The organism is Nocardia sp. NPDC052316 (assembly GCF_044547795.1).
In the GTDB taxonomy this organism is placed as follows: Bacteria; Actinomycetota; Actinomycetes; order Mycobacteriales; family Mycobacteriaceae; genus Nocardia.
This window is the reverse complement of record NZ_JBIUBB010000001.1, coordinates 1-461,373: the sequence shown is the minus strand read 5'-3', so window position 1 is coordinate 461,373 and position 461,373 is coordinate 1. Positions and strand designations below refer to the sequence as shown.

At 67.5% G+C, this 461,373-nt stretch carries 402 protein-coding genes, 2 tRNA genes, 1 other RNA gene and 4 pseudogenes (1 of these 409 only partly in view); 193 read left to right on the top strand and 216 right to left on the bottom strand.

Features of this window, described 5'->3' with window-relative positions:
* The 3 genes from ACIHA7_RS02045 to ACIHA7_RS02035 all read right to left on the bottom strand — a co-directional run.
* Positions 1 to 144, bottom strand: partial view of an acid phosphatase gene (locus ACIHA7_RS02045; protein ID WP_397284622.1) — the beginning only. Its footprint begins 468 nt before the window's first position; the window shows 144 of its 612 coding nt (coding positions 1-144); its start codon is at positions 142 to 144; its stop codon lies beyond the left edge, outside the window.
* 113 nt (positions 145 to 257) lie between these two features.
* On the bottom strand, positions 258 to 1,493 hold the full coding sequence (locus ACIHA7_RS02040) for a hypothetical protein (RefSeq protein WP_397284620.1): 1,236 nt from the start codon (positions 1,491 to 1,493) through the stop codon (positions 258 to 260).
* A 27-nt stretch (positions 1,494 to 1,520) separates the two neighbouring features.
* Positions 1,521 to 3,275 carry a DEAD/DEAH box helicase gene (locus ACIHA7_RS02035; protein WP_397284618.1) on the bottom strand — a complete coding sequence of 585 codons (1,755 nt, stop codon included), beginning with the start codon at positions 3,273 to 3,275 and terminating at the stop codon, positions 1,521 to 1,523.
* Between the two features lie 368 nt (positions 3,276 to 3,643).
* Between ACIHA7_RS02035 and ACIHA7_RS02030 the strand changes: the two genes are divergently transcribed.
* Genes ACIHA7_RS02030 through ACIHA7_RS02020 form a run of 3 tightly spaced genes read left to right on the top strand, consistent with a single transcriptional unit; the run spans position 3,644 to position 6,371 of the window.
* Complete coding sequence (locus tag ACIHA7_RS02030) at positions 3,644 to 4,501, top strand: hypothetical protein (protein WP_397284616.1); 858 nt, start codon at positions 3,644 to 3,646, stop codon at positions 4,499 to 4,501.
* Positions 4,502 to 4,555: 54 nt separating this feature from the next.
* Complete coding sequence (locus ACIHA7_RS02025; protein WP_397284614.1) at positions 4,556 to 5,623, top strand: alpha/beta hydrolase; 1,068 nt, start codon at positions 4,556 to 4,558, stop codon at positions 5,621 to 5,623.
* A gap of 58 nt (positions 5,624 to 5,681) precedes the next feature.
* Entirely contained in the window at positions 5,682 to 6,371 is a 690-nt protein-coding gene (locus ACIHA7_RS02020; RefSeq protein ID WP_397284612.1) for a ferritin-like fold-containing protein, read from the top strand.
* A gap of 3 nt (positions 6,372 to 6,374) precedes the next feature.
* Here the strand turns inward: ACIHA7_RS02020 and ACIHA7_RS02015 are convergent, their stop codons facing one another.
* Positions 6,375 to 7,211, bottom strand: a complete 837-nt coding sequence (locus ACIHA7_RS02015; RefSeq protein ID WP_397284610.1) for a helix-turn-helix domain-containing protein — start codon at positions 7,209 to 7,211, stop codon at positions 6,375 to 6,377.
* A 102-nt stretch (positions 7,212 to 7,313) separates the two neighbouring features.
* Between ACIHA7_RS02015 and ACIHA7_RS02010 the strand changes: the two genes are divergently transcribed.
* Entirely contained in the window at positions 7,314 to 7,865 is a 552-nt protein-coding gene (locus ACIHA7_RS02010; RefSeq protein ID WP_397284608.1) for a YceI family protein, read from the top strand.
* A 142-nt stretch (positions 7,866 to 8,007) separates the two neighbouring features.
* Positions 8,008 to 8,235: a DUF3107 domain-containing protein gene (locus ACIHA7_RS02005; RefSeq protein WP_107658961.1), complete on the top strand. Its 228-nt coding sequence runs from the start codon at positions 8,008 to 8,010 to the stop codon at positions 8,233 to 8,235.
* A 73-nt stretch (positions 8,236 to 8,308) separates the two neighbouring features.
* Here ACIHA7_RS02005 and ACIHA7_RS02000 read toward each other — a convergent pair whose 3' ends face one another.
* On the bottom strand, positions 8,309 to 8,965 hold the full coding sequence (locus ACIHA7_RS02000) for a TetR/AcrR family transcriptional regulator (protein ID WP_397284605.1): 657 nt from the start codon (positions 8,963 to 8,965) through the stop codon (positions 8,309 to 8,311).
* A 309-nt stretch (positions 8,966 to 9,274) separates the two neighbouring features.
* Between ACIHA7_RS02000 and ACIHA7_RS01995 the strand changes: the two genes are divergently transcribed.
* The 3 genes from ACIHA7_RS01995 to ACIHA7_RS01985 all read left to right on the top strand — a co-directional run bounded on the left by ACIHA7_RS01995 (position 9,275) and on the right by ACIHA7_RS01985 (position 12,673).
* Positions 9,275 to 10,441, top strand: coding sequence for a DUF3152 domain-containing protein (locus tag ACIHA7_RS01995; RefSeq protein ID WP_397284603.1), 1,167 nt, complete (start codon positions 9,275 to 9,277; stop codon positions 10,439 to 10,441).
* Positions 10,442 to 10,537: 96 nt separating this feature from the next.
* Positions 10,538 to 11,722, top strand: a complete 1,185-nt coding sequence (gene moeZ, locus ACIHA7_RS01990) for an adenylyltransferase/sulfurtransferase MoeZ (protein ID WP_397284601.1) — start codon at positions 10,538 to 10,540, stop codon at positions 11,720 to 11,722.
* A 96-nt stretch (positions 11,723 to 11,818) separates the two neighbouring features.
* The gene (locus ACIHA7_RS01985) at positions 11,819 to 12,673 is read left to right on the top strand and encodes a TIGR02569 family protein (protein ID WP_397284599.1); all 855 of its coding nucleotides are present in this window, start codon (positions 11,819 to 11,821) and stop codon (positions 12,671 to 12,673) included.
* An 86-nt stretch (positions 12,674 to 12,759) separates the two neighbouring features.
* Here the strand turns inward: ACIHA7_RS01985 and ACIHA7_RS01980 are convergent, their stop codons facing one another.
* Positions 12,760 to 14,250 (bottom strand): MFS transporter, encoded by a 1,491-nt coding sequence (locus ACIHA7_RS01980; protein WP_397284597.1) that lies wholly within the window; start codon positions 14,248 to 14,250, stop codon positions 12,760 to 12,762.
* 204 nt (positions 14,251 to 14,454) lie between these two features.
* Entirely contained in the window at positions 14,455 to 15,126 is a 672-nt protein-coding gene (locus ACIHA7_RS01975; RefSeq protein WP_107660875.1) for a FadR/GntR family transcriptional regulator, read from the bottom strand.
* Between the two features lie 65 nt (positions 15,127 to 15,191).
* Between ACIHA7_RS01975 and ACIHA7_RS01970 the strand changes: the two genes are divergently transcribed.
* The 8 genes from ACIHA7_RS01970 to ACIHA7_RS01935 all read left to right on the top strand — a co-directional run bounded on the left by ACIHA7_RS01970 (position 15,192) and on the right by ACIHA7_RS01935 (position 27,922).
* The gene (locus ACIHA7_RS01970; RefSeq protein WP_397284595.1) at positions 15,192 to 16,451 is read left to right on the top strand and encodes an MFS transporter; all 1,260 of its coding nucleotides are present in this window, start codon (positions 15,192 to 15,194) and stop codon (positions 16,449 to 16,451) included.
* 287 nt (positions 16,452 to 16,738) lie between these two features.
* Entirely contained in the window at positions 16,739 to 19,249 is a 2,511-nt protein-coding gene (gene nirB / locus ACIHA7_RS01965; protein WP_397286444.1) for a nitrite reductase large subunit NirB, read from the top strand.
* A gap of 64 nt (positions 19,250 to 19,313) precedes the next feature.
* Positions 19,314 to 19,715 (top strand): nitrite reductase small subunit NirD, encoded by a 402-nt coding sequence (nirD, locus tag ACIHA7_RS01960; RefSeq protein WP_397284593.1) that lies wholly within the window; start codon positions 19,314 to 19,316, stop codon positions 19,713 to 19,715.
* Positions 19,716 to 19,719: 4 nt separating this feature from the next.
* The gene (locus ACIHA7_RS01955) at positions 19,720 to 20,943 is read left to right on the top strand and encodes a uroporphyrinogen-III synthase (RefSeq protein WP_107658954.1); all 1,224 of its coding nucleotides are present in this window, start codon (positions 19,720 to 19,722) and stop codon (positions 20,941 to 20,943) included.
* Complete coding sequence (locus tag ACIHA7_RS01950; protein WP_397284590.1) at positions 20,940 to 21,695, top strand: sirohydrochlorin chelatase; 756 nt, start codon at positions 20,940 to 20,942, stop codon at positions 21,693 to 21,695. The genes ACIHA7_RS01955 and ACIHA7_RS01950 overlap by 4 nt, the downstream gene beginning before the upstream one ends.
* 324 nt (positions 21,696 to 22,019) lie before the next feature.
* Entirely contained in the window at positions 22,020 to 26,420 is a 4,401-nt protein-coding gene (locus ACIHA7_RS01945; protein WP_397284588.1) for an amino acid adenylation domain-containing protein, read from the top strand.
* Positions 26,421 to 26,560: 140 nt separating this feature from the next.
* Positions 26,561 to 27,538 carry an alpha/beta hydrolase gene (locus ACIHA7_RS01940; RefSeq protein WP_397284586.1) on the top strand — a complete coding sequence of 326 codons (978 nt, stop codon included), beginning with the start codon at positions 26,561 to 26,563 and terminating at the stop codon, positions 27,536 to 27,538.
* 45 nt (positions 27,539 to 27,583) lie between these two features.
* Positions 27,584 to 27,922, top strand: coding sequence for a TfoX/Sxy family protein (locus tag ACIHA7_RS01935; RefSeq protein ID WP_397284584.1), 339 nt, complete (start codon positions 27,584 to 27,586; stop codon positions 27,920 to 27,922).
* Between the two features lie 20 nt (positions 27,923 to 27,942).
* Here the strand turns inward: ACIHA7_RS01935 and ACIHA7_RS01930 are convergent, their stop codons facing one another.
* Complete coding sequence (locus ACIHA7_RS01930) at positions 27,943 to 29,646, bottom strand: metallophosphoesterase (RefSeq protein WP_397284582.1); 1,704 nt, start codon at positions 29,644 to 29,646, stop codon at positions 27,943 to 27,945.
* A gap of 252 nt (positions 29,647 to 29,898) precedes the next feature.
* Here ACIHA7_RS01930 and ACIHA7_RS01925 point away from each other — a divergent pair, with 252 nt between their 5' ends.
* From ACIHA7_RS01925 to ACIHA7_RS01915, 3 genes are all read left to right on the top strand, one after another.
* Positions 29,899 to 30,804 (top strand): hypothetical protein, encoded by a 906-nt coding sequence (locus ACIHA7_RS01925; RefSeq protein ID WP_397284580.1) that lies wholly within the window; start codon positions 29,899 to 29,901, stop codon positions 30,802 to 30,804.
* Positions 30,805 to 30,987: 183 nt separating this feature from the next.
* The gene (locus tag ACIHA7_RS01920) at positions 30,988 to 31,842 is read left to right on the top strand and encodes an aminoglycoside 6-adenylyltransferase (protein ID WP_397284576.1); all 855 of its coding nucleotides are present in this window, start codon (positions 30,988 to 30,990) and stop codon (positions 31,840 to 31,842) included.
* A gap of 111 nt (positions 31,843 to 31,953) precedes the next feature.
* Positions 31,954 to 32,406 carry a VOC family protein gene (locus ACIHA7_RS01915; protein WP_397284574.1) on the top strand — a complete coding sequence of 151 codons (453 nt, stop codon included), beginning with the start codon at positions 31,954 to 31,956 and terminating at the stop codon, positions 32,404 to 32,406.
* Between the two features lie 33 nt (positions 32,407 to 32,439).
* On the opposite strand, the gene ACIHA7_RS01910 is transcribed toward ACIHA7_RS01915, so the two are convergent.
* On the bottom strand, positions 32,440 to 33,246 hold the full coding sequence (locus tag ACIHA7_RS01910) for a lysostaphin resistance A-like protein (RefSeq protein WP_397284572.1): 807 nt from the start codon (positions 33,244 to 33,246) through the stop codon (positions 32,440 to 32,442).
* A 115-nt stretch (positions 33,247 to 33,361) separates the two neighbouring features.
* Here ACIHA7_RS01910 and ACIHA7_RS01905 point away from each other — a divergent pair, with 115 nt between their 5' ends.
* Complete coding sequence (locus ACIHA7_RS01905; protein ID WP_397284570.1) at positions 33,362 to 33,793, top strand: YdeI/OmpD-associated family protein; 432 nt, start codon at positions 33,362 to 33,364, stop codon at positions 33,791 to 33,793.
* Positions 33,794 to 33,798: 5 nt separating this feature from the next.
* On the opposite strand, the gene mtnC is transcribed toward ACIHA7_RS01905, so the two are convergent.
* From mtnC to ACIHA7_RS01855, 10 genes are all read right to left on the bottom strand, one after another.
* Positions 33,799 to 34,488 (bottom strand): acireductone synthase, encoded by a 690-nt coding sequence (gene mtnC, locus ACIHA7_RS01900; protein WP_397284568.1) that lies wholly within the window; start codon positions 34,486 to 34,488, stop codon positions 33,799 to 33,801.
* Entirely contained in the window at positions 34,485 to 35,060 is a 576-nt protein-coding gene (locus ACIHA7_RS01895) for a 1,2-dihydroxy-3-keto-5-methylthiopentene dioxygenase (protein ID WP_397284566.1), read from the bottom strand. The genes mtnC and ACIHA7_RS01895 overlap by 4 nt, the downstream gene beginning before the upstream one ends.
* Entirely contained in the window at positions 35,057 to 36,787 is a 1,731-nt protein-coding gene (gene mtnA / locus ACIHA7_RS01890) for an S-methyl-5-thioribose-1-phosphate isomerase (protein WP_397284563.1), read from the bottom strand. The genes ACIHA7_RS01895 and mtnA overlap by 4 nt, the downstream gene beginning before the upstream one ends.
* Before the next feature lie 106 nt (positions 36,788 to 36,893).
* Positions 36,894 to 37,241: a DUF1330 domain-containing protein gene (locus ACIHA7_RS01885; RefSeq protein WP_397284561.1), complete on the bottom strand. Its 348-nt coding sequence runs from the start codon at positions 37,239 to 37,241 to the stop codon at positions 36,894 to 36,896.
* Between the two features lie 199 nt (positions 37,242 to 37,440).
* Positions 37,441 to 37,635 (bottom strand): hypothetical protein, encoded by a 195-nt coding sequence (locus ACIHA7_RS01880; RefSeq protein ID WP_194836171.1) that lies wholly within the window; start codon positions 37,633 to 37,635, stop codon positions 37,441 to 37,443.
* A 134-nt stretch (positions 37,636 to 37,769) separates the two neighbouring features.
* Positions 37,770 to 38,528: a class I SAM-dependent methyltransferase gene (locus tag ACIHA7_RS01875; RefSeq protein ID WP_397284558.1), complete on the bottom strand. Its 759-nt coding sequence runs from the start codon at positions 38,526 to 38,528 to the stop codon at positions 37,770 to 37,772.
* 78 nt (positions 38,529 to 38,606) lie between these two features.
* Positions 38,607 to 40,343: an NTP transferase domain-containing protein gene (locus ACIHA7_RS01870; protein ID WP_397284556.1), complete on the bottom strand. Its 1,737-nt coding sequence runs from the start codon at positions 40,341 to 40,343 to the stop codon at positions 38,607 to 38,609.
* A gap of 77 nt (positions 40,344 to 40,420) precedes the next feature.
* Positions 40,421 to 41,170 carry a VOC family protein gene (locus ACIHA7_RS01865; protein ID WP_397284554.1) on the bottom strand — a complete coding sequence of 250 codons (750 nt, stop codon included), beginning with the start codon at positions 41,168 to 41,170 and terminating at the stop codon, positions 40,421 to 40,423.
* A gap of 40 nt (positions 41,171 to 41,210) precedes the next feature.
* On the bottom strand, positions 41,211 to 41,507 hold the full coding sequence (locus tag ACIHA7_RS01860) for an MGMT family protein (RefSeq protein WP_397284552.1): 297 nt from the start codon (positions 41,505 to 41,507) through the stop codon (positions 41,211 to 41,213).
* A gap of 5 nt (positions 41,508 to 41,512) precedes the next feature.
* Positions 41,513 to 42,289, bottom strand: a complete 777-nt coding sequence (locus tag ACIHA7_RS01855; RefSeq protein WP_397284550.1) for an alpha/beta fold hydrolase — start codon at positions 42,287 to 42,289, stop codon at positions 41,513 to 41,515.
* A 71-nt stretch (positions 42,290 to 42,360) separates the two neighbouring features.
* On the opposite strand from ACIHA7_RS01855, the gene ACIHA7_RS01850 reads away from it, so the two are divergent.
* From ACIHA7_RS01850 to ACIHA7_RS01840, 3 genes are all read left to right on the top strand, one after another.
* The gene (locus tag ACIHA7_RS01850; protein ID WP_397284548.1) at positions 42,361 to 46,260 is read left to right on the top strand and encodes an ATP-dependent helicase; all 3,900 of its coding nucleotides are present in this window, start codon (positions 42,361 to 42,363) and stop codon (positions 46,258 to 46,260) included.
* Positions 46,261 to 46,336: 76 nt separating this feature from the next.
* The gene (locus ACIHA7_RS01845) at positions 46,337 to 46,543 is read left to right on the top strand and encodes a hypothetical protein (RefSeq protein WP_397284546.1); all 207 of its coding nucleotides are present in this window, start codon (positions 46,337 to 46,339) and stop codon (positions 46,541 to 46,543) included.
* Positions 46,540 to 50,466, top strand: a complete 3,927-nt coding sequence (locus ACIHA7_RS01840; protein WP_397284544.1) for a UvrD-helicase domain-containing protein — start codon at positions 46,540 to 46,542, stop codon at positions 50,464 to 50,466. The genes ACIHA7_RS01845 and ACIHA7_RS01840 overlap by 4 nt, the downstream gene beginning before the upstream one ends.
* Here ACIHA7_RS01840 and ACIHA7_RS01835 read toward each other — a convergent pair.
* Positions 50,423 to 50,836 carry a hypothetical protein gene (locus ACIHA7_RS01835; protein ID WP_397284542.1) on the bottom strand — a complete coding sequence of 138 codons (414 nt, stop codon included), beginning with the start codon at positions 50,834 to 50,836 and terminating at the stop codon, positions 50,423 to 50,425. The two genes, ACIHA7_RS01840 and ACIHA7_RS01835, sit on opposite strands and share 44 nt — an antisense overlap.
* A gap of 138 nt (positions 50,837 to 50,974) precedes the next feature.
* Here ACIHA7_RS01835 and ACIHA7_RS01830 point away from each other — a divergent pair, with 138 nt between their 5' ends.
* Together ACIHA7_RS01830 and nudC are read left to right on the top strand one after the other, a co-directional pair.
* Positions 50,975 to 52,030 (top strand): TrkA family potassium uptake protein, encoded by a 1,056-nt coding sequence (locus ACIHA7_RS01830; RefSeq protein ID WP_206055333.1) that lies wholly within the window; start codon positions 50,975 to 50,977, stop codon positions 52,028 to 52,030.
* A gap of 45 nt (positions 52,031 to 52,075) precedes the next feature.
* A complete protein-coding gene (gene nudC / locus ACIHA7_RS01825; protein ID WP_397284540.1) occupies positions 52,076 to 52,978 on the top strand; it encodes an NAD(+) diphosphatase in 903 nt (300 codons plus the stop codon).
* A 113-nt stretch (positions 52,979 to 53,091) separates the two neighbouring features.
* Here nudC and ACIHA7_RS01820 read toward each other — a convergent pair whose 3' ends face one another.
* Positions 53,092 to 53,322, bottom strand: a complete 231-nt coding sequence (locus tag ACIHA7_RS01820) for a mycoredoxin (RefSeq protein ID WP_397286441.1) — start codon at positions 53,320 to 53,322, stop codon at positions 53,092 to 53,094.
* A gap of 273 nt (positions 53,323 to 53,595) precedes the next feature.
* On the opposite strand from ACIHA7_RS01820, the gene ACIHA7_RS01815 reads away from it, so the two are divergent.
* Positions 53,596 to 54,054, top strand: coding sequence for a MarR family winged helix-turn-helix transcriptional regulator (locus tag ACIHA7_RS01815; RefSeq protein ID WP_397284538.1), 459 nt, complete (start codon positions 53,596 to 53,598; stop codon positions 54,052 to 54,054).
* Here the strand turns inward: ACIHA7_RS01815 and ACIHA7_RS01810 are convergent.
* Positions 54,049 to 55,305 carry a low temperature requirement protein A gene (locus ACIHA7_RS01810; protein ID WP_397284536.1) on the bottom strand — a complete coding sequence of 419 codons (1,257 nt, stop codon included), beginning with the start codon at positions 55,303 to 55,305 and terminating at the stop codon, positions 54,049 to 54,051. The genes ACIHA7_RS01815 and ACIHA7_RS01810 overlap by 6 nt on opposite strands.
* 48 nt (positions 55,306 to 55,353) lie before the next feature.
* On the opposite strand from ACIHA7_RS01810, the gene ACIHA7_RS01805 reads away from it, so the two are divergent.
* The 3 genes from ACIHA7_RS01805 (at position 55,354) to ACIHA7_RS01795 (ending at position 58,442) form a co-directional block, all read left to right on the top strand.
* Positions 55,354 to 57,528, top strand: a complete 2,175-nt coding sequence (locus tag ACIHA7_RS01805) for an ATP-dependent DNA helicase UvrD2 (protein ID WP_397284534.1) — start codon at positions 55,354 to 55,356, stop codon at positions 57,526 to 57,528.
* 110 nt (positions 57,529 to 57,638) lie between these two features.
* On the top strand, positions 57,639 to 57,980 hold the full coding sequence (locus ACIHA7_RS01800) for a hypothetical protein (RefSeq protein ID WP_397284531.1): 342 nt from the start codon (positions 57,639 to 57,641) through the stop codon (positions 57,978 to 57,980).
* Between the two features lie 138 nt (positions 57,981 to 58,118).
* Positions 58,119 to 58,442 carry a WhiB family transcriptional regulator gene (locus ACIHA7_RS01795; RefSeq protein WP_397284529.1) on the top strand — a complete coding sequence of 108 codons (324 nt, stop codon included), beginning with the start codon at positions 58,119 to 58,121 and terminating at the stop codon, positions 58,440 to 58,442.
* Positions 58,443 to 58,590: 148 nt separating this feature from the next.
* On the opposite strand, the gene ACIHA7_RS01790 is transcribed toward ACIHA7_RS01795, so the two are convergent.
* The 5 genes from ACIHA7_RS01790 to ACIHA7_RS01770 form a co-directional block, all read right to left on the bottom strand.
* Complete coding sequence (locus tag ACIHA7_RS01790) at positions 58,591 to 59,196, bottom strand: helix-turn-helix domain-containing protein (RefSeq protein ID WP_397284527.1); 606 nt, start codon at positions 59,194 to 59,196, stop codon at positions 58,591 to 58,593.
* Between the two features lie 95 nt (positions 59,197 to 59,291).
* Positions 59,292 to 59,708, bottom strand: a complete 417-nt coding sequence (locus ACIHA7_RS01785) for an SSI family serine proteinase inhibitor (protein WP_397284525.1) — start codon at positions 59,706 to 59,708, stop codon at positions 59,292 to 59,294.
* A 97-nt stretch (positions 59,709 to 59,805) separates the two neighbouring features.
* Entirely contained in the window at positions 59,806 to 61,149 is a 1,344-nt protein-coding gene (locus ACIHA7_RS01780) for an ABC1 kinase family protein (RefSeq protein ID WP_397284523.1), read from the bottom strand.
* A 77-nt stretch (positions 61,150 to 61,226) separates the two neighbouring features.
* Positions 61,227 to 62,132, bottom strand: a complete 906-nt coding sequence (locus ACIHA7_RS01775; RefSeq protein WP_397284521.1) for a hypothetical protein — start codon at positions 62,130 to 62,132, stop codon at positions 61,227 to 61,229.
* An 86-nt stretch (positions 62,133 to 62,218) separates the two neighbouring features.
* Positions 62,219 to 63,646, bottom strand: a complete 1,428-nt coding sequence (locus ACIHA7_RS01770; protein WP_397284519.1) for a zinc-dependent metalloprotease — start codon at positions 63,644 to 63,646, stop codon at positions 62,219 to 62,221.
* A 126-nt stretch (positions 63,647 to 63,772) separates the two neighbouring features.
* Between ACIHA7_RS01770 and ACIHA7_RS01765 the strand changes: the two genes are divergently transcribed.
* On the top strand, positions 63,773 to 64,798 hold the full coding sequence (locus ACIHA7_RS01765; RefSeq protein WP_397284517.1) for a PDZ domain-containing protein: 1,026 nt from the start codon (positions 63,773 to 63,775) through the stop codon (positions 64,796 to 64,798).
* Positions 64,799 to 64,803: 5 nt separating this feature from the next.
* Here the strand turns inward: ACIHA7_RS01765 and ACIHA7_RS01760 are convergent, their stop codons facing one another.
* Entirely contained in the window at positions 64,804 to 65,409 is a 606-nt protein-coding gene (locus ACIHA7_RS01760) for a PPA1309 family protein (protein WP_397284515.1), read from the bottom strand.
* Between the two features lie 368 nt (positions 65,410 to 65,777).
* Here ACIHA7_RS01760 and ACIHA7_RS01755 point away from each other — a divergent pair, with 368 nt between their 5' ends.
* Positions 65,778 to 68,783 (top strand): UPF0182 family protein, encoded by a 3,006-nt coding sequence (locus ACIHA7_RS01755; RefSeq protein WP_397284513.1) that lies wholly within the window; start codon positions 65,778 to 65,780, stop codon positions 68,781 to 68,783.
* 78 nt (positions 68,784 to 68,861) lie between these two features.
* Here ACIHA7_RS01755 and ACIHA7_RS01750 read toward each other — a convergent pair whose 3' ends face one another.
* Complete coding sequence (locus ACIHA7_RS01750) at positions 68,862 to 69,419, bottom strand: transglycosylase family protein (protein ID WP_397284511.1); 558 nt, start codon at positions 69,417 to 69,419, stop codon at positions 68,862 to 68,864.
* A 552-nt stretch (positions 69,420 to 69,971) separates the two neighbouring features.
* On the opposite strand from ACIHA7_RS01750, the gene ACIHA7_RS01745 reads away from it, so the two are divergent.
* A tRNA-Met gene (locus tag ACIHA7_RS01745) sits at positions 69,972 to 70,045 on the top strand.
* Between the two features lie 74 nt (positions 70,046 to 70,119).
* Here ACIHA7_RS01745 and ACIHA7_RS01740 read toward each other — a convergent pair.
* The 3 genes from ACIHA7_RS01740 to ACIHA7_RS01730 all read right to left on the bottom strand — a co-directional run bounded on the left by ACIHA7_RS01740 (position 70,120) and on the right by ACIHA7_RS01730 (position 73,778).
* On the bottom strand, positions 70,120 to 70,710 hold the full coding sequence (locus ACIHA7_RS01740) for a TetR/AcrR family transcriptional regulator (RefSeq protein ID WP_397284508.1): 591 nt from the start codon (positions 70,708 to 70,710) through the stop codon (positions 70,120 to 70,122).
* Positions 70,711 to 70,757: 47 nt separating this feature from the next.
* On the bottom strand, positions 70,758 to 72,437 hold the full coding sequence (locus tag ACIHA7_RS01735; protein WP_397284506.1) for an ABC-F family ATP-binding cassette domain-containing protein: 1,680 nt from the start codon (positions 72,435 to 72,437) through the stop codon (positions 70,758 to 70,760).
* A gap of 78 nt (positions 72,438 to 72,515) precedes the next feature.
* Positions 72,516 to 73,778, bottom strand: a complete 1,263-nt coding sequence (locus tag ACIHA7_RS01730) for an MFS transporter (protein WP_397284504.1) — start codon at positions 73,776 to 73,778, stop codon at positions 72,516 to 72,518.
* A 204-nt stretch (positions 73,779 to 73,982) separates the two neighbouring features.
* On the opposite strand from ACIHA7_RS01730, the gene ACIHA7_RS01725 reads away from it, so the two are divergent.
* A complete protein-coding gene (locus ACIHA7_RS01725) occupies positions 73,983 to 74,789 on the top strand; it encodes a VOC family protein (protein WP_397284502.1) in 807 nt (268 codons plus the stop codon).
* Here the strand turns inward: ACIHA7_RS01725 and ACIHA7_RS01720 are convergent, their stop codons facing one another.
* The 3 genes from ACIHA7_RS01720 to ACIHA7_RS01710 are packed head-to-tail and all read right to left on the bottom strand — an operon-like array spanning position 74,790 to position 77,112.
* Positions 74,790 to 75,251 (bottom strand): CinA family protein, encoded by a 462-nt coding sequence (locus tag ACIHA7_RS01720; RefSeq protein ID WP_397284500.1) that lies wholly within the window; start codon positions 75,249 to 75,251, stop codon positions 74,790 to 74,792.
* 29 nt (positions 75,252 to 75,280) lie between these two features.
* Positions 75,281 to 75,952, bottom strand: a complete 672-nt coding sequence (locus ACIHA7_RS01715; RefSeq protein ID WP_397284498.1) for a response regulator — start codon at positions 75,950 to 75,952, stop codon at positions 75,281 to 75,283.
* Positions 75,949 to 77,112, bottom strand: coding sequence for a sensor histidine kinase (locus tag ACIHA7_RS01710; RefSeq protein ID WP_397284495.1), 1,164 nt, complete (start codon positions 77,110 to 77,112; stop codon positions 75,949 to 75,951). Before ACIHA7_RS01710 ends, ACIHA7_RS01715 begins: the two co-directional genes overlap by 4 nt.
* Before the next feature lie 265 nt (positions 77,113 to 77,377).
* Here ACIHA7_RS01710 and ACIHA7_RS01705 point away from each other — a divergent pair.
* Positions 77,378 to 77,983: pseudogene (locus ACIHA7_RS01705) on the top strand (sterol desaturase family protein); the annotation flags it as partial.
* A 195-nt stretch (positions 77,984 to 78,178) separates the two neighbouring features.
* Here the strand turns inward: ACIHA7_RS01705 and ACIHA7_RS01700 are convergent.
* Positions 78,179 to 78,985 (bottom strand): nuclear transport factor 2 family protein, encoded by an 807-nt coding sequence (locus ACIHA7_RS01700; RefSeq protein ID WP_397284493.1) that lies wholly within the window; start codon positions 78,983 to 78,985, stop codon positions 78,179 to 78,181.
* A gap of 161 nt (positions 78,986 to 79,146) precedes the next feature.
* Here ACIHA7_RS01700 and ACIHA7_RS01695 point away from each other — a divergent pair, with 161 nt between their 5' ends.
* The gene (locus ACIHA7_RS01695; protein WP_397284491.1) at positions 79,147 to 80,493 is read left to right on the top strand and encodes a TIGR01777 family oxidoreductase; all 1,347 of its coding nucleotides are present in this window, start codon (positions 79,147 to 79,149) and stop codon (positions 80,491 to 80,493) included.
* Between the two features lie 9 nt (positions 80,494 to 80,502).
* Here ACIHA7_RS01695 and ACIHA7_RS01690 read toward each other — a convergent pair whose 3' ends face one another.
* Positions 80,503 to 81,765, bottom strand: a complete 1,263-nt coding sequence (locus ACIHA7_RS01690; RefSeq protein WP_397284489.1) for a class I SAM-dependent methyltransferase — start codon at positions 81,763 to 81,765, stop codon at positions 80,503 to 80,505.
* Between the two features lie 407 nt (positions 81,766 to 82,172).
* Positions 82,173 to 83,018, bottom strand: a complete 846-nt coding sequence (locus tag ACIHA7_RS01685) for a MerR family transcriptional regulator (RefSeq protein WP_397284487.1) — start codon at positions 83,016 to 83,018, stop codon at positions 82,173 to 82,175.
* 194 nt (positions 83,019 to 83,212) lie between these two features.
* Here ACIHA7_RS01685 and ACIHA7_RS01680 point away from each other — a divergent pair, with 194 nt between their 5' ends.
* Positions 83,213 to 83,824, top strand: a complete 612-nt coding sequence (locus ACIHA7_RS01680) for a lipocalin family protein (protein ID WP_397284485.1) — start codon at positions 83,213 to 83,215, stop codon at positions 83,822 to 83,824.
* A gap of 124 nt (positions 83,825 to 83,948) precedes the next feature.
* Positions 83,949 to 85,274 carry a cryptochrome/photolyase family protein gene (locus ACIHA7_RS01675; RefSeq protein ID WP_397284483.1) on the top strand — a complete coding sequence of 442 codons (1,326 nt, stop codon included), beginning with the start codon at positions 83,949 to 83,951 and terminating at the stop codon, positions 85,272 to 85,274.
* A 464-nt stretch (positions 85,275 to 85,738) separates the two neighbouring features.
* Here the strand turns inward: ACIHA7_RS01675 and ACIHA7_RS01670 are convergent, their stop codons facing one another.
* On the bottom strand, positions 85,739 to 86,284 hold the full coding sequence (locus ACIHA7_RS01670) for a peptide deformylase (RefSeq protein WP_397284481.1): 546 nt from the start codon (positions 86,282 to 86,284) through the stop codon (positions 85,739 to 85,741).
* Positions 86,285 to 86,330: 46 nt separating this feature from the next.
* Between ACIHA7_RS01670 and ACIHA7_RS01665 the strand changes: the two genes are divergently transcribed.
* Positions 86,331 to 86,876, top strand: a complete 546-nt coding sequence (locus ACIHA7_RS01665; protein WP_397284479.1) for a PadR family transcriptional regulator — start codon at positions 86,331 to 86,333, stop codon at positions 86,874 to 86,876.
* Between the two features lie 9 nt (positions 86,877 to 86,885).
* Positions 86,886 to 87,422 carry an AAA family ATPase gene (locus tag ACIHA7_RS01660; RefSeq protein WP_397284477.1) on the top strand — a complete coding sequence of 179 codons (537 nt, stop codon included), beginning with the start codon at positions 86,886 to 86,888 and terminating at the stop codon, positions 87,420 to 87,422.
* Position 87,423: 1 nt separating this feature from the next.
* Here the strand turns inward: ACIHA7_RS01660 and ACIHA7_RS01655 are convergent, their stop codons facing one another.
* Together ACIHA7_RS01655 and ctaD are read right to left on the bottom strand one after the other, a co-directional pair.
* Positions 87,424 to 88,056 (bottom strand): class I SAM-dependent methyltransferase, encoded by a 633-nt coding sequence (locus ACIHA7_RS01655; protein ID WP_397286439.1) that lies wholly within the window; start codon positions 88,054 to 88,056, stop codon positions 87,424 to 87,426.
* 93 nt (positions 88,057 to 88,149) lie between these two features.
* Entirely contained in the window at positions 88,150 to 89,925 is a 1,776-nt protein-coding gene (gene ctaD, locus ACIHA7_RS01650; RefSeq protein ID WP_397284475.1) for a cytochrome c oxidase subunit I, read from the bottom strand.
* Between the two features lie 199 nt (positions 89,926 to 90,124).
* Here ctaD and ACIHA7_RS01645 point away from each other — a divergent pair, with 199 nt between their 5' ends.
* Positions 90,125 to 91,420: a cytochrome P450 gene (locus ACIHA7_RS01645; RefSeq protein WP_397284473.1), complete on the top strand. Its 1,296-nt coding sequence runs from the start codon at positions 90,125 to 90,127 to the stop codon at positions 91,418 to 91,420.
* Between the two features lie 6 nt (positions 91,421 to 91,426).
* On the opposite strand, the gene ACIHA7_RS01640 is transcribed toward ACIHA7_RS01645, so the two are convergent.
* A complete protein-coding gene (locus ACIHA7_RS01640) occupies positions 91,427 to 91,651 on the bottom strand; it encodes a hypothetical protein (RefSeq protein ID WP_147129817.1) in 225 nt (74 codons plus the stop codon).
* Positions 91,652 to 91,882: 231 nt separating this feature from the next.
* On the opposite strand from ACIHA7_RS01640, the gene ACIHA7_RS01635 reads away from it, so the two are divergent.
* Both ACIHA7_RS01635 and ACIHA7_RS01630 read left to right on the top strand, forming a co-directional pair.
* Positions 91,883 to 92,713, top strand: coding sequence for a mycofactocin-coupled SDR family oxidoreductase (locus ACIHA7_RS01635; RefSeq protein ID WP_397284470.1), 831 nt, complete (start codon positions 91,883 to 91,885; stop codon positions 92,711 to 92,713).
* 122 nt (positions 92,714 to 92,835) lie between these two features.
* The gene (locus ACIHA7_RS01630) at positions 92,836 to 94,809 is read left to right on the top strand and encodes a cytochrome c oxidase assembly protein (RefSeq protein WP_397284468.1); all 1,974 of its coding nucleotides are present in this window, start codon (positions 92,836 to 92,838) and stop codon (positions 94,807 to 94,809) included.
* An 18-nt stretch (positions 94,810 to 94,827) separates the two neighbouring features.
* Here the strand turns inward: ACIHA7_RS01630 and ACIHA7_RS01625 are convergent, their stop codons facing one another.
* Together ACIHA7_RS01625 and ACIHA7_RS01620 are read right to left on the bottom strand one after the other, a co-directional pair.
* Positions 94,828 to 97,101 (bottom strand): heavy metal translocating P-type ATPase, encoded by a 2,274-nt coding sequence (locus tag ACIHA7_RS01625; protein ID WP_397284466.1) that lies wholly within the window; start codon positions 97,099 to 97,101, stop codon positions 94,828 to 94,830.
* A 13-nt stretch (positions 97,102 to 97,114) separates the two neighbouring features.
* Positions 97,115 to 97,858: a zf-HC2 domain-containing protein gene (locus ACIHA7_RS01620; protein ID WP_397284464.1), complete on the bottom strand. Its 744-nt coding sequence runs from the start codon at positions 97,856 to 97,858 to the stop codon at positions 97,115 to 97,117.
* Between the two features lie 141 nt (positions 97,859 to 97,999).
* On the opposite strand from ACIHA7_RS01620, the gene sigC reads away from it, so the two are divergent.
* On the top strand, positions 98,000 to 98,566 hold the full coding sequence (sigC, locus tag ACIHA7_RS01615) for an RNA polymerase sigma factor SigC (RefSeq protein ID WP_397284462.1): 567 nt from the start codon (positions 98,000 to 98,002) through the stop codon (positions 98,564 to 98,566).
* A 5-nt stretch (positions 98,567 to 98,571) separates the two neighbouring features.
* Here sigC and ACIHA7_RS01610 read toward each other — a convergent pair whose 3' ends face one another.
* The 9 genes from ACIHA7_RS01610 to ACIHA7_RS01570 all read right to left on the bottom strand — a co-directional run bounded on the left by ACIHA7_RS01610 (position 98,572) and on the right by ACIHA7_RS01570 (position 109,722).
* The gene (locus tag ACIHA7_RS01610; RefSeq protein WP_397284460.1) at positions 98,572 to 99,360 is read right to left on the bottom strand and encodes an ABC transporter ATP-binding protein; all 789 of its coding nucleotides are present in this window, start codon (positions 99,358 to 99,360) and stop codon (positions 98,572 to 98,574) included.
* Positions 99,357 to 100,403 carry a FecCD family ABC transporter permease gene (locus tag ACIHA7_RS01605; RefSeq protein ID WP_397284458.1) on the bottom strand — a complete coding sequence of 349 codons (1,047 nt, stop codon included), beginning with the start codon at positions 100,401 to 100,403 and terminating at the stop codon, positions 99,357 to 99,359. Before ACIHA7_RS01605 ends, ACIHA7_RS01610 begins: the two co-directional genes overlap by 4 nt.
* Positions 100,400 to 101,452: an ABC transporter substrate-binding protein gene (locus ACIHA7_RS01600; protein ID WP_397284456.1), complete on the bottom strand. Its 1,053-nt coding sequence runs from the start codon at positions 101,450 to 101,452 to the stop codon at positions 100,400 to 100,402. The genes ACIHA7_RS01605 and ACIHA7_RS01600 overlap by 4 nt, the downstream gene beginning before the upstream one ends.
* Positions 101,446 to 105,840, bottom strand: a complete 4,395-nt coding sequence (locus ACIHA7_RS01595; protein WP_397284454.1) for an amino acid adenylation domain-containing protein — start codon at positions 105,838 to 105,840, stop codon at positions 101,446 to 101,448. The genes ACIHA7_RS01600 and ACIHA7_RS01595 overlap by 7 nt, the downstream gene beginning before the upstream one ends.
* Complete coding sequence (locus tag ACIHA7_RS01590; RefSeq protein ID WP_397284452.1) at positions 105,837 to 106,073, bottom strand: phosphopantetheine-binding protein; 237 nt, start codon at positions 106,071 to 106,073, stop codon at positions 105,837 to 105,839. The genes ACIHA7_RS01595 and ACIHA7_RS01590 overlap by 4 nt, the downstream gene beginning before the upstream one ends.
* 5 nt (positions 106,074 to 106,078) lie before the next feature.
* Complete coding sequence (locus ACIHA7_RS01585) at positions 106,079 to 107,617, bottom strand: long-chain-fatty-acid--CoA ligase (RefSeq protein ID WP_397284450.1); 1,539 nt, start codon at positions 107,615 to 107,617, stop codon at positions 106,079 to 106,081.
* The gene (locus tag ACIHA7_RS01580) at positions 107,614 to 108,153 is read right to left on the bottom strand and encodes an FcoT family thioesterase (RefSeq protein ID WP_397284448.1); all 540 of its coding nucleotides are present in this window, start codon (positions 108,151 to 108,153) and stop codon (positions 107,614 to 107,616) included. The genes ACIHA7_RS01585 and ACIHA7_RS01580 overlap by 4 nt, the downstream gene beginning before the upstream one ends.
* On the bottom strand, positions 108,150 to 109,043 hold the full coding sequence (locus tag ACIHA7_RS01575) for a TauD/TfdA dioxygenase family protein (RefSeq protein ID WP_397284446.1): 894 nt from the start codon (positions 109,041 to 109,043) through the stop codon (positions 108,150 to 108,152). Before ACIHA7_RS01575 ends, ACIHA7_RS01580 begins: the two co-directional genes overlap by 4 nt.
* 91 nt (positions 109,044 to 109,134) lie before the next feature.
* Positions 109,135 to 109,722, bottom strand: a complete 588-nt coding sequence (locus ACIHA7_RS01570) for a TetR/AcrR family transcriptional regulator (RefSeq protein ID WP_397284444.1) — start codon at positions 109,720 to 109,722, stop codon at positions 109,135 to 109,137.
* Between the two features lie 95 nt (positions 109,723 to 109,817).
* Between ACIHA7_RS01570 and ACIHA7_RS01565 the strand changes: the two genes are divergently transcribed.
* Positions 109,818 to 110,249, top strand: a complete 432-nt coding sequence (locus ACIHA7_RS01565; protein ID WP_397284442.1) for an STAS domain-containing protein — start codon at positions 109,818 to 109,820, stop codon at positions 110,247 to 110,249.
* Between the two features lie 19 nt (positions 110,250 to 110,268).
* Here ACIHA7_RS01565 and ACIHA7_RS01560 read toward each other — a convergent pair whose 3' ends face one another.
* Positions 110,269 to 111,333: a DoxX family protein gene (locus tag ACIHA7_RS01560; RefSeq protein WP_397284440.1), complete on the bottom strand. Its 1,065-nt coding sequence runs from the start codon at positions 111,331 to 111,333 to the stop codon at positions 110,269 to 110,271.
* Positions 111,334 to 111,533: 200 nt separating this feature from the next.
* On the opposite strand from ACIHA7_RS01560, the gene ACIHA7_RS01555 reads away from it, so the two are divergent.
* Positions 111,534 to 111,818, top strand: a complete 285-nt coding sequence (locus tag ACIHA7_RS01555) for a hypothetical protein (protein ID WP_397284438.1) — start codon at positions 111,534 to 111,536, stop codon at positions 111,816 to 111,818.
* Between the two features lie 8 nt (positions 111,819 to 111,826).
* Here ACIHA7_RS01555 and ACIHA7_RS01550 read toward each other — a convergent pair whose 3' ends face one another.
* The 5 genes from ACIHA7_RS01550 to ACIHA7_RS01530 form a co-directional block, all read right to left on the bottom strand.
* Positions 111,827 to 112,684: an alpha/beta fold hydrolase gene (locus ACIHA7_RS01550; protein WP_397284436.1), complete on the bottom strand. Its 858-nt coding sequence runs from the start codon at positions 112,682 to 112,684 to the stop codon at positions 111,827 to 111,829.
* Between the two features lie 85 nt (positions 112,685 to 112,769).
* The gene (locus ACIHA7_RS01545; RefSeq protein ID WP_397284434.1) at positions 112,770 to 114,419 is read right to left on the bottom strand and encodes a class I adenylate-forming enzyme family protein; all 1,650 of its coding nucleotides are present in this window, start codon (positions 114,417 to 114,419) and stop codon (positions 112,770 to 112,772) included.
* 17 nt (positions 114,420 to 114,436) lie between these two features.
* Positions 114,437 to 115,477 carry an NAD(P)-dependent alcohol dehydrogenase gene (locus ACIHA7_RS01540; RefSeq protein WP_397284432.1) on the bottom strand — a complete coding sequence of 347 codons (1,041 nt, stop codon included), beginning with the start codon at positions 115,475 to 115,477 and terminating at the stop codon, positions 114,437 to 114,439.
* A complete protein-coding gene (locus ACIHA7_RS01535; protein ID WP_397284430.1) occupies positions 115,477 to 116,628 on the bottom strand; it encodes a serine hydrolase domain-containing protein in 1,152 nt (383 codons plus the stop codon). The genes ACIHA7_RS01540 and ACIHA7_RS01535 overlap by 1 nt, the downstream gene beginning before the upstream one ends.
* Before the next feature lie 47 nt (positions 116,629 to 116,675).
* Entirely contained in the window at positions 116,676 to 118,043 is a 1,368-nt protein-coding gene (locus ACIHA7_RS01530; protein ID WP_397284428.1) for a flavin-containing monooxygenase, read from the bottom strand.
* A 233-nt stretch (positions 118,044 to 118,276) separates the two neighbouring features.
* Between ACIHA7_RS01530 and ACIHA7_RS01525 the strand changes: the two genes are divergently transcribed.
* The gene (locus ACIHA7_RS01525) at positions 118,277 to 118,906 is read left to right on the top strand and encodes a TetR/AcrR family transcriptional regulator (protein WP_397284426.1); all 630 of its coding nucleotides are present in this window, start codon (positions 118,277 to 118,279) and stop codon (positions 118,904 to 118,906) included.
* A gap of 162 nt (positions 118,907 to 119,068) precedes the next feature.
* Positions 119,069 to 119,842 carry a DUF6319 family protein gene (locus ACIHA7_RS01520; RefSeq protein ID WP_397284424.1) on the top strand — a complete coding sequence of 258 codons (774 nt, stop codon included), beginning with the start codon at positions 119,069 to 119,071 and terminating at the stop codon, positions 119,840 to 119,842.
* A gap of 1 nt (position 119,843) precedes the next feature.
* On the opposite strand, the gene ACIHA7_RS01515 is transcribed toward ACIHA7_RS01520, so the two are convergent.
* From ACIHA7_RS01515 to ACIHA7_RS01505, 3 genes are read right to left on the bottom strand one after another with little or no spacing between them, the layout of a single operon-like run.
* The gene (locus ACIHA7_RS01515; RefSeq protein ID WP_397284422.1) at positions 119,844 to 121,424 is read right to left on the bottom strand and encodes a diguanylate cyclase domain-containing protein; all 1,581 of its coding nucleotides are present in this window, start codon (positions 121,422 to 121,424) and stop codon (positions 119,844 to 119,846) included.
* An 8-nt stretch (positions 121,425 to 121,432) separates the two neighbouring features.
* Positions 121,433 to 122,035: a hypothetical protein gene (locus ACIHA7_RS01510; RefSeq protein ID WP_397284420.1), complete on the bottom strand. Its 603-nt coding sequence runs from the start codon at positions 122,033 to 122,035 to the stop codon at positions 121,433 to 121,435.
* On the bottom strand, positions 122,032 to 122,628 hold the full coding sequence (locus ACIHA7_RS01505) for a pyruvoyl-dependent arginine decarboxylase (RefSeq protein WP_397284418.1): 597 nt from the start codon (positions 122,626 to 122,628) through the stop codon (positions 122,032 to 122,034). Before ACIHA7_RS01505 ends, ACIHA7_RS01510 begins: the two co-directional genes overlap by 4 nt.
* Positions 122,629 to 122,796: 168 nt before the next feature.
* Here ACIHA7_RS01505 and galK point away from each other — a divergent pair, with 168 nt between their 5' ends.
* The 3 genes from galK to ACIHA7_RS01490 all read left to right on the top strand — a co-directional run bounded on the left by galK (position 122,797) and on the right by ACIHA7_RS01490 (position 126,178).
* A complete protein-coding gene (gene galK / locus ACIHA7_RS01500; RefSeq protein WP_397284416.1) occupies positions 122,797 to 123,930 on the top strand; it encodes a galactokinase in 1,134 nt (377 codons plus the stop codon).
* 310 nt (positions 123,931 to 124,240) lie between these two features.
* Entirely contained in the window at positions 124,241 to 125,914 is a 1,674-nt protein-coding gene (locus ACIHA7_RS01495; RefSeq protein ID WP_397286437.1) for a sodium:solute symporter family protein, read from the top strand.
* Positions 125,915 to 125,923: 9 nt separating this feature from the next.
* Positions 125,924 to 126,178 carry a hypothetical protein gene (locus ACIHA7_RS01490; RefSeq protein ID WP_397284414.1) on the top strand — a complete coding sequence of 85 codons (255 nt, stop codon included), beginning with the start codon at positions 125,924 to 125,926 and terminating at the stop codon, positions 126,176 to 126,178.
* A 70-nt stretch (positions 126,179 to 126,248) separates the two neighbouring features.
* Here the strand turns inward: ACIHA7_RS01490 and ACIHA7_RS01485 are convergent, their stop codons facing one another.
* Positions 126,249 to 126,728, bottom strand: coding sequence for a DUF4383 domain-containing protein (locus ACIHA7_RS01485; RefSeq protein ID WP_397284412.1), 480 nt, complete (start codon positions 126,726 to 126,728; stop codon positions 126,249 to 126,251).
* Between the two features lie 18 nt (positions 126,729 to 126,746).
* On the bottom strand, positions 126,747 to 127,208 hold the full coding sequence (locus tag ACIHA7_RS01480; RefSeq protein ID WP_107658875.1) for an SRPBCC family protein: 462 nt from the start codon (positions 127,206 to 127,208) through the stop codon (positions 126,747 to 126,749).
* A 223-nt stretch (positions 127,209 to 127,431) separates the two neighbouring features.
* Between ACIHA7_RS01480 and ACIHA7_RS01475 the strand changes: the two genes are divergently transcribed.
* Positions 127,432 to 127,920, top strand: a complete 489-nt coding sequence (locus ACIHA7_RS01475) for an FBP domain-containing protein (protein WP_397284410.1) — start codon at positions 127,432 to 127,434, stop codon at positions 127,918 to 127,920.
* A 198-nt stretch (positions 127,921 to 128,118) separates the two neighbouring features.
* On the opposite strand, the gene ACIHA7_RS01470 is transcribed toward ACIHA7_RS01475, so the two are convergent.
* From ACIHA7_RS01470 to ACIHA7_RS01435, 8 genes are all read right to left on the bottom strand, one after another.
* Positions 128,119 to 129,582, bottom strand: coding sequence for a PepSY-associated TM helix domain-containing protein (locus ACIHA7_RS01470; protein ID WP_397284408.1), 1,464 nt, complete (start codon positions 129,580 to 129,582; stop codon positions 128,119 to 128,121).
* Between the two features lie 268 nt (positions 129,583 to 129,850).
* The gene (locus ACIHA7_RS01465) at positions 129,851 to 130,411 is read right to left on the bottom strand and encodes a hypothetical protein (RefSeq protein WP_397284406.1); all 561 of its coding nucleotides are present in this window, start codon (positions 130,409 to 130,411) and stop codon (positions 129,851 to 129,853) included.
* Between the two features lie 194 nt (positions 130,412 to 130,605).
* Positions 130,606 to 132,264: an acyl-CoA synthetase gene (locus ACIHA7_RS01460; protein WP_397284404.1), complete on the bottom strand. Its 1,659-nt coding sequence runs from the start codon at positions 132,262 to 132,264 to the stop codon at positions 130,606 to 130,608.
* A gap of 172 nt (positions 132,265 to 132,436) precedes the next feature.
* Positions 132,437 to 134,062 carry an acyl-CoA synthetase gene (locus ACIHA7_RS01455; RefSeq protein WP_397284402.1) on the bottom strand — a complete coding sequence of 542 codons (1,626 nt, stop codon included), beginning with the start codon at positions 134,060 to 134,062 and terminating at the stop codon, positions 132,437 to 132,439.
* Positions 134,063 to 134,393: 331 nt separating this feature from the next.
* Entirely contained in the window at positions 134,394 to 134,885 is a 492-nt protein-coding gene (locus ACIHA7_RS01450; RefSeq protein ID WP_397284400.1) for an ArsR/SmtB family transcription factor, read from the bottom strand.
* A gap of 111 nt (positions 134,886 to 134,996) precedes the next feature.
* Positions 134,997 to 135,629 (bottom strand): hypothetical protein, encoded by a 633-nt coding sequence (locus tag ACIHA7_RS01445; protein WP_397284398.1) that lies wholly within the window; start codon positions 135,627 to 135,629, stop codon positions 134,997 to 134,999.
* A gap of 713 nt (positions 135,630 to 136,342) precedes the next feature.
* Positions 136,343 to 137,572 (bottom strand): acyl-CoA dehydrogenase family protein, encoded by a 1,230-nt coding sequence (locus ACIHA7_RS01440; protein WP_397284396.1) that lies wholly within the window; start codon positions 137,570 to 137,572, stop codon positions 136,343 to 136,345.
* 109 nt (positions 137,573 to 137,681) lie between these two features.
* Positions 137,682 to 139,076: an acyl-CoA dehydrogenase family protein gene (locus ACIHA7_RS01435; RefSeq protein ID WP_397284394.1), complete on the bottom strand. Its 1,395-nt coding sequence runs from the start codon at positions 139,074 to 139,076 to the stop codon at positions 137,682 to 137,684.
* Positions 139,077 to 139,205: 129 nt separating this feature from the next.
* Between ACIHA7_RS01435 and ACIHA7_RS01430 the strand changes: the two genes are divergently transcribed.
* Entirely contained in the window at positions 139,206 to 140,696 is a 1,491-nt protein-coding gene (locus ACIHA7_RS01430) for a glycosyltransferase family 39 protein (protein WP_397284392.1), read from the top strand.
* A 142-nt stretch (positions 140,697 to 140,838) separates the two neighbouring features.
* Here the strand turns inward: ACIHA7_RS01430 and ACIHA7_RS01425 are convergent, their stop codons facing one another.
* Positions 140,839 to 141,600, bottom strand: coding sequence for an alpha/beta fold hydrolase (locus ACIHA7_RS01425; RefSeq protein ID WP_397284390.1), 762 nt, complete (start codon positions 141,598 to 141,600; stop codon positions 140,839 to 140,841).
* Positions 141,601 to 141,658: 58 nt separating this feature from the next.
* Here ACIHA7_RS01425 and ACIHA7_RS01420 point away from each other — a divergent pair, with 58 nt between their 5' ends.
* Positions 141,659 to 142,027 carry a MerR family transcriptional regulator gene (locus tag ACIHA7_RS01420; RefSeq protein ID WP_397284388.1) on the top strand — a complete coding sequence of 123 codons (369 nt, stop codon included), beginning with the start codon at positions 141,659 to 141,661 and terminating at the stop codon, positions 142,025 to 142,027.
* A gap of 149 nt (positions 142,028 to 142,176) precedes the next feature.
* Here the strand turns inward: ACIHA7_RS01420 and ftsX are convergent, their stop codons facing one another.
* The 6 genes from ftsX to ACIHA7_RS01390 form a co-directional block, all read right to left on the bottom strand.
* The gene (ftsX, locus tag ACIHA7_RS01415) at positions 142,177 to 143,082 is read right to left on the bottom strand and encodes a permease-like cell division protein FtsX (protein ID WP_107658863.1); all 906 of its coding nucleotides are present in this window, start codon (positions 143,080 to 143,082) and stop codon (positions 142,177 to 142,179) included.
* Entirely contained in the window at positions 143,082 to 143,771 is a 690-nt protein-coding gene (gene ftsE, locus ACIHA7_RS01410) for a cell division ATP-binding protein FtsE (RefSeq protein ID WP_397284385.1), read from the bottom strand. The genes ftsX and ftsE overlap by 1 nt, the downstream gene beginning before the upstream one ends.
* Positions 143,772 to 143,844: 73 nt before the next feature.
* Entirely contained in the window at positions 143,845 to 144,036 is a 192-nt protein-coding gene (locus ACIHA7_RS01405; protein ID WP_397284383.1) for a hypothetical protein, read from the bottom strand.
* A gap of 13 nt (positions 144,037 to 144,049) precedes the next feature.
* Positions 144,050 to 144,895 carry a mechanosensitive ion channel family protein gene (locus tag ACIHA7_RS01400; protein WP_107660856.1) on the bottom strand — a complete coding sequence of 282 codons (846 nt, stop codon included), beginning with the start codon at positions 144,893 to 144,895 and terminating at the stop codon, positions 144,050 to 144,052.
* Between the two features lie 115 nt (positions 144,896 to 145,010).
* Positions 145,011 to 146,126, bottom strand: coding sequence for a peptide chain release factor 2 (gene prfB / locus ACIHA7_RS01395; protein WP_397284381.1), 1,116 nt, complete (start codon positions 146,124 to 146,126; stop codon positions 145,011 to 145,013).
* Positions 146,127 to 146,328: 202 nt separating this feature from the next.
* A complete protein-coding gene (locus ACIHA7_RS01390) occupies positions 146,329 to 147,177 on the bottom strand; it encodes a helix-turn-helix transcriptional regulator (RefSeq protein WP_397284379.1) in 849 nt (282 codons plus the stop codon).
* A gap of 139 nt (positions 147,178 to 147,316) precedes the next feature.
* On the opposite strand from ACIHA7_RS01390, the gene ACIHA7_RS01385 reads away from it, so the two are divergent.
* A complete protein-coding gene (locus ACIHA7_RS01385) occupies positions 147,317 to 147,907 on the top strand; it encodes an NADPH-dependent FMN reductase (RefSeq protein WP_397284377.1) in 591 nt (196 codons plus the stop codon).
* A 46-nt stretch (positions 147,908 to 147,953) separates the two neighbouring features.
* Positions 147,954 to 148,739, top strand: coding sequence for a histidinol-phosphatase (gene hisN, locus ACIHA7_RS01380; protein ID WP_397284375.1), 786 nt, complete (start codon positions 147,954 to 147,956; stop codon positions 148,737 to 148,739).
* 77 nt (positions 148,740 to 148,816) lie between these two features.
* On the opposite strand, the gene ACIHA7_RS01375 is transcribed toward hisN, so the two are convergent.
* Complete coding sequence (locus ACIHA7_RS01375; protein WP_397284372.1) at positions 148,817 to 149,440, bottom strand: histidine phosphatase family protein; 624 nt, start codon at positions 149,438 to 149,440, stop codon at positions 148,817 to 148,819.
* Positions 149,440 to 149,952, bottom strand: a complete 513-nt coding sequence (locus ACIHA7_RS01370; protein ID WP_397284370.1) for a GNAT family N-acetyltransferase — start codon at positions 149,950 to 149,952, stop codon at positions 149,440 to 149,442. Before ACIHA7_RS01370 ends, ACIHA7_RS01375 begins: the two co-directional genes overlap by 1 nt.
* 257 nt (positions 149,953 to 150,209) lie before the next feature.
* Between ACIHA7_RS01370 and recQ the strand changes: the two genes are divergently transcribed.
* The 7 genes from recQ (at position 150,210) to ssrA (ending at position 157,104) form a co-directional block, all read left to right on the top strand.
* Positions 150,210 to 152,087 carry a DNA helicase RecQ gene (recQ, locus tag ACIHA7_RS01365; RefSeq protein ID WP_397284368.1) on the top strand — a complete coding sequence of 626 codons (1,878 nt, stop codon included), beginning with the start codon at positions 150,210 to 150,212 and terminating at the stop codon, positions 152,085 to 152,087.
* Between the two features lie 232 nt (positions 152,088 to 152,319).
* Positions 152,320 to 153,810, top strand: coding sequence for an alkaline phosphatase (gene phoA, locus ACIHA7_RS01360; protein ID WP_397284366.1), 1,491 nt, complete (start codon positions 152,320 to 152,322; stop codon positions 153,808 to 153,810).
* A gap of 76 nt (positions 153,811 to 153,886) precedes the next feature.
* Positions 153,887 to 154,951, top strand: a complete 1,065-nt coding sequence (locus ACIHA7_RS01355; protein WP_397284364.1) for a metallophosphoesterase — start codon at positions 153,887 to 153,889, stop codon at positions 154,949 to 154,951.
* 67 nt (positions 154,952 to 155,018) lie between these two features.
* Positions 155,019 to 155,252: a hypothetical protein gene (locus ACIHA7_RS01350; RefSeq protein ID WP_397284362.1), complete on the top strand. Its 234-nt coding sequence runs from the start codon at positions 155,019 to 155,021 to the stop codon at positions 155,250 to 155,252.
* Positions 155,253 to 155,308: 56 nt separating this feature from the next.
* The gene (gene smpB / locus ACIHA7_RS01345; protein ID WP_107658851.1) at positions 155,309 to 155,782 is read left to right on the top strand and encodes an SsrA-binding protein SmpB; all 474 of its coding nucleotides are present in this window, start codon (positions 155,309 to 155,311) and stop codon (positions 155,780 to 155,782) included.
* Positions 155,779 to 156,642, top strand: coding sequence for an EamA family transporter (locus tag ACIHA7_RS01340; protein ID WP_397286435.1), 864 nt, complete (start codon positions 155,779 to 155,781; stop codon positions 156,640 to 156,642). Before smpB ends, ACIHA7_RS01340 begins: the two co-directional genes overlap by 4 nt.
* Positions 156,643 to 156,732: 90 nt before the next feature.
* Positions 156,733 to 157,104: a transfer-messenger RNA gene (gene ssrA, locus ACIHA7_RS01335) on the top strand.
* Positions 157,105 to 157,382: 278 nt separating this feature from the next.
* Here ssrA and ACIHA7_RS01330 read toward each other — a convergent pair.
* Positions 157,383 to 158,525 carry a serine hydrolase domain-containing protein gene (locus ACIHA7_RS01330; RefSeq protein ID WP_397284359.1) on the bottom strand — a complete coding sequence of 381 codons (1,143 nt, stop codon included), beginning with the start codon at positions 158,523 to 158,525 and terminating at the stop codon, positions 157,383 to 157,385.
* Positions 158,526 to 158,628: 103 nt separating this feature from the next.
* On the opposite strand from ACIHA7_RS01330, the gene ACIHA7_RS01325 reads away from it, so the two are divergent.
* From ACIHA7_RS01325 to ACIHA7_RS01280, 10 genes are all read left to right on the top strand, one after another.
* Entirely contained in the window at positions 158,629 to 159,471 is an 843-nt protein-coding gene (locus tag ACIHA7_RS01325; RefSeq protein ID WP_397284357.1) for a helix-turn-helix domain-containing protein, read from the top strand.
* 73 nt (positions 159,472 to 159,544) lie between these two features.
* Positions 159,545 to 160,453, top strand: coding sequence for a LysR family transcriptional regulator (locus tag ACIHA7_RS01320; protein WP_397284355.1), 909 nt, complete (start codon positions 159,545 to 159,547; stop codon positions 160,451 to 160,453).
* A 213-nt stretch (positions 160,454 to 160,666) separates the two neighbouring features.
* Positions 160,667 to 161,221, top strand: coding sequence for a cysteine dioxygenase (locus tag ACIHA7_RS01315; protein WP_397284353.1), 555 nt, complete (start codon positions 160,667 to 160,669; stop codon positions 161,219 to 161,221).
* A 39-nt stretch (positions 161,222 to 161,260) separates the two neighbouring features.
* Positions 161,261 to 162,505 (top strand): pyridoxal phosphate-dependent aminotransferase, encoded by a 1,245-nt coding sequence (locus ACIHA7_RS01310; protein ID WP_397284351.1) that lies wholly within the window; start codon positions 161,261 to 161,263, stop codon positions 162,503 to 162,505.
* Positions 162,506 to 162,700: 195 nt separating this feature from the next.
* The gene (locus ACIHA7_RS01305) at positions 162,701 to 164,356 is read left to right on the top strand and encodes a sugar-binding protein (protein WP_397286433.1); all 1,656 of its coding nucleotides are present in this window, start codon (positions 162,701 to 162,703) and stop codon (positions 164,354 to 164,356) included.
* A 290-nt stretch (positions 164,357 to 164,646) separates the two neighbouring features.
* Positions 164,647 to 165,300 carry an MspA family porin gene (locus ACIHA7_RS01300; RefSeq protein ID WP_397284349.1) on the top strand — a complete coding sequence of 218 codons (654 nt, stop codon included), beginning with the start codon at positions 164,647 to 164,649 and terminating at the stop codon, positions 165,298 to 165,300.
* A gap of 69 nt (positions 165,301 to 165,369) precedes the next feature.
* A complete protein-coding gene (locus ACIHA7_RS01295) occupies positions 165,370 to 165,621 on the top strand; it encodes a hypothetical protein (RefSeq protein ID WP_397284347.1) in 252 nt (83 codons plus the stop codon).
* Between the two features lie 443 nt (positions 165,622 to 166,064).
* Entirely contained in the window at positions 166,065 to 166,946 is an 882-nt protein-coding gene (locus ACIHA7_RS01290; RefSeq protein WP_397284345.1) for an amidase domain-containing protein, read from the top strand.
* A gap of 3 nt (positions 166,947 to 166,949) precedes the next feature.
* Complete coding sequence (locus tag ACIHA7_RS01285) at positions 166,950 to 167,276, top strand: hypothetical protein (protein WP_397284343.1); 327 nt, start codon at positions 166,950 to 166,952, stop codon at positions 167,274 to 167,276.
* A 92-nt stretch (positions 167,277 to 167,368) separates the two neighbouring features.
* Positions 167,369 to 168,028: an RraA family protein gene (locus ACIHA7_RS01280; protein WP_397284341.1), complete on the top strand. Its 660-nt coding sequence runs from the start codon at positions 167,369 to 167,371 to the stop codon at positions 168,026 to 168,028.
* 8 nt (positions 168,029 to 168,036) lie between these two features.
* Here the strand turns inward: ACIHA7_RS01280 and ACIHA7_RS01275 are convergent, their stop codons facing one another.
* Positions 168,037 to 169,461: a pyridoxal phosphate-dependent decarboxylase family protein gene (locus ACIHA7_RS01275; protein WP_397284339.1), complete on the bottom strand. Its 1,425-nt coding sequence runs from the start codon at positions 169,459 to 169,461 to the stop codon at positions 168,037 to 168,039.
* Between the two features lie 204 nt (positions 169,462 to 169,665).
* Here ACIHA7_RS01275 and ACIHA7_RS01270 point away from each other — a divergent pair, with 204 nt between their 5' ends.
* Both ACIHA7_RS01270 and ACIHA7_RS01265 read left to right on the top strand, forming a co-directional pair.
* Positions 169,666 to 170,100, top strand: a complete 435-nt coding sequence (locus ACIHA7_RS01270) for a MarR family winged helix-turn-helix transcriptional regulator (RefSeq protein WP_397284337.1) — start codon at positions 169,666 to 169,668, stop codon at positions 170,098 to 170,100.
* Positions 170,101 to 170,218: 118 nt separating this feature from the next.
* A complete protein-coding gene (locus tag ACIHA7_RS01265) occupies positions 170,219 to 170,800 on the top strand; it encodes a TerD family protein (protein ID WP_135232881.1) in 582 nt (193 codons plus the stop codon).
* Positions 170,801 to 170,806: 6 nt separating this feature from the next.
* On the opposite strand, the gene ACIHA7_RS01260 is transcribed toward ACIHA7_RS01265, so the two are convergent.
* Together ACIHA7_RS01260 and ACIHA7_RS01255 are read right to left on the bottom strand one after the other, a co-directional pair.
* Complete coding sequence (locus ACIHA7_RS01260) at positions 170,807 to 171,421, bottom strand: SAM-dependent methyltransferase (protein ID WP_397284334.1); 615 nt, start codon at positions 171,419 to 171,421, stop codon at positions 170,807 to 170,809.
* The gene (locus ACIHA7_RS01255) at positions 171,418 to 172,170 is read right to left on the bottom strand and encodes a PIG-L deacetylase family protein (protein ID WP_397284332.1); all 753 of its coding nucleotides are present in this window, start codon (positions 172,168 to 172,170) and stop codon (positions 171,418 to 171,420) included. Before ACIHA7_RS01255 ends, ACIHA7_RS01260 begins: the two co-directional genes overlap by 4 nt.
* A gap of 364 nt (positions 172,171 to 172,534) precedes the next feature.
* On the opposite strand from ACIHA7_RS01255, the gene ACIHA7_RS01250 reads away from it, so the two are divergent.
* From ACIHA7_RS01250 to ACIHA7_RS01240, 3 genes are all read left to right on the top strand, one after another.
* The gene (locus ACIHA7_RS01250) at positions 172,535 to 172,807 is read left to right on the top strand and encodes a GlsB/YeaQ/YmgE family stress response membrane protein (protein ID WP_397284330.1); all 273 of its coding nucleotides are present in this window, start codon (positions 172,535 to 172,537) and stop codon (positions 172,805 to 172,807) included.
* A gap of 35 nt (positions 172,808 to 172,842) precedes the next feature.
* The gene (locus ACIHA7_RS01245) at positions 172,843 to 174,564 is read left to right on the top strand and encodes a thiamine pyrophosphate-dependent enzyme (RefSeq protein ID WP_397284327.1); all 1,722 of its coding nucleotides are present in this window, start codon (positions 172,843 to 172,845) and stop codon (positions 174,562 to 174,564) included.
* A gap of 184 nt (positions 174,565 to 174,748) precedes the next feature.
* Positions 174,749 to 176,314: an ABC transporter substrate-binding protein gene (locus tag ACIHA7_RS01240; protein ID WP_397286431.1), complete on the top strand. Its 1,566-nt coding sequence runs from the start codon at positions 174,749 to 174,751 to the stop codon at positions 176,312 to 176,314.
* Positions 176,315 to 176,420: 106 nt separating this feature from the next.
* Here the strand turns inward: ACIHA7_RS01240 and ACIHA7_RS01235 are convergent, their stop codons facing one another.
* Positions 176,421 to 176,948 carry a GNAT family N-acetyltransferase gene (locus ACIHA7_RS01235; RefSeq protein ID WP_397284325.1) on the bottom strand — a complete coding sequence of 176 codons (528 nt, stop codon included), beginning with the start codon at positions 176,946 to 176,948 and terminating at the stop codon, positions 176,421 to 176,423.
* A 119-nt stretch (positions 176,949 to 177,067) separates the two neighbouring features.
* Between ACIHA7_RS01235 and ACIHA7_RS01230 the strand changes: the two genes are divergently transcribed.
* Together ACIHA7_RS01230 and ACIHA7_RS01225 are read left to right on the top strand one after the other, a co-directional pair.
* The gene (locus ACIHA7_RS01230; RefSeq protein ID WP_135232874.1) at positions 177,068 to 177,670 is read left to right on the top strand and encodes a ClpP family protease; all 603 of its coding nucleotides are present in this window, start codon (positions 177,068 to 177,070) and stop codon (positions 177,668 to 177,670) included.
* 2 nt (positions 177,671 to 177,672) lie between these two features.
* Positions 177,673 to 178,266, top strand: a complete 594-nt coding sequence (locus ACIHA7_RS01225) for a ClpP family protease (protein ID WP_397284322.1) — start codon at positions 177,673 to 177,675, stop codon at positions 178,264 to 178,266.
* Between the two features lie 4 nt (positions 178,267 to 178,270).
* Here the strand turns inward: ACIHA7_RS01225 and ACIHA7_RS01220 are convergent, their stop codons facing one another.
* Positions 178,271 to 178,642, bottom strand: a complete 372-nt coding sequence (locus tag ACIHA7_RS01220) for a helix-turn-helix domain-containing protein (RefSeq protein ID WP_397284319.1) — start codon at positions 178,640 to 178,642, stop codon at positions 178,271 to 178,273.
* 65 nt (positions 178,643 to 178,707) lie between these two features.
* Positions 178,708 to 179,118 (bottom strand): pyridoxamine 5'-phosphate oxidase family protein, encoded by a 411-nt coding sequence (locus tag ACIHA7_RS01215; protein ID WP_397284317.1) that lies wholly within the window; start codon positions 179,116 to 179,118, stop codon positions 178,708 to 178,710.
* A 150-nt stretch (positions 179,119 to 179,268) separates the two neighbouring features.
* Between ACIHA7_RS01215 and ACIHA7_RS01210 the strand changes: the two genes are divergently transcribed.
* The 3 genes from ACIHA7_RS01210 (at position 179,269) to ACIHA7_RS01200 (ending at position 181,212) form a co-directional block, all read left to right on the top strand.
* A complete protein-coding gene (locus ACIHA7_RS01210) occupies positions 179,269 to 179,616 on the top strand; it encodes a hypothetical protein (RefSeq protein ID WP_397284314.1) in 348 nt (115 codons plus the stop codon).
* 61 nt (positions 179,617 to 179,677) lie between these two features.
* On the top strand, positions 179,678 to 180,007 hold the full coding sequence (locus ACIHA7_RS01205) for a plasmid stabilization protein (protein ID WP_397284312.1): 330 nt from the start codon (positions 179,678 to 179,680) through the stop codon (positions 180,005 to 180,007).
* 311 nt (positions 180,008 to 180,318) lie between these two features.
* Positions 180,319 to 181,212, top strand: coding sequence for an EamA family transporter (locus ACIHA7_RS01200; RefSeq protein WP_397284310.1), 894 nt, complete (start codon positions 180,319 to 180,321; stop codon positions 181,210 to 181,212).
* A 304-nt stretch (positions 181,213 to 181,516) separates the two neighbouring features.
* Here ACIHA7_RS01200 and ACIHA7_RS01195 read toward each other — a convergent pair whose 3' ends face one another.
* Both ACIHA7_RS01195 and ACIHA7_RS01190 read right to left on the bottom strand, forming a co-directional pair.
* Entirely contained in the window at positions 181,517 to 181,981 is a 465-nt protein-coding gene (locus ACIHA7_RS01195) for a hypothetical protein (protein ID WP_397284308.1), read from the bottom strand.
* Positions 181,982 to 182,413: 432 nt separating this feature from the next.
* Positions 182,414 to 182,692 carry a glutaredoxin family protein gene (locus tag ACIHA7_RS01190; protein ID WP_397284306.1) on the bottom strand — a complete coding sequence of 93 codons (279 nt, stop codon included), beginning with the start codon at positions 182,690 to 182,692 and terminating at the stop codon, positions 182,414 to 182,416.
* Between the two features lie 20 nt (positions 182,693 to 182,712).
* On the opposite strand from ACIHA7_RS01190, the gene ACIHA7_RS01185 reads away from it, so the two are divergent.
* From ACIHA7_RS01185 to ACIHA7_RS01165, 5 genes are all read left to right on the top strand, one after another.
* Positions 182,713 to 183,828 carry a phosphotransferase family protein gene (locus ACIHA7_RS01185; RefSeq protein WP_397284304.1) on the top strand — a complete coding sequence of 372 codons (1,116 nt, stop codon included), beginning with the start codon at positions 182,713 to 182,715 and terminating at the stop codon, positions 183,826 to 183,828.
* A 101-nt stretch (positions 183,829 to 183,929) separates the two neighbouring features.
* Complete coding sequence (locus ACIHA7_RS01180) at positions 183,930 to 184,337, top strand: hypothetical protein (protein ID WP_397284301.1); 408 nt, start codon at positions 183,930 to 183,932, stop codon at positions 184,335 to 184,337.
* 185 nt (positions 184,338 to 184,522) lie between these two features.
* Positions 184,523 to 184,861 carry a hypothetical protein gene (locus ACIHA7_RS01175; RefSeq protein WP_397284298.1) on the top strand — a complete coding sequence of 113 codons (339 nt, stop codon included), beginning with the start codon at positions 184,523 to 184,525 and terminating at the stop codon, positions 184,859 to 184,861.
* Between the two features lie 120 nt (positions 184,862 to 184,981).
* On the top strand, positions 184,982 to 185,161 hold the full coding sequence (locus ACIHA7_RS01170) for a hypothetical protein (protein WP_397284295.1): 180 nt from the start codon (positions 184,982 to 184,984) through the stop codon (positions 185,159 to 185,161).
* A 110-nt stretch (positions 185,162 to 185,271) separates the two neighbouring features.
* Positions 185,272 to 185,625 (top strand): HPF/RaiA family ribosome-associated protein, encoded by a 354-nt coding sequence (locus tag ACIHA7_RS01165; RefSeq protein WP_397284293.1) that lies wholly within the window; start codon positions 185,272 to 185,274, stop codon positions 185,623 to 185,625.
* Here ACIHA7_RS01165 and ACIHA7_RS01160 read toward each other — a convergent pair.
* On the bottom strand, positions 185,622 to 186,071 hold the full coding sequence (locus ACIHA7_RS01160; RefSeq protein ID WP_397284291.1) for a hypothetical protein: 450 nt from the start codon (positions 186,069 to 186,071) through the stop codon (positions 185,622 to 185,624). The two genes, ACIHA7_RS01165 and ACIHA7_RS01160, sit on opposite strands and share 4 nt — an antisense overlap.
* 153 nt (positions 186,072 to 186,224) lie before the next feature.
* On the opposite strand from ACIHA7_RS01160, the gene ACIHA7_RS01155 reads away from it, so the two are divergent.
* The 3 genes from ACIHA7_RS01155 to ACIHA7_RS01145 all read left to right on the top strand — a co-directional run bounded on the left by ACIHA7_RS01155 (position 186,225) and on the right by ACIHA7_RS01145 (position 188,696).
* Positions 186,225 to 187,181 (top strand): GlxA family transcriptional regulator, encoded by a 957-nt coding sequence (locus ACIHA7_RS01155; RefSeq protein WP_397284289.1) that lies wholly within the window; start codon positions 186,225 to 186,227, stop codon positions 187,179 to 187,181.
* A gap of 198 nt (positions 187,182 to 187,379) precedes the next feature.
* Positions 187,380 to 188,003 (top strand): class I SAM-dependent methyltransferase, encoded by a 624-nt coding sequence (locus ACIHA7_RS01150; RefSeq protein ID WP_397284287.1) that lies wholly within the window; start codon positions 187,380 to 187,382, stop codon positions 188,001 to 188,003.
* A gap of 78 nt (positions 188,004 to 188,081) precedes the next feature.
* Positions 188,082 to 188,696, top strand: a complete 615-nt coding sequence (locus ACIHA7_RS01145; RefSeq protein WP_397284284.1) for a dihydrofolate reductase family protein — start codon at positions 188,082 to 188,084, stop codon at positions 188,694 to 188,696.
* On the opposite strand, the gene ACIHA7_RS01140 is transcribed toward ACIHA7_RS01145, so the two are convergent.
* Both ACIHA7_RS01140 and ACIHA7_RS01135 read right to left on the bottom strand, forming a co-directional pair.
* Positions 188,690 to 189,403 (bottom strand): SGNH/GDSL hydrolase family protein, encoded by a 714-nt coding sequence (locus ACIHA7_RS01140; RefSeq protein ID WP_397284282.1) that lies wholly within the window; start codon positions 189,401 to 189,403, stop codon positions 188,690 to 188,692. The genes ACIHA7_RS01145 and ACIHA7_RS01140 overlap by 7 nt on opposite strands.
* A 33-nt stretch (positions 189,404 to 189,436) precedes the next feature.
* Positions 189,437 to 189,877, bottom strand: coding sequence for a MarR family winged helix-turn-helix transcriptional regulator (locus ACIHA7_RS01135; RefSeq protein WP_397284280.1), 441 nt, complete (start codon positions 189,875 to 189,877; stop codon positions 189,437 to 189,439).
* 84 nt (positions 189,878 to 189,961) lie between these two features.
* Between ACIHA7_RS01135 and ACIHA7_RS01130 the strand changes: the two genes are divergently transcribed.
* On the top strand, positions 189,962 to 191,143 hold the full coding sequence (locus ACIHA7_RS01130; protein WP_397284277.1) for an MFS transporter: 1,182 nt from the start codon (positions 189,962 to 189,964) through the stop codon (positions 191,141 to 191,143).
* Here the strand turns inward: ACIHA7_RS01130 and ACIHA7_RS01125 are convergent.
* The 5 genes from ACIHA7_RS01125 to ACIHA7_RS01105 all read right to left on the bottom strand — a co-directional run bounded on the left by ACIHA7_RS01125 (position 191,140) and on the right by ACIHA7_RS01105 (position 196,169).
* Positions 191,140 to 192,063 (bottom strand): hypothetical protein, encoded by a 924-nt coding sequence (locus ACIHA7_RS01125; RefSeq protein WP_397284275.1) that lies wholly within the window; start codon positions 192,061 to 192,063, stop codon positions 191,140 to 191,142. The two genes, ACIHA7_RS01130 and ACIHA7_RS01125, sit on opposite strands and share 4 nt — an antisense overlap.
* A gap of 59 nt (positions 192,064 to 192,122) precedes the next feature.
* Positions 192,123 to 192,668, bottom strand: a complete 546-nt coding sequence (locus tag ACIHA7_RS01120; RefSeq protein WP_397284273.1) for a thioredoxin family protein — start codon at positions 192,666 to 192,668, stop codon at positions 192,123 to 192,125.
* A gap of 176 nt (positions 192,669 to 192,844) precedes the next feature.
* The gene (locus tag ACIHA7_RS01115) at positions 192,845 to 193,786 is read right to left on the bottom strand and encodes a threonine/serine dehydratase (protein WP_397284271.1); all 942 of its coding nucleotides are present in this window, start codon (positions 193,784 to 193,786) and stop codon (positions 192,845 to 192,847) included.
* A gap of 8 nt (positions 193,787 to 193,794) precedes the next feature.
* Positions 193,795 to 195,186: a bifunctional lysylphosphatidylglycerol flippase/synthetase MprF gene (locus tag ACIHA7_RS01110; RefSeq protein WP_397284269.1), complete on the bottom strand. Its 1,392-nt coding sequence runs from the start codon at positions 195,184 to 195,186 to the stop codon at positions 193,795 to 193,797.
* A gap of 212 nt (positions 195,187 to 195,398) precedes the next feature.
* Entirely contained in the window at positions 195,399 to 196,169 is a 771-nt protein-coding gene (locus tag ACIHA7_RS01105; RefSeq protein ID WP_397284267.1) for a dienelactone hydrolase family protein, read from the bottom strand.
* 393 nt (positions 196,170 to 196,562) lie between these two features.
* On the opposite strand from ACIHA7_RS01105, the gene ACIHA7_RS01100 reads away from it, so the two are divergent.
* Together ACIHA7_RS01100 and ACIHA7_RS01095 are read left to right on the top strand one after the other, a co-directional pair.
* The gene (locus ACIHA7_RS01100; RefSeq protein ID WP_397284265.1) at positions 196,563 to 196,901 is read left to right on the top strand and encodes a hypothetical protein; all 339 of its coding nucleotides are present in this window, start codon (positions 196,563 to 196,565) and stop codon (positions 196,899 to 196,901) included.
* Positions 196,902 to 197,007: 106 nt separating this feature from the next.
* A complete protein-coding gene (locus tag ACIHA7_RS01095; RefSeq protein WP_397284263.1) occupies positions 197,008 to 197,757 on the top strand; it encodes a helix-turn-helix domain-containing protein in 750 nt (249 codons plus the stop codon).
* Positions 197,758 to 197,826: 69 nt separating this feature from the next.
* Here the strand turns inward: ACIHA7_RS01095 and ACIHA7_RS01090 are convergent, their stop codons facing one another.
* From ACIHA7_RS01090 to ACIHA7_RS01080, 3 genes are all read right to left on the bottom strand, one after another.
* Positions 197,827 to 198,228 carry a VOC family protein gene (locus ACIHA7_RS01090; protein WP_397284261.1) on the bottom strand — a complete coding sequence of 134 codons (402 nt, stop codon included), beginning with the start codon at positions 198,226 to 198,228 and terminating at the stop codon, positions 197,827 to 197,829.
* A gap of 54 nt (positions 198,229 to 198,282) precedes the next feature.
* The gene (locus ACIHA7_RS01085; RefSeq protein WP_107658797.1) at positions 198,283 to 198,696 is read right to left on the bottom strand and encodes an arsenate reductase ArsC; all 414 of its coding nucleotides are present in this window, start codon (positions 198,694 to 198,696) and stop codon (positions 198,283 to 198,285) included.
* A gap of 528 nt (positions 198,697 to 199,224) precedes the next feature.
* Positions 199,225 to 200,136, bottom strand: a complete 912-nt coding sequence (locus ACIHA7_RS01080) for an oxygenase MpaB family protein (RefSeq protein WP_397284259.1) — start codon at positions 200,134 to 200,136, stop codon at positions 199,225 to 199,227.
* 123 nt (positions 200,137 to 200,259) lie between these two features.
* Between ACIHA7_RS01080 and ACIHA7_RS01075 the strand changes: the two genes are divergently transcribed.
* On the top strand, positions 200,260 to 201,009 hold the full coding sequence (locus tag ACIHA7_RS01075) for an SIR2 family NAD-dependent protein deacylase (protein WP_397284257.1): 750 nt from the start codon (positions 200,260 to 200,262) through the stop codon (positions 201,007 to 201,009).
* Between the two features lie 6 nt (positions 201,010 to 201,015).
* On the opposite strand, the gene ACIHA7_RS01070 is transcribed toward ACIHA7_RS01075, so the two are convergent.
* Complete coding sequence (locus tag ACIHA7_RS01070; protein ID WP_397284255.1) at positions 201,016 to 202,314, bottom strand: D-arabinono-1,4-lactone oxidase; 1,299 nt, start codon at positions 202,312 to 202,314, stop codon at positions 201,016 to 201,018.
* A gap of 53 nt (positions 202,315 to 202,367) precedes the next feature.
* Complete coding sequence (locus ACIHA7_RS01065; protein ID WP_397284252.1) at positions 202,368 to 203,039, bottom strand: TetR/AcrR family transcriptional regulator; 672 nt, start codon at positions 203,037 to 203,039, stop codon at positions 202,368 to 202,370.
* Between the two features lie 117 nt (positions 203,040 to 203,156).
* Between ACIHA7_RS01065 and ACIHA7_RS01060 the strand changes: the two genes are divergently transcribed.
* Complete coding sequence (locus ACIHA7_RS01060) at positions 203,157 to 204,656, top strand: MFS transporter (RefSeq protein WP_397284250.1); 1,500 nt, start codon at positions 203,157 to 203,159, stop codon at positions 204,654 to 204,656.
* Positions 204,657 to 204,722: 66 nt separating this feature from the next.
* Here the strand turns inward: ACIHA7_RS01060 and ACIHA7_RS01055 are convergent, their stop codons facing one another.
* Positions 204,723 to 205,832, bottom strand: a complete 1,110-nt coding sequence (locus ACIHA7_RS01055) for a lipase family protein (protein ID WP_397284248.1) — start codon at positions 205,830 to 205,832, stop codon at positions 204,723 to 204,725.
* Between the two features lie 342 nt (positions 205,833 to 206,174).
* On the opposite strand from ACIHA7_RS01055, the gene crcB reads away from it, so the two are divergent.
* From crcB to ACIHA7_RS01020, 7 genes are all read left to right on the top strand, one after another.
* Positions 206,175 to 206,651: a fluoride efflux transporter CrcB gene (crcB, locus tag ACIHA7_RS01050; protein ID WP_397284246.1), complete on the top strand. Its 477-nt coding sequence runs from the start codon at positions 206,175 to 206,177 to the stop codon at positions 206,649 to 206,651.
* Positions 206,648 to 206,992, top strand: a complete 345-nt coding sequence (locus tag ACIHA7_RS01045; protein WP_397284244.1) for a DUF190 domain-containing protein — start codon at positions 206,648 to 206,650, stop codon at positions 206,990 to 206,992. The genes crcB and ACIHA7_RS01045 overlap by 4 nt, the downstream gene beginning before the upstream one ends.
* Positions 206,989 to 207,351, top strand: coding sequence for a fluoride efflux transporter FluC (locus tag ACIHA7_RS01040; RefSeq protein ID WP_397284242.1), 363 nt, complete (start codon positions 206,989 to 206,991; stop codon positions 207,349 to 207,351). The genes ACIHA7_RS01045 and ACIHA7_RS01040 overlap by 4 nt, the downstream gene beginning before the upstream one ends.
* Before the next feature lie 47 nt (positions 207,352 to 207,398).
* The gene (pgm, locus tag ACIHA7_RS01035) at positions 207,399 to 209,039 is read left to right on the top strand and encodes a phosphoglucomutase (alpha-D-glucose-1,6-bisphosphate-dependent) (protein ID WP_397284240.1); all 1,641 of its coding nucleotides are present in this window, start codon (positions 207,399 to 207,401) and stop codon (positions 209,037 to 209,039) included.
* The gene (locus tag ACIHA7_RS01030) at positions 209,032 to 210,501 is read left to right on the top strand and encodes an MFS transporter (RefSeq protein WP_397284238.1); all 1,470 of its coding nucleotides are present in this window, start codon (positions 209,032 to 209,034) and stop codon (positions 210,499 to 210,501) included. Before pgm ends, ACIHA7_RS01030 begins: the two co-directional genes overlap by 8 nt.
* A gap of 230 nt (positions 210,502 to 210,731) precedes the next feature.
* Positions 210,732 to 211,433, top strand: a complete 702-nt coding sequence (locus ACIHA7_RS01025) for a DsbA family protein (RefSeq protein ID WP_397284236.1) — start codon at positions 210,732 to 210,734, stop codon at positions 211,431 to 211,433.
* Positions 211,434 to 211,541: 108 nt separating this feature from the next.
* A complete protein-coding gene (locus tag ACIHA7_RS01020) occupies positions 211,542 to 212,345 on the top strand; it encodes an SAM-dependent methyltransferase (protein ID WP_397284234.1) in 804 nt (267 codons plus the stop codon).
* A 438-nt stretch (positions 212,346 to 212,783) separates the two neighbouring features.
* On the opposite strand, the gene ACIHA7_RS01015 is transcribed toward ACIHA7_RS01020, so the two are convergent.
* Entirely contained in the window at positions 212,784 to 214,238 is a 1,455-nt protein-coding gene (locus ACIHA7_RS01015) for a DUF222 domain-containing protein (protein WP_397284232.1), read from the bottom strand.
* A 122-nt stretch (positions 214,239 to 214,360) separates the two neighbouring features.
* Between ACIHA7_RS01015 and ACIHA7_RS01010 the strand changes: the two genes are divergently transcribed.
* Positions 214,361 to 214,433, top strand: a tRNA-Ala gene (locus tag ACIHA7_RS01010).
* A 199-nt stretch (positions 214,434 to 214,632) separates the two neighbouring features.
* Here the strand turns inward: ACIHA7_RS01010 and ACIHA7_RS01005 are convergent.
* Positions 214,633 to 215,217: pseudogene (locus ACIHA7_RS01005) on the bottom strand (GrpB family protein).
* Positions 215,218 to 215,348: 131 nt separating this feature from the next.
* Here ACIHA7_RS01005 and ACIHA7_RS01000 point away from each other — a divergent pair.
* Positions 215,349 to 215,756, top strand: a complete 408-nt coding sequence (locus ACIHA7_RS01000; RefSeq protein WP_397286429.1) for a GNAT family N-acetyltransferase — start codon at positions 215,349 to 215,351, stop codon at positions 215,754 to 215,756.
* A gap of 159 nt (positions 215,757 to 215,915) precedes the next feature.
* On the opposite strand, the pseudogene ACIHA7_RS00995 reads toward ACIHA7_RS01000, so the two are convergent.
* A pseudogene (locus tag ACIHA7_RS00995) lies at positions 215,916 to 216,197 on the bottom strand (NUDIX domain-containing protein); the annotation flags it as partial.
* A gap of 230 nt (positions 216,198 to 216,427) precedes the next feature.
* Here ACIHA7_RS00995 and ACIHA7_RS00990 point away from each other — a divergent pair.
* The 5 genes from ACIHA7_RS00990 to ACIHA7_RS00970 all read left to right on the top strand — a co-directional run bounded on the left by ACIHA7_RS00990 (position 216,428) and on the right by ACIHA7_RS00970 (position 228,168).
* Positions 216,428 to 216,805 carry a hypothetical protein gene (locus tag ACIHA7_RS00990; protein WP_397284230.1) on the top strand — a complete coding sequence of 126 codons (378 nt, stop codon included), beginning with the start codon at positions 216,428 to 216,430 and terminating at the stop codon, positions 216,803 to 216,805.
* 1,512 nt (positions 216,806 to 218,317) lie between these two features.
* Positions 218,318 to 224,776: a PA14 domain-containing protein gene (locus ACIHA7_RS00985; protein ID WP_397284228.1), complete on the top strand. Its 6,459-nt coding sequence runs from the start codon at positions 218,318 to 218,320 to the stop codon at positions 224,774 to 224,776.
* Between the two features lie 769 nt (positions 224,777 to 225,545).
* Complete coding sequence (locus ACIHA7_RS00980; protein ID WP_397284226.1) at positions 225,546 to 226,595, top strand: hypothetical protein; 1,050 nt, start codon at positions 225,546 to 225,548, stop codon at positions 226,593 to 226,595.
* A gap of 122 nt (positions 226,596 to 226,717) precedes the next feature.
* Complete coding sequence (locus ACIHA7_RS00975) at positions 226,718 to 227,449, top strand: lytic transglycosylase domain-containing protein (RefSeq protein ID WP_397284224.1); 732 nt, start codon at positions 226,718 to 226,720, stop codon at positions 227,447 to 227,449.
* 410 nt (positions 227,450 to 227,859) lie between these two features.
* Complete coding sequence (locus tag ACIHA7_RS00970) at positions 227,860 to 228,168, top strand: hypothetical protein (protein WP_397284222.1); 309 nt, start codon at positions 227,860 to 227,862, stop codon at positions 228,166 to 228,168.
* 1,549 nt (positions 228,169 to 229,717) lie between these two features.
* Here the strand turns inward: ACIHA7_RS00970 and ACIHA7_RS00965 are convergent.
* The 5 genes from ACIHA7_RS00965 to ACIHA7_RS00945 all read right to left on the bottom strand — a co-directional run bounded on the left by ACIHA7_RS00965 (position 229,718) and on the right by ACIHA7_RS00945 (position 238,611).
* A complete protein-coding gene (locus ACIHA7_RS00965; protein ID WP_397284220.1) occupies positions 229,718 to 229,933 on the bottom strand; it encodes a YcxB family protein in 216 nt (71 codons plus the stop codon).
* A 414-nt stretch (positions 229,934 to 230,347) separates the two neighbouring features.
* Positions 230,348 to 230,860, bottom strand: coding sequence for a hypothetical protein (locus tag ACIHA7_RS00960; RefSeq protein WP_397284218.1), 513 nt, complete (start codon positions 230,858 to 230,860; stop codon positions 230,348 to 230,350).
* Between the two features lie 7 nt (positions 230,861 to 230,867).
* Entirely contained in the window at positions 230,868 to 236,222 is a 5,355-nt protein-coding gene (locus tag ACIHA7_RS00955; RefSeq protein WP_397284216.1) for a PA14 domain-containing protein, read from the bottom strand.
* A gap of 1,055 nt (positions 236,223 to 237,277) precedes the next feature.
* Complete coding sequence (locus ACIHA7_RS00950; RefSeq protein ID WP_397284214.1) at positions 237,278 to 237,472, bottom strand: hypothetical protein; 195 nt, start codon at positions 237,470 to 237,472, stop codon at positions 237,278 to 237,280.
* An 884-nt stretch (positions 237,473 to 238,356) separates the two neighbouring features.
* The gene (locus ACIHA7_RS00945) at positions 238,357 to 238,611 is read right to left on the bottom strand and encodes a helix-turn-helix domain-containing protein (protein WP_397284213.1); all 255 of its coding nucleotides are present in this window, start codon (positions 238,609 to 238,611) and stop codon (positions 238,357 to 238,359) included.
* Positions 238,612 to 239,301: 690 nt separating this feature from the next.
* Here ACIHA7_RS00945 and ACIHA7_RS00940 point away from each other — a divergent pair.
* Positions 239,302 to 239,802 (top strand): hypothetical protein, encoded by a 501-nt coding sequence (locus ACIHA7_RS00940; RefSeq protein ID WP_397284211.1) that lies wholly within the window; start codon positions 239,302 to 239,304, stop codon positions 239,800 to 239,802.
* Positions 239,803 to 240,009: 207 nt separating this feature from the next.
* Here ACIHA7_RS00940 and ACIHA7_RS00935 read toward each other — a convergent pair whose 3' ends face one another.
* The 7 genes from ACIHA7_RS00935 to ACIHA7_RS00905 form a co-directional block, all read right to left on the bottom strand.
* Positions 240,010 to 241,272: a DUF6545 domain-containing protein gene (locus tag ACIHA7_RS00935; RefSeq protein WP_397284209.1), complete on the bottom strand. Its 1,263-nt coding sequence runs from the start codon at positions 241,270 to 241,272 to the stop codon at positions 240,010 to 240,012.
* A gap of 3 nt (positions 241,273 to 241,275) precedes the next feature.
* Positions 241,276 to 241,707, bottom strand: a complete 432-nt coding sequence (locus ACIHA7_RS00930; protein WP_397284207.1) for a regulator — start codon at positions 241,705 to 241,707, stop codon at positions 241,276 to 241,278.
* Positions 241,708 to 242,370: 663 nt separating this feature from the next.
* A complete protein-coding gene (locus tag ACIHA7_RS00925; protein ID WP_397284205.1) occupies positions 242,371 to 243,216 on the bottom strand; it encodes an SDR family oxidoreductase in 846 nt (281 codons plus the stop codon).
* A 13-nt stretch (positions 243,217 to 243,229) separates the two neighbouring features.
* Positions 243,230 to 243,706, bottom strand: a complete 477-nt coding sequence (locus tag ACIHA7_RS00920; RefSeq protein ID WP_397284203.1) for a PaaI family thioesterase — start codon at positions 243,704 to 243,706, stop codon at positions 243,230 to 243,232.
* Complete coding sequence (locus ACIHA7_RS00915) at positions 243,696 to 244,487, bottom strand: alpha/beta fold hydrolase (protein ID WP_397284201.1); 792 nt, start codon at positions 244,485 to 244,487, stop codon at positions 243,696 to 243,698. The genes ACIHA7_RS00920 and ACIHA7_RS00915 overlap by 11 nt, the downstream gene beginning before the upstream one ends.
* A 186-nt stretch (positions 244,488 to 244,673) precedes the next feature.
* A complete protein-coding gene (locus ACIHA7_RS00910; protein WP_397284199.1) occupies positions 244,674 to 246,242 on the bottom strand; it encodes an NAD(P)/FAD-dependent oxidoreductase in 1,569 nt (522 codons plus the stop codon).
* Positions 246,243 to 246,276: 34 nt separating this feature from the next.
* Complete coding sequence (locus ACIHA7_RS00905) at positions 246,277 to 254,742, bottom strand: SDR family NAD(P)-dependent oxidoreductase (protein ID WP_397284197.1); 8,466 nt, start codon at positions 254,740 to 254,742, stop codon at positions 246,277 to 246,279.
* Between the two features lie 748 nt (positions 254,743 to 255,490).
* Here ACIHA7_RS00905 and ACIHA7_RS00900 point away from each other — a divergent pair.
* The 7 genes from ACIHA7_RS00900 (at position 255,491) to ACIHA7_RS00870 (ending at position 261,737) form a co-directional block, all read left to right on the top strand.
* Positions 255,491 to 256,069 carry a hypothetical protein gene (locus tag ACIHA7_RS00900; protein WP_397284195.1) on the top strand — a complete coding sequence of 193 codons (579 nt, stop codon included), beginning with the start codon at positions 255,491 to 255,493 and terminating at the stop codon, positions 256,067 to 256,069.
* A 784-nt stretch (positions 256,070 to 256,853) separates the two neighbouring features.
* Positions 256,854 to 257,258, top strand: a complete 405-nt coding sequence (locus tag ACIHA7_RS00895; protein ID WP_397284193.1) for a hypothetical protein — start codon at positions 256,854 to 256,856, stop codon at positions 257,256 to 257,258.
* 90 nt (positions 257,259 to 257,348) lie between these two features.
* Entirely contained in the window at positions 257,349 to 258,524 is a 1,176-nt protein-coding gene (locus ACIHA7_RS00890) for a hypothetical protein (RefSeq protein ID WP_397284191.1), read from the top strand.
* 225 nt (positions 258,525 to 258,749) lie between these two features.
* A complete protein-coding gene (locus ACIHA7_RS00885; RefSeq protein ID WP_397284189.1) occupies positions 258,750 to 259,562 on the top strand; it encodes an SAM-dependent methyltransferase in 813 nt (270 codons plus the stop codon).
* A gap of 106 nt (positions 259,563 to 259,668) precedes the next feature.
* A complete protein-coding gene (locus tag ACIHA7_RS00880) occupies positions 259,669 to 260,148 on the top strand; it encodes a hypothetical protein (RefSeq protein ID WP_397284187.1) in 480 nt (159 codons plus the stop codon).
* A gap of 15 nt (positions 260,149 to 260,163) precedes the next feature.
* Positions 260,164 to 260,901, top strand: coding sequence for an ABC transporter ATP-binding protein (locus tag ACIHA7_RS00875; RefSeq protein WP_397284185.1), 738 nt, complete (start codon positions 260,164 to 260,166; stop codon positions 260,899 to 260,901).
* Positions 260,898 to 261,737 (top strand): ABC transporter permease, encoded by an 840-nt coding sequence (locus tag ACIHA7_RS00870; protein ID WP_397284183.1) that lies wholly within the window; start codon positions 260,898 to 260,900, stop codon positions 261,735 to 261,737. The genes ACIHA7_RS00875 and ACIHA7_RS00870 overlap by 4 nt, the downstream gene beginning before the upstream one ends.
* Before the next feature lie 104 nt (positions 261,738 to 261,841).
* On the opposite strand, the gene ACIHA7_RS00865 is transcribed toward ACIHA7_RS00870, so the two are convergent.
* The 4 genes from ACIHA7_RS00865 to ACIHA7_RS00850 form a co-directional block, all read right to left on the bottom strand.
* The gene (locus ACIHA7_RS00865) at positions 261,842 to 263,098 is read right to left on the bottom strand and encodes a cytochrome P450 (RefSeq protein ID WP_397286427.1); all 1,257 of its coding nucleotides are present in this window, start codon (positions 263,096 to 263,098) and stop codon (positions 261,842 to 261,844) included.
* 859 nt (positions 263,099 to 263,957) lie between these two features.
* Positions 263,958 to 265,571, bottom strand: coding sequence for an ABC transporter substrate-binding protein (locus ACIHA7_RS00860; RefSeq protein ID WP_397284181.1), 1,614 nt, complete (start codon positions 265,569 to 265,571; stop codon positions 263,958 to 263,960).
* Positions 265,572 to 265,725: 154 nt separating this feature from the next.
* Entirely contained in the window at positions 265,726 to 266,097 is a 372-nt protein-coding gene (locus ACIHA7_RS00855) for an RDD family protein (RefSeq protein WP_397284179.1), read from the bottom strand.
* Between the two features lie 208 nt (positions 266,098 to 266,305).
* The gene (locus tag ACIHA7_RS00850; protein WP_397284177.1) at positions 266,306 to 267,190 is read right to left on the bottom strand and encodes a hypothetical protein; all 885 of its coding nucleotides are present in this window, start codon (positions 267,188 to 267,190) and stop codon (positions 266,306 to 266,308) included.
* A 243-nt stretch (positions 267,191 to 267,433) separates the two neighbouring features.
* Here ACIHA7_RS00850 and ACIHA7_RS00845 point away from each other — a divergent pair.
* A pseudogene (locus tag ACIHA7_RS00845) lies at positions 267,434 to 267,580 on the top strand (DUF4236 domain-containing protein); the annotation flags it as partial.
* Between the two features lie 81 nt (positions 267,581 to 267,661).
* Positions 267,662 to 268,495 (top strand): hypothetical protein, encoded by an 834-nt coding sequence (locus tag ACIHA7_RS00840; RefSeq protein WP_397286575.1) that lies wholly within the window; start codon positions 267,662 to 267,664, stop codon positions 268,493 to 268,495.
* A 67-nt stretch (positions 268,496 to 268,562) separates the two neighbouring features.
* On the opposite strand, the gene ACIHA7_RS00835 is transcribed toward ACIHA7_RS00840, so the two are convergent.
* Complete coding sequence (locus ACIHA7_RS00835) at positions 268,563 to 269,132, bottom strand: hypothetical protein (RefSeq protein WP_397284175.1); 570 nt, start codon at positions 269,130 to 269,132, stop codon at positions 268,563 to 268,565.
* Between the two features lie 461 nt (positions 269,133 to 269,593).
* Here ACIHA7_RS00835 and ACIHA7_RS00830 point away from each other — a divergent pair, with 461 nt between their 5' ends.
* Positions 269,594 to 269,962 carry a hypothetical protein gene (locus ACIHA7_RS00830; RefSeq protein ID WP_397284173.1) on the top strand — a complete coding sequence of 123 codons (369 nt, stop codon included), beginning with the start codon at positions 269,594 to 269,596 and terminating at the stop codon, positions 269,960 to 269,962.
* A 373-nt stretch (positions 269,963 to 270,335) separates the two neighbouring features.
* A complete protein-coding gene (locus ACIHA7_RS00825) occupies positions 270,336 to 270,719 on the top strand; it encodes a hypothetical protein (RefSeq protein ID WP_397284171.1) in 384 nt (127 codons plus the stop codon).
* Between the two features lie 83 nt (positions 270,720 to 270,802).
* Here ACIHA7_RS00825 and ACIHA7_RS00820 read toward each other — a convergent pair whose 3' ends face one another.
* Positions 270,803 to 271,360, bottom strand: coding sequence for a TetR/AcrR family transcriptional regulator (locus ACIHA7_RS00820; protein ID WP_397284169.1), 558 nt, complete (start codon positions 271,358 to 271,360; stop codon positions 270,803 to 270,805).
* Positions 271,361 to 271,519: 159 nt separating this feature from the next.
* Between ACIHA7_RS00820 and ACIHA7_RS00815 the strand changes: the two genes are divergently transcribed.
* On the top strand, positions 271,520 to 272,455 hold the full coding sequence (locus ACIHA7_RS00815; RefSeq protein ID WP_397284167.1) for an alpha/beta hydrolase family protein: 936 nt from the start codon (positions 271,520 to 271,522) through the stop codon (positions 272,453 to 272,455).
* Between the two features lie 61 nt (positions 272,456 to 272,516).
* Here the strand turns inward: ACIHA7_RS00815 and ACIHA7_RS00810 are convergent, their stop codons facing one another.
* The 14 genes from ACIHA7_RS00810 to ACIHA7_RS00745 all read right to left on the bottom strand — a co-directional run bounded on the left by ACIHA7_RS00810 (position 272,517) and on the right by ACIHA7_RS00745 (position 290,509).
* Positions 272,517 to 273,734, bottom strand: a complete 1,218-nt coding sequence (locus ACIHA7_RS00810) for a CynX/NimT family MFS transporter (protein ID WP_397284165.1) — start codon at positions 273,732 to 273,734, stop codon at positions 272,517 to 272,519.
* Positions 273,731 to 274,735, bottom strand: coding sequence for a diiron oxygenase (locus ACIHA7_RS00805; protein WP_397284163.1), 1,005 nt, complete (start codon positions 274,733 to 274,735; stop codon positions 273,731 to 273,733). The genes ACIHA7_RS00810 and ACIHA7_RS00805 overlap by 4 nt, the downstream gene beginning before the upstream one ends.
* A 2-nt stretch (positions 274,736 to 274,737) precedes the next feature.
* Positions 274,738 to 278,457: a beta-ketoacyl synthase N-terminal-like domain-containing protein gene (locus ACIHA7_RS00800; protein WP_397284161.1), complete on the bottom strand. Its 3,720-nt coding sequence runs from the start codon at positions 278,455 to 278,457 to the stop codon at positions 274,738 to 274,740.
* Positions 278,454 to 279,638, bottom strand: coding sequence for an acyl-CoA dehydrogenase family protein (locus ACIHA7_RS00795; protein ID WP_397284158.1), 1,185 nt, complete (start codon positions 279,636 to 279,638; stop codon positions 278,454 to 278,456). Before ACIHA7_RS00795 ends, ACIHA7_RS00800 begins: the two co-directional genes overlap by 4 nt.
* Entirely contained in the window at positions 279,635 to 280,687 is a 1,053-nt protein-coding gene (locus ACIHA7_RS00790; RefSeq protein WP_397284156.1) for a C45 family autoproteolytic acyltransferase/hydolase, read from the bottom strand. The genes ACIHA7_RS00795 and ACIHA7_RS00790 overlap by 4 nt, the downstream gene beginning before the upstream one ends.
* Positions 280,684 to 281,298, bottom strand: coding sequence for a GNAT family N-acetyltransferase (locus ACIHA7_RS00785; RefSeq protein ID WP_397284154.1), 615 nt, complete (start codon positions 281,296 to 281,298; stop codon positions 280,684 to 280,686). The genes ACIHA7_RS00790 and ACIHA7_RS00785 overlap by 4 nt, the downstream gene beginning before the upstream one ends.
* Position 281,299: 1 nt before the next feature.
* Positions 281,300 to 281,560: a phosphopantetheine-binding protein gene (locus ACIHA7_RS00780; protein ID WP_397284152.1), complete on the bottom strand. Its 261-nt coding sequence runs from the start codon at positions 281,558 to 281,560 to the stop codon at positions 281,300 to 281,302.
* On the bottom strand, positions 281,553 to 283,040 hold the full coding sequence (locus ACIHA7_RS00775) for an AMP-binding protein (RefSeq protein WP_397284150.1): 1,488 nt from the start codon (positions 283,038 to 283,040) through the stop codon (positions 281,553 to 281,555). Before ACIHA7_RS00775 ends, ACIHA7_RS00780 begins: the two co-directional genes overlap by 8 nt.
* Entirely contained in the window at positions 283,040 to 285,055 is a 2,016-nt protein-coding gene (locus ACIHA7_RS00770) for a class I tRNA ligase family protein (protein WP_397284148.1), read from the bottom strand. Before ACIHA7_RS00770 ends, ACIHA7_RS00775 begins: the two co-directional genes overlap by 1 nt.
* Entirely contained in the window at positions 285,052 to 286,131 is a 1,080-nt protein-coding gene (locus ACIHA7_RS00765) for an NAD(P)/FAD-dependent oxidoreductase (RefSeq protein WP_397284146.1), read from the bottom strand. The genes ACIHA7_RS00770 and ACIHA7_RS00765 overlap by 4 nt, the downstream gene beginning before the upstream one ends.
* Positions 286,128 to 287,402: a lysine N(6)-hydroxylase/L-ornithine N(5)-oxygenase family protein gene (locus tag ACIHA7_RS00760; protein ID WP_397284144.1), complete on the bottom strand. Its 1,275-nt coding sequence runs from the start codon at positions 287,400 to 287,402 to the stop codon at positions 286,128 to 286,130. Before ACIHA7_RS00760 ends, ACIHA7_RS00765 begins: the two co-directional genes overlap by 4 nt.
* A gap of 522 nt (positions 287,403 to 287,924) precedes the next feature.
* Positions 287,925 to 288,953, bottom strand: a complete 1,029-nt coding sequence (locus ACIHA7_RS00755; RefSeq protein WP_397284142.1) for a ParB/RepB/Spo0J family partition protein — start codon at positions 288,951 to 288,953, stop codon at positions 287,925 to 287,927.
* A gap of 403 nt (positions 288,954 to 289,356) precedes the next feature.
* Positions 289,357 to 289,677 (bottom strand): hypothetical protein, encoded by a 321-nt coding sequence (locus tag ACIHA7_RS00750; protein ID WP_397284140.1) that lies wholly within the window; start codon positions 289,675 to 289,677, stop codon positions 289,357 to 289,359.
* A 94-nt stretch (positions 289,678 to 289,771) separates the two neighbouring features.
* Positions 289,772 to 290,509: an ANTAR domain-containing protein gene (locus tag ACIHA7_RS00745; RefSeq protein WP_397284138.1), complete on the bottom strand. Its 738-nt coding sequence runs from the start codon at positions 290,507 to 290,509 to the stop codon at positions 289,772 to 289,774.
* Positions 290,510 to 290,872: 363 nt separating this feature from the next.
* Here ACIHA7_RS00745 and ACIHA7_RS00740 point away from each other — a divergent pair, with 363 nt between their 5' ends.
* Positions 290,873 to 291,187, top strand: a complete 315-nt coding sequence (locus ACIHA7_RS00740) for a hypothetical protein (protein WP_397284136.1) — start codon at positions 290,873 to 290,875, stop codon at positions 291,185 to 291,187.
* Between the two features lie 83 nt (positions 291,188 to 291,270).
* Here ACIHA7_RS00740 and ACIHA7_RS00735 read toward each other — a convergent pair whose 3' ends face one another.
* A complete protein-coding gene (locus ACIHA7_RS00735) occupies positions 291,271 to 291,897 on the bottom strand; it encodes a glyoxalase (protein WP_397284134.1) in 627 nt (208 codons plus the stop codon).
* 168 nt (positions 291,898 to 292,065) lie between these two features.
* Between ACIHA7_RS00735 and ACIHA7_RS00730 the strand changes: the two genes are divergently transcribed.
* The 5 genes from ACIHA7_RS00730 (at position 292,066) to ACIHA7_RS00710 (ending at position 298,345) form a co-directional block, all read left to right on the top strand.
* Positions 292,066 to 293,349: a glycosyltransferase 87 family protein gene (locus ACIHA7_RS00730; RefSeq protein WP_397284132.1), complete on the top strand. Its 1,284-nt coding sequence runs from the start codon at positions 292,066 to 292,068 to the stop codon at positions 293,347 to 293,349.
* A gap of 140 nt (positions 293,350 to 293,489) precedes the next feature.
* On the top strand, positions 293,490 to 294,236 hold the full coding sequence (locus tag ACIHA7_RS00725) for an alpha/beta hydrolase (RefSeq protein WP_397284130.1): 747 nt from the start codon (positions 293,490 to 293,492) through the stop codon (positions 294,234 to 294,236).
* Between the two features lie 132 nt (positions 294,237 to 294,368).
* Complete coding sequence (locus ACIHA7_RS00720; protein ID WP_397284128.1) at positions 294,369 to 295,826, top strand: AMP nucleosidase; 1,458 nt, start codon at positions 294,369 to 294,371, stop codon at positions 295,824 to 295,826.
* Positions 295,827 to 296,281: 455 nt separating this feature from the next.
* Positions 296,282 to 296,764 carry a hypothetical protein gene (locus ACIHA7_RS00715; RefSeq protein ID WP_397284126.1) on the top strand — a complete coding sequence of 161 codons (483 nt, stop codon included), beginning with the start codon at positions 296,282 to 296,284 and terminating at the stop codon, positions 296,762 to 296,764.
* 138 nt (positions 296,765 to 296,902) lie between these two features.
* Entirely contained in the window at positions 296,903 to 298,345 is a 1,443-nt protein-coding gene (locus ACIHA7_RS00710) for a CAP domain-containing protein (RefSeq protein ID WP_397284124.1), read from the top strand.
* A 62-nt stretch (positions 298,346 to 298,407) separates the two neighbouring features.
* Here ACIHA7_RS00710 and ACIHA7_RS00705 read toward each other — a convergent pair whose 3' ends face one another.
* Positions 298,408 to 299,283 carry an LLM class F420-dependent oxidoreductase gene (locus tag ACIHA7_RS00705; protein WP_397284122.1) on the bottom strand — a complete coding sequence of 292 codons (876 nt, stop codon included), beginning with the start codon at positions 299,281 to 299,283 and terminating at the stop codon, positions 298,408 to 298,410.
* Positions 299,284 to 299,462: 179 nt separating this feature from the next.
* On the opposite strand from ACIHA7_RS00705, the gene ACIHA7_RS00700 reads away from it, so the two are divergent.
* Positions 299,463 to 300,032: a hypothetical protein gene (locus ACIHA7_RS00700; RefSeq protein ID WP_397284120.1), complete on the top strand. Its 570-nt coding sequence runs from the start codon at positions 299,463 to 299,465 to the stop codon at positions 300,030 to 300,032.
* A 42-nt stretch (positions 300,033 to 300,074) separates the two neighbouring features.
* Here ACIHA7_RS00700 and ACIHA7_RS00695 read toward each other — a convergent pair whose 3' ends face one another.
* Entirely contained in the window at positions 300,075 to 301,532 is a 1,458-nt protein-coding gene (locus ACIHA7_RS00695) for a M20/M25/M40 family metallo-hydrolase (RefSeq protein ID WP_397284118.1), read from the bottom strand.
* A 340-nt stretch (positions 301,533 to 301,872) separates the two neighbouring features.
* Here ACIHA7_RS00695 and ACIHA7_RS00690 point away from each other — a divergent pair, with 340 nt between their 5' ends.
* Complete coding sequence (locus tag ACIHA7_RS00690) at positions 301,873 to 302,844, top strand: alpha/beta hydrolase (protein WP_397284116.1); 972 nt, start codon at positions 301,873 to 301,875, stop codon at positions 302,842 to 302,844.
* Positions 302,845 to 302,847: 3 nt separating this feature from the next.
* On the opposite strand, the gene ACIHA7_RS00685 is transcribed toward ACIHA7_RS00690, so the two are convergent.
* The 3 genes from ACIHA7_RS00685 to ACIHA7_RS00675 form a co-directional block, all read right to left on the bottom strand.
* The gene (locus ACIHA7_RS00685; RefSeq protein WP_397284114.1) at positions 302,848 to 304,386 is read right to left on the bottom strand and encodes a serine/threonine-protein kinase; all 1,539 of its coding nucleotides are present in this window, start codon (positions 304,384 to 304,386) and stop codon (positions 302,848 to 302,850) included.
* A 201-nt stretch (positions 304,387 to 304,587) separates the two neighbouring features.
* The gene (locus ACIHA7_RS00680; RefSeq protein ID WP_397284112.1) at positions 304,588 to 306,813 is read right to left on the bottom strand and encodes a TIM-barrel domain-containing protein; all 2,226 of its coding nucleotides are present in this window, start codon (positions 306,811 to 306,813) and stop codon (positions 304,588 to 304,590) included.
* 343 nt (positions 306,814 to 307,156) lie between these two features.
* The gene (locus tag ACIHA7_RS00675) at positions 307,157 to 307,570 is read right to left on the bottom strand and encodes a VOC family protein (protein WP_107658729.1); all 414 of its coding nucleotides are present in this window, start codon (positions 307,568 to 307,570) and stop codon (positions 307,157 to 307,159) included.
* A gap of 137 nt (positions 307,571 to 307,707) precedes the next feature.
* Between ACIHA7_RS00675 and ACIHA7_RS00670 the strand changes: the two genes are divergently transcribed.
* The gene (locus ACIHA7_RS00670) at positions 307,708 to 308,559 is read left to right on the top strand and encodes a sigma-70 family RNA polymerase sigma factor (RefSeq protein WP_397284109.1); all 852 of its coding nucleotides are present in this window, start codon (positions 307,708 to 307,710) and stop codon (positions 308,557 to 308,559) included.
* On the top strand, positions 308,556 to 308,999 hold the full coding sequence (locus tag ACIHA7_RS00665; RefSeq protein WP_397284107.1) for a VOC family protein: 444 nt from the start codon (positions 308,556 to 308,558) through the stop codon (positions 308,997 to 308,999). The genes ACIHA7_RS00670 and ACIHA7_RS00665 overlap by 4 nt, the downstream gene beginning before the upstream one ends.
* A 125-nt stretch (positions 309,000 to 309,124) precedes the next feature.
* Here the strand turns inward: ACIHA7_RS00665 and ACIHA7_RS00660 are convergent, their stop codons facing one another.
* Positions 309,125 to 309,772 (bottom strand): TetR/AcrR family transcriptional regulator, encoded by a 648-nt coding sequence (locus ACIHA7_RS00660; RefSeq protein ID WP_397284105.1) that lies wholly within the window; start codon positions 309,770 to 309,772, stop codon positions 309,125 to 309,127.
* Positions 309,773 to 310,048: 276 nt separating this feature from the next.
* On the opposite strand from ACIHA7_RS00660, the gene ACIHA7_RS00655 reads away from it, so the two are divergent.
* Positions 310,049 to 310,243, top strand: coding sequence for a DUF5708 family protein (locus tag ACIHA7_RS00655; RefSeq protein WP_397284103.1), 195 nt, complete (start codon positions 310,049 to 310,051; stop codon positions 310,241 to 310,243).
* Here the strand turns inward: ACIHA7_RS00655 and ACIHA7_RS00650 are convergent.
* Both ACIHA7_RS00650 and ACIHA7_RS00645 read right to left on the bottom strand, forming a co-directional pair.
* On the bottom strand, positions 310,201 to 311,118 hold the full coding sequence (locus ACIHA7_RS00650; RefSeq protein WP_397284101.1) for an ATP-grasp domain-containing protein: 918 nt from the start codon (positions 311,116 to 311,118) through the stop codon (positions 310,201 to 310,203). The genes ACIHA7_RS00655 and ACIHA7_RS00650 overlap by 43 nt on opposite strands.
* A 66-nt stretch (positions 311,119 to 311,184) precedes the next feature.
* Positions 311,185 to 312,333, bottom strand: coding sequence for a lactonase family protein (locus ACIHA7_RS00645; protein ID WP_397284099.1), 1,149 nt, complete (start codon positions 312,331 to 312,333; stop codon positions 311,185 to 311,187).
* 725 nt (positions 312,334 to 313,058) lie between these two features.
* Here ACIHA7_RS00645 and ACIHA7_RS00640 point away from each other — a divergent pair.
* Together ACIHA7_RS00640 and ACIHA7_RS00635 are read left to right on the top strand one after the other, a co-directional pair.
* Complete coding sequence (locus ACIHA7_RS00640; protein WP_397284097.1) at positions 313,059 to 314,951, top strand: cutinase family protein; 1,893 nt, start codon at positions 313,059 to 313,061, stop codon at positions 314,949 to 314,951.
* Positions 314,952 to 315,008: 57 nt separating this feature from the next.
* Positions 315,009 to 315,938, top strand: a complete 930-nt coding sequence (locus ACIHA7_RS00635; RefSeq protein WP_397284095.1) for a carbon-nitrogen hydrolase family protein — start codon at positions 315,009 to 315,011, stop codon at positions 315,936 to 315,938.
* A 64-nt stretch (positions 315,939 to 316,002) separates the two neighbouring features.
* On the opposite strand, the gene ACIHA7_RS00630 is transcribed toward ACIHA7_RS00635, so the two are convergent.
* From ACIHA7_RS00630 to ACIHA7_RS00600, 7 genes are all read right to left on the bottom strand, one after another.
* On the bottom strand, positions 316,003 to 318,225 hold the full coding sequence (locus ACIHA7_RS00630) for a hypothetical protein (RefSeq protein ID WP_397284093.1): 2,223 nt from the start codon (positions 318,223 to 318,225) through the stop codon (positions 316,003 to 316,005).
* Positions 318,226 to 318,334: 109 nt separating this feature from the next.
* On the bottom strand, positions 318,335 to 319,039 hold the full coding sequence (locus tag ACIHA7_RS00625; protein ID WP_397284091.1) for an NUDIX hydrolase: 705 nt from the start codon (positions 319,037 to 319,039) through the stop codon (positions 318,335 to 318,337).
* Between the two features lie 29 nt (positions 319,040 to 319,068).
* Positions 319,069 to 319,833 (bottom strand): DUF1206 domain-containing protein, encoded by a 765-nt coding sequence (locus ACIHA7_RS00620; protein ID WP_397284089.1) that lies wholly within the window; start codon positions 319,831 to 319,833, stop codon positions 319,069 to 319,071.
* A 239-nt stretch (positions 319,834 to 320,072) separates the two neighbouring features.
* A complete protein-coding gene (locus ACIHA7_RS00615; RefSeq protein ID WP_397284087.1) occupies positions 320,073 to 320,210 on the bottom strand; it encodes a hypothetical protein in 138 nt (45 codons plus the stop codon).
* A complete protein-coding gene (locus tag ACIHA7_RS00610) occupies positions 320,207 to 321,565 on the bottom strand; it encodes an OFA family MFS transporter (RefSeq protein ID WP_397284085.1) in 1,359 nt (452 codons plus the stop codon). Before ACIHA7_RS00610 ends, ACIHA7_RS00615 begins: the two co-directional genes overlap by 4 nt.
* A 187-nt stretch (positions 321,566 to 321,752) precedes the next feature.
* Positions 321,753 to 322,715: a sphingomyelin phosphodiesterase gene (gene sph / locus ACIHA7_RS00605; RefSeq protein ID WP_397284083.1), complete on the bottom strand. Its 963-nt coding sequence runs from the start codon at positions 322,713 to 322,715 to the stop codon at positions 321,753 to 321,755.
* A 172-nt stretch (positions 322,716 to 322,887) separates the two neighbouring features.
* Positions 322,888 to 323,946, bottom strand: coding sequence for a metallophosphoesterase (locus ACIHA7_RS00600; protein ID WP_397284081.1), 1,059 nt, complete (start codon positions 323,944 to 323,946; stop codon positions 322,888 to 322,890).
* Positions 323,947 to 324,135: 189 nt separating this feature from the next.
* Between ACIHA7_RS00600 and ACIHA7_RS00595 the strand changes: the two genes are divergently transcribed.
* Together ACIHA7_RS00595 and ACIHA7_RS00590 are read left to right on the top strand one after the other, a co-directional pair.
* A complete protein-coding gene (locus tag ACIHA7_RS00595) occupies positions 324,136 to 324,594 on the top strand; it encodes an SRPBCC family protein (RefSeq protein ID WP_397284079.1) in 459 nt (152 codons plus the stop codon).
* Positions 324,595 to 324,784: 190 nt separating this feature from the next.
* On the top strand, positions 324,785 to 325,102 hold the full coding sequence (locus ACIHA7_RS00590) for a hypothetical protein (RefSeq protein WP_397284077.1): 318 nt from the start codon (positions 324,785 to 324,787) through the stop codon (positions 325,100 to 325,102).
* Positions 325,103 to 325,118: 16 nt separating this feature from the next.
* Here the strand turns inward: ACIHA7_RS00590 and ACIHA7_RS00585 are convergent, their stop codons facing one another.
* The 9 genes from ACIHA7_RS00585 to ACIHA7_RS00545 form a co-directional block, all read right to left on the bottom strand.
* Positions 325,119 to 325,793 (bottom strand): GntR family transcriptional regulator, encoded by a 675-nt coding sequence (locus ACIHA7_RS00585; protein ID WP_397284075.1) that lies wholly within the window; start codon positions 325,791 to 325,793, stop codon positions 325,119 to 325,121.
* A gap of 42 nt (positions 325,794 to 325,835) precedes the next feature.
* The gene (locus ACIHA7_RS00580) at positions 325,836 to 327,269 is read right to left on the bottom strand and encodes an amino acid permease (protein WP_397284073.1); all 1,434 of its coding nucleotides are present in this window, start codon (positions 327,267 to 327,269) and stop codon (positions 325,836 to 325,838) included.
* Between the two features lie 38 nt (positions 327,270 to 327,307).
* On the bottom strand, positions 327,308 to 328,309 hold the full coding sequence (locus ACIHA7_RS00575) for a proline racemase family protein (protein WP_397284071.1): 1,002 nt from the start codon (positions 328,307 to 328,309) through the stop codon (positions 327,308 to 327,310).
* Position 328,310: 1 nt separating this feature from the next.
* Complete coding sequence (locus ACIHA7_RS00570; RefSeq protein WP_397284069.1) at positions 328,311 to 329,735, bottom strand: FAD-dependent oxidoreductase; 1,425 nt, start codon at positions 329,733 to 329,735, stop codon at positions 328,311 to 328,313.
* A complete protein-coding gene (locus ACIHA7_RS00565; RefSeq protein ID WP_397284067.1) occupies positions 329,732 to 330,046 on the bottom strand; it encodes a (2Fe-2S)-binding protein in 315 nt (104 codons plus the stop codon). The genes ACIHA7_RS00570 and ACIHA7_RS00565 overlap by 4 nt, the downstream gene beginning before the upstream one ends.
* Positions 330,043 to 331,266, bottom strand: coding sequence for an NAD(P)/FAD-dependent oxidoreductase (locus ACIHA7_RS00560; protein ID WP_397284065.1), 1,224 nt, complete (start codon positions 331,264 to 331,266; stop codon positions 330,043 to 330,045). The genes ACIHA7_RS00565 and ACIHA7_RS00560 overlap by 4 nt, the downstream gene beginning before the upstream one ends.
* Complete coding sequence (locus ACIHA7_RS00555; RefSeq protein ID WP_397284063.1) at positions 331,263 to 332,762, bottom strand: aldehyde dehydrogenase (NADP(+)); 1,500 nt, start codon at positions 332,760 to 332,762, stop codon at positions 331,263 to 331,265. The genes ACIHA7_RS00560 and ACIHA7_RS00555 overlap by 4 nt, the downstream gene beginning before the upstream one ends.
* A gap of 19 nt (positions 332,763 to 332,781) precedes the next feature.
* Complete coding sequence (locus ACIHA7_RS00550; protein ID WP_397284061.1) at positions 332,782 to 333,693, bottom strand: dihydrodipicolinate synthase family protein; 912 nt, start codon at positions 333,691 to 333,693, stop codon at positions 332,782 to 332,784.
* 260 nt (positions 333,694 to 333,953) lie between these two features.
* Positions 333,954 to 335,453 carry an alpha/beta fold hydrolase gene (locus ACIHA7_RS00545; RefSeq protein WP_397284059.1) on the bottom strand — a complete coding sequence of 500 codons (1,500 nt, stop codon included), beginning with the start codon at positions 335,451 to 335,453 and terminating at the stop codon, positions 333,954 to 333,956.
* Between the two features lie 286 nt (positions 335,454 to 335,739).
* Between ACIHA7_RS00545 and ACIHA7_RS00540 the strand changes: the two genes are divergently transcribed.
* The 3 genes from ACIHA7_RS00540 (at position 335,740) to ACIHA7_RS00530 (ending at position 339,045) form a co-directional block, all read left to right on the top strand.
* A complete protein-coding gene (locus ACIHA7_RS00540) occupies positions 335,740 to 336,444 on the top strand; it encodes a response regulator transcription factor (protein ID WP_397284057.1) in 705 nt (234 codons plus the stop codon).
* Positions 336,444 to 337,766, top strand: a complete 1,323-nt coding sequence (locus ACIHA7_RS00535; protein ID WP_397284055.1) for an ATP-binding protein — start codon at positions 336,444 to 336,446, stop codon at positions 337,764 to 337,766. Before ACIHA7_RS00540 ends, ACIHA7_RS00535 begins: the two co-directional genes overlap by 1 nt.
* Positions 337,767 to 337,926: 160 nt before the next feature.
* Entirely contained in the window at positions 337,927 to 339,045 is a 1,119-nt protein-coding gene (locus ACIHA7_RS00530; protein ID WP_397284053.1) for an alpha/beta hydrolase, read from the top strand.
* Between the two features lie 10 nt (positions 339,046 to 339,055).
* Here ACIHA7_RS00530 and ACIHA7_RS00525 read toward each other — a convergent pair whose 3' ends face one another.
* Both ACIHA7_RS00525 and ACIHA7_RS00520 read right to left on the bottom strand, forming a co-directional pair.
* Positions 339,056 to 339,307 carry a hypothetical protein gene (locus ACIHA7_RS00525; protein ID WP_397284051.1) on the bottom strand — a complete coding sequence of 84 codons (252 nt, stop codon included), beginning with the start codon at positions 339,305 to 339,307 and terminating at the stop codon, positions 339,056 to 339,058.
* Positions 339,308 to 339,316: 9 nt separating this feature from the next.
* Positions 339,317 to 340,651 (bottom strand): S8 family serine peptidase, encoded by a 1,335-nt coding sequence (locus ACIHA7_RS00520; RefSeq protein WP_397284049.1) that lies wholly within the window; start codon positions 340,649 to 340,651, stop codon positions 339,317 to 339,319.
* Positions 340,652 to 341,066: 415 nt separating this feature from the next.
* Between ACIHA7_RS00520 and ACIHA7_RS00515 the strand changes: the two genes are divergently transcribed.
* Entirely contained in the window at positions 341,067 to 341,558 is a 492-nt protein-coding gene (locus tag ACIHA7_RS00515; RefSeq protein ID WP_397284047.1) for a hypothetical protein, read from the top strand.
* A gap of 46 nt (positions 341,559 to 341,604) precedes the next feature.
* On the opposite strand, the gene gndA is transcribed toward ACIHA7_RS00515, so the two are convergent.
* On the bottom strand, positions 341,605 to 343,059 hold the full coding sequence (gndA, locus tag ACIHA7_RS00510; protein ID WP_397284045.1) for an NADP-dependent phosphogluconate dehydrogenase: 1,455 nt from the start codon (positions 343,057 to 343,059) through the stop codon (positions 341,605 to 341,607).
* A gap of 273 nt (positions 343,060 to 343,332) precedes the next feature.
* Here gndA and ACIHA7_RS00505 point away from each other — a divergent pair, with 273 nt between their 5' ends.
* The 5 genes from ACIHA7_RS00505 (at position 343,333) to entS (ending at position 361,147) form a co-directional block, all read left to right on the top strand.
* Entirely contained in the window at positions 343,333 to 344,292 is a 960-nt protein-coding gene (locus ACIHA7_RS00505) for a purine-nucleoside phosphorylase (RefSeq protein ID WP_397284043.1), read from the top strand.
* A gap of 225 nt (positions 344,293 to 344,517) precedes the next feature.
* Positions 344,518 to 345,372, top strand: a complete 855-nt coding sequence (locus ACIHA7_RS00500) for a siderophore-interacting protein (protein WP_397284041.1) — start codon at positions 344,518 to 344,520, stop codon at positions 345,370 to 345,372.
* Positions 345,373 to 345,480: 108 nt separating this feature from the next.
* Positions 345,481 to 358,884 carry an amino acid adenylation domain-containing protein gene (locus tag ACIHA7_RS00495; RefSeq protein WP_397284039.1) on the top strand — a complete coding sequence of 4,468 codons (13,404 nt, stop codon included), beginning with the start codon at positions 345,481 to 345,483 and terminating at the stop codon, positions 358,882 to 358,884.
* Positions 358,881 to 359,888: a Fe2+-enterobactin ABC transporter substrate-binding protein gene (locus ACIHA7_RS00490; RefSeq protein ID WP_397284037.1), complete on the top strand. Its 1,008-nt coding sequence runs from the start codon at positions 358,881 to 358,883 to the stop codon at positions 359,886 to 359,888. Before ACIHA7_RS00495 ends, ACIHA7_RS00490 begins: the two co-directional genes overlap by 4 nt.
* Before the next feature lie 2 nt (positions 359,889 to 359,890).
* Positions 359,891 to 361,147, top strand: a complete 1,257-nt coding sequence (entS, locus tag ACIHA7_RS00485; RefSeq protein WP_397284035.1) for an enterobactin transporter EntS — start codon at positions 359,891 to 359,893, stop codon at positions 361,145 to 361,147.
* A 4-nt stretch (positions 361,148 to 361,151) separates the two neighbouring features.
* Here the strand turns inward: entS and ACIHA7_RS00480 are convergent, their stop codons facing one another.
* The 6 genes from ACIHA7_RS00480 to ACIHA7_RS00455 all read right to left on the bottom strand — a co-directional run bounded on the left by ACIHA7_RS00480 (position 361,152) and on the right by ACIHA7_RS00455 (position 369,963).
* Positions 361,152 to 362,150, bottom strand: a complete 999-nt coding sequence (locus ACIHA7_RS00480; protein WP_397284033.1) for an ABC transporter substrate-binding protein — start codon at positions 362,148 to 362,150, stop codon at positions 361,152 to 361,154.
* A gap of 53 nt (positions 362,151 to 362,203) precedes the next feature.
* Positions 362,204 to 363,082, bottom strand: coding sequence for an ABC transporter ATP-binding protein (locus ACIHA7_RS00475; RefSeq protein ID WP_397284031.1), 879 nt, complete (start codon positions 363,080 to 363,082; stop codon positions 362,204 to 362,206).
* Positions 363,083 to 363,093: 11 nt separating this feature from the next.
* Positions 363,094 to 364,140 carry a FecCD family ABC transporter permease gene (locus tag ACIHA7_RS00470; protein ID WP_397284029.1) on the bottom strand — a complete coding sequence of 349 codons (1,047 nt, stop codon included), beginning with the start codon at positions 364,138 to 364,140 and terminating at the stop codon, positions 363,094 to 363,096.
* Positions 364,137 to 365,147, bottom strand: coding sequence for an iron chelate uptake ABC transporter family permease subunit (locus ACIHA7_RS00465; protein ID WP_397284027.1), 1,011 nt, complete (start codon positions 365,145 to 365,147; stop codon positions 364,137 to 364,139). Before ACIHA7_RS00465 ends, ACIHA7_RS00470 begins: the two co-directional genes overlap by 4 nt.
* A gap of 198 nt (positions 365,148 to 365,345) precedes the next feature.
* A complete protein-coding gene (locus ACIHA7_RS00460) occupies positions 365,346 to 368,129 on the bottom strand; it encodes an ATP-binding protein (protein ID WP_397284025.1) in 2,784 nt (927 codons plus the stop codon).
* 190 nt (positions 368,130 to 368,319) lie between these two features.
* Positions 368,320 to 369,963 (bottom strand): (2,3-dihydroxybenzoyl)adenylate synthase, encoded by a 1,644-nt coding sequence (locus tag ACIHA7_RS00455; protein ID WP_397284023.1) that lies wholly within the window; start codon positions 369,961 to 369,963, stop codon positions 368,320 to 368,322.
* A 68-nt stretch (positions 369,964 to 370,031) separates the two neighbouring features.
* On the opposite strand from ACIHA7_RS00455, the gene ACIHA7_RS00450 reads away from it, so the two are divergent.
* The 5 genes from ACIHA7_RS00450 to ACIHA7_RS00430 all read left to right on the top strand — a co-directional run bounded on the left by ACIHA7_RS00450 (position 370,032) and on the right by ACIHA7_RS00430 (position 374,007).
* The gene (locus ACIHA7_RS00450; protein ID WP_397284021.1) at positions 370,032 to 370,841 is read left to right on the top strand and encodes an SDR family oxidoreductase; all 810 of its coding nucleotides are present in this window, start codon (positions 370,032 to 370,034) and stop codon (positions 370,839 to 370,841) included.
* A gap of 31 nt (positions 370,842 to 370,872) precedes the next feature.
* Positions 370,873 to 371,520, top strand: a complete 648-nt coding sequence (locus tag ACIHA7_RS00445) for an isochorismatase family protein (RefSeq protein ID WP_397284019.1) — start codon at positions 370,873 to 370,875, stop codon at positions 371,518 to 371,520.
* Between the two features lie 28 nt (positions 371,521 to 371,548).
* A complete protein-coding gene (locus ACIHA7_RS00440; RefSeq protein WP_397284016.1) occupies positions 371,549 to 371,797 on the top strand; it encodes a phosphopantetheine-binding protein in 249 nt (82 codons plus the stop codon).
* Positions 371,794 to 373,104, top strand: a complete 1,311-nt coding sequence (locus ACIHA7_RS00435) for a lysine N(6)-hydroxylase/L-ornithine N(5)-oxygenase family protein (RefSeq protein WP_397284014.1) — start codon at positions 371,794 to 371,796, stop codon at positions 373,102 to 373,104. Before ACIHA7_RS00440 ends, ACIHA7_RS00435 begins: the two co-directional genes overlap by 4 nt.
* Before the next feature lie 186 nt (positions 373,105 to 373,290).
* Positions 373,291 to 374,007 (top strand): hypothetical protein, encoded by a 717-nt coding sequence (locus ACIHA7_RS00430; RefSeq protein WP_397284012.1) that lies wholly within the window; start codon positions 373,291 to 373,293, stop codon positions 374,005 to 374,007.
* A gap of 102 nt (positions 374,008 to 374,109) precedes the next feature.
* Here the strand turns inward: ACIHA7_RS00430 and ACIHA7_RS00425 are convergent, their stop codons facing one another.
* Positions 374,110 to 375,090, bottom strand: coding sequence for a LysR family transcriptional regulator (locus ACIHA7_RS00425; RefSeq protein WP_107658685.1), 981 nt, complete (start codon positions 375,088 to 375,090; stop codon positions 374,110 to 374,112).
* Between the two features lie 852 nt (positions 375,091 to 375,942).
* Between ACIHA7_RS00425 and ACIHA7_RS00420 the strand changes: the two genes are divergently transcribed.
* Entirely contained in the window at positions 375,943 to 376,875 is a 933-nt protein-coding gene (locus tag ACIHA7_RS00420; protein WP_397284009.1) for a hypothetical protein, read from the top strand.
* A gap of 59 nt (positions 376,876 to 376,934) precedes the next feature.
* Positions 376,935 to 377,906, top strand: coding sequence for a CAP domain-containing protein (locus ACIHA7_RS00415; protein ID WP_397284007.1), 972 nt, complete (start codon positions 376,935 to 376,937; stop codon positions 377,904 to 377,906).
* 69 nt (positions 377,907 to 377,975) lie between these two features.
* Here ACIHA7_RS00415 and ACIHA7_RS00410 read toward each other — a convergent pair whose 3' ends face one another.
* From ACIHA7_RS00410 to ACIHA7_RS00395, 4 genes are all read right to left on the bottom strand, one after another.
* A complete protein-coding gene (locus ACIHA7_RS00410; RefSeq protein WP_397284005.1) occupies positions 377,976 to 378,944 on the bottom strand; it encodes a lipase family alpha/beta hydrolase in 969 nt (322 codons plus the stop codon).
* A gap of 179 nt (positions 378,945 to 379,123) precedes the next feature.
* Entirely contained in the window at positions 379,124 to 380,149 is a 1,026-nt protein-coding gene (locus tag ACIHA7_RS00405; protein WP_397284003.1) for an alpha/beta fold hydrolase, read from the bottom strand.
* A 24-nt stretch (positions 380,150 to 380,173) separates the two neighbouring features.
* Positions 380,174 to 380,665, bottom strand: coding sequence for a DinB family protein (locus tag ACIHA7_RS00400; RefSeq protein ID WP_397284001.1), 492 nt, complete (start codon positions 380,663 to 380,665; stop codon positions 380,174 to 380,176).
* Positions 380,666 to 380,708: 43 nt separating this feature from the next.
* On the bottom strand, positions 380,709 to 381,347 hold the full coding sequence (locus tag ACIHA7_RS00395) for a class I SAM-dependent methyltransferase (protein WP_397283999.1): 639 nt from the start codon (positions 381,345 to 381,347) through the stop codon (positions 380,709 to 380,711).
* 101 nt (positions 381,348 to 381,448) lie between these two features.
* On the opposite strand from ACIHA7_RS00395, the gene ACIHA7_RS00390 reads away from it, so the two are divergent.
* On the top strand, positions 381,449 to 382,027 hold the full coding sequence (locus ACIHA7_RS00390) for a helix-turn-helix domain-containing protein (RefSeq protein ID WP_397283997.1): 579 nt from the start codon (positions 381,449 to 381,451) through the stop codon (positions 382,025 to 382,027).
* A gap of 18 nt (positions 382,028 to 382,045) precedes the next feature.
* Positions 382,046 to 382,840: a class I SAM-dependent methyltransferase gene (locus tag ACIHA7_RS00385; protein ID WP_397283995.1), complete on the top strand. Its 795-nt coding sequence runs from the start codon at positions 382,046 to 382,048 to the stop codon at positions 382,838 to 382,840.
* Between the two features lie 7 nt (positions 382,841 to 382,847).
* On the opposite strand, the gene ACIHA7_RS00380 is transcribed toward ACIHA7_RS00385, so the two are convergent.
* The 3 genes from ACIHA7_RS00380 to ACIHA7_RS00370 all read right to left on the bottom strand — a co-directional run bounded on the left by ACIHA7_RS00380 (position 382,848) and on the right by ACIHA7_RS00370 (position 385,930).
* Complete coding sequence (locus tag ACIHA7_RS00380) at positions 382,848 to 383,543, bottom strand: DUF4386 domain-containing protein (protein WP_397283993.1); 696 nt, start codon at positions 383,541 to 383,543, stop codon at positions 382,848 to 382,850.
* A 117-nt stretch (positions 383,544 to 383,660) separates the two neighbouring features.
* Entirely contained in the window at positions 383,661 to 384,839 is a 1,179-nt protein-coding gene (locus ACIHA7_RS00375; protein WP_397283991.1) for a GDSL-type esterase/lipase family protein, read from the bottom strand.
* 29 nt (positions 384,840 to 384,868) lie between these two features.
* Complete coding sequence (locus tag ACIHA7_RS00370) at positions 384,869 to 385,930, bottom strand: amidohydrolase family protein (RefSeq protein ID WP_397283989.1); 1,062 nt, start codon at positions 385,928 to 385,930, stop codon at positions 384,869 to 384,871.
* A gap of 113 nt (positions 385,931 to 386,043) precedes the next feature.
* Between ACIHA7_RS00370 and ACIHA7_RS00365 the strand changes: the two genes are divergently transcribed.
* Positions 386,044 to 386,613 (top strand): TetR/AcrR family transcriptional regulator, encoded by a 570-nt coding sequence (locus ACIHA7_RS00365; protein ID WP_397283987.1) that lies wholly within the window; start codon positions 386,044 to 386,046, stop codon positions 386,611 to 386,613.
* A 10-nt stretch (positions 386,614 to 386,623) separates the two neighbouring features.
* On the opposite strand, the gene ACIHA7_RS00360 is transcribed toward ACIHA7_RS00365, so the two are convergent.
* Positions 386,624 to 387,136: a DUF664 domain-containing protein gene (locus tag ACIHA7_RS00360; RefSeq protein WP_397283985.1), complete on the bottom strand. Its 513-nt coding sequence runs from the start codon at positions 387,134 to 387,136 to the stop codon at positions 386,624 to 386,626.
* A gap of 681 nt (positions 387,137 to 387,817) precedes the next feature.
* On the opposite strand from ACIHA7_RS00360, the gene ACIHA7_RS00355 reads away from it, so the two are divergent.
* Together ACIHA7_RS00355 and ACIHA7_RS00350 are read left to right on the top strand one after the other, a co-directional pair.
* Complete coding sequence (locus tag ACIHA7_RS00355) at positions 387,818 to 388,978, top strand: lipase family protein (RefSeq protein WP_397286425.1); 1,161 nt, start codon at positions 387,818 to 387,820, stop codon at positions 388,976 to 388,978.
* A 159-nt stretch (positions 388,979 to 389,137) separates the two neighbouring features.
* On the top strand, positions 389,138 to 390,136 hold the full coding sequence (locus ACIHA7_RS00350) for a diiron oxygenase (RefSeq protein WP_397283983.1): 999 nt from the start codon (positions 389,138 to 389,140) through the stop codon (positions 390,134 to 390,136).
* A gap of 18 nt (positions 390,137 to 390,154) precedes the next feature.
* On the opposite strand, the gene ACIHA7_RS00345 is transcribed toward ACIHA7_RS00350, so the two are convergent.
* Positions 390,155 to 391,459, bottom strand: a complete 1,305-nt coding sequence (locus tag ACIHA7_RS00345) for a class I SAM-dependent methyltransferase (protein ID WP_397283981.1) — start codon at positions 391,457 to 391,459, stop codon at positions 390,155 to 390,157.
* A 206-nt stretch (positions 391,460 to 391,665) separates the two neighbouring features.
* On the opposite strand from ACIHA7_RS00345, the gene ACIHA7_RS00340 reads away from it, so the two are divergent.
* From ACIHA7_RS00340 to ACIHA7_RS00325, 4 genes are all read left to right on the top strand, one after another.
* A complete protein-coding gene (locus ACIHA7_RS00340; RefSeq protein WP_397283979.1) occupies positions 391,666 to 391,893 on the top strand; it encodes a hypothetical protein in 228 nt (75 codons plus the stop codon).
* 94 nt (positions 391,894 to 391,987) lie between these two features.
* Positions 391,988 to 393,010 carry an ArsR/SmtB family transcription factor gene (locus ACIHA7_RS00335; RefSeq protein ID WP_397283977.1) on the top strand — a complete coding sequence of 341 codons (1,023 nt, stop codon included), beginning with the start codon at positions 391,988 to 391,990 and terminating at the stop codon, positions 393,008 to 393,010.
* A gap of 62 nt (positions 393,011 to 393,072) precedes the next feature.
* Complete coding sequence (locus ACIHA7_RS00330) at positions 393,073 to 394,059, top strand: DMT family transporter (protein WP_397283975.1); 987 nt, start codon at positions 393,073 to 393,075, stop codon at positions 394,057 to 394,059.
* A 577-nt stretch (positions 394,060 to 394,636) separates the two neighbouring features.
* The gene (locus ACIHA7_RS00325) at positions 394,637 to 395,278 is read left to right on the top strand and encodes a vancomycin high temperature exclusion protein (RefSeq protein ID WP_397283973.1); all 642 of its coding nucleotides are present in this window, start codon (positions 394,637 to 394,639) and stop codon (positions 395,276 to 395,278) included.
* 88 nt (positions 395,279 to 395,366) lie between these two features.
* Here the strand turns inward: ACIHA7_RS00325 and ACIHA7_RS00320 are convergent, their stop codons facing one another.
* Complete coding sequence (locus ACIHA7_RS00320) at positions 395,367 to 396,095, bottom strand: LppP/LprE family lipoprotein (protein ID WP_397283971.1); 729 nt, start codon at positions 396,093 to 396,095, stop codon at positions 395,367 to 395,369.
* A 339-nt stretch (positions 396,096 to 396,434) separates the two neighbouring features.
* Here ACIHA7_RS00320 and ACIHA7_RS00315 point away from each other — a divergent pair, with 339 nt between their 5' ends.
* Entirely contained in the window at positions 396,435 to 397,334 is a 900-nt protein-coding gene (locus tag ACIHA7_RS00315; RefSeq protein ID WP_397283969.1) for a serine hydrolase, read from the top strand.
* A gap of 1 nt (position 397,335) precedes the next feature.
* Here ACIHA7_RS00315 and ACIHA7_RS00310 read toward each other — a convergent pair whose 3' ends face one another.
* The 6 genes from ACIHA7_RS00310 to ACIHA7_RS00285 all read right to left on the bottom strand — a co-directional run bounded on the left by ACIHA7_RS00310 (position 397,336) and on the right by ACIHA7_RS00285 (position 400,510).
* A complete protein-coding gene (locus tag ACIHA7_RS00310) occupies positions 397,336 to 397,830 on the bottom strand; it encodes a group II truncated hemoglobin (protein ID WP_397283967.1) in 495 nt (164 codons plus the stop codon).
* Between the two features lie 92 nt (positions 397,831 to 397,922).
* Positions 397,923 to 398,498: a hypothetical protein gene (locus ACIHA7_RS00305; protein ID WP_397283965.1), complete on the bottom strand. Its 576-nt coding sequence runs from the start codon at positions 398,496 to 398,498 to the stop codon at positions 397,923 to 397,925.
* Complete coding sequence (locus ACIHA7_RS00300; protein WP_397283963.1) at positions 398,495 to 399,004, bottom strand: F0F1 ATP synthase subunit B; 510 nt, start codon at positions 399,002 to 399,004, stop codon at positions 398,495 to 398,497. The genes ACIHA7_RS00305 and ACIHA7_RS00300 overlap by 4 nt, the downstream gene beginning before the upstream one ends.
* Positions 399,005 to 399,010: 6 nt before the next feature.
* Positions 399,011 to 399,268 (bottom strand): F0F1 ATP synthase subunit C, encoded by a 258-nt coding sequence (locus tag ACIHA7_RS00295; protein ID WP_397283961.1) that lies wholly within the window; start codon positions 399,266 to 399,268, stop codon positions 399,011 to 399,013.
* Positions 399,269 to 399,314: 46 nt separating this feature from the next.
* Entirely contained in the window at positions 399,315 to 400,112 is a 798-nt protein-coding gene (gene atpB, locus ACIHA7_RS00290) for a F0F1 ATP synthase subunit A (RefSeq protein WP_397283959.1), read from the bottom strand.
* Entirely contained in the window at positions 400,109 to 400,510 is a 402-nt protein-coding gene (locus ACIHA7_RS00285) for a hypothetical protein (RefSeq protein WP_397283957.1), read from the bottom strand. The genes atpB and ACIHA7_RS00285 overlap by 4 nt, the downstream gene beginning before the upstream one ends.
* A gap of 603 nt (positions 400,511 to 401,113) precedes the next feature.
* Here ACIHA7_RS00285 and ACIHA7_RS00280 point away from each other — a divergent pair.
* Genes ACIHA7_RS00280 through ACIHA7_RS00265 form a run of 4 tightly spaced genes read left to right on the top strand, consistent with a single transcriptional unit; the run spans position 401,114 to position 404,887 of the window.
* A complete protein-coding gene (locus ACIHA7_RS00280; protein ID WP_397283955.1) occupies positions 401,114 to 402,958 on the top strand; it encodes a hypothetical protein in 1,845 nt (614 codons plus the stop codon).
* The gene (locus tag ACIHA7_RS00275; protein ID WP_397283953.1) at positions 402,955 to 403,155 is read left to right on the top strand and encodes a hypothetical protein; all 201 of its coding nucleotides are present in this window, start codon (positions 402,955 to 402,957) and stop codon (positions 403,153 to 403,155) included. The genes ACIHA7_RS00280 and ACIHA7_RS00275 overlap by 4 nt, the downstream gene beginning before the upstream one ends.
* Positions 403,152 to 403,553, top strand: coding sequence for a hypothetical protein (locus ACIHA7_RS00270; RefSeq protein ID WP_397283951.1), 402 nt, complete (start codon positions 403,152 to 403,154; stop codon positions 403,551 to 403,553). The genes ACIHA7_RS00275 and ACIHA7_RS00270 overlap by 4 nt, the downstream gene beginning before the upstream one ends.
* On the top strand, positions 403,550 to 404,887 hold the full coding sequence (locus tag ACIHA7_RS00265) for a hypothetical protein (RefSeq protein ID WP_397283949.1): 1,338 nt from the start codon (positions 403,550 to 403,552) through the stop codon (positions 404,885 to 404,887). The genes ACIHA7_RS00270 and ACIHA7_RS00265 overlap by 4 nt, the downstream gene beginning before the upstream one ends.
* On the opposite strand, the gene ACIHA7_RS00260 is transcribed toward ACIHA7_RS00265, so the two are convergent.
* The 5 genes from ACIHA7_RS00260 to ACIHA7_RS00240 form a co-directional block, all read right to left on the bottom strand.
* Positions 404,888 to 406,165 carry an ABC transporter permease gene (locus ACIHA7_RS00260; protein ID WP_397283947.1) on the bottom strand — a complete coding sequence of 426 codons (1,278 nt, stop codon included), beginning with the start codon at positions 406,163 to 406,165 and terminating at the stop codon, positions 404,888 to 404,890.
* A complete protein-coding gene (locus ACIHA7_RS00255; protein WP_397283945.1) occupies positions 406,165 to 407,295 on the bottom strand; it encodes an ABC transporter permease in 1,131 nt (376 codons plus the stop codon). The genes ACIHA7_RS00260 and ACIHA7_RS00255 overlap by 1 nt, the downstream gene beginning before the upstream one ends.
* A complete protein-coding gene (locus ACIHA7_RS00250) occupies positions 407,292 to 408,803 on the bottom strand; it encodes an ABC transporter ATP-binding protein (RefSeq protein WP_397283943.1) in 1,512 nt (503 codons plus the stop codon). The genes ACIHA7_RS00255 and ACIHA7_RS00250 overlap by 4 nt, the downstream gene beginning before the upstream one ends.
* A 12-nt stretch (positions 408,804 to 408,815) precedes the next feature.
* Entirely contained in the window at positions 408,816 to 409,910 is a 1,095-nt protein-coding gene (locus tag ACIHA7_RS00245; RefSeq protein ID WP_397283941.1) for a BMP family protein, read from the bottom strand.
* 136 nt (positions 409,911 to 410,046) lie between these two features.
* On the bottom strand, positions 410,047 to 411,189 hold the full coding sequence (locus ACIHA7_RS00240) for a metallophosphoesterase (RefSeq protein WP_397283937.1): 1,143 nt from the start codon (positions 411,187 to 411,189) through the stop codon (positions 410,047 to 410,049).
* Positions 411,190 to 411,445: 256 nt separating this feature from the next.
* Between ACIHA7_RS00240 and ACIHA7_RS00235 the strand changes: the two genes are divergently transcribed.
* The 3 genes from ACIHA7_RS00235 to ACIHA7_RS00225 are packed head-to-tail and all read left to right on the top strand — an operon-like array spanning position 411,446 to position 413,186.
* Positions 411,446 to 412,033 (top strand): hypothetical protein, encoded by a 588-nt coding sequence (locus tag ACIHA7_RS00235; RefSeq protein ID WP_397283935.1) that lies wholly within the window; start codon positions 411,446 to 411,448, stop codon positions 412,031 to 412,033.
* Positions 412,030 to 412,689, top strand: coding sequence for a hypothetical protein (locus ACIHA7_RS00230; protein WP_397283933.1), 660 nt, complete (start codon positions 412,030 to 412,032; stop codon positions 412,687 to 412,689). Before ACIHA7_RS00235 ends, ACIHA7_RS00230 begins: the two co-directional genes overlap by 4 nt.
* The gene (locus ACIHA7_RS00225) at positions 412,659 to 413,186 is read left to right on the top strand and encodes an MAB_1171c family putative transporter (RefSeq protein ID WP_397283931.1); all 528 of its coding nucleotides are present in this window, start codon (positions 412,659 to 412,661) and stop codon (positions 413,184 to 413,186) included. The genes ACIHA7_RS00230 and ACIHA7_RS00225 overlap by 31 nt, the downstream gene beginning before the upstream one ends.
* Before the next feature lie 4 nt (positions 413,187 to 413,190).
* Here ACIHA7_RS00225 and ACIHA7_RS00220 read toward each other — a convergent pair whose 3' ends face one another.
* Complete coding sequence (locus ACIHA7_RS00220; protein WP_397283929.1) at positions 413,191 to 414,111, bottom strand: aldose 1-epimerase family protein; 921 nt, start codon at positions 414,109 to 414,111, stop codon at positions 413,191 to 413,193.
* A 154-nt stretch (positions 414,112 to 414,265) separates the two neighbouring features.
* Here ACIHA7_RS00220 and ACIHA7_RS00215 point away from each other — a divergent pair, with 154 nt between their 5' ends.
* The 5 genes from ACIHA7_RS00215 (at position 414,266) to ACIHA7_RS00195 (ending at position 418,155) form a co-directional block, all read left to right on the top strand.
* Positions 414,266 to 414,574 carry a hypothetical protein gene (locus tag ACIHA7_RS00215; RefSeq protein ID WP_397283927.1) on the top strand — a complete coding sequence of 103 codons (309 nt, stop codon included), beginning with the start codon at positions 414,266 to 414,268 and terminating at the stop codon, positions 414,572 to 414,574.
* A complete protein-coding gene (locus tag ACIHA7_RS00210; RefSeq protein WP_397283925.1) occupies positions 414,571 to 415,932 on the top strand; it encodes a hypothetical protein in 1,362 nt (453 codons plus the stop codon). Before ACIHA7_RS00215 ends, ACIHA7_RS00210 begins: the two co-directional genes overlap by 4 nt.
* Positions 415,929 to 416,420, top strand: coding sequence for a hypothetical protein (locus tag ACIHA7_RS00205; RefSeq protein ID WP_397283923.1), 492 nt, complete (start codon positions 415,929 to 415,931; stop codon positions 416,418 to 416,420). Before ACIHA7_RS00210 ends, ACIHA7_RS00205 begins: the two co-directional genes overlap by 4 nt.
* Before the next feature lie 65 nt (positions 416,421 to 416,485).
* Complete coding sequence (locus tag ACIHA7_RS00200) at positions 416,486 to 416,803, top strand: hypothetical protein (RefSeq protein ID WP_397283921.1); 318 nt, start codon at positions 416,486 to 416,488, stop codon at positions 416,801 to 416,803.
* Between the two features lie 122 nt (positions 416,804 to 416,925).
* Positions 416,926 to 418,155: a fatty acid desaturase family protein gene (locus ACIHA7_RS00195; RefSeq protein ID WP_397283919.1), complete on the top strand. Its 1,230-nt coding sequence runs from the start codon at positions 416,926 to 416,928 to the stop codon at positions 418,153 to 418,155.
* Here the strand turns inward: ACIHA7_RS00195 and ACIHA7_RS00190 are convergent, their stop codons facing one another.
* The gene (locus ACIHA7_RS00190) at positions 418,156 to 418,965 is read right to left on the bottom strand and encodes an SAM-dependent methyltransferase (protein ID WP_397283917.1); all 810 of its coding nucleotides are present in this window, start codon (positions 418,963 to 418,965) and stop codon (positions 418,156 to 418,158) included.
* Between the two features lie 94 nt (positions 418,966 to 419,059).
* Between ACIHA7_RS00190 and ACIHA7_RS00185 the strand changes: the two genes are divergently transcribed.
* The 4 genes from ACIHA7_RS00185 to ACIHA7_RS00170 all read left to right on the top strand — a co-directional run bounded on the left by ACIHA7_RS00185 (position 419,060) and on the right by ACIHA7_RS00170 (position 422,881).
* A complete protein-coding gene (locus ACIHA7_RS00185; protein WP_397283915.1) occupies positions 419,060 to 420,241 on the top strand; it encodes a cytochrome P450 in 1,182 nt (393 codons plus the stop codon).
* 63 nt (positions 420,242 to 420,304) lie between these two features.
* Complete coding sequence (locus ACIHA7_RS00180) at positions 420,305 to 420,910, top strand: M23 family metallopeptidase (protein ID WP_397283912.1); 606 nt, start codon at positions 420,305 to 420,307, stop codon at positions 420,908 to 420,910.
* A gap of 31 nt (positions 420,911 to 420,941) precedes the next feature.
* Entirely contained in the window at positions 420,942 to 421,910 is a 969-nt protein-coding gene (gene ligD, locus ACIHA7_RS00175; protein WP_397283910.1) for a non-homologous end-joining DNA ligase, read from the top strand.
* 95 nt (positions 421,911 to 422,005) lie between these two features.
* The gene (locus ACIHA7_RS00170) at positions 422,006 to 422,881 is read left to right on the top strand and encodes an alpha/beta fold hydrolase (protein ID WP_397283908.1); all 876 of its coding nucleotides are present in this window, start codon (positions 422,006 to 422,008) and stop codon (positions 422,879 to 422,881) included.
* Between the two features lie 14 nt (positions 422,882 to 422,895).
* On the opposite strand, the gene ACIHA7_RS00165 is transcribed toward ACIHA7_RS00170, so the two are convergent.
* From ACIHA7_RS00165 to ACIHA7_RS00130, 8 genes are all read right to left on the bottom strand, one after another.
* Positions 422,896 to 424,407, bottom strand: a complete 1,512-nt coding sequence (locus ACIHA7_RS00165) for an alpha/beta hydrolase (RefSeq protein WP_397283906.1) — start codon at positions 424,405 to 424,407, stop codon at positions 422,896 to 422,898.
* Between the two features lie 60 nt (positions 424,408 to 424,467).
* Positions 424,468 to 425,031 carry a phospholipase D-like domain-containing protein gene (locus ACIHA7_RS00160; protein ID WP_397283904.1) on the bottom strand — a complete coding sequence of 188 codons (564 nt, stop codon included), beginning with the start codon at positions 425,029 to 425,031 and terminating at the stop codon, positions 424,468 to 424,470.
* Between the two features lie 69 nt (positions 425,032 to 425,100).
* Positions 425,101 to 426,003, bottom strand: a complete 903-nt coding sequence (gene murQ / locus ACIHA7_RS00155; RefSeq protein ID WP_397283902.1) for an N-acetylmuramic acid 6-phosphate etherase — start codon at positions 426,001 to 426,003, stop codon at positions 425,101 to 425,103.
* A gap of 110 nt (positions 426,004 to 426,113) precedes the next feature.
* Complete coding sequence (locus ACIHA7_RS00150) at positions 426,114 to 426,989, bottom strand: MurR/RpiR family transcriptional regulator (RefSeq protein ID WP_397283900.1); 876 nt, start codon at positions 426,987 to 426,989, stop codon at positions 426,114 to 426,116.
* Positions 426,976 to 428,148 carry an anhydro-N-acetylmuramic acid kinase gene (locus ACIHA7_RS00145; protein WP_397283898.1) on the bottom strand — a complete coding sequence of 391 codons (1,173 nt, stop codon included), beginning with the start codon at positions 428,146 to 428,148 and terminating at the stop codon, positions 426,976 to 426,978. Before ACIHA7_RS00145 ends, ACIHA7_RS00150 begins: the two co-directional genes overlap by 14 nt.
* On the bottom strand, positions 428,148 to 429,677 hold the full coding sequence (locus ACIHA7_RS00140; RefSeq protein WP_397283896.1) for a sodium:solute symporter: 1,530 nt from the start codon (positions 429,675 to 429,677) through the stop codon (positions 428,148 to 428,150). Before ACIHA7_RS00140 ends, ACIHA7_RS00145 begins: the two co-directional genes overlap by 1 nt.
* A 73-nt stretch (positions 429,678 to 429,750) precedes the next feature.
* Positions 429,751 to 430,677, bottom strand: coding sequence for an N-acetylglucosamine kinase (locus ACIHA7_RS00135; RefSeq protein WP_397283894.1), 927 nt, complete (start codon positions 430,675 to 430,677; stop codon positions 429,751 to 429,753).
* Positions 430,678 to 430,836: 159 nt separating this feature from the next.
* Entirely contained in the window at positions 430,837 to 431,283 is a 447-nt protein-coding gene (locus ACIHA7_RS00130; RefSeq protein WP_397283892.1) for a hypothetical protein, read from the bottom strand.
* A gap of 606 nt (positions 431,284 to 431,889) precedes the next feature.
* Here ACIHA7_RS00130 and ACIHA7_RS00125 point away from each other — a divergent pair.
* The 4 genes from ACIHA7_RS00125 to ACIHA7_RS00110 all read left to right on the top strand — a co-directional run bounded on the left by ACIHA7_RS00125 (position 431,890) and on the right by ACIHA7_RS00110 (position 435,707).
* Positions 431,890 to 433,494 (top strand): ABC transporter substrate-binding protein, encoded by a 1,605-nt coding sequence (locus ACIHA7_RS00125; RefSeq protein ID WP_397283890.1) that lies wholly within the window; start codon positions 431,890 to 431,892, stop codon positions 433,492 to 433,494.
* Between the two features lie 129 nt (positions 433,495 to 433,623).
* Positions 433,624 to 434,055, top strand: a complete 432-nt coding sequence (locus ACIHA7_RS00120; RefSeq protein WP_397283888.1) for an ATP-binding protein — start codon at positions 433,624 to 433,626, stop codon at positions 434,053 to 434,055.
* Positions 434,045 to 434,860 (top strand): RNA polymerase sigma factor SigF, encoded by an 816-nt coding sequence (locus tag ACIHA7_RS00115; protein WP_397283886.1) that lies wholly within the window; start codon positions 434,045 to 434,047, stop codon positions 434,858 to 434,860. The genes ACIHA7_RS00120 and ACIHA7_RS00115 overlap by 11 nt, the downstream gene beginning before the upstream one ends.
* Before the next feature lie 91 nt (positions 434,861 to 434,951).
* On the top strand, positions 434,952 to 435,707 hold the full coding sequence (locus ACIHA7_RS00110; protein WP_397283883.1) for an NYN domain-containing protein: 756 nt from the start codon (positions 434,952 to 434,954) through the stop codon (positions 435,705 to 435,707).
* Positions 435,708 to 435,843: 136 nt separating this feature from the next.
* Here ACIHA7_RS00110 and ACIHA7_RS00105 read toward each other — a convergent pair whose 3' ends face one another.
* Positions 435,844 to 437,487 (bottom strand): BCCT family transporter, encoded by a 1,644-nt coding sequence (locus ACIHA7_RS00105; RefSeq protein WP_397283881.1) that lies wholly within the window; start codon positions 437,485 to 437,487, stop codon positions 435,844 to 435,846.
* Positions 437,488 to 437,631: 144 nt separating this feature from the next.
* Between ACIHA7_RS00105 and ACIHA7_RS00100 the strand changes: the two genes are divergently transcribed.
* Positions 437,632 to 439,398 carry a gamma-glutamyltransferase family protein gene (locus ACIHA7_RS00100; RefSeq protein WP_397283880.1) on the top strand — a complete coding sequence of 589 codons (1,767 nt, stop codon included), beginning with the start codon at positions 437,632 to 437,634 and terminating at the stop codon, positions 439,396 to 439,398.
* A gap of 18 nt (positions 439,399 to 439,416) precedes the next feature.
* On the opposite strand, the gene ACIHA7_RS00095 is transcribed toward ACIHA7_RS00100, so the two are convergent.
* Both ACIHA7_RS00095 and ACIHA7_RS00090 read right to left on the bottom strand, forming a co-directional pair.
* Positions 439,417 to 442,110 (bottom strand): discoidin domain-containing protein, encoded by a 2,694-nt coding sequence (locus ACIHA7_RS00095; protein WP_397283878.1) that lies wholly within the window; start codon positions 442,108 to 442,110, stop codon positions 439,417 to 439,419.
* A 164-nt stretch (positions 442,111 to 442,274) separates the two neighbouring features.
* Positions 442,275 to 443,222, bottom strand: coding sequence for an SMP-30/gluconolactonase/LRE family protein (locus tag ACIHA7_RS00090; protein ID WP_397283876.1), 948 nt, complete (start codon positions 443,220 to 443,222; stop codon positions 442,275 to 442,277).
* A gap of 262 nt (positions 443,223 to 443,484) precedes the next feature.
* Here ACIHA7_RS00090 and ACIHA7_RS00085 point away from each other — a divergent pair, with 262 nt between their 5' ends.
* Together ACIHA7_RS00085 and ACIHA7_RS00080 are read left to right on the top strand one after the other, a co-directional pair.
* Positions 443,485 to 443,952 (top strand): PaaI family thioesterase, encoded by a 468-nt coding sequence (locus ACIHA7_RS00085; RefSeq protein WP_397283874.1) that lies wholly within the window; start codon positions 443,485 to 443,487, stop codon positions 443,950 to 443,952.
* A gap of 342 nt (positions 443,953 to 444,294) precedes the next feature.
* A complete protein-coding gene (locus ACIHA7_RS00080) occupies positions 444,295 to 444,624 on the top strand; it encodes a transglycosylase family protein (protein WP_397283872.1) in 330 nt (109 codons plus the stop codon).
* Positions 444,625 to 444,833: 209 nt separating this feature from the next.
* On the opposite strand, the gene ACIHA7_RS00075 is transcribed toward ACIHA7_RS00080, so the two are convergent.
* The 8 genes from ACIHA7_RS00075 to ACIHA7_RS00040 all read right to left on the bottom strand — a co-directional run bounded on the left by ACIHA7_RS00075 (position 444,834) and on the right by ACIHA7_RS00040 (position 451,899).
* Positions 444,834 to 445,412 (bottom strand): pyridoxamine 5'-phosphate oxidase family protein, encoded by a 579-nt coding sequence (locus ACIHA7_RS00075; RefSeq protein ID WP_397283870.1) that lies wholly within the window; start codon positions 445,410 to 445,412, stop codon positions 444,834 to 444,836.
* 126 nt (positions 445,413 to 445,538) lie between these two features.
* On the bottom strand, positions 445,539 to 446,558 hold the full coding sequence (locus ACIHA7_RS00070; RefSeq protein ID WP_397283868.1) for a phosphotransferase family protein: 1,020 nt from the start codon (positions 446,556 to 446,558) through the stop codon (positions 445,539 to 445,541).
* Positions 446,559 to 446,595: 37 nt separating this feature from the next.
* Positions 446,596 to 447,765 (bottom strand): thiolase family protein, encoded by a 1,170-nt coding sequence (locus ACIHA7_RS00065; RefSeq protein WP_397283866.1) that lies wholly within the window; start codon positions 447,763 to 447,765, stop codon positions 446,596 to 446,598.
* A gap of 102 nt (positions 447,766 to 447,867) precedes the next feature.
* Positions 447,868 to 448,734: a hypothetical protein gene (locus tag ACIHA7_RS00060; protein WP_397283864.1), complete on the bottom strand. Its 867-nt coding sequence runs from the start codon at positions 448,732 to 448,734 to the stop codon at positions 447,868 to 447,870.
* A gap of 138 nt (positions 448,735 to 448,872) precedes the next feature.
* A complete protein-coding gene (locus tag ACIHA7_RS00055; protein ID WP_397283862.1) occupies positions 448,873 to 449,922 on the bottom strand; it encodes an ABC transporter ATP-binding protein in 1,050 nt (349 codons plus the stop codon).
* The gene (modB, locus tag ACIHA7_RS00050; protein ID WP_397283860.1) at positions 449,919 to 450,683 is read right to left on the bottom strand and encodes a molybdate ABC transporter permease subunit; all 765 of its coding nucleotides are present in this window, start codon (positions 450,681 to 450,683) and stop codon (positions 449,919 to 449,921) included. Before modB ends, ACIHA7_RS00055 begins: the two co-directional genes overlap by 4 nt.
* 35 nt (positions 450,684 to 450,718) lie before the next feature.
* Positions 450,719 to 451,489 (bottom strand): molybdate ABC transporter substrate-binding protein, encoded by a 771-nt coding sequence (gene modA / locus ACIHA7_RS00045; protein ID WP_397283857.1) that lies wholly within the window; start codon positions 451,487 to 451,489, stop codon positions 450,719 to 450,721.
* Between the two features lie 11 nt (positions 451,490 to 451,500).
* Positions 451,501 to 451,899 (bottom strand): molybdopterin-binding protein, encoded by a 399-nt coding sequence (locus ACIHA7_RS00040; protein WP_135232677.1) that lies wholly within the window; start codon positions 451,897 to 451,899, stop codon positions 451,501 to 451,503.
* 714 nt (positions 451,900 to 452,613) lie between these two features.
* Here ACIHA7_RS00040 and ACIHA7_RS00035 point away from each other — a divergent pair.
* From ACIHA7_RS00035 to ACIHA7_RS00005, 7 genes are all read left to right on the top strand, one after another.
* A complete protein-coding gene (locus ACIHA7_RS00035) occupies positions 452,614 to 454,548 on the top strand; it encodes a hypothetical protein (RefSeq protein ID WP_397283855.1) in 1,935 nt (644 codons plus the stop codon).
* Positions 454,549 to 454,575: 27 nt separating this feature from the next.
* Positions 454,576 to 456,168, top strand: coding sequence for an ABC transporter substrate-binding protein (locus ACIHA7_RS00030; protein WP_397283853.1), 1,593 nt, complete (start codon positions 454,576 to 454,578; stop codon positions 456,166 to 456,168).
* Between the two features lie 74 nt (positions 456,169 to 456,242).
* Positions 456,243 to 457,607, top strand: coding sequence for a glutamine synthetase family protein (locus tag ACIHA7_RS00025; protein ID WP_397283851.1), 1,365 nt, complete (start codon positions 456,243 to 456,245; stop codon positions 457,605 to 457,607).
* Entirely contained in the window at positions 457,588 to 458,355 is a 768-nt protein-coding gene (locus tag ACIHA7_RS00020; protein ID WP_397283849.1) for a gamma-glutamyl-gamma-aminobutyrate hydrolase family protein, read from the top strand. The genes ACIHA7_RS00025 and ACIHA7_RS00020 overlap by 20 nt, the downstream gene beginning before the upstream one ends.
* Positions 458,352 to 459,713: an aldehyde dehydrogenase family protein gene (locus ACIHA7_RS00015; RefSeq protein WP_397283847.1), complete on the top strand. Its 1,362-nt coding sequence runs from the start codon at positions 458,352 to 458,354 to the stop codon at positions 459,711 to 459,713. The genes ACIHA7_RS00020 and ACIHA7_RS00015 overlap by 4 nt, the downstream gene beginning before the upstream one ends.
* Entirely contained in the window at positions 459,710 to 460,507 is a 798-nt protein-coding gene (locus tag ACIHA7_RS00010; RefSeq protein WP_397283846.1) for a 3-oxoacyl-ACP reductase, read from the top strand. The genes ACIHA7_RS00015 and ACIHA7_RS00010 overlap by 4 nt, the downstream gene beginning before the upstream one ends.
* Positions 460,508 to 460,799: 292 nt before the next feature.
* On the top strand, positions 460,800 to 461,066 hold the full coding sequence (locus tag ACIHA7_RS00005) for a hypothetical protein (protein ID WP_397283845.1): 267 nt from the start codon (positions 460,800 to 460,802) through the stop codon (positions 461,064 to 461,066).
* Positions 461,067 to 461,373 lie beyond the last annotated feature (307 nt).

Sequence of the window (461,373 nt, the reverse complement as noted above, 5' to 3'; positions counted from 1 at the left end):
CAGCAGCGGGCCCGCCGCCCTGGCCTGGGCCTCGCCGCGCTCAGTGAGCGGCAGGTCGGTGCGGCCGGTGTGCCGGTGCTGGGTGGACCAGCTGGTCTCGCCGTGTCGGAGCAGCACCAGCCGGGCATCGTCGAGTACGGACATGGCTCCATCATGGTTCACCGGCGCGCCGCCGAGTCGTCCGGCCGGTGCCAGTGCCGTCGGCTGGGCTCCTCGAAGGTCTCGCGCTCCATCGACCGGTTGGGCCGGGACGTCGGTCAGCCGAGGGCGTAGAGCTCGGTGCCGCGCTGCTCGAGAATCGTCGTGCCGAGCACCGCGAGCGAGATGGGCGCGCCACTGTAGCCGGGCCGGTCCACCGGGATGCGGCCGACCTCGGCACCGGACGCGGGATCGAGCGCGGCGATCGCACCGGGGGTCGGCATCAGCAGCCTGCCCGCCATCATGCTGGGGGAGCCGAGCGCGCTGCCCGCGGTCCAGATCGGGTCGAAAGTGCTGCCGTTCAAGGCGATCACGCTGTTGCCGGTGAAAACCAGGTAGGCCGAACCGATTCGGGTGGTCGCGGTCTTGTCGCTGAGCGGGGCCGAAAGCTGGTGCACCACAATCGGATTACCGGAGGCGTCGTAGACGGCGAGCCGTGGTGCTGCCGCCTCCGTCCCGGCGGCGGCCTTGGCGCCGGGCAGGTAGAGCACGATCCTGTTGTCCGACACCGCGAGTACCCGCGCGTCGGGGGAGTCCGCGCCGGGGCCGGACAAGACGTGCGAGCCGGACTCCTCGGGCACCGTGTTGTCCTTCGGCGCGGGATTAAGCATGGTCAGCCGGTTGGCGGGGTCCTCGGGGCAGCGTTCCAGCACGCCGAGCCGAGAGGGGCTCGAGCCCGCCGAGAGCAGCGTGCAGCCTTTGCGCGGTTGGGTTTTCACGTTCACCGGCGCGTCGACGAAGCCGTATTCGATGGTGCGCACCAGGTCCGAGCGCCACATCTCCAGCCTTTTCGGCCCCTGGGCGAGCACGTAGGTGCCGTCGACGGACAGGCGAACGGACGGATCCATGTAGCTGCTGCGCGCGGTGCGCCTGGCACCGCTGTCGCCGGTCAGCAGCGTGGCCTGGCTACAGCCGCGCTCGTCCAGATACACCGCGACCACGGTGCTGAACTGGCTCTCGAGCCCGCACAGCGGCATGTCGCGCCGGTAGTACCACAGGTCCTTGCCGGTGAGCGGGTCGTGACCGGTGACCGTGCCTTCGTCACCGGTGACGACGACTCCGCCCGCGGTCAGTGCCCGGGCGCTCGCGGCGTTCGGCGCGTGCCACAGCTCGCGCAGCGAGGTCGGGAGCTGGTCGGCGGCCACCGGGGTCGGCACGGGCGAGCTCGCGGTCACCGACTCGGTGCCGTTGGCATCGCCGCGCACCCACACCACCGCTGCCGCGATCACCACGAGCACGGCGATCGCGGCAGCGGAGATGACGTCGGCGCGCGTTCGCCGCTCGGGTGCGAGCACGGTTGCGAGAGTAGCGGATCCGGCCGGTCAGACCGAAGCCGTGGCGGGCTCTACCGTGCTCGCGCTGTCTTCGGCCCCGTTCTCGCCGGCCGGCTTACGGCGCCGACGCCTGCGCCGCGCGGGCTGGTCGCCGTTGTCCTCGGCACCGTTCTCCTGCTCGGCGGAGGCGTCGACGGCGGTGGTTTCGCCGCCGTTGTCGGCCTCGCCCGCGGGCTTGCGCCGCCTGCGCCGACGACGGGCCGGCTGGTCACCGTTCTCGTCGGCGGACGCGTCCTCGCTCTGCGGCGCGTCGTGCGCTGCCGAGTCCTCGGTGCCGTTGGTGGCGGTGCCGTTCGACTCGGTCTCGTCGACCGGCCTGCCGCGCACGGTGCGCTTGCGGTTGCGCTTGCGCGGGGCCCGCGCCGGGCGCTCCACCACGACCGCGTCCTCGTCCCGCTCGGCAGGCTTGGCCTTGCGGATGGTGCCGGTCACGCCCTCGGGGATGCCGAGTTCGGCGAACAGGTGCGGCGAGCGCGAGTAGGTCTCCACCGGCTCCGGGATGCCCAGGCCGAGCGCCTTGTCGATGCCGGCCCAGCGGCCCAGTTCGTCCCAGTCGATGAGCGTCACCGCGATGCCGGTGCGCCCGGCCCGGCCGGTGCGCCCGATCCGGTGCACGTAGGTCTTCTCGTCCTCGGGGCACTGGTAGTTGATGACGTGGGTGATGTCGTCGATGTCGATGCCGCGGGCCGCGACGTCGGTCGCGACGAGCACGTCGATGCCGCCCTTGCGGAACTTGTTGAGCGCCTTCTCGCGGGCGATCTGACCGAGGTCACCGTGCACGGCGCCGACCGAGAAACCGCGCTCGGCGAGATCGTCGGCGACCTTCTGCGCGGTGCGCTTGGTCCTGGTGAAGATCATGGTCGCGCCGCGGCCCTCGGCCTGCAGGATCTTGGCGACCAGCTCGCTCTTGTCCAGCGCGTGCGCCCGGTAGACGAACTGCGCGGTGCGGTCGTGGATCGCCGTCTCGTGTGCTTCCTCGGCCCGGATGTGGGTCGGGCGGCTGAGGAACGTGCGGGCGAGGGTGATGATCGGGCCCGGCATGGTGGCCGAGAACAGCATGGTCTGGCGCTTGTCCGGGACCATGGTCAGGATGCGCTCGATATCCGGCAGGAAGCCGAGGTCGAGCATCTCGTCGGCCTCGTCCAGCACGAGCACGCCGACCTTGCCCAGGATCAGGTGGTTCTGGTTCGCCAGGTCCAGCAGGCGGCCGGGGGTGCCGACGACGACGTCGACGCCGTTGCGCAGCGCCGCGATCTGCGACTCGTAGGGCCTGCCACCGTAGATGGAGGCCACCTTCAACGAGCCCTGGTGGTTCTTCAGGTACTTGCCCGCGTTCTCCAGGTCGGAGGTGACCTGGATGCACAGCTCGCGGGTCGGCACGATAATCAGCGCCCGCGGGGTGCCGTCGAGCGGCGTGGTGCCGGTGTCGGCGGTGGCGATGCGGTGCAGCAGCGGTACGCCGAAGCCGAAGGTCTTACCCATGCCGGTGCGGGCCTGGCCGATGAGATCTTCGCCGGCCAGCGCCAGCGGCAGGGTGAGTTCCTGAATAGCGAAAGTACGTTCGATGCCGATCTCGTTGAGCGCGCGCACGATTTCGTCGCGAACGCCTAATTCGGCAAATGTGGGTGCGGTATGTGTTGCGTCCAGTTCGGCGGTCAACAGCGTCTCCGCTACCCCGGGTTCCTGTTCGACAGTGATCTTGCTCAGGTTCGTGCCTTCCTCGTAATCGCGTCCCGCGCGCACGAGGTGGGGCGGACCGGTCGGCCCGCGACGACCACGTCTCCGCCTGTGATACTCACCCGGCCACGCTCTGGAGATCTTCGGGTGCCGCGACTGGGCGGCTACCTCGGGAGATCTCGGCGCGGCGCACTGGTGATGCGGAGCTGGTGCGCGCACATTTTCCTGGACCACGAAATCGCTGCTCGTTATGCCGATCGGATCGGTACCGCTGGGCGGTGTACGCACAGATCAGGCAAGTCGGTCGAGCGAAACTTTTCGTTGTCCAGTGCGATTGTAGCGTGATATTGTGCCCGGCTCGAATTGCCGCCGTCGATTATTCGGAAACCGAACTCGGCTATCGCCGGGTGGTTCATCGACGTACGCTGCGCCACATGGCAATTCATCCCGCGCGGCAAATCTGGAAGACTCTCGAGCCACTACATGACGTGGTCTATTTCGGGACCGGCGTCAAGGAGGCAGGAGTCGCGATCGGGCTGCGCGGTTACTGGCAAACGTACTTCGCATTTCGGGCGGCTCCGCTCGGTGCCGTGACACCCGCCACAGTCGAGGCGATCTTCGCGGGTTTTCACCCGGAGATGGTGCGCAAAGCGCTCCCCGGCGCCTGGTCCCGGGCAACCCCCGAGCAGTGCCTCGACACCCGGCTCGACCTGTCCACCGCGCTGCTGCGTGGACTGGGCGCCGGTGAGGCGGAGTGTGCCCGCGCCGTCTCGCTGCTCGCGCCGGTGCAGCAGCGGGCCGACCCGACGGGCAGGCCGCTGTTCGCGGCGAACGCGGCGTTGCCGCTGCCCGCGGACCCGGTTGGCGCGCTCTGGCAGCTGACCACCTCGTTGCGCGAGCATCGTGGCGACGGGCACGTGGCCGCGCTGGCGACGCACGGCCTGACCGGGCGGCAGGCGATGGTTATGCAGGCGGCGGCGGGCAAGGCGGTGGAGTCGGTGCTGCGCGGCGCGCGCGGGTTGTCCGAGCGGGACTGGGCCGACGCGTTCGACGAGTTGCGGGCCAGGGGAGTTGTCGAGGGGGAGCCGGTGAGCCCGGCACTGACCGGCAGCGGTGCCGATCTGCTCGGGCGGGTCGAGCAGAGCACCGACGACGCGGCCTGGAACGGCGCGCTCGCGGTGTTGTCCGCCGACGCCGTGACCGAGCTGACGACCTCGCTCGCGCCGCTGGCCGACCGGGTGCACGCGGCCATCGTGCCCGCGGCGAATCCGCTCGCCATGGGCAAGCGGTAACCACAAACCGGACTTGCCTGTTACCGCCGGTACCGGATGTGAGACATTCTCCGGGTGAATATCGCGGACACCGTCACGACCGCCGCCCGCAACGCCTGGGCGCTGACCTTCGGTTCGGGCGTAGAGGCACCGGATCCCACCCCGTCGACGGTGCTCTGGGACGAGCCGCATCGGCAGCTGCGTCGCTTCGAGCACCGCCCCGGCGGCCCCGAAACCGCCGTACCCGCAACGGATTCCGCGGTCCTGCTGGTCCCGCCGCTGGCCGCGCCCGCGACCTGCTTCGATCTGCGCCCCGACCAGAGCCTGGCCGGCTTCCTGCTGGAGACCGGCCGCGCACCGTACGTGATCGACTACGGCGACATCACCTTCGGCGACCGGCGGATGGGCTTCGAGGACTGGATCGACGAGATCCTGCCCGAGGCGGTGCTGCGTACCTCCGCCGACCGGGACGGCTGGCCGGTCGATCTGGTCGGCTGGTCGCTCGGCGGCACGCTGGCGCTGCTCACCGCCGCCGCGCACGCCGAACTGCCGATCCGCTCCATCACCGCGGTCGGCGCACCGCTGGACTACGACAAGCTGACCGGCATCCCGCAGCTGCGCGCGGTCGCCAAGCTCACCGGCGGGATCGCCACCTCGACCCTGGTGCGCGCCGCCGGTGGCGTGCCCGCGCCGCTGACCAGGATCGGTTACAAGATCACCGCCTGGGACCGGGAGCTGACCAGGCCGTGGTTCGTCGCCAGCAATATCGCGCGCACCGAGACGCTGGCGCGGATGGAGACCATCGACCGCTTCATGGCCGAGATGCCCGGCTACCCCGGCCGCTTCTACGGTCAGCTGTGGGGCAGGTTGATCCTGAACAACGACATCGGCCGCGGCGTCGTGCAACTCGGTGCGCGGCGCATCGAGTTGGCCCAGGTGAGTGCCCCGGTCCTGCTGGTCGGCGGCCCCACCGACGTGATCACCCCGGCCGCCGCCGTCGAGGCGGGCACCGGGACGCTCACCGGCGCGGCCTCGGTCGCCTTCGAAACCGCCCCCGGCAGCCACCTCGGCATCCTCACCGGGCCGGAAGCCCGCGACTCGACATGGGCATATTTGGACAAGTTCCTGGCCGAGACCGCGTGAATAGGGACAACTTTCCCGCTGCGGCGGCGGGAGCATCGCGGAGTACTAGGCTGGGGTCATGGGAGCACAGTCACCTGCCGCGCTGGGTGTTTCGTCGACCGATGCCGACCTCGCCGACCACCCTGGCGTCATAGATCTGTTCGCGGTGCTCGCCTACGGTGAGATCTCCGCGTTCTACCGGCTGGCCGAGGAAGCCAAGCTGTCGCCGACGCTGCGCGGCAAGGTAGCCGTGGCCAAGATGGCCTCTGCCGAGATGGGCCACTTCAACGCGCTGGAGGCGGCGCTGGCCGAGCGCGGCGTCGACATCTTCGACGCGATGGCGCCGTTCGTTCGCGCGCTCGACGCCTACCACGCCTCCACCGACCCCTCCACCTGGCTCGAGTCGATGGTGAAGTTCTACGTCGGCGACGGCATCGCCGCGGACTTCTACAACGAGATCGCCGGTGCGCTGCCGCCCGAGGTCGCCGAGGTGGTCCGCGATGTGCTGGCCGAGACCAGCCACTCCGAGTTCGTCGTCGAGGAGGTGCGGCGCGCGGTCGCGGCCAGCCGCTCCGAGCGCGACCGGCTCACCCTGTGGGGCAGGCGGCTGCTCGGCGAGGCGATCACGCAGGCGCAGTACGTCATGGCGCAGCGCGACGAGCTGACCGAGCTCGTGCTCGGTGCCGCGGGCGACCTCAACGGCATCGCGTCGCTGTTCGAGCGCATGCAGGCCAGCCACGCCGAACGCATGGCGAAGCTGGGGATCTGACGGCTACTCGTTGACCGCCGCGGGCCGGACCAGCCGCAGGCCGGGTGTCTGCGTCTGGGCCTGATCGGTGAGCCACACGATGATGCTCTGATCGCGATCGGCGTCGAGCGTTTCGAACGGGACGCGCACCAGGCCGTGTACCGGATGGTCGATCTGCAGCGTGCCGGAGATGGGCGCCCCGACATGGTGCGGCTTCCAGCGGGCCGCGAACTCCGGGTGGTGGCGCAGCGCGTCGATCGTCTCCCGCAGCGAATCATCGCCGGGCCAGCGCAGTTTGGCGCGCGAGAGTGCCGCGGCAAAGGTGTCGGCGACCTCGGACCAGTTCCGCAGTACCTGGCGCGCGGTCGGTTGCGCGAAGGTGTACCAGGCCAGGTTCGGCTGTCCGTCGCCGTCGAGCAGGCCGAGCGGCGCGGCGAAGTCCGCCCACGCCGCGTTCCAGCCGAGCACATTCAGCCTGCGGCCGACCACGAACGCGGGGGTCGGTTGCAACGCGCGCAGGATCGACTGGATCGTCTCGGCGACCTTCTCCTGCGCGGATTCGCTACCTGGGCAGTGGGATTCGTTGCCGGAGGCCAGCGCGAGCAGGCTGAAGTGGTGGCGCGCGTCGCCGCGCAGCAGCAGCGCGTCGGCGAGCGCGTCGATCACCGCGACCGAGGGGTTGGTGTCGCGGCCCTGCTCGAGCCGCGCCAGATAGTCGGCACTGACGCCCGCGCGCACGGCCACCTCTTCGCGGCGTAACCCCGGTGTGCGGCGGCGCCTGCCCTCGGGCAGGCCGACGTCGGCCGGGCGTAGCTCAGCGCGTCGCGCGATGAGGAATTCGGCGAATCCGTTGCGTGCCATGGGTCCCATCGTGCCGTGTCCTAGGAGGCTTAACCTCGCCCTGCCGGGTCCAGGATAACTGCGGTCTGGTTAACGGACCACGGTCCGGCAAAGGTGGTTGGCATGACAACTTCTTCCGAGTCCACCACGACCGCCCAGTCGCTGAAGCCCGGCTCCTGGACCCTGGACACCGCGCACTCCTCGGTGGCCTTCACCATCCGCCACCTCGGCATCTCCAAGGTGCGCGGCGGATTCACCCGCTTCGAGACCGAGTTCGTGGTCGACGAGTCCGGCGCCGCCACCCTCGGCGCGACCATCTACCTCGACTCGTTCGACACCGGCAACCCCGACCGCGACGCGCACATCCGCACCGCCGACTTCCTCGACGCCGAGAACCGCCCGACGCTGACCTTCCGCGCCACCGAGCCGGTGCGGATCGCGGAGAGCTTCGAGGTGCAGGGCGAGGCCACCCTCGGTTCGATCACCAAGCCCGTCACCCTGGACGTCGAGTGGGGTGGCGTGCAGGAGTTCGGCGCGACCGGCGACCGGCACGCGGGCTTCTCCGCCACCGGCACCATCAAGCGCACCGACTTCGGCGTCGGCGGCCCGCTGCCCGGCATGCTCAGCGACAAGGTGAACATCGAGCTCGAGATCCAGCTCATCGAGCCGAAGTAAGCACCGCACCGAACTGGCCCGCACAACGGTGTGCGGGCCGTTGCTGTTCGCTGAGGGCGCAGGCGGCCGTCTGCCTACCCGCCGTTGCCCTGCACTAGCCTTGGAATCGACAGCACAGGACTCTTACGTTCGGAGGTTGGCCGTGGAGGTCAAGATCGGTATTTCGGATAGCCCGCGCGAGCTCTTGATCAACAGCTCGCAGACCCCGGACGAGGTCGAGGCGCTGGTGGCCGGTGCGCTGAACGGCAGCGGCGGCGTCGTGTCGCTGACCGACGACAAGGGTCGCAAGTTCCTGATCCAGGCGTCCAAGGTGGCCTACGTCGAGATCGGCACCGTCACCAGCGGTCGCGTCGGCTTCGCCACCGTCTAGTTTTCTCGGCCACGGGCCGACAGCAACGAGCCCCTGCAACCTCGGGATGCAGGGGCTCGCGTCGTTCGAGTACTCAGTCGATCGGGTGCAGCGGGACGTGCGACAGACCGCCCCAGGCCAGGGAGACGGTGGTGTCCACGGCGTCTTCCTTCGGGATCGGCCGATCCGCCTCCAGCCAGTACCGCGCGGTGAACTGGCTCGCGCCGACCAGGCCGACCGCGAGAATGCGGGCCCGGTACGGATCCAAGCCGGAGTCGTGCGCCACCACGTCGAACACCGCGTCCACGCAGGCCTCGGTGGCCTGCTCGACCCGGCGCTGCACCTGCGGCTCGCTGGTCAGGTCGGATTCGAAGACCAGCCGGAAGCCCTGCATCTCGTTGTCGACGAAATCGAAGTAGGCCTGCACCGCGGCCCGCACCCGCTGCCGGTTGTCGGTGGTCGACCGCAGCGCCTGCCGGACGCTGGACACCAGCATGTCGACGTAGTTCTGCAGCACCGCCAGATACAGCTCCAGCTTGCTGGTGAAGTGTTGGTACAGCACCGGCTTGCTCACACCGGCGCACTGCGAGATCTCGTCCATCCCCGCGGCGTGGTAGCCGCGCTGCACGAAGACTTCGCTGGCGGCCGCGAGTAGTTGTTGACGTCGCTCATCACGCGGAAGCCGGGTGCCGCGTTTGGCGGGCTCGGACGACGATCTACGGGACGCCATCCGGTCCACGAGGTCAGTCATTTCGGCTCTCCCAGTTGATTCCCCGGCAAGGGGTAAGCACCGGGTATCCCAAGAACGATACTCGGTTGTTGCCCGCCCGCAGACCGGGCCCGGAGAACTGAGGGAACCCGGTGAGAAATGTCGCACCGCCCGGCGGTTGTGGCGTGCCCGACGGCGGTGCGGACCCGCTGTGAGAACCTGGTGTCCGTGACTTTCCGCGCCGACCGACCCGGGGAGCGGCACGCCGACCCCCCGGTCACGTCCGGCGGTGGACGCGATGCGCGCCGCCGTGCTGGCCCCGGCGCGCCCGGTTCCGTAGGGTCGGAACCCGTGGCAAGGTCAGGCCCAGAAGCACGACCGGGCGCAGCCGCCCGCACCGGCGCTGCGCCACCGCTCGACGCCGACGACGGCTCCGTCCGCAGGCCGGACCGCAACGGTCGCCCGAACGGCGCCGATCCGCTTACCCGGCAACCCGATTCGACAACCCGGCGCGATCGCGACGGCGTCGAGATCTACGACCCGCTCGGTCTCTACAGTCCGCCGGATCGCTCCCGTCAGCCGCTGCGCGCCAGCTGGGACCCCACCGCCCCCACCGAGGGGCGAACCAGGGAGCGCCCCGACCGCAGCGTCAAAAAGCAAAGCGCGCTCGGCAGATTCGTCTCCACCTACGGCTGGCGGGCCTACGCGTTGCCGGTGCTGTTCGCCGTGACGGTGTTGGTGGTCGTCGACGCGGTGCGCGGCTCCGACCCGGCGAGCACGGTGAGCGGCGTGCCCGGCCTCGGCCACCTGAGTCCGCGCGCCGCGAGCGACGGCATCATCGGCGGACCGGCGGGCGACGGCCGGTTTCCCACCGATCTGCCGACCGGCGCGCTGCCGCAGGGCGGCAATTTCGCCGAAACCGGCACCGGCACGTGGCATGTGGTGCCCGGCTCGTCCGCCCAGGTCGGCACCGGCACCGACTCGGTCTTCCGCTACACCGTGGAGATCGAGGACGGCATCGACACCACGGGTTTCGGTGGCGACGAGTCGGTGGCGAAGCTGATCGAGTCCACCCTCGCCAACCCGAAGAGCTGGACGCACGACCAAAAATTCGCGTTCCGCCGGGTCGACCAGGGCGACACCGAGTTCCGCATCTCCCTCACCTCCCGCGAATCCACCCGCAAGGCTTGCGGATACGAGATCCCGATCGACTCGTCCTGCTACAACGCCGAGCTCGGCCGGGTGGTGCTCTCCGAGGTCCGCTGGGTGCGCGGCGCGATCGCCTTCGAGGGCGACATCGGCTCCTACCGGCAGTATTTGATCAACCACGAGGTCGGGCACGCCATCGGCTACCACCAGCACCAGCCGTGCGAGACCGACGGCGGCCTGGCCCCGGTGATGATGCAGCAGACCTTCGGCACCGAGAACAACGACATCGCCGCCCTCGAGCCCGACGGCGTGGTCCCGATGGACGGCAAGCGCTGCCGCTTCAACCCCTGGCCGTACCCCCGCGGCTGACGCGACACCCCGTGCGCGACGATAGGTCGGGAAGAACGGTCTGGTCGCGGGTGTTGCACAACGAGATCGACCCATTCGATTCGAGGAGTCCTGGACGTGTCATCACCTAAGTCCCTGCCGCCGCTGGTCGAGCCGGCCGCGGAGCTGACCAAGGACGAGGTCGCCCGCTACAGCCGCCACCTGATCATTCCGGACCTGGGCGTCGACGGGCAGAAACGGCTGAAGAACGCCAAGGTCCTGGTGATCGGCGCGGGTGGGCTCGGCTCCCCGGCGCTGCTGTACCTGGCCGCCGCGGGCGTCGGCACGCTCGGCATCGTCGAGTTCGACGAGGTGGACGCCTCGAACCTGCAGCGCCAGATCATCCACGGCGAGTCCGACATCGGCCGCCCGAAGGCCGACAGCGCGCGCGACTCGATCCTCGAGATCAACTCCGGCATCGACGTGCGGCTGCACAAGATCCGGCTGGAGCCGGAGAACGCCGTCGAGTTGTTCGCCGACTACGACCTGATCGTGGACGGCACCGACAACTTCGCCACCCGCTACCTCGTCAACGACGCGGCGGTGCTGGCGGGCAAGCCCTATGTGTGGGGCTCCATCTACCGCTTCGAGGGCCAGGTCTCGGTCTTCTGGGAGGACGCCCCCGACGGTCGCGGCATCAACTACCGCGACCTCTACCCGGAGGCCCCGCCGCCGGGCATGGTGCCCTCCTGCGCCGAGGGCGGCGTGCTCGGGGTGCTGTGCGCGTCCATCGGTTCGGTGATGGTGACCGAGGCGATCAAGCTCATCACCGGCATCGGTGAGCCGCTGCTCGGCCGCCTGATGGTCTACGACGCACTGGACATGAACTACCGGACCATCAAGCTGCGCCGTGACCCCGAACGTCAGCCGATCACCGAACTGATCGACTACGAGGCGTTCTGCGGGGTGGTGTCCGAGGAGGGGCAGGCCGCCGCGGCCGACTCGACGGTCACCGCGCGCGAGCTGAAGGAGCTGCTCGACGCGGGCAAGGAGATCGAGCTGATCGACGTGCGCGAGCCGGTCGAGTGGGACATCGTGCACATCGATGGGGCGCGACTCATTCCGAAGGACCGCATCCTGTCCGGCGAGGCGCTGTCCGAGCTGCCGCAGAACCGCCCGATCGTGCTGCACTGCAAGACCGGTGTGCGTTCCGCGGAGGCCTTGGCCGCGCTCAAGCGCGCGGGTTTCGCCGACGCCACGCACCTGCAGGGTGGGGTCATCGCTTGGGCGCGGCAGATCGATCCGTCGCTGCCCGTCTACTGATCCGCCGAACGACGCTGTGACCCCTGCCCTAACGGCGGGGGTTGCAGTTCGGCGCGGCGTCCTGTACAGCGTCCACCACGGCGGTACGGTACGGCCGTGACTTCTGTGGAACCTCCCGAGCACGTGCGAGCCACGTTCGGTCTGCGCGAAGTTTCCCCGGTCACGCTGGGTGACTGGGAGGGTGGCTGGCGGTTCGGGGACGTGGTGCTCAGCCCGGTCGCCGATCACGCGCGTGCGGCCTGGTCGGCGAAGGTGCGCGAGACGCTGAAGGTGGACGGGTTGCGCCTGGCTCGGCCGGTGCGCGCGACCGACGGCCGCTACGTGGTCTCCGGCTGGCGCGCCGACACCTATCTGGAAGGCATCCCGGAACCCAGGCACGACGAAGTGGTTTCGGTGTCGCTGCGCCTGCATCAGGCGACGACCCATCTCGAACGGCCCCGGTTCCTGGTGCAGCCGCCGGTGGCGCCGTGGGTCGATGTGGACGTGTTCGTCGCCGCCGACCGGGCCGCCTGGGAGGCGGTGCCGCTGCGCAGCCTGCGCGCGGGCGGCACGCTGCCCTCGGCGGACTCACCCGACGGCCAGCGCAGCATGGAGCTCATCGGTCAGCTGGCCACCCTGCGCAAGCCGGTGCGGACACCCGCCCAGCTGGTGCACGGCGACCTGTTCGGCACGGTGCTGTTCGCCGGGACCCACACCCCTGGCCTCACCGACATCACGCCGTACTGGCGGCCCGCGCCGTGGGCGGCCGGGGTGATCGTGGTGGACGCGCTGGCCTGGGGCGGCGCCGACGACGGACTGCTGGAGCGCTGGCGCGATCTGCCGGAGTGGCCGCAGATGTTGTTGCGCGCGGTCATGTTCCGGCTCGCGGTACACGCGCTGCATCCACGGTCGACGCCGGAGGCGTTCCCGGGCTTGGCGCGCACAGCCGACATGGTCCGACTGATGGTGTAGCGCACACGAAAACGCCGGCCGCCGAAAGACGAGCCTTACGGCTGGCGTGCCTTTCGACGACCGACGTGCGTGTTGCGTTGTGCCGGTTACACCTTGGCGTAGGCCAGCGACGGCATCCGCTGCACCGCGAACGAGGACCGCAGGTAGAACCACCAGGTGACCGCGCCCATCAGCAGGAACGCCACCGCGTAGGCCCAGAACGCGGGCGCCATCGAGTGGTAGTGAATGTTGGACAGCCGCAACGCCTGCTGCAACAGCCAGCCGCCCGAGGCGCCCACCGCGCCGATCACGCCGATCGCGGCACCGGCCTGCCGCCGGGCCGACGCGGTCGACTCGGTGAGGTCCAGACCGTGCTCGGCAGCGTACTTCTTGGAGATCGCGCTGAAGATGGTCGGGATCATCCGATAGGTCGAGCCGTTGCCGATGCCGGTCATCACGAACAGCAGCAGGAACGAGATCAGGTACAGCGGGAAGCTTTTCAGCTCCAGCGCGGCCATGATCAGCGCGACCGAGACGGCCATGCCGCCGAACACGCACACGGTGATCTTGGCGCCGCCGACCTTGTCGGACACCCAGCCGCCGAACGGACGGCTGAACGATCCCACGAACGCGCCGAGGAAGGCCAGGTTGCCGATGGTGCTGATCCAGCCGATCTTGGCCAGCTCAGGGAAGTTGGCCTTGATCAGCGTCGGGAAGGCGAAGGAGAACCCGATGAACGAGCCGAAGGTGCCGATGTACAGCAGCGCCATCACCCAGGTGTGCCGGTTGGTCAGCGCCAGGCGGTAGGACTTGCCGTCGGACTTAGCGCTGGCAACGCTGTCCATGTAGCGCAGCGCGCCGAAGGCCGCGATGAGGATGAACGGGATCCACACCAGCACCGAGAGGGTGATGCCGAAGCGGTAGCCCGCCGCATCCTTGGCGGTGAGGTGCGTGCCGAGGGTGATCAGCAGCGGCAACGCCAGCTGGGTCTGTGCCACACCGAGATTGCCGCCCGCGGCGTTGATGCCGAGCGCCGCGCCCTTCTTGTTCTCCGGGAAGAAGAAGTTGATGTTGGCCATCGACGAGGAGAAGTTGCCGCCGCCGACACCGGCGAGTGCCGCCAGGATCATGAAGACCCACATGGGCGTGCCCGGCTGGTTCACGAAGTACGCCAGCCCGAGGGTGGGGATGAGCAGCATCGCCGCGCTGAACGCGGTGAAGGCCCGGCCGCCGAACTTCGGAATCGCGAAGGTATAGGGGATACGAAGGGCGGCGCCGACCAGGGTCGGGGTGGACGACAGCAGCAGCGCGTTGCTGACGGCCGTCGGATTGCCCTTGCCGAGCCCCTCGAGGAACGGGAAGCCCGCGGCGCCCATGCTGGTCACCACGGTGCCCCAGATGACCCAGATGCTGAAGCCGAGGTTCTCGGCGAACACCGAGAAGATCAGGTTCTTGCGTGCCGTCCGCGCGCCACCGGACTCCCAGAATTTCAGATTGTCCGGCTCCCAGTGTTCCAGCCAGCGGCCGCGGGTCTGGTGCTGGAAGGTCTCGGATGCAGTGGTCGACTCGGTGCCGGTGGCGGCTGCGATGGCAGTCATCGGCTTCCTCTCGTTCGCACTCGACCGGCCCTCATCGCGGCTGGCGCCGCCGGCGGAGTCGAGTTGCCTTTCTAGGTCGTTTCACAACGTAGGGGCCGCTTGTTGCGGCTCCGTGGCTACGCGTGACGTTCCAGGCAATTCCGACTCACATGCGAAACGGACGGCAAGTGAGTGGATCTTCACTTGCCGTCCGCAGGGGCTGGGTCAACGAACGTCGGGATACTCGGCGATGAGCGACTCGAGGAAGCAGCTGGCCGCGGAGGCGGCGCGCTCGGGGTCGCCGTCGATCACGGCGTGCACCAGCTCGGCGTGCTCCTCGGGGTAGGAGTCGTCGGACTTCAAGGTCCGCGCCCGGATCACCTGCTCGATGATCGGCAGCAGCGAGTCGTAGAACTCGAGGTAGACCGCGTTGTGGCTGGCGACCACGATCGCGCGGTGCAGCTCGACGTCGGACTCGATCGCGGCCGGGTTGTCCTCGTCGTAGGCCTTGTCACGCTCGGCGAGCAGCTGCAGGAGGTTCGCGATGTCGCCGTCGTCGCGGCGGCGCGCGGCCAGCGCGGCTGCGGTGGTGTCCAGCGCCAGGCGTAGTTCGAGGACGTCGCGCTCTTCGGCGTCGGCGAAGTACTTGCCGAGGGTGCCGCCGAGGTCGGAGGAGGCGATCACGTAGGTTCCCGAGCCTTGGCGTCGCTCCAGCATCCCCGCGTGCACGAGGGCCTGGACGGCCTCGCGCACGGTGTTTCGACCCGTTCCGGTGAGCTCGGTCAGCTCCGGTTCGGTGGGGATGCGGGACCCGATGGGCCAACGGCTGGAACGAATTTCGGCACGCAGCTGCTCGGTGACCTGGGCGATGAGGCTGGTGCGCCGGACTGGTTGCACTGCCATAGAGTACCGCTCATCACAAATCGTTGCCTCCTATCATCCTGTCATCCTATGATTTCGCAGTGACTGCAACCCTCCAGAAAACTCCGACCGGACAGGAATCTCCGCAGGTCGAGCAGCGCCGACGCGCGCTGACGGAGGGGCGTCTGCTCGTTCTAGCCGCCATCGTTATGTCGGCGCTCACCCTGCGGGTCGCGGTCACCGCGTTCAGTCCGCTGGCCGAACGCATCGGCGACGACGTCGGCTTCGGCACCGCGGTGGTCGGTGTCTTCGGCATGATCCCGACCGCGATGTTCGCGCTGTCCGGCCTGCTGACGCCGGTATTGGTCCAGCGGCTCGGGTTGGAGCGCACCGCGCTGATCGCCATGCTGATGGCGGGCACCGGCCAGCTGGTCCGGGTGCTGCTGTCGGGTACCGCCGAACTGCTCGTCTTCTCCGCCCTGGCGCTGGCAGGCATGGGCATCGGCAACGTGGTGATCCCGCCGCTGGTGAAGCGGTACTTCGCCGATCGCGTCGCCGTGGTGAGCTCGCTCTACATCGTGATGGTGCAGCTCGGCACCGTGGTGCCCGCGTTCGTCGCGGTCCCGGTCGCCGACGCGCACGGCTGGCGCATCTCGCTCGGCCTGTGGGCGGTGCTCGGCTTCGCCGCCGTGGTGCCCTGGCTCGGCGTGCTGCGCGACCGGCGCGGCCGCGACCTGCACGACACCACCGCGCTCGGCGCGACCGACGCGCCGCGCACCGGGCGGGTCTGGCGGTCCCCGGTGGCGTGGGGCATGGCGGGCATGTTCGGTATGACGTCGTTGATCACCTACGCGATGTTCACCTGGCTGCCCAAGATCCTCAGCGACGCCGGAGCAAGCGCCGGGTTCGGCGGGTCGATGCTCGCGCTGTTCGCGGTGGTCGGTCTCGTCGCGGCGCTCAGCGCGCCGACGGTCGTCACCCGATTCCGTAATCCCTTCCCCGTCGTGATCGGCTGCGCGGTCTTCTTCGTCGCCGCCTTCGTAGGCCTGATCGTCGCGCCGATGAGCGTGCCCATCCTGTGGGTGGTGCTGCTCGGCCTCGGCCCGAGCACCTTCCCGATGGCGCTGACCCTGATCAACCTGCGCACCAACACCCCCGGTGGCTCCGCGGCACTGTCCGGCTTCACCCAGGGCGTCGGCTACGCGGTCGCCTGCATCGGACCGCTGCTGTTCGGCGTGCTGCACTCGGCGACCGGCGGCTGGATCGCCCCGTTCGCACTGCTCGGGGTGGCCGTGCTGGTGCTGCTCGCCGGTGCCTGGCAGGCCTGCAAGCCGCGGATGCTCGAAGACACCTGGAGTTGATTCCCGGCTCGAGTTGCGGGGTGATGCGGCGGCGTTCATGCTGTGCGCGTCAGCCCGCACCGGTCGGCCGATCCGAGGTCGGCCCGCGATGACGTGCGCAAAAGGCGTGTCGCCGCCGCGCCACATTGCGCCGAGCTCACCCTGGTGAATCGGGGTCCGTGAGCAACCGTTGATGCGCCGGTCATCGCGCGCAGCATGGCGGCAATACCTGTTTCCTACCGTGGGGCCAACCGGATCTTGGGAGGCCCTTCTTGAGCACGTCGACGAATCACTCAGTCGAACCAGCCCTGCGCAAGACCGCGGTCGTCGTCGGCCACGGCATGGTCGGGCATCGGTTCGTGGAGGCACTGCGCTCGCGCGACGAAGCAGGACAGTGGCAGGTCGTCGTGCTCAGCGAGGAACGGCTGCCCGCCTACGACCGCGTCGGTCTGTCGACCTACGTCGGCGCCTGGGATACCGCGGCGCTGGCCCTGCCCGGCAACGAATACGACGGTGACGCGCTCGTCGAGCTGCGGCTCGGCCAGCGCGCCGAGTCGATCGACCGCGACGCCCGCAAGGTCACCACGTCGGCGGGCGACACCATCGCCTACGACGCGCTGGTGCTCGCCACCGGCTCCTATCCCTTCGTGCCGCCGGTGCCCGGCCACGATCGCCCGGAATGCTTCGTCTACCGCACCATCGACGACCTGGACGGCATCCGGGCGGCCGCCGAAGCCGCCGGACCCGGCGCGGTCGGCGTGGTGGTCGGCGGCGGACTGCTCGGCCTGGAGGCCGCGAACGCGCTGCGGCTGCTCGGCCTCACCCCGCACGTGGTCGAGTACAACCAGCGGCTGATGCCCGCCCAGGTGGACGAGGGCGGCGGCGCGATCCTGGAGCGCCTGGTCACCGATCTCGGCCTGCACGTGCACACCGGCGTCGGCACGTCCTCGATCGAGCAGGGGGACAACGGCATCCGGGTCAGCCTGTCCGACGACTCGGTCATCGAGGCCTCGCTCGTGGTCTTCTCGGCGGGCGTCCGCCCACGCGACCAGATCGCCCGCGACAGTGGACTCGAGGTCGGCCCGCGCGGCGGCATCAGCACCGACCTCGGCTTGCAGACTTCGGATCCGAACATCTGGGCCATCGGCGAATGCGCCGCGGTCGAGGGCACCTGCTACGGCCTCGTCGCGCCCGGCTACACCACCGCCGAGATCGTCGCCGACCGATTGCTCGGCGGCGCAGGCGAATTCCCCGGCGCGGACATGTCGACCAAGCTCAAGCTGCTCGGCGTCGACGTGGCCAGCTTCGGTGACGCGCACGGCACCACCGAGGGCGCGCTGTCGGTGGTGCTGCACGACGCCGCCAAGGGCACCTACGCGAAACTCGTTGTCTCCGATGACGCGCAGATCCTGCTCGGCGGCATCCTGGTCGGCGACGCCACCGCCTACGCCGCGCTGCGTCCGCTGGTCGGGCGGCCGCTGCCCGCCGAGCCCGCCGCGCTGATCTCGCCCGCCGGTGCGGAACTGGGCGCCGACGCGCTGCCCGACGACGCGCAGATCTGCTCCTGCAACAACGTGTCCAAGGGCGCGATCTGCGGCGCCATCGCCGAGGGTGCCTGCGATATCCCGGGCATCAAGAAGTGCACGACCGCCGGAACCTCCTGCGGCGGTTGCGTTCCCATGCTCAAGAAGCTGCTCGAGCAGTCCGGCGTGGAGATGTCCAAGGCGCTGTGCGAGCACTTCACCCAGTCGCGCGCCGAGCTGTTCCAGATCGTCCAGGTCACCGGCGTCCGCACCTTCTCCGGCCTGATCGCCAAGTACGGCAAGGGCACCGGCTGCGACATCTGCAAGCCGACGGTCGCCTCCATCCTGGCCTCGACCTCCAGCGAGCACATCCTCGACGGCGAGCAGGCCGCGCTGCAGGACACCAACGACCACTTCCTGGCCAACCTGCAGAAGAACGGCACCTACTCGGTGGTGCCGCGGATGCCGGGCGGCGAGGTGACCGCCGATCAGCTCATCACCATCGGCCAGATCGCCAAGGACTTCGATCTTTACGTGAAGGTCACCGGCGGTCAGCGGATCGACCTGTTCGGCGCGCGGGTGGAGCAGCTGCCGCAGATCTGGCAGCGTCTTGTCGACGTCGGCATGGAGTCCGGTCACGCGTACGGCAAGTCGCTGCGCACGGTGAAGAGCTGCGTCGGCTCCACCTGGTGCCGCTACGGCCAGCAGGACTCGGTCGGCATGGCCGTGCTGCTCGAAAAGCGTTACCGCGGACTGCGTTCCCCGCACAAGCTCAAGCTGGCCGTGTCCGGCTGCGCGCGCGAGTGCGCCGAGGCGCGGGGCAAGGACGTCGGCGTGATCGCCACCGAGCACGGCTGGAACCTCTACGTCGGCGGCAACGGCGGCCTCACCCCGAAGCACGCGGTGCTGCTCGCCGGCGACCTCGACGACGAGACCCTGATCAAATACATCGACCGGTACCTGATGTTCTACGTCCGCACCGCCGACCGGCTGCAGCGCACCGCGCCGTGGCAGGAGGCGCTCGAGGGCGGCATCGACTACCTCAAGCAGGTGATCTGCGAGGACAGCCTCGGCATCGCCGAGGAACTGGAGGCGGTGATGGCCCAGCATGTCGCTGGCTACCGCGACGAGTGGGCGGCCGTGCTGGAGGACGAGGAGAAGCTGTCGCGGTTCGTTTCCTTCGTCAATGCCCCCGATGAGACCGATCCCACAATCGCCTTCGACGAAACCGGGGAACGCAAGGTACCGGTGTTGCTCGGCATGCCCGACGTGCCCGTCGCCACGCACGGGAAATGACGGCTTAACCGCATAGAAACAGGACGCCTGTACCAATGGGTAAGGCGTTTGGAGGATGACACCGATGACCGTGATCGATACCCCCGGTTTTGCCGCTACGACCGCCACCGGCTGGACGCAGGCATGCCGGCTCGACTACCTGATCCCCGGCCGCGGCGTTGCGGTGCTGCTGAAAGGTGGCCGTCAGGCCGCCTTGTTCCTGCTGTCCGACGGCATGCTCTACGCCGTGGGCAACATCGACCCGATCGGACGCGCGGCGGTCATGTCGCGCGGCATCGTCGGCGACCGCGGCGGTGTCCCTGTCGTCGCCTCACCACTGCTGAAGCAGGCGTTCTCCCTCGTCGACGGGCGCTGCCTGGACGACGAATCGGCGGCGCTGCCGGTGTACGCGGTCCGCGTAGCCGACGGCATCGTGTCGATCTCCAACGAGCCGGTCGCCGCCGGGCTCGCCTCCTCGGACGGATGAACGCATGACAACCATCGAGCCGGGCCCCTGCCTTGCCGGATTCACCATCGGCATCACCGCGGCCAGACGGGCCGACGAGTTCGCCACGCTGCTCGTCCGGCGCGGCGCCGACATCGTGTCGGCCCCGGCCATTCGCATAATTCCGCTGGCCGACGACACCGAGCTGGAGCGGGTGACCCGCCAGCTCATCGTCGAGCCGCCACAGATCGCGGTGGCCACCACCGGCATCGGCTTCCGCGGCTGGATGGAGGCCGCCGAAGGCTGGGGCGTCGCCGAGGAGTTGCGCGCCACGCTCGGCGCCACCCGGATGCTGGCGCGCGGCCCGAAAGCCAAGGGCGCCATCCGCGCCGCCGAACTACGTGAGGAATGGTCGCCCGCCTCGGAGTCGTCGGCGGAGGTGCTCGATCACCTGCTCGCCGAGGGCGTGGAGGGCGTGCGGATCGCGGTGCAGCTGCACGGCGCCACCACCGAGTGGGAGCCGGTGCCCGACTTCTGCGAGGTACTGCGTTGTGCCGGTGCGGATGTCGTGCCGGTGCCGGTGTATCGGTGGATGCCGCCGGAGGATCAGGGTCCGATGGACCAGCTGATCGAGGCCATCGTCACCGCGAACCTGGACTGCGTGACCTTCACCAGTGCGCCCGCCGTGGCGTCGATGTTGATGCGGGCCAAGGAAACCGGGCTGCTCGAGGGCGTGCTGCACGCGCTGCGCGGCCGGGTGCTCGCCGCCTGCGTCGGTCCGATCACCGCGGCGCCGCTGGAGGAGCTCGGCGTGGCGACGTCGATGCCGGGCCGGGCCAGGCTCGGTGCGCTGGCTCGCCACGTCGCCGAGGAACTGCCGCGGCGGGCCAACCGGATCTACGCCGCGGGCCACACGCTCAGCGTGCGCGGCGGCTGCGTGGTGGTCGACGGCGAGGTGCGCCAGCTGGCACCCGCGCCGATGGCGCTGATGCGTTCGCTGGCGCGCCAGCCGGGCCGGGTCGTCTCCCGGGAGAACCTGCTCGCCGCGCTGCCCGGTGGCGGTGACGACACGCACGCCGTGGAGACCGCGATCGCCAGGCTGCGGGCCGGACTCGGTGCGCCGAAGGCGATTCAGACCGTGGTCAAGCGCGGCTATCGACTGGCGCTGGACGCGGCCGAATGCATCGACAACAATCCGCGCCCCGAGCTGTCGGGGCCGCAGGCGCCCGGCGCGCCGACGCGGTACGTGCAGACGATGGGGTCGTTGTGACGACGCCGGCCCTGGTGCTGGTGGCTCACGGCACCAGGAGCACCCGTGGGGTGCAGATGATCGCCGCGCTGGCCGAGGCGGTGGCCAGGGAGCTCGGCGTCGCGGTTTCGGGGCGCGACGCCGAGCTACCCGACCCGGCGGTGCGGACCGCTTTCGTAGACGTGCTCGGTCCCTCGCCGGCCGAGGTGCTGCGTGATCTGTGCGACGCGGTGGGGGAATCCGTTCCCGCCGTGGTCGTTCCGGCGTTCCTCGCCTCCGGCTACCACGTCTACCAGGACGTGCCGCGGGAAGTGTCCGAGAGTGGGCACCCCGCGGTGGCCGTCACCCCGGCCATGGGCCCGGACCCGGCACTGGCCCGGATCATGACCATGCGGCTGCGGGCCGCGGGCTGGCGGCCCGGTGACGCGGTCGTCTTCGCGGCCGCCGGATCCTCCGATGCCCGTGCCCGCCAGGATGTTCGCCGGGCCGCCGCCATGCTCGCCGAGCACCTCGATACACCGGTCCGCATCGGTTACATCGCCACCGGTGCGCCGCGGGTCGCGGAAGTCGTTGCCGCGCTGCGCGAATCGGGTTCGCAGCGGGTCTTCGTCGCGTCGTATCTGCTGGCGCACGGCCTGTTTCAGCAACGCCTGCACGAGGCGGGGGCCGACGGTGTCGCCGAGCCCATCGGCGTGCACCCCGCCGTCGTCCGGCTCATTGCCGATCGTTATCGCGCGGCCGCACGGGAGCTGGTGCGGACCCGCGCCGCTTGAGCTCAACGGTTCGAGCGTGCGGTGTGCCGACACGGTGCGCCGAGGGATGTTCGTGCCGCCCGACGGCCACGATGCCGTGCGAGTGGAACGGCTCCCACGACGACCCTCCCGTCGAGGGAGCGGTCTCACATAGCAGGGTGTATGCCAGCTGACAAGCCTGGTCAGATGCTGGTCGGATCCGGCGGCCCCGATGGCTGCTGTCCGCGCTGGCAGCTGCCCTTGCACGCGCCGATCATGCTGCAATTCCGGTGAGTTCGGGCCCGGATGCCGTAGGTTTGCCCGAGAAACGATTCAGCGGTGGCTTCCGAATGCATGGGAGGCGTGTTGACCGGAGCCGACGACGCCGCGCCTGGCGATGCCACGGCGCAGCCGATGTACCCCCTCTCGACCGTGCAACAGAGTTGGTGGGTGGCCCAGCAACTGCAACCCGAGGTGCCGCTCACCGTCGCGATGTACCTGGATCTCGCAGGCCCGCTCGACATAGCGCTGATGACGCGCTGTGCCCGGCGTGCGGCCAGGGAACTCGAATCACCGCACGTGCGACTGCGGACCGTCGACGGGCAGCCGCGGCAGTATGTGGACCCCGACGCGGAGCTGCCGATCGAGGTCGTTGACCTGTCGACCGACAGCGACCCGGTCGCCACCGCGCTCGCCGCGATGGAGCGTGACTACGGCGCACCGCTGGATCCGCGAACCGACGACCACACCGTCGCCACCCTCTTCCGGGCAGCGCCGCAACACCACCTGCTGTATCTGCGCAGCCACCACCTCATACTGGACGGGCTCGGCGCCGCGGCCGTGCTGCGTCGCACCGGGGAGCTCTATCGCGCCGAAGTCATTGCGGCCCAGCGAGATACCGAGCCGCGCGTAGTGCAGGGGACGAGCGACACCGCGCTGCTCGACGCCGGCCGGTTGGTCGGCGCGGGCCGCCGTTCCGCCGGACGAGTGCTATGGCGGTCCGCGGACCATCCGGCATCGACCGGAACACGGGAAGCGGCGGGCGAATCCACGCGGCGCGACGGTGCGGTGCTGTCGAACGGTGCTGCGCGGTCGAACGGTGCTGCGCGGTCGGATGGTGCTGTGCGGTCGGATGGTGCTGTGCGGTCGGATGGTGCTGTGCGGTCGGATGGTGCTGTGCAGTCGGACGGCGCTGTGCAGTCGAACGGCACTGCGCGGTCCAATGGTGCTGCGGATCGCGCCGAAGCTGGTTCGGCGCAGGACCTTCCGGCGCTCTCGGTGCCGGAGATCTTGGCGACCGAACAGGCTTACCGGGATTCACCACGCCGAGCGGTCGATCGGGACTACTGGCTGGACCGGCTCGCCGGACTCGGCGCGCCGGTGAGCCTGGCAGGCCAACCTGCCGCACCGCAGGCGCGGCCGCACCGGGTGACGGCGACCGTCGACGCCGCCACCGCGGAGCTGCTCGCCGCCGCCAGAGCGAGCCACGGTGCGACGTTCCCGGAGTTGGCCCTCGCGGCCTTCGCCTGCTTCCTGGCGCGGATGACCGGTAACGGGGAGATCTGCCTGACCCTGCCCGTTCCCGCGCGCACCACCGCGGGGCTACGCCGATCGGCCGGTTCGCTGTCGAATGTGGTGCCGCTGCGACTATCCGGGCTCGACACCAGCACCGTCGGCGCCGTCATCGCCCAGGTCCGGTCGACCGTCATCGGCGCCTTGCGGCACCAGCGCTACCGATTCGAGGACATGCGCCGCGACAGCGGCCGGGATCAAGGCCTCGGCAGCGGATTCGGGCCGCTGGTCAATGTCCTCGGCTTCGCCGAACCGCTCCGGCTCGGCCCGCTGACCGGCCAGGCCCGGCTGCTCGCGCTCGGACCGGTCGAGGATCTGATGGTCAACGGCTACCAGGCCGGTCCGGACGACCGCTCGGTCAGCATCGATTTCCAGGCCAACCCGGCGCGCTACCGCCACGACACGGTGGTGTGGCAGCACCGCTTGTTCCTGGAGTACTTCCGCCGTTTCCTCGCCGCGGCGCCCGACTGTCCGATTGTCGCGGTCGACGGCGGCGGGCCCGCTCCGGTAGTCGCGCCGCCCGCCGGGCCGGTGCGGGTGCTGCCGGAACTGCTGTGCGCCGACGCGGCCTCGGATGCTGTTGCGGTGCAGGACGATACCCGCGCGATGAGCTATCGCGAACTGGACGAGGCGTCCTCGCGACTGGCGCGCGAGTTGATGGCGGGCGGTGCGCGTCCGGGTGAGTTCGTGTTGGTCGCGGTCCCGCGATCGCTGGAATCGGTGCTGGCCCTGTGGGCGGTCGCGAAGACCGGCGCCTGCTTCGTCCCGGTCGATCCGGCCGACCCGGTCTCGCGGATCGCCACCGTGATCGCGGATTCCCGGGCACGGCAGGGAATTACGATCAGCGCGGTTCGGGAGGGGTTCCCGTCCGACACCGGGTTCTTCGGCCGACTCGACCCGGCGACAGACGCGGACGACGCGAGCGACGATGACGCGCGCGGTGCCCCCGGGTGTGGCATCGACTGGTTGGTGCTCGATGATCCGCGGTGCATGGCGGAGATAGCGCGCCGGTCGGCGACTCCGGTGGTCGACGCGGAGCGGCCGCGCGCCCTGCGGCCCGACCACCCGGCCTACCTCATCTACACCTCGGGCACGACCGGGCGGCCGAAGGGGGTGGCGGTCAGCCATCGCGGCCTCGGTTCGCTGACCGATTACATCGTCGAGCACTGGGGTGTCGGCAAGGAATCGGTGGTGCTGCATTCGCATGCCCCGTCCTTCGACGCGCACCTACTCGATATCCTCGCGGCGTTCGCGTCCGGCGCGCGGTTGGTGGTGCAGCCGCCCTCGGTGGTCTCCGGCGCCGAGCTGGCGCGGCTGCTCAGGGCGACAGGCTGCACGCATTACCTGACCACCCCGGCGGTGCTTGCCACGCTCGCGCCCGCGGAGGTGCCCGGCCTCGCGGTGGTGGCCATCGGCGGCGAGGCGTGCCCGGCGAAGCTGGTGCGCGAATGGGCGCCGCATGTGCGACTGTTCAACGGGTACGGGCCGACCGAGGCCACCGTGATGGCGACGGAGACCGCGGCGATGGCGATCGATGCGCCGGTGACCATCGGGCGCGCGCTGCCCGGGGTGCTCGCGGTGGTGCTCGACGCGCGATTGCGGCGGCTGCCCGACGGTGCCCGGGGCGAGCTGTACCTCGGCGGCATCGGCGTCGCCGATTGCTATGTTCGCAATCCGGCGGGCACCGCGGTGCGCTTCATCGCCGATCCGTTCGGGGTCGGGCGGCGGCTGTACCGCACCGGCGATCTGGTCAGCGCGGGACCCGACGGAGTGTTCGAGTTCCTCGGTCGCGTCGACGACCAGGTCGAGGTGCGCGGACGACGGATCGAGCCCGCCGAGATCGAGGCGGCGCTGCTCGCCGGACCGGACATCGAGTACGCGGTGGTCACGGTCGCCGACGCCGGTCGCCCCGAGGCGCGACTGGTGGGGTACGTGGTGGCGGCCCCCGGCGTAGCGTTCGACCCCGCGGCTACGTTGCACCGGCTGCGCGCGACGCTGCCCGCCGCGCTGGTGCCCTCGGCGCTGATCGAACTCGACCGGCTGCCGGTGTCGAGCAACGGCAAACTCGACCGTGCCGCCCTGCCGCCGTCGATCATCGTGCAGCGCCCGTATCGCGCCCCGGAGAACATGATTCAGCGTCTGGTCGCCGAGCGGGTCGGCGCGGCGACAGGCCGTTCCATGGTCGGCCTGAACGATGACTTCTTCGAACTCGGCGGGAATTCCATACTCGCAGTGGCGGTCTCGGCCGAATTGGCCGCGGCGACCGGCGTGCCGGTGACGGTGCGCTGGCTGTACACGGCGCCGACCGTGCGGGCGCTGGCCGATCGGATCACCGCCTACGACGGCACCGACACCAGCGACGACGACGCGCTGGGTGTGCTGCTCGCTTTGCGCCGCAACGGAACCCGGCCGCCGCTTTTCTGCGTGCACTCGGCGGTCCCGCTGGCCTGGTGCTACGCCGGGTTGGCACGGTACATCACGGACCGGCCGGTGTACGGCCTGCAGGCGCCGACGCTGACCGGGCCGCTGCGCACGCTCGGCACCATCGACGAGTTGGCCGACAACTACGTCGACGCCATGCTGCGCGTCCAGCCGGACGGGCCGTACCACCTGCTCGGCTGGTCCCTCGGCGGCCAGATCGCGCACGCCGTCGCGGTGCGCCTGCGCGCCCGCGGCGCCGGGGTGGCGGTGCTGGCCATGCTGGACAGCGTCGTCTTCCCCGACGGCGTCGATCCGCCGCCTGCGCCTCGGATGCGAGATCTGCTGACGCACTTGCTCGGTGACGAACCCGAAGACGGCGACGCCGCCCCGGAGCTGACGGCCGCCGAGGCCGCCGACGAATTGGCCGGTGCCGGTGCGTCGTTCGGTACCGGCCTGACGGCGGCACAACTGGAACGGCTGCACCGCGGGTACGTGGACGGCGTCGCGCTCTCGCACAGCTATAAGCCCGGCGTCTTCGACGGTGACCTGCTGTACTTTTCGGCCACGCGCGGTGTCACCGAGCTGTTCGGCGCCGAGATCTGGCGGCCGTACATCACCGGCGACCTCATCGAGCATCCGGTGCCCGCGACGCATGCCCAGCTCACCAACACCGATGTCGTCGGCGTGATCGGCCCGATACTGGCGCGGCATCTGGAGCGCACCGCGGTGCCTGTCGCGGTGCGGCAGCGCGCGGTGCACGGTTCGAGTGCGTAGCGGCGACCCTCCGTCGCTGGTCGTTTGCTGGATGCCGGTGATCGCGGAAGGCGTCGCCACCGAACTGGGCGTTCATTCGTTGCCCGAACACGCCCGGTGAATGCCGGATGTCCCGGCGGCCCTGGGAGATACTCGACGGCATGCGCCGGCTGATGCGATGCCTGGTCCCTCTTCTCGCGGTCGTCGCCGCGATCGTCCCGGCCGGTCCGGCCGCCGCCGATCCCGACTCCCGCATCCTCGAGGTACGCCCGCTCGGCGGGCGGCAAATCGAGGTCGTCGTGCACTCGGCGGCGATGAACAAGCCCATCACGCTCTGGATGTCGCACCCCGGCGCCGGCGCGCCCGCGCTGTATCTGCTCAACGCGGTCGACGGCGGCGAGGACGGCGGACCGTGGATGCGGCGCACCGACGTCGCGGAGTTCTTCGCGGACAAGAACGTCAACGTGATCGTGCCGATGGGCGGGCGCGCCAGCTACTACACCGACTGGCTGCGCGACGACCCGGTGCTCGGCCGCAACCAGTGGGCCACCTTCCTGACCCGCGAACTGCCGCCGTTGCTGGAGGACAGGTTCGGCATGACGGGCCGCAATGCTATTGCGGGACTGTCCATGTCGGCGACCTCGGCGTTGAACCTGGCCACCGGCGCACCCGGTCTCTACCAGGCGGTCGGCGCGTACAGCGGGTGCCCGCGCACCAGCGACTCGGTGGCGCAGGCGTACGTCTCCTCGCAGCTCGCGGTGTTCGGCGCGAACGCAGCGAACATGTGGGGTGGGCCGGAGAGCCCGGCTTGGGCCGAGCACGATCCGATGCTGAACGCTGAGCGCTTGCGCGGTGTGGCGCTGTATGTTTCGTCGGGCACCGGCGCACCGGGGGAGCACGACACCATCGGCGACCGCGGCGTCGACGGCAACCCGCTCCGGTTGCTCGACCGGATGCTCGTCGGGGGTGTGATGGAGACCGTCATCGGCGGCTGCACCCGTCCGTTCGTGGATCGGCTGCACCAACTCGACATACCGGTCACCGCCAACCTGCGCCCCGCGGGCACCCACGCCTGGACCTACTGGGAAGACGACGTGCACCTGTCCTGGCCGTTGTTCGCCGCGGCGATCGGCGCCTGAGGGTTTCGCCGCGAATCTGTCGGTGCCAGGGTCGACAATTCCGCTATGGCATATGACGAGGAGTTGGCCGATCGCATCCGGCTGCTGATCAAGCCGGGGCCGGAGCTGTCCGAGCGCAAGATGTTCGGCGGTTTGGCCTTCCTGATCGGCGGCAATATGGCGGTGGCGGCCAGCGGGCAAGGCGGCTTGCTGGTCCGGGTCGACCGAGCCGAGAGCGACAGGCTGCTCGCGAACGAGTTCGTGGAGCCCATGGTGATGGGCGGCCGGGAAATGGTCGGCTGGCTGCGCGTCACCCCAGAGGCCGCCGACGACGACACCGTGCTGCGCGAGTGGGTCGACCGCGGGGTCGGCTACGCGCGGTCGCTACCGCCGAAAAAGAAGTAGGACGGCCCCGCCTGCGCGGGTCAGCCGCGCACCTGCCTGCGGTAGGTGACCCGGTCGAATTCGTGGCCGTACTCGTCGACGGCGACAACATCCATCTCGCTGGCGAAGATGCCGGGACGGACGTCGACGCGCAGGAACGAATAGTTGCGGAATCGCACCCGCGACCACGGCGCCGCCTCGGCCTGCTTGTCGCCGCCGGGCGCCCACACATAGCTGTTCGGCACGGACGTGTCCGGTAACTCGTTGCCGCGGTAAGACTCTCGCGAGCCCGGTTGGAAGTCGTAGCGCGGCCTGCCACCGCCGCCGACCGTGTAATACACGGTGCCATCGGTCTCCGGGTACACCACCGAATTGTCGCCCGCGACCTTCGTCGCGACATTGCCGCGGATCGGGTCGGTGCGCTCGAAAACGTGATTGTGCCCCTGCAACACCAGATCCACCTGGTAGCGGTCGAACAGCGCGACCCAGGCGTCACGCACGCCGCCGTCGCTGGCGTGCGCGTCGGTCGTCGAATAGGCGCAGTGGTGGAAGAAGCACACCAGGAAATCGATATCGGGGTTCGCCCGGTAGGCGGCGAGGGTGCGCTCCACCCAACTCGTCTGCGCCCCCTCGGAATACCCGGTGTTGGCGCGAATCTCGTAGGAGACGTCGTTGGCGTCGAGCGAGAGCACCGCGACATTGCCGTAGGTGAACGAGTACGCCGAAGGGCAGCCGGCCGGCCCGTTACCGGGAAAGTCCAGGCGCGCCGCGTGACCGCCGTAGCCGTGCGCGCCGTAAATCGCCTCCATATCGTGGTTGCCGGTGGCGAACATCCACGGCGTCTGGGCGGCGCTCACCTCGATGGCGCCGAAATAGACATCCCAGACGTACGGATTGAACTTGTCGAAGCCGTGCGCCGATTTCGCGCCGTGCGATACGAATTGGTTCGGTTTGCCCGCGCCGGACGGGTCGGCGTAAGCGATGTCGCCCGCCAAAATATGGAAATCCGGTTTGGCTCTGGCGATTTGGCGCAGCACGTTGGTGGCGTGCGGGACATTCGGATCGTTGTCTGCCTGGTAGTACTTGTCGTCGTAATCACCAGGCGCGACACCCGATGGCAACGCCGGCGTTTCGTCGGTCCCCTGATCGCCCATCATGGTGAACCGAAACGGCACGATCGCCGCCCGCGCGGTCGACATCGCTGTCGCGGCGGCCCGGATATCACTCGCGAACCCGTCCGCAGTGCGCCAGCGATAGTAGTGCGGCACCCGCCCCGGCAACCCGTCCACCGGCGCGTGCACATAGAACTGCTCAGCCGCCAGCACGCCCCCATCGCTGGTCGGCACCTGCGTCAGCAGATTGCGCACCTCCGCCTCCACCGTCGCGCCCAGCGCCGGCGTCGGCCCATGCTCGAGAAACACCTTGGTACCCGCAGGTCGCCTGGACAACTGTCCCGCGAACCGCAGCTGACTGGTCGCCTCAGCCCCGAACCCCACATGCCGCCCCCCGACCGCCAACGGCGCATCCTGCGCATAAGCCCGCCGCCCGAACGGCGACGTCCCCACCGCCGCCACCGCAGCCGCGGCCGCCGCCCCCCGCAACACATTCCGCCGCGAAACCCGATGCCGCCGCAGATACTCCCGATGCCACTCATGCTGCTCAGCCATGGTCATCTCAGCAGACAGCCCACCCGGTATCCCGGTCTCCGGAACATCACCAACAGGATTCAGCGGATTCGACCCCATACCCACCGATGCTGTCCTCCCCGCAAGCCCCCAGCAACTCGACACCGCAAGCCAAGCACGAACACTGGATGAACTCTCCCGACCCAGGTCCCCCCATCCCGGCAATCACGACAAACCACCCCGAATCCCCTAACGGAAGTCAGAATTCAGCTGCCTCTTAGAAGGCGACCTCGCCTCGACTGCTCACTCGAATCTAGCTGTCACGAAATGTTAATCGAACATATTTTCGAATCTCGAGGTACTTTCGGCGGCATGGTCGGTTCCCAGCACGAGGCGATGCACCGGATCTTTCAGCACGACCCAACAATGTTCGCGCGCGCATTCCGCGCGTTGGACGTTCCAATAGACGATCCAACCGAAGTGGTCTTGCTACCAACGGATCTCACCGAAGTCAGACCACTGGAGCGCCGTGTAGACACCCTATTACGGTTCACCACGGCTACGGGTCAGTTTCTGCTTCTGGTCGAAGCGCAGGGCGAGGACGACCCTGCCAAACCTTCGGCATGGGCGTACTACTTGGCGCATGCTCACGCGAAGTACCGCCTCCCCGCCCTGCTGCTTGTCGTGTGTCACGATCACGCCACCGCACTGTGGGCGGCGCGCCCCGTAGCGTTCGGCCTGCCGTTCTGGTCGAGCCTCACTATGCGTCCCCTGGTCCTCGGCCCGGAAAACGTGCCCGTGGTGACCGACCCCGACAAGGCCGTCGGCGACATCGCGCTCACCGCACTCTCCGCGATGACACATGCCAAAGACCCTCGCATCGGTGAGATACTGAAGGCGCTCGCCTCCGCACTGCGGGGGATCGACGAGGAGGACGCCCACGTCATCGCCGAACTCACCGAACTCGGCCTGGGCAAGAGCCCGGCCGCCCAGACTTGGAGGCACCTGATGTCGATCGACCCATCGTTCTTCCGTTCGGAGACGTCGCAGCGCCTGCGGGAAGAGGGCCGGACCGAGGGACTAGTCGAGGGACAGGCCAAGGGGGAGGTAAAGGGAGTCGCGGGCAGCATTCTCGAGATCCTGGCTGAGCGATCGATCGAGGTTCCACCCGATGCGCGGGCTCGCATCACCTCGTGTGAAGATCGCGAGGTACTCCGTCTGTGGCTCCGACGCTCGGCGACAGTGACCAGCATCGCCGATCTTTTCGGGGCCGAGTGACACTGATCGGTCCTTCGCCCCGAGGAGAACATGTGCGTTGGGCGGTCCTGCGTGCCGAAGTCATGAATCGGTCAGGGGCTGGAGCTGCCTACGGAGCGGCGCGAAGCCAATTCGAACTCGATGCCGCAGAGTGCGCCAGTGGTTCGTTGCCACCCCGAGGTCCGTCGGGCAGGATCGGCGATCATGGATCGCTCGCTGATGGGGATTGCTGAGGACGAACCGATAGTGGGGCGGGTGGTGGAGTGGGCTCGGGGGCGCGACGATATTCGGGTGGTGTTGCGGACGGGGTCGCGGGCGCGGGGGGATGGGGCGGTGGATGCGCTGTCGGACCACGACATCGAGCTGTACACCACGGATGTCGAGGAGTACTCGGGGGAGGACGGGTGGGTGCGGGAGTTGGGGGAGGTGTGGGTGAATGTCGAGTTGGCGGGGCCTTATGACAATCCGGCGCATCTGGTGTTCTTCGAAGGCGGGGTGAAGGTCGACTTTCAGGTGGTGCCGGTGGAGCGGTTGGGGGAGATGGTCGAGGGCGGTCTCGACGAGCTGCATGAGCGGGGATATCAGGTGCTGTTCGATCGGGATGGGGCGGCGGCGGGGCTGCCTGCGGCGACCGGGTCGGCGCCGGTGGGCGAGTTGCCCGATCAGGAGGAGTTCGGGGCGCTGTGTGCGGAGTTCTGGTTCGAGATCGCCCATCTGCCGAGGTATTCGGCGCGGGGTGAGCTGTGGGTGGTGAAGTCTCGGGACTGGGAGACCAAGGAACTGTTGTTGACGATGATCGAATGGCATGCGATTTCGCGGCACGGCAGTGGGCACGATGTGTGGCATGCGGGCACCAAGATGCGGCAGTGGGCGGCACCGGGGGTGTGGGAGCGCGTGGAGCGAATCTTCGCGATCGGTGATCCATTGCGGCAGGCGCAGGCGACGGCGGACCTGTTCGGTGAGCTCGCCAGGGAGGTCGCGACGGCGGATGGACTCGACTACTCGGAGAAGGCGGAGAAGGCGATCCGGCCGTATCTCGACCAGCTGCCGCCTCGCTGACAAGCACGGTCGAAAAATCTCGAGAAATTTCGGCGAGATAGGTCGAGACAGCGAAAACGGCTCCGACCAGAGGGTGACAGCAAGTCACACACCACCGGCAAGGAGCCCATCATGTCCGTGAACACTTTCCTCTGGTTCGACAGCGCCGCCGAGGAAGCCGCCACCCAATACACCACGCTGGTACCGAACTCCCGGATCGTCGACGTCGCCCGCAACTCGGACGGGACGGCGTTCATCGTCGCGATCGAACTCGACGGCCACCCGGTCACCCTGATGAACGGCGGCCCGGGCCACCCGCTCACCGACGCGGCCTCGCTGCAACTGATCGTCGAAACCCAGGACGAGATCGACCGACTGTGGAACGCCCTGACCGAGGGCGGCGAGCCGGGCCCGTGCGGCTGGCTCACCGACCGCTACGGCCTGTCCTGGCAGGTCACCCCCGCCGTGCTGCCACACCTGATGAGCGGCGACGACCCCGCCAAGACCATCGCCGTCGGCACCGCCCTGCGCGGCATGTCCAAGCTCGACATCAAAACCCTCCAGGACGCGTACGACAACGCCTGAACCGATCGCCCGCCTCCACCGCGAGGCGGGCGCTCAAATCCTGCCGCTGACCGCCGGCCGTTCCGAGATCACCACCTGCCGTCGCCACACCGCCGCGAGCAGGCAGGCAAGCAGACCCGTACCGAGCAGGACGAACAGCCCGGTGTCACCCGCCAGGTACTCCCCGAACACCACGGGATGCTGCGTCGCCACGATCGCGGGCAGCACCGCGAAGGCCCAATTGTGCGCGAAGTGCGCGAGCACCGGCGGCCACACGCTGTCCGAGGCGAGTCGCAGATAACCGAAGAAGAAGGAGAACGCGAGCACACTCCCGAGGAACAGTGAAAGGGTAAGCAGCCGATTGCCTTCGCTGTGATAGTAGGGGGTGAAGAGGATGTACGGCAGATGCCAAGCCGCCCAAACCACGCCGACGAGCACCATGGCCCGTCGCTCGCCCAACCACAGCACTCGTGGGAGAAGGTAACCGCGCCAACCGATTTCCTCGGCGAACGCGAGAATGGGCCCGGTAATCGCCAGCACGAGCATATTCATCCACATGTCCGAGGCGGGCGAGGTGAACGACGCGTAGCCGAGTAGCACCACGAGACCCGTGGCCACCACCGACACCGCGACACTTCCGCCGACGGCCAGCGGCCACTGCCGAATCCCGCTGCGGGACAACCCGACCCGATCCCACCCTGTGCGGCCATCCCGAGTGCACGCCAGCAGCAGCACGGTGACCACCACCGGTGACAACGCCAGAAGCAACCCACCGGCCACCTCGGCTGTCGCCACCGCGACTCCCAGCACCAGCACAGTGAACACGGCCGCGGCCGACCGATCCGAAACCTGACGCCGCACGCTACCTCCACCGATGACCGACCGACGCTCACCGTAGGCCGGACCGGCGCACCCCTGCTATCGGGGAACACCCTGAATCCCGAGGTCCTCGCGGCTCAGGGGCTATCGTCGGTCCATGCGATTCGAAGCGAGAATCGAGTCCGCCGTCGGCGGCGGCGCGTACGTCGCTGTGCCAACGGAGGTCGTCGCGGCGCTCGGTGGCGGCGGCCGCATCCCGGTCGAGGCGGCCTTCGACGGCGTCGACTACCGCGGCTCCATCGTCGACATGGGTTCCGGACCTTGCCTCGGCATGCTGAAGGCGATCCGTACCGAGCTGAATAAGGCGCCAGGTGACACGGTGCTGGTGACGGTAACCCGCGACGACGCCGAACGCACCGTCGACGTCCCGGACGACCTGTCCGACGCACTGCGCGCCGCGGGGCGCCGCGATGCCTTCGACAAGCTGTCCTACTCGCGCCGCCGCGCACACGTCACGGCGGTCACCGACGCCAAGCGCGCGGATACCCGCGCCCGTCGGATCACGAAGATCGTCGAGTCGCTGGGCTGATCCGCTTACTCGGCGCCCGGATCGATGTCAGCGAACGTATCCACCCAACGATGCGGTGGCCGAGGCGGATTGGGCTCGCCGGGCCTGGCGAGGCCGACGACGTGCCAGCCGGCCGCGACGGCCGCGTCGAGTTCGTCCGGATGGTCGGACAGGAACAGGATCCGATCACCGGAGACGCCGATCGCCCCCGCGATCTTCTCGTAGGATGACGGCTCGCGCTTGCCGCCCGCCGTCGACAGGTCGAAGTAGCCGCGGACCAGCGAGGCCAATTCGCCGCCGCGCGCGAAAGTGAACCAATCCTGTTGATTGCGAACCGATCCCGACGAATACACGTACACCGCGAGACCGTCCGCATGCCAGGCGCGCAGCGCAGGCGGTACATCGGCGAAGAACTCCCCGTGCAGCGCGCCGTTGCGGAACCCCTCCGCGCAGATCAGCCCCTGGGCGGCTTTGAGCGACTCGGCTTTGACGTCGGCGTCGAGCCAGCCGCGCAGTATCGCCGCGACCGCATCGGTGTCGGCCGACGGCTGCCCCGCCTGCTCCTTGGCCGCAGCGAGAATGGGAGCCGCTGCGCCCGTGCGGTTCTCGGCCAACCACGCTGGAAGACGCTCGCGGGTGTAGCCGTACAGGTCTTCGCGGACCGAGCTGGTCGGGCTGGTGGTGCCCTCGATGTCGACGACGACGGTGGTGATCATGAGGTGGCGAGCAGCTCATCGAGGGTCGGGAACCCCGCGCTGATCCGGTCGCCGGTGAAGTCGCCCACCCAGCCGTCTTCTTCCTCGAAGAAGCGGATGGCGATGAAGTCGGGCCTGCTGCCCATGTCGAACCAGTGCAGGGTGCCCGCGGGCACCGAAAGCAGATCACCGCCTTCGCAGACCACGGCCAGCACCTCCTGCCCGAGATGCAGATAGAAGCAGCCGCGGCCTGCGGCGAAGTAGCGGACCTCGTCCTCGGCGTGCCGATGTTCGTCGAGGAACTTCGCCCGCGCACCCGCGGCGGTCTGCGGCCATTCGGGGTCGGCGTCGTCCGGATGGATGCGGGCGATGTCGATGTGCTGGTAGCGCCCGGACTCGTTGAGCTCGGCGACCTGGTCGGCGTAGTGCGCGAGCAGCTCGTCGGAGGCGATCGACGCCGCGTTGTCCACCACCGGCCACCGGCCGAAAGTTATGCCGTGCTTTGCCAATTCGGTGCCGATCACCGCGTCGTCGGTGGTCCGCACCCGTACGTCGGCCGCGTTGTCGGCGGCCATCACCTGGAGCAAGGTCATGTCAGTCCAATCTCGAGAGTCTCCTCGCGCGACCCGAACGCCTGCCTGCGACCGGTGCGGGCGACCAGCTCGCACAGCGCCTCCAGGCATTCGGCACGATCACGCGCCTGGGAAAGATTGTCCCCCCACGCGGTGATCCCGTGACCGGTGATGAACAGGACCGGGGGAGCGGCGGGGTGGGCGGTGAGATAGCGCTCGATGTCGGCGCCGATGCGCGGCACGTCGGGCCAGTTGGGGAACACGGGGATATCGATGACCGCGGGGTCGCTGCCGCCGAGGCCCTTGATGAGCTCGTAGTCGGTGATCCGCAGGAAGGTCACCTCGTCGGAGCCGCCTGCTCGCGTGGCCAGCGCGGTGGCACAGGGCGGATGGATGTGCACGACGGCCTGCGCTGCGGTGGCGCGATAGGCGGCGGTGTGAATCGTGGTCTCCGCCGAGGGTTTCCGGCTCCCGGCCACCGGTGCCGAGTCCGCGACCCGGACGGTCACCATATCGTGTTCGGTGAGTTCACCTTTGGACAACCCGCTGCCGGTGATCACGGCGGTGGCGCCGGTCCGCACCGAGATATTGCCCGCGGTGCCCGGCATCCAACCCCGCTGATACAGACCGCGCGCGATATCTGCGATCGCCTTGCTGGGCAAGGGACTACCGGTGGTCGCTGTACCCACCGCGTCCGGCAGCCGGTGATCGCCCGGGGCGACAGATCGGGTCGACTTCAACACTGTCGTCGCGTCCGAGCGATGCACCACACCGAGTTCCGTGACCACCGCCGTCACCAACTCGCCCGGCGTCACATCGAACGCCGGGTTGAACACCGCGGTCCCTTCGGGAGCCGTTGCCACACCACCGAATCCGATCACCTCGGCGGCCGCCCGCTCCTCCACGACGATGTCGCGCCCGGTCGCCATGTTCGGGTCCCTGGTCGATTCCGGCGCGACCACGATGAACGGAATACCGTGATGGCGCGCCGCGAGCGCGAGCGAATACGTGCCGATCTTGTTCGCGACGTCACCGTTCACGGTGACCCGGTCGGCGCCGACAATCACGCAGTCGACCTGCCCGGTCGCCATGGCCCAGGCCGCCGCGGCATCGATGGTCAGCCGATGCGGGATACCCGCCTCGGCGAGCTCCCAGGTGGTGAGCCGTGCGCCCTGCAGCAACGGCCTGGTCTCATCGACCAGAACAGTCTCGATCGCGCCGCGCTCGAACAGCACCCGCAGTGTGCCGATCGCGGTACCGAACGCACTGGTCGCGAGCCGACCGGTGTTGCAGTGGGTGAGCACCCGCAACGGCCGGTCCGGGCACAGTTCCCGCACCAGGTCGGCGGCGTGCGTCGCGGCGGCCCGGTTGACCCGGCCGTCCTCGGCGAGCATGTCCAGCGTTTCGGCGAGCACGGCATCGGCGCCCTGCCCGATCTTGGCGCGCACGCGCCGCACCGCCCACGCGAGGTTCACCGCGGTCGGCCGCGCGGCCGCGATGCGATCGGCGTCGGCGTGCACCCTGGCCTCGTCCACCACGCCGTCGACGGTGTGCGCGGCGGTCGCGATGACCACGCCGAACGCCCCCGCGATCCCGATGGCGGGCGCGCCACGGATGGCGAGCACCCGGATGGCGTCGATGACCGCGTCGACCGTGTCGAGCCGCAGCTCACGGACCTCGTGCGGCAGTCCGCGCTGGTCGATGGTGACCAGCGCACCGTCGTCCCAGCTCAGGGAACTGTCGTCCATCAGGCGCATCCTTCGTCGCGTGGAACCGTGTTGTGCCTGGTCAACGGTATCGGACGAGAATGGCTCCGAGAAAGTCGGCCGGAACCGGACGAGCCAGTGCGCCGGGTTACCCGGCTGCGGCCTCCGCCCGCAACTTCGTGGCCCGCGCACGCGGGTCGTAGTCGGGTTCGACGCCCTCGATCAGCAGCAGATCGCCGTCGATGTGGTCGGTGCGCAGGTGCATGATCCGCTGGTACGCGGGGGAGTGGTACCAGGCTCGTGCGGTATCCAGATCAGGGAACTTGAGCAGCACCATGCTGCCCGGCCAGTCGCCCTCCACGACCTCCGCAGGCGGTCCGTGGATGACGAAGCGGCCGTGGAACGGATCGAGCGTGTCTTGAATGCGCTCCAGGTACTCGAGAATGTCGGGGTGTGGCCTGCGGGCGCGCAGGTGGGCGAAGCCATAGGCGGACATGGGCGGCTCCCGTCGTCGGTGGCGTCGGCGGATCACGACGTCGACCCGAACGTAGGCCGCGTGCTGGTGCCGGACAATTACCTCGGAGGTAAGCGCCGATCTGCTTACTCCGCAACGAGTTCCGCTTACCGCTCGGCCCCGCAACGACCACAACCGCGGCCGCCGGTTCGGTGAACCGGCGGCTCGCGGTGCGGATCAGTTAGTTCTGGCCCATCCTGCGCTGGTCGGCATCGCGCCGATCATCGTCGGACTGGCGCTGGTTCGGCATACGCTGGCCGTCTGCGCCTGGGCGGTTCATGCCCTGGTTCTGGTTTTGATCCTGGCGCTGTTGCTGCTGCTGCCGGTCCATCTGCCTAGGCATTTTCTTAGGCGTTTTCTTCGACTTTTCAGCCATCTCCACTCGGTCCTTTCCGGGGATTGATATTCGCCTAACGTCACTCACGATAGCGAGCGTCGAGCAATTCCGGAAGGGAAAGTGAAAAAAGCCTGTCGCACCGGCGATCCTAGGTGTTTCCGCAGGTAGGAGCGTTATGGCTTGCGTGCTTCGATTAGAAATCTGGTCGAATGGGCGATGAATGGTCCATTTGCTTCGATCTCGTCGTGCAGGGCCCGGAGGCGGTCGCGGTATCGGTCCACCGTGAAGTCGGGGACCATCCATGGCACCTTCCGCAGGAAGTACACGACCGCGCCGATATCGCCGAACTCGACGCGCAACCGTTCATATCGGAGGTCGATGATATCGAGTCCGGCGGCCGCCGCGGCGGCCCGATCGTCATTCGGATTGCGGCGCTTACGAATTTCCTCGGGCTGTGCGCCGAGGAAATATTCGACGAGTTCGAAAACGCTTGCATCACCGACATGTTGCGCCAAATAGCTGCCGGACGGACGGAGCACCCTGGCGATCTCGGCCCACCAGACGGTGACCGGGTGTCTGCTGACCACCAGATCGAAGGCATTGTCCGCGAACGGCAACGGCGGTTCATCCGGATCCGCGACCAGCGCAACGCCGAGTGGATGCAGAAGTCGGGTCGCCTTGTCGATATTCGGCGGCCACGACTCGGTGGCCACCATCAGGGGCGGAAAGTTCCCGGCACCGGCCAGCACTTCGCCGCCGCCGGTCTGAATGTCCAGTGCCGCAGCCACTTTCCTGAGCCGCTCACCAAGCATCCGCTGATACCCCCAGGACGGCCGCTGTTCGTTGGCCCGCCCGTCGAGCCAGCCGAAATCCCAGCCTGCCACGGAGACCGTGTCGGCTTCCGCTACCAGTTCCTCGAAGCTGCGTCCCATGCTCCGATTGTTGCCGAGCGGTTGCCGCAGGGGCAACAGGTTTACCAGGCGACCCGCGAGTCGGCGGGCGTACTCGGCCTATCGCGGAAGCGGCAGGAACTCGACTGTTGCGCCGTCGACGGCGTCGGCGGGCACGATCACCAGGCCGTCGCGGTCCACCAGGCCGCCGAGATGTGCAGTGCGGATGTGCGGGTCGCCGACCCAGCCACCCGCCTCGGCGAAACGAGCGGGCACGATGCGCGCGACCGGTCCCGCTATCTCCGACGCGTTGTGCAGCGGGCCGAGCAGGGCGCGTCGCGGTGCGCCGCCGGTGCGGCCCGCGACGACGGCGGGCGCCAAGGCCAGCAGGGTAGCCACGGCGGCGAACGGGTTCCCTGGCAGGCCGAGAACCGTAGTGCCCGTGGTGAGTTCGGCGACGATCGTGGAACCGCCCGGCCGCAGCCGCAGTCGCCGCACGAGTACCCGAGCTCGCGCGCGGTCCACCGCCGCGCGTAGCTGGTCGGCCGCCCCACCGCCCGTCGCGCCGACGATCACCAGCAGATCGCACTCGGGCGCCGCGGCGAGCACCTGGTCGAAGCCGTTGGGCGTATCGCGCAGATGTACTCGGTCGGCGGTGCGAATACCGCACAGCGACAACAGCTCCGGCAGGATGGGTCCGATTGAGTCGCGGGTCTGGCCCGCGTGCAACGGACCCTCGCTGCGGATCTCATCGCCGGTCATCACGATCCTGGCCCGGACCGGCCCGCGCACCGGCGCCGCGGTCACCTCCACGCTCGCCGCCGCGGAGATCAGCGCGGCGGTGACCGGAGTCCCCTGCGGCGCAACGAGATCGCCGGGTCGGCGGTCCTCGCCGCGGCGACGCACATCGTCGCGGATCGGGGTGTCCGGTAGTCGGTGCAGGCGCTCATCCGCGTCCACCCGGACGAATTCGTCGCGCACCACGCTGGTGGTGCCGTCGGGCACGTGCGCGCCGGTGGCGATGCGCACCGCCTCGCCGGACAACAGCCCGACCGGACGCTGACCGCCCGCGAACCCGATATCGCGGCGCAGCCGCCACGGTCCATCACCTGCCACCGCGTACCCGTCCATCGCGGAGACGTCGAAGCGGGGCAGCGGTCCGACGGCCGTCAATGGCGCCGCGAGCGCCGCGCCGCGCACCGAGGCCAGCTCGGCGGTGTAGTCGGTGAGCCGGGAAAGGTTGTCGCGCAGGGTATTCCGGGCGTCGTCGAGGGACAGCGGTGGTGCCGGGTCGGCGGCGGCGCGGGCCTGCCTGACCTCCTCGTCGGTATCGCAGTCGGTGACCCCAGGCAGCGCGATGATCGCCGAATCGGCCGGTATCAGCGCCTTCATCGGCTGATTGATCAGTGAGTCCAGTCCATCGAGGGCGGCGGCCAACGCGGTGCGCCGCCACACCCCGATCAGATACTGCGGCCGCCCCGAATCATCCGCCGCGAACACCGCCTCGGCCCCGGATTCACCGGCGTGCCTGATCAATTCGGTGACCGACCACTCGGACAGGAACGGCAGATCGGCCGCGAGCACCACCACGAGCGGAGCCGCCGAGCCGAGCGCGGTCAACCCGGCCCCGATCGCCGCCACCGGCCCCGACCCCGGTGGCACCTCGCGGGCCTGCTTGATCTGCGGCGGCAGCTCGGGCCGATGCGGTCCGACCACCACCGTGTGCGCACACGAGGCCACCGCGGCCAGCGCGGCATCGAGCATGGAGCGACCGCCGATGACGATCGCGGGCTTGTCGACACCGCCCATGCGGCTGGCTCGCCCGCCGGCGAGCACGATGGCGTCGGCGGCGGTCACCGAGCAGGGCCTAGGTACACCATGGCGGACATGCTAATTCGTCGCCGCCGCGAACCCGGGAGGCGGACACCGACGGTTTACACGGCGGAGCAGTCGCGCACCGGCCGTAGCAGGCAGAACTCGTTGGTCTCGGGGTCGGCCAAGGCGAGGCCGGCCGCGGTGTCGCGGTTCGCCCCGTCGTGCTCGATCGGCGTGGCACCGGCAGCCCGCAGCCTGGCCAGCTCGACGGCCTGGTCGTCGAACGAGGCCAGATCCAGGTGTAGCAGATTGCGGCCCGACTTGGCCTCCGGTGTGCGGACGAACTCCAGCCACGAGCCGAGGCCGGTCGCCGACCGCAGTCCGGCGAGCTGCGCGCCACCGTGCGCGACCGGCCAGCCGGAGGCGGCGGACCAGAACTCGGCCAGCCGCAGCGGATCTCGGGTGTCCATCACGATGGCCGCGACGGCGCCGGTGTCCACATACTCTTCGCGCGGCTCCAGAACGCAGAATTCGTTGCCCTCGGGATCGGCGAGCACCACCCACGGCACCGCGCCCTGCCCGATGTCGACGCGGCGCGCCCCCAGGGACAGCGCGCGATCCACCTGTAGGCGTTGATGATCGATCGAGCGGCTGGCCAGATCGAGGTGAATGCGGTTCTTGCCGTGCTTGGCTCGCGTGGCGGGCAGGAAGGCCAGGGCCAGGTCGGCGCCGTCGGGATCGTGCGCCGCGACGTCCACTTCGTCCGGGCGGTCGACGGTCACGCCCCAACCGAGCAGCTCGGCCCAGAAATCCGCGATGAACCGCGGCCGGTCTGCATCGAACACGACACACGCCAGGCGGGTGGACATGATTCAACGGTAACCGTCGCGCGGCTCGCGCCGGGTGGGATTACCCAAACGGAAAACGCGCCGCCCGCAAGTCCACTCGGCCCTCGCGCAGCGGTACCCCCTCGGCCGCAAGCAGACGCAGCTGGCGGTCGGCCAGGTGCGCGGCGGGCTTGCCACCCGCGCCGATCACGCGATGCCACGGCAGGTCTGCGGCATCGGTGCGCATGATCCAGCCGACCGTGCGCGGCGTGGACAGCCCGGCGGCCGCGGCGATGTCCCCGTAGGTCGCCACCCGGCCGGGCGGGATCGACGCGACCAGCGCGCGCACCCGCTCGACCTGATCGTCGGTGGTGGCCATCGCGTTCAGAGGATCGAGCGGAGGAGCGCGGCGACCTCGGCCGGAAGGGCCTGCGGAATCATGTGATCGCACTGCCACTCGTGCACGGTGAGCCGCGCGCCGAGGTGCTCGGTGAGCGCAGCGCGGAACTCGGGTGTGACAAACGGCGGCTGCACCTTCATCGCCTGCACCAGGACCGTGGGCAGGTCGGCGGGCGGCAGCACGAAGGGGCGGGCGAGCTGACCCCAGTAGGAGGTGATGGCGGGCAGGCTCATCCGCCAGCCGACGCGGCCGTTCGCGGTGGGGACAAGGTGTTCGGCGAGCTCGGCGTCCAGGCGCTCCGGCGCGACCTCGCCCCACGAGGAGGCCAGCTTGTCCTCGCGCGCCCCGGCCACGCTCGCGTAATCGGGGGAGGCCAGCAGCGACTCGGCGATGTCGTTGATCAGTGCCGGGTCGATCGCGATGGCCGGATCGAACAGCACGAGCTGCCGGACCAGGTCCGGACGACGATCGGCGAGATGAAGCGCACACGCGCCGCCGAACGAGTGCCCCACCACCGTCACCGGTTCGGCGGTCTCCGCGGTGAGCAACTCGACCAGATCCGCGACGACGGCCTCGAAGGTCCAGGGCGGCAGCGCGCTCGATCGTCCGTGTCCGCGCAGGTCAGGTGCGATGATCCGGACACCGGGCAGGTGGTTCGTGGCCAGGTCTTCCCAGCGTTTGCCGTGGCCGGTCACCCCGTGCAGGGCGAGGACGGCCGGCCCGGTCGCGGGGCCGAATCGATAGATATTGAGAGCAGACACCGGTCCATTTTGACCTGCGCCGCGGCTGGCCGCTCGGCGAGTTGCCCGAGGGGCGCGTCGGCGTGTCGGTCGTGTCTGTTGCAATAGCCCGCGTGGTGCGATCGGATAGCGCGGTGCGACTTGTTCGCCGGAACGTGGCGGCGCCCCGGCCGCGCGCCTGGGGTGCCGACGTTCGCGCGCTGTTCGAGGCCGCGGCCGCGGCCGGGCCGACGCGCCCGGGGTGGCGACCCTGGCAGGTGCTCGGCGGACCGGGCACGGGCAAAACAGCCCTGCTCGTCGACCTCGCCGCCGACCGCATCGCGGCGGGCGACGATCCCGAATCCGTGCTGGTCCTTGCCCATTCGAAGCAGGCAGCGAGCGCGGCCCGCGACGCCATCACCGCGCGCCTGGCCGGCCCCGACGCCGAGGGCGGCGTACCCGGCGCGACCAGGGAGCCACTGGCCCGCACCCTGCACTCCTACGCCTTCTCGGTGCTGCGCAGGCACGCGACCGCACACGGCAACCCGCCGCCGCGTTTGCTGACCGGTGCCGAGCAGGATGCGGTGCTGCGAGAAATGCTGCGCGGCGACCTGATCGACATCGCGGCGGGCGCGGCCGACCTGTGGCCGGAGCGGCTGCAACCCGCGTTGGCACTCGGCGGGTTCGCCGAACAGTTGCGCGATCTGATGTTGCGGGCTACCGAACGCGGGCTCGGGCCCGAGGATCTGGTGCGACTCGGTCGCGAGCACGGTAAACCGGAGTGGGTGGCGGCGGGCAGGTTCGCGGTGCGCTACGAGCAGACGATGCTGCTGCGCTGGTCGGTGGGTGTCGAAGCGCCGGAGGCGACCGCACCCGCACTGGACGCCGCCGAACTGATCGGCGCCGCACTGGACGCGCTGGCCGGCGACGCCGATCTGCTCGCCGCCGAACGCGCCCGGATCAGGTACCTGCTGGTCGACGATGCACAGCATCTCGACCCGCAGGCCGCGATGCTGGTCAGGGCGATCGGGCACAGCGCGCACACCACCGTCGTCGCGGGCGATCCCGACCAGGGCATCTTCGCCTTCCGCGGCGCGGACGCCCGGTTCGTCGCCGACCTGCCCGCGCCCGACGGGCAGCGAATCGTGCTGCGCGACAACCATCGTTCGGGCGGTCCGGTGGAGCTGGCGGTCGCCCGGGTGGCGGCGAAGTTGCCCGGCAGTGCGCCACAACGCTTTTCGTTGCCGAAGCGCGCGGACCAACCGGCCGACGACGGCACCGAGGTGCGGGTGCGGGTGCTCGCCACGCCCGCGAAGGAGGCCGCCCTCATCGCCGACCACCTACGACGGGCGCACCTGACCGGTGGGGTGCCGTGGTCGCGGATGGCGGTGATCGTCCGGTCGGTGCCGCTGTCGCTGCCGCCGCTGCGCCGGGCGCTACTGGCGGCGGGTGTGCCCGTGCAGCAGCCCGCGCTGGACACACCGTTGGCCAGGCGGCGTGGCGCGGCCTGGATGCTGCTGTCGCTGCGGGCATTGCTCGCGGGCGAGAAAGGCTCGGCGTTCGAGCCGGAGGACGCGCTGGACTTGCTCGCCGGCCCACTTGGCGGCGCAGATCAGATCACGCTGCGGCGGTTGCGGCGTGGTGTGCGACGCAGCGTGCTGGAATCCGAGCGGAACAAGGCGAAGTTCGGCCGGGGCGCGGACGAGGCTCCGGAAAGCGAGTACTCCGAGCGGAATCCGGGAGAGCCCGACCGGGCAATCGAGAGTTCGGAACGGGAAACAGGACTGCCCGAGCAGAGTCCGGGCAGCGTCGAGCGGGCCGCGGACGACGCGGATTGGTATGGGGTGGACGCCGAATGGAGCATCGAAGACTCCGAATGGCGTGGCAGCGAGGCCGAACTGGAAGGTGTGGACGCCGACCAGCAGGCTGATTCGCCTTACGTAGCCGTCGGTGACCCCGGCTCAGCCGTCGCGACCGACGCGACGACTACCGCCGCCGCCGACGCGATCGCCGCGCCTGACACAACCACCGTCGACAGCACAGCCGCGCAAGCGAGCAATTCCACAGACTCCGCTGACGGTCCCGCGACGAGCGGTGAGTCCGTCGTACTCCGGCACGGCATAGATCAATCGTCTGCGGAGGTGCTGCGGGATCTGCTGATCGGGTCCGGTGATCTGCGCATCCTGGAGCGGCTGACCGATGTTGAGGCGGCACCGCTGCGCCGGGTGCTCGACGCGCTCGAGCGTGCTCGGAAGGCGCGTCGTCGCGGTGCGGGGCTGGAGGATGTGCTGTGGGCACTGTGGACCGCCTCGCGGCTGGAGCGACGCTGGGTCGCGCAGTCCGAACGCGGTGGCGCGGTGGGTATGCAGGCCGACCGCGATCTCGATGCCGCCGTCGGATTGTTCGACGCGGCCGCGGCCTACGTGGATCGGCTGCCTCGCGCGAGTATCGAGGGCTTCGTGGAATACCTGCTGCAGCAGGAGATTCCGAACGGCTCGGCGCCGCGCACCGCGCCCAAGGAGGCGGTCGCCCTGCTCAGCGCGCACGCCGCCGCGGGCCGGGAGTGGGACGTCGTCGCGGTCGCCGCTGTGCAGGAAGGGATCTGGCCGAACCCGCGGGCGCGCGGGACGCTGTTGAACACCGAGGACCTGGTGGACCTGACCGCAGGCATCATCGACGGCGGCGAGCAGGTGAGCCGGGCGGCGCCGATTCTCGCCGAGGAACGCAGGCTGCTGCTCGTCGCGTGCAGCCGGGCCCGGCGTTCGTTGCTGGTCACCGCGGTGGAGTCGGTTTCGGGGGAGCGCGATCTCGTTCCGTCGCGGTTCCTGGCCGAGCTGCTCGGGCACGACGAGGACGGGGAGCCCGGCGCGCTGCCGATCGCCGACCCCGGCCGCGCCCTGGTCATGCACTCGCTGGTGGCCGAGTTACGTGGCGCCGTCTGCGACCCCGAGGCCGACCTGGACCGCAGGCAACGGGCCGCGCACCAGTTGGCGCGCCTGGCCAGTGCCGGTGTACCGGGCACCCACCCCGACGAGTGGTACGGCACCGCCGAGTTGAGTTCGGCGCGGTCCCTGTGGGAGGAGGACGAGAGCCCGATCGGTCTCTCGCCGTCCACCGTGGAGCTGCTGCGCACCTGCCCGCTGCGCTGGGCGCTGGAGCGGCACGGCGGCACCGACGGCGACAACCCGCACGCCGTCAAGGGCAACCTGGTGCACACCCTGGTGCAGGCGCTGGCCGGTCAGGTGCCCGAGGCGCAGGTGCGCGCCGCACTCGAAAAGGCTTGGCAGTCCGTGGATCCCGGATCCGGCTGGCATTCCCGGCAGGAGCTGCGGCGCACCGAGGCCATGCTGGAGACCTTCATGGCCTGGGTGCGCAACACCCGCGGCGAACTCACCCAGGCCGGGGTCGAGGTGCCGGTGGACTGCGTGCTGCCGCCGCGGACGGAAGACGAACGGCCCGTGCGGATTCGCGGCCGGGTCGACCGGTTGGAGCGCGACGCGCTGGGCCGCTTCGTGATCGTGGACGTGAAGACCGGGAAGTCGCCGGTCACCAAGCAGGCGGCGGTGGATCACGCGCAGCTGGCGACGTATCAGGTGGCGGCGGCGATGGGCGCGCTGGACGCGGAAGCGCGGGAAGAATCAGGCTCCGCCGATGGGCCGACCGATTCGGCTGCCGGCGAATCGGTCACCGCTGCAAGCGAACCGGACGCCGACGAGCAGGACTCGGACGAACACATCGCCGAGGCAAGCGATGCTCCCGGCGCACTCGGCGAGCCGGGCGGTGCTCGATTGGTCTACGTGGCCAAGCCGAGCAGCAAGGAGGGCGCCACCCAGCGCATGCAGCCGCCGCTCGATCCGGAGGCGCTGGACAAGTGGCGCAACACCATTCACGACGCCGCCGCGGCCACCGAAGGCCCGAGCTATCTCGCGATGCGCAACGACGGTTGCCGCCACTGCCCGGTCGCGGGCAGCTGCCCCGTCCAGGACACCGGTAGGCAGGTGACCGACGAGTGAGCGAGCGCCGGCGAGTCGATCGCCAACACAGCGTGCTGCCGGGCGTCACAGAACCGAGCCGCAGCGAGGTGACGTCGTGAACGACAAGCCCCGCCGCGTTCCGCTGCCGATCTGTGGCCCCGAATGTCTGTGCTGCTCGGTCGTACCGGAGCGGGCGATCGACCCCGCGGCGCACGCGGGTGTCGGGCCGCGTCGCCGCGCCACCGGCCCTCGTCGGGCACGACCCGGCGGTCCCGTGCCGCCCGGCGCCGCGGCGTGCGGCACCACCGAGGCGCAGCCGTGACCGGCGGCCGGGTAACCCCGCATCAGTTGGCCGACGCGCTCGGTCTGCCGCCGCCCACCGACGAACAGGCGGCGGTGATCGCCGCGCCGCCTGGCCCGACCTTGGTCGTCGCGGGAGCCGGGGCGGGCAAGACGGAGACGATGGCCGCCCGCGTGGTGTGGATGGTCGCCAACCGCCTGGTGCTGCCCGATGAGGTACTCGGCCTGACGTTCACCCGAAAAGCCGCGCAGCAGTTGACCGCTCGCATCCGGACCAGGCTGGCCCGGCTGGCCGGTGCGCCGTTGCTGCGCGAGCTCGACCCGTCCGGGCAGCTGCGGGCGCAGCTGTCCGGCGCGGAGCCGGAGATCAGCACCTACCACTCGTACGCGGGCAGGCTGCTCACCGAACACGGCCTGCTGCTGCCGGTGGAGCCCTCGGCGACGCTACTCACCCAGACCCAGCTCTGGCAGCTCGCGCATCAGGTGGTGCGCACCTGGGACGGCGATCTGGACACCGACCGCACCCCCGTCTCGGTCACCGAGGCGATCCTCGCCCTGGCCGGCCAGCTGGCCGAGCACCTGGTCGAGCCGGAACAATTGGCCGAGGCGCACACCGACCTGGAGAAGTTGGTACACACGCTCCCGCCCGGCCCGCGGCAGCGCGGTGGGCCGAGCCAAGCCCTGCTGAGCATCCTGCAGGTGCAGCGCGAACGCATCGCGCTGCTCCCACTGGTGCAGCAGCTGGCCGACGCGTTGCGCCGCCGCGGCGCCCTGGATTTCGGCGCGCAGATGTCGTTGGCCGCCCGCCTCGCCGCCGAACACCCGGAGGTCGCCACCGCCGAACGTGCCCGCTTCCGCCTCGTCCTGCTCGACGAGTACCAGGACACCGGCCACGCCCAACGAGTTCTGCTGGCCGCCTTGTTCGGTGGTGCGCCCGAGACCGATCCGTCCGCACGCCCTGAGCGGCCGACGAGTGCGCGGGAGCCGCGACACACCGGACGGCCGGCGAGCGAGGAGTCGCAAGCTGGCAAGCGACGCGGCGGCGCCGAGTCTTCGAATGCCGAAGCGCGGGAAGCTTCGTCACGCGACGGCCAACGGCTGGCGGTCACCGCGGTCGGCGACCCGATGCAGTCGATCTACGGCTGGCGCGGAGCCTCCGCCGCGAACCTGCCGCGCTTCGCCACCGACTTCCCCAGTGCCCCCGGTGTTCCCGCGCCGACGCTGCCGCTGCTGACCAGTTGGCGCAATCCGCCCGAGGCGCTGGCGCTGGCGAACCTGGTAGCCGACCCGTTGCGCCGCAAAGCCATCGAGGGCGGCGGCGTGACGGTCGACGCCCTGCGCGCGAAACCCGATGCGGGACAGGGCGTGGTGGCGCTGGCGTTGACCGAAACCGTTGCCGAGGAACGCGAGTGGCTGGCCGGGCGGATCGTCGAGGAGTGGGCGGCCCGTCGCGCCGCGGGGGAGCCGCCGCCCACCTCGGCCGTCCTGGTGCGCCGCAATGCGGACGCCTCGCCGCTCGCGGAGGCGCTACGCGCCGAGGGCTTGCCGGTGGAGATCGTCGGGCTCGGCGGTCTGCTCGCCACTCCCGAGGTCGCCGATATCGTCGCCACGCTGCGGCTGATCGCCGAACCCGGCTCGGGTAGCGCGGCGATGCGGGTGCTCACCGGCGCCCGCTGGCGCATCGGTGTCGCCGATATCGCGGCGCTGGCCCGCCGCGCGCGCACGCTCTCGATCAGTCGCTTCACCAGCGGTGACGCCCCGGACATCACCGACGGCAGCACGCTGGCCGAGGCGTTGCGCGAGGTGGCGCCCGAACCCGCCGAGCAGGCCGGCCTGGCCGACGCGATCGCCGATCCCGGTCCGCGCGAACAGTATTCGGAGTCGGGTTTCGCCCGGATCGAGGCCTTGAGCCGGGAACTCGCCGCACTGCGCGAACGCAGCGGCCAATTGCTGACCGAGCTGGTCGCCGACGTGGAGCGGACCATCGGCGTCGGCGTGGAGACCCAAGCCCGCCGGGCCATGTCGGGTACCGGCGCGGGGCGCGAGCATCTGGACGCCTTCGCCGAGGTGGTCGCCGGATACGCGGCCGATTCCGGTGCGTCGCTGAGTGGATTGCTGTCCTTCCTCGCCGCCGCCGAGTCGGTCGAGAACGGCCTGGAGCCGGGCGAAGTCGAGGTCGCCAAGGACCGGGTGCAGGTGCTGACCGTGCACGCGGCGAAGGGGCTCGAGTGGGAGATCGTCGCGGTGCCGCACGTGGTGCGCGGCGTCTTCCCGTCGGGGACCGCGTCGGGCACCTGGCTCGGTGCGCTCGCCGAACTCCCGACGAAGCTGCGCGGCGACCGGCAACAGGACGACGCCGCCGAAGGTGTGCCAGTCCTCGACCTGGCCGACCTGTACGACCGCGCCGACCTGGAACGCGCGATCAAGTCGCACAAAGAAGCACTGGAGCGCCGCCGCATCGACGAAGAGCGCCGCCTCTTCTACGTCGCCCTCACCAGAACCGAACGCGTGCTTCTCGTTTCGTCGCATCACTGGGCCGAGACCGGCACCACGCCGAAGGGCCCCTCCGACTTCCTGCTCGAGCTGAAACACGCCGGCGAATCCGCCGACAGTCCCGCCAACGGCGTCGTCGACGTCGCCCGCTGGGACGACCCACCGGCGCACGACGCGGTGAACCCGTTCACCGACAACCCGGCCACCGCCGAATGGCCGCGCGATCCCCTCGGCGACCGCCGCGACCCCATCGAGCAGGGGGCCGCGCTCGTGCGCGCCGCCCTGGCCGAACTCCGTGCCAAACCGCCCGCGCCGCGGGCAACGGCACGCGAGAAGAACAGCGCAGCCGAACCACCGGCCGCTGTCCGGGCATCGGGAGCCGCGTCCGAACCCGGCGAACCGGAAGCCGCTCTCGAACCGGATAGCGTCTCGGCGGGTCTCTTCGACAGCACCTCGGCTGCAGCAGGTTTCAGCGACCCGTACCCGTTCGAGCCGCCGGACGACATCGACGCCTTGCCACCGGACCCCATGGACGCCATGCCGCCGGACCTCGACACCGTGCCGCCGGACCCCATGGGCGCCCACCCCGAGCACTTCATCGATATCCCACCCGACCCCATGGACGCGTCTCTCTCCGACGAGGACATCGCCTTCGCCACCGCACAATTCGCCGCAGACCAGCCACTCGACCCGATCACCCCCGCCCACGACCCCGACGACCCCGACGGTTGGGCCGCCGACGTCGACGCCCTACTCGCCGAGTTCGAGTCCGAGCAGGCCGCCGCCGAAGAGGTCGAACTCCCCGGCCAGATCGCCGCGACCGCGCTGGTGGAGATGCGCGCCGACCCGGCGAAACTCGCCGCGCGCCTGCGCCGTCCGCTGCCGTTCCCGCCGAGCCCGCTGGCCCGCCGCGGCACCGCGTTCCACGCCTGGGTGCAGCGCTGGTTCGGTTCGACCCGGCTGCTCGGCCTGGACGAACTCCCCGGCGCGGCCGACGGCAGCACCGCCGCGGACGCGGGCGTCGACGACGAGCTGACCGCGATGCAGGACGCGTTCCTGAACTCCTCGTGGGCCAACCGCAGCCCGATCGATGTGGAGGTCCCGTTCGAAACGTCGCTCGCGGGCACCGTGATTCGCGGCCGGATGGACGCGGTGTTCGCCGAGCCGGGCGGCGGCTGGATCGTGGTCGACTGGAAGACCGGCGCCGAGCCGACCCCCGCCGAGGAGCCCGCGGTCGCCATGCAGCTGGCCGTCTACCGGCTGGCCTGGGCCAGGCTGATGGCGTCCAGGGAGGGCAGGCCCGAGCAGGAGATGCTCGAACGCATCAGTGCCGCTTTCCATTACGTGCGCACCGGCCGGACCATCGCGCCGGCGGCGCTGGCCGGGCCGGACGAACTGGCCGAGCTGATCAGGAACTCCGCGCCGACCGGCTCACCTTCAACGCCTGGATGACCAGCGGAACCTGCAACGGCAGCCGCAGCACCGTGCCGACCTTCATCAGCTGGGAGGCCTTCTTGTTGCCGAGCGTGTCGACGGCCATCTGCACGTTCGCGGGGAGCACCGCGAGGAACAGCAGCGCGGCCAGCCGCCCGCCGAGGCTTCGGGTCCGCGGGACGGCCAGCGCCGCGGCGACGCCGATCTCGGCGACGCCGGAGGCATAGGTGTAGTTGCGCGCCTCGCCGGGCAGCGCGCGGGGCACGATCCCGTCGAAGAACTTGGGCGCGACGAAATGCAGGACCCCCATGGGGAACAGCAGGGCGGCGATGGCCAGTGCGGGGCGGCGCCCGGCGGCGCGGGCGGGTACGTGAGCGTTTTCTGCCATGAGGCACCTTCGCATTACCCGGCATTCGCGTCGAGAGCGGGTGGTATCCCCGGAAACAGGTAGGCTCCCGTGCTGTGCCGGAGGGACAAGCAGAGCCGGGAACAGCCGACTCGTTGAATACCAGGGCGGGTGAGTCCGCTGTTCGGTGATCGAGCGCGCACGCTCGGGCTGTCGAATCGCCCGCATTTCGCGTTGGTTGGCGTGCTGCGCATCCCGGAAGTGCAGACCAGTCCGTGGATTTCGCTGACCCGCCGGGTGTTGTTCGCGATCGGGCTGCTGTTCGCCGCGGCCATGGTGGTGTTCATCGGCCGGGACGGTTACCGCGACAATTCGGGCGATCCGCTGTCGTTTCTCGACGCGTTCTATTACGCCACGGTGTCGCTGTCGACCACCGGCTACGGCGATATCGCGCCGATCACGCCGCAGGCGCGACTGGCCAACATCATCATCATCACGCCGCTGCGTGTGCTGTTCCTCATTGTTCTCGTCGGTACCACCCTCGGCGTGCTGACGGAACGGTCCCGGCAGGCTTTCAAGATTCAGCGATGGAGGCACAGCGTGCGCAATCACACCGTGGTCGTCGGATACGGCACGAAGGGACGGACCGCGATCGACGCGATGCTCGGCGACAATGTGCAGCCCGCCGACATCGTGGTGGTCGACACCGATGTGATCGCGCTGGAGGCCGCCGCGAACGCGGGCCTGGTGACGGTGCACGGCTCGGCCACCCAGTCCGACGTGCAGCGGTTGGCCGGCGTGCAGAACGCGTCCTCGGTGGTGGTTGCGACCAACCGCGACGACACCGCGGTGCTGGTCACCCTCACCGCCCGGGAGCTCACCAAGAGCGCCAAGATCGTGGTCGCGATCCGCGAGGCGGAGAACACCCACCTGGTCCGCCAGTCCGGCGCCGACTCGGTGGTGGTCTCCTCGGAGACGGCGGGCAGGCTGCTCGGCGTCGCGACGACGACGCCCTCGGTGGTCGAGATGATGGAAGACCTGCTCACTCCGGAAGAGGGGTTCGCGATCGCCGAACGCGATGTCGATCCCTCGGAGATCGGCGGCTCCCCGCGGCATCTGAGCGACATCGTGCTCGGCGTGGTGCGCGCCGGCGTGCTGGTCCGGGTCGGCGAGCCGGAAGTGGACTCGCTCGAGGGCAGCGACAAGCTGCTCTACATCCGCCGCACGGCCAAGTAAGGCCGCGGCACGGGAACCGGGCGTTCGGCGCGATAGTCTCGGAGGGTGCCGGTCTTTCAGCTCAATGGTGTGCCCTTGCTGTCCCGTTCCGTACTCGATCGTGCTGAGGAGACGCGAGGCGACGCGCAGGCCCTGTCGGAAGGCTGGCGCGACGCCAAGCTGCTGCGGGTGAACGCGCGCGGACAGGTCAGATTCGAGAACAGCGCTCTCGTTCTGGACAAGGCCATCGACCTGTCGCCCGAGCCGAGCCCCGACGCGGTGTTCCTCGGCATCGACGGCGGTGTGCACCTGTGGGCGGTGCGCGACCGGGAGCTCACGGGCTCGCTGACCGACCTGCGCGGCATGTCGAACACGGTCGACGATCTCACCGCCGGGGTGCTCTCCACTGCGGTCGCCCTGCTGAACTGGCATGACAAGGCCGGATTCCACAGCGCCGACGGCACCGTCACCACGTCGAGCAAGGGTGGCTGGTCGCGGGTCACCGAGAGCGGTTACGAGGAGTTCCCGCGGATCGATCCCGCGGTCATCTGCCTGATTCACGACGGCGCCGACCGGGTGCTGCTCGCGCGGCAGCACAGCTGGCCGGAGACGCTGTTCTCGCTGCTCGCAGGATTCGTCGAGGCGGGCGAGTCGCTGGAGCGGTGCGTCGAGCGGGAGGTGAAGGAGGAGGTCGGCGTCGATGTGCGCGACATCCACTACCTGGGGAGCCAGCCGTGGCCGTTCCCCCGGTCGCTGATGCTCGGCTTCGCCGCGGTCGGCGATCCGGCGCAGCCGCTGGTCTTCTCCGACGGCGAGATCGCCGAGGCGCACTGGTTCACCAGGGACGAGGTGCGCGCGGCGCTGGCGGCGGGCGACTGGTCGGCGCAGGGTTCGGGCGCGCGGCTGTTGCTGCCGGGCTCGATCTCCATCGCCCGCACCATCATGGAGTCCTGGGCCGCGCTCGACTGAGTCGAGCGCACACGAAAGGCCCGCGGCGGGCCGAAGTAGGCCGCGCGGATATGTGCGAACGGCGTCCGATCAGCGCACGGTGGCGTGCCGATCAGGGCGCCGTGGCGTCCTGATCAGGCGAGTGCGGCGAGCGCCTTCTTGACGTCCACCAGCGACGGGTTGGTCGCCGTCGAGCCGTCCGCGAACTTCACCGTCGGCACCACATGGTTGCCGCCGTTGACGCTGCCGACGAACTCGGCCGACGCCGGATCTTGTTCGATGTCGATCTCGACGTAGCTGATACCGGACTCGTCCAGCTGCTTCTTCAGCCTGCGGCAGTAACCGCACCAGGTGGTCGAGTACATCGTCAGGTCGGGAGTTGCGTCAGTCACGAAGGATGCAACGTTGCCAGGGCCGATGGTGTTCCGCGCGGTGGTTACCCGAGCGCAATGGTGCCGTCGGTCGGTCAGCTACCTGAGGCACGGCCACAGCGATCCCCGATCGAGGACCCGCGCGGCGAACTGGCGCTGAGGACCACCCCGAACTGGGGAATGATATTGCGCCTCGGCCTGATACAACTCACCGAACACGACCATGCGGTGATCGCGGCAGCGATGTCGGGCGAGTGAGGCAGGCCGATGCGAAACAATGGGCTACGCAGCGAATTCGAGCACGTCGACGAGAGTCCCGGCCTGCTGCTCTGGCAGGTGACCAACCGCTGGCAGGCCGCCCAGCGCGCGGCCCTGGCCCCCTTCGAACTCACCCATGTGCAGTTCGTGCTGCTCGCCTCGCTCACCTACCTCACGGTCGCCGGCGATCCGGTCATGCAGCGTGACCTCGCCGCGCAGGCCGCCACCGACCCGATGATGACCTCCCAGGTGCTGCGCGTGCTCGAACAGAAGGGCCTGGTCGAGCGGCGCGATCATCCGAGTGATCGGCGGGCGAAGTCGCTGGTGCCCACCGAAGCCGGTGCGGCACTGGCGGATCGAGCGGTGGTCGCGGTGCAGGCCTGTGACCGCGAGTTCTTCGGTCCGCTCGGGCCGCGGACCGGGCAATTCGGTGTCGATCTACGGCGCCTGCGCGACCGGCGGCTATAGCACCTCGTCGATGCCGAGACCGTGGTTCGGCCGCCGCCACCTGCGGCGATCGGATCCGAAGTCCCACTGCCCTGCGGCATACGTCTGGCACAACACCGCCCACAGGAACAGCGCCACCACGCCGTACACCAGCCCGAGCGCCCCGAGGTGCGGACCGAGGGCGCCGAGCAGCACCGCGAGCAGCGCGCACGGTAGCGGCCAGGTCAGTACCCAGCGCCACCCCGCCCCGCTGCGCGCGCCGCCGAGCCCGGTGATCACGAAGTACGCCGCCGCGCCGCCACCGAGCGACCAGCCGATGCCGGTGGACACGTGCCCGTCCGCGTGCTCGACGGCCAGACCTAGACCCGCGGTGATGGTGGCGATCGCCGCGGTGATCCAGCAGTGCGTCGCCATCGCGTACTGCCGCGAGATCGAGCCGTCGGGGTCGCCGCCCGTCATCAGGCGCGGCACGAAGCCGTACATCAGGGTCAGCGCCCACAGGCTCGCCAGGATCACGAACGCGCCGAAGCCGAGGGCGAGCACCGGTGCGTGCCAGCGCACGCCGCCCACCGCGGCGATCACCGCGATGACACCCTCGCCGAGCACGATGATCACGTACAGCCCGAGGCGTTCGCCGAGATGCGCCGAGTCGGCGTGCAGCGCCGTGATTTTCGGCGGCTCGACACCCCGGAACCGGCGCGAACCGCGCAATCTGCGATCGATCGCCTCCTGCGCACCCGCCAGCATCCGCTCGCCGGTCATCGCGAACATCAGCCACAGATCCAGCGCGAGACCCAGCGCCCAGAGGCCGTACTTCCACGGCTCGGGCACCCACAGCGAGACGATCCACGGCAGCACGCCGATGGACAGTTGCGCGATCGGCCAGTCGACCACCAGCGTGCCGCGGCCCCAGACCTGCGCGGCGACCATTCGCACGAGCACGTAGACCGCCGCGAACGTGGTCGCATGCCGGTCCGGGATCCCGGCGACCGCGCTCGCCATCACGCCGAGACCGAGCATCGCCGCCAGCATCAGCCGGATCCTGGTGTGGTCGCGCGCGATGTTGCCGTACAGCATCATGCACGCCCAGGCCGTCCAGAAGGCCAGGTAGAGCAGCAGGTACAGGCCGAAATCGGCGAGCGAGGGCCCACGGTGCAGCAGGTGGGTGAGCTGGCCGATCCCGGCGACCGCGACCAGGTCGAAGAACAGCTCCATCCAGGTCGCATGCCGGTCGGTCGGTTGTGCGTCCGTTGACGGCGTGTCGTGTGCCACGAGGCGAGAGTATTGCGCGGGCCGCGTGAGTTGTCGGCGGTCACTGTCATGATGGGTGCCGTGTCGTCAACCAGTACACACCAACCGACCGGCCTCGAGCTGGATTCGCTCGACCCCGAACAGGCCGCCGCCGTGCGCGCGCCACGGGGTCCGGTGTGTGTACTCGCGGGGGCGGGCACCGGCAAGACCAGGACCATCACCCATCGCATCGCGCACCTGGTCTCCGCGGGACACGTGAAGGCCGACCAGGTGCTCGCGGTGACCTTCACCGCGCGGGCGGCGGGGGAGCTGCGCAGTCGGTTGCGCGCCCTCGGACTGGGCGGTGAGGCGAACCAGGTGCAGGCGCGCACCTTCCACGCGGCCGCGCTGCGCCAGCTCAAATACTTCTGGCCGCAGATCGTCGGCGACGTGCCGTGGCGGCTGATCGACGGCAAGTTCCCGATCGTCGCGCAGGCGGCGAACCGGGCCGGGCTCTCCTCGGCCACCGACAGCGTGCGTGACCTGCTGAGCGAGATCGAGTGGGCGAAGGCCTCGCTCATCGCCCCCGAGGACTACCCGGCGGCGGTGGCCAGGAACCGGCGCGAGACGCCCTACGACGCGCTGCGGGTGGCCGAGGTATACGCGGGCTACGAGAAGCTCAAGGCCACGCCGGACGGCCTGCTGCTCGACTTCGATGATCTGCTGCTGCACACCGCGGCGGCGCTGGAGGACTACCCGGCGGTGGCCGACGAATTCCGCGGCCGCTATCGGAGCTTCGTCGTCGACGAGTACCAGGACGTCACCCCGCTGCAGCAGCGCGTGCTCGACGCCTGGCTCGGCGACCGCGACGACCTGACCGTGGTCGGCGACGCCAACCAGACGATCTACTCGTTCACCGGCGCCACCCCCGGCTATCTGCTCGACTTCTCCCGCCGCTTCCCCGACGCCACCGTGGTCCGCCTGGAACGCGACTACCGCTCGACCCCGCAGGTGGTGTCGCTGGCGAACCGGGTGATCGGCGTGGCCCGCGGCCGCATCGCGGGCACCCGGCTGCAACTGATCGGTCAGCGCCCGGACGGGCCCGAGCCGGTCTTCGCCGAGTTCGAGGACGGTCCCGCCGAGGCCGCCGCGGTCGCCACGTCGATCAAGCGGCTGATCGATGCGGGCACGCCCGCCGCCGAGATCGCCGTGCTCTACCGGATCAACGCCCAGTCCGAGAGCTATGAGCAGGCGCTCACCGAACGCGGCATCCCCTATCAGGTGCGCGGCGGTGAAGGCTTCTTCTCGCGTCCCGAAGTGCGGCAGGCGGTCTCGGCGCTGCGCCAGGCCGCCGCGCGCGACGACCTGCCCGGCGCGGCGCGCAGCGGCGCCGCGCTGGTCACCCTGGTGCGCGCGGTGCTGGCCCCGCTCGGCCTGACAACCGCGGAGCCGGCCGGTGCCCAGGCCAGGGAGAAATGGGCCTCGCTCGTCGCACTGGTCACCCTCACCGAGGAACTGGTCGAGCACGACGAAAAGCTCGACCTGCCCGGCCTGCTGCGCGAGCTGGCCGCCCGTACCGAGGCGCGGCACCCACCGACCGTGCAGGGCGTCACGCTCGCCTCGCTGCATGCCGCCAAAGGGTTGGAGTGGGACGCGGTCTTCCTGGTCGGCGTCGCCGACGGCACCCTGCCGATCGCGCACGTGCTCGCCGACGACGGTTCGGTCGGCGACGAGGCGAAACTGGAAGAGGAACGGCGGCTGCTCTATGTCGGCGTGACCAGGGCGCGCGTTCATCTGCAGCTGTCCTGGGCGCTGGCGCGCGGCGAGGGGAAGCGGCGCACCCGGCGCCGGTCCCGGTTCCTCAACGGCCTCGTGCCCGACGATTCCCCGGCTTCCAGGATCGCGGCGCCGGTTTCGGAGACCGCGAAAGGTATCCGCCCCACCTGCCGAGTGTGTGCGAAGCCACTCATCGGCACCTATGCGACTATGCTCGGCCGCTGTCGCCGTTGTCCGGCGGAGCTCGACGCCGAGCTGCTGGTGGCACTGCAGGAGTGGCGCGCGGAGAAGGCACAGGCATTGCAGGTGCCCGAATTCGTGGTGTTCACCGACACCACGCTGACCGCCATCGCCGAACAACTCCCAGGTGACGACGCCGCGCTGACCGCGATCGCCGGCATCGGCGCCAAGAAGCTCGAACAGTACGGCGCCGACGTGCTCGCGATCATCGCTTCGCGGCTCCGCGCAAGACCCCAAAACCGCAGGTAGAAAATAGGTTGTACCGTTTCGCGAACTTGCCTATGGTGGGTTCTACGCACCGGGAGGTCATCCCGGCGCGCACAGTCGTCAGACACAACGAGTTATGGAGGGAGGCAGACGTGTACATCAATTACTTCAGCGGCAGCGACGTTGCGGTGACTTCACCCATGTCGGCCTCCCGGGGGATCCTCGCCTTGCAGGGGATCGGTCTGTCCGAAATCGGTGCGTTCGGCACGCAGGCGCAACTCGCGCCCATGCATGCCCATGGCTGCGCCGTCATTCAGGACAAGCCCAACGCGGGTAGCTGGCACCCGTCTGTCGTCACCACGACGGCAGACAACGTTGTCGTCATCGCAGCAGACGCCGGTTATGAGCCGGCGGATCTGCAGGCAGCACGCCTCCGCCCCGCAAACCAAGCGATCGTGATCAGGACTCGGCAGAGATGTCGAATACCTAGGTAGGGAATCTCCCTCCCAGACCTCCTGGCCACGGATCGCACGAAGCGAAACCGTGGCCAATCTTTTTCGGCCCTTCAGCCAGCCGGCACCGGTTTCGCGGACAACACAACGAACCGCTGCAACGAGCTGAAGGAGAACGACGTGTTCACCGCCCAGGAATGGCCAGAAGCCACTACTGACGTGACATGCCGAACCGTGGCCCCCATCACCCGGGCCAGGGAGGTCAACAAGGTTCTGCCTTGCCGTGCCGGAGACCCCGATCTCTGGTTCGCCGAGAGCCCTAACCAGTTGGAGCAGGCCAAGGCGCTGTGCGCCAGTTGCCCCATCCGGAAGGGCTGCTTGACCGCAGCCATGGATCGGCGTGAGCCGTGGGGTGTCTGGGGTGGCGAAATCTTCGAACAGGGAGTCGTCATCGCCCGCAAGCGCCCGCGCGGCCGTCCGCGCAAGATCGCGGTCCCGGCATGAATCCGGGAGTAGCTTCCCTCCCTCCGGTCGATGTGCTCGATTCGGTTGGTCCTGACACGGGCCGAGCCAACGAACGAGAAAGCAGACGAACCGCTCACCGTTGCCCGGTGGGCGGCTCGTTTGCGTTGTGCTACAGGGGTTTTGGAAGTCAGGTTCGTCGCGGCCCGTGGGGTGCCCGGCGGACCGTCAGCCCGTCGGCAACGGCGAGCAGTAGTGTTCTGGTGTCGTCGGCGTGCGCCCACCAGCGGTGGCGCACGCCCGACGGGCAGTAGTAGGAGTCTCCGGTGGACAGGATCGCCTCGTCGCCGTCGGCGACGACCGTGATCGTCCCGGAGACCACGTAGATCAATTCGTCGTTCCCATGGGTGAATTCGCGCTCGCCCCGCCTGGTTCCGCCGGTGAACTCGAGCGCCCGCAGCTCCCTGGCGCCGTGCACCAGCGAGCGCACCGACCCGTCGTTGTCCCACTCCGTTTGATCGAGGCTGCCCTCGCCCGCGCGCACGATCGCCGAGCCAGGGGCACTGTCGGCCGCCGCCAGCAGTTCCGTCGCCGTGGTGCCGAGCGCGTCGGCGATGCGTTGCAGCGAGCGCAGGCTCGTGTTGGTGCGCCCGTTCTCCAATTGGCTCAGAAATGATTGCGACAATTCGGTCTTCGCCGCCAGCTGTGCCAGCGTCAGCCGAGCCGCGCGCCTGCGGTCGTGCACGACGTTGCCGAGTCCAGGCCACCGCGCCTGATCGTCGCTTCCGTACCGCACCTGCCAAACCTCTCTCGATCCCCACGCACAGTGGCAGGAGTGCGGTGCTGAATCCGCGTGTTTACATCACGCTGATCGGAATACTTCCCGGCGGCCTAAAAGTCGAACACCGAGACGGTGGTCGCGTGCAAGACGCACTCGTTCGAGAAGAAGCCATGGTCGGAGATCGGTTCGCCGCGCCAGACGCCGTCGATGGCGGCGACCACCGGATCGAAATCCTGGGAGCAGAGCGGCGGCACGGTGAAGTCGGCGAGCGCACGGATATTGCCGTCGGCGGCCGCCAAGTTCGCGCAGGCCTGCTCGGCTTTCGGGTGGGTGCCGCCGATCGTCGGCGCGCAGATCAGGCTGACGACGCGTTTGCCACCTACCTCGGTCGATACTCCCGGCCCCACCGACAGTGAGACCACCGACTGCTCCTCGGCGGCGGGTTCGGCACCGACCGGCGCCATCGACACCCCCAGCGCCGCGGCCGCGCCGATCGAGACACCGACTATCCGACCGGTGCGCGACATGGTCATCACCCTTCGTCGACGGAGACGATCCGAGGATGAGGTTAATCGACCGACGACCGCGCATCCCGCAATTCGTGTCGCGGGCCGGGTCGCCGGTTCAGCTGACCGTGCGCTCCTCGCGGAAACCCGGCATCCAGGTGCGGACCAGTTCCATGAACGGCAGTTCGGCGTCGAGTTGGGCGAGGATGCCGACGGAGCCGCCGAGCACCCGGAAGATCATCACATATTCGGCCGGAAGTTGCAGGGCACGTGCGGTTTTCATCTCCTGGCTGGAGATGTCGGAGGCCTTGCCCGCGACCCGCTGCATCCACTTGCGGGTGAAGTGGAACGAGTCGGACTTGATCGGGTCGGTGAACGGGCGCAGGTAGTCGGCGATCTCCTGGTGGGTGACGGTGCGGCCGGGGATGACCCAGCCGTTGTCGTACATGAGCTCGGTCAGTTCCTCGAAGCGCTCCTCGACCGAGAGCGCGAGCATCCGGCCGAGCACGGGGGGAAAGCCGTTCGGCAGCGGTGCGCAGGCGCCGAAGTCGATGACGGCGAGCTTGCCGTCGGCGAGCATCATGAAGTTGCCGGGATGCGGGTCGGCGTGCAGCAGGCCGACGGTCTCGGGGGAGGAGAAGTGGAACCGGCCCATCAGGGTCGCGATCCGGTTACGCAGCTCGCGGGTGCCCTCGGGGTCGGCGGTACCGGCCTGGATGATCGAGGACACGGCGGTGCCGTCCAGCCACTCGGTGACGATGACCTTCGGCGCGCTGGCCACCACCTTGGGCACCACGATCTCCTGGTGCCCGTCGAAACCCTTGGCGAAGGCGCGTTGATTGGCCGCCTCGTTGCGGTAGTCGAGCTCTTCCTCGGTGCGCTCGGTGATCTCGGCGAGGATCGGCTTCACATCGGCGCCGGGGATGACCGACGCGAGCAGCCCGGTCATCCGGTTCAACGTCTTGAGATCCGCGCGCAGCGCCTCGTCGGCGCCCGGGTACTGCACCTTCACCGCGACGGTGCGCCCATCCGACCAGACCGCCTTGTGCACCTGGCCGATGCTGGCCGACGCGGCGGGACGGTCGTCGAACTCCTGGAACCGCTGCCGCCACTGGGTGCCGAGCTGCTGATCGAGCACCCGGTGCACGGTCTCGGCGGGCATCGGGGGCGCGGCGGCCTGCAGCTTGGTGAGTGCCTCGCGGTAGTGCTCGCCGAACTCCTCGGGCACCGCGGCTTCCATCACGCTGAGGGCCTGCCCGAACTTCATCGCGCCGCCCTTGAGCTCACCGAGCACGGTGAACAGCTGCTCGGCGGCCTTCTGGTTCAGCTGCGCGTTGATCTCGGACTTGTCGCCACCGGCCAGCTTCTTACCGAACCCCACGGCGGCCCGCCCGGCGATGCCGAGCGGAATCTTGGCCAACTTGGCGTTACGGGACGAGCGACGGCGCACGATCTCAGACACGTACCCATCATGGCGGACGGAAGCACTTCTTAGCCACGGCAATCTTGAATAGACACCGCCGATGGCAGTGACCCCGATCACTCGGTCACCGACTCGCCCGAGTGATCCCGGCGATCTCGACACGCGGTGAGCCCGGCCGGAATTCGGCGGCATCCGCAGTCCTCGTGCCGCGGCCACTGCCGCCGATCGAGCAGGTACGCGTCCAGATCGACCTCGAGTGTCGCGTCCAAGGTGGCCGGCGCCCGGCGGGTGGACAGGGCGAGGACGGCCTCCACCTCACTGACCGCGAGGGCCGCGGTGGCCGCGATCTTGGCGGGCGAGGCGTGGCCGACCCGGCCCAGCAACTGTGCGGCCAAGTGCGGCCAGTCCGCGTCGTAGTCGGCGCGCAGCAGGTCGGCACAGCGCAGGCAACTGGTCGCGCCGGGCAGCACCAGCGGGCCGATCACGCCGCGGCCGTCGCGGATCCGCACCGGCAGATGGGCGATCCGGTGCTGCACGAGATCGTCGGTGAGGCGCGGGTCGGCGACCAGCACATCGGCCAGCACCACCAGGTCGGTCTGCCAGCCGGACACGGGGGCCGCGTGCGGCCGGTAGTCGCGGGAACGGCTCGGCCGCACACCGAGTCTGCGCAGTCCGGTGGTGATGGCGTCGGACATCGGGCCGAGCCCGTGCACCCGCACCGACCTGATCCGCCCGCCGCGGTCCTCGGGATGCTCGAGCAGTCCGGCCTCGTCCAGCACGTCGAGCAGCGCCATCGCGTGGTCCGGTTCGATGCCGCATTCCCCGGCGCGCCAGACGATGTGGGGCCGCGTCTGCGTGCCGTCCAGCAGCCGTAGGAAGGCAAGCACGGTGTCGGCGTCGAGCCCGGCGGGGTCGAGCAGCAGGGCGGTCTCGGGGTGCCAGCCGAGTTGTACGACGCCGGACGGACGCACCAGCACGGCGATCTGCGGGGGCAGCAGCGGGCCACGACACAGTGAGGTCATGCCCGGCAGTATGCGGCTCCCGCACGCGCCGACCGGCCACGAATCCCCTAGTTATGCACAGGGATTCGTGGCTATCAACAGGACACTCAGGCGGACGGGCCGCTGTCCTTGCCCAGGTCCGGCCCCGGCTGGTCGTCGTCCGCACCCGGATCGGCCGCGTCGGTCTTGTCCCGCTCGGCTTTTTCTCGTGCCTCGGTCTCCGCCAGCTGCGCCAGCGGATCGTCGAACGCGGTGGCCCCGCCGCCGATCACCGCGTCGATGAAGCCTGCGGGGGAGTCCAGGTCGTTGGAGTCGGGCAGCAGGTCCGGATGGGCCCAGACGCCGTCGCGCTGCTCCACGCCCGCGTCGGTGGTGAGCCTGCGCCACAGCGCGGCGGCCTCGCGCAGCTTGCGCGGCCGCAGTTCCAGCCCGACCAGGGTCGCGAAGGTCTGCTCGGCGGGGCCGCCGGTGGCGCGGCGGCGCCGCAGCGTCTCGGCCAGCGCACCGGCGCCGGGCAGCCGTTCGCCGACGGCATCGGTGACCACGACCTCCACCCAGCCCTCGATCAACGCGAGCAGTGTCTCCAGCCGCTCCAGCGCCTGCTTCTGCTCCGGCGTCGTCTGCGGCTCGAACGCGCCCTGGGACAGGATTTCTTCGAGCTTGCCCGGATCGGTCAGCGCCATCGGGTCGATGCCCTGGGCGGCCTCCTCCAGCGCGGAGAAGTCCATCCGGATGCCGCGCGCGTAGTCCTCGACCGCGGCGAGCACCTGCTGGCGCAGCCACGGCACGTGACCGAACAGCCGCTGGTGCGCCGCTTCCCGCGCGGCGAGGAACACCATGATCTCGCTCTCCGGCTGCTCCAGACCCGCGCTGAAGTCCGCGATCGCGGCGGGCAGCAGCGCGGCCGTGCCGGTGGGGCCGAGCGGCAGGCCGATATCGGTGGAGGTCAGCACCTCCTTGGCGAGCTGGCCGAGCGCCTGACCGAGCTGCGAGCCGAAGGCGAGGCCGCCCATCTGACCGAGCATGCCGACCATCGGCGCCGCGAACTCCTTGGCCTCCTCGGGCAGAGATGCGGTCCACATGCCGGAGATCTGCTGCGCCACCGGGTCGCACAGCCGCTGCCAGGTGGACAGCGTCTCCTCGATCCAGTCGTTGGCGGTCCAGGCCACCGTCTTGGTCGCGCCCGCGGGCAGGGTGGTCGCGCCGTCGAGCCAGAGCTCGGCGAGGTGCGCGGCATCGGCGATGGCACTCGCGGTGCTCGCCGACACCGGGGTCACGCTCGACCCGAGCTGTTGCCGGGCGAGCCGCTTGGCGACGTCGTAGTTCACCGGGCCGGCCTGCGCCGAACCGGGCTGGCCCATGCCGCTGAGCATTTGGCCGAGCGAGGTCAACATCTGGCCGAGCTGCGACGGATCGAAACCGCCGCCGGGGCCACCCACTCCGAACGGGTTGTTCGACTCGGGACCGCCCGGCTCGTCACCGCGCTTGCGGTCGTCGTCGTCGCGGTTCGAAAATCCGAAGGGGACGTCACTCATACGGCCAACATTACGCGTGTAGTGCAGGCACTTGATGTTCGCGCGGCGCGAAACCGGGGACGCGCGCGAGCATCGAATGTCCGCCTCCGGCGTCCTTCGACGGCGGCCATCACTACTGTGGTCCAGGTGAATCGTCGGATCCTCACCCTGGTGGCCGCCCTGATCCCGGTGCTCGTGCTCGGCGCCCTCGGCAGCGTGCTCACTGTGCCGTTCGTCGCACTCGGTCCAGGCCCCACCTTCAACACCCTCGGCCAGGTCGACGGCAAAGAGGTGGTGGACGTTCGCGGCACCGAGGTGGACCCGACCACGGGCCATCTCAATATGACCACCGTGTCGGTGCGCGACGGGTTGAGCATCTTCGAGGCGTTCGGCTTCTGGGTGAGCGGCAAGCACGGGCTGGTGCCGCGCGCCGAGGTCTACCCGCCCGGGGTGTCGCGGGACGAGATCGACAAGTCCAACCAGCAGGACTTCAAGGATTCCGAGGGCAATGCCGAGGTCGCGGCGCTGCACTACCTGAACATGCCGACGGTGGTGCTGCTGCGCAAGGTGGCCGAGGACGGCCCGGCCAAGGACGTGCTGAAAGCCGGTGACGAGATCATCAGCATCAACGGCGCGCCGATCGCCGAGCCGAAGGACGTGGTGACGGCCGTGTCGGCACAGCCGCCGGGCGCGCAGCTGACCGTGCGGGTGCGTCGCGAGAGCGCCGAGCAGACCCTGCAGGTGACCCTCGGCGCGCGGCCCGACGACAAGGACAAGGGCTACCTCGGCGTGACACCCGGGGAGGGCGCGCGGCCGCCGTTGCAGGTGTCGTTCAACCTCGCCGACATCGGCGGACCGTCGGCCGGACTGATGTTCAGCCTCGCGCTGATCGACAAGCTCACCCCCGGCGAGCTCGACGGCGGCAAGTTCGTCGCGGGCACCGGCACCATCGATCAGGAGGGCAAGGTCGGCCCGATCGGCGGCATCCAGTACAAGATGATGGCCGCGCGCGACGCTGGTGCCGAGACCTTCATGGTGCCCGCCGCGAACTGCAACGAGGCCAAGCAGCGAACCCCCGAGGGTCTGCGCCTGGTCAAGGTCGAAAACCTCACCGGCGCCGTGCAATCGCTCAACGACATCAACGCGGGCAAGGAACCCGTCAGCTGCGGCTGAGCCGGTCAGTCGCCTGCCCACTCCAGGGTGGCGTGCAGCGCGTCGATGAGGTTGGGCGCCAGGTTCGGGTAGGTGCGCAGGTCCAGGTCGCCGAAGTCGTCGGCGTCGTCCTCTGGCCGCAACTGCAGCAGGCACAGCGACGCGCCCTCGCGCAGCACCGCGGCGAACAGGCGGGCCTCGCGCCGTTCCGGATGCGAGTCGGCCGCGGCCCTGGCGGCGGCGTCGGCCGCCTCGTGGTCGGCGAGCAGCGGCACCAGCGCCTCGTCCAGGGTGGACTCGGCATCGGGCGGCAACACCACGATTTCCTGCACGAGCACACAACCCTGGACGGCGGGCGGCCAGCTGGTGGTCGCGAGGAACTCGTCCAGCGCCACCGAGCCGCCGGTCACCTCGTCCGGATACGACTCCTGCGCAACGGGAGTGAGCTCGGCCGCCTCGTCGACCTCCTCGAGCAGCTCCGGCTGCGCCGCGATCAGGTCCGCGGTGGGTACCAGCGCGAACATCTGCGGCGGTCTGCCCCACCCTTCGGCGTCGACGAAATCGGCCACCTCCCGGACGGCGCGGGCGAGAACCAATTCGGCGTGCAGATCTGCGGGGGTCACGGGGGACATCCAATCAAACGGTCCGCCGCAGCCATCATCAAACCCGCCGCTTCACCCTGGACCTCTCCCAACTGCTAGCGATAGACGGGCCGCCCGTCCCCGACTCCGCTGCCGCAGCGTGAGTTTTGCGAGCGCCGTTCGCGGCCCGTCGCGTGTCCGAGCGGCCGAAGTGCATGCGCCGCAAGCGCGAGTCTCGGCCGCTCGGACACGCGACACCCGGGGGCCGCGAACACCGCCGCGCCCGCGCGGCAAATAAATCTGTCCGATTCCGTAGAGTGGGCCCCGACGGTCCGTAAGGACCACCCCGCAACATCGGACTGCGGCGTCTCGGCCTGCTGTATCGGCGCGAGTGCCGCCGGACCTTGGAGAGTGGCATCGTGGGCATGCGGCCCCCCACCGGCTTACCTTCGCTTTCCCGACGCAGCCGCGTGCTGCTGCTGGCGGCCATTGCCTTAGCGGCGTTGCTGCTACTCGGTCCACGGCTGACCGACACCTATACCAATTGGTTGTGGTTCGGCGAAGTCGGTTTCCGCGACGTATATCTCACGGTCTTGGTGACCCGGATCCTGTTGTTCGTCGGTGTGGCGATCTTCGTCGGCGTCGTCGTCTGGCTGGCCTTGCTGATGGCTTATCGCTCCCGGCCGGTGTTCGTGCCGGTGGCCGGGCCGAACGATCCGATCGCGCGTTACCGCACCACCGTGATGAGCAGGCTGCGGTTGTTCGGTGTCGGTATCCCGGTGCTGCTCGGCTTGCTGTCCGGTCTGGTGGCGCAGTCGAATTGGGTCACCGTGCAGCTGTTCCTGAACAGCAGCACCTTCGACCAGCAGGACCCGCAGTTCCATCTCGATGTCAGTTTCTACGCCTTCGAATTGCCGCTGTATCGGATGGTGTTGAACTGGCTGTTCGTCGCGGTGGTCATCGCGTTCTTCGCCAGCCTGGTGACGCACTACATCTTCGGTGGTCTGCGGCTGAGTGGTCGCGAGGGCACACTGACCCGCGCCGCGCGTATCCAATTGGCCGTACTGGCCGGGCTTTTCGTGCTGCTCAAGGCGATCGCGTACTGGTTCGATCGCTATGAGCTGTTGATGAGCAGCCGTAAGGAGCCCACCTTCACCGGTGGTTCCTTCACCGACATCAACGCGGTGCTGCCTGCCAAGCTGATCCTGCTCTCCATCGCGGTGATCTGTGCGCTCGCCTTCTTCGCAGGCATCGTGCTGCGCGATCTGCGGGTGCCCGCGATGGCGGCCGCGCTGCTGGTGCTGTCCTCGATTCTGGTCGGCGCGGTGTGGCCGCTGGTGGTCGAGCAGTTCTCGGTGCGCCCGAACGCCGCGGACAAGGAGAGCGAGTACATCCAACGCAATATCGCCGCGACCAGGCAGGCGTTCGGCATCACCGACGACAAGATCACGTATCAGGATTACAAGGGCGAGAGCAAGAAGAACCCGCTCGACGTGCCGGTCGACGCCGCGACCATCGGCAATGCCCGGTTGCTCGATCCGAACATCTTGTCGCCCACCTTTACTCAGCTGCGCCAGCTGAAGAACTTCTACGGCTTCCCCGAGTCGCTGGACATCGACCGCTACAACCTCGACGGCGACGTGCAGGACTACATCGTCGCCGCGCGCGAGCTCTCGCCCGCGGCATTGAGCGGTAACCAGAAGGACTGGATCAACCAGCACACCGTCTACACCCACGGCAACGGTTTCGTCGCCGCGCCGGCGAACCGGGTGAACAAGCCGCAGTCCGATGATCCGAACGCGGCAGGCGGCAGCAGCGACAGCGGCTACCCGATCTTCATGGTGAGCGACCTGTTCACGCCGAAGGACAAGCAGCGGATCAAGGTCGACCAGCCGCGCATCTATTTCGGTGAGGTGATTTCACAGGCCACCCCGGACTACTCGATCGTCGGCACCACCGAAGGCCAGCGGCCCCGCGAATACGACTCCGACACCGCGCAGTTCACCTACGACGGCAAGGGCGGCGTGCCGATCGGCAACTGGTTCAACCGGCTCGCCTTCGCCGCCAAGTACGCCGAGCGCAACATTCTGTTCTCCTCGGCCATCGGCGACAACTCCAAGATCATCTTCAATCGCGACCCGCGAGACCGGGTACAGAAGGTGGCGCCGTGGCTGACCACCGACGGCAACGCCTACCCGGCGGTCGTCGACGGCCGGATCCAGTGGATCGTCGACGCCTACACCACCCTCGACCACTACCCGTACGCGCAGAAGACGTCGCTGGAGGGCATCGAGGACAGCATCGACAAGAAGACCGGCAGGCTGATTCCGCGCAAGGAGGTCAGCTACATCCGCAACTCGGTGAAGGCCACCGTCGACGCCTACGACGGCTCGGTGAACCTGTACGAGGTGGACGCCAAGGATCCCGTGCTGAAGGCGTGGCGCGGCGTGTTCCCCGGGGCGGTCAAGCCGGAGAGCGAGATCACTCCGGAGCTGCGCGCGCACTTCCGGTATCCGGAGGATCTGTTCAAGGTGCAGCGCGAGATGTTGACGAAATACCACGTCGACGATCCGCGTGAGTTCTTCACCAACAATGCCTTCTGGTCGGTGGCGGCCGATCCCACGATCGAGGGTGGGGCACCGGCCAACCAGCCGCCCTACTACGTGCTGCTGGGTGACCCGAAGGGCGGGAACAAGCCGGTCTTCAACCTGACCAGTGCGATGGTCGGCTACAACCGGCAGTTCCTGTCGGCGTATATCTCGGTGCGGTCGGATCCGGACGACTACGGCAAGTTCACGATCTTGCGATTGCCGACCGATACGCAGACCCTCGGCCCGCAGCAGACCCAGAACCGGATGACGACGGCGCCGGAGGTCTCCAGGGAGAAGACGCTGCTGTCCAACTCGAACAAGATCAAATATGGCAACCTGCTGACCCTGCCGATCGCCGACGGCGGAATCCTCTATGTGGAGCCGTTCTACAACGAACGCAACACCGGAGCGAATACCGCGACCTTCCCGCAGCTGCTGCGCGTCCTGGTGAGTTACCGGGATGACGCGGGCAGCGTGAAGGTCGGCTACGCCTCGACGTTGGCCGAGGCGTTGAACCAGGTGCTGCCCGGCGCCGGTGCGTTGGCCACTCCGTTCGGTGGTGATTCCGGTACCCGGCCGCGTCCCGGTACCTTGCCGCCACCCGCGGAAGGCACCACGCCGCCGCCGAACACCGGCGGCACGCCCGCACCGCCGCCGGGCAGTGTCACCCCGCCACCCGGCTCGTCGCCCGCGAAGGACGCGGCGGCCGCCGAGCTGAACCGGAAGATCGACGCCGTGCGAAATGCCATGCGCACGGGTAACTTCCAGGACTTCGGCAAGGCGCTGGACGAGCTGGACGCCGCGGCGAAGGCGTACCAGGACGCCGGTCGCTGAGCTAGGTCCTGGCCGAAACACGAAGCGGCGCTGCTGTCCCTAGGGACGGCAGCGCCGCTTTCGTTGTGCGGTAAGCGCTTAACGGCCTGCGATCGCCTCGATCAGCGAGCCGTTCTGCTCCAGGATCTGCTGGTACTGGGCTTCCAGGCCGTGCTGCTTGGCCAGGTCGCTGCCCACGGCCTTGGCCTGATCGACGAGAGCCTTGGAGCTGCCGGGGAGCGGCAGGGCGGGGGCGGCGGGCTCGGGGGCCGGTTCCGGCTCAACGACGGCCTGGGGCTCCGGCTCGGAGGTGCCCGGGCGCAGGTACTTGCCGCAGGACGGCCACGCGCCGACACCCTGGGTGGCGAGCACGTTCTCCGCGACGCGGATCTGCTCTTCCTTGCTCGCGGTGTGGGCCGAGCCCTGGCCGCCGTTGGCCGCCCAGGTGCTCGGCGAGAACTGCAGGCCGCCGTAGTAACCGTTGCCGGTGGCGATGCCCCAGTTGCCGCCGCTCTCGCATTGCGCGACGCCGTCCCAGTCGTGGGTGGGCGCGGCCGATGCGGTCGCGGTGGAGAATGCGAACGGGACGGCAACAAGGGCGCCGGTAACAGCGGCAAAGCCGAGGGCGCGGGCGTTGAACTTCCGGTTCTCAGTCATAAGTGCATTTCCCTCCCTGCGCCTACCAGCTCGGCGATCCAGCTGCCGGGCCCCTGCCCCCAGGTTGTCGGGGATCCTCGAACCGCGGGACAGGGTCGCCGGTATACGAACGGTTCGAGTTCGAGCCCTTCACGGATGATCCGGGCCGTGAACGCACGGTAACGAAGAAATCTCGGCAGATCACGTCTTGATAACACTCGCATTGCATGAAGCGAATAACCCGAATATCATCCTTTGCGCAGGTCGGAAATGGCATCGACACGCATTCTGGACGGTCTGTTATAGCAACGTTATGTGTTCGAGATCACTACGATATAGTGACCGGGATCACGTTTAAGTGGTTGCCGTCGGCGGTGATAGGCCCATCCGCATAGCGAAACCGGACGCCCTCGACCTCGGCTCGCCGCCTCTGCCCGCCTGAGACCGCGCTCTCAGCCGCGCTTTCGGTCGCCGGAACAGCCGTCGCAACCGACGCTCGGCCATCGCAAATACGCCCGCCGACCAGGCGATTTGGCATCGGCGTGAACCCGTGTGTAATGTTGTGTTTACCGACGCGGGGTGGAGCAGCTCGGTAGCTCGCTGGGCTCATAACCCAGAGGTCGCAGGTTCAAATCCTGTCCCCGCTACAAATGAAAGAGGCTTCCGGATCACTCCGGAAGCCTCTTTTCTTATGTCGGAGCAGGCGGCGTCGACGGACGCGCTAGATCAGCAGTGAACGCAGATGCGCCCGAAGGGTTTTGCGGAGGCGCTCGACGCTGAGTGAACCGTGCGGCGTCACCGCGTCGAGGCTCAGTCCTTCCATGATCGCGGTGAGCAGTTCGGCTTGCTCTCGCGGCTCGGGGACGGCTAGGGCGCGCAGGGCATCGGTGATCACTTGGCGCAGGTCGGCGGCCATCTGCTCGGTGACCGGGCGGAACACCGGTTTCGTGCGGGCGGCGACGATGAACTCCAGCAGCACGATCGACTCGACTCGGCGTTCCTCGTCGATCGGAAGCAGCTCTTCGAGCAGCGACTGGAGGGCGTCGACGGCGCGTCGTCCGGTCAATCCGGGCAACGCCGCAATGGGGTGGCGGGAAAGCCGTTGCCCCATGCGGTCGCCGACCTCGGCCGCCGCGGCGGCGAGCAGGTCCTGGTGATCGTCGAAGTAGTGCCGCACCGACCCGATGTTCAAACCCGATTCGACGGCGACCTTTCGTAGCGAAAGACCGTCGAGGCCCTCGGCGACCACGAGCCGGAAGGCCGCCTCGACGACGTGCCTGCGCCGCTGTTCGGCGTCGATTCGAGCTGGCATCGGGCCAATGTACAGCTGCGATAAACGCTGCGGCGCAACGCTGTCGGTCAGGCGCGGTGCCGGGTGACGCGCCCTTCGTCCCACACCGGCTCGGCCGACTCGTACAGGTCACCCTCGGCGCCGAAGACGAGGAAGCGGTCGAAGTCCCTGGCGAACCACCGGTCGTGCGTGACGGTGAGGACGGTGCCGTCGAAGCTGTTCAACGCCTGCTGCAAGGCCTCGGCGGAGACGAGATCGAGGTTGTCGGTCGGCTCGTCCAGCAGCAGCAACGTCGCGCCGCCGAGTTCGAGCAGCAGGATCTGCATGCGCGCCTGCTGCCCGCCGGACAGTGAGTCGAAGGTCTGCTCCGCCGCGCCTGCCAGCTCGTATCGCGCGAGCACGCGGGACGCCTCTTCGCGCGGCAAGCCGGCCCGATGCTCGTCGCCGTGGTGCAGGATCGACAGCAGTGTGCGGCCGGCCAGATCGGGGCGGCCGTGCGTCTGCGCGAACCACCCAGGGCGCACCCGCGCACCGAGCCGCGCCCGCCCGGTGTGCGACACGGGTTCCACGGTCAGCTCACCCACCGGTCGGTGCTCTGGATCCGGGTCGGTGCCACCGGCGGCGAGCAGCCGCAGGAAGTGCGACTTGCCCGAGCCGTTGGCGCCGAGCACGGCTACCCGGTCGCCGTACCAGACCTCGAGGTCGAACGGCCGCATCAAGCCGGTGAGCTCCAGGTTCTCGCACACGACGGCGCGCTTACCGGTCCGTCCGCCGCGCAACCGCATCGCCACGTGCTGCTGGCGTGGCTGCGCCTCGGGCGGCCCGGCCTCCTCGAATCGGGCGAGTCGCGACTGCGCCGCCCGGTACCGCGACGTCATGTCCGAGTTGTAGGCGGCCTTCTGCTTATACAGCTGCACCAGCTCTTTGAGCTTGAGGTGTTCGTCGTCCCATCGGCGGCGCAGCTCATCGAGTCGCGCGAACCGGTCGGCGCGCGCCGTCTGATACGTCGCGAATCCGGCCGGGTGTACCCACGCGGTGTTCCCGGCCGCGCCGAGCTCGACGGTGACGATGCGCTGCGCCGTGCGGGCGAGCAGCTCGCGGTCGTGGCTGACGTAGAGGACACTCTTCGACGTCTCGATCAGCCGGCTCTCCAGCCAGCGCTTGCCGGGCACGTCGAGGAAGTTGTCCGGCTCGTCCAGCAACAGCACCTCATCCGTGCCGCGCAGCAAAGCCTCGAGCACGAGACGCTTCTGCTCGCCTCCGGACAGCGTCCGGACTTTACGCCGCAGGCATCGGTCGAACGGCAGGCCGAGCGCTTCGATGGTGCACACGTCCCACCGCACCTCGGCGTCGTATCCGCCCGCGTCGCCCCATTCGGCCAGCGCGGACGCGTAAGCCATCTGCGCGTCGATATCGTTGTGTGCCAACATCTTCGCCTCCGCCGTGGTGACGGTCGCGGCGGCTCGGCGCAGTCGCGGGTCTGCCACCGACAACAGTAGGTCGCGCACGTCGTCGTCTTTCCCGGCGATGAACTGCCGCATGACGCCGAGGCTGCCGCTGCGCGTCACCGCGCCGGTGCTCGGCGTCAGATCCCCGGCGACGATGCGCAGCAGCGAGGTCTTCCCGGAGCCGTTCGCGCCGATCAGGGCGACCTTCGACCCTTCGCCGACCCGGAACGAAATCTCGTCCAGCAGAACGCGACCGTCGGGCAGGGTGTAGCCGATCCCATTGATGTCGATGTGGCCCATGCCGCGAAATTATCACGGCCGTGATAAATAGACGAATGGTTTCCGGCGGCCGCACGACGCGAAGTTCGCCGCGGATGCTCACTCCGCGTCCAGCGCCCGCCTGCCGGTGAGCGGGCCCCAGATGCCGACCAGGGCAACCATGGCGAGCAGTGCGACGGTGATCACCGAGAACACCAGGCCGGGCCCGTTCGGGCGGTCCAACAGCGGGAGCAGCAGGAACGGCAGCAGGGCGGTGCTGACTTTCGACAGCGAATACGTTGCGCCGGAAGCGGTTCCGCGGATCGCGGTGGGGAACGACTCGGGTAGGTAGGCGTGGATGGCGTCGGAGAAGACGTTGCTCGTCACGGTGAACAGCCCGCCCGACAGCAGGATCAGCGGCACGCTGGTGGCGAAGCCGAAGGTGAGGCCGAACGCCGCCATCAGCGTGGCGGTCCCCATCACCAGGTGCTTGCGTTCGATCCGCTCCATCAACGGGATCGCCAGCAGGGAGCCCAGCGGATAGCCGAGATAGGTGACGGCCAAGTAGCTCAGGGAGGTCACCACTTCGAATCCCTTGCGGTCCAACACGAGTACCGCCAAGGTGCCGAACCCGTAGTAGCCGAACACCTGCAGGATCATCACCGCGGAGAACAGCGTGGTCCTAGCCCGGTAGGGCGGCCGGACGATCGCGCTGAACGGCGCGAGGGCGGTCTTGTGCTGCTGCCTGGCGATCCAATGCGGCGACTCCGGCATGTCCCGTCGCGCGATCACCACCACGGCGGCGCCGAGCCCGCCGATCACGAACAGCCAGCGCCAGCCTTCGATGCCGAAGGGCTGCAACGGAACCAGCCACTTGGCGAGGAAGCCCACGGTCGGCACCGCGCAGAACCCGATCGTGTAGGCCATGGCGATCATGCGCCCACGCACCTGCGGTGGAACAACTTCCGACAGATAGGTGTCCGAGACCGTCATCTCGGCGCCGATCCCGAGTCCGGCCAGGAAGCGCGTCGCCATCAGAAACCTGATGTTCGGGCTGAACGCGCCGAGCAGCGTGAATCCGGAATACAACGCGATATTGATCATGAACATGCGGCGCCTGCCGAACACATCCGACAATCGGCCGAGCACCAGCGCGCCGAGGAACTGCCCGGCGAAGGCCGATCCGACGATCCCGCTGAGCTGAAATGTAGACAGGTGCATCTGTTGTTTCAGCACCCCGGTAATGGTGCCGGCGAGGAACAATTCATACAGATCGAAAAACAATCCGGCACCGACGAGCAGGACCAATTTGCGATGAATGGGGCGAACCGGAAGTTCGTCCAGCCGCAGACGTTCGCGCCCGACGTCGGATGTTGTGATCATCCCGCCATACTCCTGATCAACCCTTGTCCGGGCAACAAATCGGTACGGTGTGTCCGGTTCGCGAAGCTTCTGGCGATTATGGATTCGGTGCACCTTGCCGGAATTGTCGATTCGCTGATTCGCGAGTGCCGCGGTGGTTGACTTGGCGCCGTGCCGGCCGCTACCGGCCGCACTTCAGCGCACCGAGGTCAGGAGGCCACGGATATGCCAACGCACGACGGACAATGGCCGCAGGGGACACCGAGCTGGGTCGACAGTCAGGTCGACGACACCGGGCAGGCCCGCGGGTTCTACGGGGAACTGTTCGGCTGGGAGATCATGGACGGCCCGCCGGGCGCGGGCGGCTATCTGATGGCGCTACGGCACGGCAGGCCTGCCGCGGGCATCGGACCCAAACCCGACGGTACGGCGATGCCGTCGGTGTGGACCACCTATTTCGCCGCGGACAGCGCCGACGCGATCGCCGAGAAGGTCACGGCGGCAGGCGGTTCGGTGCTGATGGCACCCTTCGACGTGCTCGATGTCGGCCGGATGTTCGTCGCGACCGATCCGGCCGGTGCGGCGTTCGGCGTGTGGGAAGCCAAGGCGCACCCCGGTGCGGGAATCTACAACGAGCACGGCGCCTACTGCTGGAACGAGCTGCACACCGACCGGTACAAGCAGGCGCAGGAGTTCTACGCGGCCGTATTCGGCTGGCACTACACCGAAATCGGGGACGACCAGAATTTCGTCTACTCCACCTTCGGCCTGACCCAGGACGGCGACCCGGTCGGCGGCATCAACGACGCGACCAAGACGCCCGGCGATTCGCCGTCGTTCTGGCTGGTCTGGTTCCAGGTCGACAACACCGACGCGGCCGTCGCCAAGGCCACCGAGCTGGGCGCAACGGTCCTGATGGACGTGTTCGACAGCCCGTTCGGCCGGATGGGTGTGGTACAGGGCCCGCAGGGTGAGGCGTTCGGCCTGGTCGACCCGTCGACGACAGTGGGTGAGCCGCCGACGGGTCCGTGATCAGTGCCGCCGCGCCGCCGCCAACAGCAGTTCGAGAGCGCGTTGGACGGTCTGCGCGAGCACCTGTTCCGGATCGCCGTCGAACTGGCGATGCGAGGCGGTGACGCTGTCATCGGCGACGGAGAACCACACCGACCCGGCGGGTTCGCCGTCCTGCGGGCCAGGTCCGCCGACGCCGGTGACAGCGACCGACAGCGTCGAACCCAGCAGGGAGCTGACCCCTTCGGCCATCGCCTTGGCCGCCGTCTCCGACACCACCGGCACCTCGGGCACGCCGAGTACCTTGTGCTTGACCTCTGCCGAGTAGGCCACGATGCCGCCGCGGAACCACTCGGCGGACTCGGGTGCGGCGCCGAGGGCGGTCGCGATCTGCCCGGCGGTCAACGACTCGGCGACCGCAACCGTCAGACCGCGACGTCGGACTACCTCGGCCAGCTCTTCGGCAATGGCGTGATCATTCATGCCATCCATGATGCGCACCGGCGCATCGGTCATCGATGGCCGGGTGGCGTGCGAGGGACCACGCCGTGCTGGTGGGCATAGACGACCGCGTGAATACGGTCGCGCACACCGAGTTTGGCCAGGACGCGGGAGACGTGGGTCTTCACGGTCTCCTCGCCGACGCCGAGCAGGCCTGCGATCTCGGCATTGCTGCGGGCGTCGGCGAGCAGCAGCAGCACCTCGAGTTCGCGGGCGGTGAGCTGCCCGATCTCGGGCGGGTCGGGCGGCGGGGCGAGGGTGGCGGCGAAGCGGACGGCCAGGCGGCGGGTCATCGACGGATCGATGAGGGCGTCGCCGCGGGCCGCGATCCGGATCGCGGCGACGAGCTCCTCCGGCGGCAGGCTCTTCAGCAGGAACCCGCTCGCGCCCGCGCGCAGCGCTCGATAGAGGTTGGCGTCGCTGTCGTAGGTGGTGAGCACCAGGACGTGGGTGCCGCCCGCCGCGACGATGGCCTCGGTGGCGGCCAGCCCGTCCAGTTTGGGCATGCGCACGTCGAGGATCGCGACATCCGGTCGCAGCCGGGCGGTTTCGGCGATCGCGGTGCGGCCGTCGCTGACCTCGGCGACGCAGTCGAGGTCGGCCTGGCTGTCGAGGACCGCGCGCAGGCCGGAGCGGAACATGCTGTGGTCGTCGGCGATCAGGACCCGGATCGGTGCGGTCACGAGCCGCCGATCGGAACGGAAACCGTGGTGTGCCAAGAGGTTCCGGTGGCATCGAGGCCGTAGTCGAGCGTGCCGTCGAAAAGCTCGGTGCGGCGGCGAATCCCGCACAGGCCACGCGGTGCCGCGGTGTCGGTGGCGCTCGGCGTGGGTGGCATCGGATTGGTAGTTCGGATGACGACCCGCTTGGGCAGGTACTCCACCGTCAACCGCGCATGCGCGCCGTCGCCGTGGCGCAGCGCGTTGGTCAGCATCTCCTGCACGATTCGATACACCGTGACGTCCAACGACTCCGGCAGATCGACCACCGCGCCGCGCACCACGACCTCGACGGCCAACCCGGCGGCCCGCACATGCTCGACAAGTCCGTCGATATCGACCAGGCCCGGTTGCCGCTGGCCCTCGTCGTCGCGGCCGTGCAGCAGATCGAGTTGCCGTCGCAGATCGACCATCGCGGCCCTGCTGCTCGATTCGACCGCCGAGAGTGAGCGGGTCGCCGCGCCATTCGTGCTGTCCGCCAAGGCCATTCGTGCCACGCCCGCGTGGATACCGATGGCGCTGACGTGGTGGGAGATCACATCGTGCAGGTCCCGCGCGATGGCGGCGCGCTCCTCGGTCACCGCCCGCTCCAGCGCCACTTGATGATCGCGGCGCCGCAGGCGCTCGCGCTGCTCCAGGTCGGCGATGTAGGCGCCGCGCGCGGCGGTGTAGCGCCCGACGAGCCAGGGCACGCAGCCCGCGGCGACCGTCGAGGTGACCAGTATTCGCCAGTCGCGGGTGGCGTAACTCGCGGTCAGCAGATGCCCCGTCGCGACCCCGCCACACAGCACCAGCATGGTCAGCACCGATCTCGGTCCGGCCAGCCACGCACCCGCCCGATAACCGGCCACCAGAAAACCGACGTCGGCGAAGCGCGCGCCGAAGCCGTGCCAGTGCAGCAGCCACGCGCCGAGCAGCCGGACAACGACGTGGGCCACCGCGACAACACCGGCCGTGCGAGGCGGTGCGGCCAAGGCCAGATCGACGGCGACGATGCCCGCCACCGCGGCGACGGCCTGCCACGGCGCGACCGTGAACACCCCGCTCAGCCCGAACACCACCGCGTCGATCAGCGCGGCCACCACCGCGACCAGCAGCGACTGGCGGGCGAGCGACCGGCTCACGTCCACTGGTTCGCCACCGCCTTCGCGTCGTCGGAGCTCTCGATCCTAGCCAGCTCGGCGCATCGGGGCCGGGCGCCGCTCGAGACAACTCTGCCCGCCGGCGAGCGTCGTCGCGTCCCCCGTGCGAGGGACGCCGAATCCCTCGGCGGCGCGATGTTCGCGCAGGCCATCGCCCGTAGCGTCGGGATCACCGCCGCACAGTCAAGGAGATCTCGTGGGCAGAGTGGAGCTGTTGAGCTATGCCGTCCCCGCTTTCGCGTTGTTCATGCTCGTGGAGTGGTTCGCCTACCGCCGCGACCCCGATCGCCCGAGCAACGCCGGGTCTGGCCGCGACACCGCGACAAACGTGGCGACCTTCACCCTGAGCCGGCTCACCAAACCGCTGACGCAGTATCTGATTCCGTTCTCGGCGGTGGTCGCGGCCGCCGCGATCACCCCGCTGCACCTGCCAGCGAAGGCGTGGTGGGTGTGGGTGCTCGGCCTGGTGGTGACCGACTTCTGCTACTACTGGGCGCATCGCGCCGACCATCGGGTCCGGCTGCTGTGGACCTCGCACAGCGTGCACCACTCCAGCGAGCACTTCAATCTGTCCACCGCGATCCGGCTGCCCTGGGTGCATCCGGTGGCCAATGTGCTGCGCGGAATGGCTTGGGTGCCAGCGGCTTTGCTCGGCCTGCCGGTGTGGATGATCTTCGTGTTGCAAAGCATCGGCCTGCTGTACCAGTTCCCGATCCACACCCAGCGCGTCGGCACGCTGCCGCGCCCGATCGAGTTCCTGTTCAATACGCCGGCCCACCATCGCGTCCACCACGGGTCGAACCAGCCCTACCTCGACCGGAACTACGGCGGCGTCTTCATCATCTGGGACCGGATGTTCGGCAGCTTCGCCGCCGTTTCCGAGCCGATCCGGTACGGGCTCACCAAGAACATCGACACGCACAACCCGGTGAAGGTCAACTATCACGAGCTGGCCGGGCTGGTCCGGGATGTGCGCGGCGCGCGCACGTGGCGTGGCCGGCTCGGCTACATCTTCGGTCCGCCCGGCTGGACCGAGGGTGGCGTGGTCTCACGCGCGATCGAGGAAGAAGCGCAGGCTCGCGATGCTCGGCGCGCCCGCGGCGAATTCGACGAACGCCACCCCGCGCGTATCACCGAAGCGCACACTCGCGCTCACCGTGCGACCGGCGGCGATCAGCTTGCCCCACCGCATGTTTCGCGCCCGGTTGGTGAACTCCTCGGCTGAAACCGGTGTGCCCGCCGGGAATTCGACAACGGCGTAGTGCCCGAGCAGGCCGCGGACGCGAACGATGTCCGTGCTGCCCGCCGCGGCGAACAGCCGGGAGGAGACGCGCTTGCCCGTCCGCCCCACTCCGCCGAGCGCACGCAGCATGCCAAGCGCACCGCCGACGCCCTGGTGGCGAATCAGTTGCGGTCCGAGCTGGAGCGCGGCGCTGAACCCGCTCGGCCCGGTGCGCAGCAGCTGCACGATCATCGGTGCCAGTTCCCAGTGCGCGGCCAGCTGGGCGATCTTCCAGCCGTCGGTGTCCTCGGTGAGCTGGTAGCGCAGGTGCATCGGGACCGAGACCCTGGCGCCGGTCGACATGGTGGTCTCGATGGTCAGGTCGCGCACCACCGTCGGCGGGTGCACGATGTCGCGCTCCACCCGGAAGGCGATGTCGTTCGGGCCGATGAAGGTGTCGTAGAAGCGCTCGATGGCGGCGCGCCCGACATGGGGGCGGGCGCCGACCGGGTCGTTCACCTCGGCGTCGGCGGCGAATAAGTCGACCCACGCGGACTTGTCGTGCGCGGCGACCGCGGTCGGCGACGCCTGGACGGCGGTCAAGAGCTCCGCGGCCGAGGGTTCCAGCGGCATGACAAATCCTCCGATGTCGACGATGACTCGTCATATGGTAGAACAAGTTTCAATTGGCGGGACACGTCGGGCCGCGCACAATTTCGGTTGTGAGCGAGGCGATTTCCGGAATAACGATGCATGAACGTTGCAAAGCGTCGCCACCTCGCTAGAGTCGAGTGATGGGCATCGAGTGTTCGAGCGTCGTCGCGGCACCCCGGTCCGAGGTCTTCGAGTGGCACGCCCGACCAGGCGCGTTCGCGCGGCTCGCGCCGCCGTGGCAGCCGGTGTCGGTGCTCGCGGAGGCCGATTCGCTGGCCGACGGCCGGGCCGTGCTCGGCCTGCCCGGTGGGCTGCGGTGGGTGGCGAAACACGACCCGGCCCGTTATGACCCGCCGCAGCGGTTCGTAGACCGGATCGCTGTGGCAGGCCTCGGCTCGTTGCCCGTTGGCCTGCTGCTGCGCTGGCGGCACACCCACGATTTCGAGATGGTCGACGACACGCACACCCGGGTGGTGGATCGGGTCGAGTCGCCGGTGCCCGCGTTCACCCTGCGCCCGATGTTCGACTACCGATATCGGCAGCTGGCCGACGACCTGGCCGCGCACGCCGACGCGGCGCGCGCGGGCTTCACCGCCAAGACGATCGCGGTGACCGGCGCGTCGGGGCTCGTCGGCTCCGCGTTGACCGCCTTCCTCACGACCGGTGGCCATACCGTGCTCCGCCTGGTCCGGCACGCGCCGCGAAACGGGGAAAGGCAATGGAACCCCGACGATCCCGCGCCCGATCTGCTCGACGGGGTCGACGCGGTGGTGCACCTGGCGGGTGCCTCGATCGCGGGCCGGTTCACCGACGAACACAAGCAGGCCATCGTGGACAGCCGGATCGGCCCGACCGAGCGGCTCGCGGCCCTCGCCGCCCGAGCGGGTGTGCCGACCTTCGTCAGCGCGTCCGCCATCGGCTACTACGGCTACGACCGCGGCGACGACCGACTACCCGAAGACGCCTCGCGTGGTGACGGTTTCCTCGCCGACGTGGTCGACGCGTGGGAGGCGGCGACCGGTGCGGCCGCCGACGGCGGGGTCCGGGTGGTCAAGGTGCGCACCGGCATCGTGCAGTCGCCGCGCGGCGGCACCCTGCGCCTGCTGCGGCCGCTGTTCGCCACCGGGCTCGGCGGGCGGATCGGGGACGGCGAACAGTGGCTGTCCTGGATCGGCATCGACGATCTGGTGGACATCTACCATCGCGCGCTATGGGACAACGCCGTGTCCGGACCGGTGAATGCCGTTGCCCCGCAGCCTGTTCGCAACAGCGAGTACACCAACGTCCTGGCCGGCGTGCTGCGCAGGCCCGCGCTGCTTCCGGTGCCCGAGTTCGGTCCGGCCCTGCTGCTCGGCGGGCAGGGCGCGCGGGAACTGGCCGCCGCGAGTCAACGGGTGGTGCCCGCCGTGCTCGACAAGGCCGGGCATCGCTTCCGGACACCGGATCTCGCCTCCGCGCTGAAACATCTACTCGGTCGCACCCGCTGAGTCACGCGCTCACTCGGCGCGGGTGAGCAGGATCTGGTGGACATCGAGGTAGCCGCACCGGAATCCGGCCTCGGCGTGCGCCAGGTACAGCCGCCACATCCGGCGGAAGATCGGATCGAAGCCCAGTTCCGCGACGCGGTCGGCTCGCGCGTTGAACCGCTGCTGCCACAGGCGCAGGGTGTGCGCGTAGTGCTCGCCCATCGACAGTTGTTCGCGGACAACGAGTTCGGTGCGCCGCGCGGCCACGTCGGCGAGCAGCCGGGTGGACGGCAGAAAGCCGCCGGGGAAGATGTATTTGTGCACCCAGGTGTAGGTGTCGCGGGTGGCGCGCATGCGGTGGTGCGGCATGGTGATCGCCTGTATCACCGCGCGACCACCGGGTGCGAGCACTCGGTCGATGGTCTCGAAGAAGGTGTCCAGGTATTCGTAGCCGACGGCCTCGATCATCTCCACCGAGACCACCGCGTCGAATTCGCCGGTCACCCTGCGGTAGTCGAGCAGATCGATGGTGACCCGCTCCGACAGGCCCGCGGCCGCGATCCGGTCGAGCGCCAGTGCGCGCTGTTCGGTCGACAGCGTCACCGAACGTACCGACGCGCCGCGGGCGGCCGCGCGCAGCGCCAACTCGCCCCAGCCGGTGCCGATTTCGAGCAGTCGGGTGCCCGGACCCACGCCTGCTCGATCGAGGATTCGATCGATCTTTGCCCGCTGGGCGGCGGCGAGATCGGCCCACCGCGGCGGCGGCGCGGTCGCGGGGAACAGCGCGCTGGAGTAGGTCAGTGTCTCGTCGAGAAACAGCTCGAACAGATTGTTCGACAGGTCGTAATGCCTGGCGATATTGCTGCGGCTGTTCGCTTCGCTGTTGTGCTCGGTGGCGGGATGTTTCGACACGTATAGGCGGCGTAGCGCCCGCAGCGGGGCGGGGACGAGCCGGTCGATGCGCGCGGCGAACACGGTGAGCGTCGCCGCCGGATCGGGCGAGGACCAATCGCCCGCCATGTACGACTCGCCGAAGCCGATCAGGCCGCCTACCCCGAGGCGCGCGGTGAAGTCCGCCGGGCGGTGCAGGATCAACCGCGGCGCGTCCGCTCCGCCACGGCCGAGCACCGTCCCGTCCGGGTACTCGACGCGGATCGGCAACGTGCGCACGGCGCGCCGGAACAGCCGATCCGCGAGCGCGGCGGCGAGGGTGGCGCGGGTGCCGGTGGGCACGCGTTCGACATCGGGCCACGAGATCGAGGGTCGTGCCGTGACGTGCGATTGGATGCTCACCGCGAAGACTCCTCGAAGTGTAGGGGCGGTCCGGAGGCGAGTGGCAGGCCGCGCGGCCGGGGAGGTACGCCGGGCCTGCGTATGCGCGCCGAGACCACAAGTGGGGCAAGGGGTACCGCTACTGTCGCGCGCAGGGTGGTACGGACGGTGGCCGATGAGCAACGCCCGGTCATCGAGGCGGCGAAAATCGGCTGGCGCACGATGTGGGCGTGGTCGGCCGCCCGCGATCGACGGGCCGCCTCGGCTCGGAATGCCGACCGAGGTGTCCTCAGCGGCTGTTGGTCACCCCGCGGCAGGGAGGTGACTGATCGGTTGCCACCGCACACAAGGCAGTGGATATCCCGACGCTTCGCTGACAAACAGGCCGATTGCCAGACTGCCTCGTTATTGCATCGTTCGAGGGTGGGTCAGCTCAGCTGCTCGACGGCGTCCGTCAGGCTCGTCACCCGCTCGGTCGACTCTGGCAGGATCACCGAATCCCATCCGGGCCCGCCGACGAACACGCGCGCGCCCGCTTCCCGGCAGGCGCGCACCGCCGAGGTCAGCGCCGTCGACTCCTGCTGGGACCACAGCACCACCGCGGCGGGCTGATCATGGCGCGCGAGACTGTCGGTCAGTGCGCTGGTCGGAACGTCCGCGCCGAGCATGTGCGCGCCGACTTCGCACTCGGCCAGTGCCGCGCGCAGCACTTCGAGCGGCAGCGAGTGTGTCTCACCGCTGGTGCAGGCGAGCACCACCGGTTGTGGCGCGGGCGCGTCGGGCGGCGGAGTGGTGCGGTGCAGCACGGAGGTGATGCACCACGACAGCAGATGCTCCACGTCGATGCAGCCTTCGCCCGCACCCTGGCGGGCGACGATGTCGGCGAACGCCGGGCGACACAACTGATCCCAGGTGTCGATGACACCGTAGGCGCGGAAGTGCGCCTCCAAATAGTCCGACACCGCGCGCGTCTCCAGGGTGAAGGCCGCGGCGAGCAGGGGGAATCGGTCACCGAGCTGCGGCGCCGGGCCGCGCACCGCGGCTGCCGCGCCCGCCGGGCTCGCACCGTCCTGGATAAGCGTCAGCATCCGCCCGAGCAGCGCGATGTCGGCCTCGGTGTAGAGGCGGTGTTTGCCGGGGCGATGCTGTGGCGGGCCGATGTTGTAGCGGCGGTTCCAGCTCCGCAGGGTCGCCGTGGGAATGCCGAGGCGCTCGGCGACCGCGCGGACCGTGTACCCGGCCGCGTCGGAAACGGGAGCGGAACCGGCGGACATCGCCCTATTCTGCCTGTTCCGGTTCGTCCGCTTCACCACGGCCGGGTGGCTGCGGAGGGGGTTGGACGTTCGGGGGCGGGGTACGGCTATCGGTGTCGCTGTGCCGGCCTGCTCGATGATTCTCGGCACTTTGAATCATTTGTGCATCGTTATCGGCTACCATGGTTGATGTCGTCGATCCCCGAGGAGTTCGCGTGACATCACGAACGAAGCGGTATCCCGTTCGCCTGCTCGTTGCTCTGGCCGGTCTGGCAGGCTCGTTCCTGGCGGTGGGTGGTGCGCAAGCCGCCCCCGTCCCCGCACCGGCGCCGGTCCCGTCACTGGATGTGAACCGGTATCTCGGTACCTGGAATCAGCTCGCGGCCGTGCCGCAGTACTTCAACCTCGTCTGTGCGCGTGATACTCAGGCCAACTACGCGCTCGACCCACAGGGCAACATCTCAGTGCGCAACACCTGCACCACCTGGACGAACGCGAACAACGAGATCATGGGGACCGCGACGGTCAACGACCGGGTTACCGGCGCGCAGTTGCACGTCAGCTTTCCCGGCGTGCCCACCCAGGACCGGCTCGACGGGCCGACCAATTACATCGTGACCGCCCTCGGTCCGGAGTATTCGTGGGCGCTGGTGACCAACCCCGAGCGGACATCCGGCTTCGTGCTGGCTCGGGCACCGATGCTGGATGCGGCCACTTGGTCGCGGGTGCACGCGGAAATCGTTGCCGCGGGCCAGGACCCGTGCCTGTACCTGACCTCGCCGAGCACCGGCGGCCGGACGGATATCGTCCCGCTCTGCACGCTCTGACCGAGTTCTCCGGCATCCGCCAGGGTCGCGTCGACGGTGTCCAGCGTTGAGCCGCCCGCGGCATCGTGGCGCCACCCTTGTGGGTGCCGGAGTATTTGTCCCCGCGCTTTCCGAAGAGGAGCAGATGACCGTCACCATCGCAGTGTTCACCCGTGACCTGCGGGTGCACGACAACCCGGTGCTCACCGCGGCCCATCGGGAGGGCGCCGCCGTGGTACCGCTGTTCGTCATCGACGACGCCATCGCGGCCGGACGCTTCGCCGCGCCGAATCGGGCGCGCTTCCTCGCCGCCGCACTGGGCGAGCTGGACGCCGAGTTGCGGGCCATCGGTGGCCGATTGGTGGTGCGGCGCGGCAACGTCGTCGACGTGGTCGCCGAGGTGGCGGCGCAGGTGCACGCCGACAGCGTGCACATCGCCGCCGACGTGAGCGGGTACAGCCGCAGGCGTGAACAGGCCTTGCGGGAGCGTCTCGACGAGCGCGGCTGCCTGCTGCACAGCCACGCCGCCACGATCACCGCCGCCGATCCCGAGGTGCTCGTCCCCTCCACCGGCCGGGACCATTTCGCCGTCTTCACCCCGTACTTCCGCCGCTGGGCCGAGGCGCATCAGCGCAAGCCGTTCGGCAAGCCGCGCGAGCTCACCATGCCGCCGGTGGCGAGCGATCCGCTGCCCGAAGCCGAGCAACTCTGCGCGGGCCCGACGTCGCCGCAGCTCGCCGTCGGCGGCGAGACAACCGGGCGGAAAGTGCTGCGGGACTGGCTGGCCGGGCCGATCGCGGGCTACGAGGACAACAACGACGATCTCGCCGCCGACGCCACCTCACGCCTCTCGCCGTATCTGCATTTCGGGTGCGTGTCGCCGGTGGAACTGGTGCACCGGGTGGACATGGCGACGCCGGGCGGGCACGCCTTCGCCAGGCAGCTCGCGTGGCGCGACTTCCACCACCAACTGCTCGCCGCCAGGCCGGACGCGGCGTGGTCGGACTATCGGCCCCGGTCGGTTACCTGGCGCGACGATCCCCAGGCCGTCGCGGCCTGGCAGGACGGGCGCACCGGCTACCCGGTCATCGACGCGGCCATGCGGCAATTGCGGGCCGAAGGGTGGATGCCGGGGCGCGCCCGGTTGATCACCGCGAGCTTCCTGGCCACGTCGCTGCGCGTGGACTGGCGCATCGGGGCAGCGCACTTCCTGCACTGGTTGGTCGACGCCGACCTGGCGAACAATCAACTCAACTGGCAATGGGTGGCGGGCACCGGCACCGACACCCGGCCGAATCGGGTGCTCAATCCGCTGCGCCAAGCCAAGCGCTACGACCCGGACGGCGACTATGTGCGCCGCTGGCTGCCCGAACTGGCGCACATTCCGGGTGCCGCCGTGCACACGCCGTGGCGCGAAAACGTCGATCCGGGTGTGTATCCGGCGCCGATCATCGAATGCGTCGGAATGTAGCTTTTTCGGATCTCACCCCCAGATGATGCCGCGGTCTTCCTAATCCTGGACGCCGGGTCTTGAATCGATACATCGAGGCTTGACCTTGCTCGAGGAAAGGGGCCTGTGATGATGGGCACCGTCGATTTCGTGATCACCATCGGCCACGTACTGGACACTCTGCAACGAGCATTGCTTCTGCTCGTGCTCGGGGGCTGAACAGACCGGAGCGCCCGATCAGGTTGTTACACAGGCGTTTCGCCGTCAGTGGTCGGATGCCGACCACGCCGTGATCGCGCCGCAGCCCGCTGTTGGAGCTGGCCCCGATGCGTGACCAGCGGAGGGGTGTCCGCGCCGCGCCGTTGCGATGCGGACACCCGGGCCGGTTGGCTCAGCTACCGATCGTCGGCGATGCGGTGTAAAGACCAAGTACCCATTCGGTGGCCGAATCACCCCACGAATTTTCGCGACGCCGTAACGGGGGCTTACCCCGGCAGCCAGGTCCGGCCGGGCCGAGTCCAGTTCCGGTCCTTGATCATTCGGCGTGCCGCCCGCTGGTTGCGCCCGATCAGCCGGTCGAGATAGAGCCGTCCGGCGAGGTGGTCGGTCTCGTGCTGGAGGCAGCGTGCGAGGTAGCCGGTTGCCTCGACGGTCACCGGTCGTCCGGTGACGTCCGTGCCGGTGACCCGCGACCAGTGCGCGCGTCCGGTGGGATACCACTCGCCCGGCACGGACAGGCAGCCCTCCAGGTCGTCGTCGGGATCGGGCATGGTTTCGGGAAGCAATGACGTTTCCAACACCGGATTGACGACATGACCACGGTGGCGAACCGAGGCATCCACCAGGTCGTAGACGAACACCGCCCGGCCGTCGCCCACCTGATTCGCGGCCAGGCCCGCGCCATTGGCGGCGGTATTGGTCTCGAAGAGATCGGCTACGAACGCCGCGAGTTCCGCGTCGAAGGTGGTGACCGGCGTGGCGGAGGTAGTCAATCGGGGGTCGCCCGCGATGAGTATTGGTCGAACAGCCATGCAAAACAGGGTACTCAAATACGAGTAGTCGTGACAGACTAGGGCGGTGAACGAGACCCGACTGTTCGTGCTCGCCGCTCTCGCCAAAAGGGGCCCGATGCACGGCCATCAGCTGCGCCGCGACGCGCGATTGGATCGCGCCGATCTCTGGTCTCGGGTGAAGCCCGGTTCCCTGTACGGTGCCCTGCATCGCATGGAGGACGAGAACCTGATCCGCCCGTTGCGGACCGAGCAGCAGGGCGGATTGCCCGCGCGAACCGTCTACGAGATCACCGACGAAGGCCGTCGGGAACTGCGCGTACTCCGCGACGAAGCCTTCACCGACGTCGAAATCCGCCCGGACGTAGTCGATCTCGCCCTGGCCGTCAGCGCCGAACTCGACCGCGAACTCCTACGCGGCTACCTCGAAGACCGCATCGCCGCACTCCGCGCCCGCGCCTCCCGAATCGAGCACCAACTCGACCGCCGCTGGCCGGACCAGAACGTGATCGACGACCTGATCGTCGACCACGCCAGAATGCGCATCCAATCCGAAATAGATTGGCATGAAAAAGTTCTCGCCAACATCGACAAACTCGAGTCCACCCGCTGAGAGGAACCGATGGCCGAACTCCTGGTGCTGGTCAACGGATTGCCGGGCTCCGGCAAGACGACGCTCGGGCGATCGCTGGCGGCGGCGTTGGAGGCGGAGTTCTTGTCGAAGGACACCGTCAAGGAGGCCCTGGCGCACTGTGTCGCCGACGCCGATGCGATCCCCGAGTTGGGCGGGATCGCGATGGACGCGGTGTGGGCGTTGGCGCGGGCGACGCAGGGGGCCGTTGTCATCGACTCGTGGTGGTTCAAGCCGCGCGACTTGTCTTTTGCCGCAATGGGAATCGATAAGTCGGGGGCCGATCGGGTCGTGGAGGTGTGGTGCGACATCCCTGCCGAACTGGCGAAGGCTCGCTACGCGGGTAGGCGCCGGGCCGCGATACACCGCGACGAGCAGCGCCTTGTCAGTGACTGGGCGGTGTGGGCGGCGCAGGCTGCGCCGCTCGACCTCGCGCCGACGGTTCGGGTGGATACGGCGCGGCCGGTTTGTGGGGTGGCGGTGGCGGCGGAGGTCGAGCGGGTGGCTGTTCGGTGGGCGCGGGGGTGAATCAGTGGCGGCGGATGCGCAGGATGTTGTCCTGGCGGTTTCCTGGTTGGCCTTCGGGGCCGGCGTGTTCGCGGTCGACGACCTCATCGACTTCGACCGTCCATTCGGCGGGGATGAGGTGCAGGCCTGCGAGGACCTCGGCGGTGGTGGGGAGGTGGATGTCGGGCGGGTCTTGGACCCAGGTGGGCCAGCCGGCGTGGCCGACGATCAGGAGCAGGCCGCCGGGGGCGACGGCGTCGGCCGCGCGGCGCAGGATCTTCTCGCGTTCGTCGGTCTTGGCCACGGGGGAGTGCAGGTATTGGGCGTTGACGAGATCGAATCGTCCTTCGGGGAAGGAGTTCGCGAGATCGTGTTGCTGCCAGTCGATGTCGGTGATGCCCTGGTCGGCCGCGTGGGCGCGGGCGCGGCCGAGCGCGGTCTCCGAGACGTCGACGGCGGTGACGCGCCAACCGCGTTGGGCCAGCCAGACCGCGTCGGCGCCTTCCGCGCACCCGAGGTCGAGGGCGGATCCCGCCGGCACGGACTCGATTTCGCGGACGAGGAAGACATTGGGCAACCCGGACCAGACGCGTTCGCGCTCCTGATAGAAGTGCTCCCAGTAGCCCACCGTATCGTCGCCGTCGTACGGCGACATATTGCTGCTGCCGTGGTTGTGTGTCTCGGTCATGAGCACCACGATCCACGCGCGAGGCTGTTCTGACAAACTTCTTTGCTGATTCGGCAAAAGCTATTCGGACGTGCCCGGCTTCTTCTCCAACGAGGGCCCGGCCTCCTCGGCGAGCGCACGATCCTCGACGAGCATGGCCGCCCGATGCTCGGCACCCCAGCCCGCGTACGCCTCGGTCCGCATCTTCTCCACCATGTGCGGGTAGTGCAGCTCGAACGCCGGACGCTCGGATCGGATCCGCGGCAGCTCGTAGAAGTTGTGCCGCGGCGGCGGGCAGGTGGTCGCCCACTCCAGCGAGTTCCCGTAACCCCACGGATCGTCCACGGTGACGACTTCGCCGTACCGGAAGCTCTTGAAGACGTTCCAGATGAACGGCAGCATCGACGCCCCGAGCACGAACGCGCCGATGGAGGAGACGGTGTTCAGCATGGTGAACCCGTCGCTGGGCAGATAGTCGGCGTAGCGCCGCGGCATGCCCTCCGAACCCACCCAGTGCTGCACCAGGAACGTGGTGTGGAAACCCACGAAGGTCGTCCAGAAATGCAACTTGCCGAGGCGCTCGTCCATCAGCCGCCCGGTCATCTTCGGGAACCAGAAGTAGATGCCCGCGAACGTCGCGAACACGATGGTTCCGAACAACACGTAATGGAAGTGCGCCACCACGAAATACGAGTCGGTGACGTGGAAGTCGAGCGGCGGACTGGCCAGGATGATGCCGGACAGACCACCGAACAGGAAGGTGACCAGGAAGCCGAGTGACCACAGCATCGGCGTCTCGAACGTCAACTGCCCGCGCCACATCGTGAAGATCCAGTTGAAGAATTTCACCCCGGTGGGCACCGCGATCAGGAAGGTCATCAGCGAAAAGAACGGCAGCAGAACAGATCCGGTCGCGTACATGTGATGGGCCCAGACCGCGACCGACAGTGCGCCGATGGAGATCGTCGCGTACACCAGTGCGGTGTAACCGAACAGCGGCTTGCGGCTGAACACCGGGAAGATCTCGGTGACGATGCCGAAGAACGGCAGCGCCACGATGTACACCTCGGGATGGCCGAAGAACCAGAACAGGTGCTGCCACAGGATCACGCCACCGTTGGCCGGGTCGTAGATGTGCGCGCCGAGATGGCGGTCGATCGCCAGCGCGAACAGCGCGGCCGTCAGGATCGGAAAGGCAAGCAGCACAAGGATGCTGGTGATCAGGATGTTCCAGGTGAAGATCGGCAGCCGGAACATGATCATGCCGGGCGCGCGCAGGCAGATGATCGTGGTGATCATGTTGACGCCGCCGAGGATGGTGCCGAGGCCGGACAGGATCAGGCCCATGATCCAGAGATCGCCGCCGACGCCTGGCGCGTGCTGGAAGTTGCTCAGCGGCGTGTACCCGGTCCAGCCGAAGTCGGCGGCCCCGCCGGGGGTGATGAAGCCCGCGGTCGCGATGGTGGCCCCGAACAGATACAGCCAGTAGCTGAACGCGTTGAGCCGCGGGAATGCGACGTCCGGCGCCCCGATCTGCAAGGGCAGCACGGCATTCGCGAAACCGAAGACGATCGGGGTGGCGTAGAACAGCAGCATCAGGGTGCCGTGCATGGTGAACAGCTGGTTGTACTGTTCGGGCGAGAGGAACTGCATGCCGGGCCTGGCGAGTTCGCCGCGCATCAGCAGCGCCATCAGTCCGCCGATGAAGAAGAACGACATGGCCGAGACCAGATACATGACCCCGAGCACCTTTGGATCGGTGGTCGTGATCATCTTCCAGATGTAGGAACCTTTCGGCCCCATCCGTCGCGGATACGGTCGAACCGCCTGAAGTTGTTCGGTCTGCGTCACACTCATGGCCGTCGCCACCTCCGAACCGCCGTCCAGCTTTGGCCGGCGCGACCGGCCTCTGTCCACCAAACCATGTGACCGCCGTCTCATGTCATGGATTGATCGACTTTGCCGAAGGTTCGCCTGGTCTGCGACCACGGACCGATGCGCGCCGCGCCGCCGGTGCGTACCGTGAGGGAACTCGACAGCACAGGTGGGGGCCACGATGAAGAGTTGGATCAGGTGGGCGATACTGCACGGCGGTCCGGGTGCGTACCTCCGAATGCGGGCGCGCAGCGGCGATCCCGTGTCCGAGATCTTGGCGGGCCGGCGGGCCGGACCGAACCCCTACCCGTTCGGCGACCGAGTCCGCGCGCAGGGCAGGCTGGTTCGCACACCCTACTCCTGGGCCTCCGCCGACCATGAAGTCTGCCGGAACATTCTGCGCGACAAGAACTTCGGCGTTACCCCGCCGGAGACCATGAACGTGCCCGGCCCGGTGCTGCGGCTGCTGCGGGCGACCGATCCGAAGCTGGCGAACCCGGTGGAGCCGCCGTCGATGCTGATGGTCGATCCGCCGGAGCACACCCGGTACCGCAAGCTCGTCGCGCAGGAATTCACCCCGCGTGCCGTCGCCCGCCTGCGCGATCGGATCGCCGAGGTGACCGACGAGCTCCTGGCCGACCTGGCGACTCGTCCCGCCGCCGACCTGATCCAGGACTTCGCGCGGCTACTGCCGGTGGCGATCATCTGCGAAATCCTCGGTGTGCCGAAGGAGAAGCAGGCCGAGCTACTGGAACTCGGCCACGCGGGCGCGCCACTACTCGATGTCGGAATCTCCTGGCGGGCCTTCCGCGGCGCGATGGCCGCCCTGCGGGACAGTCAGGACTATCTCGAAGGGCACATCGAGCGCTTGCGCGCCGATCCGGGCGACAACATCCTCAGCGAACTGACCGTCGGCGGCCTGCTGACCGAGCCGGAGTTGATGGCTACCGCCACACTGGTCACCGGGGCGGGTTTCGAGACGACGGTCAACCTGCTCGGCAACGGCATCGTGGCGTTGCACGAGAACCCCGATCAACTCGACCTGCTGCGGGCCGAGCCGCACCGGTGGCCCGGCGCCATCGAGGAGATCCTGCGCTACGACAGCCCCGTGCAGATGACCGCTCGAACCGCATTGTGCGACAGGGAGATAGCCGGTCACCACATCGCGCGCGGCGAGATGGTCTCGCTGCTGCTCGGTGCCGCCAACCGCGACCCGGCCGTCTTCGACGACCCCGCGCGATTCGACGTGACCAGACCCAACGCGAAGGACCACCTGTCGTTCAGCAGCGGCGTGCACGCCTGTCTGGGCGCCAGCCTGGCCAGGACGGAGGGCGTGATCGCCCTGTCCGCGCTGTACGAGCGCTTCCCCGCGCTACGGCTCACCGGCACGCCCGAGCGCCGCGGACTGGTCAATCTCCGTGGCTATCAACGGATACCGGCCGTGCCGGGGCTGCCCGCGGCCAGTAGGACCGCCTGATCCCGCTCAGCAGTCGAGCGGGTCGCGCACCAGCATGCCCTCGACCGCGCGCAGCCGGTCGCTCATGGTCGACAGCAGATCGATGGAGTCGTGCGAGAGGCCGACCACGGTGTACATCAGCCTGCGCAGCCGCGGGCTGTCCAGCGCCCGCACCACGGTCACGTCGTAGTCGGTGTCGATAGGTCGGACGAGCTGGTCGAGATCCACGGCGCGGTACTCACAATCGGTCATCTGGCCCCCTGGGACCATTGTGGGCGCGCTGGGCCGCGCGCCTGGGTGTGGTGGCGCAGACGAGTCCTACCGGATGCCGCGACACACACCGCATCCACTTCGTCGCTGCGCCGACCCGGAACGTTTCGTGCGGTGTGCTGGACAATACGAACGTAAACGGCAACCGCACACCGATCCGGCGTGCAACGATGGCCTCGGCCGAACACATACCGATCTGGTGAGGGGCCCGAAATGGGGAATCTCGATGACAAGGTAGCGGTAATCACCGGCGGTGCCCGCGGGCAGGGTCGCGCTCACGCGGTCGCATTGGCCGCGGCGGGCGCCGACGTGGTGGTCTGCGATATCGCCGAGCAGATCGCGAGCGTGCCGTATCCGCTGAGCGCCGAGGACGATCTGGCCGAGACGGCGAAGCTGGTCGAGGAGACCGGGCGCCGCTGCGTGCCGCTCAGGGCCGACGTGCGGAGTCAGACGGAGATGAACGCGGTCGCCCAGCGCGCCATCGATGACTTCGGTCACATCGACATCCTGATCGCCAATGCCGGCATCGCGTCCAACGCGCCGATCGCCGAGATGGGCGACGAGATGTGGCAGGACATGATCGACACCAACCTCAACGGTGTCTTCCACAGCATCCGCGCCGTATTGCCGCACATGATCGAGCGCCGCTGGGGCCGCATCGTGGCCACCTCCTCCATCGTGGCCCGGATGGGCGTGCGCAACGCCGGACACTATGCGGCCGCGAAATGGGGTGTCGTCGGCCTGGTCAAGTCGGTGTCGCTGGAGGTAGTGGAGTACGGGATCACCGTCAACGCGGTGCTGCCCGGCGGCGTGGACACCGACATGATCCAGAATCCGGCGATGTATCGACTGATGCTGCCGGACAAGGAGAATCCCACCAGGGAAGACGTGATGGAGATGTTCGCCGCAGGCCCGCCGAACGGCGATCTGATCGCGCCGGACGAGGTCGCCGACGCGGTATTGCTGCTGGTGTCCGAGCACGGGCGGCACTTCAACGGCGAGGCCCTGACCATCTCCGGCGGAATCAGCGCCAATACCGTCTGACCCGCGCGCCACCATCGACGAAATGTGACCTGCATCGCAGTCGGGTCGGCGCCGGAACTTTCCCGGCGCCGCGGCCGACCGGTCAGCGAGGCCTGGTTCAGGTGCAGCTTTCGTACTCGAGGATGGTGGACGGCAACGTGCAGGTGAAACGCTCGACAGTCCACCTCGTCTGGCTGGTCGCGGCGGCCGTTCTGCTCGCCCTCGTCGTCGGCTCGGTGGTCGAAGCGGGTGCGACGCCGTACCGGGCGGCCGGAACCGCCTATCCCGGATTCGCCGATGTGCTCGTTTACGTGCTGCTGCGCGTTGTCGCCGCACTGGCGGGTGCGACAGCGCTCGGTGCCCTGGTTTACGCGGTGTGTTGTACCGCGGTCACCGGCCGCGGCCGCCTCGATGTCGACGGTTACTCCGGCCTGCGCCTGGCCGAGCGTGCCGGTGTGGTGTGGCTGGTGTCGGCGCTGGCGCTGATCCCGGTTACCGCCGCGAACGTGGGCGGATTGACCGTCTCCAGCCTCTTCCGGCTCGGCGCGCTCGCCCCGCTGATCGACGCCAGCGAGAAGCCGAAGGCGTGGATCGTGGTCGCGCTGCTCGCCGCGGTGGTGACCCTGGGTGCCCGAATCATCCTGTCCTGGAACGGGGCAGCGGTGCTCATGCTGGTGGCCGCCGTCGGGGTGCTGCCACCCGCGATGGTGGGCAACGCGGGGGAGGGGCCGAATCACGACTACGGCACCGGCGCGATGATCATCTTCCAGCTCGCGGTGTCGGTGCTGCCCGGACTGCTGTGGTGCGTCGCGGAACACCTGCGCCGCAACGGGTCACACGCGCGCACCGCGGTACGGCGCGGCGCGGTGCTCGCCCTGCTGTGCCTGGCGGCGGCGGCGCTCAGCGGCGTCGTGCTCTGGCTGATCCTGCTGCCCTGGTCGGATGTGTTCGGCACGGGGTACGGGCGGCTGGCGCTGGTGGTGGTCGCGGTGGGCGCCGACCTCGCGCTGACGATGCGCGTGGTGTTGCGCAACCGGCGTCCCGGCGTACGCACCGCCTTCCTGATCGCCGCAGGCGGCGCGCTTTCCGCGATAGCGCTCGGCGCGACGGTGGCCATGGCGGTACAGCCCGCCCCCGCCTTCGCCGATCGCTCGTTCACCGCGCAGCAGGTGTTCCTCGGCTTCGACCTGTTCGACCGGCCGAACCTGCTGCGGCTGATGACGTTGTGGCGCTTCGACATTGTGCTCGGCACCGCCGCGGTCGCCGCGATCGTGCTGTACACGCTCGGCGTGCTGCGGTTGTGGGGGCGCGGCGACGAATGGTCGAAGTGGCGCACCATTTCGTGGATCAGCGGCTGTGTTGCGCTGCTGATCGCCACCTCGTCGGGCGTCGGCACCTACGGGTTCGCGATGTTCAGCATGCACATGATCACGCACATGGCCTTGAACATGTTCGTGCCGGTGCTGCTGGTACTCGGCGCGCCGGTGACCCTGCTGCTGCGCGCGGTCCCGGCGGCCCAGCGCGGTCAGGTGCACGGTGTGCGCGAATGGGTACTCGCGCTGCTGCATTCGCGACCGACCGCGGTGATCGCCCACCCCGCGACCGCGCTGTCGTTGTTCGTGATCTCGCTCTACGGCCTATATTTCACCCCGCTGTTCGAGAGCCTGATCCGCTACCACTGGGGGCACGTGCTGATGAACGTGCACTTCCTGATCGTCGGCTACCTGTACTACTGGGGCATCATCGGCGTCGACCCTGGCCCGCGGCGGCTGCCGCATCTGGGCAGGCTCGGCATGTTGTTCGCGGTCATGCCTTTTCACGCTTTCTTCGGCGTCGCGGTGATGTCGATGAACACCGTGATCGGGTCGCGTTTCTACACGAACCTGCAACTGCCGTGGCGGATCGACCTGCTCGCCGATCAGCGCGTCGGCGGCGGAATCGCCTGGGTCTCCGGCGAAATCCCGATCCTGCTCGTGGTCGGCGCGCTGCTCACCCAGTGGGTGGCCCAGGATCGCCGCACCGCGGTGCGCACCGACCGCAAGGACGACGACTACGGCGACTCCGACCTCGCCGCGTACAACGCCATGCTGGACCAACTGGCCCAGTCCCGCCGCTGACACCGGCCGAGCGCGTGGCTACCGAGCGAAGCGAACGCGCCGCAGCCGCAAGCTGTTCGAGACCACGAAGAACGAGGAGAACGCCATGGCCGCGCCGGCGATCAGCGGATTGAGGAAGCCGAGGGCGGCCACCGGAATGGCGATCACGTTGTAGCCGAAGGCCCACACCAGGTTTCCCTTGATGGTGCGCAACGTGGCATGCGCCAGCTCGATGGCGTCGGCGACCGCGCCGAGGTCCTCGCGCACCAGGATGACGTCGGCGGCGGCGATCGCCACATCGGTGCCCGCGCCGATCGCCATGCCGAGGTCTGCGGTGGCCAGCGCCGCACCGTCGTTGATGCCGTCGCCGACCATCACCACGCGGCGGCCCTGCTCCTGCATGCGGGCGATCAGCTCGACCTTGCCCTCCGGAAGCAGTTCGGCGACAACCTCATCGATGCCGATCTCGTCGGCCACCGACTGCGCCGCGTAGGCGTTGTCGCCGGTGAACATCATGACCCGCAGCCCGAGCCGGTGCAGCCGGGCGATGGCGGCGGCCGCGGTGTCCTTGACGGTGTCGGCCACCGCGATCACCGCGACGACCGCTCCGTCCACGGCGACCAGCACCACGGTGCGCCCGCAGCGTTCCTGTTGCCGGACAGCGCGCTGCATATCCTGCGGGATCTCGATGCCTCGATCGTCGAACAGCCGCGATCGGCCGACCAGCACGCGGCGGCCGTCCACCGTGCCGCGGGCCCCCAATCCCGGTAGCGCTTCGAAGGATTCGACGGCGGGCAATTCCTCGACCGCGTCGCGGGCGTGGCGGGTGATCGCCGCGGCCACCGCGTGTTCGGACGCCGCCTCCACCGCACCGGCCAGGCGCAGCACCTCCGCCGTGTGGAACGGCGCGCGTTCGGTCACCGCGGCCACGCTCATCGCGCCGTTGGTGACCGTGCCCGTCTTGTCCAGCACGACCGTGTCGACGTCGCGGGTGGCTTCGAGCGCCTGATGCCCCTTGATGAAAATGCCGAGCTGCGCACCGCGTCCGGACGCCACCATCAGCGCAGTCGGGATGGCCAGGCCGAGCGCGCACGGGCACGCCACCACCAGCACCGCCAGCGCGGCGGCCGCCGCCCGATCCGCGCCTGCGCCGGTGATCAGCCAGGTCACGAAGGTCACCGCCGTCAGCAGGAAGACGAACGGAACGAACACCGCCGACACCCGATCGGCGATCCGTTGCATGCGCGCCTTGCCGGTCTGGGCCTGTTCGACCAGCCGGATCATCCCGGACAACTTCGTATCCGCCCCTACCGCAGCGGCTTCCACGATCAGGCGGCCGGTGAGCGCGGTGGTGCCGCCGATCACCGCCATGCCCGCCGTCACGTCGACGGGGAGCGATTCACCGGTCATCGCGCTGGCGTCGACGCTCGAGGCACCGGCTACGACAAGGCCGTCCGTGGCGATCGTCTCCCCAGGGCGCACCACGAAGCGCTGCCCTTCCACGAGTTCGCCGATGGGCACGCGTAATTCGCGGTCGTCGCGGGTCAGCACGGTGACCTCGCGGGCGCCGAGCGCGGCGAGCGCACGCAGCGCACTGCCCGCCGAGCGCTTGGCTTTCGCCTCGAAATACCGCCCCGCCAAGACGAACGCGGTGACACCGGCGGCTACCTCGAGGTAGATCGCGTCACTGGCCCAGATCGCCGCCCAGACCCCATCGGGCGCAGGCCCGGAACGGTTGGGGTGCAGGAACATGGTGTCCAGCGACCACAGCGTCGCGGTGAGCACACCGACCGAGACCAGGGTGTCCATGCTGGCCGCACCGGCCTTGGCATTGGCGAAAGCCTTGCGGTGGAACGGCGCCGCCGACCAGACCACCACGGGCAGCGCGAGCGCGGTGAGGATCAGTTGCCAGCCGGTGATCCGGGTGGACGGGATGGTGGCGAACATCACCGAGAGATCGGCCAGCGGAAAGAACGCCATCAACGCGACGACCAGCCGCCGCAGCAGATCGCTGACCTGTGCGTCCTCCGGGGTTGCCCGGATCGTCTCGGCGCGGTCGGTGACCGGCGCCGCACCGAAGCCGGTGGCCTCGACCTCGGCGCACAGCTGCTCGGCGGTGTGGTCGCCGACCGCGTCGATCGTGGCGATGCCGGTGGCGTAGTTCACCGACGCGGTGACCCCGTCGATCTTGTTGAGCTTGCGTTCCACCCGGGTGGAGCAGGCCGCGCAGCTCATACCGGTGACGGCCAGCGAGATGCGGGCCGGCGCGGCGGTCGAGTCGGGTCGAGTGATCGGGTCGAGCTCGATGGTCATGAAAATCCGTTCCTCACGCGGCGGGATCCTGGGTCGAACGAAGGTGCCGGGTGCGCCTGCCGAGCTGGGCACCCGGCGGTAGCACCAGATCGGTGGGGACCCGGTCGCTGGTCGGTGGCGAGCTTTCCGGGCGGCGGGTCCGGTGCACGACCACGACCAGCACCAACGCGATCACGAGCAGGCCGTGCGAGAGCACCCGGGCGACCGGCACCACACCGGAGTACAGATCGGACACGACGAACGCGCTCAGCGCGACGACCAGCACGCCGAGCACCGGCAGCACGCCTGCGGCGGCGTGCGGTCGCAGCGCGCAGTAGAGGAACCCGACGCCGATGGCAAGGCTCCACGCGGTGCTCTCGTTGAGCAGGTGGCGGGTCATCTCGGCGGCGTGGTGGTGGCTCATGCCGAAGTCGACACCGGCCAGCTGGGCCAGCGCCAACGCGCATTGCAAGACACCGAGCAGGCCGAGCAGTAGGCGAGCGGTCACGGTCCGCGAGGTCGGCACGGCGGCACGCAATCTGGACAGCGGTGACGGCTGCGGCCGCTCCAGCTCGGCGGCGGCGAAGATCGCGTCGGTCAGGTCCGGCGCGTACGACGAGCCGCCGCGCAACCGCTTCGAGGTCTCCACCGCGGCGACGTACCAGGAGCAGCACTCGGCGCACTGCTCCAGGTGTTCGTCCACCCTGGCCGCGGGAACGGTCTCGCGCTCGCCGTCGATCCGAGCCGACAGCGCCGTCCGGCACACTTTGCACTCCACGTCCAGATTGTCGTCTATCCGGACACCGAAGTTCCCGCAGGTTGTCCTCGGTGGCGACGGTCACCGCGCCCGCCGGGTGACCCGGATTACGGTCACCGGGCCGGTCTCTCGCCGCGGCAACCGCCGGTTATTGTCGACACCATGCCGACGCCCGCCGAGGATGACGAGACGACCCGCCTGGCACTGGCGGCGGCGCGCGGCGACCGGCAGGCGCTGGAGGCTTTCATCCGGGCCACCCAGAAAGACGTGTGGCGACTGCTCGCCCATCTGACCGAGGTGGGCCGGGCCGACGACCTGACCCAGGAGACCTACCTGCGCGCCCTCGGCAGCATCAAGCGCTTCGAGGGCCGCGCCAGCGCGCGCACCTGGCTGCTGTCCATCGCGCGCCGCGTCGTGGTCGACCAGGTGCGGATGGCGGTGGCGCGGCCGAAGATCGCGCACGGCGTCGACTGGGCCGCTGCGGCCGATCGGCAGGTGCCGCGGCGCGACGGGCTCACCGAGATCGTCGAACTCAACCTGCTGCTCGACGACCTGGCGCCGGAGCGGCGCGAGGCGCTGGTGCTCACCCAGGTGCTCGGCCTGTCCTACGCGGAGGCGGCGGCGGTGTGCGGCTGCCCGGTGGGCACGGTGCGCTCGCGGGTGGCGCGGGGCCGCGAGGATCTGGTCGCCGCGACCCGATTCGGCGGCAGGCGGCGTGCGCACGGCTGAGGCGGTCACAGCTCGGCCAAAGGGTTTGCGGCGTACTGCAATCGGATGACTCCGTCCGCGTGCTTCGTCGCCGTGGCGTGCACCCCGAACACCGTGCGGAGTAGCTCCGGCGTCATCACCTCGAGCACCCCGCCCGCCGCGACGACGCGGCCGTGGTCGAGGACGACCAGCCGGTCGCAACAGCGGACGGCGAGGTCGAGTTCGTGCAGCACCGCCAGGGTGGTGATGCCGGTGGACCGGATCAGGTCGAGGAGTTCGAAGCGGGCGCGGACGTCGAGATGGTTGGTCAGTTCGTCGAGTACCAGCAGGCGTGGTTGTTGCGCGAGGGCTCGGGCGAGCAGGACGCGCTGACGTTCACCGCCGGACAGGGAGCCGACGGTGCGGTCGGCGTAGGCGCTGACGCCGGTTCGCGCCATGGCGTCCGCGACGGCGAGGTGGTCGGCCGCGGTGTCCCGGCTGAACAGGGCGTGGTGTGGATTGCGGCCGAGGCCGACCACTTCGGCGACGGTCGATTCCGGTGCGCCGGAACCGTTCTGGAGCACCGCCGCGGTGGTCTGCGCCGCCGTGCGTACCGGCATCCCGGTGATGTCGGCACCATCGATCGCGATGATGCCCCCGGCAGGTCGAAGTGATCGATAGACGGTGCGCAGCAGCGTGGTCTTGCCGCTGCCATTGGGGCCGACCAGGCCGACGACCGCGCCGGGTGGCGCGTGCAGGGTCACCTTGTCCAGGACGGCGGCGTCGCCGAACATGACCCGCACTCCGGCAACCGACAATTCGGCCGAGGCGCTCATGCCGGCCCACCGTTGCGGCGCAGCAGCCAGAGGAAGAACGGCGCGCCGAACGCCGCGGTGAAGATACCGAGCGGCAACTCGTTGGGTGCGTCGACCGTGCGGGAAAGCAGGTCTACCGCAACCAGATACGCGGCACCGAACACGGCGGACAGCGGCAGCACCCGCCGGTGATCCAGGCCGAAGCCGAGCCGGACCAGATGCGGAATCATCAAGCCGACGAAGCCGACGCCGCCGGCCACCGCGATCAGCACGCCCGTCAGCAGCGAGGCGAGCACCAGCAGGACAATCCGGAGCGTGCGCACATCGACGCCGAGCGCGGTGGCCTGCTCGTCGCCGGTGCCGAGCACATTGAGCCGACGCCCGAAGGCGAGCACGACGGCGACGGTCACCAGCACCACCACGGTCACCGGGCCGAGCCGGTCCCAGCTCGCTCCGGCGACGCTGCCCATCGTCCAGAACATCACCGCCCGTAGCTCATTCGGCGAGGCGCGCAGTTGGAGGTAGTTCGTGGCGGCCAGCAAGAGGTACCCCACCGCGACCCCGGCCAGCACCAGCCGGGTCGGCACCAGGGTGCCGCGTTGCTGCCCGAGCAGGAAAACCACCGCGATGGTCGCGACCGCGCCGCAGAAGGCCGCGGCGCTCACCCCGACACCGCCCAGGACGCCGCCGGTCGTCACGATGACGGTCACCGCGCCGAGCGAAGCACCGGAGGACAATCCGAGCACATACGGGTCGGCCAGCGGATTGTTCACCAGCGCTTGCAGAATCACGCCGGCCACCGCGAGACCGCAGCCGCAGAGTGCGGCCAGGATCACCCGGGGCAGGCGGTAGTGCCAGACGATCTGGTCGACGGTGAAGCCGACATCCGGTGTCTTGCCGGACACATGGGCCAGGATCACTCGTCCGGTGTCGGCAACCGAGACGGTGACCGAGCCCGCGGCGATCGACAGCAGCATCACGGCGAGCAGCACCGCGGCCGAGATCGCGAGCACGATCGGCAGCGGTGTCCGTGCCAACGGCGCGCGGGTGGCGGTCCGGGTCATCGGAACTGCTCGGGGTGCACCAGTTGCGCGATGCGCCGCACCGCGACGTCGTTGCTCGGACCGAGGTAGATCGAGTCCGACAGCACCGCATAGCTCTTGGTCCGCGTGGCCGCCCACTGGGGGAATTGCGCGAGTATGCGTTCGGCGACCGCGTCGATGTCGGGGCTGCGGTAGTTGACCACGATGAGCCCGTCGATCGGCGTCACCGCGAGTTGTTCTTTGCTGATTGTCACGAACGTGGTGCCGTCGTCGCGATCGAACGAGTTCACCCCGCCCGCCTTGCCGATCACGTCGTTCCAGATGCCGTCCGCCGCGATGGCGGAGAAGTCCGAGGAATCGCCCATCCCCATGCCGGGGAAGACGAGCAGCACGTTCTTCTTCGGTTGTCCGGCAACCCGGTTCGCCGTCTCGGCGATCGCGCGCCGCGAGTCGGCGATGAGCCGCTCGGCCCGGCCCGGCACGTCGAAGATGGTGCCGAGATCGCGCAGCAGCGCGTAGCTGTCCTCGATCGTCGGCGTGCCGGTGACGGCACCGGTGACCCCGCAGTTCGCGCGGGGCACATAGGTATTGGCGCCCGCGGCGGCCAGCTCGTCGCGGGTAGCGAATCCCTGGTCGGCGGCGAAACCGCCACCACCGGTGGATATCACCAGGTCGGGGTGCTGGTTCAGCATCGCTTCGCGGGGGATGTCCTGGAGACTGTTCGGGGTGATTCGACCGGTGGGCAGCGCGTCGATCGCGGCGGCCCGGTCCGGCACGTCGGAGGCGCCGTAGGACTGTGCGTTGGCCACCACGCGGTCGGCGACGCCGAGCGCGAGCAGCGCGGACACCTCGCCGACGGAGCCGCCGTTCATCACGACGACGCGCTTCGGTGCCTCGGTGAAGGTGTAGGTCTTGCCGCAATTCTCCAGGGACACTGGGTATTCGGTGACCCCTTCGGTGGCCGCCGCGGACGGCCGATGGTCCGCCGCGTCGGTGACCGTGGTCGTGCAGCCGGTGACGGCGAGGGTGCTTGCCGCGAGTGCCAGCAGCAGCGCGCGTTTCATCAGCATGGGTGCCTCTTCGATCGTTGCGCCGCGGCCGGTGGCGGCGGCAGGAAACGGGTGTCGATCAGGTAGTCGATCCCGGCGATGAGAGCGGCGGCGGGATCCGGTTGCGGGAGTGGTGGATCGAGTGCGGCGGAGTTGTCATGCCCGTAGCTGACGGCGGCGCCGGGGGAAACCATGTGCGCGGCATGCGCGCGAGCGATGGTCAGCGCATGGTCGTCTTGCGCGGAGGCTTGGTCCGCCATAGCGGTCAACCGCGCGTGCCACATCGAAGCGGGGATCGCGGCGATCGGGTAACCGCGTGCACGCAGTGCGTCGATGACAGTGTCGAAGGTCAGCGGTCGGCGGCTGGTCAGGTGGTAGGTCGAGGCCGTCGTGGGGTGGGCGACAAGATGGGTGACGACGGCGGCGACCCAGTCCACCGGTACCAGGTCGAGGGTGCTCGCGGCATAGCTCTCGTCGGGGACAGCCTCGAGCACGACCATCGCGCGGATCAGACTCCAGAACGCGTCGTCCGGGCCGCAGACGCCGGTCACCGAGTGGCCGCCGATGCGACCGGGCCGGTACACGGTGACCGGCACGCCACGGTGGGCGGCGGCGTACACCAGGCCCTCCGCTACCCACTTGCTTGCGACATAACCGTTGTGCGGCAGCGACGTCGCGGCCACCCGTCGGTCTGCACGGAGGATCGGTGGGTTGCCATCGGCCGCGAACGCGGTGTCGATGGAGGAGATGAAGTGGACCGGCTTGGTCGTGCCGGTGGCCGCGAGGCGCAGAATGCGTTCGGTGCCTTCGACATTCGCCGGACGGAGTTGGGCGTACGGCTCGAAGTGGTGGACTCGGGCGCCGTTGTGCACGATCACATCGACGGTGTCGGCCAGCTGTTGGTAGCGCGTCGGCGAAAGGGCGAGCCGGGGGAGGGCGAGGTCGCCCGCGATGGCCGTGACCCGATTCGCGGTCGGAGCGTCGAGACCGTAACGCGCGCAGCATGCTTCGATGCGACGCCGTGCCGCGGCATCGTCGTCTGCCCGGACCAGGCAGTACACCTGATAGTCGGTGCGTTCGAGCAAGGCGGCGAGCAGGAACGCGCCGAGAAATCCGGTCGCGCCGGTCAGCAATATCGTGTGTGGCCGCGTCCGCGGTTCGGCCGTCGTGCGGATGGTGTCGTCGAGCCTGGTGTCTGCTTCGAGGTCCGCTGCCGTCCACGTCGCCCCGCCGTCCCGGCCGGACTCGAGGCGTTCGGCGAGCCCGGCGACGGTGGGTGTGTCGAACATGACGCGCAGATCCCACCGCACCCCGAACGCCTCCCGAGCGGCGTTGAGCACCTTCGCCGCACGCAACGAATGCCCGCCACGTGCGAAGAAGTCGTCATCTATGCCGACCGACTCGACCTCGAGTGCCTCGGCGAACAATCGGGCCAGCGCGCGCTCGGTGGGTGTGCGCGGGGCTCGGCCGGAGGGTCCGGCGTCCGGCGGCGCGGGCAGTGCGGCTCGATCCAGCTTTCCGTTCGTGGTGTGCGGCAGACGATCCAGCGTGACGTACACCGACGGCACCATGTAGTCGGGTAGCCGTCCGGCCAGGTGGGCGCGGAGGTGTTGCGCCTCGGGCACACTCGCGCCGGGCGTGGGCACCACATAGGCGACAAGGACTTCGCCGTGGATACGCACCGCCGCCGCGCCGATCTGCGCATGTTCGGTGAGCGCGCCCGTCACCTCGCCTTCCTCGATGCGATAGCCGCGCAACGACAGCTGGCTGTCGTCGCGGCCCAGATACTCCAGCCGGCCGTCGCTGTGCCATCGCACCAGATCGCCGGTGCGGTAGAGCCGACCGCCGTTCGCGTCGAACGGGTCGGCCACGAATCGTGTCGCGGTCGCGGCAGACGCACCGAGATACCGCTGCCCGACCGGCATGCCGCCGATGTATAGCTCGCCGATGACTCCGGGCGGCACCGGCCGCAGGCGTCTATCCAGGACGTGGCAGCGGCCGTTGCTGACGGGAGTTCCGATCGAGGGTGTGGGGTGCGCGGCGAGGGTGGTCCAGGTGGCGTCGACAGTGCATTCCGTTGGGCCGTAGAGGTTGTAGACCGAGATGCCCGGCTCGGCGCGCAGCGTGGTCCACAAGGCCGGGTCGGCAGCTTCGCCGCCCAGCGCCAGCACCTCCGGCCGATGGGCTCCGGCGAGTAGCCCTGCGGCCAGCAGTTCACGCGCGAAAGTCGGTGTGACATCGAGGAAGTCGATACGCCGGTCCCTGATGTAGCGCACCAGCCGGTCGGGGTCGCGCCGTAGGTCGTCGTCGATGAGATGCAGCTCGTGTCCCGCGAGCAGCCAGAGCAGCCCTTCCCACGCGGTGTCGAAGGTCAGCGATGCGGTGAGCGCCGCGCGCATCCGTCGCCCACCGCGCGCCGCCACCGCGGGCTCGATGAGATGCTCGCGATGGTGGTGGTAGAGGTTCAGCACCGAGCCGTGTGAAATCACCACGGCCTTGGGAGTTCCGGTGGTGCCCGAGGTGTGGATCACCCAGGCCGGGTGCTCGGGGTGCAGGCGGATCGGCGGATGGGCGTGCGGGACGGCCGGTAGGCCACCGTCATCCAGCACGACGGCTCGGTCGCGTAGTGCGGTGGGAATCATGGTGGTCAGCGCGGTCGTGGTCACGATGGCGGCGAGCTCGGTCCCCTCGGTCAAACCCTCCAGCAGCAGCGCCGATCGTGCCACGGGCTGCCCGGGGTCGAGCGGGACATAGGTTGCACCACAAGCCAGTACGGCGAACAGCGCGGCGATCGCGTCGCCGGTGCGCGGAAGCAGCACCGCCACGGCGTCGCCAGGGCGAGTACCCGCTGCGGTCAGCGTGGCACTCAGTAGTTGTGTCCGGCAGTCGAGTTCGGCATAGGTGAGCGCCTGCCCGGCACCGGTGTCGACGAGCGCCGTAGCCGTCGGGGTGCGGGCGACCTGGTCCGTCAGCAAGTCGGGCACGGTGCCGTCGTGCCGAGTACGCGAGGGGCCGCTGCTGTTGGCACGCAACGACTCTCGTTCTCCCGGCAGGAACAGATCGGCCGCGGCGAGGGTGCGATCGGGCTCCGCCAGGATGCGGCGGAGAAACGTAGTGAAGCGCCGAAGATGCGTCGTCAGCTCCGCCGCTGTGTACGAACTCGGATGGCCGTCGAGATACAGCGTCGGCCCGGCGCCATCCATCCGGTCGTACAGGTTGAAGACCAGATCGTCGATCATGCCCGCGGTGACATTGCGGACCGTGCTGGTGCATGCACCGAAGCGCAGGTCGTAGTCGAACAGCATGATGTTGACCGAGGGCCCGTACATGCTGCGGTCGCTGCCGACCAGACCGAGGTCCCGGCGCACCTGCTCGCTGCGGTAGCGCTGATGACGGCGGCTACGGACCAGTTGACGCGCGATCTGGTCGGTCAGCTCGGTCAGCGTCGGGTCGTCCGCGCAATCGGCCCACAGGGCCACCCCGTTAAGCGTCATGCACGGCACCCGCAACGCGGGCGTCCCGGTCCGTAGCATCACCGGCAGCGCGAGACACACCTGCGCGGCGCCGGTCATCCGGTGTAGGTAAGCGGCGACCGCCGCGGTGAACACGTCGGTCCAATTGGCGCGGGTGGCCTGCGCGACGCGTCGCAGCAGCGCGACGATCTCGGTGTCGAGCGTGGTGAACTCACGAAGTATCCGGCCCGCAGCGGAACTCGTACGTGGTGCGGCACCGGACAGGGTCACGGGGGCAGGCCGATCGCGGAGGTAATCGAGCCAGAACGCGCGATCACGGTCGAGTTCGGCGGAGTCCGCGTACGAGAGATCGGCCGCCAGCACCGCATCCCAATCCCCGAAGGCGTACGGCGGCGGCGATGTTCCGGCCACCGAGGCGGTGTACAGCTCGGCCACCCGTCGCGCGATCAGGGCCATGCCGTAGCCGTCGAGCAGGATGTGGTGCACCCGGTGATACCAGAGCGTCCGCTGCGCCCCGAGCCGGAAGACGATGTGCGCGAAGAGCGCATCGTGTGCCAGGACCACCGGCCGCGCGACATCCCGATCCATCAGCTCGACTGCCGCGTGCAGCGGATCCGGCGCACCCGAAACATCCACCACCTGAACCGCCCAGTCGTGGGCTGCGCTGATCTGCCGAGGGCCGTCCTCGACGAACCGAACATGCAGCGCCGCAGCCTCATCGACTGCCGTGCGAATCGCGGCAACCAGCTTCGCAGGCACGACCGGACCCGAGATCTCCACGTACTCGGCGATATTGAAGGCGGTCGAGGCCGGGTCCAGCTGCTGCCCGAGCCAGACACCGAGCTGTGCGGCGGTCAACGGTCGCGCGGTAACCGAACCGACGGCCCCACCTTGCGGGCGCTCGGCCCCGTCGACCGCTCGGGCAGGCGCGCTCACGACGCGGACCGCGGGGCGAGCAGCGGCCACCAGGCGGCAAGGGTGGGGTTCTCGGCCAGGTCCACGAAGGCCGGTGCGGCGCCGCGCGACTTCCACCGCTCGATCAAGCCGATCAGCCGCACCGAGTCGAGTCCGGCGGCGAACAGATCCTCGGTGTCGCCCACTTCGTGTGGTTCGAGATACAGCACGTCGGCGATGTCCGCACGCACGCTGTCGTAGCTGAGAGGTTCCATCGCGCTCAGTTGACCTGTCTGTCCCGGTCGGCCCAGAACCGATCGCGCAGCTGCCAGCGCAGGATCTTGCCGCTGGGATTGCGCGGAATGCGGTCGACGAACTCGAAGCGCACCGGAATCTTGAACCACGCCAGCTGCTCCCGGCAGAACGTCATCAGCTCGCGCACCCGAACCTGCGCACCGGGCCGGCACGCGACGAACGCATGCACCGACTCGCCGAGGATGTCGTCGGGTACGCCGATCACCGCCGAATCCGCCACGGCGGGATGCCGGGCCAGGGCATTCTCGATCTCGGCGGGATAGATGTTCTCGCCGCCGACAATGATCATGTCCTTCAGGCGGTCTCGGATATACAGGTAGCCGTCGGCATCCACGTATCCGGCGTCGCCGGTGTGGATCCAGCCGTCGATCAGTGTCTGCGCCGTGGCCTCGGGCATGTTCCAGTAACCGAGCATGGCGGCGGGCGAGCGCAGGCAGATCTCGCCCACCTCGCCGGGTGGCCGCTGCGTGCCGGACGAATCGATGATCCGCACGGACACACCGGGATACGGCCTGCCCGCCGCAGCCAGCCGCGGGTTGCCTGCCACGTGGTCCGCCGGCGGCAGGCAGATCGCGGTATTGCCCGTTTCGGTGAGGCCGTAGATCTGCGCGAACTCGGCGTCGAAGAGCTCCAATGCCGCCCGCAGCAGCGTCTCCGAGATCGGCGATCCGCCGTAGACGACTTTGCGCACCGACCCGACGGCCGCAGGCGTCACCCGAGGTTCGCCGAGGATCAACCGCAGCATCGACGGGACGACACACATGGTGGTGATCCGGGCTTCCTCGATGAGCGCCGCCGCGGTGGTGCTGTCGAACCGTGGCATCGCCACATTGGTGATACCTGCCGCGAAACCTTGCATAGCCCACCAGATTCCACCTACGTGAAAGCCTGGGATACCGATGAGGTTGCGGTCTCCGTCGCGAAAGTCGATCCAGTCCAGCCCGGCCTGGTCGAGCAGGTCCGCGATGGCGAAGAAGCTACGTTGCGCCAGCACAACACCTTTGGGCAGTCCTGTGGTGCCGCTGGTGTACAGCTGGATCACCGCGCCGTCGCGACCCGATGGCCGTTCCCCGGAATCCGGGTCGGCGACGTCGGCGAGCCATCCGGCGAACTCGTCGCCGTCCATGCGGACCGAGCGCACGTGCGGCGCGGCGGATCTCGCGATGCCCGCGGTATCGGCGTCGACCAGCACCAGCGCGCTGCCGGAGTCCCGGATGATGTGTTCGACCTCCGGCGCGGTCAGCCGGAAGTTGATCGGCACCAGCACCGCGCCGAGCCGCGCGCAGGCGAAGAACAGGGCGTAGTAGTAGACGGACTCTTGGCCGAGGTACGCCACCCGGCTGCCCGTACCGATATCCGAGGCACGCAATGCTCGGGCCAGTCGGATGCTGTCGGCGTGCAGGCGTGCGTATTCGAGACCTGTTCCCGCGCATGAGATCGCAAGGATGTCTGGGCGGTTCCGCGCGTGCTCGGCGAGGATCGAAGTCACCGTGGGTGCGCTCATCCCATCGCTCCCAGCGGTTGTTCCACATCGACAATGGCCAACCGCACCGTGCCCGCGCAGCGACCCCCCGCGTCGTCCCAACACCGGAACGACGTGTCCAACGAGGTGAACGGCGCACCATCGGTCGAGCTGACGCGTTCCTGGCTACCCGCGAGGATGAACTCACCGTAGAACCGCCGCGGATCGATCGGCCGTCGATACTCGCTGTCCAGCCTGGTGATCAGGATGCCGGGCAGCTGGCGCCGCCAGTAGTCGTCCATGGTCCAGCCGCCGAACACCGGACCGACGCGGTGGCGCACCAGCACCGCGATGGTCTGGTAGAGCATCTGGTTGTAACAGATGTTCACCTCGACCGAGTTGAGGTGACCGGTCGCGTCGATGTAGCAGGACTCGGCGATCTCGAAAATGCCGGTGGCCGTCGCCTGTTCGCCCCGCGCCTCGACCGTCAGCGCACGCAGATAACGGCAGTGCGGCTTGTAGCAACGCAGCACCTCCGACAGCAGCAACGGATCGTCGGCGAATACCTCCCCGGTCACGCCGGGACGCCTTCGTCGTCGTACACGGTGACCCGGTGCGACACCGCGGGCTCACCGGTGGTGGTGTGCAGCGCCCGGTGCACCAGGCTGCGGTTGTCCCAGATGAGCAGATCGCCGCGCTCGAAAGTCTGTAGCCGGATCGCCGGGTGCGCGAAGGTGTCGTCCAGTTGTCCGGTGGCGGAGAGCAACTCGTGCAGTAGATCGGGCCGGTCGGTGCCGTCGGCCGCGGTGATGGACTCGGTGAGGCCCTCGCTGACGTACACGACAGGCTCCCCGGTGTGCGGGTGCGCGTGCACCGTCGGCAGCGTCACCGGCGGCGTCTTCCGCTCGATCTCGGCGAGCAACTCGGAGACGGGCCGGTAGACGTCGCTCGGCCGGATCTTGAAGTAGCGGCGCACGCTGTGCGTCGCGACGGTGTCGGTGACGGCCCGCCGCAGATCGGGGCTGAGGTCGCGGTAGGCGCGGGCCAGGTCGATGAAGTAGGTACCCCGGCTGTGCGTCGGCACCACCTGGGTGTGGGTGAACGTCAGGTCGAACGGCCGCGCCATGAACTGGTAGTCCGAATGCCAGAATTTCCCGGTCTTCGGTACCCCCACCCGCTGCGGGCCGGTGTCGACATTGGACGACACGAACACCTCGGGCACCTGCGGGTGGTGGTAGATCGGCTCGTAGTAGCGCGCCGGATCACCGAAACCGCTTGCCAGCGCGACGAATTGGTGCGGATCGAGCTCGATGCCCTTGATCACCGCGATCCGCTCGCGGTACACGGCGCGCTTGACCGCGCGGACATCGTCGGGCGAGGTGGGGTCGAAGTCCTCGACCACCACACCGAAATCTCCCTGCGGGCTGATCCGCATGGCTGTTCGCTGCATGACCAGGTAGTCGGCCAACTACGCCTTGTAGTTCCCGGGCATATCCCCGGCTGTGAGCGAGCCGACACTCGGGGTGACCGGTTGCCCGACCGACATCGAGCTCAACGGGTCAGGCCGCAGGCTCGACGCGGTGACTGTCGATGAGGTTCCGCGCCATGGCTTGGGCGCGTCGGGCCGCATGCCGGTCACCCTCGGTGGCCGACACGATCGAGCCCTTCATCAGGATGTGCCAGGACCTGGCGAAGTCCTCGGGGTCGCGCAGCCCCGCCTCCTCGGCGCGAGACCGGACGACGCTGCGGATGGTGTCCAGGTGGTCGATGCTCGCCCGCCCGGCCGGATGCTCCGGCCCCATCTCCAGCAGCACATTGATGAACGTGCACGCCTCGAATCCGTCGGTACGGAACCAATCGTCGAGGACATCGAAGATGGCGAGCAGCCGCTCCTCCGCCGTGCTGCCCAGCCCGCGGGAGCGCTGCTCGATCAGCCCGAAGGTCCACAGCAACTCGCGCCGGGCCAGTACCGCGAGGACCAATTCGTCCTTGGTGCGAAAATGGCGATATAGAGTCGCTTTCGCGATGTTCGCCCTGGCGATCACCTCGTCGACGCCGACGTCTCGGATGCCACGCCGAGTGAACAGTTCGTAGGCGGTGGACAGGATCCGTTCGCGGGCACCGACAACCACGTCGTCGCTTGCCATCACGGTATAACCCTAACGCTGTACAGACCTGTCGGGCCATGCTTCACTAGGAAGACAGGTCTGTCCCGTGTGGAGACAGCCCGAGGAGTCGGCAAATGTCCCTCAACCACAACGAGCGGTTCTCCGGCCCACCTCCGGACCGTTCGGTACTGGAAGTAACTGAAGTCCTTCGTTTTTCGGTGTGCCGTCCGCGCCGCGATATCGCCGTGATGCTGGTGGTCGGTGAGATCGATCTGGGTACCGCGCCCAGCTTTCGTGATCAGCTCCGTCGGCTGTTCAGTGCCGGTGCCGCCATGGTCGTCCTCGACCTGTCGCCGGTCACCTTTCTCGGGGCGGCCGGCCTGCGGGTGCTGGTCGACGCGCAGTCCCAGGCCGAAAAGACCAGGCGCCGAATGGTCTTGATCACCGAGGCGCGCTGCGTCGATCGCGCGTTGGAGGTCACCGGCCTGGCGCCCAGCTTCCATCGGGTGCGGTCGCTGGACGCCGCGCTGGCCGACAACTCCGTGGGATACGAAGAGACGGCCTAGCTTTCGGGCCGGTACTGTCTCAGTTCAGCCTCTTCTCGACCCGGTGCCGAGCGGTGTCGGCGAACCGGCCGCCGCGCTTGCGCGCGGTGTCGGCCAGCTCCGGGCCACGATCGCGCGCGGTGTCCGCCAGCTCGGCGGCGCGCTCCCTGGCGACCTCCGCGTACTCCACGCCGCGCTCCTTGGCCAGCTCCGCCCACTCCGCGCCGCGGTGCTTGGCCACGTCGGCCAGTTCCGCGCCGCGCTCCCTGGCGAGCTCGGCCAGCTCGGCGCCGCGTTCCCGAGCGAACTCGGCCCACTTCGGTCCGCGCTCCTTGGCGAGCTCGGCCCATTCGGCGCCGCGGTGCTTGGCCACGTCGGCCAGCTCCGCGCCGCGGTGCTTGGCGACATCGGCCAGTTCCGCGCCGCGCTCCTTGGCCGTCTCGGCCAGCGGAGTCGCATGTTCCTTTGCGGCAGCGGCCCATTCGGGGCCGTGCTGCTGGACGGTCTCGGCGAGCTCGGAACCCTTGGCGGCCGCGGCGCTGCCGAGACTGCCTGCGGCGGCGGCGACCTCGTGCGCCCGACGCTTCAGCAGCTCGCTGGTCGCGCCGTCCGAGGAGCCGGTGAACGGCAGTGCCGCGGTGACCGTCGCCGCCGCGTCGCGGGCGGCCCGCTTGCCACGCCAGCCGAGCGAGGGCTTGCCCTCGGTATCGGCGGCCGCGATCATCAGCCCGCCGAGCAACCCGAGGTCCTTCAGGAACGCCTTGCGCTTGGTCGCCTTCTGCGCCGGGTCGGGCTCGTTCCAGAAGTCCTGTTCGGTGACCGTGGCCGGGACCACGGTGGCCGCCAGGACCAGCGCGGCCAGGCGTGGCGCCTTGCCGAGGGCCAGCAGCACACCACCGGCTACCTGCGCACCCGCATTGATCCGTACGACGGTTCCCGGATCGCTCGGCAACTTCGCGGCGTATTGCTCGGGCAGCTGACGCTGGCCTCGCTGCACCAGCTCGGTCGCCGCCTTGACTCGTGATTCCGGGCGTCGCAACGTATCGACACCCTCCACGACAAAGACAGTGGCCAAAAGCGGGCGGGCAAGTCGGCGTAACAACATGACGGATCCCTTTCCTCGACGGCTCTATTCGACCGGGTTCCCGGAAGGTGTCGCATCAAACCCGGTGGGCGGGGAGTAACGGGCGTATCGGACGTCGAATCTACACCGCGTAACAGCAAATAATTAGCGAACGATGACTGGTTGTGGATCCGCGCGGATCCGCGTGTCGTCGCTCAGCTGCTCGCCGGAAGGTACCGCCGATGAACTCCGCCACGGCCCCAACGACTTTCGAGGCCATCGTGGCCCCGCTGCCCGCCGCGCCGGGCTGTACTTTCCGCTTCGATACCGTGCCATGCCGACATCGCGCCGAATGGTTCATCCGCAAACGCGGCTGCTGCCATGTCGAGGGTGTCGACTTCCTGTGCGATACGTGTCACACCCGCATCCATTGGCTGCTCACCCTCGGCGTCGAATTCGAGTGCGCCGGTTGCGGTGTGCGCTCGGACAGCTTCACCGAGCTGTACCCCACCGCAGGGCCGCTGTAGCGGACCGCTCAGGACCCCCCGACGGCCTTCGGGACCGTTGTCCGGCCGGTTGTGGCCAGGAAATCGGTGATGACCGCGGTGACCCGGTCCGGGTCCTCCAGCATCGGCAGGTGCCCGCAGTCGGGCAGCTCGACCGCCGTGTGGACGTGCAGCCTGCGATTGAGGCGAGCGCCGGCGCGGGCCGAGAGAATGTGGTTCTGCTTGCCCCAGAGCGTGCAGATCGGCGGAAAGCCCGGCGGCGGGTCGAAACGGTCGAAGGCGGCGTAGGCCGGGAAGTCCTGGACCAGGCCGTGCAGGGCGAGCAGGCGGCCCCGATCGGACCAGTGGGCGCGCAGCCGCGGCGAATCCTGGAGTCGTTGCCGCTTGCCCCTGGCACCGAGCTGGTTGGCGAGGATCATCGAGACGGCGCGGCCGGGCAGCGCGAGCCTGCGGGCCAGCGGCCCCAGCGGCAGCCTGGCATCCGCCCAGGCGAGCGCCGCCGACTGCCCGGAGCTGACCGTGTCCCAGGTCAGCGGGTTGATCAGGACGAGCGCACGCACCCGTTCCGGATGCCCCATGGTGTAGCTCAGCGCGGTGGCGCTGCCGAGGCAGTTGCCGACGAGCACCACGTCGGTGAGGTGGTAGGCGTCGAGGAAGGCGCCGAGCATGTGCACGTAGTCGGCGAGGCGGTAGCCGGCCGCGGGTTGCTCGGACTCGCCGTAACCGGGGAGATCCAGCGCGAATACCTGGTGGTCGCGCCGCAGCACCGCCACCTGGTCGTCCCAGATCCGGCGTTGGGTGCCCGCGTTGTGCAGGAAGACCACCGGCGCGCCGCTACCGGCCCGATCGAAGGCGACAGCCCTGCCCAGATGCTCGAAAACGTCCACGGTGGCTCCTTGCGAGCGGCCGAGCGGCGATGCCCGATCCGTGCCCGATTTTACGGGGTCGCGGGCGGCCTGTCCGAAGACTGCCTCATACTTCGATGCCGGTGCGAACGACCTTTCCCGTCGCATTGCGCGGCAATGCCGTGGTGGTCAGGCGCCAGCGGGCGGGCACCTTGTAGTAGGCGATCCGTGCCGCGGCGAAGTCACGCAGCTCCGCTTCGGTTGCCGCCGAGGGGCTTTCGAGAACGACCAACGCCGCGACCGCCTGGCCGAGATCGGCGTCGGGCACCCCGATGACCGCGCATTCGCGCACGGCCGGGTGCTCCTCGAGGCACTGCTCGATCTCGGTGGGGTAGACGTTCTCGCCGCCGCGCAGGATGAGATCCGAACGCCGGCCGGACAATCGCAGCCTGCCCTCGGTGAGCACGCCGATGTCGCCGGTGCGCAGCCAGCGGTCCTCGGTGATGGCGGCCGCGGTCGCCGCCTCGTCGTTCCAGTAGCCCAGCATCACGTACGGGCTGCGCAGGCAGATCTCGCCTTCGGTGCCGTCCGGCACGGGGTTGCCCGCGCTGTCGCGGACCTGCACGGCGGCCCCGATGACGGGGCGGCCCACCGTATCCGGGAACGCGGCGAGCTCGGCCGGACCGGCCAGCGTCGCCGCGGTGCTGCACTCGGTGAGCCCGTAGCTGGTGACCAGCGCGGTCCGCGCCACCGGAAGTTGTTCGCGCAGTTGCTGTTGCAGCGCGGCGGAGGAGGGCGCCGAGTTCAGCGAGAAGGAGGCCAGCGAGGTCAGATCGTATCGGGACAGATCCTGATCGAGCAGCCGGGTGGCCATGGTCGGCATGGCGCCCCAGTTGGTGATGCGCTCGCGTTCGATGAGGCGCAGCACCCGATCCGCGTCGAACGAGCCCTGATAGAGCACGGCGGTATCACCGGTCACCAGCCGAGGTACCACCAGGTTGTGCAGGCTGGCGATGTGGAACAGCGGGGAGGTGAGCAGGAACCGCCGCCCGCTCGGCGGTTCGGTCGCGCCGGCGAACTCGGCGGCCATCGCGTCGTTGAACCGGTGATAGCCGATGACCGCCACCAGGTTTCGGTGCGAATGCACCGCGCCCTTCGGCCGCCCGCTGGTGCCGCTGGTGTACAGGATGACCGCCGGATCGTCCTCGTCCACCTCGGTGCGCGGGAGTGTGCCGCCGCCGAATTCGGCGACCAGGCCGGGCAACTCGGCCTCCATGGTGAGCACGGGCACCCTGATGTCCAGCTCCGCCACCAGCGCCGCGCGTTTCGCGTCGACGACGAGCACGGCGGGTTCGGTGTGCTCGACGCCGTAGGCGATTTCGCGGGCCGTCCACCACGCGTTGTAGCCCACCGCGATCGCGCCGAGGCACTGCGCCGCCCAGAACGTGACTACCCACTCGGGGGTGTTGGCGGCCAGAATGCCGATGCGGTCACCCTTTCGGATGCCGTAGCGGTCGCGCAGCGCCGTGGCCAGCGCACCGACCGCCGCCGCGTGCTCGGCGAACGACATCCGGCGGTCCTCGGTGACGAGATAGTCGCGTGCACCCCAGGCGGTCGACGCCGCGAGCACGTCGCCGAGCGACTTGTCGCGGTGCCGCAGCACCGGCAGCGGCGCGCCGAGCACGTCCTCGACCACCATCTCGAATCGGCCACCGGGCCCGGTCAACCGGGCCGCCGCGGCCGCCGCGAACGCCTGCTGATCGAAAGGCTTTGTCATTTACCGCACTTCCTCGTCTACGGAACCAATACCGCGCGGCCGGTGACCAGTCCGCGCTCCAGCCGGTCGAGCGCCGCGCGGCCCGCCGCCAGGTCGTATCGCTCGAGCTCGACCGTGAGCTTGCCCGACCGGGCCAGGGCGACGGACTCGATCAAGTCGGACTTGGTGCCGCCGTAGGACTTTCGTACCGACGCACCCCACGGCCAGCCCGGCCCGCCTGCGGGGCCCGCGGTGAGCTCCGGCGCACCGCCGCCGAGGCCGATCATCCGATAGGCGCCGTTCGGGGCAACCGACTCCACGGCGAGCGTGGCGGTCTGATCGACGCCCACGAAGTCGAAGACCGCGTCGGCGCCGCGACCGGCGGTGCGGTCGAGAATATGGCGCGCGGTGTCGGCATCCGCGAGCAGGCCCTCGGCCGCACCGCACCGGGCGGCCAGGGCGAGCTTGTCCGCGCCGACGTCGACCGCGATCACCCGGGTTGCGCTGGTCGCGGCGAGGATCTGCACCGCGACATGGCCGAGACCGCCGATACCGATCACCACCGCGACCGACCCTGGCCGAAGGTGGTCGCGGGCACCGCGGATCGCGTGATAGCTGGACAGTGCGGCATCGGCGAGCGGGGCGGCCTGCGCGAAGTCGAGGTCGCCGATCGGCACGAAAGCGCGTGCGGGGATGCGGATGTACTCGGCCATGCCGCCGTCCGGACCGAGCCCGGGACACGGCGGCATCGCGGTGCGGCCTGCGGCCAAGCAGACATTCTCGTTGCCGGACACGCATTCCCGGCACTCGCCGCACGACCAGCACAGGTAGACGATGCCGCGTTCACCTGCGGTGCGGCCGTCGACCTCGGCGCCGATCGCCTCGATGGTGCCCGCGACCTCGTGCCCGAGAGTCAGTGGCTCCTCGCGCATTCGGAACGGAATATGCAGCACGTGCAGATCGGAGTGGCAGATCCCGGCCGCGCCCACCCGCAGCAACAACTCGGTCGGGCCGATCTCGGGGACCGGAACCTCGCGCAGCTCGAGCACGCCCGGCTCGGTGAGTTGCAGCGCCCGCATCACGCGCCGACCTCGGCACCCACCGCGGTGAAGACCGCGCGCAGGTAGGCGTCGGCGCGGGCGGAGCCGATCAGGCCGGGCGCCATCTTGTTCATGGTGTAGGCGAAGGTGATTCGCCGGTCCAGGTCGTTGACGACGATGGCGCCGCCGAGCCCGGCCCACCAGCAGACCCGGCCCTCGGGCACCTGCGGTGCGGTCTGCCGCTGTGGCAGGCCGTAACCGATACCGAAGCGCAGCGGCAGCAGCAGCGCCAGATCGGGGCCGTCCGACTGCTGCTCGAAGATCAGCTCGATGGTCTTCTCCGACAGCATCTTTCGCCCGTCCATCGTGCCGCCGCCGGAGACCAGCGACTGGATTCGCGCCACCGAACGGGCATTGCCGTGGCCGTTCACCGCGCCGATCTCGGCCTGCCGCCATGCGGTGCTGTTGGCCTCCGCGAGATCGAGCAGGGGACTGGTGAGGGTCTTGACCAGGATGCTCGTCTGATCGAGCGAGGCCATGTCGAACTCCAGCATCGGCGGCGGTACCAACGGCGCGATCCGGTGATGGTGTTCGGGGGCGGTGCCGATATGGAAGTCGGCGCGCAACGGCCCGGCGAGCTCTTCGGCGAAGAACTGCCCGAGGCCGCGGCCGGTGATGCGGCGGATCACCTCGCCGACCAGGTGGCCGTAGTTGAGCGCGTGATAGCCCGATGCGGTGCCCGGCGTCCACCACGGCGACTGTGCCGCGAGCCGGGCGCTGGCCGCCTCGGTGTCGTAGATATCGGCCAGCTCGATCGGTTGCTCCCAGCCGGAGACCCCGGAGGTGTGCCCGAGCAGCTGTCGGATCTCGATGTCGCCCTTGCCGTTCGCCGCGAACTCCGGCCAGTAGTGCGCGACCCGCTGCCGCACATCCAGCTCGCCACGATCGACGAGCAGCAGTGCGCACAGCGCGGTCATCGTCTTGCTGATCGAGAAGACATTGACAAGCGTGTCCTCGGTCCACGGCACGGTGCGCGCGCTGTCGCGGTGCCCGCCCCAGATATCGACCACCGGCTCGCCGCCGACCGTCACACAGATCGCCGCGCCGAGTTCCTCGCCCGCGGCCAGTTGATTCGCCAATTCTGTGCGTACGCCGGCGAATTGATCGGCGCAGAAACCGGAAGTAGTCATCGTTGTCCGCTCACTCGCCGGGGGCGCTGTGTCCATGGTTCGCTCGCTCACGCGTGCTCGAGTGCGCGGGCAGGCACCGGCAGTGCGTACCCCTTGGCGGCGGCACGCTTTGCACCCCTTGCCATTTCCTTGTTCATGTCGCGGACGTACGGCTCGAACTCGAGCTGAATCGTGTGTCGCGGCGAGTCGTAGTAGCGCCCGGCCCGGCGCTGCTCGGCCGCACGAATCGCCTCGTGCATCTCCGCTTCGGTGGGCGGCAGGTACTTCCCCGTCAGGTAGGCGGCGACCAGCTTGCTCTGCTGCTCGGCGAAGTTCACCAGCGTCGGCAGCGGCTGCGCCAAGCCCAGATAGAACAGGTTGTCCACACCCGGCTTCATCATCTGCTGGAACAGGGGCATGCGGTTCTGCTCATCCGGCACCAGGTTCGGATCCGCGAAGAACGGGAAGCTGATGTGATAGCCGGTGGCGCAGACGATCACGTCCACCTCCTCGGTGCTGCCGTCGGCGAAGCGCACCCGCGGGCCCTCCAGCGCCGTAATGGCCGGCTTGAACGCGATATCGCCGCAGCCCGCGCGGTGCAGGAACTCCTCGCTGGCCGACGGATGCGCCTCGAACGGCGCGTGATCGGGCTTGGGTAACCCGTAGAACTCCATGTCACCGCGGAACTTACGGACGAAGCGCTGCTTGAGTTTGAGGCTGACCCTGCGCGGCATCCACGCGGGCACGCTCTGCTTGTCGCCGACCTTGCCGTGCACATACTTCGGCAGCACCCACACCCCACGCCGGGCGGAGACGGTGAGCTTCGCCGCGACGAAGCGCTGCGACAGCTCCGAGGCGATATCGAGTCCTGAGTTGCCCATACCGACGACCACGACCTTCTTGCCGCGCATATCGACCGGATCGAACGGATCGTTGTAGGCGTGGCTGTGCATCAGCACACCGTCGAATTCGCCGGGGTATTCGGGCATGCGTGGATCCCAGTGGTGGCCGTTGCAGACGATCAGCGCGTCGTAGTCGCGGGTACGACCGTCGTTCGCGGTGACCAGCCAGCGCCCGTCCGCCTGCCGCTCGGCCGCGGTGACCAAGCTGGCGAACCGAATTCTGTCCCGGAAGCCGAAATGGTCGACGTAATCCTTGAAGTACTGGAACAGCTGCGAATGATGCGGGAAATCCGGCCAGCCCGCCGGCGCGGGATAGTCCTCGAATGCCAGGCGGAACTTGCTGGTGTCGATGTGTAGTGACTGGTAGCACGCCGACATTCCGTTGGGATTCTTGAAGTACCAGTTGCCGCCGACCTCGTCCGAGGCTTCGAACACCTCGAAGGGAATGCCGAAGTCCTGCAGGCGTTTCGCGGCGGTGATCCCGGAGGGGCCGGCGCCGATGACGCAGACCCTGGGCAGATCGGTTCGAGTCAATTCACTTGTCCTCGTGCTGGGAGGGGGTCACCAGCGGTGGCGCGCCCGGCGCCGGAACCGTCCGTAGCAGTGCGGCTTCGGGGGTGACGTAGGCAACAACGTAACACTGGCTAGACATCGTGTCTAGTGAATGACTTATTGTCTAGTGAAGGCACGGACGGCACGGGCATCAGTAGACTTGCCCCAGCGAAAGTCGCACGTCAGCACAACTTTCCACCGACAAGGGGTAGCCGTTGCGCACGAACTCGACGCCGGCGGGCGGCAGCCTGCGCGACGAGCAGAAGCAGCAGACCAGGATCCGGCTGCTGGCCGGGGCGAAGGAGCTGTTCAGCACGCGCGGCTACGCGGCGGTGCGGGTCGACGACATCGTCGCGGCGGTCGGTTGCAGCCGGGCCACCTTCTATCTGCACTTCACCAGCAAGCTCGAGGTGCTGCGCGCGATCGCCGAGCAGAGCACCGCGCCCAGCGCGTTGCACTTCTACGAGGATCTGGACCGGGTGCTCGACACCGGCTCGCGCGCCGAGTTCGTCGCCTGGGTGACCAGGGCCATCGACTGGTTCCACGAGTACAAGGACCTGCTGCCCGCCTGGGACGAGGCCACCGCGCTGGAGCCGGAATTCCGGGAGATCGCGCGCAACGGCATCCTGGCGCTGCCAAACGCGATGACCTCTTACCTCGCCCGCTGGCCGGCCGAACGCGCCGACGAGGCGCGGCTGCGGGTGGAACTGCTTGTCGCCCAACTGGAGCGATTTTTCACCCGCTGGGCGGTCCAGGGCACCATCAACGTCTCCGCGGAACGCGCCGCCGAGGTGCTCACCGATATTTGGTTCCCGGCGTTGCGCGCGCCGCTCGACGGCGACTGAGCGAACCGGCGATTCGGCGCGGGATGCGGCCGTAGCTCGATATTCGCTGGCCCCGCGAGAATCGTGTTCTGGGACTCGATTTCGTAGCGGCCTGCGAATCTGTCGGTGCGGTGCGGCATCATCTGTGCACGCAGCCATCCACGAATATTGCTCGGAGTCACCATGCCGTCGCCCAAAACCAAGCCCAAGCCATTGTCGGACAGCGAGATTCAGCGGATCGCCACGGATATCGCCGGTGGCCGACCGCCCATGGTGTGGTTCACCGCCGCCGCGGTGGGCGTACCGGAAGGACGGTCGGGAAAGGTGATCTCCCTCGGCGACCCGGCCGACGGAGACTTCCTGCAGGTCCGGCCCACCGGATCGAAGGATGTACTGTCCTTTTCTCCGACAGAAGTGACGTTGACCAAGCCACCCCGAGGGGCGGCACCTGTTTCCACTGCCCAGCCGAAGTCGACAACCAGGAAGGAATCACCCGTGACCCAGCCGTCGACCTTGACGAGCACTGCGACACCACCCACCCCCAGTTCTGTCACGCCGCCACCGGTCGTCCCGAAACCCATTGCGAGCACCCCGGAATCCGACGATCAGGACGGCGGCGCGAGCAAGCCCGCCGCCAAGTCCACCCCGGCTCCGGCCAAGGCGGCCAAGGCGCCCGCCCGGCCGAAGGCGAAGGCGGCCGAGGTCACCGTCACCCTGACCGGCACCGCCGACGGCGAATGGTCCGTCGACGTCGTCAGCGGCAAGAAGCGCGCCGTGCGCGGGCTCGCGGTGCCGAGTTCGGCCGTGGCGCAAGCCGCCAAGATCCTGCACCCCGAGGTGGCCGACGTGGTGGCCGGCATCCTCGACGCGGCCAGGGAGGCGCAGGAGGCCAAGGTGCAGCAGCTACAGGCCGAGCTGGAGGCCGCCAAGCGCCTGCTCGACGAACTGGTCGACTAGCTCAGACCGCGGTGCTGGTGGATCTGGGGCTCGCGCGCCAGATCCGCCGGCCCGGCTCGGTGGCGGCATGCCGCGCCGGGTCGCCCGTCATGTGTCGCACAGGAGAATCGGGCGCGTGCCGCGCGTCGTCGTGGAACGCGTAGCCGAGCGAGTATTCCTTCGCGTGATACATGGCCGAATCCGCATCCCGGATGAGGTCGTAGACGGTCGATTCGGCGCTGCGCGGGCTGCCGCAGGCGATACCGATGCTCGCGGTGATCGGAATCTCGCCCGCGCTCAGGTCGAACGGCCGGACGAACGCGCCGAGCAGCTGCTCGGCGAGCGTCGCGGCCTGCGGCCGGTCGAGCGGCGACAGCACCACGAATTCGTCGCCGCCGTAGCGCGCGACCACGTCGTCGCGCAGTACCACCCGGCGAATTCGCGAGGCCGCGTTCGCGATCAGCTCGTCACCGACCGCGTGCCCGTAGCTGTCGTTGACCATCTTGAAGCCGTCCAGGTCGATGAACAGCAGGCACAGCGGCTGCTCGGCCCAGCGCTCGCTGTTGCGGTTCAGCGCGCGCAGCAACGCCGATCGGTTCAACAGCCCGGTGAGTACGTCGTGATCGGCCTGATACTGCGCGCGCCGCTCACTGCGGGAGCTGCGCACGATGGCCCGCTCGCTGCGCACCAGCACCCCGATGAGCAGCAGCGCGAACAGCGAGGACACCACCACTCGGTTCAGCGGGTCCAGCGCGGAGCCGACCACGGGGACCAACGACGCCACGATCAACGCCATCGCGATGAAGCTGGCGCGCTGCCGGGAATGGTGCGGATGGATCTGTCGCGGCGTACCGAGGCTCGTCATCGTCGGGTGCAGCGCCGCGACGCCGACGATCGCGTACGCCGCGAGCAGTGGCACCATCAGCATCTGGCGGCCGATCGTCATGGCGCCCGTTGTCTCGAGGCTGTAGCCGAGGTCGCCGAGCAACGCCGCGAACAGTCCGACGTGGAGCAGGCGCAGCGAGGATTCCGAGCGGATCGACGTGGCCACCGAATGCGCGATCAGCGTCAACAGCATCGCGTCCAACACCGGGTAGGAGGCGGCCACCATCGTGTTCAGGGTGGTGTTGTGGGCCTGCAAGATCGGTGAGATCAGGAACGTCCAGGACGCGAGCAGTGCGCCGAGCCCGATCAGCGCGGAGTCCAGCAGCAGGTCGTAGTTCGAGCGAACGCGACGCGGGCGCAGCCAAATCAGCGCGGCGAGGCCGACGCCCATGTATCCGAGCAGCGTGAACACATCGTCGAGCGGGTGCAGGCCAGGTTCGGCGATATTGCGCAGGGCGGCGCCGGTGCCGGACAGCACCGCCGAGGCCGACAGCAGATACCAGGGCAAGGGGTGGGTCGGGCGGTACGCCCAGAGACCGAAGCCGATCATCGCGACGGTGCCCGCGAGGACGATCGTCAGTGTCACCAACGACAGGAGCTGGGAGTCGACCGTCACATGTACTGCGATCGCGGCCGCGCTCACCCCGAGGAGCAGGGCGTACCACCGTGTTCGGAACTGGTGCCGCTGGTCTGCCGAACGCTCTTCGCTGACTGTCATCAGCCCCCCTAGGTCGCTCCATCCCCTGTGAACCGAGCCGCGTAGTAGATCTGCGAATCCTCCACCACGACCTCGACATCCGCCTGCTCCTCCAGCATCACACGAATACTGTCGGCGAACGAAAATCGAATGTTGTTGTACGAGCAAATGTCCCAACCGACCGCGGCACGGTCGGCAACGAGAACCTGGACAACTGACTCGATCATGGCATGAAATGCGGACCCATGTCGGGCACTTGGCGCAACCAGGGTGAAACCGGCGTAATAGATGGCGTTGCGCGCCGCGTGTTGTGGATAGCGGGCGGCGAAGTAATCCGGGCTGATCCACGGGACCGTCTCGAGATGCTTGGTCAGCGTGATCATTCCGATGGGCTCACCGGAATCGAGGCGGGCCACATACTTGTCCACCCGTGGATCGACCATCTCCGCACGAAATTCGTCGGGATGCAACACCTGCCTGGCGATGGCTTTGGTGCGTAGCGGGCCGAATGCCTCCTCGTACAGGGCCTGGAACAGGGCTATTTGGTCATCCGGAATCTTGTTTTCCACGGTGACGTGCACGTTGTCTCGCGACGCCACCCCGGACTCGGCCCCCTCGGCATAGCTTTTCATCCGCGCCAACCCCACGGTGCGGTGCGGTAGGCGGCCAGCACCAATGCGCAGGTCGGCCCGCTCGTGGCCCGGGCTTCGGTCGTGCACATGCGGACCGGCCCGAAGCTCTCGGGCCGATGCCGCGCCATGTCTTCGAGACTCGACTGGATCAGTGTGGTCACCTCTTCGGTGGTCTCGCCCTCGTGCTCGACGAAAAGGCCTGCGCCGGAACCGTCGTCGCGCAGGACCCAACCGATACCGGCGGCCGCCGTCCGGCCGGGCTCGTCCGCGTGCTGCGCCGCGTACACGCAGTAGAGGCGGTCGCCCCACGGGATCGGTTTGCGTACGCGCGCGGTGCGTTCGAGGGTGGCGCGTGGCGGAATGACCGACGAGAGCCGAATCAAGTTCGCATCACCCACTCCCAGCTCGCGCAGCGCCGCATCGAAGGCCGACATGGCTGTCGGCCCTACCCCCGTCGCGGCGCCTATCTCTATCGTCAGTGGGGACCCGTAGACCGGCCTGCCCGAGGGCGGGCGTAGCCGATCTATCCACGGCAGCCCGAGTAGGCGGCCACGCGGCCCCACCAGTCCGCTGCGTGGGGTGGTGTGAATCATAGTGCCTCCGAGAACGCGCGGCCCATTTTGCAGGCCGGTATTACATCAAATTCGACTGTGCGGCACGAAACGCGATCACGCACGCCCGACGGCGGAAAGCAGTGCTCGCGCGGCGTGTCTCGTAACGTGGTCCAGGGCAACCGGAGTCGACGGACAGTGAGGGGCACAGTGCAGAAGTGGGTGGCACCGGGGCGGGTCAACATCATCGGTGAGCACACCGATTACAACGACGGCTTCGTGCTGCCCATCGCGCTGCCGCTGGTGGTCGAGTGCGCGGCACGGGTGCGCGCGGACGGGCGGGTGCGGGTGGTCTCCCGGCAGCGGCCGGAGCAGACCGTGCTGGTCGAGGTGGCCGAGCTCGCGCAACGCCGGGACGGGGTGCCCAGCTGGTCGCGGTACCCGCTCGGCGTCGTCGCCGAATTCGTGCGGCGCGGCCACCGGATCAGCGGGGTCGAGCTCGAGCTGGACGGCGCCGTGCCGATCGGCGCCGGACTGTCGTCGTCGGCGGCGCTGTCCTGCGCGGTGGCCATTGCGGTGCGGGATCTGTTCGCCCCCGCCGTCACCGATCGCGAGCTGATCGACCTCGCCCGCGCCGCGGAGAACGGCTACGTCGGCGCGCCGACCGGTTTGCTGGACCAGTCCGCCTCGATCCTCTGCACGGCGGGGCACGCGCTGTTTCTCGACGTGCGGCGCTTCGCCGCCGAGTCCGCCGATCCGGATACGAATGATGTTGCGCACGAACAGATTCCCTTCGATCTTGCGCGATTCGGACTGGAGCTGTTGGTGATCGACACCGGCCAGCCGCACGAGCTGGTCGACGGTGGCTACGGCGAGCGACGCGCCCAATGTGAGGCTGCCGCCGCGGAACTGGGTGTGCCCGCGCTGCGTGACGTCGATTCGGTGGCCGCGCTCGCCCGGATCACCGATGCCGTGTTGCGTCGCCGGGCGCGACACGTGGTGACCGAGAACGCCCGGGTGTTGACAGTTGCGGAAAAATTGCGGAGTGGCGCCGATCCGCGTGCCATCGGGCCGGTTCTCACCGAGGGACACGCCTCACTGCGCGACGATTTCGAGGTGTCGACGCCCGAGCTGGACGCCGCCGTCGCCGCGGCGCTCGCGGCGGGGGCGCACGGCGCGCGGATGGTCGGTGGCGGATTCGGTGGCAGCGCCCTCGCGCTGGTCGACCGCGAACGCACCGAGGCGGTGATCGCGGCCGTGCGGAATCGGTTCGCCCGCGCGGGCTTTGCCGAGCCGCGCACCTTCGTCGTCGGGCCCGCAGCCGGTGCGCACCGCGCCGACTGAGCGACCGCGCCCGCTTGCCTGCTGTCTCGTACCGACCCTGGGTGTTTTTGTGCACGATTGTGGCCCCCGAGTGAGGCACAATCACGCAGAGTAGGTGTCGGCCGACACCATTCGGTCGGCGACGAGGGAGTCGCGCGCGCCACGCAGTATCCGTAGACGCACGATCTCGTACCACGAAGGATCTCGCTCGACGCCCGGTTTTACCGCCAGGAGGGACGCTGTGCCGCTTGTCGATTCACCTGTTCTACCGTCCGTGCTGCTCGCCGCCGAGCCGCCGTCGACGGCGTCGACCTATTTAGACGCTTCGGAGTTGCGACTGGACGCGGCTCCGGTCGACTTCGCCCTGGTCGCCTTATATTTCGTGTTCGTACTCGGCATCGGCTTGCTCGCCAGACAGCGGGTCTCGTCCAGCATCGATTTCTTCCTGTCCGGGCGTTCGCTGCCCGCCTGGGTGACCGGTCTCGCGTTCATCTCCGCGAACCTCGGCGCCGTCGAGATCATGGGCATGTCGGCCAACGGCGCCCAATTCGGCTTCCCCACCTTCCACTACTTCTGGATCGGCGCGATTCCCGCGATGCTGTTCCTCGGCGTGGTGATGATGCCGTTCTACTACGGCTCCAAGGTGCGCAGCGTGCCCGAGTTCATGCGCAGGCGCTTCGGCACCGGCGCGCACCTGGTGAACGCGCTCAGCTTCGCGATCGCCCAGGTGCTGATCGCGGGTGTCAACCTGTATCTGCTCGGCACCATCCTGAATGTGCTGCTCGGCTGGCCGCTGTGGCTGTCGGTGGTCATCGCGGCGGTGATCGTGCTGTCCTACATCACCCTCGGCGGGCTGTCGGCCGCGATCTACAACGAGGTACTGCAGTTCTTCGTGATCGTGGCCGCGCTGCTGCCGCTCACGCTGGTCGGCCTGCACAAGGTCGGCGGCTGGGACGGGCTGCGGGAGAAGGTGTCCGCGTCGCCGGGTGGTGCCGCGCAACTGGACTCGTGGCCGGGCAACGAGCTCAGCGGGTTCGGCAACAACATGCTCTCGGTGCTCGGCATCGTGTTCGGGCTCGGGTTCGTGCTCTCGTTCGGGTACTGGACCACCAACTTCGTCGAGGTGCAGCGCGCGTTGGCGACGCACTCCATCTCGGCGGCCCGTCGCACCCCGATCATCGGCGCGTACCCGAAGATGTTCATCCCGCTGATCGTGGTGATCCCCGGCATGATCAGCGCGGTGCTGGTGCCGCAGATGAGCGAGTACAAGGCGGCGAAGACGGCGAACCCGGACTTCAGCGGTGACACCACCTACAACCAAGCGTTGCTGTACCTGATGAAGGATGTGCTGCCCAACGGCCTGCTCGGGGTGGGCATCGCGGGTCTGCTCGCGGCGTTCATGGCCGGCATGGCCGCCAATATCTCGGCGTTCAATACCGTGTTCAGCTACGACCTGTGGCAGCAGTACGTGCGCAAGGACCGCCCGGACGGGTACTACCTGACCATCGGCCGGTTGGCGACGATCGGCGCGACGGTGACGGCGATCTTCACCGCGTTCATCGCGTCGAGCTTCAGCAACATGATGGACTACCTGCAGACGCTGTTCAGCTTCTTCAACGCGCCGCTGTTCGCGACATTCATCCTCGGCATGTTCTGGAAACGGATGACGCCGACCGCGGGCTGGATGGGTCTGGTCTGCGGAACCGGTTCCGCCGTAGTGATTTTCATCCTGCACCAGATGGAGGTGTTCCACCTGTCCGGCCAGGGGTCGAGTTTCGTGGCCGCCGGTGTGGCGTTCGCGGTCGACATCGTGGTCAGCGTGCTGGTCACCCAGGTGACCCAGCCCAAGCCCGTCGCCGAGCTCGTCGGCCTGGTCTACTCGGAGACGCCGAAGGAAGTGCGCACCGATCCGGAGCAGGCCTCGCTGCCCTGGTATCAGCGTCCGGTGCTGCTCGCGGGCATCGCCCTGGTGCTCGTCATCGCTCTCAACATCATCGTCGGATAAGGAGCCGCCATGCTTTTCGACATCCGCACCATCGTCGGCGCCCTACTCGGCAGCTACGGAGTAATTCTGATCATTACCGGCCTGGTCAGCCATACCGCCGCCGATGAAGCCAAAACCGGTGGCATCAATGTGAATCTCTGGGCGGGGATCGGCATGGGCGTGGTCGCCCTGCTCTTCATCGCCTGGGTCGTCCTGCGTCCGATCGCGGTGCCCGAGAAGGCGCCCGCCGCGGAGCTGCCGGACGAGCCGTCGGAAGTTCCCTGACACGTACCGAACCCCGCCCGGGCTGTCCGGGCGGGGTTCGGGCACATCGTATTCAGTTGTGCCGCAGGGATTATCGGAAGGCCTGGCGGCCCTGGCCCGCGTGACCCGGCGCGCCGAGTCGGGGCAGCAGGGCACCAAGGACGACCATGCCGAGGCCGAGGCCGAAGTGCAGCCAGTTGTCGGCGTCGTTGACCGGGACGAAGTTGGCGGCGCTGCCCTTGTCGATGATCAGGCCGTAGAGCCACAGCACCAGATAGCTGGCGCCGCCGCCGAGCAGGAACCAGCGGGCGCCCTGGAAGGTGCGTGCGGCGAGCAGGCCGGCTACGCCGAACAGCAGGTGCACGATGTTGTGCAGCACCGAAACTTCGAACACGCCTAGCAGTTTGGCGTCGGAGTGGTGCCCGGCGAAGGTCATCGTGTCGTAGTCGGTGGTGACACCCGGGATGAAGCCGAGGACACCTACTATCAAGAAGACGGCGCCTACGGCGAGGGCGGCGATTCTGGTCGGCGTCCATTCGGTGGTTGCCGCGTTCGGCTGAAATGTTGCCATGACTGGCTGCCTTTCACCTCAGGCGTCCGGACGCGGGATGTCGCCGCGCCAGGCGCCGGTTTCGTGACCTTGCTTCTCGATGAACTCCTTGAAGCGCTGCATATCTCCGTTGACGCGGTGCTTCAGCACGCCGAGCTTGTCGGCGGCGTGTTCCACGAAGCCCTCCGGATCGACCTCCATCTGGGCGGTCACCCTGGTGGTGGTATCGCTCAGGCGATGGAACGTGATGACACCCGCGTGCTCGGGGCCGCTGTCGGACTTCCAGGCGACCCGTTCATCGGGGTGCTGTTCGGTAATGGTGGCGTCGAATTCACGCGTGGCCGGACCGACATGGATCCGCCAGTGCGTGTGCTTGTCGTCGAGTTGGCGCACCTCTTCGACGCCCTCCATGAATTGGGGGAACGTCTCGAATTGCGTCCACTGGTTGTACGCGGTGCGTACCGGGACTTCGACGTCCACTGTGGCGGCCAACGTACTCACATCTACCCCTTTCGTCGCCCGACCCCGCAGCCTCGCCGGGGCGGGCACTCACTCGGTCGCTCGCGTCGTGGCGACTCAGGACATCCCGCGCATACCCGGCGCGCTGGGTGACAAACAGACCGACCCGGCCATTTGCGAGTGAAATACGTTTGTTCGGTGGCCGTCGCGCCCCGTAACGTCACTGCGGTTTGTTACCGATCAGAAGGAACGGAGTGGAAACGCCATGAAACCAGTGACCGAGCGCGACATCAGGTCGTCGTTCATCAACTGTTCCAAAACCGAGGCCAAACGGCTGCCGGTGCCCAAGGATCTCGATGAACGCCCCTGGGACGACCTCGACTTCCTCGGCTGGAGCGACCCGTCGCTGCCGGGCCGGTGCTATCTGGTCATCCCGCAGGACGACGAGCTGGTCGGCGTGGCGCTGCGCTACGAGACCGGTGGGTCGGGTCGAGCCCAGATGTGTTCGATCTGCCTGACCACGCACACCGGCAGCGGCGTCTCCCTGCTGACGGCGGCCAAAGCGGGTCCGTCCGGACGCAAGGGCAACACGATCGGCACCTATATGTGCACGGATCTGGCCTGCTCGCTGTACGCGCGCGGCAAGAAGACCCCGGCGCTGGGCAACCGGTACCGGGAGAACCTGAACCCCGAGCAGAAGGTCGAGCGAATGCTGGCCAACATGCGGGCGTTCGTCGCCCGGCTCTACAGCTAGCTACGGCCTGCTGACCGATCGAAGCAATGAAATGGAGGTAGATGCCATGCGCCGACACTTGACACTCCGCTTGCCGAACCCGCACCCCGAGTTCCGCGACAGCGCAAGCACACTCGGGGTGCACGGGGTTCCTCTCCGGTCGAGACGGCCTGGTCACCGACGGCCGGACCGTGTCATCCGGAGAGGAACCCTTGCGGGTTACGCGGCGCGCACCCGTGCCGCGACGCCTACCAGCACGTCTACCACGAGGAAGGCGAGCACGCTCAGCCCGACCAGCGGGGCGAACCAGCCGACCACCACCGCCACGGCCACCACCGGTACCGCAATCCATGGTGAGGTCCGGCGCAACGCGCCCCGGCGCGGTGCCCGGCCCAGCGCGGGGCGTCCGGTCCTGCGGGTCGGGCGCCTGCGCCACCACATGAGGTAGCCGCGCACCAGCACGGTGATCAGCCCGATCATGACGGCGAGCAGCAGCAGCTGGTTGAGCAGCCCGAACAGCAATCCCATGTGGAACTGGATGCCCCAGTTGGTGAGCTTGGCCATCAGCGGCCAGTCGGCGTACGCGAGCCGATCGGTGACCGCACCGGTGGCGCCGTCGACGGCGACCGCGTCGACGGTGTACGTGCCGGGCATCCGCCGTTCCTTCACCGCGAACGCCTGACCCGGCTGCGCGGGAATGGTGATCTCGACGGCCTGGTTCACGCCGTTGGCGCGTGCGGTCGCCTCGACCCGGTCGACCTCGGCGATCCGGTCGCTCGGGTTGCCCGGCACCGGTGACATCTGGTGGCCGCCGTGATGATCGCCGCCCGCATCGTGGCTCGGTGCGGCGGTGCCCGGCAGTGCGGTGGTGACCGCGGGGGTGGTCCAGCTCAGCTGCTGACGCAGTTCGGTGATGTTCGCGCCCGCGTAGGTCGACCAGGTCATGCCGGTCGCGGACAGCAGCAGAATGATCGGCAGCACCCACATGCCCACGGAGCCATGCCAATTCACCGTCCGGCCGCGACCGTGCTGCGAACGATCCGGTGCGAACAGCCAGCCCGCGGAGGTCCGGCTCCGCCGCGTGCGCACCCGGCGGATCCACACGATCAGGCCGGCCAACGCGATTACCCACAGCCAGGACGCGGCCAGCTCGCTGTAGAGGCGGCCCGGCTCGCCCAGATGCAGATCCCGGTGCAACCGGTCGATCCAGGTGCGCAAGGGCAGTGCGCCGGAGCTGCCGTAGACAACGGAGTCACCTACCGGCTCGGCGGTGTACGGGTTGACGAACACCGCGCGGCGCTCGGATTCGCCGAGCGAGGGGTCGTCGAACAACACCCGGGTGGTGTCCTCGGCGCCCGGCGCGGGTGCGACCGCGGCCAGCGCGAGCTGCGGCTGAGTCGCGACGGCGGCGCTGATCTGCTCGGACAGCGGTTTCGGGGTGCCGCTCGCCTCGACCGTCAGCAGGTCGCGCGACACGATCGACTCGAGGGTCGGGGAGATCGCGTACAGGGCGCCGGTGACGGCGGCGATGAGAATGAACGGGGCGACGAATATGCCCGCGTAGAAATGCAGGCGCATGGCCAATGCGTACAGTCCGTTTCGCGCCGCCGGTTTACGCGCGGGCGCGGATTCGGGAGGCGGCGGTAATTCGGCGCCCGGAGTAATGGTCTCTGTTGTGCTCACGATCTTTTCGTTTCTGCAGCTCGGGAAACCCGGTGTGCGGGCGTAGTTCCCGATGGTCGGTCGGGACTTCTGCGGTGACCGAAGACGGCATGCGTCGGCGGCGCGAGCGGTGCTTTTCGAGCGCCGGGCAATATCCGTTGCGCGGCAATGCTTCGCGATGACGGCGGCGGTGAAAAACCGATGCCGCAGCGGTGTCGAGGAAACGACACAGGTGCTGACGAGACGGCGACGAGCGATGTCTTCGTGTGAGAAAAGTGCTGAGTCGAGCTCAGCTGACCGTGAGTGGCGGACCCCGGGTGCGCAGCGCCGCGGCGGCGAGCACCCGCAGGATGACGCGGTCTCGGTGCGTGGTGCGCAGCGGCGCGGGGTCAGCGAGTACAGGTGCGGATCGGGGGGAGCGCAGCACTCGGAACAGCACCGCGGTGCCGGTTCGGTAGGCGGCTTCCGCTCCGCGGATCACTAGTGCGGCGGCAAAGGCCGCGAGCACATGCGCGGCGAGCATCGTCGGCGTCAGCTGGGCATCGCCATGGTGCAGACGACCGGAGTCGAACCCCATGGTGACGTGGCCGAGCAGCTGCCCGGCCACGAGCGCGGTGATCAGACCGACGGAGGTGTCACGCAGTGGCGCGAGCCCGGCCACCAGCGCGCCGATCACCGCGGCGGCCGCGGCCAACAGCACGAGCGTCGTGCCGCCCGGCGGCATGCCCCCGGACGCCCAGCCATGGGCCGCAACGGAAATGGTCCCGGAGATCGCCCCGGCCGAGCCACCGCGCACCCGCGCGACGGCGCCGCGATGCCCCGCGGTCGACCGGCCGAACTCGATACTCACGCGCTGATAGTAGCCGACCAATTGCACGCATCTTCCCCGCCGACAAACGCCGGAAAAACAGCGGGAAACCGAAAATGCCGATCACGTGCGGATCACTCCTGCACCCGCACTGTCCTCCCCACACGAATTCGAGTGTGAATTCGTGTGGGGAGCTCAGTTAACGGTGTGTGCGCGGCCTCGAGGGCACGCCGAGTTCAGCTCGCCTCGATGTCCATCTCGATCAGCGGCTTGCGCAGCAGCTTGCCGGTGGCATTGCGGGGCAGCTCGTCGAGGAAGATCACCTCGCGCGGCACCTTGTAGCGGGCCAGGTTCGCCTTGACGAAGTCCTTGATCTCCTGCGGATCGCGCTTGGAGTCCGGGCCGGGTACGACGAACGCCCGCAAACGCTTGCCGAATTCGCGATCGTCCACCCCGACCACGGCGGCCTCGAAGATGTCCTCGCGCCCGGCGATCAGGTTCTCCACCTCGAGCGGGAAGACGTTCTCGCCGCCGGAGACGATCATGTCGTCGTCGCGGCCGTCGATGAACAGCAGTCCGTCGGCGTCGAAGTGGCCGACGTCGCCGCTGGACATCATGCCGTCCACCACCTCTTTGGTGCGGCCGTCGGTGTATCCGGTGAACGCGAAACCATTGTCGACGAAAATGGTGCCGGTGACGTTCGGCTCGGTGATCGGCTTGCGGTTCTCGTCCAGCAGCACGATCCGGATCCCGACCGGCGGCTTGCCCGCCGTGGTCGGCGCCTTGCGCAGGTCCTCGGGGGTGGCGACCGTCATGACCGCGCACTCGGTGGAGCCGTACAGGTTGTAGAGGGTGTCGCCGAAGTAGTCCAGGGTGCGGGTGACGACGTCGGGTGCGATGGCCGAGCCCGCCGCGAAGATCACCTTGATGGTGCTCGGGTCGTACTTGGCCAGCACCTCGTCGTCGAGGTCGAGGATGCGCTGCAGCATGGTCGGCACCACCACCAGCGAATCGGCCCGGTACTTCACGATGTTCGCCAGCGTCTGCTCCGGGTCGAACCGGCGCTGCTGGAAGACAACCCGGTTGCCGAGGGCGACGCCGATGGTGAACTGGGAGAGCCCGGTGCCGTGGAAGATCGGCGCGGCCATGATCATCGTGCCGTTGTGCGGCAGCGGCACCCGGTCGACGAACTGGGCCGAGGCGAACGGGCTCACCTTGTCGCGCGGCGCGCCCTTCGGGGTGCCGGTGGTGCCGCTGGTCAGGATGACCATGCCGCCCGGCTTCGCGGGAGCGGGCAGCGGGTCGGTGGACCGGCCCGCCGACAGCGACTCGATGGTCGGGGCCGACGGGTCGACATTGTCCTTCGCGTCGACCCAGGTGAGCACCCGCGGGATCTCGGCGGGGATGGCGCTCATCAGGTCGATGAACTCGCTGTCGTGCAGCACCGCCTTCACCTGCTCGCGCGCGGCCACGTCGGCGAACTGCGGCTTGGCGAAGCCGGTGTTCATCAGCACCGTGCGCACGCCGAGCTTGCCGGTCGCGAGCAGGCTCAGCACCATGCCGCGATGGTCGCGGGCCAGCACCGCGACCACGTCACCGGGTTTGATGCCCTGTGCGGCGAGGCCGCGAGCCAGCGCGTTCGACTGCTCGTTCAGCTGGCCGAAGGTCAGCTCGCCCGCCTCGTCGACGATGGCGCCCGCGTCGGGCCTGGTCTGGGCGGCGTGCATGGCGACGCCCGCGAACGGGCCGAACTTGACCACGTTGAACGCCGAGCGCGCGGCGTGATCGAGCCGGAGCGGATTGAACAACCGCCGTTTGACCATGACGTTCACGCCGAGGGCGAGAACGCCGGCCTTGCGGGCGGTACCACTCAACGCGGGGAAGGAGACAACCATTCGACAACAACCTTCCGGCGGCCCCACCCAGCGATGAGCCGGTGGGTGGTGCGGACCGCAACTTCGGGATCCAGTGCTGTCGCTAACAATAGCAAGCATCTGTAACCCGATGTGTCACGTATCTCAACAGCACCTACCGTCGGGTAACCAAACGGTGTCGCCCCGCGTCGGATCAGGCGTTGACCTCGTACTCGACCAGCACCCGGCGCAGCAGTTTGCCGGTCGGGTTGCGCGGCAGATCGTCGAGGAAAACCACCTCGCGCGGCACCTTGTAGCGGGCCAGGTTGTTCTTGACGTAGGCCTTGATCTCCTCGCCGTCGGGCGTCTGACCCGGCTCGGGAACGACGAAAGCCCTTAGGCGCTTACCGAATTCGGCGTCGTCCACGCCGACCACCGCCGCGTCGAAGATGTCCGGCCGCTCCAGCAACAGGTTCTCCACCTCCTGCGGGAAGACGTTCTCGCCGCCGGAGACGATCATGTCGTCGTCGCGGCCGTCCACCATGAGCAGGCCGTGCTCATCGATGTGGCCGACATCACCGCTGGACATGAAGCCGTCGATGATCTGCTTGTTGCGGCCGTCGGTGTAGCCCTCGAACGGCGTGCCGCTGCGGATGAAGATGCGCGCGGTCGTGTTGATCGCGGTGACCTGCTTGTCGTTGTCGTCGAAGAGACGCACCTCGCAGGTGATCGGCGGGCGCCCCACGGTGCCGGGGGCCAGCGCGAGCTCCTCCGGATTGGCCACCGCGGCGACCGAGCATTCGGTGGAGCCGTACACGTTGTACAGCACCGGGCCGAACACCTTGGTGGCCTTCATGGTCAGCTCGGGTGAGAGCGCCGAGCCCGCGAGCACGATGGCCTTCAGCGACGAGGTGTCGTACTTGGCGCGGATCTCCGGGTCCAGTTCGGTCATCCGGTGCAGCATGGTCGGCACCGCGACCAGCAACTCCGCCTTGTGATCGGCGATCAGCTTCAGAGTGGCCTCGGCGTCGAACCGCCTGCGCACCACGATCTTGTTACCCATGGCCATGCCGACGAGCGAGGTGCCGAAGCCGGTGCTGTGGAAGATCGGCGACACGATCACCTGGGCGCCCTGGAACGGGAAGGGGATTCGGTCGAGGAACTGCGCGGTCGCCAGCGGGGAGACCTTCCTGCGCGTCGCGCCCTTGGGCAGGCCGGTGGTGCCGCTGGTGAGGATGATGAAGCCGCCCGGCTTGGCGGGGTTGGGCAACTCCTCGGTGGAGTTGGCGGCCGCCAGATCGTCGAGAGTCTGTGCGCCCGCGGGCAATTCGGTGCCCTCGTCGACCCAGGTGAGGAAGCGGGGCAGGTCGGCGGGCAGCGCGTCGAGCAGGTCGAGGAACTCGCTGTCGTGCAGCATCGCCTTGATGTTCTCGCGCTGGCACACCTCGGCGAACTGCGGCTTGGCGAAGCCGGTGTTCATCAGCGCCACCCGAACGCCGAGCTTTCCCGCGGCGACCATCGCCAGGATGAGGCCGCGGTGGTCGCGGGCCAGCACGCCGATGACGGTGCCCGCGGTGATCCCGGCGGCCTGCAACCCGCGCGCGATCGCGGTCGACTGTTTGTCGAGCTCGCCGAAGGTCAGCTCGCCGCGCTCGTCGGCCAGGCCGGGGGAGTCGGGCGTGATGCGCGCGGCATGCCGGATCAGGGTGGCCTGGGGGCCGAAGATCTTGGATTCCTTGATCGTCCTGATGGTCTCCAGTGGTTTGCGCGGATCGGAAACCCCGCGGGACCGGAGCACCCCAAGCGCTTTAACAGTCTCCAGCGCGTGCGCCAACTTCATGTCGAACACCTCCACCAGCAAACTCGCGTCGGTACTCGACCTAGCGATATAGAAACGGCGTATCAGGTCACTACCGTAGCAGCGGGGTGTCGGGGATCACATCACCGCCGCGTCTTCGGGTCGACTGCGAGCTATTTGACAGCGCGATCGCGAGCGCGTTCGATACCGGCAGGGGGTACTCGAAAGAGAATGGAGCTGCGTCGATGATGAATCTCGAGCTTGTTCGATCGGCCGTTATACCGGATTGCACGTGTGGTCCGGCTTGTCAGTGCGGTTGTCAGTCCGGCGGTCCGTGCGTCTGCAACGATCGCTGCTGAGCCCGGCGCGGCGGTCAGCGCCGTGCGCTGGCCAAGGCGATGAGTAGTGGCACCACGCGGGCCGCGGGCACCTCGAAACGTCCGCGGCCCGCGGTGTGCAACCAGCCGACGGCCGCCAACTGACGTAGATGGTGATAGACCTGTCCGGAGGTGCCGACGCCCTCCAGTCCGACGAGTTCGGCCGCGGTCCTTCGGCCACCCATGATCTCGCGCAACAGCCGTAGCCGCACCGGATTACCGAGCGCGGCAAGGCATTCCGCGGTTTCTGCCCAATCGTCCTCGATGAGGTCGCCGGTGGTGAACCGCGCCTGCCAGCCGTAGTGCTCGCCGGTCGGTAGCCGGGCCGAACCGGCGAACAGCACACCGCCGTTCGGTTCGTCGCCCGCGACGAACTCGTCGTGCAGGCGGGCCACCGCCCAGGATTCGCCCGCCTCTTTCCCGCCCTCGTCGGCCACCATGTCGTTGAGCCGCCGCTCGAGTTCCGCAACCCGCTCTTCCAGACTCACGCCACAAAAGCTACGGAACTACGTAATTCCGGACAAGAGGGCGATCGCGGGTGCTCCGAGAATGTTTCGGCCCCCACGGAACGCGCCGTGCGGGCCGAAACGTCGCGTCGATCAGTTGTAGACGGCCCCGAACGACGGCACCGAGATGGTGCCGCGCTGGTACTGGAACCCATCCGGGTTGGCGTCGCTCACCGGAACCGACCAGCGGTGCCACAGGCTGCCGTACACCGCGGCCACGATCATGCCGCCGCCGGTATCGAGCTGGCGCGTCCTGATCGTGGTGTCCACGGGAATGTCCTGGTGCTCGTTGAGCACCTCGGTGCCGCTGCGCCCGTTGGACAGATTGATCCACAGCACTTCCAGCTTTGCGCCCGCCTGATTCGGCGCGATCGTGCCCGGCCCGCCGAAGAACCCGAACCGGAACCCGTCGATTCCGAGAGCGATACCGGAACCGTAGACGCCGGGCCCGTCGCCGCGGCCGATATCCGACTGCGCCGGAATCTGGAACGGCTGCGCAGGCAGCGCCACCTGTCCGGCCTTGTTCACCTGTCCCGACGCCATCAGGCGATCTACCGCCTGCTCGGCCGCCGGGTTACCCGCGGCGGCCGCCCGCAGCTGCTGCGCGGCACTGGCCCAGTCCACGGTCGCCGGCTCGGCACCGGCATTACCTGCAAAAACACTCGCTACCACCGCGGTCGCGGCAAAAACGGTAGCAAGGCGACGCGTCACGCTCAGTCGTTCCATATCCAGTTGCTCCTCGAGGGTCTCTGGTACAGCTCGAAAGAAATTCGTCCGCTGAATTTGTCGATCAAGAAACGCAGGCCGTTACGTTGCCAGCGTTCCCCGATCCGGTCCACTATCCGCCCCACCGTGTCGGTCTCCGGTCAGGGGGTGTTCCAAGCGCACACGTGTCTCGAAGGTCCCGACTGCAACCCCCGTCGCCGCGGTCATCACGCGGGCCAAAAGCAAAACCACCGCGTTCGCACACGGTTTCGAGCGCAGCCGAAAGTTGTTGGTAGACGGAGGTATTGTGGTGCCCACTTCCTCCCGAGGGGCGATGGACACGGTCCAGACATCGCGCCCAGGGAGGAGGTGGTGGGGATGGCGAAACATCGCCAGAAGAAGAGCAAGGCCCCGGTCGATTACGGCATCATCTTGACCGTTGCTGTCGCAATCGCCGGGGCACTCATCTTGGTCCGCCGAGTTTGGCTGGCTAGGTAACCCACCAGGTAGGGCCGTCGTTCGCGCGGCGGTCCTACCGCTCAGCATCACTCGCGTGACGACCTAATGCTACCAACCAACCTCACCCGCATGCCAGCAACCAGCTAGCTCGAAGCGACCTCATCGGGTTCGGCGGCTGGCGACTCAGGGGGCGCTAACGGCGCAATTGCTGGCGCAATAGAAAACCGGTGCGTGTCCTCTGAACGGACCCACACCGGTTTCCCTTGTGTCACCTACTACTTCAGCTCGGCACTGGTCTTGCCGAGGATCCGGCGAGCCACGATGAGCTGCTGAATCTGTTGTGTCCCTTCGAAGATGTCGAGAATCTTCGAGTCGCGACCCCACTTCTCCAGCAGGGTGCGCTGCGAGTAGCCGATGGCGCCGGCGAGTTCGACGGCCTTGAGGGAGACGTCGGTGCCGGTGCGGCCGGCCTTGGCCTTGGACATGGAGGCCTCGAGCGAGTTCGGCTTCTTGTTGTCGGCCATCCACGCCGCGCGCAGCGACAGCAGGTAGGCGGACTCGTAATCGGCTTCCATGCGCAGGAATTCGGCCGCCGCGGCGTGCTGGTTGTTCGGCGGGGTGTCGTAGGAGATCTCGACACCGGCGTCGGTCAGGATGGCACGCAGCTCTTCGAGCGCGGCGCGGGCGACACCCACCGCCATCGCGGCGACCAGCGGGCGGGTGTTGTCGAAGGTCTGCATGACCCCGGCAAAACCCTTCTCCACGTTGACTTCCGGGCTACCGAGGATGTTGTCCTTCGGAATCCGGCAGTCCTGCAACAGCAATACGGCGGTGTCGGAGGCCTTGATGCCGAGCTTGTGCTCGAGCCGGGCCACCGAAAGCCCCGGAGCGTCGCGCGGCACGACGAACGACTTGATCGCCGCGCGGCCGAGGCTCTTGTCGACCGTCGCCCACACCACGATGTGGGTGGACCGCTGGCCCGCGGTGACGAAGATCTTCTCGCCGTTGAGCACCCACTCGTCGCCGTCGAGCACGGCGGTGGTGCTCACGGCCGCGGAGTCGGAGCCGAACGACGGCTCGGTGATCGCCATCGAGGCCCACACCTTGCCGAAGCGCTTCAGCTGCTCGTCGGTGGCGACGGCGGCGATGGCCGCGTTGCCGAGCCCCTGGTAGGGGATCGAGAGCATCAGGCCGACGTCGCCCCAGGAGGTCTCCAGGGCGTTCAACAGCGCGGACATGTTGCCGCCGTTGGAGTTTCCGAGCAGCTCGGTGGCGTGGCTGTCGGCCTCGCTGTCGTCCTCACGGCCGCCTGCGGCGCCGCCGATCTTCTGGGTGCCGGAGTCGGCGAGGCCTTCCACCATGGCGGCCATGGTGTCCAGCTCGACCGGGTACTCGTGCTCGGCGAGGTCGTACTTGCGCGAGATCGGCCGGAAGATCTCGGTCGCGACCTGGTGGGCCTGGTTCGCGCTGGCCCGCAGCTTCTTGGGGAGTTCGAGGTTGATCATGGGAAGTCTCCTGTGTGGAATCGGCGGTGCTCGCCAGCCCTACGTGGTTATGCTGCGCGGCCTCCTCCGGGCCTGACGCTCACACCGCGGAAGGTAAGGAACGAGCCGGTTAGATGAGCACGACACCTTCGGCGACGCCGATGCCCCGCAGGTCGCGGTACCAGCGCTCGACCGGGTGTTCCTTGGTGAAGCCGTGGCCGCCGAGCAGCTGCACGCCGTCCAGACCGATCTGCATTCCCTTGTCCGTGGCCAACTTTCGGGCCAGTGACGCCTCGCGGGCGAAGGACAGGCCCTGTTCGGCGCGCGACGCGCCACGCAGGGTGACCAGCCGCAGGCCGTCGAGCTCGATCGCGATGTTGGCGACCATGAAGGCGACCGCCTGACGGTGCGAGATCGGCTCGCCGAACGCCACCCGCTCGTTCACATAGGGAATCACGTAGTCGAGCACGGCCTGGCCGGTGCCGACCGCCAGCGATGCCCACCCGAGGCGGGCCAGCCGCACGGCGTCGGCGTATTCCTCGGCCCGCTGCTTGGCATCGCCGTCACCGAGGATGGCGTCGGTGCCGACCGCGACGTTGTCCAGCAGCAGCCTGCCGAGACCGGCGGCCCGCAGACCCATGCTCGGATCGGCCTCGACCACCAGGCCCGGGGTGTCCGACGGAACGATGAAAAGCGAAGGGCGACCGTCGAGTTCGGCGGCGATAAGGAACAGCTCGGCGTCCGCGGCGGCGGGCACGAGGCTCTTCACGCCGGAGATCCGGTAGCCGCTCGGCGAGCGGACGGCCTTGGTCTGCAACGCGAACGGGTCGAACAGGGCGCGCGGCTCGCTGATCACCACGGAGGCCTGCGGCACGTTCTCGCCGGTGAAGGCGGGCAGATAGGTCTTCTGCTGCGCGTCGGTGCCCCACTGGGACAGCGCGACCGCGACGCCGCTCGGCGCGAGGATCGGCAGGGCCAGACCCATGTCGCCGTGCGAAAGCGCCTCGGCTACCAGCGAATTGGTGACCGCACCGCGCTCCGAGGCGGCGCCCTCGAGCTCCTCGGGGACGTTGATCAAGGTGATGCCCAGCTCGGCGGCGCGCTCGAGCAGGTCGCGCGGAGCCTTCGCGGCGGCGTCGGCGTCGTAGGCGGCCGGGCGCAGGATCTCGGCGGCGAATTCCCGCACCGTCTCGACGATCATCTGCTGCTCGTCGCTGGGGGTGAGGTCGAAGAAGTCCTTGTTCTTGGCCTCGTTCGGGGCGAGCCGCTTCGGCTGCCCGTTGCCGGTGACCTTGGCGAAGGCGCGGGTGGCTGCGCCGAGCGTGCGGAAGCCGGTCTTGGTGCCCTCGTAGGTGACTCGCTCGATCGGCTTGCGCAGGTTGTACTTCTCGGCGAGTTCCGACCCGGTAATGGTCGTCATCACCCGCATGGCCGCGCCCATCCAGTCCCGCTTGGGGTGGCTGAGGCCGACGGCGGACGTGTCTGGACTTCGCTTCGTTGCGCTGTCTCGAGTGCTCATCATCACCTGTTTTCTCGGGTGGGTGGGGTGAGGTCTTGTCCCAGCTATCTTACTCCTGAGTAAGGCTATCTTACTCCAGAGTAAGAACTGCGTCGAGGTGCAGCATACGCCGCTTATCTGTGCCAGGCTGAACGGGTGCACATAGTCGCGGCGCTGTTTGCCGTTGTTTTGATCGCAGGTGCCCCGCGTTACGGGTATCACCGCGACGAGCTGTACTTCCTGGCGGCCGGTCGCCACCTGTCCTGGGGCTACCCGGATCAGCCGCCGTTCACGCCGCTGGTGGCCAAGGCCATGGCGGCGATCGATCCCGACTCGTTGTTGCTGCTGCGGCTGCCCGCGGCGCTCGCGGCCACCCTGGTGGTGGTGTGCGCCGGACTGATGGCGCGGGAGCTCGGCGGCGGACGGGCGGCGCAGGCGTTGGCCGCCGCGGCGGTGGCGAGCGCGGCGTTCGTCATGGGGGTCGGGCACATGCTGAGCACGGCGGTTTTCGATCTGGCCGCGTGGTCGGTGGTGACGCTGGTGGTGTTGCGACTGATACGGGAGATCGGCGGACCCGAGCAGAGCGCGAATGTCGAGCCGCCGCGTCGAGTCGCTCGGTGGCTCAGCGGTCCACGATGGTGGCTGGTGATCGGCGTGGTGGTCGGCGTAGGACTGCAGAACAAACTGTTGTTGATCTTTCCGGTGCTCGCACTGTTGGTGTCGCTGCTGGTATTCGGCCCACGAAAGCTGTTCGCCACCAGGTTCTTTCCGATGGCGATCGGCACAGCCGTGCTGATCTGGCTGCCGTACCTGGTGTGGCAGGCGGGTAATGGCTGGCCGCAGTGGGAGATGGGCCGGGCGATCGCGGGCGGGTCCTCCGGTACCTCGGATACGCCGATCATGTTCGTGCTCTTGCAATTCGGGTTGATGGGCCCGTTGTTGGTGCCGCTGTGGGCGTTCGGGTTGTGGCGGTTGGCCCGGGATGTCCGGTACCGGGCGTTCGCGGTGGCCTACGGCCTGCTTTTCGTGGTTTCCGTGGCGACCGGCGGGAAGGCGTACTACCTGGGCGGGATGTATCCGATCCTGCTCGCGGCGGGCGCGGTGCCGGTGGCGGCGTGGCTGGGCCACCGGCGAACACGATGGGCGGCAGTCGGTTTCGTGGTAGCGGTGAACACGATCGGTTCGGCGGTGCTGTTCCTGCCGGTGCTGCCGGTCTCGATGCTGAAGGACACACCGGTCCTCACGGTCAACTACGACGCGGGCGAGACGATCGGCTGGCCGGAGTTCACCAGGCAGGTAGGCCAGGCGCGCGCCCGCCTCGGCCCCGACGTCGCCATACTTACGGCCAACTATGGCGAAGCCGGTGCGATCGAACGCTACGGTGCGCCCTACGACCTGCCGAAACCCCACTCCGGCCACAACTCCTACTGGTGGTGGGGCCCGCCGAGCGACGCCGCCACCGAGGTGCTCACCGTCGGCCTCGACCGCGACTACCTGACGCGGTTCTGCACCGACCTCCAACCCGCAGGCGAGATCGACAACGGCCTGGGTATCGACAACGACGAACAGGGCGAACCGCTCTTCGTCTGCCGAAACCCGCGTGCTCCCTGGTCCGAACTCTGGCCGCACGCCAAACACCTCGGCTGACCAGCCGGTCCGGCAGGGGCATCCGCCGCTGACTACCGGGCCGAACAGCGCGACGGCCGCACTTGTCGAGGAGCGTGCCGAGCGGGACGTAAGGGCGGCCATACTCGACGAACGCCACAGCCATGTCCGGTGCGGCGATGCCTCAGAGCTGGTGGCGGGTGAGGAAGTCCTCGACGATCTTGCGCCACTGCTCGGGCTGCTCAGCCATGAAGACGTGCCCCGCCGCGATCTCGGCGTATTCCGCGCCGGGGACGGTGTCGGCGAGGAATCGAGAATTCGCCGGGTCGACCAGCAGGTCCTCGGTGGCATTGACAACCAGCGTCGGCACGGTGATCCGGCCCAAATCCTCGGTGGTGTCGACGGTTTCGACCAGACTCGCCTGCTGGATGGTGCCGCCGGGAATGGTCGTCACGCCCGCGCGGACGAACTCGTCGACCTGGACGGCGGGCAGGCCGTTGAGGAACGCGGCGCTGAATGCCTGTGCGAGGGCCAGGCGGGAGAAGGTCGCGGTGTCGCCACGATCGAGCAGGTCCTGCCAGATCTGTACCAGGAGGCGAGCACGGTTGTCGGCCTTGGCGAATCCCGCGGCGAGGATCAGGCCGCGCACCCGCTCGGGGTGACGCACCGCCGCGCGCACCGCCACCGTGCTGCCGAGGGAATAGCCGAGCACAGTGAACCGCTCGACCCCGGCGTCGACCGCAGCCGCGACCAGCGCATCGGCGAGACCGTCGAGGGTGAGCTGGATATCGCTGTCCGGGTAGTCGGAGGCGACCACGGTGTGCGTCGCGGCCAGCGCCGGAATCAGTGCGCCGAAGTTGGTGGCGATGGTACCGCTGGCGCCGTGCGCGAGGACTAGGCCGGGGCCGGAGCCGGTGACGGTGGTCTGCAGGGGAATTGCTGTCATGGCAGCCAAGTTAGGAATTGACATCAGTGTGAAGGCAAACGGAGGTAACCGAGTTCCCATGTTGATCGGAGAATTGGCGCGCCGCACCGCCGTGAGCACCCGCTTGCTCAGGTACTACGAGGAGCAGGGCCTGCTCTCCCCGCAGCGGGACTCGCTGGGCTACCGCTCCTACGCCGACGACGCGCCCGAACGGGTGGGTCGCATCAGAGAGATGCTGGCCGCGGGCTTGTCCACCGAGGACATTCGTGGCCTGTTGCCTTGCGAGATGGACCACGGCGCGTGGATCCAGTCCTGCGACAAGTCGGTGCGGATCGTCGAGAGTCGATACAGCGAACTGGACAACAAGATCGCCGAACTCGAACGGCAGCGCGCACTGCTCACCGTGCAGCGTGCCTCGATCAGGGATGCGATGCCCGCCGACCGGTAACCTGCCACACCGGTCTCACCGGACACTTTCGGCGCCGCACTGCCGGACAACCGTAGTGCTGTCCGAAAAGTGTCCATGGAGGCCGACCCCATCGGACAACACGAGCCGGCCCAGCACGCTGGACCGGCTCGCACTGAGTCGCACCGTCGCTACTCGCGCACGTAGTACCGCAATGTTCCGTACGCGGTGAGCGCGGCGAAGACGATGCCGACCGGCGCGATCACCAGCGCGACCATCGCGATGTCATCACCGGTGATCCGCGGAAAGACCTTGCTGGAGAACAGATCCCCGAGTGCCCGATCGATCACCAGCGGCCGCGCGACGAGTAGCCCGATCACCGCGACCAGCGAACCGGCCAGCGCGGCGACCACCGCTTCCAACAGGAACGGCAGCTGGGTATACCAGCGGGTCGCGCCGACCAGCCGCATGATGCCGACCTCGGTGCGCCGGGTGAACGCGGCGATCTGCACCATGTTCGCGATCAGCAGCAACGCGGCCAAGGCTTGTAGCACGGCGAGACCGAACGCGGCATTGCGGAGCCCGTCGAACAGGCTGACCAGCCGGTCCACGATGTCCTTGTCGTTGCGCACCATGCCGACGCCTGGTCGTTGATAGAACTTCTCGTAGATCGACGGATACAGCTCCGCATTGCGCATCTTCACCCGCAGCGACGCGGGCAGCGGCGTCTCGCTGACGTACTTGGCCAGCTCGGGCTGGTCCTTGAACGTCTTCTCCTTGGCCTCGCGGACGGCGTCGTCGCGGCTGAGGTACTGCACGGATTCGACGTCCTTGGTCGACTTCAGATCCGCCATCAGCGTCTTGCAGGGATCGCGGGAGCAGTCCGGGTCGTTCGCCGAGATGTCCTCGGTGAGATACAGCCGCACCTCCAGCCGATCCAGGAAGTACTGCTCGGTCTTGTCGGCGATCCGCACCGCGAGCAGGCCACCGCCGAGCATGGTCAGCGACACCGCGACGGTCAGGATCATCGCGATGGTCATCGTGACATTGCGCCGCAGACCGGCGAAGACCTCGCTGAACAGGAAACTCGCGCGCATCAGCGATCCACCCCGTACACACCGGTCGCCTCGTCGCGCACCAGGCGGCCGCGGTCGAGTTCGATCACCCGCCTGCGCATGGCGTCGACGATGTGGTTGTCATGGGTGGCCATCAGCACCGTGGTCCCGATTCGGTTGATCCGCTCCAGCAGCATCATGATGTCGCCGCTGGTGTCCGGGTCGAGATTGCCGGTCGGTTCGTCGGCCAGCAGGACGAGCGGCCGGTTCACGAAGGCGCGGGCGACCGCCACCCGCTGCTGTTCGCCGCCGGAGAGCTCGGAAGGTAGTCGATCGGCTTTGCCGCCGAGACCGACCATGTCGAGCACCTCGGGGACGGTGCGCTCGATGAACTGGCGTCGCTTGCCGATCACCTCCAGCGCGAACGCGACATTGTCGTGCACCGACTTCTGCTGCAACAGCCGGAAGTCCTGGAACACGCACCCCATCCGCTGGCGCAGCTTGGGCACCTTGCGGCCCGGCAGCCGGTCGACCCGGAAGTCGGCGACCTGGATCTGCCCCGCGGTGGGGCTCTCCTCTTTGAGCAGCAGTCGCATGAAGGTGGACTTGCCCGAGCCGGACGGTCCGATGATGAAGACGAACTCGCCCTTGCCCACATCGACGGTGATGTTGTCCAGCGCGGGTCGCGTCGAGGTCTTGTACGACTTGGTGACGTTCCGCATGGTGATCACGGGGAGCCAGTGTAACCAGCAACCCCGTGCGCACCGCGTTGCCGATCGGCGACGCTCGGCGAGTCCGCCGAGCTCAGCGTGGCGCGACGGCCGGATTCACCGCTGCGGGAACGGTGTTCAGGCTCGACTGCGGGGTAACCGGTTGATCCGGTTTGACCACCAGGTACAGCACGAACGTAGCGACCCAGGTGGCCAGCAGGATCGCGGTGGACCGCCGCGGCCGCGATTCCTTCAGGAGTGTGGTGGGTCGCACCGATTCCTTCAAGAGCGTGATGGTTCTACGTGGTCTCACTGATTCCCTCCCGGCGCAACGCAGCGGCTACTCGTACCCGCAGTTCGCGTCCGACTTCGAACTGTTTGCCCGGCAAGGTGCGGGCAACCATTCGGATGTTCATTTGATCAACGGTCAAATCCTCGACGCCCATCACCGTGGGCTCGTCGAGTAGCAGTGGTTTGAGACGAGCGTCTTCGTACGCCCTTGTACCGACCTCGTGCAGGATCTCATTGACCCTGGTGATGTCCGCGCTCGCGGACACCGGAACGTCGATCGCGGCGCGTGCCCAATCCTTCGACAGATTCGTCACTTTCACGATCTGGCCGTTGGGCACGGTGATCACTTCACCGTCGGAGTTGCGCAGTGTGGTGATCCGCAACGTGACGTCTTCGACGGTACCCTCTGCCATCTCCGCGGCTCCAGTCACGGCGATGCGAACTACGTCACCGAAGCCGTATTGGCGCTCGGTGATCAGGAAGAACCCGGCCAGGATGTCCTGCACGATGCGCTGTGCGCCGAAACCGAGAGCGGCACCGAGCACCGCCGCGGGGGCGACCAGGCCGGTGATCGCGAAGCCGAGTCGGCGAAGCACCTCCATGCCGACCAGCACATAGACAATGGTCAGCACCACCCAGGTGACCACCTGCGCCAGCGCGTGCCGGTGCTTGGCCGCCTCGGACCGCACCAGCGCGTCGCCGCCCTGGAAACCCTCGTCGATCTTGCGAGTGATCCGATCTCTGATGAAGGTGGCGAACCGGCTGAACAGGATGGCGCCGAGGATCAACAGCACGATCTCGAGCCCATTGGAACGTAGCCAGTTCGTCGTCTCCGAGGTCGTCGCGAGTGACATGGTCAACACCTCGACTGAACTCCCAACTGGACGCACGCCAGACAGGTTACCGTCGTACGTCCTACCATTCCGCGCAAGCGACCCTGCTCGTCGGCTGTTGCGCTACCCGCAATGATTAACTCGGCTGCTCACGCATGCGCCAGCGGATGCCCGACTCGATGAAGCCGTCGATATCGCCGTCGAGCACTGCCGACGGGTTGTTCACCTCATAGTTGGTCCGCAGGTCCTTGACCATCTGGTACGGGTGCAGCACGTAGGAGCGCATCTGGTTGCCCCACGACGCACCCTCGTTGGTCTTGAGCGCGTCCATCTCGGCGCGCTCCTCCTGGCGCTTGCGCTCCAGCAGCTTGGCCTGCAGCACGCGCATGGCGGAGATCTTGTTCTGCAGCTGCGACTTCTCGTTCTGGCAGGTGACGACGATGCCGGTCGGGATGTGCGTCAGGCGCACCGCCGAGTCGGTGGTGTTGACGCTCTGCCCACCGGGACCCGACGACCGGTACACGTCGACCCGGATCTCGCCCTCGGGGATCTCGATGTGGTCGGTGGTCTCCACCACCGGCAGCACCTCGACCTCGGCGAAGGAGGTCTGGCGGCGGCCCTGGTTGTCGAACGGGCTGATCCGCACCAGGCGGTGCGTGCCCATCTCGACCGAGAGGGTGCCGTAGGCGTAGGGCGTCTTCACCGCGAAGGTGGCGCTCTTGATGCCCGCTTCTTCGGCGTAGGAGGTGTCGTAGACCTCGACGGAGTACTTGTGCCGGTCGGCCCAGCGGATGTACATGCGCATCAGCATCTCGGCCCAGTCGGCGGCGTCTACGCCACCGGCGCCGGAGCGGATGTTGACCAGCGCGTCACGCTTGTCGTACTCGCCCGACAGCAGCGTGCGGACCTCCATCGCCTCCACGTCTCCGTGCAGCGCGGCGCGTTCGGCGTCGGCGTCGGCGAGCGCGGTCGCGCGCGACTCGCCCTCTTCGCCCTCGGCCAGTTCGTACAGCACCGGTAGGTCGTCGAGGCGCTGCCGCAACTCCTCGACGCGGCGCAGCTCACCCTGGGCATGCGAGAGCTCGCTCGTCACCTGCTGCGCATGATCCTGGTCGTTCCACAAATCGGGATCTGCGGCTTGGTGCTCGAGCTCGTCGATACGTCGGCGCAGCTCCTCGATGTCGAGGACCGATTCGACCGTCTTGAGGGTGGCGTCGAGTTCGGCGAGATCAGCGGAAACGTCAGGATGCACGGTGGTCAAGCCTACTGGTTCGGCGTAGCCGCGATGGCAGTGGTGCGGCTCGAATGGGTTGCGTTCGTGGATCGGTCACCGCGGGAGGGTCCGAATGACGGCAGAGCACTGGCACGGTGCGCTGTTGCGGCGGTTCGAGTGGGCTTACCGGCCAGGCGCTGTTTCGCCGGACGCCGGAGGCATTCGCCCGGACTTCCGAGGCCTAGACCGCGCGGAGGGCACCGGGCCGGAGACCCGTGAGCTTGTCCAGCGCGCCGGCCGTGGCTTCGTCGGCGGGCAGGTGGACGATCAGACGTTGATCGTCGTCGGCGGAGAGTTCGAGGATCTCGAAGGCCAGGCGAAGGGGGCCCGCCTCGGGGTGCAGGAGGCGGGTGATGCCGGTGGCGGCGGGCAGGCTCGGCACGGTCTCGACCCGCTCGGTGAATTCCGGGCCGACGGTGACGGTGAGTTCGTCGGCGAGCGCCGCGATGTGCGGATCCTTGCGGAACGGACCATGTTTGAGAGTGGCGACCTGCTGATCGGCGACGTGACTCCAGTCCGGGTAGGCCGTGCGGGCGCGGGGATCGGTGAACGCGAAGCGCGCGAGGTTCGCCGGAGCGCTCTCGAACAGGCCGATCGGGGCCAGCAAGCGGTGGTAGCCGTCGGTGTGGGCGAGCACCTCGGTGAGCCTGTTCACCACTACCGCGGGCGCGGGTTCGAGCCGGTCGAGAATGGCGCGGACGGCCGGGCGTACCTCGCGCAGCGGCTGGGCACCGCCCAGGCAGCTGAAGCCGAGGTCGGCGGATTTGGTGAGGCGGTGCAGGTGGACCCGCTCGCTCGGGGCGAGGCGCAGCGCATCGGCGAGCGCGGAAAGCACCTGCGGTGAGGGCCTGCGGTCACGGCCTTGTTCGAGCCGGGTTATGTATTCGACGCTGACGCCGGCAAGGGTAGCCAGCTCGGCGCGGCGCAGGCCCGGTGTGCGGCGGCGCGCGCCGGTGGGCAGGCCGACCTCGGCCGGGGCCACCGCCTCGCGCCGGGTGCGCAGGAACAGCCCCAGCTCGTTGTCACTCACCCCTCGAACCTAACAAGCGGCGACGGCCGGAGGGTGTCCCTGCCACTACCACCCTTACGGCGGCCTTCCTGGTCGGCGCGGCGGCCAGCAGATTGGTGGAGCGGCCGAAACTCGGTCGCCGATCTGTAGGAGGAACTCGATGTCGACTTTGAAACTCGCGGTGATCATCGGCAGCGTCCGGGAAGGCCGCTTCGGGCCTGTGGTGGCCGAATGGTTCACCGAGCACGCCAGGAGCCACGGTGCGTTCGAGGTGGACGTCATCGATCTGGCCGAGGCCGACCTGCCGTTGGCGTTGCCCGCCGCCCCACCGGCGCTGGAACCGAATCCCGAGCGGCCAGCGGGCATGGTCGATCTCAGCGAGCGGCTCGCCGCGGCCGATGCGTTCGTGATCGTCACGCCCGACTACAACCGCAGCATCCCGGCCGCGCTGAAGGCCGTCATCGACTGGCATTTCACCCAGTGGGACGCCAAGGCAATCGGTTTCGTCGGTTACAGCGGCGCGAGTGGCGGGCTGCTCGCCATCGAGCACCTGCGGCAGATCTTCGGCGAGCTCAACGCCCATACCGTGCGCAACTACGTCTCGTTCCCGCGCTACTACCTGCTCTTCGATGAGGACGGCCGGCTGCGTGAGCCGGCGGAGCCCGCCACCGCGGCGCTGGCGATGCTCGATCAGTTGCAGTGGTGGGCCGATGCTCTGGTCGCGGCCCGCGCGGTCTCCGCCGTGGCGTGAGCCCGCGCCGCGGACTGCGTGCCGCGGCATCCATTAAGGTGCGGGCGTGGCTGTGGACTCTTCTGACCTGGAACTTGCGCTGCGGTTGGCCGATGCGGCCGACGGCATTACCCGGGCCCGGTTCGGGGCGCTCGACCTGAAGGTGGATTCGAAGCCGGACCTGACGCCGGTCTCGGATGCCGACCTTGCGGTGGAGCAGGCGATCCGGCAGGTGCTCGCCGAGCAGCGGCCTGCGGATTCGGTGCTGGGGGAGGAGTTCGGCGGGGACGCCGAGTTCAGCGGGCGGCAGTGGGTGATCGATCCGATCGACGGCACCAAGAACTTCGTTCGGGGGGTGCCGATCTGGGCCACGCTCATCGCGCTGCTGGAAGACGGCGTGCCGATGGTCGGTGCGGTGAGCGCGCCAGCGCTGTCGCGGCGCTGGTGGGCGGCGGCCGGTGCGGGGGCCTGGGCGAGCTTCGATGCCGAAGCGCCGAAACCGATTTCGGTATCCGCCGTCGGCGAGCTCGGCTCGGCCAGCCTGGGCTTCTCCAGTTTGTCCGGCTGGCGCGAGCGTGGTTTGCGGGAGAACTTCCTGGCGCTCACCGACGAGGTGTGGCGGGTGCGCGGTTACGGCGACTTCTTCACCTACTGCCTGCTGGCGGAGGGTGCGCTCGATATCGCGACCGAGCCCGAGGTTTCGCTGTGGGACCTGGCCGCTCTCGACATTCTCGTTCGGGAGGCGGGCGGGCGGTTCACCTCGCTGGCCGGGGAGCCCGGTCCGCACGGTGGTGACGCGGTCGCGACGAACGGGTTGCTGCACGACGAGACGTTGGGTCGGTTGCGGGCCTGAGTCGTATGCGGCGGTTGCGGATGCCGGCGGCACCCGGTCAGGTTGGTCTTTACCTGACCGATCTGCGGCTACGTTTCTCAGAGATGCAGTTCCGGTGGGTAGCCGGTCCAGCGCAGGTCAGGTGGTAGGTGGCCGGTGTCGTTGAAGAACAGCACCGAATCGGGTCTGCCCGGCGCGTAACGGATTACCGTGAGCGCGGCATTGGCTGGGCTGATTCCTATCCACCGCCACTTCGGTGCGTCCAACGCGGCCCGCACCAGCCAGCCGATGAGAAAGGCGTGCGTCACGAGCAGTTCGTGCCGGGGAGTGTCACCCGCGACCGGTCCGGTGAACTGCTCGACGGCCGCCTGCGCCAGTTGGGGTCCGCGGGCCCGTTGCTCGGCGGGAAACTGGGCGAGGAAGCCGAGGATGGTGTCCGCCGACGCTGCGGGTAGCTCGTCCTTGCTTGGCAAGTAGGGCAGGTAGTCACCGGCCGACTCGGTGGCGTGCAGCGGTACGCCGTCCAGGCGCTCGCCGATCAACTGCGCCGTCTGCCGCACCTGGGGCAGCGGACCGTGGTGGACCTGGGCGAGTGAACTACCACGCAGCCGCTCACCGAGCAGCCAGGCCTGGCTGCGACCGCGCTCGCTCAGTGCGCTCTCGTCCGGCGTCGCCTCGCCGTGCCGGGCGAGATAGAGGTACCTGGGGGCCGTTCCGGTCATCAGGCCAGCATCTTCTCCATCAGGACGACGTGCGTGGTGCCGTGGAACTGGGGTGGCAACCGCGTCTCCCGGAGCTCGGTGAAACCCTGTGCGGTGTAGTACTTCCGGAGCACGGCGTTGTCGGCGGCCGTGTCCAGGCGCTGCAGGGTGACGCCGTTGGCGAGGGTGTAGTCGGCACAGAACTGGATGATTCGGGTACCGAGGTCGCGTCCGCGCTGTTCCGGCGCGACCATCAGTCCGTGGATGTAGCCGGCCTCGGTGTCGTCGTCGGCGCCCCAGAAGTCCGGATCCCGCCAGACGATCCGGACCGCGGCGGCCAGCATGTCGGCCTCACGCCAGACGAACCATTCGCCGCGTGCGGCTTCCTCGGCGACGAGTGTGCTCGGGTACTCGCCGGGCACCCACTGGCCGATGCCGTTGTCGACCATCCACTGGGCGAGCCGATTACGCAGGTGAGCGATGTCTTCGGCATCGTCGGGGGTGGCGACGATCATAGGAGCCGGTTCCGGCATGCTGGTTCCTTTCCGCGCGGGTCCAACCCTTTTGTTCTACCGGTTCGGCACCCTGTTGCCATGTGCGTCAACCTAACAAAACCGCAATACGCCGGCAGTGCGGCGGAATTCGGTTGTCGCGCGGAAATCCCAGGTCGGTACGCCGACGGCGTGGACAGGGCGGCTATTTATCCACATGTGGAGTACTCGAGAACCGAGCGGGGAATTCTGCCGACGTACCGGTAGCGCCGCGTGCGTACGCTCGTAGGATGGGCCGGGTGACTCCCCCCGATGCATTCGCGGCCGTGGCGACCGACACCGATCCCGGTGTGGACGCCGGATCCGGTGCGGCGCAAGAGGTTCTACGCCGGGTCTTCGGCTACGACAGCTTCCGCGGCGACCAGCGCGAGATCGTGGAGCACGTGGTCGCGGGCGGTGACGCGCTGGTGCTCATGCCGACCGGCGGCGGTAAGTCGCTGTGCTACCAGGTGCCCGCGCTGGTCCGGCCCGGCGTCGGCGTGGTGATCTCACCGTTGATCGCGCTGATGCAGAACCAGGTGGACGCGCTCAGCGCGCTCGGCGTGCGCGCCGGATTCTTGAACTCGACTCAGTTCCCGGACGAGCGACGCACGGTGGAGGCGCAGTTCGTGGCGGGGGAGTTGGACCTGCTGTATCTGGCGCCGGAGCGGTTGCGGCTGGAATCGACGGCGCAGCTGTTCGATCGCGGCAAGGTGGGGCTCTTCGCGATCGACGAGGCGCACTGTGTCTCGCAGTGGGGCCACGATTTCCGGCCCGACTATCTGGCGCTGTCCATGCTGCACGAGCGCTGGCCCGACGTGCCGCGCATCGCGTTGACCGCGACCGCCACCGCCAAGACCAGCGACGAGATCGTGCAGCGGCTCGACCTCGGCAACGCCCGCCGGTTCGTCGCGAGCTTCGATCGGCCCAATATCCAGTACCGGATCGAGCCGAAGAACAAGCCCGATCGTCAGCTGCTCGACTTCATCCGCACCGAACACGCGGGCGACGCGGGCATCGTCTACTGCCTGTCCCGCAATTCGGTGGAGAAGACCGCGGCGTTCCTCACCGAGAACGGTGTCAGCGCGGTGCCGTATCACGCGGGTTTGGACAACCGCACCCGCGCGGAGAACCAGACGCGGTTCCTCCGCGAGGACGGTCTGGTCGTGGTGGCGACCATCGCCTTCGGCATGGGCATCGACAAGCCGGACGTGCGTTTCGTCGCCCACCTCGACCTGCCGAAATCCGTGGAGGGCTACTACCAGGAGACCGGCCGGGCGGGCCGCGACGGACAGCCGTCCACGGCATGGATGGTGTACGGCCTGAACGACGTTGTGCAGCAACGCAAGATGATCGACTCCTCGGAGGGCGACGCCGCCCACCGCCGCCAGCTGCAGCTGCACCTGGACGCCATGCTCGCGCTGTGCGAGACGGTGTCGTGCCGGCGGGTGCAGTTGCTCAACTACTTCGGCCAGCACGAGCAGCAGCCGTGCGGCAACTGCGATACCTGCCTCACCCCGGCCGAATCCTGGGACGGCACCGTGCCCGCGCAGAAGCTGCTGTCGACGGTGCTGCGGTTGAAACGCGAACGCGGCCAGAGCTTCGGTGCCGGCCACATCGTCGACATCCTGCTCGGCAAGAAGAATCCCAAGGTGCTGCAGCACGATCACCATGAGCTGAAGGTCTTCGGGATCGGCACCGATCTGCGCGATATCGAGTGGCGCGGTGTGGTGCGGCAATTGCTGGCAGGCGGGTTGCTCGCCGTGCACGGCGACTACGGCGTGCTGACGCTCACCGACGCGAGCAACGAGGTGCTCTTCGAGGGTCGTCAGGTGCTGCTGCGCCGTGAGCGTGAACGGCCGACCAAACCGGCACGGGCCGCCAAGGCAGGCAAGGCCGCGGCCGCCGATATGGCACCTTCGGATGTGCCGGTGTTCGAGAAGCTGCGCGAATGGCGGGCGGCGACCTCCAAGGAACAGGGCGTTCCGGCCTACGTCGTCTTCCACGACGCGACCCTGCGCGAGATCGCCGCACGCAAGCCGACGACCCTGGCCGAGCTCGGCACGGTCACCGGCGTCGGCGAGAACAAACTCGCCAAGTACGGCGAGGGCGTGCTGGAGGTGCTGGGCGCAGAGTGACATTCTGCACCCTCGGCCGGATCGGACAGCCGGCTCGATCCGGCTGCCGGACGGCTTGAAAGCAACTGCGGGGCAGGGTAATTCGGCTGCCCTGCCACGCGTTCACTTATGCGAACATGCGAATGAGTAATCGTGCGGTAACCGGGCGGTTGCCCGATGCACCCTTTTTGTTCAAACGACCTCGTAAAGCTCCGAACATCCCATGTATCTACGAACAACGGAGTTTTCGCCGATGCCCTCTGACTCGTCGCGTTCCATGTCCCGCCGGTTCCGCGCGGGTGCCGTCCTCGGCGCCGCCGTTCTCGTCGGAGCCCTGGCCGCCTGCGGTTCGTCCGACTCCACGAAGCAGGGCAACGGCGAACTCCTGAGCCCCAACGCCAAAGGCACGCTGAGCGAGAACGGCGGCGCCCGCCGAACCACCGGCGACCGGACCGACGCCCTGCGCGCCTCGCTCAACGGTAACCAGGCCAAGAACGTCATCCTGCTGATCGGTGACGGCATGGGCGACTCCGAGATCACCGTGGCGCGCAACGTCGCCGAGGGCGCGGGCGGCTACTTCAAGGGCATCGACGCCCTGCCGCTCACCGGCTCCTACACCCATTACTCCCTGGACAAGACGACCGGAAAGCCGGACTACGTCACCGATTCCGCTGCCAGCGGCAGTGCCTGGGCGACCGGAACCAAGACCTACAACGGCGCGATCGGCGTCGACCTGAAGGGTGCCCCGCAGACCAACCTGCTGGAGATCGCCAAGGCCAACGGCAAGGCCACCGGCAATGTCACCACCGCCGAAATCCAGGACGCCACCCCGGCCGTGCTCGGCGCGCACGTCACCGACCGCAAGTGTTACGGCCCGGCGGAGACGGCGCTCAAGTGCCCGACCAACGCGCTGGAGCAGGGCGGCCTCGGTTCCATCAGCGAGCAGTTGCTGAATACGCGCGCCGACGTCACCCTCGGCGGTGGGGCGAAGAGCTTCGACCAGAAGGCGGCCGCGGGCCAGTGGCAGGGCCAGACCCTGCGTGACCAGGCTAAGGCCCGTGGATACAACGTCGTCGCCGACAGGGCCGGCCTCGACGGACTCACCAAGGCCGATCAGGACGCCCCGGTGCTCGGCCTGTTCAGCCCCGGCAACATGCCGGTGCGCTGGACCGGTGACCTCGCCGTACCGAACGGCCTGAACCTGCCCGCGCAGACCTGCCGCCCCAACCCCGAGCGCGCCGCCACCCAGCCCGACCTGGCGACGATGACCCGCAAGGCGATCGACCTGCTGAAGCCGCGCAAGGACGGCTTCTTCCTCCAGGTCGAGGGTGCCTCGATCGACAAGCAGGATCACAACGCCAACCCGTGTGGCCAGGTCGGTGAGACCGTCGACCTCGATGAGGCGGTGCGCGCCGCGCTCGACTTCGCCGAGCAGGACGGCAACACCCTGGTGATCGTCACCGCCGACCACGCGCACAGCAGCCAGATCGTCCCGCTCGACACCAAGTCCGCGTCGCTCACCAGCAAGGTCGTCACCAAGGACGGTGCCGAGATGGGCGTTTCCTACGGCAACGGCGAGACGGGTGGCTCGCAGGAGCACACCGGCACTCAGTTGCGGGTGGCCGCGTACGGCCCGCACGCCGCGAACGTGGTCGGCCTCACCGACCAGACGGATCTGTTCTTCACCATGTCCGACGCGCTCGGTCTGGACCGGAGCAAGAAGGCGGTAGTCGCGGCGAAGTAGTCCAGTCCCGGCCCACCCGGCAGCGCCATGGGCGAGGATGATAGCCGGGTGGGTACGGAACTCTCTAGGACATCGCATGCATGACAACAGTTTTGGTCGCCGGGGCTTTCTGGCCGGTGCGGCGGGGATCGCGTCGCTGGTCGGCTTGACGCCCGCCCAGGCGGTACCGGTGGCGGACGGCGTCACCAAGTTCGGCTTCCCGACCGGAAACCGGTTGCGGGTGCTGGTGACCGGTGACGCGGGCACCGGAACGCGCACCCAGTGGGCGGTCGCCGACGCCATGCGTGCGTTTCACCGCCGGGAACCCGTCTCCCTCGCGCTCGGCCTCGGCGACAACATCTACGAGGCGGGCCCGAGCAGCGGCACCGACCGTCAGTTCGCCGACAAGTTCGAAAACCCCAATGCCGGACTGGATTTCCCATGGTTGATGGTGCTCGGCAACCACGACACCAGCTCCGTCCTCCCCGGTGACGGCGGCTGGCTGCTGCGCGGCAACCACGAGGTCGAGTACCACGCGAACTCACCGCGCTGGTGGATGCCCAGCCGGTACTACTCGGTGCGGGTACCGGAGCACAACCCCGTCGTCGAGTTCTTCGTGCTCGACCTCAACCCGCTCGCCGCCTATATCCCGCCGATCTTCTCGCCCTACTGGGCGGTCGACGGACAGTTCATGAACGAGCAGCGCGCGTGGTTCGACCAGGCGGTCGCCGCGTCCACCGCGACCTGGAAGATCGCCTGCACCCACCACCCGTACCTCAGCAACGGCCCGCACGGCAACGCCGGAAACTACGAGGGCCTGCCCATCGAACCGATCAACGGCGTGCACGTGCAGCGCTTCATCGAGGACCACGTCGCGGGCACCTGCCAGTTCCTCCTGTCCGGGCACGACCATGCGCTGCAAGTGCTGGAGCCGACCATCGCCGCCAAGGGCACCAGGCAACTCGTGTCCGGGGCCGCCGCGAAAGTAGCCGGCGCCGAAGACGCCAGACACCGCGGTGGGAATCCCGCGCTGTTCGAGAACTATCACCAGCTCGGCTTCATGGTGCTCGATCTCACCCCGACCGCAGTCGACCTGCGCGTCTTCACCGTCGATGTCGCCGACGCGGCGCCCACGGAGGTCTTCGCCCGACGTCTCGCCTGAGTACCAACTCTGTTGCGGCGCGCGGGAATTACGGCAATCCGCGTCGGCCCCCGCTACGGTGCTGGCTATGGCTACCGGTGATGGCCCTGACGATGGCGAAACGTCGGGCAGTTCCCCTGGTTCCGAGGCCCCGGACGCGCCGCCGAACGTCCGCAGGGAGACCGACCCATCGGTGGAGAGCGTGTGGCTGCGCCATCGCCTGCCGCCGCGGCCAGGCAGACCGCGCGTCTCCACCGTCCTGCTCGTCGTCGCCTTCATAGCCTTGTTCGCGCTCTGGGTCGTGCTGCGCCCCGGCGGCTAGTGCCGCGCCGCGACCTGGGAATAATCCGGTTGCCGCGTCACTTAAGGTTGATCGTTATGAAGGAACAGGGGCGTAAGGTCATCGCGACCAACCGCCGGGCGCGGCACAACTATACGATCCTGGACGTCTACGAGGCCGGGATCGCGCTGGTCGGCACCGAGGTCAAGAGCCTGCGTGAGGGCAAGGCCTCGCTGGTTGACGCGTTCGCGACGGTCGACAACGGCGAGGTGTGGCTGCGTAACCTGCACATCCCGGAGTTCAGCCACGGCACGTGGACCAACCATTCGCCGCGCCGGACCCGCAAGTTGCTGCTGCACAAGCGGGAGATCGACCGCCTCGTCGGTAAGTCGCGCGAGGGCAACCAGACGCTGGTGCCGCTGTCGATGTACTTCTCCGACGGCAAGGTCAAAGTCGAACTGGCCCTGGCCAAGGGCAAGCAGGACTACGACAAGCGGCAAGATCTGGCGAAGCGCACCGCCGAGCGCGAGGTCACCCGCGAGCTAGGGCGGCGTATCAAAGGCATGCGCTGACCGCCATCCTGCTGGCGCTGGTAGCCGCCTTCGGCTACGGCGTCAGCGACTTCTTCGGCGGCGTCGCGGCCCGCAAGGTCACCGCGTTGCGGGTCGTCATCTACTCCTACCCGATGTCGATCGTGCTGGTGCTGCTGCTCCTGCCGTTCGTCGACGGGGCGGCGGACGCCGCGTCGATGGGCTGGGGCCTGGCCGCGGGCGTGGCCAGCGGCGTCGCCGTCTGGTGGTTCTACGCCGCGCTCGCCAGCGGTCCGATGGCCGTGGTGTCGCCGCTGACCGCGGTGCTGGTGGCCGGCGTACCGGTCATCGTCGGCCTGATCGCCGGAGAGCGCCCTGGGCCGCTCGCCTTCATCGGCATCGTTTTCGCGCTGGTGGCGGTGTTGCTGGTCAGCCGGGAGTCGCCCGACGCCGTCACCGAGGAGATCACCGGTGGCCGTGAACTGCGGTTCACCAAGATGGTCGCCCTGCTGACTGTCGGATCCGGCCTGGCGTTCGGCCTGATGTTCGTCTTCATGCACGAGACCGCCGCGTCCGCCGGGCTGTGGCCGTTGCTCGCGCAGCGGGTCGCGGCGACCGGTGTGGTGTGGGTGACCGCGCTGACCCGCGGCGAGTTCAAGCGACTGCGTGGCGAACCCTTGCGGCTCGCCTTCTACATCAGCGTGCTGGACGTGATCGGCAACGCTGCGCTGCTGTACGCCTTCCACGGCTCGATGCTCGCCCTGGTCAGCGTGATCGGCTCGCTGTACCCGGCGGCCACCGTGCTGCTCGCCATGGTGCTGCTCGGCGAACGCGTCGGCAGGCAACAGCAGGTCGGAATGGTGCTCGCCCTCATCGCCGTCGGACTCATCGCCGCAGCGTGAGCCGGGTTGCGCGACACCGGCAGAATAATGGGAAGAAACGGTCCCTGGCCGGTGTTAATATGAACAGCCCGGCAAGGTGCCGGGACGTACGGGGCTGAACGGTTTCGACTTTGTACGTAGATTCAGGGGAAGCGTGTCGGTGCAGGCAAGAGACCACCGTAAGCGTCATTGCAACCAATTAAGCGCCGATTCCAATCAGCGCGAGTACGCCCTCGCTGCCTAAGTAGCAGGTCGTCTCTGTCAGTCCGGGTTCGTCCCTCGACCCGGATCCTGGCATCAGCTAGAGGGACTCACCGTCCTGGCCGGTCGCGGACCAGGATGGAACATCAAACAGCGACTGGGATCGTCATCTGAGCTAGTTCGCGAGACTCAGAGATCCGAGTAGAGGCACAGCGAACTGCACACGGAGAAGCCCTGGAGACGCGGCGGAGGACCCGGGTTCGATTCCCGGCAGCTCCACTTCACTCGATGCGAGGCCCATGCCCACACAGGGCGTGGGCCTTGTCTCGTTTCGTCGTGTTGTGTGGGGGCGCAGCCCCCACACCCCGCCCGGCGGGCTTCGCCCCCGGACCCCTCCCCGGTTCGCCAGTCCCGAAGCCGCGGCCGGACCCCCTCCCCGGTTTGCCAGGCCCGATGCCGCAGCCGGACCCGCTCCCTGGTTCGCCAGTTTCGAAGCCGCGCTCCCGGACCCCTCCCTGGTGTGCCAGGTCCGATGCCGCCTCCCGCCTAGCGAGAGAGCCTCAAGAGGCGAGGGTGACGCCGAACTCCGCCTTGATGAGCTCGAACATGAGGTTCCAGGACTTCCACTCTGTGTTGGTGTGCACGGCGAGGGTGTGCTGGTCGGCGGGGTCGGTCACGGCCATGAACCAGGAGCCCCAGAGGCTGCCGCCGACACCGCGCAGGGTTCGGCCGTCGGTGGCTGCCTTGTCGAACTCGAACAGGCCGAGACCGTAGCGGGCGTGCGGCATCCAGTGGCCGCCTTCGGTGGAGACCGTGGTCCACATTTGGCGGTGCTGGTCCGGTGGGAGCAGGCTGCCGGTGGCCATCGCGTCGATGAAACGGATCATGTCGCCAGTGGTCGAGACGACGTTGCCTGCCGAAAACCCGCCCGAGGTATTGAATTCGGTGACGTCGAGGGGCTCGAGGTCGGGGCTTTCCATCATCGACTCCCAGTTCTCCGGGGTGACCGCGGCGGGGTCAGCGCCTTCCTTGAAGAACAGGGTTGAGTACGCCCGCGGGTGCGGGTCGGGGTATCCGGTGTGTTCGGTAGGGTGCACGTAGGTGCCGGTGAGGCCGAGCGGCTGGACGACTCGGCGATCGACCTCCGCGGCGTAGCTGTTGCCGGTGGCCTTCTCGATGATCGCCCCGGCGACGAAGAAGCCGCCGTTGGAGTACGCGAAGCGCTCGCCCGGCGCGCCGATCGGCGGCTGCGAAACCGCAAGCCGCAGTAGCTCTTCGGTGGTGAACTCGTCGAGGCGGTGCTTGTCGAAGCCGGACCGGGTCGCGTACCGGTGGCTCAATTCCGGTGCGAGGCCGGTGACGAAGAGTCCGCTGGTGTTGTTGAGCAGGTGCCTGATGGTGATCGTGGTGCCGTCGTAGCCGTTGACATTCAGCGCGCCGGGCAGCCACTTCTCGACGGTGTCGTCGATGCTCAGGACACCCTGGGCTTCGAGGGCCAGCAGCGTGGCGGCCGTGAATGCCTTACCCGCGCTGCCGGTGTGCACGTGTTCTCCTGGCTTGCGCGGGGCGCCGGTCACGCGGTCGGCCACGCCCGCGGAGCCGAACCAGGTCTGTTCACCGTGTACGACCTCGGCGACGATGCCGGGCACGTGGTAGGTGGCCACCGCGCCGTCGAGTACCTGCTGAGTTTCGGTGTGGGTCACGTCGATCTGTCCTTGCTCTGGGGAATTTACGACATGACAAAAGTAACGTTGCGTTCAGTGATCCTTCAACCAAAAATGGACGCTCATTAGTCTGTATTCGCTGATGGATCAGCATATTTCATTGCAAGGCGAATGCCGCTTAATGCAACGTATTCGTTGCATTAAGCTGTTGATGAGTTCGACAGTGGAGGAACCTATGCCCGGTGCGCGATTGACCGAACAGGATCGGCGGCAGATCGCCGTAGGCCTGCGCGACGGATTGACCTACGCCGCGATCGGCCGCAGGCTCGGACGACCGACCTCGACCATCACCCGTGAGGTGATGCGCAACGGCGGTCCGAACCGCTATCGAGCCGAGCCGGCCCACCGGGCACGCACCCGACACCGGAGTAAACGACGTGAGGCCGCACCGGCGCCGGGGACCGGGCGGCTCGAGGCCGACGGCCGCGACCCACGGGTCGTGGCGGGGGTCGCCGCGCAGACCACGGACCTGCTCGTCGAAGGAGGGTTGCCACACATGACGGCCCGGGTGCTTGCCGCACTCTTCACCACCGACAGCGGCAGCCTCACCTCGGCGGAACTGGTGCGGCGCCTGCAGGTCAGCCCGGCCTCGATCTCCAAGGCGGTGGGGTACTTGGAGGGGCAGGTGCTGCTGCGGCGCGAACGCGATCCCCGAGGTCGCGCGGACCGTTACGTCATCGATGATGATCTCTGGTACCAAACCATCATGGCCGGCTCGCGCGTCGATATCCGGATCGCCGCCGCCTGTATGGACGGAGCGCGGCGTCTCGGTACAGGCACGCCGGCGGGGGCGCGGCTGGCGAAGATGGCCGAGTTCCTCCTGCATGTCAGCGAGGATTTGGTCCGCTCGGTGGAGCATTGGCGTCAGGTCTACGCCCTCGGATCAGCTGCGGACAGCGGCGCCGACCCGGCAACTGATTCGTGAAGCCGAGGGGGTCGCGCTCTCCCCAATCCCCGCGAAACGCTATGCACCCCAAAGAAATGCTTATTCTGGACCGATGTTCGACTCACGGCATGTTCGGGTGTTCGACGAGGTCGTGCGGACCGGGTCGTTTGCGGCGGCGGCGCGGAGCTTGGGGTATACGCAGCCGGCGATCAGTCAGCAGATGAAGGCGTTGGAGCGGTCGGTGGGGACGCCGCTGTTCGTGCGGGTGGGGCGGGGGTTGCGGTTGACGGATGCCGGGCAAGTGCTGGCGCAGCACGCGGCGGGGATCTTGGGGACGATCTCGGCGGCGCAGCAGCAGATGACGGCGATTACCCGGTTGAAGACGGGGCGGGTTCGGGTGTGTGCGTTTCCCAGTGCGAGTGCGACGTTGGTGCCGTCGGCGGTGGCGGCGATCAAGACGCGGCATCCGGGGATCCGGGTCGAGTTGTTCGATGCGGAGCCGCCGGATTCGGTGGAGGCGTTGCGGCGGGGGGAGTGCGACATCACGTTGGCGTTCACCTATGACGCCTCGACTGAGCAGCCGGAATCCGATGACCTGTACAAGGTTTCGTTGCTCGATGATCCGTTGATCGTGTTGCTGCCGAAGGGGCATGCGCTGGCGCGGCGGCGCACGGTGGAGTTGGCGCAGCTCGCCGACGAGCGGTGGATCGCCGGATGTGTGCGCTGCCGAAGCCATTTCATCGAGTCGTGCGCGACAGCTGGTTTCGAACCGCACATCGATTTCACGACGGACGACAACCTCGCGGTACAGAGTCTGGTGGCGGCGGGCACGGGGATCGCGGTCATGCCGAGCATGGTGCAGTCGTTCATCCGCCATCCGAAGGTGGTGAGCCGTCCGGTGATTCCGGTGGACTCGCGCACGGTGGCGGCGTACGCGCTGGCTGGTCATCACCACATCCCGGTGACCCGGCTCATGATGGAGGCGTTGCAGGTCGCCGCCGATGAGATGAGCGGCAAGTAGCTGCCGCAATACATAACGGATCCTTTGGTTACGGCAACAATGTCTAAGTAGACCGTAGCGTTGCCGCCATGCATGCTGGTCGACATAAGCCGACTCGACGGCCTCGCCGATAGCGATCTTTCGTTGCCGGACAAGGCGTTTCAAGCGAGTCGGCGGCGCGCCGCTGCTCGGAGGTGCGGCGCGCGTCGGTCTACTTGTTCGATCGGAGTCGCCATGTCCATCAGTACCGCCGCCCCGTGTACGCCGATCCTCACCGATCTCGTCGCCGCGGTGCGGGAAGTCGTCCGGCGTGAACGGCCACCTGCCGAGGCCGCGCAGCTCGTCGCGCATCGGCTCGAAGGCTTTCTGGCGCAGCCGAATCTGCTGCCCGCCGAGTTCCGGGAGGGTTCGCCGGAGAAGTATCGGCAGCACCTCGTGCACACCGAGGACGACGGGAGTTTCTCCGTGGTGGCCCTGGTGTGGCTGCCCGGGCAGCAGACACCGATCCACGATCACGTGTCCTGGTGTGTCGCAGGAGTTTACGAGGGCGCGGAGACCGAATGGCGCTACGAATTGCGGGGCGAGGGCGAGTCGGCCCGGCTCGTCGCGGTGGACCACGTCGTCAACAAGGCAGGCACCGCCTGCGGTTTCGCCCCGCCCGGTGACATCCATCTGGTGCGCAATTCCGGGACCTCGACGGTGATCTCCATCCACATCTACGGCGCGCACATCGGCAAGCTCGGCACCAGCATGCGCCGTGAGTACCGCCTTCCTGTCACGGACGAATAGCCCAAGGCACCAACCACTTTCGATCTCAGGAGACGACCCTTGGTACCGCGCTCGGCCACGCTGGCCCTCAACGAATCGATCAACGCGCGCCGGGCGGCCGGCCAGGACATCCTGCATCTCGGGTTCGGTGAGGCGGGACTGCCGGTGCTCCCCGAGATCGCCGCCGCACTGGCCGAGGGCGCGACGGAGAACTCCTACACCCCGGTGGCCGGGACCGTCCGGGCACGTGAAGCCGCGGCGCGGTATCTCTCGCGGCGCGGTCTGCGCACGGACACCGAGCAGGTCGTCCTCGCTCCGGGTAGCAAGACGCTGCTGTATGCCGCCATCGCGGTGCTGCCCGGCGATGTGGTGCTGCCCATCCCGTCCTGGGTCACGTATCCAGCGCAGATCGGCTTCCTCGGCAAACGCGCCGTCGGGGTGCCGATCCCGCGCATCGCGGGTGGCGTGCCGGACCCCGACCTGCTCGAACCCGCGTTGGCGAAGGCGCGGGAAGAGGGCGCCGACCCACGGATTCTCATCCTGACCGTGCCGGACAACCCCACGGGGACCATCGCGGGCGCGGACCTGATCGCCCGGGTCTGCGAGATCGCCGACCGGCACGGCATGACCATCATCTGCGACGAGATCTACCGCGACCTCGCCTACGACCCCGAGGCGATGCACAGCCCGGCGACGCTGCTGCCGCACCGGACCATCGTCACCGGCGGACTGAGCAAGTCGATGGCGCTCGGTGGCTGGCGGATCGGCTTCCTGCGCACCCCGCCTGGCCGGGCGGGGCAGGAGTTGGCGGCGCAGATCACCGGACTCGGCAGCGAAGTCTGGTCCTGTCTGGCGGGTCCGATGCAGGCGGCAGCGGTCTTTGCCTTCGACGCGCCTGCCGAGGTCACGGCGCATATCGCCGCGAGCCGACGACTGCACGCCTCGGTGGCGCGCGCGGCACACACGGTGTTTGCGAAAGCCGGTGTCGCGTGCCGGGCGCCGCAGGCGGGGTTCTACCTCTATCCCGATCTCGAGCTGTTGCGTCCCGCGCTGGCCGCCCGTGGCATCGAAACGGGCGTGGCGCTCGCCGACCATCTGCTCGACGAGTACGGCATCGGCGTGCTGGCAGGCGAGCATTTCGGGGACACCCGGGATAGTCTGCGTTTCCGGGCGGCGACCAGTCTGCTCTATGGGCAGACCGCTGATCAGCGCTGGGAAGCGTTGGGCAGCAACGATCCGACGTCGCTGCCGTGGATCGCCGCGGCACTGGACCGGCTGCACACCGCACTGCAATCACTGGGCTGACCCCGACCGCCGCACCCAAGACTCGTCTCTCCTCGTGCCTCGCCTATGTTCGGCTCTGACATGCGACGAGGCGACGGGAGGTTCGGGTGGCGGGAGGCTTCGAGGTGAAACTGCGCCGCCGTACTTTCCTCGCCGCCGGGCTGGCCGCCACCTGGCTGGTCGCGGACTGCTCCTCGGCAGACGTCGAGAGCACGGATCCAGCGCACACCGACGTGTTGTTCATCGGCGCACCCGGACGACGAGTCGAGCAACCTGGCCACGTTCGGGCGGTGGCGCGACGAGTTCGGCTGGACCACCGGCGTCGTCACGGTCACGCGTGGCGAGGGCGGCGGCAATGCCGTCGGGTTGGCGGAAGGCCCCGAGCTTGGGCTGATCCGCGAGACCGAAGAACGCAGGGCGAACGCCCTCGCCGGGATCGAGAACATCTACTACCTCGACAAACCGGACTTCTGGTACACCCTGTCCGCGCCGCTGACCGCGCGCGTGTGGAACGAGCAGGACACCCTCGCGCGACTGGTGCGGTTGGTCCGGCTGACCACACCGCACACGATCGTGGTGATGGATCCTCGGCCGTTCGATCAGCATGGCGGACACCAACTCTCGGCGCGGCTCGGTATCGAGGCGTTCCGGCTGGCCGGTGATCGGCAGGCTTATCCGGAACAGCTCACCGACGAGGGACTGTCGCCGTGGCGTCCGACCAGGTTGCTCGCGCAGAACTATGGGTTCGGCGCGTTGCTCGGACCAGAAGTAGCCGAACAGCGGCACGCCGATCCCGACACCGGGTTGCCGGTCATCGGCGTATGGTCCGGTGTCCGCTCGCGCGCCCACAACACGACTTGGGCGCAGGTCGAACGCGACGCCACTCGGCTATATCTGACACAGGGTTTCGCCGCGAAGCCCGCGCAGGTACCGACCGACCCGAACCAGCTCGGTTCCGAGTGGTTCACGGTGCTGGCCGAGGACGGGCGGTTCGTCGCAGTGCCGGTGCACCGGCAAACCGGATTGAAACCGCGGTACGCCGAGTTCGCGGAGTGGGCCGACCGAACCGGGTTGCCGTGGTTGGCCAACCGGGTCCAGCCGGACTACCCACCGAACCCGAGCACCGTCGTCCCGGCCGTGGCGATCGCGCCGATCCTGAACGGCGTCGAGGGGGCAGGGGAGTACCCAGGACCCGAACTGCCGCTGGCGATTTGGCAGGGTGGCGGTGGTTGTTCGGCAACCGCAAAGCTCGCCAGGCACGACGACGACTTATACGTGCTCGTCAACGTAGCCGACGACCGCGAAGGCACCGCACTGGACGCCGACGACATCAAAAGGCATTGGCGCACAGACTCGGTCGAGATCGCCATCGACCCGAGCGGCAACTCCGACGACACCTCGACCACCTTCAAAACCGGCATCCTGCCGTACACGGCACACCGAGGCGGGCCCGCCGCGGAGCGCGACGCCGACAACCATCAGGGCGCACCGCTACCGGGCATGCGAGTGGCCGCATATGTCACCGAGCCGTACCGCGGCTACTCGATCGAGGCGAAAATCCCGCTCACCGCACTGCCCGAACCGGTCGACCCCACCCGTTTCGCGATGAACATCCTCGTCTACGACTCCGACACCGACGACAAAACCGGCCGAACCCGCCTGGCCTGGTCGCCCTTCGGCAGCCCCCAAGCCGACCCCTACGTCTGGGGCACCGCAACCCTCGCCGACTACCGAGCGCAATCAACGCTCGAGACGCCACCCGTCATCCCCCGTACCGCCGCCAGGAGCTCCGACTCACCCGCCTCGCTGGCCCAGACCCGCCGCACCGGCGTACCGATCGCGGGCAACCCACGACCCAAGCCCGCACGTTAGCTAGCCTTCGCCGCCTGGTCGTGCAGCTGGGCCCATGAGCCTGCGCGAACCGGCAACCCCTGGCGATAACGAGGCTGCCGTGACGCATGCAACAAATCAAGCGGTGAACCGCCTGTACACCGGCCGTGGCCGGGGCTGGTCGCGTGTCCAGATGGTAAACGAACGGTCACGAGAGGTCGTGCGCGCCCATGAAGGGTTGCCAATTGTTAGCTGAGTGCGTTTTCCTTAGCTTCGGGGAGAACGCCCAGATCTGGGTTGGCCTGAGAAATGACGTCATAAGGATGGATCCGATGGGCAGGGTTGGGATTAGGCGCGGCGGGATCGCCGCTGCGCTGTGTATCGGGTCGGTAACAGCAGGGTTGCTGAGCCAGGCGTCGGCTGCGGCGGATGCGGTGGCCGACAAGGCTCGGGTGGTCACGACCGACGACGGTTGGACTTTGACGGTGACCAAGACCGGGGAGAACCTGGATCGCTATCCGAACCTGGCAGCGACCATGTTCACCCGCGAGGGCTTCGTCTCGCTGAAGGCGGTGGCCGAGATCAGCGGTGTGGGTACCCAACCCGTCAGTGCGGGGATGGTCAGCTTCGGCTACCAGGTCGGCTGTCAGATCGATGTGTCGAGCGGCCTGACGACCAGTTTGGGGGTTTCGTTCGGGCCGAACGCGTCGCTGAATATTTCGTACCCGCCCAGCGTCAGTCTGGGAGTCAACGCCTCGGTGTCACCGAACGTTTCGACCACTTTGAAGCCAGGATCGATCGCGACGATCGAGTTCGGAAAGAAGGCTTTGGCGTCCGGGCGAGCCTCGATCGCCATGGATCAGGTCGAGGTGAAGGTCGACGCGTGCATGGGTCCGGTGTCGTTGCGTTCGTTCGCGACCGCGACCATGTCGACCCCTACCGCGGACAACACCACCACCGCCTACGGCGACCCCATCTGGCTCTGACCTTGTCGCCGCGTCCGACGTCCTGGCCGCGCCTCGCCGAAGCGAGATTTCAGAAGGAGATCCACAGTCATGGTCGGCACCGATCGCCCCGCCCGCGCCGGGACGGAACCCAACACCGCCCTGCTGGCACCACTCAGCGTCGCCGCCGGGCTGCTCATGCTGATCGCGGCGTTCGCCACGCTGCATCGGATGCCGGGATGGGCTGACGACTATGGCGCGGTCCTGGTGTATCTGGCGTTCTTCCTGTACATGTCGATCGCCGGACGGCTCACCTGGTGGGGCATCGACACCGTATACGCCCGCCTGAAGAGTGGCCGATGAGCCGCGTGCGGACGGTGAACCGGCTGGCCGGAGTCACGCTGGCGGCGACCGCGGCGGGAATCGGTGTCGGATTCACCTTCTTCGCCACTCCCTCGGCCGCCGCCGTCCCGTGCGCGGAGTGGCAGCAGATGCATCCGGGCTGGCCGTGTTTCGACACCCCGTCCCTTCCGCCGACCCCACCCCCTGGGCCGCCGACCACGCCGCCGCCACTGCCCACCCCGGTCGCGCCGGGCCAGCCCCCGAGCAGCAACGGAGGCGGCAGCCAGGCTGGAGCGCTGACGCCGCCACCGGTACCGCCTGGCAACGGGGCGCCCATCGTCGCGGTTCCCGGAGCGCCGTCACCCGTGTTGCCTGGCAACCAGCCGCAGCCGATTCCCGCCCCGCGGCGTGTGCCGGATGGGGCTCAGGCAACGGAGACGCCTCGGCAGCCGCCCGCCGCGCCGATGGCACCCGCGGCCCCTTCGACTCCCATCGCAGCGCCGCCCGCGGCACCTGCGCCGGCGCCATCCGCGCCGTCCGGATCGAAACTTGAAAAGCCTTCCGATGCACGAGATTCCGACGGATCTGTCCCGCTCCTACTGCTGACCGGCGCTGCCGCGTTCCTGGCACCACTGGTCCGCCGTCCGAACATCGGGCTCGGTTCCTCGATTCTGCCGCGAAACTTGGTGCGTGACGGCTTATCGCCCTCCCGGCAAGCCGCAGTAGATTACGCCGAAACGTACGTCATGAATCCGAACAGCAAATATCCGTTCTACGATTCCGACACGCAGAGTGACTGCGCCAACTTCGCCTCGCAAGTTCTGGAGGCGGGCGGGTTCTCCCAGATCATGTCGCGCGATACCCTCGACGACCCGAACGACAGCGATCCGAACGCCTGGTTCTCGGCCTACGACGAGAACGTTTTCGGCAGGGATTGGGAGGACTCCAGGACCTGGACCTATGCTCCCTCGCTGCTGCGATTCATCATCACCAACGATGGATCGAAGGGCGGCCCGACGGGAAAGCTGTCGGGCGGGTTCCGCCGGGACGACGCTGATCTCGCGCCGGACCCGAATCTTCCGTCGAAGATGGGACTCCAACCGGGTGACCTGATCTTCTACGATCACGGTGACGGCGAAACGCCGGATGGGCGTATGGATCACGTGGCCGTCTACGTGGGTAAGGATTGGATCACGATGCCCGACGGCAGCCGGGTGTGGGGCGACGTCGTGGACATGCACACCAGCAATCGCAGGCACGAACCGTGGTGGCTGCCGAAGTATGATTCGTCGAACGTCCCCATCGACTATCTGTTCGCGCATATGACGTATCCAGGTGAAGGATGAGAGATGGCTGCTAGGCGGAAGAAAGCGGTCACAATATTCGTGGCTGCGGTCGTTCTCGTGGTCTCGATCATTTTCGGTTACTACTGGTGGTTGTTCGGCAGTCCGGATTGGTATCGGCACGGGCCGAAGTCGATTGTGGTGTCGGGGAAACGGTTCGAGTTGAAAGGGCCTGTCCCGAAATCTCGTGGCCCGGTGGAGTGTCTCGCGCGGAAATCCATTGCGCTGACGGGTCTCGAGTATTGCCGGGTCGACCCGCCGGAAGCGTCGATGGCGGCACTGTTCTGGTACGACGGCGAGGTCTATACCTTCAATATCCAAGACCCTCGGTAACTTCCGGGCGCTGTCGAGACACCTGCCCGAGCGCGGGTCGCGAAGTAAGGTTTGGGGGACTGGACACTCCGAGTCTCGAAGGGGCGGCGCCGATGCTGACCGATGAACTTGTCGCGAAGGTTCACTCCGTCGATACGACCGCGCTGTGTGACGCGGACAAGTCGATGCGGGTGATGGACACCGGGATTCGGGCACGGTCGGCGGAGGTGCGGATTCTCGGGCCTGCATTCACCGTGCGTTGTAGAGGTGACTTCTTTGCGGTGCTGCGGGCGATCGAGTCCGCCGCGCCGGGCGAGGTGATCGTCGTGGATGGCGATGGGAGCGAAATCGCCTTTGCGGGCGAGATTTTCGCGCGCGGTGCGCAGGTTCGGCAGCTCGGCGGGATCATCATCGACGGGGGATACCGCGACATCGGTTACGTCCGGCGTTGCGAGCTGCCGATCTATAGCCGATTCGTCACACCCATGGCGGGGACCACCGCTCAGCTCGGAGAGTTGCAGACCTCGGTGACCTGCGGTGGCGTCGCGGTGGCGCCCGGCGACGTGATCATGGCCGACGAGGAGGGGGTCATCGTCGTCGATCCGGCGCGCCTCGAGCACCTCGTCGAGGCAGCGACGGCCGTCAAGAACGCCGAAGCGGCGGTTATCGCCAAGCTCGACGCCGGGGCGACATTGAGCGACGCGATCAACGTCGCCGCACACACCGAGGCGCTCCGCAACGGTGAGCGCTCATCTCTCCAGTTCCTTGTTTGACCAACGGTCTATAGGCGGGGCCCGATTTCGCGGATTACCTGAATCAGCAGGTCGGCTTCGGGCTCGGTGATCCGCCAATTGACGAACGTCGGCCGCAGCGCGGTCATGCCTCGATACGTGGTGGTGCCGACATAGACGCGGCCGTCATCGAGAATGGCCGCGCCGAGCCGCGCGTTGAGGTCGTTCAGCTCGGCCTCCGGCACACCCGGCGGGCGGTATCGGAAACAGGTGACGCACAACTGAACCGGCGCCAAGAGCTCGAAGTCGGGTGCCGCATCGACTACGCGGCCGAGGTGGACGGCGACGTCGAGGTGGCGTTCCACCATGTCGCGATAGCCCGCCCGGCCGTAGGCGCGCAGAGTCGCCCAGATCGGGAATGCTCTTGCGCGGCGCGAGGATTCGGGGCCGTGCATGTTGTAACTGATCTGTTCGTCATCGAGGGTCGGCAGGTAGGCGGCGCCCCAGCCGCCGAAGGTCTTGCCGAGCACCGTGCTGTCCTTGACGAAAGAAAACCCGCTCTCCTGCGGCACATTCAGCCATTTGTGGCCGTCGGCGGTGATCGAATCCGCCCGCTCGACGCCGCGGGCGAGGTGCGCCGTGCGCGGGGAGACCGTCGCGAACAGGCCGAAAGCGCCGTCCACGTGCAGCCAGGCCCGATACTGTTCGGCCAGGTCGGCCAGCTCCTCGATGGGGTCGGAGTCGCCGGTGTTCACCTCGCCGAGGTTGCCGACGATCACCGCGGGCGCGCCGTCGAGCTCGACCAGCGCCCGCTCCAGCGCCGCGAGGTCGATCCGTCCGGCATCGTCACGGACGAAGGTGCGCAACGTGTCTCGGCCACAGCCGAGGATCTGCAGCGCCTTGCGAGTGCTGGCATGCACCAGTCCACTGGTGAACACCGGCAGCTGCGGCAGGCCGGCCAACCCTTGGGCGACCACGTCCACCCCGTACCGATCGGCCCACCAGTAACGGGCCGCGGCCAACCCGGTCAGGTTCGCGAAGGTGGCGCTCGGGGTGAGCACCGCGCCGAAGTCCTGCGGCAGGCCGAACAGCTCCTCGAGCCACCCGAGCACGACGGTTTCGGTGCGAGACGCCAGCGGCGAGGTGACCCACAGGCCCGAGTTCTGGTCCAGCAGTGCGGTTACCCAGTCCCCGGCCAGGGCCGCCGGTGTCGACCCGCCCACCACGAGATGGAAGAAACGCGGCCCGGCCGAGTGCACCGACGCCTGCGTGCCGACCGACAGCAACTGCTCGATCGCCGCCGACGCACCGACGCCGTGCTCGGGCAGCGGGCCGCCCAGGTCGTCGATCAGTGGGTCGTGGGTGGCGTCGTGCACCGGTCGCTCCGGCAGGCTGTCCAGATACGGTCCCGCCGCATCGTGGACCAATGCCAACGCCTGCGCGGCGACGTTCTGTTCTTTCAGCGGATCGGCCATGCCCCACCGAACCGCGCGTCGGCCGCCTTTGTAAATAGCCAGTCGGCCAATATGATCCGCTCTCGTCGTGGCCGAGACTCGCCGAGCCCGCCCGTTGTCTGCGGTCGCCGGTCAACCGGCACGACCGCCGAAAACGCCGCTTCGAGGTTTGAGTGTCAAAGTAACTTCATAGGAGACTTCAAGTAGCTGTCTACACTGTGGTCCGTGACAGTGGACCTGCCTGAAGCAGACCTCGGTTATCGCCTGCTCGCCGAGCTCCGTACGGTCTCCGACCAGCTCGACGCCGCCCTCGTCAGCGTCCTGCGCGACCTGGATCTCACCGTGCCGTCGGCGAACATGCTGTGGCATCTCACCCCGACGGCCGCGCCGCCCTCGATGTCCGAGCTCGCCCGCCGCACCTGCAGCGACCCGTCGACGGTCACCTTCATCATCGACAAGTTGGAGAAACGCGGCACCGTCGAGCGACTACCCGGCCCGGCGGACAAGCGCGTGAAGGTGGTGGCGCTCACCGTCGCCGGCGTGACACAGCGCGAAAAACTGGTCGACGCGATGACCCGGCATCTGCCGCTGCGCCGGCTGTCCGCCAGGGAGCAGCGTCAGCTGCACCGGTTGCTGTCGAAAGCCACATCCAGCGCTTGAGCATCGGCGAGAGCCGTTTGCTATCAATAGATTTCGTGGTTGCCTGTGTTGTCGCCCATTAGCCGAATGAGAATCTTTCCGGCGCTTGAAGTTACGAAACCCCCGCTAATGTGAACCCATGATCACGCTCAAGAAAGAAGACGGCGCCGCGGATCTCGCCGGCGTCACCAAGCTCAGCGTCGGAGTGAGCTGGGATCCGTCGGCGGGTGCCAGCGGTGGGGCGCTCGGCTGGGCGCGCCGCAAGAAAGGCGTCGACCTGGACCTGATCGCCATTCTCATGCAGGGCGCCGAGCCGGTCCGCTTCGCCGGGCTCGACTCGCTCGACCCGCTGGGCAACGGCTCCGTGCTGCACAGCGGTGACGAACAGTCCGGCGCCGCCGCGGGCGACGACGAGACGGTGCACGTCACCTTCGCCGACGTGCCCGGCGGCATCGACGCCATCATCTTCGTCGCGGTGGCCTTCAAGAAGGGCAGCTCGTTCGAGAAGGCCAACAACATCAGCTTCAAGGTCTACGACGCCAGCGGCGGCACCAGCCAGCAGGTCGCCGACATCTGGCCGTCGCTGCTCGGCACGGACAACGCCAATGCCGTTGCCCGCGCGTTCCGCTCCGGCACCACCTGGCAGCTGGAAGTGCTGAACCGCAAGGGCAAGATCAAGCAGGGCGACAAGCAGGCATTGCTCCGCTTCGCCATGGCGTAGCCGGGGTCAGGGGGTCGCGACGGAGATGGGGTCGCCCGTCGTGAAGACGTCGAGCAGCATGTCTTCGTCGTGATAGCCCGCCAGCGCCGTCAAACCCTGGGTGGTGCGGGCGATGGCGTGCACGTGGTCACCGGACAGCGGGTACTCGGGCACCTTTCGGCGCCAGTGCACACACAGCAGCGTGCCGTTCGGTTCGAGATGCGCCACGGCCTCCCCGAAAGCCGTGCGCAGAGTGGTCGAGTCGAGGTAGTAGCAGACCTCGCTGAGCACGATCAGGTCGAAATGTTCGTTGGGCCATTGTTCGCCCAGCGCCCACCGCCGGAATTCGACTGCGCCGCGCTCGGATTCGGGCAACCGATCGATGCGTTTGGCTGCCGAGTCGAGGACTTGGGCCGCGATGTCGGTGCACACCAGTCGATCGCAGCGGTCGGTGAGTTCCACCGAGAGGGCGCCGATCGCACAGCCGGGTTCGAAGGCGTTGTGGTAGCGGGCTTTCGGTAGCGCTCCCAGGACGAGTGCGCGCTTGCGCTGTTCGTACCAGCGGGTGGTGAAGCCCCACGGGTCCGGATCGTGGGCGTACGTGTCCTCGAAGTAGTCCGCGGCCAGCCCGGTCTCGTTCATACGAAGAACGTTTCCGTGTTGCCGGTGAATCGGTCGATCACCGTGGGCGACAGGATGGGCTGGTCGGCGGGGTCGTCCGACATCGGCAGGATCTGGCTGCGGAATTGCGCCAGCGCGCGCACCTTGGCCTCGACCGCCGACCCGGGCAGGGTCAACGTTCGGGCGCGGCTGGCGGGCACCACCGGATGCTCCGGAGTGGCCCAGTGCCACATCCACACCGGGAATTCCAATAGCCGGGTCGCGGTGCCCGCGCAGGCCGCGGCGGCGGCCCGCCCGACGGCCTCGTGGTCCGGGTGACCATCACGCCGCCAGGTCGTCGCACACCAGGCGCCCGTGTGGCCACATCGCGCGAGAATGTCCGACAGTGCGTCGGTGACCGCTGCTTCGTCGGCGGCCACCCGGCCGTCGCGGATGCCGAGCCGGATCGGTGCGTCGACGGCCAATTCCTGGGCCGCCCGGCGCGATTCCTGCACCCGCAGGGCGGCGAGCTCGGGCGGTGAGCAGGTAGGAGAGCCCGGATGGGACGCTTCGCCGTCGGTCACCGTGACGACGGTGACCGGCAGGTCGCGCGAGCGGGCCAGCGCGATCAGACCGCCGACCCCGAGCACCTCGTCGTCGGGGTGTGGCGCGACGACGATAAGGTGCCGCCACCCGGTCAGCGAGAGTTCCGGGCGACGGTGGCGCCAGCGAGTCCACGTGCGCTCGGGAGTGTCGCCGGCGGCGAGATGGATTATCGGTTCGGCAACCATGTGGACTCCTTGGCACGGCCGAGCTTCGCGGGATCTGACGCCGCGTGACTCTGGCGATACGAACATCGACTCCGCCGCAAATAAGCAGCGAACGTCGGCAGTGTTCGCTACCTCGCGCTCGCCGCCGGAGACGCCACCACCGCTGAGCACGACAAATTTCCGCCGGTCAGCGGGCAAATTGCGGACTCTCTCGCGCGGACGGGAGTCGCTCATTCGCATCGGCTACCCGGCACCGATCCGAGCAAACGGTCAGCGAGTCTCGATGTGGTGAAACTCGCGGCTCTGCTTGGGCTGCGCTGCGAGGGGTATGACCGCCGCAGCGCGTTCTTTTCCGGCGTGCCAGAACCAACGTCAGGAGGACATCATGCTGGGTCTCGGGATCATCGGATGGATCATCATCGGCGGCCTCGCAGGCTGGCTGGCCAGCAAGATCATGAAGACGGACGCTCAGCAGGGGATTCTGCTGAACATCGTCGTCGGCGTCGTCGGCGGTCTGCTCGGCGGCTTCCTGCTGAAGGCGCTCGGCGTCGACGTCGAGGGTGGCGGGCTCTGGTTCAGCTTCTTCACCTGCATCGGTGGCGCGGTGATCCTGCTGTTCCTGGTCAATCTGGTGACCGGACGCCGGGTTTCGCACTGATCACCGAACCGACTGACTAGAAGGAGGAGCCGACGATGACCACTGTCGCGGAAATGATCGTCACTGCGCTGGCCGACCAGGGTGTCACCCAGGTCTGGGGCGTCGTCGGCGACGCACTGAATCCGATCACCGACGCGATCCGCCGCGAAGACCGGATCGAATGGATCGGCGTGCGACACGAAGAGGTCGCCGCCTACGCCGCGGGCGCACAGGCCCAGCTCACCGGCACCATCGGGGTGTGCATGGGAACCGTGGGCCCCGGCTCGATCCATCTGCTCGGCGGTCTCTACGACGCGAAGAAGTCGCACGCACCGGTGCTGGCGATCTGCGGTCAGGTGCCGACCTCGGAGATGGGCAGCGAATACTTCCAGGAGGTCGACAACGACGCGGTCTTCCGTGACGTCTCCGAGTTCACCGCCACCGTCACCAGCGCCGCCCAGATGCCGCGGCTATTGGAGCAGGCTGTGAACGCCGCGGTGTCCCGGCAGGGCGTGAGTGTACTGACGATTCCGGGCGACATCGGCGGACAGAAGCTCGACTCCGACGAGCGCCCCCGATTCGTGGCCCGCGACCGCACGATCATGGCCGGTACGGCCGAGATCGTGCAGGCCGCGGACACGCTCAACAAGGCGGACAAGGTCACGCTGCTGGTCGGCATCGGGGCCAGGGAGGCGCGCGAGGAGGTGCTGCGGCTCGCCGAACAACTCTGCGCGCCGATGGTGCTCACCATCAAGGCCAAGGAAGGCCTCGAGCACGACAATCCTTATGCGGTCGGGCAGACCGGTCTGATCGGCAATCCCGCCGCCAACTCGGCGCTCGAGGACTGCGACGTGCTGTTCATGGTGGGCACCGACTTTCCTTACCGGGATTGGTATCCCACCGGCAAGACCGTCATCCAACTCGACTCCCGGCTCGACCACATCGGTCGCCGCACCCCGGTCGATGTCGCACTCGTCGGTCACGCTGGTCCCACGCTGCGCGAACTGCTCTCGAAACTGGACGCCAAGTCCGCCGACAAACATCTGAAGAAGGCGCAGACGGAGTATCAGCGCTGGTCCGGACTGCAGGATCGGCTGGCCGAGCCCAAGCACGATCGCAAATTCCTCGGCCGCATCCGCAAGCATCTGGACAACCCGGATCAGCTGATCCGGCCGGAAGCGGTCGCCGCCGCGGTGAACACGCACGCCGCCGACGACGCCATCTTCACCTCCGACACCGGCATGTCCACGGTGTGGCTGTCCCGATTCCTCAGCCTGCGCGGCACCCGTCGGCTGCTCGGCTCCTACAACTTCGGGTCGATGGCCAACGCCATGCCGCAGGCGCTCGGCGCGCAGATCCTCGATCGCGAACGCCAGGTGGTGGCCTTCTGCGGCGACGGTGGCCTGATGATGCTGCTCGGCGACCTGCGGACGGCGGTCACCTACGACCTGCCGGTGACGCTGGTGGTGTTCAACAACGGACGCCTCGGCATGGTCAAGCTGGAGCAGGAGGAAGGCGGCCTGCCCGAGTTCGGCACCGTGCTCGACAATCCGGATATCGCCGCCGTCGCGCGGGCGATGGGCCTCGAGTCCCGGCGGATCACCGACCCCGACGAGCTGGACGGGGCGGTCGCGGAAGCCTTCGCGCAGCGCAAACCCGTACTGCTCGATGTCGTCACCAACCCCGAGGAGATCTCGATACCCCCGAAACCGACCTTCGACCAGGCCTGGGGATTCGCCATCGCCAAGGTCAAGGAGACGTTGGAGAGCCGGACATAAGAGGTCGGCGCCCGCGGCGGCCCGCCGCGGGTCCGATCATCGGTGGATCCCATGACAACCGACGCCGGAATGGTTAGTGTCCGAGGACATTCCAAGGCGATCGGGTGGGGCCCCGATAGCCGGTTCGAAATCGGGAGAACGCGTGAGATTCACAAGAGCTGGTGCGCTGCTCGCGGCGGCACTGATGGCCACAAGCCTAGGGCTGACCGCATGCTCGTCGGACGACGGTGGCGACGCCGACATCGTCACGGTCAACGGCGGCGAGCCGCAGAACCCGTTGGTACCCACCAACACCAACGAGAACATGGGCGGCCGGGTGGTCGACCGGTTGTTCGCGGGGTTGAAGTACTACGACGCCAACGGTGTGGCGCACAACGAGATGGCTGAGTCGATCGAGTCGTCCGACCGCAAGAACTACAAGATCACCATCAAGCCGGACTGGAAGTTCAGCGACGGCACCCCGGTCAAGGCGAAGTCGTTCGTCGACGCCTGGAACTTCGGTGCGCTCGCCACCAACGCGCAGCTGCAGAACTACGTGTTCGCGCCGATCATCGGGTTCGACGACGTGCAAGCGGAAAAGCCTGCGGTGCAGACGATGTCGGGGCTGAAGGTGGTCGACGACCGCACCTTCACCGTGGCGTTGAAGCAGCCATCGATCGACTTCGAGGTCGGCCTCGGATTCGCGCCGTTCTACCCACTGCCCGAAGCCGCGTTCAAGGACCTGAAAGCGTTCGGGGAGAACCCGATCGGCAACGGCCCGTACAAGTTCGCGCGCGAGGGCGCATGGCAGCACAACGTTCAGATCGACCTGGTGCCCAACCCGGAGTACAAGGGTGGCCGCGCGCCCAAGAACAAGGGCCTGCGGTTCGTGATGTACCAGTCCTATGACACGGCCTACGCCGATCTGACGGCGGGTAACCTCGACGCGCTCGACATCATCCCCGACACCGCGATGTCCTCCTACGAAAAGGATCTCGGCGATCGGGCGATCAAGAAGCCGATCGCGTACAAGCAGGCGCTCGGCATCCAGACCAACGTCCCCCACTTCAGCGGTGCGGAGGGTGTGCTGCGGCGCAAGGCGATCTCGATGGCGATCAATCGGGAACAGATCTGCCAGAACATCTTCAACGGCACCCGGATTCCGTCGCTCGACTTCACCGCACGAACCCTGCCGGGTTACAGCGACAAACTGGCAGGCAACGAACTGCTGAAGTACAACCCGGAGGAGGCCAAGAAGCTCTGGGCGCAGGCCGACGCCATCTCCCCGTGGTCGGGCCGCTACGAGATCGCCTACAACTCCGACGGCGGCCACCAGGCCTGGGTCGAGGCGACCGCGAACAGCATCAAGAACACCCTCGGTATCGAGGCGGTCGGTGCGCCGTACCCGACGTTCAAGAACATCAGGGACGCGATCACCGGTAAGACGATCGGTAAGGCGTTCCGGCACGGCTGGCAGGGCGACTACCCGACCATGCTGCAGTTCCTGACCTCGCAGTACTACAGCTTCTCGGGGACCAACAGCGTCACCTACGACAGCAAAGAGTTCGACGAGCTGCTGAACGCCGCGCTGGCCGCGCCGACCCTGGAGGAGTCCTACCGGATCACCGCCAAGGCGCAGGAGCTGCTGTTCAAGGACATGGCCGACATCCCGATGTTCGACTACGTCGCGGCTGCGGGACGGTCGGAGAAGGTGAAGAAGGCCGAGCTCACCTGGAGCGGCCTGTGGGACTTCGAGGGTATCGAGAAGTAGTGCGCTGAACCGCGCACCCGAGGCCCGCTGACGCCGAATGCGTCAGCGGGCCTTGCGCATTCAGCGCTGGCCGTTGGCCCGACGCGACATTCACCGCCGTGACCGCTCAGTCGATGGCGTCCACGCTGGGATCGCGCGATCCGTCGAACCTTTTGACATAGCGATGGGCGGGCACGTCGACCGGGCCCGTCGGACCCGGCGCCCGATGCACGAACAGACCTTCGTCGGACCACCCGTGCTTCTCGTAGAACGCGCGGGCCCGAGTATTGCCCGGCACCACGGCCAGCCAAGCCTGCTGGTGGCCGTTGGCGCGGACCCGGCTCTCCGCTGCGGCGAGCAGGCTTGCCGCGACGCCGGAGCCGCGGTGGTCACCGGAGACGTAGACCTGGTCGACCTCGTCGTCGTGCACCATCACGAACCCGGCGACGGCGTCACCCACGGTCGCCACGGTGGTGTCCGGGACCCGTTGTGCCGCACGCGTATCGAAGGATTCGCGCGGGCGGACCGCGATCAGCTCGTCGGGGATGTTTCCCAGATGTGCGTCGCACCAGCCCGCGTACCAGATCCGCGCGATCGTCCGTACGTCCGCCGGGTCGGCCGGGCGCAGTAGCACGACCGCAACTCCCTCTGTCATTCGCGAACCTTAACAACTTCGGCCGACGTGAGCGGGCCGAAGATTCCCTGGTTCCCGGTCCGGTCTGCTGTCGGCAGACACAGCGGCTTTCGGTGCTCGAAGGGAAGTAGACCTGAGTCATGATCGAAACATCGCACCTGGACTACCGGGGCCAACTAGCCGACCGATTGCTCCGGCATCGGACGATCCAACTGACCGGTGAGGTCGATGACGCGATGGCTGAGCGGGCCTGCACCGAACTGGTGCTGCTCGCCGGCGAGAACGACAAGCGCGACATCGTCCTCTACATCAACTCCCCTGGCGGGTCGGTGCTGGCCGGCCTCGCCATCTACGACACGATGAAGCTCATCCCGAACGACGTGGTGACCGTGGCGGTCGGCTTCGCCGCGAGCATGGGGCAGGTGCTGCTCGCGTCGGGTACCAAGGGGAAGCGAATCAGCTTGCCGCACAGCAGGATCATGATGCACCAGCCGTCCGCGGGCATCGGGGGCACCGCCATGGACATCGCGATCCAGGCGGAGAATCTCGAGTACATGAAGTTGCAGTCGGAGCAGATTCTCGCCGCGGAGACGGGTCATTCGCTGGAGGAGATCAGGATCGACAGCGACCGGGACCGCTGGTTCACCCCGGAGCAGGCCCGCGAATACGGCATCGTCGACGAGATCGCCGCCAGCTTCGCGCAGATCGCACCATTCACCAACGCACACCGAGCGGGGTTGTGACCATGTCCCAGTACACGATTCCCCATGTCATCGAACGCACTCCCAATGGCGAGCGCTCGTTCGACGTCTTCAGCCGACTGCTCAATGACCGAATCATCTTCCTGGGCACCGAGATCGACGACGGCGTCGCGAATGTCGTGATGGCGCAGCTGCTGCACCTCGAGTCGGAGTCGCCGGACCGCGAGATCAGTCTCTACATCAACTCGCCGGGCGGCTCCAACACGGCGATGCTGGCCATCTACGACACCATGCAGTTCATGCGCACGCCGGTCGAGACCTACGCCATGGGGCAGGCGGTGTCGGCCGCGGCGGTGCTGTTGGCGGCGGGCACGCCGGGGCGCCGGTACGTGCTGAACCACTCCCGCGTGCTGCTGCATCAGCCGTCGGCACAGGGGCAGGGCACCATCTCGGACCTGGCACTGCAGGCAGCCGAGGTGATGCGGGTGCGCGCGCAGACCGAGGCCATCCTCAGCAAACACACCGGTCAGAGCGTCGAACAGCTACGCAAGGACACCGCGCGCGATCGCGTGTTCACCGCGCAGGAAGCGGTGGCGTACGGCTTGGCCGACGAGCTGATCTTCACCCGCGACCACTGACGGCTCAGGCCGCCAGCAGTTCGACGCGCGCCTCGGAGACCGGGCGGCGGCGCAGCTGCCGCAGCGCGCCCAGTTTCCGAGCGCCGCGAAAAAGCAGGGACTCGACGGGGAGGTCGAGCGCGAGGCAGATCGAGCGCAGCATCTCTGAGGACGCCTCCTTGCGGCCCCGTTCGATCTCGGACAGGTACTGCTTGGACATGCCGACCTCCGTCGCCACATCGGCCAGGGTGCGGTCCTGGTCCAACCGCTCGTCCCGCAGTACTTCGCCGTAGACCGAACGCAGCAGCGGCGACGCCGTCTCGACCCGGTCGCTGCGGGTTTCGCCACGGCGGCGCGCATCGAGATCGACTACGACGCCATCCTCTGCTGCTGCCATACCGACGAGTCTTACACCCCGTCGCGCCGCCTCGGGCCATGTTCACCCACGGCAGACAAACTCGGTCAGGCCCCGTTGCTGCCGACGTATTCGATGCCGGTGATGATGTCCGGGTCGATGACGATCAGCTGATGGTCCTGCGCGGCCGCCGGCTGCAGGTGGTCCTGGTACTTGGCGAGTTCCTGACGGTCGGTGACGGTGTCGGCGACGCCGGTGATGATCACGCACCGGCCGAGCGTGGTCTGGTGATCGATGGTGTCGACCTCATAGGCGACAACCTGTCTGTGCAATGTGCGGATCATCGCCGGGTCGGCGGCGATCACGATGCAGCCGTTGACAACCGTGTGCCGGACAGGCCGGATCGCGGGCAATGCGTGCCGCGAGAACGCGATACGGCCGAAGCAGACGCTGTGCAGCAGATCCAACGATTCTTCTACCGACAGCGCACGCGTCTCGCCTGCGTGGTTGGCGGGCATGTCTCCATTGTCCCACCTGTTGCGGATCGGTTTCGGGGCATGAACGCCGATGGCGCAAATTGCTTGAATATCCCTAGAATTAAGGGTCTGCTTCGAGTCCCGAAGTGCGGCTCGCAGGCGTCGACCCACCTACCAACGGAGGAGGAGGCCATGCCTGATTCCGCACGACTCGACTACACCGGCGATACCACGCGTGTGCGCCGCCCCCACAGAGCCGACCTGTTATTCGAATCCCCTGGCGGTAACGCACAATTCGCCGATATCGGTGACCGTTTGGTCCGGCATCTGTTCGACGTGGGTCTGCGACTGCACCACGTCCTCGACGCACTCGACCCGGCCACCCAACCACAGCTTCGCGACACCATCACCGCCCTGGTCGATGACCTGGACATGTTGATTCGCGACACCGGCCTGGCCATGCTCGCCCTCACCGCCGAACAGCAGGGATCGGCGCCGACCGACGGCCGGTCCGCCAGAGTCCGGCCGCGCCGCCGTTGACCAGAAAATTCGGCATGTTTGCCTGCTGATGCCTGGGTACTCGATGCCCAGGAGGTGTGACATGCCGAAACAGTGGAGTGACAAACGAGAACGGCAGTACGAGCACATCAAGGACTCGGCCGAGGACCGCGGCGCGAGCACCAAGCGGGCGAAAGAAATCGCCGCTCGTACGGTCAACAAGAATCGCGCCCAGTCCGGCGAGTCGAAGACGGCGAGCCGGTCCTCGGTCCGGGACAAGTCGCCGCAGAGCCGGGGCGGGCAGCGGTCCGGTCGTAAAGGGCCGAGGGGGATGACCCGCGACCAGCTCTACAACGAGGCCCGGCAGCGCGGTATCAAGGGGCGCTCGAAGATGAACAAAGGGCAGCTCGAGAAGGCGCTGGGACGCTCGTAGCACCTGCACGGCACGAGCTGGCCGATTGCTCGGAGACGGCCAGGTAGTTTTCGGCGCGCTAATTCCTGGCATTCGTGTGCGGTGAATGTTTCCGCGGAGACATTCAGCGCACCGGTCTGTGCTGTGCTGTGGGGGCAAGAACATTTGCATTTTCACGTCGGCTGATCGTTCGCGCTGAATCGGTTCGGCGCGCCGCTCGTGAAAGCGATATCGCGGGCGTCAAGAGGGGTGGGTCCGTACCCCTATGTTTTCTGGGTATCCGGAAAGGGGGCGGGTGCGGATGATGGGTAGTGGAGGGAGGGGATGTCGGGGTGGCGATCGACGTCGAGCGGGTGGGGATCGGGGGCGGGGCTCGGGGAATCGTCGAGCGAGGGCTCAGCGCAGTGCCGCCTACGGCGTTGGTGTTGACGGGGATCGTCAGTGTGCAGGTGGGCGCTGCGCTGGCCAAGCAGTTGTTGTCGGCGACGGGGGCAGCGGGGGCGGTCAGTATGCGGCTGGTGTTCGGCGGGGTGGTGTTGCTGGTGGTGTGGCGGTCCGCATTGCGCGTCGGGCGGCAGGCGATGCCGGTTGTGCTTGCGTGTGGCGCGGTGCTGGGGGTGATGAATCTGCTGTTCTACGCGGCGATCGATCGGATACCGCTCGGGATGGCGGTGACGATCGAGTTTCTCGGGCCGCTGGCCGTGGCGTTGGGCGGGTCGCGGCGCTGGACGGATCCGCTGTGGGTGCTGCTCGCCGGGGGCGGAGTAGTGCTGTTGACCCAGGTCGATGGTGCGGTCGACGGGGTAGGGGTGCTGTTTGCGGTGGGGGCGGGGGTGTTGTGGGCGTCCTACATTCTGTTGAGTGCGGCGCTCGGCGAGCGGACCAGTGGTGGGGGAGGACTGGCGATCGCGATGGCCTTCGGCGGGGTGCTGATGGCGCCGCTCGGGGTGGTCGACGCGGGGCGTGCATTGCTCGAACCCGAAGTTCTCGCAGTGGGATTCGCGGTGGCGATGTTGTCGTCGGTGCTGCCGTACTCGGTGGAGTTGGAGGCGTTGCGGCGGATTCCGCCTCGGGTGTTCGGCGTGCTGATGAGTCTGGAGCCGGCGGTCGCGGCGCTGGCCGGGCTGGTCGTGCTCGGTCAGTTCATGAACATTCCGCAGTGGGTGGGGGTCATCTGCGTGGTTGCCGCTTCCGCAGGGGCGACCAGGACTGCTGAGAAGCGTTAGGGCACAGCAGTTCCACGTGGGATGTGGCCGTACGTTCGAAGGACGCCGCACGGTTCGTGGCTCGAGTTGGGCCTGTACGTGGACGGCGAGCGGATCGAGGCTGCTCCACCTACGAATCCGCTCGCCGTTTACATCAACTCCGCGACACCGTGGTCCGGGTGACCGATTCCGCCGGTGCGACCAAAGTCGGGAACTGTCAGCCGATCATCACCGGTGGGGACGAAACTCTGGGGTTGACCAAAGAATCATCGTTCATGTGAGTGTCAGGAGTTGGACCGCGGTGCCGGTCTGGTCCGCCGAGAAGCTACTCGGCTCCGACCCACTTCAAGTGGTAGTCCGACTTGAAGGTAGCCGCATCGACGAATCCCGCGCTCACCGTGCCCATTCCGGGCTTCGACCACTTTTCACCGGCGGAATCCTTGACGGTGACGGTCACCTTCTGGTCCTTGCCGTCACACTTCGATTTTTCTTCGCCTTCGACCGTCTCGGTGACTTTCACCTGAGCGGCGCCGGACGGCGGCTCGGCGGCTTCTTCGCCTACCTTTGCTTCCTTGGCTTGTTCTTCGACGGTGACCGTGAGCTTCTTGTGCTCTTTGCTGGTGCAGTTGTAGGTGACCTCGACATCCAAGGTCATTCCGTCCTCGGCAGCGGTGACGCCGTCGACGCGAACCCACTCTTTGGCATCGGCCGAAGCCGTTGCGGCCATACCGATCTGCAGTGCCGCGGCGATCGCCACGACGCTGCCTACCAGAACCTTTGCTGTGCGCATAGAAACGCTACCTCCCATTGCTGTTTCGGCGACGCCGGTAGCCGAGCCGAGAGCTACCGGTACGTCAGGACTGCTGGCAGAACTGCCATCTGAAACGTGTAATGCAGGCTCTTGGCGCGCTCATGAGAAATGTGGAACAGTGTCCATCGCATTTTCCGGGGCCCCGAGTGCGAGCCGGAGTCGCGGCTGCACCAGGGCGGGCAATGTGCGGCGGCCACATACCTGACCGTCGGAATCGGATGGATCGCGGAAAGGTTAGCGCACTAGATCAGGGGCGACAAAATGCCAGCTCAGGGGCGTTTCCGGTGAATATGAACCGCTCTCCATGATTACCGGAAATTACACCCATCCAGAACTGCCTTGGCAACGAATTCGCTATAAGAGTTCGAATTGATTGCTTACTGACAGTTGTCGGTGGATAACTGCGCGTCGCTATGACACGCGGCGCGGTGCGGCAAGAGCTGCGCGAATCTCATCGACACTCGGATTCACCAGTTGGTGCCCGTTCACCAGCACGGTCGGCGTGATCTCGTCTCCACCGGTGATCGCCCGTACCTCAGCCGCGGCTGCCGGATCACGAGTGATGTCCACTTTGCGGAAAGGGATGCCCGCCAGGCGAAGCCGGACACCGAGGCGCTGGCAATACGGGCACCACCGACGCCAGTAGATAGTGATCGGCGCGGCGGTCTCGGCCGGTCCGGACTCGGTCATCGTGGTCCCCGATGCACTCGTTGTTCGCGGGAGCACTGCGTCCCGCAGCGGATATCACCCGAGCCTATACCTGCGGATACGCCCATGTCCGCGCTCGCGCCCCCCCGGAACGCAGTCAGGTAACCCGGCTCCTGATCCGCTCGGAAACCGCGCCGGAAAATTCAATCGATCCGGGCTGCCGCCATCTCTACGGTCAAGGCGTGATCGATCGGTTTCTGAGCAAAGGGCAAGCCGCCGATATCCTCCGTCCGATCTGGCCCGATGTGCTCGTCACCGAGGTTCGCGCCCGTACCGCTGGGCAGTTGAGCTCTGTCTACGAGGTGCGATCCGCAGCACCCGTCGAGGCGGTGATCGTAAAGGTGTACGCCGATCAGTGGCGTTGGAAGCAGGCCAAGGAGGTCTTCGTGTACCGGCTGCTGAGTGCGCACGGAGTCGGCCCGGTGCCGGTGATCCTGCGGGTCGAGCCCGATACCGCCTTGTTCGGTTACGCGTTCACCGTCATGACCGTGCTGCCGGGCGTGCCGCTTTCGCATGTCAGTGCCGATCTCGATGGGGAACAGACGGCTCGGATCTACCGACGGCTCGGCGCGACACTGGGGGCGATACATCGGATCGGACAGGTCACTTATGGCTATCTGACAACCCGAATCTTGGATCCCGAGCCGGACAACACGGCCTATATGACGCGTCAGTTCGCGAAGAAGCTCGCCGAGTTCGAGGAGCTCGGCGGTGACCCGGAGCTGCACGCCGGGATCCGGAACTATGTTGCGAAACAAGCTGACCTGTTCCGTCGTTGCGAAGCGCCGGTGCTGTGCCACAACGACTTCCACGAAGGAAACGTCCTTGTCGAGCACCGGGGCGACGGCTGGGAGGTCAGTGGGTTCATCGATGTGGAGAATGCCGTGGCGGCGGATCCGCTGCTCGACGTCGCCAAGACCGACTACTACGCCGTACAGGGTGATCCGGTGAAGCGGAGCGCGCTGGTCGGGGGTTATGGACCGATGCCTGAGGATTGGGCGGCGAGGCTGGTGCTCTACCGGCTCTATCACGCCCTGGAACTGTGGGATTGGTTTGCTGCTATCGGGGAGGTGGCGCCGTTGAGCGGAATCGCGGCCGATATTCGTCGAATGGTCTGAAACATTCGACGGTTTGTGTCACATGGACGGGCTCGGGGGGTGAGGATGCTACGTACTCGCCGGGGTGCGGTGCTCCGGTGCGCAGGACTAGGACCGAATTCATGAAGGCTGTACGGATGCGAGTGGGGGCTGTTGCGGGAGTGGTCGGGGTCGCGGCGGTGGCCGCGGTGTGTGCGGCGCCGGGGGCGGGGGCGACGGTGACGCGGGTGGGGCTGGCGCCGGGGCTCAGTTTCGGGTCGTCGACCAACTATGGGACGGGGTGTAAATATCAGGCGCGGGCTGCGGTGACCGACGCGGTGCAGCCGGTTGTCTTCTACGACAACGGGATTCCGTTCGCGGTGACGCGGCCGTCCGGCGGCACGGCGTTGGTTGACTGGGTGCCCGCGACGGCGGGATTGCACACGATCAGCGCGGTCCAGGCGCCGGACGATCGGATCATCGCGGGAGTGGATATGCGCGTCGGGACCGGTATGCACGTCGGAAACGGCTGCGTCGTCGTCAACGGCTGAATCGGACAAACCGGTATTGCTTCCGGTGCAGTCGAATTGCGCCGCCAACCGAGTGGTGGGCGCGGCGTTGCGGGGCTACCATCTCCTCGTCGGGCGCCCGTGAGGAGGGCAGTGATGTGGGAAACTCCGTGCGGGACGGCCAGCGCCGATCCCGCTCGCGGCCCGCTGTCGCTGGGGGTACGGACATGATCAAAGTCGAACTCGACATCAATTCCGGCAAGCCGAATCCGCGGTGGAAATTGACGCCAGGAGACGAGGCGCAGCTGCACGGATTGATCGCCGCGGCACCGCGCGCTGCCGTCGCTGAGATCGAAAACCACAGTGAATACCGAGGTTTCGTCGCCCAACTCTCGGACGAGGAGACCCTACGCGTGCATCGCGGCGTCATGGAGATCGCGCGCGGTGACCAACGCTCGTACCGCACCGACGACGATCGCGCGGTCGAACGGTGGCTGCTGGCGACCGGACGGCCATCCCTAGAGCCCGGCGACTACCAGACTGTCGTTGCGGCGCTGTGGGATTGAGCGCTGGGCGCTGCGGGATTGAGCGCTGGGCGCTGCGGGATTGAGCGCGGCCCTGCCGAAGCCCCGGCGGCTCCCGCACATCTTCTGATTTCCCGCACACCGACTTGCCGTCCTGCACGCGTGCGAATACCAGAGCGGTGCGGCGGCTCGCGCGAAGCCTGTTGCGGCAGCTGCCAGCCGAAGCTGCTGGAGACCGGTGGACCGGTGGAGCTCGCGGAGTTCTCCGAGGTCGTCGGCTGGCCGTCGGGCGGCATCACCGGTGCTCGGATACCCGTCGGCAAGGTGTGCTCGACCAGTTAGCCGAGCGCGACAGCATGGCTCTGCCCCGGACGCGTATGACCTCGCCCACAGCTTCCGCGCAGGTAGTGTCGGTTTCGTGGAGTTTGCTACCTAACGGAATGGAGAGAGCTGTGCAGATCCAGATCAATACCGGAAGCGGCATCCACGGCGGCGAAGACCTGAACCGGTGGGCGGAGACCGAGATCGCCTCGGTGCTCGATCGTTTCAGCGATCAGTTGACGCGGGTCGAGGCCCATCTGAGCGACCAGAACGGCGAGAAGGGCGGGCCGGAGGACAAGCAGTGCGTGCTGGAGGCTCGGCCCGCCGGCCAGAACCCGGTGGCGGCCACGCATCGTGCGGGGTCGGTCGAAGAATCGGTGCGCGGTGCGGCCGACAGCATGGCGCACCTGCTCGACAGTAAGTTCGGCAGGCTGCATCACGCCAAGGGCGGGGAGACGATCAGGCACATGCCTGCCCCCGATTAAGCCCCGGTGGTGGAGCCGGGACGCACGATCATCAGCACGGTGACGACGACCCACAGCAGGTTGAAGATGCCGGTGTCCATGCCGAGCCGGCGGATCAGTGTGGGCGTCGCACCGGGCAGGTCGGCGAGGATCTTGTGCTGGCCCGGCAGGATGAGCAGCGCGAGCACCCCACCCGCGGCGGCGGTCAAGCCGATGGAGACGATGAGCCAGGCGTCGGTGAGCACGCCGAGACTGAGCGCGGTGAGCGCGCCGAAGATCGGGACGAGGATCCCGAGGTAGGCGTAGACGCGGCAGATGCGGTGCAGCGTCGTGAGCACGGCGGGTTCGCTACCGGTGTCCGTCAGGGCGCGCCGCGTGGTCGGTGGGAACATGCTCGCCGCGACCGTCACCGGTCCGACGGCGAGGATCACGGCCAGCACGTGGACCGACAGCAGAAACTTCGTCACAGCGGCGAGGTTAGCGGCGATCCGATCGACGAGGAATAGGCGAAACTGCCATACATCGGTCGATTCTGGCCAACTCCTCTGACCACGTAATTTTATCAACATGGGCAGCTCACCGCCATTGGCGCGAATCCGGCAGCGACCTAGCATGGTGCCATGCATGTGGTGGCTGTTCTCGCACTGGACCAGGTCATCCCCTCCGACCTCACAACACCCATCGACGTGTTCGGCGGCGCCAGGCTGCCCGACGGTCGGCCCGCCTATCGGGTACGGGTCTGCGGTGCGGCGCCGACGGTGGACGCCGGCGCGTTCACGCTGCAACCACCGTTCGACCTGACGGCGCTGGCCGAGGCCGACACGATCATCGTGCCCGGCCGCGCCGACCCCATGCTGCCGGTCGCCGACGACGTGCTCGACGCGCTGCGGCAGGCGGCCGCCGCGGGCACTCGAATCGCCTCGATCTGCGTCGGCGCCTTCGTCCTCGCCGCCACCGGCCTGCTGGACGGACAACGCGCGACCACGCACTGGGCCGCCGCCACCGAGTTCGCGGCCCGCTACCCCGCCATCGACGTCGACCCGGACGTGCTCTACGTGGACAACGGTCAGCTGCTCACCTCGGCGGGCGCGGCCGCGGGAATCGACCTGTGCCTGCACCTGATTCGCCGCGATCACGGCTCCGCGATCGCCGCCGACGTCGCCCGCCTGTCGGTGGTCCCGCTGGAACGTGAAGGGGGACAGGCGCAATTCATCGTGCACGACCAGCCGCCGACCCCGCGCGGCTCGGCATTGGAGCCGATAACCCGTTGGCTCCAGGACAATTTCGCGAAGGACCTGACCCTGGCGGACATCGCCGCGCAGGCCGGGATGAGCACCCGCACGCTCAACCGCCGCTTCCGTGAACAGACCGGGACGACGCCGTTGCAGTGGCTGCTGCGGGCCCGCATCCGCCAGGCGCAGTACCTGCTCGAATGCACCGGCCATCCGGTGGACCGGATCGCGGGGCAGGTCGGCTTCGGGTCGCCGACCGCATTCCGGGATCGGTTCAAGCGGATCGTCGGCACCAGCCCGCACAGCTATCGAGCGGCCTTCCACGGGCCGCGATCGAGGGCCTGACCAGCACGGAAGGATGTCACGTCAACCGGAGTAACCCGCTCCGTATCTCGATAGAATTCATCCGTCGAATCCCGATCCACCATCAAGGCTAGGGACAGGTTGGTTATGACCGAGAATGACGGAACACCCCGAGTCGTCCCATCGACGATCGATTACGAACATGCTTATAGCAGCGGCACCCCCTTCGAAGGCGTGACCATGGACCGGCTCCCCTGGGAGATCGACCGGCCGCAACCGCTGCTCGTCGAGTTCGAACAGGCCGGCCGGATCAGCGGCGACGTGCTCGACATCGGTTGCGGCCGAGGGGATACCAGTGTTTATCTGGCCGGTCTCGGCTATCGGGTCACCGGGCTGGATTTCGCGCCGACGGCGATCGAGGCGGCCCGCGCCCGGGCGGCGGACAGCGGTGTGGCGGCGTCGTTCGCCGTCGCGGACGCGACCGTGCTCGCCGGATACGACAACCGGTTCGACACCGTGGTCAGCAGTGCCCTCGCCCATTGCCTCGATCCGGAACAGCGCAAGGCGTATGTGTCGGCGGTGCACCGGGTGCTCCGGCCAGGCGGGCGGTTGATCCAATTCTGTTTCTGCGAAGCCGAATACAGCGACGCCTATGCCCCGTACGCGATCGGCGAGGACGAACTGCGCAGCGCCTTCGGTGCCCCGGACTGGCACCTCACCGAGTTCCGCAGCGGCAAGCTGACCGCGATCAAGCCGACGCCCACGTTGCAGGAGGTCTTCGAACGCGACGGTGTACAACTCGACTACGACGAGGACGGCTCTATGCTGCTGCCCATCTGGGTGGTGGAGGCCGAACGGGTCTGAGCCGCGGGCCGATGAGTTTCCGTTCGCTACTCCGTCAGATCAGGCAACACAGGCACTACTGATCAAGGAGTTCGAACGATGAGGAAAATCACCGCAGGCTTGTTCGCCGCCCTCGACGGCGTTGTCGCCGATCCGCAGGACTGGCACTTCCCGTACTTCAACGACGAGATGGGCGTTGCGGTCACCGCGCAGATGGGCAGCGCCGACACCATGCTGCTCGGCCGCGTCACCTACGAGGGTTTCGCGGCGGCCTGGCCGGACCGGGAAACCGCGGGTGGTGAGGACGCGGAGATGGCCAAGTCGTTCGGCGATGCCCGCAAGATTGTCGTTTCGCATCAGGATCTCGACCTCACCTGGCGCAATTCGGAGGTGTTGAAGGGCGAGCTGATCGAGGCGGTGACCGCGCTGAAGAACGAGCCGGGCGGCGATATCGCCATGAGCGGGTCGGTCTCCGTCGTCCGGCAGCTGCTCGACGCCGGGCTGCTGGACGAGCTGCATCTGCTGGTGCACCCCATCGTGGTCGGCAAGGGGCTGCGGCTGTTCGAGGACCGCGACACGACGCTGCCGCTGCGGCTGCTTTCCTCGGAAACCTTCACCACCGGTGTGCTGCACCTCGTCTACACCAAGGACGAGGCGGCGCCCGCCGGCGGCTACGAGGAGGCGAAAGCCCATCTGCCGCACGCGGATCAGTAGCCGATCCGCCGCGGGCCGTCCGCCGCGGCCCGCGGCACGGGGGTGTCGAGCAGGTGTGCGAGCTGCTTGACGACCTCGCTGGCCAGGACCGCCTGGCTCGCGGTGGAGAAGTGAATGCCGTCCGCGCCCAACAGGTTCGAGCGATCGTTCACCGGGTGGTCCCACATGTCGATCAGCGCGGCGTCGAACTCCGCGGCCAGTGCGCGGTTGATGTCGTTGAGGCGGCGGACGCGGTCGTGAAAGTCCGGAAAGACCGGCACGACATAGTTTTTGCTGAGGGCAAAGGTGGTCAGCTGGGCACCCGTGTCTGCCGCCATCCGGTACATGTCCCGCAGCGTCTGCTCGATCTCGCCGAAATTCGGTGTGCGGCGGACGATATCGTTCGCGCCCGAGGGCAGATGCAGCAGGTCCGGCGCGAATTCGCGCATCCGATCCGCTTGGTGCCGCAGGATTTCCGCGGTGGTCGCCCCGACCACCGCGATATTGAGATAGGCCAAGTCGGGCCGCACGCGGCGCAGGACGTCCGCGACGCGGTCGGGCCAGCCGAGCGTCGCGTACCCCGGCGTCGGATCGCTGGTGCCTGCGGACAGGCTGTCACCGATCACGGCAAACCGTCGCCAAGGCGCGTCGAAGAGAAGCGCTGCGGCTTCCAGGGGTGGGATGCAGAACGGATCGGTCTCTTCGGTGGTGGGGCTCGCCAGCGTCATGAATAAAACAATACGTGCGTACGTATGTCTATATCAAGTGGTCGTTTCGGCTGCCATCGCATGCAGTAGATCGCGCAGGGCCCGCTGTTGTGTGGGCGTGAGCGACGTCAGTGGGGACTCGGCGCCGAGTAGCTCGACCGCCGCGGCGCGACGGCGCTTTCCGGTCGGGGTCAGCACGATCTGCTTGGCCCGCCGGTCGCTCGGGTGGGGTTCGCGGCGGATCAGGTCCTGCTGTTCGAGGCGGTCGAGGACGAAGGTCGCGTTGGACGGCTCGCAGGACATCCGGGTGGCCAGTTCGCGTGCGGTGATCGGCTCGGACAACTCACGCAGGGCGATGACCTGGGAGGGGGTGAGTTCGAGCTGCTCGGCGACGCGGCGGACGTGCACGTCGAGCCGGTGGGTGAACTGATGCACGAGTTTGCACACGTCCCGGTCGAGTTCGGTGTCCACCGTTGGGGGAGGCTGCCGCGTCATTGCACCGAGTCTAGCGCTCTTGGTTCGAACTGTGATAGTTCTAGTTCGGATCATTTGAGTTAGAACTATCTGAGGGATGCTGTGATGCGGCCTGCCGTCTTTTCGTTGATGTTGGTGGTTTTCGGTCTCACCACCGGCGAGTTCGTGATCGCCGGGATTCTGCCGGAAGTTGCTGGGGGAGTATCTGTTTCGGTATCCGCCGCGGGCATGCTGGTGACCGCGTACGCGATCGGCATGATCGTCGGCGGTCCGGTGGTCACCGTGCTGACGGCGCGGGTGCCGCGCAAACGGCTCGTTGTCGGGCTGATGCTGGTTGCGGTGCTCGCGAATCTGGGGTCCGCGATCGCGCCGAACTACCCGGCCCTACTGGCGACCCGGGGAGTCGCGGGGCTTGTGGTCGCTACGTTCTTCGCGGTGGCGATCGCTACCGCCGTCTCGACGGCGGCGCCCGGCAAGGAAGCCGCGGCGGTGGCGCGGGTAGCGCTCGGTATGAATCTCGGGATCGTGCTCGGCACGCCGATCGGCGCCACCATCGGCCAAAGCCTGGGCTGGCGCGCGACTTTCGTGGCCGTGGCGCTGTGCGTAGCCGCCGCACTGCCCTTGGTACTCCGGTTCATGCCGGAACAGCCGGGCACGGCGGACGGCTCGGTACTCGGTGAGCTGCGCGTGTTCGGTGACCGTGAGGTGTGGTGGGCGATCGGGCTCACCGCGCTCGGAAATATCGGCGTGGTCACCGTTTTCACGTTCATCACGCCGTTGCTGACCGATATCGCGGGGTTCTCGGCGCGTGCGGTGCCGGTGTTGTTGCTGGTGTACGGCGTCGGCGCGGTCGTCGGAAACCAGCTGGGTGGCTGGCTTGCCGACCGGTCACTGCTGGGGTCGGTGGCCGGTCTCCTCGCGGCGCTGGCCGGCGCGCTGTCGCTGTTCTGGTTGGTCGGCGGTAACCGAATCGGCGCGGCAGCAATGGTTTTCGTGGTCGGTGCGCTCGCCTTCGCGATCATTCCCGGGATGCAGACGCGGGTTGTCGCCGCGGCAACCGTCGCACCGACGCTGGCGGTCGCGGTCAACGCGTCGGGCTTTCAGCTGGCCGCCGCGGGCGCGGGTCGGCTCGGCGGCTGGGTGATCGACGAAGGGACCGGCCTGCGGTCGCTTCCGCTGGTCGGCGCGGCGCTCACGGCCATGGGTCTGGCCGTCGCGGCGGTCATGTGGTGGCGCGATCGTCGGCGGTCTCAGGTGCCGCTGGGGGAGACCGTCGAACAGCGTTAACCTGCCAGCGCTTTGGAGACGATGCCGCCGGTGATCGCCTTCGTCAGGTAGTGCGTGGAGTCGTGCGGGCTCGCACCGTTGTCCAGCGGCTCCTCGGTGATCGGAGTGACGTCGGAGCCAGGGAACGGCGGGAAGTACGGGGCGAGGTCGAGGTGGGCGGCGACCAGGTCGTCGCGGTCGACCAGGTTGTACCAGTTGCCCACGGCTTTGGGGACGGTGGACGGTTGCGGGCGAAGCCGGTCGTAGATGACGGTGCGCAGGCCCAGCGGCGAACCCATGGTCAGCAAGGTGACCTCTTGGTCGACCCGGTGCAGCGCCTCGTAGGCGACGACGGAGCCGAGGGAATGCGCGATGACGAGCTTGGTGTCCGGGCCGACATGGGCGAGCACCTGCTGCTGGGCGTACTCGCGCACCTCTTCGTCGGTGAAGTAGCGGCTGACCTGGGAAAGGGCGCGCACCACGAACTTCTCGGCGAGCCCGACACCGAACGGCGCGAACCAGCGCAGCCGGACCAGCGCGTTGAGGGCAGGGCGCAGCGCGGCTTTGACGCCCTGCGGCCGGGCGTCCGGCGGCGGCACGGCGGTCAGCCGCTGGGCGGTCGCGCGGTCGCGCTGGTCGCCCGCGTGCTCCGCGGCGTTGGCCAACCACACCTCGGCGAGCTGTTCCATGAGCTCGAGCTGCTCGTCGTCGAGGTCGCCCACCGCGCTGCCCTGGGCGCCCTTGGCCAGGAACTTATTGCCGTAGTACGCCATTCGAGTCGAGATGTCGCCGGGCAGGCCGTTGCGCCAGAGGCGATCGGCGAGCTCGTTGTCGCCGTGATTGCGCACCCCGCCCGCCAGTCCCGGCAGCCATTGGGTTTCCAGTGTGTCGGCCGCCGCCTGCTCCTGTGCGATGCCGTGTACCAGGACGATAGTTGCCAACGTCCCACCCCTTTCGTCGGACTTATCAGGGCGCCGAGTAGGCGCTGGTCGCGGGTGTTTCAGTCGGCCCGCCACTTGATCGAGCAGCCCATACTGGGCCGGTGTGGCTCCGGCACCGGCTTACCGTCCAGGACATATTCGATAGCGGTCCGTAATTCATTGCCGGTCAGCGGTTTTCCGTTGCCGGGTGTGGATTCGTCGAAGGCGCCGCGGTAGGCGAGCGCGAGGGACGCGTCGTAGAGGAAGAAGTCGGGCGTGCACGCGGCTTGGAAGGCGCGGCCGACCTGCTGCGACTCGTCGATCAGGTAGGGAAACGTCCAGCCCGCGCGAATAGCCTGGTCGCGCAGGTGGACCGGGGCGTCGTCGGGGTAGGCGGCCGCGTCGTTGGTGCAGACCGCCACCGTCGGCATGGGTAGCGAATCGACGAGCGCGCCGAGCGCCGACTCGAGGTGCTTGACATAGGGACAGTGGTTGGACGCGAAGACGACCAGCAGTCCGGGCCCGTTGGCGAAGTCCGCGCGCGAGTGCGTCTGCTGATCGAGGTCGGGCAGGGCGAAATCCGGTGCCGGGGTACCGAGGGGAACCATGCGGGATGCGAGCGCCATGGAAGTGCTTCCGTCGGGATCGAAGACGGTACGAGCGTAGCGCCGCGCGGTGGTGTTCGCCGGAAATCCGTGGAGGGAACGGGCGCTCGCCGCGGATCCGTCGGTCGCACGACCGCCTGCCGCCGGCTCGTCGGTCGCATGACCGTCGGTCTCGTACTGAGTGTGAGTGGTAGCGCCTACGTCGCCAGATCCGAAGGGTCGGTATTCGCACCGCACACCACGACGCACACCTGCTCGCCGGGCGCCGGCCGGTAAGCGGGCTGATCGCCGAACACCGCGGCAAGTGCTGTGGCGGCACCGTATTCGACGGCGAGGCGGCGCTCCTCCCAGCAGGCGCGCCGCGCCGCGACGATGGCCGGATCGTCGACGAGCAGCGAGACGACGTCGTAGCTCTGCGCGGCCCGCAGCGCCAACTGGGTGGCCCGGCGGGCACCGAGGGAGTCGGCGGCGACCGAGTCGACCTCGACATCGACGAGCTGCCCCGCCTCGATCGCCGCGTTGAGTGCGCGGCAGTCTCTCGGCTCCACCGCGACCGTCCGCACGCCGTAATGAGCTGCGGCGGTGGTTACTCCGGCGAACAGTCCGCCGCCGCCGACGGCGACTACCACGGTGTCCAGGTCGGGCAGTTGCTGGTGGATCTCTGCCATGAGTGTGCCCGCGCCCGCCGCGATGAGCGGATTATCGTAGGCGTGGGACAGCAAAGCGCCTGTCGTGGCGGCGAATTCGCGACTGGCCGCGAGGGCGTCGGCGTACTGCGTGCCGATCAGCGTGACCTCGGCGCCATAGGAGCGCAGCCGGTCCACCTTGACCTTCGGCGCGGTGGTCGGCAGGAACACGGTGGCGCGGACGCCCTGTTCGCGGGCGGCCCACGCGCACGCCAGCCCGGCGTTGCCACCGGAGGCGATCGTCACGCCCGCGTCCGGCAGCGTGCCGTTCTCCTGGTGGGTCAGCAGGAAATTCAGTGCGCCGCGCGCCTTGAAGCTGCCGGTGTGCTGCATCAACTCCAGGGCCAACCACAACTGTCCCGCACCGTCGTCGGCGGCGGCGACCGCGATCGGTCGCACCCGGCCTGCCACCCGGGCGGCGGCGGCTTTGATATCGGTGTGGGTCAGTTCCATCGGCTTCCTCAATGTTCGCGGCGGTGCGGTGCGAACTCCAGGGTAAGCAGCGCGGCGGCGGCGATGACGACCTCGCGCCAGCGGATCAGCACATACCGCTGGTCCGACAGCGCGTGGAACTTGCGCAGGAACCGATACAGCGACTCCAGCCGGATCAGCGGATCGCCGAGGTGCACAAGCACATAGATGAGCTTCGCGGTGCGCGACTTGTGCTTGTCCGCGAACAGCTCGGGAAAGGGGGCGAACGCCAACGAGATCCGATGGATGTCGTGCTCGCGGGCGTAGTCGACCAGGTCGATGATCATCCGCTCGTCCAGGCCGTTCGGGGCGTCCTTGCGCCGCCACGGCACATCGAGGCTCAGTTCGCGGCCCCGGTTGGACATGCCGTAACGCTGGAAGCCGGACAGCGTCCCGTCCGCGTCCTTGGCCATGACCACCAGCATGTTGGGGTTCCGCCCGTCCAGCAGGTGGTCGAGGATCATCGAGAAGCCGCGCGTCTGCCTGCCCCTGCCCCATTCGTCGACGATGGCGAGCAGGCCGTCGCGTTGCTGATCGGTGAGTGCGGACTCGTCCACGATCTCGGTGGCGACACCGAAATTGCGGGTGCGGCTGACCGCTTGGCGCAGATTGCGGTAGTGCCTGCCGACCATGGCGAAGTCGTCCACCTCGAGCACCACGTCGCGCCCGATCGGGACGGCATGCAGCCCACGGTGTTCCAGCGCGCGGCGCCGCCACAGCTCGGCCAGCGCCGGGCTCGCGCCGAGCACCGCGACGCGCCAGCCCTGGTTGACCGCGAAATCGGAGAACTCCGTGAGCAGTTCGGGGAACGCCGCGCGGTCACCGATCGGATCGCCGGCCACCACGGCGATGCCGAAGCGGGTCCGGTAGCCGATCGCCGCGGTCGAATCGGCGTTGAAGAAATAGGTTTTCGAGGAGTGCAGCGCGAACGGGGCCAGCGGGTCGCGCTCGGTGCGGCCGACCAGTTCGGCGACGCGGTAGAGCTGTTCGGGCTGCGGCTTGCTCGACTGCGGCAGCACCAGGATGAAACCGCTGGCGGCGAGCAGCACGACGCCGTAGCCGGGATGGCCCGCGCGGTAGGCGAGATGGGCGATCGCGAGCACCAGGATGGCGGCTGTGAAGTGCGGCAGGGTGATCGGGCGCCGCAGATGCAGGCCGCGGGCCACGAAGACGCCGGCCACCGCGATGCCGAGGAACCACGCGTGGTCCGGGCCTTCCTGTGCCGCCGGGTGTGCCGCGTACACCAGCAGCACGCTGACGATCAGCGCGACGCCGATGAAGACGGGCCGGGTCGTGGTGGTGGTCGTCAGGGCTGCTCGGCGGTACCCGGTGAAGGCCGAGTAGCGCTGCGTCGCGGCGGCCGCGCCCCGTTGGTCACCCACGCGGATACTCCGCCCCGGTGTCGCGTTCCTCCATCCACACCAGCTCGGCCATGTGGTCCTCCCGATGATCGCCTGCCGACAACACTATGCGGAACCAGCGGTTCCGGGGATAACGCCCCCCGTAAACCGGCCGGTCGGTCGTGTGACGGCACAGTCCGGCCCGTGGCTGGAGGCGGTACCGCCTCCAGCCGAAACATCGGATGATAGGGCCTTTATTCCGCAGGGAAGGCGCGGCGGAGCAATGCCAGGAGATCGTGCAGGTGACGCTGGTAGGCGTCCTCCTGGTAGACGGGCGTGTCCCGCATGGTGAAACCGTGGGCGGCGTCCGGATAGGTGACCGACGTGTAGCGCACGCCGGCCTTGTCGAGGGCTTGTTCGAGGTGGGCGATCTGTTCCGGCGGCATGGACGAGTCGTGGTCGGCGTGCGCGATGAACAGTTCGGCGGTGATGTCGGCCGCGTTGTGGTGCGGGCTGTCCGGCCGGTCGTCGGCGGCCAGGAAGCCGCCGTGGAAGCTGGCGGCCGCGGCCACCTGGGTACCGAACGTCGCAGCGGTGCGCAGCGCGAGCCTGCCACCCATGCAGTAGCCGGTCGTCGCGAGCGCGCCCGGCGCCACCAGGTCGTTGCCGGACAACCAGGTGAGGTAGCCGTGCGCGTCCTGCATGGCCTTGTCGGGTGTGAGCGCCTCGCGGATCGGAGCCAAGGCGGTGAAGAACCTCGCCTGGGCGTCCGGTTCGCCGAAGTCGGGCATGGGCAGCACCGGTGCGCGACCGGACCGGTAGAAGATGTTCGGCGCGAGCACGGCGAATCCGTGTGCCGCAATGGTTTCCACCATCTCGCGCAGCCACGGTCGCAGGCCGAACGCATCCGGGTAGAACAGCACACCTGGATGTTGTGCGCCGTCGTCGGGGTGGGCGAAGTAGGCCTCGGCGGTGCCGTCCGGCAGGGAAATTTCGACCGCGTTGAACACGACAGGTGAAGTCATCAGACGAGTCTCCGTGGGTAATGCGGACAACCAACGAGCCAACATTACTCCGGCAAATTACCGAATAAATCGGCGGTTTTCGGGCGCGTGTAGTCTCCATTCGACTCCGAAGTTGTCATGCTCTGTCTATCGGCGGCGTGCACGTGGTCAGGATGCGCACACCGCGGTGCTCGATCGCTGATCCGTACCAATCGCCTGGAGAGTGGGCGCGACGAGAGGGTTTGACCTGTGAAACTGATCTGGGTGTTGGTTCCGGCGCTGGTCGCACTCGTGGCGGGGTGCTCCGATGACAAGTCGGCGAGTCAGGAATCGACCTCGTCGAGTAACGCCGCGACCTCGAGTTCGCCCGAGACCACACCGGCTTCCGGCGAGGAGAGCGAAACCGGTGGCGGCGTGCGGATCGCGCTCGGCGAGACCAAAAAAGTCGCCGTACCCGCCGACGCCGTGATGGATATTCGGGTGCCCGCGGACTGGGGACAGGCCGCAAATGAGCTGCGCTGCACGGTGGTCGACAGTTCCGGCCGGAACGAAGACCTGCGGTCCTCAGATGTCAAAAAGACCGAATCGGTGAATGGCAAGGACTGGATGACGGTGTGGACGTTTTCCGCGGCGCCGATCGGTGATGTCACCGTCGGCTGCAAAGACCCGGAATCGAAAATCGCTGCCGCGCACCCCGATGCATTCGTGCGCGTTGTCCCGCGCGGCGTGCTGCCGGTTCCCGCCCAACGCTGACCCGGTTTCGGGTGCCCGCGAACAGTGCGGACGCCACGGTGACTCCGCGCACGGGGTTGCGTTGCCGCCGGCGCAGCGTGTCGGTGGGCGGCGGTAGCGTCGAGGGGTGGACGAGTCCTGGGACCGACAGAGGTATCGGGAGCGGCCGTCGCGGTTCGAGCGGGCGGCGGTGTGGACGCGGACGGTGACCGACGCGGATACCGCCCTGCCGGTGCTGCCGGACGGCTGCATCGACCTGCTGTGGGTGGACGGGGCCCTGGTGGTCGCCGGACCGGACACGCGAGCTTTCCGGCCGACCGCGGCGCTCGGGACGCGCTACGTCGGGCTCCGATTCGCGCCGGGGACCGCGCCCGCGTTGCTCGGGGTGCCCGCACACGAATTACGGGACCAGCGGATCGAACTCGCCGATCTCTGGGCCTCGGGGACGGTGCGGCGGCTGACCGAGCAACTCGCGGCCGCCGACGACCCGGTCGCCGCGCTGGAACGGATCGCGCTGCGGCGGGCGGCCGAGGTGGCGCCACCCGATCCGGTACTGCCTCGGGTGGTCGCGGCGTTGGACGCGGGCTGGTCGGTGGCGGCGACCGCCGAGGCAGCGGGGCTGAATGCCCGGCTGCTGCACCGGCGTTCGCTGACCGCGTTCGGGTACGGGCCAAAGACCCTGGCGCGCGTGCTGCGCATGCAACGGGCGCTGGCGTTGGCACGGCGCGGCATGTCGTTCGCCGATATCGCGGCGTCGACCGGGTTCGCCGACCAGGCGCATCTGGCGCGTGAGATGCGTGACCTCACGGGAATGCCGTTGGGGCAGGTGCTGAGTCGGTCCGCCGAGGCGCGGGAAGAGCTGTCGCTGATCGGCTGACACTCAGCCTGCCGCCGCGTCCGGATTGTTCACCCAGGCCATCGTGCGGACCTACCCCCGATTGCGGGTTCAGTCCGTGGCCGGGAGCGCGGCGTAGAGGTCGATGCCGTTGCCGTCCGGGTCCTGCACGACGGCGTAGCGCTGGCCCCAGAACGCATCCCACGGCTTCAGTTCGCCGTGGTAGCCGGCCTCGACGAGGGCGGCGTAGACGGAGTCGACCTCGTCAGGGTCGGCGCAGCGGAAGGCGAGCCCGATGCGACCCGAGCTGCTCGGGGGTGCCCAATCGGCGTGGAACGACTTGATGGTGGCCTCGGTGTCCAGTGCCAGCCGGAAACCGTTGGGCAGGGCCGCTTCGGCGTGTGGTGCTTCCTCCGAACCCGCGGGGAAGTTGAGTCCGAGGCGTCGGTAGAAGGCGACCGAGGCGCTCATATCGGTGACAACGATGCCGATGACGTCGAGTTGTGGAGTCATACCCGCACGGTAGCCAGCCGCGCCCGCCGCGGTCTTGAACGAATCGGACAGCGCTCAGCGAGCCAGCGCGGGGACGAGTTCGGCGATCAGGTTCTCCACGAGGATCCGGATGCGGTCGCGGATGGTGCGGACCACGTCGATGGTCTGGCCGGACGGGTCGGGGAGCACCCAGTCGCGGTAGCTGATGCCGGGGAAGAACGGGCAGGCGTCACCGCAGCCCATGGTCACCACCACATCGGAGATGCCAACCGCGTCCATCGTCAGCGGCTTCGGGGTGTGGCCCGAGATGTCGATGCCGACCTCCGCCATCGCGGCGACCGCCGTCGGGTTCAGCGCGGCGGCCGGCGCGCTGCCCGCGGTACGGACCTCGATCCGATCGCCGGCGAGCGCGCTGAGAAACCCGGCGGCCATCTGCGATCTGCCCGCGTTGTGCACGCAGAGGAACAGCACGCTGGGCTTGTGGGGCATAGAAGCGCCTTTCGATGAGCGGAGCCGAGCCGGGTGTCTGTGCTGCCAGATAAGGGTTATCCGGCGTGTTGGGGCCGAAACGCTGTCGAAGCGTACGGGATACGTATACCAGCGCGGCGAAGATCGTTACTGCGGACAGGTGCTCGTCCGCATTGACACCTGTTGCGGATCGGTCGCGGTATGGGTGCTTGGTTGTGAAAAATGTTGTTACGCAGCGGCAATGGAAAGCATCGTCGTTCTGCGCGGTGTGGTGCACCCCTGGCGCGCGCAGGTGCCGCTTTCGGACTGGACGGTTTGTCGTAGTTGTACGGTCTCGATCCGGCGGGGGCGCCGGCTGTCGGCCGAGAGTAATTGGCGCACAACGGCTTACGGCCGCGGAAATGAGGATAACCATACCGGTCGGTATCTGACGCTGAGGCTGTGTGGGCGAGCCGTCGCGTCACAAGTTTTGCTGGTTCCCGAAAGTCCCTGCTGCACAACAAAAGGCGCTGCGGTCGGACTGACCGCAGCGCCGTCTGCATGGAACGCTCAGATCGGCCGGAAGTCGATCATCTTGCGCAGCCGCGCCCGATCCCGCTCGAGCCGCCGCGCCTCATAGGCGATCGGGAAGTACCGCACGCGTTCCGGCAGCAGCGGCACCGCCCTGGCCAGCACCCAGCCGAGCGCCCGCAGCTTGCGCTCATCGGACTCGCTCCAGGTCAGCCCGAGCTTGCGCCGCGCGACCTCGGGTGTCGTGCCGACGGTCACGAAGTACTGCATCCGCCCGATCGGGGCGGCGACGCGCCGCCAGATCGGCGTGAAAACCCGCGGCAGCTGCTTCGGCGGCGCGACGGACCGGATCACCCGCAGGTAGTCGCGGGCGGTGCCGGTGGCCTCCAGCTGGTTCGCCACCATGTCGGCGAAGAACGTCTCGAACTCGGCGTAGCTGGCCGGAATCTCCTTGGGCGCCACCGAGAAGTTGCGCATCAGCTGCACCATCTCCTGGTAGACCGCCTCCTTCTCCGTCGAGGAGAGCGGGTTGCGGGCGAAGTACTTCGCGTTCTCGGCGAAGGCAAATGTTCCGGTGTGCAGCACCCAGGCCCACGGTCCCGAGGAAAGGGCTGTGTGCCGGACTCCGTGCGCGTCGGTGGTGTTGAGCGAGGCGTGCATGGTGCGCAGCCGGTCGGCCTCGGCGAGCGCCTCCTCGCCGCCGTAGATCCACATCATCACCGAGGCGATGCTGCGCACCGCGCGGCCCATCGGATCGGTGCGGAAGGTGGAGTGCTCGTCGACCACCGCGGAGATGCTCGGCTCCATGGTTTGCAGGAGGAAGGCCGATCCGGCGGTCAGGGAGAAGGTGATCAGTCCGGTCTCGTCCCACAGCCGGGTGCCCGGAGCGAACGGGCGGCGCGGCGGAAGCGATGGGGCGCTGGTGGATTCGAGGGCGGCGGACGCGGTCATCGTGATCTCCTTTGATCAGCACCTCTAAAGCGATGAGATGATAACTGTAACATTCTCTCATCGTCTTGTGCAGCCCGAATGACGCAGTGGTTCAGCGCTGTCCCGCGCCCTAGGCTCGGTGCCATGACGAGGGAGTGGCGCCGCCGCGACGGCCGCATCGGAGTGCTCACCGGGGCGGGCATCTCCACCGACTCCGGCATCCCCGACTTCCGCGGCCCGCGTGGCGTGTGGACGAAGGACCCGATCGCCGAACTGCTCTCGACCTACGACAACTATCTGGCCGATCCCGACCTGCGGCAACGCGCGTGGCTGGCCCGCCGCGACAACCCGGCATGGCAGGCGCGGCCCAACGCCGCGCACGCCGCGCTGGCCGAGTTGGCGCAGGCCGGACGCGCGGTCACCATCATCACCCAGAACATCGACCGGTTGCACCAGCGCGCGGGCTTCCCGGACGACCGGGTGATCGAGATCCACGGCAACATGTTCGAGGTGGTCTGCGTCGAATGCGTCTACCAGACAACGATGGCCGCGACGCTCGACCGGGTCGCGGCGGGCGAGGCGGACCCGCCGTGCCCGGACTGCGGTGGCGTGCTGAAATCGGCGACCATCATGTTCGGCCAGCAGATGGACCGCCGCACCATGATGAAGGCCATGCTCACCGCGCAGACCAGCGACATCTTCCTGGCGATCGGCAGTTCGCTCCAGGTCGAGCCGGCGGCTTCGATGTGTGCGATCGCGGTGGAGAACGGGGCCGATCTGATCATCGTCAACGCCGAACCCACGCCGTACGACTCGATGGCCACCGAGATCGTCCGCGAACCCATCGGCACCGCCGTACCGCGGCTGGTCGCCGAGATCCTGAACGGCGCGTAGTCGGAGTCAGTCGACCGGGCCGAGAACGCGGTCCAAGTAGCCGTTGCTGAAGCGGCCTTTCGGGTCGAAGCGGCGGCGCACCTCGGCGAAGCGGTCCCAGTCGGGGTAGCGCCCGCGCAGCGTGTCCGCGGTCTGGAAGTGCCGCTTGCCCCAGTGCGGTCGGCCGTTGTACTTGTCGAACACGGCCTCGCAGGCCCGGAAGTACGGCTCGTAGGCCATGCCCCGGTACTGATGCACGGCGATGTAGCAGGTGTCGCGCCCGGTGGCGGGGGACAGGAACGCGTCGTCGGGCGCGACCCAGCGGACCTCGATCGGCATCGGCGTATCGAATCTCGTGGATAGTTCTTTGATCTCACGGATCGCCGCCGCGGAGTGCTCCCGCGGGATCGCGTACTCCATCTCGGTGAAGCGAATCAGGCGCGGGGACGCGAAGACCCGATAGGAGCGGTCGACCTGGCGGCGGTAGCTGCCCGCGTAGGCGGCGCCCCGGTGGATCAACGGCACCAGCCGCGGCTGCCAGCGGCCCAGCTTGCAGAGCGCGTCGAAGGTGTAGTTCGACATCAGCATGTCGGCGAACCAGTCGACGGCTTTGCCGCGCGGCTGCTCCGCCAAGTCGACGGCGTTGTTGCGCTTGGTCATCGCCACCGGGCTGTGCGCGAACATGTAGAACTCGAAGTGGTCGTTGGTGTCGATATGGGCGTCCAGGTCGGCCAGGATGTCCTCGACGGGGACCGGCCGCTCGACGCCTTCGAGCACGAACGACGGCACCAGTTGCAGCGTCGCGGCGGTGACCACACCCAGTGCGCCGACGCTGACCCTGGCCGCGCGCCAGCCCTCGGGGTCGGTCTCGGCGTTCAACTCGACCCGGCTGCCGTCGGCGAGCATCAGTTCGATCGAGTGCAATGCGGCCGAAAGGTTTTGCAGTGCGCCCCCGGTGCCGTGGGTGGCGGTGGCGGTGGCGCCCGCCACGGTCTGCACGTCGATATCGCCCAGGTTGGGGAAGGCGAGGCCGTGCTCGTGCAGGGCGTTGCTCGCCGCGTTGAGGGTGAGGCCCGCTTCGACCCTGACTCGTCCGCTGGCCGCGTCCACGTCGAGAACGCGATTGAGATTGCGCAGGTCGAGCAGTACGCCATCGGTCAGCACGGCGTCGGTGAACGAGTGTCCCGCGCCCGCGACGCGCACGGTCTGACCGGCGTCGCCTGCTCGGCCGAGCAGCTCGGCGATCTCGTCGGTGGTGCGCGGGGCGGCGATGGTCGCCGGCGCGCACTGTTGATCCCCAGCCCAGTTCACCCACGAGTTGGTCATGTGTCCAACTGTAGGGGATCGGTGTGTGATCTGCGCTACCTATAACGCAGTTGTTACCTTCGGCGACCTCCGCACGCGCCCTTGGCCTGCTCCACCTCGGAGTCGTTCAGCGGCGGCACGAGCAGCTGCTGCGCCGGAGTGCCCTCGGCGCGCACACCGTTGAGGACGATCGCCATGTAGCGCTGCCAGACGTCCGGATTGACCGGCCTGGCGAACTCGGCGATGCCGTCGACCATGTGGATCAGCGCGAAGAAGTCCGACGGCTCGATGCCGGGGGCGAGCACGCCCGCGTCGCGGGCCCGGTCCACGATCGCCGTGACGGTCGGCTTGATCCGGTCGCGGACGACGACGAAGCGGTCGATGTCGTCCTCCAGTTCGAGCATCACCTCGCTGAAGCCGCGGTTCTTCGCCATGTGCCTGCAGGCGTATTCGAAGAACTCGACGAGCCCGAACCAGGGATCGGGGTGCCGATAGGCGGCGTCGGCCGCCTCGGCGAACTCGCCGATGCTCTGCTCGAAGACCTCGGTGATCAGTTCCTTCTTGTTGGCGAAGCGGCGGTAGACGGTGCCGACGCCGACGCCAGCCCGTTCGGCGACGTCATCGAGAGTGATCTCGAGTCCGTGATCGGCGAAGAGCTCGCGCGCGGCGGCGATGATCCGCTGCTGATTTCGCGCGGCGTCGGCACGCAGGCGGCGGGGGGGAGAGACGGCCGTGGCGTGATTCACACCCACATCCTATCAAGTATCGGGATTAAGCGGAGGCGTTCTCTCCGTTATGGTGGTAGCTTCTAACGGTAACCGGAGGCACCAACTCCGCATCAAACCTTGAGACAAAGGGGACAAATGACTACCACGTTCGACCGTGGGGCACCCGCCCCCGAAAAAACGGATCAGGGCCGTCGCGGCTCGCACGCCCTGCGGTGGTGGGTGCTCGCCGTCCTCGGCGTGGCGCAGCTCATGGTGGTGCTGGACGCCACCGTCGTCAATATCGCACTGCCTGCCGCGCAGAGCGATCTCGGCTTCAACGATGGCGACCGCCAGTGGGTGGTCACCGGTTACGCACTCGCGTTCGGCAGCCTGCTGCTGCTCGGCGGACGGCTCAGCGACCTCTTCGGTCGCCGCAATACTTTCATCATCGGTTTGATCGGTTTCGCGGGGGCCTCCGCCGTCGGTGGCGCGGCGACCAGCTTCGAAATGCTGGTCGCGGCGCGCGTCGGGCAGGGTGTGTTCGGCGCGCTGCTGGCTCCGGCCGCCCTGTCGCTGCTCACCGTGACCTTCACCGAGCCGGGCGAACGGGCCAAGGCCTTCGGCATCTTCGGTGCGGTCGCCGGTGCGGGCGGCGCGATCGGCCTGCTGCTCGGCGGCATGCTCACCGAGTGGGCGAACTGGCGCTGGGTGATGTTCGTCAACCTGGCCTTCGCCGCCGTCGCGCTGATCGGCGCGGTGCTGCTGCTGGCCAAGCACGTCACCGATAATCGCCCCAAGCTCGACATCCCCGGCACCGTCGTGGTGACCGCGGCGCTGTTCGGCATTGTGTACGGCTTCTCGCACGCGGAATCGACCAGCTGGACCAACCCGGTGACGCTGAGCTTCCTCATCGGCGGCGCGGTGCTGCTCGCGGTGTTCGCCTGGCTGGAGACGCGAGTCGCGCACCCGCTGCTGCCGCTGCGTATCGTGCTGGACCGCACCCGCGGTGGATCGTTCCTGACCGTGTTCATCATGGGCATCGGGATGTTCGCGATCTTCCTGTTCCTCACCTACTACATGCAGCTGAGCATGGGCTACTCGCCGATCAAGACCGGCCTGGCGTTCCTGCCGATGGTCGCGGCCATGATCGTCTCGTCCACCACGGTGCCCTCGTTCGTGCTGCCCAAGGTCGGCCCGAAGATCGTGATGGCGGGCGGCTTCCTGATCGCCGCGGGCGGTATGGCCTGGCTGACCCAGATCGGTCTGGACACCGGCTACAGCTCGCACATCCTGCCCGCGCTGATCCTGCTCGGACTCGGCCTCGGTGGTGCGATGGCGACCGCGTTCCAAGGGGCCACCTCCGGGGTGCACCACGAGGACGCGGGCGTGGCCTCGGCCATGATCAACACCAGCCAGCAGGTCGGCGGCTCGATCGGCACGGCGCTGCTCAGCACCATCGCAGCCTCGGCAGCGACCAACTACCTGTCCACCCGCACGCCGGATCCGTTGACCGTGGCGCAATCCGCGGTGCAGAGCTACACCACCAGCTTCTGGTGGGCGACGGCGATCTTCGTGGCAGGCGCGGTGATCATGGCGGTGCTGATGCCGAACACGGTGCCGGAGCCGTCGGAGGGTGAGCCGGTACTCGCGCACTGACGTTCCGCTCGAACGACACAGCGCCCCCGTTCAACGGTGAACGGGGGCGCTGTGCTGAGTGTGCTGTCAGCAGTTGCTCGGGGCCGGCAGGCCTGCGAAGCGGTCGCCGAGGTAGTTGAAGGCGTTCACCGCTCCTGGCGCGATCGCGGTGCCGTGGTCGGCGCCGGGGATTATGTCGAGCTGGACGCGCACGCCCTGCGAGCAGTAACGCCCCGCGACGTCGCGCACCAGCTGCGGGGAGACCTGGTCGGACCCGCCGTGCCACTCGTAGATCGGGGTGCGGGGGACGCCGGGGTAGATCTCGATGCTGTTCTCGTGCAGGATGCGGACGACGGTGGGGTCGGCGTCCATTGGACCGTAGAAGACATCGCTGAAGCTCTTGTTCGCACCGGCGTTGATGATCTCGTTGGTGCAGGCGTTGGCGATCTGGTCACGCAAGGCGAAGCCGGCCGGGTTCAGGATCCGGTCCATCTCCAACTCACCCGGGTATTCGCGCTCCAGGCCGATGGCGGCCGCGAAGCCGAGTCCGAACAGCGGACTCCGCTGCAACCCGACGTCCTGGGCCAGCTTGCCGATGTTCATCGGGACACCGCCTTGGGCCGCACCGACAATCGGCAGCTCCGGCGCGTACTCGGGGGCGAGAGCCGCGGCGAAGCCGGTGGCCATGCCGCCACCGGAGTACCCGGCCATGCCGACCGGACTACCCGCGAGATCGGCTGGGCCGAAACGCTTTACGGCACGGATGCCGTCGAGGGTCAGCCTGCCACCGAGTCGCGCGGCGCCGTATGCGCTGGTCGGTCCGAGATGATCGGGCACCGCGACCGCCCAACCCCTGGCCAGCAGCAGGTTCAGCGCGGGCGCTTCCTGCATGGTGCCGTTGAAGATGCTGTGCGAAGGCGCGCACTGCAGGCCGAGTGAGTTGACGAACGGCTGATACGACACGATCGGCCTGCTCATGCCGCCACCCGGCGGCAGCAGCAGCGTGGTCACCGCGCCGATCGGTTCGTCGGCCGAGTTGGTCGACCGGTACAGCAGCTGCCATGCCGTGGCACCGGGGAAACCGGCCGCGGGCACCTGCCTGCTGCGCATCACGTCGCCCGGTTGGAAGTTGGCGACGTCCGGCGGCGCGTTGTAGAAGCCGTCGCCGTCGGCGGCCGGATAAAGGGGTGCGGCCACCGCGGGAGCCAGGTGGCCGAGCCCGGTCGCCGCCGTCGCCAGTAGCGCGACCGAGAGTCGACGAAGAGTTCGGCCGACGACTGGGTGCCGTCTGCCACGTGTTTGCTGATGCCCCGGTCGGCGAGGTGCCGCCGTCTCCGGGTGCGCATTCGGTTGTGCTCGCTGTGCCGCCATCGTTGCTCCGACCTGAGTAAGTGGTGGATGGAGACGACTTCGGCCAAACCTTCAGGCCATTCGTACGCGGAACTGGCCCGGATGTCAATGAACAACACTGTTCGTAGGGTTCCGACATGCAGGGTCCGGCGGACCGTACCGCTCGGTCCAACCGATAACATTGCGCAGGTGGCGTTCGGCGCGGGAGATCAAGGTGTGGGGCGCACCCCGGTTGTCGAACCGATGCTGCTCGCGGTGATCTCGATCGGCGGGGGTCTCGGCGCGGTGGCCCGCTACGGTCTCGGTGTGTGGTGGCCCGTGCGCGACGGACACGTCCCCTGGTCCACGCTCACCGTAAATGTCGTGGGATGCTTTGCTATCGGGATTCTGATGGTTCTGAGCACCGAGGCGTGGGTAGCCCACAGACTGCTGCGTCCCTTTCTCGGTATCGGAGTGCTCGGCGGCTTCACCACGTTCTCCACCTACGATCTCGAGGTTCGTAGACTGCTCGAATCGGGCGCCGCGGTCCCGGCGTTCGGTTATCTCGGGGGAACGGTGGTGGCGGCGCTGGCGGCCGTCGTGCTCGGCATGGGCCTGGCGCGGTGGACAACTGGCATGGCTCGGCAGTCAACGGCAACGGCAGGACGGAAGGGGGCCAGGCGGTGATCGGTGAGGCGGGACGGTGGCAGCCCGCAGCGCGGCTGACGGTGCTGCTCGATGAGGACGACAAATGGCGGCACACGCCGCTGTACCACGAGATCGTCCGGCGCGCCCGCGACACTGGGCTGGCCGGCGCGAGCGTGTGGCGCGGCATCGAAGGCTACGGTGCGTCCTCGCGCATCCACACCACCCGCATCCTGGACATGGCCGACCATCTGCCGCTGATCCTGATGCTCGTCGACGAAGCCGACCGGTTGCGTTCGTTCGTCGAGCAGAACGCGGAACTGTTCACCACCATCAACGTCGCGCTCTCGCCACTGGAGCTGTGGCAGGGAGCCGCCCGATGACCGTCCTGCTCGTCGTGCTCGGCGGGATGCTCGGCGCGCCCGCCCGGTACCTCGTAGACCGTGTCGTATCAGCACGTTTCGATTCTCTGCTGCCGCTCGGCACGCTGACCGTTAACATTGTCGGTTCGGCGCTGCTCGGTGGATTGATCGGCGCGGGTGCGGGCAACTGGCTGCTGGCCGCCGCCGGTACGGGTTTCTGCGGCGCGCTGACCACGTTCAGCACGTTCGGCTACGAGACGATCCGGCTGGTGACGGACGGCGCTTACGCCTACGCCGTTGGCAACGTCGTGATCAGTGTCGCGGCCAGCCTGACCGCGGTCTTCGCCGCCGCGGCGACGACGCAGTGGTTGTGGACATGATCCTGATGACGAGCAGGGCACAGCCAATACGGAAGGGAGACCCGAGCATGGCCCATGATCGAGCCGGGCGGGTCGCGCGTCCCACCGACCTGGAAGACATCGCACATCTGGTCACGGCTTACTACAGCCAGATTCCGGATCCGACGGATCCGGCACAGCAGGTGGTTTTCGGCACGTCGGGACATCGCGGCTCCAGCCTGGACACCGCGTTCAACGAGGCGCACATCCTCGCGATCACCCAGTCGATCGTGGAATACCGTGCGACCCGCGGGATTACCGGGCCGGTGTATCTGGCCAGGGACACGCACGCGCTGTCCGAGCCCGCGCTGGTCACCGCGCTGGAGGTGCTCGCGGCCAACGACGTGACCGCGATGATCGACGCCCGCGACCGTTACACCCCGACGCCCGCGCTGAGTCATGCTGTGCTGCGCCACAATCGGGGCGGCACCAAGAACCAGGCCGACGGCATCGTGATCACCCCCTCGCACAATCCACCCCGCGACGGCGGTTTCAAATACAACCCGCCGCACGGTGGTCCGGCCGACAACACCGCGACCGACGCCATCGCCGCGCGCGCCAACGAACTGCTGCGCAGCGGGCTCAGCGGGATCAAGCGCACCACGCTGCAACACGCGCTGGCGACCAACGTCCAGCGCTACGACTACCTCGACCACTACATCGCCGACCTGCCGAATGTGTTGAACCTGGACGCGATTCGCGGCGCGGGCATCCGGCTCGGCGCCGACCCAATGGGCGGCGCGAGCGTCGACTACTGGGAAGAGATCGGCCAGCGCTACGACCTCGAGCTCGAGGTCGTCAACCCGTTCGTCGACCCGACCTGGCGCTTCATGACGCTGGACAGCGACGGCAAGATCCGGATGGACCCGTCCTCGCGCTACGCGATGGCCTCGCTGATCGCGATCAAGGACGACTACGACCTGTCCACCGGCAACGACGCCGACGCGGACCGGCACGGCATCGTCACCCCCGACGGCGGGCTGATGAACCCGAACCACTTCCTCGCGGTCGCCATCGAGTATCTCGTCGCGAATCGGATGGGCTGGGACGCGCTCACCAAGATCGGCAAGACCGCGGTCACCTCGTCGATGATCGACCGCGTGGTCGGTGTGCTCGGCCGCGACGTGCACGAGGTGCCGGTCGGCTTCAAGTTCTTCGTGCCCGGATTGTTCAGCGGCAGCCTCGCTTTCGGCGGTGAGGAGAGCGCGGGTGCGTCGTTCCTGCGGATGGACGGCACCGTGTGGACCACCGACAAGGACGGCATCCTGCTCGCGCTGCTCGCTGCCGAGATCGCCGCGGTCACCGGCCAGAGCCCGTCGGCCCGCTACGTCGAACTCGAACGCCGCTACGGCAGTCCCGCCTACGCGCGGATCGACGCGGCCGCCACCACGGAACAGAAAGCGTTGCTCGGGAAGTTGACTCCGGACATGATCACCACCAAGGAGATCGCCGGTGAGCCCATCACGTCCGTGCTCACCAGGGCGAAGGGCAATGGCGCGCCGCTGGGCGGGCTCAAAGTGACCACGGAGAACGCGTGGTTCGCCGCCCGCCCGTCCGGCACCGAGGACAAGTACAAGATCTACGCGGAGTCGTTCCACGGCCCCGAGCACCTCGCGCAGGTGCAGGCGGCCGCGGAGGAAGTGGTGGGACAGGCGCTATCCGGTGAGTAGTAGATCGTCGGCAGTCGGCAAGACCCGGTCCAACGGCCGGGCGGAGCCACTGCCTATCGAGATCTGGGTGCTGGTCGGCGGCGCGTTCGTCATCGCCATCGGGTTCGGCTTGGTCGCGCCGGTGCTCCCGCAGTTCGCTCGCAGCTTCGGAGTGGGCGTCGCGGCGGCCTCGGCGATCGTCAGTGCGTTCGCGTTGATGCGGTTGCTGTTCGCGCCGGTGAGTGGCCGGCTGGTGCAGAGGCTGGGGGAGCGCTCGGTCTACCTGGGTGGGCTGCTGATCGTCGCGGTGTCCACCGGTGCCAGCGCACTGGCCCAAAGCTACTGGCAGTTGATGGTTTTGCGGTCGCTCGGCGGGATCGGGTCGACCATGTTCACGGTGTCGTCGCTGGCGCTGGTGATCCGGATGTCACCGCCCGCCGCGCGCGGGCGGGTGTCCGGGTTGTGGTCGACCAGCTTTCTGATCGGGTCGGTCAGTGGGCCGCTGGTCGGTGGTGCGCTGTCCGGACTCGGGTTGCGCATGCCGTTCGTGATTTATGCGGTCGCCCTGCTGGCGGTGACCGCCGCTGTGTATCTGGCACTGCGCAACTCGCAGCTGGCCGCGCCGGAACCCGTTGGCGGCGTGCGGATGATGTCGTTCGGGGAAGCGTGGGCGCGGCCGGAGTATCGGGCGGTGCTGTGGTCCAACTTCGCCAACGGCGCCGCGGTGTTCGGTGTGCGGATGGCGTTGGTGCCGCTGCTCGTGGTCGAGGTGCTGCATCAGACGCCGGGCATGGCCGGGGTGGCGTTGACCGTGTTCGCGGCGGGTAACGTCGCGGTGCTCTTCCTGGCGGGCCGGTACTCGGATCGCTGGGGGCGCAAACCGTTCTTGATCGTCGGGTCGCTGGTGTGTGCGCTCGGCACGGCCGGTCTCGGCATCTCCGACACTTTGCCGTGGTTGCTCATCACCTCGTTCGTGGCCGGTCTCGGGGCCGGCATGTTCACGCCGACTCAGCAAGCCGCGGTCGCCGATATCATCGGTCCGAACGCGCGTGGGGGGCCGGTGCTCGCCGGGTTCCAGATGGCGGCGGATCTGGGCACCGTGCTCGGACCGGTGGCGGTGGGCGCACTGGCGCAGCAGGCATCTTACGGACTCGCGCTGGCGGTCACCGGCGCGCTGCTCGCGGTGGCGGCCCTGGGGTGGGCGGTGGTGCCGGAGCCGTTGCGTAAGCGGGAGGAGCCGGTGGGCAAGCGTGCGGACGAGGCTGGTGCCGAATGCGAGCATCTCTGCGGGCCGGACGGGGCCGATCATCAGTTGATCGCTCGTGACGCTCAGGTTGCGCATGCGGTGAACGACGTGGCGGGTGCGCCGGTTGCCGACAGCCCGGTGCCGGTCGAACCTGTTGTTGCCGAAGGCGATCGTGGTGGTGAACCGAGGCCGAGTACGCCCGATGTGGATACGGAGCATGACTCGATCGCGCGGTAGTTGACGGGCGTGCGGCGCCGGAGGATGCCGAATCGGTGGACATCGAGTCCTGCTGTTCGTGCGGACTGTGGCAGTCGCTCGGGTCGGGCACGGGACGACTGTGGCTGCTGTGCGAGTCCTCGACCAGGTGTGTGGCGCGCCGCAGCGTGGGGGTTGGCGGTGAAGGTGGTGTCAGGTTGCGGCAGAGTGGTGGGGTGAGCGAATCGCGTTCGAAGTACACTCCGAGGCCCATGTCCAGCAAGAGCACCTACGCGTTGGGTGCCGTTGCTCTCGCGTTGATCGCGGTGATCGTGATCGTGGCGATCGGCTGGGGGCGCGACGAGCCGAGCGTGCGCAACGACGGGTACGGGTCCGCGCACGACCCCGGTGTGCGCGTGATGCTGGAGCCGGACGGTTCGATCCTGCTCGGCAAGCCCAATGCCGCGAAGACGGTCGATTTCTTCGAGGACCCGATCTGCCCCGCCTGCGGCAACCTGGAGCGCATCGCCGGCCAGGAGATCGCGCAGCGCATCGATGAGGGCAAGCTGGCCGTGCGCTATCGGCTGGTGAATTTCCTCGATAACCGTTCGCGGAGCAAGGATTACTCGACGCGCGCGGTCGCCGCCAATCAATGTGTCGCAGAAGGTGGCTCGGGGCCGGTCTACGCGAAATTCCACACCGAGTTGTTCACCACCAAACGACCGAGCGAGGGCGGCGCCGATCTCGACAATGCCGAACTCGCCGCGATCGCCAGAGTCGCGGGCGCGCCGGAATCGGTGTTGCAATGCATCTCCACCGGCGCCAGGGTCGAGGCGGCGCGCACCGACGCGACAGCCGCGATGACCGCACTCGAAGCGGCGCTCGGCAAGTCCGCGGCAACCCCGTCCGTCTTCGACGGAAAGACCAAAATCGACTTCAGCAACGAGGACTGGGTGGACGCGCTCACCCGGTGATGTCGACTCGGTACAGATCAGGCAATAGCGCCGCGCGGTATCCGGCTACGTCGCTAGGCTTTTCGGTGCCGGTCAGGTGTCCGAGTATCGCGCGCAAAGGGATGAACGATGAAGAATTCCGAGTCGGCACACGTCGGGTTCGACGTGACCAAGCCGAGCATCTCCCGGGTCTACGACGCGATGCTCGGTGGCAAGGACTACTACCCTTCCGATGAACGGGTGCTCGACCATCTGCGCGAGACCATGCCGGACGTCTACGAGCTGGCCAAACTGAATCGTGCGATGCTCAATCGCGGGGTGCGCTACCTGGCCGGTACAGCGGGGTTGACGCAGTACCTGGATCTGGGTGCCGGGCTACCCACCATGGAGAACACCCACCAGGTCGCTCAGGAACTGCAACCGGATGCCAGCGTCATCTATGTCGACAACGACCCGATCGTGTTGGCGCACGCTCGCGCGCTGATGAGCCTGAACGGCCGGACCAGTGTCATCACCGCTGACCTGCGCGACCCCGCGGGCGTGCTGGGGCATCCGGACGTCCAGCGGCTGATCGACTTCTCCCGACCGGTGGCCGTCATGCTCGTCGGCATGCTGCACCACCTGCACGACGACGAAGACCCGGAAGGCGTCGTCGACGCGTATCTGGATGCCGTGCCCGTGGGCAGCCACCTGTTCATCACGCATTTCCTGCACACCGGCGAGGAATCGCATGCGTTGGAGAAGTCCTTCCTGCAATTCCTCGGCACCGGACGGTTCCGGACCTACGACGAGATCACGCGGTTGTTCCGCGGCTGCGAGCTGGTCGAGCCGGGTCTGGTGCCGCTGTCGCATTGGCGACCCGATGGCATCGTGCGCGACAAGCTGACCCTCGTCGAGGAGATCATCATCGGCGGGATAGCGGTCAAGTCCTGAACTCGGGTGAGGCCGGGCCGGACACACCACCTTGTCGCGGCCCGACCTCGCTCGGCGCGCGATCCGTCCCCGGAACTGCGAGTGCCGAGCATTCGGGTGGCTCGGGGGCCGAGCCGACGATCTGGTCGTGGACTCGGCCCGCTCGGCGCGGTATCCGGCTACCCCAGTCGGCCGGACCCGGCCCGCCGAGCATTCGGTTGGTCCGGGGGCCGGACCGTCGCATCCACCACCCGACGGCCCGGCCCGTTCGACGGCGCGGCCCGAAATTCCCCCTGGACCGCAGCGCGTCGTTTCGTGGGGCCGAGTCGCCGACTCCACCTGCCTGCGACTCGGCCCGTTCGACGGCGCGGTCCTGCTTCCCCAGTCGGCCGGGACCGCTGCGCGTCGAGTTTTCAGTTGGTCTGTTGGGGACTCGGGTGGTCCCCGAGGTGGTCTCGTTCAGTACGCGGTGTTGACCACCGGAGCTGTTGTGTCGTCAGGGATCTCGTCCTCCGGCGCGATTCGGCACAGGTGGCGGTGGACGAGCGTGTGGCCGCGGAACGGATAGGCGAGATCATCGGGGGCGTCGCGTGCGGGCTCGGTCTGTGGTGGGCTGTCGCCGCGACTGGTGGGCGCGTCGATGTCTTTGTGCGGGAACAGATATCGGGCACCTTCCCGCGAGGTGGTGTGCATATCGCCGGTCGGTGTGGTCCACTGCAACCGATCCGGATCGGCCAACCATGCTTCCCACGGGACTTTCCTATTGTCCGCCAACGCTTTCAAGCGATGGTGCCGTGGGCACAGCACCGTCACGTCGGCGCGGGTGCCCGGCTCTCGTTGGTCCAGTTCGGATTCGGCGGCAGGCATCGTGCACCCGGGGAACCGGCACATGCCGTCCAGCGCCCGCACTTCTCGATCCAGGCGCGCCGCATGCTCCAGTCGTGCCGCCTGTGCTCGTGCGACCTGGTCCTGGTCGACCGGCTCGTCGGCATCCGACTGTTCCGGAATCACTTGGAACCGTGCGTTTTCCGCGAGCATCCTCGCCAACCCGGCATCGATCGGCCCGTAGCCCGCCAGAAACGCCGGTGCGTCCTGCATGCCCAGCAAGCTGTCTGCCGGAATCCCGATCTGAATCAACGGCCGCCGGGCATCTCCGGCCGCCTCCGCCTTCGGACATCGCGCACCGCGCCCACACCCGCACCGCAACCGCCCCGACCCATCGGCCAACGCCACCAGCGCGTCGGCCCGCCGCTGCGGCATCGTCCGCGGATCCGCCGCACACACCTGCACACTCATCTCCCGCAGCCGCATCGCCACCGTCTGCGCGCCGGGCGCGGGCAGCACCCCGTCGAACACGGCCATACTGTCCTGCAACGTCCGAATCCGGACGTCCCGATCGTCCTGCCGCCGCTCCCGCCGCCGTTGCGCCCCACCGGGATCCAGCCGCGCCGCCCACCGCCGCGCTGCCTGCCGCAGCCGCACCGGCGTGGTCCGCCCCGCCGTCTCCAGCAACCGCGGCTCCAGCTCGCCCAGCACGTCCCTGGCGACCGCACGCGTGCTATCGATGATCACCCGCACCTTCGCCAGATCGATCCGCCCCGCCGCGAACTCCGCCCGCGTGCGCGGCAACCAATCCTCCAGCGCCAAGCCGACATCGATCATCGCCGCTGCAGACCCCTCATCGACCTGCAACGCCAACGCCGCCTCCGTCGCCGCGAACTCACCCGCCCGCACCCCACCCGGCCCCGGCTCGGCACTCGCCGCCCGATGCCGCCGATACAACTCGCGCACCGCGAACACCTCCGCCGCCTGCGCCGCCGCCGAAGCCCCATGCGCCGTCCGAAGGGCCTCGATCAACCCCTCATCGCTCATGGCCTGAAAGTCCAGCACCGAGGAACCGCTTCCTTCGAACATGCGTTCGATTCTACGACCGTCGGCCCCCCGCCGCTACCCCCGATTCAACGCGATTTGGCTGCCGCCACACCCGTGGTGTAACTTCGTTCAGGCAGTCAGGGAAACCTGAAAGCAACCCACTCGGGGCTATGGCGCAGCTGGTAGCGCACCACACTGGCAGTGTGGGGGTCAGGGGTTCGAGTCCCCTTAGCTCCACTTCAAGGGGGTAGGCAGAGTTCTGCCTACCCCCTTGCTCCGTTTCGAGGTCGACTTTTCAACATGGATGATCCGTGATACTTCAGCCAGGCCGAGCGGTCAGCGGCAGTTGCGGATGGTCTCTGGCTTCGACCGACTGCGGATGGTGGTCGGCCGAACGCCCGTGTGGCGGCAAAAGTGTACGTTGTGGACAAGGTGATCAGCCTTTTAGGGCACGGGTCAGGATCTCTTCGACGACATCGCTTTTGGCGTCGGCGTAATGCTGCACGTACTTCCAACGGCGTTTGGCCAGTTCCCGTTTGGCCGCCTCGTAGTAGGCCCGGTCGTCGTGGTGCGTGCGCAGATGGTCGCGGAAGGCGAGTATCCGCTCCATTTCCGCAGCCCGAGCTCTGGTGAGAAAACATGGAGGTTGACGTTGTGCGGTGCCCCGTCTTCTATTCGTCGGATGAGGCACCGATGCTGATACCAATCCGGTTCACGGATGCGCAACGTGTAACCAGCACCTTCGAGCAGCGGGTACGTAGGCAGCCTCATCGGTGCTGTCGGGGACGACCAACAGGATGTCGATGACTGGTTTGGCCGCTAGCCCTGGCACCGAGGTAGAACCGGTGTGCTCGATACGCAACACAAGCGATCCGAGCGCGTCGCGCACCGACGCCGCTTCGGCGGCGTACCAGACCGGCCATTCCCGGTTGTAATCCTCGACAACCACCCGGACCGCATACGGTGTCAACTCGCCTATCGTTGCAGCGGCAAGGTCATCGTCCGAGCCCGAAGTTGCCATGCCCCACCCATATCGGCGTTTCCCCGACCGGCAGTTCGGTTGTCGGCAGATGCGTGTGTAGGTCGGCCGGAACGCCGTCCACCGAGAACCTAGTGTCCAGCGGAATTATCGCTATGCGAGATTTCCGGGAGGTGGTCGAAAACCATGCTCGCTATTGGGATGGACGTGACCTACGGCCACTTTACCTCGCTGCACTGGTGCACGAGTTCCCGGAGACCAACTTGGTGGCAGCGGCCCATGATGGTATCCGCGGGTACATCTTCGGATTCGTCACACCTGCACGTGTGGCCTACGTCCACCTGATCGCCACACGTGACGACACACGCGGCACCGGGCTCGGCCATCGCCTATATTATGCGTTCTCTGTGGCGGCACGGACCCAGGACGCTACGCAGCTCAAGGCCATTACCTCGCCAGATAACAAGGGCTCGAGCGCTTTTCACCAGAGATTCGGCTTCGTTGTCCGTGTGGTCGAGGACTACAACGGGCCAGGTGCGGATCGCGTCGTTTTTACGAAGGAATTGAACGGCTGCCTGTGACCAAGACGAGGGTCGCCCGAAAGCCGGGCGGGTCACACAACGACAAATCCCTCCTCGAGATAAGCGACGCCACCCTCCCGGCGAGCTGAGCGCGCCGCAGCCACGCGGCGAGCCAGCACCGCAGGCAGTCGCTCCGCGACCGGCCTCATCGCACCACGCCCAACTGCGGAGCTCCGCTGCCTGCAAGGTTATTGTCGCTACCTGGTCGGCGCCGAGTTGCCCGCCGTCAAAGACAAACATCACCCCCTCGCTGGGATACAACCCTGGCGGGACCCAATCCGCAACCAGCAACCGGCCCATCGACGCCGCCAGGCCGAGTTCCTCGCCGATCTCCCGGACAACCGCAGCGAGGGGTGACTCGTTGGCCTCGATGACGCCCCCCGGGCAGTTCCCAGTAGTCCTTGTACGTCGGCTCGACCAACAGAACTCGGTCGCACTCATCGGTGAACAACGCACCCCGCCCCCATCTGCTTGCGCGGCAATCTGGCGACGTCTTCCCCTAGTTCAGACTCCACAGGGCACAACACTATCCAGGCGCTCAGCCAAGCCCGGCGAACGGACTTCGGCAGCAAGCGCATCGCCGCACCCCACATAGAACGCGGTTGCTACCTGTTGGTGCCGCCAACCCAGACGGGGTCCGCGGCAGGTCCCGTGAACTAAGGAGATTAGCGGTGGAGTTCCAAATAGCGGTGTCGGCCCCGCCCGACCGTCTCCGGTTCGTCCTCATGATCGAGCCGGAGGCGATGCATTACGAGTTCCCGAAGGAAGGCAAGGTTGTCCTGGCGTTTCGCGGACCCGATTCGATGCTCGCTGAACTGATCCACTACCCGGATGCGGTGGTCATATGGCGGCCAGCGGATACCCAGGTATGGGCGACGACGGCCGACGGGCATTTGAACAGATCGGCGGGTTCGATGACAATCCGTGTCCCGACTGGGACTCCGGCGGAAAGCCGTTGGATCGACCGCTGCGGCAACTGGTCGAGGACGTTTTCTACAACCAATCTGCGCAGGACAATCCCTCTGCTTGAGCAAACTTTGCCAGGTTGAGCAAGTGACTCTTGCCGCCGCCACACGGTTTTCGGTGACGCAGTCTGAGGTGGGTGGCGGTCGATCTGGTCGATTCGGAAAGGTAGCGCCGCGCATCATCGCCCGGATTGTGAGGGCGATGGGGGCCCGAGTGACAAAGCATGATTGCTTAGTCGATGTCTGTGACGGAGTCTGAGACCTCTTGCCTGCGAGATTGTTCTTCGCAGTTGCAATCGATAAGGGGTTCAACAGTTGTCCTGGTCGACGAGCTCCTGGTGGGGTGTCGGTCTGACCGCCGCTGAGCGGCCCGGTGGCAGGGGCGAGGACCACTCAACGTTGGTACATGCGGTGGGCAGGCGTCGGAATGACTCCTGGACTGGCGGTGTCGGCCTCGGGATGGGGGCTGCCCTGCGAGGCTGACGAACGTGACAAGGCATTTGGATGAGTCGAGGGCGGCACAAATCAAGTGATCTATCTCATAGTTTGAGTGGCCCATCGGCCTGACCGTAGGATCCAACGTGAACCGACGGCAAGGGGGTCCCTCCGCTGGCTAGCAGGCGCTGTCTTTGAACTACGGCGCTCTACACCTTGAGAAACCTTTTGTGCTGCAACAGCTTTCGGGAATAGCTGTGAGTGTACCCCGGAAGTGACAGTTTGGAGTGCCATGAAAAGATGCTGAGCGGAAGCTGAGAACAGGCTGCACGTCCGATGCTCAGCGTTAGCTGAGCATCGGACGGGACCCGCTGGACGGGCCATGCGTCTTCGGTGGCCGCGGTGCATATTGGTCGGATGTCCAGTTGTGCAGCCGATTCGCTTGTAGGGTCATCTGGTTGTCGAGCTATGTCGTCCGACTGTCGGTTCAGTTTGCTCCGTTCAACGGCTGCGTCTGGGCGCTGATCGTGATCGTGGCTGAGTCGTCGACCGCATCCCGTGTGTGCGCTGCCTTCTGAGTGAGGGAAATGTGCGCCAATGTTGTTTGCTTGCAACAAGCTTCCCAACTGCAAGTAAGGGTTCTTATCGGTGATGCCGCCAGTAGGGCTCCTCGAAAACATTGCACCGCAATGGTTTGCGCTGGCAAACGATTCCTGTTCGCGTGCGATAGGAAAGTCCAAATGCTCAGGATATGTTGCTAATCAGACGATTTCAGTCGGCCTTCTCATGGGTCGATGTTGGCGGGCGGTTTGAAACAGTCAAACCAGTTGGCGGGGAGCGCTGTTCGAGTAGGTGGCAAGGTGCTCTGGAGGGCTTGTTGCGGCCAAACTACCTGCGCCGGAGCATGATTGAGAGTTGATCGTGTGCCCGGCTGCCGAAGTGATGTGCCGAAGGACACTCAAGTGTGAGCTGTTTAACAGTGCTCGTAGGGGTGCGCGACTAGTTCCGTCCTGAAATGGTTTGTCGCGTTGTTACGCTTTCGCCCGATTTGGGGATGGCCCGTCAAGGGGATGGGCTCAGGTGTTGTGGAGTGTGATGAGGTTTCGCTGTCGGGGCGACGCGTTGGTGCGTTGGTTCCCTGCTCGTTGGTATCGGTTAAAGGTGGTGTCGTGGTCGGCGGTGTTGGTCGCCGCGTTGATCGCGACGCTGGTGCAAGTGGTGGTGTCGCCGCAGGCTGCCGCGGCACCGAAAGGTAAGAATCCGCGCGATATTCCGCTGATGCTGTCGAAAGCGGTAGCGAAGCCTTCCCTAACGAATAAGCAGTCGGTGCCGGAGGCTGATTTCACGCCGTTGCTTGCTGGTGGTGCTGCGGCTGCTGGGCCGGTGAAGAGTGGTTTCGATCCGAAGACGTCGAAAGAGTCGGCGCGGACTGAGGATTCGGTCGAGTTCACCAATGTCAATGGCACCAAGACGGTGGTGTTGTCGCAGGTGCCGGTCAGTGTGCGCAACAGCAGTGGCGGCTGGGATCCGATCGATACCCGGTTGGTGGAGCGCAAGGATTCCAAGCGGGTGACCGCGGCGCGTACTGGTGTGGGGATCGAGTTGGCGGAGTTCGCCAACGACCCGAATCTGTTCCGGGTCAATCAGAATGGCACACCGGTCACCCTGGAGTTGAAGGGTGCGGGTAAGGCCGACCGTAAGGTCACCGGGTCGACTGCGACGTATGCGAATGCGCTGCCGAATACCGATGTGACCTATGAGGTGTCCGCGGACGCGATCAAAGAGTCCATTATTCTGAAGTCGGCTTCTGCTGTGGGCGAGGGCCGTTGGGTGTTCAAGCTGAATACCGGCGCGCTGACACCGAAGGTGGACGGCAAGACCGTCAAGATCAGCGACAAAGCGGGCAAGGTCGTTGCCGCGCTGCCCCCGATCGAGGTCTGGGATTCTGCGGGCAACGACAAGGACAAAAAGCCGTCGGCGCGTACCGGCGGTGACTACAGCTTGGCCCGTGATGGTGAGGCGTGGCAGCTGACGGTGGCCGTGGACAAGAAGTGGTTGAAAGACTCAGCTAGGAAGTTTCCGGTGGTGGTCGATCCGACCTACACCTTCGGATTCGGCGGCCAAGCCGAGGCGATCGCCTACCGCGAGGGCGCTGGTGCGTGCTCGGTGGAAGACAACTGCGGTATTCGCACCGGCAACTCCAGAAACTTTCTGGGCAACGTGTTGTGGCGCTCGGCGATCCGATACGACCTGACCCCGCTCGCCGGCAAGACCGTCACCGGCGCCCGCATGGACCTCAAGCTGTTCAACGGCTGGCCCGAAATGAAGCCCGCCTCGCAGGTGAGCCTGTACCAGGCCACTACACCGCTCGGTTTCGGTGCGCGCGGCCCCGAGTTGGCCTCAGGCAGTGTCGGCGAAGCAGGGTCGCTGACCTCGCCCGCACTGACCGCCTACCTCGGTGACCGCGCGAAAGCCTCTGATAAGAACACCTGGCTCATGCTCGGCGGCACCGAAACCAACACCTACTCGTTCAAGCAGCTGCAAGCAGCGTTGATCATCGACTACGGCGACGGTACCGGCACCAACCCCACCGACCCGACAAATCCGAGCCCGGGCCCGAAGGTGAACCTGGTTGCCCCAGTGAACGAGTCGGTGATCGCGAGCGATCAACCGCAGTTGGAGGTCAGTGCTGGCCCGTCGGGTACTAAGTACTGCTTCAAGATCTCGACCGGCTTCGACGGCCGCTCGGGCAGCGTGGTCGACTCCGGTTGCTTGACCACGCCGAAGTGGCGGGTGCCCGAACATGTGCTGCATGACGGTGGCCGCTACAGCTGGACCGTGGCGACCGTGGCATCGGGTGCAACAACACCCACGCCGTCGAACTGGGTGGGCCAGTTCAGCTTTGACATGCGCATCGGAAAACCAGGCCCGGCGCCGAGTGACGAGATAGGTCCGGCGACAGTCAATTTCTTCAATGGCAACCTCCATACAGAGGCGGCCGGCCCTGCGTTCGAGACGCTCGGTGGTTCCGCAGGCGTGACGCTGGCGTACAACTCGCGAGCGGGCGGGGACTCCCACGGTGTACGAGCGTCGTACTTCAACGACGCCGATCACAACGGGGCCCCGGACGCAACACCGGTGATGGTTCGCAGCGAAGCGCAAGTGAATCTGGACTGGGGCAACATCTGGTCCAACGTGCCGGAAAATTCTCCCTTCAAGGAGGATCCGATGCCCGCCGCGCTGGACAAGCAATGGTTCGTCATCCGGTGGGAAGGGCACTTCATGCCGGCGGTGACCGGCGATTTCAGCTTCGCTGGTTCGCACGCCGACGGCGCGAAGATTTGGATCGGCGACCAGGTTGTCTACGACAATCCGAACTCTTCCAGTGTCGGTACAGATTTCTCGACCGCAACGGCCAAGAAGGCCACAGATGTCTCGTTGACCGCCGGTCAGCGAGTGCCGGTCAAGGTCGAGCTGCACCACCGCACGACCGCCAAACCTCAGATGGTGTTGTGGGCCAAGAGCACCACCGGTGTCAGCAGTCAGCGCACCCACAACCTGGCTCCCCGGATCGTGACCACGGATTGGTTGTTCGCACAAGATCCTTCGCCCTTGCCTAAGGGTTGGACGCTGGGGTTGATCGGCAGCAAGTATGTTCGTGCCGAGATGCTCGATGGATCGGTTGTTCTCACCGACGCGTCCGGCGGCAAGGCTACTTGGACCAAGGTTTCGGCTGGTGGTTATACGCCGCCGAAGGATGAAGATGGTGTTCTCGCTATCGATGCCGGTGGCCGGATCTCGGTCACGAAAAGCGGCGTGGCGTCGATCTTCAATGTCGATGGCACTCTGGCTGCAGTGTCGTCGGTCGCCGACAGCAAGAAACCTGCCTCCCTGCAATATCTGTATTCCGGTACACCGGCGCGGCTGACTCAGATCAAGGACCCGGTATCGGGTCGCGCGCACACCCTGTACTACAACACCGACAACACCAACAACTGCTACGGCGGAGCCTCGTTCCCGCCGGGAACCCACTCGGCACCGCCGCAGAAGCTGTGCCGAATCAAATACTGGGACGGCACCGAAACCAGGCTCTGGTACATCGTGGGTGCCCTCGGTCGGATCGAGAACCCCGGTGCGGAAATCCGGGATTACAGCTACGTCAACCTTGCCGCGGCCAAGCTCGACTACGACCAGGCCGGCAACGACACGGAGAAGAAGCTGAAGGCCATGAACGCCGTCAGTTTGCTCAACGAGATCCGTGACGGCCTTGCCGTGGATCTCCGCGCCGCTGGACTGATCGTCCCAGGCTACGAACGCACCACCATCGAATACGACGCCTTCTCCGACGATATCTCGACAGGTCGGCCACCGCATTCACGAGTGATCAGAGTCGATCTACCAACGCACCACGGTCGCGACATGGCGGCCCGTCCCATGCATGGATATCGGTACGACATCGCGAACAAGAAGGCGTTTTTGGGTGTCGGCGGGCTCAATACCTTCAACATCCGCACCGTAACCTGGGACGACGCTGGCCGATTAGCCACCTCGACCGACGCCGTCGGTGACACTAAGCGCAGCGAGTGGAACGACAAGGACAAGCCGACAGCCCTCATCGACTCGGCCGGTCGGCGCAGCACCACGATCTACGATCACGCAGATCGGCCGACCGACGCATACGGTCCGGCACCGCAGGCATGTTTCGACGGGGCGCTCCCCAAGCCGGAATGCGCGGCTGCCATGCCGCACGTCCATAAGGTCTACGACGAGGGATTGCAAGGCCTCGAAACCGCGTTCTACGACAATCCCTATCTGGTCGGTGTCCCGAAGGAATGGCGTACCGGTGTCGGTACTGCCGACGGCACCCTGTCTCGGAACTGGAATGCCACACCACCCATAGCCAATACCGCGGGCTGGTCGGCTCGATTCACCGGCGAGATCCAGTTCCCGGCGACCGGTGAATACCAACTGGGGTTCACCGCAGTCGACGGTGTCCGGCTGTGGGTCGACAATGCGCTGGTCGTGGACTCGTGGACCGATAAAGCAGCGACCGCCGTATCGGCCAAGGTGACCAATGCCGTCGCGGGCAGCTGGCACCGCGTACGTGTGGACTACTACAACCGCAGCGGCACATCCGGCGCACTGGACTTCACGTGGAACCCGCCGGGCGCCGGCACCACAGTGACCGTGCCGGGTAGCGCTCTAGCACCTCGTTATGGGCTGGAAACCAGCAAGGTTAGCTTCAACGCCGCCGGTGGTGGTGCAGAACGCGCGGCTGCGCTCAACACTGCGAGTGAGTACTCCGATCCTGCGAACGGAATCGATCCCGTCTTCGGGTTGCGAACCACGCACATCGCCGATCCCGGTGGCGTCAGCCTGACCAGTCGGCACCGATTCGAGAAGCCCGGCGACGGGTTCCTGCGCCAAGTAGCAGCATCCCGGCCCGCCGGTGACCTGGCCAACGCCGACAGTCGTGGAACTTCGGAGTACTACGGTGACTCGGAAACCCGTGCGAATCCTTGTGTATCGGGCTCTGCGGCGGTGTACCAGGGCGGCCGGGTCAAGACCGTGCGTTCGGCGAAGACTTCTGACGGTGTGGTCAACGCGCTAGAGACCGTTTACAACGCGGCCGGCCTGGTTGTCGCTATGCGAACCAACAGCAAGCCGTGGTCGTGTGTGAGCTACGACGCTCGCAATCGGCCACTCAAAAAGTCCTTCCCTGCGATGGAAGGCCACCCGGCGCGGACTATGTCCTATGACTACGCAGTCGGCGGCGATCCTCGTAAGACGAAGGTCAGTGACGACAGTGGCTCGACTCAGACGGACATCGACCTCCTCCGTCAAGTCGTGTCATACACCGATGCCTCCGGCACGGTCACCACGTCCGCCTACGACATCGCCGGTCGAAAGACCAGCCAGACCAGCACCGTCAAAGGCATCTCATCGACGCTGAACTACCGATGGGACGACGCCTCGCGGCTGACGCGCCTTGATCTGGACGGTGCCGCGGTCGCGACACCGACCTACCAGTCCGGTGAAGTACGGAGCGTGGCCTACGGCAACAATACCGGGCTGACAATTGGACGCAACGACACCGGTAGCACAACCGCCCTGGCGTGGGCGGCAGCCGGTTCGACGGTGACCAGTGCCGTGACTCGTTCACGAGATCAGCGGATCACCGACGAGGTTGTCAGCGATTCTGCTAATGGCGGTGCGGCGTTCAACTACAGCTACACCTACGACGGTGTCGGTCGATTGGTGAAGGCAGATGTGCCGTTCCATCAGATGACCTACGGGTTCGCTGCCGACGGTGGATGTGGCACGAACCCCAAAGCGGGGCTGAACACCAACCGAACCAGTTTCACCGACCGTCACAACGGCGCGCCGGCGACAGTGACAAATTACTGCTACGACAATGCCGACCGGTTGCTGACGACCAACGGTGCTATCGACCTTTCGTTCACTTACGACAATTACGGCAATGCGACCAAGGTCGGTACCGATATCCTGACCTACGATTCGACCCGTCGCCACATCAGCACTACTACCGCTGCCGGTAAATCGGTTACCTACACCCGAGATGTCACCGACCGTATTATGACCCGCACCACGAAAGACGGTGCCAATCCCGAACTGATCACCAGATACGGGTTCACCGATAGTGATGGTGGTGTCGAATTCGTTCTCGACAACCAAGGTGCGCTTCGGCAGCGTCTAGTGAAGCTGCCCGGCGGGGTCCTGCTGACCAAGAACTACACCGCGGTTACCTCGGCCAACTGGTCGTATCCGAATGTGCACGGCAGCATCTTGTTCACTGCAGACGGTTCCGGGGTCCGTAGCGGCGCACTGCATTTGTATGACCCGTATGGGCAGAACATCGACCCCGTTACCGGTGTCATCGGAGACATTCCGATCCCAGCCACTGCTGAGGGCGGGATGGACTTCGGTTGGCTCGGACAGCACGCTGTCCCGGTCGAGCACATCGCCAGCCAGCAAGCCCTCGAGATGGGTGCTCGCACCTACCTGCCGATTTTGGGTCGGTTCCTTCAAACCGACCCGATATCAGGCGGATCCGCAAACGACTACGACTACGTCAATGCCGACCCCATCAACAATCTAGACCTCACCGGCAAACTCCCCGTGCTCCTACCGCTTCTCATACCGCTGACCGAGGTGATCATCGCCGGCATCCTGACCGAAGAATTAATGAACGATGATCCGGCGGCACCTACGCAACCCGAGACGCAACCGGCTCCGAGCAACCCCGCACCTTCATCGACTCCGAAAGCTGACACCAAGGATGATGACAGCATCCGAGTCGGGCGATGGATGAGTGCCGACGAGTATCAGCAGATGCTTGTGACGCATCAGGTGCAGGTCGGGGCAGGGGGAACAACGTACGTGGCTTACCCTGCGAATCCAGAGGCGTACAGAAATCAGGCAAAGCCAGGTACTTTGTACGTAGAGTTCGATGTACCCCAAGGGGTCCTCAGTCCAGCAGGCGAACCAGGGTGGGCGCAGATCCTCTCTCCCGAACACTCGCGGGCGAAATATCCGGATAAATTCAATATCCAGAGCAATGTGCCCGCGACAAATATTATAGTAGTGGACTCGAAATAGTGAGGATGCGGCAATGGTGACGAATTCGGAACTGATATCCTGTCTTCGGTCGTGGATCGGCGAAAATTTCGAACAGCTGCAAGCTCGTGGCGCAGAATGTGGATGGGGTGAAAATGTCGACGGCGCAGGAAATGATCCAATCTTTTGGATGCATATAGATCACGGTTCGAGGGGCGGACAGATTTCGCTGTGGCGGGCTAACGATGTAGAACTTGTCGTAGTTGACGCCGATAGCGACGACGACCCGTCCTATACACATGTTATTCCACGCGGTATACCAGAGTTCGAAGGTATCATCGGCCGTCTTGTCGATTGGGTTCGGCTGGACGGGTCGGGCTAGCCGCCCATTCGCGCGTCTCGGCCACGAATTCCAACTTCGACAACGGCGCTGATGGGATTAGTTGGAGGCGGGGCGCCCTGTCGCCATGTTGGCTATGCAGGGAGCCATTGGAGCGGCGAGCATCTATCGTTGATCGAGAGGGTTGGTTATTCGATTCGTTGCTCGCATGTGGATCTCTAGCGAGGGTGCAGCGTGGTGATGACCGTTTCCTGACCGAAGGAGTCAGCGCCGCGGGCGGCTGGGCTGGTCAACCGGCATAGCCGCCCGCGGTCCGCCGGAGCCGCGCGGGCAGCGCGGTTCCGGCGGGAGCAAACACATCGGAATTTTCTTTACTTTGTCAAACGTGCCCGTATGGGGCCGTCGACGAGTTCATCCTGCATGCCCATCGGCAGCGGGACGGCTCGTCTCTGAGAAGAAAGCAGCACCCTGGTGCGAACACCCGACAACAACACACCCGATCATGACGATCCCGACAAGACCCAGGTCATTGCGATACCCGTGGATGCCTTCGCGGAAGGGCACGTGTCGGATGAGGTGAATGCCTTCGACGATGCGGATGATGTGGACCAGGACGGCTCTGAAGAGGATTTCACTGATGGTGATGAGTCTGTCGATGAGGAGCCAGTGTCACCGCTGCGCCGGCGATGGCGGCAAGTCGCCGCTTACGCCACCGCGGGTGATGTTCGCCGGCACTTGCCTTACGCTGCGGCGGCGGCCGTGGCGATCATCGCGGTGATCACGGTGTTGATCGTGACCGGTACCGAACCGAAGAAGTCCGACGAGGTCAGTGATGCTGCTTCGTTGTCGGACGCGGAGGTGGGGACACAGAGTTTCGACGACATCACCCAGTTGCTGCAGGGCGGCCTGGCAAACACGACACCGGTCGAGACCGGCGTCGCGACGACCGTTTCTGAGACACCGACTGATGTGCCTCCACCGGGTGAGGTCCCGAACGTGGAGCCCGGGGATATCGATCAGTCGATCACTCCGGCAACAGTGACGGTGACCGACTCAGCCCAGGTGGACACGGTCAGCGGAGACGACCCGGTCACGACAGAGACCAGCGTGGTGACCGAGACCGCCGCGCCGTCCACGATCACCGAGACCCCCAGCGGCGGGCCGGGGCCGGGGTTCTCGATCGACGGCAGCATTTCGGTGCAAGCCTCCCGGCAGCCCTCCACGCAGGCACCTGGTGGTCCCTCGACGGTCACCGTGGTGGTCCCGGCTGACACGACGCCGCCGCAACCGTCCACGGTCACTGTGATCGTCCCGGCGACGACAACTGCCCAACAGCCGAAGCCGTCGACCGCGAAGCCGACCGGGTGCCCGACAACAACCACGTCCAAGCCGAAGACGACCACATCAGCACCTGCGACGACCACACGGCCACCGGCTACCACCAGACCACAACGCACGACCACCCCGGCACCGACGTCGAAGAAGCCGACCACCACAACCACGGCTCGACCGTGCAAGTAGGGGACTCACGGAATGTGTGGCACCGGGAATGCTCCGGCGGTGAGTTGCGAGGGATGATGAACAGCAGATATATATCTGGCGGAGGCGGCCGCCAGAGCAGCACGACCTTGGTGGTGTTGCTGATGATAGTCGTCGCGGTGATTACCGCAGGCTGCGATCGCGGGCCGGAGCGCGAGGTCCGTCGCGCGCCGCCGGGTGCCGGTGATCCGGTGCCCGCGATTCAGCTTGTCGCGGCCGGTCGTCACGCTGGTCCGTTGCAGGAGTGGGCGCGGGGGAGAGGCAGCAAGTACGGGATCCCGATCCGGGCGTTGCAGGCTTATGGGTATGCGGCGGTGGTGCTGGCGAAAACCCAGCCCGGCTGCCATCTGGGATGGACCACCCTGGCTGGGATCGCGCGGGTGGAAAGCGACCACGGCCGCCACCGCGGTGCGAAGATCGGCACCGACGGATCAGTGAAACCCGCCATCCGTGGTGTCGCGCTCGATGGCACCAACGGCAACGCCCGCATCACCGATCCCGATGCCTCGGCACGGACCGGGCAGACGGTCTACGCGAGGGCGGCGGGGCCTTTCCAGTTCATCCCAGACACCTGGAAACGCTGGGGCGTGCGCGCCGACACCGACTACAAAACCCTCGCCCACACCCTCGCCAAGGCCACACCCGCGACGTCGACCGAGCTGACCGGCAGCCCGGACAACATCGACGACGCAGCCCTGGCGGCAGCACGCTACCTGTGCGCGTCCGGTGGTGACCTGGCCACCGCCCGCGGCTGGCAAAAGGCCATCTTTTCCTACAACCACTCCGATACCTACGTAAGGCAGATACACGCCACCGCCACCAGCTACACCAAATAATTCTGCGCGCGAATCTCGCCTAGCCAGGAGTCACAAATTAATCCAAATGGGCCACAGCAATTGTGTACCGCACCGTGGCCGTGCTCTCCTGGGTCCTCATCGGGTGCCTTTCAAGACTCGGCATTCTGATCACAGACGCCGCCGGATATTGGCTTGAAGATGAAACACACACTGAGAGAAAGCCTTGCCTGCTCGCGGGTACGGGCGATTAAAGTGCCTGCTGTTGCCGAACCGGTTCGATTGACTCTTTAGTTGGGCTGTCATTGATTTGTAGCGATTGTTGCTTCGAGTTGTCGGCACTCGGGGAAATGTGTTACCAATTCATTGCGCAGCTTTTGTTGACTGGGCCGCCCCCTCTCCCTCTGGGAAATGTAAGGGTGGCGATACAAATTCCTTGTGAGGAGAATTCCATGAAGAATATTCGTGCGTTCGGTGCCGCGATGGTCGTGGCATCGGGTCTGCTGCTGGCCGCAGCGGGTACCGCCTCGGCCGCCGAGGTTGCCGCTGGGCCCGTTGCCAGCTCCGGCTCGGGAAGTGCCCTGGGTGGGCTGTTCGATTCGCTGGCCACCGGCAGTAGCGATACCGGGTCCTCGGTCAATGGTGGTGTCAAGGTCGGCAACAACGAAGTGGCGGGCACCCCGCTGGCTACCGGCAGCTCGGGAAACGGGAGCTCGGACCTGTGCGCCACCAACCCGACCACCAACGGCTGCCCGAAGTAGCATGTGCTTCGTGCTGCGTCCGGCCTTTTGGCTGAATTCGGCTCTTGCAGAGTTGTTGTTCGGGGCCTGTTGTAGCCGGGAGAACCACGGGATAAGACGGGGGCTCGTGGGTGATCGGCAGACCCAGTGCGGGTCATCTGTGTGAATGGTGTGGTGGCGCCTTGCGCCATCGCTTGTGTGCGGCGGTTGTTCCGGGTGTGACCGGATCAGTGAGGTATCACGGGGTGTAGGGGAGCGGACAGGGAATTCTCCGGCCGGAGACGATGGAAGTGAGAAGCCCGCATGTGGTGGGCTCGATAGATAGTGTGGTTTCAAATGTCTTGCGCAGCCTCAGGATCCAGGCTCGACGGAGGCAAGCCATCAGTCGGTACTGAGTGCGCTGGTGTGGCAGTCGCCTAACAGTGAGACCGACCGGCAGAACGTCGAATAGCTCTGGATGCGTTCTGGTTTCGCATCGCGACCGTTGTGTTTGGCGTGGGGATAATTCGCGCGCTTTCAGAGTTCAATATTTGGGTGTGGGGTGAGTAGGGTTCGTCGTCGTGGCGTAGTGGTGCGATGGCTATCTGTATGCTGGCGTTTCCGCGGCGCGGTAGCTTGGTCAGTTGTCTTGATAGCCTTGCTTATCGCGGGGGCGCACTCAGGAAGCTCGCCAGATTCTGCTTGCCGTGGGCTTCCTCGGCCGGTTCATTCTCTGCACGGTGTACCGGATGTCGAATCGTCGGTCGTGCCCTGAGCTGGGTAGTGCGCCGTACGGAGCCTCCGATGCCCTCTCGTGAGGCGCCGGCTAGGCCAAGTGCGGCACATCAGTCGTAGCAGGATTCCTGATGGTCGTCTCACGATGGGGGGCTCATTGTGGTCGGCTGTGTGTGTCGCATCGTGGGATGCCGCGACGTTGCAGTGCGGTGCGGATGGTGGTGTGGGCGACACCAAGACGTTTGCCGATTCGGTCGAGTGAATTGCCGTTGCGGTAGCAGGTCACGGCTTGGTCGATTTCGTCGGTGGTGAGGCGTCGCTGTCGTCGAATGTCAGTGTCGTTGGCGTGGAGGACGTTGAGGGTGCTGCCTTGGCGAGTCGCCATTGGTCGGCAAGCTTCTTGACGGATAGCCCAGCTTCGTAAGCCGCCACGATCGCTGCTCGGTCCCTGTCAGCGAGCCGTCGTCCTAGAGCGTGCGGGTGGGACATGCGGGTGGGGGTGTCTGTTGGTGTGTTGGTTACCGTTTTGTTCGCGCAGGGTGTCGACGGGCCGGAACATTACTTCGGGGCCATCTACCAGTACGGACCGGTTCGTATGCTGACACGTTGGGCCCACGTCAAGGGAGTAGGCAGAGCTCTGCCTACTCCCTTACTCCGTTTTGAGGTCGACTTTTCGACGGGATCCGTGAAGTTTGGCCGGCGTCGTTCGGTGCGAAGTTCGGCGGTGCCCCAGATCTGTGGATTTGCTGCCCGGTGCGTGAACGGCGATCGGCCAGTAGGGGTTCGGGCACTGATTAAACACGTCAGGGTTGGGCTCGACGAGTCTTGCATCTCAGGACGGCCACGCCGGGCGGCGCTACTTCGCGACCGGCCGGAGCTCGTGCACGAACTCGGTGAATGTGGCTCGCAGATCTCCGGTCATGCGTGTCTTTGCGACGGTGAGTGCCGACATCCTGCTGAGTACGAGGTACCAGGCCTCGGGAGTCTCGATGATGTGGCTCAAGGCGGTCCATCGAACCCGTGATCCGATCAGGGGATGGGTCGTGGTGATGCCCTCGTCGTCGAGGGTCATGTGGCATCCGTTTTCGCACCAGGACGACCACCCGTGTCATGGAAGACCATCGCCGGGGCGGCTGATACCAACCTGATACGTGGTCTGACAGGGGTCTTCGGCTCGTCGCCGGCCGGGATAGGCGAGGTTGCGCGCCTTCGGTCGGGCAGGGGAAAATTTCAGGCTGAAGATATACAAGAGCGCGACCTCGGCCGACGACCCGCACGGCAGGGCGCCGACTATCGCCCTGTCGGACGGGAGGAGGAAGCCCCAGTGCTCATTATAACCGGGCACTTCCTCCCTATAGATTCCTCGATAACATGTCCGGAGTGATTCGGAAACAGATGTAGCCAAATGTCGCTGAAACCACACCGCCATTCCGAAAAATCGAGGTTTGTTACCAATCTCGGTAGTCCTTTATGGCCACGATGTTGATCATAAGTTCACTTCTATCATTTCATTCCACGCTTGAATCGCTCTGTTAGCCAGTTCGGGGCTGGTCGCCTTCAGTCCGATGAAGAAATTTTGGGCTAGTTCGGTAAGCATTGATTCGAGCTCGTTTCGTGTCATAGTCTCGAATTCGGGATGCGGGACCCAGTCAGTTCGCGACGCGCATTGAATTTCGACATGCTCCCCTATTGGTCGAAACGTCAAAGTTCGCTCTACGCCTTGGGGGTACATGTCAACTTTTCCTGTATGATTCTCGCGAAGGCTTACCATGAGGGCTGGAAGTTGCTCCATGAATGCCGATAACTCGTACCCGACGTCGTGCTGCCATTCCTCCTGTCCGAACCCTCCGATCTGGAAGACGCCAACTCCAGCTTCTTCCATCATGTAACACCCGGTCATGATAAATTCCCTATAACCGGACCTCGGCTCAATTTCCAACTGGATAGCAGACCCCGCATCGGGCGGAGCTGTAGGGACGAATGCAACATGAAAACCCATCTTTACCTCATCTAATCGGAAATGCAGTTATGTACGCGCCGTCGGGATCCTCGGGAGAGGGATCGGTTCGGGGGACAAGAAATGCTTGCGTGGCTGGTATTATATCTCCATCTGGCGTAATTACCTGCCCGAGTCCGGCCGGAATGGGGACCTTGTACGGTGCAGTGGCGCCCGGGCGGTAAGCGCCTTTAAGAAATGCTGCGGCAAGCTCATTATCCAGCCACTGCCCCTGTTCGGTCCCTGTACCGCCCGCGCGCCCTCTCAGCTTGTTCGTGTTCTTCTTGCCTGCGCCGTGCGTATTGAAGGTATGGCCAAATGTCTTCTGGCTCTTCCAACTCCAGTTCCATTCTTGGTAGCAGCTACGTCCCCTGCATGTTGGCGCGTCGTCGCGGCTGCCGTCGCCGTCCTTGTCGCCGTCAAGCCAGTCGCCGACATCGCCCCAACTGGGCCATGCGCCGGTGAGATCGAAACTGTTGATCGGGTCACCATTTACGTAATCGTAGTTGTTAGCCGAGGCACCGGACACGGGGTCTATCTGAAGGAACCGCCCCAGGCTCGGCAGGTAGGTCCGGGCTCCCATCTCGAGGGCTTGTTGACTGGCGACGTGTTCGATGGGGACGGTGTGTTGGCCGAGCCATCCGAAGTCCATCCCACCCTCTGCGGTGGCCGGGATCGGGATGTCACCGATGGTGCCGGTGGCGGGGTCGATGTTTTGGCCGTAGGGGTCGTAGAGGTGGACTGTGCCGGTGCGGGTAGCGGTGTGGTCGGTTGTGAGCAGGATGTCGCCGTGGATGTTGGGATAGGACCAGTTGGCGGTTTTGGTGTTGGTGTAGCTCTTGGTGAGCAGAGCACCGCCGGGCAGTTTCAGCACTCGTTGGCGCAGAGTTCCGGAATCGTCGAGGACGAAGTCGGGCCCGCCGGCGTTGGAGGTGAAGCCGTAGCGGGTGACTTGTGCGGGTTTGTCGTTGTCGCGGACGGTTCGCGTGGTGATGCGGTCGGTGACGTCTCGGGTGTAGACGATGGAGCGTCCGGCCGCGGTGGTGGTGGAGATGTGTCGGAGGGTGGAGTCGTATCCGAGTGTGTCGGTACCGATTTTGGTGGTGTTGCCGTAGGTGTCGTAAGTGAATGCCAGGGTGGTGGCCCCGTTGGTGGATAGCAGCCGGTCGGCGTCGTCGTAGCAGTAGTTGGTGGTGACCGGTTGGGCGCCGTTGAAGCTGTCGGTGAAGGTGGTGCGGTTGGTATTCAGCCCCGCTTTCTTGTTCGGTCCGCAGCCGTTGTCGCCGGCGAAGCTGTAGGTGAGCTTGTGGTGGGGCACGGTGGCCGCGACCAGGCGGCCGACACCGTCATAGGTATAGGAACTGTTGTAGGTGGTGCCGGGACCAGCGGTGTCGGTGATGGTTTCGTCGGTGATGCGTTGGTCACGGGATCGGGTGACCGTACTGGCGACAGTGGAGCCCGATACCTTCCACGAGAGGCCGGTCGTCGAGCCGGCATCATTGTGGTTGACCGCGAGGTTGGATCCGTTGCCATAGGCGACTTTGTCCAGGATTCCCGCGGTGTAGCCCGGGGTTGCGACCCTGGCCCCGTCAAGGTCCAGGCCGGTCAGTCGGGACGCGTCATCCCAGTGGTAGTTCAGGGTGGAGGTAGCCGCCTTGACCGCAGTGGTTTCGCTGATTTTGCGCCCGGCAGGGTCGTAGGCGTTGGTGGTGGTGACCCCGCCTGCGTCGGTGTAGGACACGGTCTGGCCGAGCAGGTCGATCGTGGCGGTGGTCGATCCGCTGTTGTCGCTGACTTTCAGTTTCAGCGGGTTGCCGTCGACGGCGTAGTCGTAGGTGATGGTGCGGGCCGGTTTGTCACCCATCGCCGGGAACGACTTCTCGACAATGCGGTCACGGGCGTCGTAGCTCACACACGACCACGGCTCACTGTTGGTGCGGGCAGCGACAAGACGGCCTGCGCCGTCGTACACGGACTCGACCGCGTTGGCTGATCCGTCCGAGTTCTTGGGTCCCCGAACGGTTTTGACCATGCCGCCCTGGTTGGCAGCTGGGGAGTTCGATTTACAGGGGTTCGAGCGGGTTTCGCGGTCCCCGTAGTAGGTGACAGTGCCGCGCTTGTCGGGATTGGTGACGTCACCGGCAGGCAGGGCTGCGGCCAGTTGGCGCAGGTAACCTTGGCCGGGCTTTTCGATCAGCATCCGGCCGGTCAGGTTGATGCCGCCCGGGTCTCCGGTTTTGGAGACTGCCAGCCCGAGCACGGGGTCGATCCCATTGTTGGGGTCGGAGTAACTTGTCGCGAGTTTCTTCGCGGGCGCGCGTTCGGTGTCGCCGCCGGAGGTGTTCTCAGCGATCTGGTCGGTTTGGAGACCGTAGCGGGGTGCCAGGTTCTGCCCTGGCACTGTGACCGAGGATCCGGAGCCCGGGGGTTTCCAGGTGAAATCGAGTGCCCCGGTTTTGCCGCTGCGGTTGTAGTAGTCGACCCGGACTCGATGCCAGCTACCGGCTGCGGTGTTGGTGTAGGTGCCCGGGACAGCGCTGGCGGCCTTGTCGGTCCAGCTGTCCACAATGAGCACGTCATCGATCCACAACCGCACGCCATCGACAACCGTGAACCCAAGTGTATAGTCGCCGGTCGCGGGGAACTTGATCTCGCCGGTGAATCGGCCTGACCAGCCGTCCTTGTTCGCGACCGGCGGGGTCGATCCCCAGCTACGTTTCAGGCTGCCGTCTGCGGAGCCGACACCGGTCGCCCAGTCTTTCGGAACTCCGGAGGTGAACGGGTTGTCATAGAACGCGGCTTCCAACCCGGCCAGATTCTTGTCGTACCGAGTATTGGTGTGAGGCATCGTGTTCGCGCACTGCGGGGTCGGCAACTGCCCGGTGAAACAGGCCGCTGGAGCCGGACCATAACTGTCGGTCGGCCGATCCGCGTGGTCGTAGATCACCGTCGAGCGGCGACCGGTCGAGTCAATCGTGGCTGTTCGCTGGTCTTTCGCGTTCCATTCGCTGCGGACGGTGTCGCCAACGGCGTTAGTCGAGGCAAGAAGGCGACCAGCATCGTCCCAGGTGACAGTGTTTTCCGGTGGCGAGTTGAGCCCGCCGATCCCATCGACGTTGACGATCGCTTGCCTGCCGCCGATGTCGTAGCCGTAATAGTGGGTGGGCCGTTTGCCCATGTAACCGCCATCGGAGGACGGTCCGGTGACAGCGACAGCCCGCAGGCGTTCAGGCACCCCGGGTACTTCGACGAACTGTTTGTACTGGATTGCCGTGTGTACCAGTGCCTGGGAGGGGAACTGTTGGATCGAAGCCCAGTCGTGGCCCAGGTTCCCGCGAACAAAGCTCAACGGTCCGATACTGGCGAGGAGCTCCTGGCGTTTGACTTCGCTGCTGGTCTTGCGATATTCCTTCTGAACATCAGCGAGGTTGGTGTAGCTGAAGTCCTGCATAGCCGCACCGGGGTTCTCGATCCGAGCGACTACGTTCAGCAGATACCACAACCGGGTTTCGGTGCCGTCCCAATAGGTGATTCGGCACAACTGCTGCGCGGGAGCGGAGTTGGCCCCCGCAGGAAGCGACGCCCCGCCGTAGCAACTGTTACTGCCATCGGTGTTGTAGTGCAGGGTGTGCGAGCGCCCCGACACCGGGTCGACAATCTCGGTCAGCCGTGACGGGGAACCTCGGTAGCGGTACTGCAATGACGCGGGCTTCTTGCTATCGAGCACGGTCGACACCTCAGCGAGAGTGCCGTCGGGATTGAACAGCGACACCACCCCGTTCTCGGTCACCGAGAGTCGGCCACGGGCGTCGAAAGCCACGACGCCGTCGCGTCCTGGTGGCGGAACGTATCCACCCGAGGTGCGGGCCCAGCTATGTTTGCCGCCCGCACCGTCGGTGAGCACCACCGCACCGTCGAGCATCGCCGCGTGGCTGTAGTTGCTGGCCGGCATCGACAACGTCCAACCGGCCGGCAACAGCGGCGGATCAGCAGGATACAGCCACTGGGCTGGCGCGATCCGCGGCACCAGATTATGCATGCGCATACCACCAGCGGCGCCCTGAGTGCTCTTGACCCACAACACCATTGCCGGTGAATCAGCGGAATGGTGATACAGCTCAACCTTGATCGGCACCCGCTGACCATCGGTCAGTGACACCTCGTCGTCACGTTTTGGACCGGCCTCGGTGAATTTGTCATGGAAGATGCCACCGGCTTCGGGGTTGTCGTAGACCAGCCGATCGCCAACCCAGATCTTCGCTCCAGGGGTGTGCGCGCCAGCGAAACGGTAGTCGCCAGCGACCGGGGCCCGGAAATACCCCTCCCACCGGACCATGAACCCCTCGGTACTCAGCCCGGGCGGCACGGGATCCCGGCTGGTTTCGTCGTGCCACATGTTGCTCCAGTGCAGATCCACCTGAGATTCGGCCCGCACCAGCACAGCGGCGGCGTCGTCGGGGGAACCATCGCGGTTGGCATCGTTGAAATACGAGGCCCGCACGCCCCGGGACTCACCTTGGCGCGAGTTGTAGGCGAAATTGACCCCCGCAGGCCCACCCAGCGCCGAGAAGATCGGACCCGCGGCATCGAAACGAACGTTGCCGTTGAACAGGTTCACCGTCACCGGCCCCAGCGAATCTGTCGGGGTCGGTTTCGGATCACCCGTGCGCTGATCGATGGTGAAATGACCGACCCAGCTCGCCGGTGTCGGCGTCTGCGCACCCTTGGCGACAGTCTCGACGGTCCAGGTGTATCGGCCTCCGTTCGCCACCACATTGCGGGGCACCGTCCACTGCGGTTCCGGCAGGCACCCCGACTGCGCCACGCTGCCAGTGCGACCGTCGAAACCGGTCGACACCTTGAAGCAATACTTCGCGCCTTCCGCAGCGCCGGTGGCCGCGACCTTCAACATGGGTGTCTCGGAAGCCAGAATGGCGTTGTCGGCAGGGGCGACCAGCACCGTTTTCGGATCCTCTTCCGCCCGCTGCCGCGGACCCGCACCAGGACTGTCGACCGCCCCAGCGCGCGCCAACGGCACGAAGTCGGCGTCGGGCAGAGGGGGCTCCGGTGCGAGCTCGAGCTCCGAGGACGGGCCGTCCCCTGACGCCAGCAACGGCACGGCCCGCGTCGGCGGCGGAGCCGCCGCACTCGGCGGCGGAGCCGCCGCACTCGGCGGCGACACCATTATCTGCGCCAATGTCGCGACCAGAAGAACTGACAGCGCCACCGCGCTCAAGCGATACCAATTAGCAGGGAACCAACGCACCAAAGCGTCGCCCTGACGGCAAAACTTCATCACACTCCACAATCCCCGAGCCCATAGACGGGCGCCGTAAATCTGACAGAACAGCAGCAACCGAATCAATCCATTCCAGACGGAATTCGTGATGCGGGAACTACACACGCCGCAACTCGTATTACAAGTCGCGGACTTCAGTGCCCTACCTCAGGTTCCCGTTCAGGGCCAATCCTCCAATTCGTTACCAGGACAGTATGTTTGGAATCTACGTGTCGATCAGCCTGCGGTTGACTCGAAACCAACATGTAACCCATGTGGATTCGACACACCAGCCAGTCATCCCACGCGGCAACAGAAGGGATAGAGGTCAATAGTCATATCAGCAAGACATCTCAAAGAATCGAACGCTCTGACGATCTCGCAACGCTGACGATGTACAGACGTACGGCATTGCCGCGCAACTGGTTTGGAGGCCCTACTTCAAGGCGTTAGTCATCGATGCACGCTTCCCCACCTGGGATTGACTGATACCGAACGATATTGGGACGAAGACCCCCTGCCACCCGGATAACGGTACAGTTGGATCAAATGGGGAGCCACCGTCCGTGCCGACTGGGGAGCTAGGCGCAGCACAGGAGCCGAACGCCTCTTGCGTCCGCCAAAGTAGCTACACGGCAACGACAGTCGAAATTCGGCTGCATACCGATCGCTTCGTTGCCTCATGCGGCTTTGCCCGCGTGCGGCGTGGCGCCGCGGCGGGTGGAGGAAGCCGCTCTGCGACCTGGCGATGGGATTGACGACGGTCGAGGGCAGGGCTGTGACCAGGACAGTCACGACCACCCACCAGCAGGCGGACAACCCGGGGAATCGGCCGACTTCGCATACGTGTCGACGTGGACCGGGTGGGCGTATGTGACGTTCGACGGCAACCTCGCGCGATCGATCGTCGGCTGGACTGCCATATGTCAACGGCGACCGCGCTGGTATCCAAGGCGCTCAACATGGCCGTGTGGCGTCGTGAATACCAGATGCGCTCGGTCGAGCCCGGACTGATTTCCCCCCGGGACGTCAGGCGGTCAATACACGTCGGTGAAATTCACCGAAGACCTTGACCTGTAAGGACCTCTCGGCATCCACGGTTCTGTTGGGGATGCCTATGTGGCGAGTCGGCCGCTCGAATCTCACCCGCCACCACACACTGGGAACGGCATCACCGAAGCGATGTCATCAAGCGCGGCGACGACTTGTTGTGGCTGGGCCTTGTTGCACATTGAGCGGTTCTCGGTCCCGTCGGTGGCGAGATCGGTCACCTTCAACGTGTAGTCATCCTCGCCGGAGGTGTTGCCGCCCTGGTGACCAACCAGGTCGATATCCACCAAAACCGGTGCGGCATCGTCCCATTGAGCCCAGGCACGGCTCGGGACCTGCGGTTTCAGCAGGTCCCGGGGCTTGGGGTGGAATGGGTGTGAAGGGCGGAATAGGTGATCCGTGTACCCGAGAGGCGACTTGGTTACGGCTGATCTTCGCTGCTCATCCCAGGTATCCCCGCACCGAAATCGTTGTGTGTCAGCATGTTCTGTGTCATTGGATGGACGCGGGTTGGTGAGGCAGTGCGAAATGCCTGCCACGGCGAAGATCGAACGGGATTGTTGGGTACGGAGTTCCGTGCTCGATGCAGGGACGGGTCATCTCATTACACCTCGAGAGATCGGGCGCGGCCGGACCAGGTGAGCCGGGGCGCACTGTGGGGAATGTGTTGGGCGTGGTCGCTTGCCGCCGTGACACCGTCAGCGCCCACGTGGCAGGCCGTCGTTTGTGGCAGGTAAACAGGCTTCTCAGACGCGAAGCATCGGACGGGAAGTCGGTGAACGGACAAAGCTCTGATCCTGGAAGAACAGGATCAGAGCTTCATGTCGACAATCGTCGAAAAGCTTGGGGGAGAAGGAGTTCGCCGCAGATCAAGGCGATGACACAGCGGTATTGCCGCATTTATTGTCACCTAAGGTAGTTGATCTTGTCAACAGGGCGAGGAAGTCTCGCCCGAAACCGCTGGTAGACGAGGTGCCGACAGAAGCGATCCAGAGCTAGCCGAGATCAATCTCCGGATATGCCGAGGGGTGCGTTCGATCGTTGAGTCAGCCGCGGGCTGGGGCATCCTCGCGTGTACGGCAGCACGAGTGGATCGACCTCGCCGCCGACGCCAATCAGGATCATCCCCGTCTGCGCGAGCGACGGGGGGCATGAACCGGCATATACAGAACTATTGCTGAGTCCGTACACCACCGCTGCGTGTTGAGATGCCGCGGCGTTGGAGTGCGGTGCGGATGGTGGTGTGTGCCAGGCCGAGGCGTTTGCCGATTCGATCGAGTGACTCACCGTTTCGGTAGCTAGTCACAGCGTGGTCGATCTCGTCATTGGTGAGACGTTTTTGTCGGCGGATGGTGGTGCCGCTATCGCGGAGAATGTTGAGGATGCTGCCCTTGGCGAGTTGCCATTCGCTGGCAAGCTTCTTCATGGATGAGCCGGCGTCGTAGGCTGCTACGAGCCGAGCTCTGTCGGTGTCTGTGAGCCGTTGTCGTAGGGCGTGTGATTTGGATGAGGGTTGGGGAGAGCAGCTATTTGCGGTTTGGTCACCGTCTTGTTCGCGGAGGGTGTCGACTGGTCGCATGGTGATTTCAGGCCCATCTACCAGCACTGACTGGTTCGTATGCTGACACGTTGGGCACACTCAGCGGACAGGGTCCGCATTGATTATCCGGATCCCAGGGTTCTTTCAACAGAGCTTCGGGATCTTTTACTTTTTGGCAGCAGTCTTGCCAGCGTGGTGGCCCACTTTCGCGCGGACTCGAACTTCGGGGGGGGGGGGGCGTCATGGAGCGTTGAACGCTCGGCAAGCGGGCTGACCGGGTCGGCGCCGGGCTAAGGTTCGATGGCGGCGCGGTATCAACCCCTCGATATGCTCGGATGCGATGCAGCGCCGGAATCGGGCAGCTCGCCTAGTCGCGGAACGCTGCGACGAGCTGTCTGCCTCGAGCAGGAGGACGGACAGCAACAGCGGGCACTACAAACTTGAATACGTGGCTGGTAGCGGAAGCTCGTGATCGAGACGTTCGGTGTTGTGCGCACCGCCTATCCGAGCAATTAATCACACGAGAGACAATTTGTGATTCATCTATCATTCTTGATTCCGGATAATTCTTCACCTTTGTGCAAGACCTGGGACTATTCCAAGGTTGATGATCCTGCAAATCTCGGGGAACTGGATCTGATCTACAGTTACTTTCTTGTCGATGTCGAAATAGTCATAAATGACACCATTTTCCTCATCTCGGGAGATGTATATGTGACCCTTGTCGATATAGCGCTGGGGCTACGTCATGTGGCCGAGGATATTTCCCGAGGCAATAACTCCACGTTGCATTTCGCGGAGCACGACGAGGTTCTTCAGTTTCTCCGGACTGGTGATGGAATATTGGTGGGATCGTCCACGAAACCACTACGAGCAAAGGTGGAAACCGAGGAGTTGCTCGACGGGATCGCCGCGTTCTTGCGATCGGCATACTCCGCATTGACTGAAGAAGTTGCCGGTCTACGCAATAACTTGATGGTGCGGGCGATTGTCGCACCTTGGAGTGAGGGTGATCCGCTGGAGAAGGATGAAATGACCGATCCAGATTCAGTTATTTTCCCTGGCGAGGTTGAATAGATAAGGCCGATGCTGCCGAAATTCTTCAATCAAGCCGGACGGATGGCGTACTTTGCAGGAACCCGACACCGAGGATGCCCGTATCGTGCATGTGGAGGGTTGGGAGCATTCGAATGGAACGGCGCTCGTCATCGACCCCAAACGTGGAGCCCCTGAGTTCGTCGCGGCGGTTGGCGAGTTGGCGTGCGGTGTCGCGTAACCCCGGCGCTATGGTCGACCCCGACTGCCAACGGCCAACCACGAACCGCGGCGTTGACTGCTACCGCGGCTCGCCGAGGCTTCCGGGCGCGCTGCGGGGTCGGTCGAGAGCAGCTGAACTGCGGGCTGCCACAAGCGAATCAGTAATTGGAGGTCGGGCACATCCGACCTACATACGGTCGGTTCGTATGCCGGTTCGCCACCGTTTCGGGCGAGGCGGTCGGCCGCGATGACCAGCTCGGCGACCAGTCGTAGGTGTTCTTGGTCGGTCTCGGCGACGGTGGTTTCGATCAGGTCGTCGATGGCGGCAGGCAGGGGGAGCACGTATCGGGCGACGATTTGTGCCGCATCGTGGATTTCGATTCGTCGGCGGTGTAGCCGCTCCTTCGATGAGGCGTTCCAATCGTCGGCCCACTTCGGCCGGAAGACGACCTGGGGTGCGGCGGCAGTCAGATCCCGCCAGGGCGGGTATAGCTGTCGCGCGGTGCGCGAGTCGCGATCCAGTCGCAGCAGCTGTGCGACGGCCTGTGCCGTGGACCGGGCCGTCACCGCAACCAGCGCGGCGAAGAGGAACAGTCCTGGCTCGCCTGAGGCGAGGCCATCGGAGACGAGATCGTACGTGCGCTGGGTCAGTTCGCTGCTGACTCCGGCCGCGTCCAAAGCAGCGGAAACAACGATCGAGCACACGGGCAGAAAGTTGGCGACGCCGAAACACACCGTGGCCACCACCATGATCATCTCCCACCGCGTGGTCGCCCGCCATGCTATGGCTCGATATCTCAGTGCGCACAGGTAGCACGAAACTACTAGCGGCAGAATCGAATACACCCCGATGTAGGCGCCGTATCGCCAGCCTCCGTAATCCGCGATGGACGCCATTCCGTGTACTCGCGCCGGACTGCTCAACGCCAGGAATACGACGCCGACAACCACCGACAGCACGATCACGATCTTGAACCGGATTCGGAAATGCACCCTGCCGTACTCGCGGAACATCACCATCCCGAGTCCGCATGCCCAGGCCGTTACGGTCAGCCAGTGCCAGAGATCGAAAACCGTGGGTAGGCCGCCGGGGACAACTCCGGCTACCTGGCGTGCGATGACCGGCTCACGCAGGATGGCCGCTGCGGCATCGAAGCCGAGCACGGTGTTGATCAGGCTGCCGAACATGGTCGTGCGCGGGGTGAGGACGGGCCGGAGGATCGCGATGACAACGATGAACACCGTCGCAGGCAACGTGGCCCAGATCGGCAGGTGGTCGCCCGGCCACATGCACTACAGCTCTTTCACCATCGGGTCGCGGCGTGGTCCGATGGTGCGCGCACGGGCGGTGATCAGGTTTGCGAACAGCTCCGCTTCGTACTCTTCGCTCGAGGCGTAGCTGGATAGTCCACGGGCGGCGCGGACGGTGGCGGGGTCGATCTCGTGGTCCAGTGCCAATTCACTGGCCAGTCTCGTCAACTCATCGGTGGGGATCGACGTGTCCTGCCCGTGGCCGAGCAGCATATGACCGACCTCATGCAGAGTTACGTGCAGGTCTACCGCGGGATCGGCGGACTGCCGAAGCAGAATCACGTCGCAGTCCGTGCACGCCAGCCACAGCCCGCACAACCCTACCGGGGCGGTCGGCGGGAGCATCAATCGCACGATCCGGCGCCCGCGCGTGTGCTCGACCGACGCGATGAACTCCTCGACTGTCCAGTCCACCGGCAGCTCTAGACGGTCGACAATCGAATGCAGCCGGGCACGCGTAGAAACCTGACCTCGGATAAGTTTCCACTCGAGGGCAGGGACTTTGCGCGGAAACCGGTTCATGCCACCTGCCTCGCTGACCGGCGCGACGGTGGAGGTGTCAACGAGTTCTGGTTCGTCGGCGCAACCGCCGGCTCGCGCTGCTGCGTCGAGCGGGTGAATGTAGCTCGGGGTCCAATCACGATTTCCCCCTTACCCTTACAGATCGGGTTTACCAACCGCGCATCAACAACGGCGTCATTGCCGCTGGCACAGCGCTTATCGTCGAAAGGTCCATTCGACGGAACTCGACATCATTGCTTGTCCCCGAACTCAGGCTAGCATGTCGGCACCGGGCGCGGTCTGCGATCTCGAGTCTGGTGGAGCGGCTGCTCAGCTGGTGCGTTCAGGTCGGTGATGTTGCCGGAGTACGGATTTCGGCGCGCACGGGCAAGCGTCGAGGGTGCAGCGTCACCGCAAGGGCGGTTTCCTATCGGTGTAGGAAAGCGCACGCAGGCGGCGATCGTGGACCGGGCAATCGCGGCTCGTCGAGAGCCGACAGGTCACCGATGCGTTTGCGGGCGCAAGGCCGTCAGGCGACGGCGGCAGGACCGCCGCCTGACGAATCCGTCCGCGAACCTAGCTTCGCGAACCGTAGCTGGCGAGGTGATCAGGATTGTCGACGAATTTGCGCATCTCGGTGAACATCTGCGCAGCGCCGCCGAGCGACCACCCACCATCGACGGGTATGAGTGCTCCGGTGACGTAACTCGCCATCGGTGAACTCAACCAGAGGCAGCAGTCGGCGATCTCCTGCGTGGTTCCGAATCGGGCCAGTGGCACCGACTCGGTGACGACCTGTTCGATCTGTGGATTCGGAGCCAGCCGCGCCATCCCCTCGGTGCCGGTGATCGGACCGGGAATGACCGCGTTCACTCGGACACCCGCCGCGCCCCACTCGATCGCGCACACCCGGGTCAGCATGTCGACCCCCGCCTTCGCAGAGCATGCGTGCACCTGCATCGGCATGGGAATCGATGACTGCGGGGCGGAGATGGTGATCACCGACGCGCCGGGTTTGCGGAGGTGCTCGTACCCCGCCCGCAGCACGTTGTACGTGCCGGCCAGGTCGATGCCGATGACGGCGTTGAACGCGTTCGACGATATGGCGGTGACCGGCGCGGGGAAATTGCCCGCCGCGCCGGAGACGAGTACGTCCAGTTCACCGAATCGGTCCCGCGCCGAGGTCAACGCCGCGGCGACGGCGTCGAACTCACGCACATCGGCAGCGAATCCGAGCACCGAGCCGCCGTGCTCGTTCAGTTCGGCGACGGCCGCGTCGACCTTCACCTGTTTACGGGACAGCACCGCGACGCTGGCTCCCGCCTTCGCATACGCGTGTGCGATACCGAGATTGATACCGCTCGTACCGCCCGCCACGAAAACGCTGCGGCCCGAGTAGTCGAACGGCTGACTCACAGTCATGGGGTTCCTCCTGCTACGAACTCGGCACCGGCAGGACTTGCACCGTGCACGTCGCCGTCGCCACCAGCTTGTCGGATCCGTTGTGTGCTTCCGCGGCGAGGAAAATGGCCGTTCGTCCACCCTTGCGCACCTCGGTGTGCAACCTCAGCCGTTCTCCGGCGAACACCGGGCGCATGTAATGCGTCGTCATGTCCAAACTCGTCGTCGGACCGCGCGCGGTCAGGTAGCTGAGCGCCCCGAAGAGGTCATCGATCATCGCCGAAAGAAATCCACCCTGCAGCAGGCCGACGGCGTTCGCGTACTGCTGCGGCACTGCCACTGTCGCGGTCAACGATCGAGCGGGAACGTACTCTTCGAACTGCATGTCCAAGGTCTTCGTCGACGGCGGAGGTAGCAGGAGGTTGACTCCGGGCGGGATCGGAAAGCTGCGCAGCATGGCGAATGTGTGCTCGAGGATCTGTTCGTGCCCGTGAATCGCTTCATCGCTCATGAGTGCCTCCTTTATCGCGGCTGCGTTGCGCCGCTGTCAGAAATGATTCCAATATCGTGTTGAACCCCGGTGCACGTGCGACGGCATGCCCGGCGCCGGGTACTTTGGCCCGCTGCGCACCCAGCCGGGTGGCGATGGCATCGCACAGTCGCTCGAGCCCGGTGTTGTGCTCGCCCGAGGCAACCAGCGTCGGCACGTGTGCCTCGACGATGGCATCGAAGCGCGGCTTCGCCTCCCGTGGGGAACGAAGGTTGCGCCACAGTCGCATGGCCCGGCGAATGTCTTCTTCCTCCTCGACCGGCATCTTCCGGGCCACGCCGGCCATGGCGTAGAACTCACGCTCGGCCTGCACGTCGTCTGCGTCCGCGGCGAATCGGTCGGCCAGGGCCGCCAGTTCACGCACGGATTCGTCGTCCTCGGCGGCGACGAACAGCGGCACCTCGATCAGGGTCAGCGACCGAACCAGGTGTGGCAGTCTGCCGGCCGCGATACTCGCGCCCAAACCCCCGTACGAGAAGCCGACGAGATGCACGCCGTCGGGTCGCTCCGCGATGAGCTCCGTCAGGTCGTCGGCGTCGGCGAGGAAGTCCTGCCGTGGCGTAGCGGGGTTGGGTGCATAGCCCCGACGACTCGGCATGATCAGCGACCAGCGGGCCGCGAGTTCCTGTTGCCGGGCCCACGTCACCCGCGCGGGCAGCCCGCCGTGCACCAGGACGACCGGCGGCCCGGTCCCCGACCGGTGGACGAACAGGGGCGGCGCGGTGGATTCTCCTGCGGTCATAGCCCCTCCTCACCCCGAACGATGGCTGCGTAGCGCTCCGGCATGAGCTCCTGGCTCCCCCTTCCCGCGGCGCGAAATCCACGCGCCGACAGCATGATCAGTTTAAGCGTCGCAGTCGTTTCCAGTGCGAAACATCGATGAATGAACTCGGAGCGGTTATCCACGCCGCTCGCTTCCGCCCTGTCGCTAACGGACGGCCGCCGCGGTCGACTCCGGCTGGGAGAGGTCGTATCTCTTGGCGAGTTCTCGCTCGAACGAGCCCGCCCACGATTCCAGACGGTCGACATTGCGCCGCATGTCGCGGAAGCACTGGTCGGCGGTCTTGTCGGTGATCAGGTCCAAGTGCAGCTGTGTGCAGATAGGTTCCTTGCTGTACTCGAGGAACATGTACTCGTCCGTCGGGCGGGTTTGCGTCGCGAAGGCCCGCAGGTTCGCTTGCATGCGCTGCTGAATGCCGTGGAATCGTTGTGCGATGGGGTGGAATTCGGCGGCCGCTTCTTCGTTGGCGATCAGGCCGCGGAAGAGCAACTGGGCGGGCAGTGCCCAGTAGAACGAGGTGTCCCAGATGACCTTGGTGAACATGGCGGGCGCGTGTCCGAAGATCGGGTAGTTGTTCAGGTAGACCGGAAAGTAGCTCGGCCAGAGGTCTTCGAGCAGCAGCTGGTTGTACGTGTCGGCGACAGCCTCGGTCAGTCGGCCTTCGCGGTCGAGTTCGATCATCCGCGTGGTGATGGTGTTGGTGTAGGCGATCCAGTCGGAGCCCGGGCTGTAGAAGGCGTCGAGGAATACGGCTGCCTCGCCGACGCAGGACCATCGATGGTGCGAAAACACTTGCTTGGAAAAGTAACTCGCGTTGCGCACCTTGAGAAAGTCGATGATCTCGGCCTGCTCGACGAACTCGGCGAGCGTCGGTTCGTATTCGGCGAGCCAGCGGCGAGCCTTCGTCTCGGTCGAGTAGGTGCTGAAGGGGTGGACGTTCTCGTCGGTCACGATGCCGACGCTGGTGTTTCCCGACGACAGCGGGATCATCCACACCCAGTAGCCGGTACCCATCAGATGATTGGTGGAGAACCACCGGCGCTCCTGGGTTTTCGGCGTCCAGGTCGGGCTGGTGGCCGCCGCCATCTTCTCTACGTCGTACTCACCGCGGAAGCGCCACCAGGCCGCGTTGATCTTGTGCGCACTCGGCCTGCCCAGCCCGAGTTTGCGTTGGATCAGCCGGTGGCGCCCCGAGGCGTCGACGACGAAGCGCGCCCGGACCGTGCGTTCGGTGCTTTCACCGTCCAGTTCGTAGTGGACGACGTGATCCTCGTCGTCGGCGGCCAGGTCGACGTCGGTCACCTTGGCCAGCTCGACGAGGTCGACACCGAGTTCACGATCGCCGCGCCGCAGCTCTCGTTCCAGGATGCCGCGATCGATCTGATACGAATGCACGCGCGGGAACCGCCGCGAACCGAGCTCGGGCCTGGCCTCGAAAGGCCCGCGGGCATCGCCGAAGAACAGGCGCAGCCCGAGCTTGGGCAGTTGCTGCCGGTTGAAATGGCCGCTGAGGCCGAGCTGTTCGGCGAAGTAGTGCGAACCGGCTTCGACCGCCGATTCACCCACCTTGTAGGCGGCGTCGGGGATGTCGCCGCTGCTGCGTTCCAGCACCAGCACGGTGCAGTCGGGCATGGCCCGCTTGATCTGTCTCGACGCGGTCAGTCCGGCTAAACCCCCGCCACACACCACGACGTCGTACCGTTCGACTTGATTCATGATTCTCCGTTCCTGCTGCTCATGCCCGGTGGCGCTAGTCGGCGCCGACCACGAGACCCGTGAAACTCGGGAAGGCGTCCTCGGCAGAGAGCTCCTCGGCGATCGTTTCCATCACTTGCGGGCTCGCGTTCTGGATGAACAGGTGGCCACCGGGAACGGTCGTGAGCGCGAACGCGCCGATCGTCAGCTGCTCCCAGCCGCGCAGCTGGGCCGGCTCGAACAGCGGGTCTTCGGCACCGCGCAGGACCGTGATCGGAGCACGCAACGTGACACCGTTGTCGAAGCGATAGTTGCCGAGCATCTTGAGGTCCGCCCGTACCGCCGGTATCAGCGGCTTGACCGCCGATTCGTCGTCGAAGTGTTCGGCGAACAGACCGTTGTCTCGCAACACTTCGAGGATCCGGCTATCCGATTCGCGGTCCAAGTCGAAGCCGTCGCGGATGTGTTTCAGGTTCCGCACGTAACCCTCGACCAGCTCGGGCGAGGGCCATCCGCCGATGATGAGTTTCATCGGGACCTCGGCGAACTGCTGCTCGAGATACTTGGTGAGCTCGTAGGCGATCAGTCCGCCCATGCTGTGCCCGTAGATGACGAAGGACCGGTCGAGGTACGGCAGCATGGCGTCGGCCAGCTCCGCGATGAAGGCGGGCATCGAGTCGATCGGAACCTCGTCGATGCGGTTGTCCCGGCCGGGGTACTGGATTGCCACCACGTCGACCGTGTCGGGCAGGCTGTTCGCCCACGAGGTGAAAGCCGAGGCGCTGCCACCGACGAACGGCAGCGTGAATACCCGCAGCGTCGCCGTGTCGGATCGGCCCTTCGTCGCGCGGATCCAGCGCTCCGGGCCTGCGGGCTCGGCCCCGGATGCGGGCAGCGCCACGGACCCGGTGTCGAAGACGTGGGCGAGGACATCGGTGGCGAGCTCGACCAGGGTGGGCCCGCGCATCAGGCCCATGGTCGGGAAGTCGATGTCGAGTTGTTTGGCCAGCACGTTGCGGATCTGGCCTGCCATGAGCGAGTCCATGCCGAGGTCGGTCAGTGAAACGTCATGCGCCAGGCGATCGACCGGCATGTCGAAGATCCGCGAGATCTGCTCGGACAGTGCGGTAATCAGCCGCGATTCACGCGCGTCCGGCGCGAGCTCGACGAGCTCGGCGCGCAGACTCTCGGTACCGAACGTGGTGGCCGAGCCCGACGCGCCGTCGACGGCGAGATGTGCGAGCCGTAGCGAGCTGCGGAACGACGGCATCACCTGACTCATCATCACGAAGTCGACGCCGAATACGCTTGCGCGGCTGACGCCTTGGGCCAGGCACCGCCCGACGAAGCCGCACGCTCGGTCCGGTGAGATCGCCTTCCATCCCATCCGCGCGAGCGTGTCGAGCTTGTTGCGCACAATGAACCCGACCTCGCCGATGGCGCCCCAGTTGATCGTCAGGGCAGGCAGTCCGAGGTCGCGGCGGTGCGCGGCAAGCGCTTCCAGAAACCCGTTCGCCGCCGCGTAGTTGGCTTGACCTGGCGTGCCGATGTACCAGCTCATCGACGAGTACATGACGAAGGTGTCCAGGTCCAGCGCCCGCGTGTGGTTGTGCAAATGCCACGCGCCGTCGATCTTCGGCCGCACGGCGCGAAGAAACTGCTCTTCCGTCATCTGGGTCAGCGCCACGTCGTCGAGCACCATCGCGGCATGGAAGACGCCCCGCAGCGGCGGCAGTTCCGCCAGCCGCTCCAGCAGCCCGACGACCTCGGCCTCGCTCGACACGTCGGCCCGTTCGAGCACCACCTGGGCGCCGGACTCCCGCATCGCCGCGATCACCGACTCGTTCTCGGCGTCGATCTGGGCCCGGCGCCCGACCAGCACCACGGTGCCCGCGCCCTTCTCGACCAGCCATTGGGCGGTCCACAGCCCGAATCCCGTGTATCCGCCCGTGACCAGGTAGGTGCCGTCGGCAACGAACGCCTGGTCCGCACTCGCGGCCGGATAGACGAGCAGCTCCGTCTCCGGCTCGAACTCGACGACGACCTTGCCGATCTGCTTGGCGCCCGCCATGTATCGGAACGCGGAGACCACGTCGTCGGCACCGAAGTCGGTGTGGGGGAGCGCGGGCAGCGTGCCTGCCGCGACACCGTCGAGCACCTTGGTCATGGACTCGCGGCACAGCGCCGGATCTTCCAGCAGCAGTCGGTCGATGTCGATCGCCGCGTAGATGAGGTTGTTGCCGAACGGCTTCAGACCCAGTTTGTAGTTGTCGTAGATGTCCTTCTTGCCGATCTCCACGAATCGCCCTCGGGGGCGGAGCAGCTCGAGGCTCTTCGGAATGGTCTCGCCCTGCAGGGAATTCAACACGAGATCGACGCCGTCGTAGCGCTGTCGAATCGCGTCGGCGAACGCCAGCGAACGGGAGTCGAAAACGTCCTCGACACCCAGCGTTCGCAGGTATTCCCGCTTCTCCTCGCTACCGGCGGTGGCGATCACCGTGGCGCCGAGCAGGTGCGCGATGTGGACTGCGGCGAGCCCGACACCGCCGGCGGCGGCGTGGATGAGAACCCGCTCGCCTCGGCGCAGCCTGCCCACTTCCACCATGCCGTACCAGGCGGTCAGGTACGCCATCGGCAGTGTCGCGGCATCGGCGGCCGAGAGGTCCGCCGGCGCCGGGAAGACCCGCCGGGCATCGGCGACCACCATCGAGCCGAAGCACCCGCGAGCAAAGGCGACAACGCGATCCCCCGGAGCAATGCCCTCGACCTCGGATCCGACCTGCGTGACAACGCCGGCGCATTCGACACCGAGGTTCTTCTCGTAGAAGCCGCCGAAGGTCGCGCCCTCCGACAGCACCCCGAGCGCCAGCATGACGTCCCGGAAGTTCAGGCCGGTGGCGAGCGGCCGAATGGCGACGTCGCCCTGACCGATGACCGGCACGGCCTGCTTTTCGAACCGAAGCTGCTCGACGCCGGGTTCGGCGGGAGCGGCCAGCGCAAAGGGGGTCTCGTCCGATACGCGGGCAAGACTCGCCACCGACGCCTCGAACTCGGCGAGCGAGACGTGCTCGAGGCGGTCGATGAAGCGCTTGTCCGCGCGGAAGGCGACCTCCTCGTCCGCGGCCTGCACATGAAGCAGCTCATCGAAGAGCTGCGACGCGCGCCGCCCGGCGTCCGTCGCCGGGTCGAAGTCGATGATCTTGGCGGGCAGGGTGACCTGCTCGTTCAACAGCACCCGGAGAATGCCCCAGCTCGGCAGCTGTGCGGGCGCGACGCGGTCGGTCTCCTCGATGATCTGGGCCCCCGCTGTCGCCACCCAGAACCGCGGCGCCTTGGTCCATTCCAGCTGCTGCACCGCCTGCGCCAGCGCGATCACGCTGTAAGCGCCGTGCAGTTCCAGCTCGGGCAGCAGCTCGGTGGTGAGATCCGGCCCCGCGAAGTCCAGGTTCCACAGGTGCAGCACGCCGGCCACACCGCCGGTGTGTTCACGCACCTGCTCCAACACCCGCTGCATATCCGCGCTGCTCGTCGGGTGCACCCGGAAACTCCGGGCGTCGACCTGCTCGAAGGCCGCGCCGCGCGTGACGACGACGCTGGCGGCGCCTGCCTCGCCGAGCAGGGTGAGATAGCGGTCGGCAACACCGTCCGCGTCCGCGAGGACGACCCAGGCACCCGGCTCGACGCGCGGTTGGTACGGCTCTAGATCCAGTGCCTGCCCGCGCGCCAGAATCACCGAGTTGCCGGACTGCTCCGCAGTGGCCCGCTCGGAGAAGACCTGGACGTGCTCGAAGCCCGCGGTCGGCAGAAAGTCGCGCCATGCCGCATCGGACAACAGTGGGTAGTCCGGCCGTAGGTCGTGGTCGGCGAACCTCCACCACCCTTCGGTCATACCGAAGGTCAGGTCGACCCAGTGCGGCGAGACCGCTCCCTCGACGATCAGGAGCTGCCCCTGCGACGTCAGCAGACGTTTGACGTTGTCGAGGGTGGCCCGCAGACTCGCGGTGGCGTGCAGGACATTCGACGCTACGACGAGGTCGAAGTAGTGCGGATCGAAGCCCTGCGCCTCGATGTCGGACTCGATGTCGAGGATTCGATAGTCCATGAAATCGCTGTCGGCGAACCGCTGGCGCGCCTTGGCGAGGAACAGCTCGGAGATATCCGAGTACACGTATTCCGCACGCTCGGTAGGCAATTCAGCGAGTACATGGCCGGTGGTGCCGCCCGTGCCCGCACCGATCTCGAGCACGCGCACCGGTCGGTCGCCCGGCAGCGCCCGCAGCAACTCCGCGACGATGCGGCGGACGATGCGATTGGTCTTCTCGAACGAGAACGAGGTCCCGTAGAGATCGGCGACCGACTCGAACTCGTCCTCCGGGAAGATGAGTTCGACCGGGTTGACCTCGTCGCGAAGGACGGCGGCCAGCTTCGTGCCACAGCGCTCCAGCACCGCGAACTCGCTCGTACATTCCGCATGCTCCGCGCGCAGCCGAGCGAGGATCGGTCCGGGATCGACCCTGGCAGGCGTAGTCAGCACCCGCCACGTTCCGCCGTCGTCTTCGATGATCCCCTGCAGCGACAGCAGTTCCAGTACACGACCGAGGTACCGCCGATGTTTCTCGTGCACCCCGAGTTCCCGCGCGACCTCGTCCAGGGTGAAGCGCCGGTCGACCGAGAAGTCCATACCCAGCTGGTAAAAGGCCTCGGTCACATAATCGATACACAGCCGGTCCATATCCACTTCCGTCACCGCGTGGTAGTGGTTGTTGACCGACCAGTCCCGCAGCTCGGCGATCAACGGATCGACGGCTACGTGCAAGTCTTGTTCCGACGGCAGGAAATCGGCAGGGATGCGTGTCTTCGCGTGTACCGGTGCCGGGTGCCAATGGAAGTCGTAGAACGACTGCAGGAGGTCCTCGCCCGCATCGGTGCTCTGGGTGATGGACTTGAGCCGCAGGCCTTCGAACTCGGCCACGATCGTTCCGTCGTCGGCGACGATCCAGAAATCGCCCTCGCGATACATCGGATCCCCGTGCAGGCGTGCGTTTCCGTAGCAGTAGACGGTACCGCTGGGCTTGCGGTAATAGCTGAGCCGTTTGACCTCGACCGGAAGGAAGAGCGTTTTGGCTTCGCTGTCGGGGCGATTACTCAGCAGAACATCGTCGTAGACCATGGCGAGCGAGGTGATGCACGAGTCGAGCAGTCCTGGATGGAACGCATGGCGTGGCGCCTCGTCCGCGGCCGCCGACGGCGTCTCGAGCAGCGCCAGAGATTGGCCGGGGGCGTGGGTGAACTTGATGGCCGCCTTGAATGTCGCGCCCAAGGACAGGCCATTACGTTGCAGGTCGGCGTAGAAACCCGCGGGATCGACCTCGGCGGTGCACTCGGCCTGGAGTTCCGCGAGCGGTTTGGGGAGCGCGGCGGCGGGAGCATCGCGGCGCAGGGTGCCCAGCGAATGCAAACTCCAGTCCTTGTCGCCGTCCTGACGGCTGTACACGGAAAACTGCAGCGCCGCGGTCAGCACCACCTGGACCGATGGGGCCGGGCGGTTGTCGAAAACGAAGAGGGCGCGCCGGAACTCGACATTCTCGAGCGAGTACGAGCCCGCACCGAACGCATCTTCCGCGCAGCCGATCACCATGTCCAGGTGTCCCGCCGCGGGAAAGACGATGGGTCCTTGGACCCGGTGATCGTCGAGCCACGGGAATCGGACCGGGTCGAGCTTCAGTTCCCATACGTGTTTGCCCGGCTCGTCGGCGACTGCGACGCGGCTGCCCTCCCCGACGAGCGGATGCCCCAGCGACGGGAATCGATTGCTGCGTGAACTCGCCTCTTCCAGCCAATAGCTTTCGCGCTGCCACGGGTAGAAGGGCACCGGCACACGTTCGGCGATACCGTCGAACAGGGTGTCCCAGTCCGGGTCGAAACCCGCCACATACAGCGAGGCAAGCGAGTTCAACAGGGTGACGTAATCGCTGTGCTTGCGATTCAGTGACCCGACGACAGTTCCCTTGACTTGCCGCTTGTCGAGCAGCTCGGCAATGGCGGTCGCGTGAATGGGGTGCGGGCCCAATTCGACGAACGTCAGGTGCTCGTCTTCGATCATGCGATCGATGGTCGGCGCGAATTGCACAGGCTCGCGCACGTTGTGCCACCAGTACTCGGCATCGAGCGCGCCGGTGGGGGCGATGGCTCCGGTGACCGTCGAGTACATCGGGATCGTCGCCGGACCGGACGCCAGCCCGGCGAGCGAGGCGATCAGCTCGTCCCGCAGCGGATCCATGTGGTGGCTGTGGAACGCCACACTGACCTGGAGCATGCGGCAGAAGATCTTGTCGTTGTTGAGCTCACGCTCGATTTCCTCGAGCGCGTCGGGGTCGCCGGCGAGGGCGGTCGACTCCGGGCCGTTGATCGCCGCGACGGACACCCGCCCGCGATACGCGGCGATTCGGTCCTCCGCCGCGTCTCGTGGCAGACCCACCGCGAGCATCTTCCCTTTCCCGGATGCTTTCTGCTGCACCCGGCTCCGATGGAAGATGACCCGTACCGCGTCCTCGAACGACAGCGCCCCCGACACGCAGGCGGCGGCGACTTCGCCGATGCTGTGGCCGACGACGGCCGCGGGGACGATACCCCAGCTCTGCCACAACGCCGCCAAGCCGAGCTGCAAGGCGAACACCGCGGGCTGGGCGATGAAGGTCTCGCCGATGCGGCTGTCGGCCTCATCGCGCCGCAGTTCCTCGGTCACGGTCCAGTCGGCGTACTTGCCGAGCTCGGCATCGACCCGCTCGATCGTCTGCCGGAACACCGGACTCTGCTCGAGCAACTCACGCGCCATACCCCACCACTGCGGGCCTTGACCTGAGAACACGAAGGCCACACTCGAAGCGCCGTGCTTGACACCGCTGCGAACCGACTCGGGCGACGAGCCCGCCGCGACGTCGTGCAGGGCGGTGCGTAGCTCGTCCACGGATGAGCACACCATGGCAAGGCGATGGTCATAATGCGAACGCGTCTGCGCCTGCGTGGCCGCGATGCCGGGCAGCGCCGCAGCCGTCGCGGGGTCGTCGAGGAAGTCCGCGTAACTGTCGGCGTACGCGCGCAGCGCGTCCTTCGACTTGGCGCTGAGACTGAACAGCACCGGCTCGTGCGCCGCCCGCTCGGTTACCTTGTCCGGCTTCGGCGCCTGATCCGGCGGACCCTCGAGGATCACATGGGCGTTGGATCCGCCGAACCCGAACGAATTCACACCCGCCAGGCGTGGCCTACCCGCAGGCCATGCCTGGCGGGCGGTAGCAAGCTGCAGGCCCAACTCGTCGAACGGGATAGCCGGGTTCGGCTCCGCCGCATGAATGTTCGCGGGGATCTCACCTTTGCTGACAACCAGGCACGCCTTGATCATTCCGGCGATTCCGGCCGCAGGCTCGAGGTGCCCCAAATTCGACTTCACCGCGCCGACGATGCACGGCCCGTTCCCGTTACGCCCGGCCGACAGCGCCTTGCCGAGTGCGCGCGCCTCGATCGGGTCACCGACCGGCGTTCCCGTTCCGTGCGCCTCGACATAACCGATGTCGGATGGAGCGATACCCGCGTCACGACAGGCATCCGCAATCATCTGCGTCTGCGATTCCTCGCCGGGCACGGTCATGCCATTCGTGCGACCATCCGAATTGGTCGCGCTACCGCGGATCACCGCGTAGATATGATCGTCGTCGGCAATGGCCGCCGACAGCGGCTTGAGGATTACCGTGCCGGACCCCTCGCTGCGCACATAACCATCAGCCGACCGACTGAACGATTTGGACCGGCCGTCGGGCGAGAGAAATGTCCCCTGACTGAACGCGATGGTGGTCTCGGGCAAGATGTTCGCGCCGACGCCACCGACGATCGCCATCGTCGCCTCGCCCGAGCGGATACTCCGGCACGCAAGGTGGACGGCGACCAACGAGGACGAGCAGGCCGTGTCCACGATCATGCTCGGACCGCGCAGGTCGAGCAGATACGAAACGCGGTTGGCCACAATACAGTTGGTGATACCGGCCATGGTGTGGCCGCCGAGCAGGTAACGATTCTCGGGATTCAGCTGAATGATCCCGTAATCATGGCCGGAGACGCCCGCGTAGACGGCGGTCCTACTGCCGGCGAGGCGTTCGGGAACGATACCGGCATCCTGCAGCGCTTCCCAGGTCGTCTCCAGAAACAGCCGCTGCTGCGGGTCGATCCGCTGCGCTTCGAGTGGGGTGATCCCGAAGAAGTGCGCGTCGAACGCCGTGATGTCGTCGAGGTATCCGCCCGCCCGGGTCCGAAGATGCCCCGGACGGGCCGCATCGCGGTCGTAGAAGGCGGCCTTCGTCCACCGGTCCGGCGGGACATCGCGAATGGCATCCCGCTCTTCGAGCAGGAGTTGCCAGAAGTCGTCGGCACTGGCGATTTGTCCTGGGAACCGGCAACCGATTCCTACGACGGCAATGCCCTCGTGTGCGGTCGATACGTCCTCGATCGTGGAACTCTGCATAGAACTCATCGCGTTACCTTCGTTCGTAATCCAAACTCAATGCGCCAAGAGATATGGCCGATTTGCCGCCATCGACGGACGAAGCCGCCCCCAACGCGTCGTAGAAATCGGTGCCCCTCGAGAAACGTCCAGTCGGCTCGGGAGGAGAAATTTCTGACGATTGCTCGAAATACCGGACACGGCAGGCTCATACGAGCAGCGAGCCGCGATTACGAGTTCATCGACAGAATGGGGTAAAGGGTTCAGATAGTCGTGTCCACGATCGTGCGATCGTCGATTCGCGCTGTTCGGGCGCCGAGGCCACGGCGAGGCAAGGGCAACGGGCCGATTGGGCTGATCGGCGCAGGCAAACGTAGTTGCACCGGGAGTCTGCTCAATCGTGCCGAACGTCCACATAGCCGATGTCCACCTCACGTCTGGTGCCAAGACTCGCGCTCGTAGACGAACGTAACCACCAGCGGTGTCCATGTCAACGCATCCATGTGCATTGATGTGCATGATGCTCGGCTTCCTGCGTCGTATCCTCGTCGGTCTATGCCAAGAAACTGCTATTTACTAGGTAATATCGCGCGCAGTCGCTGGGTGACGGAACGCCCTCCGGGTCGAAATCAGACAGCTCGACATCGGCCGATTTGCACGCCCAGCGCGCAGTCGCGGCCCAAATCAGCCGAGGATGAGCCATTCGCGTGTGCACGATGACACGGTGTGCATGTGCACGATGGGTAGCTCTGCACGGCCCAGTGGTAGGGTGTTCGCCATGGGCGCCGAAGAGACCGCGATGCGTCATAGTGTCGAGTCGGAAGGGCAACGGTTCGGTCGGCAGTTGAAGGCGTTCCGGCAGCGCAATCTTCCCGATGAGCTGATAACCCACCAGCGCATCCACGACCTGGGTGGCCCCACCCGAAATGTCCAGTCTCGGATCGAGAGCGGGCAAGTCGACACCATCAGCTCCACCACGGCGGCCAAATACGACCGAGCGCTCGAGGCGCTGGGATTGCCCCCCGGAAGTGCGACTGCAGCTCTGTACCACGCTGCCCCCCTCGGATCGCCCTCCCGTGAACAACCCGCCCCCGCCGCAGCCGACGACGATGTCGAGAGCGGTGTGAGCGCGCTGCAGAATCTGGCTCGCAAGCACAGGCCTGTCGTGGATCTCGTGACCGAATTCGATCGGCTCGGCATCGAATTGAAAAAAGCCCGCAGCCACACCGAGGGTTATCAACTGGTCTTCCCCAAGGCGGCGATCGAACAGCTGCTCCAGGCCCTGCAACATGTCGCTAAACCCGCACACGAATCGGACCCAGAAGATACCCGCCCACCCGATGAGCGCATCGAATGACGACCGCTGGTCCGGGCCTCGAGGCCGCCGACGCCGACCCACCGGCACCGGTTCGACATTGTCGGGCTACTACCCCCGTCGATGGGCGTATCCGACTCGCTGATCGCTGCTGACCGACCGATCTTCGTCCTGAGCTGGAGACGACCTCGGCGGCGACCGTGCGAGTCCTCGACCACAGTCCTTCCATGTCCGGCATTGCCTCCTGCGGTGGATTCGCGCGACCAGATGTTCGGCGTTGCTGCGGTAGGTCCTTCGCGACCGCGGTCGGATTCGTCCGGCGCATCGCTTGCGCGGCGATCGACGCTTACGCGGGCCGCGAACGGTCCGCCGCGTGCCAGCGGTGTCGTGCGGATCGCGCCGCCCGCTGTTCAGCACGGTGCTGAACAGCGGGTTCGCAATTCCCCCTTCGATTCCCCCCAGCTCGGCGATCCCGCTGCTTTCTTTCCCCCGGTTCCCCGCCGTCGACTCAGAAATGGCTGGACTCCAATCCGCAGTGGCGGAGAAGGTGTGCAGCGACGGCCCGCGGTGCGGTGAATAGAGCGTACGGTCGACGCGGCCTGAGCTCGCTGCTACGCCCTTTCGGCGCAGATCCAGCGAGACCGCAACGCCTACTACGCAATTCTGGAGCGCACCCGGAAGGGCATCGTTCGTGGTGTCAGTGGGGGTGTCAGGTGTGTGTCAGGGCGGTGTCAGTTGGGGCGGCGACAGTGTGTACATCGAACACAGCGACCGGGAACGACAAGGTTTCGGTCTCTGCCACAACCGATTTCGAGGAGTACACGATATGTCGAACATCATCACCCTGACTGATCAGGACAAGGCCACTGTGCGGACCGCTGCGTATGGGGCGGTGGCGTTGATCGCGGCTTCCGGTGCGCCGCACAGGGGGATTGCGCAGGGCTCGATCGCGCTGACTTCGGCGACGGGGCTGGTCGGGCATGTGCTTTCGGCCAAGTCCAAGGACATTCACCTGCCGGGTAAGTCGGTCGCTGAGCTGGCTGATCAGGTGTTGCCCGCGTTGACCGCGGCGATGAGTTTGCTCGGTGAGCAGTATCCGGATGAGGCGGACAACTTCCGCGACACCGTGCTGCTCGCGGTCGAAGCTGCTGTCGGATCCGGCAAAAGCGAACCCAGCCCAATTGTGGCTGCGATGGCTCGCAAAATCACTGCGGCTCTGGACGCCGCATGACCGGCGCAGCGCTGGCCGCGTGGTCCTGTTGCGGACCTCGCGGCACGACCATCGAGCCTTTGCCCGTGGTTGCTTCACGGTGAGCCGAATGTGCTGCTGCGCTGTTGCGGCGATCGCCGCAACAGCGGGCAAGCCCACCTCTGGGGGCGGCCGATATGCGACACTGACGCGGTGCAGCCCAAGCGCAGGATTCACTTCGTCGGCAGCTTGCCGGCGCAGTTGGACAGTCCACAGAAGGCAATGGCGTTCGCCGTCGACACTGCCGGTGAATTCCTGGACGGCATGGTTCCGGGTGGTGAGGCGGATCCCTATCGGGCCCAGTGGTACGTCAGACCCATCATCGACCGGCTCAATGATGTCCCGGCGTTGGAGCCCGCGCGTCGCGGTGATTGGTCGACGCTGCGTTCTCGCGACACCTTTCGGCTTCGGGCGGGCCGGTCGCTGGGCGAAGGCGATATCGACGCCGCGCTCGGCTATGCGCAGGAGGCCGCGCGTGCCATGGACGCGTTGGAAGAGCTGCGCCGAACCGATCCGGAGCTTCGGCTGCAGGTAGGTATACCGACGCCGATCGTTATCGGTTTCATCGCTTTCGAGGCGCGGATGCTCATGTTGCGTCGGCGCTCGGTCGGCCGTGGAGACCGAGCCTTCCCCTATTACCGCCCGATTGTCGACGCCACTGCCAGGGAGATCGTCCGTATCCATGAGGCGTGGGGCGACAAGGTCGTCTTCCAGCTGGAATTGGCAGCGGAGACGCTGCTCTGCGCAGGCCTGCCCGCGGGGCTGCGGCAGGGCCCGGCCACCGTGGCGGGGCGAGCGATCGCACGCCTCGTCGCGCAGACACCCCATGATGCGCGTTTCGGTGTGCACTTGTGCTTCGGGAGCCTCGATGACAAGCCGGCGATAACGCCCAGATCGACGGCCGCAGTCGTCGCGCTGGCCAACGCGATAGCGCGATACTGGCCTGCGGGAAGGCATCTCGATTTCATCCACTTTCCCATCGGCGACGGGAAACAGGCGCCGGTTCGGCCGCAGTACTACGCGCCGCTGGCACGCCTGGAATTGCCTGCCGCTACGCGTGTTGTCGCCGGGCTTGTGCATCCGGCGCAGCCCCTGGCGCAGGCACAACAGGGGTTGGCGGCGGCGGAGGCGGCCTACGGTGACATGGTCGACGTCGCGTCCCCCTGCGGCCTCGGCCGCTATACGACGGTCGAGCGTGCGCGGTCTGCGGTAGCGCACGCAGTCGCCTTGGCTGAAACAAAGTCGTGAAACCGCCGCGCACCAGTCTGATCATCGACCGCTGTTGGTGATCAGTGCTGGACCGGTCGTGAAACGTTGGATTATGTTGTGCCGGAATAGTGTTCGCCGTTGGTCCAAACCGGGGGGCCGGTTCGGACGCCCGGTTCGGGGTCTCGTTCGGGAATGCACCACATCCGCGCGGCAGATCTCTCGATGGGCACTCGTCCGAGGTGGCGATCGGCTACCGTGGCACCTGTGGTCGAAGAAACTGATGGGCCTGCGTTGGAACCCGGTCGAACGCCGCAACCGTTCGACCCCAATGAGCTGAACTCGGCCCGAGTGTATGACTACCTCCTGGGCGGAAAGGACAGCCGCGAGGTCGACCGCGACATGGGCGACGAAATGCTGTCTCGCGCACCGGAAATCAAGACGTTGGCGTGGTTCACCCGGAGCTTCATGCTCAAAGCGGTTGAGATGGCCGCGGAAGCCGGGATCCATCAGTTCATCGATCTCGGCTCGGGTATCCCGAGCTCGCCCAACGTGCACGAGGTCGCTCGGGGGATCGACCCGTCGGCGCGGGTGGTGTATGTCGACTACGACCCGGTCGTGCACGCCCACTGCGATGCGCTGCTGGCCAAGCCGCGCGGTGTCTCCGCACTGCTTGGCGACGTTCGTCGTCCCCAAGAGGTTCTCGATCAGCTGAAGAACCACACCCAGATCGATTTCAGCGAGCCGGTGGCCATCACGCTCATCAGCGTGCTGCATTACGTGATGGACGAGGAGGGGCCCGCCGACATCGTCGCCGCCTTCCGCGATCAGTTGGCACCGGGCAGTTACCTGGCGATCAGTCACGGCTCGCTCGATTCGTCTCCGGAGATACTCGAGGTGCTCGCCGGCACCAAGGGCAGTTCAGCCCAGGTCACCTTCCGGTCTACCGCGCAGACGGAAGCATTCCTCGACGGCTTCGAGTTGCTCGAACCCGGTGTCGTGCCGGTACAGCAGTGGCTCCGCCCCGACCTGCCGGAAACGCGGATGGTCATGCTCGGCGCTATCGGCCGCAAACCCTGAGAATCCGACACCGAACAGGAGTAATCTCTAACACGCCAATTTGTTGGCCGCCTGCACATTCGAGCGTGCGTCAGGTGCTATCCCAGTCGATCTAGAGGATGAAACGATGAAGACCCTCAAAACTGTCGCTGGTGTCGTGTCGACGATCGCAACAGTCGTGGTCACGACCGGCGCCTCTCTTGCCATTGCCCCCGCCGCCACCGCCGCTCCCGGCGAGTTCCTCATCACCAAAGACGTCCCCACCTTGGAGGATCTGGACGCTCAAGTCGCGTTTCTGATCGAACAACCCGCCTCCGACGAGGCCAAAGCCGCCAATATGGAAGGTGGCATGCGGGCGGTCGTCGTTGCGCGCACCCTGTACAACATCGGTTGGTACCGAGCCCCGCGCGGGTCGAACGAGATCCACGGTCCCGAAACCCACGAAGGCGACGTGCACACGGCAATGCTGCGCAGCAAGTCGGCGGGGCAGCCGGATCTGGTCGCGCGCGTGGTCTGGAAGCGTATCGATGGAGTCTGGAAGCTGTCCAACAGCTCCGTGTGTGAGGGTGTCAAAGCCGTGGGGCTGACGACGGGCTGCAACTTCTGAGCGGCACGGAGCGCCGTGATCGACATCCGTGACCTCACCCTGAGCTACCCAGGCGTCACCGTTCTCGAAGTTCCCGAACTGACCGTGGCAGACGGGGCACTCACGTACCTGATCGGTCTCAACGGCACCGGCAAAACCACGCTGCTGCGGTGCATCTGCGGCGTCATCGCGCCTGCCAGCGGCACCGTCCGGGTGGACGGCACCCTCATCCGGGCCCATCACACCACACCGACCACCCTCGGAATGCACCTCAACTACCGAGCGTTCGACCCCCGCCATACCGCACGTCGGCACCTACGCTGGATTGCCCGCGCCCGTGGACTGTCCACGGGCCGGGTCGGCGACGTCCTCGAGATGGTCGACCTCGTCCGGGTCGCCGATCGCCGGCTCGGGCACTACTCGCTCGGCATGCTCCAACGGGTCGGCATCGCCGCCGCACTGCTGTCGGAGCCGCGAACCCTGTTGCTCGACGAACCGCTCAACGGCCTCGACATCGCGGGCATCCGCTGGATACGCGGACTGCTGCGCGAGCTCGCCGATGCCGGGACCTGTGTCCTGGTCGCCACGCACCTGCTCGATGAGGTCGAACGCAACGCCGACCACATCGTCATCATCGGCGAGGGCCGCGTGCTGGCCGACCAGCCGTTCGCTCACCTCATGAGCACCCTGGAGCCTGGCGAGACCAGCCTCGAGGACGCCTATCTGCGAATCGCCGGCCTGCCTACCGACATCGCGTTGGGCGTGGCCCCATGAACCGCCCCGGTCCGGCCACCGTGATCGGCCGCGGCATCGCCGCCGAATGGACCCGAACCACCGGACGCAGCTTCCTGTGGATCGTCGCTGTTCCACTCACCTTCGTGCTGCCGCTGGTCGTCACCTTCGCCATCGCCGCCGTCGCGGAGCGACTCGCCGTCCTCCCCGGGCAGAGTTACGTAGCCACGGTCTCCACCACCAACTCCGTGTACTGGGTGATCACCCTGTCCGTGTCGGTCATGATGGTGGCCACCGCCTATGCCCACGCCACCCAATGGCGCGGCCAGACAAGCGATCTCAATGCTTTCCTGTTTCCAAGGTCCTGGACGGTCGCGCTGGCCCGGTGGATCTACTACGGCGCCATCACGGCGATCTCGACCGTGATTCTGCTCGTCGTCGTCATGGTCACGCTGCCGCATCTGTTCCCGCAGATCTATGGAAATGTCGACATCACCGACTCCGCCGGTATCCGGTTCCTCTGGACCGTCCCGAGCTACGCGTTCGCCGCATGCGGCGTGGGTGTCGCGGTCGGATCACTGATTCGCACGCCCTCCGCTGCCATCGCAGTCCTGCTGTTCTGGGTCTATGTGGTCGAGATCTCCATCAATCTGCTACCCCACGGGCACACCCTGCAGGCCTACGCCCCGTTCCTCAACGCCGTCGCCGCGACCGGTCAGGAGGTCGCCTTCCTCCCGCGCTTCGGCCGCAATGGATCGCTGCTCTACTTCATCCTCGTCGCCGTCGCGCTCTTCGTCATCACCGCTGTCCTGCCCATCCTCACTCGCCGGATGTCCGGGCGTCGCAGAACAAAGCTCAGCGAATCGGGCACAGCCTGAGCCGAGGCCGACGAACCCCCGGTGGTTCTCTTCGCGCGCAGCGCGGCTACCACCGGGGCTTCGAAGTCGGGATCCGCTCGGGGCGGCACTGTTCGGCTTTGTGACTACCCGGCAACCGGATGCACCTGGAGCGGAAGCCTTTTCATCCCGGGGATGGGACCGAGGGCTCGCGGGATCTTCTTGTTCGCGACCGGCTGGAACTCCCACTTCGACAGCAGACTGTAGAGCGTCGTCTGCATCATCACCCACGCGAGATTGTTGCCGATGCACATCTGGTTGCCCATGCTGAACGGGACGAAGCTCCTGGTTTTCGACCCGGAGTTCGGCGGCGACCACCGATCGGGGTCGAAGGTGTCCGGCTCGGCAAAGATGTTCGGGTTGCGGTGAATAGCGGCGATGCTGTAGCCGATATCGGTACCGGCGGGGAAGGTGAAACCGTCGAGCTCGACGGTGGTGACGCTGCGTCTGGTCTGCAGTAGCGGCGAGTGGGTCCGCGTGACCTCGTTCAGGAACCGGTTCAGATAGTCGAGCTGGTCGAGGCTTTCCGGGCTGAGTTCTCCTGCGTCCGCGATCTCCTGCCGCAGCCTCGAAGCCACCTCCGGACGATGCGCCAACTCGTACATAGCCCAGGTCAGCGTGGCGGTCGAGGCGTCTATCCCGCCGAACAGCACGGTGACGGCCTGCTCTGCCAGGAACTTGTCACTACGGTCTTCGTCGTCCGGCGGATTCAGCAGGATGTCGATCAGGTCGTTCCGGCGTTCGCCGCTGATCCGGCGCGCGACGAGCAGTTCCCGGCAGTAGTTCAGCAACCGCGCGCCACCCGAGAGGAATTTGCGGTTCACCGGCAGCGGCAGGCTCGCCACCTTCTTGGGCAGCACACTACCCACGATGGCGCCCGCGCCTATGTCCTCGATCAGACTCGAGATGAGTGCTATCTCCGCGGCTTCGGGTTCGTGCGAGAACAGGGACCCGAGGAGGTCGGCGATCACCACCTCCAACAGTGCGGAACGGGCCTCGATGATCTGGCCCGGTCGCCACGTACTCGCCAACGCATCCGCGTTACGCCGCATGCTGGGTGCGTAGCTTTCCAGCGCTGTCCGATGGAACGCTGGTTGCAGTAGCCGACGAAGATCCCGGTGTTGCTGACCGTCCGCGACGATCAGCGAATCCCCGAATATGAGACGGATGCGTTCGAAGAGGAGTCCGCGCTCGTAGGCATCGGAGTTCTCTACCAACATCTTGTGGAGTATTTCGAAGTCGGTTATGACGTAAACAACGACACTGCCGATATCGACACGCACGATTTTTCCGACGCCGGCCAGATCCACCATGAACTTGACTGGATCGCGCCACAGTTTCACACCGTGCCCGAGGACCGGCACATGTCCGGGCGCGCGCGGGACGTCACGAAGATCCACTACATGGTGCCTTTCTCGGCAGGTTCGAGGCCGGAGACTTCGAGTGATCGGATCACAACTCACACCGCAGCGTCCCCGCCGCTGCCCTGATGCCGTCGGCGCGGGCGCCGAACAACCGGCCCACGCCGGCGGTTGGGTCGGCTCGTGCCGAAAGAGCCGGTACTTCTGCTCGTTGTCTCGCGACGACTGTCGCCTGCACCGTCACGTCACCTCGGTCCCGGACTGATCCGATCGTCCGCACAGGGACTCCTTCACGAATAGATGACAACCGAGCTGGATCACTGAGGCCTGTTGCCCGTCAACACGTTACATTAGCTGGAACCTCGAACCGGTCCCGACTTTTCTGCCGAAACGCCAACGACTCGAGCCCCATTCACAGTAGAGGCCGCATCGACCTGGTGGGTGTCGATTGCGGTCGTGTAGTGGTGTGGATTCTGCGAATGGCATCAGGCCAGTTGTCCAGCTTCGCCGCACCGGTCTTCCATCGGTCGGGTGCGGCGTTTCACTGGGTAGCGGCGGGGGCCGACTGCGTGCCGGTTGTGAATACCGGCTCGTTCAGTGGTGTTTCACTTCTCGAGTTGTCCAGATAGTTGCCCGTTCCGGTGAGCCTGCCGAGACACCCTGCGCTGCAACATCAGTCGATAGTCGAACGCGTCCTATTACGTCTCGGGCGGTCTGTGGCCCGTGGGGTGGCCTGTTGGAACGTGGGTCTGGCCCTACTCGCGTTTCCCCGCCGCAGCTGGCCGCTCCGTACAGTCCGGCGGAGCGGCCAGCGGGGGATGACGCAGGCTTCGTTTGCCGATTACTTTTCGACGCTCTCGTAAGCGAAGAGACCATTCCAGGTCAGCTTCGCCTGGCGCACCTTGTCCGAATGTCCGGCGTTGTTGTTGTCGTTGAACACCGGCACGTCAGGCATGTCCTGGAACAGGATGGCCTGTGCCTTCGCGATGTGTGCGTAGGACTCCTCGGGGGTGGGTGCGGCCAGCGCGGCGGTGATGAGCTTGTCGAATTCGGGGTTGACGTAGCCGATGTCGTTGCTGGCCGAATCCGAGACATACTGCGGGATAAGGAAGTTCAGCATCGTCGGGTAGTCGCCCTGCCAGGCGTTACGGAACGCGGTGCGGATGGACTTGCTGGTGATCGCGTCCCGCAACGGCTTGAACGTCGGATACGGTGCGCCGATCGCCTCGATGCCCAGGGTGTTCTTGACGCTGTTGGCGACCGCCTCGATCCAGGCCTGGTGGCCGCCGTCGGAGTTGTAGGCGATCTCGAGCCGACCCGTCCATGGCGCGATGGCGTTGGCCTGCTCCCATAGTTTCTTGGCCTCGTCCGGGTTGTACGCCAACAGCTCCACGCCCGGGAGGTTGTCGTTGTAACCGGGCAGACTGGCGGAGGTGAAGTCGCGCGCCGGGACCTTGGTGCCGTGCCAGATGGCCTCGGAGATCTGCGGCCGGTTGATGGCCAGCGAGATCGCCTTACGGCGCAGCGCACCCTCCGCGCCCGCGAAATGTGGCACGGTGGGCTGGAATCCGATGTGCTCGTAGCGCGCCGTCTTCTTCTGGATGGCGCGGTCACCGAGATCGTTCTTGAAGCTGGTCAGCGCATTGTCGGGGATGGTGTCGAGCAGGTCGAGGTTGCCGGCCAGCAGATCGGCGTAGGCGGTGTCGAAGGACTGGTACATCACGAACCGCAGCCCTTTGTTCTTTGCCGGACGTTTGCCGCGGTAGTCCGGGTTCGGCACCAGGTCGATCTGTACGTTGTGCTGCCAGGCATCCGGGCCGGCGAACTTGTACGGGCCGTTGCCGATCGGACGCTCGCCGAACGCCTTCATGTCCTGGTATGCCACCGCGGGCAGCGGACGGAACGGCGTGAACCCCAACGAGAGTTCGAAATCGATCGACGGGCGGGTGAGATCGACCGTGAACGTGCGGTCGTCGATCACCTTCAGCCCCGACATCGTCTGTGCCTTGGGCGGGGCCGCCGAAACCTCGTCGTAGCCGACGATGGAGGCGAATATCCAGTTCTGCAATTGCGCATTGGTGCTCAGCGCACCGTAGTTCCACGCGTCGACGAACGACTTCGCCGTCACGGGGGAGCCGTCGGTGAACGTCCAGTCCGGCGCGACGGTGATCCGATAGTGCTGGCGATCGCTCGACTCGATCGACTGCGCCACCTCGTTGTGCGCCACGCCGTCGGTGTCGTAGTACTTCAGCCCGGCGAACAAGCGGTCGACCACGCGACCGCCCTGATTCTCGTTGGTATTCGTCGGTACGAGAGGATGTTGCGGTTCTCCGCCGTTGACGGTGACCACGCCCTCCGCCGCGTCACCCCCGTCGGAGGAACAGGCCGTCAGGCCCAGACCGGTCGCCAGCACGACGGCCGCCAGTAACGCTGTCCATCTGGTGGATCTCAACACACTCTCCGTCCTCGAGCGGCCGAATCGAACGCGGCCCCCGTAATAAACTCGGACAGTAGCTATTTCGTGCGTCGTTGTCCTCGAAATCCGCGCCCTCGGCTGGAGTGAAGGTTTAGTTCAGGTCAGCGCGCGGCTGTGATCGCCCGGGCCGCCATCATTGCGGCACCGCAACCCTCTCGTCACGTCTGCGCACGGTGCGCAGCCCGCATGCCTGCCCCACGCTCGCGCCTTCGAGAGCGAACTGAAAGACGATGACCACGAAGCCGAACAGCCAACGCCCCAGCGTCTGCCAGAAGCGCGGGCGGCGGCCGTCCTTCCAGCGCAGCACCCGCAGGCCGAACAGCAACTTGGCGACACTGCCGCGAAACAACAGCGTGCCGAACACGTGGTTGACGAATGACGCGGCGAGCACACACGGGATGAACGTCGCCAGAAACGCGGCAACACCGTCGGTAGCGTGAAAAACCCGCTGCGACAAAGCAAGACCGACGAGCAGGACCACCAGCCCGTCGGTCAGCGCCGCCACTGCCAGACGATTATCACTCGCCTGTTCCGGCAGCCACCCGTGTGGTTCGGTACGTGTGGGGGACACTGCGGGATCGGTATACCGTGCGCTCATTCGACACATTGTGCGGTGTCCGGTGGCCTGTTCCCAGCAGTGAAAACCAGCGGCTGGACAGATGATCGCCGGTGTTAGAGGTGGTTGCCGCCGGATGGTGGCGGCGCGGGGGTGTTCAGAATTCCTTGAGGTAGATCTTGCCGTCGGTGCCGATGTGCAGTAGGTCCAGGCGGCCGGGGCCGCGACTGCCGACCGCTACCGCGTGATCGGTGACGCCGCCCATGTTCTCCCAACCACTCCAGCCGTGCTCGTTCGGGTCGAGCCACGCGTGATAGATCGAGGCGTCCGTGCCGCGGTGGAACAGGTCGATGCGGCCCGGACCCCAGGAACACGCCGCGAGACCGTGGTCGGTGACGCCGCCGAGCGAGTGCCAACGCGACCAGTGCACACCGGCGTTCTCGGTCCACTTGTGGTGGATGCCGTTGTCTCTGCCGACCGCGAAGACGTCGATCCGATCGGGGCCCCAGGTGGTCGCCGCCGGGGTGCGGAATCCGTTGTCGGGTGCGTCGTACCATTCGCCGCCGAGGGATTCCCAGCCCATGAAGCCGTGGTTGTCGTCGTAGTACATGTGCAGCATTTCGAACGGCGGGCCGGTGGCCGACAGCGCGAAAATGTCCATCCGCCAACGGCTCCGGCACGCCGCGGGTCCGGCGCCGATGCCGGCGGGCAGTGGGAAGACCGGTCCGAGGTCTTCCCACTGGGTCCACGAGTGCGGCCTGGTGCACGAGCGGTGCCGCAGCGACCCTCCGGCATTGATGAACAGATCGCGCCGATCGGTGATGCAGGCCAAGGCGGGCGATCCGAACAGGTTCGCGTCGCCGGGCTGGCCGATGTTCTCGTTCGACGCCCAGTAGTTGTCGCCTAGGTAGACGGCCTCATGCAAGTCGTCACGCTTGTCTCGAACGATGACGCGCAGGACGTCGTCCTCGCCGGCCGCGGTGAGTTGTCTGGGCTGCATATGCCAGGCGACGCTGGTCTCTTGCCATTCTGACCATCCCATGGCAGATCATCCTTTGCTGATGGCGACGCCCTCCTCGGGAAACTCGTCGCAATATTAGTCAGCTTCTCTGACTGATATTGTCAGTCTCTCGTACTAAAGTCAAGGGGAAACGTCGTCCCCGGCACCGCGCCTGCCGGGTCCGGCTGAGCACTGCTCGGCGTAGCGGATTGAGCGCTTTGCGATCCCTACGGGCTTGTCGGCGGCATAGAATTTCAGACACGCGCTACGGGATCGGGGGTACCGGTGGGGTTCTATTCGCGTAAGTCGGTGAACGCGGGTCTGTTGCGGATCAACGTCTCCAAGTCGGGTGTCGGTGCCAGCGTCGGTGTTCGGGGATTCCGAATCGGCAGCGGGCCGCGGGGCACCTACGTTCATGTCAGTGCGCATGGTCTCCACTACCGGCGGACGCTGTCCTCGCCGACTCGCGCTCAGGCTGACCCGCCGCCTGCCCGGGCGGCGCAATTTCGCGGGATGGACGCGGGCGACGAAACCGGTTTCGACGCAACGCAACTGGTGCCGACCGGGCCTGGCGCGCTGCTTGATCAGTTGAGCGCCGCGAGTCGCTATAAAGCGCTATTGCCCTGGGGTGCAGTCGCACTGGTGTTGACCGCTGGTGTCGCCGCGACATCGAAACTGCTGTGGATGCCGATCACGGTACTTGCCGCCGGTGTTCCAGGCTTGGTGTGGTTGTGGTGGTGGGACCGCCGAAACCGGACAGTCGCGGTCGCGTATGACGTGACCGGCCCGATCGCGGACTGGTTCAGTGAACTCACCGACGGCTATCGCGCGGTTGTCGCCCTCGGCGGAGCCTGGCGCGTCGAGGCATCGGTGTCTGTCGCAGGCACTTACGGATACAAGGTCAGCGGTGGCGCCGAAACTCAGATCAGCCGTAAGGCGCTGACTCGCAGCCTGAAACCGCCACGCGTGCTCGCCACCGATATCGCGGTACCAACGATCTCCTACGACCGCCGAGCACTGCTGTTCCTGCCCGACCGAGTCCTCGTCCGTTCCGCCGACAGCTGGAGCGACGTCGACTACCGGCATCTGCACGTCGAGTGCCACCGCAAGTGGGTGATCGAACCCGAACCCCCACCCCGCGACGGGATTCAGGTCGACACAACCTGGCAGTTCGTCAACGTGCGCGGCGGGCCCGACCGTCGATACCGCCACAACCCACTGGTGCCGATCATGGAGTACGGGCATCTGACGTTGACCAGTCCGCATGGTTTGCACTGGATCATCGACTGCTCACGCCCCGAGGTCGCAGAATGGTTCGCCGCCGCGCTCGCACGCCGACCCAGCTGATCTATATGGCGATGTCTCACAACGGGATCGGTGACTACTACCGCTGAGCGCCGGGGATAGCAGCGGATTACGGCTGCTTCGCTTTGCGCGGCGTGGACATCTCCTCCCACAGCGGGCCGAACACCAGCCACAGTCCGACCACGGTCCAGGATCGGCCGACCCACCACCACAGGTTGGTTGCCTGCTCGCCATCGGCGACGGTGACGATGATCAAACCCAGCGCCACGGAGGCGATCGTCGCGGCGAGCGCGGCGCGGCTCCATTCCTTCCACAGTGCCGCCACCTTCTCGGGCGTGCCCTTCGCCGGCTTCACCGGTGCCGGACCGCCGGCGAATCGGTGCGCGAAACGGACGTCTGCCCAGCGCACGATCGCAGGCCCGAAGGCGACGCTGACGCCGAGGTACACCCCGGCGAGTCCGTGGATCAGGCCGGGTTGCGCGCCGCGGTGCAGATCGACGGCGGCGGCCACGATCAGCGCGACGTCGAGGAGTGGAATTCCCCACAGCAATGCCGCGCCCACCGACCGCAACCGCAACAGGTACCGCGCGATCATTCCCGCCGCCAGCAATACCCACAATCCGACCTCGGACACCACGATCATGGTCGCGACCGGATTGTCACGAATAACGTCCAGCATTTCCGTCTCCACCTGTCTGAGGGATGTATTCGGCAGCACGGCGATCGTGGTGCCGCGGGCGGCAATGCGGGCCCATCCCGCGCTGAATCGAACGTAAAGCCCGGGTTGTCCCGGCGTCGTCCTCCGATCGGAGGACGACCGCACCCACATCCGGATGACTTTCGTAGCGTCTCGATACCGCTGAGCCGACGAGATGGCTTCGGCCGAGTGTGCCGGCCCAGCCGTCCCGTCGATCGGCACGGAACGTCGAATTCTATTGGCGGAGTGGAACTTCAGAAGGGATTAGCTGGGGCTTAACTTGCCGACGCGCGTCGGTTGTTTCGCTACGCTGACTCGTGAAACAACCCCGATACGCGATGGTCGGCTATCGGGGTGTCCGGTGCAGGTGTGTGGCGCTGCCACGAATGGTGTTATGTGGGAAGGGATATCGACTGATGTGGGCGCGGCGAATGGTGGCGGGGATGGTGTCGGCGGTGATCGGGGCGTTGGCTGTCGGGGTGGCGGGGGCTCCGGCACAGGCGGATCCCTTGCCGCAATTGACGACGATCGGCAGCACGCTGTACTCCTTCGGTGACGCGAAGCTTTGTGCGGGCGCGATCGATCTGGCGCTGGAGGCCGCGCCGGGTCGGCCCGGTCATGTGCTGGCGCATGTGACGCCGCGGGGTTATCTGGGTGGGCCGTGCGGCAACCGGGTGAAGCTGGGCTGGGTGGGCTCGGCGGGTGTGCGCACTCAGGATGTCTATGTCCAGACCGGTGCGACGCAGGGCGAGACCGAAACGGCCGACCTGTGGGTGGGGATGGGGCCGGCCAAGGTGATGGCGGTCTCCTGACCCATTCGGGGCACGTTCGCGGAGTGGTATCTGCTGGTGCCGTAACGGGCGCTGACCACGGCGGCTAATTGTCGAGCGGTGCATCCGAGGCGAGTCTCGATGATCGGCTCGAAGAGGGGTCGGATCCCGCTGGGGACAGGGCAGGAAACGCGGCCGACGGTTCTGAGGGAGAATACGGGCGTGAGCTATGCAATCAGGACGAAGTTCAGAGATCAGCTCGGGGTACCGGCGACAGCGGCGCTGACGGGTGCCGCGGCATTCGTCGGCTGCTAGCTCGATGTCGGAACGAGAAGTGCCTGGTCGCGGCTCCTCGCCGGGGTCCGGTGAGAACAGATTCGATGCCGTGGAACGGTTGCGAAGGAAGCTGGAAGGTATGAAGACGGGTGAGACCGGTCGCTCCGAGGCGGGAGACGGCGCGTCGAAACTCATTCGGTTGCCGCATCGTCCGCGGCGGATGACGGAGGACGCGGGCGAGCGTCCCCGTAAAACATGGCGTTCGGAAGGCGGCTCCGTCCACGATCCCGCCCCGACCAGGCCCGTGATGCGATCCGAATTGCAGCGGGAGACAGGGGCATGGCCGGTCGACCCTGGCGCGACGTGGCACGCCGCGCCGGAGGGTGAGCCGGGCAGAGCCGAACATGACGCGAGTGTGATCGATCTCGGCGCACTGCGGCGGAAGCGCACCGGCGACGACGCTCCGGCCACGGGCATGCGGCGCATGGTCAAGCCGCGCCGAATCGGCCCGGACAAACCGTAGCTCCGCGCACTCGGTCCGTTCCGGCGTCGTGGCCGATCTGTTTGGGCCACCGAGTTCCCGTGAGCCCGAATACGATGTCCGCCCTACCGGCATCCATCGAGTAGCAGTCGAATGGTGAGCCGCGGGTCGTACTGCGCGTCGACCATCTCCGCGCCGGCGCAGATGTCACCGATCGCTCGAAGCAGCTGGTAGGCGGTGAATTCCGCGGTGACTTCGCCTGCGTTCCGAGCGGCGGCGAGCAGCTCGTCGAGCACCGGCACGAGCCGATCGAGAAACAGCGCGTGCAGCGCGGTGAACGTGTCGGGGTCGTTGCGCATCGCCGCGGCGAGCCCGTGCTTGGTTACCAGGAAGTCCGCGAAGAGTTCTACCCATCGACGCAGCGCGGTGAACGGTGTGGCCGCCGACGCGAGCAGGGTGGGCCCGGCTTCGGCACAGGCGTCGACCTGGTGTCGATAGACGGCGACGACGAGGTCCGCGCGAGTGGGGAAGTGCCGGTAGATCGTGCCCATGCCGACGCCTGCCGCCGCGGCGATCCGCCGAACCGGTGCGTCCACCCCGTCGGTGACGAAGACCGACGCCGCGGCATCGAGTAGCGCCTTCTCGTTGCGTCGGGCGTCCGCGCGCTTCGCGGTCGACTCCACGCTGCCCTCCTTTCCAGGTTCAGGTTCCCCTTGCTAAGCGGAGCGCTGCTCCGTATATTCGGAGCAGCGTTCCGGTTAACACCTTAACCGGTGCTGCCTGCCGTCGGAAGCCGCCGCAGCCCGGCCGCGGCATTCATCGTCGATCGAAGGAACATCTCCATGTCCACACCTGTCCTGAGCGCCGTCCCCGCGCTGACCACGCCGATCATCAGCGTCAAGCCGGTCGTCCTGTCCGCACCGCAGCGCGGCGCCGACCTTCAGGTGCGCGTGTCGGCGCCCGCCGTCGGCACCGACCTCCCGGTCATCGTTTTCGCGCACGGCTTCGGCGAGTCGATGTCCGGGTACGACCCGCTGGTCGATTTCTGGGCCAGTAACGGCTTCGTCGTCCTCCAGCCCACGTTCCTCGACTCGCGGACCCTTGGTATCACCCCCGCCGACCCTCGGTATTCGAAGATCTGGCGCATCCGGGTGCAGGACGTCGGGCGTGTGCTCGACGAACTGGACCACGTCGTTGCCGCCGTCCCCGGCCTCGGCGATCGCATCGATCGCGAGCGCATCGCGGTAGCCGGACACTCCTGGGGCGGCCAGACCGTCGGCATGCTGCTCGGCGCGCGCGTTGTCGGCGCGGACGGCCTGCCCGGCCCCGACCTGACCGACGCCCGCGTGAAAGCCGGTGTGCTGCTTGCCACGACCGGCCTCGCCGGCGACGACTTGACGCCGTTCGCCGCACAGAACTTCGCCTTCATGCACCCCGACTTCGACGCACTGACCACGCCGACCCTCGTGATCGCGGGCGACAACGACCAGTCCCACCTCTCGACCCGCGGCCCCGACTGGTTCACCGACGTGTACACCTACAGCCCCGGGGCCCGGAGCTTGCTCACCGTTTACGGCGGCGATCACTCGCTCGGCGGAGTCCACGCCTACCACGCCAAGGACACCACCGACGAAAGTCCCGAGCGGGTCGCGCTGATCCGCACGGCGTCCTGGGCCTATCTCCGCAGTGCCCTCGGCATCGACGACACGGCATGGAAGCAGGTGCAGGCCGACCTCGCGGCGGCCGCCGACCCGATCGGGAAAATCGACAACAAGTGAGGCGCCGGCGATTTCCTTCCCCGGTCCCGGAAAGCTTCTGACGGACACCCGCGACCAAGACTCATGACACGAAACGCGGTGTTCCCGCCCGCACTCCCGACACGATCTGCACGACGGCCAGCACCACCAACAACACCAACACCGCGGTCCACGCGTGAGTCAGGTCGTGCAGCGCACCGGCCAGCACCGGGCCCACCGCGCACAGCGCGAACCCGGCGATCTGGCTCATCGCAGTCAGTTTCGCCGTCGTCTGCGCATCACGCGACCGCAGCAGCGGCAGCGAATACCCGATCGCGGTGCCCGCCCCCAACCCGGCTCCGAGCAGAATCATCCACACGATCGTCCCGCCGGTCGGCGAGATCAGCAGTCCCACAAAGGAGATGACCAACACCGCGCCGGTCGACGTCGCGGCCCAGACCTGCCGTTCGCTCCGATTCACCACAATGGACATGGCCAGCGCCGAGGGCACCGCAACCAGATTGGCCACCGAGAGCATGCCGCCCGCCCACGACGCGTCCATGCCCGCGTCCACGAGAATCGTCGGCAGCCACGCGGACACGGTGTAGAACAGCAAGGCGGGCATGGCGAAGAAGATCGTCACCGCCCAGGCCAGCGGCTGCAACCACAAGCTGCGCGGCGCGCCCTCCGGCGCGGCACCGGCGCCGACGTCGCTGCGAACCCGCAACTGTGGCAACCACACCAGCCACGCGACGACAACCGGCACCGCCCACAAACCCAGCGTCGCACGCCAGCCGAGGCCGGTGGCGTCCTGGAGCGGCAGCGTGACTCCGGAGGCCGCGGCCGCCCCGGTGTACAGGGACATGGTGTAGAGCCCGGTCAGCAGTCCGACATGCGCCGGGTGGTCGCGCTTGATCGCGGCCGGAACCAGCACATTGCCCACGGTGATGGCCAGACCGATGACCGCGGTCCCCGCGAACAGTGCCACCACGCCGGGCAGCAGCCGAATGCCGAAGCCCGCCAGCAACACCAGCAGCGCGAAGCCGATCGTGCGGTTGAGCCCCAGCTCGCGCCCGATACGCGGCGTGAGGCCGGAGAAGCCAACCCAGCAGGCGATCGGCACCGCCACCAGCAGGCTGGCCACGGTGCTGTTGAAGCCCTCCTGCTGCTGCACCTGCGGCATCAGGGTCGAGATCGCCGTGATGGGCGGCCGCAGATTCAGTGCGACCAGCGAGACGCCGACCGCCACCAGCCAGATCGGCACCGCCACAGCGGATCTGGCCGCGAGCGCCGTAGTGTCACCCTCCGACTCGGCCCTCACTGTCCCTCGATCGTCACCGTCGACCAGTCGAACGTGAGCTCCTCGAGGATGTCCAGCTCGCTGCAGAACTTGTGCAGCCCACTGAAATTGGACAGCAGCCGCTTGGTCGAGGTGTCGTGTTCGACCTCCTTCAGCATCTCGTGCCCGCCCTCGACGCCGACCAGATCGACGATGCGATGCCAGGTGGGGAAGTTGTTCGCGGCGAACGCCTCCAGCCCGTCGACCATCGCCTCCCGGAACAGGGCGCGCTGTGCCGGGCCGAGCCGGTGATAGACGGCCTTGGCGACCTCGTCGGCGATCGAGGAGTGGCAGTACTCGTCGCGGTTGTGCATGGTCGCGGTGATCTTGTTGATCGGCTGGATCTCGTCGTCCTCGGCGATCAGATCGAGGTAGGAGTTGATCGAGATCTCGGCGACCGTGGCGAAGGCGAGCGCGCTGAGATCGCGCTGCCAGCCCTGCTCGCTCCTGGCCATGCGCTGGCGGAGCCGAGCGGCCTTGTGCCCGAGCGGTAGTGCCGTCTCGGGCATCCGCCAGCCGCGGCGGCGCCGCATCACCGAGCTGGCATTGAGGTGCATGAGGGTGTGGTACTGCTCGTCGAGCATCGCCTGCGTCATGGCGGTGGTGAGCATGTCCATGTCGAGGCCGGTGTCGAAGGTGTCCTCGATGACCAGGGCGAAGGTCGGATTCACCACGTGCTGTTCGGTGTCCATGACGTGTTTGTTGAACGCCACCCAGCCCCAGCCGAGCATCCGCGCCTTGATGTCGGGATCCAGCGCCCGATAGGTCGGATGCTCCCGGAACGGGACGAGGCCCTCCGGATAATCGGGGCGGGCGGGTTCGAACAGCTCGTCCAGGTCGGGCTCGGGGCGCTTCACCATCGCGCGCCGATGCCAGTTGCCGGTGAGCCTGCTGATCACGGCATTCTCGACCGGGTCGTCGGGGTTGTGTTCCGGTAGCGACGGCAGGGCAGGACCGCCTCCGGGATTTTGCGGCGACGTCACGGCTATCCCTCCATTTCTCTGCGGCCACCCGTACCCGGGTGGTCGGCGGTGATCGCCTCGGCGAGGTCCTCGACGCTGGCGGCGAGTACCGCGCTCGACGAAATCTCGGTTCCCCAGCGTTGCTCGAGCCTGGCCCGGATCTCGACGGCGGCCAGCGAGTCGCAACCGACGTCGCGCAACGGACGTCGGCGCGGAATCCGTTGCGCCGGAAGGCCGAGTACCGCGCCGAGTTCGGCGGTCAGGGTGTCCAGCAGCCCGCCACCGGCGGGGACCTCCGGTGCGGGTGGGGCGGGCCGCGCGGAGACCGGCGTGTCGGGCACCGAATCGGCAGGAGTGAACCAGGTACGCCGACGCTGCCAGGGGTAGGTGGGCATCTCGTCCGGCATGCCGAACGCCGGGTATATCGCGGACCAGTCCGGATCGATACCGGCGGTGTAGAGGCGGGCGACGATCTCTGCGAGGCGAGCGGTTTCGGAGGTGTCCCTGCGTAATCCGGCCACCGCCGTACCGGAGGCACTGTCGGCGAGGCACTGCTCGATGGCCTGCACCAGCACCGAGTGCGGGCTGATCTCGAGAAAAACCGTTGGTCCCAGCGCGTTTTCGGCAGCGATCGCCTCGGCGAACCGCACGGTGCAGCGCAGGTTGTCGGCCCAGTACCGCGCGTCGAGATCCGGGCCGGACATGCGCTCACCGGTGACCGTGGATCGCAACGGCACGACCACCGGATCAGCCCGAAGCCCGGCCAGCGCGGTGGTCAGCTGCGGCTGCAGCGGATCCATGAACCGACTGTGCGAGGCGAAGTTGATCCGCACCCGCCCGGCACGCACCCCGGTGTCCCGCAGATCGGCGAGCAACCCGTCCAGCGCGGCACTTTCGCCGGACAGCACGGTCAGCCGCGGGCTGTTGCGCGCGGCCACCACGATCCGATCGCCGTAGCGCGCCGCCGCCGCCTCCGCCTCGGCGACCGGCATCGCCACGGCGACCATTCCGCCCAACCCGTCCGCCTGCGCGGTGAGTTCGCCACGGCGACAGATGAGTTCGGCGGCGACGGGCAGATCGATCGCACCGGCGACGGTGGCGGCGGCGACCTCGCCGAAACTGTGGCCGATGACCACATCGGGCAGGATGCCCCAGGAGCGCCAGTGTTGCGCCAAGGCGACCTGCATGGCCCACACGGCCGGTTGGATCACCGCGGTCTTCGCCAGCTCCGTGCCGTCGTCGTCGGCGAGCACCTTCAACAGCGACCATCCGGCCGCGGCGTGAATTGCCGCGGCGCAGTTCTCGATCGCGATGCGGAAGGCGGCCGAGGTGTTCAGCAGTTCGCGGCCCATGCCGACCCACTGGCTGCCGTGCCCGGGAAAGACGAACGCGACGCGGACTCCGCCGGTCGGCCGCTGCGTGAGCTCATCGGGCAGCTGGGCACGTAACGCCTCGGCCAGTCCGTCGCCGTCGAGCGCGGTCACCGCCGAGCGCCATTCGTGGTGTGCCCGGCCGCGCGCGGCCACGGCACACACCCGCCGTGCGGTGACCGGGTCCGCGCCGTCGAGCCGGTCCGCGTAGGCGGCCGTAAGCGCCTGTGCCGCATCGTGATCGCGCGCCGACAGCGGCAGCACCAGGGGCTGCGGCTCGTCATCGTCGTCCGGTGCCGAATCGACAGGCGGCGCGGTGAGCACGACGTGCACGTTGGTGCCGGACAGACCGAACGACGTCACGCCGGCGACCGGTGCCGAATCCTGCGGCCACGCAACAGGTTCGGTCGGCATCCGCAGTGGCGTGTCCGGTTCGAGCAGCACCGGATGCGGCTCGGTCAGCAGCGGATTCGCCGGAATCAGCCGATGATGCAGGCTCAGTACCGTTTTGATGAACCCCGAGATACCTGCCGCCCCCTCGGGGTGGCCGATATTGGTCTTCACCGAGCCGACCAGGCAGGGCCGCCCCGCAGGCCGCGTTCCGGCGAACACCCGGGACAGCGCTCGCAACTCGACGGCGTCACCGGTGTTGGTGCCGGTGCCGTGGGCTTCCACGTAATCCACCGCAGCGGGATCGATCCCCGCCCGGTCCAATGCGTCGCGCAGCAACCGCTCCTGCGCCTCCTGGGCCGGGGCGACCAGCGAACCGCCGCCGCTGCCATCGTTATTGCTCGCACTGCCCGCGATCACCGCATAGACGCGATCGCCGTCGGCGCGCGCCTGCGCCAGCGGTTTGAGCACCACCACGCCGACGCCTTCGGAGCGGACGAAGCCGTCGCCGGTGGCGTCGCCGAACCGGCAGCGACCCCGCCGCGACATCAGCCCCACCTGCTCGTAGATGGCGGCCAGTTCGGGCAGCAGCACCAGGTTCGCCCCGGCCGCCAGCGCGAGGTCCGAATCCCCGAGTTGCAGGCTCTGCCACGCCAGATGTACCGCGGTCAGCGATGACGAGCACGCGGTGTCGACCGAGACGCTCGGACCGCGCAGGTCCAGCGCGAACGAGATGCGGCCGGACAGGAACGAGGACAGCCCGCCGCCGGTGAGCGCGTGCAGATCGAGCGAACTCTGCCGGGACTGCAGTTCCCAGTAGTCCCGCCCCATCTGCCCGACGAAGACGCCGGTGCGGGTGCCCGCCAGTGCGGTCGGCGGAATTCCGGCGTCCTCCAAGGCTTCCCAGGCCACCTCCAGCAGCAACCGCTGCTGCGGATCCATCCGGTCGGCCTCTCGGGGCGAGATGCCGAAGAAGGCGGCATCGAAACCCTCGACGTCGTCGAGGAATCCACCGAAGCGGCGGAAGCCGGACGGCACCGCGGGCAGTCGGCCGAAGACGGCGGGGTGCTCGGTGCGCTGATCCGGCACCTCGGTCACCGCGTCCACACCGTCGACCAGCAGGCGCCAGAGGGCTTGCGGGTCAGCGGCTCCCGGCAGGCGGCAGCCGATGCCGACGACGGCTACCGGTTCGATGCGCCCGTGCCGGGCGGGCTGCGGGACGGCGGCCGACCGTGGCCGGTCGACCGGCGGCAGGAGTCGGCGTAACTCGGCGGTGATCATCCTCGTCAACTCGCGGCGATGAGTCCGGACGAAGAAGTGGCCGCCCGGTAATACGCGCGTTCGCACGGTCCCGTCGGTGAGGTCACCCCACGCGGCGGCGTCGTCCGGTGCGGCCATGGTGTCGTCCCGGCCGCTGAACACCACGATCGGGCACTCCACCGGTGCGCCGGGCCGATGCCGGTAGGTAGAGAACATTGTTACGTCCGCGCGCAACGCGGGCAGCGCCGCACGCAGCAGGTCTCGCTCGTCGCGCAATTCGGCTGGGGTGCCGCCCATCTCGAAGATCCGGTCGAGCAGCTCATCGTCGGGCAGTTCGTGCATGGGGTCCGGCGTCAGCCGGTGCGGTGCGGCCAGACCCGCCACCAGCAGCGCGACCGGGGCGGGTGCGCCGTCGCGGCGTAGCCGCAGTGCCACCTGATATGCCAGCAGGCCGCCCAGACTGTGTCCGAACAGCGCGAACGGCGCGTCGAGATGCGGGCGGAGCGCGTCGACGACCGCGTCGGTCAATGCGTCCAGCTCGGCGAGCGGCGGCTCGCTCGCGCGTTCCTCCCGGCCGGGCAGCAGCACCGGTAGCACGTCTACCCAGCCCGGCAGGTCCGGTGGCCAGCCACGGAAAACCGAAGCTCCGCCGCCGGAGTGCGGGAAGCAGAACACGCGCACCCGAGCCGAGCGGCGGGGCGGCCGGGACAGGTACGCGCTCATTTCGCCTGCCTCCGGCCGCCCAGCGAGCCCGCGATGATCATCTTCTGCACCTCGGAGGTGCCCTCGTAGATCCGCAGCGACCGGATCTGCCGGTACAGCCGCTCCGGCACGCTGTCGGCGACCAGTCCCGCGGCACCGAAGACCTGCACGCAGGCGTCCACGATGTGCTGCGCGTGTTCGGTGGCGTACAGCTTGGCGATGCTGGAGTGTTTCGCCGCCGCCGGGTCGCCGCGGTCGGCCTCCCATGCGGCGCGGGCCACCAGCAAGGCCGCCGCGTTCAGCTGAACCTCGATCTCCGCGAACGTCGCCTTCACCAGCTGCAGGTCGAACTGCCGAGCGCCGTACATCGACCGGTTCTTCGCGTGGGCCAGCGCGGCGTCGGCGGCCCGGCGCGCGAACCCGATCGCCGCGGCGCCCACGGTCATCCGAAACCGTTCGAGTACCTCCATCGCGATCACGAAACCGCCGCCCGGTCTACCGAGCACGCTGTCTCGCGGCAGACGGCAGTCCACGAAGTCGAGATCGGCGAAGGATCGGGGAGCGATCAGCGGAACCCGTTGTCCCACCGTCAGTCCCGGGGTGCTCGCGGGCACCAGGAACGCCGTCAAGCCCAGTGCGCCCGGACCCTCACCGGTCCGCGCGACTACGCAGAACAGGTCCGCGATACCACCATTGGCGATCCACGCCTTCTTGCCGTTCAGCACATAGCCGTCGGCATCCTGCTCGGCGCGCAAGCCGATCGCGGCGACATCCGAACCGACCTCCGGTTCGGAGATCGCGAACGCGCCGCACAGGGTGCCCTTCGCCATCGGCGCCAGATAACGCCGCTGCTGTTCTTCGTTGCCGTGCCGCACGATCGGCGTCGCGGCCAGGGCCTGGATCGAGAAGGCGAAGTCGGCGAGGTCGTCGGTGTAGGCCAGTGCCTCGCGCAGCAGGCACAGGGTGCGACAGTCGCCTGCCGCCAGACCCTCCGGTCCCGCGGCGGGATCCAGCGCCGCCAGCCAGCCGTGTTCGCCCAGGGCGCGCAGGATGCGTAGCCCGGTCGCGTCGGGGTCGGTCGTGGCGCGCGGGTCGTCCCACAGCTCGGTGTGCTCGGCACACCAGCTCTCGATCTGCCGCGCGCGCTGCACATGTCGCGGCTCGTAGAAGGGGAGGGCGAGGATGCCCGCGTCGAAGCTCATCGTTGCTCCTCGGACAGCGTGAAGATTTCGGTGGCGTGCACCGCCGGGTCACCCGGCCGCAGATGCAGGCGGCCGAGCCCCGGACACAGCACGACGGCCGCGACGGTGCGTTCGCGGCGGATGTCACCGTTGTCCGTGACATTGATCGGAGGTGCGGACAGCACGGCGAAATGGTCTTCCGGATCGGCGGGCACGACGGCGAGCCGGGTCCGGCACTGCTCGAGCCTGCGGATCGACGAATTGCGGGCGAACACGTTGATCTCGTCCCGCGCGGCGAGGTCGGGATGCAGGAAATGGTTGGTGTGCACCGTATTCAGGCCGTACTCGACTCTGAATTCCGAGTCGAGCACCTCGACAAAGGCGGCGGTGTCCTTGTCGCACAGCACGATATTGCGCGAACTCGCCAGCGGCAGTTTCCGCAACACGCGCACCGCTTCCTCGACGGAGCCCGCATGGTCGAGCAGATGCCGGATAGCGAGGTAGGGCGGCACACCGGGGCGCCACTCGCCGCCGAGCACGAGATTCAACCCGACCGCGAGACCATCGCTGTTGAGACCGAGGTAGCCGAGCAGCCCGCCGAAACTGAGCACGAGCACGCGCCGGGACGCCCCGGTACGCACGATCTCCAGCACACTGATCTGATCATCGAGATTGCCGTTGAGATCCACCGTCTGCGCCAGCACGGGTTCGGCACCGGCCACCGCGTACGTGGTGCAGTCCCCGGCGGTCGGAATCTTCTGATAGCCGAGGATTTCGCGGCGTAGTTGCAGCAACGCGGCCTCGTGCGGGTCGAGGCCCGCCCCGGCGGCGAGGCCACGGATCTCCTCGGCCAGATCCGGTGTCGCGGTGGTGATTTCGGCCAGATAGGCGTCGATCGTCGGCCGCAACTCGGTCAACGTCACCGGCTCGGGCAGGATCCGGTTCAACCGGCACAATCCGTCGTCCAGGAAGGCCCGCAGGTCGGCGGCTCTGGCCTTGCCGTGCTGATAGCCGAGGGCGAAGGAGTCACCCTCGGCTCGGACGAACGGAGTCCGCAGGACCGCGCTCATTCGACGGCGCCCGCCAAGTGCACCTTCGGATACGCCGCCAGTTTGCTTTTGACGCCGGGCCATTCGCCACGCAGCACGCTGTAGAAGATGGCGTCCCGGCGACGGCCGCCCGGCATCGGATTGAAGCTGCGCAGCACGCCCTCCTCGACCGCCCCGATATTGCGCAGGCCCCGGCGCGCCTGCTCGTTGAGCACGTCGGTTTTGAACTCCACGCGCTCCGCGCCGAGTCGCTCGAAGGCGTGCTCCAGCAGCAGGTATTTCGCCCACCGGTTGAGCCCGCTGCCCCGGAAGTCCCGGCCGAGCCAGGACCAGCCGATCTCGAGCCTGCCGTCCCGCTCGGCCATGTTCCCGTAACTCATGCTGCCCGCGGCCCGGCCGCTGGCCTTGTCCATGATGTAGAAGACCACCCGGCGCCCGGCCAGCTGATCATCGAGTGCCGCATCGAAAAACGCGTCGAAATCCGCTTCGGTCTCCACCAGTGCGACGAAGTACCGCCAGATATCCGGATCCAGCGCGATCTTGCACAACCCCGCCCGGTCCGTCGGCTCGATCGGCCGGAGCAGGACATGATCGTTCTCCAGCTGCGCGGGCGCCAGCTCAGCCCATCCCATGTCAGACCGCGCTTTCGGAGTGCCGGGACAGCGCGGCCGTCACGTCGCGCAGGGTGCGCATGGCGGCCACGTCCTCCTCGGTGAAACTCGCCAGCGAGACGCCGGTGTCATCGCAGACCGCGGTCAGGAACAGGACCTTGTTCAGCGAGGTGAGGCCGTAGTCGTCGACCATGTCGAGGTCCGGATCGAGCTCGTCGGGTGCGTTGTTCGACGCGATCACCTTCCGGAAGTTGTCGTGCACGGCCTTTTCCAGATCAGGCATGTGTTCTTCCTTTCTCGCCGATTTCCCGTCGATACTGATCGAGGATCTGCCGACGTTTCGGTTTGTACTGCGAACTGAGCAGCCCGTTTTCGATGCTGAACCGAGGTCGAGCGATCACCACCCTGGCGATGCGCTCGTCGCGCTCGAGCTCCTGGTTGGTGCGCTCGAGGTGTGCGGCGATCGCCGCTTCGTCGGCGGGTTCGCTGGTCGGGGAGACGACCGCGACGAGCTGGGTCTGCGTCGGGCAGAACACCACGCAGTGCTCGATGGCCGGACTGGCCGCCATGCGCTCCTCGATCGGCCGGACGATGACCTTCTTCCCGTTCGCCAGCACGATCACGTCATCGGCGCGACCCTGGATATACAGAAAGCCGTCGTCGTCGAGGTAGCCGATATCGCCGGTCCGGACCGTGCCGTCCGCGTCGAACACGCCCATCGAATGCGCGGTCGCGCCGTATTCGTATCGCCGCGCCACCGGGAAGTCGCTGCGCACACTGATGACACCCTCGGCGTCGAACAGCACCTGCTTGCCGGGCACGACGCGTCCGACGCTGCCTTCTTTGCTCGCGCCCGGATAGTTCTTGGCGACAATGCAGGTCTCGTTCATGCCGTAGCCCTCGTAGATGGGCAGCCCCAGGTTCGTGAAGAAGCGCAGCATGTCCGGACCGGCCGGCGCGGAACCGGTCCACAGGTAACGGATTCGGTCTCCGAACAGCTCCTTGGCCGCCACCTGCGGATCGGTCTGGGCCGCCAGATGCCGTTTCACGGTCTCGTAGAAGCCCGGCACCCCCATCACGACGGTGGGCCGCACCTGTCGCATCGCCGTGAAGGCCGCTTCGTAGGTGCTCACCGTGACGTCGTGGCCGAAACACAACGCCGAATAGATCCAGTACCGCTGTTGCAACAGGGCCAGCGGCAGAAAGACGAACAGATGATCGCCGGGGCCGTGTGCGAACATCCGCTGCACGGCACGCAGTGAGCTGTCGATGCTGCCGACGCTGGCCGCCAAGCCTTTCGGCACCCCCGTGCTGCCCGAGGTGAACTTGAGGGTCGTCGCCTCTGCGCTGTCGTACCGAACCTCGGGCAGCGGGCCGGCCGGTTGTTCGGCGAGCACGCGAGCCTCGCTGACCGGTCGGACACCGGCGGCGGTGGACGGCTGATCGGTGAACAGCAGCTTCAGGTCGTAGCGGGCGAGCAGCTCCTCGTCGGGTTCGAACTTGCCGGGCTCGAGCCCCGCGGTCACGGCTTTGCAGCGCAGCGCGGCGAGATCGAGCAGCACCCACTCCAGACAGTTCGCGGCGAGGATGCCGATCCGATCCCCTTGCCCCACACCCAATTCGCGGAGTCGGACCGCCAGGCGTTCGGCACCGGCAGCCAGCTCGCGCAGTTCGATCGTCTCCGTCTTACCCAGCCGTGCGAAGGTCGCGTGGTAGCCGGCCGGGGGCGGCGTCGTGACGATCTGGTTGATCACCGAATCCATCAAGCGCTCCCCACCCCGACCGGCTCCGCCGCCTCGAGCGAGGGCTCGGCGAAGAACTCGCGCACCAGGTCCACCCGGGTTCCGGCGGGCACGAGTGCCACGGTGTGCGGCCATTCGTTCGGGCGCTCCTCGCCGAGGGCCGCGCCGAGCCGCCCGGCGAACCGCGGCAGCAGCGGTGTGGCGCAGTGGGCGAGCAACCGCGCCGCGGCGAGTTCCAGCGCCACCGCGGTGCGGGCCTCGTCGTACCACTCTTCGGCCGTGGCCACGGCGCTCTCCTGCTCGACGAATCGTTGGGTGTCGGTGACGATGCCATGCAGTTCCGCGGCCGCGACCGCGAGCGAGAACCCGTCCGGACCGAGGGCGGCGGTCACCGCGGCCAGCCGCGCGCCAAGGCGGCCGAGAAATGCCGTGTGTTCCGGGGTCCAGATGCCGGCGTCCGGGGCGTGGCCGCCGTATCGGGTCCGGATGCGGTGTCCGAGGTCGTTGAGCCACTGTTGCCAGGTGCCGATCAATTCGTCGCGTACTGCGGCCGTATAGCTTTCGCGAGTGAAGTTGGTGCGCCGCGACTCCGGCCGAGTCCGGGAAAGGAAGTACCGCACCCCGTCGACGCTGTCCGGCGACAGGATTTCCTTGCCCCAGATGGCATGCCGTCGGCTGGTGGAGAATTTGCCGCCGTCCAGGAGGTAGAACTCGTTGACGTGGTAGTCGATATCCGGCTGCCAGTCGGGGAAGGCCAGCCGGTACAGCACGGGATACAGGATCGAGTGGTAGAAGCTGTTGTCGTAGCCGAAGAAATGCACGATCTTCCAGTCCTGCTCGGGCTCGTCCGCCCGCCAGTTCCGGCCCAGTCGCCGACCCAGCGCCGAAATGCCGTGCAGGAAGCCGTAAGACATCTCCGGCCAGACCCAGATGACCTGCCCGTCCACGCCGGGGTCGGCGGGCGGCACACCCCAGCTCGCGGGGTGGGTCATCGCCACGTCGAGCCGGGGGCGGGCGAACAATCGGCCGGCCAGTTCCCGCAGCCGCGCCGGAACTCGGCCCAACCGGTGATGGGCCGCGAGTTCGGTGGCGAACTCGTGCAACGGAAGTGTGAATCTGGTGATCGTGTCGATGCGCGGGGTCGCCTGCGAGCGCTTCGATTGCGGATCGGTCAGATCGACACAGGAATTGGGCTCGCCGCACCGCTCGCAGATGTTTCCGCCGGTGACGGTGCCGCAGCCGGGGCAGCCGCCCGTCACGTCGACCTCGTACAGGTAGTCTTGCGTCGCGCCGTCGAACAACGCTGCACCCTCTTGGGGCGCAACCGATCCCGACTTCACGAGGCGGGAGAAGTACGCCTGCAATCCGGCACGGTAGGTGGGGTCCGCATCGGTCACCGTGTATTGGTCGGGCTCGATGTCCATCAGCCGCAGCGTCTCGGCGATCTCGGCGCTGTAGTACGCCGCCGTCGCCGCAGGATCCTTGCCCTCCTTCTCGGCCCGGTCGACCACGTAGCTCTGGTAGTCGTCGCTGCCGGTGAGGTGCCAGGCCTGCGCACCGTTCATCCGCTGGAATCGGACGAACACATCCGCCCCGAGATACGGGCCGGACAGGTGCCCGAGATGCAGATCCCCATTGGGCGTCGGCGGCGTGGAGAACACGAAGATCGGCCGCTCGCCGAAGCGTCGCCGGTCGCTGCGCCCGCTCGCCGCGCGGGCGGCCCGGCCCGGATCACGCCAGTACAGGTCGAAGAACACCAGCTCGGTAGACCCGGTGTTCTCCACGACGTGGGTCTCGAACGGATCGAACAGCACGGCCATGCCGGGGGCGACGGCGTGCCGCCCGCCGTCCACGATGACCTCGCCGTGACCGCTGACCACCAGGAACAACTCGGTCTCGTCGTGCTGGTGCGGATCGGAGCGGCCGCCGGGCGGGACCCGCGCCCAGCCTGCGCCGAAGCCGAACCCATCGATCGAACTCATGTCGATGCCGAAAGCGGAGTGCAGTTCGGCCGTGTCGAAACGATTGATGATCACGCGGGACTCATCTCCTTCGGTGGCTGAGTTGTCTGCCCGTCCAGTTGCAGCAGGCCGACGGCCTCGGCCGCGATCGCCGGGGCGAGCCGGTAGCCCGAACCGTTCGCGGCCCCGGCGAAGATCACTCGTCCGGCCTGGTCGAGCGCGCGCACCTGCGGCTCCCGATCGGCGCTGTAGGCGTCGCAGAAGACGCGGCCGCCTGCGACGCGTTCGGCCAGTGCGGGCGAGTATCGGTGCAGCAGCGGCATGGCCGCGTCGAGCACGCTCGCGTCGAGCCCGTCGGACACGGCGTCGGGGTCGACATCCCACTCCTGGTGGGTGTAGCTGAACAGCCAGTGCCTGCTGTGCCGCAGCGGCAGCAGGAAGGCGTCCTCGTCCTGGAACACGACGACGCCGTCGTCGCGTCTCGGCTCCTGGTCGATGTGGATCGCGACGACCTTCTTGACTCGCGCCTGCAGCGGGGCGACGAGGTCGCGCCATGCCGGATCGGCCAGCCAGGGACCGGGGGCCAGCACCACGTGTGCGGCCGTGCACGTCTTCCCGGTGCTGAGCCGGATCAGCACCTCGGCGCCCGCGTCCTCGACGGCGGTGACGCGCACGCCTTCCCGGAAGGTGACGTGCGGGCGTAGTTCGCGGGCGACCGCCTGCGCGACCGCGGGCACATCGGCGTAGTGGCATCCGTCGCCGCGCCAGACGCGGGCACCGTGCGGCAACCGGACGAGGTCGCCCGGCACGGTGTCCGTCGGTGTCAGCGCGGCGCGGTCGAGGTAGACCTCGTCGAGCTGTGCGGCGGTCTGTGTCGCCACCACCGTCATGCCGAGCGAATGTATCGGCAGGGCAGGGTGTTTCGAGGCGAGGTCGGCGTAGAAATCATGGCTGTACGCGGTCATCCGCCGCACCCGCTCGGTCGCGCCGCGCGGAAAATGCAGCCCCGCCGAACGCCTGCTGGCTCCGGTGCCGATCCCATCCCGGTCGAACACCACCACGGAGCTATCGGGGGAGCGCGACATCACCTCGCGCGCAACCAGGCAACCGACGATGCCCGCGCCGATGACGGCGACGGTGTGGTTCGTCATCGCTCTACGCTCCTGGCGTCGGGAGCCTTGGCCGACCATTCGAGAAACGAGTCGTGCGGGTCGTCGGAGCGGATGCCGCGCAGGCGATCGGCTATCCGTTTGCTGCGCCAGGCGACGAGGCTCAGATTGGCGTCGGCCAAGCCGCGCTGTCGTCGGGCGCCGTTCTGCAGGAAAATGTTTCGGTCGGCGGGGCCGTCCCAGCACACGGCGAAATCCGAGTCGATTTTGTATTCGTCGCGGTCGCGCTCCAGCCGGTCGGCGACCGGGGACAGGAACTCCATGCCGTCGGCGTGGAAACCGGTCGCCCAGACGATCACGTCGGCTTCGGCGTGCTCGTGCACGCCGGGTTGGTCGTTGTGCGTGAAGGTGATGTCCCATCCCGATCCGGGATCGCCCGTGACCCGCAGCACATCGCGGTTCGGGTAGAGAGCGACCAGATCGGTGGCGCCGTCGACGAAGTGGTGCAGGTAGATGCGCTGATAGATCTCGCGCAAGGTGGCTTCGGAGATGCCGTCGCTGGTCAGCACATGGGCGGCGTTGAGTACGTCCCGGGACGCACCGGGCAGGCCGGCGAAGTACTCCGAGTAGTCCGGCATGTAGTAGTCGTTCGTGAACGGCGAGTCGTCCAACGGAAAGTAGTTGCGGCGCCGGGATATCCAGCCGACCCGGCGCGGCAGCTCGGTGCGCGGACGGGAGATCAGTTCGAGAAATGCCTCCGCTCCGGACTGGCCGCCGCCGATCACCCAGACTCGTCGGCCCGCGAGTCCGACTGCCTTGTCGGCGAATTCGCTGATGTGGAACTGGGTCGGTCCGAGCAGTTTTTCGGCCACCGGTGGAACATAAGGCTTACGGCCGACACCGATAACGACGTTGTCGGCCTTGACCGTGCGGTTGCCGGTGCGTAGCAGGAAAACGCCATCGAATTCGATGGAGCGGACCTCTTCGCCGAAGATCAGGTTCTCGTTCTTCGAACTGACCCACTCGAGATAGTTTCGGAACTCGCTGCGTGGTACCGCATCGAATTGCGCATTGAGATAATGGTATACCCGGCCGTGGGCATGCAGATAGGACAGGAAAGAGAAGCGGTTCGTCGGGTCGGAGAGGCTGACCAGGTCTTTGAGCATGGAGACCTGGAGCGAGGTGTTGGGCAGGAGTTGGCCGTCGTGCCAGCGGAAGTCGCGCCGCTTCTCGAAGAAAAGGTTCGACACGTCCGGCTGTTCGTACAGCAACGAGGCCAGGCTCAAGTTTGCTGGTCCGATACCGATGCCCACGCATCGGTAATGTTCACAATTGTCGGTGAGCGAGCTCTGGCTCATTACGCCTCCTGCCCCTCGGGGCCAGTCCCCGGTGTGCATACCGAGTGAATCGTCGGTTGCGAATTCGCAATACTCGCCCACATGAGGCGGCTTTGCTGCATGAATAGAACCCCCCTCGATCAGCTGGAGCCCTGTTTACCACTTCAGAATCCGCGGTAATATCCTCGAACTCAACGCTAGCGGGTGGGGGAGGCGTGCACAAGAACGGTGAAAGTTTTTGCCGGAGTTCGGCGCGACGCTGACGATGACGGGTGTGAACCCCTAAGGGGTTGGCGCGGTAGGTCTTTGGGATATGGCGGTATTGGCGTAACCTCAGGGGTGAGCGACGACCGATAGGGCGCTGACGGGGCCGCCGCCGTCTCCCCCTGTGCCACTGCTGCGTTGAATTCGAGTAGCAGAAAGCGTTGCATGATACCGGGTTTCGCAGTGCGCGTGGTGCGGCGACGATCCGTGGCGTTCGGCGGCTATCAAGGGCTCTTACGCGGAAAAGGCTCCACGCGTGTGCTGTTCGAGTCGCTGTGCCAGCCGTTGCAAGTCCTGGGAGCGCCGTCGAGCGAGCTCGGCGACGCGTGGCGCGCAGTGACTCGGCACATTGCCGACGACATCGTCCCACTCGACGTCGTCGTCGAACGGAAACTCCAGCCACCGCAGCAGCTTTCGCCCGGTCTCGGAGAAACGCAGCGACGGATCCTTGCGCAGTTGTTGCAACATCTCCGCGGTGATCACCCGCTGCTCGGCCGGGGCCGGAGTCTGCGTATCGGACCTGTCGGCGGGCGCGGCCGTCGAACGTCGCGCCGGGCGGCGCAGCGGCACCGGGTTCTCGCCACTGTGCAGTCGTTTACGCACATCCTTGGCGGTGGTGACCGAAATGCCTGCTGCTACAGCCACTTTCCGCACCGACACGGTGGGGTCGGCAGTGAACATCTCGGCGGCGCGTTGCCTGCCCTGCGGTCCGGACCGATGCCGCACCCCGTTGCGAGCAATCCGACCGGTCGACTGTGGAACTTCCACAGTCGACCGCCTGCGGATGGCGGAGACGGTCTTGGGCGAGACACCCGCGATGGCGGCGATCGCTCGATCCGACCAGTCCGGGTAAGACAGCAGGATCCGTAGCGCGGCGGCCTTCCGCTCGGCCAGCGACAGCGGCAGGCCGTGCGCCGTATTCAGCTTGACCGCCAGCACGAACGCTTCCTCGGGGCCGCCGTCGAAAAACACTGCGGCGAGGGTCTTTTCGCCGCGCAGCCGAGCGGCGCACAATCGATGCCAGCCGTCGACAACCTGCATCGTCGCGCGGCGTACCACAATGGGCGCGAGCGCGGTGCACGATTCGGCGAGTATGCGGGTGTGATCGGTGTTCTCGCCCGCGGTGCGAGGTGGCGAATCCGACGGCAGTAGGTCGTCGATGGATAGCTCGACAATCTTCGAACAGTACGACGGCGAGCCCGTGAAGTTCGGTGCGGAGAGGGTTCCCGCCCGGGACGAACCGACATTGCCCCCACTGGTCATAGATTCCCCTCCCGGGTTTCACATGCTTCCGATACGCCGCGCAGCCAAGTGCAGTCACGGCCACGGCGCAGGCAATCCGGTATCGAGTCCCACTTCAGGGTACTAGCGGCGCCGCCACCCTGGCTCCCCCGATCGGGGGTACCGCGGCACAGCGCACGCGCAGGTCACCGCCCTCTATCGCGACCCCCTTTCTCATCGCCGCGACCCCGACAACCCCTTCGGCGAGGTCCGCTGGGGACGCCACACCGACTCTGAAAAGCTACCGCATGGAATCACTTCGGGGGTACGGAGTGGCGCATCTGTGACGGCTTGCCCCAAAGGTGTCCGCGTCCGTCCGCCGGGAGTCGGCGGGTGTTCTACCTCTCTGCGCGAGCAGTGTCCGACCCGCCGCAGGCCGGGTGGCTCAGCGGGTTTTGCTCGACAGGCGGGCCAGCACGGCAAGGCCGGTGTCGCGGATCAGGCCGTCGAGGTCGTCGATGAGTTCATGCACCTGGGCGCCCGCGTTGCGGAAGTGCTGTGGGGTGGGTTCGGGGTGGTCGAAGACCTCTTCGAGGTGGTGGAGGCGTAGGCCGACGTCGAAGAGGTGCCGGACCAAACGGGCGTCGAGATCATCGAATTCGAGTGCGTCGAGCGGGAATTCGGCTTCGAGGCGCAGTGACTGTCGAGGTGTCCGTTTCCGGGGCGGCGGACGGATGGGGCCACCGGGGTGCGGCGTAGCGGCCATCGGATTCTCCTGGGTCCGGTCGGGTCGATGCGACCGGCGTACATCCGCGGCACGCTGTTGGACTCACGGAGATACGTACCCACCTTACTCGCACTCAGAGCGGGTGGCTATGAATCGGCAGGTGTTCGACGAGTTCGCCGCTGTGCGTGAGATATTCGGCGACGTCGATGAGCTTGATGTTGGTGTGCTGACTGGCCCGCACCAGCAGGGCGAAGGCTTGGTCGCTGGAGAGCTTGTGGCGTTCCATGAGGATGCCCTTGGCTTGGCCGATCAGGTCGCGGGTGCTCATTGCCCGGGACAGGTGCGCCCGCTGCTGGGCATCGGCCATCGCGACCGCGGCATGGGTGGCGAAGAGTAGCCCGACCTGCTCGGAGTCGTCGGTGAAGGCTTCGGTGCGGTGGGAGTACAGGTTGAGGGCGCTGAGATCGTCGCCGGTGACGTAGAGCTGGAAGGCCAGAATGCTGCCGATGCCGAGCTCGGCGGCGCGGGCGGCGAAGTCCGGCCAGCGTTGCTCCTCCGCCATTTTCGGCAACAACACCGTGTGCTTCTTGTGCAGCACATCCATGCAAGGCCCCTGGTGGCACTCGATCTGCGCCTTGTCCACCTGGGTGACCAGATCGGCGGACACCGCGAGTGTGCGCATGTTGGCCCGCTTTTCGACGACCGACAGCCCCGCGTATTCGGCTCCCGGTACGGTGCGCACCGCGGCGTCGACGATGCATTGCAACGTATCGTCGATGCTGTCCTGCTCCTGGAGGTAGCGGGCCAGATCGCCCAATTGGAGGGCTAGGTCGGCCAGTCGCTGCGATGCAAGCGAATCGGCCGACAGCACGCGCCGGCCTGACCTCCTCTGCCCATACGTCGCTTTGGTTGTCACATCTACTCCGTGGGTCCGGAGAAGCGCCGAGAGAGCCTGTCGTGCACGATCTCGCGCGACAAGCGACTACGTGTGAAAGTTTACGTGCTGCACCTGTCTGCTTCGATGTTATTGCGCTGTTCGAGCGTCGCCGCGGCTGAGTAGTCAGCGAACCGGCTCGTATGCGCTGCACCGCGAGTTGCCGCGGCGAAGGACGAATTGCGCGGAAGTTATTGCTGGCGAATGTGTTTGCTGAACCATTGACGATTTATTTTGGCGCAGAACAGTTCTCGCGTCGTCGTTGTTCGTTTCGCGGAAAGTCGTGATCGATGATTTCTGGTGGCTGACGATCCCTCGCTGCGGCTGGTTGCTCGTCAACAGGCTGATCCCATGGTCCGGCTGCTATGCGATGATCGATCCATGACCGAGCGGTTTCTGGACCGACTCCACCGCCATGACAAACTCGACTGGTGCCGGGCGACCCACCTCGACGGACCACTCGCCGGCCGCTCCGGCTACGCGATCAACAGGCTCGGCTACCGATCCGGTTTCCGGAAAGGCCCCCACGTCGGCACCTATGAGGTCGTCGAGCTCAGCAGCGACGGACAGCCCGCCAAACTCCGCCTCGTTGAACTAAGCCTCCTGCAGGGTTGAGAACCCGTCGCTGCCCGCCTGTCCTTCGTGAATTTTCGGCACCGCGGCATCGGTGGTGTCGGCGGCCGACGTCTCAGCGCCGATCAGATCGTCTCCCAGGCGAATCCGTCGGGATCGGCGAACGGGCCTGCGTTGCTGATGATGGCGACGCGGTGCGAGCCGCTGCCCTCCTCGGGGACGCCCGCGTCCTTGGCGGCCGCGCGGCGGCCGTAGAGGGCGAGCTTGATCGCCGAGGCCGGAGCGTCGAACTCGACGTACTTGCTGCCGAAGCTCTTCGCCACGGTCAGGCCGCGGTCGACGTAGAACTGTTTGGTCGCCTTGACGTTGTCGACGCCGAGCAGCACGACGACATCGTCGACCTCGCGAGTGACGGGGCCGCTGTCCTTCTTCGCGGAGGTCGCGATCTTCCACAGGGCACCGTCCGGCGCCTGAATGACGCCGCCGTAACCCCAGAAGCTCTTCTTGGCCGGTTTCACCGTCGTGGCGCCCGCCTCGAGCGCGGTGCCGATGAGGCTGTCGACGGTGCTGGGCTGCGACACCACGAGTGACAGGATGTAGCCGCGGAAGCCGCTGGTCGGCGCCTCGGTGGCGCGGAAGCGGAGCCGGTCGCCGAGGCCGAACGCGGCGGTGTAGAAAGCCGAGGCGGCGGTGGCGTCGGGCACCTCGAGCAGGACGGAGTCGATGGTGATCTGTTCAGTGGTGGTGTTCATGACAGCAACGCTATGTGCCGGACAGCGACCAGCGCTTCTCGATTCCTGACCGGTGTGCCGAGCGGGTCGCGGGCGTCCTGGATACCCAGTCGCGGTGGCGGTGGAAACCACGCCGAGCCGCCACTAGCGTGGGTTGGCGCGAACGGAGTCCGATAGCTGGGAGTGGGTTTGTCGACATCGACGATCGAGCACACCGAAACGTCGTCCGCGCCGAACGTGCCCCGCAGCATCGCGCCGCCGGTGTGGTGGACGATTGTGCTGGCCGGGGCGGTCGCGGGCGGGTACTACCTGGTACAGGTGCTCGAGCATCGCCAGGTGATGATGCATCTGATCGACCTGAGCGTCTATCAGATCGCCGGAGAGCGGGTGAGCCACGGGATCTCGGTCTACGACAGTCCGCTGCTCGGCAACACCCGTGGTGTCTGGGAATTCGTCTACACACCGTTCGCCGCAGTGCTCTTCGTGCCACTGCGCTGGCTGCACGGTGACCTGTACACCTTCCTCGGCGGCTTCGGCAATTTCGCCATGCTGGCCGCGACGTGCTGGATGGCGCTGTCGATGCTGGGCTATCGGCGGGAGCCGCGGCTGGCGCCGGTGGCGGTGTCCATCGCCGGGTTACTGCTGTGGTGCGAGCCCATCCGCCAGACAATGGCCTTCGGTCAGATCAATATCTTCCTGCTGCTGCTCGTCCTCGCGGATATGGCACTGCCCGACACGTCACGCTGGAAGGGCGTGCTGACCGGCATCGCCGCAGGCATCAAACTGACACCCGCTTTCTTCGTGCTCTACCTGCTGGTCACCCGCCGCTATCGGGCCGCGGCGACGGCGGTGGGCGCCGGTGCCGCGACGCTCGTCCTCGGTTTCGCCGTGCTGTCGAAGGATTCCGTGACGTTCTGGAGCGGCGCCTTCGTCGACCCGGCCCGGGTGGGCGTGCCCGCGAACCTGTCCAACGAATCGCTGCGCGGCATGATCGCTCGCTCGGTCGGTGTCGAGGGCGCACACCAATTGCTGTGGCTGGCCGGTGCGGCGGCAATGGCGGCCAGCTGCCTGTATCTGGCGCGGCGGCTGTCACGGACCGGGCGGGAACTGCCCGCGGTGGTGTGCGTCGGTGTCACCATGACGGCGGTCTCGCCGTTCAGCTGGGTACACCATTGGGTTTGGCTCGCACCACTGTTGATCTGCCTGGGCGATCTGGCGCTGCGCCGCGGCGGCCTGGTCACACCCCTGGTTTTCCTGGCGACGGCCCTCGTCGTCTCCGGCGGTGTCCTCGCCTTCCTCGACCCGACCCTGGTCAGCATCTTCGACTACGCCGCCCGCGCCCATCCGACGGTGCTCTATCGCAACGCCTACCTCTGGCTCACCGTGGCACTGCTCGCGGGCACCGCTCTCGCTCTCCGTCGACGATCGGATGCTCGGGCTCCGGAAGTGGCGGTGCCGCAAGGACATCCTTGATTCGACCGAGCACCTGCCTGTCGTCGCATCCGTAGCCGCCGGTGTGGCCGGGCCGAGGTCGAGCAGCGGACCATATCCATCGTTCGGACCGGTCGACTCGTCGAAGTTGATAACTTGCCCGCAGGAGAGAGGGGCGACCGGTGGCGGATGCAGACCAGCAGAGGTTCGCGCACCAGGAACAGGCAGCACTGGACCGACTGTTCGCGCAGAGCGGCGACCCGGGCGCGGTCAACTCGTACGGTCCGCACCCGGATCAGGTCACGGAGGTGTTCGGTGAACCCGGACCCACCGTGGTATTCGTGCACGGCGGCTACTTCCGGCCGTCCATCGATCGAACGCACGCTCGCCCGGCCGCCCGCGCCTTGGCCGCGGCTGGTGCGCGGGTTGTGCTGATGGAGTATCGGCGGACACCGGGCGACCCCATGACCGCGATCGCGGACCTGGACCTGCTCGAATCGCGCTTGACCGATCCTGCGCTGTGGATCGGTCACTCCGCAGGCGGGATGCTGGCGCTGACCCGGGCTTACGTGCGCCGAGCCGCCGTTCTCGCCCTGGCGCCGGTCGCGGATCTCGCGCGCGCCTCCCGACTGAACCTGGGAAACGGCGCGGTCACGGCATGGATGGGTGGCACTCCCGAACAGCAGCCGCGCCGATACGCGGACCTGGATCCCCAAGTGCGGCTGCCGTCCGAGCCGCCCGGCGTGCTCCTGGTGCACGGCAGTGACGATCAGACCGTGCCCGTCGCGTTGAGTCAGGACAGCCCCGCCGAATCGGTGGTGCTGCCGCACACCCACCACTTCGATCTCATCGACCCCGAGTCCGACGCATGGCCCGAGCTATCGCAATTGGTGTGCTCGGCCTTGTCTCGGCTACCCCACGTGCGCTGACGTGTCGCGGTCGGCGCCCGCCTGGTCAGTGGAGAACTTCGGCGTACCTCGGACCGGCGCAAAGACCGGCCCGTCGGCGCGGTGAAATACGGTGTCTCTACGACGGCTAACGACAACGACGCAGGGAGACACATGCCGAGTCGGCAACCAACCACCTCGTTGACCAGCGCGGAGGCCCTGGATCAGCTGGAAACGCGTTACCAGCAGTCCGTCGCCGCATTGCGTGACGCGATACGGGTCTTCGTCGAGAACGGCACGGTGCCCGACGACGCCGCCCGGGCCGACGGATTGTTCGTCTATCCCGAACTGCGCATCAGCTGGGACGGCGACGCGCCGACGAAGAACCGCTCGCGCGCCTGGGGACGCTTCACCAGGCCGGGCAGCTACGCCACCACGGTCACCCGCCCCGATCTGTTGCGCCATTATCTGACCGAACAACTGCAGATGATCGAGGGCGACTACGACGTGCGCATCGAGGTCTCCCCGTCCCGGCAGGAGATTCCGTTCCCATACGTCATCGATCGCACCGAAACCGCGCTGGACAGCTCGATGGCCGCGGTGATGGCACGATACTTTCCCACCACCGACCTGGCCAGCATCGGTGACGAAACCGCCGACGGCATCTTCAATGCCATCGACACGCTGCCGCTCAGCCATTTCGACGCGCTGCGCACCGATTTCTCGCTGGCGCGCCTGCAGCATTACACCGGAACGCCGGTGGAGCATTTCCAGCCGTTCGTGCTGTTCACCAACTACACCCGGTATGTCGATGAGTTCGTGCGCTGGGCGTGCGCGCAGATCGCCGACCCGGACAGTCCGTACGACAGCCTCTCGTGCGCGGGCGGCACGGTGATCGATGCCGAAACCGTCGGCACGGCAATAACTTCCGACGTCGCGTGGAAGAAGCACCAGATGCCTGCCTGGCATCTGCGCTCGGCCGACCGGCGTGGCATCACCCTGGTGAACATCGGCGTCGGGCCGTCGAACGCGAAGACCATCTGCGATCACCTCGCGGTGCTGCGCCCGCATGCCTGGTTGATGATCGGCCACTGTGGCGGCCTGCGGGAGAGCCAGGCGATCGGCGACTACGTGCTGGCGCATGCGTACCTGCGCGACGATCACGTACTGGATTCGGTACTGCCGCCCGACATTCCGATCCCCAGCATCGCCGAGGTGCAGCGGGCGCTGTACGACGCCACCAAGATCGTGAGCAACATGCCTGGTGAAGCGGTGAAGGAGCGGTTGCGCACCGGCACCGTCGTCACCACCGACGATCGGAATTGGGAGCTGCGGTACTCCGCGTCGGCGCTGCGGTTCAATCTCAGCCGCGCGGTCGCCATCGATATGGAGAGCGCCACGATCGCGGCGCAGGGTTATCGATTCCGGGTGCCCTACGGGACGCTGCTGTGTGTGTCGGATAAGCCGCTGCACGGCGAGATCAAATTGCCGGGGCAGGCGAACCGCTTCTATGAAGGCGCTATTTCCGAGCACTTGCAGATCGGTATCCGCGCGGTGGAATTGCTGCGCGCCGAGGGCGATCGGCTGCATTCGCGCAAGTTGCGCACGTTCAACGAACCACCCTTCCGGTAGCCGCGCGGCTCGACCACTCAGCGTTCCTGAGTGGTCGAGCCATGCCAGGGGCGGGTCGTTCGCGTGGTGGTGTGGCACGTGAGAGGCGGGTGTGGTCGACCTTGCTCACTGCCCAGGCGGGGTGTGTGGTCGGTCGGTTGTGATCCGATGTGATCGGGGCGTGATCGGTCCGTGATCGCCTGTGTCGCTGTTAATCAGCCCTCAACTCGATTTTAGAATTCGACTTAGAACTCGTGGGTTGCTGTGCCGAGTTCTACCCTCGAATGCGGGATCAACAATCCGGTGGCACCGGCGAGCAAGGCCACCCGACCAACGTTGCTCGGTGGTCCCGACAGGTAGCTCGAACTCGGCAGCACCGAGCCTGTGCCGTTGGGGGACAGGCGATCCGACACGCGATCGACCACTGGCGAAAGAAGCGTCTCATGGGTAAGCACAGCGCACCTAGCAAAAATCAAATGCCGGCCCGATTGGCAATTTTGTCGACGGCAACGTTGATCGGCTTGGGCATCTCGGCCAATAGCGGTGCGGGACAGGCTGTCGCGGAATCGACGACGACCGCCACCGTCAACCCGAGCGATCAGGTGACCAAGGTTCCGGCGAAGCGGGTCATGGCGGCGAGCGGCCGGCAGGTCAGCAAGCAGACCAGCCAGCACAGCCACACCGTCCGCGCCGCGAAGCCGCCGAAGAAGAAGCAGCCCGGCGCGGGTAAGCCGAAGGCCAAGCCGGCACCCTCGCAGGATCCGTTGGCGTTGCTGAACAGCGGCAGTGCCGCGCTCGGCGGGCTGGCGAAGAGCCTGGAGACGGGCAGTGCCGCCATCACGCCGCTGGCGAAGGCGCTCAGCACCGGCAGCTCGGCAGTCACCGGCAGCGCGGCGAGCGGCAGCAAGGCCGCGGGTGGGCTGGCTCCGCTGCTCGGCCTGCTCACCGGCAGCGCCTGATCCCGAGCGCCACGCGGCGGCCAACCAGCAACCAGAAGGCATTTCATGGGTAAGCACAGTGCACCGCGAAGAATTTCCCCTTTTTCGCCGGCAACAATGCTCACATTGTCCACCGCTTTCGGAGTATCAGCTTTCGCTGTGACTATTGCTGGCGCTCCTTCGGCCTCGGCGGGCCCCGATGCGCCCGCCGAAGAGGTGATCAGCCTGACCAACGCTGCACGCACCAAAGCCGGCTGCGATGCTTTGAAGTCCGACAAGCACCTCACCGAAGCCGCGCAGGCCCACACCAAAGACATGGCGGCCAGCGGAAACCTGGACCACAACTCGTCGAAGGGCGACCCGGGTGACCGGATCACCGCGGCGGGCTACAAGGCGCAGACCTGGGCAGAGAACATCGCCGAGGGGCAGACGAGTGCGTCCGAGGTCGTCGATGCCTGGATGAACAGCGAGGGGCACCGCGCGAACATCCTGAACTGTGGGTTGACCGACATCGGGGTCGGCTACGCCAAGAGCGGAGACGGAACCCCTTACTGGACACAGGATTTCGGTGCGTCCAGTGAGTCCGACAAGGACAAGGACAAGGACAAGGACAAGGACAAGGAGAAGGAGAAAGACAAGGGTAAGGAGAAAGACAAGGAGAAGCCGTCCGGTGGCGACAAGGACAAGCCCTCCGATGGGGGCGGGAAGGACAAGCCGTCCGACGGTGGTGGCAAAGATAAGCCGTCCGACGGAGGCGACAAGCCGTCCGATGGTGGCGGTGCGGACAAGCCCTCCGACGGCGGTGGCGAGGACAAGCCGTCCGACGGTGCAGGCAAGCCGTCCGACGGTGCAGGCAAGCCGTCCGACGGCGGAGACGACACCGCCGAGGAACCTTCGGAGGAGGTCCCCTCGGAAGGCGAGGGCGACTCGTCGGAGGATCCCTGGGGCGATGGTTCGGACGAATCTTCTGATGGTGAGGGTGATTCGTCCGAGGACAGCTCCGAGGTCCCCTCGGAAGGTGACGATGAATCGTCCGAGGACCCCTGGTCCGATGGTTCGGACGAATCTTCCGACGACGCGGGCGATTCGGCCGAGGATCCCTGGGGCGACGGTTCGGACGAATCTTCGGATAACGGAGGTGATTCGTCCGAAGATTCCTGGGGCGACGACTCGTCCGACGACGGGGGAGATTCGTCCGAGGACTCCTGGGCTGAGGATTCGGACGAATCCGCCTACGGCGCAGGGGATTCCCCCGAGGATTCCTGGAGCGACATCTTCTCCGACGACGCGGGCGACGAATCCGGCGACGCAGCTTCCGACGGCTTCGACTGGTTCTCGAACGACGGCGGCGACTCGTCCTTCGACCCGTGGAGCAACGGATTCGACGCACCGACCGGTGACGGCCTCGGCGATCTCACCGGCGGCGGCGACGCCTTCGGCGGCCTCGCCGACCTGCTCGACGGACTCGGCGGCGCCGGCGACGCGTTCGGCGGACTCGGCGGTGCGGCAGACGCTTTGGGCGGACTCGGCGGTGCCGCAGACGCTTTGGGCGGACTCGCCGGTGCGGGCGAAGGCCTCGGGGCACTGGCCGGTGGCTGGTAGCTAGTACCCCGACTCGATCGCCGAACAGGGTTCCTTCCACCCTGTTCGGCGATCAACGTTTGTCAGCCGAGTTCGGCGAGCTGGGGGACCGCGGGTGCCATGCCGTCGATCCAGGCGGCGGGTGAGCCGGTGGTGGGGGTGACGATGACGGTGTGCGCGCCGAGGGCGGCGTAGTCGGCCATTGCGCGAACGAACTCGTCGCGGGTGTCGGGGCTGGGTCGCGGGTTGTTGGCCAGGAGGGTGATGCGGATCTGGTCGTAGTCCCGGCCGACGTCGTCGCAGTGGCGGCGCAGTACGTCGAGCTTGTGCGCGACGTCCGCGGGGGTGGAGGCGAAGAGGTTGCAGGCGTCGCCGTACTCGGCGACCAGGCGGAGGGTCTTGCGTTCGCCGCCGCCGCCGATGAGCACCTTGGGCCGGTTGATCGGCTGGGGCGAGCAGAGCGTCTCGGCCAGTTGATAGTGCTTGCCGTCGAAGGGCCCGTTGTTCGCGGGATCCCACATCTGCCGGCAGATGCGCAGCGTCTCCTCCAGTCGCTCGAACCGCTCGGCGACCGGCGGGTACGGCACGCCGAGTCCGTGGTGTTCGCGCTCGAACCAGGCGGCGCCGATGCCGAGCGCGGCCCGGCCACCGGAGAGCACATCGAGCGTGGTGACGATCTTGGCGAGCAGGCCGGGGTGCCGATAGGTCACGCCGGTGACCAGCAGGCCGAGTTCGATGCGCGAGGTGTGCGCGGCCAGGTAGCCGAGCGTGGTGTAGCCCTCGAGCATGTTCGACTCGGCGGGCCGCCCGGTCGGCTCGATCTGAAAGTAGTGGTCCATGAAGGACAGCCAGGTCGCACCGGACGCCTCCGCCGCGGCGCCGACCCTGGCGAGTTCGCCGGCGATCGCCGTGGTGCCCCCGTCGATGTCGAATATCGGAAGATGAAAACCGAGCTCCATGGCACGATCCCCTCGTAAGTCGGCAACTCAGATCCCTCACGCTACGACTTGGAGTGCACTCCAAGTCAAGTGCGCCGGACGCCCACCGCAGCGCCCGTATGCCACGGTTCGGTGGTCGGCGAATGTACGTTCGTAGATGTTCCTGCCCCTGGGAGCCGGTCGACGAGGAAGTAGGTGCGATGCACTGGGACCAGATGACCGCCACGCCCGACGAGCTGCACGAGCACGCCACGCGGGTGCGCCGCGCCGTCGGACAGCTCGGCGTGCTCGAATCGATCATCACCGCGGCGGACGGCCCGTGGCTCGGCGCGATGGACGCCGACGGGCGCGGCGCCGCTGAGCTGAAGATGCATCTGGCCGGGCGTTATCGGCTCACCGCCGTGGTGACGAGCGCCGGAAAGCTCAGCCTGGTGCAGATGATCGCGCCGGTGGCGGGGCAGGCCGGCGAGCGGGTGCTCTCGTCGAAGCCCTCGATCCGGCGCGGGTGGGACGCCACCGAGGAGATGCCCAAACAGCCCGACTGGCTCGACTACGTGGTGGCGTGGGTTCGCGCCGCGAGCGAGGATGTGGACCGCCGTGCCGTCATCGAATGGCGGCTGACCGGAGCGGATCAGAAGCTGGCCGCGATGAACGACACCATCGACAGCATGCGCGCCAGCCTGATGGAACGGGAACAGTTGCGCGACGAACTCGCGGCCGAGGTGGTTGACCTGCGGACCGAACTCGACGCGCTCGGCGCGCGGGAGTAGGCGGACGCGCCGTGCGATATGCCCGGCGCGTCCGGTCGACAACTACTGGGACAGTTGCTTGATCAGCCGATAGAGGAACTCGCGGCTGGCCTCGAGTCCGGCGATCGGCGCTCGTTCGTTCACGCCGTGGATTCGACCGGCGTCGGCGGGCACCATGAACAGTCCGCTGATCCCGTACATCGGAATCCCTTTGCTGCGAGCGTATTTGCTGTCGGTGGCTCCGGTGGACATGAAGGAGCTCACGGCGGCGGTGGGGAACATTTCTTTCGTCAGCGACGTGATGGCGGTCATGACCTCACCGTTGGTCGGCGAGATACCGCCCGCCGGATCCACTGTGGGGGTGATGGTCAGCTTGGGTTCGGCCAGTGCCGCCCGGAACTGCTTGTCGATGTCGTCGGGATTGTCCTGGGGCAGGATTCGGCAGTTGACGGTGGCCTTGGCCGTTTGCGGCAACGCGTTCTCGGCTTCGCCGGCCGCCAGCATGGTGGCCACGCAGGTGGTGCGCAGCTGGGCGTTGTAGTCGGGTGTTGCCGAGAGCCGGTCCAGGGCCTCCGGGCTGGGATTGCCCGCGGCGACCGCACGCATGTCCTCGGCTTCCTGCCCGCTGCGCTGGGCGGCGAGCGCACGGAAGTTGTCCCGGGTCGGGTCACTGATCGAGGCCGGGAACCGGTACGCGGCAAGACGATTCAACGCGGACATGAGGGTGTAGATGGCGTTCTCGGGTGTCGGCACCGAACTGTGCCCGCCGGGTGCCTTGGCCTCCACCTGATAAGTGGCGTAGGTCTTCTCGGCCACCTGCACGCCTTGCAGTGCGGGCTTTCCGTCGACGAGCAGTGCCCGGCCGCCCTCGTTGAGGCCGTACTCGGCGCTCATCAGGTCGGCTTTGTTCTCCATCAACCATTTTGCGCCGTTGTCTTTTCCGGCCTCTTCGTCGGCGGTCAAGGCGAGCACGATGTCGCGGTTGGGCTTGAATCCTTCGCGCTTCAGCTGGATCAGGTCGGAGACGAGGGCGGACACCATCGCCTTGTCATCGATCGATCCTCGGGCGGCGTAGAAGCCGTCCACCTCGGTCAGCTTGGCCGGATCGGTGGTCCAGCCGTCTTCCCGTTTGGCCTCGACGACATCGAGATGTCCCAAGAGCAGCAACGGTTTACGCTGCCCCGATCCGGTGAATCGGAGTACCAGGTTGCCCTTGCGCTGCACCGGTTCGAAGATCTGGATATCGGATTCGGCGAAGCCGGCGTCGAGCAGCCGTTGCTTGACCGCGTTCGCGGCCACCGTCGTACTGCCGGTCGAGTGTGTGGTATCGGTTTCCACCAATTGCTTGTAGATGTCGTGGAAGAGTTTCGTATTGTCTTGCGTCGTAACGCTCGACGTGCCTGCCGGAGAGTTCGAATCGCTCTTCGGCGTATCGGAGTTACAGGCTGTTGCGGTGAGGGCCGCGATAAGTCCCAATGCGGCCACCGAAATGAGGGGATTGCGGCGACTGATATTAGACACGCTAAGAATTTAGCACGAAGTGGTGTTGTGTGTGCCCGGAACGAGTAGGCGGGTTTCGCGAGTTCGGTTGTGCGCCGGATGGTCCGGCGAAGCGGCTGGTGACGGCCCTGGGCATGGCTCGTTTCGATGGCCGCCGAGCTGCAGAGTTCGCGCGAACTATCCGCGTGGTTGCTTGACTGCCGGGCGAATTCAGCCCACAGTGATCTCGCTCCCGCGACTAATTCGGTCGCATTCCCTTTTCTCTGGAGACGAGAGGTGAGAGTTGCGATCCGAACGACTCGGCGGCGGATGGCCGGCAAAAATAACTCATACACTGGGCGCGGTCTTTCTCGCGGCAGCTGTGCTGGCTGGTTTCGCGATCGGTGCGGCACCGATCGCCATGGCGGAGGACGGTTTTGCGCCGGGTGAGGTGCCGTTGAGTCGGTATGCCGAACCGGGCCCGCATGAGATCGCGCAAACCACCGCGACGCACAGTTGCGCCACCTCGCCGTACGGTTCGATCATCGACAACACCTGGCGCTTTTGGGGCAATCAGTCCGAACTGCAGTGCACCAATATATTTCCGTCGGGAACGGATTCGCCGATCGGTGTCACCTTCTATTACCCGCAGGACATCGCGAACATGGACCGGCTGCCGGTGCTCGTCTACTCGCCGGGCACCGGTCAGGAACCCGGCTATTACGATGCGAGCGCCCGTTTCTGGGCGAGCTATGGATACGTGATCGTGATTCCGTACGATCTGCTGAATTCGACCCCGGAAATGGGTCTCGGTGGCGTGCAGGCGGCGTCGGATGCGAACAAGGACCCGCGCAGCCCGATGTTCGGCAAAGTAGATCTGAGTCGCGTCATATTCGCCGGACACTCCGGCGGCGGGGGCGCAACCCAACTCAATGCGAGTCTGCCACCCGACGTGTACCGAATGATTGATCCGGACGTGCGGATCATCGGCGCGGTGCCCACCGAACCAAGTGCGCTCGCGCTCGGCATCCTGCTCACGGTGCCGACGCTGTATCTCACCGGCTGCAACGACGCGCTCGTGTGGCACTGGTACTACCCGATGTGGACCCAATACCACACTGCCATAACGGTTCCCGCCTACCTCGCCTGCGTCAGGGGCGGCACACACATCACGCCGATGGACGATCCGGCACACAATCCCTTCGCCCCGCTTGCCCTGGCGTGGATGCAGTATCTCGCCAAAGGTGACCAGGACGCGGCCCGTTACTTCGTCGGCGCCGACTGGTCGCTGCCCGGTGACCCGGGCGTGGAATACGTCATGCGCAATGCCTTGGCCGAGCGGCTCCCCGGATAAGGCTTACCGGTGCGTCGAGCCGCCGGCCCGCAGCCAGCGGGCCGTCGGCGTGGACAGAACGAACAGCAGCGTCAGCACCAGCAACCCCAATCCCGCGACCATCGACCATCCGGTGGTGCCGTTCGGGCTGTCGTAGTGGAGCCGGACGGGTACCAGACTCGCGAGAAAGCCCGCAGACCCGAGCACCACGAGGGCACGGCCGAATCGCTTGCGGGCCAACAGCAACACCGCGCCGCCGAGGAGCAACAAGGCCGCGCCCGCGGCCGCTGCACCTCCTGCGGCATAGGGGGCGATGTCGAGGTCCCGATAGCGCAGGACCACGCGAATGACGTGTGCCCGCGGATACGCGACCACCCCGGCGGCCCAGCAGCCGAACAGCAGTGCGAGCACGCAGGCTGCGAGCGCGGTGCCCCGGCCACTGGGAGCTCGTCGATCGGGCTGTGGCGCAGGCGGATGGGCGGTAGCCGGTGCCACCGTCGCCTGGCTCAGGGCGTGCGTCGCCGGGCTCTGCCCATGCGGCGACTGGCCCTGACCGTGCGTCGCCTGGCTCTGACCGTGCGGTGACTGACCGTGACTGTGCGTCGACGGGTCTCGACCGTGCGTCGACCGATCTCGACTGTGCGCCGACTGGCTCTGACCATGCTGGTTGAGCGCGGTCGGAGCCGTCCGACCGGGTGCCACAGCGGTGCGAGCTGGAGCCGGTCGGCCGTGCCGGGACTCCCACGCTGCCGAGGTGAACTCGCGGCAGCTGCCGAATCGTTCCTCGGGCCGCTTGGCCATCGCCCGGAAGATCACCTCGTCCAGCGTCGGCGGCGCGTCGGGGCGTACGGCGCTCAGCCGCGGCACCGGCTTGCTGATGTGCCCCGCGACGACTTGGCCGGGATTGGTCGCCGCGAACGGCGGGTGGCCTGCGAGCAGCGTGAACAGCGTGCACGCGAGCGAATATTGATCCGAACGGTGATCGACCTTCTCGCCGGAGAGTTGTTCCGGGGAGGCATAGGCGAGCGTGGCATGGAAGGTGCCGCTCGAGGTGAGCTGGGTATTGGAGTCGAGCAGCCGGGCGATGCCGAAATCGGTGAGCACAGCGCGTTCCGCGCGTCCGGTGTCCGGGGCGGCCAGCAAGATATTGGCCGGTTTGATGTCCCGGTGCAGGACGCCACGGCTGTGCGCGTAGTCCAGTGCGGCGCCGGTCTCCGCGACGATCCGCAGGGCGCGATCGATCGGCACCTCCCGCGGCGTCAACCGGGCGGCGTCGGAGCCGTGGATGTATTGCATGGCAATCCACAGGTGACCGTCGTGCGTGCCTCGGTCGTGAATGCCGACGATCCCCGGATGATCCAGCCGCGCAACCACATTGGCTTCCTGCTCGAACCGCCGCCGCAGTTCCGGCTCGGCGGACACCTCACGGTTGAGCAGTTTGAGCGCGACCTGCCGCGGTAGCCGAGGATGCTGGGCCAAGTAGACGGTGCCCATCCCACCCCGCCCGAGCACACCCTCGATGAGGTAGTCAGCGAACGACTCGTTCACTCCGAGCTGCACCACGCCTACCCCTACTCCCTTCGAACACGACGATCCGCTGAGGAGTTAACCACCCCCGCCGATAACCCGCACCCAGCGAATTCGCGGCCCACCGCCGCGACGACGGCCGATTCGGTGTCGAATCGGCCGTCGCAGTGGCGTTCTATGGGCACGTGTGAACCGAGGAGCGCGGTGGACCGCCAGGTCAGCGGCGGTCCACCGCGGTCACCAGAGCGTTACCGACAGGCTGCCGGCCGCCGCCACCTTATCGGTTTTGACGTGCACGACGCCGCCGCGATCGTTCGGGTCGAACCACCAGCCGTTCGGTGCCCGATCCAGATCCGCGCGACTGGTCCGCTGCGGCAGCGCACCCGCCGAGGTGTGCGCGGCCTTCGGCGCGGACTTGGTGTGCACGGTGAGTTCATAGCGGCGGTCCGCCGGTTTGCCCGGATACGTTCCCGTGCTGGCACCGATGGTCACCTCGACGGCGCCGGGCGCGAGCGAGCGCACGGCGAAGTTCTGTGCGGCTTGTTCGCCGCGCTGATAACCCCGGGTCACCCCGTCGTCCTCGACCAGGGTGAAGTTGCCCGCGGCCTGCGGGTAGATGTCCACATTAAGCACGCTGCGGTCGCGGGTCCGCCACGACTGAGTGCCGTCGGGCCACATCGGCACCACCGCGCCGGCCCGCACGAACAGCGGCAGGGTGTCCAGCGGAGCGTGATAGCCGTTCACCGTGGTCGGTCCGGTCCAGGAGCGGCCGGTCCAATAGTCGATCCAGGTGCCCTCCGGCAGGTAGATGCCGTCCCGCTTGTCCGCGTCGTTGTACACCGGCGCGACGAGAAAGTCCTTCCCCGAGAGGAATTCGTACCGGGCCTTGTCGCCCCAGGTCTCGGGGTCGTTGGGGTACTCCAGTGCGAGCGGCCGGACCTGGCCTACTCCGGTGCGATTGGCCTCCACCGCATAGGAATAGGTGTAAGGCAGCAGTCTCTCCTTGAGCTGCAGGTACTTTCGATTGATCGAGGTGTAGGGCTCGCCGTAGCGCCACGGCTGCTTGTCGTTGGGCGCCCAGCCGTCCATCGACATGATGGTGGGCAGGAACGCTTTCCATTGCAGGTCGCGGGTGTAGGTCTGCGGACTGCCGCCGAAGATGCCGTCGACGTCACCGGTGTTGTAGGCGATGCCGGACATCGTCGCGCCCGCGTAGGTGGGGATCTGCCAGCGGATGTAGTCGTAGGATCCGGCTTGGTCGCCGCTCCAGAGCACCGCACAGCGCTGCGCGCCCGCCCAGCTCACCGGGGTCCAGACGAAGCCACGGGCGTCGCTGTTCTCCTCGATGCCGCGGTGCGCGGTGTCGCATCCGTCCAGCGCGAACTGGTAGCCGGGGCCGACCCAGGCCACGTCCAGCTTGCGTACCCGCACACCGGCTTTGACCTCTTCGGCCTGGTGCGGCAGTCCGTCCTCGGTCCACAGGCCGAGCTGCATGTTGTTCTTGCGCAGCCCCTCGCCGACCTGCTGCAGATTCTCGTACCCGCAGCCGTAGCCATCGTTGACCAGCATCCAGCCGTTGGGCATCTGATTGCGCACGTACCCCTCGGCAATGGCGACCGCATCGAGGGTGTGCCGCTCACCGCGGTTGGCGTTGTGCAGGTAGCAATCGGAGTCGCCCATCTCCAGGCCGTAGATCGGCGGCAGGAACGGCCTGCCCACCAGCCCGGTATAGGCGGAGATCACGCCCTTGGGGCCGTCGCCGACGACGTAGATCGCGTCGAAGCGGCGTTCCTGATGGGTGGTGCGCGCCGGGTCGGTGAAGCTGTAGCTGCCCGGTGCGAAGGTGTTGCGCAGCACGCCGTATCCGTTGCTGGACAGGTAGAACGGTTGGGAGTTCGGCGCGCCGCCGTCGTTCCAGTTGTAATCGGCGAAGATCTTGATGGTCTGGTCGCGATGGCTGAACCGCCCGTTCTGCTCACCGCCACCGAAGAACTGTTCGTGCTGGCCCCGGCCGAGGGTTTGCGTTGTCGCGTCCTTGGTCCAGGACAGCGGCGCTGTCTCGGCCCAGATCTGTTTGGTGTCGGCGCGGTCGTACAGAGCGAAGCGCAGCGGAGATTTGTAGGCGCGCAGGGTGAGATCGCTGGTGGCGATGGCCCAGTAGTCGCCCTTGTCGGCCCGTTTCGCGGCGGCCGGTGCGACCTTGGTCGGCAGGACGATCTTGTCCTTGGCCGGATCGGTGAACTGTCCGTCGGGCGCCAGTTGCACGCGCACCGCGCCGGGGTTGGGGAAGCTGACGCGGACTGCGGCCGCGCCCGAGCGCAAGGTGGTTGTTGCGCCGTCGTCGGCGATGCCGCTGAGATCGGTGAGCCGGCCGGACTCCGGCTCGGCCCAGGAGTTGGGGGTAGCGACGAGGCTGCCGGCTACTACCAGCAGACCCAGGGTGATATGCGTGATTCTGCGCAATTCGGGAACCTTTCACGCGCGAATGAGCATGAGATGCCTTTCATGTATAGCTTGGTGTTCGCCGCTTCGGAGTGAAATCCGTTGGGCTGCAAACAGATTCACCGACAGTTCACTTGAATTCGCAACTACATATGCGGAAGGTGTTGGAGTGCAACGAAATAGGCCCCGAGGCGCGCATCGGCCCCGGTGCGGCAGATGCACCGGGGCCGGATATCGGTAACTACTCCGACACGGCTGCGGCCGATCGTGTCGCACGCCGAGGTGTGCGTTGCATGATCAAGTAAAACCACACTCGCGCGATCATTTCGACTGGCGCACAACTGGGGACGGACGTGGCGGTGCGCTACTCCGCGTAGAGCTGATCCTTTCCTTGGGCGCTGTAGCCGAGGCTCCAGATGTATCCGTCCGGGTCCGCGAACGTGGCACCGTATCCGCCCCACGGCAGCGCGCCTGCCGGTTTGAGGATGGTGGCCCCCGCCTTCTCCGCCTCCGCGGTGAGCTCGTCCACCCGCGCCTCGCTGCGCACGACATAGGTCAGGACCAGCCCGCTGAAGCCTTCGCCCTCCGGGCTGGTGCCGACTTGTTGGGCCAGGCCGTCCCGGCCGTAGAAGCCGACGGGGGTGGCGCCCTCGGAGTCGAAGAACACCGAGACGCCGTAGTCGTTCTCGATCTTCCAGCCCAGACCGTCGGTGTAGAACCGCTTGGCCCGCTCCATATCCCGGACGCTCAGCAGTATCGAGCTCGCGCGCGCTTTCATGGTGTATCTCCATCTTTCGAGGTGTTTTGTGCTGCCGGAAACCGGCAGGTCTGATGACCGGACCGAGCCGGGATGTCACATCGGCGGCCCTTCGCCGGTCAATGGGTATGACAGGCCGAGACGAAGGAATGTGACAGATGGACGAGCAGGACTGGCTGAGCGAGCGGTTCGCCGAGCATCGGGGCCACTTGCATGCGGTGGCTTACCGGTTGCTCGGCTCACCCGGTGCGGCCGAGGACGCGGTGCAGGAGGCGTGGCTGCGGGTCAGCCGCGCCGACGCGGGGGAGGTGGCGAACCTGGCCGGTTGGCTGACCACGATCGTGGCCCGGATCTGCCTGAACATGCTCGAGGCCCGCCGCGCCCGGCGGGAGGACTCGGCCGGGGCGTTGCCCCCGGAGCCGGATGCGCGGCGCGCGGCCTCCCCGGAAGACGAAGCGTTGCTGGCCGATTCGGTGGGTGTTGCCTTGCTGGTGGTGCTGGACACGCTGACACCCGCCGAACGACTCGCCTTCGTCCTGCACGACGTCTTCGGCGTCTCGTTCGGCGAGATCGGCACCATCCTCGACCGCTCTCCGGCGGCGACCCGGCAACTCGCCAGCCGGGCTCGACGCCGGGTGCAGGGCGCGGCGAGCGCCTCCGACGCCGCCCGGTCGGCGAAACGCGACATCGTCGAAGCCTTCCTGGCTGCCTCCCGCAACGGGGACTTCGAAGCCCTGCTGGAGCTGCTCGATCCGAATGCGGTAGCCCTAGAGATCCACGGCGCTGAGGCGGTCGCGGCGTTCTTCGCCGGCCGGGCGCAGGCGGCGCGGCTCGCTTTGGTCGACGGTGTGCCCGCGGCAGTCTGGTGGCATCGCGGCCGGCCCAAGGCCGTCATCACGTTCACCGTCAGCGCCGGGAAGATCACCGCCATCACCGTCGACACCGAGCCGCGCCGGCTGCACGACCGCGACATCGTCCTGCTACACGCAGGCGACCAGGAACGGCGATGAGTGGTGCCCAGAAAGTGTGGTGTGTCACCGGATTCGAGGCCTGCACGCTCGTCGTCCACGATCTGGACGAGGCGCTCGGCTTCTACTGTGCGGTGCTCGGTTTCGTGCTACGCGACGATATCGAAGCTCGGCAAGCGCAGTGGGCGAGCGTCAGCCCACCGTCGCAGCCGAACACGCGAATCCTCCTGCACGCACCCGGTGCAGACCCGAATATCGCACCAGCCGACCGGCAGGCGATCACGGACCTGATAACCAAAGGTGTACTCGGCCAACGCTTGGTCTGCACGATCGACAGCTGTGCCGCCACCTTCGAATACCTGGAAGCCGCAGGTGCCGAAGTGGCGCAAGAGCCGATGCGCAAACCCGACGGCACCCGCGACTGCGCCTTCTTCGACCCTTCAGGGAATCTCCTGCGATTCATCCAGCCACGCGGCAGATGACCGAGTGCTTCGTCGCAGCAAGCACATTGATCGGCAATCCCGGGCGTTCGTCGGCGGGACAGTGACCACGCAGGTGCCCCGTTCGCCACCAGCATGGCGACCCGGATCAATGTGGCCGCGGGCGCTCAGTCGACAGGGCGTTGCGCGTGCGACGGGGCGCGGTGGTCCGCGCGTCTCGGGTGGATGGCCAGGTGCGCGTCGAGCGTCGCGATAGCGGTATCGGCGGGCAGACCGACCGGGTCGGTCACCATGCGCACCGAGAGTCCCTCGACGAGCGCGGACAGTATGCGGGCTTCCAGCGCGGGATCGACCTCGGCCGCGTATTCGCCGGACTCGATACCTGCCTCGATGGCCTCGATCAGTTGCGCCTGGGTGCGCCGCTGATAAGCCGACTCGATCGCGGCGAGTTCGTCGGTGACGACGGCACGCGCGAGGAACGCGATCCATACCCGCACCAACCGCGCCCGCGCCGCGTCGACCGGAAGCCAATCCACCATGACGGCCCGCAGCGCCGTCGCCACGCCGTGCTCGAAACTCACCTGCGCTGCGCGGTCGTCGAGCAGCTGTTCGACGTGCCTGAACGCGGCGATCAGTAGTTCGTCCTTCGTACGGAAGTAGTACTGCACCTTCGCCGGGGACACCCCGACTTGCCCGGCGACCTCACGCACGCTCACCGCCTCCATTCCCCGGGTCGCCGCGAGCTCGAGGACGCCGTCCAACAGCTCGGCACGCCGCAGCGCGTGCGCGTTGTCGGCCCCCATCACACCGCTCACTGCTGCTCCTCGACCCGACTGGTATGGACGGTGACCTCGTCACGGCTGCTACCGGCAGATTCCGCGCTGCCGGACTGGCGGGTGGGCCCGAGCCTCCGAAACGCTGGTGCGGCAACGACATCCCGCGCGGTCAGTAGCGGAACGGCGCTGATGAACACGCCCATGGTCTGACCTCCAGCTCGGGACTGTCGCGGCGGCGATGATCGGTGGCCTCTCGATTCGCCGGTCCATACGACTGTACAGTACGGTCGTATGGACTACTTGGAGAGGTAGGAGATGAATTCAGGATTCAAAGCCGTGATCATGGGCGGCATCACGCTGATTGTCGGTTTCGTGCTGTGGCGGTTCACCGGCGATGTCGAGACGCCAGTCGTCACGCTGACCAAGCTGGGCGTCGTATTGATGGTCCTGGGTGGACTGGAGGCCCTCTACGGACTCTTCAAATCCGTCGGCGGCAAATTCGTCTCGTAGGTTCCCGGGCTTGCGGTGGTTGGACCGCTGAAATCGCTGCAGAGAGTGGTGATCAGCGTTTCAGGTGCGACGTTCTTCGGCCGGTCGCTGACCTGCCCGTCGCCGAGTTCGATCAAACGCCAGACGCCATCTGCACGCAGCGCGAAGTCGGCTGTGATGAAAGGCAGACGCAGGTTTGCGATCGGTTGACCGACCGTCGCGAGATCGAGGTCGGTGCCGGGCAGATCCTCCGGGGTGTCCGGGTGCGGGCCGATCAACGTGCAGTGACCATCGACCCACCAGGTGCGCACCTCGGCCGATGCGAAGTGTTCGAAGCGTCGGAGCACGAATCCGCCGGTCAAGTCCGTACCGCGCAATTCTCGGAATGCGACTGCCACCCGCCAGGCGGAGTCCGCGTCGTCCAACTCGGGGATGAATGCGGCCTCGTGCCAGTAGTGCTTCATGGACTTGGTGTAGTCGCGCAGCACTGCGGGACCAGGACCGAGTTGATGGCGTACACGGTCGAACGCGGCGCGATCGTCGCCCACGGTCCATGCCGACTGCGGCGTCAGCTCGGCCACCGAGGAATACCAGCCGGGCAGCTCGTGCGCCCGGCGGTACTGCTCGGGACTGGTCCGCAGAGTGACGTCGCGCCGGCGCAGTGCCGCGGCGAACGCGGCGTAATCCTCGGCGCGCAGCATCCAGCCGCGGTAGTACGCCATACCGCTCGTTCGAACCGCGCGAACCGCGTGCTCGGCGCCGTCCGGTCGGGTCAACGCGTCGTGATCGACCAGTGCGACCTGCATTCCGGCCGCGCGGGCGGCGTCGGCCTCGGCGGCGAAATGCTCGTCGGCACGATGCGGGCGCAAGACGTCGGCGGGCACGAGCAGAATCATGCATGCATCGTGGCGACTGAATCGGGCCGTCTACAAGTTGTTTTCGCGCACTGAATGCTGTGGGAGCTATTCGAAGAGCACGCAGGTGGCGGCGGGGGTGTCCAGTGCTGGTGCGGTGGCGGTGGGGAGGCCGGTGGTGCGGTGCAGGTTCAGGCAGGTTACCGAGTTCGACTTTTGGTTGGACGCGTACAGGCGCCGGCCGTCCGGGCTGAGGGTGAGGTCGCGGGGGAACTTTCCGCCGCATGGGGTGGTGCCCATCGGGACGAGGAGACCACCGCCGAGGATGGCGAAGGTCGCGATGTTGTCGTGGCCGCGGTTGGCGACGTAGAGGAAGCGGCCGTCCTTGGCGACTACAGGTGCGGACGGATAGTTTCGGTCGCCGCCGCGATCGAGATCCGCGGGCACCGAAAGCCCCGCCCGCAATTCACCGCGCTCGGATTGCCAATCGAGCACGGTGACAGTGGAGTTCAGTTCGTTGGCGAGGAATGCGGTGCGCCCGTTGGGGTGGAAGCAGAGGTGGCGTGGTCCGCTGCCCGGTGCCATGGCGACCTGCGCGTGCCGGTGCAGCTTGCCCGCGGCGAGCCGGTAGATGTAGACGGAGTCGACCCCGAGGTCCACCGCGAGTACCCAGCGGCCTGAGGGGTCGATCGACACCTGATGGGCGTGCGGTGCGGACTGCCGATCCGGGTCCGGTCCGGCACCGGTGTGCTGGGCGACGTCGGTTACCGTGCCGAGGCGTCCGTCCGCGGCGACGCCGAGCACGCTGACGCTGCCCGATCCGTAGTTCGCGGTCAGTACGTGCCGGCCGTCCGGGGTGACGCACAGGTGGGTCGGCCCCTCGCCTTGCACCGCAACGGTATTCAACACGGCCGGCTGCGGTGCGCCGAGGTCGATCGCGGTGGCCGTACCCGCGCCGGAGCCTTCGTTCACCGCGTACAGGTAACGTCGGTCGGGAGACAGCGCCAGGAAGGATGGATCCGCTACCGGGACAATACTTTCCACCGCCAGCCGACCGGTGCCGGAATCCACGGCGGCGACGCCGACACCGGAACCGCCTGCGCCACTGGAGGTATAACAGCCCACGAACGCGCGCGTGCCGCCCGCCGCCCCCGCCATCGCGGGTCGGATCGCCCCGGTTGTCACCGCGACGCCGACGCCAACCGCGCCACCGAGCAGGCCGAGCAAACGCCGCCGTTCGAACTCACCATTGCGCACCGTTTTCTCCTTCCGTGCCGCGGGCGATCCCGCGTCGGGCCAGAATGTCCCACGCCACTTCAGTTCGCAAGTGGCGCAACTAATATTGCGTGATTCGCAATTCGAGCCATCGTGCGTTGCAAACTATGCGCGGGAGTCGGGTAAGACCTGCCCGCAGCTCCCCAGTCCACAGTGGGGAGATCAGAAAACCTGCCGGTCTGCCACCGACATTCGCGCCGAATGGCCCAGTGCGGCACAACTTCCCCAGTTGAGCGTCTGGACGCGGCGGCGATCCCAGTGGAATCTGGTTGCTGCCAACATCAATAATCACGGGACCTGAGCTCAGGTGCTGTTCGGTGCAATACCGTTACAAGACAGGCGGTTTGAGACATGTCGACTCTCGTCAGCGTTATGGATACCGTTAACTTCATTGCCGCTGGTTCCGGGTCAAGTGAGGGCTCGGATTCGCTCAGCGGCGGCGGATCCTCGACCGGGTCACTCGGCACCGGACTGGATTTGCTCAAAGTGAGCCTCAAACTGCTCAGCTTGCTTGTCGGTAATTTGTCCTGACTCGGATTTGCGTATTCAGCGCGGCGCCGAAGGTCGTCGCGCTGAATACGCGTACACCGCTCCCTCGATAACTTCGCGATACCTCCTCGCCTGATTCCCCAGTTGTTCTCAGGTCGAGTCGGCCGACTCTGACGTTCGGCGATGAGCGACCCACCGAGCTCGGTAGTGAGGTTCAGATGTCCGTCCTGCCTTCGTCCTGTCGTTATGTGGTGGCAGCGCTGGTGGCCATGGGGGTGGCCGTCGCGCCCGTTACCGTCGCCGCCCCGGCCCTAGCGCGGTCCGCGCAGGCCGACTGCGCGCAGACCTTCAATCTGTTCATCCCCGGCACCTGGGAGACCAACGAAAAGGCCGACCCGGCGAAGCCGATCGGCATGCTCCGCCCGATCGCCGAGGCGATCCAACACCGGCAAGGCCCGAGCTCCGACATCTACTTCACGCCCTACATGGCGCGCGCCTTCGACAACGGCTACACCTACGCGGACAGCAAGAACACCGCGTTGGTCAACGCCCGCAAAGCGCTGCGTGATTACGGAAACCGCTGCCCGGAAGCTAAATTCACGATCACCGGCTACAGCCAGGGCGCGGACGCCGCGGGTGACGTCGCCTCCGAGATCGGCAACGACCGCGGTCCCGTGCCACCCGATCGGGTGCTGGCCGTCGGGCTGATCGCCGATCCGGCGGCGGGCACCAAAGGGGAAACCCCCATCGGCCCGCACACCGCGGGCTCGGGTATCGCCGACCCGCGCCCGCAGGGCATGGGCAAGCTCACCGGGCGAGTCAGCTCGATCTGCGACCCCGGCGACCTGTACTGCTCGATCAAGAAGAGCGACAACCCGCTGCTCGCGCGGCTCGGCTCGCTGCTGAGCAAGGCGGCAAGCAACTCCGGCTTCGCGAAAACCCTTACCGCGATGGACACCAGGATCGACCTCTCCGGTCTGGCCACCGCCGTCGATGAGCTGACCACCAGCCGGCACGCTCCCGGCGGCCTCGACCTGACGCATGTCCGCGACACCACCGCCAAGCTGACCGACACCATCGAGACACTCGCCGGCCTGCGCGACTCCGGCACCGCCGCGCGACTGGCCGCCGCCCCCGCCGGAACTGCCGAGCACAACGCGAGCCAGGTGCTGAGCAAGGCGGGGGAGTCCGATCTGGCCGGTGCCGCGTCGGCGGTGAACACGATCACCGACACCGCGACGTCCTTGTTGAACAGGGGTATTCGCACAGTCCCTTCGGACTCGCCCGACGCCGCCGCACTGACCATCAAGGTCGACGCACTCATCGACCTGGTTGGACCGCTGGCCGAGATTCCGGCGGCTATCCTCGGATCGGCCTCGAAGATCCTGGCGATGCTGAAGCCGACCGTGCTGGTCGACCAGACCCTCGATGTCGTCGCCAACGTCACCGCCTTCGACTTCCGCGCGATCCTCGACAATCTGGCGCTGCTGTCGCAGAAGGTGGCGGCGATGGACGCCAAGGGCGCGCACCAGGTCGCCGGTGCGCTGAACAACCAGTTCCGGCCGCTGGTCGAACTCGTTGCGAGCGCGGACCTGAAAGCGGTCGCGCAGGTGCTCTCGACGATCCCGAATTCGCAGGGCTACACCCAGATCGCGACGTCGATGACGGCGATCCTGTCCAAGGTCGACGTGCTGCGGCTGGCGACCCTGGTCGGCCAGATCCAGGAAATCGCGTGGTCGGTGCTGGAGAAGCTGGTCCCGCCGCCAGGGCAGGACCCAGACCCGGCGGGCGCGGCGGCCGTGCTGTCCGGCCTGTTGCCGGTCGGCCTCGAGCTGGCCTCGGTCGCCACCGGACTGCTGGCCGAGACGAGTACCAGCGACAACACGCAGCGACTCGACCTCGATGACCTGACCGGGGCCCTCGCCAAGACCGCACCGGCCAAGGGCGGCATCAGCTTGCTCGCCCTGCTGCGCGACGGGCTCAGCGCCGCAAGCTTTTTCGCCTCGAGCGCGCACATCAACTACGGCGCGCTCATCGTCGACGACTCGGGTCGCAACGCCATCCAGTGGCTCGGTGACTGGATGAACACCCAGATCGGACACGCCAACTGAATTATCGGGGCGGCGGCAAAGTTCTTGCGTATCGGGCGATTTCGCTAGCATCGTGTCATGCGGATCGCTGCGGCCCAGGCCCGGCCTGCCTGGCTCGACCCCACGGCAGGCACCAAGATCGTCGTCGACTATCTGACCAAGGCCGCGGCGGCCGGGGTGCAGCTCGTCGCCTTCCCGGAGACGTTCCTGTCCGGCTACCCGATCTGGCTGGCGCGTACCGGCGGGGCACGGTTCGACAACCCGGCCCAAAAGGCCGCTTACGCCTACTATTTGGACGCGGCGGTCACCCTGGACGGCACCCATCTCGCCGCTGTGCGCGAGGCGGTCGCCGACCTGGGTGTGTTCTGCTACCTGGGCATCACCGAGCGGGTCCGCGGCACGGTGTACTGCACGCTGGTCGCCATCGACCCGGCCCGCGGCGTGGTCGGCGCGCATCGCAAGCTGATGCCGACCCACGAGGAGCGGATGGTCTGGGGGATCGGCGACGGGCACGGGTTGCGGGCGCACGATATCGGCGAGTTCCGGGTGAGCGGCCTGTCCTGCTGGGAGAACTGGATGCCGCAGGCCAGGCACGCGCTGTATGCCGACGGCACGACCCTGCACATCTCCACCTGGCCGGGCGCGGTCCGCAACACCGAGGACATCACCCGGTTCATCGCCAAGGAGGGCCGGGTGTACTCCCTGGCCGTCGGCGCCGTGCTCGACTACACCGACGTGCCTTCGGATTTTCCGCTGCGCGACGAGCTGCTCGCGCTGGGCCTGCCCGCAGGGTACGACGGCGGCTCGGCCCTGGCAGGCCCGGACGGCCGCTGGTTGATCGAGCCGGTGGCCGGCGACGAGCGACTCGTCATCGCCGATATCGATCCGGCCGCGGTGGCCAGGGAGCGCCAGAACTTCGACCCCACCGGCCATTACGCCCGGCCCGACGTGTTCACGGTGCGCGTGGACCGTCGACGCCGGACCGCGGCGACCTTCCTGGACGAATAGACCCTGTGGCGAAGTTCCTCCGGCGCATCCGTCCGAACGTCGACACAGGCTAACCCGGCGCAGGTCAGACGCTGGACGTCAAAGACGGTGTCGCTTCCTGGCGGTCGTCCGGATCCGGCCCGGCCACTTCTTCCGTCGGCTGCTCGTCCTCGGCGGCAACCTGCGAGCCCTGTCTACGCTGCCGCAGAAATCCCCACTGCAACACTGCGATTCCCACGAGACCGGCAACCGCGGTGCCGATACCGACCTGCCAACCCGGCGGACGCCAGGTAGCCCGCAGGTCGGCGCGGTCGGTGCCCGCGGGGATGTCGACGGCGAGGAAGGTATTCCCCACCGTGGTCGACGGTATCTCGTTGCCGTTCAAGGTGATTCGGTAGCCGGGCCAGTCCAGCCGGGAGAACACGATGCGTCCGCCGTTCGGCGCGGTGACCTTCGCCTCGATCGTGACCGCGGCACCCGAGGTGGACGTGGCGCTCACGTTCGCGGTATCGGCGATCGCCCCGTTGACGGTGGAGATCAGCCCGTTCTCCCGTTCCAGCACCCAGATGTAGCGTTCGTGGCCCGGGTAGTTCACCCACTTCCAGCCGGGCGGCGCCGGGTGGTTGCCCGCGTCGGGGTACTGCGCCGTGTGCAGCACGACCCGGTCGACCTTCATCAGGTCGACAATCGTTCGCCCCGTGGACGGTTCGGCGGCGAAGGCCCGGCGGAACGCATCCGTGCAGGTGCTGCCGTCCCAGGCCATGCACAGCATGCCCGCGAACGGGTAGTGGCCGATGGGGGTGTAGCCGTTGACGTACTGCAACCCCAGATTCTTGGCGTAGTTGCCGATGGCGAGTGACCCGTAGGCACCGTCGAGGGTCTTGTCCTGCGGCGCCAGGATCGCCCGGTCGGCGAGTTGCAATGTGACACCGGGGAAGTCGGGGAAGGCCGCGGTCATCTCCGACCGCCGTTGCGGGAAGTCGTAGGACATCGGCGTCGGCGGCGCGGCCTGCACCTGGGCGAACGCGATGGGGAACATGGTGACGACGATCAGCGCGCACGCCGCCGCCGTGCCCTTGGTCCTGGCCAGCCACACCACCACGGCACCGACCGCGGCGACCACCGCCACCGCGACGAGGTGGCGCACCACGATCTCCGGGGCCGCCGAGAACGACCGAAGGAACAGCACACCGATCAGCACGCCACCGGCGATGGCACGCCTGCGTAGCGAGGTGAAAGTGCCGTAACGGCTGAGCAGTACGCACACCAGTACGAGCAGCGCCATGGCGAGGATCGGCAGCACGCGGGCCGGCCAGCGCAGCGGGCCGATCGCGCCCGGCCCCGCGGTCCACATCAGTACCGCCGCCGCGAACAGCGCGATGCTGCTGAACTCCCGGACCGACGCGCGGGCCGCCTGCCAGCCGACGAACGCCAACGCCGGGATCAGGAACCAGGCGATGTAGACCATCGGCAACGGCTGGACGTGTCCCCACCAGGCGGTGAACGCGGGTGTCGTGCTCGGCAGGCTGGCGTTGAGCGACTCCGACCACGGCACCGTCAGGAACGGGTCGTTGTGGATCTTCGCGTTGCCCCGCCAGGTCACCTGGGAGGAGAGGATGCCGGGCAGGTTGGCGACCATGGCCGCGAGTGCGGCGCAGCTCGCCGCCGCGAGTAGTCGCGCGGAGGGCTGCCAGCGCCGCTGATAGATGAACTCACCGAGGGCGACCGTGACCACCATCAACGCGGATTCGACCGCGGGGAAGGCGTATTGGACCGTCAGCGCCAGATACAGGAAGACGAACACCGAGATCGGGCTGCCGCGCCCTCGGGTGTAGCGCACCGACGACGCCCAGGCATGCACCAGCCACGCCGTCGCGGTGTGCGAGGTCCACCAGCTGGCCTCGTCGAAGAACAGGAACCAACCGCTCAACGGGAACGCGATGCCGGCGACCGCCGCCCACGGTGCGCGCGCGCCGTAGGCCAGGCAGACCCGGTACACCCCGAGCGCGGCGATGATCGAGCAGACCAGCTTCACCACCGTGGCGTACACCGCCAGGTTGTCCATCGACGGCGCGAGCAGATGGACCAGCAGCTGGGGCGGGTTGTAGAGCCCGGCCTCCTCGAGCGCGTAGTTGCCCGCCATCCACTCGTACGGCACCAGGGCGGAGAACTGACCGTCGCGCAGCCGGTTGCCGAGCATCACCCACATCGGGGCGTACTGGGCTTCGGTGTCGTCGGTGTAATAGTGTCGGGCGTCCGCGAGCAGGACCGCCACATATCCGGCGATCACCCCCGCCGCGGTAATCAACCCCCACTTGGGTACATCTGATCGCGATGCGATTACCGCACTAGGCCTCACGAGCGCGGGACCATATGCCAATGGCCGGAACAGAGCAAGTCGGCTGGTCGCAGGCTGCTCATTGCTGGGTCCAGTCCGGTTGGGTGAAGTGCGCGACCCTGGCGCCCGCGTGGTCGCGGCCGAGCAGCACGACCTCGCGGAACTGCCACAGCATCGCGCCCGTCGGGGCGTGGATGGTCATGCCGTCGCCGAGGCGCATCTGGAGCAGGCCAACGGCTTCGGGGACGGGCGGCGCGGTCCGGCCGCGGAGTTCGGGCTGCGGCACCGCGTCGTGCCGGGCGACCCAGTGCGGCACCTCGTCGGCGGCCAGCCGCGCGAGCGGAACCAGGTGCGCGGAGTGCACTTCGTCGGGGCTCGGCGTCAGCTCGGTGGCCCCGGGGAGCGCCGCGACGAACGGGGTGATGACGAAACCCGAGGCCGCGGGAAAGTCGTCGAGTCGGCCGACCAGATCGGCCGGGGCGGCGGTCAAGCCGAGTTCCTCGTGTAGCTCACGCAATACAGCTTGCTCGGCGGTCTCGCCCGCGTCCAGCCGACCCCCGGGTAACCCCCATTGTCCGGCATTGCGGCCACGGTAGGCGCGGCGGATGACAACCACCGCCGGTGTGCCGTCGTCCTGCGCCACGACACACAGCAGCACCGCGGCCCGGCGGATACCCGGTGTGTCGGGAACCTCGGTGTGCGGAAATTCGCGCAGCCTGGTGTGCGCGAGATCGCGGAAGTCGGCCACGGTCTCGGGAACCGGCGGTCCGGTGGTGGGGCCCATGGCCTCGATCTTGCCCCACCACCCGGGCGCTACATCTTGGCGTAGCGGGCCATGACGAAGCTGTAGAGGCCGTAGGTGATGATGCCGAGGCCGGCCACGATCAGCAGGATCACGCCATAAGGCTGTGCGCCAAGGGTTTTCAGCGCGCCGTCGAGTCCGGCGGCTTTATCCGGCTCGGACCGGGTCGCGGCGAGGATCACCAGCACGCCGATGGCGCCGATCGCGAGACCCTTCGCGAGGTAGCCCGCCATGCCGAGCCTGCGCACCAGATCGCTGGTGTTGCCCTTCAGGTCCTTCAAGAATTTCTGGCTGATGCCCTTGTAGAGGTGGTATCCGCCGACGCCGATGATGATCAGTCCGGCGACAACCAGCGCGACCGTCCCCGCGGTGTTCTGCATCAGTCGCGCGGTGATCCCGGCACTCTCCTGGCCGCTCGACTTGCCCGCGCCACGGGCGAATCCGAACGCCGAGAAGGCGAACGACGCATAGATCACCGCCAGGGCGAACGCTTTGATCCGGCGGAAGGCCTCGGACTTCTTGCTGTCCTTATCCGGTTTGGACGCGCTACCGAAGACGGTCTCGGCCAGTCGCCACAAGGCCATCAGCACAAACGCGACAACCGCCACCCACATGACGAAAACGCCACCGGGCTTGCTCGCCAATTCGGCCATGGCGCCGGAGTGATCGGCATTGCCGCCCCGCCCGCCGAGCGCGATGCGGATAGCGATATAGCCGATGATCAGGTGCACGATGCCCGTCATCACGAAACCCGCGCGAGCGAACCGCTCGAACATCGGGTGCTGCGCGATCCGGCTGGCGTCGCCGGACGAGGTCCTCGACCATGCCCCTCCACCGCGGGTCCTGTCCGTACCAGCTGACAACCCACTCATCAGATTCCCTCATCTCCGTCGAACCGAACGTCGGGCAGATACCCGGCGGCGGCGTGTCGAAACAATCGCGGCGGAGGCGATCGGCGTCGCGGAGCAATGGGAGGCTTCGCTGGAAGCTCGGCTTTGCACTGAAGCCGATCGTGCTACTGGAACAGCTTGAGCAGGTTGACGATCAGTCGGTACACGCCATAGCTGAAGGGCGCGGCGACCCACAGCCAGGCGAAGATCAGCAGCGGAATGCGGCGCGGCGCAGCGGTTTCGGCGGTACCAGTCTCGGTCATGCCTGGCTCCCTTCAGTGCGGGCGGCCGGCCGATGATGCTTCGCCGCGACCGGGCGAATCAACTCGTTGGCGACGAAGCCTGCGCAGAGCAGCGTGATCATGACGGCGAACGAGGCACCGTACAGTTCCGGCCCGGTCTTTCCCTGCCGCGCACCGGAATCCGCGATGGCGTTGACGATCAACGGCCCGGCCACACCGGCCACCGACCAGGCCGTCAGCAGCCGACCGTGGATCGCGCCGACCTGGTAGGTCCCGAACAGATCCTTGAGATACGCCGGGATCGTCGCGAATCCGCCGCCGTAGAAGGACAGGATCACCATCGCACCGAGGATGAACAGCGCCTTGTTGGTCTGCCCGACCGACCACACGATCGCGTAGGCGAGCGCGCCGACGCCAAGGTAGATCCGGTAGACGTTCTTGCGCCCGATCATGTCGGACAGCGACGACCAGCCGATCCGCCCCGCCATATTGGCCGCGGACAGCACCGCGACGAAGCCGGCGGCGGCGACCGCCGTCACCGGGGTCGCGGTCTGCGCGAAGAAGTCGATCACCATCGGCGCCGCCTTCTCCAGGATGCCGATGCCCGCGGTGACGTTGCAGCACAGCACGATCCACAGTAGCCAGAACTGCGGCGTCCGAATCGCGTCGTCGGCCGCGACGTCGTGCAGGCTGATCAGCTTGGCCGGTTTCTCCTGCGGCACCCAGCCCGCCGGACGCCACCCCGGCGGCGGCACCCGCACGAGCAGCACGCCCACCGACATGAACACCGCGTAGGTCAGGCCCATGACCAGAAAGGTCTCGGCGATGCCGACGTTGTCTCTGCCGAAGGTGGTGAGCAGCTGGGTCGTCCAGGGTGACGCGATCAGCGCGCCACCGCCGAAGCCCATGATCGCGAAGCCGGTGGCCATGCCTGGTCGATCGGGAAACCAGCGGATCAGCGTGGAGACGGGGGAGATGTAGCCGATGCCGAGCCCGATCCCGCCTACGAACCCGTAGCCGAAGACGATGAGCCAGTAGGCGTTCGCGAACGCGCCGACGGCCGAGATGAGCAGGCCGGAGCAGAAACAGACCAGCGAGACGGTCATCGCCCAGCGCGGGCCCCTGCGCTCGACGAGCGTGCCGCCGAAGGCTGCGGACAGTCCGAGCATGACGATGGCGATCTGGAAGGGCAGCGCGCTGCCGGTCCCCGAGATCTGCATCGACTTTTCCAGCGGCGGCTTGAACACGCTCCATGCGTAGGCCTGTCCGATGGCGAGATGGATGGACAGAGCGGCGGGCGGAACCAGCCAGCGGCTCCACCCCGGCGGCGCGATGACGCGGGAATACCCGGTGGTACCGGCGGTGACTACGGTCATGCGGCGATCTCCACTCTCACTGTGTGGCGATCATAGGACCGAGACCGCCGCGCGAGCACGGTTCTGTGGCAATAACTTTCACTCGCTGCCGCTGCGTTGCCATCGATGCGCCGGAACTGGGGTGCTACCAGCGGCAACCGTGCCCGCATCGCGGGGTCCGCAATGCGGGCACGGTCCGCTGAGTGGATCAGGCGCCCGCGGTCACCGGGTAGTGGTCGGACAGGTTGGTGTAGGTGTACGACGTGCCCTGACTGGTGACCGTCCACGCGGGAGCGGACTCCTTGACGACGTGGTTGTGCCAGTTCGCCGGCTTGGCGTGGCCCTTGCGATGCAGGACGTAGTCGAGATCCTCTCGCGGGTCGCTGGGGTAGCGGTAGTTCGCAATCGAGTTCTCCTTGGTGTCGAAGGAGAACGGGTGGCCGGTGCGGGCGGTCGCGGGCTCGAGCCGGGCGTCGGCCAGCATCGACGCGTATTCGGCGCTGTGCGAGTCCACATTCAGATCGCCGGCCAGCAGCACCTGCTCGGTGGCGGGGATCTTCTTCGCGGTGAGGAACGCGTCGATCTCTTTGAACTGCAAGGCGCGATCCTTCGCGGCCTCGCCGTCCGCGCAGCCGGGGTCCGTCGACTGGCTGTGCGTGCCGACCACGTGCACCCTGCTGCCGTTGACCGAGAGCACCGCGTAGGCGATCCCCTTGTTGGCCCACCAGTCGGCGCCGCAGGCGTTGGCGAAGATGAACTGCTCCTGGCGGATGATCGGCCACTTGCTGAGGATGGTGACGCCGCCGTCCTCCGGTGTCCCCGAGCTGTACTTGCCGCCGGTGGCGTCCCAGCCTTCCTTCGCGCGGCCGACAACCGGTGTCTGGTGCGGGTATTCGGCTTTGGCCTTGGCCTTCAGCGCGTCGGAGGCCTCGTTGTCGAACATCTCCTGCAGGACGACAACGTCGTTGCCCTTGAAGAAGTCGGTCTTCGGGATTTCTGCCGCGCGATGGTCCTGACCCCAGTTGGGAAACAGGTTCTTGCTCATCAAAAAGGTGTTGTACGTCAGCACCCGAATCTCCGGGGTGGCTGCGGAGGCCTGCGGTGCATTCACCATGAGGGTGGTGGCGAGTGCTGCGATGATGCTGAGCCGGGTGGGCTGGGATAGCGGCATGGCACGTCCTCGGATCTCGTAGAACCTGGATATGGCGGATCTGATCGGACCAGGCGTGGATGACGCGCTCGTGACGTTTCCATGATCATTCGTCCGCTCGCGGGCGTCGGATCGATGGCAGACTCGGCGAATCAGCTTGGCCCGAAAGATTTCTCGGAGGGGTTGGCGGCCGTCAGCGCGGACGAACGTGGGAATAGGCCGGTCGCGCCGTGCCGGTCGCGGCGTCGACGGTGTAGGCATCGAGGGTGACCGCGGTGCGGCGGATCTTCGCGATCATGAAGCCTAGGCTCGAAAAGTCCTGCCAGAAGGCTTTATTGGTGACGGCCGACGAGCCGTCGCCCTGCTTGGCGGAGGCGCCGCAGACGATCTGCTGAGTGCCGCGGGACGCACCGGCGGAATCCAGGATCTGCGAGGTGTGGTCGTGCCCGGAAAGGATGTAATCCGCTCTGCCGCAGACGACCTCTTCGAACAGCTCCTTCAGATGCCGGCCGCTCATGTAGTCGCCGGTGGTGACGCCGTCGTAAGCGCCTGCGTTGCCATGCTTTCCGTTGTTGCGGTAGGGGTGGTGGGTCAGCACGATCTTCCATGTCGCGCGGGACGCGGTCAGCGCGCGTTCCAGCCACTGGCGCTGCCCGCGCATGTACGGGCCGTCCCACTGGTAGTGCGGATCGGTCTGCAGCACCGTCGAGGAGACGGGAACGGTGTCCAGCGCGAAGAATTCGACCAGCGGCTCCGTCCCGGCGGGCAGCGCCACCTGGTAATACCGGGACGGCATGTACCAGCGCGCGGAACGCTGGTGGTAGGCGACCTCGTGATCGCCCTTGCTCGGATTCCCGCCGCTGCCCGCGAAGATCCCGCTGCAGTCGTGATTGCCGAGCACCATCAACCAGGGCACGTCGATGCCCGCGTTGGGTTGTTCGAACTTCATCGAGAACTCGTCGTCGTCCGCGCTCTCCGCACCGTCCTCGTAGATGTTGTCGCCGAGCCCGACCGCAAGCGACACCCCCTCCGCCTGGCAGATCCGCTTCGCCGCGGCGGCCACCGCGCGTTGCCCGGCCTGGCCGGTCCCCGCGTCGCCGGTGATCAGCACGGTGATGTCCGGGCCGGTCGGCATCGGAAACTTGCTGTCCGCGTTGGCGATACCGGGCAGCACCAGACTCCCGGCCAAGACACTCGCGCCGACGAGCAGCCCGCGCCTGGACATACACAGCTGGTTGTTTCGATCGTCCACTTACTGCCTCCCTGGGTGCGACAGGTTGAAGTGACAACGTTTAACTGGGCCGGACGAACTGTGCGCGGTGGGCGTGGGACGAATCCCCCATCATTCGGGCAAACAGGAGGTGGTGTCGCTATCGGGTCTTTGGGGTGTGGATGCGCTCGCGCCTGGCGCAGTCGGCTACCGAGTGCTTCGATCGAGACCATGACGGACAACATCGATTCATCGCGCACGGTGACCGCCAGTCGCGACATCGCGGCAGCTTCGGCGGAGGTCTTCGAGCTGATCGCCGATCCGGCGCAGCAGCCGCGCTGGGACGGCAACGAAAATCTCGCGACCGCCGCGCCCGATCAGCGGGTTCGCGCGGTGGGCGACGTGTTCGTCATGACGCTCACCACCGGTGCCGACCGGCACAACCACATCGTGGAGTTCGACGAGGGCCGTCGCATCGCCTGGCTTCCGTCCGAACCCGGCCAGCAGCCGCCCGGCCACCTCTGGCGCTGGGAAGTCGAGCCCATCGACGACAACCACACCCGAGTCACCCACACCTATGACTGGTCCCAGCTGACCGACGAGAAGCGCCTCGTTCGCGCCCGCGCCACCACTCCCGACAAACTGCAGGCCTCGCTCGACAGACTCGCCGAGGTCGCCGAGCGCCACTGACCGCTGGCCGAAGGCCGAACAACTGGGGCCTTGCTCGAATTCATTGACAGACAGCATGATTGATCCGGTCATGCGGAACCGTCATGCGGTGGCGTCGACCTGTCGGAACGAACCGGGCCGGTAACAACCGGATCCGGGAACCCCCGCATTTCACGAGATATGTGGGTACGGCTTCGCGGAAGGCATTGCTATGAAACACATCGGCAAAGTTGTGCCAATGGTCGGCGCGGTTCTGCTGTTGGCTCTCGGTCCGGCAGGTACCGCTCAGGCCGCGACCGGCGACTTCATCTACACCAGCCCCGATGGTACGCAGCAGCGACTGCAGGACCCGGAAGACGGCAAGTGCTACCGCATCGTCGGTGTCGACTACACCGAAAACGCCACCGACCGCGCCGCTGAAACGTTCCGGAACAGCGATTGCAGTGGAACGTTCGGGGAGCTCTTTCCGCCCGGCACCCGTGAGTACCGTTCGGACTTCCAGTCGGTGCGCTTCGGACGTCCGATCTGATTCGGCGGCGTCCCTGCTAGACGTCTTCGTCGGGGGTATTGCCCGCCGCCCAGATACCGCGGACGTGCCCGATGTGTCTGCGCAGGAACTGTTCGAGTTCCTCGGCGCGGCCCTGCTCGATCAGGTCGATGATCGTGTGGTGTTCCTGCGCTGATTTGTCGAGCTCGCCGCGCTCGACGAGCGCGGCGAGACCGAACAGGCGGGTTTGCGCGCGCAGGTCGCCGACGATCTGCGACAGGCGCGGGTTGTGGCAGTAGTCGAGCAGCATCAGGTGGAATTGCCGATCGGCGTCGACGTACTCGACGAGATCGCCGCGCTTGGCCGCATCGACGATCTTGTCGGCCTGCACCCGCAGACCCGGAATATCCGACTCGGGAATGGTGCCGACGATCGCGCGGACACTCGGCGGCTCCAGCAGCATCCGGATCTTGGCGATCGAGTCGAGGTCGGCGTCGGAGATCTCGGTGACCCGGAAACCCTTGTTCGGCACCGAGATCACCAAGCCCTGCTTCACCAGATCCAGCATGGCCTCGCGCACCGGCGTGGGGGAGACCCCGAAGCGCTCCGACAGCCACGGCGCCGAGTAGAGCACGCCCGGCTCCAGTTCACCGGAGATGATCGCGGCACGCAGTGCGTCGGACACGTGGTCGCGCAGCGTGGGCCGCTTGGGTATAACCAGCCGTTCGATCATCACTGCGCTCCGGGTTTCTCCTGTGTGCGAGCACCACTTCTATCAGATCAGCGAGCTGTCGCCGCTGTTCAGCTTCGAGTGCCGGTAGCTGAAGGCGAGGTACACCCCCAGGCCGAGCAGCAGCCAGGCCACGAACCGGAGCCAGGTGACCCAGGTGAGGTGACTGATCAGCCAGATGGAGAACACTATCCCGATCAGCGGCACCACCGGTACCCACGGGGTCCGGAACGCGCGCTCGACCTCGGGCCGGGTCCGGCGCAGCCGCATGACGCCGAGCGCCACCACGATGAAGGCCATCAGGATGCCGACGTTGGTGAGCTCGGCGGCTTCCCGAATCGGCAGGAAGCCTGCGATCAGCGCCGACACGATGCCGACCGGCCAGATCACCCGGGTCGGCACCTTGCGGACCGTGCTGGACTTGCCGAAGTAGGACGGCAGCAGACCGTCGCGGCTCATCGCGAAGCCGACCCGGGTCACCGCGAGCATGTTGGCGAACGCCGAGGTGGTGACGCCCACCACCGCGCCGACCGCGATGACCAGGCCGAGGATGCCCATCCCCACCGAATCGAAGGCGCTGGCGAACGGCGACGAGACGTTGATATCGGTGTAGTTGACCATGCCGACGATGACGAGACAGACCAGCAGATAGACCAGCGACGCGATGCCGAGACTGATCATGATCGCCTTGGGCATCAGCTTCTTGCCGTCCTTGGACTCCTCGGCGGCCGCGCTCATCGCGTCGTAGCCGTAGACCGCGAAGAAGGCCAGTGCCGCACCGGAGACCGCGCCGCCGACGCCGAACGGAAAGAACGGCTGGTAGTTACCCGCCTTGATGTGGAACGCGCCCGCGACGACCACGATCGCGACGATCAGCATCTTCAAGGCGACCAGACCCGTTTGCACCCTGGCGGATTCACGGGTGCCCCGCGAGAGCAGGAAAGCCAAGAGCAGGCACAGCAGGACCGCGAAGAGATCGACCCGGTGCCCGTCCCCGGTGCCCGGCGCGCCGAGCGCCCAGGTGGGCAGGTCGAAGCCGAGATAGTGGGTGATGTAGTTGAGATACCCGGACACCGCGATGGCCACGACGGACACGATGGCGGTGTACTCCAGCAACAGATCCCAGCCGATCATGAAACCGATGATCTCGCCGAGCGCGACGTAGGAGTAGGTGTACGCCGAGCCCGCGCGCGGGACCATGCCCGCGAACTCGGCGTAGCAGAGCCCCGCCGCCCCCGACGCGATGATCGCGATGGCGAAGGAGATCAGCACCGCTGGCCCCGCCACCTCGTTGGCCACCACACCGGCCAGCGAGAACACGCCCGCGCCGACCAGGCCGCCGAGGCTCAGCGCGACCAGTTGCCACAGCCCCATGCTCTTGGTGAAATCGCCGGTGTCGGCGACGACCACCGGCATTCGCCGCAGGACACCGCCCTTGGTGAGCGGCGGGCGGGCAGGTTTGGTGACGACTGTCTTCATTGACGGGGCCTTTCGAGGTGGAGCAGTAGAGCGGGTGGTTAGAAGACGAAGCCCTCGGGGAAAGGGTCGGTGGGGTCGAGCAGGTAATTCGCTGTCCCGGTGAGCCAGGCCCGGCCGGTGATGGCGGGCACGATCGCGGGGCGGTCGCCGACCGTGGTGGCCTCGACGGCGCGGGCGTAGAAGGTGGTGCCGATGAACGAATCGTTCTGCAGCACTTGGTCATCGGTGAGGAAGCCGCGGGCGTGCTGGCGCGCGAGCAGCGCGGAGGTGCCGGTGCCGCAGGGGGAGCGATCGAACCAGCCGGGGTGGATGGCCATCGCGTGGCGGGTGTGGGCGGGCGCGGCGGCCGGGTCGAGGAACAACACGTGCTTGCAGCCGGCGATCCGCTCGTCCGTGAGATGGACGGGCCGCTGGAACTCGTTGATGGCGGCCATGATTCGCAGGCCGGCGTCGAGGATGCGGTCCTTGTGTGCGCGGTCGAACGGCAGCCCGAGCTTGCCGAGATCGGTGATGGCGTAGAAGTTGCCGCCGTAGGCCATGTCGTAGCGGACCCGCCCGAGACCGGGCACCTCCACCTCGTTGTCGAGGCTGTCGCAGTAGGCGGGCACGTTGCGGAGGGTGACCGAGTCGGCGTGACCGCCGCTGACCGCCACCGAGGCGACGACGCGTCCGGCGGGGGTATCGAGCCGGATCTCGGTGACCGGCTCGGTGACCGGGACCATGCCCGCCTCCACCAATGCCGTTGCGACACCGATGGTGCCGTGTCCGCACATCGGCAGCAGCCCGCTGACCTCGATGAACAGCACGCCGTAGTGGCCGTCGTCGGTGGTGGCCGGTTGCAGGATGGCGCCGCTCATCGACGCGTGCCCGCGCGGCTCGTTGACCAGCAGTTTGCGTAAGCCGTCGAGGTGCTCGGCGAAGTACACGCGCCGCGCCGCCATGGTGTCGCCGGGGATGGTGCCGACGCCGCCGGTGATCACCCGGGTCGGCATGCCCTCGGTGTGCGTGTCGATCGCGGAGATGATGGTGTTGCTGCGCATGTCAGGACTGCCCTTCGGTGTCGAGTTCGGCGAGTTCACGCAATCGCACGGGCGCGGCGAGCGGTCGCCAGGCCGCGCTTGCCGCCGCGAGACCCGGTGCCGCCGTGCGTTGATCGGAGTGCGGCTGGTCGCGTAACGCCTCGATGTTCGCCGCGCACATCCGTCCTTGGCACGGGCCGAGTCCGGCGCGGGTGGCCAGCTTGGCGGTGCGATAGCCGGCGCCCGCGGCGCTGGACCAGGCGGTGGTCAGCTCGCCGCAGGTGGTGCCCTCGCATCGGCAGATGACGGTGTCGGGGCGGGTCCAGGTGAGCACGCCGGGCCGGATCGGGTGCGCGGCCGCGAGGCGGGCCACGAATTGCCCGGCCGTCCGGTGGCGCGCCAGCAGCGCCCGGTCGGCGGTGCCACCCGCTGCCGCCAGGCCGGCGACAGCCCCTTCGACGGCGGCGACCTGAGAGCCGCCGATGCCGGTTATTTCCCCTGCGGCCCAGACACATTCGGCGGAGGTCTGTTGGGTGTCGTCGACGTACACGAAGCCGTTCTCGGTCAGTCGCGCGCCGGCCGCGACCGCGAGCTCGTGCTGCGGCGTGAACCCGTGCGAGACCGCGACCGCGTCCACCGCGACGGTGCGGTGGCTACCCGGGATCGGCGTCCAATTCGCGTCGAGCCGGGCCACGGTGGCCTCTTCCACTCGGCCGTCGCCCGCCACCGCGACCACCGCCTGCCCGGTGTGCAACGGAATCCGATGCCGCACACCGGATGCCACGTACTCGAACAGTTCCACGGCCTTGCCCGCACTGTGCCGCAGCTGCCAAGGACGAGCGGCCCAGTGCCGCAAGATCGTGCGGCCTGGATTGGCTTCCAGCACTGCCCGCACGTCGGCGCCGTTCTCGGCCAGCGACTGTGCGACCGGAAGCAGGAACGGGCCGGTGCCGGAGACCAATACGGACCGGCCGACCAGGAGGCGCTGTGTTTTCGCGAGGGTCTGTGCGGCACCGGCGGTATAGACGCCGGGCAGGTCCCAACCGGGGAAGGGGCACACCCGGTCGTAGGCGCCGGTGGCGAGCACCAGCGCGTCACCACGGACCACCCGGTGTACCCGCCGGTCACCCTCGGCGCCGACCAGCAATCGGACTGCGGGACAACCGCCTTCGTGGTGGCGCTCGATCTGATAGACGGCGGCCAACGGAAGGTACTCGCAGCGCGGATGTTCGATCAGCAAGCGGGCGCGGCGCGCTGCCGCGGCGTATCCGTGGCCGATGTCGAGCGGCCGCCGGATGCCGTACGCGGCCGGGATGCGCCGGTTGTACTGGCCGCCCAAGGCCTCGTTCGAGTCGATCAGCGTCACCGTCGCGCCGTGCCGCAGCGCGGATTCGGCGGCCGCGGTGCCTGCCGGGCCACCGCCGATCACCACCACATGTCTGGTCATCGAGCGTCTCCCATCCGCCGCGACTGGGTGGTGACGACATCGCCGTCGCGCGCCGGACGTCGGCACAGCCGAACATCCGGCACACCGTTGACGGTGGCGACGCAGTCGAAACACACACCGATGCCGCAGAACACACCGCGCGGACCGCCGGTGGGCGCGGTACGCCAGTGCGTGCGACCGGCGGCCAGCAGCACCGTGGCGAGTGTCTGACCGTGCACGCCCGGCACCGGGGTGTCGTCGACGGTGACCGTCAGTGGTCGATCGGCGCGGCCGACCGGATCGGCCTCCGGTCGAATCAGATGTGGGCTCATCGGTGTACCTGCTCCGTCCTCGGTGCGGTGCTGACGGCGGGCCGGTCGACGGCGAAGGCCGCGATGTCGACCTCGCCGGGGTGACCCGCCAGGGCGGCGGCGACCAGTTGGGCGGTGCCGACCGAGAGGCCGATACCAGCGCCCTCGTGCCCGGTCGCATGCCACAGGCCGGGCAGGCGCGGATCGGGGCCGATAACCGGCAGATGGTCGTCCACGTAGGGACGGAAACCGCCGTACGCCCGCATGATCGCGACGTCGGCCAGGATCGGATACAGCCGCAGCGCCTTTCGCGCGATGGCGGCCAGGCTGTCGGGGCGCAGCCGGTCGTCGAATCCGCACTGGCGGCGCGACGAGCCGAGCAGCAGCGGGCCGCCCCTGGTCGACTCGACAACGGCCGACGACTGCAGGGCCGCGTCCGAACTGCCAACGGCGCCTACATAATCCGCGTCGTAGACCTTGTGGAACACCGTCGGCGGCATGGGCGCGGTGATGAGCACGTCGCCTCGGCGCGGCTTGATCGCGATCGGCGCGCCGAGCAACTCCGACACCTGGCCCGACCACGGGCCTGCCGCGTTGATCACGATGTCCGCGTGCCGCGGACCTCGGGTGGTCGCTACGCCGATCAGCCGACCGTCGCGGAGCAGTGGGGCGGTGACCTCGCACCGGGTCTCGACGACCGCACCCGCTGCCACCGCCGCGCCGAGCAGTGCGGTCGCGGCGCCGGCCGGTTGTACCTGCGCGTCCTCGGGGTAGTACACGGCCGCACACACGTCGCGGGTGAGTGCGGGCTCGGCCGCGGCCAGTTGCGCCGCGTCCAGGTGCTCGCACTGGACCCCGGCACCGCGCTGGCCCTCGGCGAATGCGGTCAGCGCCGCGGCGCCCGCGTCGGTGGTGGCAACGACGATGCCGCCCTTGGATTCCCATTCGACGGCCGCCGCGTCGTGCGGTAGCCGTTCGGCGATCCGCGCCAGCACGGTGGGCCACAGTCGCCGAGACAGTTGGGCGAGCGCCAGTTCCGGCCCCGGTCCCTTGTCCGAGACGAGCACGTTGCCTTCGCCGTGCGCGGTGGTGCCCGAGGCGACCCCGCCCCGCTCGCAGACGCGGACCGAAGCACCGGCGCGGGTGAGCTGTTCGGCGAGCGCGCACCCGATCACGCCGCCACCGATGATCAGGACGTCTGTTCCCCGCAGGGAAGTGTCGCGGGGCGGGGCTGCCGTCATTGTGCGCGTGCTCCGTTCACCGAGCGCGGCACCGAAAGCGGGTTGTCCGTGCGCAATTCGAGCGGTAGCAGCTCCTCGGGCACGGACTGGTAGGTCACCGGCCGCAGGAATCGGAAGATCGCCGCGGTACCCACCGAGGTCGCCGTCGGCGCGGTCGTCGCCGGGTAGGGCCCGCCGTGCTGCTGCGCGTAGGTCACCGAGAGTCCGGTGGGCCAGCTGTTCCACAGCACCCGGCCTGCGGTCTGCACGGCGGCGGCGGTGAGCGCGCGGGCGGTGTCGTCGACCTGCTCGCCGAAGAGGGAGACGGTCAGCTGGCCGTCCATCGCGCGAGCCAGTTCGAGCAATTCGGCGGTGTCGCGGTAGCTGACGAGAAGTGTTGCCGGCCCGAACATCTCGTGCATCAGGGCATCGCGATCGGCGAGCACCGTGCGCGCGGTGGTGGCGAGCAGCAGCGCCTCGTCCTGGCCGCCACCGGCGAGCAGTTCCACATTCGGGTGCGCGCGTACCCGCGCGACGGCTCGCGCGAAGCCCGTGGCGATCTCGTCGTTGAGCAGGTCTCCGGTCGGCACAGACTTGCTCCGGATCAGCGCGGCCAGTTCGCTGAAAACCGGTGCCTCCTCGGGGATTGCGACCAGGCCGGGCTTGGTGCATAGCTGACCCGCGCTGGCACTCACCGCGGTGAGCAGCCCCGCCGCGATCTCCGCCGCCCGGGTCCGCGCGGCCGCCTCGGTGACGAAGACCGGGTTGATGGAGCCGAGTTCCCCGTAGAACGGGATCGGCACCGGACGGCGCGATGCCAGGTCGTACAGCGCCCGTCCGCCCGCGGTGGAGCCGGTGAACGCCGCGGCGGCGATCGCGGGGTGGGTCAGGGTCCGCACGCCGGCGTCCCGGCCGAAGACGAGCCCGAATGTGCCACTCGGAGCGCCGTATTCGGCGAGCGCCGCCTCGACCACGCGACCGACCGCGCGGGAGAGCACGGGATGCCCCGGACTGGCTTTGACGATCACCGGGCAGCCCGCCGCGAGCGCCGACGCGGTATCGCCGCCCGCGACGGAGAAGGCGAACGGGAAGTTGCTCGCCGCGAAGTTGACCACCGGCCCCAGTGCGATATTCATCCGCCGCAGATCCGGTCGGGGCGCACCCATCGGCCATTCGGCGTCCGCGGTGTCGATGCGCACGTCGAGGAAGTCGCCGTCGAGCACCGACTGGGCGAACAGGCGCAGCTGGAAAGTGGTGCGCCGCAGCTCACCGGCGAGCCTCGGTTCGGACAGGTGTGTCTCGCGTATCGCCAGCGGGATCAGCTCGCCGGCTTGTGCGTCGATCCGGTCGGCGACGGCGCGCAACACCCCGGCCCGGTCGGTCAACGCCATGGCTGCCCATGGCCCCGCCGCGGTCGCTGCGGCGGTGGCAATGGCATCGACCTCGTCGGCGGTGGTGTCGCGAACGGATTCGACCGCGCTATCGGTCATCGCTGGCTCCTCGTCTTTCGTCTGCACCCGATGATCTACCGACTGCTTACCGGTAACCCTTGGCGAGCACGTCGCGGGTGTCCTCGGTGAGCTTCGCGATCAGCTCCGGCGCCAGCGGAACCCGGGGCGGGCGGCACTTGCCGCCGTGCCGTCCGGCCAGGTCCATCGACAGCTTGATCGCGTGCACGAACTGCGGCTTCGAGTCCCAGCGCAGCAGCTTGTGCAGCTCGCGGTACAGCGGAAGCGCCTTGTCCAGATCCCGGCTGACCGAGGCGTTGTACAGCTCGACCGTGGCACGGGGGATGGCGTTGGGGTAACCCGCGACCCAGCCGACCGCGCCTGCGATGCCGAGTTCGAGCAGCACGTCGTCCGAGCCGACGAGCACATCGAGTTCGGGCGCGAGCTCCTTGATCTCGTAGAAGCGCCGCACGTCACCGGTGAACTCCTTCACCGCGACGATCAGGCCCTCGCCGTGCAGCTCGGCCAGGATGTCGGGGGTCAGGTCGATGCGCGTGTCGAACGGGTTGTTGTACGCCACGATCGGCAGGCCTACCGCGGCCACCGTGCGGTAGTGATCCAGCACCGAGTCGCGCCCGCCGCGGTAGGTGTTGGGTGGCAACAGCATCACGGCGTGGGCGCCCGCCTCGGCGGCCTGCTCGGCCCACTTGCGCGCCTGCAGCGCACCGTAGGCGGCGACGCCCGGCATCACCGTGAAGCCGTCGGGTGCGGCCGCAACCGCCGTGGTCACCACCCTGGCCCGCTCCGCGTCGTCGAGGGTCTGGTACTCGCCGAGCGACCCGTTCGGGCTCACGCCGTGGCAGCCGTTGGCGGCCAGCCACTGCACATGTTGCGCGTAGGCGTCGTAGTCGACCGAGTAGTCCTCAGCGAACGGCAGGGTCGTCGCAACCAGGATCCCGTGCCAGGGCTTGGTCACGGCTGAGGTGATCGGTTCGGACATGTGAGGCCTCCATCTGCGCGATTGTCCGGGCCGGTAAAAACCAGACCGAATGTCATGTGACGTGTGACATTGCACAAAGTAGCGGAGTGATGGGGGTCACGCAAGAGGTAGGAGCGACTGGGGAAGCGTTGGTGGTGGCGGTTGGAAGCCCTTGTCGCCCAGCTGCTTCCGTTCACCGATGGGACGACGGACGGTGCGGCTGATCGATTCGCGATCAGCCGCACCGGGTCAGAGCTGGGTGTTTGTTCGAGCGTGCTCAATCACTTCGGCACGGGGGTGACGGCGATCGGTGGGATGGCGGCCACGCAGGAGGTCGGGCCCGGCGCGCCGGTGCGGACGAACCGGTTGATGATGCCTGCGATGCAGCCGGTGGGTTCCAGGTCGGGCACGTGACCGGTGTTGGGCACCGACAGGAAGGTCGCCTGCGGGAACCCGGCCGCTACCCGTTGGCCGTTCGCGTCGGGAGTGATGGCGTCGAGGTCACCGGACAGCACCAGCACCGGAACGTTCGGCAGCGCCGCGCGGGCGTGCACCGGTTGCGGGCGAGTGAGCGCGGGCCACCGGATGCAGGCGTCGCCGCCGTCGCGTTGTCCGGCGCTGAATCCCGCGGCGCTGAAGGCGCCGACACCGTCGGGGCCCGCTGCGGCGAGGCCTTCCCGGTATTGCCGCTCCCGCTCGGGCAAGGCCGACTCACGTGACCAGAGGTTGGGGTAGTCGTTGCAGGCAACCGTGATGTAGAGATCGATGCTCTCGGCGGTCGGCTCGGCGGCCGCACGCTCGGTCCACTGCCGCAGTGCGGTGTCGTCGCCGTTGGCCGCCGTGTGCAGCGCGGCGGGCAGCATGCCGAGCAGGGTCGGCTGCTGCGGATCGGCGCCGACGCCGGTGGTCGCCACCTCGAAGGCGAGGGTGGCGAGCTTGCTCTCGCTGAGCTGCAGGGGATTCGGGCCGGTGATCGACAGGGGAGTGGTGGCAAGTCGTCGAGCCACCGTGCGCAAATCGGCGACGGCGGTCGCGCCGTCGCAGGCGCGACTTCGATCGCAGATACGTTGTAGCGCAAGCGATACCGCCTCCGCGTTGGGTCGAGACAATAGGTCGAAGTCGGGCGGGTAGGCACCGGACAGCACGATGGATTGCACATGATCGGGGTGGCGTTCGGCGTAGACCGGCATCAGGTAGGTGCCGTAGGAAATGCCGTACAGCACCAGCTTCGGGATCCCGAGCCGGGCCCGCACGGCGTCGAAATCATCGGCGGTCGCCGCCGAGGTGTAGCCCGCCGCCCGCACGCCGAGCCGTTCGCCGCACGTCGCGACCGTCTGCTGCTGGTAGTGGCGGGTGCCGAGCTCGTAGCCCGCTTCGTCGGCGCCGCAGTCCACCGGGCTGGACAGGCCGGTGCCGCGCGGGTCGATGAGCAGCAGGTCGTGATCGTCGAGCAGTTGCGCGGCCAGCTGGGTGGCCTGCGCGGCGTGCGAGATCAGCGGTACCCCGGGTCCGCCCGGGTTCGGGGTGACGGTGCCCGCGGCGGGCACGTCCAGGTTGCTGCGCCGGATCAGCGCGTAACTCACTGCGACAGTGCCCAATTCGGGCCGCTCGGCCAGCAGCGGCCGCGACTCCACGCCGCACTGGACCTGATGCCCCGGCACCGTCGGGCACCAATCGGGGCCGGGCGGCGGCGCACTGTCACTGCCGCATCCGGTGACCAATGTCGCGGCGGCCAGCGCGGCCACCAAGCCCGCGAGCGACCGCATTCCCTTGCGCATCATCGAAATTCCCTTCTTTGCCACATCTCCCGTATTCAGCGGAGTCGAGAGGAATCCTGCGCGGCAGACGTCAACGCTCCGCGAGGTCCGCGACAAAATCACGTAAGAATCCACCCGGCCGACGGCGCCGCACCCTCGCTCGGGATCCGCACTGCCTATGGCCCCCCGGAGCCGGTGCGGCTCCCGAGAAACGGTGCGGCGATTCTGGTCTCTCGGCGGAGAGTGACGGCGGTCACGGAGTGGGCCGGGGGGTACGGCGGATTCGCTACTTGCCAGCAACAATGTTGGGGTGACCAGATCGAGCTCGCCAGAACCGGCCGCGTCCGTGCTCGTCGTCGAGGACGACCCGCATGTGCGCAGCACGCTGGACCAGTTGCTGCGCTTCGAGGGGTATCGCGTGCACCTGGCCGGTGACGGGCAGCAAGCCTTGGAGATGCTCGAGGAGATACAGCCGGATCTGGCGGTGGTCGATGTGGTGATGCCGCGGCTGGATGGGTTGTCGCTGTGCAGGCTGCTGCGCAGGCGCGGCGACCGGCTGCCGATTCTGGTGCTCACCGCGCGGCATCAGATCGGTGATCGGGTGGCCGGGTTGGACGCGGGGGCGGACGACTACCTGCCCAAACCGTTCGCGACCGACGAACTGCTGGCCAGGCTGCGGGCGCTGCTGCGCCGCAGCACCATGGACGAGGACGCCGCCGTGCTTTCCGTCGCCGACCTGACGCTGCATCCGGCGACGCGCGAGGTGTATCGCGGGCAGCGGCCGATCGAGCTCACCAAGACCGAGTTCGACGTGCTGGAGCTGTTGCTGCGCAACGCGCGAATCGTGTTGTCCCGCAGCCGGATCTACGAGCACATCTGGGGTTTCGACTTCGACACCGAGTCCCGCTCGCTCGATGTGTACATCGGCTACCTGCGGCGCAAGACCGAGCAGAACGGCGAACCGCGGTTGATCCACACCGTCCGCAATGTCGGCTACGCCGTGCGCCCCGCCTGATGTTGCGCGCCAGGATCACCCTCGTCGTCATCGTTGCCGTGGTCGCCGCGATCGTCGTCACGCTCGCGACGTCCTACCGCGGGGTCTCCGAGCTGGTTGCCGAGCAGATCGACCGCAGTCTCAACGACCGCGCCGACGCCGTGATCGCGGTGCTGCCCGCCGTGCTGCCCGAACGGTCCGACACCATCGAGCAACTGCTGTCCGCCGACGGCGCCGCGCACCCGCTCGTACCGGGGCAGGTGTCGCTGCCGGTCGCCGAGGCCGACCGCGCGGTCGCCAGAACCGGCAGCGGCACCGCCGAGTACAACATCGAGCTGGACGGGCTGCCCTACGGCATCCTCACCAAGCCGCGCCCCGGCGGCGGGGCGGTGATGGTGGCGCAGCGGTATCAGCAACCCGAGCGGATCGATAACGAATTCCTGTGGCGCACCGGCGATATCACCGCCATCGCGGTGGCGCTGTCGGCGCTGCTGAGCTGGCTGGCCATCGGCCGTATCCTGCGGCCGGTCCGGCGGCTGCTCGCCGCGACCGAGCAGATCAGCTCCACCCGGGACCTGTCGGTGCCGCTGCCGCCCACCGGCCGAGACGAAATCGGCAGGCTCACCGGATCTTTCGCTACGATGCTCGGCGCGCTCCGCCGCTCCAGGGCGCAGCAGCAGCGGCTGGTCCAGGACGCCAGCCACGAGCTGCGCACCCCGCTGACCTCGATTCGCGGCAGCGCCGAATTGCTGCAACGGGCGCGGGGCCGACTCGACCACGACGACGAGACCCAGGTGCTCGATACCCTGGTCAAGGAGTCCGCGGCGCTCGACGCATTGGTCGCCGAGCTGGTCGAACTCGCCACCGACCAGCACACCGCCGAAGAGCCCACCGTGCTCGACCTGCCCGCGCTGGCCGAGGACTGCGCCCAACGTTTCCGGCACCGCAGCGGCCGCGCCATCACCGTCACCGCGGACGATCCCGCCCCCGTGCTCGCGCGACCACGGGCACTGGCGCGGTGCGTGGACAATCTGCTCAGTAACGCGATCAAGTTCAGCCCGCCGGACAGCCCGATCGAGGTGCGCATCCAGCACACCGAGTTGACGGTGCGCGACCAGGGACCCGGCATCGCCGCCGGCGACACCACCGCGATCTTCGATCGGTTCTATCGCGCCGCGAACACCCAGGGCACACCGGGTTCCGGGCTCGGCCTCGCCATTGTCGGAGACATTGTCGCCGCACACGACGGCACCGTCTTCGCCGAGCACGGGCCCGGCGCACGCATCGGGTTCCGGCTGCCCCCGATCGACGACGCAGGCGCGCACCGCCGCCGTCGGGACTGAGCGTCGATTGCGGCCGATGCCGCCGTAGGTCATATGCGGCGGGTCGACCTCGCGACTCTCATTCCGCCGGTCCGCAACTGAGCGGGTGACCAATTGTGTTGGTCGGTTCACCAAGTGCGGCAATGCATCTCCGTCGGTGAGGCCGACGGTGGTGAATCCCGTGAGCGCGGTGATAGGTATTGCGCATGGCCCAGTTCGCGGGCTAGCCTCCGGGTTGATGACTCAACAATGGGTACCGCAGTGGTTGCCCTCGTGTGTCTCCGAGGGAGAGCGGCGCGTGCGGGCTTCGATCTGGATTCTTGTCGTATCGACAATCCTCTGTCTCACGCCGGGCCTCGCCCGCGCCGATCACCCCGTGTTATCCGAAAGCTGCACTGCGGTTTACTTTCCGGTGCCACCGACCGGGAATCTGGCCGCCGACTTATGCATGCCGGCCACGCCGACGGACATCATCATGGTGTTGATGCCGGGCTCCAATTACAACCACACCTATTGGGATTTCCCGTACGCCCCCGAGACTTATAACTTTCGGCGCGCGATGAATGCCGCGGGGTACGCGACACTCGTGGTCGATCGGTTCGGAAACGGCGACAGCACTCGGCCGCCGAGCGCGTCGCTGACCGCGACCGGTTCGGTGCAGGCCCTGCATCGGCTCGTCGGCGTGGTCCGGCAGGGGCTGCCCGGTGTACAGCCGTTCCGGAAGGTCATCACCGGCGGGCATTCGCTCAGCTCCGGTGTCGCGGTCCTCGAGGCCGGCACCTATCACGACGTCGACGGTGTGCTGCTGACCGGGTTTTCGCACAGTCTGAACATGGCCGGAACGCTCAGCGTGATCGGCACCTACTATCCGGCGGCGCAGGATCCGCGCTTTGCCGGCCGGGGATATGACCCCGGTTATCTGACCACGCGGCCGGGCACGCGTGCCTCCGATTTCTACGGTGCGGGTAATTACGATCCCGCGGTGCTCGCGACCGACGAGGCGACCAAAGAAGTCTTCTCGTTGACGGAGTATCCCGACGGCCTGACCTCCACTCTGCCGCCGACGACCAACTTCATCGACGTACCGGTAATGGTCACCAATGGAAGCGCAGACCGGTTGTGCCTCAACGCATGCGCGAACACCGCGGCCCTGGCCGCCGCGGAGGCGCCATACTTCGGCCCCGCCGCCAAGTTACGCACCTACGTGCTGCCCGGTAGCGGGCATTCGATGAATCTCGCCCGCAATACCGCCGAATATCAAGCAGCAGTGAAGGATTGGATGTCTTCGATGTTCCGGTGACGAGCGCGGCTCACGCGCTAAGCTCACCGTCCGATCCGTTGCCCGGCTCGATGCGCGGGTCCGCGAAAATCTGGATATCGGGTCCATAGGTATGCACGCGAGCCGCCGCCGCATCGGTCACCCGCAGGGCGTACAGCCCGGCCTCGGGATCGACGGGGACCAGACCGAAGGCGATGTCGACGTCGTCGACGGTGAGCTTCAGCTCGCGCAGCGCGGCGGTCAGGGTCGCCTCCCTGGGGAGCCGAATGGTGAGCAACGGCATGCCCCTACGTTACGCGCGGGACGTCGTTCGTTTCAGTTCCGCGAGGATCGCGGCCGCGTCGACGACCCCGTACCCGTAGTCGTAGTTGTAACCCCCGGCCTGCGCGGCGGCGGTGCGCTGCACCAGGGCCCGCAGCTGCGCGGGCGGCAACTCGGTCGCCGACCATTCGGTGCGGACGGCCGCGATCAGGCCCGCCGCGACCGGGCACGCCGCGGAGGTGCCGGTGTCCGGGTCGGTCGCGCCGAAGGCCGTCGACCCGAGGAAGTGGGTGTAGGCGCAGACGTCCGGTTTGCGTGCGGTCAATCGGCCCGGCCCCTGGGACGAGTAGCCCACCCGCTGACCGGTGGTGTCGACACCGCCGATGGACAGGACGCTCGGATGCGAGTTGGCGCCGCCGATCGGCTTGTCCTTGTACGCGCAGCGGCCGTCCGGGCAGTCCCGTCCGCAGTTGCCCGCGGCGAAAAGGATGTCGGCGCCCGCGGTTTCGAGCGAGCCGACGATCACGTTGAACGGGTGGGCCGGATTGTCGGAGTAGTTACCCGGCTGCCCGACCGGAAAATCCCACTTCGGCGAGAACGAGCCCCAGCTGTTGCTGATCACCAGGGCGCGCGATGCCGCGGGCTGATCGGTGAGCACCGTGCGCAGGTGGGCGTAGGCGGCCAGTGCGTCCGACAGCAGCCCCTCCATCACCGTGCCGCCCGGTCGCCTGCTGCGCAGCACCGGGATATCGATCAGGGCCGCCTTCGGCGCGCCGATCAGCGCGTCGAACGCGCACATCGTGCCGTGGTCGACGGGGAACTCGCCCGCGATACCGCTGACCCCTGGCGGGTTCCAGCTACGCGCCTTATCGATTTTCACCGGCCCGCCGCGCACCTGCTCGACCCGTGCGGCATTGATGCCGGTGTCGACGATGGCCAGCGCCACCGACGCGCCGTCCAGGCCCGCGGCCGTCAGATCGCCGTGGTGCAGCAGGGTTTCGACATCGTGCCAGGTGCCGACGGCGGGCGTGTCACCACAGGTGAGGTTGGTCTGAATGGCGGGATCGGCGAATACTCCGGTGACGCCGCGCGCGGCAGACAATTGCGACAAACTTTCCGCGAGACCGTCGTCGTCGAGCACGCCGCGCACCACCACCGACGCGTTATCCGGTCGTAGCGCATAACTCAACTGATCGGATTCGGTCACGGCGGCAACACTTTTCGGTATCGCCACGGGAGCGAAGGAATGATCGAGCTCGATGCCGCGCAGATGCCCGGCAATGTCGGCGGAGGCGACCGGTACCGCGCGATCGGCCACTGCGGTAATCAGATCGACGGAAGGGCGAAGCTGAATAAGTACACGCATGTCCGACATAATGCCGCCCTCCGGCCCGAAGTTCGCGTCGGCCACGCCACATACGGCCGAACTCGACACGGCTGTCCGGGCCGCAACGGCGAGAACCGCAAGCTGCCAGCAATTTCTCCGAACAGGGTGTCATATATCACAATACGCCGTCCGCTGCGCCCGGCGACGCCCCTGGTCGAACGCTAGGGGGCAACAAGCGGTCGGGTTACGCAGTGAACGTCACGCATCGTTTCCGCTAGTCATAACCAGAAAGGCTGTGGTGCAAACATTTTGATGTCCAGCGGGCTGGGAACCGCTCTGCTGGCGCATCTTTCGGCACCGGGGCACTGTCACGTCGCCTTGACGATCGCTAGTCTCGAAGGCGGCGCCGCCAAGGCTGGACCTTATCGGCCGGGCGGCAACCCAGGTTAGACCAGTGCATCTCGATATTCGATGGGACGGTTTGATGAAATCACGAACAATCTCGGGCTTATCGGTAATCGCCGCTATCTCGGGTATCACGGCAACGACGATCGGCGCACCGGCCGCGTTCGCCGCCCCGCCCGCGCCGTCGGACAAACTCTGCACCATGTCCTACCCCGTCCCGGCGGGCGACTTCACCACCCCGGCGTCCAGCGATGTATTCGCGATCTCCAGTAATGGCTCGCTCGATCTGCAGCTTCAGACGAATGCCGGAACGGATATCGCCTACGAACAGAAATTCTCCGTTGTCTGGGCGAATATCGACACCGGCAAAAGTGGCGTGGCGGACACCTCGGCGCTGGTGAAAGGCCCCGAGAACGTCCTGTCCATCCCCGCGGTCGAGACGAAAGCCGGCCGGCTCGCGTTGACCCTCAGCGTTTTCAATCACGGCGAGGGCCAGAATTACACCAACGGCGAGTGCAGCGTGGAGTTCCAGGCGCAGTAACCGAATGGCCCGGCCGATAGTCGGCCGGGCCACTCGGGTGCGGGTTTCAGTCGGCCTTGATCTCGCTGCGGTCGCCGCTCCACAGGGTGTGGAACTTGCCCGGCAGGTCGATCCGCTCGTAGGTGTGCGCGCCGAAGTAGTCGCGCTGCGCTTGGGTGAGGGCGGCCGGGAGACGCTCGGCGCGCAGCCCGTCGTAGTACGCGAGCGACGAGGCGAAGGCAGGCACGGGGATGCCGAGCTGGACGGCGGCGGAGACCACGCGGCGCCAGCTGTCGATCGCGTTCTCGATGGCCTCCTGGAAGAACGGGTCCAGGATGAGGCTCGGCAGCTGCGCGTTGGTGTCGTAAGCGTCCTTGATGCGGTTCAGGAAGCGGGCGCGGATGATGCAGCCGCCACGCCAGATGGTGGCGAGGTCGCCGGGGCGCAGGTTCCAGTCGTATTCGGTGCTCGCCGCGGCGATCTGATCGAAGCCCTGGGCGTAGGCGACCACCTTGGACGCGTACAGCGCGCGCTCGATGTCCTTGGTGAACTGCTCGACATCGGTGGGCTTGTCGGCGAGCCGGCCCGAGGCGAGTCCGACGGCGGCGCGGCGCTGGCCGGTCGCCCCGGACAGGGCGCGGGCGAACACCGCTTCGGCGATGCCGGTCACCGGTACGCCGAGGTCGAGCGCCGCCTTGACGGTCCAGCGGCCGGTGCCCTTCTGCTCGGCCGCGTCGAGGATGACGTCGACCAGCGGCTTGCCGGTCTTGGCATCGACCTGGTTGAGCACCTCGGCGGTGATCTCGACGAGGTAGCTCTCCAGCTCGCCCTGGTTCCAGCCGGTGAACACGTCGGCGATCTGCTTGGCGTCGAGGCCGAGCGCGTCGCGCAACAGGTGGTAGGCCTCGCCGATGAGCTGCATGTCGGCGTACTCGATGCCGTTGTGCACCATCTTCACGAAGTGACCCGAGCCGTCCGGGCCGATGTGCGTGCAGCACGGGGTGCCGTCGACCTGCGCGGCGATCGACTCCAGCAGCGGGCCGAGCACCTCGTAGGACTCCTTCGGCCCGCCCGGCATGATGGCCGGACCGTTCAGCGCGCCCTCCTCGCCGCCGGAGATGCCGGCGCCGACGAAGTGCAGGCCGCGCTCGCGCAGCGACTTCTCCCGGCGGATGGTGTCGGTGAACAGGGCGTTGCCGCCGTCGATGATGATGTCGCCCTCGTCCATGGCGGCGGCGAGTTCCTCGATCACCGCGTCGGTCGGATCGCCGGCCTTGACCATGATCAGCACCCGGCGCGGCTGCTGCAGCGCGCCGACGAACTCCTCGATGGTCTCGGTGCGCACGAAATCGCCCTCGTCGCCGTGCGCCGCGAGCAGCGCGTCGGTCTTGGCGATGCTGCGATTGTGCAGCGCGACGGTGTGTCCGTGCCGGGCGAAGTTGCGCGCGATATTGCTCCCCATCACCGCGAGGCCGGTGACCCCGATGTGGGCGCGTGCGTTCGATCCCGCCGAAGACGTCATGCTGAAAAGGCCTTTCACTCGGCGCGGACCCGGCCGCGCTCCACCGACTGCTCGACTTGTGAGCGTGCTGCTGATCGCCCTGGCAAGCGGTGCGCACCGAAGCCGCGGGTAGCGGGTCCGGTGGTTCCGCTTGTGTCGCAAGAGAACCTGTCGTCCAACCTACATGGGTGCCCTGCCGGGCTCGTCGGGTCGGCCCCGGTTCGAGCGACCCGCCGTTCGTGCAGGTCACCGCCGCGGCGAGGGGTGCAAGGGGCCTTGGCATAGGATCGCCGGGTGCCCCTACGTCGCTGGATAGTCGCGTTGACGGTGTTCACCACGGTCGCCATGACCGCGGGCTGCGGCGACGAGGGAAAGTCCGCCGCGAGCCCGGTCGAGGTCGGCGTTCTGGTCATCACGATGTTCGATCCGGAGACCGAGCCGTGGCTGCAGCGGGAGTCGCTGCCGATCACCGTCGACGTCCCGACCGCGTACAAACCGGTGCACTGCAACGCCGACGGGCTGTGCGTCGCCGAGACCGGGCAGGGCAAGACCAACGCCGCGGCCACCATGATGGCCCTGCTGGACAGCCCGAAACTCGACTTCACCAAGGCCCACTTCCTCACCGTCGGCACCGCGGGCGCGCCGCCGGACCAGGTCACCCTCGGCTCCGCGACCTGGGCCCGCTGGGTAGTCGACTTCGATCTCGGCAACCACCTCGTGCCCGCCGAGGCGCCGAGCTTGCCGCACGGCTACCGCCCCGTCGAGAGCTACAACACTGCCGCCTACCACCTGAACGAGCAGCTCGTCGAGACCGCCTTCGGCCTGACCGAGCACGCCACCCTGGCCGACAGCCCCGAGGCCGCCGCCGAACGCGCGCTGTTCGGCCAGCCGGACCGCAAGCCGTCGGTGACCAAGTGCGACACCATGACCGGCGACGACTGGTTCTCCGGCAAGGAACTCTCCGACACCGCCCGGCACATCATGGGGGTCCGCACCAACGGCCAGGGCAACTACTGCACCACCCAGATGGAGGACAACGCGACGGCCGCCGTTCTGGACCGGCACGGTTACCTCGACCGATACCTGGCCTTGCGCACCGTGTGCAATTTCGACCAGCCGTATCCGGGGCAGAGCGTGCTCGACCATCTCGAGCAGCAGTCCGCGGGCTTCCGTTTGTCGCTCGACAACGGCTACGCGGTCGGGCGCACGGTTGTCGACTACTTCTTGAAGAATCGATACGAACCGGCGCGCTGACCCGGTGCTGGGCGGCCGCTGCTAGCCGGTCTGCACGGGCGTCGGTCCGACAACCGAGGGGCGCGGGTGCGGCGAATGTGAGGTGCGCCTGCCCGTCTTGTCTGTAATATTAAGTTAGGCTAACCTCATGTTTGCGCTGCGCAGCGCACGATCGGCTCGATTGGTCGATGGGTTTCCAAGCAACGCAAGGGATATCACGCACATGACGAAGATCGGCGCGGCCGCATGAACCGAGCTGCTCATCGCGAACGAATCGCTGAGGTGCTCGATCAGGGCGCGGGTGGGGCGAAGGTGCCGTACCCGGTGGGGCTGCGTGAAGCGACGGTACGGGACACACGGATGGTCGGTGCCGGACTGCTCCGGTTGACCTTCGCCGGACCCGAACTCGGCGGCTTCGAGAGTCACGCGCCGACCGAGCACGTTCGGCTGATCTTCCCCGACGCCGACGGCACGCTGCGCCTGCCCGAGCAGGTCGATCTGTCCCTGAAATGGCCGCGCCCGCTACCGCTTTCGCGGGAGTACACGGTCCGTCGCTACGACCCGGTCGCCAACGAGCTCGACATCGATTTCGCGGTGCACCCCGGCGGGCACGCCGCGGAGTGGGCCGTCGCCGCGACGCCGGGGACCAGCGTCTACATCGCGGGTCCGCCCGGCGGACTGGTGGTGCCGTTCACTTACGACCGCTATCTGCTGGCCGGGGATATCACCGCATTGCCCGCGATCGCCCGCTGGCTGGAGGCGCTGCCGTCGGAAGCGGCGGGGTGGGCGTTCATCGAGGTGGCCGACGCCACCGAGGAGACCGAACTCATCGCCCCCGCGGGCGTCGAGGTGCGGTGGCTGCATCGCGGAGCCGCGGCACCGGGGACCTCGGACCTGCTCGAGCGTGCCGTGCGCGCGGTGCCGATCCCCGATGGCGAGCGGGTATATGCCTGGATCGCCGCCGAGGCGGGCGTGGTGCGGCCGCTGCGGCGCTGGGTGCGCGAGGTACTGCGGGCCGAGCCCGGCGACTCCGAGGTGACGGCCTACTGGAAGCGCGGCCAGGCGGACTTCGACGAAGACCATGAGGAAGCCGGCGACTAGCGGCGCAGGCGACTTCGGCACGACCCGCCTGCCACCGAGACAACTCGGCGGCAGGCGTTTGAATGTAAGTGGCTCGAGATTGAGGAATGGGTTGTGACGGTTACTCCGGTGGATGAGCACGAAGAGCTGGCGCTGACCGGAGCGCAACTCGGCATCTGGAACGCTCAGCGCCTCGAACCCGAAATGCTCAGCTACCTGGTCGGTGAGGTGCTGGAGATCGCGGGCACCGAGCCCATCGACCTCGCGGCGCTGGAGACCGCGATCCGGCGCACCATCGCCGAAACCGACACCATGCGCCTGCGTTTCCGCGACGGACCCGATGGGCCTCGGCAGCGGATCACCGACGCCGAGCCCGAACTGCGCAGCACCGTCGACCTACGCGACGAGCCCGATCCCACCGCCGCCGCCCACCGGGTGGTCGCCGCGGAACGGCAACGGGCCGCGCAGTACTGCCGCGTCATGGTCGATCGCCAGCTCTTCAGCTACACCCTGCTTCGACTGTCCGACACCGAGGTGTGGTGCGTCCAGCTGTACCACCACTTGATCATCGACGGCTACAGCACGGCCATGGTTTCGCGTCGGGTCGCCGCCCACTACACCGCGTTGGTGCGCGGAAAGACGGTCGCGCCTGTCAAGTGGGGAAATATCCCCACTCTGGTCGCCGAGGAGGCGGCGTATCTGGCCGGCCCGGATGTCGAGCGCGACCGAGAGTACTGGCGCGACTTGCTGACGCCGCTGCCGTCCCTGGACGGACGCGGCAACCCGCCCGACGGCCCGGCGGAGCGGACCAACGAGGCGCGTGCGGTGCTCGACGCCGAGTTCATGAAGCGGGTCAACGCGATCGCCGAGGCTTCGGGCACCACCTGGGCCGACGTACTGGTCGGCTGCTACGCGGGATTCGTGTACCGGCTGATCGGCGACCCCGACGTGGTGATCGCCCTGCCGGTGATGGCTCGCGTCGGTCGCACCGCCCTGACCACGCCGTCCATGGCGGTCAATGTGCTGCCGCTGCGATTGGCCGTGTCCAGCCACGATCGTCTCGCGGAACTGAGCAAGCGGGCCGCCGACGCGCTGCGCGGCGTGCGGGCGCACCAGCGTTACCGCGGCGAGAACCTGGCCCGCGAGTTCACCGGTGCGCTGCTGCACGGCATCGGCATCAACCTGAAGGCATTCGACGTCGCCCTCGATTTCGCCGGTGCCGTCGGCACTTTGCGCAATGTCGCGGGTGGTCCGCCGGAGGATCTCGGGCTTACCGTCACCCCGTTGCCCGGCGGGCGGCTCCAGCTCGGGTTCGAGGTCGACGCCCGCTCGGTCAGCGACGACGTGGTGCGGCGGCGGATGGCCGCTCTGGTCCGGATGCTCACCGAACTCACCGACGGGACGGATCGGCCGATCGGCCGGGTCACGCCGTACCCGCCTGAGGACGGCGCGCGCGTGCTGGCCGGACGGGCGAGCGGACCGCTGGCCGGGGCGCCGGAAGAACTGTGCGCGGCGTTCGACCGGCTCGTCGCCGAGCAGCCGGACCACATCGCCCTCGTCAGTGGCGCAACACAACTCACCACCGCCGAGCTCGGCCGCCGAGTGCATCGGCTGGCTCGCTATCTGCGCGGCAAGGGCGTCGGTCCGGACGACATCGTCGGAATCGCGCTGCCGCGCACCGCCGACCTCGTGGTCGCGATGCTCGCCGTCCAGCATGCGGGAGCGGCGCACCTGGTGCTCGATCCGGAGCACCCGGCCGAGCGGCTGCGCGACATCGTCGACGACGCGTCCCCGGTGCAGGTGCTCGCGGATGCCGCCCTGGTCGAGGCGCTGTCCGGTGGGTCGCGCCCGACGCCGATCCGGCTGTTGGACACCGAGATCCAAGAGCTGATCGGGCAGCAGGCGGACGGCCCACTGACCGAGGCGGAACTGGCCGCCCCGCGCAACGCCGAGCATCTGGCCTATGTGATCTACACCTCCGGTTCCACCGGACGGCCCAAGGGTGTGCTGGTGCGCTGCGGTGGCGCGGCGCATCTGCTGCACCATCACCGGTCGACCATCTACGCCGACGCCGCGGCAGGCGTGGGCGGCAGGCAGCTGCACACGGCGCACACCGCGTCCTTCTCCTTCGACGACTCCTTCGACCAGTTGCTGTGGCTGCTGTGCGGGCACCGGATGCACCTCTACGACACCGAACTGCTGCGTGACGCCGCCGCTCAGGTGGCGGCGTTCGCCGCCGACCGGATCGACGTGGTAGCCACCACGCCGTCGATGGCCGCGGCCTTGATCGACAACGGTCTGCTCAGCGCGGAGCACCGCCTGCAGTTGCTGCTGCTCGGTGGCGAGGCGGCCCCGCCCGCCCTGTGGGAGTCGATCGTGCACTCCGGCGTGTCGTCGCGAAACATCTACGGCCCCACCGAGGTAACCGTGGACGCGATCAGCGCACCGGTGACGGGTGCTGATCCCTATATCGGCATCCCGCTGGCAGGGACCAGGACTTATCTGCTGGACAGCGCATTGCAGACCGTGCCCGACGGCGAGATCGGCGAGCTGTACCTGGCCGGCCCGCAATTGGCGCGCGGCTATTTGGGGCGGCAGGTGCTGACGGCCGAGCGGTTCGTCGCCGATCCGTTCGGTGCGTCCGGCGAGCAGATGTATCGCACCGGAGATCGCGCCCGCTGGGTGACGGGCCACGGGTACGAATACCTCGGCCGCGGGGACAATCAGGTGAAGTTGCGCGGGTTCCGGGTGGAGTTGGGTGAGGTCGAGGCGATCCTCGGCGCGTTGCCCGGTGTCGCCGCTGCGGCCGCGATGATCCGGGATACCGCCGGTCACGCCCAACTGGTCGGATACCTGGTACCCGCCTCGGGGCACCGGATCGCCGACGCGGACGAGCTACGCCGCACGCTCGCGAAATCGGTGCCCGATCACTTGGTTCCGTCGGCCATCGTGGTGCTCGACCGGCTGCCGATCACGATCAGCGGAAAGCTCGACCGCGCGGCATTGCCCGCGCCGCCACCGGTGGTTTCCACCGGTCGGGCGCCGCGCACGGAGCAGGAAAAGGCGCTGTGCGAGGTGGTCGCCGAAGCGCTCGGCCGGCCACCGGTGAGCGTCGACGACGACTTCTTCGGCCTCGGTGGCGACAGCATCACCGCGATCAGTGTCAGTAGTCGCTTGCGCGTGCACGGGCTGATGGTGCCGCCGAAAGCGTTGCTCGCCCAACGCGATCTCGGCTCCATCGCCGCGTCGGCCGAGCGGATCGATGGCGAAGCGATCGTGGTCGCGGCCGACGAAGCGACGGGTGCGGTCGCGCTGCCGCCGATCGTGCGCGCGCTGCTCGACGCGAACTCGACCAAGCAGGCGATCGACGGGTATGCGCAGTGGACCGCGCTCAGTCTGCACGAACGGCTTGCCCTCGACGACCTCGTCGCCGGTGTACAGGCCATGCTCGATCGCCACGATGTGCTGCGCTCCGTGCTCGAACTGCGCGGCCAGGAAACGACAATGACGATCGGCGCGGTCGGCTCGGTCCGCGCGGCGGATCTCGTCGTGGAGACCTTCCTGTCGGAGTCCGACGAAATCGCTGCGCTCGCCGAGAAACTCGCGCAACAGCTGGACCTGGGTCGCGGACATTGCCTGCGCGTGGCACTGGTGCGTACCGCGCACGACCAGCCGGATCGACTGATCCTGGTGGCCAACCACCTGGTCGTGGACGGAGTTTCCTGGCGGGTGCTGCTCCCGGAGCTGCACGCGGCCTGCGCGGCGGTCAGTGAACGGCGCGCGATCGAACCGACCGGCAAGGGTAGTTCGTGGCGGCGCTACGCCACTCTGCTGGCCGAGGCGGGTGCGGCCGGAACCCACGGATCGGAACTCGACTACTGGCAGGCGGCACTCGGTGCGGAGCCGGTGGCCCCGCTCGGCACGCGCGCCCTCGACCCGAGCCGCGATCACGCCGAAAGCGCCGTGCGCACCCACACTTTCGCCGCACCGGTGCTCACCGACGCGGTGCTCAACACCCTGCCCGCGGCCTATCGGGCACGCACCGACGAGGTGCTGCTCGCCGCGCTGATACTCGCGGTGAACTCGTGGCGGCACAGCCGAGGGGAGGCGCTGGAGGCAGGCAGGCCGGTCACCGTCGAGGGGCATGGCCGCGACCCGCTGACCGACGACACCGATTTCGCGGGCACGGTCGGCTGGTTCACCAGCGAATACCCGATCTGGGCTCCGGCAACCGGAGTCGACACCCCGGCGGGCCTGAACGAAGCGCTAGCCGGTGGCGCGGCGGCCGGACGGCTGTTGCGGGCGGTGAAGGAGGCCAAGCGCGCGGTCCCCGACGGCGGCGTCGGCTACGGCGTGCTGCGGTACCTGGACCCGAGGACCGAACCGGTGCTCGCGGGCAAGGCCGCGCCCGAACTGCTGCTCAACTACCTCGGTCGATTCGCCGCCGCGCCCGGCAGCGGATGGCAACTGCCGGAGCAGGACCCGTTCTCGGTGTTCGAACCGAAGACGAAGGCGCTCTCGGATGTGCTCGCGCTCAATGCCTTCGTGCACGAGCAGGGCGCGCCGAGTCTCGCGGTGGAGTGGACCGCGGCAGGCGATGTGCTCGGTGCTGGCGAAGTCGCCGAGCTGCAACGGCATTGGGGACTCGCACTCGAGGCCTTCGCCGCGCACGCGGTGCTGTTCGAGGGCGGCTTGACGCCTTCGGATTGCCCGGAAGTGCCTGCCACGCAGGACGCGATCGATGAGCTGGAGACGGCGCACGGTCCGCTCGCCGCGCTGCTGCCGCTCTCGCCGCTGCAGGAAGGGCTGCTGTTCCACGCGATCCGGGACGGTGCCGCCGACGTTTACACCCTGACCGCGCGGATCGATCTGACCGGCCCGCTCGATGCCCAGCGGCTGGAGCGCGCCTTCGATGGTGTCGTGGCCCGGCACCCCAATCTCGGTGCCGCATTCGACTATGCGGTCTTGGATCAACCGGTCCAGGCCATTCCCCGGCTGATCGAGGTGCCGTGGCGGCACGTGGATCTGTCCGCGCTGCCCGCGCGAATCGCGGTCGCCGCGGCCGAGCGGCTCGAGGTCGAAGCGGCCGAACACCGTTTCGTGGTCGATCGGTCGCCGCTGTTGCGTGCCTTGCTGATTCGACTGCCGGACGATCAGCACCGTTTGGTGCTCAACGCGCATCATCTGCTGACCGACGGTTGGTCGACGCCGATCATCCTGCGTGAGCTGCTCGCGCTCTATCACGACGACTACTCCGCACTGGCTACGCCGACCCAGTACCGGGACTACCTCGCCTGGATGGCGGGCCGGGACCGTGACGCGGTGCGTGCCGCCTGGTCGGCCCGGCTTGCCGGGCTCGCCGCGCCGAGCATCGTCGGTACGGATTCGACAGGCGCGCAGGACTTCCGGCAGCGTCCGGTGCCGTTGCCCGATACCTGCGGCGCTGAGCTCGCCGCGCTCGGGCGGCGTCGTGGCTTGACGGTGAACACTCTGGTGCAGGGCGCCTGGGCGCTCGTGCTCGCGGAACTCACCGGCCGTACCGATGTGGTGTTCGGCGCGACGGTATCCGGTCGGCCCGCCGAGCTGCCCGGCGTCGAGGGCATGGTGGGTCTGTTCACCAACACCATTCCCGTCCGCTGTAGCTTCGTGCCGCAGCGACCGCTGCTCGACCAACTCGCCGAGCTGCAGGAAACGCAGTTCGCCATGCAGGAATTCGAGCAGGCGAGCCTCGCCGAGATCGAACACGCCGCCGGACTCGGGCAACTCTTCGACACTCTGGTCGTCTTCGAGAATTTCCCGAACTCCGATGCGCAGCAGCCGGAGTCGCACGAGTTGCGCATCGCTGGGTTCCGCAATCACGGCCTGACGCACTATCCGATCACCTTGCTCGCGCCGCCCGGCGACCGACTGGAACTGGTGCTGTACCACAATCGCGCCGCCGTGACGGACGCGACGATCGCGCGGATCACCGACCGGCTGGCGGAAGTTCTGCGCGTGCTGGTCGACGCCGGGGACACCCGCGCGGGCGAGCTCGTGGACATGTCCGGCCGGGCCGACCTGATCGACACCGCACCGGTTCTGCCGGAGCCGGCGCGGCGTCCTCGGGCGCTCGACGCCGCAGTGGCCACCGACGACGCTGTGCTGGAAGCGATCCGCGAGGGCGTCGCGGCGGTGCTCGAGCTCGAGGCGGTCGGCGCCGACGAGGACTTCTTCGCGCTCGGCGGACATTCGCTGACCGCGATGCGTTTGATCGGACAATTGCGCAGGGCCGGTCTCCGTATCGTCATCACAGACGTGTTCGACGCGCCGACCGCGCGTGGCCTCGCGACACGAGCGCAGATCGATCAGCAGCGCTTCGCGGTCCGGCACACGACCGTCGAGACCGAGACCATCGACGAGGCAACGGCATCCGTCGAGCTCGAGGCCGCGCCGAGCAATGGCCCGGCGGCGCTGTTGTCCCCGGCCCAGGAACGGCTGTGGTTCCTGCATCGGTTGGCGGGGCCGTCGACCACCTACGACGAGGCGAGGGTCGTGCGCGTGCACGGCGACCTCGACACCGACGCGCTCGCCGCGGCGTGGCGTGACGTGCTGGCCCGGCATGCCGTATTGCGCACCGCGTATCCGCCGGACGCCTCGGGATCGGCGACCATGCTCGAGTTGCACGCTGACGAGGCGTCGGGCCTGGACATCCGGGCGGTGGGCGCCGGCGGCGCGGACGCCGCCATCGAGGCATGCTCGGCCGAGCCGGTGGACATCACCGGCGCCGCGCCCGCCAGGGCGACCCTGCTCACCGTGGCGCCGGACGAGCACATCCTGATCGTCATCGTGCACCAGATCGCCTTCGACGCGGCGTCGCTGCGTCCGCTGTTCAGCGATCTCGACCTGGCCTACCGGGCCCGCCTGAACGGCGCCGCACCGCAGTGGGATTCGGCTGCGGTGGCCGACTACCTCGGCTACGCGACGCGCGAGCGCCGCAGGGAGGACGAGGGCGCCTACGTCGACCAGCTGGCGTACTGGCAGCGGCAACTCGCCGGCCTGCCGGTGGAGTTGGATCTGCCGTTCGATCGCCCGCGCCCGGCCCGCGCAGGCTATCGCGGATACACCACCGTCCGGGCGCTGACCGACGAAGTGCGCACGGGGATCACCGAATTGAGCGCCGAGCACGGCGTCAGCCCGCTGATGGTGCTGCAGGCCGCGGTCGCCGTGACGTGGTCGGCCTTCGGCGCGGGTCGCGATATTCCGTTGGGCACCACCGTCTCGCACCGCGACAGCGCGCACGGCGACAACGCCGAGTTCGCGGACACCATCGGCCATTTCAGCAACACGCTGGTGCTGCGCTGTGACCTGACCGGGCGGCCGAGCTTCGCGGAGCTGCTGCGGCGGGTGCGCGCCACCGCGCTCGACGCACTCGCGCACCAGGACGCACCGTTCGAGCGAGTGATCGACGCGGTGTCCCCGTCGCGTTCGTTGTCCAAGCACCCGCTGTTCCAGACGATGGTCGGCTACGAGCCCGCGCCGAACCTGCCGAGCCTGGGTGGGTTGGACGTAGCGCCGTCGGCAGCCGCCACGGCCGTCGCGCGATTCGATGCCGCGGTGTGGTTCGCGGAGGCACAGGAAGACCGCTCGGCATTGCTGCGGCTGGTGGCCGACGCCGACCTGTTCGATCCCGCCACCGCCGACGCGCTCCTCGACGGTGTGCTCGCCACGCTGGATCGGGTGGTGCGCGATCCGGCCGCCGGTATCTTCGATTCCCCACTGTGCCGACCCGATCCGAGTCGTGATCCGGTCCGGCGCGCCGAGACCCCACCGGGTGTCGCGGTGCGCTTCGCCGAGCAGGTGCGTCAGCACCCCGATGCGGTCGCGCTGATCAGCGGCACCCAGTCGGTGACCTACGCCGAACTCGCCACGCGGACCGAGGAATTGGCCGCGCGGCTGCTCGCCGCAGGAGCGGGCCAGGAGCGGGTGGTCGGGGTCGCGCTGGCGCGGACGACCGATCTGGTCGCCGGCTTGCTCGCCGTGCTGCGCGTCGGCGCCGCCTATCTGCCGCTCGACGTGGACTACCCGGCGGATCGCCTGGCGTACATGCTCGCCGACGCGACGCCGGTGTGCGTGCTGACCAGTTCCGATCTCGCCGATCGACTCCCGGCGCAGCGACCGGCGCTGGTCCTGACCGACGACGAAACCGCGACGGCCGTATCGGCGATACCGGAGCCGAGGCCCGCGGGCGCACAGCTGGCCTACGTGATCCATACCTCCGGATCGACCGGTCAGCCCAAGGGCGTGCTGGTCACCGCGGCCAATCTCGCGGCCTTCGCCGAGACGGTGGGCGGCGACTGGATCGAGCCGGGCGACCGCATCGTCGCGGTGACGACGGTGTCCTTCGACATCGCCGTGCTCGAGCTGTTGCTGCCGCTGACCGTCGGCGCGACCGTGGTGCTCGCCGATCGCGCGACCGTGCGTGACCCGGATGCGTTGCACGCCTTGATCGCCGACAGTGCCGCGACGGTCGTGCAGGCCACCCCGTCGCTGTGGCGGGTGCTGGTGGAGCACGAGGACGCTGCCCGGCTCGGCGCGGTTCGCGCGCTGGTCGGCGGCGAGGCGTTGCCCGCGGACCTGGCGGCCGACCTGGTCGCGCATTGCCGGTCGGTACGTAATGTCTACGGCCCCACCGAGGCAACGGTCTGGGCCACCGCCAGTGACCTGCGCGAGGGTGACCCGGTCACGATCGGTGCGCCGTGGGCGGACGTGCACACGCGGGTGCTCGACGAACACCTGCGTGCGGTACCGGACGGTGTCGCAGGCGAGCTGTATCTCGGTGGCGCCCAGGTGGTTCGCGGATACCTGGGCCAATCCGCGCTGACCGCTGCGCGGTTCGTGGCCGATCCGGAGTTGCCGGGTGCGCGGCTGTACCGCACCGGCGATCTGGTTCGTTTCCGGGCCGGGCGGCTGGAGTACCTGCGCCGCATCGACGATCAGGTGAAGGTCCGCGGTTTCCGCATCGAGCTCGGCGAGGTCGAATCGGCGCTGCGCGGTGCCGCAGGGGTGGCCAGGGCCGCCGCCGCGGTGCGTGCGGACAGTGCGGGGACCGGCCGGTTGTTCGGCTATGTGGTCCCGCAGCCCGGCGCACAGCTCGATCCGGCTGCGGTGCGCGCCTACGTCGCGTCGCTGCTGCCCGAATACATGGTGCCGCAAGCGATCACGCTGCTGGAAGCGCTGCCACTGACCCTCAACGGCAAGGTGGACCGGGCCGCACTGCCCGAACCCGCACGTCCGCACACGGCCCGCCGTGCACCGCGCACGGCGGCCGAGCGCACCCTGTGCACGCTGACCGGCGAGATGCTCGGCATCCCCGCGCCGGGGCCCGACGACGCCTTCTTCGCGCTCGGCGGCGACAGCCTTCGGGCGGTGCGATTGGTGACCGCGGCACGGCGGCACGGCCTGCTGCTGAGCGTCGCAGATGTCTTCGAACACGCGACCCTCGGTGAACTCGCCGCAGCCGCAACACAAGTGCCTGCCACGGCGCGAACCGCCGCGGATCTGGTCACCGTGGACGACGATCAGCGCGCACGTTTGGATGCGCTGTGCCCTGGCTGGCAGGAGGTGCTGCCGCTCGGCCCGTTGCAGGAGGGCATGTACTTCCAGTCCGTTGTCGACGGAGCCGACGGGACCGACGCCTACCACATGCAGGCACGGTTCCTGTTCGCGCCGGAAAAGCCGCCGCGGCTGGAGGTTTTGCGCGCGGCCGTGGACGCGGTGCTGCGCAGGCATTGGAATCTGCGGGCCGGGTTCACCCACGCCGGGTTCGCGGCGCCGGTGCAGTTCGTCCCCGGGGCGTGGGAAACGCCCGGCCGCGAGGTCGATCTCACCGCGACACCGGCGGCCGACCTCGACGCCGCGGTGGCGGCGCTGGCGACCGAGGAGTACAGCGCGCCTTTCGATTTAGCCGCACCACCACTGCTTCGGCTGCTGCTGGTCCGGCTGCCGGACGGCGCGAGTCGTGCGATCTTTACCCTGCATCATCTGCTGATCGACGGCTGGTCCATCTCGCTGATGTTCACCGAGCTGTTCACGCTGTTCGAACAGGCGGAGGGCAGCTCTTCCGCCGAGCTGGACACCGTGCTCGCACCCGCAGCCGACTTCCGGGACCAGCTGCGCTGGGTGGCCGGGCTGGACCATGATGCGTCCGAAAGGGCATGGCGGGCATACCTGTCCGACCTCGCTCAGCCGACGCTGCTCGGCTCCGGCGCGGCGTCGGCGGTGCCGCAGCCGATGCGCAGTCTGATCGAGCTCACCCCACAGACCTCCGCCGCACTGCGGACGCTTGCGGGGGAGAGCCGGGTCACCCTGTCCACCGTGGTGTCCACCGCGTGGGGATTGACGCTGCGGGCGAGCACCGGCATGGACGACGTGGTGTTCGGCTCGACCGTGTCGGGTCGTTCCCCGGAGGTGCCGGGCTGGGAACGGATCATCGGGCTGGTGCTCAACACCGTTCCGGTCCGCGTCCGGGTCCGGCCGGGCGAGTCGCTGGTCGATGTGCTGCGGCGGACGCTGCGCGAGCAGGGTGCGCTGGCCGAGCACCAGCAGCTCGGGCTCGGCCGAATCCAGCGCGCGGCAGGCCATCCGACCCTGTTCGACACCCTGTATGTGTTCCGCAATCTGCCGCGCGGTGACGGCGCCGAAGATGTTTTCGCGCGCAACGGCGTCGTCTCGCGGGCGGCGCTCGACGGCACGCACTACGCGTTGACCCTCGATGTCGACCCTGGTGCGCCTGCCGATCCGCTGCGCATCTCGCTGGAGCATCGACCGGATCTGGTGCCCGACGATCGGGCGCGGGAGATTCTCGACCGCCTGGTAGGGATTCTGGAGCTGCTCGCCGCGCCGGACACGGTCGCGGGCCGCAGTGTGGTCGCCGATATCGCGGTACCGGTGGCGGATTCGCCGGAGTTCACCCCGGCCCGGGTGCCGGTGCCGCTGCCGGGAGAGCCGGGCGGCAGCGTCGACGCGCTGCTGCGGGAACGGGCCGCCGCCACCCCGGGCGCCACCGCCCTGGTCTGTGGTGCTGTCGCGCTCACCGCGCGGGAGATGAACGACCGGGTGGACCGGATGGCGCGACTGCTCGCCAGCCGCGGCGTCGGCCCGGCGGATGTGGTCGCTCTGGCCTTGCCGCGCATCGCCGATCACGTCGTGGCGATCTTCGCGGTCATGCGCACCGGCGCGGCCTATCTGCCGCTGGACCTGACGCATCCGCCTGCCCGGCTGCGCGGCCTGCTCGCGGACAGCGCGGCGGTGGCGCTGATCAGCACCACCGAGCATCAGAACAGCGTGCTCGGCGGCCATGGCGGGCCGCGGGTGCGGCTGCTCATCGATCGGCCCGTCGTCGCCGCGGTGCTCGACGGCGTCGTGACACCGCCCGCCGTGCCGGATACGGCGGTGGCCGGACCGAGCAGTGCCGACCAACCGGCTTACGTCATCTACACCTCGGGGTCGACCGGCCGTCCGAAGGGCGTTGTGGTCGGTCATCGCGGGCTGACCACGATGTACCACAACCACCTCGACGAGATCTTCGGCCCGACAGAGCGTTTCGCGGCGCGCGGCAGGCTGCGCGTCGCGCACACGGTCTCGTTCTCCTTCGACATGTCCTGGGAGGAGCTGTTCTGGCTGCTGGCCGGACACGAGGTGCACGTCATCGACGAGCAGGCCCGGCTGGAACCCGCGGCCCTGGTCCAGCACTACCGCGAGGTCGGCATCGACGCGGTCAACGTGACACCGTCCTATGCCCGCGAATTGATCGCGGCGGGGCTGCTGGAGGGCTCGCACGTGCCCGCACTGGTGCTGCTCGGCGGCGAAGCGGTGCCGCTCGACCTGTGGACGATGCTGCGAGAGCATCCGGACGTCCTGGGCTACGACCTGTATGGGCCGACCGAATTCACCATCAACGCCCTCGGATCGCCCGCCGCGGGCAGCCCCACCCCGTGTTTGGGCAGGCCGGTGCGCAATGCGCAAGCGCGCGTGCTCGACTCGGGGTTGGCGCAGGTGCCGGTCGGCGCGCAGGGCGAGCTGTACCTGTCCGGTGACGGCATCGCGATCGGCTACCGCGACCGGACGGGGCTGACCGCGGGCACCTTCGTCGCGGATCCGTTCTCGCCCGACGGCGGCCGGATGTATCGCACCGGAGACCTGGTGCGCCGCAGGCCCGACGGCGAGCTGGAATACCTGGGGCGCGCCGACCACCAGGTCAAGGTGCGCGGCGTGCGCATCGAACTGGCCGAGGTGGAGGCGGCGCTCGCGGGACTGCCCGGCGTGCGGCGCGCCGCCGCGAAGGTGGCAAAGGACGCGTCCGGCCTGGCCCGGCTCATCGGCTACGTGATTCCGGAAACTGATTGGGTGCCACGCGATCTGCGTCCGGAACTGCGGGCGCTGGTGCCCGCAGCCCTGGTGCCGTCCGATGTGGTCGTGATCGAGGCGATCCCGCTGACCCCGAACGGCAAGCTGGACCGCGCGGCGCTGCCGGAACCGCAGCGGCGCACGGTCCGCCAGGCCCCGCGCTCGGCCCGTGAGCGCGCCGTGTGCGCGGTGTTCGAGCAGGTGCTCGAGCGTCCCGAGGTGGATGTCGAGGAGAGCTTCTTCGATCTCGGCGGTGACTCGCTGCGAGCCATGCGCCTGCTCGGTGCGCTGGATCGGGCGCTTGGCGTGAGCATCTCGCTCGGCACGCTCACCGCACGGCCGACGGTCGCCGAACTCGCCGCGCACCTCGACGGCGCCGATGTCGGTGTCGCAGGGTCGGACTCGCCGCTGCTCAGTCGCGACCACGTGGTGGTGCTGCGGGACGGCGGCGCCGAGGCACCGCTGTTCTGTGTGCACCCGGCGGGTGGATTCGCCTGGCAGTTCCTGCCGTTGGCGGGTCGGTTGGCGGGCGAGCGGCCGGTGATCGGACTGCAGTTGCCATCGCTCAGTGGTGGCGCGGCCGCGACCTCGATCGAGGAGCTGGCCGAGCGGTATGTCACCACCGTGCGCGCGCACCAGGCCACCGGGCCGTACCACCTGCTCGGCTACTCGTTCGGCGGCAATGTGGCGCACGCGATGGCGGCGCGACTGGCCGCGGCGGGCGAATTGGTCCTCTTCACCGGGCTGATCGACACCGCACCGCCCGGCCGCTCGGTCCGGGAGACCGCCCGGGAGATCGACGGCCTGGTCACCGGACTGGCGCCGGAGGTTCTCGCACAGGATCCCGAACTGCCTGCCGCATTGCGGACCGGATTCGACGAGTGCGTGCGCTTGCTCGAGAACGCCGCGGTGCCCGAGTACGCCGGCTTGCTGACGCTGTTCACCGCCGACCGGCCGTACCCCGGCGGTCCGGCCTCGCCGGGGCACGCGCTGGCCGACGGCTGGCGCGCGCTCGGCCTGGACCCGGACGTGCACCACCTCCCCTTCGACCACGCCGGACTCGTGACGGCAGCCGGGTGGGCCGAGCTCGCCCCGCTGCTCGACCGAGCACTCGACCTGGAAATGTTTTCTACCCAAGGAGATCGATGAAGTCAGCAAGAACGTCCGGTACCCGGGGCAGAATGCGGCGCGCCGCCGCGTTGCTCGGTGGTCTGTCCATGGCGCTCGGCCTCGTGGTCGGCTGCTCCTCGGGCACCGACGATGCCGCCGCCGCGGAACAGACCAGGACGATCACCACCGATCGTGGCCCGGTGACCGTGCCGGGCCAAGCCAAGCGCATCGTCGTGCTCAGCGGCAGCATGGCCGACTACCTGTATGCCATCGACGCCCCGGTGGTGGCCACCGACACCAGGATCATCGGTGTGACCAACCTGGACGGTGGCTTCCCGCCGCAGTGGGCCGACAAGGCGCGGTCGCAGGGCAGCAAGCAGCTACCCGCGGGCGCGGAGCTGAACATCGAGGCGGTGGCCGACGCGAACCCGGATCTGATCATCGGTGGTGGTCAGGGCATCACCGCCGTGCAGGCCGACAAGCTCTACGACAAGCTCACCGCGATCGCGCCGACCGTGCTGGTGCCGCAGAAGGTGACCAACTGGCAGGAACAGCTGCGGATCATCGCCGACGCGACCGGTCGGGCGGACAAGGTGCCCGCGCTGTTGAAGGCCTACCAGGACAAGGCCGCTCAGGTAAAGGCGTCGGCCAAGATCCCCACCGGCAAGGTGGTCTACATCCTCTCCGTGGCCAACAAGGTGCCGTACCTGGTGCCGCCGTCGGCCGCACTGCCCACCCAGTTGGCCGAATTGGGCTTCGACGCCGACGACGTGCTCGCCAAGGCAGGCAACCCGCCGCTGTTCGGCTCGGGTGACTCGTTCGAGGTCAGCCTCGAGCTGATCGACCGGATCGCCGACGCGCCCACCGCCATCGTGATCCCGGTCGGCGGCCCCGGCGCCGCCGAACTGGCGCAGAACCCGCTCTACGCGCGGCTGCCCGCGTTCCGCGACGGCAAGATCATCGAGTTGCCGACGACCAGCTATCGGCCGGACTACCACAGCGCGCTGAACACGCTGGACGTCATCGCGAAGAAGCTCGGCTGACCTTGCTGCGCCGATTCGTCATAGACATCTCGCCGCTGCGCGACAGCAGGCCGTTCCGGTTCATCTTTGCGGCGCGGCTGATTTCGCTGCTCGGCATCGGGCTGCTGATGGTGGCGCTGCCGGTGCAGGTGTACGAGCTCACCGGCTCCAGCCTGCACGTCGCGGGAGTGTCGGTGGTGACCGCGCTGTCGATGTTCGTCGGCAGCCTGTCCGGTGGTGTGCTCGCCGATCGGCACGATCGGCGGCGCACCATCCAGCTCGCGCGTTCACTGGCGGGCCTCGGGTTCGTGATCCTCGGCGTCAACTCGTTGCTGGATCACCCTGCGCTGTCGGTGATCTACGGCGCGGCGGTATTGGACGGCGTGGCGGGCGGGGTGAGCGGTTCGGCGTTGATGGCGCTGACGCCTGCCCTGGTCGGCAGGCATCGGCTGGCCGCGGCCGGTGCGCTGATGACGCTGACCACCGAGTTGGGCACCGTGGTCACCCCTGGTTTGGCCGGCGTGATCATCGCGGCGAGCGGCGGGGTATCGGTGACCTACTTCGTCGCGGCGGGCGCTACGGCGCTCACCGTGACGTTGTTCCAGGAGGTGGGTGCGCACCCGCCCACCGGGACGGTGCACGAACCGCCGCTGCGGGCATTGCTGACCGGGATGCGTTTCGCCGTCACCCACCAGGTGGTGCGCGGGACGCTGCTCGTCGGACTGGCGGTCATGCTGGTCAGCGGGCCGATGGTGCTGCTACCCGCCTATGCCGACACGGTGCTCGGCACCGGGCCCGCGGTCCTCGGCCTGTTGTACGGCGCGCCCGCGGCGGGTGCGCTGGTCGGCTTGTTCACCAGCGGCTGGACCGGCGGGGTGCAGCGCAACGGGCGGGCATTGCTGGCCTCTGTGGTGCTGCTGCCGATCGCGTTGATCATCGTCGGTGCCGGTGGCACCACGCTTTTCGCGGTGCTCGGGTTGGCCGGCTTCGGGCTCGGCCGTGCGGTGAACGACACCTTCCGGTTCGCCGTGTTGCAACAGCACACCCCCGACGATCTTCGTGGCCGGGTGTCGAGTCTGTGGCTGGTACAGGCGGTTTCGGGCACCGCCGTCGGCTCGCTGGTGGCCGGAGTGCTCGGTAACTACTTCGCCGCTGATACGGCGCTGCTCGTCTATGGCTGCGGTGCAGCGGTTCTCGGTGTGCTGCTGTGCCTCGCGCTACGCCCGGTCTGGACGGCCACCGCGATCGCCGACCAGCCGGTCGGCGATCGCCGCGACTGAAGTATCACCTGAAGCGATCCGCCAGCAGGTCGAGTGTGGCCATGACGGCGCGGTAGTCGGGACGTCGGCTGGTGGCAGGTAGCTCGTAGACCTGGCCGGCCCGGAACGCAGGGAGCTGGGCCAGTATCGGGTCCTGCTTCAGCTGGGCGATGGTGCGGCCGCCGTCGCCCACGATGACGAACAGCACGGGTGCGTCGACGACGGTGCTCAGCAGTTCGGGGCTGAAGGTAACCCAGTCGCCGGCCGCGGGGCGGGTCGGGTTGCCCGCCTTCGCCTCGATCTTGTCGTCCATGGTGATGCCGACCGAGGACAGCAGCGCGGCAAGCGGGGTGTTGGGGGCGATCAAATAGGGCTTGTTGTCGTTGCTGGACTGCATCACCGCCGCCGCGCCCTGCGGCACCTTGATACCGGCCTTCACCTTCGCGGCCTTGTCGTTGTACGCGGTGATCAGGCCGTCCACCTTCGCGGACTGGTTCACGATGTCGGCCACCGACTTCAACTGGTCCTGCCAGTTGGTGATGTTGGACGGCACCAGCGCGGTCGGTGCGATGGCGGTGAGCTTGTCGTAGTCGTTGATCGACTGCTGGCCCGGGTAGCCCGGTCCGCCACCGATGATCAGGTCCGGCTGCTGGGCGGCGATGAACTCCAGGTTCATGCTGTCACCGGACGGCACCGCCTCGGTGCCCTGCTGCGCGGCGTCCGCGGCCCAGGAGGCCGGGAACTCACCGGGCTTCAGCGTGACGCCCAGGATGCGCGGATCTGCGGCCTTCACCTTCGCGCCCAGGTCGTAGAGGTATCCGGCGAGCGAGCCGTTGACGACCACGATGCGCTGCGGGGCGGCAGGCACGGTGACCACGCCCTTCGCGGTTTCCACCTGGCGGGTGCCGGATTCGCTCGGTTGGTCCGAGACTGAGCCGCCGCAGCCTGCCGCCGTCACGGCGACCGCGGCGATCAGCACAGCCACGGTGGCACGCACGCGTGCGGTCATTCGATGAACTGACATCAAAGAGGTTCCTTTCTAGGGGGTCAGGTGCGGAGTGAACTCGCGATGCCGCGTCAGCTCACACCCGCCGCGTTCTCCGCGAGCGGAATCACGAGTGGCGCACCGGTTTCCGGGTCGTCGATGATCCGGCAGCCGAGGGCGAACACCTCCCGTACCAGCTCGGCGGTCGCGATCTCGCGCGGCGCACCGGCGGCGATCACCCGGCCGTCCCGCATGGCGATGAGGTGATCGGCGTAGCGGAAGGCGTGGTTCAGGTCATGCAGCACGGCGACCACGGTCCGGCCGGAATTCCGGTTCAGCGAGCGGCACAGATCCAGCAGTTGGATCTGATGCGCGATATCCAGGTAGGTGGTCGGCTCGTCGAGCAGAATGATCGGCGTCTCCTGCGCCAGCACCATGGCGACCCAGACGCGTTGCCGCTGCCCACCGGAGAGCTCGTCCACCGAGCGGGCCGACAGATCGGTGACGCCGGTGGCGGCCATGGCCGCGGTGACCGCGGCTTCGTCCGCCCGCGACCACTGGCGTAGCAGGGTCTGGTGCGGATATCGGCCGCGCGCAACCAGATCCGCGACCCGGATGCCGTCCGGAGCGGTGGAGGACTGTGGGAGCAGACCGATGCGGCGGGCCACCTCCTTGGCTGGATAGGCGGTGATGGCCTTGCCGTCGAGCAGCACGGCACCCGCTTCCGGGGCGAGCAACCGAGCCAGCGCACGCAGCATGGTGGATTTTCCGCAGGCATTGGGGCCGATGATCACCGTGAAGGCCCCATCCGGAATATCGACGGAGAGTTGGTCGCTGATGGTGCGGCCGCGATAGCCGAGGCGCACCCGGTCGGCCCGCAATCGGACCCGATCGTCCAGTGCGCTGGGCTCCCGCACTCGATCTGCGCGGTCGGCATCCCATGCGATTCCGGCGCTGTGGTTCTCGTTCATCGTCGCCTCCTCTAATTCCGTCGCGCCTCGGCGACCAGCACATATGCCAGATACACCCCGCCCACCGAGACGGTGACGACGCCGACGGGCAGCGTGGTGGGTGCGAATATCCGCTGCGAGATCCAGTCGCAGGTCACCAGCAGCAGCGCACCCATGGCAGCGGCGGGAGCCAACGCGGTCGAGGCGGTGCGAGCCAGGCGGCGGCCCAATTGCGGTGCGGCCAAAGCCAGGAAGGCGATGGGTCCGGCGACGGCCGTGGCGACGGAGCAGAACGCGACGCTCAGCACGATCAGTAGCACACGGTCGCGTCCGACCCGGAGGCCGAACGCCTGCGCCAGATCGTCGCCCAATTCCAGGAGGTGCAGGCGGGACGCGGTGGCGAGAGCGGCCACGCCGAGCACCGCCAGCAGGATGAGCGTGGGCGCGACCTGCGCCGAGGTGGCTCTGCTCAGTGACCCGGCGCCCCAGGCGGCCGCCGACATGGCGGCGGTGAGATCGGCGCGCAGAATGAGCCAGGTATTGACCGAGGCCAGCATGGCGCTGACGCCGATGCCAACGATGATGAGCCGGAATCCGGTGACATTGTGCCGGAAGGCCAGCAGCTGAATGGCCAGGGCGGCAGCCAGTCCGCCGAGGAACGCACCCGCCGACGTCTGGAATCCGCCGCCGCCCAGCGTCAGCATGACGACGAGCGCGCCGGTGTAAGCGCCGGTGTTGAAGCCGACCAGATCCGGGCTGCCGAGCGGGTTGCGGGTCACCGATTGCAGGATCGCGCCGCTCACTCCGAGTGCCGCGCCCAACGCCAGGGCCAGCACCACCCGCGGAAGTCGCCAGTCCCACACCACGAGTCGGTCGAACCGCTGATCCCCGATGAACAGCGCGCGCAGCACTCGATCCGGTGGAATCGGGTAATCGCCGGTGCCCAGCGACAATACGGCCACGGCCAGTGCCGCGACGAGGAGAATCGCGCACACCACCACGGTGCGAACACCCACCCGAACGGCGAGGCGCCGGGTTCGGACCACCAGCACCGAGCGCCCGAAATCGATGGCGGTCATTGCTCGCTCACCCGGGTACGCCGCGCCAGCCAGATCAGGATGGGTGCACCGAGGAAGGCGGTCACCAATCCCGCCGCCACTTCGTCGGGCCGAACGAGTATGCGGCCCAGCATATCCGCGCCAAGCACCAGAATCGGCGCGAGCAGCATGGAGTAGGCGATGACCCAGCGCTGGTCGGGTCCGACGATCCAGCGGGCGATATGCGGCACCGCCAAGCCGACGAAGGTGATCGGCCCCACCGCGGCAGTCGCGGTGCCGCACAACAGGGTCAGCGACGTGACGGTGAGCAGCCGGGTCCGCCTGATGTGCACCCCCAGCGCGTGGGCGAGGTCGTCACCGAGGGCGACGGCATTGAGCGAGCGTGCGGCGAGCACCGCCGCCACCAGGCCGAGGAGAATGAACGGCGTGGCGCCGGTGATCACGTCGTAGCCGCGCCCGGTCAACGCTCCGGCATCCCAATTCCGCATATGGTCGAAGGCCTTGGGGTTCAGCAGTATCAACCCCTTGGTGAGTCCGGACAGCACGGCCGTGATGGCGACTCCGGCCAGCGTCAGCCGGACCGGATCCGTCCCCTGCCTGCCCGCGGTGCCGAGCCGGTAGACCACGACCGAGGTCACTGCGGCACCGATGAACCCGAACCACACGTACGACGTGATCTCGGTGACTCCCAGAAAAGCGACCGCCATCGCGATGACGAAGGCCGCCCCGGCATTGATGCCGAGCAGCCCCGGATCGGCCAGCGGGTTGCGCGTCAGCCCCTGCATGAGACAGCCGGCCACGCCCAGCGCGAGTCCGGCGAGCAGTCCGAGCAGCGTGCGCGGCACCCGGTACTCGGTGATGACCAGCGCGTCCGCCGACTCGCTTGCGTTCCAGAGCGCATCCAACACCTGCCCGGCCGGAATGGCCTTGGTCCCGATCATGATGCTGAGTAAGCAAGCAGCGATCAGTACGGCAGCAGCCAGCAGCCAGCCCGGCCAGCGCTTAGGCCGTGCGCGCGTACCTTCCATCTGGTTATTTCTCCACGACTTCCGAGCTGTAGCAGGGCCTGCGGCGAAGGTTCGCCGGGCAGGAGTCACGATCCCCAACGAGCTGAACTTAAGTTAGGCTTGGCTACCCTATCGTGTCGGCCAGCCTGGTAGTAGTCGCCCTGGTGCTACCAGCTGCACGGTGCCGAGCAACCCTCGTGCCGAGCGAGAGATGATCCCTCACACTCGGCGCAGTGGGGCTTCGAGCGCGGCGAGATAGGTTGTCGCGGCGTCAGCTTCGGTTGCGCCGAGGCGGCGATAGAGGTCGATGGCGTGGCGCAGGTGGGTGGTGGCGGTAGCGGCGTCTCCGAGGGCGGCGCGGCACCGGGCGGTGCCTTCCAAGGCGCGGGCCTGTTGGATTCGGCTGTCGATGTCGCGGGCCACGCTGAGCGCATGGGTGAACATCGTCAATGCCTCATTCGGGTCGCCGGCCGCCAACAGCGCCTTCGCGGTGTTGTTCAGTGCCTCGGCTTCTTTGACGCGGTAGCCGATGTCCCGGAACAGGGCCAAGGCTCGCCGGAAGAGGTCGGCGGCCTCCTCGTGCTCTCCGGTCTCCCGGCAGACGGTGCTGAGGTTGGCGAGTGCCTCGGCTTCGCCGAGACGGTAGCCGGTCTCGTGGAACAAGGTCAGGGCTTGCCGAGAGAGGCTGGTGGCTCGCTCGTGGTCGCCGGTTTCCCGGTACACGGTGGCCAGGTTGTTGAGGTTGATGGCTTCACCGAGGTGGTCACCGATCTCCCGGAACAGGGTCAATGCCTGTTGGATCAGGTCGGCGGCTTGCTCGTGGTCCCCGGTGTCGCGGCGCACGAGACCGAGGTTGCTGACGGCGTTGGCTTCGCCGAGGCGATAGCCGATTTCCTGGAACAGGGTCGCGGCGCGTAGCAGCAAGTCGGCAGCTTGATCATTGTGCCCGGTGTACCGGCGCACGCTGCCGAGGAAGCCGAGGGCGCTTGCTTCGCCGAGGCGATGACCGATCTGCCGGTACAGAGCGAGAACTTGTTGGAACAGGTGCGCGGCCTGCTCGTAGTCGCCGTTGTCTCGGCGCACGCCGCCCAGGCTGGCGAGGGTGTTGGCTTCGCCGAGACGGTAACCGGTGTCTCGGTACAGGGTCAGGGCTTGCCGAAGTAAGTCGGCAGCCCGGTCGTGGTTCCCGTTCCGCCACTGCATAATGCCGAAGTTACGGAGCGCATCGGCTTCGCCGAGGGGGTGGCCGATCTCCCGGTAAAGGGCAATCGCTTGCCGGATCAAGTCGGTGCGTTGCTCGTACTGCCCGGTCCGCACGTGGGCGATGCTGAGATGGGTGAGGGCGTTGGCTCGGCTGAGGTGGTCGCCGAGGCGTTCTGCGGCTTCGGCGGCGCGCTGGTGTAGCCGCAGGGCCGTTGGCCATTGCTCTTCGCGCTCGAGGAATTCCGCGAGTGCCTCGGTGAGTGCGACCATCTGCGTCGGATCGTGCTCGGCGGTGTATTCGAGGCAGGCGAGTAGGTTGGTTCGTTCGGTGCGCAGCCATGCCAGCGCGTGTGTCTCGCTGTCGAATTCCCGTAGCAGGGCGGCGGTCTTGGTCGGAGAGTGGTGATCGTGGGTGGGGCGGGGTCTGCGTGTGAGCCATTGGTCGGCCGCTGCGGCGGTACGGCGGTAGTAGTCCAGCAATCGCTGCACCGTCGCGGCGCCGTCGCTGGACGACGCGGCGAGGGCACGCGCGTATTCGCGCACCAGATCGTGCAAGCAGTACCGGCCCGGGGTGGTCTCCTCGACGAGGTGGTCGGTGTACAGCGCATCGAGTTCGGCTCGCGCTTCGGCGAGCGGTATGTCGTTCAGCGCGGCGACGGCGTAGGCGTCGAAGTCGGTGCCGGGGTGCAGTCCCAGCGTGCGGAACAGTTGCTGCCTGCCGGGTGGCAGGTTGTCGAATGACGCGGTGAACGCGGCACGAACCGCGCGTTGACCGGCGTCGAGTTCACCGAGCCGGTCCTGGGCGGCGCGGAACCGTTCGGCCAGCCCGGTGAGCGTCCACACCGGATGGTGGGCGGTTCGGCCGGCCAGTAGCACGATCGCCAGTGGTAAGTACCCGCACAACTGGACGATCTCGGCGGCGGCCGCGAGGTCGTCGCCTTGGGGGTTGCGTTGTGCCAGCTGGCAGAACAGGTCTTGCGCCTTGTCGGGATCGAGGGTTTCCAGCGGCAGCGGGAGGGCGCTGTCGAGGGCGATGAGCCGACGGCGGCTGGTGATCAAGGTGAGGCATTCGGATCCGGTTGGCAGCAACGGTTCGATTTGGTTGTGATCGCGGGCGTCGTCGAGAATCAGCAGCACGCGCTTGGCGGCGACACGGTCTCGCCACAGGTCACGGCGTGCGTCGAGGGTGCCGGGAATGTGGCTGGGTGCGATGCCGAGGCCGGTGAGCAGGGTGGCCAGCACCTCGGCCGGATCCGCGGGCTCTTTTCCGGGGGTGTGGGTGTTCAGTTCGACGAAGAACCTGCCGTCGGGAAACGAGTCCGCGAGCAGGTGTGCCGCATGGGTGACCAACGCGGTTTTCCCGACGCCGGGCATGCCGTCGACGGTATGGATGGCGACCACCCGGCCCGGCCCTGCCGCATCCAGGATCCGTGTCACCTCGACATCGCGTCCGACGAAGGTGGGGACGTCGCGTCGCAGCGAGGTCAGCACCGTGGGGCGTACCGGCTGGGTGCTGGCCGCCTTCCACAAATGCCGCCAGGCCGACCGGTTCGACAAGGGCGAGGGGACGGGACCGGATGCTTGCCGAGCCAACGAAATCAATGTCACCAGAACCGGATCCAACGATTCGAAGCGGGAAGGCACATTGCGGCCGGTCCGCCAATCGCTGATGCGCTGCATCAACGAGCGATGGCTCTGTGCCGGTACGCGGGCGGCCTTCCGCCGTGCCTCGGTGGCCGCCGCGACCCGTGCCAGCGTGGGATTGCCTGCGGCCTCCCAGAGTTCGGCGAACCTGGTCACGAAGAGCGCTCGTGGTGAAAAGTGTTCGCCGTCACCCCCGGTCCGACCGGTCTCGCTCGTCTCACCACGCACAACAACACACGATAAGGGCATGATCCGTTGCTTGTGTATCCGAGCTTGTCCGCCTCGGCTCCTGGAGAGCGACTGAGCCTGGCATGGCGACAGTGGCTTCTGTCGCCATCGGTCAGGGTCAGGTTGCGGCGGCTTGCGCGGCGAGCGCGGCGCGCAGCGAGCGGCGGCTGATCTTGCCTACACCGGTCTCCGGGAAGCTGTCCACCACCTGCAGCAGATCGGGAATCTTCCAGGTGGCCACGCCGCGTTCGCGCACGAACTGCCGGATCTGGCCCAGCGCGGGCGGTGTCGCCGGGTCGGCGGCCAGCACGAACACACAGCTACGCTCGCCGAGTCGCTCGTCGGGCACCGAGACGACGATGGCGTCGCGGATCAACGGGTGATCCAACAGGTGCGCCTCGATCTCCTCGGCCGAGATCTTCTCGCCGCCGCGGTTGACGCGGTCGCCGAGCCTGCCCTTGACCACCAGGTTGCCGTCGGCGCGCAGGTTGACGACGTCGCCGGTGCGGTACCAGCCGTCCTCGGTGAACGACGACGCGTTGGCCTCGGGATTACGGTAGTAACCGCGAATCGTGTACGGGCCCTTGGTGATCAGCAGGCCATCGGTGCCGGGCGGGACGGGGTCGCCCGCCTCGTCGACCACCGCCACCCGATCGTGCTCGGACATCGGGCGGCCCTGGGTCGAGAGCACCACTTCCTCCGGATCGTCGAGCCGGGTGTAGCAGACCAGGCCCTCGGCCATGCCGAACACCTGCTGCAGCGTGACGCCGAGGGCGGGGCCGATGCGGCGGGCCAGCTCGTCCGGGCAGCGGGCGCCGCCGACCAGCAGCACCCGCAGGCTCGAAATATCGTGCGTGGTACCGGCTTCCGCGCGTTCGACCCAGAGCCGGGCCAGCGGCGGGACCAGTCCGGTGATGGTGACGCCGAACCGTTCGATCGCGCCGAACGCCGCGGTGGGGGAGGGGTCGACGGCCAGCGCCACCGTGCCGCCCGCGTACAGCGCGCCGAGGATGCCCGGCGAGCTCATCGGGAAGTTGTGGGCCACCGGCAGCGCCGCGAGGTAGACGCTGGTGCTGTCGAGTCGGCAGAGCTCGGCGCTGCGGCGCACGCTGTAGAGGTAGTCGTCGTGGGTGCGCGGGATGAGCTTCGGGGTACCGGTGCTCCCGCCGGACAGTTGCAGGAACGCGATCCCGTCGGCGGCCACCGCGGGCAGCTCGCGCGGGGCGGCTCGCAGGTCGTCCAAGGCGCGCGTGCCGTCGGGCAGCGCGGTGCCGTCCCGGTCCGGGACGACGATCACGTGCCGCAGGTCCGGGGCCTGGTCGCGCAGGGTCGCGGCGAGGCCTGCGTGGTCGAACTTCTGGTGGTGGTGACAGGTGACCATCGCCACCGCGCCGCTGGCCTGCGCGATCGGAACCAGCTCGGACTGCCGGTGCGCGGGCAGGCAGAAGACCGGCAGCGCACCCGCGTAGAAGAGGCCGAAGATCACCTCGACGAATTCGGCGATGTTGGGCAGCTGGACCAGGACTCGATCACCTGGCTGAATTCCGAGTTCGAGGAATCCCGAGGCCAGCGATGTGGCGCGTGTCTCGAGTTCGGCGTATGTCCAGCGATTTCGCTCGTCTACCACGGCAATCGCGTCCGGTGTCGTGCCTGCGCGCGATCTCAGCAGGTCGCCGAAGGTTTCGCCGGTCCAGTACCCCAGCGCCCGATAGGCCTCGACTTCTGCTGCGGGCCAAGGGGTTAGGTCGGATTGGGACGGCACTATCGAACTCCTTCTAGCCGAAACGGCGATGGTTTACTTATCTGAATAATTAAGGTTAGGCTAAGCATATGTCTAGGGAGAGTAAAGCCGGTGGCGGTGTGATAATCACCGGCGCCGCCGGTGGTATCGGCCGAGCGGCGGCGGAAATCTTCGCGGCCAGGTCGGCGGCGCCCGTGGTGCTGTGGGATCACGATGCGGCGGTGCACGGCACCGCCGACGAGATCGGTGCGACCCGGACCGAGAGCATCACCCACGCCGAACAGGTCGATGTGACCGATGCCGACTCCGTGGACCGCGCGTTCGCTGCCGTCATCGATCGTATCGGCCCGATCGACGCCGTGGTACACGCGGCGGGCGTGCTGGAAACCGGTGCGGTGTCGGAACTCACCGGCGCGCAATGGGATCGGTGCCTTGCGGTGAACGCCACCGGGACGATGAACGTCACCCGGCGGGCCGCCGCGGTGCTCGCCGCGCACGGCGGCGGCTCGATCGTGGTCGTCACCTCGAACGCTGCGACGACCCCCCGGGTCGGCATGGCCGCCTACGGTGCGTCCAAGGCGGCGGCGACGGCCTTCGCCATGGCGCTCGGCCTGGAGGTGGCCGCCGCGGGCGTTCGGGTGAACGTGGTGTCACCGGGCTCCACCGACACGCCCATGCTGCGCGGCATGTGGACCGAGGACGCGGCCGAATTGTCCGCCGCTGCACGCGATCACGTCCTGGCCGGCGACCCGGCGAACTTCCGCCTCGGCATCCCGCTGCGTCGGGTGGCCCAGCCTGAGGACGTCGCCGAAAGCATCTACTTCCTGACATCGCCCGGTGCCAGGCACATCACCATGCACGACCTGCGTGTCGACGGCGGCGCCACCTTCGACGCCTGAGCGTCCCATCATTTCGAACAGGAGAAGACCGTTGGCCATCCCGCCGATAGCGCCGTATTCGATTCCGGCGCGCGAGGACGTCGAGGCGAATCAGGTGCCGTGGACGCTGGATCCGTCGAGGTCCGCGCTGCTGATCCACGATATGCAGCGCTACTTCATCGACGCCTACCAGCCCGACCTCGACCCGATCGCGACCGTCACCACGAATATCGCGCGGCTGCGCGAGCAGTGCAACGCGGCAGGCGTTCCGGTGATCTACACCATGCAGCCCGGTGACCAGCACCCCTCGCGCCGCGGCATTCTCGCGGACTTCTGGGGCAGCGGACTGAGCAACGGCCCGTCCGCCGAGATCATCGGCGAGCTGAGCCCCGGCCCGGCCGATATTCAGGTCACCAAGTGGCGCTACTCCGCCTTCCAGCGGACCGACCTTCGCGAGTTGCTCAACCACTACAACCGCGATCAGCTCGTCATCACCGGTGTGTACGCCCACATGGGCTGCATGCTCAGCGCCGCGGACGCGTTCATGAACGACATCAAGCCGTTCGTGGTGCTGGACGCGACCGCGGACTTCGGGCGCGATGAGCACGTGATGGCCATGAACTACGTCGCGCGCCGCTGTGGCGCGGTGACCACCACCGACGCGCTGGAATTCGCGCTGCGGCAATCGAATGCGGCCTGATCAGGCTCTGGAAATCTCGAGGAGAAACATGAGCGAGCCGGTTACCTTCGGCCGCCAGGACGTGATCGCCGATGTCGCGGCCGCGTTGGGTGTGGCACCACACGAGGTGCCCGAAGACGCGGATCTGACCGACGCTGGCCTGGATTCGGTGCGGTTGATGTCCCTGGTCGAGAAGTGGCGTTCCGCCGGCGCCGAGCAGGCGGACTTCGCGACCCTGGCCGCCGAGCCGGTGCTCAGCGCCTGGCTGGATGTTCTCGTACCCGCGGATCCGGCATGACCGGTCGACCCGTGGACGAGATCGTCGACATCGCGGGGATCGGTTTCGGGCCGTCGAACCTGGCGCTGGCCATCGCGATCGAAGAGCACAATCAGAATCTCGCGCCCGCACAACGGTTGACGGCCAGGTTCGTCGAGGCGAAGGACCGCTTCGAGTGGCATCCCGGGATGCTGCTGCCGGGGGCGACGATGCAGATCTCGTTCCTCAAAGACCTGGTCACCCAGCGCAATGTGCGCAGCAGATACAGCTTCTTGAATTACCTGAAGGAGCACGACCGGCTCACCGATTTCATCAACCTGTCGACCTTCCGGCCGACGCGGCTGGAGTTCCAGGACTACTTGCGCTGGGCCGCACGGACGGTGGACGTCCAGGTGGCCTACGGCACCAAGGCCGTCTCGGTCGCGGCGACCGGCGATTGCTTCGAGATCCGGCTCAGCGGGCAGGCCGAGGGCGTGCTCCGGGCCAGGAACATCGTCGTGGCGGTGGGGCTTTCGGCGCGGCTGCCGGACGGTGTCACCGCCTCGGAGCGGGTGTTCCACAGCCATGGTCTGCTGCCTCGGCTCGCGGCGCTGCCGCCGTTGCGGCACAACAGGTTCGTGGTGATCGGCGCGGGACAGAGCGCGGGCGAAGTGGTCGGGCACCTGCACCAGACCTACGAAAGTTCGGCTGTGCACGCCGTTTTCGGCAAGTACGGGCTCAGCCCCGCGGACGACAGTCCCTATGCGAACCGGATCTTCGATCCCGCGGCGGTGGATGATTTCTACTCCTCGTCGCCGGAGCTGCGCAAGCAGTTGATGAGCTACCACCGCGGCACCAACTACTCCGCGGTGGAGCCCGCGCTGATCGAGCAGCTGTACGCGCACGAGTACGCCGAGCGGGTGGCGGGCACCCGGCGGCTGTTCATGCACGGCGCCTCGGCGGTCACCGGCATCGATGATTCCGACGGCGCGGTGCGGGTCGACGTGACGCACGGGCCGACCGGGCTCACCGAGACGCTGGTCTGCGATGCGGTGGTGTGTGCCACCGGGTTCCGCCCCGGCGATGTGCGCGGTCTGCTCGGCGAGCTGACCGGGTCGGTGGCCTTCGAGGAGGCCGGTCCGCAGGTGACGCGGGACTACCGTCTGGTGCCGACGGCGCCGCTGCCCGGCGATATCTACCTGCAGGGTGGCACGGAACACACCCACGGTCTTTCGTCCTCGCTGCTGTCCAATATCGCGGTCCGGACCGGCGAGATCGTCCGGTCCATCGCGCGGTCCTCGGCTGCGGGCACACGTGCCGAATGTGCCGCTGAGCGGGCGGGAAGGTAACCGGACAGTCGCGCGGCCGTCCCGCTGCCTCCGGCACATCGGGTAATCCGATATTCGCCCGGTCTCGTAGCGCGCGACCGTGCACTCGAGGCTGAAGTGCGCAGGGAAAAACGTACCGGTTGACAGGATTAGGTCTGCCTAACCTAAGCTCTACGCATCCCGACCACACCTGAGAAGGACTTAAGAATGTTGATGAGGAACTTTGCCGCGACGGCGTCGCTGCTGATCGCCGCGCTAGGCGTCACGGCAGGCACGGTCAACGCGGCACCGGCCGCGGAGGCCGACGCGCCGATCAATTTCACCGCCGAGACCACCGACACCCAGGCCATCGTCTCCCTGGACGCGGGCTCGCTCGTGGTCGAGGACGGCGCGCTGAAGATCAAGGCCGCCAACGGCAATGTCGTCGCGGGCACCCCGCTGCAGTTCCGGCTCGACGACTTCACCTTCCCGATCGCCGCGGACATCTCCGGCCGCACCGCGAAGCTGACCCCGCAGCTGGACATGGGCAAGGCCGTTTACACCCCGGTCGCCCTGCCCTTCGAGGACAAGGCGCCCTGGAAGACCGAGTACGACCGTGAGCAGGCGGCCTGGAGCCGGATGACCGCCACCATCAGCCTCGGTGCCAGCATCGCGACCCTGGTCGGCGGCATCGGCGGCGCGGCCGTCGGCTGTGTCCTCGGCGGCATCGTCGGCGGTGCCGTGATCGGTGGCACCATCGTCGGCCTGTTCGGTCCGTTCCTCGGTGGCATCGCCGCGGGCTGCCTCGCCGGTGCGGCCGCCATGGGCGCCCTCGGCACCGTCGCGGGCCAGATCTTCATCACCGCTCCGGTGGCGATCGGCGCGGCGATCCAGTACTTCACCACGATCAACCAGCCGTTCAACCCGCCGGCTCCGGCCAAGTAGTCTTCGGCTGACAGCTGCACAGATATAGGTCAGGCCCCGCTTCGGCGGGGCCTGACTCGTTCCGTGCTGTTGCCGGAATCGGTACGGGACCGCGGCCGGTCGTTACGAAGGCAGGGGGCCGACCGGCACCGGAGTGCGATGCGACACTTCGGGTTCCGGGCGCCGGATCTCCAGCAGCCCCGCCGCACCGAACTTGCGGACGAGTTCCGAGTCGCTGATGACCTCGAGGAACTTCTCCACATGCATCGACTTGTCGCGCGCGTGCACCGTCAATTCCCGGCGAATCGGGCGGGACAGTCGAATGATGGACAACAGCCGGGCCGATCCGTGCAGCGCCATCTTCGGCACCAGTGCGACGCCGACGCCGTGTTCCACCAGGCTCAGCGCGGTCGTCACATCGGGGGCGCGGACGGCGAACCGGACATGCACGCCCGCCCGGCCCGCCTCGCGCGAAACGGTGTCGGTGAGATCGGAGTTCGCGCCGCACCTGATCCACGGCGCCTCGACCAGTTGTTTCCACGAGCCGTCGAAGCTGCTGCGCTGACTGGGATGGCAGACGACGACGAGCTCTTCCTCGCCGAAGCAGTGCACGACCCGCGAGCTGGTCTGCTCCAGCGGTCCAACGGCCAGATCGAGCGCACCCTCTTCGAGCGTCGCGTTCAGCTCGCGCAGGTCGGTGAACGCCCTGACCTCGATGCTGTCGATATTGCGTTCGTGGCGCATCCGGTAGATCAGCGGCGGCAGCAGCTTCTGGGCGATCGTCGGCGTCGTGCCGACGGTCATCACGCCGTCGCCGAAGGTCTGCCCCATGGCCATGGCCTGCCGGGCGGACTCGACGACGTCGGAGGCCTGGGCGAAGAACTCTCTGCCGAACTTGGTGAGCCGCGAGCGGCGCGACCTGGGGTCGAACACCTTGCGGCCGAGCGAGGTCTCCAGCGCGTCGATCTGTTGCGACATCGCCGAGGGAGTTATTCCGAACCGCCGGGCGGCGGCGGACAGTGAACCCAGCTGCACTGCGTTCACAAAGTAATCGAACTGTCGGAGCGTGATCGTATTGGAAGTAAGCAAGGGGTAATCAGACATCGGCAACCTTTGTATCGAGCCGTCGGCTCATCCGCAGCACCTTCGGTCCATCACTGAAAATTAAGTGGCATTCCGTCACCGAGTCATGGCACGCGCCGGTCGACACGGACCGGCAATCACATCACATTCTTTCGTTAACTGTGCGTTCATCCGCGAATTGTGGCGAAGCCGGAATGGCTGCCATCGAGGTGTTGCGCCGACTTGTGTGCAAGCAGTATCTACTGCGACGACTGCTACGTCAAACGTTACGCCAAGCTAAACCTCCGTGTAACCCAGATCACATTGTTGCTTCAATTGCATGACTCGGCTGCGTTCCGACCTGGGTCGATTGCGGACGAACGTTCCGTCTGCAACTGATGGCGTACGACCTTCCTTCGGGCTCGCAGGATGCGTGTCACGGAACCATTTTGACCACGAATGGCCTTGGTTAGGTGCTGATTCAAGGGAAATCTGAAGGGATATTAGCTCGCCTAACAACGCCTGCTTGCTACCGTTATCGAGACCCCGTCGAGGCGTCGTGGTGATTCGAGAGTAGGCGCCGAAGCGGCGGTGCTGGGAGCCGTGCTGTGATCCGGTGGTGATCTGCGGAAGCACTTCCTGTGATATGGCTGTGATCGGGTATCTATGCGACTGTTAATCGGACCTTGATTCGATGTAAGAATGTCCGTTCTGCTTGTTGGTCACACCCGGCGAGTTCTACGCTCCGAAATGGAAGCCGACAGCCCGCACTACCGCGTACATGACCGCAGAGCGGCGGTCGAACGGCTCCCGACCGGCAGTTCGGATCAGGTCGTACCCAGCGGTGGGCTGTCGGCTTCGCCAGCGATCCAGCATTTCGAAGGAAGGCATCTGATGGGGAAGCACAGCGCGCCGCGAAATAGTGTCGTTCCCGCGCGACTGGCGGTGCTCTCGACGGCGACACTGATCGGCCTGGCGGTCTCCACCCAGGGCGGCGCCGGGCAAGCCATCGCGGCGGGCACGAACGCCGCCGCGGGCTCGGGTGACGACGTATGGATCGCGCCGCCGAAGCAGGTGATGTCCCCGGCGGTGGCGCCAGCGACCTATCAGCAGCAGGCACGGCCGGACGTCGTCGCGCCCGTCCGGGCCGAGCGACCGGCGCCGCGCAGCGAGCGGCCCGCCCCCAAGCCGGGCGGCACCGCGAAGCCGGGACCGGCGCCGAAGGGTGACGGCACCACCTCGCCGCTGGCCACCCTCGTGGATTCGCTCGCCACGGGCAGTGCGGCACTGCCCGCGCCGCTGCGCACGGTGCTGGAGGCGCTGGCCAAGGAGGTCGGGCCGGTGCTGGCGAAAGGCCTGATCCAGCTGATCACCAGTAACAACCCGCAGGGCCCGAAGGGGCGGCACGCAGCGCCCGCGCCTGCCGCTGATTACGCGGAGGATGCCGACTCCGAGGTCGACGACTCTGATGCTGTCGACGACTCGGGGGAGGCCGGTGACTCCGATGTCGTCGATTACGCCGAGGAGGCCAGCGACTCCGACACTGTCGACGGCTCCGATGAGACCAGCGTCGGAATCCACTCCGGCGCGGCCGAGGATTCCGCCGACGCCACTGGTGACTTCGACGACGCCGGCGCCGACGACGCGGAGAGCGCCGGTTACTCCGAGAGCGTCGACAGTGCCGGTTATGCGCAAGACGGCGATGACACCGGTTACACCGAGGACGGCGACGACACCGACGTCGCTGATTACGCCGACGTCGTCGACGAGGCCGACGCCGACGCCGACTGGAAACCGCTCGCGCTGGAGCCGAGCCCGGTCGGCTGATATTTGTTCTAAAAGTTCGACAACTCTCGAAGGAAATTGTGCGTTTCTCCCCCGCTACAATGCTGTCTTTTTCCACCGCTGTCGGCTTCTCGGCGTTCGCGTTCTGCGCCGTTGCCGGGGCACCCGCCGCGCAGGCGGCGCCCGAATCGCAGGCTCCCGCCGATGCGGTGGTCAGCCTCACCAACAATGAACGTGCCAAAGCGGGCTGTCCCGCGCTGAAAGTTGAAAGCCGTCTTACCCGAGCCGCGCAAGGCCATTCGGAGGATATGGCCGCGGGTGGCTTCATGGATCACAACTCGTCGAAAGGCGATCCGGGGGATCGGATCAGGGCAACGGGCTATCGAGCGCAGACCTGGGCGGAGAACATCGCCGCCGGTCAGCGCAGCGCGAGCGAGGTGGTCAACGCGTGGATGAACAGCGCAGGGCACCGGGCCAATATCCTCAACTGCGGCCTGCGCGATATAGGTGTCGGCTATGCCAAGAGTGGCAACGGCACGCCCTACTGGACGCAGAATTTCGGCACGTCCAACGGATCGCCGGACGAGAAGCCCGCGGGTGGGGACAAGCCGGGTAAGCCGGGCGGGGACAAGCCCGGCGGCGACAAGCCGGGCGGCGACAAGCCCGGCGGCGGGGATACACCCGGCGGGGACAAGCCCGATACGCCTTCCGACGGCGACGGTAATCCGCCTTGTGATCAGTGGAATCCCTGGGGTGACGGTTCGGACAATGGCGACGATTCGTCCTGGGATCCGTGGGGCGATGGATCCGACAATGGTTCGGACAATGGCGACAATTCGCCCTGGGACCCGTGGGGCGACGGTTCCGAGACCACGCCGGATAGTGGCGAGGCGTCCTGGAACCCGTGGGGCGATTCGTCGTGGGACCCGTGGGCCGACGCCAACGCCGGCGAGTCGTCCTGGGATCCCTGGAGCAACGGCTTCGACAAGCCCGCGAACAATGCGGCGTGGGATCCGTGGAGCAACGGCTTCGACGAGATCTTCGGAAAGCTGGTAGGTAAGGGCGCCTGGTAGCCCGCCACCCCTCAGCGGTGCCGCCGGACTCGACGAGGAGTCCGGCGGCACTTTTTTGTCCGTGCGCGCTCAGCTGTTGGGCGGGGTGCTGGTGCAGGTCGGGCGGGCGGTGGCGTCCGGGTCCAGCGCGTTCAACACCAGCTGAGCCACCACCTTGTCGTAGGGCAGTAGGAGATGGTCGGTCAAGTCGCCGGGGCAGTAGTCCTGGACGACGTGGTTGGCGATATTCGGCCCCTGCACGATTCCGCTGGAGTACGGCACCACGAACTCGTCGTGCTCGGTGACGATGTTGGTGTAGGTGACACCGGGCACCGTGCTGCCCGCGGTGGCAAGCTTGCGCAGGAACTCCGAGCCGGTCTGAATCTGCAAGCAGGCGGCACAGACCGGGTCCACGACGGCGGTCAGTGCGGGCGTCAGCCGTAGCCTGGCGGCCAGCGCGGTGAAGAGGGTGCCGAACCCGAGCGAGCTGGTGCCGTTCCAGCCAGGCCCGATCGAGATGAAGCGGTCGATCTTGTTCGCGCCACCGAGGAACTTGGCGTAGTAGTCGGTGACCAGACTGCCTTCCGAATGCGCGACGATATCGACGCTCTGCGCGCCGGTTGCCGCCCGCACCTTGATGATGAAGTCGCGTAGCTGCTGTGCGCTCTGCTCGATCGGCAACAGCCCGCCGAGTGCGCCTAGCGGTCCGGGCATTCCCGGGATCGCGCCGTAGGCCAGGGCGTACACGCAGTAGCCGTTGTTCGCCAGCAACGGCGCGAGCGCACCCCAATCCAAGCGCACCGTCTCCGGCCCGCCGTGCACCAGCACGATCGGATTGGGATGCCGCGCAGTGGGTTTGCAGGTCCAGTCGTTGGCGCCGGCCGGTGCGGCACCGGGGTGGTCCATCTCGGCGTCCACCGCGTCGCTGAACAGGTAGGAGACGGGATACGGCGGTCGCGACCCGGCCGGACCGTTCGGCTCGCCTGCGGCGGCGGGCGCGGCCACCACCCCGGCGGCGATCGCGGCAATGGTCAGCCGGACAATGGGATTACGGCGCATAACCTGGGCCCCTTTCTGCGCATCAGTCCAGACCCACCAGCTAACCGCGAAGTGACGACAACAGAACACCTCGGTGGACAGCTTGTTGTGTTTGTCTCCGCTTGTCGACGAACATCACCGTGGCTTCAGATGGTTAAGCGCGACAACAGGTTTGAGCGCGATATGGGTACCGTCCGGCGTCAGGAACCGAGAAAGGCGAGTAGTTCGCCGGTGACGAACTCCGGGTTCTCCTCGGCCAGCCAATGCCCGGCCCGCGGTACCTCGACCGCGCGGGTCACCGTAGCGATCCGTGGCGCGACGGTCGCCATGGTGGAGTCGACCAGTCCGGCGGCGGTCAGCACCAACGTGGGTGTGGTGACGGGAGACGCCGCGATATTGGCGGCGACATCCTGGTCGAGGGTGCGGTACAACTCGAACCCGCCGTGCAGCACCTCGGGGCGTCGGTAAGTGCGGGCGTACTCATCGATTTCAGCGTCGGTGAACGGTGACGTGGCGCCCGAGCCGCCGAATGCGGTGCCGCCGAGGGCGACCTGCGGATAGAACAGATTGAGGTACTCGCGCACATCGTCGCCGACCACGGCTTCCGGTACTTGCCGCTGCGCATGGAACGCTATGTGCCAGCTCATATTCCGATACTGCGCACCGCTGACCGCGGGCCCCGGTAGCGGCAGGTCCAGATAGCCGAGTTTGGTGATGTCCCGCGGGAATTGGACCGCGTACTGGAACGCCACCGCCGCGCCCAGATCGTGCCCGACGACCCTGGCCTCGCGCAGCCCGAGCTGCTCGGCGACGAGGGTGTGCACGTAGCGGGCCAGGGTCGCCTTGTCGTAGGACGGCGGCGACCCGGTGCTGTCACCGAGGCCGGGCAGGTCGAGCGCGTATACGGTGTAGTGCTCGGCCAAGGCCGGCATGATGGCGCGCCACTCGAACCAGGTCTGCGGCCAGCCGTGCAGCAGCACCAGGGCGGGGCCGGAGCCGCCGGTGACGTAGTGCATGCGCACGCCGTCGACGTCGGCGAACTCGTGCCGGAAGGTGCGGTTGAACGCCGCGTCGTCGCGGGTGGCGGCGTCGAAATCGGATGGTTGTTGTGCGGCCACCGCGTCGGCCGGTGTTGCCTGGTCGGTGCTGGCTCCGCACCCGGTGATCAGCACGAGCGCGGCCGCGGCGGCAGCGATCAGGCGGGCAGGATGTTTCCGATGATGCATGGGTGTCTCTCTGCTACAAGGGTTTCAGCGCCCGGTGGCGCCGTCGATGAGTTCCCGAAGGATGTCGGCGTGCCCGGCGTGCCTGCCTGTCTCCTCGATCAGGTGGGTCAGCGTCCAGCGCCAGCACGGTGCGGCGCGGCGTCCACCCGGTCGTGGACCGTCCGCGGTCAGGTCGGTGCAGCGGGCGACGGCTTCGTTCGCCGCGGCGTTGGTCTGCCGGTAGGCGCTGCGGAGTTGCTCGGCGCTCTCGTCGGGCGTCGGGCGGAAGGTGGCCGCCCAGTCGGTGACCGGGTGCTCGAGCAGCCAGTAGCGCTCGACCTGGGTGAGGTGCTTGATCAGCCCGAGCAGATTCGTCCCGGAGTCGACACCGGGTGTACGAATCTGCGGTTCCGGCACGCCGTCGGTCTTGGCGAGTACCGCGTCGCGCAGGTAGTCGAGGAAGCCGAGCAGCACCTCTTTCTCCCCGGGGCCGGTCTGCGGCGGGCCCGCGTCGCGCCGGCGTCGTGGTGTTGGCATGGTCGATTCCTCCGTTCGGAGTGAAAGTCGTTGGGGGAGTGGGTCAAGCGGTGGTGCGGCGGATGACCAGGACGTGGTCGACGACCGTCGCGGTCTGGCCACCGGGACCGGTCGCACGTCGCCGCGGTGAGTCCGCGCGCTCGACGAACCATTGCGCGGGATCGAGCGCCAGCTCGGCGGACACCTCGGTCGGCGTGGGGTAGTGGGCCTCGGGATCCTGATTCCAGGACCACGGTGCGGTAGAGCCGTGGTCGACGACCAGGAGACGGCCGCCGGGGCGCAGCGCGTGTGCCGCGGTGCGCAGGACGCGGGCCCGGCGCAGCGCGAACGGTGTGTGGAAGTACTGCGCGGACACCAGGTCGAAGGTGCCCGCGGGAAAGTCCTCGGCCAGATCGACGCAGTGCGCGCCGATGTTGTCCAGGTCCAGTGCGCGGGCCTTTTCGGTGAGGCGCCGCACTGCGGTGTCCGCGATGTCGACCGCGGTGACCTGCCAGCCGCGCGCGGCGAGCCACAGCGCGTCGTCGCCGGGCCCGCAGCCCAGGTCGAGCACGGTGCCGGGGGTGAGTGCGTCCGCGATCTCGGTGAGCACGGGGTTGGCCCGACCGGTGCGGATGGGCCGTGGCGTGCGGTAATGCTCGTCCCAGAAGCGGGCGGCGTCGGTATCGGTGGAGTGCGTGCCCATGCGGCCTCATCCCTTTCGAAGATCAACAGGAACCGTTTTCACTGTGGCTCCGGGACGCCCGTGATTGCACGCAAACTTGCCGTCTCGGCAAGATGGAGGGCATGGCCGATGACATCGACGAAGTCCTGGATGCGGTCGGGCCGCGGCTGCGCGCGCTGCGCAGACAGCGCGGCATCACCCTCGCCGAGCTCGCGGCGAAGACCGCCATCTCGGAGAGCACCCTGTCCCGCTTGGAGAGCGGGCAGCGGCGGGCCACCCTGGAGTTGCTACTGCCGCTGGCCCGCGCCTACGACGTCCCGATCGACGACATGGTCGGCGCGCCACGCACCGGCGACCTGCGGATCCACCTGCACCCGATCCATCGGCACGGCATGACGTTCATTCCGCTGAGCCGCAGGCCAGGAGGCACCCAGGCCTACAAAATGCTCATCCCGGCCAGGAAGCAGCCTGCCGAAGTGACGCTGAAAACGCACAGCGGTTTCGAGTGGCTGTATGTGCTCAATGGCACACTGCGCTTGATCGTCGGCGAACAGGACATCACGCTGCCGCCCGGTGAGGCCGCGGAATTCGACACGTCGCTGCCGCACTGGCTCGGTTCGGCCGACGGACAGGCGGTGGAGCTGCTCATTCTGTTCGGCTTGCAGGGTGAGCGCGTGCACGTCCGCCCCCGGCACGAGTGAAAAGGCAAGGGGTACAACGTGACCGACCGTGCCGAAGAACTCGCCCGTCTTGCCACAGGCTGGGACGAGGCGGTGACCGGGTATGAGGCGTACTACGTCCCACGCTTCGCGCCATGGGTGCGCGCCGCCGTGCGAGCGGTCACCGGCGCCGCCCTGCCGCCGGGGCCGGTTCTCGTCCCGTGCTGTGGGACGTTCCCGGAGCTGGACGCGCTGGTCGCGCAGTTCCCGGACCGCGAGCTGGTCGGCATCGATCTGTCCCCGGGCATGGTGCGCCGGGCCCGCGCACGCGCCGCCCGGTACCCGCAGGTGAGCGTCGTCGAAGGGGACGCATCGACGCTGGATTCGCGTTGGGCACAGCAGTGCGCGGCGGTGGTGTCGGTCTTCGGGCTACAGCAACTGCCCGAGCCGGACCAAGCAATCCAATCCTGGGCGGCGGCTTTACGCCCCGGCGGCCGGCTCTCGGTTGTCTTCTGGCCGAGCGGAACCGAAACCGAAGGCCCGTTCGCGCTACTGTCCGAAGTCCTGCGCGCCGAGGTACCCGCAGGCGACAGATCCTGGGAACAACGCCTGGCCCCCGCCCTGTTGACTCAGGGCACCCGCATCGAACGAGACGAGCGCATCTCCTACCCCATGTCCCACCCCGACGCGGCAACGTTTTTCGACACCCACACCAGCTCCGGCCCCCTGCGCCCCCTGGCCACCGCCCGCGGCGCCGACTTCATCGCCGGACTACGCGACGAATTCCTCCGCCGTGCCCCGTCCGGTGCATGGCACCACGAACCCCGCGCCCGCCACCTCGTCGCCGACGCCTGACCGGCACCTATCGATCAGGCTGAAAGCTGCGGCGGATCAAGGTGATACCGATGCCGGTCACCCAGATCGTGGCGGCACCGATGAACGGGAGAACGACCTCGAACCGGAGTCCGTCCACCCTGGCGACCAGTGCCGCGCCGCCCAGAAACCAGCCTGCGGCGCCGATGAGGCCGAGCCAGCACAGGATTCGGGAGAATTCGCGCGTCAACAGCAGTGCCGCCGCGTAGATCGTCAACCCGAGACCGAGCAGGGCCTGAGACAACATCGAGGTGGCACCGACCAGCACTTCGAGCATTCGGGCGTCGGCAACGGCGTTGCCAGCGGCCAGATCGCCTGCGGCCCAACGCTCCGCGGTGACGCCGATGCCGAAGCCATCGTGTGCGTAGTCGACCGCGAAGACCGCGACCGCGACGATCAGCACCGGCTCGCCCATCCGCGCGACCACTCGGCCGAGTGGATCGCGCACCGTACGGCCGACCGTCGAGAATGCCACCACCCAGGCGAGCATGGCCAGAATTCCGGCCAGTCGCATGACGAACCAGGGGCGCTCGTTGACGTGTTCGAGCACCGCGAGGTAATCGGTCCTCGGCACGTTGCCGAGCAGCGCATTGACGAAGGCGATCAGCACGACCCCGGTCAGCGCGACAATACCGCCGATGCGCAGCTGTAGCCGACGAAACCGCTCAGCGGCAACGGGTTTCATGACAACGAGATTTGACATCGGCTGCCTCCCGGGGAGAGTCAATCGCACCAGGAAGTATCCGCCGACCCGGACCTCTCACACATCAGGGAAACCACTTAAGGGCCGTTCCCGACCCCACTATCGATGGCTCGGCAGTGGGGTCGACACACAGCCGGCGAACAAACCGGCATCACCGAATGCCAAGTCGGCGAAGCGTTCTCCGATAAGGCGGTGCGTGGCGGGATCCGGGTGCAGGTGGTCGGGGAGAGGCAGCTCCTGGTAATCCCGCTCGCCGTAGAGCGAGCGGCCGTCGAGGTAGTGCAGGTTCGGGTCGTCGGCCGCGCGCTGCTTGGTGATGCGGGCGAGTTCGTCGCGGATGATGTTGAGGGTCAGCCGCCCGGTAGCGCGGTCCGCCGGGTCGCCGGTGGCGCGGAAAGTTACTCTCCTGCCGTCGAATTCGAGGGCACCAGGACCGGGCGTGTCCTCGTGGATCGGGCAGAGAATGGGGGAGACGACCACCAGCGGCGTGCTCGGGTGCCCGTCCCGGATGGTGTCGAGGAAACCGTGCACCGCGGGTCCGAAGGCCCGCCACCGCATCACGTCGGTGTTGACCACGTTGATGCCGATCTTGAGACTGATCAGATCCGCTGGGGTGTCACGGATGGCGCGCGCGACGAACGGGTCGAGCAGGCAGTTGCCGCGCAGGCTCAGGTTGACCAGCTCGACCTCGCCGCGGGCCGCGGCCAGAGCGGGCCAGGTGCCGGTCGGTCGGTCGGCGTTGGCGCCGTGACTGATCGAACTGCCGTGGTGCAGCCACGTTTTGCGGCCACGGTCCGGCGTCGCCTCGACCGGTGCGTCGGTGCGCAGGGCGACCAACTCGGTGATTTCGGTGTGCGGCAACCAGATTTCGATGTCCTTCGGATCGCCGGACAGTCCGTCGAATCGGAGGGTGCCTGCCGGGCCTGCCTCGGTGACCTTGGCCTGGGTGGCCATGTCGACGACGTGGCGGGTGCCGCCGGGCACGGTGCCCTGGCCGGCCGGTCGACCGTCCACGAGCAGCTCGTACACACCGTCCGGCGGCGCAGGGGCGCCCCGGTAGACGGTGCGGATGGGCAGCGTGTCCAGCTCGATGAGGGTCGCGGTGGTCCGGAAGGCCAGCCGCACACCGGCGGGTTGCGCCTCGACCATCGCTAAATAGTCGTCGGGAAACTGCTTGCGCGCACTCGCCGGAAGACGATGCGGCAGTAGACCGTTCGCGGTTCGCTCGACATCGAGTGCGCCACGGAGGATTTCGGGTCGAATGGAGGTGGTGATCATGAAGGTATTCCTTAGAAAGATCGCGGCGGCTACAGCGCCAGCCGATACGTTCGGCGGGCGGTTCCCGCGAACAGCGCGGCCAGTTCGGTATCCGAGGCGCCGGCGGCAAGCCGTTTGAAGGCGTTCCACAGCGTCGCGTATCGGGTTCCCATTTTCTCGACGGGAAAGTTGCTTTCGAACATGCACCGGTCCGGACCGAAGGCCTCGACGCAGGTGTCGAACCACGGACGCCACAGGGCGGCAAGCTCTTCCGAGGTCGGCGGTGTCGCGGCGGTGCGATAGTCGAAGGCGGCGGCGGTGGCGAGCAGGCCGCCGAGTTTGCAGACGACGTTCGGTCGCCGCGCCACCGCTTCGATGCCGCGCGCCCAGGTGGTGAAGTGCGCCGGCCGGTCGGTGGCATAGGGTCCGAAGCCGAGCGGTGCGCCGCAGTGGTCGAGCACCAGGCGCAGTTCGGGAATCGCGTCGGCCAACTCGGCGGCGTCGGCGAGTTGGGGGGACAGGATCCACAGGTCCAGCGTCAGGTCGCGGCCGGCCACCACGCGTGCGCAGTCCCGCACCGCCGGTTCGGCGAGCATGTGCGGACGGCTACCGGGATGGCTGAGTTTGATGTCCGCGCTCGCGTCCCAGCTCGCCGCGTAGCGCAGACCGCGAAATCGGCCCTGCGCCGCGGCGAGGTGATGCTCGATGACGGTGTCGACGACGTCGGCCCCGAGGGCGAAGTCGGCCCGCCCGACGATTCCGGCGGCGACTCTGGTCGGGCCGCCCGCTGCGTCGCCGGCGGCGGCCAGGGCCGCGATGCACTCGGTCTCGCCGACCGGTCGCAACTCCGTCGGTCCGTCGGTGCGGTACGCCGACATGCACTCGATGTGGACGGTGCCGATCACGTGGTGTCCGCTGCCGGTGTCCGCCGTGAATTCCTCCAGGAGGTAGCGGAATCCAGGGTGGTACCAGAGGTGATGGTGCGGATCGATGATCGGCAGGTCGGGCAGCAGGATCTGCTCCGGCCGCTGCCGTGCGAGCCAGCTCTCGTCCGGCGGGAAGATCCGGCCGAACTCCGTCGGGCGCGTCGCAGGGGAAACCTGAGCGTTCATGGTGGCGGTCTCCCTTCGTTCGCACTCGCTAGCTGATTCAACAAGTAGGTACGCTAAATTACCTAGAGATATTAGGCAAATGCTTTAGGTCTTTGATCGATGAGGAGAACGGTATGGCACGCGCGCGGATGACCGACGAGAGCTTGGTCCGAGCGGCGGCGGAACTGGCCGACGAGATCGGCTTCGACAACGTGACCGTCTCCGCCCTGGCGCGCAAGCTCGGCGTGAAGGACACAAGCCTGTACTCCCGCCTGGAGAACGCGCGTGACCTGCGGGTGAAGGTGGCGGTGCTGGCGCTGGCCGAACTCGCCGACAAGGTCGCGGACGCGCTGGCCGGCCGCGCGGGCAAGGACGCGCTGGTCGCCTTCGCCAACGCCTACCGGGACTACGCGAAGCGGCACCCGGGCCGGTACGCCGCGACGCAGCTCGATCTCGACCCGGCGACGGCCGCCGCCAGCGCGGCCATGCGGCACGCGGAGATGACCCGCGCGATCCTGCGCGGTTACCACCTGCCCGAGCCCGCCCAAACCGACGCGATCCGCCTGCTGCACGGCACCTTCTACGGCTACGTCAGCCTGGAAACCACCGGCCGATACGACAGCCACCCGCGCAGCGTCGAGGACTCCTGGTCGCGGTCCTTGGACGCACTCGACGCGGTCCTGCGGAACTGGCCACCGGCCTGAGCGCCCGGGTTCACCTGCGGCGCAACAGCACTCCTCGGATGAAGGCCGCCTGGCCCGCGTGCTGGATGTCGTCGTCGACGACACTGATCAGGCGGACGCCGAGGGTGACGGGCGGATCCCAGTGGGTGTCGACGGCGTGGGGGAGATCCGCGTCGGTGAGTCCCGAGACGTATTCGATCGTCTGGGCGTGCACCGCGTCGTAGTAACCGAGGAGCAGGTCGGCCGACGCGGCCCCGAGCTGAGCCACCTCGTCCGGGCTGTCGCCGTAGCCGGTCGCCGTGTCGTCGAACGGCAAGCCGAAACGCTCGGCCCAGCCCGCCGCCGTCCACACCTGTTCGACGCCCGCGACGTCGGCGATGTGGTCGTCTTGGACCCGGGTGAGATGCCAGATCAGCCAGGCGATGGAGTTGGCACCCGGATCGAGCCGGGCGGCGAGCTCGTCGTTGGTGAGGCCGGATACCGCCGCGTGCACGTGTTCCTGGACTCGGCCGAAGGCGTCGATCAACAAGTCAGCGCTGGTCATGATCGGGTCCAATCGTGGGGGAACGGTTCATTATTCCCGCCTCGGCGCCGGGCGGGGTGGTGGCAGGCGGTCGGCGCGGCGGGTGTGGGCTCCGCGGTCGCGTGTGTTCCATGAATTCCGACGGAGCGCCTCGTTAGGAGCACGTGAATTCTTCGCATCGGCGTGCGACGGGTACGGTCTTCTCATTACTCGGGCCGAGCGATGGCGACGCTCCGAACAAAGCAGAAGCGTGCGCTGTCCGGGTAATAACAGGTAAACGCGGGAAACCTTTCAAGGAAAACTGAACGCGCTTTTAAGCCGCACTGAAAGGCTGCGCGATTCTATTTGCGCAGGCACTCCCATGGGCCACTATGCTGACCAAATCGCCTGGCCAGCAAGCTCATTGCCGCTGGTGGCGGCCCGCTCGTATTGCGGGCGAGGCATTGTGAGCACAACTGTAATCGGCGGTAAGAGTGGCATGTAATCTGCGACACTTCCGCCCAGGCTCGCCCGCGACAAGAAGCGAGCCGATGACTATTGTCGTTTCGCGCCCGTGAAATGCAGTTCGCCGGACACCTGAAAATCATCGCGATGCAGTGGAGGTACAACCCAGTGGGTAGACGACTTTTTCGGCAGGCAACCGGTGGCCCCAAGCTGAGACCGATTCTCGCGGCCCTCGGTGCGCTGACGATCAGCGCGGTCATGGCCTCCGCGGGCACCGTCACCGCCAATGCCCAGCCGATCTATCCGAATCCGGACCCGGATCCGTTCTACGCCGCCCCGGCCGATATCGCCGCCAAGGCCCCCGGTGACGTGCTCGACACCCGTCCGATGCCGCCGCTGTTCTTCTTCCCCGGCGCCTCGGTCACGTTGATCAAGTTCCGCTCCACCAACTCCCTCGGCAAGCCGATCGCGGCGACCACCACGGTGGTGACCCCGATCGGGCACCGGCCGGACGCACCGCTGCTGTCCTTCCAGCACATCATCAACGGGCTCGGCACCCAGTGCGCGATCTCGCACTCGCTCTACGCCAACGATCCGAACTTCATCGTCCCGTTCGCGCCGATGTTGAACGTCGCGCTGCTGCGCGGCTGGTCCGTCGCGCTGCCCGATCACCTGGGCCCGAACAGTGCTTACGGCGCGGCGAAATTGGGCGGCCAGATCACCCTCGACGGCATCCGCGCCGCCCAGCGGCTGCCGCAGCTCACCCTCGGCAAGAGCCCGGTGGCGCTGTCCGGCTACTCCGGTGGTGGCATGGCGACCGCCTGGGCCGCGGCATTGGCGCCGAAGTACGCGCCCGAGTTGAACATCGTCGGCGCCGCCGAGGGCGGCGTCCCGATGAACCTGACGACGATGGGCTGGGCCATCGGGCACAACCAGCACCCGGCCTTCGGCCTCGGCATGGCCGCCGTGCTCGGCATGGAGCGCGAATACCCGGACCGGCTGCCGATCAGCAGCGCGCTGAACGAGAAGGGGCTCGCGGCGGCCAGGTCGATCGCCAACAGTTGCACCAACGATCTGCTGGCCCGCGGCGTCGGCCACAGCCTGCCGGAGTACGCGAAAGACCTTGTCCTCGCGCACGACCCGAAGGCATGGGCGGTGGCCGACGAGAACAGCGTCGAGCTCTACGACGGCGTCCCCGAGACACCGATCTTCGAGTGGCACTCCCCGCAGGACAATGTCATCCCGCTGGATGCCATCGCGAACACGATGCACCGGTACTGCCGCGCCGGCGTGCGGGTGGAGTCGGAGATCTTCCCCAGCCCCGACCATCTGACCGCCGCCGTACTCGGGTTCCCCTCGATGCTCAACTGGCTCGACGGCCGCTTCGACGGCAGACCCGCGCCGAGCAACTGCGCATAACACCTGCACCCAGACCGACGGGACATGGCGGCGGTACGCCCAGGGCTACCGCCACCGTGTCCCGTCGGTCGTTTGCAGCTCCGGTCTAGAAATGTATGAGACAGACTGTTACGGTTAATCTGTGTCACATTAACCTCGACTGGATATGAGGTAGACGTCATGGCTACAAAGTCGGCAACGGCGCCGTCTCGGACCGCGGCGCACAGCGCGTACGCGGGGATCCTGACGACGCTCTCCGAAGGTTCGGTGAACAAGCACTTCGATCCCTACACCGAGATCGATTGGGAGGCGCCCGAGTGGGCGGTCACCCCGAACGACCCGCGCTGGATCCTGCCGCCGGACAGCGACCCGCTCGGCGCGCACCCGTGGTATCTCGCGCTGCCCGAGCAGCGCAAGATCGAGATCGGCATGTGGCGCCAGGCCAACATCGCGAAGGTCGGCCTGCAGTTCGAGGAGGTGCTGATCGGCGGGGTGATGAACTATCTGTTCGCCGTGGTGCCCAACGGATCGGCCGAGTTCCGGTACCTCAACCACGAGGTCGCCGAGGAGATCAACCACACCCTGATGTTCCAGGAGATGGTGAACCGGATCGGCGCGGACGTGCCGGGCATGGGCCGGATCATGAAGGCGCTCGGACCGCTGGTGCCGCTGCTCGGCCGGTTCTTCCCGACCACCTTCTTCGTCGCCGTCCTCGCGGGCGAGGAGCCCATCGACCACGTGCAGAAGCAGGTGCTGCGCGCGGGCCGGGACGTGCACCCGATCATGCGTGACGTGATGCGCATTCACATCGCCGAGGAGGCCCGTCACATCGCCTTCGCGCACGAGTACCTGCGCCACCGGGTCCCGAAGCTGGGGCGCGTGCAGCGCGCCACGCTGTCGCTGGCCTACCCGATCATCATGTTCATCGCCTGCGACCTGATCGTGAAGCCGCCGCGCTCGCTGTTCCGCGAGTTCGACATTCCGCTGAGCATTCGCCGAGAGTTGTTCTGGCGCAGCCCCGAAGCCCGCGCGCGCCGCCGCGACTTCTTCGGCGAGGCCAGAATGCTCGCGGCGGACATCGGCCTGATGAACCCGGTTGCGAAGCTGACCTGGCGGCTGCTGCGGATCGATGGCGGGCAGTCCAGGTACCGCGGCGAACCGGTGCGCACCCGCTCCTGAATGCGCGGGGCTCGGCGCTCACCCCCATGCGCGCCGAGTCCCCGGCATCCCGGTGTGCCCCTGCGCATCCGGCACCACACCGAGCACCTGGTGCAGCCCGAGTCCGCCGTCCTCGAAACCCAACGCCGAGGCCGCCATGTAGAGCCGCCAGATCCGGGCGCGCCCGGCGCTGGTGAGCGAAACCGCTTGGTCCCAAGCGCTTTCCAGATTGGTCACCCAGACGCGCAGTGTCAGTGCGTAGTGCTCGCGTAGCGCCTCGACATCGCGTACCTCGAAGCCCGCGCGCTGCATCGCCACCGCGACCGCACCGACATCGACCAGCTCACCGTCGGGAAAGACGTAGCGGCCGACGAACGAGTTTCTGCCCATGACCGATCCGCCCGCCGACGAGATCGCGTGATTGAGTAGTCGTCCTTCGGGGCGGAGCAACGCACGCAGCGTGTCGAAATACTCCGCCGCGCGTTCCGTGCCGACGTGCTCGAACATGCCGATCGAGGAGATGGCGTCGAACTGCCCGCCACGCAGATCGCGGTAGTCGGCCAGCCGGATCTCGACCGCCTCGGCCAACCCCGCCTCGGCCACCCGCGCCCGCGCCAGCTCGACCTGGGCACTGCTGATCGTCACGCCAACCACCCGCACGCCATAGGTCGCCGCCGCGTGGATCGCCATCGATCCCCAACCACACCCCACATCGAGCAACCGCATCCCGGGCCGTAGACCGAGTTTGCGGCAGATCAGATCGTGTTTGGCGCGCTGGGCGTCTTCCAGCGACACCTCCCCGTTCGCGCCACCGCTACCGTCGTCGGCTGCCGAGACGAAGCGCGCGCACGAATACGTCATGCTCGGCCCGAGCACCAGCCGATAGAAGTCGTTGCCGACGTCGTAGTGGTGGCTGATCGCCGCCGCGTCCCGGCGTTTCGTGTGCAGCCGCCCGCGCAGCGGACGCACCTCCTCGGGCGGTGGCGTCGGGCGCCACCCCAGCGCGCCGAGCCGGCGCGCCGCGCCGATGGCCTGCCATGCCGCACCGAGGCCGAGCGCGGCGTCGCTCGGCGCGTGCGAGGCCAGCGCTCGGAGAATCGCGAAGATGTCCCCGTCGAGGTCCACCAGGCCGGATACATAGGCCCGGCCGATACCGAGTTCGCCAGGCGCCCAGACCATGTGGCGCAACGCATCTTTGGATCGGATGCGAATGGTTCCGGCGCACGCGCCCGCGGGTTCGATCGCGCTGCCGTCCCAGAACTCGAAGCGCACCGGCGAATCGGACCCGAGCGCGGCCCGCGCCAGGGGTTCGAGCACGGCCGCAACCGTTGTCTTGTCGCCCATAGGACCACTATGGCCCGCGCCGCCCGCCGAGGGCGGCAACGACGGGCCTCGCGTCGGCGATCGCTGCGCCCGAACAGCGCAGGTTCGCTGCCGAGCGGTTCCGCCGGGCCCGCGGGTTGCTCGGTGTTTCGGCCTTGGCCGAATCATGGTGACCGCGCCACCGTCTCGTTCCTAGGCTGCTGAACAGCGACAACGAGGAGTTCGACATGGTGAGAGACGTAGCGGTGCATGGTGAGAGCGGTGTCGCGCTGGCGGTGGCACGGATGGCCGACAGTGTGGTGGCGCAGTGGCAGCGCGGACGGCGGCGCTCGGCGTCGAGGGGGTCGGGCCGGGACGCCCCGGTAGCGGAGGAGTCGCCGCTCGCCCCGAACGCGGCGGAGCTTGTGGTGCGGGTGGATCCGCTCGTCGCGGTACGGTGGCGGGGTTCCTGGTGATCGGAGGTGCCGTGGTGCGGTATCGGGTGGACATGGTGCGGGGCACGGGATCGGCCTGCGACGGCGCGGCCGTGCGAAGGCGAGGTGGCCGGGGATGAAACGGATCATCTGCACGCCGGACGATTTGATGCGGGTGCGCATCGGCGCCCCGCTCGGCGCCATCGCGGAGACAATGCTGGCCACCCGGGTGGTGCAGCGCCGCAACGTCGCCGGTTTCGCGGGCTGGCGCAGCCAGATACGCGGCGCGATCCCAGCCAATTTCGGTGTGCTCACCGACATTCTGCCCGCCGACGATTCGTTCCTCGATCTGATCACGCCTACGCGCGGGGCCCGCACGATGTCCGCGGGTATCGAAGCACTGCACCTGGCCTCGCGCGACGAACTCCGGATGGAAGTGGAGAGCGTGCTGCGCCGCCGGGCGGGGAAGGGGCAACAGCCGCTGCCCTCGTGGACGGCGGAGCTGGCCGACCGAGACGGCACCGCGCGCCGTAATGTGGCCGACGCCGTCGAGGCCTTCCACTCGGTGGCGTTCGCAGGCCGCTGGGCGCACATCCAGTCCTACCTGGAGGTGGCCGCCGAACGGATGGCGCGCACCCTCGCGACCGAGGGCGTCGAGCGGTTGTTCACCGGGCTGCACCCCTACGTGAGCTGGCGCGCACCCGTGCTCGAAGTGCACAGGACAACTCCCTGCCACGACGAGCACCTCGACGGTCGCGGGCTGGTCATCATCCCCTCCATGTTCGCCTGGCCGGAACCGCTCACGCTGTACTCGCTGGTGGACAAGGACGCGCCGATGACGGTGATCGTTCCGGTCCTGCGCGACATCGGCGACTTCGCCGCCGTGTGGGGTCCGCGCGCGACCAACGAGGCGCTGACCGCCCTGCTCGGCCGGACCAGGGCCGCTGCCCTGCAGGTGATCGCGGAAGGGTGCAGCACCACCGAACTCGCCCGCCGACTGGGTGTTTCACCCGCGACGGCCAGCGAGCACGCGTCGATCCTGCGCGAGGCCGGGCTCGTCGAAAGCTGGCGGCACCGCAACGCCATGCGCCACGAGGTGACCACCCTCGGCGCCGCCCTGCTCGACGGCGACCTCGCCACCAGCACCCGCATCGCGTAATGCGTGCCGCGACGTCGGAAAACCGCGTGAGTTCGCGCGGCCGGTGATCTAGCGTTCGGTAAATGGAGCTAGTCGTTCGATCCAGTGATCGGAAGGCCGTGGTCGCGGCCGCGGTGACCGTGGTGCTGTGGGCCTCGGCCTTCGTGTTCATTCGCGCTGCGGGAGAAGACTTTTCGCCGGGCGCACTGGCTTTGGGGCGGTTGGCCACCGGGGCCATCGCGCTGGTGCTGATCCTGATCGCCACGGGGGAGGGGATGCCCGCGCGGGCCGCCTGGCGCGGCATTCTGGTGTCCGGGGTGCTCTGGTTCGGGGTGTACATGGTGGCGCTGAACTGGGGTGAGCAGTACGTCGACGCGGGTACCGCGGCGATGGTGATCAATATCGGGCCGGTCATGATCGCGGTGCTCAGTGGACTGGTGTTGCGGGAGGGATTTCCGGCGCGGCTGATGGCCGGGATCGCGGTGGCATTCGCGGGCGCCGTGGTGGTCGGGCTGTCGAATTCGGGCGGTGGTAGTGCGGCTGCGCTCGGCGTGGTGCTGTGTATCACCGCCGCGGCGGCGTGGGCGGTGGCGGTGGTCGCGCAGAAACCCGCGCTCGCCCATGCGTCGGCGTTGCAGGTGACCACGGGTGGGTGTGTCATCGGTACGGTCGCCTGCTTGCCGTTCTCGGGTCAGTTGGTCAGCGAGGTTGCAGCAGCGCCGCTGTCCGCGACGCTGAGTGTGGTGTATCTGGGTGTGTTTCCAACGGCTTTGGCGTTCACCACGTGGGCGTACGCGCTGTCGCGCACTACGGCGGGAAAGATGGGTGTGACGACCTATGCGGTGCCTGCCCTGGTGGTCCTGATGGCGTGGATCGCGCTCGACGAAGTCCCCGGTCCGCTGGCGGTGGTCGGCGGTGTGCTGTGCCTGTCCGGTGTGGCGATTACGCGGTCCCGCGCGGAGAAGTCGGTCGTACCGGTCGAGCCGGTCGCCTCGGCGGAGTTGGTCGAGCCGTTGGGACACAAGAAGCCGGAAGACCTTGCGGCACAAGAGGTAACAAACCCCAAGTAGTCGGCCCACGCGCGATCGGGCGTGTGCACCTACCGAGCAGGAATCACCGTGATCCGGTGGTGGCCCGGCCGCGCGCCGACAACCGTAAACCGGTGGTGCGTCGACCATCATGGCCCGTCGGTGCGTCGACCATCATGGCCCGGTGGTGCGTCGACCATCATGGCCCGTCGGTGCGTCGACCATCATGGCCCGGCGGAGCGTCGACAACGTGGCCCGTCGGTGCGTCGACCATCATGGCCCGGCGGAGCGTCGACAACGTGGCCCGGTGGTGCGTCGACAACGTGGCCCGGTGGTGCGTCGACCATCATGGCCCGGTGGTGCGTCGACCATCATGGCCCGGTGGTGCGTCGACAACGTGGCCCGGCAGTGCGCCGACAACGTGGCCCGGCGGAGGGCCGACAACGTGGCCTGGCCGAGCGCCGGCAGTCGTGGCCCGGCCGCGCGCCGGCAGTCGGGGCTGGTGATCTGCGAGTCGACGGATCGTTGGCGGCCGTCGCCTACGCTGGTCGCGGACGACGACTTCCGTGCCACTGGTGTAGTCGGCGTGCGCACTATCGGATCGACTGGAAGGGTTGCCGTGGCAGACGATAAGGAGCCGCGGGCGAAGGTCGAGCAGAAGCGGCGATGGATGCGCAGGCTGCTCCGAGCGACCGTCGCCATGGCAGCGGGGCTGCTGCTGGTCGTGGTCGGCGCGAATGTCCGGCTGTGGCTGGTCTCCTCCGGCCACCGGTTCGGCCCCGACGCGGCGCCGACGGCGCCGGTGGTGATCGTGCCGGGGGCCAAGGTCGGCCCGGACGGTACGCCGATGGCGTACCTGCGCGGGCGGCTCGATGTCGCGATCGAGCTGCTGCAAGCGGGTAAGGTTCGCGAGATCCTGGTGTCCGGTGATGCCGCGGGGACCTCGGGTGACGAAATCGCCTCGATGACAAAGTATCTCTTCGACCACGGGGTCGATCCAGCGCTCGTGCGCTCCGATGGCGAGGGTTTGTCGACCCGCGCCACCTGCGAGCGAGCCAGGCAGCTGTTCGGCATCGATCGCGCGATCATCGTCACGCAATATCGGCATGTGCCACGGGCCGTCGCGCTGTGCCGCGCCGAAGATATCGACGCCGACGGGGTAACCGCCTACTGCGACTGTCGGCGGATAACGCTGGTACGCAACAATATTCGCGAATGGCTCGCGGCTCCCAAAGCGGTCGCCGCATTGATCGGCCGCTGACCCGCCGGGAACCAAGGGCGTTTCGTCGAACGAAAGAGGCCCCCGACCTTCGATCCGAAAGGTGCAGGGGCCTTTTCGCGCTACAGGTCTACTTGTCCGGGTCCGGCGGGAACTGTCCCTGAGCCGTCACGGTGGTGCCGTTCAAGGTGTACGTCACGACGGTGGGTCCGCCCGACGGGCAGCACAGCGCGTCTTCGGGCTTCACCCATCGGTACTGCACCGAGACCGTGTTCTTGGTCTTGCCGAGGACCGTGGTGTAGCCGTAGTACTTGGACGTGGCGGTGCCGAGGTAGCTGCCGTTGGTGAAGAACAAGACGTGGTAGCCGGGGTGGCTGCCGTTCCAGTTCACCAGCATCCAGGACAGCACGCCGGCGCAGCCCGCCTCGATCGGGTCGTTGCTGGCCTCCAGGATGACCCACGGGTATCCGCCCGCGTTCGGTGCGAGCCGGCCCACCGCATTGCGGGCGAGCTGGGAATTCGAGTCGAAGCACAGGCCGTGTCCGCTGCCGTTGGGCGGTTGGTTCGCCGGGGGCGGCGGCGGGGCGGGTGCGGGTTCTTGCCGATCGACCGGCGCGGTGGCGGGCGGCGGCGCCTTGGTGGTCTCCGGATTCGGTTGCGCCTGCGGCGGATCGGCGGGTTTATCGATGTCGCCCGGCTGTTCGGAAGCCGGCGCGTTGCTCGGCCCGGCGGGCGAGGACGGAACCGCCGACGGGATCGGCGTCCTGGTCGCCTGCGGTGCCGAGCTCGAATCGCAGCCGCTGGCGCCGAGTACGACGCTCGCGGCCAGTGCGGCAAAAGCCCATGACTTGACGTTCATTGAACCCCCGGAATCGGTGTGGTCGGGTATGGAGTTGCTGCGTTGGCCCCGCAGTCGCTCCGGTTGCCCGAAGCGCGAACGCGGTCCTCCCTCCGCGCGCCTGCGACGACTAACTGGTCATCGGACTACTTCTTAGGCTTGTTACCGAGTTTCCCGCGAGCTGGGGCACGACACAATTGGTGCCCCCATTGTCGGGGGCGTCGACCTGACGGCGCGGATTGCCGCCGCTGCCGAGTGTCGGGTTGCTCGGGTGTGTTCGGCTTGCCAAGATGAGCGAACGTCGAGCACCACCGTTGACCTGCGTTTTCCGTCTGACGACACTGCGAAACGAGGGCGTTCATGCGGAAGTCGAAATTTCCGGTGGTGCTGTCCGGTCTGCTGGTGGCCGGCTCATTGGTCGCCGCCGCCCTGATGTATGAGCCGCGCGGCGCGGCGCGTGCGAACCCGGTGCCGGACGAGCCGGCGCGCGCGGCGATCGGTCCGGCACCCGATTTCGATCCCGCGTTCCAGGCGCGGATCGCGCAGGCCGAGGCCTATGCGAAGAGCAGGCCTGGGTTTACCGGGATCGTGGTGCGCGACCGCCGCACCGGCGCGGTGTGGCGCAATGCCGATGCGGCGACGCCGATGTGGGCGTGCTCCACCCCGAAGCTGGCGATGGCGGTGGACCTGCTGCTGCGCGACGACCTCGGCACGATCAGGCTGACCGCCGAGGACCGCGAGCTGATGCACCGGATGCTGCATGCCAGCGACAACGACGCGGCGACCACGCTGTGGGACCGCTACGGCGGGGAGCAGGTGTTCGCACCGAGGTTCCGCTCATTCGGCATGGCGGGCATCGAGTTTCCCGACCAGCACCCCGACTCCTGGGGGTGGATCCTGGCCAGCGCGAACGACCTCGCACACCTCATCGACTTCGTCCTGGAGCAGCTGCCCGCGCGGCTGCGCGACTACCTGGTCGGCGAGCTACGCGCCGTCGACGGCGGGGACTCGTTGGACACCGACCAGCGGTGGGGCGTCTGGGGCGCGGGCGATAAGGCGTTGCCCGGCAACAAGAACGGCTGGGCCGACGACAACGACGACGGCTCGTGGCTGATGAACTCGGTGGGATTCGTCGGTCCGCGTGAGCGATTCACCGTGGCCATCATGAACAACACTCAGGTGGTCGAGGACGGCTACCAGGTCGGCCGGGAGACGGTGACCAAGATCAGCGAGATCCTGTTCAAGGATTACTTCGGCTAGTTCACGGCCGGTACGGCGGCGCGACGCCCCAACCCCAGTGCGGCATAGGAGCTTCCAACGGAGGCGTGGCGTCGGGCTGGGAATTCGCGCGCGCCAGCCGGGTGCCCCACTCGATGTAGGAGGCGAAGGCGGCGCGGAACTCCGGGTCATCGGGCAGCCCGACCTCGTCGGCGGCGTCCATCAACAGGTTCACCCAGCGGCGGCGCTGCGGCTCGCTGATCGTCTTGCCGAGGTGTTGCCGGACCATGTGCGCGTAGCCGCCGCGTTCGGTGCTGTAGCCCGCGGGTCCGCCGAAGACCTCGGCCAGCCACATCGCCACGTACTTCGGGTGTCCGGGATCCATGCCACGGAACAGCGGGCCGACCAGCTCGTCGCGCAGGACCTCCCGATAGAACACCTCGGTGAGTTTCTCGAAAGCCGCGGTGCCGCCGGCCCATTCGTACAGGCTCGGCACCGCGTCCACGGCCGCCGTTGTTTCGCTGGTTGTCTCCGACATCGACGACTCCGCTCGAGAACTCTGTTGCCCACGATCAGGCGAACGTCATCCTAACGGGCACAGTCGATTCGCGTCGGCTTGTCGGTTGTCGCTCAGTTCCACTGGGACTGCGTATGCGTCCGGCCGGATGAGCCGACGTTCGCCATCGCCTCGAGGTCGTCGAGGAACTGCTCGACGGCGTCCGATTTGATCTGTGGCGACTGGACCTGATCGCGCACGCTGTCGCCGGTGTGCATCAGCACCTGCTGCGAGAAGTCGGCTTTGAGGTCGCGGATCAGCTGCCTGCGCATCAGCTCGATCTGGTCGCGACCCTGCTTGCGCACCCGCTCCACCTCGGCGGCGGCCGTCTCACGCATCTTGACGACGATGTCCTCGGCGTCGGCCTGGGCGTCCTCCAGCAGTTGCGCGAGTTCGGCTTTCGCCTCGGCCAGCCCCTCGTCGTAGACCTGCTTGGCCTCGACGAGGCGCTCGGCCGCCTGCTGGTTCTCCTCGATCTGCTTCTGGATCTCGCCCTGCGCCTTGGCCATCATCCGTTTCACCGGTGGCGCAACGTATTTGACGATGACCCAGACGATGACCGCGAAGCCGAACAGCTGGCTGACGAAAACCTGCCATTCGAAATGGATCTGGTAGATGCCCTCGGCAAGGATCTCGCTACTAGGAGTCATGACGACGCCCGTCCTGTCTGCTGGCCTCGGCTCGTGCCTGCCCGCCGATCATCGACGCCGACCACTCGGTTGGCCAGTGACCGCGCGAGTGGTTCGACTGTTTCGCGCAACTCCGCGGCGACCTGATCCGCCTGGGCCCGCAGTTGCGCCTCGGCCTCCGCGACGATCGCGTTGGCTTCCTGTTGAGCCTGGCCGCGCATCTCCTCGAGAATTTCCCGGCCCTCGGCGCGCGCCTTGCTCCGGATAGCGGCCGCTTCCGACCGCGCTTTCTCCAGTTCCGCTCGATGCTTGGCTTCGGCCTCGGCGAACAATTGCCGCGACTCTTTGGTCGTCGCCGCGGTCTCTGCGGTCCGCTCTTCGCGTTCCTCCAGCACCTTGCGGATCGGCGGAACGACGAAGAACCAGATGACCCCGAGCACGATCAGGAAGATCAGTAACTCGACGAAGAAGGTGCCGTTGGGGATAAGGAAGTTCCCCTCGGCCACCACATCGGTTCTCGGAGACATGCCCGGTTACTTGCCGGGAGTCGCGAATACGAAAAGGGCCATGAAGGCTAGATTGATGAAGTACGCCGCCTCGACCAGACCGACGGTCAGGAAGAAGATGGTGCGCAACCGACCCTCGGCCTCCGGCTGACGGGTGACACCATTGATCAGCGCCGCGCCCGCGAGGCCGTCACCGATGCCTGCGCCGATGGCACCGCCTGCCATGATGATGCCGCCGCCGATAAGAGCGCCCTGGATGATGGACGCGGTGGTTGGGTCTGCCATTTTCTACTTCCTATTCTCGGATGTGGACTCGATCGGCGCTCGCCGATCAGTGGTGTTCGTCTTCCAATGACATCGACTGGCTGAAGTACAGGACGGTCAGCAGCGCGAAGATGAAGGCCTGAATGCCGCCGACGAACAAGTCGAACAGCTTCCATATGGCATTGGGGCCCCAGCTGATCCAGAAGGGGAACAGCGTGATCACGGAGAGCATCACGCCGCCGGCGAACATGTTTCCGAACAATCGCAGAGACAGCGACAGTGGCTTGGCGATCTCTTCGACGATGTTGATCAACACCATCGGACCCCAGCCCGTGTGTCCCTTGAGTATCTGTTTCACGTGGCCGAAGGGGCCGCGCCGCGCGATGCCCGCGGACTGGTAGGCGATGAACACGAACACGGCGAGTGCGTAGACGAAATTGACGTCCGCGGCGGGCGGTGCGAGCAGCTCACCGTCGCCGATCTGTACCGGCAGCACCGAGAGCCAATTCGACAGCAGGATATAGACGAACAGGGTGACCGCGAGCGGCAAGGCGAACGGCGCGACCTTCATGCCGATCGCGCTCTCCACCTGAGCGCGCATCTGAATCGTGACGGTCTCGAAGAACAGCTGCACGCCGTTCGGCACGCCGGAGGTGATCTTGATCCGCAGGTAGAAGGCGAGACCGAGGACGATGGCCGCGGCGACCGACGTCGAGACGATGGTGTCGACGTTGAAGGCGATGCCGAAGACATGGGCGACCGCGTGATGGCCGATCCGGATCTTCGGCTCCTCGGCGGGCGCCTCTTGGGCGAGCAGCGTGATGCTCGACGAGACCTGGGCTAACGAAATGGCTGGGATCGTCATGGCGTCTGGCGAAGCCCTTTCAATTCAGGCAGGACGGTGTTGAAGACCAGGGCGACTTGAAAGAGCGCCAAGCCGAAGAAGATACCGACGCCATTGGGTCGCGCGAGGAAAGCCACCAGCAGGGCGACGGCGGTAATGCCGAGCAGTCGTAGCGCCGAAGAACCTACCAAACGCTGCTTGCTCGGTGCCTCGGCATTGGCAATGCGGGTGACCGCCCAGAGCGTGAGTTGGGCATTCAACCAACCGACCACGAGCCCGGTGCAGATGAAGGTGCCGAGCAGCAGTCGATCGATCAGCCCGGTAATACCGAGGGCCAGCACACCCAGAGCGACTGCGGCAATGGCCGCGCGCCGTATCTGGAGCCTATTCACGTCCACACCGACACCGCCCTCGCCCATACCCCCACCTCATGATGGGGGAAGTGATGAATCGATAGCATACACATCCCAACGTCCCTGCGTGGCAAGGTTTTTGATCTTTGTAGACATGATCTTGTAAATGGCTACAGACACCATCTGGTTACTCGTACGAGCCGTTCTTCGCGCACCGCTCATGCGAGGGTGACGCCATTGTTGAAGTTGCGCAGAGCCTTTTCGAAATGAGCTGACGTGGGAGAAGCCTGCCGTCCACGGACTCAGCTCGCACGCGACCGAGGAAGCCGGGGTCTGCGCTCGAGGAGTATAGCCAGTAGATTGGTGAATCGATGGCAACACAGCGACACTCGGCAAAGGACTTGCCGATGACGTGTCACGACAGTTTCGGGTTTGTCCCCGGTTAAGAGTTTTGCCCGATTTGTCCATTTATTGGATGCTGATTACTTGCTGCCGAACCGCCCAGTTTGCCAACAAGATCGACAAACTCGGGAACTCACCCCATTTCGGGCACCTGCGCGTTGTGACTGATCCCAGATCTGGCTCGCGACGCGTAATCCGCTGCATACCTCGGCCTTCCGTGGGCATTCGCCGATAAGGGAGAATTCGAGTTACAGAGAGTTGGGCGCGATGAGGCCTGAGTTCGTGGTGCTGGCAAAGGGTTCCGAAGGCGGCGGTGCCGCACTGGATCAGGTCATCGTGTTGACCGGATCGGCGATGCTGGTGGCGGCGGCCTTGTTCTGGGTGGCCTATCTCCATCGCACGCGCCGCATCACCTGGCTGAAGAACGCGGCCGACCGGCTGGGGCAGCTCGGCAACCGCCCGGGTTGGGTGGCGCTGCCGCTCGCGGTGTTCATCACCACCATCCTGACCGCGCTGCTCGGCTTCATCTGGGATGTGAGCCTGCACATCGGCAAGGGGCGCGACGAAGGGCCACTGGCCAATCCGGCGCACTACTTCATCATGATCGGCCTGTTCTTCCTCTTCATCGCGGGCATGCTGGCCGTGGTCCTGCCGCTCGACGAGAAGCCCGGTCCGGCCGCCATCCGGATCACCCGCACCTGGTATGCGCCGGTCGGCGGGGTCTTGATGGCCGCGGTCGGCCTCTACGCCCTGATCGGCTTCCCGCTCGACGACATCTGGCACCGGCTGTTCGGCCAAGACGTCACCCTCTGGGGCCCAACTCATCTCATGCTGATCGGCGGTGCCGGACTGTCGCTGGTCGCGGTGCTGCTGCTGGAGTTCGAAGGGCGCCTGGACCGCCCCGACCCGGACCGAGCCGACGGCCGGCTGCTGTGGGTGTTCCGGGTGTTCGCCTTCGGCGGCCTGTTGATCGGAATGTCGGTGTACCAGGTCGAATTCGACTTCGGCGTGGAACAGTTCCGCCTGGTGTTCCAGCCGATGCTGATCGTCGCGGCGAGCACGCTGGCCCTCGTCTCGGCGCGATACACGCTGGGGCGGGGTAGTGCGGTGGTGGCAGTGCTGTTCGCCTTCCTGGTGCGCGGCGTCGTCGCGGTGCTGGTCGGCCCGATCCTCGGTGCGCCGCACAATGTCTTCCCGCTCTACCTCGGGGTAGCGGTGGTGGTGGAGCTGATGGCGCTGCTGCCGTTGCTTCGGAAGCCCGTCTGGTGGGGCGCGGTCACCGGTTTGGCCGCCGCGACGATCGGGCTCTGGCTCGAATCACTGTGGGTGGGCAGGATGTTCGTCGACCCGTGGCCGGCGAGCATGTGGCCGGAGCTGCTCGCGATGGCGGTGCCGGTCGGGATCGCGGGCGGTGCGCTCGGCGCGTTGCTCGGCATGGTGCTGCGCGGTGAACCGCTGCCGCGACCTGCGGTGCGCCGGGGCCTCGTCGTCGCCGCGGTCCTGATCGCCGCCGCGGCCACCGCGAACGGACTGCGGGTCGATGTGCCCGAAAACGCCTCCGCGACAGTGCGATTGCAGGACGCCGCACCCGCCCCCGGTGGCCGGATGGTGACCGCGGATGTCACGCTGACGCCCGCTGACCTGGTCGGCGACGATCCGGAGTGGGTGCAGATTCTCGGCTGGCAGGGTGGCACCGGCTCCGACAGTCCGGGCCGCGGCTTGGTGATCGACCACCTGCGGCGCGTCGAACCCGGACACTATGTCAGCACGAAACCTGTTCCAGCCTATGGCAACTGGAAGACCGTGTTGCGCGTGCACGACGGGTCCTTGCTGACGGCGCTGCCGGTGTACATGCCGGAGGATCGCGGGATCGACGCCGCGGGCGTGCCCGCATCGAGCGAGTTCACCCGCCCGTTCGTAGCCGAGATCACGGTGCTGCAGCGGGAACGGTCCTTCGACCACCCGTCGTGGTTGCTCGCCGGCGCCTCGCTGATCGTGCTGATCTGTTCGCTGCTGGTCATCTGGGCGCTGGCCTGGGGCGCGGCGCGGATCGTTCTCGCCTATCGCAACGATGTGCGGGCGCAGGGGCTGGCCACGGCGGTCCGCCGGTGAGGTACGAAGACGGCGTCGACATACTCGCCGGTCACTCCGCGCTGCTGGCGATCCCGGCGTTCGTGCCCGCACTCGCGGTGGTCGGTGTGGTCCTTGGCATAGCTGTGCGTGATCGACGCGCCGAACGTCGTGAAGCCGGGCAGCCGGCCGACGACGCCACGGAGCTCGATCCGACTGAGCGGGAGGAGAATTCATGAATTACGTAGGCCGCATCGGCGTTGTCGCGGCGTTCCTCGCCGTGTCGGCGATGGTGACCGCGTGCGGCACGGCATCGGTGGACACACCGGCGGCCCGTACGGCGGCGAGCCAGTCGGTCGACGTGCCAGCGGAGGTGACCATCGCGGTCCGGATCGCGGGCGGTTCGGTCACGCCGACGAACGCCAGGACCGAGGCCAGGCTGTACCAGCCGATCGTGCTGAAGGTGGACAGCGACGCGCCCGACGAACTGCACGTCCACTCGGAGCCGAGCCAGAGCTTCGCGGTCGAACCGAGAGCAGGGCAGGAGTTCCGCTTCATCGTCACGGTGCCGGGACGGGTCGATGTCGAACTCCATCGCGCAGGCAAGACGGTGACCACGTTGCTGATCCGGCAGTGAGCCGGTCGCTGGCCCACGGGCTCAACGGCGCGGCCGATCTGCCGATTCCGTTCACCTACGCGCTGATCGGCGCAGCGTGGGCGTTGACGTTCTCGTTCGCGATACTGCTGGTGGCCTGGCGACGGCCCCGGCTGGAGCCGGACACTCCGGGAGTGCGGGTGCCGTCCGCTCTTCGCGCGGTGATCGATTCGCGTGCGGTGCGCACTGTGCTGGCAGTGCTCGGTGTCGCCGCCGCAGTGGTGGTCGGGTTGGTGACGGTGTTCGGTTCCGCTTCGCCGCAACGCAATCCGGTGCCGGGGGTGTTCTACATCTACCTCTGGGTCGGGGTGATGCTCGCGTCGCTGGTGCTCGGCCCGGTGTGGAAAGTGGTCTCGCCGATGCGGGCACTACACCGGTTCGGGTGCTCGCTGCTGCGCCGTAGCCCCGAGGACGGCGTGCGCCGATACCCGTCGACGTGGGGGTATCGGCCCGCGGTGCTCGGATTGTTCGCCTTCGTCTGGCTCGAACTGGCCTCGCCCGAGCCGGGTTCCGTCGTGGCCGTCGGCTGGTGGCTGCTCGGATATGCGGTGCTCACCCTCACGGGACTGGTGGTGTTCGGGACCGCGTGGGCCGAGCGCGCCGACCCCTTCGAGGTGTACAGCAGCCTGCTGGCGCGGCTGAGTCCGTTCGGCCGCCGCGCATCCGGCGAACTCGTGCTCCGGTCTCCGCTGCGGAATCTCGCGGGTACCCCTGTGCTGCCGGGGTCGGTGGCGCTCGCGGCGACGCTGCTCGGCTCCACCGCCTTCGACAGCCTCTCGGCGCTGCCCGGCTGGCGGAACCTGGTCGACTCGCTCGGCGGTGGCTCAGTTTTCGTGGCCACGCTGGTGCGCAGCCTCGGTTTGCTCACCGTCGTCCTGATCGTCGGCACCGTCTTCACCGTGGCCGCCCGGGCGACGGCCGGCCTCACCCGGGCCGAGCGCGCGAAGTTGCCCGGCCTGCTGGCGCACAGCATCACGCCGATCATCGCCGGATACATCGTCGCGCACTACCTGACCTTCGTGGTGGAGAAGGGGCAGGCGACGGCGTTGCTGTTCGCTGATGCGTTCCAACGGGGTTGGGACATCGGGGGATTGGCGCACCGCGAGGTGGCGTACGTGCTGTCCGGTCATCCGACGGTGCTGGCCACCACCAAGGTGCTCGCGGTGCTGACCGGTCACATCCTCGGCGTCGCCGCCGCGCACGACCGGTGCCTGCGGCTGCTGCCACCCGAGCATCGCGCCACCGGCCAGCTCGCGCTGATGCTGACCATGGTCGGCTACACCTTCACCGGCTTGTATCTGCTTTTCGGCGGATGATCAACCGGGGACGTACGGTTCGCCGTCGGCCTTGGGCGGCCGGACCTGCCCCACCGCGCCCGCCACGGCGATCACCGTCAGCAGGTAGGGCGTCATCTGCAAGACCTCGGTCGGAATGGGCGTCGCCAGCACCTGGAGCTGACCTTGCAGCGCCTTGGTGAAGCCGAAAAACAGTGCCGCACAGGTCGCGCCGATCGGATGCCAGCGGCCCATGATCACCGCGGCCAGCGCGATGAACCCGTTGCCCGCCGTCATCGCCTTGGAGAAGCCGCCGGTCGAGCCGATGGTGAAGTACGCGCCGCCGAGCCCGACGATCGCACCGGCCACCAGTACGGCCTCGTAGCGGACACGCAGCACGTTGATGCCGACGGTGGCGGCGGCGCGCGGATGCTCACCGACCGCCCGAACCCGCAGACCCCAGCGCGTCCGGTAGAGCACCAGGGTCACCACCGCGACCAAGACGACCATGGCGTAGACCAGCGCGGTCTGCTGGAACACCGTCGGCCCGAGGATCGGAATCGAGGACAGCACCGGAATCGCGATGGGCTGCAAGGTGCCCGGGCTGTTGAAGCGGGCCGAGCCGTCCGACAGCCCGGTGAGCTGATCGAACAGAAAGCCGGTGATACCGGTCGCGAATACCACCAGCAGCACGCCGAGCACGATCTGGTTGACCAGATATTTGATCGAGAACACCGCGAGCAGCCAGGCGAGGAACACTCCGGCGATCATCGCCGCGACAGCACCGACGAGGAAGCTGCCGCTGACCGTCGCCACGATGGCCGCCGCGCAGGCACCGGCGAGCAGTTGTCCCTCGAGCGCGAGGTTGATGATGCCCGCGCGTTCGCACAGCACCCCGGCCAGCGCGCCGAGGATCAGCGGCGTCGACAGGGCGAGGGTGCCTTGGATCTGATTGGTCAGCGGGAACAGTTTGCCCGAGGCCGCCCAGCAGATGAATGTCACCACGAACGCGAAGCCGAACAGCGCGAACGCCACGCCTGCCCACTTGCCCGTCAGCCCACGCCACACGTGCGCGACCGCGATCGCCAGTGCGATGACCGAGAGCACCAGCGCCGCCGGTTTGGCGGGCACCCGCAGATCGCCGGGCCCGGAACCGTCCGGCGCCGACAGCCGGAAGTCGACATTGCCCGACTTGGTGAACACCGCCAAGGCGACCGCCCCGACGGCGAGCACCAGCAGCAGGATGCCGAGCCGCAGCCGCCTGCGGCGATGTTCGGGCGCTTCCAAGACGGGCGCGGCGGGTTCGGTGGTGGTGGTCATCAGTTCCACCCTTTCGCCAGCACGACATCCGCGCGTTCGGCGCGGATCCGGAACACCGCGCGCACCAGTGCGGGCGCGGCGACCAGCGCGACGATGACGGCCTGCAGCACGGTGACCAGGGTGAGCGGGGTGCCCGTCGCCGCCTGCATCTCGTTGCCGCCGGAGTTCAGCGCGCCGAAAAGCAGTGCCGCGAAGACAGTTCCGATCGGGCTGCCGCGCCCGAGCAACGCGACGGTGATGCCGTCGAAGCCGAACGATCCCGCGATGCCGTCGGTCAGTGGTAGATCGGTGCCGAGTACCTGCTGGGCGCCCGCCAGCCCGGCCAGGCCACCGGCGAGCAGCATGGCCAGCACGTAGGCGCGGCCGATGTCCATGCCCGCGGTGCGCGCGGCGTCCGGATTGGCGCCGACGGCGCGCAACCGGAAGCCGAGCGTCGAGCGCGCCAGCAGCCACCAGACCAGGACCGCGGCCAGCAGCGCGATCAGCAGGCCGAGATGCAGCCGGGTACCGCCGAATTGGGCGAGCTGCGCGTTGTGGTCGACCACCGGGCTGATCGGCTCGTTGCGGCCGGGACGTTGGAACGCCGAGGTGGTGAGCAGCCAGGTGAGGCCGTACAGCGCCACGTAATTGAACATGATCGTGGTGATGACCTCGTGCGCACCGGTGCGCGCCTTGAGCAGTCCGATGATCCCGCCCCACACCGCGCCGCCCGCGACACCGGCGAGCAGCGCGACAAGCACGTGCACCACCGGCGGCAGATGGAGCGCGAAACCGACCCAGCCGGCACATAGCGCGCCTGCGATCAGCTGGCCCTGCCCGCCGATATTGAACAGCCCGGTCCGGAAGGCCAGCGTCACCGCGAGCCCGGTGCAGATCAACGGCGTTGTGGCAACGAGTGTTTCGGCGAGCTGCTGGCGTCCGCCGAACGCGCCGAGGAACAGCGCCCGGTAGGTGTCGCCGACCGCGTCTGTCGCCTCCGACACGGCATCCATCGGTCGGGCGAAGAAATACCCGAACGCCGACGTCACGTCGGGGTTGCTGACGATGATCAGCAGCGCGCCGACCACCAGCGCCAGCAGCACCGCGAGCGCGCTGACCACCAGCTCCCGCACCCAGGCCCGGTCCTTCATCGATCCCTCCCCGGTAGCGCACCGGCCATCATCAACCCCAGCTGATCGCGGGGGGTGTCGGGACCGACGATGTCGACGATGCGCCCCTGATACATGACGATGATCCGATCGGACAACGCGTAGATCTCGTCCAGCTCGGTGGAGACGATGAGCACCGCCGTGCCCTGATCCCGTTCCCGGACAATGCGTTTGTGCACGAACTCGATGGAGCCGACATCCAAGCCCCTGGTGGGCTGGCCGGCGATCAGCACCTCGAGCGGGCGCGACATCTCGCGGGCGAGCACCACTTTCTGCTGGTTGCCGCCGGACAACGAGCTCATCGGCTCGGTCGCCGACCTGGTGCGGATATCGAACTCCTCGATCCGCTTGGCGGCATTGCGTTTCACCGCGCCCAACGACAGCACGCCGTGCCGGGAGAACTCGGGCAGATCGATCAGATCGAGGACCAGATTCTCCGCGACACTGAACGTGCCGATGAAGCCGTCGTGCGCACGGTCCTCGGGCACATAGCCCATGCCCGCCTGCAAGTGCTGCCGCGGTGTCCGCCCGACCACTTCCCAGCCGCCGACGGTGACCTCGCCGCGCGCCGGTGTCCGCAGCCCGAGCAGCGCGTTGACCAGTTCCGACTGCCCGTTGCCGACCACACCCGCGATACCGACGATCTCGCCGCCGTCGACGCGGAACGAGACGTCGTCGACGACAACGGCGCCCGCCATGTCGACGACGGTCAGATCGGTGACGACGAGCGTGGCGCCGACCGGTTTCGCCGGGGTCTTGGCGACCACGAGTTCGACGGAGCGGCCGACCATCAACTCCGCGAGATCGCTCTCCGCGGTGGTCGGTGCGACGGTGTCGATCACCGCGCCGCGCCGGATCACGGTGATCCGGTCGGCGATCCTGGTGACCTCCTTGAGCTTGTGCGAGATGAAGATGATCGAGGTGCCGCTGGCCGCGATCCCGCGCAGCACCTCGATGAGCTCCTCGATCTCCTGCGGGGTGAGCACGGCGGTCGGCTCGTCCAAAATGAGCACCTCGACCTCGTTGGCCAGCGCCTTGAGGATCTCCACGCGCTGCTGCTCGCCCACCGAGAGGTCCGCGACCAGCGCGTCCGGGTCGACCGGCAGCCCGTAGCGCTGCGACAGCTCGCGCACCCGGCGCCGGGCGGCCTCGCGATCGAGCGCGGCGAAGCCCTTGACCGGTTCGCGGCCGAGGATGATGTTCTCCGCGACGGTGAACACCGGCACCAGCATGAAGTGCTGATGCACCATGCCGATGCCCGCGGCGATCGCGTCGCGCGGGGAGTGGCAGCGGATGGCGGTGCCGTTCAGCAGGATCTCACCCTCATCCGGCTGCAACAGGCCGTAGAGCATGTTCATCAAGGTGCTCTTGCCCGCGCCGTTCTCCCCGAGCAGGCAATGGATCTCACCCGGCGCGACCGTCAGATCGATGTGGTCGTTGGCGAGGAACGTGCCGAATCGTTTGGTCAGACCGCGTAGTTCGAGTCGCATGGCCGGCCGCGCCTACTTGACCGCGGGCTGCGCCTTGGACGCGAGGGTGATCTTTCCGCTGGCGATATCGGTGGTCAGCGCGTCGATTTCGCTCTTCAGCTCGGCCGGGATGGCGGCGTCGAATTGGTGATACGGCGCCAGGCTGACACCCTTGTTCGACAGCGTGCCGACGAAGGGCACGTTGTCGAACTTGTTGCGATAGGCGTCGGTCACCGCCTGCTGCACCGCGATATCCATCGACTTCTGCACGCTGGTCAGCAGCGAGGAGCAGTACTCGGCGGCACTGACGCAGCCGTCGGTGTCCACCCAGACCGCGTTGACCTTGCCGCCGGAGGAGTGCACGGCCTCGAGCGCGCCGAGACCGGCCGGGCCTGCCACCGGGAGAATGATGTCGGCGCCCTGGCTGATCAGATCGTTGGCCTTGGTCTTGCCGACGTTCTTGTCCTCGAAGGTATTGGTGATCACGCCCTGCTGGGTCGCCGGATCCCAGCCGAGCAGCTGGACCTGCTTGCCCTTGCGCTGGTTGTAGTACGCCACGCCCTCGGCGAAGCCGTCCATGAAGATCGCGACGGTGGGAATGTTGATCCCGCCGAAGGTGCCGACCTTGTTGGTCTTGGTCATCCCCGCGGCCAGGTAGCCGGCCAGGAACGACGGCTGGGCGGCGTTGAAGATCAGCCCGCGCAGGTTGGGCAGCGGCGGATTCTTCTGGGTGTCGGTGTAGGCGTAGTCCACGATCGCGAAATCGACGTCCGGGTTGTCCTTGGCCGCGGCGTAGGTCACGTCGCCGAGCTTGAAGCCGACGGTGACGATGATGCCGCACTTCTGCCGGACCATGGTGTTGACGTTGGTCGGATAGTCGTTGTCGGACCGGGACTCCAGCTGCGCCTTGCTGATGCCGAGCTCGGCGACGGCGTCGGTGATGCCCTTGTAGGAGGTCTGGTTGAACGACTTGTCGTCGAAACCACCGGAGTCCGACACCATGCACGCCTTGAAGTCCTCGGCCCCCGGCTCGCCGGACTTGCCCTGCTCCGACGGCGGAGTACCGCATGCCCCGACGGTCAGCACCAGCACACCGGTCGCGGTGAGCGTGCGTAGCCACCTGCCCATACTTGCCTCCTGAAACGCCATAGCCCGCAACTCAACTCGGCGGAAGTGCCGCGAGAGTGCAGTGGAGCAGGAGTTTAGGCCGCCGAACCGATCCTGGCTCGGTTTCCGGGCCATTCGCTGACGGGGGGCCGTTGCGCTACGTGCCCGCGGGCGCCGAACGCAGCACCAGGACGGAGACCTCACTCGGCGCGAAAACCCGCAGCTGCGGACCCCAGAATCCAGTGCCCCGGCTGGTGTAGAGCTGGGTGTTCGCGCCGTGCCTGCTCAGGCCGGCGACCACCGGTTGGTCCAGGCGGACCAGGTAGTGGAACGGCCAGATCTGGCCGCCATGGGTGTGGCCGGAGATTTGCAGCGCGACCCCCGCTGCCGCGCTGGCGGTGATCTGCTTGGGTTGATGGGCCAGCAGCACCACCGGCAGCCGCGGGTCCGCACCGGCGAGCGCGGTGGGCAGGTCGGGTCCGTGCCCGGGCAGCGTGACGCCGGTCGGGTCGTCGATGCCCGCGACCACCAGCTCGTCGCCGCCGCGGGACACCGTCCGGTGCTCGTTGTGCAGCGGTTGCCAGCCGATCGAGGTCATGTGGTCGATCCAGCCCTGCGCGTCGCCGAAGTACTCGTGGTTGCCGGTGATGTAGAACCGGCCGAGCGGCGCGTCGACCTTGCCGAGCGGGTCGACCTGCGGGTGCCGCTTCGCGACCGAGCCGTCCGCGAGATCGCCCGCGTGGCAGGCGATATCGGGGCGCTGCGCATTGACGACATCGACAACTTTTTCCGACCAGCGCAGTCGGTTCAGCGCGGCGAAGTGCGTATCGGTGACGACCACCAGGCGCAGTCCGTCGAGGTTCGGTCCGAGTCCGGGAATCGACACCTCGACGGTGCGCACCCGAGGCACCCGCCGTGCCTCCACGATTCCCCAGATCACCAGTGCCGTCGCCACCGCGAGCACGCCCACCGCGACGATGCGCGAGCGGTCCGGATCGTGCACGCCCGCGAGGGGCAGCGCCAATCCGGCGATATTGCCGATCACCGACCAGCTGAACACCACCCACGCCACCCCGAGCAGCGTGTCGCCGACAATGGACGCGGCATCGGACTGCGCGGGCCCGTGCCCGAGGAACATCGCCGCGGGCAGGCACGCGAAGGCGAACAGGAAGATCGCGGAACCGGCCCAGAACAGCGACCCGATGCCCTCGGTGGGTGCGCCGACCAGGGTCCACCACGGGACCACGAACAGCAGGGCGGGGATCGCCAGGAACAGGGCAACGCGGGGAACGTACTTCAACAGACCATCCTCGTCGGCGCGGGTTGCTGCGCGCGGTCCCTGGCCCGGCGCGGGCAACGTCGACGATAACAGCGCTGCCATGACAACTCGGCGACGAACCACACCGCACGGTTTGTGCGATGTGGTCCAGGCCGGGGCAGCAGGTTCCGTTGTCGCTGCCTCCGGTCCAACCGGAGACGAAGGGGCCGTACCGCACGTGCACCGTGAATCATCCCCTGCCGCACTATCGCCGTCCGTTTTCGGCGATGATTTACCGGTGCAGACAGGCGGTGCGAAGTCGCGATGGCGGTGGGGGCGGGTCGGCGGCGTGGACAGCTCCGGGCAGGCCGAACACGAGTTGCGTCGGCGCTGCCGGCGGCTGCTCACCGAGCTCGATATTCAGCCGCCCCTGGATGTGGTCGCCCTGTGTGAGCGGGTCGGACGGCAGCGCGGCAAACCGATACGGTTGGTGGCGCACCCGATACCGGTACCCGGCCCCTTCGGCGCATGGATCGCCACCGACAAAGCGGATTACATTCTGTACCAACAGGAAACGACCAAGGTCCACCAGGGCCACATCATCCTGCACGAACTCGGGCACCTGCTGGCCGGTCACCACAGCGACGAGCAGGACGATTCGCTGATGACCGAGCTGTTCTCGAGCAGCGGCCTGACCCCGGACCAGGTGCGCACGGTGCTGCGTCGCACGTGTTACGACACGGTCGAGGAACGCGAGGCCGAGACGGTGGCGACGATCATCCTGGAGTGGGCTTCGGTGCTGGACCGCATCGCGCCGCGCGCGATCTCGGACGTGGCAACGCAGCGGCTCGACTCCGCACTGAACGACCGGCGCGGCTGGCTGTGATCGGCATCCAGATCGTGGAGGGCATCGCGCTGCTCACCCTCGCCTGGATGCTGTCACTGGTGGCGCTGAAACCGCGCGATGTGCGGCTGCGCTCCATCACCGCGGTGGTTGTGTGCTGGAGTGCCGGTTTGCCTTTCGTGATGCACGCCTCCGACGGCGAGTACTTCCTCGGGTTGGATCCCATGTGGTGCCAGTTCGTGAACCACGCGCTGATCATGACCGGTGCGTACTGCGTGGTGTGCTTCTTCTCCTACAGTGCTTTCGATCGTCGCGAGGCGGGTGCTCGCGCGAAACGGCACGCCGTCGTCTTGGTCGCGGTGGTGCTCACAACGGCGGTGGCGACCGCCATCATGCCCGAAGAGCTGCGCGTCATCGGCGCGACAGTGACGTCGGGTAGGGGCATCCAGGCCCGTGGTGTCTTCAGTATCAGTCTGTTCTACACCGCTGCGAACTGCTACCTGCTGTACGCGTTCCTGAGCGCGACGCTGGCCACCCGGCGCGCCATCCGGCACGCCGAGGGTGGGTTGCGGTTCGCTCTGCTGATCACCATGGCCGGGTTGGCCACGTTGGTCCTGGCCTTCGCCATCTTCACGGTCAGCAGTAGCTGCACTTCGCGAACACCGATGTGCCCGACCCGATCCGGGTGGCGGGCGTGATGCTGCTGCTGCCCGGCTTCGGCCTTTTTCTCATCGGTATCACGGTGCCCGCCGCCGTCACCAGGGTGAGCGCGGCCCGTATCTGGTGGCGCCATCTGCGGGCATACCACACCCTCACGCCGTTGTGGGCGGTGTTGCATGCCGAATTCCCGGAGGACGCGCTGATCCGTGAATCGGCACGCTCGCGATTCGACCGATTCCGGGTCACCGGTGTGCACCGCCGCTTCTACCGCCGGGTCATCGAATGCCGAGACGGGCTGGTCCGCATCAGTCCGTACCTGGTATATATCCAGACCGCTGAAGCCCACCGTGCCGGCACGTCTACCGAACTCGCACAACAGCTTCGGCGGGCGCTGCGGGCCCGCGCCGCCGGCCTGGAAATCTCCGGTCGCCCGGTGTCCATCGCCACGCCGGCGGCCGATGGACTCGATGCCGATGTCGACGAACTGCTGGCGCTCGCCGATGCGTTGCGTGCGGTCGGCGCGGCTGCCCGCTGATCGGTCACGACCGAGTGAGCCGCGCGCCCCAGGTGGTTCGCACGGTGGCGCCCGGAGTCAGCCGGATCAGGCCGTCTCCGCTTTGAAAAGCGTTGGGTGGGCAGGTCATCGGCTCGGCGGCGAGGCCGGTGCGCCGGTGGGGCGGGGCGAGGGTGTCGGCGGTGAACAGCTGCAGGACCGGGTAGGAGTCGTCGGTCCAGAGCTCGGCCACCGCACCGTCGGTGCCGCGCAACCGAACCCAGGCCCGTCCGTCGTCGTCGCGGGCCAGCTCGGTGAACGGATGATCGATGGTCAACGCGCCAAGTGGTTTCGGCGTGCTGAAGTCGAACGGGGTGCCGCGCACGGACTCGGTGCCGATGGGCAATCGGCGGTCGGGGTCGGTGACGATCCGGGTCGCGGCGTCGAAATGCAGGACGGCGGCGTCGATTCCGCCGTCGCCCGGCGAGAGGTACGGGTGGTGGCCGCAGCCGTACGGCGCGGTGGTGGCGCCGAGATTGGTGGCCGTCGTGGTGACCGTCAGCCCGTCGTCGGACAGCGCGTAGCAGATGGCGAGGTCGAGATGGAACGGATAACCCTTGCACGGGTGCAACGTGGTGCGCATGGTGACCTCGTCCTCCTGCGCGTCGCAGGCCCGCCACGGCCGCCAGCGCAGCAGCCCGTGGATGGCGGTGCTCGTCGCTGGTTCGGACAGCGCCAGCTGATGGTCGACGCCGTCGAAGCGATACCTGCCGTCCGCCAATCGGTTCGGCCACGGGATCAACGCGGCGCCGCGGCCGCCGTCGGCCATCGCCGACACGTCGTAGGGTTCGAGCACGTCCCGCCTGGCCACCCGGTACTCCCGGATGCCGCCGCCGACCTCGACGATCACCGCCCGCTGGTCGCCCCGGCCGATGGCGAACTGCTGTCCTGACGGAGGCGGAGTCATAGGTGAGGACGCTACCGCCGCAGGCCCGGCCGTCTACTACCACCTCCGAGCTAACCCGGGCAGCCAATGAAAGTCGGTACTTTCCAAGGGTTTTCAGGGATGTTACCGTCGCTTCTTCCGAGGTGCGGTTCCTCGGTTACCCACAGGGGAGCTCATGGGCGATATCTTGCAGGCCGATCTCGACGCGCTACGCGGGCTCGGCAAGGCCCTCACCGGGCGTGCGACGGCCATCGCAGGCATCAAGATCGACGCGCAGACCACCATGCCGGACTCGCCGGTGCAGCAGGCGATGGCGACCGTCGGGCCCGCCGCACTGGCGGCCTACGGTGCGCTGCGCAGCAATATCGAGCAGATGGCGTCGGTCACCAACTCCGGCGTGAAGGTTTACAGCGAGGTCGAAAAAGCCTTCGTAGCGCAGTTCAACAAAATCATGCCGCCGAGCCCGGGTAAGGCGAAGCCATGACGACGACGATCAGCCATGTGCGCGCATGCCAGCCGTCGACGATGGTCACCTACGGCAGCCAATTGGCCTCGCGTACCGGCGATTTCGTGCGCGAGGTGGACGGCATGGGCCGCGACGTCGACGGGGTGGTGAAAGGCTGGAAAGGCGAGGGCGCGGCGGCGGCGTCGGTGCGCGCGGTCGGTGAGAAACTCTCGGCCAACTACATCGACGAGGTGGCGGGCCGGATCGCCCAGTACTTCGCCACCTACGGCCTGCAACTGGATCTCACCAAGACCTCGTTGCTGACCATCGTGGACAACGAGGCGGCCGCCGCGGGCATGAAGGTCGCCGACAACGGCACGGTCACCGCGCCCAGATATCCGGGCAGCCCACTGCTCGGGCTCATCATGCAGGCGAAACTCGACAGCCAGGCCAGCGGTTTCCAGACCAGGATCCAGACCTTGCTGAAGAGTTTCGCCGAAGACGAGCAGCAGGCCGCCGGATCCATCAAGAAAGGGGTGGAGGGCTTGCAGGTGCTGGCGAAAACGCCAGGGGCGCCCATGCCCGAGCTGCCCCCGCTGGCGCAGATCCGCTCGGCCGACGGCCGCTACGAGATCGGTCCGCCGAAGATACCGGGCATCCACCACGACGACACCTTCCTCTACAACACGAAGGAGGGCGGTTTCAGCGACTGGCTGGCCAAGCAGAAATGGCAGGCGAAACTGGCGGGCGGCGAGGCGTTCACCGACCTCGACGACGCCACCGCGCTGTACCGCCACTACTGGGACAACGACGGCAAGCCGATGAAGTTCGACTACGCCGAGGGCTACAACGAGGACAAGTCGATCCGGCACGCGGTGGACTACGAGATCAGCCAGGCCGCCGCCGCCGCGGATCAGTTCGTGCGCAGCGGAAACAAGAACTTCCAGATGAACGGCAAGCCGATCACCGTCGGCAAAGAAGCGGGTACGAGTGGCCCGGAGACCGAGAACTGGCAGAAGGCCATCGGCGGCTACCAGCAGTACAGCCACTCGAACGTGCGGGTCGAGGGTAATCGCGTGGTCATGGACGTCACGGTGACAGCGCAGGACTACTACAACTTCGACCGAGACAAGCACGACATCGCCACCGGCGCCCCGGACTCCGACAACGGCCGGTTCGCCGAGATCGGCTGGGCGAAGCCGTTCGAATCGAGCGGCAGCCTCACCAGAACCGTGTCGTGGGAGGTCGGACACCCGCCGTCGAGCGCGACCGTGGACGCCGGACCCGACCCGCAACGCAATCCGGGGCGCGAGGATCGCAGCGACAATCGCTACTCCGGCGACGGCGCGCGGGTGCCGGACAACGACCGCGAGACGGGTAGCGCTCGGCCGAAATGACCGGGCCCACCAGAGTTTCGGCCGCCGCCGCCCTGGCGGCAGCGGTGCTGGCCGTGCTCGGCTGCACCTCGCCGTTCTCCGACTCCGCTCCACAGGAAAGGACCAGCCAGGTGTCCGACACCGTCCGCGCCGACCCCGAACCGCTGATGAAGTACTTTCCGCTCATCGGGCGGCCCGTGTCGGTCTCGTGGATCGGCTGGAACAACTCTTCCGGCGTTCCGGGGCCGTCGACCTATTGGGTGGACGCGGTAGTGGAGCTGGAGCCGGCGACCGCGGCGGAGCTGCGGAGCCGGTATGCGCCCGCCGAGCCCGTTGCCGCACCGACGCTCAAAGACGGCCTGCGACAAACGGTTCCGGTTGGAACCTTTGTCACCGGGCCGGAGTTCGACGCCGCGCTCGGCGGGTCCACCGAATGGGGCGGCACGGCGCGCGGATACCTGCACCCCGACCGCCCGCTGCTGGTATTCCAGGCCTCGGCCGGCGGCTGAGCGCGCATAATTTCTCGATCGAGTGAGGTTTTTCCGTGCATGATCCTGCGCACGAGGAGCTGGGTATGAAAGTCCAGCGCGCCCAATACGAGTTGGACCGGATCCGTGGCGTCGGCAAGGTCGACGGCGTGCGCGTCGAGGTCGATGCCGAAAACCGGCTGCTGTCGATCAGCGTGCCGAACGCCGAGCGCATCCTCGCCGCCTACGCGGCCGCGGTGGCCGACAAGCAACCGCAGGTCGAGGCGGCGATGCGCGAGCTGACCGAGGACCCGCAGGTGAGTTCTACCCGAATTTTCGTCGAGGCCAACTCCGCGCGCCTGGAGGCGGAGCGGCGCGGTCGGCAAGAACTGGCCGGCAACGGTCGATTCGAATCGGGGTGGTGAGACGGCAGGGTAGTGTCGCGGCACTGCCTTGCCCCGGCTGACGAATCGGGCAAATCGGACGCCTGCGGCGTGGTAAGCCTACGCTGGAGACATACGCTGTGATTTAGCTCGAGGACGCGAAAATGGCAATAACCGAGGTCGCCGCTTACGCGCACCTGAGCGCGCCCGATATCGAGGCGCTCGGGCTCGAGCTCGACGCGATCCGCCACGACATCCAGCACAAGCGCGGCGCCCGCGACGCGCGCTACATTCGGCACACCATCGCGTGCCAGCGGGCGCTCGACGCCGCGTCCCGGCTGACGATCGGGCTCAGCCACGGGCGTACGGGCTGGCTCGCGGGCGTCGCCGGGCTTGCGCTGGCGAAGAGCATCGAGAACATGGAGATCGGCCACAACGTCTGCCACGGCCAGTGGGACTGGATGAACGATCCGGAGATCCACTCCAGCACCTGGGAGTGGGACATGGCGGGGGTGTCGGCGCAGTGGCGCTATTCGCACAACTATCGCCATCACGTCTATACGAACGTGCTCGGCATGGACGACGACATCGGGTTCGGCGTGATGCGGGTGACCCGCGACGAGCGCTGGCAGCCGGGGCACCTGGTGCAGCCGCTGCGAAACCTGTTGCTGGCGGCCACCTTCGAGTGGGGCATCGCGCTGCACGGCCTGTACTCCGAACGCGACCGGGTGGCCGAGCCGGTGCAGAAGGCCGCGCAGACCAAGGCCTTCCTCGGCAAGATCGCCAGACAGGCCGGCAAGGATTATCTGCTGTTCCCCGCGCTCAGTGGACGCCGCTGGCGGCGCACCCTCGCCGCGGACGTGAGCGCGAACGTGCTGCGGAATCTGTGGGCATACGTGGTGATCTTCTGCGGGCACTTTCCCGACGGCGCGGAGAAGTTCGAGCCGAGCGTGGTGACCGACGAGACCAAGGGGGAGTGGTACCTGCGCCAGATGCTCGGCACCGCCAACTTCGACGCGGGCCCGGTGCTGGCCTTTCTCAGCGGCAATCTCTGCTATCAGATCGAGCACCACCTGTTCCCCGACCTGCCGAGCAACCGGTACGCCGAGATCGCGCTGCGCGTGCGGGAGCTCTGCGACAAATACGACCTGCCCTACACCAGCGGGTCGCTGCTGCGCCAGTACTGGTTGACGCTGCGCACCATCCACAAACTGGCCTTACCTGACAGCATGCTTACCGCAACGTCCGACGATGCCCCGGAAACCGCCTCGGAACGAAAGTTTCTCGGGGTCAAGGCTTTCCACGCGTCCGACACCGTCGGGCCGCTCGGCCGGAGCGGGCTGCGCACCGCACTGCGGCGCGCCGAGAAGGCGCGGGCGGCAGGCATTCGCTGATCAACGGATGCGGGCCACCGCGCCGAGCATGGAGACCGCCTCCGGCCTCGGGTGCGGGCGCCACTCGCCCGGCCGCCACGTCATCACCGAGCCGATGCCGGGCGGGACGAGCTCCAGATCGGTGAAGAAACGGGTGAACTCCTCGGTGCTGCGTAAACGGAACGGAACGCCGCTGCGCTGGTTGGCGGCGTTCGACTCGGCGAGCTCCTCGGCGGTGAGATGGTCGCTGGTGGCGTGGGTCATCACCAGGTAGCTGCCCGAGGGCAGCGCGTCGCACAGCTTGCGCACCAGCTCGTAGGGGCCGTCGTCGTCGGTGATGAAGTGCATGATGGCCACCAGCATCAGTGCCACCGGCTGGTCCAGGTCGAGGACCTTGGCCAGGTCGGGGTGGGCGAGGATGCGGTCGGGCTCGCGGATGTCCGCGTCGAGGTAGGCGGTCGCGCCCTCCGGCGAGCTGTTGAGCAGCGCGCGGGCGTGCACCAGCACGATCGGGTCGTTGTCGACGTAGACGACGCGGGACTCGGGGGCGATATCCTGCGCGATCTCGTGCACATTGCCCGCGGTGGGCAGGCCTGCCCCGATATCGAGGAACTGCCGGACACCCGTGTCGGCCAGGTAGGCCACCACGCGCCGCAGAAAGCTGCGATTCTCCAGGGCGGCCAGGCGGACGGTGGGGAACGCCTCGGCCACCATATCGGCCGATTCCCGGTCCGCGGGGAAATTATCCTTACCGCCGAGCCAGTAGTCGTAGCGGCGCGCCGGATGCGGCTTGGATACGTCGATCCGCGAGGCTGTGGGGTCCGAGTTCACAACGCCCTCAATTCATCTCGACTATTGTCATCATGTCAGTTCGAGTTGCGAACCGGTAGCGATGGCGCCGTCGCGCCGTCCGGAAGGCTTCATCATGCCACTGCAGTACAGCCCATACGACTTCGACGTGCACCGCGACCCGTACCCGTACTACGCGCGGCTGCGGACCGAGGCGCCGGTCTACCGCAACGAGACCGACGACTTCTTTGCCCTCTCCCGGTATGCGGATGTCCTTGCCGCGCTGCGTGATTCGGCCCGATTCTCGAGCGCGAACGGTGCTATCCGGATGGAACCGGCGTTCTGGGGCCCGCAGGCCGAGCAGATGTTCTCCTTCGTCGCGATGGACCCGCCCCGGCACACCCGGCTGCGCGGACTGGTCGCGCGGGCCTTCACCCAGCACCGGGTGCAGGGGTTGGAACCCCGGTTACGTGAGATCGCCAAGGGGCTGCTGGCGCCCCTGCTCGAGCGCGGCAGCTTCGACATGATGACCGATTTCGCGGGCCCCTTCCCGACCGAGGTGGTCGCCGAACTGGTCGGTGTGCCCGAGCGGGACCGCGACATGCTGCGCGAACTCGGCATGGAAATCATGTATACCGACGAGGAATCCACGGATCTGCGGCCGGCGGCCGTGCAGGCGATCGGTGCGATCATCGGCTACTACACAGAGCTCACCATCGAACGGAGCAAGGATCGCCGCGACGATCTGCTCTCCGGGCTGCTCGACGCGGCCGACGGCGACGATCGGCTCACCCCCGAGGAGATCGTCGGGGTACTGATACTGCTGGTCGGCGCGGGCATCGAGACCACCATGCTGACCCTCGGCAACCTCTGGCACACCGCGTGGCAGCATCCCGATCAGCGCCGCAAAGCCTTCGACGGGCGCATCGACGCCTGGATCGCCGAGTCCATGCGCTACGAGCCGGCCAGCCAGACCGCGCTGCGCACGGCCACCGAGCCGTTCGAGCTCCACGGAGTGTCGGTCCCGGCCGGGGCGCGCATGCTGCTGCTGCTCGGCTCCGCCAACCGGGACCCCGCGGTCTTCGCCGACCCCGACACGTTCGACCTGGATCGGGACACCAGCGCGTCGCTGGTGTTCAGCAGCGGTCGCCACCACTGCCTCGGCGCAAATCTCGCGCAGCTGCAGCTGCGGGTCGCACTGGAGGAGATCGTCGACAAGGTCGCCGACTACGACATCGACCCCGACGGCCTGCGCCGCGTCCACGCCTCCAATACCCGCGGCTTCGCCGCCATGCCCACCACCGTCACGGCCCGCTGAGCGGACCGGGCGGGCACGTTCGCCCACCTACTCCCGATATCCGGAGCGGAGAGGAGGGCATCCATGACCCGTTACTGGCCCATAACTCGAGCAGCACTCACGATCGGCTCACCGTTCGGCCCACGCGAGGGCGGTTTCCACGCCGGGCAGGATTTTCCGGCGCCCGACGGGACGCCGATCTACGCGTGCGCAGGCGGCACTGTCCTGTTCCTCGGCGCTGCCGGCGGGTACGGCGAGTGGATCGTCATCGACCACCCGAGCGCCGACGGTGGTGGGGTGAGCGAATACGGACACATGTGGGACGCGAGCGCGGCCGGGCTGTCGGTCGGCGACCGCGTCGAGGCGGGGCAGCTGATCGCCTACGTCGGCAGCAACGGTGGATCCACCGGCCCGCACCTGCACCTGAGCGTCATGCCGCACGGGTACGACCCCGGCGCCAAGATCGACCCGCTGGGGTGGCTGCGCGGCGCCGCCTACCCCGCGGACTTCCTCTGGGGCCTCGGCGCGGACGAGCAGCGAGAACTGCTTGATCGGACCCGCGAGGTGTGGACGCAACTGTGCGGTCCGGACGGCCGCGGCTGGCAGCAGCTCGGGCAGGATGCGAACGGCCGCAACCGCACTGTCGTCGATGCGCTCGCGCAGGTACGGCACGCGGTGCAGTCGGGTTGACCGCGCTGTCCGCGGCGGGCAAGGTGAGCCGATGGGCAGTGAAGAGGTCCGCGCCGGGGTGACGCTGACCAATCTGGACAAGCCGTTGTTCGACGGCGCCGAGGCGACCAAGCGAGATCTGGTCGACTATCTGGAGGCCGTCGGTGATCGACTGGTGCGGCAGCTGCGCGACCGTCCGCTGTCGGTGGTGCGGGTACGGCCGGGGCAGCAGCCGTTCATGCAGAAGAACCTGCCCAAATACACCCCGGACTGGCTGCATCGGGTGACGGTGTGGGCCGAGAGTTCGCACCGCGAGGTGACCTACGCGCTGTGCGACGACGTCCGCACGCTGCTGTGGTTCGGCAATCAGCGCGCCGTCGAGTACCACACCACGCTGCTGCTCGCCGAGCACAGCAAGGGCCCGACCCATCTCGTGCTCGACCTCGATCCGTCGCCGGACCAGCCGTTCCGGCAGGCGGTGCTGGCCGCGAAGCTGATCCGCGCGGCGCTCGCCGACGACGGGCTGGCCGGTGCGGTGAAAACCAGTGGCGCCAAGGGGGTGCACGTCTTCGTGCCGCTGCGGCCCGGCCTGTCGATCGAGGACGTCGCGGCGGCCACCCGGGCGGTCGCGGCCCGCGCCGAGCGGCTCGACCCCGACCTCGCCACCACCGCCTTCATCCGCGAGGACCGTGGCGGGCGGGTGTTCCTCGACTCCACTCGCGCGGGCGGCGCGACCGTCGTCGCCGCGTACAGTCCGCGGATCCGGCCGGGTACCACGGTGTCGTTTCCGGTCGGGTGGGCCGATCTCGACAACGTCACGCCGCAGGATTTCACCGTTTGCACCGCACTGAACCGACTCGGTGAGCGCGACCCGTGGGCCGACGAGATGCCCGAACCGCAAACGCTGCCCGCCGATCTCATCGAGGAGGGCCACACCATTCCCGTCGCCCGGGTGCAAGCGATGCACGAAGGTAAGCGCCGGGCTCGCGCACGCCGGGAAAATCCGCAACCGGAGCAGTGAAGCTCGCCTTCGGGAATGTTCTGCGCACGCTCGATGGTTCCACCAATCCCAGCGCTCCGGCGCGGGATGTCGAGCTAGCAGAGAAGAGGGCAGCAATGCCGGTCAATGATCTACCTCGGGTCGAGCACAGGTTCGTCGAGGTCGACGGTGTTCGGGTGTTCTACCGGCAAGCCGGGCCCGACGACGCGCCGGTCCTGCTGCTACTGCACGGATTTCCGTCGGCGTCGCACCAGTTCCGTCGGCTGATCGACGCCCTCGGCGGCAGCTATCGGCTCATCGCGCCCGACTACCCTGGCTTCGGGCACACGGAAGCCCCGGACTCCTTCACCTACTCCTTCGAGCGGCTGGCCGACATCATCGAAGGGTTCCTGGAGCGGCTGGAACTCACGCGATTCTTCCTGTACGCCTTCGATTTCGGCGCACCGGTCGGCTTCCGCATCGCGACTCGGCACCCCGAATGGGTCGCCGGGCTCGTCATCCAGAACGGAAACGCCTACGAGGAGGGCCTTTCCGAGGGTGCGCGCGAATTCGTGGCCCTGCGGCCCGAGCAGCCCGAGGCAGAACCAACCATCCGGGACCTGCTCACCCTCCCCGGCACCCGCGGCCAATACGAACACGGCGTCCTCGATCCCGAACTCCTCGCCCCCGACGGCTGGACTCTCGACCAACACTTCCTCGACCTGCCCGGCCGCACAACAGCCCAGGTGGCGTTGGCCTTCGACTATCACACCAATGTCGAGCAGTACCCGCGGTGGCAGGAGTGGCTCCGCACGCACACCCCACCGACCCTGATCGTCTGGGGCCGCAACGACCCCTTCTTCCCCGAGCCAGGCGCGCACGCCTACCGCTACGACGTGCCCGACGCCGAACTCCACCTCTTCGACACCGGCCACTTCGCCCTCGAAGACAAGCTCCCCGAGATCGCCCCGCTCATCGCCGACTTCCTGGACCGGCACTGGCCGAAAGACTGACCGCCCAACGGTTTTCAGTCGGGCAGCACGAGGCCCGCAGCGGGCGCGGTGGCGTCGATCAGGTAGCCGACGATGGCGTCCCTGGTGCGACCGGGACCCATGAACGACGTGTGCCCGTCGCCGTCGCGGGTCAGCAGCACGGCGCCGCGGATCTGGGTCAGCATCAGCTGGGCCCAGCCGTAGGACGTCGACGGGTCGTGGGTGGCGTTGACGATCAGTGGCGCGATGGTGGGTTCGGCGATGGTCTCCCGCGCGGGATTGGCTCGGGCAGGCCAGCCCTGGCACCGCGCGAGGTACCGGTAGGACTGGCTGACGCCCCGGGTGTGCGGTGCGATGGTGGCGAGCAGAGTCTGCTGGGCTTTCAGCGCGGGGTAAGTATCGAAATCGGGCCGGAAGTCCGCACAGCCGACGCCCAGGTCGGCGTGGTTGCTGTCCGCGGTGAAGGCGGTCGCGGCGAAGCCGCTCGCGTCACCGTTGCGTGCCTGGTCGAGCCGGGCGGACAGACCGGGCCAGCCTTCGTCGCCGATATTCGGGATGGGATCTCGGGACAGCAGCCTGCCTTGGAGATTGGTCAGCAGGTCGTCGCTGGTGACCTCGCCGCGGCACTCGCCCGTGCGCAGGCACGTCGGCGCGGGCAGCGGGTGCTGCTCCGCCCTGGTGACCAGATCGTCGAGGACCCGCGACGGATCCGGTTCGCGCACCGCGCATTCGGCCGCGGTGCGACACCACGCCGCGAAGCGATTCCAGCTGTCCTCGATCGCGACGGATTCGTAGAAGCTCATGGTGCTCGTCGGCTGGGAGTGCACGAGCGCGCCGTCCAGTGCCAGGGCACGGCTCTTGTCGGGGAACAGGCGGGCATACTCCGCGCCGATCTCGGTGCCGTAGGACAGGCCGAGGTAGGTCAGCGGCGCCCCGCCGAGGCGTTGGCGCAGCACCTCGAGATCGCGGGCGACGCTCACCGTGTCCACGTGGTCGAGCAGGTCACCGGTCCGCCGGCGGCAGGTGTCGCCGAACGCGCGGTTCGCCGCGACCATCTCGTCGAATTCCTGCTGGCTGCGCGGGAATTGGCGGGGCAGTCGGTTGGCCAGGTCGGGATCGCACTGGATGGACGGCCGACTGGTGCCGACACCGCGCGGATCGAACCCGATCAGATCGAAACGCTGCCGCAGCCCGCCGGGGAACAGACCCGGCTCGGCGCCTTCGAGGGCGACGAACTGCGTGCCCGCGCCGCCGGGACCGCCGGGGTTCACGACCAGGTCCCCGATCTTGTGCGCCGGATCGGTCGCGGCCAGTCGATTGATCCCGACCTGAATCTTCGTCCCGCCCGGGTTGTTCCAGTCCAGCGGCACATCGATGCTCGCGCACTGGACCGCGGAGCCCGAACCCGGTGGACAGGCACTCCACTCGATCGGCTGCCGATTCTCCGCCGCGGATTTGCCCGACGTGTCGTCGGCCCCGCAGCCGACGCAGACTGCGACGACTGCGGTTACGCAGAGGGCTAGGCGTGCCGCGGTCGAAATACCCATCGCGGGTACACCTCCATGTCTGTGATCACTGGGGCGGCCTACCGCCGGTTGTCCGCGCACTCAGCGGGTGAGCGGGAGCATCGGCAGGATGGCCTCGGTCAGTTCGTCCGGTGGTGCGGGCATGAGCTGGAGGTCGCGCTCGTCGGTCCAGGCGTAGTGGCGCAGGGTGTTGAACTGCGCGACGAAGTGATCGCGCCAGGCTTGCGCGCCGAAGTTCATCGCGGTGTTCACCTGGAGCCAGCCGCTGGTGCTGAAGTTGACTGAACCCTCCCAGCACTGCGGGCCGCTCGGGGTGTCCACGACGAGTCCCTTGGTGTGGCAGATGTATTTTCGGCCGCTGGTGCTGGTGCCGATGGTGACCTCGACTCCGGCATCGACCAGCCGCTGCACGATCGGTTTCGCCGAGCGGCCCGAGGACTGGGTGTGGTCGAGGTACAGATGCAGTGGCACGCCGCGCCGGTGCGCCGCGAGCAGGTTGTCGGCGGCATCGGTCAGGGTGAAACCGTAGGCGATCAGCCAGGTTTCGCCCGGCGCGGCGACCAGCTCCAGGAACCGGTGCTCGGCCTCGGCGTGGTCGTCGGGCATCAGATAGCACGTCATCGGACCATCGATCACGAAGGGCATGTGCGCACCGTACCGGCGGGCGCCGCGCCGGGGTCGGAGGCGGCGACGCGCAAGTCGGCGCCACCCCGGCTAGCCGGCGCTGCCGACGGCGGTGCGGACGAACCCATCCGCACCCGCGAGCAGCCTGCGGGCCGCCGCAACGTCGACACCGGCCAGCTGCATGACGATCGCGGTCTTCGGGTGTCCGTCGGCCGCGTCCAGCAATGCGGCGGCGGTGACCGGGTCGACACCGGTGGCGTCTTCGATGATGCGACGGGCCCGGTCGACCAGCTTGGCGTTGGTGGGCTTCACGTCGACCATGCGGTTGCCGTAGACCTTGCCCGACTGCACCATGGTTGCGGTCGAGAGCATGTTGCAGACCATCTTCTGCGCGGTGCCCGCCTTCAACCGGGTCGATCCGGTCAATACCTCTGGGCCCGTGTCGATTTCGATACCGACGTCGGCGTGCTCGCTCAGCTCGGCATGGCGATTGCAGGAGACGCCGACGGTGGCGGCGCCGATCGATCGGCCGTGCCGCAGTGCCCCGATCGCGTACGGGGTCCGGCCGCTGGCCGCCAGCGCCACGATCACGTCGTCGGCGGTCAGGTCGATATCGGCGAGATCCGCGACGGCGAGCGCGGGGTCGTCCTCGGCGCCCTCCACCGCGTGCGCGAACGCCGCGGCACCACCGGCGATGATCCCGATGACCTCATCGGGGGCGGTGCCGAAGGTCGGCGGGCACTCGACCGCGTCGAGCACACCGAGCCTGCCGCTGGTCCCCGCGCCCACGTAGATCAACCGGCCGCCGGTCCGGCGGGCCGCGACGATCAGCTCCACCGCTCGGGCGATCTCGGGGATCGCCTGGGCCACCGCGGCAGCCACCACGGCATCCTCGGAATTCATGGTGCGCAACAGCTCGTCCACGGTCATGGAGTCGAGTGCGGCGGTCCGCGGATTGGCTTCCTCGGTGCTCAGTGTGCTGATGTCACTCATGGCTGCGCCTCCTGTGTCCATGCGGGAACTACGGTCGAACGAGTGGTGTGGTCCCGACCGAGTCGCGACTACCGGTGCGGCCGCATCGCCGATCAGCGTGCTCGGCTCCCTCACGGTGCCTTCCGCACCGTGCGCGAGATCCGGCGATCCGCTACCGCGTCATAGGTCCGCCGCAGCGCCACCGCGGCCGACGGCGTGCGCTGCAGGACGCCGATGTAGAGCGCGTCGACAATGAGGAGCTGGCTCATCCGGCTCGCCATCGCGGCGGAGCGGAAACCGTCCTCGCGCCCGGCGACGAGCACCGTGTGCGTGGCCGCCCGAGCCAGCCTGGACTGTGCGCCCGCCGTGACGGCGACCGTCGTGGTCCGCCTGCCACCGGCGCGGTCGACGGCGTCGATGATGGCGGCGGTCTCGCCGGAATGGGAGAAGGCGATGATCACGTCGTCGGCCTCGAGCAGGCTGGCCTGCACGAGCGCGTCGTCTTCGGAAGTGCAAGCGACACACCACATGCCGATCCGGGTCAGCTTCTGACCCATGTCCATCGCGACCAGCCCGGAGGCGCCGATGCCGATGAGCTGCACCCGCCGCGCCCGCACCAGGGCGTCGACGACCGCCGCCATGGTCGACGGGTCGGCCAGGTCGGCGGTGGCCACCATGCCCTCGGTCTCGAAGGCGGTGAGCTTGTGCAGCACCTTCGCCAGGGGGTCGTCGGCGTCGATGTCGGTGGCGAACACCGGCGAGCCGTCGTCCTTGCTGGTCGCCGCCAGCGCCAGGCGCAGCTGCGGATAGCCTTCGTAGCCAAGGGCTTTGGACAACCGGACGACCGCGGACGTGCTGGTGGAGGCGCGCTCGGCGAGCTCGCTCACGGTCAATTGCGCTGCGGCGGCGGGGTCGTCGCGGATCACCTGGGCGACCCGCAGCCCGGTGGGGGTCAGCCGGGGGATCGCCCCGAGCAGGCGAGTGCGGACGTCGTCACCCTCGTTCATGGTTCTCCAACCTGAGCTGTCGCGGTGCCGCGCCGGGAGATTCGGGCAGTCTCAGCGGGGCGGCACCTGGCGTGATCGAACCGAGCACCCGCGCCTGCGTCGCGCCGGTGCACACCGCGTCGGTGCCGGCGAGTCCGTGCACGGTGAGGAATCCGAGCACGGCGAACGCGGCGGCTTCTTTGGCGGCGGACGGCAGACCGAGCTCGTCGGAGGTGCACAGGCTGGTGTTACCCAGCCGTTCGCCGAGCATGCTCAGCAGGGTCGGATTTCGGGTACCGCCGCCCGAGGCGATGACTTCGTCGGGTGCGAAAGGCGCCAGTGCGTCGGCGATGGTCTGTGCGGTCAGCGCGGTCACGGAGGCGACGATATCGTCCGCAGGCAGGGGGTTGTCCCGCAGCACACGCTCGAGGTAGGCCCGGTTGAACAGCTCCTTACCGGTCGTCTTCGGCGGCGTTGCCTGGTAGTAGCTGTCGGCCAGCAGGGTTTTCAGCAGTCGCTCGTCGATCCGGCCGCGGGCCGCGCGGTGGCCGTCCTGATCGATATGTTCGGTGCCATCGGTCGCCAGTTCGACGGCAGCGTCGATCAGCGCGTTGCCGGGGCCGGTGTCGAAGGCGACGGGGGTGTCACCCGTGACGGTCGCGTTGGCGATGCCGCCGATATTGAGCGCGGCCGACCGCCCGGGCCTGCCCGCGAGCCACAGCAGGTCGAACAGCGCGACCAGCGGCGCACCCTGGCCGCCCGCGGCGATGTCGCGCGAGCGGAAGTCGCTGACGACGGGCAGTCCGGTCTGTTCGGCGATCCAGGCAGGCTGGCCGAGTTGCAATGTGCCGCAGGTTCGTCCGTCGGCCACCCAGTGGTACACCGTCTGTCCGTGCGACGCGACGAGATCCGCGGTGCCGCCGCATAATTCGCGCACCGCCGCAGCCGCGGCGGCGGCGAACTCCTGCCCGATCGCGGTATCGAGCCTGCACACCGTAGCCAGGTCGACCATGCCCGGCGGCAGTGCGGCGATCAGTTCGGCGCGTAGCCGATCGGGGTAGGGGCGGCTCAGCAGCCCGAGCACCGCTACGTGAATAGTGCTGTCCCGCAGGTAGATATCCGCGCCCACCGCGTCGATCGCGTCATGCGAGGTACCCGACATCAAGCCGATGACGCGCACTAGGCCACCGCCTCGACCGGTTCCGGCGGCTTGGGCGCCTGCGCCGGATGGAAGCGGCTCGCGATGCCGCCGACCACCAGCGTGACCAGCACGCCGATCGGCACCAGCCACTGCGCCGCGATCCCCTTCTCGACCACCTTGCCCGCCACGGTGACGTCGATCTTGACCACCCGCACGATGAACGTCATCACGATCACCGTCACCACGAAGGCGAGCACCGCGTCGAACTGGTTGGCCCGCTTGACCAGCCTGCCCAACAGGAAGGCGCCGAGCAGTGCACCGTAGGTGTACCCGGCAATGGTCAACGCGGTGAGGTATACGTTGCCGGTGGTCGCGCTGAAGCCCATGGCGCACAACGCCATCAGCACCGCCCAGACGAGCGTCATGTAGCGCGCGAGCTTGAGCAGGGACTGATCGGAGATCTCGCGTGCGGAGAAGCTGCGGATGATGTCGGCGACGGTCGAGTTCGCCATCGAGTTCAGCGTCGAGGACAGCGTACTCATCACGGCGCCGAGGATTCCGGCGACCAGCAGCCCGGACACCACCACCGGCAGGCCGTTCAAGATGAAATCGGGGTACAGACCGTCAGAGCTGGTCAGTCCCAACTCCTTTGGCGACTTGCCCTCGTTGTACGACCACAGCAGCGCGCCGACCAGGGAGAAAGCCGCGAACTGGATGGCTACGACAACGCCGGAGCCGATCATCGCCTTCTGGCTGTCCCGAAGCGAGCGCGTCGACAGAATTCGCTGCACGATCAGCTGGTCGGAACCGTGCGAGGCCATCGCGAAGATCGCGCCGCCGAGGATCGCGGTCGGCAGCGCGAAGGTATTGGTGAGGATGTGCGCGATACCGAAATCGGTATCGAAAATTCGGAACTTGCCGCCCGCCCACGCATCCGACCAGCCGGAGACGCCGACCCGGCCGCTGAGCACGCAGATCGCGATGAGTGCGCCGGCGAGGTAGAGCGCCATCTGTACGGCGTCGGTCCAGATGACCGCCTTGATGCCGCCGAGGTAGGTGTATGCCACCGTCACCAGCATGAGCACGATGATGATGACGTCGTAGCCGATGTCGAGCCCGTACCCGCTCAGCAGCAAACTGATCGGGATGGCGGCGGCGAATACCCGCACACCATCGGCGAGCAGCCGGGTGAAGACGAAGGTCACCGACGCGACACCCTGCAGGTAGCGGCCGAAGCGCAGCTCGAGATACTGGTAGGCGCTGACAAACCCGCCGCGCTTGTACAGCGGGATCAAGGCGGTCGCGACGATCGTGCGGCCGATGATGTACCCGATGGCCAGTTCGACGTTGCCGAAGGCCTGGTCGGTGTAGGCGCCGCCGGGGATCGAGATGACGGTGAGCACGCTGGTCTCGGTCGCCACCACGGAGAAGCAGACCGTCCACCACGGCATCTTGCCTTCGCCGACGAAGTAGTCGCTGCTGGACTTCTGCTTACCGGACAGGCGAAGGCCGATCCAGGCGATAACGATGAGGTAGACGACGATGACGGCGACGTTGAGTGCGTTCATCGCAGCTCCTCGGTAACGCGGCGAGCGGAATGCAAGTAAGTGTCAGGGCATGTGCATGTTCTGTCAATGAGTGTCACGTGATTCGCACCACCAATGTTTCCAGGGCCGTTGTCAGGTCGACGGCGAGCAGCGCGGCACCGTCGATCGGGCCGCCGCGGGCGGGTCGGCGGTCGACCACCTGCGCTATCGCCGCGTCGAGTGGGTCGAGCAGGGCCGCGCCGAGGTTGGCCAGCCCGCCGGTGATCGCATAGGGCACCGGTGGCCGCATGCCGGACCGTTCGATGGTGGCCAGGACGGTGCGCGCGAGTGCGTGTCCGGCCGCGGTCATGATGGCGGCGGCGGTGTCGTCCGTTGCGGCGGCCGCGGCGACGACGGGGGCGAAGCGCGCCGCCAGCAACGCCGGATTTTCGTGCTGGCCAAGGTGTTTCGGCAGCTCGGGAAGGGTGACACCGTAATGCTCGGCGGCGTGCGCGGCGAGTTCGGTAGGTGCCGCGCGCCCGTCGTACGCGCGCAGGGCGGCCCGCAACCCCTCGGTGCCGATCCATGCGCCACCACCCTCGTCGCCGAGCAGTGGGCCCCAGCCGTCGGTCCTGGTGAATCGTCCCGCGGCGTCGACCGCGGTGGCCACGGCGCCCGTTCCCGCGGTCAGGACAACGCCCGGCGCGCCGCCGAGTGCCCCGGCGTGTGCGGTGACGGCGTCGGAGGTGACGGCGACCGCTTGCGCGCCCGGCAGATCGGCCAGTTGACGTGCGAGCAGTGCGGCGGCGTCCGGGGCGGCGGCGGCACCCGCGGCGCCGATGCACAGGGTGAAGGTGGTCCCGGTGAGCGCTATCCGATCGATGACGGCGCGAATCGCCTGCTCTGCCGCCGCGACTCCGCCCGCATTGGCCAGTCCGGGGGAGCCGGGCCCCTCGGCGGTGCGCGTCTGGCGTCCGTCGAGCCGGAGGGATCCTCGACAGCCCGTTTTGCCGAGGTCGATGGCGAGCACGTGGTCGGTCATGCCGACCATCCTCGCGCGATCAGGCGCTTTTGTGGCGCCCAGTTGCGCACCGCTCAGCGAGGCTGGGCCCATGGCGAGCCGCACCGGGACCGGGCCGGTGTTTCGACCGGTGGACGCGCACGACCGTGCGGCGCGCACGCGTCCGCCGAGGTCAGCGAATTATGGTGTGGAATAACCGATCAGGGCGCCGATGCCCGCGCCGATGGGGATCGTCACCAGGGCGCCGACGCCGCCGAGGAAGAAGCCGATCACCGCGCCGATGCCCGCGCCGATGAGGGCGCCGACGCCCGCGTTGTACTGCTTGCGGGCGATGGTCTCGTCTTGCGCGTCGACGAGTTGTGCCAGGTGGGCACTGGTTTCCGGGGCGCTGACCGGTGTCATTGTCACCGTGCGTCCGGTGTCACTGATCTGTGGCCGCAGGGCGAAGGTGCGGCCGTCGGCGGTGAAGGACGTGGGTAACGTGACGACGACGTTGCCCGCGTTGTCGGTCAGGGTGACCGCGGCGGCGTCCCTGGTCAACGCGAACGCGCCTGCCTCGACGGTGGTGATCACCCCCGTGCCGTCGGTGGCCGTGGTGTATCCGATGCCATGATCGACGCTTGACACGCTGACCTGGGCCGATGGTTGCGCTAATGGTTGAGCGTTGACAATTCCCGCAGTGATTCCGGTGGCCCCCACTGCGAGAAGGGCGGTGGCAAATCCTTTGACTTTCATCGTGTTTCCCCACATGTTCTTCTCGGCCACGACAGCCGATACGTCCCGTGAAGCCGGATCAGGCCACCTCTATTCTCGCTTCGCGACCTGCGTAGAGTGATCGATTCCGCGAATTCCGCGCAACGAAATCCGGTGAATTTGCTGGCTGCCGAATCGATTAGGGCGCTGCGGGTGCGCCGCCACCGCTCTGCACGGCGGTGTAGGCGCGGCCGGCCCGGTCTCGCTGAGCGAAAGCGAAATCGGCAGGGCTGCTTTCGTGAGTTGCTGCCGTGATGCTGGAAGCCGGCGAAGCGGCTGCGTCTGCCGCTGTCAGCGGCGCGCCTGCCCACGGCCGGGCCGGGCGGCGGCCTGCTCGAATCGCCGGGAGACGTCGATCTCATGACAGCGCTCGCCGGAATCGCTACTGTCCGAGGACATTCACGGCAGACCGTGTCGGCACGCGCTGGTGACCTCACGCGTGTCGCGGGTGCTGCCCCTGCTCGACCTGGGGAGAACGCAGTGAGATTCACCAGAGCCGGTGCGCTGACGGCGGCATTGTTACTGGCCACAAGCCTGGGACTGGCCGGCTGTTCGTCGGACGACAGTACCGACGCAGGCATCGTCACGACCAATATCACCGAGCCGCAGAACCCGCTGTTGCCCGCAAGCAACAACGACAACAGCGGCAGCCGCATCGTCGACCGGATCTTCGCCGGGCTGAAGTATTACGACGCCAACGGTGTGGCGCACAACGATATGGCGCAGTCCATCGAGACGTCGGACCGCAAGAACTACACGATCACCATCAAGCCGGACTGGACGTTCACCGACGGCACACCGGTCACGGCGAAATCCTTTGTCGACGCGTGGAACTACGGTGCGCTCAGCACCAACGCGCAGCTGCAGGGCTACGTTTTCTCGAGCGTCGTCGGCTACGACGAGGTCGCCGCGGAAAAGCCCGCGGCACAGACGATGTCGGGCCTGAAGGTGGTCGACGACCGCACCTTCACCGTCGCCCTGAAGAGCCCGTCGATCGACTTCGAGCTCGCGCTCGCGTTCACCCCGTTCTATCCGCTGCCCGAGGCGGCGTTCAAGGACATGAAGGCGTTCGGCGAGAACCCGATCGGCAACGGGCCGTACAAGCTCGCGCGCACCGGCGCCTGGGAGCACAACGTCAAGGTCGACCTGGTGCCGAACCCGGACTACAAGGGTGCGCGCCCGGCCAAGAACAAGGGTCTGCGGATGGTGATGTACCAGTCGTTCGACACGGCCTACGCCGACCTGATCGCGGGCAACCTCGACACCCTCGACACCATCCCGGACAGCGCGCTCGCCTCCTACAAGCAGGACCTCGGCGATCGGGCGATCACCAAGCCGACCGCGCAGAACCAGCACATCAGCAGCCAGACCAACATCCCGCACTTCGCGGGCGAGGAAGGGGTGCTGCGGCGCAAGGCGCTCTCGCTGGCGATCAACCGCGAGCAGATCTGCGCGAACATCTTCCACGGCACCAGGATCCCGTCGCGCGACTTCACCGCGATCACGCTGCCCGGCTTCCGGGGCGACCTGCCGGGCTCGGAGGTTCTGCGGTACAACCCGGAGGAGGCGAAGAAGCTGTGGGCGCAGGCCGACGCGATCTCGCCGTGGTCGGGTCGCTACGAGATCGCCTACAACTCCGACGGTGGCCATCAGGCTTGGATCGAGGCGGTGGCCAACAGCATCAAGAACACCCTCGGCATCGAGGCGATCGGCGCGCCGTACCCGACGTTCAAGGACGTGCGGTCGGCGATCACGTCGCGGACGATCGGTAAGGCGTTCCGCTACGGCTGGCAAGGCGACTACCCGACGATGCTGCAGTTCCTCACCGCGCAGTACTACACCGGCGCGGGTACCAACAACGTCGACTACAGCAGCCCCGAGTTCGACAAGCTCATCGACGCCGCGCTCGCCGCGCCGACGCTGGAGGAGTCCTACAAGTTCGTGGCGCAGGCGCAGACCCTGCTGTTCAAGGACATGCCCGATATCCCGGTGCTCGATTTCATCGCCACCGCGGGGCTGGGCGAGAAGGTGAAGGCCGAACTGGCCTGGAACGGCCAGTTCGATTTCGAGAATATCGAGAAGTAAACGCGTGATCCGCCGCGCCGCCGGGGACGGCGGCGCGGCGCACGGGTGTGCCCCGCTGCCGGTCCGCACCGGTCCGGGTAGGCTGACCCGTCGATCGGACACGCGCGCGTATAACGAGGTGGTGGCGGAATGAGTGAACGGGTATCCGAATCCGTGACGGGGACAACAACGGTCGCCGTCACGGTGCCCGCATCGCCGGAACAGCTGACGATGCTGCGCGCCCTCGCCGAGACCGTGCTGCTGATCGCCGATTTCGGGCTCGACGAGGTCACCGATATCCGTCTGGCGCTCGACGAGATCGCGACCGTGCTGATGCAGGACGCCGCGCCGGGGTCGACCATCGATTGCGCGTTCAGCTACCGCGAAGGCGTGCTCAATGCCACCATCCGCGCGGTGGGCACGTCCGACGCCGAGGTCGGGTCCGGCAGCTTCGGCTGGCACATCGTGCAGACGCTGACCGACTCGGTCACGGCGACCAGGGCGCCGTTCGACGCCGCCGTCTCCGGGTACCCGACTGTCGTCGACTTCGTCTGGGCCCGGGGCGACCTCGATGAACAATGACGCGTCAGCGTCGGGCGTGGACCATGAGCCGCGCCGACGTGGTGGGGACAGCTACGACAATATCGAGCCCCTGTTCGTCGAGCTGAGCGAGCTCGACGCCGACGACCCGCGCCGCGCCGCCGTGCGCGAGGAGCTGATCGGCCGCTGCCTGCCGCTGGCCGAGCACATCGCCCGCAAGTTCACCGGCCGCGGCGAGAACTTCGACGACCTGCTGCAGATCGCCCGTGTCGGCATGGTCGCCGCGGTGGACCGTTTCGACGCCTCGCACGGCTCGCCGTTCCTGGCCTTCGCGGTGCCGACCATCATGGGCGAGGTGCGCCGCCACTTCCGCGACTACACCTGGTCGGTGCGCGTTCCGCGGCGGCTCAAGGAGATTCAGCAGACCATCGCCCCCGCCATCGAGACGCTCGCGCAGCGGCTCGGCCGGATGCCCAAGGCCCGCGAGATCGCCGACGAACTCGGCGCCGACCTGGTCGAGGTCACCCAGGCGCTGATCGCCCGCAACGCCTACCAGACCTCCTCGATCGATGTGGGTCTGGACAGCGACGACGACAACGCGCCGCGGTCGCCGCTGGACACCCTGGGCGCCGAAGAGCCGGAATACCAGACGGTCGAGGACTACCTCGCGGTGAAACCGCTCATCGCGGCGCTGCCTGAGCGCGAGCGTCAGGTGCTGATCATGCGGTTCTTCGAATCCAAGACCCAGGATCAGATCGCCGCGCAGCTCGGCGTCTCCCAGATGCAGGTATCGCGCATCCTGTCGAAAACGCTGAGTACGTTGCGGGAACAGGCACTGCGCGACTGACGTTGTCGGCGCGTCCGGCACCGGGCGTGTCGCCCTACTCGGTGGTGGCGGGCTACCGTTGTCCGGTAGCCGACCGACGAAGGGGAATGCCTTGAGCAGCGACAACGCGACCCGTCTCGCGGTGCTGATCGACGCCGACAACGCCCAGCCCGGCATCGCCGACGGGTTGCTGGCCGAGGTGGCCAAGTACGGGACGGCGCACGTGAAGCGGGCCTACGGCGACTGGACCAGCACCAACCTGAAGGGGTGGAAGGATCAGCTGCTCGCGCAGTCGATCCAGCCGATCCAGCAGTTCGGCTACACCACCGGCAAGAACGCCACCGACTCGGCGATGATCATCGACGCGATGGACCTGCTCTACACCGGCAACCTCGACGGCTTCGTGATCGTCTCCAGCGATAGCGATTTCACGCGTCTGGCCAGCCGCATCCGCGAATCCGGGCGCACCGTCTACGGATTCGGCCAGCACAAAACCCCGAAACCCTTCGTCGCCGCCTGCGACAAGTTCATCTACACCGAAAACCTCACCGGCACAACGGAAGAGTCGCCGACGCCGACCCGCCGCACCGCCGCCAACCAGCTCAAGGGCGACGCCAAACTGATGAACTTACTCCGCAACGCCGTGGACGCCGCCTCCGACGACTCCGGCTGGGCCACCCTCTCCAGCGTCGGCTCCATCATCAACAAACAGCGCCCCGACTTCGACCCCCGCACCTACGGCTACAGCAAACTAGGCGAACTCTTCGCCGCCACCACCCTTTTCGACCTGGACACCCGCAGCCCCGGCGAAGGCAAACAAGCCGTCACCTACGTCCGCGACCTCCGCCACCGCCCACCCACGAAATAGCAGGTTCTCGACCTCGTCAGCCGCGGCTGCACAGTGATCGTGGTCAGCGTGCCCAATGAACTCACTACGCCACCATCGACCGCACGGCGCTACTGAGTGCGTCGACGGTCTCGTGAATTCGATGCGGCAGGGCGGTTCAGCGTTCGAGAGGGATGGGGCGGTTGTCGGCGCGGCGGCGGCGGGGTGGGGTGCGGTCGTTGATCGCTTCGCCGACCATGGTGCGGACGGCGTCGCGGAGGCCGTAGAGGGGGTGGTTGGGGGCGGGGCCGGCGCCGGGGTCTTCGCGGAGTTCTTTCATGAGGGACCAACAGAGGGCGAGCATGACGAGGACGAAGGGGAGGGCGACGAGGATGGTGGCGGTTTGCAGGGAGTTGAGGCCGCCCGCGACCAGCAGGACGGCGGCCACCGAGGCCATCAGGATGCCCCAGGTGATGACCAGCCAGGAGGGCGGATTGAGGGCGCCTCGGCTGGTGAGCGAGCCCATGACGAGGGAGGCGGAGTCGGCGCTGGTGACGAAGTAGGTCATCACCAGGATCATCGACACCCAGGAGGTGATGGTGCCGCCGGGCAGCGCGTCGAGCATGTCGAACAGCGAGGCCTCGGCGTCGGCGGCGTTCGCGGTGAGATCGGCGACGCCGCTGGTAGTCAACCGGATGGCGCTGCCGCCCATGATGCAGAACCACACCACGGTCACCCCGCTGGGCACCAGCAGCACCCCGATGAGGAATTCGCGGATGGTGCGCCCGCGCGAGATGCGTGCGATGAAGGTGCCAACGAACGGCGCCCAGGACAACCACCACGCCCAGTAGAAGATCGTCCAGGAACCGAGCCAGGCCGGGTCGGCGTAGGCGCCGGTCCGGGTGGCCATCGGCAGCAGATTGGTCAGGTAGTTGCCGATACTGGACGGAATGCTGTCGAGCACATACACCGTCGGCCCGAGCACGAACACGAACAGCATGAGCAGCCCGGCCAGCAGAATATTGACGGTGGACAGCCACTTGACGCCCTTGTGCAGCCCCGAGAACGCGGACAGCACAAAGGCGGCGCTGAGCGCACCGATGATGATCAGCTGCACCGTCACCGTGTCCGGCGCACCCGCGGTGAGCTGCAGACCCTTCGCGACTTGTAGCGCGCCGAGGCCGAGACTGGTTGCCGTGCCGAAGACGGTGGCGAATACCGCGAGTAGATCGATGGCCTGCCCCGCCCACCCCTGCGCGCGGCGCTCGCCGAGCAGCGGCACGAATGCGGCGGACAGCCGATTGCCGCGCCCTTTCCGAAAACCGGCGTAGGCCAAGGCAAGTCCGACGATGCCGTAGATCGCCCACGGCGTGAGGGTCCAGTGGAACAGCGAATACTGCAGTGCCGCACTGGCTGCCGCGGTGGTCTGCGGTTCGATCCCGGTCGACGGCGGTGGCTCGACGAAATGCTGCAGCGGTTCGCCGACCCCGTAGAACATCAACCCGATGCCCATGCCCGCGCTGAACATCATGGCGATCCAGGCGAGATTGCTGAACTCCGGTTCGGCGTCGTCCTTTCCGAGCCGGATCCGCCCGAAGCGACTGACCGCGATCACCACGCAGAGCACCAGGAAGACGTCGGCGGAGACCACGAAAAGCCAGTCGAAGTTGCCGAGCACCCAGTCCAGCGCGGTCTTCGACGCGGAGCCGAAGCTGTCCTTGCCGAGGGCCGCCCAGCCGACACCGGCGATCACCGTGGCGATGCCGACGCCGATGAGGCGGAGATCGGGTCCGGTCGAGGTCTGGTCTGTGTCGGTAGCCATCACCTTCAACTATCGCGGGTAACGGCCGATTAGCCGAATGGACGCGCCGCGCCCGTGTGACGGTCCGGGCGGCGAGGTCTGTACTTTTCAAAGGGATCCGCGCCGGTCCCGGCGCGCAACGATCGCGTGACCGGAGGCTTCGACATGTTCACCACCAGGCCGACTTTGCGGGGCACATTCGGGATGGTGTCGTCCACCCACTGGCTGGCGTCGCAGTCCGCGATGGCCGTGCTCGAACGCGGCGGCAACGCCTACGACGCGGCGGTGGCCGCCGGATTCGTGCTGCACGTGGTGGAACCGCACCTCAACGGGCCCGCGGGTGAGGCGCCGATGCTCCTCGCCCCGGTGGGTGAACCGGTCCGCGTGCTGTGTGGGCAGGGGCCCGCGCCCGCCGGCGCGAGCGCCGCGCACTATCGCGGGCTCGGACTCGAATTCATCCCGGGCACCGGGCCGTTGGCGGCCGCGGTACCCGGTGCGTTCGATGCCTGGATGGTGTTGCTGCGTGATTACGGTACGCGGTCGCTCGCCGAGCTGCTCAGCTTCGCCATCGGTTACGCGCGGGACGGTCACCCGCCCGTCCCGCGCGTGCGGCAACAGGTGGAGGAGGTCCGCGAGCTCTTCACCACCGAGTGGACATCCTCGGCCGAGGTCTATCTGCGCGACGGCGTCGCACCGAAACCCGGTGCGTTGTTCCGCAATCCGGCGCTGGGCCGGACGTGGCTCCGGTTGATCGACGAAGCCGTCGCCGAGGGCGGTGGCGACCGGGTGGCGGAGATCGAAGCGGCCCGGCGGATCTGGCGCAGCGGCTTCATTGCCGAGGCGATGCTGCGGCAGTCGGCGCGGCCCACCCTCGACACCAGCGGCGAGCGGCACGTCGGCACCCTGACGGCGGCGGACCTGGCCGGCTGGTCGGCGACCTACGAGGCGCCAACGACCTACGACTGGCACGGCTGGACGGTGTGCAAGATGGGGCCGTGGAGTCAGGGACCGGTCTTCCTGCAGCAACTTGCTCTGCTGCCCGCCGAACTACCGGCCTATGGCTCCGCCGAGTATGTCCATCTGCTCATCGAGGGCGGCAAACTGGCCATGGCCGACCGCGAAGCCTGGTACGGCGACGTGCCCGATGTGCCGGTGCCCGTGCTGCTTTCGGCGGAGTACAACGCGCAGCGGCGCACACTGATCGACGCGACGGCGTCCCGCGAACTGCGTCCCGGCAGCCCGGACGGGCGTACGCCACTGCTCAGCTCACACATCGGCGGCTCGGGTCCGGTGGCCGACGAGCCGGGCGCGGGGGAGCCGTCACTGGCCAGCGCAGGTGAAACACGAGGCGACACTTGCCATTTCGACATCGTCGACCAGTGGGGCAATATGATCTCGGCGACGCCGAGCGGTGGTTGGCTGCACTCCAATCCCGTCATCCCGGAGCTGGGCTTCCCGCTCGGCACCCGCCTGCAGATGGCCTGGCTGGACGAGGGACTGCCGAACACCCTGGTACCCGGTCATCGTCCGCGCACCACTCTGACGCCGACCTTGGCTCTGCGCGACGGCGTTCCCGTGCTCGCCTTCGGCACGCCCGGCGGTGACCAGCAGGACCAGTGGCAGTTGCACTTCTTCCTGTCCGTCGCCTACGGCGGCCTGGATCTGCAAGCCGCGATCGACGCGCCGAACTGGCACGGCACGTCCTTCCCGAGCTCGTTCTACCCGCGGGACATGGAGCCGGGCGGTGTCGTCGTCGAGTCCAGGATCGGCGAGTCGATCATCGATGACCTGCGCCGACGTGGCCACGACGTCACCGTCGGCGAACCGTGGTCGGAGGGTCGGCTGTGCGCCGTGGCCCGCGACCCGGAGTCGGGCGTGCTGTCCGCCGCCGCGAACCCCCGCGGCATGCAGGGCTACGCCGTCGGGCGCTGAATGCCCGCACCACGTCGACTATTTCGGGGCGCTGACCTCCAGCTCGCGGAGCCCGGGATGGACGGCTGGATCCGCCGCTGTGACGCTCAGTCGGATGTAGCGGGTGGCGATCGGACTCGCGGACGTGCCGGTTGCCGGGTCGACGGTGACCGTCGTCCAGGTCTGGTTGTCGATGGACACCGAGATGGTGGATGTCGCGGGCGCGGGATCCGACCAGCGTGGAAGTATCCGGCCGACAAGGGTTTCGGCGCCCAAATCGACGGTGAGGGTGCCTTGGTCGGCGTCGGGAGCCCAGCCGGTGGCGGCGCTGCCGTCGACGGCGGCGTCGGCGTATCGACCGGGTTCGGCCGAGCTCACCGAGACGGACTTGCAGCGGGCGACGTTGTCGGTGGGTGTGCGGTCCGGTCGGCGGGTCTCGACGGTCAATGGCTGGTCACGGCTGACTGATTGGGTGCCGGTCGCGGTCTGGACCCGCATCTCCGCACCATCTCTCAGCGTGACCGTCGTGTCGTCGGGACCGATCTCGGCGTCGAAAGTCCTTCCCTGCCAGCGCATGCCGCGGATGTGCAACCCCGAGCTCAGATCCGGCGGCAACATCGGATCGATGCGAACCTCGTCGGCGCGCAGCCGCAGCCCGAGCAGACCGTTGGTGAAGGTTTGCAGGAACCCACCCGCGGCGGTGACGAAGGTAAAGGCAGGCGCGCCCGCCAGGGGATCCTCGGCACCGGCCTTGCTGCCGCGTGCCTCCGCGAACTGTCCGAACGGCGCGCGCACGAACGGCCGCACCGCGCGCTCGAGGTAGGTATCGGTCGCGCAGCCCGGAGTGCCGATGGCCGCGGCGTCGATGGCATGCACCGAGTCGGTCATCGCGGGCCCGTCGGGATCGGTGCGCTCGGCGTAATATTCGAGCGTGTTGGTCGAAACCTCGTGTGACATAGGCCATTCCAGCGGATAGATCAGCAACACGGAGTCCGCCTGCTTGAGCGAGGTCCCCGGATAGCCGTCGTACTGGGCGAATATCTGCCGGGCCGGGTCGAAGGGCATGCGCAGGTGGTCGGCGATCGCGGTCCACTCCGGCGGGGCGGGCTCGCCGAGGATCTCGGCCGCGCGGGCCGCGTTGCGCAGCGCCAGTGCGGCTACCGCGTTGGTGTAGACCCCGTCTTTGACGCCGTTGCTGTATTCGTCGGGACCCGCGACATTGTCGATCGAGTAACTGCCGTCGGGGTTCGGCGTCACCCGCGAAGCCCAGAATTCGGCCAGGTTCCGCATGATCGGCCAACTGCGGCCGCGCAGGTAGTCGGTGTCGCCGGTGGCGAGGTAGTACTGCCAGGCCGCGAGGGAGATGTCGCCTTGCAGATGGATCTGGGTCAGGCAGTGCGGTGGATCCCAGCTGTGGCATTCCGCGAGGGCACCCCGGCTCGCGCTGGTCCACGGGTAGAAGGCGCCGCGGTAGCCCAACTGCTGTGCGTTCGCCTGCGCGGCGGGCAAGGTCTTGTAGCGGTACTCCACCACGGATTTGGCGAGCTCGGGCGCGAGCTGGAGCAGGCCGGGGAACATCCAGATGTCGGCGTCCCAGAACACGGCGCCCGCATAGTTGTCGCTGCTGAGCCCGACGGGCGAAATACTGTTGTCCTGTTGGGCATTCGTGCTCGAGTACAGCGAATAGAGCGCACCACGGGTCCACGCCTGCAGGTCGGGGTTGCCGGGTATCTCGAGATCGCCCCGCCACAACGAGCGCCAGGCCGCCGCCGTGTCCGCAAGCAGAGCCGGCCAGCCCTTGCGTGCCGCCCGGATCGCGGCCCCGTGCGCCGCCGTCGCCGGATCGGCGGCGGTGAGCTCGGTGTCGACGCCGACGAATTTCGTTACCTCGTAAGACTTTCCGGACTGCACGGTGAGTCGCGTCTGCTGGCCGGCGGTGAGGTCGCGCGCCGGCGACTGCTGCGCCGCTCCCGTGCTCAGCACCGACGCCACCGCGCCGTCGACTCCGGTGCCGTCGGTGCGGAAACCGACCCGGATGCCGTCCGCGCCCGCGTCGCCGTCGGTCTGGGTCATCCGGCGCGCGCCCGCACCGTCGAGCAGATCGGTCACGGTGAGCTCCCCGGACCAGTGCGGGACGAGGGTGAGATGGACCGCGCCCACATGCTGGTCGACCCGATCGGTGATGACGTCGTACACCAGATCGGTGGCCTTACCGTCCCGGTTGGTCCAGGTGAGCGCGGTGCGCACCAGCCCGCAGCGCAGATATCGGGTCTGGGTGAAGTTCGTGATCCGCTCAGCCGGGGTGTCCGCCGCGTAGGTGTCGGCGCCGACACCGACCGTGAGGGCGGACCAGTTCGGGATCGCGGCGGCGACCTCCCGGTCTTCGGCCAGTGCCGGCGTGTGCCCGTAGAGCCCGGCGACGAAAGCGCCGTCGTAACGCGGTGTGTACAGCGGCCAGCCGCTGGGTTCACCCGTCGACACATACCCGGTGCCGCGGGGCGGCACCCGCAACCCGAGATAGCCGTTGCCGACGAACGGATGCCGCTCGAACCCGGCGTCCACCTCAACGTTCGACGACGTCCAGCCCGGTGCGGACGCGGCGTCGTCATTCGGGCAGACGGACGCGGACGGCTCCCGCGGGTTGTCCCGGACGGCGAATACCACTCCGACTACGACCAACACGACCGCTGCGACCAGCGCGATACCGATCAGGAGTGTGGTGCGAGAACGCATTCCGTACCTCCATGTGACGCATGGACGATGGTGTCGTGCTCGGCTACGCGGGTCCGGTGTGCAATGACGGGGACAGCCGACCAGTAGTCATCCTATGATCGCCCGCCGGCGGCATTTCGGCCACGGTGATCCGCCGCTGGTACGGGAAGTCTCCTTGTCGCTGCCTACGGCGTGGCGGTACGGGCGTTCGGGTCGAAGCCACCGGGAATCTCGTAGATCCGGCCGGTGAAGGTGGCGCCGAAGAGCCGGCCCGCCGAGAAGCCGGTGCTGCCGCGGCCGTAACTGAGCACGCTCGTCATCGGGTTACCGTCGCCGAGGACGCAGTATTGGTTCGGGGCGTCGATCCGGATGACCTGGCCTGCCGTGTTGAGGGGGACCACCGGTCGGTCCAGCGAGTCGAGCGTCAGGCCGTCCGGCGCGGCGAGTGCGTCGCCGCCACCGAGGTCCAGCAGCGACTGCGGCGCACCCGGGTTGGCGGTGGGGATGCGGCTCACTCCCGGGTTGGCGAAGGTCCGGCTGACATAAAGGTATTCGTCATCATTGCCGAGGACCGCGCCGTTCGCACTCGGGAACGACGCCCAATCGGCCTGCACCGCACCGTTCGAGTAGACCCGGCCGACCAGATTGCCGAAGTCGTTGGTGGCGTACACGGTTCCGTCCTCGGCGACGTCCATACCGTTCGCGGCACTGAGCCCCACGGCGTAGGGTGCGACCGCGCCGGTATCCGGGTCCAGGGTGATGATCCCGGCGTGGCGCAGCGCGTCACCTGCGAACGAGCGCGCGTCCGCGCCATAACCGACCAGCAGTTTATCGTCCGGCGTCCACGCGAGGGCGCCCCCGCCGCCGCTCGGCACGGTGGCGATGGGGACCGGCACCGCGCCGGGTGCGTCGATGCGATACACCCGCCCGGTCGTCAGATCCGTGGTGAAGGCCCGCCCACGGGCATCGACGGTCAGTCCTTCCAGCGCACCGGGCAGCGCCGCGGCGAGCATCGTCTGTTGTCCCGCGCCGGCGCACACCGGCGCGGCCTGCGCTGCGGGCGCGACCACCGCCGACAACCCGGCGAACGTCAATGCGGCCACGGTGACCGCGGCTTTGTCCATGGTGCTCATGCCTACCTCGGCTGTCTCTGATGGGTGCGATTCGCCGCCACGGAGCCCGAAGCGCCGGACGAAGCCTGGGAAATCCAGTGCAGTATGCGCTCCTGGCGGCGGCAGATCACGTACGCCGGTTGCCCCGGCGTGGCATCGGCAAACCCGCGAGACGATCAGCGCCGCACCGCGTTTGCGAACCGGCGGGCTACGCTTCGGGGAGATCGGCCGAGGTGGCAGAGCTGAGGTGCTGGTCGCCTCCGGTGTGAAGGAGTAATGCGCGATGAGTGAAGAGGTGGAAAATCCGCCGTTCGCGGAGATCGTCAACGGGGCACTGGAATTCACCATTCCGATCGCGCATCGGATGGGGGTGACCGCGGTCGACGTGCGGCGCGGGTTTGCGGCGACGACGGTGCCGATCGAGGGCAACGGCAACCACTACGGGGTGATGTACGCCGGGGTGCTGTTCACGGTGGCCGAGATCCTCGGTGGCGCGATCGCGATCGCCACCTTCGACAACTCCGAGTACTACCCGCTGGTCAAGGACCTGCATGTGTTCTTCCGCAAGCCCGCGAAGACGGACGTGCGGGCCGAGGCGAGGTTGCCGGAGGACGAGATCACGCGGATCGCCGAAGAAGCCGCTGCCACGGGGAAGTCGAACTTCACGTTGACCGCCGTGGTCACCGATGCCGACGGCGTTGTCGTCGCGGAGACCGAGGGGCTTTATCAACTGCGGGCGCACGGTAAGTAATAGGACGAATGCGGCGCCCGTCGTGCGACCGGCGCCACAATTTCGTGGTGATCTCGGGCACATAACGTAACAATCTCAGTGCTCGTCGGCGATTCTTCTTGCCTGCTCGAGATGCGTAAACGACATAACCCTCCAGTTGTGGTTCAGGAAGTGCCGCCGTTATCGGTACGTGATTCATGGCGACATCTTCGCTACCGTCGCCGGAGCCCGATCGATGACGGGCTCGAACTCGAACCGTTGAATGCCGGCGACCCTGTCCCACGGTTCGAGGATCCCCGACCTCCCTGGGGACAGGGGCACGGCGAGCAGATGCCGGGCCGGTAGGCGCAGGCAGGAAATTCTATGTCGCATAATCGCAAGTTCACTACCCGCGTCCTCGGCTTCACCGCCGCGTTGGGCGCCCTCGTGGCCGTCCCCTTCGGCCTGTCCACCGCCACCGCCTCGGCCCACGACTGGGACGCCGTCGCGCAGTGCGAGAGCGGCGGCAACTGGGGGACCGAGACCGGTAACGGCTTCTCCGGTGGCCTGCAGTTCACCCAGAGCACCTGGACCGCCAACGGCGGCGTCGGCAGCCCGAGCAACGCGAGCCGGGCCGAGCAGATCCGCGTCGCGGAGAACGTGCTCGCCACCCAGGGCCCCGGCGCCTGGCCGGTGTGCGGCGCCTACCTCTGATGCGTCTCCTGCGCCTACCGTGCACCGCGCGGTAGGCGCCGGGCTATTTCGGAGCGACTAGCCGTCGAACATTGTTTTCCGAGTTCGACAATATTTCCCGCAGTTCGAATGTCTTTTCGCATTATCGAATCTGTGAATCCTCGGACGCTCAGATATTTCATGCCGGACGCCGTCCGCGAGTTCCGACTCGTAGACGGCGTTCCGGGTGGTTACCTGGGGATGGCGGACGGTATCGGGTGGTCCGGCTCGAGCGCGGGGAGGCCGTCGAGGCTGGTCGCGTTGTCGCCGACGATGCGGCGGGCGAAGTCGTCGTCGCTGCGGCCGGCGTGCAGTTTGTCCAGCACCGGCCGTTCGTCGACGAGCTCGAGGTAGGGAACCGAGTAGCCGCAGGAGTCGGCGATGCGGTCGACGGTGACGACGATGGCGCCGCGGAGGCCGGGATGCTGGAGACCGAAATGCGGCCGGAGGGTGTCGAATTCGGCGGAGTCCGGGCGCACCAGTCGGCCGGTGCCGAAGAGCCGCAGGATCCGCGAGGTGCGGGAGAACGAGCAGAACATCACCGTGATGCGCCCGTTGTCGCGCAGGTGCGCGATGGTTTCCGCGCCGCTGCCGTAGAGATCGAGGTAGGCGAAGGTGTGATCGTCGAGCACGGCGAAGGTGTCGCGGTAGCCCTTGGGGGACAGGTTGACTCGTCCGCCTTCGGAGGGTGCGGTCGCGACGAAGAACATCGACTGCGCACCGATGAATTTGCGTAGCGCGTCGTCGAGATGTGAGAAGACCTTCGCCATCCGGGCCCCTTTCCTGGCCGTCCCATGACAGGACTCCGGGTCCGAGCGTAACGCCGGGGGTGAGTCCCGATGGGCGGCTGAGGCTCAGATCACGTGTCCGCCGGTGACCAGGGGTGCTGCGGACCGTTATCCGAGCGTTTCCAGTCCGGCGTCGAGCAGCAGCGGCACGGCCGCGCCGATCGTGGCGAACCCCTCGCCCACTGTCTTGCCCGCGAGGAAGCGCTGGTGAATACCCTCCGCGATGACCGCCAACTTGAAGTAGCCGAGTGCCCGGTAGAACGGCAGGTGCGTCAGCGAGTAACCCGTTGCGGCGGCGTAGCGTTCGGCGATCTCCTCGGTGGACAGGAAGCCGGGGTTGGCGCTCGGCGCGTGCCTGACCCCGAGCACCGGCTCGCAGCGATCGTCCCAATAGACCTGGAGCAGGCCGAGATCGGCGAGCGGGTCGCCGAGCGTGGCCATCTCCCAGTCGACCACGGCGGCGATCGTGCCGAAGTCGGCACGGGCCACGATCGTATTGTCCAGGCGGTAGTCGCCGTGCACGATCGTCTCGGCCGCCTGCTCGGGCAGCGCGGTGCGCAGCGCGTCGGTGAGGCGGTCGAGGGCGTCGAGCTCACGGGTGGCGACGCGGTCCCACTGGCCGCGCCAGCGTTCGACCTGACGGCCGAGGTATCCGGCGGGGCGGCCGAACTCGGCGAGGCCGACGGCGGTGTAGTCGACCGCGTGCAATGCGGCGAGGGTGTCGACGAGTGCTTCCGAGCAGGCCCTGGCCTGCTCGGTGGTGAGCGCGGCGGTCTGGTCACCATCCTGCAGGACGTGGCCGTCCACGAACGAGACGACCGCGAAAGGGACACCGATCACCTCGGTGTCCTCGCACAGCGCGACCGCCTGTGCGACAGGCACATTCGTGCCCTGCAGCGCGGCGACGATGCGATATTCGCGAGCCATGTCGTGCGCGGTGGGGGTGAGCGGGCCGAGCGGCGGGCGGCGCAGCACCCAGTCGTTGGTCCCGTCGTTCAGGCGGTAGGTGAGGTTGGATTTGCCGCCTTTGAGCAGCGACGCTGTCAGCGGCCCTGCGGTGTGCGGCACGTTGGTCTCGAAATACCGTTGCAGCGCAGGCAGATCGAGGCCGGCGAGTGCCGCGGTCATCGGGTCACCTGCTCGATAGGTCGGTGTGCGGTGCGCGTCATCCGAGGCGCTCGATGATGGTGGCGTTGGCCAAACCGCCTGCCTCGCACATGGTTTGCAGGCCGTAGCGACCGCCGGTCTGTTCGAGATGATTGACCATGGTGGCCAGGATACGGGTGCCGGAGGCGCCGAGGGGATGACCGAGGGCGATCGCGCCGCCGCGCGGGTTCAGCTTGGCCGGGTCCGCGCCGAGCTCGTGCTGCCACACCAGCGGAACCGGCGCGAACGCCTCGTTCACCTCATAGGCGTCGATGTCGTCGATGCTCAGGCCCGCCCGCTCCAGCACCTTGCGGGTGGCCGGGATGACGGCGGTCAGCATGAGCAGCGGGTCGTCACCGACCACCGAGAAGGCGTGAAACCGCGCCCTTGGCCGCAAGCCCAGCTTGTTCGCCGCCTCCTCGCTCATGATCAACGCGGCCGACGCGCCGTCGGTCAGCGGGGAGGAGTTGCCCGGCGTGATCGACCACTCGATCTCCGGGAACCGCTGGGTGTACTGGTCGTCCACGAACGCGGGCTTCAGCCCCGCCAGGCCCTCGGCGGTGGTCGTGGGGCGGATGGTCTCGTCCGCGGTCAAGGTGCCTGCGGCAACCAGTTCGTTCCCGAAACCACCTGCCGCAGCCGTCTCCGCGGCGAGCCGGTGCGAGCGTGCCGCGAACTCGTCGAGCGCGACCCGGTCGAACTTCCACCGCGCGCTGATCACCTCGGCCGCGATGCCCTGCTGCACAAGGCCTTCCGGATACCGATGCGCCAGCGGCCCCCGATTGGCATCTTTGCCCTGAGCGTTGGAGAACATCGGTGCCCGGCTCATCGACTCCACCCCGCAGGCGATCGCGATGTCATACGCCCCCGCGAGCACCCCCTGCGCCGCGAAATGCGCCGCCTGCTGGCTCGACCCGCACTGCCGATCCACCGTCGTCGCAGGCACCGACTCCGGGAACCCGGCCGCCAGCGCCGCCGTCCTGCTGATATTGAACGCCTGCTCGCCACTCTGCGTCACGCACCCGCCCACCACATCATCGACCAGCGCCGGATCCAGCCCGTTGCGCGCCACCAACTCGGCCAGCACTCCGGCAAGCAAGGTAGCCGGATGCACCCCCGACAACCCACCCCCAACCTTCCCCTTGCCCGACGGGGTACGAACGACATCGACGATGACGGCGGACCTCATAGCCCTCTCCGATCAGCTAAGTTAGTTGCGATTCTCGTCTAAGTTAACACGGATTCGCGTCGGGAGGGGTCGAGAAGTAGAGGTCCGCCGGGCGACACTCGATCAGCCGCCGAAGATCCCATCCAGCGAGTCGGCTGCTATCGCTTTGTCGCCCCACTCTTCCAACTGGGCGGTATCCAGGCAGGATTCGATGCGTACGCGGAGGTCATCCGGGACCACGAAGCCTCGTGCGGCAAGGATGCGCAACAGCATTTTCGCCTCGCCTCGTGCCTCGCCTTCGGCACGTCCTTGGTCGAGCAGGCCGTCGACCCAGTCGTCACGGTAAGTAGGGCTGGCCATGAGTTCCTCCAGGGCTTTTCTGGCCGCGTCCGATGCGGCGTGCCGGACAAATCGAGTGTATGTCGTGCGGGTCTCGCGATCGAGGGTGGCGAGTTTATCCAGGACCAGGCGGCGGTTGGCGTCTTCGGTGAGGTCGAGGGCGTGGGTGAGGGCGGCTAGCACGGTGAGTTCGGGGGCGACACCTGCGAAGGCCGGGTCGGTGGGGTCGGGGGTGTTGTGCGGGCCGATGACGATGGGGTCGAGGCTGAATCCGGGGTGGCCGGTGTGGATGGTGCGGCTGCAGGCGTGCGCGGTGGCTCGGCTCGCGGCGATGACGACCAGGACGGCGTCGCAGTCGTGCTGGGATTGGGCGACCGCGACGTAGGCGGGCCAGGCCCGGCGTTTGCCGCGTTTGGGTGGGGCCGATTGAGATTCGGTGATGACGGCGAGCTTGTCGCCGCCGATGCCACGTAGGAGGGTGACGGCGTCGGCGCGGAACTCGGGCGGGTTGCAGGTACTGAGGTTGCTGTCGCTGATCGTGGCGGTGGCTCCGGCGGGTAGCTGGATGCCGGTATCCGCCAGCAGCGCGGCGGCCAATTCCGGTTTGTGGCGCAGCAATTCGAGGGGCGCTTCGTGGTGGATGCTCGGCATGGCGCGAACAGTGCCACCGCGCACCGACAGACTTTTCCGGCTCCGGCCGCGTCCAAAGCGACACGCCGCTGAGCATCGCACACCGTTTGATCAGCGGGTTTCCGACAGCCGCTGGTCGTACTGGTGCGGGCGAGGAAATTATGCTGGATAGGTATGTGTTTCAGTGGCTTTCAGCGCTGCCCAGAGTTTCTGGCCGGGGCGCAGGCGTAGGTCGGCGACGGTGGCGGGGGTGACGTCGGCAAGGACAGGTGGGGTGCCGTCCAGGCGGAGGCGGATGGTGTGCGCGTGCTGTTCGATGCCGGTGATGGTGACCGGCCAGGCGTTGCGCGGGCTGCCGGTGGGGTGGTCGGGGTGCAGGCTGACCGCGGTGGGCGCGAACGCGACGTGCACCGGGCCGGTGCCGGGTTCGGCGACGACGAGGGTGCCGCCGCTCTCGAGTTCGACGGTGGTGCCGCGGGCGGTACCTCGATACAGGTTGAGGCCAACCAGGTTCGCGACGTAGTCGGAGCGGGGGCGGCGGGCCACCTCGCTCGGGGAGCCTTCCTGGACGACCACGCCGTTTTCGAGAATGACGAGCCGGTCGGCCAGCACCATGGCGTCGAGCGGGTCGTGCGTGACCAGCACGGTGTGGCCGGGATAGTCGGTGAGGTGGTGGGCGAGGTCGGAGCGCACGCGCAGACGGGTGCTGGCGTCGAGCGCGGCCAGCGGCTCGTCCAGCAGGAGCAACGCGGGTTCGGTAGCCAGTGCGCGGGCGAGGGCGACGCGTTGGGCCTGGCCTCCGGATAGGGCACGCGGTTTGGTGTGCACGTGGTCGGCGAGCCCGACCCGGTCCAGCCATTGCCCGGCGCGGGTTCGCGCGGCTGCGCGGCGATGGCCGCGGGCGCGCAGGCCGAACGCGACGTTGTCCAGTGCGCTCAGGTGACCGAACAACAGGTAATCCTGGAAGACCACGCCGACTTCGCGATGTTCGGCGGGCACGAACACCTTCGGCGGTGCGTCCCAGGTCTTTTCACCGATTCGCAACACCCCGTCGGTGAGCGGGGTCAACCCGGCCAGCGTCCGCAACGCCGTGGTCTTACCCGCACCGTTGGGGCCGAGTAGGGCGACGACTTCGCCAGGCGCCACCGATAATTCGATATCGAGGTCGAAATCGCCGCGTGTCACCCGCAATTCGGCGTGCAGCGTCATACGGCACCGCGAATCCACCGCTCGCGCAACGCGACCAGCACCGCGACCGACACCGTGAGCAGCACCAGGCTGAGCACGATCGCGTCCGCCGGATCGGTTTCCAGGGCCAGGTAGACCGCCAGCGGCATGGTGGTCGTCTTTCCGGGAAAGTTGCCCGCGAACGTGATCGTGGCGCCGAATTCGCCGAGTGCGCGCGCCCAGCAGAGCACCGCACCCGCCACGACACCCGGCAGCACCGACGGCAGCGTTACCCGTCGAAAGGTCAGCCAGCGCGACGCGCCCAAGGTCGCCGCCGCCTCCTCGAAGCGCGGATCCGCCGCTCGCAGCGCGCCTTCCACCGAGATCACCAGAAACGGCATCGCCACGAACGCCTCCGCGAGCACCACGCCCGCGGTCGTGAAAGGCAGTGAGACGCCGAACCATTCGTACAGATACTGTCCGACCAGCCCGCGCCGGCCGAGCACCAGCAGCAGCGCGACACCGCCGACCACGGGCGGCAACACCAACGGCACGGTCACCAGCGCCCGCAAAACCGCGCGACCGCGCAGCTCACCGCGCGCGAGCAGCCACGCCAACGGCACGCCGAGGACCAGGCAGATCACCGTCGCGAGGCTCGCGGTCAGCAGCGAAAGCTGAAGGGCCTGACCGACTTCGGCATCGAGCAGGCGATCCGGCATGCTGCGCCACGGCGCGCGCACCAGCAGCCCGAGCAGGGGAACCAGCAGAAACGCCAGGGCGAGCAGCGCGGGTACTACGAGCACCAGCGGGCGTCGTCCCCGTACCGCCCGGCGTCGCGTCACGGTGCGTCGAATCCCGCCTCGGCGAACACCGCCCGCGCCTGCTCGGACCGCACGAAGTCGACGAACGCCACGGCGGCAGCCGAATTGGGCGCGTGCGCGAGCGCCGCGATCGGGTAGTCGTTGATCGCCTCGGCCGCCTCGGCGAAGTCGATGCCCTCGACCTGCGCACCCGCGGCCAGCACATCGGTCCGGTACACCAGCGCGGCGTCCACCTCGCCGAGCTTGACCTTGGTCAGCACCGCTTTCACGTCGGCCTCGCGGGTATCGGGCTGCGGCGTGACGCCCGCGGCCGCGAACACCGTCTTCGCGGCGGCACCGCACGGCACCTGTTCGGCGCACAGCGCGAGCTTCGGCTCGGCCTTCCCGAAGTCGGCCAGGCCGGTAATGCGTCCGGGATTGCCTTTCGGCACCGCGATCTCCAGCCGGTTGCGCACGAAGGTGCTCGGCGCGCCGGTCACCTCGCCCTTGTCCCGCACCTGCTGCATGTTCTTGGGCGCCGCGGCGGCGAAGACGTCGGCGGGTGCCCCCTGGTTGATCTGCTCGGCCAGCGCCGAACTGGCACCGAAGCTGTAGACCACTCGGATACCGGGGTGCGCGGCCTCGAATTGCTTGCCCAGCTCGGTGAACGTCTCGGTCAGCGAGGCCGCGGCGAACACCGTGACGGTGCCGCCGAGCTCGCCCGCGCCCGCGGGTACCGCTGCGTCGTCCGATCCGCAGCCCGTGAGGGTCAACGCGGCCACCGCGGCAACGCTCAGCGAACGAATCATCTGTGACCTCATCAACTTTCCGGAATCTCGACCACGACATGCGTCGACTTGACCGACGCCACCGCGACGCTGCCGACCTCGAGCCCGAGCTCGTCGACCGATTCCCGGCTGAGCAGCGACACCAGCCGGAACGGCCCGGCCTGCATCTCGACCTGCGCCATCACCGTGTCCTTGAGCACCCGCGTCACGATGCCGCGCATGCGATTGCGGGCGGACGCGGCAACGGTGACACCCGGCTCCGGGGTCTCCGCATTGGCCTGCAGGAACTCGGCCAGCTCGCGCCCGCGCACCCCCTTGCGCCCGTTGCCGAGCTGGATGGCGGTCAGCTTGCCCTGCTCGATCCACCGCCGCACGGTGTCGTCACTGACACCCGCCAGCACCGCCACCTCACTGATCCGCAAATCCGACACGATTCGTAGTTTATTGCCGCATCTGCGGAAAGCAAGAGGTAGTTGCCCGGGGTGCGGGCTACCCGCACGCGATCTGGCCGGGGGAGCGCCAGGCCATCGGGCGGAAGCTCACGCTCGCGAAGCAGACGCACTGGACATCCGACGGTGCCGCCCTCGAGGACGCAATCAATTGCGCGGATGACCGCTTTTTCCGATATGTACCGAATGTGGCCGGTGTGGCGGAATTGCCGGTGAACTGTCTCACAGAATAGGTGGACCGAACTATTGTCCGGCTCGGCTTAAGTCCCTGTCCACCAGCGGATTTCACGCCGTCACCGACAATTACGGCGGACTCGGCACCGTTGATCAACCGGCGCGAGCTCACCCGGCGATCATTACATTGGAGAGGATTTCGCAGTCCCATCTGATGGAGGAATTTCGGTGCCGCTTATCGATCTGGGTTCGTCCGCTTTGAATCTCGCGAACGTCGTGACGTCCATTGCCGCCAACATCACCTACCTGTTGCAGGCCTGGCACGTCATTTAATTGATCTTGTGACCCGGCGGCACCACGGCCCTCACGTCGGCCGCCGGGCGCAGGCGCAAGGTCCAGGCCGGTTGGTTCGAACCGGCTGTCGGTCCGCTTATAGCCCTAATACGTTGTCTCAGAGCTGAATCCGGCTACCGCAAGCCCCTGGTTGTTGTTATGGTGACGCCAAGCCCAGGGAGGCGATGCTTGGTGTTTGTGGGGCGCACCGATCTACTCGAATTGATCGACACTTTGATCGAGGTTCCGGCGACCGACGCGGTACGGCCGCCGAAGCCGGTCCTGGTCGTGGAAGGGTGCGGCGGCTCCGGTCGGACCGCCCTGCTGAACAAGGTCCTCGACAAGTGGCAGGGCCGCACACCCTCGGTGCTGGTCCGGCCGCTGCAACGCCCCTTCGACGTGCACAATCCGCTGCGGACCGTGCTGGCCGCGGCCATGCTCGGGCTGAGCGCCGACATCCCCGGCTACGCGGTCGCGTTCCATCGGGTGTTGATCGCGCAGATCGTCATCGCCGAGGATTTCGACGGCGTCGCGCCGCACGAGCAGCTGGACAAGCTGCACCTGCTGCTCAACCGATACAAGCGCCGCTCCGCCCTCATCGAATTCGTCCGCAATCTGATCAATCTGGCCGGGTCGCTGGCCGCCAACATCCAGGTGCCCGGCGCTCAGGTGATCGCACCGGGCGTGGCCAATGCGATCTCCGACGCGGTGGTCGACCGTTTGATGGGCGGCCGGCTGATGAGCAGGTTCACCTGGGGTCCGAACGCGGCGTGGTTCGGCCACCAGGACCTCGGCCTGCGCCTGGACGCCGAGCACACGCTGATCGAACTCAGCAACAACGCCAGAAGCACCGATCCGATCATCCGACGCGGGGTCGACGACGTGCTGGTCGGCGCGTTCCTCGCGGACCTGCGGCACAGCGTTGCCAAGGTCAACTGGCGCACCTCGAATATTCTGGTGCTGGTCGATGACGGTGACGCGTCGGCGGCCACCTCCTTCACCGGTTCCCTGTTGCGCGTCAGGCAGTCGATCGCGGCGACCAACGCCCGACTGTCCGATCCGCTCGCGCTGGTGACCGTCAGCTCCGGTGCGTTGGTCGACGGGCTGGTCGGGCAGGTGCCCGCGCCGACGGTGTTGCCCGAACCGCTCACGCCGACGCGGATCCCGGCCGCCGGATCGCCGTGGGCGCGGGTGCGGTTGCCGGAACTCGGCCTGAGCGATGTCCAGTTGATGGCCAAGGACGTCGACCCGTATCAGTCGGAGAACATCGGCGAGTCGATCTACCGGCTCACCCGAGGTCATCCCGCGGGAACGGATTACCTGCTGAGCCTGATCAAACACGAACGCGACCTGCTCGGCGATCTCGACGGACTGCTGCAGCGGCCGGGCCCCGAATCCGGCACCACCGTCGAGCAATATCTGCTGCGGGTCTTCGTGCGCGGCCTGAGTGTGCACAAACTCTTTCGCCGGGAGTTGGCGACCGCGCTCGTCACGGTCTCGGCGGCCAGGCACAAAACCGAGGCGCAAGGCCTGGTCGCGCTGCTGCCCGCCGGGGTCGAGCACGATTCGCCGCTGTTCCAGTTGCGGTCTATGTGGTCCGCCGCCACGCCGAGCGGCGAGGATCGGCTGCCCGCGCTGGCTCGACTGCTCGGCCTGCGCGCGCTGGCCGCCCGCACCGAAGGACAGGACTGGGCAACGGTTTTCGGCCATCTGCGCGACAACGTCGCCACCGATGATCGGGCGAGCAGACTGCACCACGCTCGCCTGCTGAGCGGCCGCGACGCGGTGGTCGGCGAGCTCGCGGAGTTGTTGCCCGCGGTGCCGTCCGCGCAGTGGTTGCGCTGGTTCGACGAGGTCGTCGAGACACCGGACCCGACCGCGCGGGATCGCGATCTGATCGACGGCGACGATCGCGCCCACACCCTGCACGAGTATCTCGCGGTCCTGGTCGCGCTGGTGCCCGCGTTCGAGTCGGATATCCGGATCACCGCGCCGGAACAGAAGTCGCTGCTGTGTTCCCGGATCGAGCACAGCTACGAGAAACTGGCCGACCATGCCCCGGACAAGCTGCCGTTCCTGTTGCGTGCCAACAGGTATCACGGCCTCGCCGACCGATTCCAGTGACCCGCTGCGGCGGAAGGAGACCCGATCGTGGCATCACGATACCGGCTAGGGATCTTCCCGAAGCGTGACCGGCCCTTCCCGCGCCCGTGGACCGACTGGGTGCGGTTGGGGCTGGTGCTGAGCGTGCTGTTGCTGGCGGGCGCCGGGTTCGGCTTCCGTACACCGATACACCATCTGGCCACCTGCAACGACAGCTGGCTGCCCGACTCCGACGCCTGGCGGGCGGGCGCGCGCTGTGTCGGATTGTCCGAGGGGCCTTACGCTTTCGAGGTCGACGCGTTCGCCCCGGTGATGGGCGTGATCGCCGAGCAGAACCGCGCGGCCGCCGAGGAATGCCCAGGAACCCCCGCTACCGTCGGCGTGCTGCTGACCATGACCGACCAGCTCGCAGGCAGCAGGGCCGTGCACGAACTGGAGGGCATGGCGGCCGATCAGCTCCGGGCCAACGGCACCGGATGCCTGCATCCGATGAAGCTCGTCGTCGGTCAGATCGGTGACTACAACGGCAACGGTGACCCGCTCGGTGTCGCCGGGAAGCTGGCCGACCGCGCCGATGTGGTCGCCGTCGCAGGCATCGGCCTCAGCGATCAGATCACTGCGGAGGTCGCGGAAGTGCTTGCCGCGGCGAAGATTCCGATGGTCTCCGATGTGGTCACCGCAGAAGGTTTCGACCAGGACGGCTCGCGCGGTGACAACCCCGAGTTCGACGGCTGTGACACCGACATCTCGTATCCGCGCGGCATCGCCAGGGACTACTTCTACCGAGTCGCGTTCCGGGTGGCGGTTCAGGTGCAGGCCATCGGTGCGGTGGTCACCGCGCGGCCCGACTTCATCATGGTCCCGATCGGCGGCTCGGATCCCTACACCTGCACCACACTGCCGTTCCTGCAGCGCCAGTACGGCGGCAACGTGCTCGAGGTCAAGTTCGACACGACCGAGCCGAGTACCGTGCCGCAGACGGCGAAACGCGTGTGCGCCACCGCGAAAGACGTGACCATCGCCTACATCGCCCGAGGTCGCGACCTCGGCAGACTGCTCTACGCGCTGGACGAGGCGTACGCGAACGGCCAGTGCGCCGCGACCTCGGTGACGGTGGTCAGCACCTCGGACGGCAATCGGCTGCGCACCGTCGAAGCGGATCCGGCACTGGAAGATCTGCGGACCAAGGCGCTCGGCTCGCGCAGCTTCGCCGACGGCCGGGTGCGGATGTTGTTCACGCTGGTGGCCGGCGCGGACGGACCGCAGGCGGGTAACCCGAATTGGACCGAGTTCGAGCGGACCTTCGGCGAGGCGGGCTTCGACCTCGCCCATGTCGGCGACGGCTGGGCGGTCAACGCCTACGACGCCGTGACCACCATCGCCACCGCCCTGCGCAGCCTGCCCGCCACCTCGCCGGTGCAGCGCAGTCAGGTGAACGCGACGATCAGCGGCTTCTCCGCGCCGGACGCGGCGGTGCCGGGGGCGGGCGGGCCGATCATCTTCGACAACAGTGGCAACCGGACCGGTCCCGGCCCGCAGGTCGTGCGGCTGTGCCCGGTCACCACCTCGGTGGATCGGCCGCCGTACGTGCCGACGGTCGAGGCCAGGCCCGGTGAAACCGTCCCGCAGTGCGCGCGCTGAACTTTGTGTGTCCGATCACAAATGCCCGTCTTTTGCTCTAGCGTGGGCACGGTTGGTGCCGAGAGGGGCTGTGGATGCGTAGCGGGATGTTGAGTCTGGCGCGGTTGCGCGAGTTGGTTGCGGTCGGGGAGATCGACACGGTGTTGGTCGCGATGACCGACATGCAGGGCAGGCTGCAGGGAAAGCGTTGCGCGGCACAGTATTTCCTGGACGAGGTGGTGCAGCACGCGAGCGAGGCGTGTAACTATCTGCTCGCCGTCGACGTGGACATGACGACGGTCGATGGCTACGCCATCTCGTCGTGGGACACCGGGTACGGGGACTTCGTGCTGCGCCCGGATCTGAACACGCTGCGACTGGTGCCGTGGTGGCCGGGCACCGCGCTGGTGCTGTGCGATGTGGAGCAGGTGGAGCCTGCCGACAAGCCCGTCGGGGTGTCGCCGCGACAGGTGCTGCGCGCTCAACTGGACCGGCTCGCCGAGCACGGGCTGCGCGCGTACGTCGGGACCGAACTCGAATTCCTGGTGTTCGACGACAGTTACGAGGCGGCGTGGTCGGCGGGCTACCGCGACCTGCGCCCGGCCAACCAGTACAACGTCGACTACTCGCTGCTCGGCACCGCGCGCATCGAGCCGCTGCTGCGCCGCATCCGCACCGAAATGGCGGGCGCGGGAATGTATGTCGAGTCGGCCAAGGGGGAGTGCAACCCAGGCCAGCACGAGATCACCTTCCGCTTCGACGAGGCACTGGCGACCTGTGACAACCACAGCATCTACAAGACCGGCGCGAAGGAGATCGCCGCCCAGGAGGGGCGCAGTCTCTCGTTCATGGCGAAATACAATGAGCGCGAGGGCAACTCGTGCCATATTCATCTCAGCCTGCGCGGCGAGGCCGGCGAGGCCGTGCTCGCGGGTGACGAGGCGCACGGATTCTCCGCGCTCATGCGGCATTTCGTCGCGGGCCAGCTGGACTGCCTGCGCGAGTTCACCTACCTGCTCGCGCCGAACATCAACTCCTACAAGCGTTTCGTGCCGGGCAGCTTCGCGCCGACGGCGGTCGCCTGGGGCCGCGACAACCGGACCTGTGCGCTGCGCGTGGTCGGGCACGGGCCGTCGCTGCGGGTGGAGAATCGGGTGCCCGGCGGCGATGTGAACCCCTACCTCGCGGTGGCCGCCGCCATCGCGGCCGGGCTGCACGGGATCGAGCACCGGCTGCCGCTGGAGCCGGAGTTCACCGGCAATGCCTATCGTTCGCAGCGGCCGCGGGTGCCACGCACGCTGCGCGAGGCCGCGCAGCTCTTCGGGGACAGCAAGGTGGCGCGCGCCGCGTTCGGTGATGATGTAGTGGAGCACTACCGCAATGCGGCGCAGGTCGAACTGGACGCCTTCGACGCCGCCGTCACCGACTGGGAGCGAATTCGTGGATTCGAACGACTCTGAGGGTCTGCGCACCGGAGTTGTGAAAGACGGCGGGCCGCGGCCCGTGATCGGCCTGCCGACCTATGCGGAGCCCGCGCGGTTCGGCTCGTGGCACGTCGACAGTGCCGTGCTGCCTGCCAGTTACATTCAGATGGTGGTGGCCGCGGGTGGCATTCCGGTGCTGCTGCCACCGGCCGGAGTGGCTCGCCCGGAACTGGTGGCGCGCCTCGACGGACTGGTGCTGACCGGCGGCGCCGACGTGGCGCCCGCCCGCTACGGGGCACCCGAGCACGCCCTCACCTACACCCGGCCGGACCGTGACGAGTCCGAATTCGAGCTGTTCGCGCTGGCGCGGGCGGCGCGGCTGCCGGTGCTCGCCGTCTGCCGGGGTCTGCAGGTGGTGAATGTGGCGTTGGGCGGCACGCTGGTACAGCATCTGCCGGATGTGGTCGGGCACGCCGAGCACTCGGGCACCGTCGGCGGTTTCACCGTCACCGAGGTGGTGACCGTGGCCGGGAGCAAGGTCGCGGCCATCGCGGGACCGCAGGTGAAGGCCAACTGCCATCACCACCAGGCGATCGACGTGCTCGCCACCGAATTGGTGGCCACCGCGCACGCGACGGACGGCACGATCGAGGCGGCGGAGACGGCGGACGGACCATTTCTGGTCGGCGTGCAATGGCATCCCGAGGTGGATGCGGTCGACCGCCGGTTGATCGGGGCGCTGGTCGCGGCGGCCGAAGACTATCGAAGGGAGCGGATGTCGTGACGACAGCGCAGGTGGTGAACCCGGCGACCGAGCAGGTCGTGGCGACGGTCGAGCTGGTCGGCGTTGCCGAGACCGACGCGGCGATCGAGCGGGCACAGCGGGCCGCGCGCACCTGGCGCGAGGTGGCGCCCGGCGATCGGGCCCGGCTGCTTCGCCGTTTCGCCGAGGCCGTCGACGCGGATCTGGAACGGCTGGCCCGACTGGAGGTCAGCAACTCCGGCCACACCATCGGCAATGCACGCTGGGAGGCGGGCAACGTCCGCGACGTGCTGCACTACGCGGCAGGCATGCCGGAACGGTTGCTCGGCAATCAGATTCCGGTCGCCGGCGGGGTGGACATCACCTTCCACGAACCACTCGGCGTGGTCGGGGTGATCGTGCCGTGGAACTTCCCGATGCCGATCGCGGCCTGGGGATTCGCGCCCGCACTGGCGGCGGGGAACACGGTGGTGCTCAAGCCCGCCGAGCTGACGCCGCTGACCGCGATCCGGCTGGCCGAGCTCGCGCTCGAAGCGGGCCTGCCGGAGCACGTCTTCCAGGTATTGCCCGGGAAGGGGTCGGTGGTCGGGCAGCGGTTCGTGACCCATCCCGCGGTACGTAAGGTGGTGTTCACCGGCTCGACCGAAGTGGGCACCCGGATCATGGCGGGCTGCGCGCAGCAGGTGAAGCGGGTGACGCTGGAGCTCGGCGGCAAGAGCGCGAATATCGTGTTCGCGGATGCCGACCTGGCGCGGGCGGCGGCCACCGCGCCGTACGGTGTGTTCGACAACGCCGGTCAGGATTGCTGTGCTCGTTCGCGGATCCTCGTGCAGCGCAGCGTGTTCGACAAGTTCCTCGAGCTGCTCGAGCCCGCCGTTCGTGGGGTGCGGGTGGGTGATCCGACGCAGGAAGCCACCGAGATGGGGCCGCTGATCTCTGCCGCGCATCGCGACCGGGTCGCCGCCTACCTCGAGCCGTCGACCAAGGTCGCGTTCACCGGGACGCGACCCGACGGCCCCGGATTCTGGTATCCGCCAACGGTTGTGCTGCCGGACGCGCCCACCGACCGGGTGCTCACCGAGGAGGTGTTCGGTCCGGTGGTCGCGGTGCTGCCGTTCGAGGACGAGGCCGACGCCATCCGGATCGCCAACGACACCGAATACGGGTTGTCCGGCTCCATCTGGACCAACGACGTCGGCCGGGCGCTGCGGGTGTCGCGCGCCGTCGAGGCCGGGAACCTGTCGGTGAATTCGCACTCCTCCGTGCGGTATTGGACCCCGTTCGGTGGATTCAAACAGTCCGGTCTCGGCCGGGAACTCGGCCCCGACGCCGCACTCGCGTTCACCGAGACCAAGAACGTCTTCATCGCCACGCAGTGAACCTTTTCCCTACCCCGACAGGAGATGCCTTGCAGCGCTTACAGGATCGAGTCGCCGTCGTCACCGGCGGCGGGAGCGGCATCGGCCTCGCCACGGTCCGCCGCTTCGCCGCCGAGGGCGCGAAGGTCGTCGTGGCCGACATCGATGCGGGCACCGGCGAGGCGGCGGCCGCCGAGGTCGCCGGCTTGTACGTGAAGGTCGACGTGACCGACGAGGCGCAGGTCGAAGCCCTGTTCCAGACCGCCGTCGACACCTACGGCGGACTCGACATCGCCTTCAACAACGCGGGAATCTCACCGCCGGAAGACGATTCGATCCTGACCACCGGTCTCGATGCCTGGCGCCGGGTACAGGAGGTCAACCTCACCTCGGTCTACCTGTGCAGCAAATACGCCATCGGGCACATGCTGGAACGGGGCAAGGGATCGGTCATCAACACCGCCTCGTTCGTCGCGGTGATGGGCGCGGCGACCTCGCAGATCTCCTACACCGCCTCCAAGGGTGGCGTGCTCGCGATGAGCCGTGAGCTCGGAGTTCAGTTCGCTCGCAACGGAATCCGGGTCAACGCACTGTGCCCCGGGCCGGTCAACACGCCGTTGCTGCAGGAGCTGTTCGCCAAGGATCCGGAGCGGGCCGCTCGTCGCCTGGTGCACATCCCGACGGGGCGCTTCGCCGAACCCGAGGAAATCGCCGCCGCCGTAGCGTTTCTCGCCAGCGACGATGCCTCGTTCATCACGGCATCCCAGTTCCTGGTGGACGGGGGGATCTCCGGCGCTTATGTGACGCCGCTGTAATACCCGGTTGAATCGGTCGTCGCCGAGCGCGGGACTCGGCGACGGCCGATCATCGGGGACTACGGAGCCGCGGCCGGCGGAGCAGGTGGCTGCAGCAGGTTATTGAGCGTGCTCAAACTCTGCGTCAGCCTGTCGACTTTGTCCGCAAGGCCGCCGCCAGGTGCCTGGGCACTGACGTCCGGGGCGGCTGCGTTGCCCTCCGCGGCGGTGGTACCTGGAGGTGTTCCGTTCGGGGCTTCCGCGACGTTCGGTGCCGACTCGCTGCCTTGGTTGCCCGGCGCTGGGTCGGCGGGTGCGGCAGGTGCTGGTGCCGGCGCGCCAGGTGCTGCTGGTGCTGCTGGCGCTGGCGCTGCCGGTGCGGCGGGTGCTGCTGGCGCTGGCGCCGCGGGAGCGGCTGGTGCTGCGGGTGCTGGCGCTGCCGGTGCGGCTGGTGCTGCGGGTGCTGGTGCGGCTGGCGCTGCCGGTGCGGCTGGCGCACCGGGTGCGGGCCCGGTCGGCTGGAAGGCATCGGCGCCGGCGCTGCCGGCGAACAACAATGTCGTGGTCAGGCCTGCGATAGCCGCGGTTCCGATCGTGCGTTTCATGTAGAGCCCCTTCTTATCTCGAAGTGGTCCAGGTAGTTCGAGTATTCGACGCGCCGACGAGCATGACCGCGGGCAAGCCCTTCGACACCGTAGTTGTCGGGATCGGCCCTGCTGAGGCGTCACTCAGTCCATCGTCGGACTTGTGCCTGGTGGTGGGGGGGGGGGGGGGGGGGGGGGGGGGGCGCGGGGGGGGGGGGGGGGGGGGGGGGGGGGGGGGGTTTTGGCCGGGGGGGGGGGGGAGGTGTTTTTTTGAATTAGTTGTTAGTTAAGTGTTATATCAGG

Bases quoted from the DNA above. Each gene is read 5' to 3' on its own strand.
- ACIHA7_RS00650 (WP_397284101.1), bottom strand. From the start codon at position 311,118: ATGATTCTGCTCGTGCCCGCCGACGTCTTGCGCCCGCATCGTGCCGAC.
- ACIHA7_RS01545 (WP_397284434.1), bottom strand. From the start codon at position 114,419: ATGACAAAGCCTTTCGATCAGCAGGCGTTCGCGGCGGCCGCGGCGGCC.
- ACIHA7_RS01275 (WP_397284339.1), bottom strand. From the start codon at position 169,461: ATGGCCGATCCGCTGAAAGAACAGAACGTCGCCGCGCAGGCGTTGGCA.
- ACIHA7_RS00780 (WP_397284152.1), bottom strand. From the start codon at position 281,560: ATGCCTGATCTGGAAAAGGCCGTGCACGACAACTTCCGGAAGGTGATC.
- ACIHA7_RS01590 (WP_397284452.1), bottom strand. From the start codon at position 106,073: ATGGAACCTCTCAGCTACGACAGCGTGCGTGCGGACATCGCCGACGTG.
- ACIHA7_RS00700 (WP_397284120.1), top strand. From the start codon at position 299,463: ATGCACTGGGACCAGATGACCGCCACGCCCGACGAGCTGCACGAGCAC.
- ACIHA7_RS00975 (WP_397284224.1), top strand. From the start codon at position 226,718: ATGATAGTCGTCGCGGTGATTACCGCAGGCTGCGATCGCGGGCCGGAG.
- ACIHA7_RS00615 (WP_397284087.1), bottom strand. From the start codon at position 320,210: ATGACCGAGACTGGTACCGCCGAAACCGCTGCGCCGCGCCGCATTCCG.
- ACIHA7_RS00435 (WP_397284014.1), top strand. From the start codon at position 371,794: ATGACCGGTCGACCCGTGGACGAGATCGTCGACATCGCGGGGATCGGT.
- ACIHA7_RS01020 (WP_397284234.1), top strand. From the start codon at position 211,542: ATGAAGAATTCCGAGTCGGCACACGTCGGGTTCGACGTGACCAAGCCG.
- ACIHA7_RS00300 (WP_397283963.1), bottom strand. From the start codon at position 399,004: ATGTCTCCGAGAACCGATGTGGTGGCCGAGGGGAACTTCCTTATCCCC.
- ACIHA7_RS01925 (WP_397284580.1), top strand. From the start codon at position 29,899: ATGGTCGGTTCCCAGCACGAGGCGATGCACCGGATCTTTCAGCACGAC.
- ACIHA7_RS01235 (WP_397284325.1), bottom strand. From the start codon at position 176,948: ATGACAGAGGGAGTTGCGGTCGTGCTACTGCGCCCGGCCGACCCGGCG.
- ACIHA7_RS00205 (WP_397283923.1), top strand. From the start codon at position 415,929: ATGACCGGGCCCACCAGAGTTTCGGCCGCCGCCGCCCTGGCGGCAGCG.
- ACIHA7_RS01655 (WP_397286439.1), bottom strand. From the start codon at position 88,056: ATGTCGCCGTACGACGGCGACGATACGGTGGGCTACTGGGAGCACTTC.
- ACIHA7_RS01560 (WP_397284440.1), bottom strand. From the start codon at position 111,333: ATGTTGTTACGCCGACTTGCCCGCCCGCTTTTGGCCACTGTCTTTGTC.
- ACIHA7_RS00790 (WP_397284156.1), bottom strand. From the start codon at position 280,687: ATGAGCGCGGTCCTGCGGACTCCGTTCGTCCGAGCCGAGGGTGACTCC.
- ACIHA7_RS00425 (WP_107658685.1), bottom strand. From the start codon at position 375,090: ATGTCTGATTACCCCTTGCTTACTTCCAATACGATCACGCTCCGACAG.
- ACIHA7_RS00260 (WP_397283947.1), bottom strand. From the start codon at position 406,165: ATGACCACCACCACCGAACCCGCCGCGCCCGTCTTGGAAGCGCCCGAA.
- ACIHA7_RS01685 (WP_397284487.1), bottom strand. From the start codon at position 83,018: ATGTCCGCCGGTTCCGCTCCCGTTTCCGACGCGGCCGGGTACACGGTC.
- ACIHA7_RS01385 (WP_397284377.1), top strand. From the start codon at position 147,317: ATGTCGACTTTGAAACTCGCGGTGATCATCGGCAGCGTCCGGGAAGGC.
- ACIHA7_RS00705 (WP_397284122.1), bottom strand. From the start codon at position 299,283: ATGGAGCTCGGTTTTCATCTTCCGATATTCGACATCGACGGGGGCACC.
- ACIHA7_RS00350 (WP_397283983.1), top strand. From the start codon at position 389,138: ATGGCTACAAAGTCGGCAACGGCGCCGTCTCGGACCGCGGCGCACAGC.
- ACIHA7_RS00310 (WP_397283967.1), bottom strand. From the start codon at position 397,830: ATGTCGGAGACAACCAGCGAAACAACGGCGGCCGTGGACGCGGTGCCG.
- ACIHA7_RS01250 (WP_397284330.1), top strand. From the start codon at position 172,535: ATGCTGGGTCTCGGGATCATCGGATGGATCATCATCGGCGGCCTCGCA.
- ACIHA7_RS01625 (WP_397284466.1), bottom strand. From the start codon at position 97,101: ATGACCATCGAGCTCGACCCGATCACTCGACCCGACTCGACCGCCGCG.
- ACIHA7_RS00755 (WP_397284142.1), bottom strand. From the start codon at position 288,953: ATGACCAGTGGGGGCAATGTCGGTTCGTCCCGGGCGGGAACCCTCTCC.
- ACIHA7_RS00915 (WP_397284201.1), bottom strand. From the start codon at position 244,487: ATGACCGCAGGAGAATCCACCGCGCCGCCCCTGTTCGTCCACCGGTCG.
- ACIHA7_RS00925 (WP_397284205.1), bottom strand. From the start codon at position 243,216: ATGACTGTGAGTCAGCCGTTCGACTACTCGGGCCGCAGCGTTTTCGTG.
- ACIHA7_RS01085 (WP_107658797.1), bottom strand. From the start codon at position 198,696: ATGCCCCACAAGCCCAGCGTGCTGTTCCTCTGCGTGCACAACGCGGGC.
- ACIHA7_RS01750 (WP_397284511.1), bottom strand. From the start codon at position 69,419: ATGACTGAGAACCGGAAGTTCAACGCCCGCGCCCTCGGCTTTGCCGCT.
- ACIHA7_RS01190 (WP_397284306.1), bottom strand. From the start codon at position 182,692: ATGACCGAGTCCGGACCGGCCGAGACCGCCGCGCCGATCACTATCTAC.
- ACIHA7_RS00185 (WP_397283915.1), top strand. From the start codon at position 419,060: ATGCCACTGCAGTACAGCCCATACGACTTCGACGTGCACCGCGACCCG.
- ACIHA7_RS01195 (WP_397284308.1), bottom strand. From the start codon at position 181,981: ATGCGCACAGCAAAGGTTCTGGTAGGCAGCGTCGTGGCGATCGCCGCG.
- ACIHA7_RS00370 (WP_397283989.1), bottom strand. From the start codon at position 385,930: ATGAACGCTCAGGTTTCCCCTGCGACGCGCCCGACGGAGTTCGGCCGG.
- ACIHA7_RS00215 (WP_397283927.1), top strand. From the start codon at position 414,266: ATGGGCGATATCTTGCAGGCCGATCTCGACGCGCTACGCGGGCTCGGC.
- ligD (WP_397283910.1), top strand. From the start codon at position 420,942: ATGGGCAGTGAAGAGGTCCGCGCCGGGGTGACGCTGACCAATCTGGAC.
- ACIHA7_RS01120 (WP_397284273.1), bottom strand. From the start codon at position 192,668: ATGGCGCTCGCATCCCGCATGGTTCCCCTCGGTACCCCGGCACCGGAT.
- mtnA (WP_397284563.1), bottom strand. From the start codon at position 36,787: ATGGACGACAGTTCCCTGAGCTGGGACGACGGTGCGCTGGTCACCATC.
- ACIHA7_RS01070 (WP_397284255.1), bottom strand. From the start codon at position 202,314: ATGACCAACTCGTGGGTGAACTGGGCTGGGGATCAACAGTGCGCGCCG.
- ACIHA7_RS01420 (WP_397284388.1), top strand. From the start codon at position 141,659: ATGTTGATCGGAGAATTGGCGCGCCGCACCGCCGTGAGCACCCGCTTG.
- ACIHA7_RS01535 (WP_397284430.1), bottom strand. From the start codon at position 116,628: ATGACTACTTCCGGTTTCTGCGCCGATCAATTCGCCGGCGTACGCACA.
- ACIHA7_RS01725 (WP_397284502.1), top strand. From the start codon at position 73,983: ATGCCAACGCACGACGGACAATGGCCGCAGGGGACACCGAGCTGGGTC.
- ACIHA7_RS01740 (WP_397284508.1), bottom strand. From the start codon at position 70,710: ATGCCAGCTCGAATCGACGCCGAACAGCGGCGCAGGCACGTCGTCGAG.
- ACIHA7_RS00795 (WP_397284158.1), bottom strand. From the start codon at position 279,638: ATGAGCTTCGACGCGGGCATCCTCGCCCTCCCCTTCTACGAGCCGCGA.
- ACIHA7_RS01835 (WP_397284542.1), bottom strand. From the start codon at position 50,836: ATGGCAGAAAACGCTCACGTACCCGCCCGCGCCGCCGGGCGCCGCCCC.
- ACIHA7_RS00715 (WP_397284126.1), top strand. From the start codon at position 296,282: ATGCCGGCCCGATTGGCAATTTTGTCGACGGCAACGTTGATCGGCTTG.
- ACIHA7_RS01090 (WP_397284261.1), bottom strand. From the start codon at position 198,228: ATGACTCCACAACTCGACGTCATCGGCATCGTTGTCACCGATATGAGC.
- ACIHA7_RS01175 (WP_397284298.1), top strand. From the start codon at position 184,523: ATGATCAAAGTCGAACTCGACATCAATTCCGGCAAGCCGAATCCGCGG.
- ACIHA7_RS01915 (WP_397284574.1), top strand. From the start codon at position 31,954: ATGTCCGTGAACACTTTCCTCTGGTTCGACAGCGCCGCCGAGGAAGCC.
- ACIHA7_RS01675 (WP_397284483.1), top strand. From the start codon at position 83,949: ATGACCGTCACCATCGCAGTGTTCACCCGTGACCTGCGGGTGCACGAC.
- ACIHA7_RS00355 (WP_397286425.1), top strand. From the start codon at position 387,818: ATGGCCTCCGCGGGCACCGTCACCGCCAATGCCCAGCCGATCTATCCG.
- ACIHA7_RS01820 (WP_397286441.1), bottom strand. From the start codon at position 53,322: ATGTACTCGACCACCTGGTGCGGTTACTGCCGCAGGCTGAAGAAGCAG.
- ACIHA7_RS00115 (WP_397283886.1), top strand. From the start codon at position 434,045: ATGAACAATGACGCGTCAGCGTCGGGCGTGGACCATGAGCCGCGCCGA.
- ACIHA7_RS00475 (WP_397284031.1), bottom strand. From the start codon at position 363,082: ATGAACGAGAACCACAGCGCCGGAATCGCATGGGATGCCGACCGCGCA.
- ACIHA7_RS00025 (WP_397283851.1), top strand. From the start codon at position 456,243: ATGCGTAGCGGGATGTTGAGTCTGGCGCGGTTGCGCGAGTTGGTTGCG.
- ACIHA7_RS01060 (WP_397284250.1), top strand. From the start codon at position 203,157: ATGACTACCACGTTCGACCGTGGGGCACCCGCCCCCGAAAAAACGGAT.
- ACIHA7_RS01180 (WP_397284301.1), top strand. From the start codon at position 183,930: ATGAAGGCTGTACGGATGCGAGTGGGGGCTGTTGCGGGAGTGGTCGGG.
- ACIHA7_RS00375 (WP_397283991.1), bottom strand. From the start codon at position 384,839: ATGATCACCACCTCCATTCGACCCGAAATCCTCCGTGGCGCACTCGAT.
- ACIHA7_RS01300 (WP_397284349.1), top strand. From the start codon at position 164,647: ATGGGCAGGGTTGGGATTAGGCGCGGCGGGATCGCCGCTGCGCTGTGT.
- ACIHA7_RS02010 (WP_397284608.1), top strand. From the start codon at position 7,314: ATGACAACTTCTTCCGAGTCCACCACGACCGCCCAGTCGCTGAAGCCC.
- ACIHA7_RS01720 (WP_397284500.1), bottom strand. From the start codon at position 75,251: ATGAATGATCACGCCATTGCCGAAGAGCTGGCCGAGGTAGTCCGACGT.
- ACIHA7_RS00525 (WP_397284051.1), bottom strand. From the start codon at position 339,307: ATGCCGTTGCTCACCATTCGGCTCCCCAGGGAGGCGACCCTGACCGCC.
- ACIHA7_RS00765 (WP_397284146.1), bottom strand. From the start codon at position 286,131: ATGACGAACCACACCGTCGCCGTCATCGGCGCGGGCATCGTCGGTTGC.
- ACIHA7_RS00800 (WP_397284161.1), bottom strand. From the start codon at position 278,457: ATGAGCGCGTACCTGTCCCGGCCGCCCCGCCGCTCGGCTCGGGTGCGC.
- ACIHA7_RS00465 (WP_397284027.1), bottom strand. From the start codon at position 365,147: ATGGAAGGTACGCGCGCACGGCCTAAGCGCTGGCCGGGCTGGCTGCTG.
- ACIHA7_RS00080 (WP_397283872.1), top strand. From the start codon at position 444,295: ATGTCGCATAATCGCAAGTTCACTACCCGCGTCCTCGGCTTCACCGCC.
- ACIHA7_RS00565 (WP_397284067.1), bottom strand. From the start codon at position 330,046: ATGAGCCCACATCTGATTCGACCGGAGGCCGATCCGGTCGGCCGCGCC.
- modA (WP_397283857.1), bottom strand. From the start codon at position 451,489: ATGATTCGTTCGCTGAGCGTTGCCGCGGTGGCCGCGTTGACCCTCACG.
- ACIHA7_RS00075 (WP_397283870.1), bottom strand. From the start codon at position 445,412: ATGGCGAAGGTCTTCTCACATCTCGACGACGCGCTACGCAAATTCATC.
- ACIHA7_RS01325 (WP_397284357.1), top strand. From the start codon at position 158,629: ATGGATCAGCATATTTCATTGCAAGGCGAATGCCGCTTAATGCAACGT.
- ACIHA7_RS00585 (WP_397284075.1), bottom strand. From the start codon at position 325,793: ATGATCGAACGGCTGGTTATACCCAAGCGGCCCACGCTGCGCGACCAC.
- ACIHA7_RS00140 (WP_397283896.1), bottom strand. From the start codon at position 429,677: ATGAACGCACTCAACGTCGCCGTCATCGTCGTCTACCTCATCGTTATC.
- ACIHA7_RS01885 (WP_397284561.1), bottom strand. From the start codon at position 37,241: ATGTCCGCCTATGGCTTCGCCCACCTGCGCGCCCGCAGGCCACACCCC.
- ACIHA7_RS00210 (WP_397283925.1), top strand. From the start codon at position 414,571: ATGACGACGACGATCAGCCATGTGCGCGCATGCCAGCCGTCGACGATG.
- ACIHA7_RS00245 (WP_397283941.1), bottom strand. From the start codon at position 409,910: ATGGGCAGGTGGCTACGCACGCTCACCGCGACCGGTGTGCTGGTGCTG.
- ACIHA7_RS00105 (WP_397283881.1), bottom strand. From the start codon at position 437,487: ATGGCTACCGACACAGACCAGACCTCGACCGGACCCGATCTCCGCCTC.
- ACIHA7_RS01510 (WP_397284420.1), bottom strand. From the start codon at position 122,035: ATGAAAAGCTATGCCGAGGGGGCCGAGTCCGGGGTGGCGTCGCGAGAC.
- ACIHA7_RS00900 (WP_397284195.1), top strand. From the start codon at position 255,491: ATGGGCGCCGAAGAGACCGCGATGCGTCATAGTGTCGAGTCGGAAGGG.
- ACIHA7_RS00675 (WP_107658729.1), bottom strand. From the start codon at position 307,570: ATGAAAGCGCGCGCGAGCTCGATACTGCTGAGCGTCCGGGATATGGAG.
- ACIHA7_RS02020 (WP_397284612.1), top strand. From the start codon at position 5,682: ATGGGAGCACAGTCACCTGCCGCGCTGGGTGTTTCGTCGACCGATGCC.
- ACIHA7_RS00815 (WP_397284167.1), top strand. From the start codon at position 271,520: ATGTCCACACCTGTCCTGAGCGCCGTCCCCGCGCTGACCACGCCGATC.
- ACIHA7_RS01240 (WP_397286431.1), top strand. From the start codon at position 174,749: ATGGCCACAAGCCTAGGGCTGACCGCATGCTCGTCGGACGACGGTGGC.
- ACIHA7_RS00090 (WP_397283876.1), bottom strand. From the start codon at position 443,222: ATGAGCACCATGGACAAAGCCGCGGTCACCGTGGCCGCATTGACGTTC.
- pgm (WP_397284240.1), top strand. From the start codon at position 207,399: ATGGCCCATGATCGAGCCGGGCGGGTCGCGCGTCCCACCGACCTGGAA.
- ACIHA7_RS00420 (WP_397284009.1), top strand. From the start codon at position 375,943: ATGGGGAAGCACAGCGCGCCGCGAAATAGTGTCGTTCCCGCGCGACTG.
- ACIHA7_RS01880 (WP_194836171.1), bottom strand. From the start codon at position 37,635: ATGGCTGAAAAGTCGAAGAAAACGCCTAAGAAAATGCCTAGGCAGATG.
- ACIHA7_RS00500 (WP_397284041.1), top strand. From the start codon at position 344,518: ATGAACCGAGCTGCTCATCGCGAACGAATCGCTGAGGTGCTCGATCAG.
- ACIHA7_RS01565 (WP_397284442.1), top strand. From the start codon at position 109,818: ATGTCCCTCAACCACAACGAGCGGTTCTCCGGCCCACCTCCGGACCGT.
- ACIHA7_RS01400 (WP_107660856.1), bottom strand. From the start codon at position 144,895: ATGTCACTCGCGACGACCTCGGAGACGACGAACTGGCTACGTTCCAAT.
- ACIHA7_RS01735 (WP_397284506.1), bottom strand. From the start codon at position 72,437: ATGGGCCACATCGACATCAATGGGATCGGCTACACCCTGCCCGACGGT.
- ACIHA7_RS01145 (WP_397284284.1), top strand. From the start codon at position 188,082: ATGAGGAAAATCACCGCAGGCTTGTTCGCCGCCCTCGACGGCGTTGTC.
- ACIHA7_RS01805 (WP_397284534.1), top strand. From the start codon at position 55,354: ATGATGGGTGCCGTGTCGTCAACCAGTACACACCAACCGACCGGCCTC.
- ACIHA7_RS01440 (WP_397284396.1), bottom strand. From the start codon at position 137,572: ATGATCAACCTCGAACTCCCCAAGAAGCTGCGGGCCAGCGCGAACCAG.
- ACIHA7_RS01980 (WP_397284597.1), bottom strand. From the start codon at position 14,250: ATGACTGCCATCGCAGCCGCCACCGGCACCGAGTCGACCACTGCATCC.
- ACIHA7_RS00895 (WP_397284193.1), top strand. From the start codon at position 256,854: ATGTCGAACATCATCACCCTGACTGATCAGGACAAGGCCACTGTGCGG.
- ACIHA7_RS01375 (WP_397284372.1), bottom strand. From the start codon at position 149,440: ATGACCGGAACGGCCCCCAGGTACCTCTATCTCGCCCGGCACGGCGAG.
- ACIHA7_RS00335 (WP_397283977.1), top strand. From the start codon at position 391,988: ATGAAACGGATCATCTGCACGCCGGACGATTTGATGCGGGTGCGCATC.
- ACIHA7_RS00850 (WP_397284177.1), bottom strand. From the start codon at position 267,190: ATGGGATGGTCAGAATGGCAAGAGACCAGCGTCGCCTGGCATATGCAG.
- ACIHA7_RS01865 (WP_397284554.1), bottom strand. From the start codon at position 41,170: ATGTCCACCCGCCTGGCGTGTGTCGTGTTCGATGCAGACCGGCCGCGG.
- ACIHA7_RS01635 (WP_397284470.1), top strand. From the start codon at position 91,883: ATGGGGAATCTCGATGACAAGGTAGCGGTAATCACCGGCGGTGCCCGC.
- ACIHA7_RS00180 (WP_397283912.1), top strand. From the start codon at position 420,305: ATGACCCGTTACTGGCCCATAACTCGAGCAGCACTCACGATCGGCTCA.
- ACIHA7_RS01280 (WP_397284341.1), top strand. From the start codon at position 167,369: ATGCTGACCGATGAACTTGTCGCGAAGGTTCACTCCGTCGATACGACC.
- ACIHA7_RS00220 (WP_397283929.1), bottom strand. From the start codon at position 414,111: ATGACTCCGCCTCCGTCAGGACAGCAGTTCGCCATCGGCCGGGGCGAC.
- ACIHA7_RS00285 (WP_397283957.1), bottom strand. From the start codon at position 400,510: ATGGGCGAGGGCGGTGTCGGTGTGGACGTGAATAGGCTCCAGATACGG.
- ACIHA7_RS01260 (WP_397284334.1), bottom strand. From the start codon at position 171,421: ATGAACGAGACCGGGCTGGCCGCGGACTACTTCGAGGACACGTACGCC.
- ACIHA7_RS01040 (WP_397284242.1), top strand. From the start codon at position 206,989: ATGACCGTCCTGCTCGTCGTGCTCGGCGGGATGCTCGGCGCGCCCGCC.
- ACIHA7_RS01025 (WP_397284236.1), top strand. From the start codon at position 210,732: ATGTCCAGCAAGAGCACCTACGCGTTGGGTGCCGTTGCTCTCGCGTTG.
- ACIHA7_RS01955 (WP_107658954.1), top strand. From the start codon at position 19,720: ATGACAACCATCGAGCCGGGCCCCTGCCTTGCCGGATTCACCATCGGC.
- ACIHA7_RS01570 (WP_397284444.1), bottom strand. From the start codon at position 109,722: ATGGCAAGCGACGACGTGGTTGTCGGTGCCCGCGAACGGATCCTGTCC.
- ACIHA7_RS01355 (WP_397284364.1), top strand. From the start codon at position 153,887: ATGCATGACAACAGTTTTGGTCGCCGGGGCTTTCTGGCCGGTGCGGCG.
- ACIHA7_RS00595 (WP_397284079.1), top strand. From the start codon at position 324,136: ATGACGGACAACATCGATTCATCGCGCACGGTGACCGCCAGTCGCGAC.
- ACIHA7_RS02015 (WP_397284610.1), bottom strand. From the start codon at position 7,211: ATGGCACGCAACGGATTCGCCGAATTCCTCATCGCGCGACGCGCTGAG.
- ACIHA7_RS00960 (WP_397284218.1), bottom strand. From the start codon at position 230,860: ATGGGTTTTCATGTTGCATTCGTCCCTACAGCTCCGCCCGATGCGGGG.
- ACIHA7_RS01460 (WP_397284404.1), bottom strand. From the start codon at position 132,264: ATGGTTGTCTCCTTCCCCGCGTTGAGTGGTACCGCCCGCAAGGCCGGC.
- ACIHA7_RS01930 (WP_397284582.1), bottom strand. From the start codon at position 29,646: ATGGGGTCGAATCCGCTGAATCCTGTTGGTGATGTTCCGGAGACCGGG.
- ACIHA7_RS00305 (WP_397283965.1), bottom strand. From the start codon at position 398,498: ATGACTCCTAGTAGCGAGATCCTTGCCGAGGGCATCTACCAGATCCAT.
- ACIHA7_RS00880 (WP_397284187.1), top strand. From the start codon at position 259,669: ATGAAGACCCTCAAAACTGTCGCTGGTGTCGTGTCGACGATCGCAACA.
- ACIHA7_RS01770 (WP_397284519.1), bottom strand. From the start codon at position 63,646: ATGAGTGACGTCCCCTTCGGATTTTCGAACCGCGACGACGACGACCGC.
- ACIHA7_RS01155 (WP_397284289.1), top strand. From the start codon at position 186,225: ATGCATGTGGTGGCTGTTCTCGCACTGGACCAGGTCATCCCCTCCGAC.
- ACIHA7_RS01760 (WP_397284515.1), bottom strand. From the start codon at position 65,409: ATGTCCCCCGTGACCCCCGCAGATCTGCACGCCGAATTGGTTCTCGCC.
- ACIHA7_RS00610 (WP_397284085.1), bottom strand. From the start codon at position 321,565: ATGACCGTAGTCACCGCCGGTACCACCGGGTATTCCCGCGTCATCGCG.
- ACIHA7_RS01555 (WP_397284438.1), top strand. From the start codon at position 111,534: ATGAACTCCGCCACGGCCCCAACGACTTTCGAGGCCATCGTGGCCCCG.
- ACIHA7_RS00345 (WP_397283981.1), bottom strand. From the start codon at position 391,459: ATGGGCGACAAGACAACGGTTGCGGCCGTGCTCGAACCCCTGGCGCGG.
- ACIHA7_RS01205 (WP_397284312.1), top strand. From the start codon at position 179,678: ATGCCGAAACAGTGGAGTGACAAACGAGAACGGCAGTACGAGCACATC.
- ACIHA7_RS01940 (WP_397284586.1), top strand. From the start codon at position 26,561: ATGCGCCGGCTGATGCGATGCCTGGTCCCTCTTCTCGCGGTCGTCGCC.
- ACIHA7_RS02000 (WP_397284605.1), bottom strand. From the start codon at position 8,965: ATGACTGACCTCGTGGACCGGATGGCGTCCCGTAGATCGTCGTCCGAG.
- ACIHA7_RS00620 (WP_397284089.1), bottom strand. From the start codon at position 319,833: ATGTTCGAGCGGTTCGCTCGCGCGGGTTTCGTGATGACGGGCATCGTG.
- ACIHA7_RS01295 (WP_397284347.1), top strand. From the start codon at position 165,370: ATGGTCGGCACCGATCGCCCCGCCCGCGCCGGGACGGAACCCAACACC.
- ACIHA7_RS00935 (WP_397284209.1), bottom strand. From the start codon at position 241,272: ATGTGGCCGGGCGACCACCTGCCGATCTGGGCCACGTTGCCTGCGACG.
- ACIHA7_RS00750 (WP_397284140.1), bottom strand. From the start codon at position 289,677: ATGGCCGCTACGCCGCACCCCGGTGGCCCCATCCGTCCGCCGCCCCGG.
- ACIHA7_RS01265 (WP_135232881.1), top strand. From the start codon at position 170,219: ATGATCACGCTCAAGAAAGAAGACGGCGCCGCGGATCTCGCCGGCGTC.
- ACIHA7_RS01895 (WP_397284566.1), bottom strand. From the start codon at position 35,060: ATGACCTTGCTCCAGGTGATGGCCGCCGACAACGCGGCCGACGTACGG.
- ACIHA7_RS00590 (WP_397284077.1), top strand. From the start codon at position 324,785: ATGAAACACATCGGCAAAGTTGTGCCAATGGTCGGCGCGGTTCTGCTG.
- ACIHA7_RS00410 (WP_397284005.1), bottom strand. From the start codon at position 378,944: ATGCGCCGTAATCCCATTGTCCGGCTGACCATTGCCGCGATCGCCGCC.
- ACIHA7_RS00135 (WP_397283894.1), bottom strand. From the start codon at position 430,677: ATGACCGACCACGTGCTCGCCATCGACCTCGGCAAAACGGGCTGTCGA.
- ACIHA7_RS01080 (WP_397284259.1), bottom strand. From the start codon at position 200,136: ATGACCGCGTCCGCCGCCCTCGAATCCACCAGCGCCCCATCGCTTCCG.
- ACIHA7_RS01730 (WP_397284504.1), bottom strand. From the start codon at position 73,778: ATGATCACAACATCCGACGTCGGGCGCGAACGTCTGCGGCTGGACGAA.
- ACIHA7_RS00450 (WP_397284021.1), top strand. From the start codon at position 370,032: ATGTCTAGGGAGAGTAAAGCCGGTGGCGGTGTGATAATCACCGGCGCC.
- ACIHA7_RS01920 (WP_397284576.1), top strand. From the start codon at position 30,988: ATGGATCGCTCGCTGATGGGGATTGCTGAGGACGAACCGATAGTGGGG.
- ACIHA7_RS01445 (WP_397284398.1), bottom strand. From the start codon at position 135,629: ATGGAACGACTGAGCGTGACGCGTCGCCTTGCTACCGTTTTTGCCGCG.
- ACIHA7_RS00905 (WP_397284197.1), bottom strand. From the start codon at position 254,742: ATGAGTTCTATGCAGAGTTCCACGATCGAGGACGTATCGACCGCACAC.
- ACIHA7_RS00380 (WP_397283993.1), bottom strand. From the start codon at position 383,543: ATGAAACCCGTTGCCGCTGAGCGGTTTCGTCGGCTACAGCTGCGCATC.
- ACIHA7_RS00160 (WP_397283904.1), bottom strand. From the start codon at position 425,031: ATGCCCTTCGTGATCGATGGTCCGATGACGTGCTATCTGATGCCCGAC.
- ACIHA7_RS01285 (WP_397284343.1), top strand. From the start codon at position 166,950: ATGGCTGCTAGGCGGAAGAAAGCGGTCACAATATTCGTGGCTGCGGTC.
- ACIHA7_RS00480 (WP_397284033.1), bottom strand. From the start codon at position 362,150: ATGTCAGTTCATCGAATGACCGCACGCGTGCGTGCCACCGTGGCTGTG.
- ACIHA7_RS01775 (WP_397284521.1), bottom strand. From the start codon at position 62,132: ATGACCTCACTGTGTCGTGGCCCGCTGCTGCCCCCGCAGATCGCCGTG.
- ACIHA7_RS00400 (WP_397284001.1), bottom strand. From the start codon at position 380,665: ATGCCAACACCACGACGCCGGCGCGACGCGGGCCCGCCGCAGACCGGC.
- ACIHA7_RS01815 (WP_397284538.1), top strand. From the start codon at position 53,596: ATGCGAAACAATGGGCTACGCAGCGAATTCGAGCACGTCGACGAGAGT.
- ACIHA7_RS01640 (WP_147129817.1), bottom strand. From the start codon at position 91,651: ATGACCGATTGTGAGTACCGCGCCGTGGATCTCGACCAGCTCGTCCGA.
- ACIHA7_RS00360 (WP_397283985.1), bottom strand. From the start codon at position 387,136: ATGACCAGCGCTGACTTGTTGATCGACGCCTTCGGCCGAGTCCAGGAA.
- ACIHA7_RS01935 (WP_397284584.1), top strand. From the start codon at position 27,584: ATGGCATATGACGAGGAGTTGGCCGATCGCATCCGGCTGCTGATCAAG.
- ACIHA7_RS00550 (WP_397284061.1), bottom strand. From the start codon at position 333,693: ATGTCCGAACCGATCACCTCAGCCGTGACCAAGCCCTGGCACGGGATC.
- ACIHA7_RS00195 (WP_397283919.1), top strand. From the start codon at position 416,926: ATGGCAATAACCGAGGTCGCCGCTTACGCGCACCTGAGCGCGCCCGAT.
- ACIHA7_RS01695 (WP_397284491.1), top strand. From the start codon at position 79,147: ATGGGCATCGAGTGTTCGAGCGTCGTCGCGGCACCCCGGTCCGAGGTC.
- ACIHA7_RS01230 (WP_135232874.1), top strand. From the start codon at position 177,068: ATGATCGAAACATCGCACCTGGACTACCGGGGCCAACTAGCCGACCGA.
- ACIHA7_RS01670 (WP_397284481.1), bottom strand. From the start codon at position 86,284: ATGGCTGTTCGACCAATACTCATCGCGGGCGACCCCCGATTGACTACC.
- ACIHA7_RS01520 (WP_397284424.1), top strand. From the start codon at position 119,069: ATGCCGTCGCCCAAAACCAAGCCCAAGCCATTGTCGGACAGCGAGATT.
- ACIHA7_RS00060 (WP_397283864.1), bottom strand. From the start codon at position 448,734: ATGCCGAGCATCCACCACGAAGCGCCCCTCGAATTGCTGCGCCACAAA.
- phoA (WP_397284366.1), top strand. From the start codon at position 152,320: ATGCCCTCTGACTCGTCGCGTTCCATGTCCCGCCGGTTCCGCGCGGGT.
- ACIHA7_RS00295 (WP_397283961.1), bottom strand. From the start codon at position 399,268: ATGGCAGACCCAACCACCGCGTCCATCATCCAGGGCGCTCTTATCGGC.
- ACIHA7_RS01315 (WP_397284353.1), top strand. From the start codon at position 160,667: ATGTCCATCAGTACCGCCGCCCCGTGTACGCCGATCCTCACCGATCTC.
- ACIHA7_RS00250 (WP_397283943.1), bottom strand. From the start codon at position 408,803: ATGCGACTCGAACTACGCGGTCTGACCAAACGATTCGGCACGTTCCTC.
- ACIHA7_RS00720 (WP_397284128.1), top strand. From the start codon at position 294,369: ATGCCGAGTCGGCAACCAACCACCTCGTTGACCAGCGCGGAGGCCCTG.
- ACIHA7_RS00315 (WP_397283969.1), top strand. From the start codon at position 396,435: ATGCGGAAGTCGAAATTTCCGGTGGTGCTGTCCGGTCTGCTGGTGGCC.
- ACIHA7_RS00920 (WP_397284203.1), bottom strand. From the start codon at position 243,706: ATGAGCGATGAAGCGATTCACGGGCACGAACAGATCCTCGAGCACACA.
- ACIHA7_RS00560 (WP_397284065.1), bottom strand. From the start codon at position 331,266: ATGACGGCAGCCCCGCCCCGCGACACTTCCCTGCGGGGAACAGACGTC.
- ACIHA7_RS01140 (WP_397284282.1), bottom strand. From the start codon at position 189,403: ATGACGCTGGCGAGCCCCACCACCGAAGAGACCGATCCGTTCTGCATC.
- ACIHA7_RS00100 (WP_397283880.1), top strand. From the start codon at position 437,632: ATGTTCACCACCAGGCCGACTTTGCGGGGCACATTCGGGATGGTGTCG.
- ACIHA7_RS00570 (WP_397284069.1), bottom strand. From the start codon at position 329,735: ATGACCAGACATGTGGTGGTGATCGGCGGTGGCCCGGCAGGCACCGCG.
- ctaD (WP_397284475.1), bottom strand. From the start codon at position 89,925: ATGAGTGTGACGCAGACCGAACAACTTCAGGCGGTTCGACCGTATCCG.
- ACIHA7_RS00965 (WP_397284220.1), bottom strand. From the start codon at position 229,933: ATGACCCTCGACGACGAGGGCATCACCACGACCCATCCCCTGATCGGA.
- ACIHA7_RS00490 (WP_397284037.1), top strand. From the start codon at position 358,881: ATGAAGTCAGCAAGAACGTCCGGTACCCGGGGCAGAATGCGGCGCGCC.
- ACIHA7_RS00625 (WP_397284091.1), bottom strand. From the start codon at position 319,039: ATGGGCCCCACCACCGGACCGCCGGTTCCCGAGACCGTGGCCGACTTC.
- ACIHA7_RS00200 (WP_397283921.1), top strand. From the start codon at position 416,486: ATGAAAGTCCAGCGCGCCCAATACGAGTTGGACCGGATCCGTGGCGTC.
- ACIHA7_RS01785 (WP_397284525.1), bottom strand. From the start codon at position 59,708: ATGTCGCGCACCGGTCGGATAGTCGGTGTCTCGATCGGCGCGGCCGCG.
- ACIHA7_RS00945 (WP_397284213.1), bottom strand. From the start codon at position 238,611: ATGAAGAAGCTTGCCAGCGAATGGCAACTCGCCAAGGGCAGCATCCTC.
- ACIHA7_RS00150 (WP_397283900.1), bottom strand. From the start codon at position 426,989: ATGAACGAGGGTGACGACGTCCGCACTCGCCTGCTCGGGGCGATCCCC.
- ACIHA7_RS01425 (WP_397284390.1), bottom strand. From the start codon at position 141,600: ATGACAGCAATTCCCCTGCAGACCACCGTCACCGGCTCCGGCCCCGGC.
- ACIHA7_RS00405 (WP_397284003.1), bottom strand. From the start codon at position 380,149: ATGCATCATCGGAAACATCCTGCCCGCCTGATCGCTGCCGCCGCGGCC.
- ACIHA7_RS00575 (WP_397284071.1), bottom strand. From the start codon at position 328,309: ATGCGCAGCAACACCATCATCTCCGCGATCGACACGCACACCGAGGGC.
- ACIHA7_RS01475 (WP_397284410.1), top strand. From the start codon at position 127,432: ATGAAACCAGTGACCGAGCGCGACATCAGGTCGTCGTTCATCAACTGT.
- ACIHA7_RS00670 (WP_397284109.1), top strand. From the start codon at position 307,708: ATGGACGAGCAGGACTGGCTGAGCGAGCGGTTCGCCGAGCATCGGGGC.
- ACIHA7_RS01610 (WP_397284460.1), bottom strand. From the start codon at position 99,360: ATGAGCGCCTCGGCCGAATTGTCGGTTGCCGGAGTGCGGGTCATGTTC.
- ACIHA7_RS00825 (WP_397284171.1), top strand. From the start codon at position 270,336: ATGAAGACGGGTGAGACCGGTCGCTCCGAGGCGGGAGACGGCGCGTCG.
- ACIHA7_RS01115 (WP_397284271.1), bottom strand. From the start codon at position 193,786: ATGGAACTGACCCACACCGATATCAAAGCCGCCGCCGCCCGGGTGGCA.
- ACIHA7_RS01105 (WP_397284267.1), bottom strand. From the start codon at position 196,169: ATGACTTCACCTGTCGTGTTCAACGCGGTCGAAATTTCCCTGCCGGAC.
- ACIHA7_RS00095 (WP_397283878.1), bottom strand. From the start codon at position 442,110: ATGCGTTCTCGCACCACACTCCTGATCGGTATCGCGCTGGTCGCAGCG.
- ACIHA7_RS00055 (WP_397283862.1), bottom strand. From the start codon at position 449,922: ATGACGCTGCACGCCGAATTGCGGGTGACACGCGGCGATTTCGACCTC.
- ACIHA7_RS01150 (WP_397284287.1), top strand. From the start codon at position 187,380: ATGGACCGGCTCCCCTGGGAGATCGACCGGCCGCAACCGCTGCTCGTC.
- ACIHA7_RS01015 (WP_397284232.1), bottom strand. From the start codon at position 214,238: ATGTTCGAAGGAAGCGGTTCCTCGGTGCTGGACTTTCAGGCCATGAGC.
- ACIHA7_RS01505 (WP_397284418.1), bottom strand. From the start codon at position 122,628: ATGATTCACACCACCCCACGCAGCGGACTGGTGGGGCCGCGTGGCCGC.
- sigC (WP_397284462.1), top strand. From the start codon at position 98,000: ATGCCGACGCCCGCCGAGGATGACGAGACGACCCGCCTGGCACTGGCG.
- ACIHA7_RS01255 (WP_397284332.1), bottom strand. From the start codon at position 172,170: ATGGTTGCCGAACCGATAATCCATCTCGCCGCCGGCGACACTCCCGAG.
- smpB (WP_107658851.1), top strand. From the start codon at position 155,309: ATGAAGGAACAGGGGCGTAAGGTCATCGCGACCAACCGCCGGGCGCGG.
- ACIHA7_RS00270 (WP_397283951.1), top strand. From the start codon at position 403,152: ATGAATTACGTAGGCCGCATCGGCGTTGTCGCGGCGTTCCTCGCCGTG.
- ACIHA7_RS01700 (WP_397284493.1), bottom strand. From the start codon at position 78,985: ATGCCGCTGGAACCCTCGGCCGCGGAGCTCTTGACCGCCGTCCAGGCG.
- ACIHA7_RS00255 (WP_397283945.1), bottom strand. From the start codon at position 407,295: ATGAAGGACCGGGCCTGGGTGCGGGAGCTGGTGGTCAGCGCGCTCGCG.
- ACIHA7_RS00870 (WP_397284183.1), top strand. From the start codon at position 260,898: ATGAACCGCCCCGGTCCGGCCACCGTGATCGGCCGCGGCATCGCCGCC.
- ACIHA7_RS00430 (WP_397284012.1), top strand. From the start codon at position 373,291: ATGTTGATGAGGAACTTTGCCGCGACGGCGTCGCTGCTGATCGCCGCG.
- ACIHA7_RS01370 (WP_397284370.1), bottom strand. From the start codon at position 149,952: ATGCCGGAACCGGCTCCTATGATCGTCGCCACCCCCGACGATGCCGAA.
- ACIHA7_RS01220 (WP_397284319.1), bottom strand. From the start codon at position 178,642: ATGGCAGCAGCAGAGGATGGCGTCGTAGTCGATCTCGATGCGCGCCGC.
- ACIHA7_RS00580 (WP_397284073.1), bottom strand. From the start codon at position 327,269: ATGAAGACAGTCGTCACCAAACCTGCCCGCCCGCCGCTCACCAAGGGC.
- ACIHA7_RS01540 (WP_397284432.1), bottom strand. From the start codon at position 115,477: ATGCGGGCGCTGCAACTCACCGAGCCGGGCGTGCTCGAGCTGCGCGAG.
- ACIHA7_RS01875 (WP_397284558.1), bottom strand. From the start codon at position 38,528: ATGGGACGCAGCTTCGAGGAACTGGTAGCGGAAGCCGACACGGTCTCC.
- ACIHA7_RS01215 (WP_397284317.1), bottom strand. From the start codon at position 179,118: ATGCCCGCCAACCACGCAGGCGAGACGCGTGCGCTGTCGGTAGAAGAA.
- ACIHA7_RS00470 (WP_397284029.1), bottom strand. From the start codon at position 364,140: ATGACCGCCATCGATTTCGGGCGCTCGGTGCTGGTGGTCCGAACCCGG.
- ACIHA7_RS00785 (WP_397284154.1), bottom strand. From the start codon at position 281,298: ATGGGATGGGCTGAGCTGGCGCCCGCGCAGCTGGAGAACGATCATGTC.
- ACIHA7_RS02030 (WP_397284616.1), top strand. From the start codon at position 3,644: ATGGCAATTCATCCCGCGCGGCAAATCTGGAAGACTCTCGAGCCACTA.
- ACIHA7_RS01225 (WP_397284322.1), top strand. From the start codon at position 177,673: ATGTCCCAGTACACGATTCCCCATGTCATCGAACGCACTCCCAATGGC.
- ACIHA7_RS00395 (WP_397283999.1), bottom strand. From the start codon at position 381,347: ATGGGCACGCACTCCACCGATACCGACGCCGCCCGCTTCTGGGACGAG.
- ACIHA7_RS00340 (WP_397283979.1), top strand. From the start codon at position 391,666: ATGGTGAGAGACGTAGCGGTGCATGGTGAGAGCGGTGTCGCGCTGGCG.
- ACIHA7_RS01600 (WP_397284456.1), bottom strand. From the start codon at position 101,452: ATGCTGATGAAACGCGCGCTGCTGCTGGCACTCGCGGCAAGCACCCTC.
- ACIHA7_RS00640 (WP_397284097.1), top strand. From the start codon at position 313,059: ATGTCCGTCCTGCCTTCGTCCTGTCGTTATGTGGTGGCAGCGCTGGTG.
- ACIHA7_RS00280 (WP_397283955.1), top strand. From the start codon at position 401,114: ATGAGGCCTGAGTTCGTGGTGCTGGCAAAGGGTTCCGAAGGCGGCGGT.
- ACIHA7_RS01135 (WP_397284280.1), bottom strand. From the start codon at position 189,877: ATGACGCGGCAGCCTCCCCCAACGGTGGACACCGAACTCGACCGGGAC.
- ACIHA7_RS00320 (WP_397283971.1), bottom strand. From the start codon at position 396,095: ATGAACGTCAAGTCATGGGCTTTTGCCGCACTGGCCGCGAGCGTCGTA.
- ACIHA7_RS00085 (WP_397283874.1), top strand. From the start codon at position 443,485: ATGAGTGAAGAGGTGGAAAATCCGCCGTTCGCGGAGATCGTCAACGGG.
- nirD (WP_397284593.1), top strand. From the start codon at position 19,314: ATGACCGTGATCGATACCCCCGGTTTTGCCGCTACGACCGCCACCGGC.
- ACIHA7_RS00635 (WP_397284095.1), top strand. From the start codon at position 315,009: ATGCGGATCGCTGCGGCCCAGGCCCGGCCTGCCTGGCTCGACCCCACG.
- sph (WP_397284083.1), bottom strand. From the start codon at position 322,715: ATGCCGCTATCCCAGCCCACCCGGCTCAGCATCATCGCAGCACTCGCC.
- ACIHA7_RS00330 (WP_397283975.1), top strand. From the start codon at position 393,073: ATGGAGCTAGTCGTTCGATCCAGTGATCGGAAGGCCGTGGTCGCGGCC.
- ACIHA7_RS00365 (WP_397283987.1), top strand. From the start codon at position 386,044: ATGGCACGCGCGCGGATGACCGACGAGAGCTTGGTCCGAGCGGCGGCG.
- ACIHA7_RS01605 (WP_397284458.1), bottom strand. From the start codon at position 100,403: ATGACCCGGACCGCCACCCGCGCGCCGTTGGCACGGACACCGCTGCCG.
- ACIHA7_RS01905 (WP_397284570.1), top strand. From the start codon at position 33,362: ATGCGATTCGAAGCGAGAATCGAGTCCGCCGTCGGCGGCGGCGCGTAC.
- ACIHA7_RS01645 (WP_397284473.1), top strand. From the start codon at position 90,125: ATGAAGAGTTGGATCAGGTGGGCGATACTGCACGGCGGTCCGGGTGCG.
- ACIHA7_RS00520 (WP_397284049.1), bottom strand. From the start codon at position 340,651: ATGCGTGTACTTATTCAGCTTCGCCCTTCCGTCGATCTGATTACCGCA.
- mtnC (WP_397284568.1), bottom strand. From the start codon at position 34,488: ATGATCACCACCGTCGTCGTCGACATCGAGGGCACCACCAGCCCGACC.
- ACIHA7_RS00835 (WP_397284175.1), bottom strand. From the start codon at position 269,132: ATGCTGGACGTTATTCGTGACAATCCGGTCGCGACCATGATCGTGGTG.
- ftsX (WP_107658863.1), bottom strand. From the start codon at position 143,082: ATGCGCGCGAGTTTCCTGTTCAGCGAGGTCTTCGCCGGTCTGCGGCGC.
- ACIHA7_RS01485 (WP_397284412.1), bottom strand. From the start codon at position 126,728: ATGGCAACATTTCAGCCGAACGCGGCAACCACCGAATGGACGCCGACC.
- atpB (WP_397283959.1), bottom strand. From the start codon at position 400,112: ATGACGATCCCAGCCATTTCGTTAGCCCAGGTCTCGTCGAGCATCACG.
- ACIHA7_RS01455 (WP_397284402.1), bottom strand. From the start codon at position 134,062: ATGAAGTTGGCGCACGCGCTGGAGACTGTTAAAGCGCTTGGGGTGCTC.
- gndA (WP_397284045.1), bottom strand. From the start codon at position 343,059: ATGACGTCTTCGGCGGGATCGAACGCACGCGCCCACATCGGGGTCACC.
- ACIHA7_RS01350 (WP_397284362.1), top strand. From the start codon at position 155,019: ATGGCTACCGGTGATGGCCCTGACGATGGCGAAACGTCGGGCAGTTCC.
- ACIHA7_RS01075 (WP_397284257.1), top strand. From the start codon at position 200,260: ATGACGAGGGAGTGGCGCCGCCGCGACGGCCGCATCGGAGTGCTCACC.
- ACIHA7_RS00165 (WP_397283906.1), bottom strand. From the start codon at position 424,407: ATGGGTATTTCGACCGCGGCACGCCTAGCCCTCTGCGTAACCGCAGTC.
- ACIHA7_RS00535 (WP_397284055.1), top strand. From the start codon at position 336,444: ATGTTGCGCGCCAGGATCACCCTCGTCGTCATCGTTGCCGTGGTCGCC.
- ACIHA7_RS00440 (WP_397284016.1), top strand. From the start codon at position 371,549: ATGAGCGAGCCGGTTACCTTCGGCCGCCAGGACGTGATCGCCGATGTC.
- ACIHA7_RS00070 (WP_397283868.1), bottom strand. From the start codon at position 446,558: ATGACCGCGGCACTCGCCGGCCTCGATCTGCCTGCGCTGCAACGGTAT.
- ACIHA7_RS01130 (WP_397284277.1), top strand. From the start codon at position 189,962: ATGCGGCCTGCCGTCTTTTCGTTGATGTTGGTGGTTTTCGGTCTCACC.
- ACIHA7_RS00830 (WP_397284173.1), top strand. From the start codon at position 269,594: ATGGTGTCGGCGGTGATCGGGGCGTTGGCTGTCGGGGTGGCGGGGGCT.
- ACIHA7_RS01490 (WP_397284414.1), top strand. From the start codon at position 125,924: ATGCTTTTCGACATCCGCACCATCGTCGGCGCCCTACTCGGCAGCTAC.
- ACIHA7_RS01515 (WP_397284422.1), bottom strand. From the start codon at position 121,424: ATGACAGTCAGCGAAGAGCGTTCGGCAGACCAGCGGCACCAGTTCCGA.
- ACIHA7_RS00120 (WP_397283888.1), top strand. From the start codon at position 433,624: ATGAGTGAACGGGTATCCGAATCCGTGACGGGGACAACAACGGTCGCC.
- ACIHA7_RS01660 (WP_397284477.1), top strand. From the start codon at position 86,886: ATGGCCGAACTCCTGGTGCTGGTCAACGGATTGCCGGGCTCCGGCAAG.
- ACIHA7_RS01245 (WP_397284327.1), top strand. From the start codon at position 172,843: ATGACCACTGTCGCGGAAATGATCGTCACTGCGCTGGCCGACCAGGGT.
- ACIHA7_RS00735 (WP_397284134.1), bottom strand. From the start codon at position 291,897: ATGAACACCACCACTGAACAGATCACCATCGACTCCGTCCTGCTCGAG.
- ACIHA7_RS00170 (WP_397283908.1), top strand. From the start codon at position 422,006: ATGCCGGTCAATGATCTACCTCGGGTCGAGCACAGGTTCGTCGAGGTC.
- ACIHA7_RS01585 (WP_397284450.1), bottom strand. From the start codon at position 107,617: ATGAGCGCACCCACGGTGACTTCGATCCTCGCCGAGCACGCGCGGAAC.
- ACIHA7_RS00655 (WP_397284103.1), top strand. From the start codon at position 310,049: ATGAATTCAGGATTCAAAGCCGTGATCATGGGCGGCATCACGCTGATT.
- murQ (WP_397283902.1), bottom strand. From the start codon at position 426,003: ATGAGTGACATCAGCACACTGAGCACCGAGGAAGCCAATCCGCGGACC.
- ACIHA7_RS00665 (WP_397284107.1), top strand. From the start codon at position 308,556: ATGAGTGGTGCCCAGAAAGTGTGGTGTGTCACCGGATTCGAGGCCTGC.
- ACIHA7_RS00840 (WP_397286575.1), top strand. From the start codon at position 267,662: ATGGACGCGGGCGACGAAACCGGTTTCGACGCAACGCAACTGGTGCCG.
- ACIHA7_RS00065 (WP_397283866.1), bottom strand. From the start codon at position 447,765: ATGAGGTCCGCCGTCATCGTCGATGTCGTTCGTACCCCGTCGGGCAAG.
- ACIHA7_RS01320 (WP_397284355.1), top strand. From the start codon at position 159,545: ATGTTCGACTCACGGCATGTTCGGGTGTTCGACGAGGTCGTGCGGACC.
- ACIHA7_RS00970 (WP_397284222.1), top strand. From the start codon at position 227,860: ATGAAGAATATTCGTGCGTTCGGTGCCGCGATGGTCGTGGCATCGGGT.
- ACIHA7_RS00390 (WP_397283997.1), top strand. From the start codon at position 381,449: ATGGCCGATGACATCGACGAAGTCCTGGATGCGGTCGGGCCGCGGCTG.
- ACIHA7_RS01290 (WP_397284345.1), top strand. From the start codon at position 166,065: ATGGCACCCGCGGCCCCTTCGACTCCCATCGCAGCGCCGCCCGCGGCA.
- ACIHA7_RS00545 (WP_397284059.1), bottom strand. From the start codon at position 335,453: ATGATGCGCAAGGGAATGCGGTCGCTCGCGGGCTTGGTGGCCGCGCTG.
- ACIHA7_RS01210 (WP_397284314.1), top strand. From the start codon at position 179,269: ATGCCTGATTCCGCACGACTCGACTACACCGGCGATACCACGCGTGTG.
- ACIHA7_RS01630 (WP_397284468.1), top strand. From the start codon at position 92,836: ATGGTGGACGGCAACGTGCAGGTGAAACGCTCGACAGTCCACCTCGTC.
- ACIHA7_RS00415 (WP_397284007.1), top strand. From the start codon at position 376,935: ATGCTGTCTTTTTCCACCGCTGTCGGCTTCTCGGCGTTCGCGTTCTGC.
- ACIHA7_RS01860 (WP_397284552.1), bottom strand. From the start codon at position 41,507: ATGGCCACCACCGACGATCAGGTCGAGCGGGTGCGCGCGCTGGTCGCG.
- ACIHA7_RS00910 (WP_397284199.1), bottom strand. From the start codon at position 246,242: ATGAATCAAGTCGAACGGTACGACGTCGTGGTGTGTGGCGGGGGTTTA.
- ACIHA7_RS00775 (WP_397284150.1), bottom strand. From the start codon at position 283,040: ATGGATTCGGTGATCAACCAGATCGTCACGACGCCGCCCCCGGCCGGC.